The organism is Curtobacterium sp. MR_MD2014 (assembly GCF_000772085.1).
Classification (GTDB): domain Bacteria; phylum Actinomycetota; class Actinomycetes; order Actinomycetales; family Microbacteriaceae; genus Curtobacterium.
This window is the reverse complement of sequence record NZ_CP009755.1, coordinates 3,099,255-3,443,800: the sequence shown is the minus strand read 5'-3', so window position 1 is coordinate 3,443,800 and position 344,546 is coordinate 3,099,255. Positions and strand designations below refer to the sequence as shown.

General features: G+C 71.9%; 345 protein-coding genes and 1 pseudogene (1 of these 346 only partly in view). 227 read left to right on the top strand and 119 right to left on the bottom strand.

What is annotated here, in order from left to right:
* The first annotated feature begins 546 nt into the window (after positions 1-546).
* From rpmH to NI26_RS16010, 8 genes are all read left to right on the top strand, one after another.
* Entirely contained in the window at positions 547-684 is a 138-nt protein-coding gene (gene rpmH, locus NI26_RS16045) for a 50S ribosomal protein L34 (RefSeq protein ID WP_043595303.1), read from the top strand.
* Positions 685-745: 61 nt separating this feature from the next.
* On the top strand, positions 746-1,108 hold the full coding sequence (rnpA, locus tag NI26_RS16040; RefSeq protein WP_066657545.1) for a ribonuclease P protein component: 363 nt from the start codon (positions 746-748) through the stop codon (positions 1,106-1,108).
* Complete coding sequence (yidD, locus tag NI26_RS16035; RefSeq protein WP_081985178.1) at positions 1,105-1,500, top strand: membrane protein insertion efficiency factor YidD; 396 nt, start codon at positions 1,105-1,107, stop codon at positions 1,498-1,500. Before rnpA ends, yidD begins: the two co-directional genes overlap by 4 nt.
* Before the next feature lie 8 nt (positions 1,501-1,508).
* Entirely contained in the window at positions 1,509-2,471 is a 963-nt protein-coding gene (gene yidC, locus NI26_RS16030; protein ID WP_066658860.1) for a membrane protein insertase YidC, read from the top strand.
* Positions 2,472-2,975 (top strand): Jag family protein, encoded by a 504-nt coding sequence (locus NI26_RS16025; RefSeq protein ID WP_066657542.1) that lies wholly within the window; start codon positions 2,472-2,474, stop codon positions 2,973-2,975. It begins immediately after the preceding gene.
* A complete protein-coding gene (rsmG, locus tag NI26_RS16020) occupies positions 2,972-3,616 on the top strand; it encodes a 16S rRNA (guanine(527)-N(7))-methyltransferase RsmG (RefSeq protein ID WP_066657540.1) in 645 nt (214 codons plus the stop codon). Before NI26_RS16025 ends, rsmG begins: the two co-directional genes overlap by 4 nt.
* An 80-nt stretch (positions 3,617-3,696) precedes the next feature.
* Positions 3,697-4,590, top strand: a complete 894-nt coding sequence (locus NI26_RS16015; RefSeq protein WP_066657539.1) for a ParA family protein — start codon at positions 3,697-3,699, stop codon at positions 4,588-4,590.
* The gene (locus tag NI26_RS16010; RefSeq protein WP_066657537.1) at positions 4,590-5,567 is read left to right on the top strand and encodes a ParB/RepB/Spo0J family partition protein; all 978 of its coding nucleotides are present in this window, start codon (positions 4,590-4,592) and stop codon (positions 5,565-5,567) included. The genes NI26_RS16015 and NI26_RS16010 overlap by 1 nt, the downstream gene beginning before the upstream one ends.
* A 1,803-nt stretch (positions 5,568-7,370) precedes the next feature.
* On the opposite strand, the gene NI26_RS16335 is transcribed toward NI26_RS16010, so the two are convergent.
* The 6 genes from NI26_RS16335 to NI26_RS17245 all read right to left on the bottom strand — a co-directional run bounded on the left by NI26_RS16335 (position 7,371) and on the right by NI26_RS17245 (position 16,219).
* Positions 7,371-7,979 carry a YdcF family protein gene (locus NI26_RS16335; protein WP_158407779.1) on the bottom strand — a complete coding sequence of 203 codons (609 nt, stop codon included), beginning with the start codon at positions 7,977-7,979 and terminating at the stop codon, positions 7,371-7,373.
* A 56-nt stretch (positions 7,980-8,035) separates the two neighbouring features.
* Positions 8,036-8,998 carry a D-alanine--D-alanine ligase family protein gene (locus NI26_RS16000; RefSeq protein ID WP_066657533.1) on the bottom strand — a complete coding sequence of 321 codons (963 nt, stop codon included), beginning with the start codon at positions 8,996-8,998 and terminating at the stop codon, positions 8,036-8,038.
* Positions 8,999-9,038: 40 nt separating this feature from the next.
* On the bottom strand, positions 9,039-10,343 hold the full coding sequence (locus tag NI26_RS15995; protein WP_066657532.1) for an aminotransferase-like domain-containing protein: 1,305 nt from the start codon (positions 10,341-10,343) through the stop codon (positions 9,039-9,041).
* 177 nt (positions 10,344-10,520) lie between these two features.
* Positions 10,521-10,847: a thioredoxin gene (gene trxA / locus NI26_RS15990; protein ID WP_022832611.1), complete on the bottom strand. Its 327-nt coding sequence runs from the start codon at positions 10,845-10,847 to the stop codon at positions 10,521-10,523.
* 63 nt (positions 10,848-10,910) lie between these two features.
* Entirely contained in the window at positions 10,911-11,909 is a 999-nt protein-coding gene (gene trxB / locus NI26_RS15985; RefSeq protein WP_066657530.1) for a thioredoxin-disulfide reductase, read from the bottom strand.
* A 134-nt stretch (positions 11,910-12,043) separates the two neighbouring features.
* Positions 12,044-16,219, bottom strand: a complete 4,176-nt coding sequence (locus NI26_RS17245) for a DUF6049 family protein (RefSeq protein ID WP_066657528.1) — start codon at positions 16,217-16,219, stop codon at positions 12,044-12,046.
* Between the two features lie 123 nt (positions 16,220-16,342).
* Here NI26_RS17245 and NI26_RS15975 point away from each other — a divergent pair, with 123 nt between their 5' ends.
* The 6 genes from NI26_RS15975 to dnaB all read left to right on the top strand — a co-directional run bounded on the left by NI26_RS15975 (position 16,343) and on the right by dnaB (position 21,595).
* Complete coding sequence (locus tag NI26_RS15975) at positions 16,343-17,779, top strand: CCA tRNA nucleotidyltransferase (RefSeq protein WP_066658858.1); 1,437 nt, start codon at positions 16,343-16,345, stop codon at positions 17,777-17,779.
* A gap of 185 nt (positions 17,780-17,964) precedes the next feature.
* A complete protein-coding gene (rpsF, locus tag NI26_RS15970; RefSeq protein ID WP_058728349.1) occupies positions 17,965-18,336 on the top strand; it encodes a 30S ribosomal protein S6 in 372 nt (123 codons plus the stop codon).
* 3 nt (positions 18,337-18,339) lie between these two features.
* A complete protein-coding gene (locus NI26_RS15965; protein WP_066657526.1) occupies positions 18,340-18,930 on the top strand; it encodes a single-stranded DNA-binding protein in 591 nt (196 codons plus the stop codon).
* A gap of 50 nt (positions 18,931-18,980) precedes the next feature.
* On the top strand, positions 18,981-19,238 hold the full coding sequence (gene rpsR, locus NI26_RS15960; protein ID WP_017887834.1) for a 30S ribosomal protein S18: 258 nt from the start codon (positions 18,981-18,983) through the stop codon (positions 19,236-19,238).
* Positions 19,239-19,252: 14 nt separating this feature from the next.
* Entirely contained in the window at positions 19,253-19,705 is a 453-nt protein-coding gene (gene rplI / locus NI26_RS15955) for a 50S ribosomal protein L9 (RefSeq protein WP_058728351.1), read from the top strand.
* A 525-nt stretch (positions 19,706-20,230) separates the two neighbouring features.
* Positions 20,231-21,595, top strand: a complete 1,365-nt coding sequence (gene dnaB, locus NI26_RS15950; protein ID WP_066657525.1) for a replicative DNA helicase — start codon at positions 20,231-20,233, stop codon at positions 21,593-21,595.
* Between the two features lie 258 nt (positions 21,596-21,853).
* On the opposite strand, the gene NI26_RS17240 is transcribed toward dnaB, so the two are convergent.
* Together NI26_RS17240 and NI26_RS17305 are read right to left on the bottom strand one after the other, a co-directional pair.
* A complete protein-coding gene (locus NI26_RS17240) occupies positions 21,854-22,096 on the bottom strand; it encodes a GNAT family N-acetyltransferase (RefSeq protein WP_326998619.1) in 243 nt (80 codons plus the stop codon).
* 20 nt (positions 22,097-22,116) lie between these two features.
* Positions 22,117-22,251 carry a hypothetical protein gene (locus tag NI26_RS17305; protein ID WP_268746761.1) on the bottom strand — a complete coding sequence of 45 codons (135 nt, stop codon included), beginning with the start codon at positions 22,249-22,251 and terminating at the stop codon, positions 22,117-22,119.
* 65 nt (positions 22,252-22,316) lie between these two features.
* Between NI26_RS17305 and NI26_RS15940 the strand changes: the two genes are divergently transcribed.
* Entirely contained in the window at positions 22,317-22,958 is a 642-nt protein-coding gene (locus NI26_RS15940) for a GNAT family N-acetyltransferase (RefSeq protein ID WP_326998615.1), read from the top strand.
* Between the two features lie 838 nt (positions 22,959-23,796).
* Here NI26_RS15940 and NI26_RS15930 read toward each other — a convergent pair.
* From NI26_RS15930 to NI26_RS16705, 3 genes are all read right to left on the bottom strand, one after another.
* Complete coding sequence (locus tag NI26_RS15930) at positions 23,797-24,303, bottom strand: hypothetical protein (protein WP_144411406.1); 507 nt, start codon at positions 24,301-24,303, stop codon at positions 23,797-23,799.
* An 85-nt stretch (positions 24,304-24,388) separates the two neighbouring features.
* A complete protein-coding gene (locus NI26_RS16710) occupies positions 24,389-24,604 on the bottom strand; it encodes a hypothetical protein (RefSeq protein ID WP_144411405.1) in 216 nt (71 codons plus the stop codon).
* Positions 24,605-24,738: 134 nt separating this feature from the next.
* Positions 24,739-24,939 (bottom strand): hypothetical protein, encoded by a 201-nt coding sequence (locus tag NI26_RS16705; RefSeq protein ID WP_144411404.1) that lies wholly within the window; start codon positions 24,937-24,939, stop codon positions 24,739-24,741.
* A gap of 467 nt (positions 24,940-25,406) precedes the next feature.
* Here NI26_RS16705 and NI26_RS15925 point away from each other — a divergent pair, with 467 nt between their 5' ends.
* Positions 25,407-26,393 carry a hypothetical protein gene (locus NI26_RS15925; protein ID WP_144411403.1) on the top strand — a complete coding sequence of 329 codons (987 nt, stop codon included), beginning with the start codon at positions 25,407-25,409 and terminating at the stop codon, positions 26,391-26,393.
* Between the two features lie 361 nt (positions 26,394-26,754).
* Here the strand turns inward: NI26_RS15925 and NI26_RS15920 are convergent, their stop codons facing one another.
* Entirely contained in the window at positions 26,755-27,060 is a 306-nt protein-coding gene (locus NI26_RS15920; RefSeq protein ID WP_066657515.1) for a hypothetical protein, read from the bottom strand.
* Positions 27,061-27,167: 107 nt separating this feature from the next.
* Here NI26_RS15920 and NI26_RS15915 point away from each other — a divergent pair, with 107 nt between their 5' ends.
* Positions 27,168-27,461: a hypothetical protein gene (locus NI26_RS15915; RefSeq protein ID WP_066657510.1), complete on the top strand. Its 294-nt coding sequence runs from the start codon at positions 27,168-27,170 to the stop codon at positions 27,459-27,461.
* Positions 27,462-27,505: 44 nt separating this feature from the next.
* On the opposite strand, the gene NI26_RS15910 is transcribed toward NI26_RS15915, so the two are convergent.
* Both NI26_RS15910 and NI26_RS15905 read right to left on the bottom strand, forming a co-directional pair.
* The gene (locus NI26_RS15910; RefSeq protein ID WP_066657508.1) at positions 27,506-27,742 is read right to left on the bottom strand and encodes a hypothetical protein; all 237 of its coding nucleotides are present in this window, start codon (positions 27,740-27,742) and stop codon (positions 27,506-27,508) included.
* A 171-nt stretch (positions 27,743-27,913) separates the two neighbouring features.
* The gene (locus NI26_RS15905) at positions 27,914-28,345 is read right to left on the bottom strand and encodes a hypothetical protein (protein WP_144411402.1); all 432 of its coding nucleotides are present in this window, start codon (positions 28,343-28,345) and stop codon (positions 27,914-27,916) included.
* Between the two features lie 238 nt (positions 28,346-28,583).
* On the opposite strand from NI26_RS15905, the gene NI26_RS15900 reads away from it, so the two are divergent.
* Together NI26_RS15900 and NI26_RS15895 are read left to right on the top strand one after the other, a co-directional pair.
* A complete protein-coding gene (locus NI26_RS15900) occupies positions 28,584-29,276 on the top strand; it encodes a helix-turn-helix transcriptional regulator (RefSeq protein WP_066657501.1) in 693 nt (230 codons plus the stop codon).
* Positions 29,277-29,407: 131 nt separating this feature from the next.
* Positions 29,408-29,791 (top strand): VOC family protein, encoded by a 384-nt coding sequence (locus NI26_RS15895; RefSeq protein WP_066657499.1) that lies wholly within the window; start codon positions 29,408-29,410, stop codon positions 29,789-29,791.
* Positions 29,792-29,827: 36 nt separating this feature from the next.
* On the opposite strand, the gene NI26_RS15890 is transcribed toward NI26_RS15895, so the two are convergent.
* The gene (locus tag NI26_RS15890; protein ID WP_066657497.1) at positions 29,828-30,406 is read right to left on the bottom strand and encodes a TetR/AcrR family transcriptional regulator; all 579 of its coding nucleotides are present in this window, start codon (positions 30,404-30,406) and stop codon (positions 29,828-29,830) included.
* Between the two features lie 77 nt (positions 30,407-30,483).
* Between NI26_RS15890 and NI26_RS15885 the strand changes: the two genes are divergently transcribed.
* Positions 30,484-31,218 (top strand): SDR family NAD(P)-dependent oxidoreductase, encoded by a 735-nt coding sequence (locus tag NI26_RS15885; RefSeq protein WP_144411401.1) that lies wholly within the window; start codon positions 30,484-30,486, stop codon positions 31,216-31,218.
* Between the two features lie 114 nt (positions 31,219-31,332).
* Here the strand turns inward: NI26_RS15885 and NI26_RS15880 are convergent, their stop codons facing one another.
* Positions 31,333-32,994 carry a putative Ig domain-containing protein gene (locus NI26_RS15880; protein WP_066657495.1) on the bottom strand — a complete coding sequence of 554 codons (1,662 nt, stop codon included), beginning with the start codon at positions 32,992-32,994 and terminating at the stop codon, positions 31,333-31,335.
* A gap of 245 nt (positions 32,995-33,239) precedes the next feature.
* On the opposite strand from NI26_RS15880, the gene NI26_RS15875 reads away from it, so the two are divergent.
* Entirely contained in the window at positions 33,240-33,596 is a 357-nt protein-coding gene (locus NI26_RS15875; RefSeq protein WP_066657492.1) for a hypothetical protein, read from the top strand.
* Positions 33,597-33,651: 55 nt separating this feature from the next.
* Here the strand turns inward: NI26_RS15875 and NI26_RS15870 are convergent, their stop codons facing one another.
* From NI26_RS15870 to NI26_RS15860, 3 genes are read right to left on the bottom strand one after another with little or no spacing between them, the layout of a single operon-like run.
* Entirely contained in the window at positions 33,652-34,206 is a 555-nt protein-coding gene (locus NI26_RS15870) for a GNAT family N-acetyltransferase (RefSeq protein ID WP_066658855.1), read from the bottom strand.
* A gap of 23 nt (positions 34,207-34,229) precedes the next feature.
* Positions 34,230-34,709, bottom strand: coding sequence for a MarR family transcriptional regulator (locus NI26_RS15865; protein ID WP_066657490.1), 480 nt, complete (start codon positions 34,707-34,709; stop codon positions 34,230-34,232).
* Between the two features lie 9 nt (positions 34,710-34,718).
* Positions 34,719-35,372 (bottom strand): response regulator transcription factor, encoded by a 654-nt coding sequence (locus tag NI26_RS15860; RefSeq protein ID WP_066657488.1) that lies wholly within the window; start codon positions 35,370-35,372, stop codon positions 34,719-34,721.
* A 191-nt stretch (positions 35,373-35,563) separates the two neighbouring features.
* Here NI26_RS15860 and NI26_RS15855 point away from each other — a divergent pair, with 191 nt between their 5' ends.
* From NI26_RS15855 to NI26_RS15840, 4 genes are read left to right on the top strand one after another with little or no spacing between them, the layout of a single operon-like run.
* Positions 35,564-36,484: a bacteriorhodopsin gene (locus NI26_RS15855; RefSeq protein WP_066657486.1), complete on the top strand. Its 921-nt coding sequence runs from the start codon at positions 35,564-35,566 to the stop codon at positions 36,482-36,484.
* Entirely contained in the window at positions 36,471-37,901 is a 1,431-nt protein-coding gene (locus tag NI26_RS15850) for a lycopene cyclase family protein (protein ID WP_066657484.1), read from the top strand. Before NI26_RS15855 ends, NI26_RS15850 begins: the two co-directional genes overlap by 14 nt.
* Positions 37,898-39,022, top strand: coding sequence for a Brp/Blh family beta-carotene 15,15'-dioxygenase (locus NI26_RS15845; protein WP_066657482.1), 1,125 nt, complete (start codon positions 37,898-37,900; stop codon positions 39,020-39,022). Before NI26_RS15850 ends, NI26_RS15845 begins: the two co-directional genes overlap by 4 nt.
* Complete coding sequence (locus NI26_RS15840) at positions 39,019-40,119, top strand: AI-2E family transporter (RefSeq protein ID WP_066657481.1); 1,101 nt, start codon at positions 39,019-39,021, stop codon at positions 40,117-40,119. Before NI26_RS15845 ends, NI26_RS15840 begins: the two co-directional genes overlap by 4 nt.
* 82 nt (positions 40,120-40,201) lie before the next feature.
* On the opposite strand, the gene NI26_RS15835 is transcribed toward NI26_RS15840, so the two are convergent.
* Together NI26_RS15835 and NI26_RS15830 are read right to left on the bottom strand one after the other, a co-directional pair.
* The gene (locus NI26_RS15835) at positions 40,202-41,185 is read right to left on the bottom strand and encodes a TerC family protein (RefSeq protein ID WP_066657477.1); all 984 of its coding nucleotides are present in this window, start codon (positions 41,183-41,185) and stop codon (positions 40,202-40,204) included.
* A 75-nt stretch (positions 41,186-41,260) separates the two neighbouring features.
* Complete coding sequence (locus NI26_RS15830; protein WP_066657469.1) at positions 41,261-41,713, bottom strand: MarR family winged helix-turn-helix transcriptional regulator; 453 nt, start codon at positions 41,711-41,713, stop codon at positions 41,261-41,263.
* Positions 41,714-41,877: 164 nt separating this feature from the next.
* Here NI26_RS15830 and NI26_RS15825 point away from each other — a divergent pair, with 164 nt between their 5' ends.
* The 11 genes from NI26_RS15825 (at position 41,878) to NI26_RS15775 (ending at position 50,249) form a co-directional block, all read left to right on the top strand.
* A complete protein-coding gene (locus NI26_RS15825) occupies positions 41,878-42,531 on the top strand; it encodes a hypothetical protein (RefSeq protein WP_066658852.1) in 654 nt (217 codons plus the stop codon).
* 294 nt (positions 42,532-42,825) lie between these two features.
* Positions 42,826-43,707 (top strand): S26 family signal peptidase, encoded by an 882-nt coding sequence (locus tag NI26_RS15820; protein WP_066657460.1) that lies wholly within the window; start codon positions 42,826-42,828, stop codon positions 43,705-43,707.
* Entirely contained in the window at positions 43,704-44,555 is an 852-nt protein-coding gene (locus tag NI26_RS15815) for a LamG domain-containing protein (RefSeq protein ID WP_066657457.1), read from the top strand. The genes NI26_RS15820 and NI26_RS15815 overlap by 4 nt, the downstream gene beginning before the upstream one ends.
* Positions 44,556-44,697: 142 nt before the next feature.
* Entirely contained in the window at positions 44,698-45,906 is a 1,209-nt protein-coding gene (locus NI26_RS15810; protein ID WP_066657454.1) for a sensor histidine kinase, read from the top strand.
* On the top strand, positions 45,894-46,556 hold the full coding sequence (locus NI26_RS15805) for a response regulator transcription factor (protein ID WP_066657451.1): 663 nt from the start codon (positions 45,894-45,896) through the stop codon (positions 46,554-46,556). Before NI26_RS15810 ends, NI26_RS15805 begins: the two co-directional genes overlap by 13 nt.
* 62 nt (positions 46,557-46,618) lie before the next feature.
* The gene (locus tag NI26_RS15800) at positions 46,619-47,404 is read left to right on the top strand and encodes a DUF4097 family beta strand repeat-containing protein (RefSeq protein ID WP_066657449.1); all 786 of its coding nucleotides are present in this window, start codon (positions 46,619-46,621) and stop codon (positions 47,402-47,404) included.
* Positions 47,405-47,569: 165 nt separating this feature from the next.
* Complete coding sequence (locus tag NI26_RS15795) at positions 47,570-48,007, top strand: ester cyclase (RefSeq protein ID WP_066657448.1); 438 nt, start codon at positions 47,570-47,572, stop codon at positions 48,005-48,007.
* A 79-nt stretch (positions 48,008-48,086) separates the two neighbouring features.
* Positions 48,087-48,842 (top strand): copper resistance CopC family protein, encoded by a 756-nt coding sequence (locus NI26_RS15790; RefSeq protein WP_066657446.1) that lies wholly within the window; start codon positions 48,087-48,089, stop codon positions 48,840-48,842.
* Positions 48,839-49,555 (top strand): NUDIX hydrolase, encoded by a 717-nt coding sequence (locus tag NI26_RS15785; RefSeq protein WP_066657436.1) that lies wholly within the window; start codon positions 48,839-48,841, stop codon positions 49,553-49,555. The genes NI26_RS15790 and NI26_RS15785 overlap by 4 nt, the downstream gene beginning before the upstream one ends.
* 27 nt (positions 49,556-49,582) lie before the next feature.
* Entirely contained in the window at positions 49,583-49,840 is a 258-nt protein-coding gene (locus NI26_RS15780; RefSeq protein ID WP_066657433.1) for a VanZ family protein, read from the top strand.
* Between the two features lie 22 nt (positions 49,841-49,862).
* On the top strand, positions 49,863-50,249 hold the full coding sequence (locus NI26_RS15775; RefSeq protein ID WP_066657431.1) for a DUF1304 domain-containing protein: 387 nt from the start codon (positions 49,863-49,865) through the stop codon (positions 50,247-50,249).
* Between the two features lie 21 nt (positions 50,250-50,270).
* Here the strand turns inward: NI26_RS15775 and NI26_RS15770 are convergent, their stop codons facing one another.
* Positions 50,271-50,672: an arsenate reductase ArsC gene (locus NI26_RS15770; RefSeq protein WP_066657428.1), complete on the bottom strand. Its 402-nt coding sequence runs from the start codon at positions 50,670-50,672 to the stop codon at positions 50,271-50,273.
* A gap of 176 nt (positions 50,673-50,848) precedes the next feature.
* On the opposite strand from NI26_RS15770, the gene NI26_RS15765 reads away from it, so the two are divergent.
* The gene (locus tag NI26_RS15765) at positions 50,849-51,400 is read left to right on the top strand and encodes an AAA family ATPase (RefSeq protein ID WP_066657426.1); all 552 of its coding nucleotides are present in this window, start codon (positions 50,849-50,851) and stop codon (positions 51,398-51,400) included.
* Here NI26_RS15765 and NI26_RS15760 read toward each other — a convergent pair.
* Both NI26_RS15760 and NI26_RS15755 read right to left on the bottom strand, forming a co-directional pair.
* Positions 51,358-52,182, bottom strand: a complete 825-nt coding sequence (locus tag NI26_RS15760) for a DNA-formamidopyrimidine glycosylase family protein (protein WP_066657424.1) — start codon at positions 52,180-52,182, stop codon at positions 51,358-51,360. The genes NI26_RS15765 and NI26_RS15760 overlap by 43 nt on opposite strands.
* A gap of 41 nt (positions 52,183-52,223) precedes the next feature.
* Positions 52,224-52,610 (bottom strand): MerR family transcriptional regulator, encoded by a 387-nt coding sequence (locus NI26_RS15755; RefSeq protein WP_066658849.1) that lies wholly within the window; start codon positions 52,608-52,610, stop codon positions 52,224-52,226.
* A 93-nt stretch (positions 52,611-52,703) separates the two neighbouring features.
* Here NI26_RS15755 and NI26_RS15750 point away from each other — a divergent pair, with 93 nt between their 5' ends.
* Entirely contained in the window at positions 52,704-53,405 is a 702-nt protein-coding gene (locus NI26_RS15750) for an SDR family oxidoreductase (RefSeq protein WP_066657422.1), read from the top strand.
* Between the two features lie 65 nt (positions 53,406-53,470).
* Here the strand turns inward: NI26_RS15750 and NI26_RS15745 are convergent, their stop codons facing one another.
* The 3 genes from NI26_RS15745 to NI26_RS15735 form a co-directional block, all read right to left on the bottom strand.
* A complete protein-coding gene (locus NI26_RS15745) occupies positions 53,471-55,318 on the bottom strand; it encodes a BCCT family transporter (protein WP_081985159.1) in 1,848 nt (615 codons plus the stop codon).
* Between the two features lie 33 nt (positions 55,319-55,351).
* Entirely contained in the window at positions 55,352-56,596 is a 1,245-nt protein-coding gene (locus tag NI26_RS15740; RefSeq protein ID WP_066657415.1) for a DUF2254 domain-containing protein, read from the bottom strand.
* 154 nt (positions 56,597-56,750) lie between these two features.
* Entirely contained in the window at positions 56,751-57,392 is a 642-nt protein-coding gene (locus tag NI26_RS15735) for an SDR family oxidoreductase (RefSeq protein WP_066657413.1), read from the bottom strand.
* A gap of 98 nt (positions 57,393-57,490) precedes the next feature.
* Between NI26_RS15735 and NI26_RS15730 the strand changes: the two genes are divergently transcribed.
* Both NI26_RS15730 and NI26_RS15725 read left to right on the top strand, forming a co-directional pair.
* A complete protein-coding gene (locus NI26_RS15730; protein ID WP_066657411.1) occupies positions 57,491-57,976 on the top strand; it encodes a DUF4126 family protein in 486 nt (161 codons plus the stop codon).
* A gap of 144 nt (positions 57,977-58,120) precedes the next feature.
* Positions 58,121-59,092, top strand: a complete 972-nt coding sequence (locus NI26_RS15725; protein WP_066657409.1) for an NAD-dependent epimerase/dehydratase family protein — start codon at positions 58,121-58,123, stop codon at positions 59,090-59,092.
* Between the two features lie 9 nt (positions 59,093-59,101).
* Here NI26_RS15725 and NI26_RS15720 read toward each other — a convergent pair whose 3' ends face one another.
* The 4 genes from NI26_RS15720 to NI26_RS15705 all read right to left on the bottom strand — a co-directional run bounded on the left by NI26_RS15720 (position 59,102) and on the right by NI26_RS15705 (position 62,663).
* Complete coding sequence (locus NI26_RS15720; protein WP_066657406.1) at positions 59,102-60,283, bottom strand: MFS transporter; 1,182 nt, start codon at positions 60,281-60,283, stop codon at positions 59,102-59,104.
* A gap of 23 nt (positions 60,284-60,306) precedes the next feature.
* Positions 60,307-60,534, bottom strand: coding sequence for a hypothetical protein (locus NI26_RS15715; protein ID WP_066657403.1), 228 nt, complete (start codon positions 60,532-60,534; stop codon positions 60,307-60,309).
* Positions 60,531-61,436: a helix-turn-helix transcriptional regulator gene (locus NI26_RS15710; protein ID WP_066657399.1), complete on the bottom strand. Its 906-nt coding sequence runs from the start codon at positions 61,434-61,436 to the stop codon at positions 60,531-60,533. The genes NI26_RS15715 and NI26_RS15710 overlap by 4 nt, the downstream gene beginning before the upstream one ends.
* Positions 61,437-61,511: 75 nt before the next feature.
* On the bottom strand, positions 61,512-62,663 hold the full coding sequence (locus NI26_RS15705; RefSeq protein WP_066657396.1) for a PQQ-dependent sugar dehydrogenase: 1,152 nt from the start codon (positions 62,661-62,663) through the stop codon (positions 61,512-61,514).
* Between the two features lie 131 nt (positions 62,664-62,794).
* On the opposite strand from NI26_RS15705, the gene NI26_RS15700 reads away from it, so the two are divergent.
* Entirely contained in the window at positions 62,795-63,460 is a 666-nt protein-coding gene (locus tag NI26_RS15700) for an SDR family NAD(P)-dependent oxidoreductase (RefSeq protein ID WP_066657394.1), read from the top strand.
* Positions 63,461-63,546: 86 nt separating this feature from the next.
* On the opposite strand, the gene NI26_RS15695 is transcribed toward NI26_RS15700, so the two are convergent.
* The 8 genes from NI26_RS15695 to NI26_RS15660 all read right to left on the bottom strand — a co-directional run bounded on the left by NI26_RS15695 (position 63,547) and on the right by NI26_RS15660 (position 71,150).
* Positions 63,547-64,311, bottom strand: coding sequence for an SGNH/GDSL hydrolase family protein (locus NI26_RS15695; protein ID WP_066657389.1), 765 nt, complete (start codon positions 64,309-64,311; stop codon positions 63,547-63,549).
* Positions 64,312-64,411: 100 nt separating this feature from the next.
* Positions 64,412-67,192: an FtsX-like permease family protein gene (locus tag NI26_RS15690; RefSeq protein WP_066657386.1), complete on the bottom strand. Its 2,781-nt coding sequence runs from the start codon at positions 67,190-67,192 to the stop codon at positions 64,412-64,414.
* A complete protein-coding gene (locus tag NI26_RS15685; protein ID WP_066657369.1) occupies positions 67,189-67,923 on the bottom strand; it encodes an ABC transporter ATP-binding protein in 735 nt (244 codons plus the stop codon). The genes NI26_RS15690 and NI26_RS15685 overlap by 4 nt, the downstream gene beginning before the upstream one ends.
* Positions 67,920-68,501, bottom strand: coding sequence for a PadR family transcriptional regulator (locus tag NI26_RS15680; RefSeq protein WP_066657365.1), 582 nt, complete (start codon positions 68,499-68,501; stop codon positions 67,920-67,922). Before NI26_RS15680 ends, NI26_RS15685 begins: the two co-directional genes overlap by 4 nt.
* Positions 68,502-68,656: 155 nt before the next feature.
* A complete protein-coding gene (locus tag NI26_RS15675; protein WP_066657362.1) occupies positions 68,657-69,538 on the bottom strand; it encodes an aldo/keto reductase in 882 nt (293 codons plus the stop codon).
* An 83-nt stretch (positions 69,539-69,621) separates the two neighbouring features.
* Positions 69,622-70,206, bottom strand: coding sequence for a YdeI/OmpD-associated family protein (locus NI26_RS15670; protein ID WP_066657359.1), 585 nt, complete (start codon positions 70,204-70,206; stop codon positions 69,622-69,624).
* A 42-nt stretch (positions 70,207-70,248) separates the two neighbouring features.
* Positions 70,249-70,797, bottom strand: coding sequence for an acyl-CoA thioesterase (locus tag NI26_RS15665; RefSeq protein ID WP_066657357.1), 549 nt, complete (start codon positions 70,795-70,797; stop codon positions 70,249-70,251).
* Between the two features lie 119 nt (positions 70,798-70,916).
* Entirely contained in the window at positions 70,917-71,150 is a 234-nt protein-coding gene (locus tag NI26_RS15660; RefSeq protein WP_066657355.1) for a hypothetical protein, read from the bottom strand.
* A 95-nt stretch (positions 71,151-71,245) separates the two neighbouring features.
* Between NI26_RS15660 and NI26_RS15655 the strand changes: the two genes are divergently transcribed.
* Together NI26_RS15655 and NI26_RS15650 are read left to right on the top strand one after the other, a co-directional pair.
* Entirely contained in the window at positions 71,246-72,232 is a 987-nt protein-coding gene (locus NI26_RS15655) for an aldo/keto reductase (protein WP_066657353.1), read from the top strand.
* A 197-nt stretch (positions 72,233-72,429) separates the two neighbouring features.
* The gene (locus tag NI26_RS15650) at positions 72,430-73,833 is read left to right on the top strand and encodes a nucleobase:cation symporter-2 family protein (RefSeq protein ID WP_235426402.1); all 1,404 of its coding nucleotides are present in this window, start codon (positions 72,430-72,432) and stop codon (positions 73,831-73,833) included.
* Positions 73,834-74,017: 184 nt separating this feature from the next.
* Here the strand turns inward: NI26_RS15650 and uraH are convergent, their stop codons facing one another.
* The 4 genes and pseudogenes from uraH to NI26_RS15630 all read right to left on the bottom strand — a co-directional run bounded on the left by uraH (position 74,018) and on the right by NI26_RS15630 (position 76,257).
* The gene (gene uraH / locus NI26_RS17100; RefSeq protein ID WP_066658847.1) at positions 74,018-74,356 is read right to left on the bottom strand and encodes a hydroxyisourate hydrolase; all 339 of its coding nucleotides are present in this window, start codon (positions 74,354-74,356) and stop codon (positions 74,018-74,020) included.
* Positions 74,357-74,815, bottom strand: a pseudogene (uraD, locus tag NI26_RS15640) (2-oxo-4-hydroxy-4-carboxy-5-ureidoimidazoline decarboxylase); the annotation flags it as partial. It lies immediately after the preceding gene.
* 56 nt (positions 74,816-74,871) lie between these two features.
* A complete protein-coding gene (locus NI26_RS15635) occupies positions 74,872-75,354 on the bottom strand; it encodes an FBP domain-containing protein (protein WP_066658844.1) in 483 nt (160 codons plus the stop codon).
* A gap of 264 nt (positions 75,355-75,618) precedes the next feature.
* Positions 75,619-76,257: a hypothetical protein gene (locus tag NI26_RS15630; RefSeq protein ID WP_066657350.1), complete on the bottom strand. Its 639-nt coding sequence runs from the start codon at positions 76,255-76,257 to the stop codon at positions 75,619-75,621.
* Between the two features lie 47 nt (positions 76,258-76,304).
* Here NI26_RS15630 and NI26_RS16700 point away from each other — a divergent pair, with 47 nt between their 5' ends.
* A complete protein-coding gene (locus NI26_RS16700; protein WP_066657348.1) occupies positions 76,305-76,607 on the top strand; it encodes a hypothetical protein in 303 nt (100 codons plus the stop codon).
* Between the two features lie 39 nt (positions 76,608-76,646).
* Here NI26_RS16700 and NI26_RS15620 read toward each other — a convergent pair whose 3' ends face one another.
* The 3 genes from NI26_RS15620 to NI26_RS17330 all read right to left on the bottom strand — a co-directional run bounded on the left by NI26_RS15620 (position 76,647) and on the right by NI26_RS17330 (position 80,287).
* On the bottom strand, positions 76,647-77,552 hold the full coding sequence (locus NI26_RS15620) for a helix-turn-helix transcriptional regulator (protein ID WP_200884122.1): 906 nt from the start codon (positions 77,550-77,552) through the stop codon (positions 76,647-76,649).
* A 112-nt stretch (positions 77,553-77,664) separates the two neighbouring features.
* Positions 77,665-78,981, bottom strand: a complete 1,317-nt coding sequence (locus NI26_RS15615) for a hemolysin family protein (protein ID WP_066657346.1) — start codon at positions 78,979-78,981, stop codon at positions 77,665-77,667.
* A gap of 223 nt (positions 78,982-79,204) precedes the next feature.
* Positions 79,205-80,287, bottom strand: a complete 1,083-nt coding sequence (locus tag NI26_RS17330; protein WP_066657344.1) for a M23 family metallopeptidase — start codon at positions 80,285-80,287, stop codon at positions 79,205-79,207.
* A gap of 162 nt (positions 80,288-80,449) precedes the next feature.
* Here NI26_RS17330 and NI26_RS15605 point away from each other — a divergent pair, with 162 nt between their 5' ends.
* Entirely contained in the window at positions 80,450-80,938 is a 489-nt protein-coding gene (locus tag NI26_RS15605) for a hypothetical protein (protein ID WP_066657341.1), read from the top strand.
* A 113-nt stretch (positions 80,939-81,051) separates the two neighbouring features.
* A complete protein-coding gene (locus NI26_RS15600) occupies positions 81,052-83,262 on the top strand; it encodes an NADP-dependent isocitrate dehydrogenase (RefSeq protein WP_066657338.1) in 2,211 nt (736 codons plus the stop codon).
* Positions 83,263-83,454: 192 nt separating this feature from the next.
* Here the strand turns inward: NI26_RS15600 and NI26_RS15595 are convergent, their stop codons facing one another.
* Complete coding sequence (locus NI26_RS15595) at positions 83,455-83,907, bottom strand: DUF3817 domain-containing protein (RefSeq protein WP_066657335.1); 453 nt, start codon at positions 83,905-83,907, stop codon at positions 83,455-83,457.
* A gap of 98 nt (positions 83,908-84,005) precedes the next feature.
* On the opposite strand from NI26_RS15595, the gene NI26_RS15590 reads away from it, so the two are divergent.
* Together NI26_RS15590 and NI26_RS15585 are read left to right on the top strand one after the other, a co-directional pair.
* Complete coding sequence (locus NI26_RS15590) at positions 84,006-84,782, top strand: ThuA domain-containing protein (RefSeq protein ID WP_200884121.1); 777 nt, start codon at positions 84,006-84,008, stop codon at positions 84,780-84,782.
* Positions 84,779-85,930: a PP2C family protein-serine/threonine phosphatase gene (locus tag NI26_RS15585; protein ID WP_066657332.1), complete on the top strand. Its 1,152-nt coding sequence runs from the start codon at positions 84,779-84,781 to the stop codon at positions 85,928-85,930. Before NI26_RS15590 ends, NI26_RS15585 begins: the two co-directional genes overlap by 4 nt.
* Before the next feature lie 49 nt (positions 85,931-85,979).
* On the opposite strand, the gene NI26_RS15580 is transcribed toward NI26_RS15585, so the two are convergent.
* A complete protein-coding gene (locus NI26_RS15580; protein WP_158407778.1) occupies positions 85,980-86,411 on the bottom strand; it encodes a hypothetical protein in 432 nt (143 codons plus the stop codon).
* 79 nt (positions 86,412-86,490) lie between these two features.
* Between NI26_RS15580 and NI26_RS17230 the strand changes: the two genes are divergently transcribed.
* The 8 genes from NI26_RS17230 to NI26_RS15540 all read left to right on the top strand — a co-directional run bounded on the left by NI26_RS17230 (position 86,491) and on the right by NI26_RS15540 (position 93,668).
* Positions 86,491-87,156: a ScbR family autoregulator-binding transcription factor gene (locus tag NI26_RS17230; RefSeq protein ID WP_066657319.1), complete on the top strand. Its 666-nt coding sequence runs from the start codon at positions 86,491-86,493 to the stop codon at positions 87,154-87,156.
* A gap of 115 nt (positions 87,157-87,271) precedes the next feature.
* Entirely contained in the window at positions 87,272-88,150 is an 879-nt protein-coding gene (locus NI26_RS15570) for an aminoglycoside phosphotransferase family protein (protein WP_066658835.1), read from the top strand.
* Positions 88,151-88,207: 57 nt separating this feature from the next.
* Positions 88,208-88,828, top strand: a complete 621-nt coding sequence (locus tag NI26_RS15565; RefSeq protein ID WP_066657317.1) for a DUF6197 family protein — start codon at positions 88,208-88,210, stop codon at positions 88,826-88,828.
* 298 nt (positions 88,829-89,126) lie between these two features.
* Positions 89,127-89,774: an ABC transporter permease gene (locus tag NI26_RS15560; protein WP_066657303.1), complete on the top strand. Its 648-nt coding sequence runs from the start codon at positions 89,127-89,129 to the stop codon at positions 89,772-89,774.
* A complete protein-coding gene (locus tag NI26_RS15555; RefSeq protein ID WP_066657297.1) occupies positions 89,761-91,038 on the top strand; it encodes an ATP-binding cassette domain-containing protein in 1,278 nt (425 codons plus the stop codon). The genes NI26_RS15560 and NI26_RS15555 overlap by 14 nt, the downstream gene beginning before the upstream one ends.
* Positions 91,035-91,814, top strand: a complete 780-nt coding sequence (locus NI26_RS15550; protein ID WP_081985155.1) for an ABC transporter permease — start codon at positions 91,035-91,037, stop codon at positions 91,812-91,814. Before NI26_RS15555 ends, NI26_RS15550 begins: the two co-directional genes overlap by 4 nt.
* Positions 91,811-92,914 (top strand): glycine betaine ABC transporter substrate-binding protein, encoded by a 1,104-nt coding sequence (locus NI26_RS15545; protein WP_081985153.1) that lies wholly within the window; start codon positions 91,811-91,813, stop codon positions 92,912-92,914. The genes NI26_RS15550 and NI26_RS15545 overlap by 4 nt, the downstream gene beginning before the upstream one ends.
* A 226-nt stretch (positions 92,915-93,140) precedes the next feature.
* Positions 93,141-93,668, top strand: a complete 528-nt coding sequence (locus NI26_RS15540) for a GNAT family N-acetyltransferase (RefSeq protein WP_066657295.1) — start codon at positions 93,141-93,143, stop codon at positions 93,666-93,668.
* A 48-nt stretch (positions 93,669-93,716) separates the two neighbouring features.
* Here the strand turns inward: NI26_RS15540 and NI26_RS15535 are convergent, their stop codons facing one another.
* The gene (locus NI26_RS15535; RefSeq protein WP_066657293.1) at positions 93,717-93,992 is read right to left on the bottom strand and encodes a hypothetical protein; all 276 of its coding nucleotides are present in this window, start codon (positions 93,990-93,992) and stop codon (positions 93,717-93,719) included.
* Between the two features lie 116 nt (positions 93,993-94,108).
* Between NI26_RS15535 and NI26_RS15530 the strand changes: the two genes are divergently transcribed.
* The 4 genes from NI26_RS15530 (at position 94,109) to NI26_RS15515 (ending at position 97,566) form a co-directional block, all read left to right on the top strand.
* Positions 94,109-94,795: a hypothetical protein gene (locus NI26_RS15530; protein WP_066657291.1), complete on the top strand. Its 687-nt coding sequence runs from the start codon at positions 94,109-94,111 to the stop codon at positions 94,793-94,795.
* A 125-nt stretch (positions 94,796-94,920) separates the two neighbouring features.
* Positions 94,921-95,637, top strand: a complete 717-nt coding sequence (locus NI26_RS15525) for a hypothetical protein (protein ID WP_235426401.1) — start codon at positions 94,921-94,923, stop codon at positions 95,635-95,637.
* A gap of 36 nt (positions 95,638-95,673) precedes the next feature.
* The gene (locus NI26_RS15520) at positions 95,674-97,119 is read left to right on the top strand and encodes a phytoene desaturase family protein (RefSeq protein WP_066657289.1); all 1,446 of its coding nucleotides are present in this window, start codon (positions 95,674-95,676) and stop codon (positions 97,117-97,119) included.
* Positions 97,120-97,122: 3 nt separating this feature from the next.
* A complete protein-coding gene (locus NI26_RS15515) occupies positions 97,123-97,566 on the top strand; it encodes an SRPBCC family protein (RefSeq protein WP_066657286.1) in 444 nt (147 codons plus the stop codon).
* A 53-nt stretch (positions 97,567-97,619) separates the two neighbouring features.
* Here NI26_RS15515 and NI26_RS15510 read toward each other — a convergent pair whose 3' ends face one another.
* Complete coding sequence (locus tag NI26_RS15510; RefSeq protein ID WP_066657283.1) at positions 97,620-98,438, bottom strand: shikimate 5-dehydrogenase; 819 nt, start codon at positions 98,436-98,438, stop codon at positions 97,620-97,622.
* A gap of 87 nt (positions 98,439-98,525) precedes the next feature.
* Between NI26_RS15510 and NI26_RS15505 the strand changes: the two genes are divergently transcribed.
* The gene (locus tag NI26_RS15505; protein WP_066657280.1) at positions 98,526-99,899 is read left to right on the top strand and encodes an L-serine ammonia-lyase; all 1,374 of its coding nucleotides are present in this window, start codon (positions 98,526-98,528) and stop codon (positions 99,897-99,899) included.
* Between the two features lie 55 nt (positions 99,900-99,954).
* Here the strand turns inward: NI26_RS15505 and NI26_RS15500 are convergent, their stop codons facing one another.
* On the bottom strand, positions 99,955-100,176 hold the full coding sequence (locus NI26_RS15500) for a hypothetical protein (RefSeq protein ID WP_066657269.1): 222 nt from the start codon (positions 100,174-100,176) through the stop codon (positions 99,955-99,957).
* Between the two features lie 116 nt (positions 100,177-100,292).
* Between NI26_RS15500 and NI26_RS15495 the strand changes: the two genes are divergently transcribed.
* The 6 genes from NI26_RS15495 (at position 100,293) to NI26_RS15470 (ending at position 105,635) form a co-directional block, all read left to right on the top strand.
* Complete coding sequence (locus NI26_RS15495) at positions 100,293-100,541, top strand: hypothetical protein (protein ID WP_066657266.1); 249 nt, start codon at positions 100,293-100,295, stop codon at positions 100,539-100,541.
* Positions 100,542-100,642: 101 nt separating this feature from the next.
* A complete protein-coding gene (locus NI26_RS15490) occupies positions 100,643-102,328 on the top strand; it encodes a bifunctional 3'-5' exonuclease/DNA polymerase (protein ID WP_066657263.1) in 1,686 nt (561 codons plus the stop codon).
* A 138-nt stretch (positions 102,329-102,466) separates the two neighbouring features.
* Complete coding sequence (locus NI26_RS15485) at positions 102,467-103,351, top strand: phosphatase PAP2 family protein (protein WP_066658824.1); 885 nt, start codon at positions 102,467-102,469, stop codon at positions 103,349-103,351.
* 10 nt (positions 103,352-103,361) lie between these two features.
* Positions 103,362-105,083: a serine/threonine-protein kinase gene (locus tag NI26_RS15480; protein ID WP_066657257.1), complete on the top strand. Its 1,722-nt coding sequence runs from the start codon at positions 103,362-103,364 to the stop codon at positions 105,081-105,083.
* Positions 105,084-105,167: 84 nt separating this feature from the next.
* Positions 105,168-105,353 (top strand): hypothetical protein, encoded by a 186-nt coding sequence (locus tag NI26_RS15475; protein WP_158407777.1) that lies wholly within the window; start codon positions 105,168-105,170, stop codon positions 105,351-105,353.
* Between the two features lie 78 nt (positions 105,354-105,431).
* Entirely contained in the window at positions 105,432-105,635 is a 204-nt protein-coding gene (locus NI26_RS15470; protein WP_066657251.1) for a hypothetical protein, read from the top strand.
* 263 nt (positions 105,636-105,898) lie between these two features.
* Here the strand turns inward: NI26_RS15470 and NI26_RS15465 are convergent, their stop codons facing one another.
* The 5 genes from NI26_RS15465 to NI26_RS15445 form a co-directional block, all read right to left on the bottom strand.
* Complete coding sequence (locus NI26_RS15465; RefSeq protein ID WP_144411399.1) at positions 105,899-106,837, bottom strand: aldo/keto reductase; 939 nt, start codon at positions 106,835-106,837, stop codon at positions 105,899-105,901.
* Between the two features lie 144 nt (positions 106,838-106,981).
* A complete protein-coding gene (car, locus tag NI26_RS15460; protein ID WP_066657247.1) occupies positions 106,982-110,335 on the bottom strand; it encodes a carboxylic acid reductase in 3,354 nt (1,117 codons plus the stop codon).
* Between the two features lie 47 nt (positions 110,336-110,382).
* Positions 110,383-111,042: a 4'-phosphopantetheinyl transferase family protein gene (locus NI26_RS15455; protein ID WP_066657245.1), complete on the bottom strand. Its 660-nt coding sequence runs from the start codon at positions 111,040-111,042 to the stop codon at positions 110,383-110,385.
* A gap of 73 nt (positions 111,043-111,115) precedes the next feature.
* On the bottom strand, positions 111,116-111,727 hold the full coding sequence (locus NI26_RS15450; protein ID WP_066657243.1) for a CG0192-related protein: 612 nt from the start codon (positions 111,725-111,727) through the stop codon (positions 111,116-111,118).
* Positions 111,728-111,823: 96 nt separating this feature from the next.
* Positions 111,824-112,579: an SDR family NAD(P)-dependent oxidoreductase gene (locus NI26_RS15445; RefSeq protein WP_066657233.1), complete on the bottom strand. Its 756-nt coding sequence runs from the start codon at positions 112,577-112,579 to the stop codon at positions 111,824-111,826.
* 34 nt (positions 112,580-112,613) lie between these two features.
* Here NI26_RS15445 and NI26_RS15440 point away from each other — a divergent pair, with 34 nt between their 5' ends.
* Positions 112,614-113,489: a putative RNA methyltransferase gene (locus NI26_RS15440; protein ID WP_066657231.1), complete on the top strand. Its 876-nt coding sequence runs from the start codon at positions 112,614-112,616 to the stop codon at positions 113,487-113,489.
* A 38-nt stretch (positions 113,490-113,527) separates the two neighbouring features.
* Here the strand turns inward: NI26_RS15440 and NI26_RS15435 are convergent, their stop codons facing one another.
* Positions 113,528-113,947: a VOC family protein gene (locus NI26_RS15435; RefSeq protein WP_066657230.1), complete on the bottom strand. Its 420-nt coding sequence runs from the start codon at positions 113,945-113,947 to the stop codon at positions 113,528-113,530.
* 62 nt (positions 113,948-114,009) lie between these two features.
* Here NI26_RS15435 and NI26_RS15430 point away from each other — a divergent pair, with 62 nt between their 5' ends.
* Positions 114,010-114,957: a helix-turn-helix transcriptional regulator gene (locus tag NI26_RS15430; RefSeq protein ID WP_066658818.1), complete on the top strand. Its 948-nt coding sequence runs from the start codon at positions 114,010-114,012 to the stop codon at positions 114,955-114,957.
* Here NI26_RS15430 and NI26_RS15425 read toward each other — a convergent pair.
* Positions 114,947-115,951: an Abi family protein gene (locus NI26_RS15425; RefSeq protein ID WP_066657229.1), complete on the bottom strand. Its 1,005-nt coding sequence runs from the start codon at positions 115,949-115,951 to the stop codon at positions 114,947-114,949. The two genes, NI26_RS15430 and NI26_RS15425, sit on opposite strands and share 11 nt — an antisense overlap.
* Positions 115,952-116,310: 359 nt before the next feature.
* Here NI26_RS15425 and NI26_RS15420 point away from each other — a divergent pair, with 359 nt between their 5' ends.
* The 14 genes from NI26_RS15420 (at position 116,311) to NI26_RS15355 (ending at position 132,216) form a co-directional block, all read left to right on the top strand.
* The gene (locus tag NI26_RS15420) at positions 116,311-116,400 is read left to right on the top strand and encodes a potassium-transporting ATPase subunit F (protein WP_058729515.1); all 90 of its coding nucleotides are present in this window, start codon (positions 116,311-116,313) and stop codon (positions 116,398-116,400) included.
* The gene (kdpA, locus tag NI26_RS15415; protein WP_066657228.1) at positions 116,400-118,082 is read left to right on the top strand and encodes a potassium-transporting ATPase subunit KdpA; all 1,683 of its coding nucleotides are present in this window, start codon (positions 116,400-116,402) and stop codon (positions 118,080-118,082) included. The genes NI26_RS15420 and kdpA overlap by 1 nt, the downstream gene beginning before the upstream one ends.
* Positions 118,082-120,211 carry a potassium-transporting ATPase subunit KdpB gene (gene kdpB, locus NI26_RS15410; RefSeq protein WP_200884120.1) on the top strand — a complete coding sequence of 710 codons (2,130 nt, stop codon included), beginning with the start codon at positions 118,082-118,084 and terminating at the stop codon, positions 120,209-120,211. Before kdpA ends, kdpB begins: the two co-directional genes overlap by 1 nt.
* 3 nt (positions 120,212-120,214) lie before the next feature.
* Positions 120,215-120,820 carry a potassium-transporting ATPase subunit KdpC gene (gene kdpC, locus NI26_RS15405; protein ID WP_066657226.1) on the top strand — a complete coding sequence of 202 codons (606 nt, stop codon included), beginning with the start codon at positions 120,215-120,217 and terminating at the stop codon, positions 120,818-120,820.
* A 204-nt stretch (positions 120,821-121,024) separates the two neighbouring features.
* Entirely contained in the window at positions 121,025-123,517 is a 2,493-nt protein-coding gene (locus NI26_RS15400) for an ATP-binding protein (RefSeq protein ID WP_066657223.1), read from the top strand.
* A complete protein-coding gene (locus NI26_RS15395; protein ID WP_066657220.1) occupies positions 123,514-124,215 on the top strand; it encodes a response regulator in 702 nt (233 codons plus the stop codon). Before NI26_RS15400 ends, NI26_RS15395 begins: the two co-directional genes overlap by 4 nt.
* Before the next feature lie 46 nt (positions 124,216-124,261).
* Positions 124,262-124,939 carry a response regulator transcription factor gene (locus NI26_RS15390; protein WP_066657217.1) on the top strand — a complete coding sequence of 226 codons (678 nt, stop codon included), beginning with the start codon at positions 124,262-124,264 and terminating at the stop codon, positions 124,937-124,939.
* Positions 124,932-126,269: a sensor histidine kinase gene (locus NI26_RS15385; RefSeq protein ID WP_066657214.1), complete on the top strand. Its 1,338-nt coding sequence runs from the start codon at positions 124,932-124,934 to the stop codon at positions 126,267-126,269. Before NI26_RS15390 ends, NI26_RS15385 begins: the two co-directional genes overlap by 8 nt.
* An 89-nt stretch (positions 126,270-126,358) precedes the next feature.
* Positions 126,359-127,009 (top strand): PepSY domain-containing protein, encoded by a 651-nt coding sequence (locus NI26_RS15380; RefSeq protein WP_066657204.1) that lies wholly within the window; start codon positions 126,359-126,361, stop codon positions 127,007-127,009.
* A gap of 101 nt (positions 127,010-127,110) precedes the next feature.
* Positions 127,111-127,632: a helix-turn-helix domain-containing protein gene (locus NI26_RS15375; RefSeq protein ID WP_066657202.1), complete on the top strand. Its 522-nt coding sequence runs from the start codon at positions 127,111-127,113 to the stop codon at positions 127,630-127,632.
* Complete coding sequence (locus NI26_RS15370; protein WP_200884119.1) at positions 127,619-128,104, top strand: GNAT family N-acetyltransferase; 486 nt, start codon at positions 127,619-127,621, stop codon at positions 128,102-128,104. The genes NI26_RS15375 and NI26_RS15370 overlap by 14 nt, the downstream gene beginning before the upstream one ends.
* A 56-nt stretch (positions 128,105-128,160) precedes the next feature.
* Positions 128,161-130,320 carry an ArnT family glycosyltransferase gene (locus NI26_RS15365; protein ID WP_066657200.1) on the top strand — a complete coding sequence of 720 codons (2,160 nt, stop codon included), beginning with the start codon at positions 128,161-128,163 and terminating at the stop codon, positions 130,318-130,320.
* A gap of 61 nt (positions 130,321-130,381) precedes the next feature.
* The gene (locus NI26_RS16320; protein WP_081985146.1) at positions 130,382-131,497 is read left to right on the top strand and encodes a bifunctional GNAT family N-acetyltransferase/class I SAM-dependent methyltransferase; all 1,116 of its coding nucleotides are present in this window, start codon (positions 130,382-130,384) and stop codon (positions 131,495-131,497) included.
* Positions 131,494-132,216 (top strand): alpha/beta hydrolase, encoded by a 723-nt coding sequence (locus NI26_RS15355; RefSeq protein ID WP_066657198.1) that lies wholly within the window; start codon positions 131,494-131,496, stop codon positions 132,214-132,216. Before NI26_RS16320 ends, NI26_RS15355 begins: the two co-directional genes overlap by 4 nt.
* 76 nt (positions 132,217-132,292) lie before the next feature.
* Here NI26_RS15355 and NI26_RS15350 read toward each other — a convergent pair whose 3' ends face one another.
* The gene (locus NI26_RS15350; protein WP_066657195.1) at positions 132,293-133,642 is read right to left on the bottom strand and encodes an APC family permease; all 1,350 of its coding nucleotides are present in this window, start codon (positions 133,640-133,642) and stop codon (positions 132,293-132,295) included.
* 165 nt (positions 133,643-133,807) lie between these two features.
* On the opposite strand from NI26_RS15350, the gene NI26_RS15345 reads away from it, so the two are divergent.
* From NI26_RS15345 to NI26_RS15335, 3 genes are all read left to right on the top strand, one after another.
* Positions 133,808-134,569 (top strand): HAD family hydrolase, encoded by a 762-nt coding sequence (locus NI26_RS15345; RefSeq protein ID WP_081985144.1) that lies wholly within the window; start codon positions 133,808-133,810, stop codon positions 134,567-134,569.
* An 85-nt stretch (positions 134,570-134,654) separates the two neighbouring features.
* Positions 134,655-137,165: a glycoside hydrolase family 65 protein gene (locus tag NI26_RS15340; RefSeq protein WP_066657193.1), complete on the top strand. Its 2,511-nt coding sequence runs from the start codon at positions 134,655-134,657 to the stop codon at positions 137,163-137,165.
* A 197-nt stretch (positions 137,166-137,362) separates the two neighbouring features.
* Positions 137,363-138,130, top strand: coding sequence for an SDR family NAD(P)-dependent oxidoreductase (locus tag NI26_RS15335; RefSeq protein ID WP_066657191.1), 768 nt, complete (start codon positions 137,363-137,365; stop codon positions 138,128-138,130).
* A 16-nt stretch (positions 138,131-138,146) separates the two neighbouring features.
* Here the strand turns inward: NI26_RS15335 and NI26_RS15330 are convergent, their stop codons facing one another.
* A complete protein-coding gene (locus tag NI26_RS15330; RefSeq protein WP_066657188.1) occupies positions 138,147-138,662 on the bottom strand; it encodes a DUF1697 domain-containing protein in 516 nt (171 codons plus the stop codon).
* Positions 138,663-138,773: 111 nt separating this feature from the next.
* On the opposite strand from NI26_RS15330, the gene NI26_RS15325 reads away from it, so the two are divergent.
* The 3 genes from NI26_RS15325 to NI26_RS15310 all read left to right on the top strand — a co-directional run bounded on the left by NI26_RS15325 (position 138,774) and on the right by NI26_RS15310 (position 141,364).
* Positions 138,774-139,346: an ArsR/SmtB family transcription factor gene (locus NI26_RS15325; RefSeq protein ID WP_066657186.1), complete on the top strand. Its 573-nt coding sequence runs from the start codon at positions 138,774-138,776 to the stop codon at positions 139,344-139,346.
* Positions 139,343-140,611 (top strand): MFS transporter, encoded by a 1,269-nt coding sequence (locus NI26_RS15320; RefSeq protein WP_066657184.1) that lies wholly within the window; start codon positions 139,343-139,345, stop codon positions 140,609-140,611. The genes NI26_RS15325 and NI26_RS15320 overlap by 4 nt, the downstream gene beginning before the upstream one ends.
* 273 nt (positions 140,612-140,884) lie before the next feature.
* Entirely contained in the window at positions 140,885-141,364 is a 480-nt protein-coding gene (locus tag NI26_RS15310; RefSeq protein ID WP_066657180.1) for a hypothetical protein, read from the top strand.
* A 148-nt stretch (positions 141,365-141,512) separates the two neighbouring features.
* Here the strand turns inward: NI26_RS15310 and NI26_RS15305 are convergent, their stop codons facing one another.
* The gene (locus tag NI26_RS15305) at positions 141,513-142,985 is read right to left on the bottom strand and encodes an NCS2 family permease (RefSeq protein WP_066657178.1); all 1,473 of its coding nucleotides are present in this window, start codon (positions 142,983-142,985) and stop codon (positions 141,513-141,515) included.
* 147 nt (positions 142,986-143,132) lie between these two features.
* On the opposite strand from NI26_RS15305, the gene folE reads away from it, so the two are divergent.
* The 6 genes from folE (at position 143,133) to NI26_RS15275 (ending at position 147,670) form a co-directional block, all read left to right on the top strand.
* Entirely contained in the window at positions 143,133-143,738 is a 606-nt protein-coding gene (gene folE / locus NI26_RS15300) for a GTP cyclohydrolase I (protein ID WP_235426399.1), read from the top strand.
* Positions 143,735-144,673, top strand: coding sequence for a dihydropteroate synthase (folP, locus tag NI26_RS15295; RefSeq protein WP_066657176.1), 939 nt, complete (start codon positions 143,735-143,737; stop codon positions 144,671-144,673). The genes folE and folP overlap by 4 nt, the downstream gene beginning before the upstream one ends.
* Positions 144,670-145,425, top strand: coding sequence for a pyrimidine reductase family protein (locus NI26_RS15290; protein WP_158407776.1), 756 nt, complete (start codon positions 144,670-144,672; stop codon positions 145,423-145,425). The genes folP and NI26_RS15290 overlap by 4 nt, the downstream gene beginning before the upstream one ends.
* Positions 145,426-145,468: 43 nt before the next feature.
* Entirely contained in the window at positions 145,469-146,173 is a 705-nt protein-coding gene (locus tag NI26_RS15285; RefSeq protein WP_066657173.1) for a hypothetical protein, read from the top strand.
* A gap of 208 nt (positions 146,174-146,381) precedes the next feature.
* The gene (locus tag NI26_RS15280; protein WP_066657171.1) at positions 146,382-147,035 is read left to right on the top strand and encodes an HAD-IA family hydrolase; all 654 of its coding nucleotides are present in this window, start codon (positions 146,382-146,384) and stop codon (positions 147,033-147,035) included.
* An 89-nt stretch (positions 147,036-147,124) separates the two neighbouring features.
* On the top strand, positions 147,125-147,670 hold the full coding sequence (locus NI26_RS15275; protein ID WP_066657169.1) for a type 1 glutamine amidotransferase domain-containing protein: 546 nt from the start codon (positions 147,125-147,127) through the stop codon (positions 147,668-147,670).
* A 119-nt stretch (positions 147,671-147,789) separates the two neighbouring features.
* On the opposite strand, the gene NI26_RS17020 is transcribed toward NI26_RS15275, so the two are convergent.
* Positions 147,790-148,287 carry a molybdenum cofactor biosysynthesis protein gene (locus NI26_RS17020; RefSeq protein WP_066658800.1) on the bottom strand — a complete coding sequence of 166 codons (498 nt, stop codon included), beginning with the start codon at positions 148,285-148,287 and terminating at the stop codon, positions 147,790-147,792.
* Positions 148,288-148,658: 371 nt separating this feature from the next.
* Between NI26_RS17020 and NI26_RS15265 the strand changes: the two genes are divergently transcribed.
* From NI26_RS15265 to NI26_RS15245, 5 genes are all read left to right on the top strand, one after another.
* The gene (locus NI26_RS15265) at positions 148,659-150,203 is read left to right on the top strand and encodes a DNA-3-methyladenine glycosylase 2 family protein (protein WP_066658797.1); all 1,545 of its coding nucleotides are present in this window, start codon (positions 148,659-148,661) and stop codon (positions 150,201-150,203) included.
* The gene (locus tag NI26_RS15260) at positions 150,200-150,718 is read left to right on the top strand and encodes a methylated-DNA--[protein]-cysteine S-methyltransferase (RefSeq protein ID WP_066657167.1); all 519 of its coding nucleotides are present in this window, start codon (positions 150,200-150,202) and stop codon (positions 150,716-150,718) included. Before NI26_RS15265 ends, NI26_RS15260 begins: the two co-directional genes overlap by 4 nt.
* A gap of 213 nt (positions 150,719-150,931) precedes the next feature.
* Positions 150,932-151,789 carry an alpha/beta fold hydrolase gene (locus tag NI26_RS15255; protein WP_066657158.1) on the top strand — a complete coding sequence of 286 codons (858 nt, stop codon included), beginning with the start codon at positions 150,932-150,934 and terminating at the stop codon, positions 151,787-151,789.
* Positions 151,790-151,871: 82 nt separating this feature from the next.
* Positions 151,872-152,744, top strand: coding sequence for a hypothetical protein (locus NI26_RS15250; protein ID WP_081985143.1), 873 nt, complete (start codon positions 151,872-151,874; stop codon positions 152,742-152,744).
* A gap of 370 nt (positions 152,745-153,114) precedes the next feature.
* Positions 153,115-154,590: an APC family permease gene (locus tag NI26_RS15245; RefSeq protein WP_066657154.1), complete on the top strand. Its 1,476-nt coding sequence runs from the start codon at positions 153,115-153,117 to the stop codon at positions 154,588-154,590.
* 199 nt (positions 154,591-154,789) lie between these two features.
* On the opposite strand, the gene NI26_RS15240 is transcribed toward NI26_RS15245, so the two are convergent.
* Positions 154,790-155,608 carry a LysE/ArgO family amino acid transporter gene (locus NI26_RS15240; protein ID WP_066657151.1) on the bottom strand — a complete coding sequence of 273 codons (819 nt, stop codon included), beginning with the start codon at positions 155,606-155,608 and terminating at the stop codon, positions 154,790-154,792.
* 70 nt (positions 155,609-155,678) lie between these two features.
* Here NI26_RS15240 and NI26_RS15235 point away from each other — a divergent pair, with 70 nt between their 5' ends.
* Positions 155,679-156,599 (top strand): LysR family transcriptional regulator ArgP, encoded by a 921-nt coding sequence (locus NI26_RS15235; RefSeq protein ID WP_066657148.1) that lies wholly within the window; start codon positions 155,679-155,681, stop codon positions 156,597-156,599.
* A gap of 56 nt (positions 156,600-156,655) precedes the next feature.
* Here NI26_RS15235 and NI26_RS15230 read toward each other — a convergent pair whose 3' ends face one another.
* Positions 156,656-157,201 (bottom strand): TetR/AcrR family transcriptional regulator, encoded by a 546-nt coding sequence (locus tag NI26_RS15230; RefSeq protein ID WP_066657145.1) that lies wholly within the window; start codon positions 157,199-157,201, stop codon positions 156,656-156,658.
* A gap of 133 nt (positions 157,202-157,334) precedes the next feature.
* Here NI26_RS15230 and NI26_RS15225 point away from each other — a divergent pair, with 133 nt between their 5' ends.
* The 5 genes from NI26_RS15225 (at position 157,335) to NI26_RS15205 (ending at position 164,263) form a co-directional block, all read left to right on the top strand.
* A complete protein-coding gene (locus tag NI26_RS15225; protein WP_066657142.1) occupies positions 157,335-158,369 on the top strand; it encodes an aldo/keto reductase in 1,035 nt (344 codons plus the stop codon).
* 490 nt (positions 158,370-158,859) lie between these two features.
* Entirely contained in the window at positions 158,860-160,830 is a 1,971-nt protein-coding gene (locus NI26_RS15220; protein ID WP_066657138.1) for a glycosyltransferase family 2 protein, read from the top strand.
* Complete coding sequence (locus NI26_RS15215) at positions 160,827-161,567, top strand: HlyD family efflux transporter periplasmic adaptor subunit (protein ID WP_066657136.1); 741 nt, start codon at positions 160,827-160,829, stop codon at positions 161,565-161,567. Before NI26_RS15220 ends, NI26_RS15215 begins: the two co-directional genes overlap by 4 nt.
* A gap of 84 nt (positions 161,568-161,651) precedes the next feature.
* On the top strand, positions 161,652-163,643 hold the full coding sequence (locus tag NI26_RS15210) for a glycosyl hydrolase (RefSeq protein WP_144411396.1): 1,992 nt from the start codon (positions 161,652-161,654) through the stop codon (positions 163,641-163,643).
* Between the two features lie 122 nt (positions 163,644-163,765).
* The gene (locus NI26_RS15205; protein ID WP_066657132.1) at positions 163,766-164,263 is read left to right on the top strand and encodes a hypothetical protein; all 498 of its coding nucleotides are present in this window, start codon (positions 163,766-163,768) and stop codon (positions 164,261-164,263) included.
* Positions 164,264-164,276: 13 nt separating this feature from the next.
* Here NI26_RS15205 and NI26_RS15200 read toward each other — a convergent pair whose 3' ends face one another.
* Both NI26_RS15200 and NI26_RS15195 read right to left on the bottom strand, forming a co-directional pair.
* The gene (locus tag NI26_RS15200; RefSeq protein WP_066657129.1) at positions 164,277-165,056 is read right to left on the bottom strand and encodes an Fpg/Nei family DNA glycosylase; all 780 of its coding nucleotides are present in this window, start codon (positions 165,054-165,056) and stop codon (positions 164,277-164,279) included.
* Positions 165,057-165,136: 80 nt separating this feature from the next.
* Complete coding sequence (locus NI26_RS15195; protein WP_066657118.1) at positions 165,137-169,948, bottom strand: ATP-dependent helicase; 4,812 nt, start codon at positions 169,946-169,948, stop codon at positions 165,137-165,139.
* A 151-nt stretch (positions 169,949-170,099) separates the two neighbouring features.
* Between NI26_RS15195 and NI26_RS15190 the strand changes: the two genes are divergently transcribed.
* The gene (locus NI26_RS15190) at positions 170,100-170,780 is read left to right on the top strand and encodes a PadR family transcriptional regulator (protein ID WP_066657116.1); all 681 of its coding nucleotides are present in this window, start codon (positions 170,100-170,102) and stop codon (positions 170,778-170,780) included.
* Between the two features lie 100 nt (positions 170,781-170,880).
* On the opposite strand, the gene NI26_RS15185 is transcribed toward NI26_RS15190, so the two are convergent.
* Positions 170,881-171,501 carry an alpha/beta hydrolase gene (locus tag NI26_RS15185; protein WP_235426398.1) on the bottom strand — a complete coding sequence of 207 codons (621 nt, stop codon included), beginning with the start codon at positions 171,499-171,501 and terminating at the stop codon, positions 170,881-170,883.
* A gap of 73 nt (positions 171,502-171,574) precedes the next feature.
* On the opposite strand from NI26_RS15185, the gene NI26_RS15180 reads away from it, so the two are divergent.
* Positions 171,575-172,117, top strand: a complete 543-nt coding sequence (locus NI26_RS15180; protein WP_066657112.1) for an NUDIX hydrolase family protein — start codon at positions 171,575-171,577, stop codon at positions 172,115-172,117.
* 102 nt (positions 172,118-172,219) lie between these two features.
* Here NI26_RS15180 and NI26_RS15175 read toward each other — a convergent pair whose 3' ends face one another.
* Both NI26_RS15175 and NI26_RS15170 read right to left on the bottom strand, forming a co-directional pair.
* Complete coding sequence (locus NI26_RS15175) at positions 172,220-172,420, bottom strand: CsbD family protein (protein WP_066657109.1); 201 nt, start codon at positions 172,418-172,420, stop codon at positions 172,220-172,222.
* 141 nt (positions 172,421-172,561) lie between these two features.
* Positions 172,562-174,241 (bottom strand): DEAD/DEAH box helicase, encoded by a 1,680-nt coding sequence (locus NI26_RS15170; protein WP_066657107.1) that lies wholly within the window; start codon positions 174,239-174,241, stop codon positions 172,562-172,564.
* A gap of 294 nt (positions 174,242-174,535) precedes the next feature.
* Between NI26_RS15170 and NI26_RS15165 the strand changes: the two genes are divergently transcribed.
* Positions 174,536-175,375, top strand: coding sequence for an endo alpha-1,4 polygalactosaminidase (locus NI26_RS15165; RefSeq protein ID WP_066658794.1), 840 nt, complete (start codon positions 174,536-174,538; stop codon positions 175,373-175,375).
* 173 nt (positions 175,376-175,548) lie between these two features.
* On the opposite strand, the gene NI26_RS15160 is transcribed toward NI26_RS15165, so the two are convergent.
* A complete protein-coding gene (locus tag NI26_RS15160) occupies positions 175,549-175,908 on the bottom strand; it encodes a GntR family transcriptional regulator (protein WP_066657105.1) in 360 nt (119 codons plus the stop codon).
* A 46-nt stretch (positions 175,909-175,954) separates the two neighbouring features.
* Positions 175,955-176,524 (bottom strand): DUF1684 domain-containing protein, encoded by a 570-nt coding sequence (locus NI26_RS15155; RefSeq protein ID WP_066658792.1) that lies wholly within the window; start codon positions 176,522-176,524, stop codon positions 175,955-175,957.
* A 272-nt stretch (positions 176,525-176,796) separates the two neighbouring features.
* Here NI26_RS15155 and NI26_RS15150 point away from each other — a divergent pair, with 272 nt between their 5' ends.
* A complete protein-coding gene (locus NI26_RS15150) occupies positions 176,797-177,123 on the top strand; it encodes a hypothetical protein (RefSeq protein WP_066657103.1) in 327 nt (108 codons plus the stop codon).
* Between the two features lie 13 nt (positions 177,124-177,136).
* Here NI26_RS15150 and NI26_RS15145 read toward each other — a convergent pair whose 3' ends face one another.
* Positions 177,137-177,619, bottom strand: coding sequence for a hypothetical protein (locus tag NI26_RS15145; RefSeq protein ID WP_066657101.1), 483 nt, complete (start codon positions 177,617-177,619; stop codon positions 177,137-177,139).
* 74 nt (positions 177,620-177,693) lie between these two features.
* On the bottom strand, positions 177,694-178,326 hold the full coding sequence (locus NI26_RS15140; RefSeq protein ID WP_066657099.1) for a GNAT family N-acetyltransferase: 633 nt from the start codon (positions 178,324-178,326) through the stop codon (positions 177,694-177,696).
* Between the two features lie 129 nt (positions 178,327-178,455).
* On the opposite strand from NI26_RS15140, the gene NI26_RS15135 reads away from it, so the two are divergent.
* Positions 178,456-179,061: a hypothetical protein gene (locus NI26_RS15135; protein ID WP_066657098.1), complete on the top strand. Its 606-nt coding sequence runs from the start codon at positions 178,456-178,458 to the stop codon at positions 179,059-179,061.
* Between the two features lie 55 nt (positions 179,062-179,116).
* Entirely contained in the window at positions 179,117-179,419 is a 303-nt protein-coding gene (locus NI26_RS15130; RefSeq protein WP_066657097.1) for a DUF427 domain-containing protein, read from the top strand.
* A gap of 35 nt (positions 179,420-179,454) precedes the next feature.
* Here the strand turns inward: NI26_RS15130 and NI26_RS15125 are convergent, their stop codons facing one another.
* From NI26_RS15125 to NI26_RS15100, 6 genes are all read right to left on the bottom strand, one after another.
* Positions 179,455-180,756 (bottom strand): Nramp family divalent metal transporter, encoded by a 1,302-nt coding sequence (locus tag NI26_RS15125; RefSeq protein ID WP_081985137.1) that lies wholly within the window; start codon positions 180,754-180,756, stop codon positions 179,455-179,457.
* Between the two features lie 74 nt (positions 180,757-180,830).
* Positions 180,831-181,532: a CGNR zinc finger domain-containing protein gene (locus tag NI26_RS15120; protein ID WP_066657096.1), complete on the bottom strand. Its 702-nt coding sequence runs from the start codon at positions 181,530-181,532 to the stop codon at positions 180,831-180,833.
* A gap of 47 nt (positions 181,533-181,579) precedes the next feature.
* Positions 181,580-182,074, bottom strand: a complete 495-nt coding sequence (locus NI26_RS15115) for a SprT-like domain-containing protein (protein ID WP_066657095.1) — start codon at positions 182,072-182,074, stop codon at positions 181,580-181,582.
* Positions 182,071-182,937 (bottom strand): hypothetical protein, encoded by an 867-nt coding sequence (locus NI26_RS15110; protein WP_066657094.1) that lies wholly within the window; start codon positions 182,935-182,937, stop codon positions 182,071-182,073. The genes NI26_RS15115 and NI26_RS15110 overlap by 4 nt, the downstream gene beginning before the upstream one ends.
* A gap of 135 nt (positions 182,938-183,072) precedes the next feature.
* Complete coding sequence (locus tag NI26_RS15105; protein ID WP_066657084.1) at positions 183,073-183,915, bottom strand: DUF4064 domain-containing protein; 843 nt, start codon at positions 183,913-183,915, stop codon at positions 183,073-183,075.
* Positions 183,916-184,095: 180 nt separating this feature from the next.
* Positions 184,096-184,938, bottom strand: coding sequence for a spermidine synthase (locus NI26_RS15100; protein ID WP_066657081.1), 843 nt, complete (start codon positions 184,936-184,938; stop codon positions 184,096-184,098).
* 338 nt (positions 184,939-185,276) lie between these two features.
* On the opposite strand from NI26_RS15100, the gene NI26_RS16990 reads away from it, so the two are divergent.
* The 3 genes from NI26_RS16990 to NI26_RS15085 all read left to right on the top strand — a co-directional run bounded on the left by NI26_RS16990 (position 185,277) and on the right by NI26_RS15085 (position 193,683).
* A complete protein-coding gene (locus NI26_RS16990; protein ID WP_066657079.1) occupies positions 185,277-185,852 on the top strand; it encodes a hypothetical protein in 576 nt (191 codons plus the stop codon).
* A 413-nt stretch (positions 185,853-186,265) separates the two neighbouring features.
* The gene (rpoB, locus tag NI26_RS15090) at positions 186,266-189,754 is read left to right on the top strand and encodes a DNA-directed RNA polymerase subunit beta (RefSeq protein ID WP_066657077.1); all 3,489 of its coding nucleotides are present in this window, start codon (positions 186,266-186,268) and stop codon (positions 189,752-189,754) included.
* Between the two features lie 47 nt (positions 189,755-189,801).
* Positions 189,802-193,683, top strand: coding sequence for a DNA-directed RNA polymerase subunit beta' (locus NI26_RS15085; protein WP_066657075.1), 3,882 nt, complete (start codon positions 189,802-189,804; stop codon positions 193,681-193,683).
* Positions 193,684-193,829: 146 nt separating this feature from the next.
* On the opposite strand, the gene NI26_RS15080 is transcribed toward NI26_RS15085, so the two are convergent.
* Positions 193,830-194,195: a VOC family protein gene (locus NI26_RS15080; protein WP_058728464.1), complete on the bottom strand. Its 366-nt coding sequence runs from the start codon at positions 194,193-194,195 to the stop codon at positions 193,830-193,832.
* A gap of 369 nt (positions 194,196-194,564) precedes the next feature.
* On the opposite strand from NI26_RS15080, the gene NI26_RS15075 reads away from it, so the two are divergent.
* The 43 genes from NI26_RS15075 (at position 194,565) to map (ending at position 229,834) form a co-directional block, all read left to right on the top strand.
* Positions 194,565-196,235, top strand: a complete 1,671-nt coding sequence (locus NI26_RS15075; protein WP_066657071.1) for a GspE/PulE family protein — start codon at positions 194,565-194,567, stop codon at positions 196,233-196,235.
* 19 nt (positions 196,236-196,254) lie between these two features.
* The gene (locus NI26_RS16315; protein ID WP_081985135.1) at positions 196,255-197,928 is read left to right on the top strand and encodes a type IV pilus twitching motility protein PilT; all 1,674 of its coding nucleotides are present in this window, start codon (positions 196,255-196,257) and stop codon (positions 197,926-197,928) included.
* Positions 197,928-199,151 (top strand): type II secretion system F family protein, encoded by a 1,224-nt coding sequence (locus tag NI26_RS15065; RefSeq protein ID WP_081985133.1) that lies wholly within the window; start codon positions 197,928-197,930, stop codon positions 199,149-199,151. The genes NI26_RS16315 and NI26_RS15065 overlap by 1 nt, the downstream gene beginning before the upstream one ends.
* A 192-nt stretch (positions 199,152-199,343) precedes the next feature.
* Positions 199,344-199,775, top strand: a complete 432-nt coding sequence (locus tag NI26_RS17325; protein WP_066657068.1) for a type II secretion system protein — start codon at positions 199,344-199,346, stop codon at positions 199,773-199,775.
* A 73-nt stretch (positions 199,776-199,848) separates the two neighbouring features.
* Entirely contained in the window at positions 199,849-201,309 is a 1,461-nt protein-coding gene (locus NI26_RS15055; RefSeq protein ID WP_144411395.1) for a hypothetical protein, read from the top strand.
* On the top strand, positions 201,306-202,010 hold the full coding sequence (locus NI26_RS15050) for a PulJ/GspJ family protein (RefSeq protein WP_144411394.1): 705 nt from the start codon (positions 201,306-201,308) through the stop codon (positions 202,008-202,010). Before NI26_RS15055 ends, NI26_RS15050 begins: the two co-directional genes overlap by 4 nt.
* A gap of 50 nt (positions 202,011-202,060) precedes the next feature.
* On the top strand, positions 202,061-203,881 hold the full coding sequence (locus tag NI26_RS15045; RefSeq protein WP_144411393.1) for a hypothetical protein: 1,821 nt from the start codon (positions 202,061-202,063) through the stop codon (positions 203,879-203,881).
* Positions 203,878-204,708, top strand: coding sequence for a prepilin peptidase (locus NI26_RS15040; protein WP_066658783.1), 831 nt, complete (start codon positions 203,878-203,880; stop codon positions 204,706-204,708). The genes NI26_RS15045 and NI26_RS15040 overlap by 4 nt, the downstream gene beginning before the upstream one ends.
* Positions 204,709-204,728: 20 nt before the next feature.
* The gene (gene pilM, locus NI26_RS15035) at positions 204,729-205,781 is read left to right on the top strand and encodes a type IV pilus assembly protein PilM (protein WP_066657057.1); all 1,053 of its coding nucleotides are present in this window, start codon (positions 204,729-204,731) and stop codon (positions 205,779-205,781) included.
* Positions 205,778-206,494, top strand: a complete 717-nt coding sequence (locus tag NI26_RS15030; protein WP_066657054.1) for a hypothetical protein — start codon at positions 205,778-205,780, stop codon at positions 206,492-206,494. Before pilM ends, NI26_RS15030 begins: the two co-directional genes overlap by 4 nt.
* On the top strand, positions 206,491-207,186 hold the full coding sequence (locus NI26_RS16985; RefSeq protein WP_066657051.1) for a hypothetical protein: 696 nt from the start codon (positions 206,491-206,493) through the stop codon (positions 207,184-207,186). The genes NI26_RS15030 and NI26_RS16985 overlap by 4 nt, the downstream gene beginning before the upstream one ends.
* 176 nt (positions 207,187-207,362) lie before the next feature.
* Positions 207,363-208,013, top strand: a complete 651-nt coding sequence (locus tag NI26_RS15020; RefSeq protein WP_158407774.1) for a CBU_0592 family membrane protein — start codon at positions 207,363-207,365, stop codon at positions 208,011-208,013.
* Between the two features lie 52 nt (positions 208,014-208,065).
* Entirely contained in the window at positions 208,066-208,524 is a 459-nt protein-coding gene (locus NI26_RS15015; RefSeq protein ID WP_066657046.1) for a DUF6121 family protein, read from the top strand.
* Between the two features lie 176 nt (positions 208,525-208,700).
* The gene (locus NI26_RS15010; protein ID WP_066657044.1) at positions 208,701-209,834 is read left to right on the top strand and encodes a hypothetical protein; all 1,134 of its coding nucleotides are present in this window, start codon (positions 208,701-208,703) and stop codon (positions 209,832-209,834) included.
* Between the two features lie 335 nt (positions 209,835-210,169).
* Complete coding sequence (gene rpsL / locus NI26_RS15005) at positions 210,170-210,538, top strand: 30S ribosomal protein S12 (protein WP_058728453.1); 369 nt, start codon at positions 210,170-210,172, stop codon at positions 210,536-210,538.
* Between the two features lie 5 nt (positions 210,539-210,543).
* Entirely contained in the window at positions 210,544-211,014 is a 471-nt protein-coding gene (gene rpsG / locus NI26_RS15000; RefSeq protein WP_058742332.1) for a 30S ribosomal protein S7, read from the top strand.
* Between the two features lie 102 nt (positions 211,015-211,116).
* A complete protein-coding gene (fusA, locus tag NI26_RS14995; RefSeq protein ID WP_066657042.1) occupies positions 211,117-213,231 on the top strand; it encodes an elongation factor G in 2,115 nt (704 codons plus the stop codon).
* A gap of 136 nt (positions 213,232-213,367) precedes the next feature.
* Positions 213,368-214,555, top strand: coding sequence for an elongation factor Tu (tuf, locus tag NI26_RS14990; RefSeq protein WP_058728450.1), 1,188 nt, complete (start codon positions 213,368-213,370; stop codon positions 214,553-214,555).
* Between the two features lie 143 nt (positions 214,556-214,698).
* Complete coding sequence (locus tag NI26_RS14985) at positions 214,699-215,676, top strand: DNA topoisomerase IB (protein WP_066657035.1); 978 nt, start codon at positions 214,699-214,701, stop codon at positions 215,674-215,676.
* 81 nt (positions 215,677-215,757) lie between these two features.
* Positions 215,758-216,573, top strand: a complete 816-nt coding sequence (locus NI26_RS14980; protein WP_066657034.1) for a DarT ssDNA thymidine ADP-ribosyltransferase family protein — start codon at positions 215,758-215,760, stop codon at positions 216,571-216,573.
* Positions 216,574-217,343: 770 nt separating this feature from the next.
* Positions 217,344-217,652, top strand: coding sequence for a 30S ribosomal protein S10 (rpsJ, locus tag NI26_RS14975; protein ID WP_022903286.1), 309 nt, complete (start codon positions 217,344-217,346; stop codon positions 217,650-217,652).
* Between the two features lie 13 nt (positions 217,653-217,665).
* The gene (gene rplC, locus NI26_RS14970) at positions 217,666-218,319 is read left to right on the top strand and encodes a 50S ribosomal protein L3 (RefSeq protein ID WP_022903285.1); all 654 of its coding nucleotides are present in this window, start codon (positions 217,666-217,668) and stop codon (positions 218,317-218,319) included.
* Between the two features lie 2 nt (positions 218,320-218,321).
* Complete coding sequence (rplD, locus tag NI26_RS14965; RefSeq protein ID WP_066657033.1) at positions 218,322-218,981, top strand: 50S ribosomal protein L4; 660 nt, start codon at positions 218,322-218,324, stop codon at positions 218,979-218,981.
* Positions 218,978-219,277, top strand: a complete 300-nt coding sequence (gene rplW / locus NI26_RS14960; RefSeq protein WP_058742338.1) for a 50S ribosomal protein L23 — start codon at positions 218,978-218,980, stop codon at positions 219,275-219,277. The genes rplD and rplW overlap by 4 nt, the downstream gene beginning before the upstream one ends.
* 18 nt (positions 219,278-219,295) lie before the next feature.
* Positions 219,296-220,135 carry a 50S ribosomal protein L2 gene (gene rplB, locus NI26_RS14955; protein ID WP_058728264.1) on the top strand — a complete coding sequence of 280 codons (840 nt, stop codon included), beginning with the start codon at positions 219,296-219,298 and terminating at the stop codon, positions 220,133-220,135.
* Between the two features lie 11 nt (positions 220,136-220,146).
* Positions 220,147-220,428 carry a 30S ribosomal protein S19 gene (gene rpsS, locus NI26_RS14950; protein ID WP_017885529.1) on the top strand — a complete coding sequence of 94 codons (282 nt, stop codon included), beginning with the start codon at positions 220,147-220,149 and terminating at the stop codon, positions 220,426-220,428.
* A gap of 25 nt (positions 220,429-220,453) precedes the next feature.
* Positions 220,454-220,846, top strand: a complete 393-nt coding sequence (gene rplV, locus NI26_RS14945; protein WP_056121420.1) for a 50S ribosomal protein L22 — start codon at positions 220,454-220,456, stop codon at positions 220,844-220,846.
* Positions 220,846-221,652, top strand: a complete 807-nt coding sequence (gene rpsC, locus NI26_RS14940; protein WP_066657031.1) for a 30S ribosomal protein S3 — start codon at positions 220,846-220,848, stop codon at positions 221,650-221,652. Before rplV ends, rpsC begins: the two co-directional genes overlap by 1 nt.
* A 2-nt stretch (positions 221,653-221,654) precedes the next feature.
* On the top strand, positions 221,655-222,074 hold the full coding sequence (gene rplP / locus NI26_RS14935; RefSeq protein WP_066657030.1) for a 50S ribosomal protein L16: 420 nt from the start codon (positions 221,655-221,657) through the stop codon (positions 222,072-222,074).
* Positions 222,074-222,391 carry a 50S ribosomal protein L29 gene (gene rpmC / locus NI26_RS17225; RefSeq protein ID WP_058728265.1) on the top strand — a complete coding sequence of 106 codons (318 nt, stop codon included), beginning with the start codon at positions 222,074-222,076 and terminating at the stop codon, positions 222,389-222,391. The genes rplP and rpmC overlap by 1 nt, the downstream gene beginning before the upstream one ends.
* Complete coding sequence (rpsQ, locus tag NI26_RS14925) at positions 222,391-222,675, top strand: 30S ribosomal protein S17 (protein ID WP_066657023.1); 285 nt, start codon at positions 222,391-222,393, stop codon at positions 222,673-222,675. The genes rpmC and rpsQ overlap by 1 nt, the downstream gene beginning before the upstream one ends.
* A 31-nt stretch (positions 222,676-222,706) precedes the next feature.
* The gene (gene rplN, locus NI26_RS14920) at positions 222,707-223,075 is read left to right on the top strand and encodes a 50S ribosomal protein L14 (protein WP_017885523.1); all 369 of its coding nucleotides are present in this window, start codon (positions 222,707-222,709) and stop codon (positions 223,073-223,075) included.
* A gap of 3 nt (positions 223,076-223,078) precedes the next feature.
* A complete protein-coding gene (rplX, locus tag NI26_RS14915; protein ID WP_066657021.1) occupies positions 223,079-223,438 on the top strand; it encodes a 50S ribosomal protein L24 in 360 nt (119 codons plus the stop codon).
* The gene (rplE, locus tag NI26_RS14910; RefSeq protein WP_066657018.1) at positions 223,438-224,028 is read left to right on the top strand and encodes a 50S ribosomal protein L5; all 591 of its coding nucleotides are present in this window, start codon (positions 223,438-223,440) and stop codon (positions 224,026-224,028) included. The genes rplX and rplE overlap by 1 nt, the downstream gene beginning before the upstream one ends.
* Before the next feature lie 179 nt (positions 224,029-224,207).
* The gene (rpsH, locus tag NI26_RS14905) at positions 224,208-224,606 is read left to right on the top strand and encodes a 30S ribosomal protein S8 (protein ID WP_065960021.1); all 399 of its coding nucleotides are present in this window, start codon (positions 224,208-224,210) and stop codon (positions 224,604-224,606) included.
* Between the two features lie 6 nt (positions 224,607-224,612).
* Positions 224,613-225,149, top strand: coding sequence for a 50S ribosomal protein L6 (gene rplF, locus NI26_RS14900; protein WP_066657016.1), 537 nt, complete (start codon positions 224,613-224,615; stop codon positions 225,147-225,149).
* A 2-nt stretch (positions 225,150-225,151) separates the two neighbouring features.
* Positions 225,152-225,523, top strand: a complete 372-nt coding sequence (gene rplR / locus NI26_RS14895) for a 50S ribosomal protein L18 (RefSeq protein WP_066657014.1) — start codon at positions 225,152-225,154, stop codon at positions 225,521-225,523.
* Positions 225,520-226,293: a 30S ribosomal protein S5 gene (gene rpsE / locus NI26_RS14890; RefSeq protein ID WP_081985128.1), complete on the top strand. Its 774-nt coding sequence runs from the start codon at positions 225,520-225,522 to the stop codon at positions 226,291-226,293. Before rplR ends, rpsE begins: the two co-directional genes overlap by 4 nt.
* Positions 226,293-226,478, top strand: coding sequence for a 50S ribosomal protein L30 (rpmD, locus tag NI26_RS14885; RefSeq protein WP_031273241.1), 186 nt, complete (start codon positions 226,293-226,295; stop codon positions 226,476-226,478). The genes rpsE and rpmD overlap by 1 nt, the downstream gene beginning before the upstream one ends.
* On the top strand, positions 226,475-226,939 hold the full coding sequence (rplO, locus tag NI26_RS14880; RefSeq protein ID WP_066657012.1) for a 50S ribosomal protein L15: 465 nt from the start codon (positions 226,475-226,477) through the stop codon (positions 226,937-226,939). The genes rpmD and rplO overlap by 4 nt, the downstream gene beginning before the upstream one ends.
* A 146-nt stretch (positions 226,940-227,085) precedes the next feature.
* The gene (gene secY / locus NI26_RS14875) at positions 227,086-228,408 is read left to right on the top strand and encodes a preprotein translocase subunit SecY (RefSeq protein WP_066657008.1); all 1,323 of its coding nucleotides are present in this window, start codon (positions 227,086-227,088) and stop codon (positions 228,406-228,408) included.
* Positions 228,405-228,995, top strand: a complete 591-nt coding sequence (locus NI26_RS14870) for an adenylate kinase (protein ID WP_066657006.1) — start codon at positions 228,405-228,407, stop codon at positions 228,993-228,995. The genes secY and NI26_RS14870 overlap by 4 nt, the downstream gene beginning before the upstream one ends.
* Positions 228,996-229,054: 59 nt before the next feature.
* Positions 229,055-229,834 (top strand): type I methionyl aminopeptidase, encoded by a 780-nt coding sequence (gene map, locus NI26_RS14865; protein WP_066658771.1) that lies wholly within the window; start codon positions 229,055-229,057, stop codon positions 229,832-229,834.
* 194 nt (positions 229,835-230,028) lie between these two features.
* Here the strand turns inward: map and NI26_RS14860 are convergent, their stop codons facing one another.
* Positions 230,029-231,306, bottom strand: coding sequence for an LCP family protein (locus NI26_RS14860; RefSeq protein ID WP_066657002.1), 1,278 nt, complete (start codon positions 231,304-231,306; stop codon positions 230,029-230,031).
* 285 nt (positions 231,307-231,591) lie between these two features.
* Between NI26_RS14860 and infA the strand changes: the two genes are divergently transcribed.
* The 8 genes from infA (at position 231,592) to NI26_RS14820 (ending at position 239,300) form a co-directional block, all read left to right on the top strand.
* Positions 231,592-231,813, top strand: a complete 222-nt coding sequence (infA, locus tag NI26_RS14855) for a translation initiation factor IF-1 (RefSeq protein ID WP_017885509.1) — start codon at positions 231,592-231,594, stop codon at positions 231,811-231,813.
* 70 nt (positions 231,814-231,883) lie between these two features.
* The gene (gene rpmJ / locus NI26_RS14850; RefSeq protein WP_022903266.1) at positions 231,884-232,000 is read left to right on the top strand and encodes a 50S ribosomal protein L36; all 117 of its coding nucleotides are present in this window, start codon (positions 231,884-231,886) and stop codon (positions 231,998-232,000) included.
* A gap of 149 nt (positions 232,001-232,149) precedes the next feature.
* Positions 232,150-232,524 (top strand): 30S ribosomal protein S13, encoded by a 375-nt coding sequence (gene rpsM / locus NI26_RS14845; protein WP_058728274.1) that lies wholly within the window; start codon positions 232,150-232,152, stop codon positions 232,522-232,524.
* Positions 232,525-232,533: 9 nt separating this feature from the next.
* A complete protein-coding gene (gene rpsK, locus NI26_RS14840) occupies positions 232,534-232,932 on the top strand; it encodes a 30S ribosomal protein S11 (protein ID WP_017885507.1) in 399 nt (132 codons plus the stop codon).
* Positions 232,933-233,137: 205 nt separating this feature from the next.
* The gene (locus tag NI26_RS14835) at positions 233,138-234,133 is read left to right on the top strand and encodes a DNA-directed RNA polymerase subunit alpha (protein ID WP_066656999.1); all 996 of its coding nucleotides are present in this window, start codon (positions 233,138-233,140) and stop codon (positions 234,131-234,133) included.
* Positions 234,134-234,199: 66 nt separating this feature from the next.
* Positions 234,200-234,757 (top strand): 50S ribosomal protein L17, encoded by a 558-nt coding sequence (rplQ, locus tag NI26_RS14830; RefSeq protein ID WP_066656996.1) that lies wholly within the window; start codon positions 234,200-234,202, stop codon positions 234,755-234,757.
* Between the two features lie 170 nt (positions 234,758-234,927).
* On the top strand, positions 234,928-236,040 hold the full coding sequence (locus NI26_RS14825) for an FUSC family protein (RefSeq protein ID WP_144411391.1): 1,113 nt from the start codon (positions 234,928-234,930) through the stop codon (positions 236,038-236,040).
* A gap of 56 nt (positions 236,041-236,096) precedes the next feature.
* Positions 236,097-239,300 (top strand): BTAD domain-containing putative transcriptional regulator, encoded by a 3,204-nt coding sequence (locus NI26_RS14820; protein ID WP_066656990.1) that lies wholly within the window; start codon positions 236,097-236,099, stop codon positions 239,298-239,300.
* 42 nt (positions 239,301-239,342) lie between these two features.
* On the opposite strand, the gene NI26_RS14815 is transcribed toward NI26_RS14820, so the two are convergent.
* Both NI26_RS14815 and NI26_RS14810 read right to left on the bottom strand, forming a co-directional pair.
* Positions 239,343-240,179, bottom strand: coding sequence for an ABC transporter permease (locus NI26_RS14815; RefSeq protein ID WP_081985125.1), 837 nt, complete (start codon positions 240,177-240,179; stop codon positions 239,343-239,345).
* Positions 240,176-241,183: an ATP-binding cassette domain-containing protein gene (locus tag NI26_RS14810; RefSeq protein ID WP_066656989.1), complete on the bottom strand. Its 1,008-nt coding sequence runs from the start codon at positions 241,181-241,183 to the stop codon at positions 240,176-240,178. Before NI26_RS14810 ends, NI26_RS14815 begins: the two co-directional genes overlap by 4 nt.
* Before the next feature lie 189 nt (positions 241,184-241,372).
* Between NI26_RS14810 and NI26_RS14805 the strand changes: the two genes are divergently transcribed.
* The 6 genes from NI26_RS14805 (at position 241,373) to glmM (ending at position 248,586) form a co-directional block, all read left to right on the top strand.
* A complete protein-coding gene (locus NI26_RS14805) occupies positions 241,373-242,305 on the top strand; it encodes a tRNA pseudouridine synthase A (RefSeq protein WP_066656988.1) in 933 nt (310 codons plus the stop codon).
* Positions 242,302-243,048, top strand: a complete 747-nt coding sequence (locus NI26_RS14800) for an MBL fold metallo-hydrolase (RefSeq protein WP_066656985.1) — start codon at positions 242,302-242,304, stop codon at positions 243,046-243,048. The genes NI26_RS14805 and NI26_RS14800 overlap by 4 nt, the downstream gene beginning before the upstream one ends.
* A gap of 139 nt (positions 243,049-243,187) precedes the next feature.
* Entirely contained in the window at positions 243,188-245,965 is a 2,778-nt protein-coding gene (locus tag NI26_RS14795) for an ExeM/NucH family extracellular endonuclease (protein ID WP_081985123.1), read from the top strand.
* A gap of 253 nt (positions 245,966-246,218) precedes the next feature.
* Positions 246,219-246,665, top strand: coding sequence for a 50S ribosomal protein L13 (gene rplM, locus NI26_RS14790; RefSeq protein ID WP_022904636.1), 447 nt, complete (start codon positions 246,219-246,221; stop codon positions 246,663-246,665).
* A 36-nt stretch (positions 246,666-246,701) separates the two neighbouring features.
* The gene (gene rpsI / locus NI26_RS14785; RefSeq protein WP_066656983.1) at positions 246,702-247,187 is read left to right on the top strand and encodes a 30S ribosomal protein S9; all 486 of its coding nucleotides are present in this window, start codon (positions 246,702-246,704) and stop codon (positions 247,185-247,187) included.
* A 22-nt stretch (positions 247,188-247,209) separates the two neighbouring features.
* Positions 247,210-248,586, top strand: a complete 1,377-nt coding sequence (gene glmM, locus NI26_RS14780; protein WP_066656981.1) for a phosphoglucosamine mutase — start codon at positions 247,210-247,212, stop codon at positions 248,584-248,586.
* A gap of 150 nt (positions 248,587-248,736) precedes the next feature.
* Here the strand turns inward: glmM and coaA are convergent, their stop codons facing one another.
* Together coaA and NI26_RS14770 are read right to left on the bottom strand one after the other, a co-directional pair.
* Positions 248,737-249,681 carry a type I pantothenate kinase gene (coaA, locus tag NI26_RS14775; RefSeq protein ID WP_066656980.1) on the bottom strand — a complete coding sequence of 315 codons (945 nt, stop codon included), beginning with the start codon at positions 249,679-249,681 and terminating at the stop codon, positions 248,737-248,739.
* A gap of 123 nt (positions 249,682-249,804) precedes the next feature.
* A complete protein-coding gene (locus tag NI26_RS14770) occupies positions 249,805-250,290 on the bottom strand; it encodes a glutathione peroxidase (protein ID WP_066656978.1) in 486 nt (161 codons plus the stop codon).
* Between the two features lie 70 nt (positions 250,291-250,360).
* On the opposite strand from NI26_RS14770, the gene glmS reads away from it, so the two are divergent.
* Genes glmS through tsaE form a run of 5 tightly spaced genes read left to right on the top strand, consistent with a single transcriptional unit; the run spans position 250,361 to position 255,358 of the window.
* On the top strand, positions 250,361-252,208 hold the full coding sequence (glmS, locus tag NI26_RS14765) for a glutamine--fructose-6-phosphate transaminase (isomerizing) (protein ID WP_066656976.1): 1,848 nt from the start codon (positions 250,361-250,363) through the stop codon (positions 252,206-252,208).
* Between the two features lie 9 nt (positions 252,209-252,217).
* Positions 252,218-252,592 carry a holo-ACP synthase gene (locus NI26_RS14760; protein ID WP_066656973.1) on the top strand — a complete coding sequence of 125 codons (375 nt, stop codon included), beginning with the start codon at positions 252,218-252,220 and terminating at the stop codon, positions 252,590-252,592.
* Positions 252,589-253,692, top strand: a complete 1,104-nt coding sequence (gene alr / locus NI26_RS14755; RefSeq protein WP_066656970.1) for an alanine racemase — start codon at positions 252,589-252,591, stop codon at positions 253,690-253,692. Before NI26_RS14760 ends, alr (NI26_RS14755) begins: the two co-directional genes overlap by 4 nt.
* Positions 253,689-254,849 carry an alanine racemase gene (gene alr, locus NI26_RS16980; RefSeq protein WP_066656967.1) on the top strand — a complete coding sequence of 387 codons (1,161 nt, stop codon included), beginning with the start codon at positions 253,689-253,691 and terminating at the stop codon, positions 254,847-254,849. The genes alr (NI26_RS14755) and alr (NI26_RS16980) overlap by 4 nt, the downstream gene beginning before the upstream one ends.
* Complete coding sequence (tsaE, locus tag NI26_RS14745) at positions 254,846-255,358, top strand: tRNA (adenosine(37)-N6)-threonylcarbamoyltransferase complex ATPase subunit type 1 TsaE (RefSeq protein ID WP_066656963.1); 513 nt, start codon at positions 254,846-254,848, stop codon at positions 255,356-255,358. The genes alr (NI26_RS16980) and tsaE overlap by 4 nt, the downstream gene beginning before the upstream one ends.
* Before the next feature lie 12 nt (positions 255,359-255,370).
* Here the strand turns inward: tsaE and NI26_RS14740 are convergent, their stop codons facing one another.
* On the bottom strand, positions 255,371-255,550 hold the full coding sequence (locus NI26_RS14740; protein WP_066656960.1) for a hypothetical protein: 180 nt from the start codon (positions 255,548-255,550) through the stop codon (positions 255,371-255,373).
* A gap of 81 nt (positions 255,551-255,631) precedes the next feature.
* On the opposite strand from NI26_RS14740, the gene tsaB reads away from it, so the two are divergent.
* The 4 genes from tsaB (at position 255,632) to NI26_RS14720 (ending at position 258,717) form a co-directional block, all read left to right on the top strand.
* A complete protein-coding gene (tsaB, locus tag NI26_RS14735) occupies positions 255,632-256,255 on the top strand; it encodes a tRNA (adenosine(37)-N6)-threonylcarbamoyltransferase complex dimerization subunit type 1 TsaB (protein WP_066656957.1) in 624 nt (207 codons plus the stop codon).
* Positions 256,252-256,794: a ribosomal protein S18-alanine N-acetyltransferase gene (gene rimI, locus NI26_RS14730; protein WP_235426394.1), complete on the top strand. Its 543-nt coding sequence runs from the start codon at positions 256,252-256,254 to the stop codon at positions 256,792-256,794. Before tsaB ends, rimI begins: the two co-directional genes overlap by 4 nt.
* Positions 256,781-257,836, top strand: a complete 1,056-nt coding sequence (tsaD, locus tag NI26_RS14725; protein ID WP_200884118.1) for a tRNA (adenosine(37)-N6)-threonylcarbamoyltransferase complex transferase subunit TsaD — start codon at positions 256,781-256,783, stop codon at positions 257,834-257,836. The genes rimI and tsaD overlap by 14 nt, the downstream gene beginning before the upstream one ends.
* A 104-nt stretch (positions 257,837-257,940) precedes the next feature.
* Positions 257,941-258,717: a DUF4190 domain-containing protein gene (locus tag NI26_RS14720; RefSeq protein WP_066656948.1), complete on the top strand. Its 777-nt coding sequence runs from the start codon at positions 257,941-257,943 to the stop codon at positions 258,715-258,717.
* A 168-nt stretch (positions 258,718-258,885) separates the two neighbouring features.
* Here the strand turns inward: NI26_RS14720 and NI26_RS14715 are convergent, their stop codons facing one another.
* Positions 258,886-260,103 carry a class I SAM-dependent methyltransferase gene (locus NI26_RS14715; protein WP_066656946.1) on the bottom strand — a complete coding sequence of 406 codons (1,218 nt, stop codon included), beginning with the start codon at positions 260,101-260,103 and terminating at the stop codon, positions 258,886-258,888.
* 160 nt (positions 260,104-260,263) lie between these two features.
* Here NI26_RS14715 and groES point away from each other — a divergent pair, with 160 nt between their 5' ends.
* Together groES and rarD are read left to right on the top strand one after the other, a co-directional pair.
* The gene (gene groES, locus NI26_RS14710; RefSeq protein ID WP_056121496.1) at positions 260,264-260,560 is read left to right on the top strand and encodes a co-chaperone GroES; all 297 of its coding nucleotides are present in this window, start codon (positions 260,264-260,266) and stop codon (positions 260,558-260,560) included.
* Positions 260,561-260,721: 161 nt separating this feature from the next.
* Complete coding sequence (gene rarD / locus NI26_RS14705) at positions 260,722-261,684, top strand: EamA family transporter RarD (RefSeq protein ID WP_066656944.1); 963 nt, start codon at positions 260,722-260,724, stop codon at positions 261,682-261,684.
* Between the two features lie 189 nt (positions 261,685-261,873).
* Here rarD and NI26_RS14700 read toward each other — a convergent pair whose 3' ends face one another.
* The 3 genes from NI26_RS14700 to guaB form a co-directional block, all read right to left on the bottom strand.
* Entirely contained in the window at positions 261,874-263,208 is a 1,335-nt protein-coding gene (locus NI26_RS14700; protein ID WP_066656937.1) for an ABC transporter substrate-binding protein, read from the bottom strand.
* Between the two features lie 505 nt (positions 263,209-263,713).
* A complete protein-coding gene (locus NI26_RS14695; protein WP_066656936.1) occupies positions 263,714-264,595 on the bottom strand; it encodes a hypothetical protein in 882 nt (293 codons plus the stop codon).
* A 211-nt stretch (positions 264,596-264,806) separates the two neighbouring features.
* On the bottom strand, positions 264,807-266,309 hold the full coding sequence (gene guaB / locus NI26_RS14690; RefSeq protein ID WP_066656935.1) for an IMP dehydrogenase: 1,503 nt from the start codon (positions 266,307-266,309) through the stop codon (positions 264,807-264,809).
* Between the two features lie 318 nt (positions 266,310-266,627).
* Here guaB and NI26_RS14685 point away from each other — a divergent pair, with 318 nt between their 5' ends.
* The 7 genes from NI26_RS14685 (at position 266,628) to NI26_RS14655 (ending at position 274,699) form a co-directional block, all read left to right on the top strand.
* Positions 266,628-268,058 (top strand): branched-chain amino acid ABC transporter permease, encoded by a 1,431-nt coding sequence (locus NI26_RS14685; RefSeq protein ID WP_235426391.1) that lies wholly within the window; start codon positions 266,628-266,630, stop codon positions 268,056-268,058.
* A 12-nt stretch (positions 268,059-268,070) separates the two neighbouring features.
* A complete protein-coding gene (locus NI26_RS14680; RefSeq protein WP_066656933.1) occupies positions 268,071-269,057 on the top strand; it encodes a branched-chain amino acid ABC transporter permease in 987 nt (328 codons plus the stop codon).
* Positions 269,050-269,979: an ABC transporter ATP-binding protein gene (locus tag NI26_RS14675; protein ID WP_066656931.1), complete on the top strand. Its 930-nt coding sequence runs from the start codon at positions 269,050-269,052 to the stop codon at positions 269,977-269,979. Before NI26_RS14680 ends, NI26_RS14675 begins: the two co-directional genes overlap by 8 nt.
* Positions 269,976-270,818 (top strand): ABC transporter ATP-binding protein, encoded by an 843-nt coding sequence (locus NI26_RS14670; protein WP_066656928.1) that lies wholly within the window; start codon positions 269,976-269,978, stop codon positions 270,816-270,818. The genes NI26_RS14675 and NI26_RS14670 overlap by 4 nt, the downstream gene beginning before the upstream one ends.
* 409 nt (positions 270,819-271,227) lie before the next feature.
* Positions 271,228-271,413: a hypothetical protein gene (locus tag NI26_RS14665; RefSeq protein ID WP_144411388.1), complete on the top strand. Its 186-nt coding sequence runs from the start codon at positions 271,228-271,230 to the stop codon at positions 271,411-271,413.
* A 145-nt stretch (positions 271,414-271,558) separates the two neighbouring features.
* Positions 271,559-272,680, top strand: a complete 1,122-nt coding sequence (locus NI26_RS14660; protein WP_066656924.1) for a GuaB3 family IMP dehydrogenase-related protein — start codon at positions 271,559-271,561, stop codon at positions 272,678-272,680.
* 258 nt (positions 272,681-272,938) lie between these two features.
* Entirely contained in the window at positions 272,939-274,699 is a 1,761-nt protein-coding gene (locus NI26_RS14655) for a glycerol-3-phosphate dehydrogenase/oxidase (protein ID WP_144411473.1), read from the top strand.
* Between the two features lie 102 nt (positions 274,700-274,801).
* Here the strand turns inward: NI26_RS14655 and NI26_RS14650 are convergent, their stop codons facing one another.
* Positions 274,802-275,323: a hypothetical protein gene (locus NI26_RS14650; protein ID WP_066656920.1), complete on the bottom strand. Its 522-nt coding sequence runs from the start codon at positions 275,321-275,323 to the stop codon at positions 274,802-274,804.
* A 112-nt stretch (positions 275,324-275,435) separates the two neighbouring features.
* Between NI26_RS14650 and NI26_RS14645 the strand changes: the two genes are divergently transcribed.
* From NI26_RS14645 to guaA, 5 genes are read left to right on the top strand one after another with little or no spacing between them, the layout of a single operon-like run.
* The gene (locus NI26_RS14645) at positions 275,436-275,966 is read left to right on the top strand and encodes a cation:proton antiporter regulatory subunit (RefSeq protein WP_058728934.1); all 531 of its coding nucleotides are present in this window, start codon (positions 275,436-275,438) and stop codon (positions 275,964-275,966) included.
* A 3-nt stretch (positions 275,967-275,969) separates the two neighbouring features.
* Positions 275,970-277,511, top strand: coding sequence for a cation:proton antiporter (locus NI26_RS14640; protein ID WP_066656918.1), 1,542 nt, complete (start codon positions 275,970-275,972; stop codon positions 277,509-277,511).
* A gap of 5 nt (positions 277,512-277,516) precedes the next feature.
* Positions 277,517-278,326 carry an SURF1 family cytochrome oxidase biogenesis protein gene (locus tag NI26_RS14635; protein WP_066656915.1) on the top strand — a complete coding sequence of 270 codons (810 nt, stop codon included), beginning with the start codon at positions 277,517-277,519 and terminating at the stop codon, positions 278,324-278,326.
* A 9-nt stretch (positions 278,327-278,335) separates the two neighbouring features.
* The gene (locus NI26_RS14630; protein WP_066656914.1) at positions 278,336-278,782 is read left to right on the top strand and encodes a DUF3817 domain-containing protein; all 447 of its coding nucleotides are present in this window, start codon (positions 278,336-278,338) and stop codon (positions 278,780-278,782) included.
* Positions 278,779-280,359 carry a glutamine-hydrolyzing GMP synthase gene (gene guaA / locus NI26_RS14625; protein WP_066656912.1) on the top strand — a complete coding sequence of 527 codons (1,581 nt, stop codon included), beginning with the start codon at positions 278,779-278,781 and terminating at the stop codon, positions 280,357-280,359. The genes NI26_RS14630 and guaA overlap by 4 nt, the downstream gene beginning before the upstream one ends.
* A gap of 274 nt (positions 280,360-280,633) precedes the next feature.
* On the opposite strand, the gene NI26_RS14620 is transcribed toward guaA, so the two are convergent.
* Positions 280,634-281,503 carry a Bax inhibitor-1/YccA family protein gene (locus NI26_RS14620; protein WP_066656910.1) on the bottom strand — a complete coding sequence of 290 codons (870 nt, stop codon included), beginning with the start codon at positions 281,501-281,503 and terminating at the stop codon, positions 280,634-280,636.
* Positions 281,504-281,616: 113 nt separating this feature from the next.
* Positions 281,617-282,603 carry a DUF817 domain-containing protein gene (locus tag NI26_RS14615; protein WP_081985119.1) on the bottom strand — a complete coding sequence of 329 codons (987 nt, stop codon included), beginning with the start codon at positions 282,601-282,603 and terminating at the stop codon, positions 281,617-281,619.
* A gap of 113 nt (positions 282,604-282,716) precedes the next feature.
* On the opposite strand from NI26_RS14615, the gene NI26_RS14610 reads away from it, so the two are divergent.
* Entirely contained in the window at positions 282,717-283,730 is a 1,014-nt protein-coding gene (locus tag NI26_RS14610; protein WP_066656908.1) for a glycerophosphodiester phosphodiesterase family protein, read from the top strand.
* Here the strand turns inward: NI26_RS14610 and NI26_RS14605 are convergent.
* Positions 283,704-284,237 carry a hypothetical protein gene (locus NI26_RS14605; RefSeq protein WP_066656906.1) on the bottom strand — a complete coding sequence of 178 codons (534 nt, stop codon included), beginning with the start codon at positions 284,235-284,237 and terminating at the stop codon, positions 283,704-283,706. The genes NI26_RS14610 and NI26_RS14605 overlap by 27 nt on opposite strands.
* A 119-nt stretch (positions 284,238-284,356) precedes the next feature.
* Between NI26_RS14605 and NI26_RS14600 the strand changes: the two genes are divergently transcribed.
* Positions 284,357-286,822 carry an ATP-dependent helicase gene (locus NI26_RS14600; RefSeq protein ID WP_066656896.1) on the top strand — a complete coding sequence of 822 codons (2,466 nt, stop codon included), beginning with the start codon at positions 284,357-284,359 and terminating at the stop codon, positions 286,820-286,822.
* Positions 286,823-286,880: 58 nt separating this feature from the next.
* On the opposite strand, the gene NI26_RS14595 is transcribed toward NI26_RS14600, so the two are convergent.
* From NI26_RS14595 to NI26_RS14550, 10 genes are all read right to left on the bottom strand, one after another.
* Positions 286,881-287,153 carry a hypothetical protein gene (locus NI26_RS14595; RefSeq protein WP_066656894.1) on the bottom strand — a complete coding sequence of 91 codons (273 nt, stop codon included), beginning with the start codon at positions 287,151-287,153 and terminating at the stop codon, positions 286,881-286,883.
* 163 nt (positions 287,154-287,316) lie between these two features.
* Positions 287,317-287,808, bottom strand: a complete 492-nt coding sequence (locus NI26_RS14590; RefSeq protein ID WP_066656892.1) for a GNAT family N-acetyltransferase — start codon at positions 287,806-287,808, stop codon at positions 287,317-287,319.
* A gap of 272 nt (positions 287,809-288,080) precedes the next feature.
* Entirely contained in the window at positions 288,081-288,716 is a 636-nt protein-coding gene (locus NI26_RS14585; RefSeq protein ID WP_066656890.1) for a pyridoxal 5'-phosphate synthase, read from the bottom strand.
* An 18-nt stretch (positions 288,717-288,734) separates the two neighbouring features.
* Positions 288,735-289,388, bottom strand: coding sequence for an NUDIX hydrolase (locus NI26_RS14580; RefSeq protein ID WP_066656885.1), 654 nt, complete (start codon positions 289,386-289,388; stop codon positions 288,735-288,737).
* On the bottom strand, positions 289,385-290,938 hold the full coding sequence (locus tag NI26_RS14575) for a nicotinate phosphoribosyltransferase (protein WP_066656882.1): 1,554 nt from the start codon (positions 290,936-290,938) through the stop codon (positions 289,385-289,387). Before NI26_RS14575 ends, NI26_RS14580 begins: the two co-directional genes overlap by 4 nt.
* The gene (locus NI26_RS14570) at positions 290,935-291,765 is read right to left on the bottom strand and encodes a hypothetical protein (RefSeq protein WP_066656877.1); all 831 of its coding nucleotides are present in this window, start codon (positions 291,763-291,765) and stop codon (positions 290,935-290,937) included. The genes NI26_RS14575 and NI26_RS14570 overlap by 4 nt, the downstream gene beginning before the upstream one ends.
* Before the next feature lie 49 nt (positions 291,766-291,814).
* Positions 291,815-292,696, bottom strand: a complete 882-nt coding sequence (locus tag NI26_RS16975) for an oxygenase MpaB family protein (RefSeq protein ID WP_066656870.1) — start codon at positions 292,694-292,696, stop codon at positions 291,815-291,817.
* Complete coding sequence (locus NI26_RS16970; RefSeq protein WP_066656866.1) at positions 292,693-293,055, bottom strand: hypothetical protein; 363 nt, start codon at positions 293,053-293,055, stop codon at positions 292,693-292,695. The genes NI26_RS16975 and NI26_RS16970 overlap by 4 nt, the downstream gene beginning before the upstream one ends.
* A 50-nt stretch (positions 293,056-293,105) precedes the next feature.
* Positions 293,106-293,399 (bottom strand): hypothetical protein, encoded by a 294-nt coding sequence (locus NI26_RS14555; RefSeq protein WP_066656863.1) that lies wholly within the window; start codon positions 293,397-293,399, stop codon positions 293,106-293,108.
* A 270-nt stretch (positions 293,400-293,669) separates the two neighbouring features.
* Positions 293,670-295,301 (bottom strand): RecQ family ATP-dependent DNA helicase, encoded by a 1,632-nt coding sequence (locus tag NI26_RS14550; protein WP_066656860.1) that lies wholly within the window; start codon positions 295,299-295,301, stop codon positions 293,670-293,672.
* Positions 295,302-295,597: 296 nt separating this feature from the next.
* On the opposite strand from NI26_RS14550, the gene sucC reads away from it, so the two are divergent.
* The 3 genes from sucC to NI26_RS14535 all read left to right on the top strand — a co-directional run bounded on the left by sucC (position 295,598) and on the right by NI26_RS14535 (position 299,852).
* The gene (gene sucC, locus NI26_RS14545; RefSeq protein ID WP_066656857.1) at positions 295,598-296,767 is read left to right on the top strand and encodes an ADP-forming succinate--CoA ligase subunit beta; all 1,170 of its coding nucleotides are present in this window, start codon (positions 295,598-295,600) and stop codon (positions 296,765-296,767) included.
* A gap of 14 nt (positions 296,768-296,781) precedes the next feature.
* Positions 296,782-297,675, top strand: a complete 894-nt coding sequence (gene sucD, locus NI26_RS14540) for a succinate--CoA ligase subunit alpha (RefSeq protein WP_066656854.1) — start codon at positions 296,782-296,784, stop codon at positions 297,673-297,675.
* Positions 297,676-297,815: 140 nt separating this feature from the next.
* Positions 297,816-299,852, top strand: coding sequence for a cell division protein PerM (locus NI26_RS14535; protein WP_144411387.1), 2,037 nt, complete (start codon positions 297,816-297,818; stop codon positions 299,850-299,852).
* Between the two features lie 29 nt (positions 299,853-299,881).
* On the opposite strand, the gene NI26_RS14530 is transcribed toward NI26_RS14535, so the two are convergent.
* Entirely contained in the window at positions 299,882-300,850 is a 969-nt protein-coding gene (locus NI26_RS14530; protein WP_081985116.1) for an SDR family NAD(P)-dependent oxidoreductase, read from the bottom strand.
* A 100-nt stretch (positions 300,851-300,950) separates the two neighbouring features.
* Here NI26_RS14530 and NI26_RS14525 point away from each other — a divergent pair, with 100 nt between their 5' ends.
* From NI26_RS14525 to NI26_RS14500, 6 genes are all read left to right on the top strand, one after another.
* On the top strand, positions 300,951-301,787 hold the full coding sequence (locus tag NI26_RS14525) for a helix-turn-helix transcriptional regulator (RefSeq protein ID WP_066656850.1): 837 nt from the start codon (positions 300,951-300,953) through the stop codon (positions 301,785-301,787).
* A 10-nt stretch (positions 301,788-301,797) separates the two neighbouring features.
* The gene (gene purN, locus NI26_RS14520) at positions 301,798-302,391 is read left to right on the top strand and encodes a phosphoribosylglycinamide formyltransferase (protein WP_066656848.1); all 594 of its coding nucleotides are present in this window, start codon (positions 301,798-301,800) and stop codon (positions 302,389-302,391) included.
* Complete coding sequence (gene purH / locus NI26_RS14515) at positions 302,388-304,046, top strand: bifunctional phosphoribosylaminoimidazolecarboxamide formyltransferase/IMP cyclohydrolase (RefSeq protein ID WP_066656846.1); 1,659 nt, start codon at positions 302,388-302,390, stop codon at positions 304,044-304,046. The genes purN and purH overlap by 4 nt, the downstream gene beginning before the upstream one ends.
* A 599-nt stretch (positions 304,047-304,645) precedes the next feature.
* On the top strand, positions 304,646-306,469 hold the full coding sequence (locus NI26_RS14510; protein ID WP_066656843.1) for an ABC transporter ATP-binding protein: 1,824 nt from the start codon (positions 304,646-304,648) through the stop codon (positions 306,467-306,469).
* Entirely contained in the window at positions 306,466-308,388 is a 1,923-nt protein-coding gene (locus tag NI26_RS14505; RefSeq protein ID WP_235426390.1) for an ABC transporter ATP-binding protein, read from the top strand. The genes NI26_RS14510 and NI26_RS14505 overlap by 4 nt, the downstream gene beginning before the upstream one ends.
* A 31-nt stretch (positions 308,389-308,419) precedes the next feature.
* Entirely contained in the window at positions 308,420-308,842 is a 423-nt protein-coding gene (locus NI26_RS14500; protein WP_066656841.1) for a DUF805 domain-containing protein, read from the top strand.
* Positions 308,843-308,846: 4 nt separating this feature from the next.
* Here NI26_RS14500 and NI26_RS14495 read toward each other — a convergent pair whose 3' ends face one another.
* Together NI26_RS14495 and NI26_RS14490 are read right to left on the bottom strand one after the other, a co-directional pair.
* A complete protein-coding gene (locus NI26_RS14495) occupies positions 308,847-309,227 on the bottom strand; it encodes an MGMT family protein (protein ID WP_066656839.1) in 381 nt (126 codons plus the stop codon).
* Positions 309,228-309,233: 6 nt separating this feature from the next.
* Positions 309,234-309,689, bottom strand: coding sequence for a GNAT family N-acetyltransferase (locus NI26_RS14490; protein ID WP_066656837.1), 456 nt, complete (start codon positions 309,687-309,689; stop codon positions 309,234-309,236).
* A 98-nt stretch (positions 309,690-309,787) separates the two neighbouring features.
* Here NI26_RS14490 and NI26_RS14485 point away from each other — a divergent pair, with 98 nt between their 5' ends.
* Complete coding sequence (locus tag NI26_RS14485; protein ID WP_066656834.1) at positions 309,788-311,038, top strand: ROK family transcriptional regulator; 1,251 nt, start codon at positions 309,788-309,790, stop codon at positions 311,036-311,038.
* A gap of 165 nt (positions 311,039-311,203) precedes the next feature.
* Here the strand turns inward: NI26_RS14485 and NI26_RS14480 are convergent, their stop codons facing one another.
* A complete protein-coding gene (locus tag NI26_RS14480) occupies positions 311,204-311,632 on the bottom strand; it encodes a hypothetical protein (RefSeq protein WP_144411386.1) in 429 nt (142 codons plus the stop codon).
* A 160-nt stretch (positions 311,633-311,792) separates the two neighbouring features.
* Between NI26_RS14480 and NI26_RS14475 the strand changes: the two genes are divergently transcribed.
* The 9 genes from NI26_RS14475 to NI26_RS14435 all read left to right on the top strand — a co-directional run bounded on the left by NI26_RS14475 (position 311,793) and on the right by NI26_RS14435 (position 325,329).
* The gene (locus NI26_RS14475) at positions 311,793-314,345 is read left to right on the top strand and encodes a lamin tail domain-containing protein (RefSeq protein WP_066656829.1); all 2,553 of its coding nucleotides are present in this window, start codon (positions 311,793-311,795) and stop codon (positions 314,343-314,345) included.
* 138 nt (positions 314,346-314,483) lie between these two features.
* Positions 314,484-315,326, top strand: a complete 843-nt coding sequence (locus NI26_RS14470) for a PhzF family phenazine biosynthesis protein (protein ID WP_066656827.1) — start codon at positions 314,484-314,486, stop codon at positions 315,324-315,326.
* Between the two features lie 360 nt (positions 315,327-315,686).
* Complete coding sequence (locus tag NI26_RS14465; protein ID WP_066656825.1) at positions 315,687-317,051, top strand: extracellular solute-binding protein; 1,365 nt, start codon at positions 315,687-315,689, stop codon at positions 317,049-317,051.
* 103 nt (positions 317,052-317,154) lie between these two features.
* Complete coding sequence (locus NI26_RS14460) at positions 317,155-318,105, top strand: carbohydrate ABC transporter permease (protein WP_081985112.1); 951 nt, start codon at positions 317,155-317,157, stop codon at positions 318,103-318,105.
* Positions 318,106-318,107: 2 nt separating this feature from the next.
* Complete coding sequence (locus NI26_RS14455) at positions 318,108-319,007, top strand: carbohydrate ABC transporter permease (RefSeq protein WP_081985110.1); 900 nt, start codon at positions 318,108-318,110, stop codon at positions 319,005-319,007.
* Between the two features lie 61 nt (positions 319,008-319,068).
* Complete coding sequence (locus tag NI26_RS14450) at positions 319,069-322,197, top strand: alpha-mannosidase (RefSeq protein ID WP_066656823.1); 3,129 nt, start codon at positions 319,069-319,071, stop codon at positions 322,195-322,197.
* 416 nt (positions 322,198-322,613) lie between these two features.
* Entirely contained in the window at positions 322,614-323,573 is a 960-nt protein-coding gene (locus NI26_RS14445) for a hypothetical protein (RefSeq protein WP_066656821.1), read from the top strand.
* A gap of 141 nt (positions 323,574-323,714) precedes the next feature.
* Positions 323,715-324,455, top strand: coding sequence for a histidine phosphatase family protein (locus NI26_RS14440; RefSeq protein ID WP_066656819.1), 741 nt, complete (start codon positions 323,715-323,717; stop codon positions 324,453-324,455).
* On the top strand, positions 324,445-325,329 hold the full coding sequence (locus tag NI26_RS14435; protein WP_066656817.1) for an NAD(P)H-hydrate dehydratase: 885 nt from the start codon (positions 324,445-324,447) through the stop codon (positions 325,327-325,329). The genes NI26_RS14440 and NI26_RS14435 overlap by 11 nt, the downstream gene beginning before the upstream one ends.
* A 203-nt stretch (positions 325,330-325,532) precedes the next feature.
* Here the strand turns inward: NI26_RS14435 and NI26_RS14430 are convergent, their stop codons facing one another.
* Positions 325,533-325,970: a YdeI/OmpD-associated family protein gene (locus tag NI26_RS14430; RefSeq protein WP_066658757.1), complete on the bottom strand. Its 438-nt coding sequence runs from the start codon at positions 325,968-325,970 to the stop codon at positions 325,533-325,535.
* A gap of 294 nt (positions 325,971-326,264) precedes the next feature.
* Between NI26_RS14430 and NI26_RS14425 the strand changes: the two genes are divergently transcribed.
* The 5 genes from NI26_RS14425 to NI26_RS14405 all read left to right on the top strand — a co-directional run bounded on the left by NI26_RS14425 (position 326,265) and on the right by NI26_RS14405 (position 331,219).
* Complete coding sequence (locus tag NI26_RS14425; protein ID WP_066656808.1) at positions 326,265-327,404, top strand: ABC transporter substrate-binding protein; 1,140 nt, start codon at positions 326,265-326,267, stop codon at positions 327,402-327,404.
* Between the two features lie 5 nt (positions 327,405-327,409).
* On the top strand, positions 327,410-328,489 hold the full coding sequence (locus tag NI26_RS14420; protein ID WP_081985336.1) for an ABC transporter permease: 1,080 nt from the start codon (positions 327,410-327,412) through the stop codon (positions 328,487-328,489).
* A 23-nt stretch (positions 328,490-328,512) separates the two neighbouring features.
* Positions 328,513-329,361 (top strand): ABC transporter permease, encoded by an 849-nt coding sequence (locus NI26_RS14415; protein WP_235426388.1) that lies wholly within the window; start codon positions 328,513-328,515, stop codon positions 329,359-329,361.
* Complete coding sequence (locus NI26_RS14410) at positions 329,358-330,428, top strand: ABC transporter ATP-binding protein (protein WP_066656806.1); 1,071 nt, start codon at positions 329,358-329,360, stop codon at positions 330,426-330,428. Before NI26_RS14415 ends, NI26_RS14410 begins: the two co-directional genes overlap by 4 nt.
* 260 nt (positions 330,429-330,688) lie before the next feature.
* Positions 330,689-331,219 carry a hypothetical protein gene (locus NI26_RS14405; protein WP_066656799.1) on the top strand — a complete coding sequence of 177 codons (531 nt, stop codon included), beginning with the start codon at positions 330,689-330,691 and terminating at the stop codon, positions 331,217-331,219.
* 250 nt (positions 331,220-331,469) lie between these two features.
* Here NI26_RS14405 and NI26_RS14395 read toward each other — a convergent pair whose 3' ends face one another.
* Positions 331,470-331,949 (bottom strand): NUDIX hydrolase, encoded by a 480-nt coding sequence (locus tag NI26_RS14395; protein WP_066656787.1) that lies wholly within the window; start codon positions 331,947-331,949, stop codon positions 331,470-331,472.
* Between the two features lie 58 nt (positions 331,950-332,007).
* Here NI26_RS14395 and nagB point away from each other — a divergent pair, with 58 nt between their 5' ends.
* On the top strand, positions 332,008-332,793 hold the full coding sequence (nagB, locus tag NI26_RS14390; protein WP_066656784.1) for a glucosamine-6-phosphate deaminase: 786 nt from the start codon (positions 332,008-332,010) through the stop codon (positions 332,791-332,793).
* Between the two features lie 16 nt (positions 332,794-332,809).
* Here the strand turns inward: nagB and NI26_RS14385 are convergent, their stop codons facing one another.
* Together NI26_RS14385 and NI26_RS14380 are read right to left on the bottom strand one after the other, a co-directional pair.
* Positions 332,810-333,979 carry a MalY/PatB family protein gene (locus tag NI26_RS14385; protein ID WP_066656782.1) on the bottom strand — a complete coding sequence of 390 codons (1,170 nt, stop codon included), beginning with the start codon at positions 333,977-333,979 and terminating at the stop codon, positions 332,810-332,812.
* A gap of 31 nt (positions 333,980-334,010) precedes the next feature.
* On the bottom strand, positions 334,011-334,949 hold the full coding sequence (locus tag NI26_RS14380) for an SDR family oxidoreductase (protein ID WP_066656779.1): 939 nt from the start codon (positions 334,947-334,949) through the stop codon (positions 334,011-334,013).
* A gap of 122 nt (positions 334,950-335,071) precedes the next feature.
* On the opposite strand from NI26_RS14380, the gene NI26_RS14375 reads away from it, so the two are divergent.
* From NI26_RS14375 to NI26_RS14365, 3 genes are all read left to right on the top strand, one after another.
* Entirely contained in the window at positions 335,072-335,899 is an 828-nt protein-coding gene (locus NI26_RS14375; protein ID WP_066656777.1) for a helix-turn-helix transcriptional regulator, read from the top strand.
* 54 nt (positions 335,900-335,953) lie between these two features.
* Positions 335,954-336,454: a hypothetical protein gene (locus NI26_RS14370; RefSeq protein WP_066656775.1), complete on the top strand. Its 501-nt coding sequence runs from the start codon at positions 335,954-335,956 to the stop codon at positions 336,452-336,454.
* An 84-nt stretch (positions 336,455-336,538) separates the two neighbouring features.
* Positions 336,539-338,083, top strand: a complete 1,545-nt coding sequence (locus tag NI26_RS14365) for an alpha-L-fucosidase (RefSeq protein WP_066656772.1) — start codon at positions 336,539-336,541, stop codon at positions 338,081-338,083.
* Between the two features lie 27 nt (positions 338,084-338,110).
* Here NI26_RS14365 and NI26_RS14360 read toward each other — a convergent pair whose 3' ends face one another.
* The 4 genes from NI26_RS14360 to purU all read right to left on the bottom strand — a co-directional run bounded on the left by NI26_RS14360 (position 338,111) and on the right by purU (position 341,105).
* A complete protein-coding gene (locus tag NI26_RS14360; protein WP_066656770.1) occupies positions 338,111-338,512 on the bottom strand; it encodes a VOC family protein in 402 nt (133 codons plus the stop codon).
* Positions 338,513-338,543: 31 nt separating this feature from the next.
* Positions 338,544-339,695: an N-acetylglucosamine-6-phosphate deacetylase gene (gene nagA / locus NI26_RS14355; RefSeq protein ID WP_066658744.1), complete on the bottom strand. Its 1,152-nt coding sequence runs from the start codon at positions 339,693-339,695 to the stop codon at positions 338,544-338,546.
* A 128-nt stretch (positions 339,696-339,823) separates the two neighbouring features.
* On the bottom strand, positions 339,824-340,237 hold the full coding sequence (locus tag NI26_RS14350; protein ID WP_066656768.1) for a YrdB family protein: 414 nt from the start codon (positions 340,235-340,237) through the stop codon (positions 339,824-339,826).
* A 7-nt stretch (positions 340,238-340,244) separates the two neighbouring features.
* A complete protein-coding gene (gene purU, locus NI26_RS14345) occupies positions 340,245-341,105 on the bottom strand; it encodes a formyltetrahydrofolate deformylase (protein ID WP_066656765.1) in 861 nt (286 codons plus the stop codon).
* 176 nt (positions 341,106-341,281) lie between these two features.
* On the opposite strand from purU, the gene NI26_RS14340 reads away from it, so the two are divergent.
* Both NI26_RS14340 and NI26_RS14335 read left to right on the top strand, forming a co-directional pair.
* Positions 341,282-341,605, top strand: coding sequence for a hypothetical protein (locus NI26_RS14340; RefSeq protein WP_066656763.1), 324 nt, complete (start codon positions 341,282-341,284; stop codon positions 341,603-341,605).
* Positions 341,606-341,631: 26 nt separating this feature from the next.
* Entirely contained in the window at positions 341,632-342,264 is a 633-nt protein-coding gene (locus tag NI26_RS14335) for a nucleotidyl transferase AbiEii/AbiGii toxin family protein (RefSeq protein WP_235426387.1), read from the top strand.
* 9 nt (positions 342,265-342,273) lie between these two features.
* Here the strand turns inward: NI26_RS14335 and NI26_RS14330 are convergent, their stop codons facing one another.
* The 3 genes from NI26_RS14330 to NI26_RS14320 all read right to left on the bottom strand — a co-directional run.
* On the bottom strand, positions 342,274-343,614 hold the full coding sequence (locus NI26_RS14330; RefSeq protein WP_200884117.1) for an MFS transporter: 1,341 nt from the start codon (positions 343,612-343,614) through the stop codon (positions 342,274-342,276).
* A 94-nt stretch (positions 343,615-343,708) separates the two neighbouring features.
* A complete protein-coding gene (locus NI26_RS14325) occupies positions 343,709-344,128 on the bottom strand; it encodes a MarR family winged helix-turn-helix transcriptional regulator (protein ID WP_066656761.1) in 420 nt (139 codons plus the stop codon).
* Positions 344,129-344,294: 166 nt separating this feature from the next.
* Positions 344,295-344,546, bottom strand: partial view of a DUF2017 family protein gene (locus tag NI26_RS14320; RefSeq protein WP_066656760.1) — the 3' portion only. It continues 222 nt past the right edge of the window; only the last 252 of its 474 coding nucleotides appear in the window; its start codon lies beyond the right edge, outside the window; it ends in the stop codon at positions 344,295-344,297.

The window sequence follows — 344,546 nt, the reverse complement described above, 5'->3', positions numbered from 1 at the left end:
TCGCGCTGGTCTCCTGGTCTGGTGTCGGTGTGCTGGTGTCGTGGCGCCGGTCCCGTGCCGTGGTGCTCGGTGCTCGGTGCTCGGTGCTCGGTGCCCGGAACGGCGGGACTCCGGCGCGCCGGGTCGGTGCCGCTCCGCGAGTGGTGTCCGGCGCGGCCGATCCACGGGCCGGACCGCCGTCACGCCGTGGCGGTGATCCACAGGGTTGTCCACAGTCCTGTCCACGGTGGCCCGGCTGCGGACGGTGAGGTGACTCCCCCGTCGCTCCGCGGAACGGGCCGATCGATCACACCACTGTAAAGGGTCCGACCGAGTCGTACCGAACGCACGTTTTCCCCAATGTGGATGATGATCGTGCGCTCACCTCGGACGAGGGCGGCCGTCGTCGCCGTTTGACCTCACCGCCGCTGTCACGTACCGTTAACCAGTTGACTGCGGCCACCTGGTCGCGCCCATCGTGTCGTTCGGCCTCGTCGAGCGGCTGTCCAGACATACGTGTCGGCTCGCGCTGAGCCCGTCCTCGAGCGCAGCCGTGTGGAGATCATCATGAGCAAGCGCACCTTCCAGCCGAACAACCGTCGTCGCGCCAAGAAGCACGGCTTCCGCGCCCGCATGCGCACCCGTGCCGGCCGCGCCATCCTGGCCGCGCGCCGCGGCAAGGGCCGCACCGAGCTCAGCGCCTGATCGGGCTGCGCCCCTCGGGGCAGCGCCTGATCCGGTCCCGAATCGGAACCCGGTAGCGATCGTGTTGGCTCGCGCCAACCGCATCGTCCGCGGTGAGGACTACCGGTCCGTCGTGCGTCGTGGTCGCAGGAGCGCCACGGCGCACGTCGTCGTATCCGTGGTCCGTCGACCCGTCGGGGCCGAGCCCGGTCCGGACGACCCGACCCGCTTCGGGTTCATCGTCGCGAAGACGGTCGGCAACGCCGTCACCCGCAACACGGTGCGACGTCGGTTCAAGGCGATCGCCCACGATCTGCTGACCGAGGTGCCGACCGGCCACGACGTGGTCATCAGGGCCTTGCCAGCCGCGGCGCAGGCCGGATGGCCTAGCCTGCTCGGAGACGTCTCGCGCTCCTTCGCGCGCGGGGTGGAGAAGGCAGCATGAACCGCATCCAGTGGACCCGGCTGGCGTTGAACCGACTGGCCTGGGTCGTCGCGTTGCTCCCGCGCAACGTGTGCGTCGTCGTGCTGCGCGCCTACCGCGCGGTCATCTCTCCCCTGTACGGGAACGTCTGCCGCTACCACCCGTCGTGCTCACGGTACGCGCTCGAGGCCATCCAGCAGTACGGCGTCGTGCGCGGGTCGGCGATGGGGGCCTGGCGGATCGCGCGGTGCAACCCGTGGGCCGCAGGCGGGATCGACGACGTGCGTGACCGCCGCCGTCCCTACCGCCTGACCCGGTTCGGGTTCGTGCTCCCCCCGTCCCAGCTGCACCCCCAGCCGTCCGGCGATGCCCGTCGTCCGGTCCTGCTCCCCCAGCGCACTCGAAAGGCGTGACCGTCCTCATGGACTTCATCGGAACGATCCTCTGGCCACTGAAGTGGGTGGTCTCGGCGATCCTCGTGGCCTTCCACTGGATCTTCGAGTCGATCGGCATGGACCCGTCGGCCGGCATCACCTGGGTGCTGTCGATCATCTTCCTCACCTTCGTGGTGCGGGCCGCGCTCATCCCGATCTTCGTCCGGCAGATCAAGTCGCAGCGACGCATGCTCGAGGTGGCGCCGCAGCTGAAGAAGATCCAGGACAAGTACAAGGGCAAGAAGGACCAGTTCTCGCGTGAGGCCATGAGCCGCGAGACCATGGCCCTCTACAAGGAGACCGGGACGAACCCGCTGAGCTCCTGCCTGCCGCTGCTCATCCAGATGCCGATCTTCTTCTCGCTGTACTCGGTGCTGCACGAGGCGCAGATCAACAAGACCGGCATCGGTCTGCTCACGAACACCCTGGCGCAGGACTTCGGCAACGCGGCCCTGTTCGGCGCTCCCCTGCACGAGACCTTCACGAACGCCTCCGGGTGGGAGGTCCGGGTCATCGCTGGCTTCATGATCGTCGTGATGACCGCATCGCAGTTCGTCACCCAGCTGCAGCTCGTGGCGAAGAACATGTCGCCGGAGACCAAGGCGTCGCCGATGTACCGCCAGCAGAAGATGATGCTGTACATCCTCCCGCTGGTGTTCGTGATCTCGGGTCTGAGCTTCCCCCTCGGCGTCATGTTCTACTGGCTGGCCTCCAACATCTGGACGATGGCGCAGCAGTACTTCGTCATCCGCAGCATGCCGACCCCGGGTTCCGAGGCCGCACTCGCCCGTGAGGCCCGCCTGGCCAAGAAGGCCCAGCGTCGCGGCACCCCGGTGCTCGCCGAGGCCGGTGCAGGATCCACCGCGGTCGAGGTCGAGCCCGTCCGCGTGACCACGCAGCGTCAGCAGCCGGTCGGCAAGAACCGCTCCAAGAAGAACGGGAAGAAGTAAGTGACCGAGCAGGACACCGCACCCACCGTCGACGCCGCGGCGGAGACCGAGACCGACGAGGTCCGCGACGAAGCGGACATCGCGGCGGACTACATCGAGGAGCTCCTCGACATCTGCGACCTCGACGGGGACATCGAGATCGAGGAGCGTGGCGGACGGGTGTACCTGTCCGTGAGCGACGAGGGCGGCGCGCTGCGGGTGCTCTCGAAGCCGGACACGGTGTCGGCCCTGCAGGAGCTGACCCGCATCGCCGTGCAGGCCGAGACCGGCGAGTTCAGCCGCCTCATCCTGGACGTCGGTGGCTCGCGTGACGCCCGAGCGACGGAGCTCCAGCGTCTGGTCGACACGGCTGTCGAGCGCATCGAGAGCGGTTCGTCGTCGGCGGCGCTCCCCCCGATGTCGTCCTACGAGCGCAAGCTCGTGCACGACCTGGTTGCCGAGAAGGGCTTCCACTCGGAGTCCGAGGGCGAGGGACGAGACCGCCACACGGTCGTCAGGCGATGACCGACGAGGTCACGCCGGTCCTCGAGCGGGAGCCGGCTGCCGCTGCGCAGCTGTTCGGCGACCGGATCGAGGTCGCGCGGTCCTTCACGGCCGAGCTCGCTCGTCGCGGCGAGGAACTGGGCCTCATCGGACCCCTCGAACTCCCCCGCCTGTGGACGCGACACATCCTCAACTCTGTCTTGCTCGCGCCGCTCCTGGAGGCCGATGGTCGCGTCGCGGACGTCGGTTCCGGAGCAGGGCTGCCTGGCCTGGTGCTCGCGATCGCCCGTCCCGACGTCTCCTTCACGCTCATCGAACCGATGGAGCGTCGCTGCGACTGGCTGAACGCCGAATCCGAGCGACTCGGGCTGGGGAACGTCACCGTCCTCCGCGGGCGGGCCGAGGACGTCGCAGACTCGGTCGTCGTCGACCAGGTCACGGCTCGTGCGGTGAGTGCGCTGTCGAAGCTCATTCCGCTCACGGTCCCGCTGGTGCGGTCGGGCGGTCAGCTCATCCTGATGAAGGGTGCGCGGGTCGACGAAGAGATCGAGAAGGCTCGGAAGGTGATCCTCCGGAAGCGCCTGGCCGATGTCGAGGTGCTCGAGCTCGGAGACGGTGTGGTCGAGGAGACCACGCGAGTCTTCCGGGCTACAGTTGACTGACGCCGCGGCTGGGTCCGGCTGTGCTGGACCAGAAAGCCCGACGTTCCACGTGGAACACTGACCCGGGGAAGAGGTCTTCGTTGAGTTCATCGACCGACTACGACTCGTCGACGCCCCTGGCTCGCGAGATCGCTGACCTCAACCGGCGGCGGCGAGCGATCGCCACGCAGCAGTTCCCGCTCCCCGCGAAGACTCGCGTGTTCACCGTGTCGAACCAGAAGGGTGGCGTCGGGAAGACGACCACCACGGTGAACCTCGCGGCTGCCCTCGCGCACGGTGGTGCCCGTGTCCTGGTGATCGACCTCGATCCGCAGGGCAATGCTTCGACCGCGCTCGGGGTCGAGCACCAGGCCGAAGTGACCAGCGTCTACGACGTGATCGTGGACGAGGCGCCGATCGCCGATGCTGTTCAACGATCGCCAGAGTCCGAGACGCTCTGGTGTGTCCCGGCGACCATCCACCTGGCGGGCGCGGAGATCGAACTCGTCTCCCTCGTGGCGCGCGAGCAGCGGTTGCGCACGGCGCTCGACCAGTACCTGTCGTCGCTCGAGGAGCCGTACCACTACGTCTTCATCGACTGCCCGCCTTCGCTCGGCCTCCTGACGATCAACGCATTCGTCGCCGCGCAGGAGGTGCTGATCCCGATCCAGACCGAGTACTACGCGCTCGAGGGCCTCAGCCAACTCCTGCGGAACATCGAGCTGATCGAACGGCACCTCAACCCGAACCTCCGGGTGTCGACGATCCTGCTCACGATGTTCGACGGACGCACGAACCTGTCCAACCAGGTTGCAGCGGATGTCCGTGAGCACTTCGGCGAGCAGGTGCTGAAGGCCGTGATCCCCCGGTCGGTGCGCGTCAGCGAAGCACCGAGTTACGGACAGAGCGTCGTGTCGTACGACGTCAACTCGTCGGGCTCGCTCTCGTACCTCGAGGCAGCCGCCGAGATCGCAGCACGAGGAGCGCAGGACTGATGGCACCCAAGCGAACTGGACTCGGACGAGGCATCGGCGCCCTGATCCCGACGGCGTCGGACCAGCAGGACCGGCCCGTCGACGTGTTCTTCCCGACCGGCGGCTCCCCGGCCTCGGCGCCCTCCGCCGGTGCGACCGCTGAGGACCTCGTCGCCGTTCCCGGCGCACGTCTGGCGAACCTCAATCCGCTCGACGTCGTGCCGAACGCACAGCAGCCGCGCAAGGAGTTCCGCGAGGAGGAGCTCCAGGAGCTCGTCCACTCGATCCGCGAGATCGGTGTGCTCCAGCCCATCGTCGTCCGTCCGATCGCCGGCGCATCCGGAACCGAGGCGCAGTACGAGCTCATCATGGGCGAGCGTCGTCTGCGTGCCACGAAGGAGCTCGGGCTCGCGACCATTCCCGCGATCGTCAAGGACACCCCTGATGACGCCATGCTTCGGGATGCGCTGCTCGAGAACCTGCATCGTGCACAGCTCAATCCGCTGGAAGAGGCGTCGGCGTACCAGCAGCTGCTCGCGGACTTCGGGATCACGCAGGAGCAACTCGCGCAGCGTATCGGCCGGTCGCGTCCGCAGATCACGAACACGATCCGTCTGCTCCGGTTGCCCTCCCCCGTTCAGCGCCGCGTCGCTGCCGGGGTGCTGTCCGCGGGACACGCACGTGCCATCCTCGCGGCGCCGGACGCCGAGGCGATGGAGTACCTCGCCGAGAAGATCGTCAACGAGGACCTGTCCGTGCGGGCCGCAGAGGCGATCGCGCAGCAGTTGTCGGCGAAGACGCCGGTGAAGCCGAAGGCGGAGCCGACAAAGCGCCAGGCGCACTTCAACGACCTCGCCGAGCGCATCGGTGATCGGTTGAACACGCGCGTGAAGATCGCGGTTGGTGCTCGCAAGAGCTCGGTGACGATCGACTTCGCGAACGGCGATGATCTCAACCGCATCCTCGGCGAGCTGGGCATCAGCGACATCGCTGGTTAGACGCGCTCGGAGGCCGTCGTCGGTGCAGGGACGGCGCCCTGCGGCCGTGTGCGGGGCGTACCGTGCGTCCCTGTCACCCAGTCCCCGATCGGACCTGTTGGGCCGCCTGCGGGGCGTACGGCGGCGTTGACGAGGCGCTGAGGGCGACAGCCGCGCTCGCGCGTACGCCAAGGCCATCTGAGGCAGTGTTCCACGTGAAACGTCTGGATCCGCTTGTTCGGGTCAGCCGTCTCGTCTCGCGAGGCTGCTCGGGTGCTCGCGGCCTGCACATCTCGACGATGTGACGATGTGCCTGCCTGCCTGCCTGCCTGTCCCTGCAAGCTGGAGAAGGCTGCGTACGCCGCCGAGTTCTTCCGGTGCTACCGATCGGAGCCTGTGCCGGCGTACGGCTCGCGGAGTGCAGCTGGGGTGAGCCTGCGGCAGTACGCGGATCGCATGGTCGCTACGCGATGACGGGCCACCGGACGTGCTGGCACCATCACTGCTCCATGGTCTCTCTCCCTCTTGTCCTCCGAGTGCGTCGGTCGTCGACCTCGACCTCGACCACGATCCTCGTGTTCGCGGTACCGGCGGTGCGCCCGTCAAACGAGTGGTCGTGCGCGACAGAAACGGCTTGGTGCTCGGCCTCTCTGGCGACGGCGATGGCGCAACGATGCTTGTGTCGGCGTTCGATCAGAACAACCCGGGACGGATGCGGCGCCGGACCTCGGGCGGACGACGACCGCGTGGCTTGGAGCTAGGACCCGACTTCACACCGTAAGCGGGCAGCGCATCGTTCGTCCTCACGCTGGCGGCACCATCGAGCGGGCGCTGTGGACTTCGAACTGAGTAGGTCGGCCCAACCCGGATGTTCGCAAGGTGCAACCCCGAGTGGTCCGTCTGCGGCTACGGGCGGCACGGCTCCCTGGCCGTCGGCAGTACCGTCGGGCGCCGCGGACGATCGGCGGTGGTGCAACGACCTCGACGGCGCCAGGTGATGCCTACCTCGCCGCCTGGTGACGGTAGCGGGACGTCCGGGATGAGGATGCAGATGCCCGCACCATCCACGGGAGGCGACCTGCGAAGGGTGTCGTGCGGATGGCCCGCATCCCGTGGCTGCGCTGCATCAGGGTCGGAAGGGTCTCGCTCTACTCGAACTCGTCCGCACTGGTCGTTCTGCAGCGCCGCCCTCCCCCGCTCGGCCCGCGACGCGCGCGAAGTGAACCGAGCCGCGGGATACGGTCTCTGGGCTGGCGGGGGTTCATCGAGGAGGACGAGGATCGCTGCGACCGACGGCATCGGCTCAGGTGAGGCTCGAGCCAAGCCGTTCGGCGGTGCGAGCGCGAACCCGATGCATCCTGCGACGCCCGTAGGCCACTGTCAGGGTCAACCAGGACCGGAGCGATGTGCGGTACCTGTGCTCCGGATGCACCAATTCACGACCGGCTTGCCCGTGGTGCAGGAGGCGCCCTGAGTCCGCTCCTGAAACAATGCGAGGCTCGGGGCTGCACGAAGGGTCGAGGTTGGAGAATCGGCGGCGCGGTGCACCTCGACGACGACCGTCCTGCGAGAGCTGTCCGCACCCGGTCAGCAGCAGAGGGACCGATCGGCGCGATCTCCGCTTGGGAACCGGCGATGCAGTAGCCCTACCGCGCTGGCGAGCATGATCGGTCTCCGCGCCCCTGTCCCGATGGAGATGACGAACGCACGCCGGCTCTGTTCACCGCGTCCGGATCACGTGGTTCGGCGCGCTCCCCGGAGACGTCCTCGTCAACCGTCCCACGACGGGCGACAGTGCATCCGGCGACCACTCGCCGGGGTGTTTCACGTGAAACGGCGCGTCCGCAGGAGCTTCCAGATTCCGACGGCGGCGAAGACCGGCTTCGCCCAGAGCATCTCTCCGACGCGATAGTCCAGCGCTGGGGCCAGTTTCGACGCTAGATTCGCGTCCTGGCGGCGGAGGTACGTTCGCCCCTTCGCGGCGTGGAGTCCGTTCGAGCAGATGACGACGCGGTCTGCGGCGGCGATCATCGGCCTCGCGTTCGCGATGTTCTCCCATGTGGAGACGCTGTCGCGGTCCTTCCTGACCGCACCGGTCCACCCGAGCCGGCGCACCGCATTCTCGAGCAGATCAGCCTCAGGGAACGCCCCGCGCACCGCTCCGCCGCAGCACACGATGATGGCCGTGTCACCCGCTGCTTCGTACCGCCGCGCGGTGCGCACGGCGATACGGGCGCGCCATCGATTCACCGCGTTCGGGTCGGGGCCTGCATTCGCGAAACCGAGGACGACGATGGCCGTCACCGCTCCGGTGCCCGCTGTCCTCCCTGCGGTGCGAGTCCGAATCGTGCCGAGCGCGCGCCGCGCAGTCATCGCCGCCACAGCATGAGCAACCTCGCCGACGATCGCGGCAGCGCCCAACGGGACGGCCACAACGAGCAGGGGCAGTGTTCCACGTGGAACACTGCCCCTGCGTCGTACTGACATGGTCAGCTGCGGTGGTCGCGGATGGCCTGTTCCGCGAGCTCCGCGTAGGTCCAACCGAGGTCGAAGCCGGAGGCACTCAGCGCCTGCGGAACGAGGGAGGTCTCGGTCAGACCCGGGAGGACGTTGGCTTCGAGGAACCACGGCGTCCCTGCCGCATCGATGATCAGGTCGACGCGCGAGATGTGGCGGAGACCGAGCGCCGTGTGCGCTGACACGGCTGCGTCTGCGGCGGCGGAGGCGAAGTCGCCCGACAGTCGGGCGGGCGTGAAGAAGGTCGTCTCCCCCGCGTTGTAGCGCGCCTCGAACCCGTACGTCCCGCTCTTCGGGACGATCTCGACCGCCGAGAGCGCCACCGGGCCGTCACCCGTGTCGATGATCCCGACGGCGACCTCGGTGCCGCGGATGAGCTGTTCGACCACGACGTCGTCGCAGTAGGTGTACGCGCTGACCATCGCACGCGGGAGATCGTGTGCGTCCTCGACGAGCGTGACCCCCTGTGCGCTCCCGCCTCGTGCCGGCTTCACGGCGAGCGGCACCGGGTGTTCCGCGGCGATGGCGTCGAGGACGCCCACGGCACCGAGCTCGCGGAAGACGTCGTGCGACAACGTGACCGACCGAGGGGTCCGCACACCGGCCCGCGCGACGAGCGCGGACGAGGTGGGCTTGTCCCATGCAAGCCGGGCTGACGTGGAACGGGAGCCGACGAACGGGATGTCCAGCGCCTCCAGGATGCCCCGCAGCGCGCCGTCCTCGCCGGACGCGCCGTGCAGGGCCGGCCAGACGACGTCCGGGCGTGACTCGCGCAGCGCGGGCAGGAGCGACGCGTCGGCATCGCGCAGGTCGACCGTCCAGCCGTAACCGGTCAGTGAGTCGGCGACGCGTCGCCCTGACCGCAGGGAGACGTCTCGTTCGTGCGAGATCCCTCCCGCGACGACGACGACGTGACGACGGGTGAGCTCGGCCATGCGAGGGTCCTCCGGGAAGAGCGAACGATGAAAGTGCTGATCAGGACACGTTCGGCGGCGGCGCGACGACGGTGGAGCGCGACTCGGACACCGCGCTCGGACGGGTTGTGTGTCCGAAGGTCTCGAAGAGCTCGAGCTCGTCGTTGATGACGGTGGCCAGGCGCTTGACGCCGACCCGGATCTGATCGGGGGTCGGGTAGCAGAAGGACAGGCGGATGTTGCCGCCGCCACGGCCGTCGGCGTAGAAGGCGGTCCCCGGTGTGTACGCGACGAGTTCCTTCACGGCACGGGGCAGCATGCCCTTCGAGTCGAGGGCGTCGGGCAGCGTCAGCCAGACGAAGAACCCACCGTTCGGCTTCGTCCAGGTGAGGTCCGGCAGGAACTCCCCCAGGGCGGCCATCATCGCGTCCCTGCGCTCCGCGTAGAGGCCCCGGAAGGTGTCGACCTGCCCCTTCCAGTCTGCGGCGTCCAGGTAGGCGTTGACGACGTACTGACCGAAGGAGTTCGGCGCGAGGACGGCCGACTCGTTGGCGAGCACGAGCTTCTCGCGGATGGCGTGCGGGGCGAGGGCCCAACCGACACGGAAGCCGGGAGCCAGGGTCTTCGAGAAGGACCCGAGGTACACGACGCCCTCGTCGTCGATCGACCGGATCGCCTGCGGAGCGGGCTCGTCGAACCAGAGCAGTCCGTACGGGTTGTCCTCGAGCACGAGGATGCCGTTCGAGCGGCAGATGTCGAGCACCTCGATGCGGCGCTCACGGCTCATCGTGACACCCGCCGGGTTGTGGAAGTTCGGGATCGTGTAGAGGAACTTGATCCGCTTGCCCTGCGTGCGCAGGTTCGCGATCGCCTCGCGCAGCGCTTCGGGGACCAGGCCGTGCTCGTCGGTGGTCACGTGGACGGTCTCCGCCTGGTACGAGCGGAAGACCCCGATGGCGCCGACGTACGACGGCGACTCGGCGAGCACGACGTCGCCCGGATCGATGAAGAGCCGCGTGACGAGGTCGAGCGCGTGCTGCGAGCCGGTGGTGACCACGACGTCCTCGGCGCTGGCACGGATGCCCTCGAGGCTCATCACGTCGACGATGTGCTCACGGAGGGAGCGCAGGCCCTGCCCACCGCCGTACTGCAGCGCCATCGCGGCGTCCTCGGTCATCACGCGGTCGATGGACCCCGTGACGAGCTCCCGCGGGAGCGCCGAGACGTACGGCATGCCGCCGGCGAGCGAGACCACCTCGGGCCGCGATGCCACGGCGAACAGGGCTCGGACCTCGGAGGCGCTCAGCCCGGCGGTGCGCTGGGCGTAGGAGTCGTACCAGGGGTCGAGGCTGTTGCCGTTCGTCATCGTGTACTCCGTTCAGTGGGACATTCCCGCCACACTACGACATGCGTTGCCGGATCCGCGGTGGGAGGCGGGGGCCGATCCTGAAGCTGTGGCCCTGGCGCGCGCAGCCGGCATCCGGGAACGGCGACGGCCCCGCCCTCCGAGGAGAGCGGGGCCGTTCACGGTCTGTCGGTCGGACTACGCCAGGAACTCGGCGAGGTCGGCCTCGAGCGCCGGCTTCGGCTTGGCGCCGATGACGGTCTTGACGACCTCGCCGCCCTTGAACACCTTCATCGCCGGGATCGACGTGATCTGGTAGTTCATGGCCGACTGCGGGTTGTCGTCGACGTTGAGCTTGACGATCTCGATCTTGTCGGCGTGCTCCGCGGCGATCTGGTCGAGGATCGGGGACACGGCGCGACACGGGCCGCACCACTCGGCCCAGAAGTCGACGAGGATGGTCTTGTCGGACTTGAGGACCTCGTCCGAGAAGGTGGCGTCGGTGACGGCCTTTGCGTTGGACATGTGTGCTCCTTCGAGAAGTTCAGTTGGTGCAACGGCTGGGCCGCTGCGGTATTCCGGTCTGGGTCAGGCCCGTGCGGCCTCGACGTCGATGATCGCCGGCCCCGCGGGCGTGACGCCCTCGGCCTGGTCGACCAGCGCGTCGTCGAGTTCGGCGAGGTACTTCTCCGCGTCGAGCGCGGCGACGGTACCGGAACCGGCTGCCGTGATCGCCTGACGGTAGGTCGGGTCGATGACGTCACCCGCGGCGAAGACCCCGGGCAGGTTGGTCTTCGACGAACGACCCTGGACCGCGATCGTGCCCTCGGGAGCGAGGTCGATCTGCCCGTGGATGAGGTGCGTCCGCGGGTCGTTGCCGATCGCGATGAACAGACCGTCGAGCTGGAGCGAGGACTCCTCCCCGGTGACCGTGTCGCGGAGGGTGACGCCCTCGACCGAGGAGTCACCCGTGATCCCGGTGACCTCCTTGTTCCACGCGAACTCGATCTTCGGGTCGTTCATCGCACGGTCCTGCATGATCTTCGACGCGCGCAGGCTGTCCTTGCGGTGGATGACCGTCACCTTGTCGGCGAACCGGGTGAGGAACGTGGCTTCTTCCATCGCGGAGTCGCCGCCGCCGACGACGGCGATGTTCTTCTGCCGGAAGAAGAACCCGTCGCACGTGGCGCACCAGCTGACGCCGTGGCCGGACAGACGCTCTTCGTCGGCGAGACCGAGGTGGCGGTACGCCGATCCGGTCGCGTAGATGACCGCGAGGGCCTCGTACGTCTCTCCGGACCCGACGGTGACCTTCTTGACCTCACCGGTCAGGTCGACCGAGACCGCGTCGTCGTACAGGACCTCGGCGCCGAACTTCTCGGCCTGTTCCTGCATCTTGATCATGAGGTCCGGGCCCTGGATCCCCTCGGGGAAGCCCGGGAAGTTCTCGACCTCGGTGGTCTTGGTGAGCTCGCCGCCGGTCTCGACGCTGGACGCGACGATCAGGGGCTTGAGCTCCGCGCGCGCGGCGTAGATGCCGGCGGTGAACCCGGCGGGACCGGAACCGATGATGATGAGCTGGCGCATGCCTCGCTGCCCTTCCGTTGAGTGCTGACCGGGTGAACACATGGTAGCGGCGGGACATTCCGGCCCACCGGTGAGCGGACAGCCGGTGAGCGAACAGCCGATGATCGGACAGCCGGTGTGCGGACGATCGGCGGTCAGCGTCCGAGCCGCTTGCGGAGCAGCGCGACCGCGTTCGCGATCTCGCCGTTCTTCGACACGACCAGGGCGCCGAAGTACACGAGCGCCATGACGGCTCCGGTCAGCGCGATGGTGACGAGCGCGCCCGTCCGGTCGGACATGGCGAAGCCGTCGGGCGAGAAGGTCCCGAGGGCGGTGACGACGGCCGCCCCGGCGACGCCGGCGATGAGTGCCGCGATGACGAACTGCACGTGGGAGCGGGTGACCACGGGGCCCTCGATGCCGTTCAGGCGACGACGGACGAGCACGAGCGCGATGATCGTCTGCGCCGTGCCGGCGAGCGTCGTGCACGCCGCGATGGAGACGCCGACGATGCTCTGCGGGAACGTCGCGACGGCCAGGGCTCCGATGACGAACAGCACCGACTGCACGCACTGCATGAGGAACGGCGTGTGGTGGTCGTGCATCGCCCAGAAGACGCGCTGGATGATGAACAGCATGCTGAACAGCACCAGGCCGGGCATGTAGGCGAGGAGCACCGCGCCGATGGAGAGCGCCTGCTCGAAGGTGCCGGCGAACATGCGACCGAACGGCACGGAGACGACGATCAGCGCCACCGACGCGAACACCGTGAACAGTCCGACGATCCGCAGGGACAGCGACAGGTTGCGCCGGACGGCGTCGAGGTCGCCGCGGCCCGCGTCGTGGCTCATCCGCGTGAAGTACGCCGTCGCGATCGACACCGCGAAGATCGAGTGCGGCAGCATGAACAGCAGCCACGCGTTCTGCAGCACCGCGTTGCCTGCGGCGCCCGTACCGAGCGACGCGACGCGCGACTGCACGATGCCCGCCAGCTGCGTCACGAGGATCATCGCGAACAGCCAGCCGGCCGCCGTGCCCGTCGCCTTCAGGCCCACACCGCGCCAGCGGAAGTCCGGGTGGAACGACAGGCCGGCGCGCCGCCAGAAGAACGGCAGGAACGCGGCCTGCGCGAAGACGCCGAGCGAGGCACTCCCCGCGAGCACCGCGATCTTCAGCGGTGTCCAGCCGTCGACCGAGGAGTTGACGTCCTGACCGCCGAACATCGCGATGAAGACGACGAGACCGGCGATGGCGATGACGTTGTTGATGAGCGGTGCCCACGTGAAGGGGCCGAAGACCTGCTTGGCGTTGAGGACCTCACCGAGGAGCGAGTACAGCGCGTAGAAGAGGATCTGCGGGAGGCACCAGAAGGCGAACGCCACGGCCAGGTCGGTCTGTGCCGGCGTGAAGCCCTTGCCGTCCCCGGTCGCCTGCTGGCTGTAGACGAACACGAGGAACGGTGCGAGGACCGTCGCGACGATGGTGATCACCACGAACACCGTCGCGCCGAGCGTGACGATCTTGTTGACGTAGGCCGTACCGCCGTCGCTGCTCTCCCGCATCGACCGGACGATCTGCGGGATGAGCACCGCGGAGAGCAGACCACCGGCGATGAGCGCGTAGATGTTGTTCGGCAGCTGGTTCGCGAGCGCGAACGCGTCGGCGCCGGGCGACTTCGCCTGACCGATCGCGTAGGCGAGCACGAACGTCTTGCCGAAGCCGAGGACCCGCGAGAGCATCGTGCCCGCCGCGAGCATCGCGCTCGCCCGACCGAGGTTCCGTTCGGCCGCGGGCTCCGCGTCGACGGCGGGTTGCTGCTGCGTGCTGATGGTCGGCTCCTCGGGATCTGGCGGGGTGTCGTCCTGGTCCGGACGGCCGGCCTGGAGGCGCGGCTCGCCGCCGTCGCGCGCCGTCGCGTCCGCAGGGCGCGCACCGGCCTGCTGCGGTGCGACGCGCGCGGGACCGGACGCGGCAGTGGTGCCGACCACGGCGGCGGCGGGCGCCGCCTGTGCGACGTGGGACGGGCCTCCCGACCGGGCAGGGGCGCCGGGAGCATCGGGCTGGACCGCGAGCGGACGGTTCGGGTCGTCGTCGTCCTCGTCGTCGAGCTCGCCGTTGCGGCGGCGGATGCGCTTCCGGATGCTGCGGAAGATCCCGAAGCCGAAGATCGCGACGAGGCCGATCGCGGCCACCGCGGTGATCACGGTCTCCCACTGCGCCTGCACGTTGAGCTCGACCGTGGTGGGCTGCGACACGGTGACCCCGGTCGGCGTGGTCAGGGACATCGTCAGGTTGACCGTGCCGTTCGCGACCGACCGGACCGGGATGGTCGTGCGGGCGGAGGACTGCGGCTGGAGCTTCACCTCGATGTCGTTCCGCACGACCTGCAGCGCCGAGCTCGACGGCTGGACGTTGAGGCGCACGGTGACCGGGTAGTCCGTCCGGTTGCGGACCGACACGGGCAGCGACGATCGGTCCCCGAGCAGCGTCAGCGAGCTGGAGTCGGGGATGCTCACCTGGTCGGTGGTCTGCGTCCAGGACCGGGCCTGCCGGTCGACGGCGGTGGTGAGGGCGTCGGGTTCGTCCCGCCAGGCGTTCGACGCCAGGGCGAGCAGCTGGAGCCGCGCAGGGGCGGTGACGGTCGCGGGGTCGTCGACGGCCGATGCGAAGGCGACGAGCTCGCGCTCGCTGTCCACCAGGGTCCGCAGGCGGTCGAGGCGGGCGTCGCCGTCGTCGGCCGGCGCCAGGGTGAGCGAGCCGGCGGTCGCCTTCGCCGCGGTCGACAGGTCCGAGGGCGACACCCACGGGGTGTCCTCGAGCGCGTCGAGCACGGCGCTCAGTCGACCGGTCTCGGTCGGCCAGCTGCGGCCGAGGGTCAGGAGCACGGGGCTCTGCGCGGTACCGGCACGCGCCGCCGTCGCCAGGGTCGCGGTGAGCTCCGCCACGGCCGCGTCGTAGGCGCGCTGGTCGGTGGCGTCGGCGGCGTCCCGCAGCAGGGCAGACATGCCCTGGTCGGCGACGAGGACCTTCTGGTCGCCGATGCGCTCGGCGGCGGAGACGGTGGTGTCCGGGCCGGCGGAGGTGTTGCCGCTCGCGATGATCGTCGTCTCGGTGCCGGCCTTCGCGAGTGCGGGCAGGTCGTCGGTGGCCACGGTGTTCTCGACCGGCCACGCGACGTCGTCGAGTGCGTACGGGAAGTCCAGCAGGCTGGCGGTGGTCGGCAGCGTCGTGGTCGTGCCGTCGGTGTCGTCCTGCCCCGAGCCGTCCTGACCTGTGCCGTCCTGGGTGCCGGCGGTCACGTCGTCCGAGGGGGTCGGTGTCGCGTCCGGGGTCTCGTCGACGGGGGCACCCGCGCTGGCCGAGGCCGTCGGCGTCCCGGTGGCCGTCGGGGTCGGGGTCGGCGTGCTGGCACCGGGGAAGTTCTGCTCCTCGACCGCCTGGTCGAGCGAGATCACGCCCGGGATCCCGTCCGCGCCGGCCTGGCGCAACCCGGTGACGTCGGCGTCGGCGTACGACAGCGCGAAGGTCTCGTTCCGGAGCCCCTCGAGCCGGTCGAGCCAGTTGCGCGCACTCGACGGGGCGTTCTCGCCGAGCAGCCGGATCGAGGCGATGATCCTCGGGTCGACGCCGACGGCCACGTTGTGGTCCACGGCGGCGTCGAGCTGCTGGGTGAGGGTGCCGTCCACCGCGGTCGCCGCCGCGAGGTCGTTGGCACCGATCACGCCGTCAGCCGTGCTCGGCAGGGTGATCGGCATCGCGACCGAGACACCGACCGGGGTCTGCTGGAAGTCCGGGTACCAGGTGATCGCGGACCGGGCGACGGCGAAGGTGTCGCCCGCGGTGTACTCGGCCGCGATGCGTCGGGCGCCGAAGGACGAGTAGCCGCCGAGTGCGACGTTGCCCGGCACGATGGTCACCGTCTGGGTCACCGAGCGGTGCGCCGGGACGATCGGGACGTCCGCCGAGTCCATCGGGGCGCCGAGGTAACCGGTCGTGGTGGTGTCGGAGAGCCAGTCGGAGAGGACGTCGCGCGTGCTCTCGGAGCGGAAGATGTCGAGCTCGACCGACCCGGCGGGGACGTCCGTGTCCGTGTCGTTGGTCACCGTGACGCTGACCTGGAGGTCCTCGTCCCGTCGGACGATCCCGCGGTCGGCCGGGGCGATCGACACGGTGGTCTTCCCCTGGTCGGCGGCGGCCGGAGCCGCGGTGCGCGTCGTGGTGCGGTCGACGGAGGCGGCGTGCGCCGGGTCCGGACCTGCGGGCGTGGCGACGAGGCCGACGGCGACGAGGGCCGTGGCAGCGGCGGCGAGCGTGGAGCGGAGGATGTGCATACAGGAGGGCCCGAGGGTCGGTTCCGGCCGAGCACGAGTGTACGAGGGGCGGACGGGGACGATCCCGTGCGCGCGGGCCGTGTGGAGAACTCGGCGCACCGATCTGGGAGGATGAGGTCCGTCATGCAGTCCGTTGCCCAGGCCGTCGAACGACTCGACGCACTCGCAGCCACCGAGCCCGTCGCCGTCCTCGCTCGGGCGTTCGCCGACGCCGGACACGAGCTGGCGCTGGTCGGCGGCCCCGTCCGCGACGCCTTCCTCGGCCGTGCCGTCACCGACCTCGACTTCACGACCGACGCCCGCCCCGACGACGTCCTGCGCATCGTCGAGCCGATCGCGAGCGCGACGTGGGACGTCGGTCGGCAGTTCGGCACCATCGCCGCCCGGGTCGCCGGCGAGCAGGTCGAGATCACGACCTACCGCAGCGACGTGTACGACGGCGAGACCCGCAAGCCCGAGGTGGCGTTCGGCGACACCATCGAGGACGACCTGCTCCGCCGTGACTTCACGGTGAACGCCATGGCGCTCCGCCTCCCCCAGCGTGAGCTCGTCGACGTGCACGGCGGGGTCGAGGACCTGCTCGCCGGGCGCCTGCACACCCCGCAGGCGGCGCCCGTCTCGTTCCGCGACGACCCCCTGCGCATGATGCGCGCCGCACGATTCACCGCGCAGCTGGGCTTCACGGTGTCCGACGAGGTGCGTGCCGCGATGACGGACCTCGCCGACTCGATCGACATCGTGTCGGCCGAGCGGGTGCGTGACGAGCTCGTGAAGCTGCTGAACACGTCCGAGCCGGTCCCCGGCATCCGCCTGCTCGTGGACACCGGGCTCGCCGAGCGCTTCCTGCCCGAGCTCCCCGCGATGCGGCTGGAGATCGACGAGCACCACCACCACAAGGACGTGTACGAGCACTCGCTGACGGTGCTGTCCCAGGCCATCGGGTACGAGGCCGAGCGGCACCCGGGCGAGGCCCCCGACACCGTGCTCCGGCTCGCGGCCCTGCTGCACGACATCGGCAAGCCGGCCACCCGCAAGCTCGAGCCCGGCGGTGCCGTCAGCTTCCACCACCACGACCTGGTCGGCGCGAAGCTCGCGAAGAAGCGACTGCGGGCGCTGCGGTTCGACAACGACACCATCGCCGCCGTCTCCCGACTGATCGAGCTGCACCTGCGGTTCTTCGGCTACACCGAGGGTGCCTGGACCGACTCCGCCGTCCGCCGCTACGTCCGGGACGCCGGCCCGCTGCTCGAGCGCCTGCACGAGCTCACCCGCTCGGACGTCACGACGCGGAACCGCCGCAAGGCCGACCGGCTCGGCTTCGCGTACGACGACCTCGAGGACCGCATCACGGCGCTGGCCGACCAGGAGGAACTCGACTCGATCCGTCCGGACCTGACGGGCGACGACATCATGCGGATCCTCGACATCCCGCCGGGGCGTGCTGTGGGCGAGGCGTACCGCCACCTGCTCGAGGTCCGCATGGACGAGGGTCCCCTCGGCACCGACGAGGCCGAGCAGCGCCTGCGCGCCTGGTGGGCCGAGCGCGACGCGACCACCTGACGGCGACCGCCTGACGGCGACCGCCTGACGACGCCGGCCGCTCTGCACGACCGGTGGCGCGCCTCCAGGCCGTGGGCTAAGCTACTCGAGTTGTCCACGCGCTCCTGCGTGTCCGGACACATGCATCAACCCTCCTGCTCCGGGAACCGCCCGGAGCCGCCGAGACCAAAGGAGGTGGGTTCCGCATGCACCAGTACGAACTGATGGCGATCCTCGACCCCGAGATCGACGAGCGCACCGTCGCTCCCAGCCTGGACAAGTTCCTCGCGGTCATCCGCAACGACGGTGGCACCGTCGACAACGTGGACGTCTGGGGCCGTCGTCGCCTGGCCTACGAGATCGCGAAGAAGTCCGAGGGCATCTACGCCGTCGTCGACTTCACCTCGACGCCCGAGGCCGCCAAGGAGCTCGACCGTCAGCTCGGTCTCTCCGAGGCCGTGCTCCGCACGAAGGTCCTCCGCGCCGAAGAGGCGATCGCCCAGGTCGCCGCGCAGAAGCAGCGCGACGAGGCCCGCGCGGCCCGCAAGGCCGCGAACGCGACCGCGAGCGCCGAGTAGCTCATGGCCGGCGAAACCGTCATCACGGTGGTGGGCAACCTCACCGCAGACCCGGAGCTGCGGTACACGCAGAACGGGCTCGCGGTGGCGAACTTCACCATCGCCTCCACCCCTCGCACGTTCGACCGTCAGGCGAACGAGTGGAAGGACGGCGACGCGCTGTTCCTCCGTGCGAGCGTGTGGCGCGAGTTCGCCGAGCACGTGGCGGGCTCGCTGACGAAGGGCTCGCGCGTCATCGCGCAGGGTCGTCTCCGTCAGCGCTCCTACCAGGACCGTGAGGGCCAGCAGCGCACGAGCATCGAGCTCGAGGTCGACGAGATCGGCCCGTCGCTCCGCTACGCGACCGCCCAGATCACCCGCGCTGCGGGTGGCTCCGGTGGCGGTCGTGGCCAGGTCGGCGGCGGCGCTGTGAACAACGGCGCTGGCTCCGGCGGTGGCCAGGGCGGGAACGGCGGCGGCTGGAACAACAACAGCGGCGGCGGTCAGTCGGACGCACCGTGGTCGCCCCAGGGCGGCCAGCAGGGCGGCAACGCACAGTCGAACGACGTGTGGAGCCAGCCCGGCGGCTCGTACGACGACGAGACCCCGTTCTGATCCTCAGCGGTCTGACGGACACACAACTTCTTCTTCTCTAAGGACAAACAATGGCTGGAAAGAGCACCGGCGACCGCCGGAAGCCTCGCGGCAAGGGCGGCAAGAACGCCGCTCCCGCGAAGTCGATCAAGGTCGGCGTCATCGACTACAAGGACGTCGCGACCCTGCGCAAGTTCATCTCGGAGCGTGGCAAGATCCGCGCCCGTCGCATCACCGGCGTCTCCGTCCAGGAGCAGCGCCTCATCGCCCGTGCCGTGAAGAACGCCCGTGAGATGGCGCTCCTCCCCTACGCCGGCTCCGGCCGCTGATCAGGAGGATCACCATGTCGAAGCTCATCCTCACCCACGAGGTCTCCGGCCTCGGTTCCGCCGGTGACGTCGTCGACGTCAAGAACGGCTACGCCCGCAACTACCTCATCCCCCAGGGCTTCGCCGTCGCGTGGTCCAAGGGCGGCGAGAAGCAGGTCGAGTCGATCCGTGCGGCCCGTGCCGCTCGCGAGCTCGCCACCATCGAAGAGGCCCAGGACCTCAAGATGAAGCTCGAGAACGCGACCATCAAGCTGACCGTCAAGGCCGGCAAGGACGGCCGCCTGTTCGGCTCGGTCCGCCCGGCGGACGTCGCCGACGCGGTCCAGGCGCAGGGCGTCGGTTCGCTGGACAAGCGCAAGGTCGAGGTCCCCGCGACCATCAAGACCGTCGGTGACCACGAGGCCACCGTGCGTCTGCGCGAGGACATCACCGCGGTGATCTCCCTGCAGGTCGTCGCCGCCAAGTAAGCAGCGTCACCACCGTCGAAGGGCGGGTCTCCTCCGGGAGGCCCGCCCTTCGTCGTGCGCGCGGCTCGCCGCGCGCGGGTGTTGCTGTGGGACAGGTGTTGCTGCGTTGGGCGGTTACCCCTCGCGCCCGTCCGGGCTTGCTGGGAGCGACCCGAGAACGCTCCCCACAGGAGGGCCTGTTGTCAAGTCGTTTTACACAGTCGAAACGCCCCGAATCGGAACCTTCAAGGTGTACTTGAACCGCGGTTCTCCACACACGGTGTGGAACGGAAAAGCCCAGGTCCAGGGCAAGAACACGTGTTCGAACGCCGACTTGTCCACACGTCCATCCACAGTTTTGCACATGCGTGTCCGGCGTGTTCCGCATCCTCTCCACAGAGTTATCCACAGGGCCGTTTGCTGGGGATAACTCTGTCCCCGTAGCTTGGCCCAGCGACTCGGCGGAGGGCTGGGGATGTCGGTCGTCCGGGGTAGGAAAGCCGGTGTGGGCCGAGGCCCGCACCGTCACGACAAGAGGGAGTCCGTGTGTCGATCGCGCATCTCGATCCGTCCCCGCAGGACCTGTCCGAACGGGGTTCGGAGCGGACGCCGCCGCACGACCTGCTCGCGGAGCAGTCCACCATCGGCGGCATGCTGCTGTCGAAGGACGCCGTCGCCGACGTCATCGAGACCGCGCGCGGGGTGGACTTCTACATCCCGAAGCACGAGGTCATCTTCGACGCGATCCTGTCGCTGTACTCGCACGGTGAGCCCACCGACGTGATCGCCGTCACCGACGAGCTGACCAAGACCGGACTGCTCTCCCGGGCCGGCGGCGCCGAGTACCTGCACAGCGTCACGAGCATGGTGCCGACCGCGGCGAACGCCGGGTACTACGCAGCGATCGTCGCCGAGAAGGCCGTGCTCCGCCGTCTGGTCGACGCGGGCACCCGCATCGTGCAGATGGGCTACGCGTCCGAGGGTGAGGTCACCGACCTCGTGAACAGCGCGCAGGCGGAGGTCTACAACGTCGCCGGCGGCGTGCAGACCGAGGACTACGTGCCCCTGACCGATGCCATCGGCGCCGCGATCGACGAGATCGAGGCCGCCAAGGGGCGCGACGGGCAGATGACCGGCGTCCCGACCGGGTTCAGTGGCCTCGACGCCCTGACGAACGGCTTCCACCCCGGGCAGCTCATCATCGTCGCCGCCCGACCCGCGCTCGGCAAGTCGACCCTGGCCCTCGACCTGTGCCGCGCCGCAGCGCTCAAGCACGACCAGACCGCCGCGTTCTTCTCGCTCGAGATGGGTCGCGCCGAGATCGCGATGCGCCTGCTCTCCGCCGAGTCGAGCGTGCCGCTGCAGAACATGCGCAAGGGCACCGTCGACTCCCGTGACTGGACGACCATCGCGCAGACCCGCGGGCGCATCAACGACGCCCCGTTCTTCATCGACGACTCCCCCAACATGACCCTGGTGGAGATCCGGGCGAAGTGCCGCCGGCTGAAGCAGCAGCACAACCTCAAGCTCGTGGTCATCGACTACCTGCAGCTGATGACCTCGGGCAAGAAGGTCGAGAGCCGTCAGCAGGAGGTCTCGGAGTTCTCGCGTGCGCTGAAGCTCATGGCGAAGGAGCTCGGCGTGCCGGTCATCGCGCTGTCGCAGCTGAACCGTGGTCCCGAGCAGCGCGCCGACAAGAAGCCGATGATCTCGGACCTGCGTGAGTCGGGCTCCATCGAGCAGGACGCCGACATGGTCATCCTGCTGCACCGTGAGTCGGCGTACGAGAAGGACAACCCGCGTCAGGGTGAGGCGGACCTCATCGTGGCGAAGCACCGCAACGGCCCGACGGACACCATCACGGTGGCGTTCCACGGGATGTTCTCGCGGTTCGTCGACATGCCGCAGTAGGGCGACCTGTCGCCGCGCCCATGACCCGTTTCCTTCGCGCACAACTCGTCGCCGTTCCCGTGGGCGCGGGGGCGCCGGTCCGTCGCCCACCCCGGGTCCGGGGAGCGCGCGCGAAGAGTCCGCATGACGCACCTTCACCGAGAAGGATCGCGGTCCACCCATCTGAGACAAGAGTTCCCGACAGCCAGCGCTAGCAGACGCCTCAGCGACGCGCCGACCTCGCCCGCGCTGGATGGCTCCGCGTTCGGTGTTGCCGAGTCAGAGGCAAACCTGTTGCGTCTCGGGCAACACGGCCGCCAGGCGTTCTCGGTCGGCGTTGGTGAAGCCGAGCTTCTGCCAGAACGGCCCCGATCGTCGAGAGAACAGCCAGGCGCACGATGCCCCGGCCTGTGCCGCTTGTTCGAGTGCGAACATGGCGAGGCGCGAGCCGGCACCGGCCGCACGACGGTCGGGTGCCACGGCGACGCTCCGGATCAGCGCGTCGGTGCCGTCCCGGCTCAGCTCGAAGCCGGTGCTACCGATTACTGTCCCCGCTTCTCCTGTTCGATCCAGAGGTGAACGGTCGGCTCGTCGAGACCGGCAAGGGTCAGGTCGGCGTCGCGCAGGAAAGCACGAATGGGTTCGACGTCATGCTCGGTCATGGTGTGGAACGTCACACGTTCATCGTTCCAGCGGCGTCCGGTGGCCGATCGGCTATCGGGACGGTCACGATGAGCTGTAGGTGCGTCAGTTGATTGCTCGCCGCACCGCATCTGCATCCTTCATCCGTGTCCGCTTCACTGCGGTGGCGGTCTGCTTCCTGACTCTTGTACGTCAGAGACAATGCGGTGTGATCTCTGGATTGACTCTCCCCGCCACCATCCCCTCCCGCGACCGTGAGCTGCTGCTCCGACGGGCCACAGCCGCGGACCTGCATCCGATCATCCGGCTCCTGTCGGACGATCCGATCAGCGCCGGGCGTGGCGACGTGGGGAGCACCGCGGACGAGGCGGCCTATGCGGAAGCCTTGCAACGCATCATCGGCGACCCGAGCAATGATGTGCTCGTCCTGGAAGACGAGCTCGCAGCCGTCATCGGCACGCTGCAGCTGACGGTCATCCCCGGAATGGCTCGACGAGGCAGTGCCCGGCTGCTGGTCGAGGCAGTCCGCGTCGCCGGCACAGAGCGGTCTTCGGGCGTCGGAACGAGTCTGATGCGATGGGTTGTCGCGCAGGCCGCGATCGAACTCAGGACTCCGCTGGTGCAGCTGACCTCCGACGCTGCGCGTACCGATGCGCACCGCTTCTACCGTCGTCTCGGTTTCATCGACTCGCACGTGGGCTTCAAGTTCACCGTGTCATTACCCGACGCGCCTGCCCGGTAGCCGATCGGCTACTAATACCCCTTCGTCTGACGGCGGCCAAGCTCCTCGAGGTCGTCGTCGAGTCGAGCGAGGACTGACGCGGGGGCCTCGGGGGACCAGAGACCACGAAGCCACCGCGCCGCCTGTAAGAGGTCGCTACGTTCAGTGTCTTGCTGCATCACGAGAGTGTGTATGTGCTCGGCTGCAAGTTCAAACGCGCCAGGGTCGGGAGGGACGTCCGAGGCGATCGAGAGTTGAATCGACCGACCTCCAACTCCCAGAATCGGGTGAAGCGCCGGGGGTGCAGCCAGCCTGTGAGCTGCATGCTGACGCGCGCGACGGTCTTGGTTCCGCTGGAAGATTTGCGCCGCGAGCCAAGACATGGCACTACTGTGCCCCGTCCCCCTGCGTCTGATAGCCGACGCGGCAGCGACAGTCTGGCTAGCATCATGCTATGTGGACGCTTGTTCAGCCTGAGTCGCCGACCAACGGGCGTTACAGCACAGCGCTGGCGCTGCTGATCTGCTCTGCGGCGGGCTTCGCGATCCTTTGGGCGATCATGTGGCTCCCCGTGCTCCTAACCGGCAGCGAGGGCACCCTCTTCCTCTACCCGATTGTCTTCTTACTGGCCGTAGGACCGTGGGGCGGAACCTGGACCGCCCTCGCGCTAGCGGCACGGTCCCGAAAGGAAGCAGGGGCTAAGCGCAGCGAGGCAGTCATGGCCGCGAGTGCGGTCCTGCTTGCCCTGGGACCCGTGTTGCTCTGGTTCGGGCCAGTAGTCGCTTGAGGGTTTGTCTCGCTAGCCGATGGTCCTCCGGACACCGTTCCGCCGAATAGGGGCAGCAGCGACGCCGCTCGTCTACTGGTGTCGTTGACGTTCGCGTCGGCGGTGCAAGGCGACGACCACCAGCGTCGCGATCGCTGTCGTTGCTGCCACGACGCACACCTGCGTCAGTACCGGCCATGGGATCAAGTAGGGCGCCACCAGAAACGCGGCGCTCGATGCGCCCGCCACGACCAGAGTCAGGATCACGACGGCCGCAACGGCGCCGACCGTGCCGAGTGGACGTCGACGCAGGAACCAATCCGGTAGACCCGCCAACGCTCCAGCAGCGAGCCCGAACACGAATGTGGCCGCCGCCGCTCCCACGAGCACCGGAACCATGATCGGGATGAACGACAAACCACTGGTCGAACGCTCGACAACGGCACCGACGACAACGCCCGCGATCGGGACGGCGACAACAGCTGCGGCCCCCGCCCACGCCGTCGTCAACGGCAAGACAGACAGCAACGTCCGACGCCCGGGCGTCCCGCCGGACTCAGTCACCGTCATAGAACCGAAATTGTCAGAGACGCGAGACATCCGTTCAGCCTAGGCCGCGCCCAAACCAGAGGAACAGCCCACCATGCCGTCTCGATAGCCGATCGGCTACCGGACGCGAGAGGCGTCAGCGAGACCGCTTCGTCCTGGTGAGCGCGATCCCGGCGAAGATTGCACCGATTACGGCGAGGGCCGCGCTGAAGATGACCCACGGGCTGAAGAAGCTGTCGCCGTCAAGAATTCGGGACGTGATCGTGAGCACTTGGGACAGGACGACCAAGGATCCGACGAGAATCATGGTGCCACGCGACCACGTTCGCTTCTTCTCGGGTTCTTTGCTCACGACCCCATCTTGCACCGTGCAGAAAGGCAGCCGTAACGCCCGATGGGGCTTGTCATCTGATACGCCGATGTGACGTCGAGAGCACAGCTGACGAGCACTGAGAAGAGCAGCCGGAAATTTCCAACCCCTTCGACTCAATCGCGATCTCGAGCTCGGCCGATCAGCGCATCAACCCACAAGCCCGCGCCGCCAATCAGAAGAACGACGGCGAGGACCCACGTCGGGAAGCCGTGTGTCGTGATCGCGGTCCGCGCTGGCGTCAGTAGGCACGCCAGGCCCAGCACAAGGGAGGCGGTAGCAATGCTCGCCCGACGCCAGAACGATGACTTGCTCATGAATCGAAGGTAGCGAGCAGCAGACGGCGAGGCTTGATCTCAGCTGTCCGGTAGTTGATCGGCTATCGGGACTCTGTGGAGGGGGAGGGCATGTCCCCGTCCTCGTACGACCCGACCATCGCCTCGAACTGCGGGCAATCCGCGTCCTTTTCGGTGCCCTGAACTCGACACTCCCCAATGCGACGCCGTCGGCTGACGCGCCGCACCCCAGTGCTGCTCGCCTCCACACCCCGACCAGCTGACCCGCCATCACGGTCAGCTGGAAGCCTCAGATCCACGAGGAGGTCAGAGAGCCCGCCTTTGTCGAACCGAGCCGGTCACGGATCCTTACGTTCAGCTGAGGTGCACTTCAGACGTCCGCCTGGGGTCACGTGCTGGCCGTCTGGCCAGAGCGCCTCCCTCCTCGGCTGGATGCGCGGGCCCTCGCGTAGCTGTCAAGCTCCGACCGGCGCACTGCCCACTGGACGATGAGGGGATCGAACATGCAGGTGAGGACACACGCACTCTTGGCCACCGTTGCTGCTGGAGCACTGGTTCTGGCAGGCGCTGGAGTGGCGCACGCCGACGGCACCTCGGACGCGGACGCAGTTGCTCAGGACATCGCGCGCGTTGCTCCTGAATTGGATGTGCAGGACGGTGGTTCGTCGGTGACGACGCTCCCAGAAGACACCGCCGGTGCGATCGAGCTCGCAACTGCGGACGGCACATTGCGCTTCGGCCTGCCGGGGGCTGCACGGAACGCGGTCGGGCAAGCTGCGGCGGACGGTACGGTCGTCTACGCCAACGCCGCGACGTCGACTGACGTGGCAGCACAGGCGCTCAGCGATGGAGTGCGCGTCCAGGCAGTCCTGCAGGACAACGCCGCGCCGTCGCGCTTCACGTACGCACTGCCGGACTCGGTCGTCCCAGTTCTGAACGAGGACGGTTCAGTCGTGCTCTTCGACAGCCCGGAGACGGACGACACCGTGCCGCCCGTCGCAGGCATCATCGACGCTCCCTGGGCAAAGGACGCGGCTGGTGTCACTGTCCCGACCCACTACGAGGTGGACAGCGGACGCCTCGTCCAGGTGGTCGAACACAGGAATGCAGGAACCACGTACCCAGTGGTCGCAGATCCGAAGATCACTGCGGGTATCACCGGCACTCCTTACGGGCCCGGCGCGTACATCAACCTGACCGGAGCGGAGATGAAGGCGATCGCTACGGCAGTGGCAGCCGTTACGGGACTCAGCGCTGCCGCCATCTGCGGGGGCGCGACCAAACTCCCGGCGGGACCCGCGAAAGCGGCCGCGATCCTCTGCACCGCCGTTGGAGGAGTGACGGTGAAGCAGGTCTTCACGAGCATCGCGAAGATCTACTCGAACAAGAAGTACGCGGGCAACTCCTGCTACCAGACGAAGATCGGCGGCGAGTCTCGACCCTTCGTGAAGACCGCTCGAAGCAACTGCAGTTGAGGTGCAATGAACTTGCTGAAATACATTCCGATTCCCATCGTCGTCCTCGGCTTGATCGGCTTCCTCACCGACATAGGCTGGTGGTTGCTCGCCATCATCGGAGCCGCCTCAGCACTCGCCCTCATCGCTGGAGATGCCGTGATCGCCCGACGGAAGCGGCAGAGGCCAGGACCGCGGTGAGGCGACGACCGCCCCAGCAGCCTTCGATGCTGGGGCGGTCGTCGCTCGTCGAGGTGTCGACCCACGCGGGAGTCGCGATCTGGATCCCGCGCTCAGGGCGGAGACCAAAGTGAAGCATCGGTTCTCATCGCCGAGCGTCCGGTAACCGCTGAGCTTCCGGACGTCGTCGTCGAAGGCGCCACTACCGCGCGGACTCCTGGGCGATCAGCCGTCCCAGCTCTTCTGGACGACTCCACATCGGCCAGTGCCCGGTCGGGAGATCGACGACGTCGACTCGCTCGAGCTTTGCGATCGGCGCGAACATCGGATGCCCCGCGCGGGCAAGCTCGAGGACCTGCGCGCTCGGGAAGGAACAACACACCAGTGTGGTCGGCACAGGCGTGCTTCCCTGATCGTGCAACACGACCGGATCGCGCAGGACGGAGGCGGGCTGCGACACGGCCTGCATGCGGAACTGCTCGAGGTCCGTGTCGCTCAGACCGTCCATGCTGGCCTGGTCGGAGAGTTGGTCGAAGGGCGGCAGCGGCAGCTCGACGACATCCTCCGGGAGATCGGGCTCGGACAGGGTCTCGCTACCTGTGCCATCCTGCTGGTGTGCGCTACCGGCTGATGAATGAGTACAGCCTCGACTGGCCGCTGTGGCACGACGACGGTCCTTGCGACGCTGGCACGCCGTCCTTCACGCCCCGACTTGAGCGCGAGATTCTCGAATGGGCTCGCGACTTCAACGAGAACTACGGCATCGAAACTGGCTGGCCGACTGAGGAGGCTGCGCGCTCCCACGAACGCCAAGGACGTCGTCTGCTGCTGCTTGTCGAACGAGAGCTGCCGGAGGGAGACGACGTGGTGCTCGGCTACTGGGAGACCAATAAGCGCAAGGGGTTGTAGACCCTAGAGCCGTCCGGACACCTATCGGCTGTCGGACACGGATCTCAGGTCGATTCCGCTCCGGCGCTGGTTCTGCGGACTCCTGCGCGGCGCACAACGAAAGAGCCGATCGTTGCCGGGACTGCGAGGAGCACGGAACTCAAGGAAGCGCCGGAAGCGATGACAAGGGACCGCTCGGCGCGCTCGGGGTCCTCCCCGGGGAGGTTGCCGATGAGGGCGAGCAAGTAGATCGGCAGCGCAAGCGCGAGGAGCCAGAAGAATCCGGCGACGAGCGCCAGCACGAGTGCCAGGTTTGGCTTGCGCGTGTCCGGTTCTCCGCGTTGTCGTCGCACAGCTCATCAAACCAGTCGGCGATGAAAACTACGGCTCGCATCTCGACAGCCGATCGGTCAGCAAGAACGCGTCTCGGCATCGGCTGACGGCCAGACGGCCGCCGTTTCATCAGCCGATCGCTACGCAGTGTCCTTTCGGGGCAGGATCAGGAGTACTGCCGGGAGGGCGGCGGCGCAGATGATCGCCACACCGGTGATGTCGGAGCTCAAGCTCTGACCGGTCAAGATGTCGATCGGCTCGCCGATACAACCGATGGCAACGATGAGTCCGAGGGGGATGAGCGCTGGAAGCCCCCTCGCGCCGCGCCATGCTCGGACGCTGCCCGTCATCAGCAGAGCAGCGCCGGCAATACACGCAACGATGAAGTACACGACCCCGCGAGACGCAGCGAGGCTGTGGAGGTGGCCGACGTTTCCTCGATGGAGGGCCTGATCCGTGGCGAGCACGATTGCCAGCGCGACGAGCGAGAAGCCGTACGCGGCGGCGAGCACCGCTGCGATCCGTACCGCCGGAGTCAAGCGAAGCGGTGCATTGCCATGCCCGGTACTCATGGGCTGAAGGTAACAGCGGTCTGACGGCCTGACGGTCGTCTGAGTCAACGAGAAGCATCCGCTCGCGCCGCTCCGAACGCCGGATCGAGATGCTGCGTCGCGCAGGGGGCGCTGCCCGGGGGGCGTGCTGGCTCGACTCCCGCCTGGTCGGCTCGCGAACGTGTGAGCACCGTCGCACCGAAGGGCGCTCGGGGACCCGACGTCTGCGGACCGGTCCGCCCTGCCGGATGATGGGTCCGTGAACCGCACCGACCGCCTCTACGGCATCGTGGAGGAGCTCCGGGCCGCCGCACCCCGGCCGCGGAGCGCACGGCGTCTCGCGGAGCGGTTCGAGGTGTCCGTGCGGACCGTCGAGCGGGACCTGGCGGCGCTGCAGCAGTCGGGTCTGCCGATCTGGGCCGAGCCCGGCCGCACCGGCGGGTACGTCATCGACGCCTCGGCGACGCTCGGCCCCGCCGGCTTCACGCCGGACGAGGCCCTCGCGGTGCTGATCGGCCTCGGCGCCCTCGGCAACAGCCCGTTCCGGCAGGCTGCCCGGACCGCGGCACGCAAGGTGCTCGCGGTCATGCCGGACCGCGACGCGGCTCGCGCTGGTGCCGCTGCGTCCCGGGTGCACTTCCTGGAGGCCGACGAGGACCCCGTCACGCCGGTCGCCTTCGCGGAGGCGCTGGGTGCGGACCGGGTGGTGCGCCTGCGGTACCGGGCTGCGGACGGCGCGGTCTCGATCCGGGACGTCGAACCGCTGGGATCGATCGAGAAGGACGGGCAGTGGTACCTGGTCGCGTGGTGCCGACTGCGTGACGGCGTCCGTGCGTTCCGCGCCGACCGGATGGTGGCGATCGAGGTCACCGACGAACGACCACCGAGGCGCGTGCTCCGGACCGAGGACCTGGGCATCGCGTACGGGCGACTGCGCCCGGTCGTCGACTGACCGCAGCCGCGACCGCACGACGGGATCCCGCGGACACGGACGGGATCCCGCGAACACCGACAGGACGGTGTCGCGACCCCCGGTGAGGCTGGGCGCCGACCACGTCAGCACCAGCACCACCGGAGGACCCCTTGTCGTTCGCATCCATCCGCATCGTCACCGACGACCTCGACGGTCTCGTCGCCTTCTACGAGCGGGTCACCGGCCAGCGCGCCGAACGCCCCGCACCCGTCTTCGCGCAGTTCACCGGCCCCGGCGCGGCCCTCGCGATCGCCGGTACCGCCACCGTCGCGATGCTCGGCGGGGCCCTGACGCCCGCCACGAACCGGTCGGTGATCATCGAGTTCGCGGTCGCCGACGTCGACGGCGCCTTCGCGGAGCTCCGGCTCGGACCGGAGGACGTCGTCCTCGAGCCGACCACGATGCCCTGGGGCAACCGCTCCGCGCTGGTCCGTGACCCCGACGGCAACGTCGTCAACCTGTTCAGCAGGCCGGCGCCCGACCGCGCCCGGTGACCACGAGGTCGGGCCGCGCCCCTCCCGGCGGACCGGCTACAGCGCCGGTCCGAGCAGTGCCCGTGCGGCTGCCGCTGCCGCCCGGGCCCACGGTCGGGACGGGTCGGCCTGCGCACTGGCCATGGCGCCGTCGTAGAGCAGGCAGAGCTGGAGCGCGGTGCCGTCGACGTCCGAGGAGCCGGCTTCTGCCAGGAGGCCGCTGAACAGTCCGCGCACCCAGTCGCGGTGCTCGAGCGTCACCTCGTGCGTGGGGTGTCCGGCGCCGTACTCGGCCTCGACGTTGATGAACGGGCACCCGCGGTAACCGGGCTCGTCGAACCACTCGCCGAGCAGCGCGAACACGGCGACGATCCGCTCCTGCGGTGTCGCCCCGCGCTGCGGGAGCTCGGTCGCGACGTGGTCCTGCCAGGCGGTGCTCCGGCCGCGCAGGTAGCCGAGCACGAGGTCGTCCTTCGTGCGGAAGTGCGTGTAGAGGCTCGCCTTCGAGATGTCCGCTGCTGCCGCGACCTGGTCGACCCCGACGGCGTGGATGCCCTGCTCGTAGAACAGGCGGTCGGCGGTCGCGACGGCGCGTTCGTACGCGGGACGGCGGCGTGTCTTGGTGGGCTCGGCCATGGTTTGACTTTACTGCACCGATCTGTACAGTTACCAGCACCACAAACCAAACAGATCTGTTCAGTTAGGACTGTCCCATGAGCACCACCGCCCTCATCACCGGTTCCACCAGCGGCATCGGCCGCGCGACCGCCGAGCTCCTCGCCTCGCGCGGCGTGCACGTCGTCGTGTCCGGCCGCAGCGCCGAGCGCGGCGAGGAGGTCGTCCGCGGCATCCGCGCGGCCGGCGGTACCGCAGACTTCGTGCGCGCCGAGCTCGGCGACGCGGAGAGCGCCAGGGCCCTCGCCGCTGCGGCGCTGCGCATCGGTGACGGTCGGGTCGACGTGCTCGTGAACAGCGCGGGCATCTTCCCGTTCGGCCCGACCGCCGACACCACGCCCGAGGGGTTCGACGAGGTCTACGACCTCAACGTCAAGGCGCCGTACTTCCTCGTCGCAGCGCTCGCGCCGGGCATGGCGGAGCGTGGCACGGGCGCGATCGTCAACGTGACCACGATGGTCGCCGAGTTCGGCGCCGCCGGCATGGGCCTGTACGGCTCGACCAAGGCGGCGCTGGTCCTGTTGACGAAGTCGTGGGCGGCCGAGTTCGGTCCCTCCGGCGTCCGCGTGAACGCGGTCAGCCCCGGACCGACCCGTACCGAGGGCACCGCGGCCATGGGTGAGGCACTCGACCAGTTGGCCGCGGCCGGTCCGGCGGGTCGCCCGGGCTCCGCGCAGGAGGTCGCCGAGGCGATCGCGTTCCTCGCGGCCGACGCGGCGTCCTTCGTGCACGGCGCGGTCCTGCCCGTCGACGGCGGCCGCATCGCCGTCTGACCCACCCGTCCACGGACGCGCGACGGCCCCGCTGCGTCCGGGAGGGACGTGGCGGGGCCGCGGGAGGAACCTCCCGTCCGTCAGGTGGGCACCTGACGGACGGGAGGGACCGGGTCAGGAACGGGCGCGTCGACGACGCAGCGTGCGTGCGCCGATCAGGCCGGCACCGGCGACGAGCAGACCGAGTGCCCAGGCGATCGGCGAGGTCTCGTCGGCGCCGGTGTAGGCGAGCCGGCCGTGGCCCTTCGGCGCCGACGCGGTGCCGTGCTGCACCGCAGCGGGTGTCGTGGTGCCGCCCGGGACGGCCGCGACCGGCGTCGGCGTCACCTGCACGTCGAACGCGGTGCTGAAGTCGGACGCGCTGACCGTCAGGCGGTGCACCGAGGCGTGCGGGAAGGTGACCCCGACGAAGCCCGAGTCACCGAGCAGGGAGTCCTGTTCCACGACGTCGGACGCGACGTTCGAGCGGACGTCGATGGTGGTCACGCCGAGGTCGTCCTCCTCGTCCTCGACCGCGTTGCCGAACTCGTCGACCAGGGTGCCGGACAGCAGCAGCGTGCCGCCCTGCGGGACGGTCGGGGTGCCGCCGGGGACCTCGTCGATGAACTCCGACCCGCCGAAGGGCGTCTGCTCCCAGTCGGTGTGCTCGGTGACGACCGACCCGTCGGCCTTGATGATCCAGGACCGGAGCGAGCCGGCCTTCTTCGTCGCCTCGTCGTCGAACCAGCCGACCGGGAAGCCGGCCTTCGCGTAGTCGATGAAGTCGGCGCGGTCGACCGCGGTCGCCTCGAGCCCGACCGGTGCGGCGGCCTGCACGTCGAGCTCGACGGTCTGCGTCACGGTCTCGGTCCCGCTCGTCGCGGTGACGGCGAAGTCCCAGTACGAGGCATCGACGGTCGTCCCGCTGAGCACGCCGGTCGCCGGGTCGAACGAGATCCCCTCGGGCAGCTGGTCGGCCGGGGTCCAGCCGTCCGCGTCCTCGCCGTCCTCGGTGTTGTAGAAGTCGAGGGCGAGCACGGGCTTCGGCGAGCCGATCGCGCGGAAGGTGTACGAGAACGCCTCGCCCGCGGTCGCGGTGAGGGTCAGGTCGCCCTCGGTCGTGATGCCGTCGGTGACCGGCTCGCCGTCCTCGTCGACGAAGACCGGGGCCTGCGTGATCGGGTCGGTCTGGGCCGACTCGGACTCGACGGCGATCCCGCCCTGCGTGTTCGTGACGGCGACCATGACGACCTTGCCGGCGTCGGTGGGCTTCACCACGTAGCTCTGGCCCTGGCTGACGGACGTGCCGTCGACGGTCCACGAGTAGCTGAGGTTCGTCGGGGCGGTGAAGCCCGAGGGCTCGGCAGTGAGCTTCGACCCGACCGCGGCGACGCCGTCGATCGTCACGGTGCCGGCGGCCGCGGGGCGGTCGGCGGTCGTCGAGGAGCCGGTCGGTTCGTCGCCCTCGGACGGGGTCGGCGCGTCGGTGGCGGGTGTCTCGGTGGCGGGGGCGTCGGTCGTGGGAGCAGCCGTCGACGGTGCATCGGCGGCGGGGGCGTCCGAGGTCGGGGTCCCCGTCGCGGGTGCCTCCGTGCTCGGCGCGTCGGTACTCGGGGTGTCGGTGCTCGGGGCGTCGGTCGACGTGGTCCCGCCGTCCGCGACGGCGGTGCTCGTCGTCGGCTCGACGGCGGAGGCCGACGTCGCGGTCATGATGCCGAGGCCGGTCGTGAGGCCGACGAGGGCGATGGTCGTGCCGACGGCGCAGGCGCGTCGGGCGGTGGAGGTGCTACGGCGCACGGGTTCCCCCAGGGGTCAGGTGACAGAACGGGAATCTGTCGGTTCGCGCAGAGTAGGAGGATCCCGGGCGCGCGGCTGGTCCCCCGCCCGAGGGGCAGACGGGAAAGTCCCGGTCAGCACCGGTCGTTCCACCGTGGGCTGAACGGGGGTTCAGGCAAGATCCGCCGCGCGGATGACCCGGGTGGCCGGGTGGCGACGCGGGAACCGGCGCATCCGCACACCTCGGGACGACCTACCCTGGACGGATGCTCTCCCGCCGTGACGCCGCGATCCGGCTCGACATCCCCCTCGAGATGGCCGCTCGTCACGGCATCCCGTCGCACATCGGCGAGGCCGAGCTCGAGCGCATCGAGCAGGACCCGCCCGCCTGGCTGGTGCAGTCCCGGGGCAACCGCACGGGGACGAAGAAGGTCTGGACGCACCTGGAGTGCGCCGTCTGCGGGTTCTCCGAGCAGGAGCGGCCGAAGAAGTGGTGGCCGGACTGGACGCTGCTCGTGTGCGACGACCACGACGAGGTGCCGCCGCCCGCGGCCGGGACGACGCGGCACCTCGTGTACGGCGTCGGCAGTCGGTTCACCGCCCTGGTCGACGAGCCGTCCTGATCGTGACGAGTCGGGCTGATCGCGACGAGTCGGGCTGATCGCGACGACTCCTCGGTCAGTCGTCGAGCGTGACGGCGTCCCACGCGAACGTCGTCACCCGACCCGTCTCCCAGTCCCGCCGGAGCACGCCGTACGCCACCGATGCCAGTGGTGCTCCGCCCTCGACCGGCCACGACTCCCGGTAGTGCGCCTCCTGCACCCACCCGGCGCGCAGGAACACGCGTCGCATCGCGGTGTTGTCCTCGCGCGTCTGCCCCTCGAAGCGCGTCACGTCGGGCATGGTGCGGAACACGTGGTCGGTCACCGCTCGGAGCGCCGGCACCCCGAGTCCCTGCCCACGGAACGCCGGGGCGAGCCGCAGGTCGAGCAGTGGTGCCGGGTCCTGCAGGTCCTCGAGGACGACCAGCCCGACGCGTCCGAGCCGCTCGTCGTCGAGCCACCACGAGTCGTGCTCGTCGTCGCGGAACGCACCGCGGTCGATCGCGCGATCCAGGTCGACGCGGGTGGGCTGCGGACGGACGTGGAAGGGGAAGCGGGCAGACGTGTGGAAGGTGACCAGGGCCTCCCGGTCGGCGCCCTGCGGGTCGGTCCTGGTCAGCGTGATCGTCACGCCTCCACGGTACGACCCGGGGATCACCGTCCGGGTGGGGTGGCGAGCAGGAGCTGTGCGTCCAGCACCGGGTCCGCGATCGCGGTGCGTGCCAGCGCGTCCGCCGCCGTGCGCACTGCGGACCGCTCCTCGGGGGTCATCCGGCGCAGCGCCGCCCGGAACTCGACGGCCCGACGCGCCAGCACGTGCTCGACGAGCGCGAGGGCGTCCTCACCGGCGGTGACCAGGACCTCGCGACCGGACGTCCTCCGGGTCACCCACCCGTCGCGGACAAGACGGTCGACCATCCGGGTGATGCCGGAGGGGAGCAGCCCGAGCTCGACGGCCAGGTCCCCGGCCCGCAGCGGCCCACGCGTGGCCAGGAGGACGAGGATCCGGTACTGCTGCAGCGTCACCTGCTCGAGCGCGGGCGCGAGGGAGCGGAGCACGATGCCGAGCCCGACGACCGACGCGTCCACGACGGACGACTCCGTTCGTGACTGCTGCTCATCGTCGTCGCCCACCGGGCCAGCCTACGGCGACGTGGCCCGGTCGACGCTGCGGTGGTCGGGCCGGAACCCGTGGTCGGTCCCCCACAGCACCGCGTCGACCCGGGTCCGGGCGCCGATCTTGCTGTAGAGCGTGCGGATGTGGGTCTTCACCGTGTTCGGGCTGAGGTGCGTCAGGTCGGCGATCTCGTCGTTGCGCTTGCCCTGGGTGATCAGGGCGAGGATCTCGGACTGCCGGTCCGAGATCCCGAGCTCGCGGCCGGGCCAGTCGACACCCGGCCCGCTCGCCACCCGACGTCGCGGCTCGTCCAGCACCCGCTCGCCCGCCGCGACGCGGAGGAGCCCGTCGGCGAGCTGCTCGGCGGTCGAGCTCTTCGCGAAGTAGCCCGTCGCGCCCCGGGACACGGCGGCGTCGATGAGGTCCTGGTCCATCTTCCACGTGAAGACGGCGACGGTCCGGATGCGGGGGTTCGCGGCCAGCCGGGTCACGTCCTCGTCGTCGCGCTGCGGTTGGGCGAACGTGTCGTAGAGCGCCACGTCGACGTCCACGGTCACCCGGTGACGGGCGTCGAGCTGCACGACCTCGAGTCGGTCCGAGAACGGGGCGAGCAGGTCGGCGAGGCCGCGCAGGACGAGTTCGTAGTCGTTGACGAGTGCGACGCGGATGCGCTCGGACATCTGGATCCTCTCAGGACCACCCCTGGGGGTGAGACGGGCGCGATCGTGCCCTGGTTCGTTCGGGATCACCACGCTACGGACGGTGCTGTACCCCGTCCGCAGCCGGGCCTGGGAACCGCGACGGTTGCCCAGGAGCAAGTTCTCCTGGTCGGCGGTGTCCCGTCGGCCCTCGATCCCCCGGAAGGACCCCCATGTCGGATGCACTCGCTCCGTGGAACGCGACGCTGACGCTCGCGGAGCACACGCTCATCGTCTACGCACTCTCGGTCGCGGGACTCGCGCTCTTCGCGTTCTTCGTGAAGTCGTGGGTCTCGGTCAGCGAGGTCACCGGCCGGTACCGCAGCGGCGTGTACGCGGGACTGTGCATCACCGGCATCGCGTTCCTGTCGTACGTCCTGCTCGTGCTCGAGTTCGCGATCGGCTACGACCGCAAGGGTGCGTCCTGGGTACCGAACGCGAACGCGATCCTGTCCTGGGCGCCGCGCTACTTCGACTGGACCGTCACCGTGCCGCTGCTGGTGATCGAGCTCATCGCCGTCGCCACCCTCGCCGGTGCCGCGGCCCGTCGACTGCGTGCGGTGGGCATCGCCGCCGCGTTCCTGATGATCAGCACCGGCTTCGTCGGCGGCGTCGTCATCGACTCCGGCACGAACACGGGTGCGCTCTGGACCTGGGGCGTCATCTCCGGCGTCTTCATGGTGGTCCTGTACGTCCTCGTCGTCTACGTCGTCGTCAAGGGCGGCCGTGACCTCAAGGGGACCGAGGCCGCCGGGACGCTCCGCAACGCCGGGATCCTGCTCATCGTCACGTGGATGGCGTACCCGGTCGTCTTCGGCCTGCAGGGCTGGGGGCACGGGGGCGCGGTCATCACGTGGATGCAGATCGTGCTGTCGGCAGCCGACATCGTCGCGAAGGTCGGCTTCGGCTCGATGATCCACAAGATCGCCAAGCTCCGCTCCGCCGAGGACGTCCGCACCGGCGTCGACACCCTCCCCGAGGCGCTCTGGATCTCGTCCGAGAAGCTCTCCGACGGCACGCTCCCGAACACCGCCACGGCGCACCACTCGCAGCACGCCACCGCCGCCCCCGGTGCGCAGCGTGCTCGTCGCTGACTCGACGGTCGCGACCAGCCAGGGGGTCGGAGCGCACGGCGTTCCGGCCCCCGGCCCCGTCCGTCCGGCACTGCCCGGCACCGTCGACGTCGCGATCGTCGGGGCCGGCTGTTCCGGCCTGGCCACCGCGATCCGGCTCGCCGAGGCCGAGGCCGAGGCCGAGGCCGAGACCGGGGCCGGGGCCGGGGCCGGTGCCGGTGTCGGTGCTGGTGCCGAGGCCGGTTCCGCGGGCGCACCGACCGTCCTCGTGCTCGAGGGGCGCTCGACGCCCGACCCGCGCTCGTGGTGCTCGTGGGACGACGGCAGCGATCCCCTGCCGGAGGCGCGGTCGGCGAGCTGGGACCGGTGGGAGGTCCGCACGGACCACGGAACGAGCACCGGGACCGACCCCGCACACCCCTACGTGCTCGTCCGGGCCGCCGATCGTCGGGAGGCAGCCGAGCGACGGATCGCCGCGGGTGGCCACGACACCGCCGGGACCGTCCGCGTCGTCGGCGGTGCCCCCGTCTCGACGGTCGTGCGCACCGACGACGGGTGCGTCGTGACCTCCCGACTCGGGACGGTGCGCGCACGGCAGGTGCTCGACGCCCGTGGACCCCGGTGCCCGGACCACGTCGGAGCAGGCCGCGTGCTCCTGCACCAGCGGTTCGTCGGACACTGGGTCACCGCCGACCGACCCGTGTTCGACACGTCGACCGCGACGCTCATGGACTTCACCGGGCAGGACGCCGCCGGACCGGTCCGGTTCGTCTACGTCCTGCCGGTCTCCCCCACCGAGGCGCTCGTCGAGAGCACGGTCTTCACCCCGGACGCCGCCGACCCGTTCGACCACGAGGGCCACGTCGCCGGCTACGTCGGGCGACGGTGGGGGCTCCGTCCGGACGAGTGGCGCGTGGTCGACGAGGAACGCGGGTGCATCCCGATGACCGACGCACCCGCACGGCCCGACGCCCGGTGGTCGGCAGCGACCGCCGTCGTGGGGACGACCCGACCGAGCAGCGGCTACGGGTTCGCCCGCAGCAACCGGCACAGCGCCGTCGTCGCGCAGCACCTCGCCGCCGGGACCGCGGTGCCGCCGTTCGTCGACGGGTGGCGGACGCGCTTCCTCGACGCGGTGTTCCTGCGGTTCCTGCGGGACCGGCCGGAGCAGGCAGCGGAGGCGTTCCGGCGGCTCTTCGCGCTGCCCGGTCCCCTCGTCGTCCGGTTCCTGTCGGAGCGGTCGGGCCTGATCGACGAGCTGCGCATCGTCCTGGCGCTGCAGAAGCGCCCGTTCCTGGCGGCACTGGCGCGGACCGTCCGGGACACGGTCGTCCGGACCCGGACGGACCCGGACACGATCGCCCAGACCCAGACCCGGACCCGGACCCGGACCCGGACGGACCGGGACACGGCCGTCCGGTCCGGGGGCCGATCGTGACCGCGGTGCCGGCGGGCGTCCTGCCCGACCGCGGGCTCGCGGCGCCGCCCGCGCTCCGCACCTGGGTCGCCGACCGCGTGCTCGCGCCGGTGACCGCGGTGCTCGCGCTCGTCGCACTCGCCTGCGCCGTCACGACGCTCAGCGGCGCTGCCGTCCCCGTGGCGGTGCAGCTCGTGCCCTTCGCGGTGAGCGTGCTGGTCTTCGGGCTCCCCCACGGCGCCCTCGACCACCTGGTCCCCGCGCGCCTGCGCCCGGGGACGAGCACCGCGCGGTCGGTCGTCACCGTCGTGGCGCTCTACCTCGTCGTCGGCGCGGCGACGGTCGCGCTCTGGACCACCGCACCGCTGCTCGGCTTCGCGGTGTTCGTCGGGATCACCTGGTTCCACTGGGGGCAGGGCGACCTGTTCGTCGACCGGCTCCTCGGCGACGGCGTGCCGGGCGCGCTCGGGTCCAGCCTGACCGTGGCGGTGCGCGGAGCCCTGCCGATGACCGTGCCGTTCGTCGCGCAGCCGGGTGCCGCCGCGCACGTGGTCGTCGAGTCGGCGGCGGTGGTCGACGGCGGGCTCGACGGCGCCGTGCTCGTGGTGCCCGGCGCGGTCCGGCTCGCCGGCGCCGTCCTGGTCGCCGCGCTCGTCGTGCTGCACGTCGTGGTCGTCGCCCGTGCCGGCGGACCGCGCTGGCGGCAGGTCTCCGAGGACCTCGTGCTCGTCGCGTTCTTCGCCGACGTGCCGCCGGTGCTCGCGGTCGGCCTCTACTTCACGCTGTGGCACGCGGTCCGGCACATCCTGCGCCTCGAGCTGACCGAGCCGACGAGCGCGGGACAGCTGCACCGCGGGCGGCTGCTCGCGCCGTTCCTCCGCTTCGCCCGTCAGGCGTGGCCGATCACCGCGATCGCGGTGGCGATGCTCGTGGCACTCGCCGTCGTGGTCCGCCGAGCCGACCTCGGCGTCTACCTGGTGCTCATCGCGGCACTCACCACCCCGCACACCGTCGTCGTCACGTGGATGGACCACGTGCAGCGCACCTGGTCCCGACGCACACCGGACCACGTGGCGCACCCCCGTGCCGAGCGCTCGACCGATCCCCCGGCACCAGCACCCCGAACGAAGGACACCCCGTGACCACCACACCCGCTCCCCGCCCGTCCGGCCTGCGCACGGGCGCGGTGTTCGCCGGTCGCATCCTCGTCATCGCGGCGGCCGTCGGTCTGGTCGGGTGGATCGCCTTCACCCTGTCGAACGTCGTGGTGCCCCTGCTCATCGGGCTGGTCGTCGCCGCGCTGCTCGTGCCCTTCAGTGCCCTGCTGCAGCGTCACGGTGTCCCGGGGTGGCTCGCGATCGTCCTCGCGCTGCTGTCGCTCGTCGTCGGGATCGCCCTGCTCGTCTTCCTGGTCGTCTGGCGCGTCAGCGAGCAGCTCCCGAGCCTCGAGGACCGCACGGTGGCGCTCATCGGCACCGTGCAGGACCTGCTGCGGCACCCGCCGTTCGGCCTGCCGTCGGTCGACCTCGACACGCTCTCGACGGACGCCAGGACCTTCGTCGAGCAGCACGCCGCCGAACTGCGGCAGGGCGTCGTCGTCGCGGGCGCCACCCTCGTGCACCTCGGAGAAGGGCTCTTCATCGTGACCTTCGTGACGATCTTCGCGCTCACCGGCGGTCGTCGGATGTGGGAGTGGGTCGTCTCACTCTTCCCCCGGGCCGCGCAGCACCGGATCGGCGTCGCCGGCGAGGCCGGGTGGACGACCCTGACGCACTTCATCCGCGTGCAGGTCGTCATCGCGGCGACGGACGCGATCGGCATCGCACTCGGCGCGTTCCTGCTCGGGGTGCCGCTCGCCGGGCCGATCGGTGTCGTGGTGTTCGTCGGGGCGTTCATCCCCGTCGTCGGGGCCTTCGCCGCCGGGGCCGTCGCGGTGCTCCTGGCACTGCTGTTCAAGGGCTGGGTGTTCGCCCTGGTCATGCTCGGGGTCGTCGTGCTCGTGCAGCAGCTCGAGGGCCAGGTGCTGCACCCGTTCCTGACCGGGTCCGTCGTCGCCGTGCACCCGCTCGCGGTGCTGCTCGCGGTGATCGCCGGCACGACGATCGGCGGGATCGCCGGTGGGTTCTTCGCCGTACCGCTCGCCGCGACCGCGAACTCGATGATCCGGGCGGCCCGGCAGGACGACCCCGAGGTCGAGATCGCCCTGCCGATCCCGCAGAGCGCCGAGCCCGCCGCCTGAGGCGGCCGCCCGCTCAACGCCGGAGCCCGCCGCCTGAGGCGGCCGCCCGCTCAGCGCCGACCGACCACCGCGACCCGGAGGGTCAGCGCCCGCTGACCGCCGCGTCCCGCCGCATCCGCACAAGGCTCGCACCGGTCGCGCCCGCCATCGCGACGAGGATCACCACGAGGGACACCCACGTCGGGATCTCCGGCGCCCACGAGAACCCCTCGCCCCCGTTGAGGAACGGCAGCTCGTTCTCGTGCAGGGCGTGCAGCACGAGCTTCACGCCGATGAACGCCAGGATGAGCGCGATCCCGTACTTCAGGTAGACCAGGCGCTCGAGCAGCCCGCCGAGCAGGAAGTACAGCTGCCGCAGGCCCATCAGGGCGAACACGTTCGCGGTGAAGACGATGAACGCGCTCTCGGTGATGCCGAAGATCGCCGGGATCGAGTCGAGCGCGAACAGCAGGTCCGTCGTGCCGATCGCGATGAGCACGATGAGCAGCGGAGTGAAGTGCTTCGCCCCGTCCTGGGACACGCGGAACTTCATGCCGTCGAACTCGTCCGTGATGCGCACCCGACGGCGCAGCAGGCGGACGAGGGCGCTGTCCTGCTGCTCCTCGTCGTCGTCCTCACGGAGCTGCTGGATCGCGGTCCAGATGAGCCACGCGCCGAACAGGTAGAAGATCCAGGTGAAGTCCTCGATGAGCTGCGCGCCGACCAGGATGAACACCCCGCGCAGGACCAGGGCGATGATGATGCCGAGCATCAGCACCTCCTGCTGGATCGCCTTCGGCACGCTGAACCGCGCCATGATGATGACGAAGACGAACAGGTTGTCGATGCTCAGGCTGTACTCGGTCAGCCAGCCGGCGACGAACTGCCCCGCGGCGTCACCGCCAGCGAAGACCAGCATGAGCACCGCGAAGACGAGCGCGAGCCCCACGTAGACACCGACCCACGCGCCCGATTCGCGCAGGCTCGGGACGTGCGGTCGGCGGGCGACGATGAGCAGGTCGACGAGCAGGATCGCGACGAGCGCGATGATGGAGCCGACCTCGAAGACGACGGGGAGCTGGGGCATCGTTCCAGTCTGGGGCATGCGGACGGGAGGCGCGCGGCGGGCCCGCGACGTGCCTCCCGTCCGTCGCGTCCCGGCTCAGTCCCCGCGGACGCCGATCGCGTCGGCCGCCTGCTCGTACAGGCTGGTCGCCAGGGAGTTCAGCACCTCGTGGAGCTCGCCGCCGTGCGCGCCGTCGACGGCGCGCAGCATCGCGCCGTAGCGCGCGCGGTAGTCGTCGACGACGGCGTCGCCAGCCGGGAGCAGGCGCAGCAGCGATCCCCGTCGGTCCGCGGGGTTGGGTGCGCGCTCGATCAGCCCGGCGGCCGTCATGCGGTCGATCATGTTCGTCACCGCACCCGAGGTCAGTCCGAGGTAGCCGGCGACCTCGGTGGGGGTCGAGTACCCGGTGTCGCTGACGAGCACGAGCGCACGCAGGGCGTTCTCGTGGATGCCGGCTCGCGCGCTGAGCTGGCCGACCAGGCTCGTGTTCGCGCGGACGACCGCGGCGAACGCCGCCATCAGGTCGGCGTCGTCGGTGGAGGGGGCCACGGGACCTGCTTCCGTCGAAGGGGGGACACGGGGCGTCCCCCGCTCTGGGGTAAGTATACGAGTGGTCAAATTGGTGAACGACTGACTATCTTGATCATTGAAGCAAGTGAGCCCGAACCTCTTGCTCCCACTGCCCGCACCACCACCGAACGATGAGGTACACCGTGTCCACCAAGCTCCGCACCTCCGCGATGAAGCGGATCCGTTTCGCCCCCGTGGCACTCCTCGCCGGCATCTTCGCCGCCGTCCTGCTGTCGCTCTCGCTCACCGGCACCCTCTCCGGGTTCGCCGCGAGCATCACCAACTCGAGCAACACCGCCGCGACCGGCACGCTGGTCATGCAGGAGCAGAACGCCGGCGCGACCGTCACCTGCCTCAGCACCGACGGTGGTTCGGTCTCCACGAACGCGGCGACCTGCTCCACCATCAACAAGTTCGGTGGCAGCACGACGATGACGCCCGGCAACACCGTCAACACCGCGATCTCGATCAAGAACACCGGTACCGCGAACGCCGCGACCTTCACGCTGACCCCGGGTGCGACCTGCACGCAGTCGGCCAACGGCACGCAGAACGGCACCGCGACCGACCTGTGCGCGAAGATGAACCTCGTCATCACCTCGGGCTCGACCACCGTCTTCACCGGCACCCTCGCCAGCTTCAAGGGTGCGCCGGCCTCGTCCTTCACGATGCCCCAGGCCCCCGCCGCCGGCGCCACCGTGCCGTTCAACTTCGCGGTCACCCTCGACCCGTCGGCCGGCAACACGTACCAGGGCCTCGCAGCGTCCGTCCCGATGACCTGGACCTTCACCGCCTGACCCGCAGGGAGCGAGCCGGCGTGACGCCCTGATCCCGTCCCGCCGGCACAGCACCCCCCGCTCCCAGACCGAACTCCACAGACCGACGCCCCCCGACCGGCCTCCCCCCTTCCGGCCGGGTGACGTCACCCCCGGCGCAGTCCGACCGTCATCCCCCCGTCCGGTCGGACGCGTCCACCCCGGCGGCGCTCGGACGTCCCCCCACGCCCGAGCGCCGCCCCCCTTCCCCACGCACTCCCCGCACCCGCACCACCCGCCGTCCCTCCGGGGCGGCCGACCCCACCGGAGCAGCAGATGAGCCAGACCGCAGCGATCCCGCTCAGCGGCACGCTCGACCGTCCGGTCCTGCGTGGCCGTGCCGTCAGCCGCTCCGAGACCGTCCTCGCCTGGACGGTCGCCGCGGTCGCCGCCGTGCTGCTGACCGCCGCGGTGCTGTTCCTGTCCGCCGGTGGTCGCTGGTTCGTCGTCGAGACGCCCTCGATGGGCGTGGCCGCCCCGGTCGGCACCCTCGTGCTCGACATGCCGGTCGACGTGGACACGCTCGCGGTCGGCGACGTCGTCTCGTTCGCGACCGATGCGAACCCCGGCGTCGTCTACACGCACCGCATCATCGGCATCGACGCGCAGGGCCTGCACACCCGCGGGGACATCAACGGTGCCACCGACCCGTGGACGCTCACGCAGCACGACGTCATCGGCGCACCGGTGCTCCTCGTGCCCCACCTCGGCTGGCTGTTCCGCGCCGCACCGATCCTGCTCGTCGGCACCCTGTTGATCTGGACGCTCACCAGCGCCTTCACCGACCGCGTGACCCGCACCTGCCTGCGCATCGCCGGTGGTGCCCTCACGACCTCGTACGCCGCCTTCGTCCTCAAGCCGTTCGTGAACGTGACCACGATCACGAACACCTCGAGCCCCGAGGGGGTCGAGGCGACCATCGTCTCCTCCGGGATGTTCCCCGTCCGCGTCGAGGCCCACGGCGGCACCACCGTGCACCTGGTCGACGGCCAGGTCGGACGCGTCGTCATCCACGAGCTCACGGAGAACGGGCACTACCAGCTGACCTCGAACATCCACCTCGACCCGGTCGGCTGGGCCGCGCTCGTCCTGGTGTGCCTCGTGCCGCTCGTGCTCTGCCTGGCCGTCGGCCGTGTCGAACCGGTGCGTGCCTCGTGAGGGCCCTTCGCCTCCGCGACGGCCGGGTCGTCGCCGCACTGCTCGTCGTCGCCCTCGCCGTGGTCGTGCTGCTCAACCAGTTCGCCCCGACACGCTCCGCGTACAGTGCGACCGTCGTCAACACCGGCAACACCGCGGCGACCGCGCCGTACTTCACCTGCGCAGCTGCCGCCCGCGCCGACGCTGCGGGCGCGCTGTTCGCGTACGACCTCGACGAGGCCTCCGGGTCGCGGACCGCGGCGGACTCGTCGGGCAAGGGCAACGCCGGCACCTACCAGGGGTCGATGACCACGACCGCGAACCCGGCAGCGTGTTCCCGCGACGGTGGTCCGGCGTACACGCTGAACGGGTCGACGAGCTTCGTCTCGACGCCGCGGGCCTACGCGAACCCGACGACCTTCAGCGAGGAGGTCTGGTTCCGCACCACGGTGGCCGGTGGACTGCTCATCGGCTTCGGCAGCAACCAGGTCGCCACCTCGGGGCAGCACGACCGGCAGATCTACGTGAACAGCGCCGGGCAGCTCGTGTTCGGGTCGTACAACGGGACGACCCAGGTGGTCACCTCGCCGAAGGCCGTCACCGACGGTGCGTGGCACCACGTCGTGTCGACGATGTCGCCGACGAACGGCATGCGCCTGTACCTGGACGGCACGCTCGTCGCGTCGAACACCGCGTTCAAGGCCCCGGAGAACTACACCGGGTACTTCCGCATCGGGTACGACACCATCAGCGGGTGGCCGGGTGCGCCGTCCAGGGAGTACTTCACCGGGTCGATGCGGTACGCCGCGGTCTACTCGACGGAGCTGTCCGCGACGCAGGTCGCGAACCACCACGCCGCCGGTCGCTGACGCACCAGCACGACGGACGGGAGGCGCGTGGCGGGGACGCCGCGCGCCTCCCGTCCGTCCGTGGGTGGGTGGGGGAAACCCCCACCCGATCGTGCGGTCACCACCGTCGAGCGGTGCTCGCGTCCGCCCCTACTGTGAAGCCGTGCAGAAAGCGATCGCCCTCTGGAGCTCCGCCGTGGACCTCCTCCTCGACGCGTTCCTCGGCCTCGTCTGGACCGTCCTCCTCGTCACGTTCCTCGCCACCTCGATCGGCAGCATCCCCGCCGCCGGGGTCGGGGTGCTCCTGCTGGTGGCCACGACCCTGACGGCCCGGTGGGCCGCCGAGCTCGAGCGCCGCCGCGCCGCGGCCCTCCGCGACGTCGAGATCCCGCGGCCGATCCGCCGGGCGACCCGCACGACCGGGCTCTGGCGTCCCGTGGTGCAGGCGTTCGTCGACCTCGCCGACCCGGTGACCTGGCGGGCGCTGGCGCACCACCTGGTGTCCACCGTCCTCGGGTGGGGGTTCCTCTCGCTCGTGACGCTCGCTCCGTTCATCGTGACGACGGCTCGATCCGGTCCCCTGCCGGGACTGCTCCCCGGTGGCACGGCCGGTGGTGTCGCGGCGAGCGTGGTGCTCCTCGTGGTGACCGTGCTCTACGTGTGGGGCGCCGGCAGTCTCGACCGGGCGCTCGCACCGCTGCTCCTCGGCTCCAGCCGGACCGCGGCGCTGCAGGACCGCATCCACGCCCTCGCCGACGCCCGGCAGGGTGCGGTCGACGCCGCGACCACCGAACGACTCCGCATCGAGCGCGACCTGCACGACGGCGTCCAGCCCCGGCTCGTGGCGCTCGCGATGACCCTCGGCATGGCTCGGTCGCGCTTCGACAGCGACCCGGCGGCCACCCGGGAGCTCCTCGACCAGGCGCACCGCGACGCGAAGGACTCGATCACCGAGCTCCGACAGCTCGCCCGCGGCATCCACCCGGCGATCCTCACCGACCGGGGGCTCGACGCCGCGCTGTCCGCCGTGGCCGCACGCAACGCCGTCCCGACGACCGTCGACGTGGTGCTCACCGGTCGACCGCGGCCCGAGGTCGAGGCGGTCCTCTACTTCGCCGTCGCCGAGGCGTTGACGAACGTCGCGAAGCACTCCGGTGCCACGCGGTGCTCCGTCACCGTCGACCAGGTGCCCGGCGGTGTCCGGACCGTCGTGTGGGACGACGGGGTCGGTGGCGCCGGCACCGACGGTCACCCCGGCGGCGGACTGAGCGGGATGCGCGACCGCGTCCGCGCCGCCGGCGGCACCCTGCTGACCGAGAGCCCCGTCGGCGGCCCGACCCGAGTGACCGTGGAGCTCCCGTGCGCATCGTGATCGCCGAGGACGCCGTCCTCCTGCGGGCCGGACTCGTCCGCCTGCTGACCGACGCCGGGCACGAGGTGACGGCGGCCGTCGACACCGCTCCCGCCCTGCTCGACGCCGTCGCCGCCGACCGCCCCGACCTGGCGATCGTCGACGTACGGATGCCCCCGACCTCCACCGACGAGGGGGTGCGCGCCGCGGTCCTCATCCGCGCGCAGCACCCCGGGGTCGCGGTGCTCGTGCTCTCCCAGTACGTCGAGGAGCGCTACGCGGCCGACCTCATCACGAGCGACACCGCAGGACTCGGGTACCTGCTCAAGGACCGCGTGGTCGAGGTCGACGAGTTCCTCGGTGACGTCGCGCGGGTCGGTTCGGGTGGCACCGTGTTCGACCCCGAGGTGGTCGCGCAGATCCTCGCTCGCTCGCGCCGCACGGACGGCATCGACACCCTGTCCCCGCGGGAGCTCCAGGTCCTGCAGCTCATGGCCGAGGGTCGGTCGAACAGCGCGGTCGCCGCTGCGATGCACATCACCGAGAGCTCGGTCGAGAAGCACGCCTCCGCCGTGTTCACGAAGCTCGGCGTCCCGGCCGAGGGCACCGGCAACCGCCGCGTGCTCGCCGTGCTCCGCTACCTGTCCGAGGCCGCCGGCCGGGGACGCTGACCGCGCACCCGCCCCGCCCCGCCCGCCCACCCCGCACCAGCACCTGAAGGAACGAGATCCCCGTGACGACCACCGCCCCGCCCACCAGCTCCACGCCCCCACCGGCTCCCCGACGTCCCCGCACCCTGCGGACCGTCCTGCTCGTGGTCGGCTCCGTGCTGCTCGTCGCACTGCTCGCCGTCGTCGTGGTGCAGTCCGTCGCCGCCAGCGACCGGCAGGACCACTCACGGACGAGTGCCGTCGACGAGTCCTTCGACCGCATCCGGATCGAGACCGGGGCAACCGACGTCCGCGTCGAGCGGGTCGACGTGGACCGCACGGAGGTCGTCTTCGTCGCCGGTGACACCCGACTCCGTGAACGGCACGCGGTCCGCGACGGGGTGCTCGACCTCACGGTGTCCGGTCCGGCGTGGAGCATCGTCGACCTCTCCGTCGGGGTCCGACAGGGCGCCCACCTGACCGTGCGGGTGCCGGAGGACGCCGCGGACGTCCCGGTCGAGGTCGACGCCACCGCCGGCGACGTGCTGCTCGCCGGCAGCTGGGGTGACGTCGCACTGACGAGCACCGCCGGTGACGTCACGCTCGACGGGCGGGCGGACGCCCTCGCCGTCGAGGCGACCTCGGGCGACGTGCAGCTCACCCTCGCTGCGGCGCCGCGGAGCATCACGGTCGAGACGACGTCGGGCGACCAGGTGGTCAGCCTGCCGGACGGCGACTACCGGATCACCGCCGAGGCCACCGTCGGCGACGTCGACAACGAGCTCGGTACCGACCCCGGTGCCGCGCAGCAGTACCGGTTCACGGCGGTGGCGGGCGACGTCGAGATCCAGCGCGGGACGGGCCGCTGACCGGTCGGCGGACGGACGGGAGGAGCGTGGCGGGGTCGCCACGCTCCTCCCGTCCGTCGCCACCGTCGTTCGCCGATCGGACAGCGTGTCCCTCGGACACCCGGGTCGTTCCGGGGTCTCCGGCGTAGCCAGGACCCTCACCGTCCGACCACGGGAGGAACCCACATGACCAAGGACGCGAACGCCGCCACGCAGGAGAAGCTCGGCGGGATCCTCGAGGCCCGCGACTGGGGTCGCATGCACGAGGCCTGGCACGAGGACGTCGTCGACCACGACCCCGCACCCGGGCAGGCGCCCGGACTCGCCGGCATCGTCGACTTCTGGACGGAGTTCACGACGGCGTTCCCCGACGTCACGCTCGAGGCCGACCCGCTGATCGTCACCGACGACTTCGTCACCGCGGTGTTCACGATCCACGGCACGCACACGGGTCCGTTCCAGGGGCACGAGCCGACCGGACGCTCGTTCACCGTCCGTGGCATCCAGGTGTCGAAGTTCGTCGACGGCAGGATCGCGGAGCGCTGGGGCTCGACGGACCAGCAGGGCATCGAGGAGCAGCTGCAGCTCGGCTCGTCCGACGTGCAGTTCGTCAGCAAGGGCTGACCGGGCCGCTCTGCCGGACGCCCCGGGTACGCTCGGGGCGTCCGGTACCAGCCGGGTCCGCCCTCGTCGAAAGGCACCCGTGCGTCTCCGAGCCCTCCTCGCCACCGTCGTCGTCGCAGCGCTCGCTCCCGTCCTGTTCGTCGCCGGACCGGCATCGGCCCACGACGTGCTGGTCGCGTCCGACCCGGTGGCCGACGCGACGGTCGCGGGTGACCTGGACCGCATCACCCTGACCCTCTCCGAACCGCCGCTCAGCGGCCTGCAGACCGGCATCGTGATCAGCGTCACCGACGCAGAGGACGCCGAGCACACGTCCGGCGAGGTCACGGTCGAGGGCAACACCATCGGCAAGGACCTCGACATCTCCGCAGCGGGGTCGTACTCGGTGCGGTGGCGGAGCGTCTCCGTCGACGGGCACCCGATCTCCGGCGAGTACCGGTTCGCGTCGAGCGGCCCGGCAGCGCTCGACTCCTCGACGACCTCGGGCATCGCGGAGACGCCGACCCCGACCGCTGCTGCGTCCTCCGCAGCGCCGACCGCGACGGCGACGGCGGACGCCGCGTCCGGCACCTCCGACGAGGTGTCGGCCACCCAGGCGGCCGTCGCCCCGGTCGACCACCGACACCACACGATCCTGCTGCTGATCGTCGCGCTGGTCGTCGTCGTGTTCGCCGGCGTCGTCGGCGTCCGCGCCCTGCTGGCCCGTCGGAACGGTGTCTCCGCCGCGGGACCGGACGTCGAGGACGGCACCGCCGGGCACGACTCCGGCGAGCACGGCGCGGTCGGGCACGGCACGGTCGGACACGGCACGGACGAGGACGGCACACGGCGGTGACCGGGCCGGCGCAGGTCCCGTCGGCCGACGCTGCCCGCGCGGCGCTCGCCGCCGTCGCCGGTCCCGACGCCGCCCCGCTCGTGCCCGCGATGCCGAGCACGCCGGACCCCCGGGCGGCGGCCGTGCTCATGCTCTTCGGTGTGCTCGACCGCACCCCGAGCACACGCCCCGCCGTCGCCGACGCCGTGCACCGTGACCTCGACGTCCTGCTGCTCGCCCGCGCTTCGACCCTCCGCTCGCACCCGGGCGAGATCGCGTTCCCCGGCGGGCGCATCGACCCGGACGACGTCGACGCGCCCGCTGCGGCCCTGCGGGAGGCCCGCGAGGAGACCGGGCTCGACCCGTCCGGTGTCGAGGTCCTCGGCGCACTGCCCGCCGTACCGCTCGCGCACTCGAACCACCTGGTGCGGCCCGTGCTCGGGTGGTGGCGCGAACCGACGCCCGTGCGGGTCGTCGACGAGCGGGAGTCCGCCGCCGTCTTCCGGACGCCCGTGGCCGACCTGCTCGATCCGGCGAACCGCGGGGTGACCGTCCTCCGCCGCGGCGGCCGGGAGTGGCGGGGGCCGGCCTTCACGGTACGGTCGGACCACGGCGTGCACACGCTCTGGGGGTTCACGGCGATGCTGCTCGACGCGCTCTTCGACCGGCTCGGCTGGACGGAGCCCTGGGACGCGGGGCACGAGCTCCCGCTCCCTGCGCACCGAAGGACCTGACCCCTGTTCTCCACCCTGCTCGTCGAGGTGCCGTGGCTCGCCTCCGGCGTCCTCGTCCCGGTCGTGTTCCTGGCCGGGCTGCGCACCGGCCGGCCGCTGCTGATGGCGGCTGCCGGCATCGGCCTGTCCGCCGGCATCGAGGCGGTGCAGGCGTTCGTGCTCGGCATCGGCCGGGCCTGCGACACGAGCGACCTGGTCACGAACGGCATCGGTGCGGTGATCGGCGGCCTGCTCGCGGCAGCGGCGCTCGGGCTCGTGCGACGCCGGGCCGCGCGACGTCGCTGACCGGACGTCGTAGGGTCTGAGCATGACCGTCGTCGCCCTGGTGCTCGCCGCCCTCGCCGCGCTCCTGCACGTCTACATCTTCGTGCTCGAGTCCGTCCTCTGGACCACCCCGCGTGCGCGGAACACCTTCGGCACCTCGGAGCAGGAGGCCGCCGCCACACGCTCGCTCGCGTTCAACCAGGGCTTCTACAACCTGTTCCTCGCCGTGCTCGTCCTGGTCGGCATCGTCGTCGTCGCCTCCGGCGGCACCGCCGTCGGTCTGACGCTCGTCGTCGCCGGCACCGGGAGCATGCTCGCCGCCGCGCTGGTGCTGTTCACGAGCGACGCGACGAAGCGCCGTGCCGCCACCACGCAGGGTGCGCTGCCGCTCCTCGCACTGCTCCTGCTCGGGATCGCCGCGCTGGTCTGAGCGAGTGGTCGCGGCGCTGGTCTAGAGCAGCTCGGCGAGCAGGGCCTCGACCCGACGGCGGACCTCGTCGCGCACCGGGCGCACCTGGTCGATCGGCAGGCCGGCCGGGTCGGTGAGCGCCCAGTCCTCGTAGCGCTTGCCCGGCAAGACCGGGCACGCGTCCCCACAGCCCATCGTCACGACGACGTCCGCCTGGCGCACCGCGTCGGTGGTCAGGACGGCGGGCTGCTCCCCCGCGATGTCGATGCCCTCCTCGGCCATCGCCTGCACCGCGACGGCGTTGATGCGGTCGGCGGGCTCCGACCCGGCGGAGAAGACGTCGACACGGTCGCCGCCGAGGTGCCGGAGCCACCCGGCTGCCATCTGCGAGCGGCCGGCGTTGTGGACGCAGACGAACAGGACGGCGGGTTTCTGGTCGGGCACGGTGACTCCGGGGGTCGTCGGGACGGGGTGGGGTCATCCTGCCGCACCGAGGTGGACGAACGGGCCCGGCGGCGGACCGGAGGCCCGTGGCGGGCCGGCACCGTGCCTCCCGTCCGTCCCGTGGCGCGTCCAGATCGTGACCCACCCGAGCGGGTCGGTGCGGTAGCGTCCGCGGGGTGATCGTGTGGATCAACGGCACCCACGGAGCCGGCAAGACGACGACGGCCCGCCTTTTGCAGCCGATGCTGCCCGACGCCCACGTGCTCGACCCGGAGAAGATCGGCGAGGCCCTGATGGACGTCCGACCGGCGCTGCCCGACCACGGGGACTTCCAGCACTGGGCCCCGTGGCGCCCCCTCGTCGTCGAGACCGCGCGACGGGTGCTCGACCAGGTCGGCGGCACCCTCGTCATGCCGCAGACCGTGCTGGTCGAGGCCTACTGGCGGGAGATCGCCGACGGGTTCGCGCAGCACGGGATCCCGGTGCGGCACGTCGTGCTGCACGCCGACCAGGACACCCTGCGCCGACGGATCGAGGACGACGCCGTCGTCGGCTACTCGACCTTCCGGATGAGCCGCCTCGCTCCGTACGCCGAGGCGGCGGACGGCTGGCTGCACGAGGCCGCCGAGGTCGTGTCGACCGTCGGGCGCACGCCCGAGCAGGTCGCCCGGGGCATCGCGGACGGTCAGCCCGCGGTGGTCCCGGCGAGCCCGATCGCCGCGGGCTGACAGCGGGGACACCACCAGACGCGTCGGGGCGCGGAGCCGACCACCTCGACGTCGTCGCGGGCGCGCACCCGCGTGCCGCAGCGCAGGCACGGCCGACCGGCCCGCCCGACGACCCAGTGGCGCTCCCCACGACGGAGCACCCCCGTCGTCACCTGGTGGGCGTCCGGTGTCGTCGCCGAGTGGCGGAGCATCCGCTGCGCGGTGTCGAGCAGGGTCCCGACGTCGACCGTGCCGATCGGCCGGTCCGGGTGCAGCCCGCGGACGAAGCCGAGCTCGTTCGCCCAGAGGTTGCCGAGCCCGGCCACGCGCCTCTGGTCGAGCAGGACCGTGCGCACGGGCAGGTCCGGGTCCGCCGTGCAGCGTCGGACGGCCTCGTCGCGGTCGAAGTCGTCGTGGAGCAGGTCCGGGCCGAGGTACCCGACCGCCAGGTGCTCGTCGCGGGTGGGGAGCAGCTCGACCACGGGCAGCGCGATCCCCCACACCGTCCGTCCGTCGTCGAGGGCCATGCGCACCCGGGCGTCCTGCGCGGCGCGGACCGGCAGCCGCTTCCCCGCACCCGTCGTGGTCCACGAACCGGTCATCCGCATGTGGGTGTGGAGCGTCGTGCCGTCGTCGAACCGGGTGAGCAGGTGCTTGCCGTGCGTGGCGTGGGCGACGATGCGCCGGCCGCCGAGCGGGGTGCCGGCGTCGGCGCCGCCGCGGAGCTCGCCGCGGGCGACCAGGGCCCCGTCGACGGCACGGAGTCGAGCTGCCAGGCGGTGGACGGAGTCACCCTCGGGCATGCCCTCACGCTAGGCGGGGCCACCGACAGCGTCGGCGTCCCTCAGGCCGCGGCGGCGTGCTCCCGCAGTGCCGGGCAGTGCTCGGGCGTCGGGTGCTCGGTGATCGCGATGACCTCGTCGAGCCGGTCGCGGGCGGCCTCGAGCTCCGTGAGCTGTGCGGTGATCCGGTCGCGCTCGGCGACCAGCAGCGCGAAGGACTCCGGCGTCGCCACCCCCGCGTCGACGCACGGCAGCAGCTGCACGATGGTCCGGCTCGGGAGTCCGGCGGCGAAGAGCTGCTGCACGAGCTGCACCCGTTCGACGGACGACGCCGCGTAGGACCGCTGGCCACCCGCGGTCCGCTCCGCGCTGAGCAACCCCTGCTCCTCGTAGTACCGCAGCGAGCGCACGCTCGCACCCGTCGCCGCAGCGAGGTCACCGATCCGCACGTCGTCTCCGATCCACACTTGCACCTGACACCGATGTGAGGTCCTACCGTAGCCGAGCCGCAGCGGGAAGGACCCGCCAGGCAGGAGGACACCATGGACATCGCCGGATCCGTCGCACTCGTCACCGGGTCGAACCGGGGCATCGGCCGCCGCTTCGTCACCCAGCTGCTCGAGCGCGGCGCGTCGAAGGTCTACGCGAGCGCTCGCCGCCCCGAGCTCGTCGACATCGACGGCGTCGAGGTGCTGCCGCTCGACATCACCGACGAGACGTCGGTCGCCGCTGCGGCTGCCGCCGCGCAGGACGTCACGCTGCTCGTCAACAACGCCGGGATCGCCGGGACCGGCTCGCTCCTGCGCGACGACCTCGCCGACGCGCACCGGCTGCTCGACACCCACCTCTGGGGCACCCTGTCGATGCTGCGGGCCTTCGCACCCGTCATCGAACGCAACGGTGGTGGCGCGGTGGTCAACGTGCTCTCCGCGCTCTCCTGGTTCGCGTACCCGGGGTCGGGTGCCTACGGGGTGGCGAAGGCCGCGGAGTGGAACATGACGAACGCGGTCCGGCTCGAGCTGCGCGACGCCGGGATCACGGTCCAGGGGCTGCACCTCGGTGCGGCCGACACCGACATGATGGCCGGGTACGACGGCCACATGACCGACCCGGCCGACGTCGCACGCGCGTCGCTCGACGGGGTCGAGCAGGGGCTCGCGGAGGTCGTCGTCGACGAGTGGAGCGCGATGGTCAAGGCGTCGCTCCAGCAGACGCCGGACGTGCTCGCGGCGCAGCTCGGCTGACGGCAGGACGGACGGGAGGCGCGGTGCCAGCCGGCACCGCGCCTCCCGTCCGTCACCGGGTCGCGTCAGGAGCCGGGGCGCTCCTCCGGGCGGTCTGCGGACGTGTCCGCCGGCGCCGGGTCGAGGGTCGCGTCGATGCCGGGGTCCGGCGAGACGGTCTGCGTGTGCACCGGGAAGGCATCCGGCGAGGTGCTGACCCCGCCGACGGCCGACGCGGAACGCCCACGGCCGCCGCGGATCCGGCGCACCAGGTCCCAGGGGCGACCGGACTGCCGCTGCTCCGGTGCGTCGACCTCGAGACCGTAGTACGCGCCGACGTGCTCGAGCAGGACCTCGCGCTCCGCCTTGTCGTACGCCCGGCGTTCCCGGTTGAAGGCGATCACGGTGGACCAGCAGACCATGAGCAGCACGACACTGAACGGGAGTGCCGTGGTGATCGCCGCGGTCTTCAACGCGTTCAGCCCGCCGGTCAGCAGCAGCGCGACGGCGAGCAGGGCGGCGACGACCGCGAAGAAGACGCGGAGCCAGTTCTTCGGCTCGATGTCACCGCCCGAGGCGATCATCGCCATGACGAGCGACCCCGAGTCCGAGGACGTCACGAAGAACACACCGATGAGCAGGATCGCGCCGAACGTCAGCACGACGCCCGCGGGCAGGTCGGCGAGCAGCGTGAAGAGCGACCCCTCGACGTCGACGGAGCCGTCCGCGCCGACGAGGCCGCCGGCGCCGTCGGTCTCCTGGTGGATCGCGGCACCGCCGAGGACGGCGAACCAGAGGAAGGTGAGGGCGGTCGGCACGAGCAGCACGCCGAAGACGAACTCACGGACGGTGCGACCGCGCGAGATCCGGGCGATGAAGATGCCCACGAAGGGGGCCCACGACATCCACCAGCCCCAGTAGAACGTGGTCCAGGCGCCCTGCCACTCCTCGCCCGCGGCGCCCTGCTGCGCGGTGACGTTGAAGGACAGGCCCACCACGTTCTGCAGGTAGGCGCCGATCGACTGGACGAAGTCGCGGAGCAGGAACTGCGTGGGGCCGACGATCAGGATGAAGAGCAGCAGTGCCGCCGCGAGGATGAGGTTGAAGTTCGAGAGGATCTTCATGCCCTTGGTCACACCGGTGACCAGGGAGACGATCGTCACGGCGGTGATGACCGCGATGATCGCGATCTGGCTGACGGTGCTGCTCTCCGCGAGACCCGCACTCTCGAGGCCGGCACCGATCTGGATGACACCGAGGCCGAGCGAGGTCGCGACACCGAACAGCGTGCCGATCAGGGCGATCACGTCGATGAGGTTGCCCCACCCGCCGCGGACGCGGTTGCCGAGCAGCGGTTCGAGTGCCCAGCGGATCGAGACCGGGCGGCCCCTGCGGTGGATCGCGTACGCCAGGGCGAGGCCGAGGACGACGTAGATGGCCCAGGCGTGCAGGCCCCAGTGCAGGAAGGTCTGGGTCATCGCCTGCTGGGCGAGCTGGTTCTCGGTGCCCGTGACACCGGGCCGGGGCGAGGCGAAGTGACTGAGCGGCTCGGAGACACCGTAGAAGACGAGGCCGATGCCCATGCCCGCAGCGAAGAGCAGGGCGAACCACGAGCCGGTGGAGAACTCCGGTTCGTCCTGGTCCTTGCCGAGCTTGATGTCGCCGTACCTCGAGAAGCCGACGAACAGCGAGAACCCGACGAAGAACGCCGCGATGAGCACGTAGTACCAGCTGAAGTTGCGGACGATCCCGCTCTGCAGTGCGGTGAACACGGCCTCGGCGGACGACGGCGCGATGAGGGTCCAGGCGACGAAGCCGAGCACGATCACGGCGGCCGGCCAGAAGACCCAACGAGCGAGCTGAGGGGTGGTGCGGACCGGCTCACCGGGCCGGAGTTGATCGGATGCGGTTGCGGGTGGTCTGGTGGTGGCCATCCGTCCATGGTGCCTGATGTGCTGTGGAACCGTTCAGGCGGGGCTGTCCTGGCCGGGGTCGACGGTCCGCGCACGCATCGTCGCGACGAGTCCGCGCCGCCGCTGGGACGCCTGCTGCTCGAGCCGACCGGCCAGCCGGTCGGCGGCACGCTCGACGAGCGGCTGCCCGGCGCCGTAGTGGCCGACGGTCGCGAAGAGGCCCGCCACGAGGTCCTCCGGTGCCGGCCAGTGCTGCAGGACCCGCGGCGCTCCGTCCGGTCCGAGCAGTGCCGTGACGGCCGCCCGGTCCCGCCAGAGCGGCACCAGGACGGGCGTCGCCATGTCCAGGGCGCTGACCGCGGTGTACGGGTCGTTCGATCCGGAAGCGAGCCCGCGGACGGCGATCTCGACCAGCTGCTGCAGGGCGAACTCGACGTCCTGCACGGGCGTCCTGGCGGTGCCGAGGACCACCGCGGCGCGCAGCGTCCGAGCGGTGGCGGTGTCGACCGTCGGCCTGCTGCCCCCGTCCGCGCGGACGCGGACGACGACGTCGCCCTGGATCACGTACCGGCCCGGGGTCGCGACGACGTCGACCAGACGGTCGTTGCGGCCCGCCCAGGCCGTCAGGGCCCGCCACTCCACCGACTGCACGTAGCCGTCGGCCGCAGCCCGGACCGCGGACCACCCGTCCTCGGGCACGACGACGGGGGCGATCGTCCGTCGATCGTCGTCGCCGTCCCGGTAGGCCTCGTCGACCGCTGCACGCAGGTCGGTCTGCACCTGCCGCTGCAGCGACGTGATCTGCGTGCTCGACGCGATGTGGTGGATGAAGAAGACGAGCACGCCCACGTCGAGCACGGCGAGCAGGACCGCGACGTGGATCGCGACGACGGGGACGAACGGGTCGCCGTCGTCGACGTCGGTGTGCACCGTCCGCAGCACGACCATCGCGTAGAGGAACGTCGACGTGAACGCCGCGAGCACGAGCTGGTTCGCCCGGTCGGCCGTGAAGTTCCGCACGAGCCGCGGGCCGTACGTCGAGGACGTGGTGGCGAGGACCGAGATCGTGATCGAGAACGACGTCCCGGCGACCGTGAGCATCGCCGTGCCGATCGTCGTCAGGATCGACCGACCGCCCCCGGCGCTCAGCGCGTCGAGGAACGGCACCGCGGGGACCCGCCCGTCGAGGACCTCGCGGTCGAGGGTGACGAGCAGCTGCGCGGCGACGATCGCCACCACACCGAGCACGGCCGGCAGGAACCAGAAGGACTCCCGGATGCGGACGAGGAGAGCGTGCATGGACTGGTCCGTTCGTCCCGGTGGTCAGAAGTCTCGCGACGTTTCGGTGACGGGGCCCCCGATCCGTCGGAGGTGGACGCGCCGCACGAGCCCGATGACCAGCTCGTGGTCCCCGATCTCCAGTGTGAGCGACCGGGGGGCGTCCGCCACGCGGTCAGCCCCGGAGGAAGTCGGCGATCGCCGTGTCGCCGCCGTTGAAGCGGATGGTCCGACCGGCCGTCGACGGGTCCTCGAGCACGTCCGCGACCACGTGGGCCACGTCACCGCGCGGGACCTGCGACGCCGAGCCGTCCCAGTCGACCGAGCCGGTCGGCTCGTCGTCGGTCAGGGTGCTCGGCGCGACGACCGTCCACTGCAGCCCGGAGTCCCGGAGCACGGCGTCGGCGATCATCTTGGACTGCGCGTACGCGAAGAAGTCCTGGTCCTGGGGGATCCCGTGGTCGAGCTTCGACCCGGACCACGAGACCATCACGTAGCGGTCGACCCCGGCCTGCGCGGCGCCCTGCACGGACAGGACGGCGGCGTCGCGGTCGATCGCCCAGGTGCGGTCCGCGGAACCGCCGCCGGCACCGGCCGACCAGACGACGGCGTCGTGCCCGCGGACCAGGTCGGCGAAGTCGGTGAGCGACTGCTCCTGCACGTCGGCGACCCGGGGCTCGCCGCCGTGGGCGCGCACCTCGTCCTGCTGGTCGGGGTCGCGGATCACGGAGGTCACGCGGTGTCCGCGCTCGGTGAGGATCCGGGTGGCGAGGAGCGCGACCTTGCCGTGGCCGCCGAACAGGATGACGTTGCTCATGGCCCGGACGGTACGCGGTGCGGCTCGGAAGCGGCGGGAGCGGGTCCGTCCCCCAGCGCCCGGCGAGTACCGTCCGGTGCGACACGACGGGAGAACCGATGAGCAAGCACGACGAGCAGCACACCCTGGTCCGCACTCTGGCACTCGGGTTCCTCAGCGGTGGACGGAGCAGCACCCCGCTGGCCGTCCTCGCGCTGAACCACGACAACAAGGCCGTCAAGGGCGACTGGCAGCAGTGGAAGGCCTTCAGCTCGCCGCTCGGCCGCGGCCTGCTCGTCGCGTCCGCCATCGGCGAGCTCGTCGGCGACAAGTCCCCGAAGGCCCCCGCCCGCATCTCGCCGCTCGGCCTGGTCGGCCGCATCGGTGCCGGTGCGTTCGCGGGTGCGGCGCTCGGGACGACCGGTCGGCGGGACCTCCGACTCGAGGGCGCGATCCTCGGAGGCGTCGGCGCGATCGTCGGCAGCTTCGCCGGGTGGGCCGCCCGCAAGCTCCTCAGCAGCTCCGGCCTGCCCGACCCGGTCGGCGCGCTCGCCGAGGACGCGGCGGTCATCGCCGGCTCCGTCAAGGTGGTCAGCGGGTCCTGACCGGACCGACACCGGACGGGAGGCACGTGGCGGACCCGCCACGCGCCTCCCGTCCGTCCGGTGTCCGGTCCGTCGCCGTCCCGTCCGCCGGGGAGCACCGGCAGGGCCTGCCGCACACGGGGACGCGCGCCTAGCGTGGCCCGCATGGACATCGTCGTCATCGGAGCCACCGGCCACATCGGCACCTTCCTGGTCCCCCGCCTCGTGCGCGCCGGGCACCGCGTCAGGGTCGTGACGCGCGGCACCAGCAGCCCGTACGCGGAGGCTCCCGAGTGGGAGCAGGTCGAGCGGATCACCGCCGACCGCGAGCAGGAGGACCGGGACGGCACGTTCGGCGACCGGATCGCCGCTCTCGGCGCCGACGCCGTGGTCGACCTCGTCTGCTTCACGCTCGGGTCGGCCGAGCAGCTCGTCCGGGCGCTCCGCGGCAGCCGGACCCACCTGGTCCACTGCGGGTCGATCTGGCGCGCCGGCGTCTCGCACGTCCTGCCGATCACCGAGGAGACCGCCACGCCGCCCTTCGGCGAGTACGGCACGCAGAAGGACGCCATCGCCCGGATGCTCCTGCAGGAGACCGCCGACGGCGGGGTCGTCACGACGTCGATCCACCCCGGGCACATCAGCGGTCCGGGCTGGATGCCGATCGGTCCGCTCGGCAACCTCGACCCCACGGTGGTCGAACGGCTCGCCGCGGGCGAGGTCGTCGAGGTCCCGGGCCTCGGCGCGGAGTCGATGGCCCACGTGCACGCCGACGACGTCGCGCAGCTGTTCCAGCTCGCGGTCGAGCAGCGGGACGCCGCCGCCGGGCAGGACTTCTTCGCGACCGCCCCGACGGCGCTCACGGTGCGCGGGTACGCCCACCTGGTCGCGTCGTGGGCCGGCCGGGAGGCACGGCTCGAGTCCGTCGACTGGGACCAGTTCCGGCAGACCACGGCTCCGGAGCACGCCGACGCGAGCTGGGAGCACCTGTCCCGCAGCCAGGTGTTCAGCACCGAGAAGCCGCGGCGGGTCCTCGGGTACGCACCGGCGTACACGGCGTCGGCGACGGTGCGCGATGCGCTGCGGTGGCAGGCGGAGCACGGCGACCTCGACGTGCCGGAGTCGTTCCGGCCCTGATCCCGACCGTCAGCTCGACGCGGTGCGCCCCGGGAGCGCGAGTGCCCCGCGTCGGTGCACCGCCCAGACCGTCGTCGCGAAGCCGACCAGCACGGCAGCGCCGACCGTCACGGCGGTCCACCCGCCGGCGTTCCAGAGCACGCCGGCGATCGCCGACCCGACCGCGCCGCCGGCGAAGTTCCCGGTGACGAACGCCGTGTTCAACCGGCTGCGAGCCGCGGGGTCGATCGCGAACAGCCGTGTCTGGTTCAGCACGTTCGTGGCCTGCACCCCGACGTCGAGCAGCAGCACCGCGACGAGCACGACCACGATCGACCGCGCCCCCAGCCCCGCGACCACCAGCGAGACGAGCACCAGCACGAGCGCGGCACCGGTGACCGGGACCGACCAGCCGCGGTCGTGCAGCCGCCCGACGCGCTGCGCCGCCACCGCCCCGGCGAGCCCGACCAGACCGACGGCGCCGATCGCGGTGGTCGAGTACCCGAAGGGTGCGCTGCTGAGCAGGAACGTCAGCGCCGTCCAGAACATCGTGAACACGGCGAACACCGACGCGCTGACGACCAGCGTCACGCGGACCGCCAGGTGTGCCCGGACGACTCCGACCACCGACGCGATGAGCTGCGGGTACCGCACCCGCTCGCGCCGTGGCAGGCGCGGGACCGCCCGCGCGAGCAGGAACGCCAGCACGACCGCGACCACCGCGGCCAGGACGTACACGCTCCGCCACCCGGCGACCTCTGCGATCACGCCGCTGACGGTCCGGGACAGCAGGATGCCGGTGAGCACGCCGGACGCGATCGTCCCGACCACCCGACCACGTGACGCCGGGTCGGCCAGGTCGCCCGCGAGCGGGATGAGGAGCTGTCCGGCGACCGTCGTGGCGCCGACCAGCGCGAGTGCGACGAGCAGGGCGCTGAACCCCGGGGCGAGTGCGGCCGCGAGCAGGGCCACGGCGGAGGCTGCGAGCACGCCCGGCACCAGCCGACGACGGTCGACCACGTCGCCGAGCGGCACGAGCAGCAGGATCCCGAGGGCGTAGCCGACCTGCGTCAGCGTGACGAGGAACCCCGCGGACGCGGGCGAGGTGCCGAGGTCGGCGGCGATGTCGTCGAGCAGCGGTTGCGCCCAGTACAGGTTGCCCACCGCCGCACCGCCCGCGACGGCGAAGAGCAGCGTGCGGCCGCGGGTCATGGTCGCCGGAGCCTGCTCTCTGCTCACCGGGACGTGCCCTGGTCGGTGTCCGCATCACGGCGGAGGAGCAGGCCGACGGCCCACGGGCCGGGCTGCAGGCGGACGGCCGCCTCGGCGAGGACCCGTCGCTCGTGTTCCCGGTCGCGGGTGAGCTCGTGGACCTCCTGCTCGGCCTGCCACCGGAAGCGCAGGCGTGCCCACGGCCCCGGTCGCCCGGACAGTGGTGTGGCGACGGCGGAGGTGTCGGTCACGCGAGCTCCTGTCCCGTCGCGTCGGCCGTCGTCGGACCTGTGGCACGCTCGGCGATCCGCTCCGTTGCGGCCCACGACGCGAGTACCCGCAGCGCGTCGGCGGTCGCGCTGCCCGGGGTCGTTGGGTAGATCGTCAGCGACAGGCCGGGGTCCTCGGTGAGTTCCAACGACTGGAAGTGCAGCTCGATCGGTCCGACCACGCCGTGGTCGAAGGACTTCACGCCGGCGTAGTGCCGCCGCACGTCGTGGGACGCCCAGAGTTCCCGGAAGTCCTCGCTGCGCATCGCCAGCTCACCGATGAGCGCCGCGAGCTCCCGGTCTCCGGGGGCCCGACCGGCCTCGCGCCGGAGGATCGCGACGTTCGTGTGCGCCGCGCGGTCCCAGTCACGGTAGAAGTCGCGCGCCCTGGAGTCGAGGAAGATGTACCGCGCGAAGTTCATCGGTCGGTCGCCCGTGACGATCTCGGCGTGCAACGCCCACCCCAGCGTGTTCGCGGCGACGATGTCCTGCCGGTTGTTCACGATCATGGCGGGCGCCTCGGTCACGACGTCGAGCAGGTACTGCAGCTCCGGGCGCACGGCGGCGACCGGGACGGACCGGGCCGCCCGGCGGGGGCTGGTGTTCTGGTGCCGGGCGAGGTCGCGCAGGTGCTCGTGCTCGGCGGCGTCGAGCTGCAGCGCCGTGGCGACGGCGTCCAGCACGCTGTCGGAGACGCCCTGCAGGTTCCCGCGCTCCAGCCGCGTGTAGTAGTCGATGCTCACGCCGGCCAGGCGGGAGACCTCCTCGCGCCGCAGTCCGGGGACGCGCCGACGGGTGCCGGAAGTCAGGAGGCCGACCTGCTCCGGGCTGATGCGTGCGCGACGGCTGGACAGGAAGTCGCGGGCTTCGTCACGGTGATCCATGCGCCCCACGGTACGGCCGTGCGGGATCCGCAACGAGGTGCTGCCGGAACCCCCGTCAGCGCACGGTGTCTCCCGTCAGCGCACGTTGGTGAGCGGCACGGACAGGATCCGGTCGTCGCCGTCGCGTGGGTCGCCGCGGCCGTCGGTGTTGTTCGTCACGAACCAGAGGGTGTCGTCGGGGCCGGGCAGCACCGTGCGGATGCGCCCGTGCTCGCCCTGGAAGTACACCGTCGAGCTCGACGGGTCGGAGACCGGGACGGCGCGGACGGACTCCCCCTTGAGGTTCGCGACGAACACGGTCTCGCCGATCACGGTCAGCCCGCTCGGCGAGGCCTCGTCCGTCGACCACTGCTGCACCGGGTCGACGAACCCGCGGTCCTCGCCGCCGGTGCCCTCGACCTCGGGCCACCCGTGGTTCCCCCCTGGCTCGATGACGTTGAGCTCGTCCCAGCGGTCCTCCCCGAACTCCGCGGCGAACATCGTGCCGTCCTCGGCCCAACCCATGCCCTGCACGTTCCGGTGCCCGAGCGACCACACGGGCGAACCGTCGAACGGGTTGTCGTCGGGTACCTGGCCGTCCGGGGTCAGCCGCAGGATCTTGCCCGCCAGGGAGCCGCGGTCCTGCGCCTCGGACCGCTGCCCCGCGTCGCCGACGCTCGCGTAGAGCATGTCGTCGGGGCCGAACGCGATGCGCCCGCCGTCGTGGAAGGTGTTCGCGGGCAGCCCGTCGATCACCGTCGTCGCCGCACCGAGCCGGTACGAGCCGGTGTCCCCGGTCAGGTCGTACCGCTGGATCCGGTTGCCGTCGTCGGCGGTCGAGTAGACGAACAGGTCTCCGTCGTGCAGGGCGAGGCCGAGGAGTCCGCCCTCGCCGCCGTGCCGGACCCCGTCGACGGTCCCGACCTCCCGCGTCGACCCGTCCGCCCGGAGTTCGAGCACGCGCGCCGAGTCCCGCTCGCTGACGAACGCGTCGCCGTCGTCGCCGACGGGGACCACCGACCACGGCGCCTCGAGGCCCGAGACGACGTCCGTGGTCCGGCCGTCCGGCGCCAGCTGGCCGGCAGCGAGGTCGGCGGGCGGGCTCGCGGTGCTGCCCTGCCCGGCGGGGTCGCCCGGACCGGTCGTCGCGCGGTCGTCCGAACAGGCGGCCAGGCCGAGGGCTGCCACGGCGGCCAACCCGAGGGCGGACCAGGTGCGGCGGCTGCGGCGTGTGCGGGTGGTGTCCACGGTGATCCTCCCGGGTCGTGCCCCGAGTCCACACGGCCCCGTCGGGAAACGGCTGGGGGTTCCCGGCGGAACCCCTCACCGCTGCGCGGGGCGGCCTACCGTCGGCGCCACACCCACGGAAGGACCACCGCATGACCACCATCGCCATCGTCGGCGCCGGCAAGGGCCTCGGGCTCGCCGTCGCGGACCGCTTCGGCCGCGAGGGCTTCGACGTCGCCCTGATCTCCCGCAACCAGGACCGGCTCGACGCGCTCGCCGCCGAGCTCCGGTCGTCGGGGTACCGCGCGCAGGGCTTCGCCGCGAACGTCCGCGACGGGGACTCGCTCCGCGCCGCGCTCGAGGCCGCCACCGAACAGCTCGGCCCGATCGAGGTGCTGCAGTACAGCCCGCTGCCCGCGAAGGAGTACATGCGCCCGGTGCTCGAGACCACCGCCGAGGACCTGGTCGGCCCGATCGAGTTCTCGGTCTACGGCTCGGTGAACGCCGTGCGCCAGGTGCTCCCGGGCATGCGGGCGATCGGGACGGGCACGATCCTCTTCGTCAACGGCGGCAGCGCGGTCCGACCCGGCGCCCGGGTGACGGGCACGTCGGTCGCGTTCGCGGGCGAGAGCGCCTACGCGCAGCTCCTCCACGACGCGGTGGCCGACGAGCACGTGCACGTCGGTCAGCTGATCATCCCGTTCGGCATCGACGACGGACAGGACGACCACTCGTCGGCTGCGGTCGCCGAGCGGCTCTGGAGCATCCACACCGAGCGCGGGGACTTCCGGACCCACGCCGAGCCGCTGCCGGAGTGAGCGACGACGGACGCCGGGCTCGTGGCGGGATCGCCACGGGCCTCCCGTCCGTCGCACGGTGCTTCGTTACGCCCGAGCCGGCAGCGTCAGCGCGCGGTGCGCTCGATCGCGTCGGCCATCGCCGCGGCGACCGAGCGGTTCGCCTCGGCCGTCGGGTGGATCCCGTCCGGCGTCGTCCCCGCCACGTACGCCCCGTCGGCCGCCCGGAGCGAGCGGAACGGGTCGACGAACGCCCACCCGTGGGCGTCGGCATCCGCGTGCAGCGCATCGGTCAGGACGATCTGACCCGAGCGACGGTCGGCACCCCACCGGCTCCACGTCCAGTCGGACGGCGGACCGGCGACGACGAGGACCCGCGCCGCACCGACCTTGCGGACGATCGCGTCCACACCGGCGATCGTCCGGTCGAGCGGGACGGCCTGGTTGACGTCGTTCGTACCGACCTCGACCACGAGCACGCGCGCCTGCGGGACCGGACCGATCTCCGCGAGGACCTGGTCGGCACGGTACCCGCTGTGCGCGTAGCCACCGACGGCGCGCAGCCGGTCGTCGGACTCCAGCTGGTGCAGCCACGAATCGGGTCGGGCGGTGATCGAGTCGCCGGCGTACGCGAACGGCACGGCGTCCGGCAGCGCGGGGGTGCTGAGCGCTCCGGAGACCACCTGGTCCGGCGTGCTCGGACGAGCGAGGTCCGTGGTGCCGCGTTCGACGCGGGTGTCGGCGGCTGCGGCGACGGGGCGGTCCTCGGCGCTCGCCGTGTGGGGTGCGGCGACGACGAAGACGCCGGCCCCGACGAGGCAGGCTGCGGAGACGATGCTCGCGACGACGGCGAGACGGGTGGTGCGGGTCACGGGTACAGGTATCCTCCGGATCGCCCGCCGGGACCAGGCCCCAGACCTGGGGAACGCGCAGCGTCGCTGAGGGTCCTCGCGGCCGTTCTCAGGTTCGGGCTCACGGGGCACGGCGCACCACCGGGAGGGAGCTGCGTCCGGCGGTCGCCCAGGTGCCCGCCGTCACGACGAGCGGGAGGCCGAGGGCGAGCAGCGCCAGCACCGGCCAGTCCGCCACGAACGGCAGGTGCGTGGTCCCCGTCGGGCCGCCGTCGAACCGCAGGGTGAGCGCCCGGATCGGCAGCAACCCCAGCAGCGTGCCGACGACCGCGCCGACCGTGGTGAGGATCGCCGCCTGCCACGCCGACACCCGGCGCCGCAGCACCGGTTCCGCCCCGATCGCGTCGAGCACCTCGTCGTCCCGGCGTCCGTCGGAGCGGGCGAGCCCGACCGCGACGGCGGTGGCGCCGATCGTGACGGCGGCGGCCAGTGCGAGGACGAGGGCCTGCACGGCGGCCTGGTCGTCGACCGGACCGCGCTCGTAGGCGAAGCCCGGACCACCCCACCGTTCCCGGTCAGCGCCGCCACCGCTCTGCCACGCGGACGACAGCGCGTCGTACTGCGACGGGGTCAGGTCCTGCGGCAGGTGCATGGCGAGCAGGCCGTCGACCAGCGGGACCCCGTGGGCCGCTGCCGTGTCCCGGGTCATGAAGACCCCGACCTTGATCCGTGGCGTCTGCACGTCGACGACGGCCGGGATCGTCGTCGAGGCATCGGGGCGGGTGTCCTCGAGCTGCGCGGTGTCGTCGATCGTGCGGTTCCGGAAGGTGTCGATGCGGACCGCTCCGTCGCGGACGTACTCGGGCCAGAGCGACACGGCCTCGCCGTCCTCGAGCGCCCGTCGGACCTCGGCGGACGGACGGTGCCCGGAGAGCAGGGCGTAGTCGTCGACCGTCCCCGCCGCGATGTGCGGCTCGCCGCTCCCGACGCTCTGCAGGAAGCCCGCGCAACCGGTCGTGTCGTACGTCTGGCAGTCCCGCTGCACGAAGTCGTGCGGCGTGGTGATCGTGGTCGGCTCCTTGCCGGCGTCCTCGCGGTTCACGGCGAGCACGTGCAGCCGGACGCCGTCCAACGCTCCGGAGAGCACGTGCGCGGCCCGGTCGGTGACCGCGGCGTCGTACCCGTCGCTGTACCCGTCGCGGTCGGTCAGCGAGACGTTCGCGGTCGCGACCCCGACGGCGGTCGTGTACTCGTACCCCCGGACGAAGCGGGCGTGCTCCGAGGCGCTCCACGTGATCACGACCGAGGCGACGAACACGACGCTCATCACGCTCGCGAGCACCGGGACCGTGCGGACCGGGTTGCGTCGAGCGTCCCGCGCGGCGATCCGGGCGGACAGACCGAGGCGCGACGAGAGCCGTGCGACGCCGGCCAGGACCCACGGCGACGCGAGGGCCACACCGAGCTGCACCAGGCACGGCCCGAGCGCGACCCCGACCCCGGCGAGCACGGCCCACCGGTCCTGCTGCACGGGTCGGTCGTTGAGCAGGAGCACGCCGACGCCGCACGCCAGTGTCATCGCCGTCCCGCTGACGACCAGCACGGGGACCCAGGTCCGCCGCCGCCGTTCCGCCCGGGGACGGGGTGCAGCGGGGCGCAGGGACCCGCGGAGGGCCGCGAGGACGTCGATCCTGGTCGCTGCACGTGCCGCGACCAGGGCCGCCACGAGCCCGGCGACGACGGCGACCGCCGCGATCGTGACGAGGGCGAGTGCCGGCACGTGCAGCCCCGGCCAGGTCCCGACGTTGCCGTCGTCGAGCAGGTGGAACGCCAGCACACCGATCCCGGTGCCCAGGGCCGTCCCGAGCACGGCGCCGACGAGACCGAGCACCAGCCCGGAGCCGGCGACGACCGCCCGCACGAAGCCGCGCTCACCGCCGAGGCTCGTGACGATCGCGTACGTGCGGGTGTCCGCCCGGGTGCCGACCAGGAACGCGGCACCGGCGAGCAGTGCGACCTCGAAGGCGGCGAACACCCCGACCAGCGCCAGGGCACCGAGGTACGCGTTCACGGTCATCTCGGTCGGGACGCCCTCGAGTCGGTCCGCCGGCGGGTCGAGCACGACCGGACGGGACTCGACGACGATCCCGTGCGCGTTGAGCGCGCGGATCTCCGACCACGTCGGGGCGACCTCGGGCAGGAACACGGTCGTGTCCGACCCACCCCGCTGCACGGAGTACGGGAGCTCGGCCGGCAGGGACCCGGGCGGCAGGAACACCCCCTGGGCACCCGGGCCGGAGGCGGCGTCGCGCATGGTGCCCGTGACGGTGAACCGCTCGCGGACCGGATCGGTCACCGTCAGGGTGTCGCCGACGGACAGGTGGAGGCGCTCCAGCGTCGCGGGGGTCAGCATCGCCTGGTCGGGGGAGGTCGGTGCACGGCCGGACAGCACGCGCCAGTGCCCGTCGAGGGCGGGCGACCACGTCGCTCCCTCGTCCGCGGCGACGGCGACGGGGACCCCCGGGCCGGCGACGACGACCTGCGTGGTCCGGACCGGGATCGCCTCGGCTCCCGCCGGCACGTGGTCGAGCAGGTCGGCCCAGGGGGAGTCCTCGTCCGCCCTCGTCACCGGGCTGTCCCGCGCCGAGTCGGTCAGCTGCCACTGCAGGGGGTCCTGCCGCATCCCGGGCAGGTCCGGGCCGGACAGGCGCATCTGGGCGGCTGCGTGGCCGAGGTCGTACCGGAGTTGCTCCTGCACGGTGGGCAGTGTGGACTGGATGACCACGGCCGCCGCCGCGAACCCCGCGGTGGGGATGCCGATGAGCGACACGATCAGCACCGCGCGGCCGATCTTCGCGAAGGCCAGGCGGCGACCGAGTCGGAGCGCCGGCCAGAGCCTCACGAGGCTGCTCGGCCGACGAGCGACTCGACGCCGGCGTAGACCGTCTCGTCGACGACCCGTCCGTCGCGCAGGAAGACGACCCGGTCCGCCCAGGCGGCGTGCCGTGCGTCGTGCGTCACGAGCAGGGCGCCCGCTCCGTTGTCGACGTGCCGACGGAGCATCCGGAGCACCACCTCGCCGGTCTGCGAGTCGAGCGCACCGGTCGGCTCGTCCGCCAGCACCAGTCGCCGGTCACCGACGACGCCACGGGCGATGGCGACGCGTTGCTGCTGCCCGCCGGACAGGTCGTCGGGGAAGGCGTCGGCCCGGTCACCGAGTTCGACGTTCTCGAGCGCGAGTTTGGCTGCGCGGCGGGCCTTGCTCGCCTTCCACCCGTCGAGCTCGAGCGGGAGGGCGACGTTCTCGACCGCCGTGAGGGACGGGATGAGGTTGAAGTCCTGGAACACGAACCCCACGAGGCGTCGACGCAGCGCCGCGAGCTCCCGCGCCGGGCGGTCGGAGACCCACTCGCCGCCGATGCGCACCTCGCCGCTGGTGGGCGGCAGCAGCGTTCCGGCACAGGCGAGGAGGGTCGACTTGCCGGACCCGGAGGTCCCCATCACGGCGACCATCTCTCCTCGTCGGATCGTCAGGTCGACACCCGCCAGTGCGGTTACGGACCTTTCACCGAAGCCGTACTGGACGCTGACAGCATCCAGGGCGAGGAGCGCCTCGGTGTCGGCGGCGCTCATCGGACGCCCTCGCGTGCCGTGTCGGCGATGGGCTCGACCGGTGCCTTCGGTACATGTGCCGCCGGCGGCATGTACCGCGCGACGGAGCTCTCCACGTGGTCGAGCCACCGGACCTCGGCCTCGGCCTGGAAGACCATCGACTCGAGGACGAGGGACCACGCCAGGTCCTCCGCCGGGTCGGCGGAGCGCTTCAGCCGCGTCAGGTCCTGCAGTGCACGCATCGCCGAGGCGCGCTGCACCTGCACCAGTCGAGGGACGTCGATGCCGGGGACCGTGACGGCGAGCGCGAACTTGATCGCGAGCTCGTCGCGACCGCGCTTCACGGGTACCGGCTCGCTGAACCAGCGTGCGACCTCCTCGCGGCCCGCGTCGGTCGCCGTGTAGACGACGTGTCCGTCGTCGTCGGCGTCGCCGCGGGCCACGAGTCCGTCCCGTTCGAGACGGTCGAGCGTCGTGTAGACCTGGCCGATGTTGAGCGGCCAGCTCCCCCCGGTGCGGTGCTCGAACTCCCCCCGGAGCTGGTACCCGTACCCGGGTCCTCCCACCAGCAGCGCGAGTATGCCCATCTTGACGCTCATCGTGACTCCCCCGTCTCGGTCCGTCTTGGACATACCGAGTATGCACATACCGGGTAGCCCCCGACAAGCCCGGGCGGGTCACGAAGTGGTCACGAGACGTGACGGGAGGCCCGTGGCGGTGTCGCCACGGGCCTCCCGTCCGGTGCCTGGTGGGGTCACTCCCCCAGCTTCGACAGCTCCGCGAACTCCTCGTCCGTGAGCTCGATCGTCGCGCCCTGCATGTTGTCCTCGAGGTGGTCGACGCTCGAGGTGCCCGGGATCGGCAGCATCACGGGCGAGCGCTTCAGCAGCCACGCGAGCGCGAGCTGTGCCGGCGTGGCGCCCTTGCGCTGCGCGATCTCGGTGAGCGGCGAGTCCTCGCCGGTCAGTCCACCGGTCGCGAGCGGGAACCACGGGATGAAGCCGATGCCCTGCTCCTCGGACCAGTCGAGGAGCTCCTCGGCGTCGCGCTTCTGCAGGTTGTAGAGGTTCTGGACGGTGACGATCTCGGCGTGCTCCTGCGCGGCCTTCACGTCGTCGACGGAGACCTCGGACAGGCCGATGTGGCGGATCTTGCCCTCGTCCTGCAGCTTCTTCAGCTCGCCGATCTGGTCCTCGAGCGGGACCTTCGGGTCGATGCGGTGCAGCTGGAACAGGTCGATGCGCTCGAGGCCGAGGCGGCGGAGGCTCATCTCGGCCTCCTGGCGGAGGTACTCCGGGCGGCCGACCGGCGGCCACTCGTTCGGGCCGGTGCGGGTCAGGCCGGCCTTGGTCGCGATGACGATGTCGTCGCCGTAGGGGTGCAGGGCTTCACGGAGCAGCTCCTCGGCGACGTACGGGCCGTAGGAGTCGGCCGTGTCGAAGAAGTCGACGCCGAGGTCGACCGCGCGCTTGAGGACACGGACGGCCTCGTCGTGGTCCTTCGGCGGCCCCCAGACGCCCGGGCCGGTGAGCTGCATGGTGCCGTAGCCCAGGCGGTGGACCTCGAGGTCACCGCCGATGCGGAACGTGCCCGAGGCGGCGGCAGGACGGTTCATGGTGTCGGTACCAGTGGTCATGACCCCGGTCTACGCCCGTGGAGTGACCCGTTGCTGGATCGGTGTCCCCCTGGCGCGTGCGACGGGCAGCGCGGGGGCCCTGGTCAACGACCCGGGCGTGGGTACGGCGTCTCGCCGGTCGCGAGCCCGGCGACGAGCTTCGCGATCCGGTTCGCCCGTGCGGAGACGCTCGGTGCCGTGACGACCCGGTGCAGCACGGCGTACCGGTTCGTCGCGTCGAGCTCGGCGAACAGCGCGGCCGCAGCGGGTGCGGCGTCGAGCGCGGCCCGCAGGTCGTCGGGCACGGTGGCGGTCGCCGCTCCGGCGTAGGCGCGGTCCCACCGTCCGTCGCCCTTCGCGCGGTCGACCTCGGCGCGACCGCGTGGGCGCATGCGGCCGGCGTCCTCGAGTGCCGCGACGAGCCCGATGTTGCGCTGGGACCAGAGCGACGCCCGGCGGCGCGGGGTGAAGCGCTGCCGGAAGGTCGCCGTGTCCCGGCCGCGCTTCTGCCCGTCGATCCACCCCGAGCACAGGGCCTCGTCGAGCGCCTGGTCGTACGTCAGCGACGTCGGCTCCGTCGTGCCCTTCTTGGCGAGCACCAGCCAGACGCCGTCGGGATCGTCCTCGTGCTCGTCGAGCCAGGCACGCCAGGCGGCTGCGTCGGGGAGCACCAGGTCGTCGTCGTCCACGCCGTCATCGTAGGACGGGCACCGCGGCCGCGGGCGGACCGGTCAGCGAACGCCGCCGCCGCTGCTGATCCGCACGGCGTCGGCCCACTCGTGCACCCAGCCGGGCAGCGTGAGGTCCCGCGCCGCGCCGCCCGCCGCGGCCACCACGTCGTCGGGTGTCACCTGGCCGCCCTCGCGCCGCAGGAACCGTGCCTGGACGACCGCCCGAGCGACGACCGCGCCCTGCCGGACGAAGGTCTGCTCCATGTACACGGCGCGCTCGTCGACGCCGAGCACCCGGGTGTGCAGGGTGAAACGTTCCCCGAGCGTCAGGGAGCGCTTGTACGTGATCGTCTGCGCAGCGACGACGGCGTACCAGCCGCGGCGGGCGGAATCCTGCCAGAAGCCGGACCCGTACAGCAGGTCGTAGCGGCCGAGGTCCATCAGCGTCAGGTACCGGCCGTTGTTCACGTGCCGCAGCGTGTCCAGGTCCGTCGGCAGCACGCGGAAGGGCGTGCGGGCCTCGTCCCACAGCGAGGGGCGCCGCCCCGGTCGCAGGGCGGCCAGCCGGAGGCGCAGGCCGAGGAGGAAGAGCCGGAGGTACAGGTTCACGGGTCGATCACACCAGTGCCGGGCTGTGCGTCCGATCCCGTTGGAGGAACCGCACGAGCGCGTCCGGTGTCGAGTGCAACACCGTGCAGCGGAACCTGCAACCGCCTGGTCGGGGCGGTTCAGCCGAGCGGGCCGCCCCCGGCGCCGCTGATCCCCGGGTGTGCCGACTTCGCCACGCCTTCGATGATCGCGTGCTCCCCGGATGCCTCGGACATCGCGCGCTCCCCGACGCGCGGGTCGACGGGCTCCAGGTGCGCCAGGGCCTTCCGACGCCGGGCGTTCTGCACCTCGAGCACGACGAGCAGGGCGGCGACGACCACCACGAGGCCGATGACGATCCAGACCACGGTCATGACGTTCCCCTTCCGTCGCGGACACTGTCCGTGCCCTCAGCGTAGCCGTGCCGGTACCTCCCTGACGAGGTGCCGGCAGGAGTAGACCTGCACCCATGCAGACACGCAAGCTCGCAGACCTCGAGGTCGGCTCCGTCGGCCTCGGCACCATGGGCATGAGCGCCTTCTACACGGGCGCCGGCACTGACGACGACGAGTCGATCCGCACGATCCACCGCGCGATCGACCTCGGCGTCACGCTCTTCGACACCGCCGAGGCCTACGGCCCGTACACGAACGAGGAGCTCCTCCGTCGTGCCCTCGGCGACCGCCGCGACCAGGTCGTGATCGCCACCAAGTTCGGCCTCTACCGGCACGAGGCCGGCGAGCAGACGTCCACGCAGCAGCGCGGCATCTCCAGCGCACCCGAGTCCGTCCGCGAGGCGCTCGAGGGCTCGCTCCGCCGCCTCGGCACCGACCACATCGACCTCTACTACCAGCACCGCGTCGACCCGGCCGTCCCGATCGAGGACGTGGTCGGACAGCTCGCCGGCTTCGTGCAGGAGGGCAAGATCCGCCACATCGGGCTCTCCGAGGCGAGCGCCGCCACGATCCGCAGGGCGCATGCCGTGCACCCGATCACCGCGCTCCAGAGCGAGTACTCGCTGTGGACGCGCGACCCGGAGGGCGACGTGCTCGACACCCTCCGCGAGCTCGGCATCGGTCTGGTGCCGTACTCGCCCCTCGGCCGCGGCTTCCTGACCGGCGCGATCACGAAGCCGTCCGACCTGGACGAGGACGACTTCCGCCGCCAGAACCCCCGCTTCGCGGAGGAGGCGTTCGCCGAGAACATGCGGATCGTCGACGCCGTCACGGCGATCGCCGACGAGGTCGGCGCGAAGCCCGGGCAGGTGGCGCTCGCCTGGCTCCTCGCGCAGGGCGACGACGTCGTGCCGATCCCCGGCACCAAGCGGGTCTCGCGGCTCGAGGAGAACGTGGGCGCCGCCGACGTGACGCTCTCCGCCGACCAGCTCGCGCGCCTGTCGGCGCTGCCCGTGCCGACCGGTGACCGGTACCCCGACATGTCGTCCATCGGTCGCTGACGCGACCAGGAGACGGACGGGAGGCGCGGTGTCGGCCGACGCCGCGCCTCCCGTTCGTCACGGTGTCGGCGGTCGCTCCGGAACGCGCGTTCCGGGGTCGCGGTGCGTGACGCGCGCGACCCGTGCTCGTCACGGGGCGGAAACAGGGGCTCCCTAGCGTCGAGGTGACACGTGACCGGCACCGCGACGGGGGCACCATGACCAGCACGACACCACCACGCACGACCACCGGACCGGACGGGGTGGACACGGTCCCGCCGCTCGGTCGGCTCCTGCCGCTGGGCCTGCAGCACGTCCTGGCGATGTACGCCGGGGCGGTCGCCGTCCCGCTCATCGTCGGTGGGGCGCTCGGGTTCGACCGGGCCGACCTGGCCTTCCTGATCAGCGCCGACCTGTTCGTCGCCGGGCTGGCGACCATCGTGCAGTCCGTCGGCTTCTGGCGCTTCGGGGTCCGCCTGCCGCTCGTGCAGGGCGTGACCTTCGCCGCCGTCGGTCCGATGATCGCGATCGGCAGTGCGCACGGCATCACCGCGGTCTACGGGGCGACGATCGCCTGCGGGGTGTTCATGGTGCTCGTGGCGCCGTGGTTCTCGCAGCTCGTGCGGCTGTTCCCGCCGATCGTCACCGGCACCGTGATCCTGATCATCGGCGTCTCGCTCACGAGCGTCGCAGCCGGGTGGATCACCGACGGTGGGGAGGACGGCGCTGCCGATCCGCTCGACGTGGCCTTCGCGGCCGGCGTGCTGCTGGCCGTCGTGCTCGTCGAGCGCTTCGCGCCGCGCGGGCTCGCGCGGGTCTCGGTGCTGTTCGGGCTCGTCCTCGGCACCGTCGCGGCGCTGTTCGTCCCCGGCATGGTCGACGGGTCGGGGATCGGCGACGCCGCCTGGTTCGCCGTCGTCACGCCGTTCCACTTCGGGCTGCCGACGTTCGACCTCGCGTCGATCGTGTCGATGCTCGTCGTCGGGCTCGTCATCATGACCGAGACCACGGGCGACATGGTGGCCGTCGGCGAGGTCGTCGACCGTCCGGTGTCGCGCCGCACGCTGGCCGACGGACTGCGGGCCGACGGCCTCGGTACCGTGCTCGGCGGGGTCTTCAACACGTTCCCGTACACGGCGTTCGCGCAGAACGTCGGGCTGGTGGCCCTGACCGGGGTGCGCTCGCGGTACGTGGCGACGGCCGCCGGCGGCATGCTCGTCGTGCTCGGACTCGTGCCGAAGGTCGCAGCGGTCGTCGAGGCGGTGCCGCACGCGGTGCTCGGCGGTGCCGGGGTCGCCCTGTTCGGCATGGTCGCGGCGAGCGGCATCCGGACGCTCTCCGAGGTGCGGTTCGACAACCGGAACGTGCTCGTCGTGGCGCTGCCGCTCGCGATCGCGCTGCTGCCGACCGTCGCGCCGGAGATCTACGGGGCGTTCCCGACGTGGTTCACGCTCGTGTTCGACTCGGGCATCTCGGCCGGGGCGATCGCCGCGATCCTGCTCAACCTGCTGCTCGGGTCGCGCGGGCTGCGGGAGCGCTACGGCGCCGACCCCGCCGTGGGGTCGTACGACGCGGTGCGCTCGACGGCGCCGGTCGCGACGGTCGGCGACGGCCGGTCCTGACGCGCCGCGCGCCGCGCGGGCGTGCCGCCGCCGCGCGCGCCGCCGCCGCGCCGGGCGCGCCGCCGCCGCGCCGCGCCGCCGCGGCTCCCGCGAGACTCGGCTCCGCGGACACGTTCGCGGTCGTGGGACCACGAACGTGTCCGCCTGGGCGAGACTCGGCGCCGGGCGCCGGGCGACCGCCTGGTCAGCTGCCGCGGTAGGTGCTGTGGGCGAAGGGGCTGAGCAGCAGCGGCACGTGCAGGTGGTCGGTCCCGGTCACCGTGAACGCGACGACGACGTACGGGTGGAACGTCGGGACCCCGGCGACGCGGTGGTGGGCGCCGGTGTCGAACCGCAGCTCCAGGTCCCCACGGGGCAGCACGTCCGGCCCGAGCCCCGCGCGCCCGTCCGCGTCCGTCTCCCCCGTGGCCAGGACCTCGCCCTCGGGGGTGCGCAGTGTCAGCGCGACACCGACGGCCGGGGTGCCGGTGCGGGCGTCGAGCACGTGCGTGGTCAGGTGCGGGACGCCGAAGGTCGCTCGGATCCGGTGCACGGCGATGTCGGCCAGGGCAGCGGTGGCCTCGGTCACCTCGGCGTCCGGCTCCCCCGCGAGGCGCCGCTCGAGCTCGGCGAGGAGTTCCTCCGGCGTCCGCCCGGCGGCACGCACGAGGAACACCCGGCCGAACCGGTCCTCGTACGCGGCGTTCCCGCGGGCGATGGCCGCTGCGACGTCGTCCGCCGCCGTCGCCATCGCGCCCTGCTCGCGGGCCGACGACGCCTCGGTGGTGCGCTCGCCGATGCGGGGGTGCTCGGCGAGGGCGGTGTCGAGGTCCGCCGCGGTCCACTGCGCCGCCGCCTCGGTGGCCGCTGCGACCAGGGCCGGCACGGTGCGGAACGGTCGAGCGGCCACCAGGGCGTCCGCCCACGCCGGCACCGCTGCCCAGTGCAGGGCGGTCCGTCGGGCGTCGTCGGCGGGGGCGGAGTCGAAGTCGCGGAGGTCCACCCGCCACACCCTAGGGACCGCGCGTTACGCCGACGTTTCCCGCGGCTTCGGCGGGCTCAGAGGTCTGCGGCGAAGGACGCGATCCGGAGCCGCAGGTCCTCGATCCGGCGGACCCGGGCGGCCTCGACGTCGTAGCCCTCGTACGCCGGGGGCACCGGGCGTCGGACGTTGCGGGAGCACTGGAAGTCCTGGCAGACGAGGGTACCGACGGTGTTGCCGTTCCGACCGGCCTTCCCCGAGCGCTTGGCGGCGTAGAAGACGACGTCGTTGGGCAGCTTGACGTCCTGGCACCACGAGCACTGCGCCCGTGCACGCGGCGACGCCTCGGCCTGCCGGAACAGGATGCCGACGAGGTCGCCCTCGAGCGTCGGGACGACGGCGTAGGCGCGGCGCGCGGTCTTCGGGTCGCGCCAGCCGAGGAAGTCGAGCGACTCCCAGTCCAGCGTCTCGAGGTCGGTCGGCAGGGTCAGGTCGGTGACCTCCTTGCGGGAGGCGTTGACGAAGGACGAACGGATGGTCTTCTCGCTGATGGGCAGCACGGTGTGGTCGCTCTCGACGGGCCCGGGCGCGGGTGCGCGCCGCACGGGCGGAGGTGTGGTCAGGGTTCGACGGACGCGGCCGTGCCGGACGGCACAGCCGGGGGCGTCACGCCCTGATGCCGGCGCTCTGCGCGCCGACCACCTCCTGCTGACTCACGGTCCCAGCCTACGACGGCGTGTCAAGCCGGGCGTGTCGCGTCGTCGACCCGGTCGGGGAGTCGTCGTCGCTCCGGTCGGGGAGTCGTCGTCGACCCGGTCAGGGAGTCACGGAGCGGGCCGCAGCAGGACGACCGACCCGTCGAGCGCGGGCCGCCGGCGGAGTGCCCCGTACCGGCTGTCCCACTCGCCCGACGCGAGCGCGCTCCGCAGGGCGGCGACCGATCGGCGAGCGGTGAGGTCGTCGACCAGGCTCCACGCCGGGTCGGCGGCGCGGACATCGGCGTCGAGGAGCCGTTCGGGTCGCGCGTAGTAGCCCTCGCCGAAGCCGTCCACGCAGGTGAACGGCACCGGGAGGCGCACGACCTCGACGGACGGCCCGACGAGCGTCGCCAGCCGCTCGACCGTCGGCAACGTGTCCGCCTCGGCGGCGACCACCGCGGACGCGTACTCGGCGAGCCAGCCGGTGCGGAGCCGGTCCGGGTCGCGCGCGAGGACGACGACCCGGCCGTCCTCGGGCCGTGCGAGCCCGGCGACGGTGTCCACGCTCGGGAAGGTGAGCAGCACCGCGTCGGCGTCCCCGTCGGAGACGACCTGCCGGTCCGCGGGCACGTACGAGACCGGACCAGGCCGTTCCTCGCGCACGGTGCGGGCATCGGCCAGGGACCCCGCGACCGCACGGACGAACGTCGGCTCCGGGCGGCGGTGTCGTCGCAGGAGCGCCGCTGTGTCCTCGTCCACCGGCATCCTCGTCACGGCCCCACCCTACGAACGCTCCCTGCTAGCGTCGTCGCATGGTCTCCGGGGGATTCGCCGTCGTCAGCATCGTCTACCTGGCGGTCGTGCTGCTGTTGCTCGTGCTCGTCGTCGCACTCATCGTGCTCGTGTTCGCCGCGATCCGCGTGCTGCGGTTGACCGCGACCGAGAAGGAACTGCGCATCGACCGGCTCCGCGTGGACTCGCTCGTCGACACGCTCGGGAGCGACGACGGCACCGACGGCACCGACGGCACCGACGGCACCGACGGCACCGACGGCACCGACGGCGCCGACGGCGCCCCTCGCCCCGAGGGACCCGCAGGACCGACCGCGCCGTGACGACCGACCGCTGACCACGGCGGTCGTCCGGTCGGCCCGTCAGTCGTCCAGCTCGGCCTCGCCCGCACGCACGGCGGCGAGCCGCTCGGACCGCTCCGTCGCGGCCCAGGTCCCGAGCAGCGCGAGCGACCGCTCGGACTCGCTGCCCGGCTCCGCCGAGTAGGTGAACATCGTCAGACCCGGGTCGGCGACGAGCTCGAGCGCCTCGAAGTCCAGCTGCAGCTCCCCGACGACGGGGTGCGCGATGCGCTTGCCGCCCCGTCGGTGCACCCGGACGTCGTGGGCAGCCCACCAGCCGCGGAACTCCTCGCTCCGTGTGGAGAGCTCGCCGACGAGCGTCACGAGACCGGGCTCGCAGGGGTTCGCGACGGCCGCGGCGCGGAGGACGGCGACGGCCTCGCGCGCGGTGGCCGCCCAGTCGGGGAAGAACTCGCGCGCGGCCGGGTCGAGGAACGTGAACCGTGCGGTGTTCATGGGGCGCCCGGGGCCCGCGAACATCGGCGCGTACAGGGCCCGTCCGAGCTCGTTCGTCGCGACGACGTCGCCGCGCTCGTTCCGCACCCACGCGGGCGCGCCGGTGATCGCGTCGAGCAGGCGCTGCACGCCCGGCCGGACACGCGTCGGTACGTTCCGGTGCATCACCTTGACGCCGGCGTTGGCCAGACGGGCGAGGTCGAACAGGTGCGTCCGTTCGTCCTCGTCGAGCTGCAGCGCGCCCGCGAGTCCCTCGAGCACGCTGTCCGAGACGCCCTTGAGCGAGCCGCGCTCGAGCCGCGTGTAGTAGTCGACGCTCACCCCGGCGAGCATCGCGACCTCGTGCCGACGCAGACCGGGCACCCGGCGGACGCCGCCCCCGAACGACGGCATGCCGACCTCGTCGGGGGTGAGCCGCGCCCGCCGCGAGGACAGGAAGTCACGGATCTCGTTGCGCACGTCGATACCCATGGCACGAGCGTACGTGGCGGTACCGTCGCGACGACAGGCACCGGCGGTACCCGTGACGGACGGGAGGCGCGGTGCGGGTCGGCACCGCGCCTCCCGTCCGGCGGTGGCCCGGCTAGGAGACGGGCGGGACCGCGTGCACCGGCTCGGTGGCCGCCGGCGCCGCCGTGGCGGCGTCCGCCGCTCGGGGAGTGACCCGCACACGCGCCACCCGGTGCCCGTCCATCTCGGTGACCTCGAGGCGGTGCTCGCCGGTCTCGACCACGTCACCGACCTCGGGTACGCGGTCGAGGTGCACCTGCACGAGCCCGCCGACGGTCTCGTAGTCGCCGTCCGGCAGCAGCGGACCGCCGTCGGCCGCGAGGTCCTCGAGCACGGTCGCACCGTCGATCCCGTCGGACTCGGCGGCCGGCGGGTCGTACTCGTCCCTGATGCGGCCGACGAGGTCCTCGAGCAGCGCCTCGAGCGTGACCATGCCCGCACTGCCGCCGTACTCGTCCACCACGAGCGCGATCTGGTGTCCCTCGGTGCGCATGTCCGCGATGGCACTCGACAGCGACTTCGTCCCCGGCAGCGCGAGCACGGGGCGCACGAGCGTCGAGACGGGTGCCGTCGGGTCGGTCGGGCGGAGCAGGTCGCGGAGGTGCACGAAGCCCGCGACGTCGTCCCGCGAGCCCTCGGTGACCAGGTACCGGGTGTGGCCGACCTCGATGGCGTGGTCGGTCGCGTCCGCGATGCTGAGCGAGGCGTCGATGGTCGAGACGTCGTACCAGGGGCGCATCGACTCGCGGAGGATCCGGTCACCGGCGTCGAGGGCGCTGCGGGCGATGCGACGGCCCTGCGCGTCGATGGCGTCGTGGTCCTCGACCAGACCGCGGAGCTCCTCCGTGCTCATCGACTCGCTGCGGGCGTCCGGGTCGCCACCGAGCAGCCGGACCACGCCGTTCGTGGTCTTCGACAGCACCCAGATCACCGGGCGCATCGCGGTCGCGAACCGGTCGAGCGTCGGCGCGACGGCCATCGAGAAGCCCTCGGCGCGCTGCAGGGCGAGGCGCTTCGGCACGAGCTCGCCGAACACGAGCGACAGGTAGGCGATGACCAGGGTCATCAGGACGAGGGCGACGGCCTCGGCCGCCCCCTGGTCGAGTCCGAGGCCGGACAGCAGCGGCGCGACGTCCGGCGCGATCGACGACGCACCGTACGCGGCCGAGAAGAACCCGGCGACGGTCACGCCGATCTGCACGGCGGACAGGAAGCGGTTCGGGTCACGCCCGAGCGCGGCGACCCGGGCTCCGCGGGAGCCACGTCGCTCGAGCTGCTGCAGCTGTGACTCGCGGAGCGAGACGAGGGCGATCTCCGCCGCGGCGAAGACACCGCCGACGAGCACGAAGAGGATGACGAGCCCGAAGGCGATCCAGGTGTCGGCGTCCATCAGCGGGACACCACCGTGGGTCGGCGACGGGCGGGCGGTCTGTGGTGATCGTCCATGCTGTGATCCTGTACAGCCATGCTGGGACGCCGCCGCGCCGGTGCTGCACGAGTGCTGTGGGTCCGGGGTGCACGGACCGGGACGTCAGCGGTCCCGACGATCCGCCGGGTCGCCCGGGTCGGATCGAGCCCGGGTCGGATCGTGCTCGGGCCGGGTCGTGCTCGGGTCAGATCGTGAGCGAGCGGCCGATGCGGGCCTCGAGCCAGGCCTCGGGGTCGATCGGCGTGACACCGTCCATCAGGACCTCGAGGTGGAGGTGTGCACCCGTCGAGACGCCGGAGGAGCCGACGCTGCCGATGAACTGGCCGGCCTCGACGGTGTCGCCGGCCCGCAGCGGCGACGACCCGGGGATCATGTGCCCGTACAGGGTCGAGACCCGGCGGCCCTCGATCACGTGGTCGATGATCACCGTCGTGCCGTACGAGAAGTACGTGCCCGAGACGCGGACGGTGCCGGCGGCGACGGCGCCGATCGGGGCGCCCATGCCCGGGTTGAAGTCGAGACCCTGGTGGAGCGAGGAGCACGCGGCGCACGGAGCGGAGCGGTACCCGAACCCGGAGCTCATGCGCACCGGGCCGGGGAACGGCGAGCGGACCTCGCCGCCGTACGACACCGCGCCCTCGGCGCCGCCGTCACCGGCGACGACGACCTGCTGCCCGCCGCCGACCGTGAAGTCGTCGCGGTCGAGGGCGGCCGCCGTGACCGCCTGGGTGACCGCGTAGTCCTGGGTGCGGACCTGCGGCGCGAGCGTGGACGTCGCTGACGAGGTGCCGGCACTGGCGTGGGCGGGCATCGCGGACGCGGCGAACATCGCGAGTGCGGCAGCGGCGCTGGTCAGCGTGATGCGGCTCGCTCGGTGCGAGCGGGACGGGCGCGTTGCACGTGCCGAGGGCGTCGCGGCGACCGGCAGCGCGGCACTCCGTCGACGGACGACCCGGGTGATCCGCGCGTCGACGTGCTCGGTGGTGGCACGGGCCTCGGTCGTGCGACGTCCCGACCGCGCAGCGACCGGGACGGTGTGCGGAGCCGGAGCCGGAGCGGCCGACGACTCGGGCGTGCGTCCGGGTGCCGGTGCGGGGGAGACGGTCGCGACCGTCCGGGCCGCGTCCGAGCGGGACGGGCGGGGAGCGCGGGTGCGACGCGCTGCCTTGCCGGCCGCTGCGCGCTCGGCCTCGAGGGCAGCGCGACGGGACAGGTGCACGACCGGGGTCTCCGGCTGCTGCTGGTCGGTGTCGTGTGTCGTCGTCATGGCCGCAGACCATTCTGCACGAGTCTGTCGCTTTGTACAGGGGTGATCGTGATCTTCCCGTTACCGAACGGCTGGCAGTCCGCTGACGTGTCACCGCGGTTGCGTGCCCGCTGGACGTCGCGTCGGTAGTGTCCGAGACCAGCGACCGGAAGGACCTGCGCCATGGCCCGAACGCCGCGGGAACGCCACGAACCCATCGACCTCGCGACCGCCGAGGTCGTGCTCGCCGGCACCCAGGAACTGCTCCCCGTCCTCCGGGCGTCGGCCGTCCGTGCGGGCGTCGACGCCGCCAGGATGCGCGTCGTCGGGGTGGACGACCTCCCCGATCCCCACGAGCACGCCGACGCCGACCTCGCGGTGATCGCGATCCGCCGACCGGGCGACGACCCCGCGTTCCACCGGGCACAGGAGGCCGCGGAGCTCATCGCGCCGCTGCTCGCGCCGAACGCCGTGCGCATCGTCATCACGGTCTCGGGGGTGACCCGGCTCGCCCCGAAGGTCGAGCGGACGCTGACGTCCGAGGTGCTCCACCAGATCGGCGTGGCCTCGGCCCGCTCGGGCTTCAAGCGCCCCTTCCGGAGCATGCGGACCCGCCTCGGGACCGCCGGACTGCGGGCCGCCGGGGTCCGGGTGTTCCGGATCACGATCTGACCCGACCCCACGGCAGGGCCCGACCGGGTATCTTGACGTCGAGAGAAACCGCGCCGCGAGTACCGTGGACGGACCGAGGTCCGGCACGGTCGAACAAGGGAGTACCCGCCAGCATGGCCAAGATCATCTACACGCTCACGGACGAGGCACCGTTCCTCGCCACCCACTCGTTCCTGCCGGTCGTCGAGGCGTTCGCGCGCACCGCGGGGGTCGACGTCGAGACCCGCGACATCTCGCTCTCCGGTCGGATCATCGCCCAGTTCCCGGAGCGGCTCACCGACGAGCAGCGCCTGGACGACGCCCTGGCCGAGCTCGGTGAGCTCGCGGGGACGCCGGAGGCGAACATCATCAAGCTGCCGAACATCTCGGCGTCGATCCCGCAGCTCAAGGCGGCGGTCAAGGAGCTCCAGGCGCAGGGCTACGACCTGCCCGCCTACCCTGACGAGCCCACCACCGACGAGGAGCGCGACGTCCGGGCCCGCTACGACCGCGTCAAGGGCAGCGCCGTCAACCCGGTCCTGCGCGAGGGCAACTCCGACCGCCGCGCGCCGCTGTCGGTGAAGAACTACGCCCGCAAGCACCCGCACCGCATGGGCGCCTGGAGCCACGAGTCGCGGACCAACGTCGTGACGATGGGCAAGGACGACTTCCGCTCGAACGAGCAGTCGTGGATCGCCCCCGCCGACGACACCCTGACGATCGAGTTCGTGGCCGCCGACGGCGACACCACCGTGCTCAAGCAGTCGATCCCCGTCCTCGCGGGCGAGGTCGTCGACGGCACCGTCCTGCACGTCCGCGCGCTCGAGGCGTTCCTGCAGGACCAGATCCGTGCCGCGCAGGACCAGGGCGTCCTGTTCTCGGTGCACCTCAAGGCCACGATGATGAAGGTCTCGGACCCGATCATCTTCGGCCACGTCATCCGGGCGTTCTTCCCGACCGTGTTCGAGCGCTTCGGGGCCGACCTCGCCGCCGCCGGGCTCAACCCGAACGACGGCCTCGGCTCGATCCTCGCCGGGCTCGACAGCGTGCCGAACGGCGCGGAGATCACGCAGGCGTTCGCCGACGGGATCGACGCCGGCCCCGAGCTCGCGATGGTCGACTCGGACAAGGGCATCACCAACCTGCACGTGCCGAGCGACGTCATCGTCGACGCCTCGATGCCCGCGATGATCCGCACCTCCGGCCACATGTGGGGCCCGGACGGCGAGGAGCACGACACCCTCGCGGTCATCCCCGACTCGAGCTACGCCGGCATCTACCAGGCCGTCATCGAGGACTGCCGCGCGAACGGCGCCTTCGACCCGTCGACCATGGGCTCCGTGCCGAACGTCGGGCTCATGGCGCAGAAGGCCGAGGAGTACGGCTCGCACGACAAGACCTTCGAGCTCCCCGATGACGGGAAGGTCCGCGTCGTCACGAGCTCCGGTGAGACGGTCATCGAGCACGAGGTCGAGCAGGGCGACATCTGGCGTGCCTGCCAGACGAAGGACGTGGCGATCCGCGACTGGGTGAAGCTCGCCGTCACGCGCGCCCGTGCCACCGGGTCGCCCGCCGTGTTCTGGCTGGACGAGACGCGCGCGCACGACGCGAACCTGATCGGGCTGGTCCGGCAGTACCTCGGCGAGCACGACACCGACGGGCTGCAGATCGAGGTCATGGCGCCCGAGGACGCCATGCGCTTCTCGCTCGAGCGCATCCGTCGCGGCGAGGACACCATCTCGGTCACGGGCAACGTGCTCCGCGACTACCTCACCGACCTGTTCCCGATCATGGAGCTCGGCACCTCGGCGAAGATGCTCTCCGTCGTCCCGCTCCTGGGCGGCGGCGGGCTGTTCGAGACCGGTGCCGGCGGCTCGGCCCCGAAGCACGTGCAGCAGCTGGTCGAGCAGGACTACCTGCGCTGGGACTCCCTGGGTGAGTTCCTCGCGCTCGCGGTGTCGCTCGAGCACCTCGCGGGTGTGACGGGCAACGCACGGGCGAAGGTGCTGGCGGACACGCTCGACCGTGCCACGGGGACGTTCCTCGACGAGGACAAGTCGCCCGGCCGCAAGCTCGGGTCGATCGACAACCGCGGCAGCCACTTCTACCTGGCGAAGTACTGGGCCGACGAGCTCGCCCGGCAGACCGAGGACACCGAGCTCGCAGCGGCGTTCCAGGGCCTGGCGGCGCAGCTCGACGAGCACGAGCAGACGATCGTCGACGAGCTGGTGGCGGTCCAGGGCAAGCCGGCCGACATCGGCGGCTACTACCGCCCGGACGCGGCGAAGACGAACGCCGTGATGCGTCCGTCGGCCACCCTCAACGAGGCGCTGGCCGCGCTCTAGGCGCGCACCGACGACGGACGGGAGGCGCGGTGCCGGCTGGCACCGCGCCTCCCGTCCGACACGCGGTCGCGCTCAGACCCTGTCTTGGTCGCAGGACATGCCGTCGCCGCCGGATGTGAGCGGCAAGTCGTGCGACCGGGACGATCGCGGGCGGCAAGTCGTGCGACCGGGTCGGCCGAGGGCGGCGCCGCGTCAGCCCTTGGGGACCGGGGGACCGGCGACCAGCAGCGCCGAGAACACCAGCGCGACCGCCACGACCCCGATCGCCACCGACACCCCGGGCCGACGCACCACGAAGAAGAGCAGGCGGTCCCAGACCCCGGACCGCTCGTCGGCGGTCCGTCGCCAGTGGCCCTCGAGCATGCCGCGCCGGGCGACCGCGACCTCGAACGGCACGGTCGCGTACGGCACGACGGCGCTCGCCCACCCGAGCACGAGCGCCCCGACCGACCAGCGCTGGTTCACCGCGACGACCGTCGTCACCACGAGGTACGCCAGGAACACGAACCCGTGGATGCTCCCGCCGATGCGCACGCCCAGATCGCCGGCGTCCAGCCCGTACTTCAGCACCATCCCGGCGATCAGCAGTGTCCAGGTCACGAGTTCGGCCACCGCGGCGGCACGGAACAGGGAGCGAGGGGTCATGCCGACATGGTCGCGCACCCGTCCGGGAGAACCCCCGACACTCCCGACACACCGCCGGTCGTATCGATTCGACCAGGGGAGCGGGTAGCGTCGGGGGCATGTCAGCGCCGACCGAGAGCCGTCCCCTGAACATCGTCGTCTGGAACGAGAACGTGCACGAGAGCCGCGGTGACGCGACCGTGCTCGGGCACTACCCCGACGGCATGCACACCGTGATCGCCGCCGCGCTCCGGGAGCACCACCCCGAGGCATCGGTGGGCACCGCCACGCTGCAGGAGCCCGAGCACGGTCTGACCGCCGAGCGCCTGGCGGAGACGGACGTGCTGTTCTGGTGGGGACACGTCGCGCACCAGGACGTGTCGGACGAGGTCGTCACCCGCGTGGTCGAGGCCGTGCACGCCGGGATGGGCCTGGTCGTCCTGCACTCGGGGCACTACTCGAAGCCGTTCACCCGGCTGATGGGCACGACGTGCTCGCTGAAGTGGCGGAACGACGGAGAGCGCGAGCTCGTCTGGACGATCGCACCCGAGCACCCGATCGCCGCCGGCGTCCCGCACCCGATCGTCATCGACCGCCAGGAGATGTACGGCGAGTACTTCGACATCCCGCGCCCCGACGAGGAGGTCTTCCTGTCGACCTTCGCCGGCGGCGAGGTCTTCCGCTCCGGTGTCGCCTACCGCCGGGGACTCGGCCGGGTCTTCTACTTCTCGCCGGGCGACCAGGAGTACCCCGTCTACCACCACCCGGACATCCAGCGGGTGCTCGCGAACGCGGCGGCCTGGGCGGCCCCGGTGTCCGAGCGACGCGAGCTGACGGCTGACCCCCACCCGCGGGACTGGTTCCTCGCCGGTGGTGCGGGTACACAGGAGGGGTGACCAACCATCTCGACGGTGCGGCCCGCCGCACTGCGGTGATCGAGGCGCTCGAGGTACTCGGATCAGGGCCCGAGGAGCGCTTCGACCGCATCACCCGCATGACGCACGAGGCGTTCGGCGTCCCGTTGACCTTCCTCAACCTCGTCCACCACGACCTCGTCACCACGCAGTCGACGTTCGGGTTCCAGCAGGGCACGAGCGTGCCGGCGACCGGGCAGTTCTGCGCGACGACGGTGCTCACCCCCGAGCCGATGGTCGTCCCGGACACGCTCCTCGACCTCCGCTTCGCCGACACGCCCGCCGTGACCGAGTACGGGGTCCGGTTCTACGCCGGCGCACCGCTGACGATGTCCGACGGCACGCGGGTCGGGACGCTGTGCGTGATGGACGCGCAGCCGCGGGTGTTCTCCGACGAGGACCTCGCGCTCCTCGGGGACCTCGCCCGGTGGGCGGAGCGCGAGCTCGGCCACTCGATCGAGCGGGGCCGGGTACGACGTGTCCTCACCGGGCTCGTGCCCGACCCGGTCACGACCGGGGGAGCCGCGGTCGACGGGTTCCTCGAGCCGGACGAGGACGGGGGCGACCTGGTCGACTGGCGCACCGCCGCGGACGGGTCCGTCCAGGCCACGATCGGCACGGTCACCGCGGGCGGTCGGGCCTCGGCGCTCCTCGCGGCGTCGGTCCGTGCCGCCGTCGTCGCCCGCACGGACCTGCCGCTGCACGACGCGCTCGCCGGCCTGGAGGCGCAGCTCGCCCCCGACCTGTCGGCCGGCGGTGCCGTCGGGTCGCTCCTGCACGTGCGCCTCGACCCGACGACGGGTCACGCCGAGTGGGTCGACGCCGGGCACGGTCCGGCGCTGCTCGTGCGGGCCGACGGGACGGTGGCCGCGCTGCGGTCGTCGGACCTGCCGATCGGCCTGCAGCCGGACACCGTGCCGCGCACGGTCGGCGCGCTGGACCTCGGGCCGGGGGACCGCGTGGTGCTGGCGACCGACGGCGCGCTGGCGCTCGACGGTGTCGGGGACGTGCAGGGGCTCGGAGCGCTGGCGGTGGCGCACCCCGAGGACCTCGTCGCGCACGTCCGGTCGCTCGTCCCCGTCGGTGGCGACGGCGCGGACGTCGCCGTCGTGGTGCTCGCCCGCACCTGACCGCGCGGAGCCGGGGGCGGGTGCCCCTCCGGGTGGACGTGCTGCGGCGTCAGCGGCCGCGGGGCGCCGGTCGTCCGGTGGCTGCCGCGACGAGCAGCGTGGCCAGGAGCGCGAAGCCGGCGAGCTCGACCCCGAGGCCGGCGGTCTTCCAGTAGGCGCTGCCGACGACCTGCGGCTGCGTGATCGCGTCCGGCCACCACGGGTCGAGGAACGGCACCGTGCCGGGGAAGGGGTCGAGCCCGAGGACCACGAGCCCCCCGAGGAGCAGCACCACGCCGAGGCCCGCCATCGCGCCACGGGACCGGTGCAGCATCCGCACGACGAGGGCTGCCGCCATGCCGGCCATGCCGGCCACGGCGAGCAGGAAGGCGATGACGACGACCGGTTGCGGGGTGAGGGCCACCCAGTCGAGCACGGCGATCGGCAGCAGCAGCCACCGTCCCACCCGTACCCAGCGCCGCGGGGCCCGCCATCCGTCCATGCCGGTCACGGTACGGCAGCGCTCGGGGGGTCCCCTGAGGGCCTCCTCCGGGCGGGGCCGGCTGGCTACCATCGAGCACATGGCGCAGGACGGCCGGATCAGGCAGGAGCGGGCGGTGGCGACGCGCGCGGCCCTCATCGAGGCCGCGGCGGCCGAGTTCGACGAGCGCGGCTACCTCGGGGCGTCGATGGACGGCGTCGCCGAGCGTGCCGGCATGACCAAGGGGGCGCTGTACTTCCACTTCCGGTCGAAGGCCGACATCGCCAGCGCGGTGATCGCCCGGCAGGACGAGATCTCCCGGCACTACGCGGAGGTCGCCGCCACGCGTTCGGCATCGCCGCTGGAGTCCCTGATGTGGATGTCGCAGGGCGTGGCGACGCAGATGACGCGGGAGGTCGTGGTCCGTGCGGGGCTCCGGCTCGCCGCGGACCCGAACGCCCGGGAGATCCCGCGCGAGCACCCGTTCGGCCGCTGGGTGGACCACACGGCCGACATCATCCGTCGGGCGATCGAGGTCGGCGAGGTCGACCCGTCGTGGGACCCGGAGCTCGTCGGGCACGTCGTGAGCCCCGCCGTCGCCGGTGTGCAGATGGTGTCGGACATGCTGCACGACCGGGCGGACCTGTACGACCGGCTGCAGGAGCTCTGGACGATGCTGCTGTCGGCGATGGCGACCGAACGGACCCGGGCCGAGGTGCCTCGACTCGTGGCGATCATCCGGCCGGAGGGCCCCGGGGAGGTCTGAGCGACGCGGGTCCCCCCAGGGACACCCACGTCGCTTCTCTTGGAGGATACCAAGGAGTACGTTTCCGCAGCAGCCCCACTTCGCGGGGATGACGACGACGTCGTACCCTGGCCCGATGGGCACCCCGGCGGCCGAGTTCCACGTCGACGTCGAGCTGGTCGTCGCACTGCTCCGTGACCAGCACCCGGACCTCGCCGACCTGCCCCTGCGGGTCGTGGCGAGCGGGTGGGACAACGTCGTGGTCCGTGCCGGTGACGCCCTGGCCGTGCGGCTGCCTCGCCGCGCCGCGGCCGCCACCCTCGTCGAGCACGAGCAGCGGTGGCTGCCGACGATCGCTGCGCTGGTGGGGGACGCCGCACCCGTCCCGGAGCCCGTCCGCACCGGCCGTCCCGCGCTCGGCTACCCCTGGGCGTGGAGCATCGTGCCGTGGTTGCCCGGGCGACCGGCGGGTGAGCAGGCCCAGGGCGTCCGGGTGGCACGGGACCTCGCCGCCGTCGTGACCCGCCTGCACGTGCCGGCACCGGCGGACGCCCCCGCGAACCCGGTCCGCGCCGTCCCGCTCGCGACGCGGAGCGAGGCCGTGACGACGCGACTGGCGACGGACGACGTGCCCCGCGCCGTGGAGCTGGCCACGCTCTGGCGGACCGCTGCCGGTGCGCCGACGCACGTCGGGCCTCCCGTCTGGGTGCACGGTGACCTGCACCCGTTCAACCTGCTCGTCGAGCCGACGCCGCTCGGTGACCGAGGCCTGTCGGCCGTGGTCGACTTCGGTGACCTGACCGCGGGCGACCCGGCGGTCGACCTCGCCACCCGGTGGTTGACGCTCGACGACGCCGGCGGGCGGACGTTCGCGTCGCTCGTCGACGCGGACCCCGCCACCTGGACCCGGGCGCGCGGGTGGGCTGTGTCGATCGCGTCGGCGCTCGCCGTGACGGACGACGACGCGTTCCGGACGGTCGCGGCCCGGGCGATCGACGCGGTGCTGGACGGCTGAGCCCGCAGGGGTTACCGTTCCCTCACCTGTCCGTGCACTGGAGATCGGAGGGGCCTGATGACCCTCGAGTTCCGCGTCCCGCACGACGTCGACACCGACGCCTCTCCCGCCCCGTCCGCCCGACCCGACGCCGTCCGTCGCACCGGTCTCCGTGGTCTGCTCGACCGCCTGGCCGTCCGGCGCGCGGCAGCCCGCGACCGACGGCTGGTCGCCCACCTGCACGAGCTCGACGACCTGCAACGGCTGCTCACCGGCGCACGGGGCGTCGTCGAGCAGGGGTGGATCCAACACTCCTGGTTCGCCTACCTCGACGAGCACGGACGCCTGCGCAAGGCGTCGAGTGCTGCGGCGCTCGCCGCCCAGGGCCGACCGCTCGTCGCCGCCTGCCTGGTGGGGGCCGTCGTCTCGGCGGCGGGTGGCCCGCAGGTCGTGCACTCGCAGCCGGTGCAGCGGGCCCTCGACCTGGTGTGGCACGCCCTGGCCGCCGACGAGGGGCGACCGGTGGTCTGGTGCCCGGCGCCGGACGTCCGGATGGCCCGGGTCCGCGACCTCACCACCTGGAACGACCGACCCGGGCGGAGCGCTGCCGAGGTCGCGTCGCTGCTCCTCACCGCGGAGCGGGTCGCCGTGCACGAGGCCGAGCGGGTCGCCGCCCGACGCGTCCCCCTGCCGACCTGATCGGGGAGCCGGACCGTCCCGGGTCCCACCGGACGACCCGTCGTACCCCGTGCGGCGGGTCGTCCCCGCTGCGGGCAGGATCCCGCAGTAGCCGACCGCTGCTCGACATCGTTACCGTTCTCCCAGGTGACACCGCTCCCTCGCCCGCTGAACTGGGGTTTCTTCCTGCGCGAAATTGCAGGAACTGCACGGATCGGACGTTTGCCGTTGGTCAAGTACCCCGACCCCTGCGTACGGTCGGTCGAGTTCGTGCCCCGTCCGGTGGGGCGTTCGGCCGACCAGGGAGGGGCGCCCAACCGTGTTCCAGTACGTCGTGGAGCGATGGGACCAGATCTGGTTCTCGTCGTGGCAGCACTTCTCACTGGTCGTCCAGTGCACCGTGCTCGCCACGCTCATCGCCGTGGTGCTCGCAGCACTCGTCTACCGCAGTCCGCAGCTGACCTCGATCGCGAACGGGGTGTCCGCCGTCGGGCTGACCCTGCCGTCGTTCGCCGTGATCGGTCTGCTCATCGTGCCGCTCGGGTTCGGCGTCGTGCCGTCCGTCGTCACGGTCGTGTTCTTCGCCACGCTGCCGATCCTGCGGAACGCGGTGGTCGGCCTCGCCGAGATCCCGCCGACGGTCGTCGAGTCGGCGCGGGGGATCGGCATGAGCCGGATGCGCACCCTGCTGCAGGTCGAGCTGCCGATGGCGTGGCCGATCATCCTGAGCGGCGTGCGGGTGTCCGCGCAGATGGTGATGGGCATCGCCGCGATCGCCGCCTACGCGCTCGGCCCCGGCCTCGGTGGCTTCATCTTCTCCGGCCTGTCCCGCCTCGGCGGCGCCAACGCCCTGAACTCCGTCGTCGTCGGGGTGGTCGGGGTCGTCCTGCTCGCCCTCGTCCTCGACCTGCTCCTCATCGGCCTCGGCCGCCTGACCACCCCGAGAGGTATCCGTGTCCAGCACTGACTCCGCCACCACCACCGCCCCCGAGGGCGACGTCACCGGCCGCAGCATCCTGCTCGACGAGGTCACCAAGCGGTACCCGGGCCAGCAGAAGCCCGCCGTCGACGGCATCACGCTCGAGATCCCGGCCGGCAAGATCGTCATGCTCGTCGGCCCGTCCGGCTGCGGCAAGACCACCACGCTGAAGATGATCAACCGGCTCATCGAACCCACCGAGGGCCGCATCGTCGTCGGGGACGAGGACGTCACCGGCATCGACGCCGACGAGCTCCGCCGACGCATGGGCTACGTCATCCAGGCCGGCGGCCTCTTCCCGCACATGACCGTCGCGGCGAACATCGGGATCGTCCCGAAGATGCTCGGCTGGTCGAAGGAGAAGATCGCCGCCCGCGTCGACGAGCTCCTCGACCTGGTCTCGCTCGACCCGGCCACCTACCGCGACCGCTTCCCCCGCGAGCTCTCCGGCGGCCAGCAGCAGCGCGTCGGTGTCGCCCGGGCGCTCGCCGCGGACCCGCCCGTCCTGCTGATGGACGAGCCGTTCGGCGCCGTCGACCCGATCACCCGGCAGCGCCTGCAGGACGAGCTGCTGCGCATCCAGGAGGAACTGCACAAGACGATCGTCATCGTCAGCCACGACTTCGACGAGGCCGTGAAGCTGGGCGACTGGATCGTGATCTTCACCGAGGGTGCGCACATCGTGCAGTACGACACCCCGGAGCGGATCCTGGCCGAACCGGCGAACGAGTTCGTGGAGAACTTCATCGGCTCCGGCGCCGGCCTCAAGCAGCTGACCCTCAACCGCGTGCGGGACGTCGACGTCGTCGACGCCGTGACCTGCTCGCCGGGCGAGGAGGCGAAGGCCGTCCTGCAGCGCATGGACGAGGCCGGACGGCACGGGCACGCCGTCGTGGTCGACCGCCGTCAGCGCCCGATCGGGTGGCCGTCCCGGCGGCAGCTCGAACGCCTCGACCGCATCCCGGAGGGCATCGACCCCGCCCTGCCCGTCGTGGGCGAGGGGGCGACGCTCAACGACGCGCTCGACACCATGCTCGTCTCGAGCGCCGGTGCCGCGCTCGTCACGGGGCGCCGTGACGCCTTCCGCGGCGTCATCACCGTCGAGACCGTCATGGAGGCCATCACCCGGTCCCGTGCGGCCGCCGCGGACGAGCAGGCGTACACGCCGGTCGGTACGAACACGAACCCGATCGAGACCCTGCCGTCCTCGCCCGTGGCCCCGACGGTCGCGACGTCCGGGGAGGACCTGTGACCGCCGTCGCGACCGACGCGCCCGCCGCAGCCGGCCCGGGCACCGCGCAGCGCACCCCCTGGAAGGGCCTGCTCGTCCAGCCGATCGCGATCCTGGTGGTCCTGGCCGCCTGGGTCCTCTGGCTGAACACCGCGGACCTCAGTGCCACCGAGCGCTCGACCCTCAACCCGTCGGGCATCCTCGAGCTCACCGGACAGCACCTCGTCCTGACGCTCCAGGCCACCGTGCTCGTGCTCGTGATCGGCATCCCGCTCGGGGTCCTGCTCACCCGCGGGCCCTTCCGGCGGGCGAGCACCACGGTCATCGCCGTCGCGAACTTCGGACAGGCGGCCCCCGCGGTCGGGCTCATCGTGCTGCTCGCGGCCTGGCTCGGCCTGAACAGCTGGTCGGCGGTCGTCGCCCTCGTGCTCTACGCGATCCTGCCGGTGCTCCGGAACACCATGCTCGGTGTGCAGAGCGTCGACGACCGGCTCGTCGAGGCCGGCCGCGGCATGGGCATGAGCGCCCTCAGCGTGCTGCTCAAGGTCGAACTGCCGCTGGCGGTCCCGGTCATGCTCTCCGGCATCCGGACGGCCCTGGTGCTGCTCGTCGGCACCGCGAGCCTGGCGACCTTCGTCGGCGCGGGTGGCCTCGGGCTCCTCATCACCACGGGCGTGACCCTGTTCCTGCCGAAGGTGCTCGTCTCCGGAGCGCTCCTGGTGGCGCTCCTCGCCCTGACCATCGACTGGATCGGCCGCGTGGTCGAGACGGTCGCACGACCGAAGGGACTCCGATGACGCCCGACGACACGACGCACGCCGACGAGACGACCCGCGAGCAGGGCGTACGTCGCGCCCGCCGCACCGACGGGACGGGCGCCCGCCGCGCCTCCCGTCCGTCCACCGGTCGCCGCTGGGTGGCCGCCGCCGCCGTCGCGGGGGCGAGCGCCCTCGTCCTGACCGGCTGCGGCCTGCAGCCGGCCGCGTCCTTCGTGCCGGGTGCCGCGCCGGGATCGATCCAGCGGATCGACGACCTGCCGGACGACGCGAAGCTGACCGTGACGTCGAAGAACTTCACGGAGCAGCTCGTCCTCGGCAAGATCGCCGTCCTCGCCGCCAAGGCGGCCGGGTTCGACGTCACCGACGAGACGAACGTGCCGGGGTCCGTCGCGGTGCGCGAGCTGATGACCTCGCACGGCGCGGACTTCACGTACGAGTACACGGGCACCGCCTGGCTCACGTTCATGGCGCACGAGCAGGGGATCCCCGACAAGACCGAGCAGTGGCAGGCGGTCAAGGACGAGGACGCCGGCAACGGGTTGACCTGGCTCGAACCGGCGCCGATGAACAACACCTACGCGTTCGCCGTGCGCGACGAGGCGGTGTCCGAGCTCGACGACGTGAAGACGCTGTCGGACATCACGAAGCTGCCGGTCGACCAGCGGACCTTCTGCGTCGAGTCGGAGTTCAACTCGCGTGCGGACGGCTTCAAGCCGATGCTCGAGAAGTACGGCCTGGAGCTCGGCGGGTCCGGCGAGAACGGCGTGCCGACGTCGAACGTCAGCATCCTCGACACCGGCACGGTCTACACCGCGACCGACCGGGGCAAGTGCAACTTCGGCGAGGTCTTCACGACCGACGGCCGCATCAAGTCGCTCGGCCTGACCGTGCTCGAGGACGACCGCGGGTTCTTCCCGGCGTACAACGTCGCACCCGTGATCGACTCCGAGACGCTCGAGGAGTACCCGCAGCTCCGTGACGTGTACGACCAGATCTCGCCGGAGCTCACGGACGAGGCGCTGCAGGAGCTGAACCGCCAGGTCGACGTCGAGGGCCGCGAGCCGGCGGACGTCGCCTTCGACTGGATGGTGGACAAGGGCTTCATCACGGCGCCCTGACGGGTGACTCGGTCGTCCGGGCGAACCGGGTGACCTGTCGGACGGGAGGCGCGGTGCCGGTGGGCACCGCGCCTCCCGTCGTCCGCGGGGTCGCGTCGCTGCTCGCGAGCTCCGGACGGGCTGCATCGCGTCGAGCGCGTGGCCGCGTGGCCGCGTGGCCGCGTGGCCGCGTGGCCGCGTGGCCGGCTCCGGACGGCGCGCACGCCGCGTGCATAGTCTCGGACGCGTGGCGGCTTCGGGACGGGACCTCGGCGACGGGTGCACGCTCACGCTGCGCGACCTGAGCACCGTCGACGCCGTCCACGACCTGGTGCAGGCCAACCTCGCACGCCTCCGGGCCGCGGAACCGTGGGCCTGGGCGCCGGTCTCCCGGGACTCGCTCGTCCTGCACACGGAGCAGCTGCTCGGGCAGTACGCGATGGACCGGGCGGTGCCGTGCGTCGTCCGGGTGGACGGGAGCATCGTCGGCTCGGTGTCGCTCGCGCTCGACCCGTACCTGGGCCAGGCGTCGCTCGGCTACTGGATCGACGAGCGGTACGAGGGGCGCGGCATCGTCCGACGGGCCGCTTCTGCACTGCTCGAGGTCGCGCGCGAGCGGGGGAGTGCCCGGGTGGAGGTCCGCACCGGCGTCGACAACGCCCGGAGCCGGGCGCTGGCCGAGCGGCTCGGGTTCGTGCACGAGGGGACGCTGCGCAGCGCGCTCCCGCTCGGGCCCCGACGGGTCGACGTGGCGGTGTACGGGCTGTTGACCTGACGGTCCTCGGCGGTGCTCCGCCGGGCCCCCGGCGGGACGAACGCTGCGTCAGCGGCCCTGGGACACGCCCGCCCACACGCCGAACGCGCCGCCGAGCAGGAGCAGCACGCCGACCACGATCCAGACCGCCAGCGCGACGAGGTTGAGGAGGATGCCCCACCCCGCTCGGCCACGGGCCATCGGCTCACGACTGCGGGAGGCGATCCCGAGGCACAGGCCGACGACGGGGGCGAAGAAGGTCCACCCGGCGAGCAGCGAGCAGACCCCGAGCACGAGGCTCGCGGTGCCGAGGCCGGTCCGAGGGGTGTGCTGCACGGTGGTCATGTCCCCGACGCTACGGGGTCCTGCTGCCGCGGCGCGTCCCCCGGTGGTGTGACCGCGGGTCCTCCCGGGGACGGACCTCCTGCGGACGGACGGCCGCACGCCGGTATCGTCGGAGCATGGCCCTGTTCGGACGACGCCCCAGGAACGACGTTCGCGACCGCCCGGTCAGCCAGGTGGAGCTGAAGCGGGCCGTCGACGAGGGCTTCCTCATCGCCAGGGCCGCCGTCACCGTCGCGGTGGCGAACCGGATCATCACGAACGCCCTCCGCGACCAGGGGTACTTCGACCACGCCGTCATCGCCGAGGCCACCCGCGAGGAACTGCACCGCATGGCCGAGGAGCAGCGCGGGGACGCCGCCCGCATGCGGGAGATCCGGTCCACGTCGAGCAACAAGCGGGGGCGCTCGCAGCACCAGCACGACTACAAGCGCGGCGACGACCTGAAGCTCCGCACGCGCGAGGCCACCTACGAGCAGCTCGCCGCCATGCTCGACCGGCGGCGCGACGACCAGGGCTTCGTCGACCGCATCGTGCTGCAGGCCCGTGCCCGGGCGTGGGACGACATCGGCACGACCGTCGTCGGACGCCTCGGGTGGGCGCAGCGCCCGACCGAGGACTACGAGATCGGCCGCGACGAACGTCTGCAGCAGATGCTCGACGAGGACTTCGCGGCGCTGCTCGCGGAGCACCCGGCGGGCGCCGAGGCCCCGGTCGCGACGCCGGCCGATGCGGACGAGCCCGACGAGGGCGACGCCGCCGAGGACGGTACGGATCCCGCCGACGCGGACACCGCACGCCCCTGACGACGGGAGTGCAGGACTGGTACTTGATGTACCACCGAGGTTCGTCTACGGTAGAGGTGTAACGCCCCAGGACCATTCGGCACCGCCGGACTCCTGGGGCGATCGTCGTCTCCGGGGGAGTTGATGTGACCGGTCGGGCAGCCGTCGATGCGCTGGACATCGCCGCACTCGCGGGCCTCCCGCGCCTCTTCAGCGCTGCCCGTCTGTGCCCCTACCTCGCCGCGTGCGACGGTGATCGAGCTGGCGCTCTCCGGCTCTACGCCTGGAACATCGAGATGACCGCCGCGTTCTGGGGTCCGATCGCCGTGCTCGAGGTCGCCGTGCGGAACGCGATGCACGACGCCCTGCGTGCTGGACGGAACGACGACTGGTGGAACGACGAAGCGGTGCACCTCATGCCGCGAGAGCGCCGCGCCGTCGACGGTGCCACGGACACGCTGATGCGACGAGGCTTCGCCCGACCGACCGCCGACCAGGTCGTCGCCGCGACGAGCTTCGGGTTCTGGGTCGGGTTGACCGACGCCGGGGTGCCTCGCCACCCGACCCTCAGCTACGAGACCGTGCTCTGGCAACCGCGCCTGACGACGGCGTTCCCGCACCGCGGCACGCTCCGCCGCAAGGGTCTGCACCGCTTGCTCGACGACGTCCGCCGGTTCCGCAACCGCCTCGCGCACCACGAGCCGATCCACACCGCCCCGCTGGGGCACATCCGTGACGACATCGCCAGGATCGCGGGGGCCGTGAGCCGGGACGCCGAGCGACTCATCGTCGCGTCGAGTCGCATCGACGCCGTGCTCGATCGTCGCGACGAGGCGCTGCAGGCGGGTCGGACGGTCATCTGACCGCCCGCGGGGGCGCGCGTCCCTAGGCTCGGGCACATGGTTGATGCGGTGGTCGTCGGTGCCGGACCGAACGGACTCGCGGCGGCGGTGACGCTCGCGCGGGCCGGGCTGTCGGTCGAGGTCGTCGAGCGGAACGACACGATCGGCGGTGGTGCCCGCACGGCACAGCTGACGCTGCCCGGGTTCCACCACGACGTCTGCTCCGCGGTGCACCCCATGGCGCTGCAGTCCGAGTTCTTCCGGCTCTTCCGCATGGAGGACCGCATCGAGCTCCGGCTGCCCGAGGTGCAGTACGGCCACCCCCTCGACCGAGGCCGCGCCGGCATCGCCTACCGCGACCTCGAGCGCACCGCCGAGGGCCTGGGCATCGACGGCCGCGCCTTCCGGAACCTCATGGCGCCCCTGTCCGGCAGCGCCGACCAGGTCGCGGACTTCGCCACCGACGCGCTGCTGCACGTCCCGCGACACCCGCTCACCGTCCTGCGGTTCGGTCTCCGCGCCCTCGAGCAGGGCAGCGCCGCCTGGAACGCCCGGTTCCGCGACGAGGTCGCACCGGCGATGGTCTCCGGCGTCGCGGCGCACTCGATCCAGCACATGCCGTCCCTGTCGACCGCCGCGGCCGCGCTGTCGCTCGGCTCCTACGCCCACGCCCGCGGTTGGCCCGTGCCGATCGGGGGCAGCCAGGCGATCGTCGACGCGCTCGCCGCCGACCTCGTCGCCCACGGCGGCACCATCGAGACCGGGCGCGAGGTCCGGTCCCTCGCCGACCTGACCCCGGCGAAGGCCGTCCTCTTCGACACGAGCGTCCCGGGCATGCTGCACATCGCCGGGAAGCAGATCCCCACCCCGAAGCGCGGGGCGCTGCGCCGCTTCCGGTTCGGCAACGCGGCGGCGAAGGTCGACTTCGCGCTGTCCGACCCGGTGCCGTGGACCAACACCGAGCTGCGGAAGGCCGGCACCGTGCACATCGGCGGCACCCGTGCGGAGATCGCCGAGGCCGAGCACGCCGTGGCACAGGGTCGGCACGCCGAACGCCCGTACGTCCTCGGGAGCGAGCCGACCGTGGTCGACCCGAGCCGGGCCCCGCGCGGCAAGCACGTCTTCTGGGCGTACGCACACGTGCCCGCGGGCTCCGACGTCGACCCGACCGACGCGATCGTCCGGCAGGTCGAGCGCTTCGCGCCCGGGTTCCGCGACACCGTCCTGCAGTCGAGCAGCCGCACGGCCGTCCAGATGGGCGAGTACAACCCGAACTACGTCGGCGGCGACATCGCCGCCGGGGCCGCGAGCTTCTGGCAGCTCGTCAAGCGGCCCGTCCTGTCGTCCGATCCGTGGCGGATGGGCGGCGGCATGTACCTGTGCTCGGAGGCGTCCGCGCCCGGCCCGGGTGTGCACGGCATGGCGGGCTGGCACGCGGCCCGCAGCGCCCTGCGGCACACCTTCGGCCTGTCCGAGCACGTCGACCTCGCACCGGAGGACTGAACCATGGCGAAGAACGTCCGCATCGTGCACTGCAGCCCGGAGGCCGTCTTCGACGTGCTCCGGGACGGCTGGCTCTACCCGACCTGGGTGGTCGGCGCCTCGCGCATGCGCGGTCAGGACCCGGGGTGGCCCGCCGTCGGTACGGAGCTGCACCACTCGTTCGGCATCTGGCCGTTCCTGATCAACGACACGACGATCTCGCTCGAGGTCGACGAGCCCCGGCGGCTCGTCATCCAGGCGAAGGGCTGGCCGGTCGGCGAGGCCCGGGTCGAGGTCGAGGTGGAACCGCACCCGCGGGGGAGCCGGGTGACGCTCCGCGAGAACCCCGTCCGGGGTCCCGGATCACTCGTGCCCGGGTTCATCGCGCAGCCCGGCATCTGGATCCGCAACAACGAGAGCATCCGGCGGCTCCGCTGGGTCGCGGAGGGGCGCGCGGGCGCCCAGTAGACGGTCTGGAGGCTCGTGGCGGCACCGCCACGAGCCTCCGTGCCGCCACCTGGTCACTCCGCGCGACTGAACTCGCTCGCTCGACGCACCTGGTCGTTCGTCAGGGCGACGCCCGTGTACCGCTCGAACTGGCGGGCTGCCTGCAGTGCGATGACCTCGGCGCCGGTGATCACGTGCGCACCCGCGGCGCGACCGGCGCGGACCAGCGGGGTCTCGGCGGGGAACGCGACCACGTCGAAGACGGTCGACGCGGCCTCGACACGGTCCTGCGCGAAGGCGAGGGCGTCCTCGTCCGCACCGCGCATGCCGAGCGGGGTGACGTTGACCAGGACGTCGGCCTCGGGCGCCTCCTGCACGCTCGCGACCCAGTCGAAGCCGTACTGCTCGGCCAGGGCAGGACCGGTCTCCGCGTTGCGCGCGACGACGGTGAGCTGCTCGAAGCCCGCACCGCGGAACGCCGCCGTGACCGCCTTGGCCATCCCGCCGGAGCCACGGAGCACCACGCGGGCCGTCGGGTCGACATCGTGCGTGCGGAGCAGGGACGCGACGGCTTCGTAGTCGGTGTTCGACGCGGTGAGCACACCGTCGTCGTTCACCACGGTGTTGATCGACCGGATGGCGGCCGCGGACTCCTCGACCACGTCGACGAGGGGGATGATCGCCTCCTTGAAGGGCATCGACACCGAGCAGCCCCGGATGCCGAGCGCGCGGATCCCGGTGACCGCGCCGGGCAGGTCGGTCGTGGTGAACGCCTTGTAGACGAAGTCCAGCCCGAGCTCGTCGTAGAGGAAGTTGTGGAAGCGCGTGCCGATGTTGCTCGGTCGGGCCGCGAGCGAGATGCAGACCTGCATGTCCTTGTGGAGGATGGGCATGGCACGAGTCTCCCACGCCCGTGCCGATGGAGCGGTCCACTCCCGGTACCCGACAGCAGTGCCGTCCGGACGGGTTAGTGTGGCGGGATGCCGGTCTCCGTCTTCGATCTGTTCAGCGTCGGGATCGGCCCGTCGAGTTCCCACACCGTCGGGCCCATGCGTGCCGGCGCGGCCTTCGCGGCCGGGCTCGCCGACGCCCCCGTGACCGGGCTCGACGTCCACCTGTACGGCTCGCTCGCCTCGACCGGGCAGGGACACGGCACGCTCGGTGCGGTGCTCGCCGGGCTGATGGGCTCCGACCCCGAGACGGTCGACCCGGACGCGATGGCAGCGGCCCTGGACGACCTCGAACGCACCGGTGTGCTGCGGCTCGCGGGCGGGGCGACGGTGCCGTTCCGCCAGGCCGACATCGTGCTGCACCCGCTCACCATGCTGCCCCGCCACCCGAACGCGATGCGGCTGCGGGCGACCGGTGCCTCGGGGGCGGTCCTCGCCGAGGAGACCTACTACTCGATCGGTGGCGGGTTCATCACGAGCGACACCGAGGGTGCCGTGGCCGAGGCCGCGATCCCCGTCGACGACGCCGTCCCGCACCCGTTCTCGAGCGGCGCCGAACTCCTCGCCGCGTGCGCCGCGACCGGCCTGCCCGTCAGCGGCGTCGCGATGGCGAACGAGACCGCGACACGGACCGGTGCCGAGGTCCGCGCCGGACTCCTGCACGTGCACGACGTCATGCGCGAGAGCGTCGACCGCAGCATCCGCCGCACCGGCACGCTGCCCGGCGGCCTGACGGTCCGGCGTCGCGCGGCGAACTGGCACGAGCAGCTCACCCGCGACGACCCGCACCACGACCCGCTCTTCGCGATGGAGTGGGTGAACCTCACCGCGATGGCGGTCAACGAGGAGAACGCCACGGGTGGCCGGGTCGTCACCGCCCCCACGAACGGTGCCGCCGGGATCATCCCCGCGGTGCTGTACTACGCCCTGACCTACGTCTCCGAGGTCCTCCCGGAGGACCGCGACGACGCCGTGGTCCGCTTCCTGCTCACGGCCGGGGCCATCGGCTCGATCTACAAGGAGCGGGCGTCGATCTCGGGCGCCGAGGTCGGCTGCCAGGGCGAGGTCGGCTCCGCCGCGTCGATGGCGGCGGCCGGGTTGGCCGAGGTCCTCGGTGGGACCCCCGAACAGGTCGAGAACGCCGCCGAGATCGCGATGGAGCACAACCTCGGGCTGACCTGCGACCCGATCGGCGGCCTCGTGCAGATCCCCTGCATCGAGCGGAACGCGATCGCGGCGAACAAGGCGATCAACGCGGCCCGGATGGCGCTGCGCGGGGACGGTGTGCACCACGTGTCCCTCGACCAGGTCGTCGAGACGATGCGGCAGACCGGTGCGGACATGTCGACGAAGTACAAGGAGACCGCGATGGGCGGACTGGCGGTCAACGTCCCCCTCTGCTGAGCGGCCGCAGCGCGCTGCGTCGTGGCGACGGCCCCGGTACGACCGCCCGGGCCGGTCAGTGGACCTGCATCTCCAGCGGGATCGCGCGCGGTGCGACGTGGTGCTGCCCGTCGTCGGTGCGGACGATGAGTGCGGGACGCCCCGGAGTGTCGAGGACGTCCACCGCCGTCCCGGCGACGAGTCGCCCGCGGTCGCGGTAGCGGACCACCGCGTGGATCGGGACGTCGTCGGCGGGGACCGGTCGCCACCGTGGTGCTCGTGCGCGCTCCGTCTCCATCACTCCACCTCCATCACTCCACCATGGCGTCTGTCCGATTCGCGCACCAAATCGCTGAACGCTGCTCACGTGCACTGCCGGGAGGCGCTCCGGCCGCCGCGGGTACGGTCGGACGCATGAGCGACACGGACCACGACCACCTCGGCGACGGCGTCGACATGTCCTTCGAGGAACGCCGACAGGACACCCTCCGCAGGATGTCCGGGTCGGACGAGCACGACGCCGACCCGCGCGTCGAGGTCTCCCGCGTCGAGGACGGGGACGTGCGCATCGACGTCGCGGACTCCGCGGCCGTCCGCCCCGGGGACGCCGACGGCACCGACCCCCGGACCGACGCGACGCAGGACCCCCACCCCGCCGACTGAGCCCTCCCTCGCACGACGCGACCCCGGCGACACCTCGCACCGCGGTACCGCTGCGAGCACCCGCCGACGGTGCGTCCCGCGGGAAGGAGGATGATCGTCGGGTGCACCTCGTCCTCCACCGCGTCGACGGCGGCGTCACCGCGACGCCCCTGACCGACGCGGGGGAGCCGGCCGGCGAGCCGACGCGCCTGGACGAGCCGGGCCTCCCGGCCTTCGTCGCCGCGCACGACGCACCCGACGTGCGCTGGGTCTGGGACGACACCGCCCGCTGGTACCCGGCCGTCCTGGCGGCCGGAGGACGCGTCGGCCGCTGCGTCGACCTCCGCCTGTGCCGTCGCATCCTGCGCGGCGCGCTCGCCGCACGGGGGACGGCCCTCGCGACGGCACCACCCGACACGTGGGACGACCCCGGCCAGGAGGCCCGCCCCACCCGCCCGACGCAGGCCCGGCTGTTCGACGACGCGCTCTTCACCGTCGCACCGGCCGACGACGCAGCCGATCCGGTCGCCGAGTTCCGCCGCCAGCTCGACGCGGTCGCCACGTCGACGACGCCGGGCGCACTGCGCCTGCTCACCACCGCCGAGTCGGCGGGAGCCCTCGTCGCGGCCGAGATCCTGTCCGCGGGTCTGCCCTGGCGTCCGGACGTGCACGAGCGCCTGCTCGAGGAGGAACTCGGCCCCCGGGTACCCGCCGGGGTGCGGCCGCGCCGGCTCGAGGAGCTCGCGGGGGAGATCCGCGCACACCTCGGCGACCCCGCACTCAACCCCGACTCGCCCGCCGACGTCCTGCGGTCGCTCCGGGCCGTCGGCCTGATGGTGACGTCGACGCGCAAGTGGGAGCTGCAGGAGCTCGAGCACCCGGTCATCGCGCCGCTGCTCGAGTACAAGCGCCTGTCCCGCCTGCTCACCGCGAACGGCTGGGCATGGCTCGACGAGTGGGTGCAGGACGGGCGCTTCCACCCGAAGTACGTCGTCGGCGGGGTCGTCACCGGGCGCTGGGCGGCGGACGGCGGCGGTGCCATGCAGCTGCCGAGGACGGTCCGCAGTGCGGTGGTCGCCGACGACGGCTGGGCCTTCGTGGTGGCGGACGCGGCGCAGCTCGAACCGCGGGTGCTCGCGGCGATGGCCGGTGACCGGGCGATGGCGACCGCGGGCGACGGGCGGGACCTGTACGACGGGGTGGTCGCCTCGGGCGCGGTCGAGACGCGGCAGCAGGCGAAGGGCGCGATGCTCGGCGCGATGTACGGCGCGACCCAGGGTGACGCTGGACGGCTCGTCCCGCGGCTGGCGAGGGCGTTCCCTGCGGCGCTGGGGCTCGTCGACCGGGCGGCCCGGGCGGGCGAGCGCGGCGAGCCCGTGACGACGCTGCTCGGCCGGACGTCGCCCGTCCCCGACGAGGCCTGGTTCGCCGCGCGCAACCGCGCCTGGTCGGTGGACGGCACGCCGGCGCAGCAGCGGGCGGTCGAGGGGCGTGCCCGCAGCTGGGGGCGCTTCACGCGGAACTTCGTGGTGCAGGGCACCGCGGCCGAGTGGGCACTGGCGTGGATGGGATCGCTCCGGACCCGGCTCGCGACCCGGTTCCCCGGCCCGCTGACGGCCGGGCCGCACCTGGTGTTCTTCGTGCACGACGAGATCGTGGTGCACACGCCCGTCGAGCACGCCGCGTTCGTGGCGGAGCAGGTCCGGGCCGCGGCGGTCGACGCCGGACGGCTGCTCTTCCGGGACTTCCCGGTGGTCTTCCCCCTGACGGTGTCGACGGTGCGCGACTACGGGGCAGCGAAGGACTGAGCCGGGCCGGCGCGTGCGGGTGCTCGCCCGCCGTGAGGACTGCGTCCGGGCCGGTACGGGCGGGTGCTCGCCCGCGGTGAGGACTGCGTCCGGGCCGGCGCGTGCGCGCTCGCAGCCTGGGACGGGCAGGGTGGGTCGATGGAGCGACACCACGACGAGGACCCCTCGGCTGCCGGTCGGGTCGACCGTGCGGAGCAGGCGGCGGTCGTCGAGGACCGGCGCGTCGGCGACCTCGACCTCACGACGTGGCGGTCCCGGGCCGGCCACACGGTCGCCGATGGCTGGGCGGCACTCGGCCGTCGCTACGGCGCCCTCCCCCTGCTCGTCCTGACGCTGGCCGTCGGTGTCGGCATCGCCGCGACCGCGACCTGGGCGGCATCGGAGGTGTACGACGCCGTGCGGGCGTCCGACGACGTCGCGGTGCTCGACCGCCCCGTCCTCGACTGGATGCTCACCCTGCGCTCGCCGTTCGCCGACCAGGCGGTCACGTGGTGGACCGACATCGCCGGGACGATCGGGATGCCGATCGTCGCGGTCTGCTTCCTGATCGGCTTCACGGTGCAGCGCCGCGCCTGGACCCCGCTCGTGCTGCTCGTCGCGGCGAGCGGCGGCTCGCTCCTCATGACCATCGCAGGCAAGGACCTGATCGGCCGTGCCCGACCGCCGCTGTCCGACGCGGTGCCGCCGTACGAGCACTCGCCGTCGTTCCCGTCCGGCCACACGCTCAACGCCACGGTCGTCGTCGGCACGATCGTGTACCTGCTCATCCTGCGGCAGTCACGCACGGTCACCCGGGTGTGGACGATCGTCATCGGCACGCTCTTCGTGCTGTCGATCGGCGTCTCGCGGGTGTTCCTGGGCCACCACTGGACGACGGACGTGCTCGCCGCGTGGGCCCTCGGTCTGGCGTGGCTGGCGCTCGTGATCACGGCGCACCGGCTGTACCTGACCGCCCTCCACCGGGGTGCCGACCCGGTCGTGCGCGGCCGCGGACCGGCACGCCCGGTCAGGTCGTCACGGTAGGTTCACCCGCATGGAAGAACGGGTCTTCGGCGGCAGGTACCGCGTCACCGGCACGCTCGGTCACGGCGGCATGGCCTCCGTCTACCGCGCCGTCGACGAGCAGCTCGGCCGCGAGGTGGCCGTCAAGGTCTTCCGGATCGGCGCGGTCGACCACGGCGAACGTGCGCGCGCCGAGGCCGAGATGCACACGCTGGCCGCGCTCCGCAGCCCCTCGCTCGTCACGCTCTACGATGCCGCACTCGACGACGGCAACGGCGACTCGTACCTCGTGATGGAGCTCGTCCCCGGCAGCGACCTGGACACCCGGCTGCGCGAGGGCCCGCTCGACACCACGACGACCGCGCGCACCGGCGCCCAGGTCGCCGAGGGACTCGCCGCCGTGCACGCGCAGGGCATCGTGCACCGTGACGTGAAGCCCGCCAACGTGCTGCTCGAGAGCGACGGCCAGCACGTCAAGCTCGCCGACTTCGGCATCGCGCTGCTCCGGGACGCCGCCCGCGTGACCGGGACCGGCACCGTCATCGGCACCGCCGCCTACATCTCACCGGAGCAGGTCCTCGGGCGCGAGGTCACCGGTCAGGCTGACGTCTACGCCCTCGGGCTCGTCCTGCTGCAGTGCCTGACGGGTGCACGTCCGTTCCCCGGCACCGCCGTCGAGTCCGCCACCGCGCGGCTCACGCGGGGCCCCGACATCGACCAGCACCTGCCCACCGCGTGGCGGACGCTGCTGCACGTGATGACCGCGCAGGACCCGGCCGAGCGTCCGACCGCGGCCGAGGCGGCACGACGTCTCCGTGCCCTCGAACGCGACGGGACGGCACCGGCGACCCAGCTGCTCCCGGGCGGACCCGGCACGCTCACCCGTGCTGCCGGAGGCGCGGCCGGCGCCGGAGCCGGTCTCGCTGGTGCCGCGCTCGGTGCCGGCGGACCGGATGCAGCCCACGCCGACCAGGCCACCCAGGCCGTGCCGGGCGCTGCGGACGGCGACCAGGCCACGCGGGCGATGCCGACCGCCGGCGGTGCCGACGCCGCGACCCGGGCGTACGACCGGACGGGTGCGCAGGACGACGTCGCGACGACGGTCCTCGGTGCCCAGCGGGGCGCCGGTGGAGCGGGCGCCGCCGCTGCTGCAGGCGGTGGTGCGGTGGCCGGTGGTGCCGCGTCGCGAGGAGCCGGTGGTCCAGCGGGGGCTGCCGGACGGGGCGGTCCCGGTACGGACGGATCGAAGCGACGGCGTGCGGGGATCATCACCGCGGTGGTCGTCGGGATCCTCGTCCTCGCGGGGATCGGCGTCGCGCTGATCGCGCTGGGCGGAGGAGACGACTCGACGCCCGCGCCGACCGACTCCAGCGAGCCCTCGTCGCCGACGGAGCAGCAGACGAGCGAGCCGGAGCAGCAGCCCAGCCAGGAGGAGCAGCAGCCGAGCGAACCCGCGCAGGAGCCGAGCGAGCCGGCGCAGGAGCCCAGCCAGGAGCAGCAGCAGCCGAGCGAGCCCGCGCAGGAACCGAGCCAGCCCGCCGACGACCCGAGCGTCGGCCCCCAACCGGGCGGTCCGGCGTCCAACCCCGTCGAGGCCCCGCAGGGCGGCGCGGGCAACAACGGCAACGGCAACGGCAACGGTCCCGGGAGCAACAGCGGCAAGGGCAAGGGATCCGGTGCGGCGGACACGACGGTCGACACCACCGTCGGGTCGCTCACCCAGGGGCCGGCGACGGGCCCCGGCCGCGGCTGACGCGGTCGCTGCCGACCCCGGCGCGGTGGACGGACAGCGTCGAGCCGACGCCCACCGTCGCGGGAGCACGCTCGGAGCATGTCGATGAGCACACCGTTCGATCCGCAGCAGCCCGGCGCCGACCTCCCCGTGGACGGCGACGACCAGACCGAGATCGAGGTCGAGGAGGACCGCGGCGCCGACGTCGGCCCGGACTCGGTCGACCCGTCGGTCTCGCCGGCCCCGCACGAGGACGAGGACGAGGCCGGCGGCGGCCCGGTCGCCCGGTGACCCGAGACGGCTGACCGCTGACGGACACCACCGACGCCTGACACCTCGCTGCCAGCCGCGGACGGCAAGCTCGGGCGCATGTCGTTCGCGAACGCGTGGGACCCGTCGAAGGGTCGCGCCATCCCAGAGGACCAGGTCACCGAGGACGGACTCGAGCTCGACGAGGACACCGCCGCCGAGCTCGGCATCTCGTTCGACGTCGTCGGCGGCGCGTCGGCCGACCCGTCACGGGTCTCACCCGTCGACGTGCGCGTGCCGAGCGCACCGACCACCGACGACTGACCGCCCGCCCGCTCCCGCCCGAGCCGAGCCGAGCCGAGCCGAGCCGAGCCGAGCAGCCTGGGGGCACGACGTGCGTCAGCACAACGGGGAGCACGCGACACCACGGACTTCCGTGGCGCGACGTGCTCCCCGTTGTGCCGAGCCCGGCACGGTCAGGGCCCAGCCCCGGAGCCCGGCACGGTCAGGGCCCAGCCCCGGAGCCCGGCACGGTCAGGGCCGACCCCCAGAGCCCCGGAACGGTCAGGCCCAGCCCCGCAGCCCGGTCAGGGGACGGTGTGCCCCGCTGCCGTCAGGACGCGGTACCACTCCTCGCGCGAGAGCCGGACGTCGGAACCCGCGGCCGAGTCCCGTACCCGCTGCGGGTTCGTCGTGCCCAGGACGACCTGGAAGCGCGCGGGGTGCCGGGTGATCCACGCGACCGCGATCCCCGTCGGGGTGACGCCGTGTGCCGAGGCGAGCTCCTCGAGCACGTCGTTGAGCTCGGCGTACTGCTCGCGGTCACCGAGGAAGACGCCGTCGAAGAAGCCCTTCTGGAACGGCGACCAGGCCTGCAGCGTGACGTCGTTCAGGCGCGCGTGGTTGAGGATGTCGTTGTCGCGGTCGATCGACTGGTCGAGCCCGGCCATGTTCGCCGTCAGGCCCTGCGTGATCACGTTGGCGTGCGTGATGCTCAGCTGCACCTGGTTGAACGCGAGCGGCTGCCGCACCGACCGCTTCAGCAGCTCGACCTGACCGGGGGTGTGGTTCGAGACGCCGAAGTGGTGCACCTTGCCGGCGGCGTGCAGCTCGTCGAACGCCCGGGCGACCTCCTCGGGCTCGACGAGGGCGTCGGGACGGTGCAGGAGCAGCACGTCCACGTAGTCGGTCCGCAGCGCCTCGAGGGACTCGTGCACGGACTCGATGATGTGCTCGTACGAGAAGTCGAAGTACGCGCCGTCCGGCGTCGGGCGGATGCCGACCTTGGTCTGCAGCTGGATGTCGGCGCGCTCGGACGGCGACAGGGTGACGGCGGAACCGAACCGCTGCTCGCACCCGTGCCAGACGCCGTACACGGCGGCGTGGTCGAACATCGTGACGCCGGCGTCGCGCGAGGCGGTGTACAGCTCGCGGATGTCCTCGTCGCTCATGTCGTTGATCCGCATGAGGCCGACGACGACGTCGGACGCGGTGAGGTCGGTCTGTGGCAACTCCAGTGTCTTCACGCGCTCGATCCTGCCAGCAGCTCGCCGTGCGCAGAGAGGCCCTGCCGGTGCCCGTCGGGCCGCGCCCGGCAGTCACGCCCGATGCGACCGGGTGACGGACGGGAGGCGCGGTGCCGGACCGGCACCGCGCCTCCCGTCCGGTGCTCAGCGCGTGGGCGACGCGGCCGGGCCGAGCAGACCGAGGAACGTCAGGTCGTCCGCCACCTTGGTGACGAGCGTGTGGTCGAGCGACGGGATGTCCGGTGAGCCGAGCGGACGCACCGAGCGGACCGCGGCCGCGAACGCGTCCGCGGGGATCGCGGACCCGGCGTGCGGCACCTCCGGGGTCGCGAACGCGTGCAGCAGCGGCAGGACCGAGCGTGCACGGTCCTCGTCCGGCAGCGCCTCGAGTGCGGACCGGAAGCGCTCGACCCACTCGGCGTGGTCCGCGACCCGCTCGATCGCGTACCCGTCCTCGACCAGCCAGTCGACGAAGGTGTCCAGCGAGACGCCGTCGTCGTGCGGGTTGACGACGTTGAACGTCCGGTGGCCGTCGACCACCGACGCGCCGATGGCGTCGATCGCGGCGGCCGTGAAGTCGGCGGGCAGGCCGTCGTAGTGCGAGCGCTGCACCCGGCCGTCCGGGGTCCGCTGCACGAAGGACACGGGTGCCAGCCCGGTCGCGAGCACGCTCCAGACCAGACGGGTGAACACGTCGGGCAGGTTCACCTGGCCGCGCCAGCGCGGGTGCGCCAGCACCATGTCGGAGCGGAACACCGCGACGGGGACGCCGTGCTGCTCGTGCGCCTCGCGGAGCAGCACCTCGCTCGCCCACTTGCTCGCGCCGTACCCGTTCGCGTACTCGTCGGCGATCGTCCACTCGGGGATCGTCGACCGGAGGTCCGCTCGCTCGTCGAGTGCCGCGGGGGCGTCGGGGGCGACGTCCTCGGTCGCGCTCGGGCGGGCTCCACCGGCGACGGCGACGCTCGACACGAAGGTGACGGGCACGCTCCCGGCGGCGATCGCGAGCCGGACGACCTCGGCGGTGCCGACGACGTTTGGCCCGAACAGCGCGGTGTACGGCAGGACGTGGTTCACCAGGGCGGCGGCGTGCGTGACGAGGTCGACCCGCGCGGCGAGGTCCTCCCACCGCGGTTCCTCGAGGCCGAGCAGGTGCTCGCTGACGTCCCCGGCGACCACCTCGAGCGACCCCGAGAGCTCGGCGAACCGGTCGGCGAACGCGGGATCGGCCGCGAAGGCCGCGTCCAGTCGACGGCGGGCAGCGGCGTCGTCCGACCCGCGCACGACGCAGACCAGCGTGCCGCCGACCGGTGCGAGCCGCTCGAGCCAGTCCATCGCGGTGAAGCGGCCGAGGTAGCCGTTCGCGCCGGTGAGCAGGACGGTGCGCGGCCCGTCCGCGGTGGGGCGGGGTGCGCGTGCCACCGGCGCGGGGACCGCACCGAGCAGGCGGTCCACCCGCAGGTCCGACGCTCGCAGCACCGTCGGGTCGGCGCCGTGCACGCGGGCGATGGTCGGCCGGTCGTCGGCGGCCGAGCGCTCGACGTACGCGGCCACGGCCGCGAGGTCGTTCGTCGGGTCGGTGATGACACCGACGGGCACCTCGGTCTCGAAGACGTCCTCGAGGACCCCGGAGAACGTCAGGGCCGACAGCGAGTCACCGCCGAGGTCCGAGAACCGGGCGGCCGAGGCGGTCTCGGTGCTGACCTCGGCACCGAGCAGGTCACGGGCGGCACGGACGACGGTGTCGACGGTCGGTTCGTCACCCACGTGCTCGCGCAGGGTCGCGACGAGGGTGCCGCTCTGCTGCTCGGCGACCGCGCCGTAGAGCGCCGCGAACCGGTCCCCGTAGCGGGCGGTGACCCGGGGGCGGAGGAGCTTGCGGGCATCGGAGAGCATGCCGTTGTCGACCGTGAAGGGGTCCGGTTCGACGACGATCGCTCGGGGCACCTCGTACGGCGCGAGCCCGTGGGCGCGGGCGGTGCGCTGGAGGGCGGCGAGCAGGTCGCCCTCCGTGGCCTCCGGGTCGACCGGCACGACGACCGCGACGAGGAACGCGTGCCTGCTGTCCCCGTGCAGGGCGATCTGCCGGACCTCCGGCGTCCCACCGAAGGTCGCCTCGAGGGCCGAGACCGCGACGAACTCGCCCTGCGAGAGCTTGATGACGTTGTTCCGGCGGTCGAGGTACTCGTACGTGTCCGGACCGGTCTGCGCCATCACGTCGCCGGTCCGGTAGAACCCGTCCTCGTCGAACACCGCGGCGGTGACGTCCGGGCGGCGGAAGTACCCGGGGATCACCGCGGTGCTCTTCACGAGCAGTTCGCCGCGCGGGTGCGGTCGGTCGGTGGTGCGGTACCCGAGCTCGGGGACGTCCACCAGCTTGTGCTCGGTGACCGGTGGCTGCTGCACCACGCCGTCGCGCAGGATGCTGCCCGCCTCGGTCGAGCCGTACAGGTCGTGCAGCGGGACGCCGAGGCACTCCTCGAGGTACGTGCGGAGCTCGGGCGTGAGCGGGGCGCTGGCGCAGACGGCCTGCCCGACGCGACCACCGAAGGCACGTGTCCGGAGGTCGTCCTGCACCTGAGCACGCACGGCCGGGGCGTCGGTGGCTCCGGCCGCGAGCCGGCGCTGCTCCTCGCGGGCGCCCTCCTGGCGGACCATCTCGGCGATCCGCGGGACGAGCACGAGCTCGGTCGGTGCGTAGACCCGCAGGTCCTCGAACAGGGCCGACAGGTCGGTCGAGGTCGCGAGCGCCACGGTGCCGCCGCGGCCGAGCGTGGCGAGCAGCGCCGCGCGACCGGTCAGGTGGCTCAGCGGGAGGTAGGCGTAGCCGACGGTCACGGCGTCCGGGTGGTCCGGCGGGAGTGCGTGCCAGAGCCGCTCGACCATGGACCGCGTGTACATCGCGCCCTTCGGGGTCCCGGTGCTGCCCGAGGTGTACAGCAGCAGGGCGAGCGGGTCCTCGTCGGGCGCCGGTCGCCACGGGGTCGGCTGCGGCAGGTCGCGGCCCCGTGCCACGAGGTCGGCGAGCGTCGGCAGCGCCGCCGCACCGTCGGTGCCCTCGGCCCCGGTCGCCGCGCCGGCCGCACCCGTCGTGTCGAGCAGGACGGTGTGCACCTCGGCGGCGGCCGCGTCGGTGACCGCCCGGGCCGTCGCGGCCTGGTCGGCGGTGACGCCCAGCCACACCGGCGTCGTCTCGTCGACGATCGCACGGAGCTGCTCGACGGCCGCGCTGGTCTGCAGCGGCACGCTCACCGCGCCGAGCACCGAGCACGCGAGCTCGAGGGTCACGACGTCGGCGCTCGGCGGACCGAGCACCGCGATCCGGTCACCCGGGGCCACGGACTCGCCGAGCACCGCCGCGAGGGCCCGCGCACGGTCCCGGAGCTCCCGGAAGCTCGTGTCGGTGACGACCTCGCCGTCCCGCTGTCGGATCGCCGTTCGGTCGGCGTACCGGTCGAACACCGCCTCGACGGAGGTGTCCTCGTCCTGCTGCACCATGGTGGTTCCCTTCCTCGTTCGTCCGACGCGCCCCCGCGCGCGGCCTCTCAGCGCGCGGCGAGCACGATGCCCGCACGCGCCGTCCCCCGGTCCACTGCCCACCGTCCCGTCGCCGCGAACGCCGGGCCGCGACGCGCGCTCGCCGTGAAGGTCCCGTCCGGGCGCAGCTCCACGTGGGCACCGTCGATGCCGAACCAGCCGTCGTGCGCGGCCGAGCGGGCCTTGGCGACGGCCTCGGTCGCGGCGAGCAGGACGCTGTCCGGACTCTCAACCCCGGTTCGCCGGAGTGCGGTGAGACCCCGCGCGACACGGTCGTCCGTGACGTCCGCGATGCGTCGGAGCACTCCCGGCGGCAGGGGACGTGCCGGCGTGGCATCGATGCCGATGCCGGCGTGGTCGTCGCGCCGGGCGACGGCGCAGGCGCGCAGGCCGGGGCAGTGGGTGATCGTGCCGACCACGCCCTCGGGCCAGCGGGGAGCCCCGCTCCGACCCACGGGCAGTGCCGTCACCGGGGTGCCGATCGCCGTCAGGGCGCGGCGGGCGAGCAGGCGGCCGGTCCGGAACTCGGCACGCCGCGCCGGGACGGCACGGGCGATCGCCGCGCGTTCCTCGTCGGCGAGGGGGCCGCTCAGGTCGTGGTCGGCAGCGGCGGCGACCACCGAGGCGGGGAGCAGCCCCACCCAGTCGGTCCCGCCTTGAAGTTGCACATTGCAATCAGACGCCCGGAAGCTCCGAGTCCCCCGGACGGGGCACGTCGCGGAGCGGCCGCGACCGGGTCCGTCAGGCGGGCAGGACCGCGACGACGGCCGAGCGGTCGCGCCAGGTCGCGGTCAGTGTCTCGCCGTCCGGCACGGGCAGCCCGATCACCCGCAGCACGACGAGGTCGCCGTGGTCGGTGCGCACCGTCGTCTCGGTCCCGTCGGTGCTGGCCGTGGCCGACGTCACCGTGGGGGAGTCCGGCGCCGACCCGCTGCCGACCGCCGTGCCCTCCTTGTCGAACCGTCCGGAGCCGTCGGCGCGCTCGAGCTCCGCCTCGTGCCCGCCGGTGGCGATCGCACGACGCAGGACGTCGGCGTACACCGGATCCGCGACGGCGTCGTACACCCAGCGCTGCCCGAGCACGGAGTGGTGCATCTCGCACACCAGGGAGCCCCGGGCGCCGTCGAGCGGAGCGCCGCGGTAGGTCAGCGGCGTGTGCAGGAGCCGTCCCTCGGGCGTCCGCACGACGATCTCCTCGACACCGACCTCGCCCTCGGGGTCGTCGAACCGGAAGCGGGTGACGATCTCGACGGCGGCACCGGCGGTGAGGCCGCTCCACGGCTGCGCTGGCAGCCAGGCGGCGAGGGCCTCGGCCTTGGACGGTCGGAGTTCTGCGCGGTGGATGACGGCCATGCACCGACGCTACCGAGCAGACCTCGGCTTCCACCGTCGGCCCGCCGCACTGCGGTCAGGGCGCGGAGGTCGGTGCACGGGGCTCAGTGCACGGGGTCAGTGCACCGAGAAGCCGCCGTCGACCGCGATCGACTGGCCCGTGACGTACGCGGACCCCGGTCCGGCCAGGAACACCGCCACGGCCGCGAAGTCCGACGGCTCGCCGTTGCGTCCGACGAGCGTGCGCGCGGCGAGCGCCGCGACCCGCTCGGGGTCGGCGGACAGTCGCCTGTTGAGCGCGGTCTGCACGAAGCCGGGGACCAGGACGTTCGAGGTGACCCCGCTGCCCGACCAGGCCTCCGCCTGGGAGCGTGCCAGTGCCTCCAGGCCGGCCTTCGACACCCCGTACGCGCCGCTCGCGGCGAAGGGGCGGTGGGCCTGCTGCGAACTGATGCCGATGATCCGGCCGTACCCGCGTGCGGCCATGCCGGGCGCGAGCCGCTGGCCGAGCACGAAGGGTGCGTCGAGGTTGACGGCCATCGTCGCGTCCCACGTGCCCTCGTCGAGGTCCGGCATCGGCGGCCGCAGGTTGATGCCGGCCGAGTTGACGAGGACGTCCACCTCGCCGACGGCGTCCGCGAGCGCGTGGGCGCCCGCCCGGGTCGACAGGTCCGCGACGACACCGGCGGCCGACCCGCCGTCGGCGGTGATCGTCGCGACGGTCTCGTCGATCGCCTCCCGCGTGCGCGCCGCGACCAGCACGTGGGCGCCCGCGTCCGCGAGGGCGAGCGCGATCGCCCGACCGATGCCGGAGCTGCCCCCGGTGACCAGTGCACGGCGTCCGTCGAGGCCGAAGAGCTGCTCCAGTGCCATCGGGCCAGGCTACCGACGCCCGTACGCTGGGTCGGTGCGCGACGACCTGCTCCCCGTGCTCGCCTGCCCCGTCTGCGCCGAGCCCCTCGCCCGTGTCGACGGCGGGCAGGTCGGCTGCGCCGGCGGCCACCGGTTCGACGAGGCGAAGCAGGGCCACCTCACGCTCCTGCCCGCAAAGCGCCGCGCCCTGACCGCGGACACCCCGGACATGGTCGACGCGCGGATCCGGTTCCTCGGGCGGGGGCACTACGCACCGGTCGAGCGGGCGCTCGCCGCGGTGGTCGCCGCCACGAAGGCCCCGGGCGTCGTCCTCGACGTCGGCTCCGGCCCCGGCACCTACCTCGCGCACGTGCTGGACGCGGACGGACCGGACGAGACTGCGTCGGCCGGGAGGCCCGGCTCGGCCCCGGCAGGCCCCGTCGCTGCCCGCCTCGGGGTCGCGCTGGACCTGTCACCCGTCGCCGTCCGGCGGGCGGCACGCGTCCACCCGCGGGCCGGCGCCGTCGTCGGGGACGTGACCGAGCGCCTCCCGGTCGTCGACGACGCGGCGGCCGTCGTGCTGGACGTCTTCGCCCCGCGCAACCAGCGGGAGTACGCGCGGGTGCTCCACCCGGACGGCGTGCTCGTCGTCGTGACGCCACGGACCGGACACCTGGCGGAGCTCGCCGAGGCGACCATCGCGGTGGACCCGGAGAAGGAGCGGCGGCTGCGGGAGTCGCTCGAGCCGACGTTCGCGCTGCAGGGGTCCGAGGACCTCACGTGGACGATGGAGCTGTCCGCGGAGGACGTGCACGACGTGGTGCACATGGGCCCGAGCCACCACCACGTCGATCCGGACCGGGTGTTCGCGCCGACGGCCGTGACGGCCGCGGTGACCGTGAGCACGTGGACGGTCGCCAGGCAGCACTGAGGCGCTGCCGTCGGCCGTCCACGTGCCGGGGTCGGGTGTCAGCCCTGCGGCACCGCCACGTCGAACTGCCACACGACGCCGAACCGGTCGCGCAGCTGCCCGGCGAGCGGGGCCCACGGCGAGGGCGCGAGCGGCTGTCGCACCTCGGCACCCTCCGACAGCGCCTCCCAGTACCGGGTGACCTCGTCCGCGTCGTCGCCGTGCACGAAGACGTAGCAGGCGTTCGTGCCCTGGTCGTACGGCTGGTCCGGCCAGACGTCGAACGCCATGATCCGGAAGCCGGCCTCGGTGTTGACCTGACCGAACACGATGCGGTCCGCCCAGGCGGGGTCCTGGGACGCGCCCATCTGGCCGTAGGTGGCGGCGGTCACGGTGCCGCCGAACGCGGATGCGTAGTGGTCCAGGGCCTCGCGGGCCTGTCCGTCGAAGTTGAGGTGGGTCGTGGTCTCGATGCTCATGGATCGAGTGTCGCGAGCGTTGCGGTCAGATCGTGACCGCTTCTCCGACGAGGATGGACGACGTGTCCGGACCCTCCTCGCGCATGCTCGCGCTGCTCTCCCTGCTGCAGGTGCACCGGGAGTGGACGGGCGACGAGCTCGCCGGTCGCCTGACCGTGAGTCCGCGCACCCTCCGCCGCGACGTCGACCGCCTCCGGGACCTCGGCTACCGCATCGACTCCGTCCGCGGTCCGGCCGGCGGCTACCGACTCGCCGCCGGATCGGACCTGCCGCCGCTGCTGTTCGACGACGACCAGGCGGTGGCGATCGCCCTCGCCCTCGCGGTGGCGCCGGCATCGGGTGCCGACATCGCCGAGGCCGCCACCCGCGCGCTCGCGACGGTGCGACAGGTCATGCCCGAACGGCTCCGGAACCGGGTGGACCTGGTGGATGCCGTCGTGGGATCGTCCGCCCAGCGGGTCGATCCGGACGTGCTGGTGGCCGTCAGCGAGGCCGTGCAGCGCCACGAGGTGTTCCGGTTCGGGTACGGCACGGACGACCGTCCCCGCAGGGTCGAAGCGCACGCGGTGGTCGCCCGGCACGGTCGGTGGTACCTGCTGGCGTGGGAGCCCGAGCACGACGACTGGCGGACCTACCGGGTGGACCGGATCACCCCGCGGATGCGGACGCGGCTGCCGTTCGTGCAGCGACCCGTACCCGGTGGGGACGTGGCAGCCTTCGTGGCGGCCCGCTTCAAGGGGTCCGACCGCGACGACGCGTGGCCGTGCACCGGGTCGGTCTCGCTGACCGCTGCCGACGCCGCGCGGGTCGCCCCGTTCCTGCCGGAGGACGCCGTGCTCGAGGATGCCGACGACGACCGTCGACGGCTGACGCTCGGGTCCTGGTCGTGGGACGGGCTCGCCGGCACGATCGCCGGGCTGACGGTGCCGTTCGTGGTCGAGGGGCCCGAGGAACTGCGTGCTGCTGTCGACGCGCTCGCCACCCGACTGCGCCGATCGTTCAGGGACTGACCGGACCGTCCTCCCTCAGGCGTCGGCTCCAGATCGGCTCGTCGAGCCAGGCGGGGACGAGACCCATCGAACCGACGTCGATCCCGTCGACCGCCGGGAACGCGGACAGGAGTTCTGCGGTACGGACCTTCCAGTCGACGTTCGACGGCACGGAATCGAGCAGGTACGCCAGGACTGCCAGGACCTCGTACACGCCGAAGCGTTTCGGTGCCCGGCCGACCACGAGGTGTGCGAGCGCTGGGACCTGCTCTGCGCTCGCCCGCTTCGGTGCGGCGACGAGCTTGCGGTTGAAGAGTCGCGAATGGTGGGCCGCGACGTTGCGGACGTAGTTGACCGAGGCGACCCAACTCCGCATCAGCTGCTTCGTCGGGACGGCGAAGGATGCAGCGACCTCCGTCGCGAGGTCGTTCCGCAGTCCTCCGTAGAGGCGTGACACCTGGCCGAGCTCGAGCAGCTCGACGATCACCCAGATGGGCATCCGACCGTCGTAGTGTTCGCGGAAGTGCGCGACGAACGACTCGTCCGACCGGGTCTTCCGGTCCTCCAGACGGTCGAGCCACCGAGCGTGCTCGCTCCTCGGGTCGTCCCCGTTCCGCGGTGCGCAGAAGGCCGTGTTGAAGATCGCTGGATCTTCGTGGGCGAACGGAGACACCGCCCCGAGGACGTGTGCAAGGCACGTCCGGAAGGCGACCTCGAAGCGCTCGACCGCCTCGAGGACGAGCAGGCGCAGCGACCGATCGAAGGTGAGCAGCTCGCAGGCTGCGTCCAGGTCGGCACCGGGACGGTACTGCTCGAGCACGACGGTGGTGTGGCGTCCGCTCTCGTCGATCTCCGTTCCGGAGACACGGAACGGGTGGAGGTAGCCGCTCAGGCGGTAGTAGCCGCTCTCGCGGAGCGCTGCTGCCGCGCGGTCGTGGTCCTCGATGGACAGACCCCGCTCGCGCAGCAACGCGATCTGCTCGTCGATCGACAGCCACGGTTTCGCGTACGACACCTCGTCCTCCCACCCCGAGACAAGAAAATCGGCCCGAGCCGTGAGGCGAGCGGGCCGATCGTGATGCTCCGAGGATAGCCGAGCCGTCCACGGCGGGCAACGGTGAAGCTCCCTCGTGCCCTGCGCGTTAGGGCGGTGCATGCGTCCGTCAGGACGGCGTGAGGATTCCGTGAGGACCGGCCTGGAGGCACACGGCCGGAACCAGCATCGGTACCGCACCCCACGTGGTGCGGTCCGCGCCGCCCGGCGTCGGACCCGCAGCAACCAACGGAGTCCTTCGTGTTCGACGTCTTCGTCGTCGCCGGTGTCCTCGCCGTGTTCGGTGTCGTGGCACTCATCGCCAAGGGGGTGGAGCGGCTGTGATCGTCGTCACCATCGCCGCCGCCGTCCTCGGCATCGCCTCGGTCGTCTACCTCGTGTGGGCGCTCGTGCACCCGGAGCGGTTCTGATGAGCGCTGCCGACACCTGGGCCGGGATCGCCCAGGTCGCCACCCTCGTCCTGCTCCTCGTGGTCGCGTACCGCCCGGTCGGTGACTGGATGGCGCGTGTCTACACGCCCACGCGGCACGCCCGCATCGAGCGCAGCGTCTACCGCGTGATCGGTGTGGACCCCGACGCCGAGCAGTCCTGGCCCGCGTACCTGCGCGGCGTGCTGCTCTTCAGCGCCGTCGGCGTGCTGCTCGTCTACCTGCTGCAGCGCATCCAGGTCGTGCTGCCCGGTGACCTCGGGCTGCCGAACGTCGGCCCGTCGCTCGCGTTCAACACCGCCGCGTCCTTCGTCGCGAACACCAACTGGCAGTCGTACTCGCCCGAGGCCACCGTGGGGTACTCCGTGCAGATGGCAGGCCTGGCGGTGCAGAACTTCCTGTCCGCCGCGGTCGGGCTCGCGGTCGCCGTGGCCCTGGTGCGCGGGTTCGCACGGCGGAGGAGCGGCACGCTCGGCAACGTCTGGGTCGACGTCGTCCGCGGCACCGGCCGGCTCCTGCTCCCCGGGGCCTTCGTCTTCGCGATCGTCCTGGTCGCCGGCGGCGTCGTGCAGTCGTGGGGCAGCGGCACGGACATCACCACGCTCGCGGGTGGCACCCAGCACATCCCCGACGGCTTCGTCGCGTCGCAGGAGGCGATCAAGGAGCTCGGCACGAACGGCGGCGGCTACTTCAACGCGAACTCGGCGCACCCGTTCGAGAACCCGCAGGCGTGGACGAACCTCGTCGAGGTCTTCCTCATGCTCGTCATCCCGTTCTCGCTGCCCCGCACGTTCGGGCGGCTCGTCGGGGACGACCGACAGGGGTACGCGATCCTCGCGGTGATGGGCGCGATCTTCCTCGTGTCGCTCTCGGTGATGTCGATCGCCGAGCTCGCGGGCGGCGGCAGCGCCACGCAGGCGGCCGGTGCGGCGATGGAGGGCAAGGAGATGCGCTTCGGCATCCTCGGCACGACGCTCTTCGGCACGACCTCGACCGCCACGTCGACGGGCGCCGTGAACGGCATGTTCGACAGCTTCACGCCGATCGGCGGGATGATGGCGCTCCTCAACATGATGCTCGGCGAGATCAGCCCCGGCGGCGTCGGCTCCGGCCTGTACGGCATGCTCGTGCTCGCCGTGATCACGGTGTTCATCGGCGGACTGCTCGTCGGCCGGACCCCGGAGTACCTCGGCAAGAAGATCCGCGCCCGTGAGATGACCTTCGCGGCGCTGTACATCCTCGTCACGCCGACCCTGGTGCTGCTCGGCACCGGACTGTCCCTGGTGATCCCGGGTGTCCGTGAGCAGGTCCTCGGCACGAGCATCTTCAACCCCGGCAACCACGGGCTGTCCGAGCTGCTCTACGCCTTCACCTCCGGCGCGAACAACAACGGCTCGGCGTTCGGCGGTCTCACCGCGAACACCACGTGGATGAACTCGGCGCTCGGCGTCGTGATGCTGCTCGGCCGGTTCATCCCGATCGCGCTCGTCCTGGCGCTCGCCGGCTCCCTGGCCGCACAGGACAAGGTGCCCGCGACCGTCGGCACCCTGCCGACGCACCGGCCGCTGTTCATCGGCCTGCTCGGTGCCGTCGCCGTGATCGTCACCGCACTCACCTACTTCCCCGTGCTCGCCCTGGGCCCGCTCGCGGAGGCCCTCTCCTGATGGGAACCGAACCCGTGTCCACCCCGACCCCCTCGTCCACCGTGACCAGCGCGCCGGAGGCGAGCAGTGCCTCCCGGCCGGTCACCCGATCGTCCGCGTTCGGTCCCCGTCAACTGGCGGCGGGCCTCCCGGGCGCCCTCCGCAAGCTCGACCCGCGCCTGATGTGGCGCAACCCGGTCATGTTCATCGTCGAGGTCGGCGCCGCGCTCACCACCGTGACCGCGTTCGTCGAGCCGTCGGTGTTCACCGCCGCGATCGCGGTGTGGCTCTGGCTGACCGTCGTCTTCGCGAACCTGGCCGAGGCCGTCGCCGAGGGCCGGGGCAAGGCGCAGGCCGACACCCTGCGGAAGACCCGTTCGACGACCAGCGCCCGCCGGGTGCTGCGATGGGACGCGTCCGACGCCGCCGCACTGTCGAACGACACCGAGGAGGTCGCCTCGGTGGACCTCGCGAAGGGCGACGTCGTGGTGGTCGTCGCCGGCGAGGTCATCCCCGGCGACGGTGACGTGGTCGAGGGCATCGCCAGCGTCGACGAGTCCGCGGTCACGGGCGAGTCGGCGCCCGTCATCCGCGAGTCCGGTGGCGACCGCAGCGCCGTCACCGGTGGGACGCGGGTGCTGTCCGACCGGATCGTCGTGCGCATCACCTCGACGCCCGGCGAGACCTTCATCGACCGGATGATCCGGCTCGTCGAGGGTGCCGCGCGGCAGAAGACGCCGAACGAGATCGCGCTGAACATCCTGCTGGCGTCGCTGTCGATCGTCTTCGTGATCGTCTGCCTGACGATGCAGCCCATCGCCGGCCTCGTCGGTGCGACCGTCAGCGTGCCGGTGCTCATCGCCCTGCTCGTCTGCCTCATCCCGACCACCATCGGCGCGCTGCTCTCGGCGATCGGCATCGCCGGCATGGACCGGCTCGTGCAGCACAACGTGCTCGCGATGTCCGGGCGCGCGGTCGAGGCGGCCGGGGACATCACCACGCTGCTCCTCGACAAGACCGGCACGATCACGTACGGCAACCGGCAGGCATCGCGCGTGGTGCCCGTCCCGGGCGTCACGGTCGCGACGCTCATGGAGGCCGCAGCCCTGTCGAGCGCCGCGGACAGCACGCCGGAGGGCCGCTCCATCGTCACGCTCGCCGAGCAGGACGGCATCACGCCCGGCACCCCGGCGGGTGCGGTCGAGGTGCCCTTCACCGCGCAGACCCGCATGTCCGGGCTCGACCTGGCCGACGGATCGCAGATCCGCAAGGGTGCAGCGGCCGCCGTGCTCGCCTGGGCGGGGTCTGCCGACGCCGCCGTGGTCGCCGCGGTCGACACCGCGGTCGCCGAGATCTCCGACCAGGGCGGGACGCCGCTCGTCGTCGGCCGTCGCTCGGCCTCGGGCGCCGTCGACCTGCTCGGGGTCGTGCACCTGAAGGACGTCGTGAAGGACGGCATGGCCGAGCGCTTCGCGGAGCTGCGGTCGATGGGCATCCGCACGGTGATGATCACCGGCGACAACCCCCGCACCGCGGCCGCGATCGCCGCCGAGGCCGGCGTCGACGACTTCCTCGCCGAGGCCACGCCCGAGGACAAGCTCGCCTACATCCGGAAGGAACAGGAGGGCGGGAACCTCGTCGCGATGACCGGTGACGGCACGAACGACGCCCCCGCCCTGGCGCAGGCCGACGTCGGCGTCGCGATGAACACCGGCACCACCGCTGCGAAGGAGGCCGGCAACATGGTCGACCTCGACTCCGACCCGACGAAGCTCATCGACGTCGTCCGGATCGGCAAGCAGCTGCTCATCACCCGCGGGGCGCTCACCACGTTCTCGATCGCCAACGACGTCGCGAAGTACTTCGCGATCATCCCGGCGATGTTCCAGGCGGCGTTCCCCGGCCTCGCGGCGCTCAACGTCATGGGGCTGCACAGCCCGGCGTCGGCGATCCTGTCGGCCGTCGTGTTCAACGCGCTCGTCATCGTGGCGCTCATCCCGCTGTCGCTGCGGGGTGTGCGCTACCGCGCCGCCTCGGCATCGTCCGTGCTCGGACGCAACCTGCTCGTCTACGGGCTGGGCGGCGTCATCGTCCCCTTCATCGGTATCAAGCTGATCGACCTCGTGGTCGGTCTCATCCCGGGGTTCTAGACCATGGCTTCCTCATCACGCTCCTTCCTCCGTTCCACCGGTGTGGCGATCCGTCTCGCCCTGCTGTCCACCGTCGTCCTCGGCGTCGCCTACCCGCTCGCGGTGTGGGGCGTCGGGCAGGCGGCCTTCCACGACCAGGCGAACGGCTCGATGGTCACCGACTCCTCCGGGAAGGTCGTCGGCTCGTCCCTGATCGGGCAGTCCTTCGCGGGTGCCCAGGCCGACCGCTGGTTCCAGTCGCGTCCGAGTGCCGCGGGCGAGGACGGCTACGACGCGAACGCCTCGTCCGGCTCGAACCTCGGGCCGAACAACCCCGACCTGCTCAAGAGCATCGAGGAGCGGCGGGCCGCCGTGGCGGATGCCGACGGGGTCAGCGCTGCCGACGTGCCCGCCGACGCGGTCACCGCCTCGGGCTCGGGGCTCGACCCGGACATCAGCCCGGAGTACGCGCTGCAGCAGGTGGCCCGGGTGGCCGACGCCCGGGGTCTGTCGGAGTCGACGGTCCGCACGCTCGTCGAGCAGCACATCGAGTCCCGGCAGGCCGGGTTCCTCGGCGAGCCGGTCGTGAACGTCCTCGAGCTGAACCTGGCCCTGGCCGCCGAACGCTGACGCCGGCCGGCCGGCCGGTCCGGCCGGTCTGGCTCGGCCTGGCCGTGGCCGGCCCGGTCCGGCCCGAGGGCGGAGCCGCCAGCACAACCGGAAGCACCTCGCGCCGCGGAACCGCGTGGTGCGACGTGCTTCCGGTTGTTCGGCAGCACGTCGCACCACGCACCACCACCACCACACCACACCGAACCGCGGGAGGATGAGCACGTGAAGCGCGGGAAACTCCGGGTGCTGCTCGGCGCCGCTCCGGGTGTCGGCAAGACGTACACGATGCTCGAGGAGGGCCACCGGCTGCGTGCCGAGGGCCGGGACGTCGTCGTCGCCGTCGTCGAGACCCACGAGCGAGCCGCCACCGCAGCCCTGGTCGACGGTCTCGAGCTCGTGCCCCGCCGCGTCGTCGAGCACCGCGGCGTCGCACTCGACGACATGGACCTCGACGCGGTCGTGGCACGGGCACCCGACGTCGCCCTCGTCGACGAACTCGCGCACACGAACGCCCCGGGCAGCCCGAACGAGAAGCGCTGGCAGGACGTCGAGGAGCTCCTCGCCGCCGGCATCAGCGTCATCTCGACCGTGAACATCCAGCACATGCAGTCCCTCGGCGACGTCGTGCGTGAGATCACCGGCACGGTGCAGCGCGAGACCGTCCCCGACACCGTGGTCCGCGCCGCCGACCAGATCGAGGTCGTCGACCTGTCGCCGGCGTCCCTCCGCGAACGGCTCTCGGACGGGCTGGTCTACCCGGCCGCCCGCATCGACGCGGCGCTGTCGAACTACTTCCGCCTCGGCAACCTCACCGCACTTCGCGAGATCGCCCTGCTCTGGCTCGCCGACGAGGTCGACGACGCGCTCAAGGCCTACCGCGCCGAGCACGGCATCGACCACCGGTGGGAGACCCGGGAGCGCGTGCTCGTCGCGTTGACCGGCGGTCCCGAGGGCGAGACCCTGCTGCGCCGCGGTGCCCGCATCGCCGCCCGCAGTGCCGGTGGAGAGCTCGCGGCCGTGCACGTCACGACGAACGACGGGCTGCGCGAGCGCCACCCCGGCGCGCTCGGCAAGCAGCGCGCCCTGCTCGAGCAGCTCGGCGGGACGTACCACCAGGTGGTCGGCGACGACGTGCCGAGCACCCTCGTGCGCTTCGCGAAGTCGGTCGACGCGACCCAGATCGTGATCGGCGTCAGCCGTCGCAGCCGCCTCGCCGCCGCACTGACCGGGCCGGGCATCGGCAACACGGTGGTCCGTGAGTCCGGCGACATCGACGTGCACGTCGTCACGCACGAGCGCGCCGGCGGCGGGTTCGCCCTGCCGAAGCTCGGCGGCAGCCTCTCGCGCGGCCGGATCGCCGCGGCGTTCGCGGTCTCGCTGCTGCTCGGCCCGCTGCTGACCTGGCTGCTGTCGCTCGGCAGCGACCCCGACTCGATCACGGTCGACGTGCTGTCGTACCAACTGCTCGTGCTCGTCGTCGCCCTGACCGGCGGGATGTGGCCGGCGGTCTTCACCGCGGTGCTCTCCGGCCTGAGCCTCGACTACTTCTTCGTGCAACCCCTCTACATGGTCACCGTCCAGCAACCGTGGCACCTGGTGGCCCTCGTGATGTACGTGATCAGTGCCGTCCTGGTCAGCTTCGTGGTCGACCGGTCCGCCCGCCGCAGTCGAGCCGCCCGTCGCGCGGCGGCCGAGTCCGGGCTGCTCGTCGGGATCGCCGGCAGCGTCCTCCGCGGCGACGACGCCCTGCAGGCGCTGCTCGACCGCACCCGCGAGGCGTTCGGGTTCACCGGCGTGCGGATCCGGCAGGGCGAGGAGGTCCCGGCCACGTCGGGGACGTTCGCCGACGGGCCGGACGCGACCACGAGCCTCCCGTCCGGTGCCGTCCTGGAGTTCTCCGGCGCTCCCGACGACCCGACCCAGCGCCGGCTGCTGCGCGTCGTCGAGCAGCAGCTCGACGCCGCGGTCGAGCACCGCCGACTCACCCGCACCGCGGTCGACGCCGAGCGGATCGCGGCGGCCGACCGGGTACGGAGCGCCATCCTCGCGGCCGTCGGCCACGACGTGCGCCGGCCGATCGCGGCGGCCTCCGCCGCCGTGCAGACGTTGCGGGCGTCCGACATCCAGCTGTCGGCACCCGACCGGGAGGCACTGCTCGCCACCGCCGACGAGAGCCTCGGTCAGCTGGCGGTCCTGCTGGCCGACCTGCTCGACGTCAGCCGGGTCCAGGCCGGGGTTCTCGCCGTCACCCCGCTGCCCACCGCGCTCGAGACGGTCGTCGCCCCCGCGCTCGACGAGCTCGAACTCGGGCCGGACGACGTCGACCTCGACCTGCCCGCCGACCTGCCGCCGGTCCTCGCCGACCCGGTGCTCCTGCAGCGCGTCGTCGTCAACCTGCTCGCGAACGCGCAGCGCTACGCGCCGGAGGGCACCCGGGTCCGGGTCGCCGCCAGCGCCTTCGGCGGCGGGGTCGAGCTGCGTGTCGCCGACCACGGACCCGGCATCCCCGAGGACCGCCGCGGCGAGGTGTTCCAGCCCTTCCAGCGGCTCGGGGACACCGACAACGAGACCGGCCTCGGCCTCGGGCTGGCCCTCGCCCGCGGGTTCACCGAGGGCATGGGCGGAACCATCGAGGTCGACGACACCCCGGGCGGCGGGCTCACCGTCGTCGTGCGGCTGCCGATCGCCGGACACCTGGGAGTGGATGTCAAGTGAGCACGAAGGTCCTCATCGCCGACGACGACGCACAGCTCGTCCGCGCCCTGTCCGTCACGCTCGCCGCGCGCGGGTACGACGTCGCCACCGCCCGTGACGGTCGGGCCGCCATCGACGCCGTGATCACCGAGCGCCCCGACATCGTCATGCTCGACCTCGGCATGCCCCGACTCGACGGCATCGGGGTGCTCGAGGGCATCCGTGCGTGGTCGCAGGTGCCGGTGCTCGTGCTCTCCGGGCGGACCGACTCGTCGGACAAGGTCGACGCGCTCGACGCCGGAGCGGACGACTACGTGACGAAGCCGTTCCAGATGGACGAGCTGCTCGCCCGACTCCGAGCCCTCGGACGGCGGCAGGCGTCGGCCGCGGCGACCGCGGGGGTCACGCCGACGGTGACGATCGGCGATCTGGTCGTCGACCTCGTCGCGAAGCAGGTCACCCCGCCGACCGGCCCAGCGATCCGGCTCACCCCGACCGAGTGGCGGCTGCTCGAGGTCCTCGTCACGAACCCCGGGCGGCTGATGACCCGCGAGATGCTCCTGACCGAGGTGTGGGGTCCGACGCACGGCAACGACTCCGGGTACCTGCGGCTCTACATGGCGCAGCTGCGGCGGAAGCTCGAGCCCGAGCCGTCGCACCCGCGGTTCCTCGTGACCGAGTCGGGCATGGGGTACCGGTTCGACCCGAGCGGGGCCTGAGCCCTCCCTTCAGCGCCGGTTCAGGCCGCGCCGCCATGCTCGGACGATGCGTGTGCTGGTCGTCGACGACGAGGTGCGGCTCGCGGACGGCATCCGCGCCGGGCTGCAGGCCGAGGGCTTCGCCGTCGACGTCGCGCACGACGGGGTCGACGGGCTCTGGTACGCCCGTGAGCACCCGTACGACGCCATCGTCCTCGACCTGATGATGCCGGGCATGAGCGGCTGGAAGGTGTGCGAGACGCTCCGCGCCGAGCAGGACTGGACCCCCGTGCTCATGCTGACCGCGAAGGACGGTGAGTGGGACCAGGTCGACGCCCTCGACGCCGGTGCCGACGACTACGTGACCAAGCCGTTCTCGTTCCCGGTGCTCGTCGCGCGTCTCCGTGCGCTCGTCCGCAGGGGGTCCCGGGAACGACCGACGGTCCTCCGGGCCGGCGACCTGCGTCTCGACCCGGCGGAGCGACGGGTGTGGCGGGGCGAGGAGCTGCTCGACCTGACGAGCCGGGAGTTCACGGTCCTCGAGTACCTCATGCGGCACGCGGGTCAGGTGCTGTCGAAGCGCGACGTCATCGCGAACGTCTGGGACGACGACTTCGCGGGCGACCCGAACATCGTCGAGGTGTACGTCGGGCACCTGCGCCGGAAGGTCGACCGGCCGTTCGGCCGGACCGCGATCGAGACCGTCCGCGGGGCCGGCTACCGCCTGGACGCCGACGGTGGCTGACCGGTCGCGGCGGGTCCGACGGCCGCGCAGCATCCGTGCACGCGCGACGGGAGGCGCGGCGGTCGTCGTCCTCGTCGCGCTCGTGATCGGGGCGGTCGCCTTCGTCTGGGTCCTCCGGAGCTCGCTGTCCGACGGCGTCCGGTCGTCGGCCGAGCAGACGCTCGACGGCCTCTCCGCACGGGTGGAGGCGGACGGTGTCGCCGCCGTCGAGGCCGAGGGCGACGACGTGCTCGCCCAGCTGCAGGACGGCACCGGCCGGGTGCTCGCGCGGGCCGAGGACAGTCCCGACGCGGCCCTCTCCGGCGCCGAGGAGTCCCGGTACCGGCACGACGGCGAGCGCTGGTCCCTCGTGTCCGACGACGTCGAGCTGCCGGACGGCACCGAGGGCGTGCTCGTCGTCGGGCTGCCGCTCGAGGACGCCGACGCCGCCGTGCGGACCGTGTCCGTGCTGCTCGTCGTCGCCGTCCCGGTCGTCGTGGCCCTCATGTCGCTCGTGACGTGGTTCGTCGTCGGTCGAGCGCTCCGTCCGGTCGACCGGATGCGCCGCGAGGTCGACGACGTCGAAGGCACGAACCTGCACGCGCGCGTGGAGGAACCGGGCTCGGGGGACGAGGTCGACCGTCTCGCCGTCACGATGAACCGGATGCTCGCGCGGCTCGAGGCGTCGCAGCAGGCCCAGCAGCGCTTCGTCTCGGATGCGTCGCACGAGCTGCGGTCCCCGCTCGCGACGATCCGGCAGCACGCCGAGGTCGCCCGGGCGCACCCCGACGTCACCGGGACGGCCGAGCTGGCCGCGGTCGTCCTCGACGAGGGTGCCCGTCTGCAGGACCTCGTCGAGTCGCTCCTCCTGCTCACCCGTGTCGACGAGCGGGGCCGTACCCGTGACCGGGCGGTGGACCTCGACGACCTCGTGTTCGCGGAGGGGTCGCGGTCCGCGGGGGCCGGGGTCGTCCGCGTGGACGTGTCCGGTGTCGCTCCCGCGCGGGTCGGCGGGGACGACCGGCTGCTCGCCCGGGCGGTGCGGAACCTCGTCGACAACGCCGTCCGGCACGCCGTGAGCACCGTGACGGTCACGCTCGTCGGGACCGGCGACGACGCGGTCCTCACCGTCGACGACGACGGGCGGGGGATCCCGGAGCAGGACCGGCAGCGCGTGTTCGACCGCTTCGTGCGGCTCGACGAGGGCCGTGCCCGGGACGCGGGTGGGTCGGGGCTGGGGCTCGCGATCGTCGACGCCGTCGTCCGGGCGCACGGCGGCAGCACCGCGGTCTCGACGGCCCCGGCGGGCGGAGCCCGGTTCACGGTCCGGCTCCCGCTGCTGCACGACTGATGCGCTGCCCGAGGGGCGTGCCGGACGCCCCCGGCGTCACCCCAGGTGGCTTCAGGCCTGCTTCAGTGCCCGTTCCGCAGGCTTGCCGCATGCAGACCACGACGAAGACCACCGCCCGCCGCATCGCCCTCCTCTCCGCGCTCCCGCTCGTCGGGGCGCTGGCGCTCGCCGGCTGCGCCGGTGACGACGACCGCGACGACACGGCCGCCCCGGCTGCCTCGGCACCCTCCGTGACGGCGACCGACGGCAGCGCGAGCGGCAGCACGGGCAGCGGCCGCACGGGCAGCGGTTCCGACGCAGCCGGGAACGACGCCCTCGGAGCCGCTGCGGAGACCGCACGGGAGGCCGTCGGCTCGGGTACCGTCACCTCGATCGAGCAGGAGGCCGGCGGTACCTCGTGGGAGGTGCTCGTCGTGACCGCGGACGGCAACGAGCAGGAGGTCCACGTGGCCGCCGACGGGGAGCGCACCACCGCCGGTCCGACGGAGGACACCACGGACGCCGAGGACGTCGCGGAGAACCAGCGGTTCGTCGACGCCGCAGACCTGTCCGTCGAGCAGGCAGCATCCACGCTCGTCGAGACGGTGCCCGGCACGGTCACCGAGCTCGGACTCGACGACCACGCCGGCACGGTCGTCTGGGAGGGTGACGTCCGCGACGACGCCGGGACGAAGCACAGCATCCGGATCGACGCCGGCAGCGGCGAGGTCGTCACGAACACGGTCGACACCGACGACTGACCCGCAGAAGGGCGCCGACGCCCGGGTGGCGGGGCACTGGCGGGTGCGTGTCGTGTCCGTGTCGTGGTGCTGTCGCCCCGGGCGTTCCTAGGCTCGGCACCATGAACGAGATGCGGATCGCCACCCTCCGACGTGAGCGCGGCTGGACCCAGGAACGGCTGGCCGAGGCGAGCGGCGTGGCCGTCCGGACCGTGCAACGACTCGAGGGCGGGAACGACGCGAGCCTCGAGACCCTGTCCGCGATCGCCCGTGCACTCGAGGTCCCGGTGCGGGAGCTCTTCGCGCAGGACGACCCCGCGGAGCTGGAGCCGGGCGTGCGCGGGCTCGACGAGCGGACCGAGGCCGCCGCGGCTGCGGCGGCGTCGGAGCAGGCCGCGCGTGACCGGTTCGTCGGCGGGTTCTGGTCGCTGTACTCCGCGGTCGGGATCGCCTTCGGGATCCTCGCGGTCCTGCTCCTCGTCCTGCACGTGTGGTCCCCGCTGGTGTTCCTGCTCGTCGGGGCGTACTGGGCGGTCGGGCGGTTGGCCGGACGGTTCCTGCTCGACTCGGTGCTCGGCCCCTGGCTCGACCGGCGCTGGCCGCTGTCGTCGGCGACCGACGTGCCGGTCCGTGCCGCTCGCTGAGCCGACGCCGGTCCGCGTCGGGCCGGACGACGTCGACGAGGTGCACGCCTTCCTGTCGGCGTGCGACCTGACGGTCGCGGGGCTGTCGGACCCGGGCGTCCGGCTCTGGGCGCTCCGTGGTCAGGGCGGCGCCGTCGTCGGCACCACCGGGTACGAGACCGGGCCGGACGGGAGGCACGCCCTCCTCCGCAGCGTCGCCGTCGGACCGGCGCTGCGTGGCTCGGGTCGCGGTGCGGCGCTCGCTCGGTTCGCGATGGCGGAGGCGACGGCGGGCGGGGCACGACGGGCGTGGTTGTTCAGTCGGCGGTCCGGGCCGTTCTGGCAGGGCCTCGGCTTCGCGCCGGCCGATCGCGCGGAGCTCGCGACCGTGCTCGCCGGCACGACGCAGGTCGAGCTGTTCCGCGCAACCGGGCAGCTCGGGGACGAGGTCGCGTGGAGCCGGCTGCTGGTCCCGCCCGTACCGGTCCCTTAGGGGCGTCCAAGGCTGCGCCGACGATCCGCGCACGTCGGGATCGCACGCTCGGGGGCATGACCCAGACGATCCCCGCCGAGCGCCCGCGCCTGCTCCCGCCACCCATCCGTCCGCACGGCGTCCGCGACCGCCTGGTCGGTCTCGTCCGCGGCCGTGCGGACACCGCGCGGTGGGAGCGCCCCGCGTTCCTCGGGCTGCTGCTGGTGACCGCTGTCCTCTACGTCGTGAACCTCGGCGTGAACGGCTGGGCGAACGCGTTCTACTCGGCAGCGGTGCAGGCGGGGAGCCAGAGCTGGGAGGCGTTCTTCTACGGCTCCTCCGACGCAGCGAACGCGATCACGGTCGACAAGCCGCCGGCGTTCCTCTGGGTGATCGGCATCTCCGTCCGGTTGTTCGGGCTGAACTCGTGGTCGATCCTCGTGCCGCAGGCGTTGATGGGCGTCGCGTCGGTGGCGGTCCTGTACCGGATCGTCCGGCGCCGGTTCCCGGCCGGTGCCGCCCTGACCGCGGGTGCGGTCCTGGCCACGACCCCGGTCGCGACCCTCATGTTCCGCTACGACAACCCGGACGCCCTGCTCGTGCTGCTCACCGTCGGGGCGATCGCCCTGACGCTGCGCGGGATCGAGTCCGGGCGGATGCGGTGGGTCGTCTGGGCCGGCGTGCTCGTCGGGCTCGGCTTCCTGACGAAGCAGCTGCAGGCGTTCCTCGTGCTGCCGCCCCTGGTCGGGGTGTACCTCCTCGCGTCGCCCCGCCCGGTGCTCCGGCGGATCGGGCACCTGTCCGCGGCGGCGCTCGCCGTGGGGGTCTCCGCCGGGTGGTGGGTCGCGATCGTCGAACTCGTGCCGGCCTCGGCTCGGCCGTACGTCGGCGGGTCGCAGACGAACAGCTTCCTCGAGCTGACCTTCGGCTACAACGGGCTCGGCCGGGTCACGGGCGACGAGACGGGGAGCGTCGTGCCCGGCGGGACGACCGGGGCGGGGTCGTGGGGCTCGACCGGCCTGACCCGGCTGTTCGGCTCGGAGTTCGGCACGCAGGTGACCTGGCTGCTGCCGACCGCGCTCGTGCTGCTCGTCGTGTCCCTCGTCGCGCTCGGGGTCCGTCGCCGCCGTGACCCGCGGCTCGCGACCGTGCTGGTGCTCGGCGGCTCGTTGCTCGTCACCGGGCTGGTCTTCAGCTTCATGGGCGGGATCTTCCACCCGTACTACACGGTGGCGCTCGCGCCGTACATCGCGGGCGTGGTCGGCATCGGCGCCGGGCTCCTGTGGGAGCGCCGCGCGGTGCTCGCCTGGCGCATCGTCGCCGCCGGCGTCGTCGCCCTCTCCGGAGCGTGGTCGTCCGCGCTGCTGTCCCAGGCGTCGTCGTGGCAACCGTGGATCCGGTGGGTGGTCCTCGTCGTGGCCGTCGTCGGGACCGTCCTCGTCCTGCTGCCGCCGCGCGGTCGGGGCCTCGCGGGGGCGACGGTGGCGACCGTGCTCGTCGCGGCGCTGCTCGGGCCGACGGCGTTCTCGGTGCAGACCACCACGGTCGGGCACACGGGTGCGCTCCCGTCGGCCGGGCCGAGCGTCACGACGAGCGGGTTCGGCGGCGGTCGCGGCGGCGCGCCCGGTGGTCAGGGTGGTCCCGGCGGCCAGGGAGCGCCCGGCGGCCAGGGAGCGCCCGGCGGTCAGGGCGGCCCCGGCGGAGCACCGGGCGGCCAGACCGGCCAGAACGGGACCGGCCAGAACGGGACCGGCCAGAACGCGACCGGCCAGAACGGGACGCGCCAGAACGGGACGAGCCAGAACGCGAACGGCCCGGGGACCGCGGGCGGCGCCGACGGCGCCACGAACGCCCCCGGCGGCGGCACGAACCTGCTCGGCGGTTCGACCGAGGTGTCCGACGAGGTCGTCGCCGCGCTGTCCGCGGACGCCGACGAGTACACCTGGGCCGCCGCGACCGTCGGGTCGAACAGCGCCGCCACGTACCAGCTCGCGACGGGCGACCCCGTGATGGCGATCGGCGGCTACAACGGCACCGACCCGGCCCCGACCCTGGCGGAGTTCCGGACACTCGTCGCCGCGGGGAAGGTGCACTGGTTCGTCGGTGGCAGCACCAGCACCAGCACCAGCAGCAGCGGGAGCGACGCCGCAGCCGAGATCGCCGAGTGGGTCGCCGCGCACTACGAGCCGACGACGGTCGACGGCGTGACGATGTACGACCTCACGCCGGCGTCCTGACCACGGACACCGCCGGTACCGCCCGCGTCCCCCGGACACGAGCGGGCGGTACCGTCGATCCGTGACCATCGAGCTGCGCCGGGTGACCGCCGAGGACTGGGCCGTCTGGCGCCCGGTCCGCCTCGCCGCCCTCACCGACGCGCCGCAGGCGTTCGGCTCCCGCCTCGAGGACTGGCAGGACGCTCCGGAACACCGCTGGCGCACCCGGTTGTCGCTGCCGGGCGCGGTCGACCTGCTCGCGGTCGAGGAGGGCGACACCGTCGGGATGGCGAGCGGGGTCCCCGACCCGGACGACCCCGCGCTGGCCGAGCTGATCTCGATGTGGGTCGCGCCGGGCGCCCGCGGTCGGGGGCTCGTCGCACGCCTCGTCGACGAGGTCGCCCGCGTGCTCGTCGTGCAGGGGACCGAACACCTCGAGCTCTCGGTGATGCCGGACAACGACCGCGCTCGCCGGGCGTACGAGCGCATCGGGTTCAGCGCGACGGACACCCCCGGTGACCGGCTTCCGGACGGCCGGACCGAGACCGTGATGCGCCGCGACCTCAGCGCCGAGCGCACGCTCCTCGCGTACGAGCGCGGCGCCGACCGCTGGACGGAACGGACCGACGACCACCGCGCGGGACTCGTCGACGACCTGCTCGGCCTCGTGCCCGGCGGCGCCCACGTCCTGGAACTCGGCTCCGGCCCAGGTCGGGACGCGGACGCGCTCGAGGCAGCGGGCCTCCGTGTCGACCGGACCGACGGCACCACGGCGTTCGTCGACCGGCTCCGCGCCGCCGGCCACGAGGCCCGCGTGCTCGACGTCCGCCGCGACGGCTGGGGCGGCCCGTACGACGCCGTCGTCGCGAACGCGGTCCTCCTGCACGTCGCGCGGTCGGACACCCCCGCCGTGCTCGAGCGCGCGCGCCGGGCGGTCCGCCCCGGTGGCGTCCTCGCGGCGACGGTGAAGCGGGGCGACGGTGACGGCCAGGGTGACGGCTGGAGCGACCGGAAGCTCGACGACCCCCGCTGGTTCACCTACTGGGACGAGGACGCCCTCGCGGCAGCCGTCACGACCGCCGGGTGGCACGACGTCCGGGTCCGTGAGACCACCCGCCCCGGCGCCGAGGAGCGCTGGCTGACCGTGACGGCCCGTCGGCCCGAGGAGGACCAGCCCGACGAGGAGGACCGACCGTGAACCGAGCACTCCGATGGACCGCCTGGGTCGTCACCGTGGTGGTGCTGCTCGCGGTGGTCTTCCTCGTGTACGCGAACATCGTCATGCAGGGCACCAGGAGCGCTGCGCTGCAGGTCTGGCGGGATGATCGTGTGGCCGTGCGCGACGTGGGCGACAGCGTCGTGATGACCCCGACGGGCAGCGACGACGGCAAGGGGATCGTCTTCATCCCGGGCGCGAAGGTCGACCCCTTCGCGTACCTGGCGACCTTCCGCCAGGTCGTCGCCTCGGGCACCACCGTCGTCATCACGAAGCCGACGCTGAACCTGGCGTTCTTCGACACCCGCCCGTTGGCGACCTTCGAGGCGCACGCACCCGGTGTCCGCACCTGGGCGGTCGGCGGCCACTCGCTCGGCGGCGTCCGCGCGTGCCAGCTCGCGCAGGACGCGGACGGTCTGCTGCTGCTCGGCAGCTACTGCGCGGACGACATCGCTCGCTCGTACGTCCAGGTCCTCAGCGTCTCCGGCTCCCGCGACGGCCTCTCGACGCCCGACAAGGTCGCCGCCGCCCGCGACGAACTCCCCTCCACGGCGCGGATGGTCGAGATCGAGGGTGCGAACCACGCCGACTTCGGCGCGTACGGCGACCAGCCCGGCGACCGCGCGGCGACGATCTCACGCGAGGACGCGCGGGCGCAGATCAGCGCGGCCGTCCAGGACTGGGTGCGCACCCTGGGCTGACGCGACCACACGACAGACCGGAGGCTCGGTGCCAGCCGGCACCGAGCCTCCGGACCGTCGGCTGATCGGGGAGTGATCAGTGGATGCGGCCCGCCTCGTGGTCGCGACCGGTCCGGCGACCCGTCGCGCGGGCGACGAAGTACAGCACCACGCCGACGGCCAGCAGCAGGGCGGCGTACAGCCAGACCTGCCCGCTCTGCTGCGTGAGCAGCAGGATGCAGGACGCCACCCCGAGCACCGGCACCCACGTCCACACACGGAAGTGGTCGTGCTCGACCCTGTCCTTCCGCAGCACCAGCACGGCGACGTTCGTGCTGATGAACACGAACAGCAGCAGGAGCACGACGGTCTCGGCGAGGGTTCCGACGTCACCGACGAGCGTCAGGAGCATCGCGACGACGGTGGTCGCGACGATGGCGACCCACGGCGTCTTCCGGTTCGGCAGGACCTTCGCGAGCAGGGCGGGCAGGAGCCGCTGCTCCGCCATGCCGTACGTGACGCGGCTCGCCATGATCATCGTGAGGAGCGCGCCGTTCGCGACGGCGACCAGGGCGATGAGGCTGAACACCCAGTCGGGGATCGGCACGCCGGTCGCCGACACGACGGCCAGCAGGGGGCCGCTCGACCCGGACAGCTCCGAGGCGGGCAGGGTGATCGAGCTCGCGAGCGCGACGAGCACGTAGACGACGCCGGCGGTGGCGAGGGAGCCGAACAGCGCGCGGGGGTAGATGCGACGGACGTCGCGGACCTCCTCGGCGATGTTCGCCGAGGTCTCGAAGCCGACGAACGAGTAGTAGGCGACGATCGCGGCGCTCAGGGTCGCGAGTGCGGGGTTCGCCTCGGCGGGGAAGGCGCCGATGCGCGAGACGTCGCCGCCGCCACCGCCCAGCATGACCGCGACGACCACGATGACGATGACCAGGCCGGAGACCTCGATGATCGTCATGACGACGTTGCTGCGCAGCGAGTCGGAGATGCCCCGGGCGTTCAGGCAGGCGACGAGTGCGAGGAACACGATCGCCGTCGGCACCGGCGGCAGGTCCACGAAGGTGCCGAGGTAGTCGCCCGCGAACGCCAGCGAGAGCCCCGCGGCGCTCGTGACACCGGCGGCGAGCATGCTGAAGCCGACGAGGAACGACACGATCGGCGTCCGGTACGCCCGCTCGGCGAACACCGCGGCGCCACCGGCCTTCGGGTACTTCGTCACGAGCTCGGCGTACGAGCCCGCGGTCAGCAGGGCCAGGAGCAGCGCGAGGACCAGTGGTGCCCAGAGCGCGCCGCCGACGTCCTTCGACAGGGTGCCCATGAGGGCGTAGATGCCGGCGCCGAGCACGTCGCCGAGGATGAAGAGGAACAGGAGCGGGCCGGTGATCGCCTGCTTGAGCTTCGAGCCCGAGCCGTCCTGGGCCGTCGTGGTGGTGCTCATGTGGTGCCTTCCGTCACGCCCAACCTCGACGGGGAGCGGTCCGAGCGCTCCCGGAAGGTCCGCTCGGCGCGGTCGACACGGGTCCTCCCGAGCCTGAGCGTCCGAGCCGGGGCGGTCCTAGACTCGATCGGAGCCGAACCGACCACCGAGACCAGAGGAACTCCGATGACGATGCCGGACCGGCGCACGCCCGCACGACTCGCCGACACGCGGGCACTCCTGTTCGACCTGGACGGCGTGCTGACGCCCACCGCCGACGTGCACATGCGCGCGTGGAGCCGCCTGTTCACGTCGTTCCTGTCCGAGCACGGCGCTGCGCCGTACACGGAGCAGGACTACTTCGACCACATCGACGGCAAGCCCCGCTACGACGGGGTCCGTTCGTTGCTGGCGTCCCGGGGCATCGAGCTCCCGCAGGGCGCGCCGGACGACGCCCCCGGGAGCGACACCGTGTGCGCGCTCGGCAACCGCAAGAACGCCGAGTTCACGGCCGAGCTGACCGAGCACGGCGTCGAGCCGTACCCGGGGTCGCTCCGGTTCCTCGTCGCCGCGATCGCCGCCGGCATGCAGGTCGCCGTCGTGTCGAGCTCGGCGAACGCGACGCAGGTCCTGCGGACGGCGGGGATCCTCGACCACTTCCCGGTGGTCGTCGACGGCCTGGTCGCGCGTCAGGACGGCCTCGCCGGCAAGCCCGCGCCGGACACCTACCTCGACGCCGCCGGGCGCTTCGGGCTGGCCCCGGCCGAGTGCGTCGTCGTCGAGGACGCCACGAGCGGGGTCGAGGCCGGTCGGAACGGTGCCTTCGGGCTCGTCGTCGGCGTGGACCGCGGCGCCGGAGCCGACGCGCTGCGCGAGCACGGCGCGGACGTCGTCGTCCAGGACCTCGCCGAACTCGTCGACCAGCTCCCGGCCCCGCGCACCAGCTAACCTCCCGTCCCACCGGAACGGCCCCGACGGCGTGGCCAGACCGTCCGACCACCGCACGACTCCTCCCTCCCACGGAGCACACGCCATGAACCCCATCACCTCCGACCCCCTCGACCGCGTCCGCTACCCGGTCGACGAGTGGGCGCTCGTCGAGACCGAGTACGCCCCGGACGAGCAGGGCGTCGCGGAGACGAACTTCGCGGTCGGCAACGGCTACCTCGGCCTGCGCGGCAACCTCGACGAGGGCCGCGGCGGCGTGCAGTACGGCACGTACGTCAACGGCTTCCACGAGACCTGGCCGATCCGGCACGCCGAGGACGCCTTCGGCTTCGCCAAGACCGGGCAGACGATCATCAACGCGCCTGACGCCAAGGTCATCCGGTTGTACGTCGACGACGAGCCGCTGGTCCTGGCCGAGGCCGACATCCTGCGGCACACCCGTCGGCTCGAGTTCCGCGGCGGCTACCTGTACCGCGAGACGGAGTGGTCGACGCCGTCCGGCAAGCGGGTGCTCATCCGTGCCCGTCGACTCGTGTCGTTCACCGACCGGCACCTCGCCGTCATCGACTACGAGGTCACCGTGCTCGACGGGGACGCCTCGATCCTGCTGTCGAGCCAGATCCTCAACCGGCAGGACGTGCAGGACGAGTACCACGCGGGCATGCGGGCTGCGGCGAACGCCTTCGACCCCCGCAAGGCCGAGGCGTTCACCGAGCGGGTGCTCGAGCCGAAGCTCAAGCGCAGCACGGGCGGCCGTTCGCTGCTCGGCTACCAGGCGTCGAGCTCGGGCATGACGATCTGCGTCGGTGTCGAGCACCACCTGGAGACCGAGAACTCGTGGGACGAGGCGTCGTCGATCGAGGACGACCTCGCGAAGCACGTCTACCGCGTGCAGGCCCGCGCCGGGGTGCCGATCCGACTCGTGAAGCACATGGTCTACCACACGTCCCGCGGGGTGCCGGCGCGGGAGCTCGCCGACCGGTGCGAGCGGACGCTCGACCGTGCGCGCGCCGAGACGGTCGAGGAGACCTTCGCCAAGCAGCGCGCGTGGATGGACGACTACTGGACGCGCAGCGACGTCGAGATCCCGGGGCAGCCCGCGATCCAGCAGGCGGTCCGGTGGAACCTGTTCATGCTCGCGCAGGCCACCGCCCGCACCGACGGGCACGGCATCGCGGCGAAGGGCGTCACGGGCTCCGGGTACGGCGGTCACTACTTCTGGGACATGGAGATCTACGTCCTGCCGTTCCTGTCGTACACGGCGCCGATCGTCGCGCGGAACGCGCTGCGCTTCCGCTACAACATGCTCGACGCCGCCCGGTCGCGGGCGCGGGAGCTGAACCAGCGCGGAGCGCTCTTCCCGTGGCGGACGATCAACGGCGAGGAGTCGAGCGCGTACTACGCGGCCGGCACCGCGCAGTACCACATCGATGCGGACATCGCCCATGCGCTCATGCAGTACGTGCGGGCCTCGGGCGACACCGACTTCCTGAAGCGCGGGGCGATCGACATCCTGGTCGAGACCGCCCGCCTGTGGTCCGACCTGGGCTTCTGGCGGTCGAACGGCGACCGGAAGTTCCACATCGACGGGGTCACCGGGCCCGACGAGTACACGACGGTCGTCGACGACAACCTCTACACGAACGTGATGGCGCGGGCCAACCTGTGGTTCGCGGTGAACGCCTGCCGGCAGCTCGCGACCGACGACCCGGAGGAGTACGGCCGCATGGTCCGGCGCACCGGGCTCGTCGACGACGAGGTCACCGAGTGGGAGCACGCCGCCGAGTCGATGGAGATCCCGTTCGACCCGCACCGCGGCATCCACCCGCAGGACGCCCAGTTCCTCGACAAGGAGCTCTGGGACCTCGAGAACACGCCCGAGTCCAAGCGGCCGCTGCTGCTGCACTACCACCCGCTGGTGATCTACCGGTTCCAGGTGCTCAAGCAGGCCGACGTCGTGCTCGCGCTGTTCCTGCAGGGCCACGAGTTCACCGCGGCCGAGAAGCGTCGCGACTTCGACTACTACGACGCCCTGACGACCGGTGACTCGACGCTCTCCGCCGTGGTCCAGTCGATCATGGCGGCCGAGGTCGGGTACCACGACCTGGCGGCGCAGTACTTCCTGACGGCGCTCTACGTCGACCTCGCCGACCTGCACGGCAACACCGCGGACGGCGTGCACATCGCGTCGACGGGCGGCATCTGGGGTGCGCTCGTGAACGGCTTCGGCGGCATGCGCGACCACGGTGGCCGGATGACGTTCAACCCGCGCCTGCCGAAGGACTGGGAGCGCCTGACCTACCGCATCCAGGTGCACGGCTCGCGCGTCCGGGTCGACCTGGAAGAGGACGCGATGACCTTCACGGTGGAGACCGGCGAGGGCTTCACCGCGTGGGTGCACAACCAGCAGTGGGACGTCACCGCGGGGGCGCCGACGGTCGTGCCGCTCGCCCACCACGGGCCGCGGATGAGCGGGCACGCGCCCACCACGAGCGACATCCAGGGCACGCTCCGGGCGGACGGCTCCGTCATCACGGCGTCGATCCCGATGATCTCGCTGGACCGGAACCTCGACCTCGACGAGACCACCGCCTGATCGTCCGGCCGGGAGGCGCGGTGCGGGTCCGCCCCGCGCCGCGCCTCCCGTCGTCTCCGTACCCTCCACACCGGCACCGGTGCCGCCTCCGTCCCGCCTGCACACGCGCCCAGGCGGGTGCGGGCACCGTGGTCGTCCGTGCCCCCGGGCCGACGGCGTCTCCTGCGGCACGAGCAGTGCATCGAGAGGAGACACACATGGACAAGCGGTTCGAGGGCAAGGTCGCGATCGTCACGGGAGCGGGGTCGGGCATCGGCGAGGCCACCGCGCGGGCGTTCGTCGACGAGGGAGCTGCCGTGCTGCTCGTCGACAGTGTCGAGGACAAGGTCCGTGCCGTCGCCGACAGCCTGCCGACCGGTCGTGCGGTCGCGCTGCAGGCCGACGTGGCCGACCCGGCGGCGTGGGAGACGATCGTGTCCGGCGCGGTGGACCGGTGGGACCGCGTCGACGTGCTCGTGAACAACGCCGGCACCTTCACCTCCGGCGACATCACCGACATCGAGCCCGACGAGTGGCACCGGGTCATCGAGACCGATCTGTCGAGCGTGTTCTACGGCACGCGGGCGGCGCTGCCGTTCCTGCGGGAGACCAAGGGGTCGGTCGTGAACACGTCGTCGGTCTCCGGGATGGACGCCGACTGGCGGATGAGCCCGTACAACGCGGCGAAGGGCGGCGTCTCGAACTTCACGAAGGCCGCGGCGCTCGACAACGGGCAGTTCGGTGTCCGGGTGAACGCGGTCGCGCCGGGCCTCATCTGGACGGACATGACCCAGCAGCAGGCCGAGGACGAGGAGCTCCAGCACGCGTTCGCGGAGCGTGTCTCGCTCGGTCGCGGCGGGCGCTCGGAGGAGGTCGCTGCAGCGGTCCTGTTCCTGGCCAGCGACGCTGCGTCCTACATCACGGGAGCGATCCTGCCGGTCGACGGCGGGACGACCGCGAGCAACGGGCAGCCCGCGCAGTCCTGACCGTCCGACGCGCGGCTCAGAGCAGCTTGCGCAGGGTGTTCGTGTTGCGGGTCGTCGTCGTGCGCCGGAAGCGCGCGGCGGCGGCCCGCTTCGCGAACGCGGTGTCGGTGCTCGAGCCCTTCGGGCAGGACCAGTAGACGACACCGTCGCCCCGGGCCACCCGCTCGACACCGTCGTCGAGCGACAGGTCGGCGACCAGGCCGTCGAGGGCGGCGTCGTCGGAGCCGAAGACGACGTGGTCGTGCCGGTCGGGGGCGGAGTCGAACGGGAAGCCGTCGACGACCTCGGCGAGTCGCTCGTGCGGGACGAGGACGATCCGGGCGTCGTACCCGAAGCGGTCCCGCAGGGCCTGCTCGACGGCGGTCTGCACAGCCGACGCGTCGCCCGGTGCCGTGAACACGACGTTGCCCGAGGCGAGCACCGTCCGCACGTCGGTGTACCCGAGGCCCCCGAACAGCGCCGCGAGCTCGGCGTTCCGGATCGTGATCCCGTTGACGTTCACCCCGCGCAGCAGCGCGACCCACCTGGACATGCCGGAACCGTAGCCTGCCCGGCGGCGGTGGGGCGAGCCTCCCGGCCGATCCGCAACGACGATTGCGCAATAGCCATTGCGCAAGAAGTCTTGTGCACCTATGGTCGAGCCATGGACGTGCAGCGACTCGACGACGCGGCGCAGATGCGCGCGCTCGCCCACCCGACCCGGCTGCGGCTCGTCGGGCTGCTCCGGACCGGTGGCCCGCAGACCGCGGCGATGCTCGGCGAGCAGGTCGACGAGGCACCGGGGACGATCAGCTACCACTGCAAGCGCCTGGCCGACGCCGGCTTCATCGAACCCGCACCCGAGCTCGGCACCGACCGACGTGAGCGCTGGTGGCGGGCGGTCGCGCAGCACACGTCGTGGGACCTCGCGGACGGCTTCGACGACCCCGACCGGATGGTCGCCGGCACCGCGCTCGACCGGACCGTCGCGCAGGCGTACGCCGACGAGTACACGGCGTTCCTCGACCACGTCCCGGCCTTCGGGCGCGAGTGGGTCGCGGCGTCGAACAGCGGCGACCGGACCCTCCGGCTGACGATCGACGAGCTGCGTGCCCTCGGGTCGGAGCTGCAGGGCGTCCTCGACCGGTGGGAGGCGCGGAGCGCCGAGCACGAACCCGGCGACGGTGCCGAGCGGGTCACCGCGGTCGTCCAGAGCTACCGGTCGGCGCGCCCGTGAACGCACACTGGCGGCTGCGGTCGCTGCTCGCCGTCCAGGTGGTCTCGCGGACCGGGAACGTCGCGACGACGATCGCGGTGCCGTTCGTGGTGCTCTCCCGCGGCGGGTCGGCGACGGACGTCGGCATCGCGGCCTTCGCGGCGACGATCCCGATCGTGCTCGGCGGGGCCTTCGGCGGCGTGCTCGTCGAGCGCTTCGGGTTCGTCCGGTCGAGCGTGGCGTCCGACCTGGTCAGCGCCGCGACGCTCGTCGCGATCCCGCTCCTCGCGTGGACGGTCGGGCTGCCGGCCTGGGCGCTGCTCGTGCTCGTGTTCCTCGGCGGCCTGTTCGACACCCCGGGGGAGTCGGGCCGGCGGGTGCTCCTGCCGGGACTCGCGGCGGCGGCGGGGATCCCGCTCGAGCGTGCCGTGGGCCACTTCGAGGCGTCGGTGCGCTTCTCGGTGCTGCTCGGCGCCCCCGCGGCGGGACTGCTCGTGGGCGCCGTCGGGCCGTTGCCCGCACTGGCCGTGACCGCCGCCGTGTTCGGGGCGGCAGCGGTGCTCGCCGCCGTCACGCTGCGGGGTGTCGTCGTCGCTCCCGCGACCGACGCGGGCGCCGCCGAGCCGTCCGCCGGGTACTGGCGCGACCTCGGCGCCGGGCTGCGCTTCTGCGTGCGCGACCCGCTCTTCCGGCTCGTCATCACGCTCGTGCTCGTGACGAACCTGCTCGACGCGGCGCGCTCGACAGCGCTGCTCCCGGTCTACGCCGACCGAGTGCTCGACGGCGCGCAGTCGCTCGGGATCGTCAGCGGGACCTTCGGTGGTGCGGCGTTCCTCGGGTCCCTCGCGTTCGGGTACGTGGCGCACCGGGTGCCCCGGCGGATCACGTTCGTGGTGTGCTTCGTCCTGGCCGGCGGGCCGTCGCTCGCGGTGCCGGCACTCGGACTCGGGCTGCCGTGGGTGCTCGGCGCGTGCGTGCTGTCGGGCTTCGCGGCGGGCGCGCTCAACCCGATCCTGGGGGCCGTCGAGCTCGAGCGCATCCCGTCGCACATGCGGGCCCGGGTGTTCGGGCTCCTGTCGGCGGGGTCGTGGGCGGGCATCCCGCTCGGCGGACTCTTCGGGGGCATCGCTGCGGACGGCATCGGCGTGACCGCGACGTTCGGCGTCGTGGCGGTCGTCTACACGATCGTCACGCTGTCGCCGCTGCTCGGTGGGTCCTGGCGGCTCATGGAGCGCCCGACGGCGACGGCGCCCGCGGCCGTGCCGCCGACGGTCCCGGTCCCGTAGCCCGGTCGGCCGACCGGTCGGCCGGCCGGCCGGCCGGCCAGCCGGTCGGCAGCGCTCGCGGGGCGGCCGGCCGCGGCGCTCGCGGCGGCGCGGTCCGTCGTCACGCCGCACCACCGGAAGCACGTCGCACCACGGAGTTCCGTGGTGCGACGTGCTTGCGGTCGTGCGCGAGCGAGTCGAACCAGCGCACGACCGCACCAGCCGAACGCGACGAAGGAGCCCGTCCCGCACTTGCTCGGAGCGACCCGAGCGACGCTCCGGTAGACGAGGAGCATGACGGACGAGCGCAACGCAGACGGCCAGGCAGCAGACGGACAGGGACCGGACGATGCACACGTGGTGCCCGAGGGGGTGTCCGAGGCGACGGTCGAGGCGCTCGGCACGCTGTCGGCCGCACTCGAGGTGCTCGAGCACGCACGGGGCCTGCTCTACGGGTTCCACCGGCTCACCGGGACCGCGGACCTGAATCTCGGCGAGGCCGTCGAACAGCTCCGGAAGGCCGGCCACACCGAGCTCGCCGAGCGGATCGACACCGAGCTGGTCGGCCGCAACGTCATCGACGGGCGGTGGACGTTCCAGATCGTCGAGGACTACGACGACAACTACTACGCCCTCGCCAAGGAGCTCGAGCAGACCGCCCGCGACCAGCTCGTCGGCGGCAAGCGCCACCTGTACGAGGCGGGCATGAAGGAGGACCGGCGCACCCCGGGCCGACGCCGCCACGAGGCCAAGCCGGCCGACCTGCGGGACTGACCCAGCGCCTCCCGGCCGGAGGAGCCGGACGCACTCTCGCGGAACGCACCGTGGGCGGCCCCTCGCAGCGGGATGTCGCTGCGAAGAACCGCCCACGTTGCGTCTCGTGGAGAGCGCGGGAAGCGCGGGACGCGGAAGCGGGAGCGCGCTACCCGACGCCGAGCAGCGCCTCGAGCGGCCCGCGCGCGAAGTACAGCAGGAAGCCCGCCGCGACGACGTAGAGGAGCCAGGAGACCTCGCGGCCGCGGCCGGACAGCAGCTTGATGAGCACCCAGCTGATGAAGCCGGCGCCGATGCCGTTCGCGATCGAGTAGGTCAGCGGCATCACGACGATCGTCATGAACGCCGGCAGCGCAGCCCCGAAGTCACTCCACTCGATGTCCTTCACCTGCGCGACCATGAGCGCACCGACGACGACGAGTCCGGCGGCCGCGACCTCGAGCGGGACGACCTGGGTCAGGGGCGTGAGGAACATCGACGCCAGGAACAGCAGGCCCGTCACGACCGAGGCCATGCCCGTGCGGGCTCCCTCGCCGATGCCCGACGCCGAGTCGATGAACACCGTGTTCGACGACACCGAGGCGCCACCACCGGCGATGGCGCCGGCACCCTCGACGACGAGCGCCGACCTCAGGCGCGGGAAGGTGCCGTCGGGCTTCGCGACACCGGCGGCCTTCGCGAGCCCGGTCATCGTGCCCATCGCGTCGAAGAAGTTCGTGAAGACGAGGGTGAAGACGAGCATCGACGCGGCGACCGGGCCGATGCGGGTGAACGCTCCGAAGACGTCGGCGTGCCCGACGAGCGACAGGTCCGGCAGCGCGAAGAGGGCGTTCGGCAGGCCGGGGGCGTTGAGGTTCCAGCCGGTGGGGGAGTCGACCGAGGTGGGGACCTTGAAGATCGCCTGCAGGACGATGGCGATCACGGTGGTGCCGATGATGCCGATGAGCAGCGCGCCCTTCACCCGGCGGGCCATGAGCGTGCCGATGATGACCAGGCCGATCAGGAACACGATCGTGGGCAGGGCCGCGACGGAGCCGTCCTCACCGAGCTGCAGCGGCGGCGAGGCGTTCTTCGTGGTGCGGACGAACCCCGAGTCGACGAGTCCGATGAACGCGATGAACAGACCGATGCCGACGGTGATCGCGGCCTTGAGCTGCGCGGGCACGGCCGTGAAGATCATCGTCCGGATGCCGGTCAACGCGAGGATGACGATCACCACACCGTTGATGACGACGAGGCCCATCGCCTCGGCCCAGGTCACCTGGTGCACGACGCTCACGGCGAGGAACGAGTTGATCCCGAGGCCCGCGGCGATCCCGAACGGCAGGTTCGCGACGAGGCCCATCGCGATCGTCATCACACCGGCGACGAGGCCGGTCGCGGCAGCGACCTGCGCGTTCTGCAGCCAGCCGCCGAGGACGTCCTGCGGCGCCTGGTCCTGGCTGAACCCGCCGAGGATCAGCGGGTTGAGGATGACGATGTAGGCCATCGTCACGAAGGAGACGAGACCACCACGGATCTCACGGGGGATGCTCGACCCGCGGTGCGTGATCGAGAAGAAGCGGTCGAGGCCGGATGCGAAGCGGTTCCGGGGCGGGGTGTCGGTCTGCTGGGCGCTCACCGAACGAGTTTACAGAACGCTGGGAGTCCGAGCGGCTCGTGTGTCGCTGCAGGGCACCGGCCTGGAGGCGCGGGTCACCGACCCGGGGGACGGTGCGTCCGACAGGCGGCCGCGTTCTGCGGCCATCCGACGGTGTTGGATGAGAGCGTGAACGAACGTCTGGACCGCGCGCGGGTCGAAGCCGCCGTGCGTGAGCTCCTCCTCGCCGTCGGCGACGACCCTGACCGCCCCGAGCTCGAACGGACCCCGGCACGCGTCGCCGACTCGTACGCCGAGTTCTTCGCCGGCATGGGGGTCGACGCCACCGCGATCGCACGCTCCGGCGCCGTGCACTCCGAGGACGGGGAGCGCGGGCAGCTCGTGGTCGTCCGCGACGTGCGGTTCCGTTCGATGTGCGAGCACCACCTGCTGCCGTTCATCGGCGTCGCCCACCTGGCGTACGCGCCGGGCGAGCAGCTCATCGGCCTCGGGACCCTGTCGCGCGTGCTCGACGCCGTGGCCTCCCGGCCGCAGCTGCAGGAGCGTCTCGGCGAGCAGGTCGCGTCGGCGGTGGCCCAGGGGCTCGACGCCGACGGCGTGCTCGTCGTGCTCGACGCGACGCACCAGTGCGTCACCGCCCGCGGCGAACGGCAGTCGGGCTCGTCGACGGTGACCGTCGCCGCGACCGGCAGCCTGGCCGAGGCGTCGGGGCGGGCCGAGGCGATCGCGCTCATCGGGACGGGCGCCGGGACCGACCACGGGGCGGACGCATGACGAGCGAGCAGCCGACCACGGGCCTCCAGGCCGTGACACCCGCACCCGGCTGGGTCGTGCCGGCCCTGCGCGACCCGGTCCGCACCATCGGGCGCCGCACCTTCGACTTCGACCACCGCATCGCTGTGATGGCGATCGTGAACCGCACGCCGGACTCGTTCCACGACAAGGGTGCGACCTTCGCACTCGACCGGGCCGTCGAGGCCGCCGTCCGCGCGGCCGACCAGGGCGCCGACTGGGTCGACATCGGCGGGGTCAAGTTCGCGCCGGGGCCCGAGCTGTCCGCCGACGACGAGATCGACCGGGTGCTGCCCGTCGTGTCCCAGCTCGCCGAGCAGTCCGACGTCGTGATCTCGGTCGACACCTTCCGGCCCGAGGTCGCTGCGGCGACGATCGCCGCGGGGGCCAGCGTCGTCAACGACACCACGGGGTTGTCCGACCCGCGGATGGCGTCCGTGGTCGCCGACTCCGACGCGACCGTCGTGATCACGCACTCGACCGCCCCGCCGCGCCAGCAGCTGCCGACGCCGCCGACGTACGCCGACGTGACCGCCTCGGTCGTGGACTTCCTGCGCGAGCGGGTCGACCGTGCGCTCGCGGCGGGGATCCCCGAGTCGCGGATCATCGTCGACCCCGGGCACGACCTCAACAAGAACACCGTGCACACGCTCGAGCTGACCCGACGGCTGCCCGAGGTCGTCGCGCTCGGGTTCCCGGTGCTCGCAGCGGTGTCGAACAAGGACTTCGTGGGGGAGTCCCTCGGGCGTCCCCGTGGTGCTCGCCTGTCGGGGTCGCTCGCCGCGGCGACCGTCAGCGCGATGCTCGGTGCCCGGATCGTCCGCATGCACGATGTCGTCGAGAGCGTCGACGCGATGCGCATGGTCGAGGCGGTCCTCGGTTGGCGCGAACCCGTGGAAGCGAGGCACAACACGTGAACAGCCCCTCCCTGCCGGCGTCGATCGCCGACCTGTCCGACGACGAGCTGCTCGACCGGTACACCGCGGACGTCCCCGACGGCCCCTGGCTGCGGGTGAACTTCGTCGCGACGCTCGACGGTTCGGCGTCCGCGTCGGGTCGCACGGCGTCCCTCGGCGGGGACGACGACCTGCGCGTGTTCGACCTGCTCCGCCGGGTCGCCGACGTCGTGCTCGTGGCCGCCGGCACCGTGCGCGACGAGGAGTACGGCCCGATGGTGCTGCGCGACGAGGACGTCGCCTGGCGCCGCGCGAACGGGATGCCCGACCACCCGGTCTTCGCGATCGTCACGAACTCCGCGTCGGTGGACGCGGGCTCGCGGGTGTTCACCGAGGCTCCGGTGCGGCCGATCGTGCTGACGTCCGGGTCCGGTGCCGCGTCGTCGTCCGGGCAGGCCCTGGCGTCCGTCGCGGACGTCGTGGACTGCGGCTCGGATGCTGTCGACGTGGGTGCCGTGCGGGACGCCCTGGCCGTTCGGGGCCTCGACCGGATCCACTGCGAGGGCGGTCCGTCGTTCCTCGGGGCGCTCGTCGCCGCCGACGCGGTCGACGAACTGACGCTGACGATCGACCCGACGCTCGAGGGCGGCGAGGGTCCGCGCATCGCGACCGGGTCCTCGCCGGAGCTGCGCCGGATGCGGCCCGCGCACGTGCTGCTCGGCGACGGCGGTGTGCTGCTGACCCGGTGGGTGCGCGACCGTGACGAACGGTGACGGGCTCCGGTACTGAAACCTGACATGCCAGTAGGCTCCTGGCATGGTCTCGATCTTCTTCCCCACGCCCCTGACCGCCCGGCCACTCGTCGCGACGGGAGCCGTCGTCGTTGCCCTCGTCAGCGGTCTCGTGACTGCGCCCGACCCAGCGGCCGCTGCCCCGAGGTCCTCGACGACCTCGACCGAGCGGGGCATCCGCGACCTCGTCGAGCAGGCGCAGTCGTGGGAAGCACTCACCGACAGCGAGACCACGGCGGCGGTGGCGGTCTGGTCCGGTTCGGGACGGACGTCCTCGAGCGGGCTCCCCCTCGACCTCGCACGAGCGCAGGCTTTCGTGACGGTCGACGGGACGGTCCTCCGGCTGCCCTTCGCTGAGGGTGCCGACGTGTTGCCCGAGTCCAGCGTCACGGCCGTCCTCGACGGCGGGCACATCAGGACCTGGAGCGAGCTGGTCCTGACGCCGAAGACGGCTGACTCGGGTCGCCTGCAGACCTGGATCAACGGGATCGCCGGTCTCGATCGTGACGTCGCAGCCGGACCGGCGGCGCGCTCGACCTGGTGGAGCCGGTTCTCGTCGTGCCTGAACAGTGCCGGGGTCGCAGCATGGGCCATCACGGCCCTCACCATCGCGTGTTCTGCAGCATGCCTGGTCACAGCGGGTGTCGGCTGCATCGCCTGCATCACTGCTGCCGGCGCGGCGACCAGTGGGACGATCTCCTTCTGCGCGGGGAAGGCGAGCCGAGGGTGAGTCGCCGATCGACCCGGCGCGGCTCGATCGTCGCTGCCGTGCTCTGTGGTTGCGCTGCGGTCGTCATGGTGAGCGGCCACATGGTCCCCGCGCTCCGAGAGGTCCCAGCGGTGGTGTGGATCACGACCCTGGCGCTGATCGTCGCTGCGGGTGCTGTGATCGTTCGAGACCGGCGGCCGGGCGACCGGTAGCGGCTAGGGTCGGACGCGTGATCGACGTCGTGGTGTCCGGGGTGCTGTTCGACATGGACGGGACGCTCGTCGACTCGACCGCCGTGGTCGAGGAGGCGTGGAGCCGCTTCGGTGCGGAGCACGGCATCGACCCCACCGACATCCTCGGCTTCTCGCACGGGCGGCAGACGATCGACACCGTGCAGCGCTTCCTGCCGCACCTGGCCCCGGACGAGCAGCGGGCGATCGTCGCGACGATGATCGCCGCCGAGATCGGGTACACCGAGGGCATCGTCGAGGTGCCGGGAGCGGCCGCGTTCGTGCAGCGTCTGCTCGACACCGGTGTGCCGGTCGCCCTCGTCACGAGCGCGCCGCGGGAGCTCGCGGTGGAGCGGATGCGGGCCGCGGGGGTCCCGGTGCCCGAGGCACTCGTGCCCTCGGAGGACGCCGAGCGGAGCAAGCCGCACCCCGAGGGCTACCTGCGTGGTGCCGCGCTGCTCGGGGTGCCGCCGGAGCGGTGCCTGGCGTTCGAGGACGCCCCCGCCGGGGTCGAGGCCGCCGTCGCCTCCGGAGCCACGACCGTCGTCGTCGGGACGCTCGAGGCACCGGTCACCGCAGGGCTGCCGCGCATCACGGGGTACGACGGCATCGAGGTCGTCCGCGAGGGGTCCGCTTTCCGCATCCGGGGCTGAACGTCGGCTCCGGACTGCGAACGTCCCCAGGCCGTCCGGACGACCGTGGACATCGCGCCGGGAGACCCCCGGCAGCGGAAGGAGCGACCATGGCAGCCCTCGACGGCAAGAAGATCCTCGTCATCGCGACGAACTACGGCGTGGAGCAGGACGAGATCGTCGTCCCCACCGACCAGCTCCGCGAGCGCGGTGCCGACGTCACGGTGGCGGCGCAGGAGTCCGGCTCGATCGAGACCCTCGTCGGCGACAAGGACCCGGGCAAGTCGGTCTCCGTCGACACCACCATCGGCAGTGTCAGCGGCGCAGGCGACTACGACGCACTCGTCGTCCCCGGTGGCACCATCAACGCGGACACCATCCGCCAGGACTCGGACGCGGTCGCACTCGTGAAGGCCTTCGCCGAGGCGGGCAAGCCCGTCGCCGCGATCTGCCACGGCCCGTGGACCCTCATCGAGGCCGGTGTGCTGCAGGGCAGGACCATCACCTCGTTCCCCTCGCTGCAGACCGACGTGCGCAACGCCGGCGCCGAGTGGGTCGACCAGGAGGTCCAGGTCGACGGCGGCCTGATCACGTCGCGCAACCCCGACGACCTGCCGGCGTTCGTCGACGCGATCGAGCAGGCGCTCACCGCCTGACCCGCTCGCACCACGCACCGTGGGCGGCACCTCGCAGGGCTACGGCGCTGCGAGGTGACGCCCACGGTGCGTTCCCCGGAACGGCCGGAACGGGCGGGAGCGCCGGGCACACCCGTCCGTCAGAGCGCGACGGGGCGCGCCGTGCGGAGCACCGCGGGCCCGAGGGTGAGCACGCCGTCGGACCCCGGGTCGCAGCGCACCCCGCCCAGCCCGCGCATCGCCCGGAACGCGCCGGGAGCCACCTCGTGGTCCATCCAGGCGCACGGGTTCGCCGGCCGGTACCCGCGGAAGGACACCGGACCGCCGGACCCCGGGCTCTCGAGCGAGAACGGCGAACCCCGGAGTGCCTCGACGTCGGCACCCCGCAGGTACACGTTGCGCCGGGTCGCCGCGGGGTCGACGGGGGCACCCACCGCCTCGGCCACGGCGTCGAGCCCCTCGAGACCGATCACCGTGACGGTGGCGTGCACGTGCGCCCGTGCGGCGAAGTAGCGGTCACCGACGATGCCGAGTCCCGCCCGGAGCTCGATCCGGTCGCGGAGCTCCGGGCCCGCGGCCGGCAGCGCCCCGTCCGCCGGGCGCCCCTCGTAGCGGTGGTGCGGGGAGACGAGCAGCATCGCGACCTCGACGTCGGTGCGGAAGGGCAGGTCGCCGGGGCCGGCCACGTCGTCGACGGAGGTCACGGCGCCCACGGTAGTCGTGCCTCCCGGCCGGCACCGCTGTCCCGCTGTCGTGGTGAGACGCCGGCGTGCGCGCGAGACGCCGCGAAGGTTGTGAGACGCCGCCGGATCCCGCGGCGTCTCGGAGCGAACGGTGCGTCTCGACGCGACGCCGCCGTCTCGACACAGCCGCCGACCGCCGGTACACACCGCTGCCCCGCTGCCGTGTCCGATTCCCGCCAGAACCTGTCGGGGGCCCGTGCCAGGCTGACCGCGTGACGAACCCCGCAACCCGCACGGAGCCGCAGCCCGACGCGCAACCCGACGAGCTGCACGCCGAGCGCCACCGCGCCGTCGCCTCCCGCGACGCCCGGTTCGACGGCCAGTTCGTCACCGCCGTGCACTCCACCGGCATCTACTGCCGCCCGAGCTGCCCCGCCCGGACCCCGCGCGCCGAGGGCGTCACGTTCTACCGCACGAGTGCCGCCGCCCACCTCGCCGGCTTCCGCGCGTGCAAGCGCTGCCTGCCCGAGGCGACGCCGGGCAGCCCGGAGTGGGACCTCCGTGAGGACGTCGCCGGCCGTGCCGTCCGACTCGTCCTCGACGGCGTCGTCGAGCGCGAGGGGGTACCCGGCCTGGCCGCCCGCGTCGGGTACTCCGAGCGGCAGCTGGGCCGGATCATGACCGAGGAGCTCGGGGCCGGACCGAAGGCCCTCAGCCGGGCGCACCGTGCACAGACCGCGCGGACGCTCCTGACCTCGTCGGACCTGCCGGTGGCCGACGTCGCGTTCGCCTCCGGCTTCACGAGCGTCCGGCAGTTCAACGACACCGTGCGCGAGGTCTTCGCCCTCACCCCCTCCGAGCTCCGCGCGCGCCGGACCGACCGGCCGGCGTCGGCCGACGACGGCTGGCTGCACGTCCACCTCCCCGCTCGCGCGCCCTTCGACCTGCAGGGCCTGCTCGACTGGCACGCGCTGCACGCGCTGCCGGGGCTGGAGCACGTCGAGCGGGACGCCTCGGGCCGCGTCACGGCCTACGGTCGCCTCGTCGCCCTGCCGGGAGGCCCGGCCCGCTTCACCGCCTCGGCCCCCGCCACCGACGGGGTCGGCAGGGGCGCGGGGCGCGTCGGGGTCGCCCTGCGCGTCCGGCTCACGACGCTCTCCGACCTGCCGACCCTCGTGGCGCGGGTGCGGGCCCTGTTCGACCTCGACGCCGACCCCGAGGCGGTCGACGCCGTCCTCGCCACGGACCCCGTCCTCGCCCCGGCGGTCGCCCGGGTCCCCGGCATCCGCCTCCCCGGCGCCGTCGACGCACACGAGGTCGTGTTCCGCACCCTGATCGGGCAGCAGGTCTCCGTGGCCGCCGCCCGCACCGCACAGACCCGGCTCGTCGCAGCCCTCGGGGAGTCGGTCGACCCGGGGCTGGCCGAGGACGGGCTGCTGTTCCCGACCGCGACGACGATCGCGACCCGCGGGCACGAGGTCCTGCGGGGACCCGCGGCACGGGTGGTCACGATCCTGCGCGTCGCGGCGGCGCTCGCCGACGGGTCGCTCGTCGTCGACGCGGGACAGTCCCTCGCGGAGCTGCGCGCCGGGCTCCTGGCGGTGAAGGGCATCGGGCCGTGGACGGCGGACTACGTGGCCCTGCGGGTCCGGCACCACCCGGACGTGTTCCTGCACAGCGACCTCGCCGTGCGGAACGGTGCACAGGAACTCGGACTGCCCGGTGGCGCCCGCGAGCTCTCCCTACGGTCGGAGCAGGTGGCGCCGTGGCGGAGCTACCTGACGATGCACTGCTGGCGTCCGATCGTCGACCGCGCGAGCGCGGCGGCGGAGGCGGCAGCGGCGACGGACCACCAGGAGGAGACACCATGACCGAGCCCACGACGACCATCCAGACGCTCGACACCCCCGACGGCCCCTTCACGGTGCTCGAGGACGACGAGGGGTACGTGCTCGCGTCGGGGTGGACCGACGACTCCGCACGGTTGCTCGCGCGGCTGGCCGATCGGCACCGCCCACGACGGCTGATCGACGGCCGGGTGCACGCGGCCGAGGCGGTCGAGGCCTTCTACGCCGGCGAGGTCGAGGCGGCGATGCGGGTCCCGGTCCGGCAGCACGGCACCGACCTGTTCGCCGAGGGCTGGCGGCAGCTCCGCGCGATCCCGGCCGGCACCGTCCTGACGTACACCGAGCTCGCGGCGGCCATGGGGCGACCGGACGCCGTCCGCGCGGCTGCGAGCGTCTGCGCGCGGAACGCCCCGGCGCTCTTCGTGCCGTGTCACCGGGTGCTGCGGTCCGACGGGACGCTCGGCGGCTTCGCGTGGGGGCTCGACGTCAAGCGCTCCCTGCTCGAGCGCGAGTCGGTCGGCGTGACCGCGCTCGCCTGAGCCGCTCCGTGCGCGGGAACCGAGCGGCGACCGAGCGGGAACCGAGCGGCGACCGAGCAGGTTCGACCGAGCAGATTGCACAGGGAACGTGGAGCGCTCCCCCTGGTTGCGGGTGGTGACGCTCACGGTCCGGACTGTCATGCTCTGGGTACCGACCCGCACGGTCCCTCCGCAGGACCCGACGCAGCGCCGTCGCGCACCTCGGAAGGACCCATGCCCCCCGACCAGCACGCCCCGCCCGGACAGCAGCCGGGGGACCCCGCGCACGTCGACCGCACGGTCGTGTCCGCGGACGGCACACCGCTCGCGGTCGCCGAGAGCGGCTCCGGGCCCGCCCTGGTGCTGGTCGGCGGCGCCTGGGACCACTACGGCAGCCCGGCGGTCGACCGGATGGTCGCGGCCCTCAGCGACCGCTACCGTGTCGTCACCTACGACCGGCGGGGTCGGGGTGCGAGCGGGGACACCGCGCCGTGGTCGGTCGAGCGCGAGGTCGAGGACCTGGCGGCGGTCGCGGCGTCCGTCGACGGCCCGGCCGACGCGGTGGGGTGGTGCGTCGGTGCAGGGGTGGTGCTGCGTGGCCTCGCCGCCGGCGTGCCGTTCGGGCGCGCGGTGCTCTGGGAGCCGCCGTACCGCGCCACGGTCGACCCGCAGGGCGACGACGTGCTGTTCGCGGACTTCCTCGACGGGCACGTCGCGGCCGGACGCCGGGCGCAGGCGGTGCGGGCCTTCCTGTCCCGCGTGCTCGGCATCCCGATCCCGCACATCACCGCGGCGCGCCTGAAGCCCGGACTGTGGCGGTCGCTCCTGGCCGACGCACACGTGCTCTCCCGGGACGTCCGGGTGCTCAACGGCCTCTCCGTCCCCGAGCGGGTGGCGGCGTCGGTCGGCGTCCCGGTGCTCGTGGCCTCGGGCGTCGGCGGCGCCGAGTGGATGCGGCAGGCCTCGGTCGCGCTGGCCGAGGCGGTGCCCGGCTCGCGGCACCTCGTCGTCCCCGGTCAGGGGCACGTGCCGGAGCCGAAGGTGCTGCGGCACCTGGTCGACCGGTTCGTCGGGCTGCCCGCGCCCGAGTGACGTGCGCGCCCGGAGCCGCTGCGGTCGGTCGTCACCGGCCGACGCGGGAGGGTGGGCATCGCGGGTGCGAGAGGATGGAGGCGTGACTGCTCCCCGCCTCGGCCTGCTGCTCGACGTCGACGGACCCATCGCCAGCCCGGTGACCCGGACGATCGCGATCCCCTCGATCGTGGCGGACCTCGTCGCGCTCGCCGCCGAGGGCGTCCCGATCGTCTTCAACACCGGCCGCAGCGACGCGTTCATCCGCGAGCAGGTCGTCGGTCCGCTGATCGCCGGAGGGCTCGCGGAGGGCGGCCGGGTGCACGCGGTGTGCGAGAAGGGTGCCGTCTGGTGCTCGATCGGCCCGCAGTACGAGGGCGGGATGAGCGACCTGGTGATCGCCGAGGACCTCGCGCTCCCGCGGGACTTCGCCGACGAGATGCGCGACCTCGTCCGTGACGAGTACGCCGACCTGGTGTTCTTCGACGAGACGAAGCACGCGATGGTCTCGATCGAGCAGCGCGTCGAGGTGCCGAACGCCGCGTACCTCGCCCGCCAGGCCGAGTTCGACGCGAAGGCGATGGCGGCGCTGGAGCGGCGCGGGCTCGGTGTCCGCCGGCTCGACGACGTCCGACCGGACGCCGACGGCGCGGTGCAGTGGCGCGTCGACCCGACGATCATCTCCACCGACGTCGAGTCCGACCGGTCCGGCAAGGACATGGGTGCCGAGCGAGCCCTCGAGCTGCTCGCGCAGGACGGGGAGCTGCCGGTGACCTGGCGGACCGTCGGCGACTCTCGTAGCGACTACGCCATGGCGGACTGGTTGCACGCCAACGGGCACGACGTCGCGCACGTGGACGTCCGGCCGGCGGACGGGGTGCCGGCGACGCCGTACCCGGTGCTCACCGCGGACGACGGCGTGATCCACGACGAGGCGGGCGCGCGCTTCCTGGCCGACTGGCGCCGCGGCGCCTGAGCCGCCCCGCGCTCGGGCGGGCCTCCCGCGCCCGACCCGCGCCGAGCCTCCAGGCCGATGCCGCGCCGCCGGCGTCTGCCCGGGTGCCGAGACGCCGGCGTCTGCACCAGACGCCCTGAGTGCCTCGAGACGGTCCCGGATCCGGCGGTGTCTCGACGCGTCGACGGCGTCTCGCCGGGACGCCGTCGTCTCGCACCCCACGCCGTCTCGCCCGGACGCCAGCGCCGCCCTCGCCCGGACGCCAGCGCCGCGCACCGTCCGGACGGCTGGTGCTGCTGGCCCCGTGTCCCGGGGCGACACCGTTTGCGAGCCGGGGTGGTACACCAGTACCCTCACGGGGTCCATCGCCAGCCGTTCGACGGGAACCTCCATGGCATCACCGCTCCGCATCAAGTCGATCGAGGCCTCCCTCGCCGACTCCGAGGAGGAGGGTCGCTCGCTCAAGCGGTCCCTCAAGACGTTCGACATCGCCGCGATGGGCATCGCGGTCGCCGTCGGCGCCGGCATCTTCTCGGTCGGCGCGAACGCCGCCGCGAACTTCGCCGGCCCGAGCGTCATCATCTCGTTCCTGCTCGCAGCCGTCACGTGCGGCCTGGCGATCATGTGCTACGCCGAGTTCGCCTCGACCATCCCGGTCGCCGGCTCCGCGTACACGTTCACGTACGCCACGATGGGCGAGCTGCTCGCGTGGATCGTCGGGTGGGACCTCATCCTCGAGACCCTGACCGCGAGCGCCGTCATCGCGAAGTACTGGGGCATCTACCTGAGCACCGCGTTCGGGGTCTTCGGCATCGACCTCCCCGACACGATCCAGCTCGGCCCGATCGGCTTCACGTGGGGCCCGGTCCTCATCGTCGGCGTCTTCACGCTGCTGCTCGCGTTCGGCACCCGCCTGTCGTCCCGCGTCTCCGCCGTCATCACGATCATCAAGGTCGCGATCGTCGTCTTCGTCATCGTCGCCGGGGCGTTCTTCGTCAAGGCCGCGAACTTCACCCCGTTCGTCCCGCCGGCCGAGGCGTCCAAGGGCGCCGAGGGCGGTGTGCTGACGCAGTCGCTCGTGTCCTTCGTGACCGGTCAGGCCCCGGCGCAGTACGGCGTGTTCGGCCTGCTCGCCGCGGCCTCGCTCGTGTTCTTCGCCTTCATCGGTTTCGACGTCGTGGCGACGAGCGCCGAGGAGACCGAGAACCCGCAGAAGACCCTGCCCCGAGGCATCTTCATCGGCCTCGGCATCGTCACGCTGCTCTACATCGGCGTCAGCATCGTCATCACCGGCATGGTCTCCTACCAGCGGCTCGCCGACGAGGAAGCGCCGTCCCTCGCCTCGGCCTTCGACATCGTCGGACTGCCGTGGGCGGCCGGCATCATCGCGATCGGCTCGCTCATCGGCCTGACCACCGTGGTGATGGTCCTGCTGCTCGGCCTGTCCCGCATCGTCTTCTCGATGAGCCGCGACGGACTGCTGCCCCGCTGGTTCTCGAAGACGAACCCGAAGACGCAGACCCCGGTGCGGGTGCAGGTCGTCGCCGGTGTCGTCGTCGCGTTCATCGCCGGGTTCACCGCCGTCGAGCGCCTCGAGGGCATGATCAACATCGGCACGCTCTCGGCGTTCGTGCTCGTGTCGATCGGCATCGTGGTGCTGCGCAAGACCCGCCCGGACGCACCGCGGGCCTTCCGAGTGCCGTGGGTGCCGGTCCTGCCGATCCTCTCCGCGGTGCTGTGCTTCTGGCTCATGCTCAACCTCGAGGTCGAGACCTGGCTGCGCTTCATCGCCTGGCTGGCGATCGGGTTCGCGATCTACTTCGGCTACAGCCGACGCAACAGCCGGGTGGGCAAGGGCCTGCAGTAGCGGGCGGCGGCCTCGCCGGCGGCTTCGCCGCGCGCACAACGGGAAGCACCTCGCGCCACGGATCGCCGTGGCGCGAGGTGCTTCTGGTTGTGCCGGAGCAGCCCGCGCCACCGCCCGCCGCCCGCCGCCCGCCGCCCGGCACCCGCGCCACCGCCCGCCGTGCCGGGTGCCGGGTGCCGCACGCCCCGCGCCGCGGCGGCTACGCCCCGACGGCGAGCGCGACGCCGAACGACAGCATCACGACGGCGACGAGCCCGTCGAAGACCCGCCACGTGAGCGGCTTCGCGAACAGCGGTCGGAGCAGTCGTCCCCCGAACCCGAGTGCGCCGAACCAGAGGCAGCTCGCGGCGACCGCGCCGACGGTCCACCACCAGCGGTCGTCGACGCCCTGCTGGTTCGCCACCGAGCCGAGGAACACGAGGGTGTCGAGGTACACGTGCGGGTTCGCCCAGGTGAACACGAGCATCGTCGCGACCGCCGCACCGAGGGTCGGTACGGCGCGTGCTGCGGAGGCGGTCCGCGTCGCGACCGCGGGTGTCGTGGTCCGGCCGGGAGGCTCCTCTGCGCTCCGCCCCGCTGCCCCGCCCCCGCCGTCGGGAACGACGGTGTCGTCGGCCGGTCCGGGGTCACCATCCGCCTGCGCGACCGCCGTGGGCGCGACCGTCGTCGGCACCACCACGCCGTCGTCTGCCGCCTCCTGCTCGACGGCCATGGCCTCCCCGGTGGGACGGAACGCCCTGCGGGCCGCGAGCACCCCGTACACCACGAGGAACGCCGCGCCCACGAACCGCACCACCACGAGCGCGACGGGGAACCGCTCGACGACGACCCCGACACCGAGCACCCCGGCGACGATGAGCACGGCGTCGGACACCGCACAGACGGCGACCGCGGCGGCGACGACCCGCGCCGGGGCGCTGACCGCGAGCCGGAGCAGGTACGCGTTCTGCACCCCGATCGCGACGATCAGGGCGAGGCCGGTGCCGAGGCCGGCGAACAGGGGGAGGAGGACGGTCACGGTCTCGACGGTAGGAGCGACCCTCGGTTCAGTCCAGCTCACGTTCCTGTACCGCCGTAAGCTCTGCTGCATGCTCCGTCTGCAGCGGGACCACCTCGAGACGCTCCTCGCCGCCGTCGACCACGGCACGCTCGACGCTGCGGCCCGCGCCCTCGCGATCACCCCGTCCGCGGTGTCGCAGCGCATCAAGGCGATGGAGCAGCAGCTCGGCCGGGTGCTGCTCCAGCGGACGACGCCGGTCGCGCCCACCGCCGACGGTGCGGTCGTGCTCCGGCACGCACGGCAGGCCCGGCTCCTCGAGGACGAGACCGCCCGGGCGCTCGGCGCGGTCGGGGATGCGGACGCGCCCGTCGTGCCGTCGATCCCGCTCGCCGTGAACGCGGACACGCTCGGCACGTGGTTCCTCGACGCCCTCGCGCTCGTCCGAGCCGACACCGAGGTCGTGTTCGACCTGCACCGCGAGGACCAGGACCGCACCGCCGAGCTCCTCCGTGCGGGCACCGTGATGGCCGCGGTCACCGCCGAGGCCGACCCGGTGCAGGGCTGCTCGTCGGTGGCACTCGGGGTCGACCGCTACCGGGCCGTCGCCGCGCCTGCCTTCGTCGACCGGTACCTCGCCGGTGCGGTGTCCGAGCGGCAGATGACCGCACGGCTCGACGCGGTCCCGCTCGTCGACTACGACCGCGACGACGACCTGCAGCAGGGGTACCTCCGCCGGGTCCTCGGGCACGCCCCTCGCGGGCCGCGGCACTTCGTCCCGACGTCGGCAGACTTCGCGCGCGCGGTGTCGCTCGGCTTCGGGTGGGGGATGCTGCCGGAGGCCCAGTGCCTCGACGGCCTGCGCAGCGGAGCACTCGTCGAGCTCACGCCGGGGCGTCGGGCGGACGTGGCGCTCTGGTGGCAGCGGTGGAACCTGGCGTCACCGCTGCTCGAACGGGTGACCGAGGCCGTGCGGGCGACCGCGCACGAGCGACTGCACCAGCCCGGCTGACCGCGGACGCTCTCCGCCCCGCCCAGCGGGTTGCGGACCCCGCCGGCGGTGCCGGATCAGACGCTCGCCCGCCAGCGCAGCCCGTCGACGAGCAGTCCGACCAGCTGCTGGCTCTGCTCGGTCGTCGGCGCCCCGTGGCAGAGGTCGGCGACCGCGCGGAGCAGCTGCGTGGCGTCGATGTCGTTGCGGATGGTCCCCGCTGCCGAGGCCGCGTCGAGCAGTCCGGTCAGCGCCCCGCCGAGTCGACCGATGAACCAGGGGTGCAGTCCCTCGAACGCCGGGTCACCGGACTGGAGCACCGCAGCGAGCCCGCGCTTCGTCGCGACGAACCCGGTGAACCGCTGGAGCCAGAGCGCGAGGGCGTCGTCCGGCTCGTGGTGCTCGGCGAGGTCCGCGGCGGCGTCGGCGCACTCCTCGACGGCCTGCTGGAACACCGCGACCACCAGGTCGGAGCGCTGCGGGAAGTGGCGGTACAGCGTGCCGACACCGACGCCGGCGAGGTCGGCGATCACCCTGGCGGGAGCGTCGACGCCCTGGTCGGCGAACACCTGACGGGCAGCGTCGACGAGGGCGTCGAGATTGCGGCGGGCATCGGCGCGCACGGTTCCTCCGAACGGGGTCGCGGTGAGGGCTTGCGGAAACGGAACAGCTTTCCGTATCGTTGCGGAAGAGCGTTCCGCTTCGAGTCAGCCTACGACGACCGGCCTCGGGACGCCACCGACAGGAGGCACCACCATGCAGTACCGCACCCTCGGCCGCACCGGCATCCAGGTCAGCCCCTTCGCGCTCGGCGCCATGATGCTCGGCACCGACGGTCGCATCGGCAACGGCGACGAGCAGGACTCCATCCGCATCGTGCACCGCGCGCTCGACGCCGGCATCAACATCATCGACACCGCCGACCGCTACTCGCAGGGCGGGTCCGAGGTGCTCGTCGGCAAGGCGATCAAGGGCCGGCGCGACGACGTCGTCCTCGCCACGAAGTTCAACGGTCCGATGGGGGACGACCCGAACCGGCGCGGCAACTCCCGCCGCTGGATCACCACGGCGGTCGAGGACTCGCTCCGACGCCTGCAGACCGACCACATCGACCTCTACCAGGCACACCGTCCCGACGACACCGTGGACCTCGAGGAGACCCTGTCCGCACTCACCGACCTCGTCCGGAGCGGCAAGGTGCGTGCGATCGGCTCGTCGGACTTCCCCGCATCGATGCAGGTCGAGGCGCAGTGGACCTCCGAGCGTCGCGGTCTCGAGCGCTTCCGGTCCGAGCAGCCGACCTACTCGATCCTCAGCCGGGGCATCGAGCGCGAGGTCCTGCCGGTCGCCCAGCGCTACGGCATGGGAGCGCTGGTGTGGAGTCCGCTCGCCGGCGGCATGCTGACCGGGCGCTTCCGTCGGGGACAGCAGAACGACCTGTCGCGGACGGGCATGTTCCGCCACGACCAGGACGACCGGCGGATCGACGCCGTGGAGCAGGTCGTCGCCCTCGCCGAGGAGACCGGCATCCCCACCACCCACCTCGCCCTCGCGTTCGCGATCGCCCACCCCGGCGTGACGAGCGCGCTGATCGGGCCGCGGTCGGTGGAACAACTCGACGACCTGCTGGCGGCGGCGGACGTCGCACTCTCCGACGAGGTGCTCGACCGCATCGACGCGATCGTCCCGCCGGGCACCGACGTCACGCGGCTCGACCAGCAGTACCAGCCGCCCGCGCTCCTGCGACCCGAGCTCCGCCGTCGTCCGGCCGCCGAGCGCTCCGCCGCCTGACGCCCCCTCGCCCTCCGCAGGACGCAACCCCGGCGGTTGCTCGCGGCGCTGTACCGCTGCGAGCAGCCGCCCTCGTTGCGTCTCGCGAAAGAGCGAGAGAGCGAGAGAGCGAGAGAGCAGGGGAGCGGGGGAGCAGGGGAGTGTCGGCGCCCCCACCCGATCCCGCAACGCGGTGATGCGGGAAACCGCAAGAAGCAGCGGGGTCCTGCGGGATTCACACGACGGACACCCGAGCGCGTCGAGCGGGTCGTAGTGTCGCACTCGACCGACGGCACGGGCCGTCGTCGCACGACCGCTCTCGACACACCGAACACCGCGACCGCACCCTCGGTCGCGACCTCCCCGGCGCAGGATCCCTGGTCCCTCGCCGAGCCGGACCCATCCCGACGGTCCGGGCCCATGTCGCCACAGTCGCCGACGCCCGTCTCGCGACCCGTCGGCGTCCCTGCCTGCGGGCCGCGAGCTTCTCCCGACCCGACAGGAGATCCTCATGTCCGCACCAACGGACGTCCGTCGCGCACGCCCGGACGCCAGCACCCCGCAGTACCGCCGGAGCGCCCAGCCGCAGTCCCCGGACGCGGCCCAGCCCGTTCAGCCGCAGCAGACGGGACTGCTCCAGCAGCCCCGACTGCTCCAGCAGCAGGCGCTCCCGCCGCAGCCGCTCCCCCAGCCGCTCACCCCGCGTGACCGCGAGCGCGCCCGTCGACGCCGGCAGGCCGAGCAGGTCGGGCACGTGCGACCCCGCTCCGAGAGCCGCGCGCACAGCCCCGTCATGGTGCTCATCGTGCTCGTCGCGACCCTTGGCGTGATGGCCTACGCGGTGTTCCTCCTCGACCCCGCGAACCGCGGCGACTTCCTGCCGTACGGCCTGGTGATCGTGGCGGAGAGCGTGCTGGTCGGCCAGGCGCTGCTGTCGATGTGGACGATCCTGTCCGGCGGTGCCGACCCGCGGGACTTCGCGTTCCACCACACGCAGGACACCCTGTTCGACCGGGACACGATCGAGCGCGACGGGCTCACCGACCAGCCCCACCGCTGGCCGATGCACGTGCGGGGCCGTCAGGTCGAGGTCGACGTCTTCATCACCGTCTACGGCGAGGAACTGTCCAAGATCGCCGCCACCGTGCGGGCAGCGGTCGCGATGCGCGGCGAGCACCGCACGTGGGTGCTCGACGACGGCCGGAGCGACGAGGTCCAGGCGCTCGCCGCCCGGCTCGGCGCGCGGTACGTCCGCCGGCTGTCGTCGCACGGTGCCAAGGCCGGCAACATCAACCACGCCCTGACCCTCGCCAAGGGCGACTACTACGCCGTGTTCGACGCCGACTTCGTCCCGGAGCCGGAGTTCCTGTTCGAGACCGTGCCGTTCTTCGCGGACGACACCATCGCGTTCGTGCAGACGCCCCAGACCTACGGCAACCTGCACAACCTGGTGTCCCGCGGCGCCGGGTACATGCAGACCGTCTTCTACAAGTTCATCCAGCCCGGCCGGAACCGCTTCAACGCGGCGTTCTGCGTCGGCACGAACGTCATCTTCCGCCGCAGCGCGATCGACGACATCGGCGGCATGCACACCGACTCGAAGTCCGAGGACGTCTGGACCAGCCTGATGCTGCACGAGCGCGGGTGGAAGTCGGTCTTCATCCCGATGACCCTCGCCGTCGGCGACGCACCCGAGACCATCGAGGGCTTCACGAAGCAGCAGCTGCGCTGGGCGACCGGCGGGTTCGAGATCCTGCTGACGCACTTCCCGTTCAACCCGAAGCACCGCCTGACGATGGACCAGCGTCTGCAGTACCTGGTGACGGCGAGCTTCTACCTGACGGGCATCGTCCCCGGGCTCCTGCTCCTCGTGCCGCCGCTCGAGATCTTCTTCGACCTCCGCCCGATGAACCTGTCGATCGGTGCGGGCGAGTGGGTGCTGTTCTACCTCGGGTTCTACCTCATGCAGGTGGTGCTGGCCTTCTACGCGCTCGGCTCGTTCCGCTACGAGACGCTCCTGCTCGCGGCGGTGTCCTTCCCGATCTACGCGAGCGCGCTCTGGAACGTGCTCTGCGGCAAGGAGCAGGCCTGGCACGTCACCGGTGCCGACCGCGGACGGACACCCTCACCGTTCAACTTCATCGTGCCGCAGGTGCTCGTCTTCGTGTTCCTCACCCTGACCAGCGTGGTCGCGGTCTGGCGGGACACCGGCAACGGGCAGTTCACGCTCGCCACCGCGTGGAACATCACGAACACGCTGGTCTTCGCCGCGTTCATCGTCGCGGCGTTCCGCGAGCAGGCCCGCAACCGCGTGGCCGACCGGCAGCGCGCTCGCGGCGAGGCCGTCCGACCGGCCGCGCCGCTGGTGCAGGCCCCGGTCAGCCCCGTGCGGACGACCGTCGTCCGCCCCGACACCCTCGAACCCCAGCGCGCCGCGATCGCCGGCGTCGCGATGCAGCTGCAGGACGGACCCCGCGCATGACCTGGACCAACCGACTCCGACTCTTCGGCGGCCTCGTCGTCGTCCTGGTGATCGTCGCCGCGTGCACCCTCGTGTTCAACCAGCGTCAGAGCGCCGTGGCGAGCACCTCGGCGGCCATCGCCGCGCAGGAGTACGCCGTCGGCACCGACTACGGCGGGACCGTCACCGAGGAGTACGTCCAGGAGGGCGACTCCGTCACCAAGGGCGAGAAGCTCCTGCAGGTGCAGAGCCTGCAGCTGGCGCAGGACATCCGGAAGGGCGTCGTCGGCGCGGACACGCAGACGAGCGCGTACGACATCGGCGAGGACGGCTTCATCACGTTCAAGGCCGAGGTCTCGGGCACCGTGGCGAAGATCGACGTGAAGACCGGCGGGTACGTGCAGGCCGGTTCCGAGCTCGGCACCATCCACAAGGAGGACAGCCTCTTCGTCACCTCGGAGTTCACCGTCACCGCGCGCGACTACGGGCGCATCCGGAACGGTGCCGAGGTCGAGCTCCGCCTGCCGGACGACCGCACCATCACCGGCACCGTGAAGAGCGTCAGCGTGGAGACGAACGACGACGGCCGGGCGAAGACCACCGTCGACGTCGAGAGCCCCGAGCTGTCGGCCTCGCCGTCGTCGGGCATCACGAGCCCGGGCACGCCCGTCGACGCGACCCTGCACCTGCGCGACGACGGCACGCTGGCGGGCGTCACCGACGCCGTCCGCGACTTCTCGCGCCAGATCGGGCTGTAGCCGGTGCGGCACCACCTGCACCCCGGCCGCCGCCCTGCGGGCGCACGCCGGGCCTCCCGGTCGACGCTCCTGGTCGTCCCCCTGGTGACGTCCGTCGCCCTGCTGCTCGCTGCGTGCACCGGGACGGGAGGCACGGACCACCCGACCCCGTCGGCCACCCCGACCGACGCGGCGGCCCAGGCACGCGCGGTCGCCGCCCTGGGCGACGTCGCGTCGTCGACGGTGGGCACGATGCGCCTGGCCGAGGGACTGACCCCGCCGACGAACCGGTGGTTCTCCGGCCTGGTGTTCGGCGACGCACCCCAGCCGGTGTTCCCGACGCCGATCTCGTGGCAGGTCACCGACCACGGCTTCGCAGCCGGACTGCCCGACGTGACCGCGACCGAGAAGACCATCGCCGGCGGCGCCGTACCGCAGGTCGGCTTCGACCTCGGCGCGACGAGCACCCTCGTGTCGGCGTACGACGCGGTGTCGGTGACCGTCGAGCACCGCGACGGCGACACCGTGCTCGGGCACTCGGTCGTCGCCGAGGGGTCGCCCCTCGTGACCTACACCGCCGACCGCGACCAGACGCTGACCGGCACCTCGCCGCTCGACCCGACCGGCGACGGCACGGCGACGATGTCCGGCGGCGGTCGCACCTGGCAGGTCGTCGTGCACAATGGCTCGGTCGCCGCGTCCGGCGTGCGCCTGCGCAGCGGCGGGTCGGTCGTGCTCCTGCCGACACCGGACGGCGCGTCGTCGTCCGAGGTCTCCCGGCTCGTCGCGGCCGCACGGCCGCTCTCCGGCTCGTCGCTGGAGCGCAGCGCGTCCGGTGGGTCCCAGCGCACCACGCTGTCGTACGACTTCGACGGCGGTGCCGGGGTGCTCGTGCCGCAGCCCGGCCAGGGCACCCGCGGGCTGACGTGCACCGACCTGCGGGTCGCGACGCTGACGGGTCCCGCGCCGGTCTGCACCGGGACGGCGCTGCGCTTCGACGCCGACACCGTCGAGCCGTCCGACCGGCTCGACCTGTCCGGCCTGTCCGACGGTCAGCGGGACACCCTGGCCGCACAGGTCCGGCAGGACGCCGCCGGGGTCGACGCCTCGTCGTACGCGGCCGACTCGTACGGCGGCGGCAAGGACCTGTACCGCGTCGCCACGCTGTACCGGCTCGCCGTCGCGCTCGGGCTCGACGACCAGGCCGCGGCGCTGAAGACGTCCGTCGTCGCGGAGCTCGACCAGTGGTTCGACCCGGCGGGCTGCGGCGGGAGGACCGCGCGGTGCTTCGCCTACGACCCCGAGGTCCACGGGCTCGTCGGCCAGGAGGCGTCGTTCGGCTCGGACGAGTTCAACGACCACCACTTCCACTACGGGTACGTGCTGTCCGCCGCTGCGATGGTGGCCGACGGTGACGCGTCCCTCGTGCGGAAGTGGCGCACCGTCGCGGACCTCGTCGCCGCGGACATCGCCTCGCCGACCGCGACGGAGTCGTTCCCCGCGCTCCGCGTCTACGACCCGTACGCGCAGCACTCCTGGGCGTCCGGCTACTCGCCCTTCGCCGACGGCAACAACCAGGAGTCGTCGTCCGAGGCGGTGTCCGCGTGGAACGGCCTGGCCCGCTGGGGCGCCGTGTCCGGGTCGGCCTCGCTCGAGTCCACCGGCACCTGGCTGCTGTCGAACGAGGCCGCCTCGGCGCAGCGCGACGTGCTCGACCCGGACCTGTCGGCGTTCCCGGGCTTCACGCACCGGGTCGTCTCGCTGACCTGGGGCGGCAAGCGCGACCACGCGACGTGGTTCAGCGCGGCGGCCGCGGCGCCGGCGGGCATCGAGCTCATCCCGATGCCCGCGATGGCGGCGGAGTACGTCGACGCGGGCGGCCGGCAGCAGATCGGGCGCGTGCTCGACGAGGCCGTGCCGGACGGTCGCTACGACGTCCAGTTCGGCGACTACCTGCTCATGTACCGGGCGCTCGGCGGGAAGGCCGACGCGGCGGCAGCCCTGCGCGACGCGGAACGGCTGCCGGACGCGGTGATCGACTCGGCGAACACGCGGTCGTACCTGCTCGCGTGGATCATGACCCGGGGTCGGGCGTAGCGGCCCGTCCCCCGCGCGAGCCCGACGGGCGGCACGACGGTCCACCGACCGCGTACCGCCCGTCGTTCGCTTCCCGGACGCCCTGGGGTCCTGCACGGGGACCGCGGCCTACCGTCCACCACATGACCACGCGAGCCAAGACCGCCACCGCGCTGCTCGGCGCTGCCACCCTCGCCCTGCTCCTGACGGCGTGCGACCCGGGCGGCGCCCAGAACATCGACCCGGTCGGCAAGGTCCCCGGGGACGAGCAGAAGTCGCAGTCGACCGAGTGCGCCGTCGCCGCGAGCAACGCCGTGGACGCGATCGGCACCGCGGTCGGTCCGCACGACACGACGGACTTCGCGAACGTGGCGGAGGGCGACGGTGGCTGGTACCTGGCCGCGTCGATCGTGCCGTCGGACAGCAAGGACGCCAACGACGACGAGCTGACCATCTGGGCGACGGAGACCGACCCGACGGCCGACGACTGGGACGGCACGATCTACGCCGTGAACCAGACCGCGAAGGACGCCACCTCGGACGAGTCACGCTCGGCGTCGCCGGCACCGAGCGCGTTCAGCGCGGACTCCGACGCCGCGAAGCGCGCCGAGAGCTGCGCCGTCGAGGCCGCCGACCGCTGACCCCCGGCCCGGCTCAGGTCTGACAGCGCGGGCACCAGTAGGTGTCCCGCAGCGTGAGCTCCGAGTCGCCGAGCTCGCCCCGACGCACCGGGGTCCCGCACCGCAGGCAGGGCTTGCCGGCGCGGCCGTAGACCCAGAAGCGGCGCCCGGGCCGGTCGACGCCCGTCGTGACGCGGTTGCTGCGGTCACGGTTCATCGTGATGAGCCGGTGCGACAGCGCGATCGCCCGCGCCGGGTCCGGCACCTGTCCGACGGGTCGCGTCGGCAGCACCCCCCGCAGGAAGCACAGCTCGTTCCGGTACACGTTGCCGAGTCCGGCCAGCACGCGCTGGTCGAGCAGTGCGAGCCCGATCGGGCGCTCCGGGTCCGCCGTCAGGTTCTCGAGCGCCCGGTCGGCGTCCCAGTCGGGACCGAGCAGGTCGGGGCCGAGGTGCCCGACGACCTCGGACTCCTGGTCGCGCGGGACGACCTCGAGCACCCCGAGGGTGAACCCGACGGTGGAGACGTCCGCGGCGTCGAGCACGACCCGGGCCTGGTGCGCGGGCCGTCGCCACCGCTCCCCGGGCGCGTAGACGTCCCAGCGGCCCTCCATCTTCAGGTGCGAGTGCACGGTCACGTCGCCGATGCGGTGCAGCAGGTGCTTGCCGCGGGGCACGACCTCGTCGACCGTCCGTCCGACCAGGTCGAGGGTCGCGAACGCGGGGACGCGGAAGTCCGAGCGGGTCAGGACCTTGCCCGCGAGCGCGGTGTGCAGGCGCCGGGCAGCGCGGAAGACGGTGTCACCCTCGGGCACGGCACACCTCCGCTGCGGCTCGTCCGGTCGGCCGTGTCACGTCCCGTGCACCGGCGCACGCCCGGGAGGCCCTGGTCGCGTCAGACACGCAGCCGCAGTCCCTGCGGGGTCGCCGTGAACCCCGCCTCGCGCAGTGCCGACCCGAGCGGCGTCTCCAGCACGAAGTCGCCGTCCACCCGCTCCACCGAGAGCTTCCGCAGCCCGCTCCGCACGGTGGCGGCGATCGACCGCGCCGCGACCGCGAGGTCCGCCGGGTCGTCGGTGAAGGTCAGGACGGACTTCCCACCGCGCTCGACGTAGACCGCGAGGCGGCCGTCGACCGTGGTCACGAGGGCTCCGGCCTTCCGCCCGGGTCGGTGACCGCGACCGGTCGTCGACGTCGACCGGCTGGCGGGGACGGCCGCACCACGGGCGCCCGTCGGAGCGGCGTCGGCCGCGGGACCGGGAGCAGCGGGGTCGGCGTCCGGGTCGGCGGGGGCGTCGTCCGACGGCCACGGCAGCGCCGCACCGTACGGGTTCGCCGGGTCCGTCGCCGCGAGCGTGAGTGCCTGGCGTTCGCGGTCCGGGTCGGCGCGCTCGTCGTCGTCGAGGTCGCGTGCGTAGGTCCGGAGCCGGTCCACGGTCGGGCTCGTCGCGAACTGTGCCGCCCCGAGCCCCTCGACGAAGTACCCGCGGCGTGCCCGGCCGGACTCCTCGAACCGGCTGAGCACCCGGTAGACACCGGCGAACCCGCCACGGACGCCCTCGACCTGCACGGCACCGCGGGTCACGACGCCGTAGCGCTCGAGCAGCTGCTCGGCGGTCGCTGCCGCACGCAGGGTCGAGTCGGACTCGGCGAGCGGCAGGATCGACCACCGACCACCCACGGACGGCGGACCGGACTGCGACGGCAGCGTCGGCCGACGCCGCCCGCGGTACGCCCGGGCCCGCGGCGCGCTCGTCGACCTCGCCTTGCCGCCGAGCATCGACCGCAGCGGCGCGAACGTGTCGTTCGTGACCTGTCCGGCCCAGACCAGGTCCCACAGCGCGGTCGTCAGGGCCTGGTCGTCCGTGCTGCCGACCGCCTGGCCGAGCTGCCGGAAGAAGTAGGCACCACCGCCGGCCAGCGCTCCGAGGACGTCGCGCTGCAGCTCGGTGGTCTCGCCGCCGTCGGGCTCCGCCAGGGTCGTCGACGCGGTCTCGGCGAGGTGCAGGCGCACCCAGCCGTCGTTCCCGGGCAGCGTGCCGCCGCCCGACCACAGGACCTCGCCGGTGGCGGTCAGCTCGTCGAGCATGCTCGTGGAGTAGTCGCTCACGCGGGACGGCAGCACGAGGGTCTCCCACGAGCTCGCGGGCAGGGCGACGCCGGCCAGCTGGTCGATGACCTGCAGCACCCCGTCGACCCCGCGCAGCCCGCCGCGGGTGCCGGGCGCCTGGACGTGCTGCCACGCCGGCAGGAACCGGGCGAGGGTGTCCGGCGACACCGGCTCGACCTCGTGCCGGAGCGCGGCGAGGGACTTCGTCCGGATGCGGCGGAGCACCTCGGCGTCGCACCACTCCGCGCCCTGGCGGTCCGGGCGGAACTCGCCCTCGACCACGCGGCGGTCGGCGACCAGGCGGCGCAGGGTGTCCTGCACGACGGCGATGCCGAGGCCGAGCCGGCTCGCGGCCTCCTGCGCGGCGAACGGTCCGTGCGACCGGGCGTACCGGCCGACCAGGTCGCCGAGCGGGTCCGCGACGGGTTCGACGAAGGCGGTCGGCACGCCGATCGGCAGCGGGACGCCGAGGGCGTCGCGGAGGCGGGAGGCGTCCTCGATCACCGACCAGCGCGTCGCACCGCCCTGCGTGAACGACAGCACACGGCGGTCGCGCTCGAGGGCCTCCAGCGCCGACCGGACGGTCGCACGCGCGGCGTCGGGGTCAGCGGCGTCGGCCACCCAGCTGCGGGCGACGAGCTCGTCCAGCTCGAGGGCGCCGACGAGTCGCAGCACGTCGACGAGTCCCTCGGTGTCGCGCGCTCGACGGTCGGGGGAGAGCCGCTGCAGGTCGCGCTCGACGGAGGCGATGACCGCCGGGTCGAGGAGCTCGCGGAGCTCGGCCCGTCCGAGCAGCTCTCCGAGCAGCGTCGAGTCGAGCGACAGTGCCGCCGCCCGGCGCTCGGCCAGCGGCGAGTCGCCCTCGTACATGAAGGCCGCGACGTACCCGAACAGGATCGACCGGGCGAACGGCGACGGCTGCTCGGTCTCGCGCTCGACCAGGCGGATGCGGCGCTCGGCGATCTGGTCCGAGATGCCGAGCAGCGCCGGCACGTCGTAGACGTCCTGCAGGACCTCGCGCACGGTCTCGAGCACGATCGGGAACGTCGGGTACTTCCGCGCGACCTCGAGCAGCTGCGACGCCCGCTGGCGCTGCTGCCAGAGCGGCGACCGCTGCCCGGGGTTCCGCCGCGGCAGGAGCAGGGCCCGGGCCGCGCACTCGCGGAAGCGGGCGGCGAAGAGCGCCGAGCCGCCGACCTCGTCGGTGACGAGCGCCTCGAGGTCGTCGCGCTCGAACACGAACAGGTCGGCGCCGGGCGGTTCCGCGTCGGTCTCCGGGATCCGCACCACGATGCCGTCGTCGGCCGCCATCGCGTCGCCGTCGATGCCGTGCCGTTCGCGCAGCCGGGCGCCGACCGCCAGGGCCCACGGCGCGTGCACCTGCATGCCGTACGGCGAGTGCAGGATGAGCCGCCAGTCGCCGAGCTCGTCGCGGAACCGCTCGACCACGAGCGTGGTGTCGTTCGGCACGTGACCGGTCGCCGCACGCTGGTCGCGCAGGAAGGTCAGCAGGTTCGTCACGGCCCGCTCGTCCAGCCCGCCGGAGGCGACCCGGGCACGCGCGTCGTCGTCGGAGGCCGCGTCGACCTCGCGCACGAACGCACCGGTCGCCCGTCCCAGCTCGGCGGGACGACCGATGCCGTCGCCCTTCCAGAACGGGACCCGCCCGGGTTGCCCGAACGCCGGGCTGACGATGACCCGGTCGTGCGTGATCTCCTCGATGCGCCAGCTCGTCGCGCCGAGGGCGAAGACGTCGCCGACGCGGGACTCGTAGACCATCTCCTCGTCGAGCTCGCCGACGCGCGATGCCTTCTCGCTGACCATGAAGACGCCGAACATGCCGCGGTCCGGGATCGTGCCGCCGCTCGTCACCGCGAGTCGCTGGGCGCCCGGACGCCCGGTCAGGGTCCCGTGCACGCGGTCCCACACCAGGCGCGGCCGGAGTTCGGCGAACTCGTCGCTCGGGTACCGCCCGGTCACCAGGTCGAGCGTCGCCTCGAACGCCGACCGCGGCAGCGAGCTGAACGGGGCGCTCCGCCGGACGAGCTCGAACCAGTGCTCCACCTCGACGGTGTCGATCGACCCGGCGGCCACGGTGTGCTGCGCGAGGACGTCGAGCGGGTTCGCGGGCACCGAGATCGACTCGATCTGCCCGGAGACCATGCGCTCGACGGTGACCGCGCTGTTCACGAGGTCGGCGCGGTGCTTGGGGAACAGCACGCCGCGCGAGATCTCGCCGACCTGGTGTCCGGCGCGACCGACGCGCTGCAGGCCGCTGGCGACCGACGGCGGGGCCTCGACCTGGACCACGAGGTCGACCTCGCCCATGTCGATGCCGAGCTCGAGCGAGCTGGTCGCGACGACGCAGCGCAGACGTCCGGACTTCAGGTCGTCCTCGATGATCGCGCGCTGGTCCTTCGACACGGAGCCGTGGTGGGCGCGGGCGAGCACCGGGACCGACGGGTCGGAGCCGCCGCCCTCGGTCTGTCCGGACTGCCCGATGAGCTGCGCCGGCGGTCGCTTCGGCTGTGCGACGGGTGCGTGCGCGGACGCCCGACCGGGGGACTGCGTGACGGGAGCCGACCCGGCCACCGCGCCCACGGCCTCCGCGCCCACGACCTCCGGCGCGCCGAGCGCAGCCGTGCCGACACCCGCCGTGTCGACGGCCCCGAGCACGCGTTCCTCGTGGATCTCGTTGAGCCGTGCCGTCAGGCGTTCCGCGAGTCGGCGCGAGTTGGCGAACACGATCGTCGAGCGGTGCTCCTCGATGAGGTCGACGACGCGTTCCTCGACGTGGGGCCAGATCGAGCCGTTCGTCGGTGACTCGGTCGCGTCGGCACCGACCGGCGGGGCGCCGAGCTCGGTCATGTCGTCGACCGGCACGACCACGCGCAGGTCGAAGGTCTTCTGCGCCGGCGGGGCGATGATCGACACGGGCGCGCGGCCGCCGAGGAACCGGGCGACCTCCTCCGCGGGGCGCACGGTCGCGGACAGGCCGATCCGCTGCACGGGCTTCTCGAGCAGGTCGTCGAGGCGCTCGAGCGAGACCGCCAGGTGTGCGCCGCGCTTGGTCGAGGCGACCGCGTGGACCTCGTCCACGATGACGGTGTCGACGTTCACCAGGGTCTCGCGCGCCCGCGACGTGAGCATGAGGTAGAGCGACTCGGGCGTCGTGATGAGGATGTCCGGCGGCTGCCGCAGGAGCCGCTGCCGGTCGGACGACGGGGTGTCACCGCTCCGGACGCCCACCGTGACCTCGGGCGGTTCCGTCCCGAGCCGACGCGCGGTCTGCGTGATGCCGACGAGCGGGCTGCGGAGGTTCCGCTCGACGTCGACACCGAGGGCCTTGAGCGGGGAGACGTACAGCACGCGGGTGCGCTGCTTCGCCGGCGGACGGTCGCTCGCGCTGATGAGCCGGTCGATCGACCAGAGGAACGACGCCAGCGTCTTGCCGGAGCCGGTCGGGGCGACCACGAGCGCGTGCTGCCCGGTGGAGATCGCGTCCCACGCGCCCGCCTGCGCCGCGGTCGGGCCGGGGAACGCGCCACGGAACCACTCCGCGGTCGCGGGGGAGAAGCGCTCGAGGACGTCCGTCATGGTCCGTCCCATCCTGCCCGTCGCCACCGACAGCGGTCCGAGGGAGGACGGGTGCTTGACAGGCCGATCCGTAGCGATCTATCGTTGACCCATCGCGATAGGAACACAACGCATCGCGAGCTCACGTCACCACCGACAGGAAGGAGTCATCATGCGCCCCTCGTACGATGACCTCGACAGCACCACGCCCCGCCGCGGCCCCCGCGGCACCGGTCCGCGCGGCCCCCGCTTCGGCGGCGCGCGGCAGCACCACGGCCACGGCTTCCCCGGCCGCGACCGCGGCGACCACGACCACGGCGGACGCGGCGGCTTCGGCCCCGGGTTCGGCGGACGCGGCGGCTTCGGCCCGGGCTTCGGTCCCGGCTTCGGCGGCGGCCCCGGCTTCGGGCGCGAGCGCCGCCGTCGCGGCGACGTCCGCCTCGCGATCCTCGGGCTGCTCGCCGAGGGCCCGCAGAACGGCTACGCCGTGATCAAGACCATCGCCGAGCGCACCGGCGGTGCCTGGAAGCCGAGCCCCGGCTCGGTCTACCCGACGTTCCAGCAGCTCGTCGACGAGGACCTCGTCGTCTCGAACGGCGACGGCCGCAAGACGCTCTTCGAGCTCACCGACGCCGGCCGCGCCGAGGCCGAGGCGAAGGCGGACGAGATCGCCGCCGCGTTCGACGCCGCGCCGGGCATGCCCGACACGCAGCGCGAGTTCGTCGAGGCCCTCCGCAAGGCGATGGGGGTGCTGCACATGTACCGCACCAGCGCCTCCGACGAGCAGACCAGGGCCGCGACGGCGAAGGTCGACCAGCTCCGCAAGGACCTGCTGCAGATCCTCGCCGAGTAGCGCCGTGCCGGACGGGAGGCACGTGGCGACCCCGCCACGCGCCTCCTGGCCGTCAGTCGGTCACCCGGTCACCTTCGCGGATCCGTCGCGGGAGCGGCCGTCAGGACGCGTCGACGAACGCGGCCACGTCGGCGAGCTCCTCGGCGGACACCGCGTGCGGCAGGCCGACGTACGTCCGGTCGGTCACGTCCGTGTGCGTCGCGGCCCACGCCTGCGTCCGCGCGGTGGCCTCGGCCGGGATCACCGGGTCGAGGTCGCCGTGTCCCAGGAAGACCCGGGGACGGACGGCCGCGACCGCCTCGTCGCGGGAGTCGGTCACCCCGGGCACCACGAACCCGGACAACGACACCGCGAAGGCGAACGCGGCCGGTCGGGCACGCAGGAGCTGCAGCGCCATCGACCCGCCCTGCGAGAACCCGAGCAGACCGATGCGCGGGTGGTCGGCGGACACGGCGTCGATCCAGTCGAGGACACCGGCGACCGCGGCGTCGACCGGCTCGAGCGCGGGGGACCCCGGCGTGCCGAGCGGGTACCAGGAGAACCCGGGACCCCACGGCATCGGTGCGCGGAGCGATGCGACGGTCCAGACGGACGGCAGCGCGGGCGCGAGCCCGAGCAGGTCGCGCTCGTGCGACCCCACCCCGTGCATGGCCACGAGCAGGGGCGTGCCCGCGCGTTGCCCGGTCGGACGGGTCCACTGCACGATGTCCGCATCGATCACGGGGACCACGCTAGCCGTCCACGGCGACCGCGCCTCCCGCCGAACTCGCCGGGGCGACTGGTAGACACGGTGCATGGCCTCGCTGCGCACCCCCGACCCCGACTCCGGCTGGCTGTCCGACGAGGAGCTCGCCGACGTCCGTCGTCGACTGCCCATCTGCTACGTCGAGGCCCTGCCCGTCCGGACCGACGGGCTCGGTGTCGTGACCGAGGTCGGCGTGCTGCTCCGTGTCGCCCCGAGCGGCTCGATCGCGCGCACGCTCGTCTCCGGCCGCGTGATGTTCGGCGAGTCGATCCGCACGGCGCTCTTCCGGCACCTCGAGAAGGACCTCGGTCCGATGGCGTTCCCGCAGCTCCCCGCGAGCCCCACGCCCTTCACGGTGGCCGAGTACTTCCCGCTCCCCGGCGCCTCGGTGTTCACCGACGAGCGGCAGCACGCGATCTCCCTCGCGTACGTCGTCCCCGTCACCGGCACCTGCGAGCCCCGGCAGGACGCCCTCGAGCTCACGTGGATGAGCCCGATGGAGGCAGCCTCCGACGCCGTCGCCGAGGAGATGGAGGGCGGCCGCGGCGCACTCCTGCGCGCCGGCCTCGCCTCGGTCGGCGCCCTGCACTAGCGGCGCCCGCGCCCGCGACCGAACCGGCGCGGTGCCCGCACACGACGAAGCCCCCGGAACCGTGCGGTTCCGGGGGCTTCGCAGCTCGGTCGTGGACCGGCTTCAGTGCTTCTCGTCGCGGAGGGAGTCCGCAACGCCGTGCGCTGCGCCCTTGACGTCGTCGACACCCTGCTTGGCCGACGCCTTGGCCTGGTCGGTCTGACCCTCGGCCTTCAGCTTGTCGTTGCCGGTCAGGTTGCCAACGCCCTCCTTGACCTTGCCGACGAGCTTCTCGCCGGTGTGGTTCTCTTCGCTGCCAGCCATACGGTCTCCTTCCAACGACGGACGATTCCCCGTCGGCCACTCGCGCGGCCGTCGGTGAAGGAGAACCTACGCGGGGGGACGCCCGATGCTCCCACCGGGCGTCCAGGTTCCGGACACCGTCGCTCCGGCCGAGCGGACCGCTCAGTGGCGGTCGGCAGCCCCCGCCGGACGCGATGCGCGACGCGAGCCGCCGCGGCGACGACCGCCGCCGGACTCACCCGCACCGGAACGACCCGCTGCGTAGCCGCCCTCGGACGACCACACCGGGGCGGACCCGCCACGGACGACGTCACTCGACGCCCGACGGCTCCCGCCCGAACGACGCTGCCCACCGGCGGCCGCACCGCCCGACGCTGCAGCACCCGAGCCCGAGCCGTTGCCGCGACCGGCACCACCGGCGCGCCCGGTACCACCAGCGGCGGCCGGAGCCCCCGCGGTGACCGGACGATCACCGCGACCACCGGCGGCGCGACCCGAGCCGCGACCGGCCGAGGCGGTCTCGGGAGCCTGCGTCGAGCCTCCCGACCGACCGCCGCGACCACGGCGACGACCGCCGCCCGCGGACTCGGCGAGACCCGTCTCGGTCGCACGCGGCTGCCGCTGGCGCTGCTGCTGTGCGGGCTGCTCCGGAGCGAGGTGGCGGATCGGCGCGACCTCGCCGACGAGCGACGCGACGGCCGGCGAGGTCGCGGTGACCTGCTGCGGGGTGACCTTGATCGCGGCGGCACGCATCATCTGTGCGACGTCGCGGCGCTCGGCCGGCAGCGTCACGGTGACGACGTCACCCGAGGACCCGGCACGCGCGGTGCGGCCCGAACGGTGCAGGTACGCCTTGTGCTCGGTCGGCGGGTCGACGTGCACGACGAGCTCCACGTGGTCGACGTGCACACCACGGGCGGCGACGTCGGTGGCGACGAGCACGAGGGCCTCGCCGGAGGAGAACTTCGCGAGGTTCCGCTCACGCGCACCCTGCGACAGGTTGCCCTGCAGGTCGACGGCCGGGATGCCCTGGCTCGTGAGCTGCTTCGCCAGGCGCTTCGCGTGGTGCTTGGTGCGCATGAAGAGGATGCGGCGGCCGGTGCCCGAGGCGAGCGCGCGGACGAGGTCCTTCTTCGCGTCGGCGTCGGCGACCTCGAACAGGTGGTGGGTCATCGCCTCGACCGGGCTGGTCTCGTCGTCGACCGAGTGCATCACCGGGCTGTGCAGGAACTTCTTGACGAGCTTGTCCACGCCGTTGTCGAGCGTGGCCGAGAACAGCAGGCGCTGCCCCTGCTCCGGGGTCGCCTGCATGATCTTCGTCACGCCGGGCAGGAAGCCCATGTCGGCCATGTGGTCGGCCTCGTCGAGGACGGTGACCTCGATGTCGCCGAGGCTCACGTGCCCCTGCTGCATGAGGTCGGCGAGGCGGCCCGGGCAGGCGACGACCACGTCGACACCGGCGCGGAGCGCGTCGACCTGACGGCCCTGGCCCACGCCGCCGAAGATCGTCGTCGTGTTGAGGCCCATGGACTTCGCGAGCGGGGCGAGGGTCGCGTCGATCTGCGTCGCGAGCTCACGGGTCGGGGCGAGCACGAGCGCACGGGGGCGGCCGGCGCGGCGCGGGCGACGGCTCGCGGCCAGACGGGCGGCCAGGGGGATCGCGAAGGCGATCGTCTTGCCGGAGCCGGTGCGCCCGCGGCCGAGCACGTCCTTGCCCTGCAGGGAGTCGGGGAGCGTGTCGGCCTGGATCGGGAACGCGGTCTCCTTGCCCTGCTGGGCGAGGGACTGGACCATCGGCGCGGGGACGCCGAGGTCGGAGAAACGGATGTCCTGGTTGGTCATGGTGACCTTTCGGGCCGGCTCGTGCCGGCCGTGGGCGCGCTGGCATGTGGCGCGCGGGCGGGAACCCCGCGTCAGCAGAGGCTGACGCGGTCGCCGCAGCAGAGAGCCTGGCACCGGGATGTCGGTGCGCGATCATCGACCGGATGAGGGTCGGGAGTCGGGGGCGTCCGTACGACGCACGAGGCGATCGGCGCCTCGAGTACCACCAGCATAGCGGGTGCTCGTCGAACGAGCCGGGGCCGTTCGCGTCGGGCGTGCGACGTGGCGTGCGATGTGGCGTGCGATGATCCCGTGGTGCGCACGCGATCCGTCCTCCTGACCACCGCGATCGCGCTGGTCGCCGTCCTCGGCAGCGCAGGCTGTGCCGAGGCCGCGACACCCGCCGGGTCGACGGCCTCCTCGTACCGGAACCTGCCGACCTCGGGGCGCCCCGACTACCAGCTCGGCGGTGGGTACACGCCGCCGTCCGGGGTGACGATCGTCGAGCGGGACAGCACCGACCGCCCGGCCGCCGGGAAGTACTCCATCTGCTACGTCAACGGCTTCCAGACCCAGCCGGGAGCGCTCGCCGGGTGGGAGCGCCGGGCGCCGTCGGCACTGCTGCGCGACGGTTCCGGCGAGCTCGTGGCCGACCCGGGCTGGCCGGACGAGGTGCTCCTCGACACCCGGACCGCCGCGAAGCGCGCCGCGATCACGAAGGAGCTCACGAAGTCGGTCGCGCGGTGCGCCGACCGCGGGTTCGCCGCCGTCGAGTTCGACAACCTCGACTCGTGGACACGGTCCGGGAAGCGACTGACCCGCGCGGGGAACCTCGCGCTGGCGGCGACGCTCGTGCGGCTCGGGCACGACCGCGGTCTGGCCGTCGGGCAGAAGAACACGCCGCAGCTCGGGAAGGCCGGGCGGCAGTCGACGGGCTTCGACTTCGTCGTCGCCGAGGAGTGCGTGCAGTACGACGAGTGCTCGGCCTACACGGCCGCGTACGGGAAGCGCGTGGTCGACGTCGAGTACGCGGACACGCTAGACCGCTCGTGGGCATCGGTGTGCCGCCTGCGCGACCGCCCGGCCATGACGATCCTGCGGGACCGCGACCTGGTCACCCCGGCGTCGGACGAGTACGTCTTCGAGCACTGCTGAGGACCCCGTCCGGTCCCGTCCCGCCCGGCGCGACGCAACGTCGGCGGCAGTGCGCAGGAGCACAGCGCTGCGAGACCTCGCCGACGTTGCGTGTCGCGGAGGGCGCGCGCGGCGGTCGGCCGGGAGGCACGGTGTGCGTCCGCCCCGCGCGTCGCGGACGGCGGGCGGTCGCCTCAGGCGGGCCAGGCGTCGCGCAGTGCCGCTGCGGCCTGGTCGGCGGACAACCCGGCCGCTCGCGCGGCGGCGGCCAGGGCGTGCGCTGCCCCGGCGACGGCGTCGGGCACCTCGGCCGGCCGCACCACCCGCGTGCCGGCGCCCCGGGCGGTGTGCACGAGCCCGGCCTCCTCGAGCAGCTGGTAGGCCTTCGCGACCGTGCCCGCGGCGAGCGAGAGCTCCTCGGCCAGGGCCCGCACGCTCGGCAGGCGCTCCCCGTCGACCAGGTACCCGGCGGCGATCTGCGCCGCGATCTGCGAACGGACCTGCTCGAAGGGCGGCACCCGGCCGCCCGCGTCGAGTGCCACGAGTCCCGTCATGCGATCCACCCTTGCGTCCTGTCCGTGTGCTCGTGCGTGCGTCGTGTCAGAAGTCGTACTGCTCGCCGACCGGGATCGGCACGGCGACGGTGTTGCCCGGGGGCGCGAGGGGGCACGCCCACGCCGGGTCGTACGCGCACGAGGGGTTGTACGCGAAGTTGAAGTCGAGGACGAGCTCGCCGTCGTCGCCGCCGAGGTCCGCACCCTTGATCGTGTCGAGCAGGTACCGCCCGCCGCCGTAGGTGCCGCGGGCACGACCCGCGCTGGCGTCCTTCACGGGCACGAAGACCCCGCCCGCGTAGCCGCCGTGCGACCAGACGTCGAGCGTGCCGATGCCCGGCAGCCGCACGACACCGAGCCGGTCGAAGTGCACGACGCCGTCGGTGCCCGTCTCCACGTCCATCGCACGGGGCTCGGCGGACTCGATGCGCGCGCGGAACCGCCACTCGGGGTCGTAGTCGGGCACGGGCAGCGCCTCGAAGTCGCGGGCGTCCTCGTCGAGCAGCGGACTGGCCGGGTGCTCGGCGAACATCGCGTCGCGGGTCTCGCGCCACATCGCGTGCGCGGTCTCGGGGTCGGCCGTCGCCCGCACCCGTCGGTACAGGTCGAACGTCATCCGCCGCCAGTCCACGGTGGCGAGGGTGCTGTGCACGCGGTCCTGGGCCCTCGGCTCCTGCGTCTGGCTCACGAGGACGAGCGTACGCCCGGGTGCTCCGGACCCGCCAGCGACGGGCCGGGGCTGTGGACGGTCCCCTGCGGGTGCTCCCGTGACGGCCCTGGCACACTGGTCGGACAGCGACCGACGAGGGGACGGGCGACGTGACCAGGGGAACGACGACCAGACGGACCGCCGCCGCGCGGACCACGGCGGGACGGGCGGCACCACGCGTGCACCGCTCGATCGCCCCGATCGTGGCGGGTCTGACCCTCGTCGCGGTCCTGAGCGGGTGCACGGTGTCCGCCTCCGCGAACCGGACGGTGTCGCCGTCGGGGTTCGAGGACGTGGTGGCCGACGCACTCGAACGCGAGGTCGGTCAGCGTCCGCTGGTCGACTGCGGCACGGACCCGATCGACCTGGTCGAGGGGGACACCGTGCACTGCGAGATCGGTGCCGAGGGTGACACGACCGTGTACGACTCCGTCGTCGAGGTGCGTGACGTCGACGGCACGGACTACGCCGTCCACGTGCAGGTGGACGAGCAGCCGAAGTCCTGACGGACGTCGCGCGTCAGTGCCCGGGACGGCCCCACGACGGGGCGAGCTGCCGCATCCGGAGCGCACGCCACTGCCAGATGACCCACATGCCCGGCCAGAGTGCGGCCCCGAGGAGCGTGGGGCGCATCCGGTAGGTGAGCCGGTCGAGCAGCAGGGTCCGCCCGTCACCGAGGTCGACGGTGGCCATCCGGTGCCGCATGGTCATCCGCCCGAAGAGCCCCGAGGTGCCACCTCCGTTGTCGCGTTGCACCGGCACCCCGTCGACCTCGTACAGGTCGATGTCGACGTGCGTGTCGCCGCTCGGCACGACCCCGAGGGCGTCGGCGGTGATCGGGTGCGGGACGCCGGGGGTCCAGCGCTCCGGGAGTCCCTCCGGTGACCGTGAGCGGTAGACGAGGAACGGCTTCGTGACGGCGACCATCACCGAGGGCGACAGCAGGGCGTCGCGGACGGCGTCGACCGGGGCGTCGAGGACGATGCGGAGACCGACGTGCATGCTGCGGACGCTACGCCGTGGCGCTGGGCGGGCGACGTCCCCGCGGGGGACGGTGCACCCGTGCGTCCGACGGGTCAGGCGTGCCGGGCGGCCCGACGCCGTGCGCCCTCGGCACGGTCCCGCGTGCGCAGGCGCTCGGTGAGCGACAGGCGCACGGTCGGCCACTCGGTGGCGGTGATCGAGAAGACCACGGTGTCGCGCAGCGTGCCGTCCCGGCCGATCGAGTGGCTGCGCAGGACGCCGTCCTGCTTCGCGCCGAGCGAGGCGATCGCCGCCCGCGACTGCTGGTTGTGCCAGTGCGTCCGGAACTCGACGGCGATGCAGTCCCAGGTGTCGAACGCGTGCGAGAGCAGGAGCAGCTTCGCCTCGGTGTTGATCCCGCTCCGCTGTGCCGCCCGCGCCAGGAAGGTGTAGCCGATCTCGACGCGACGGTTGGCGGTGTCGATGTTCGCGAAGGTGGTCGCCCCGACGACGCGACCGGTCGGGCGGTCACGGATCGCGAAGGGCACCATCCGCCCCGCCGCGTGCTCGCCGAGCCGCCGGTCGATCTCGGCCTCGACCCGGTCGGGGGCCGGCACCGAGGTGTACCAGGTGCGCCAGAGGTCGCCGTCCGCCACCGCCGCCCGCAGGTCGTCCGCGTGCTCGGCCGCCAGGGGCTCGAGGGTGACGCGGTCGCCGGTCAGCGTGGGGACGGTGGCGATCTCCATGGTCACCGATCCTACGGTCGCGGCACCGACAGCGGGGTCGAGCGGGCACCGGCTGTGGACCGGGCTCCTGTGGGGACGGACAGGGACCGACGGGGACGGACGGGGACGGCCCGCGGCTATCGTGGACCGGTGGCAGCACGCACCCAGGAGCAGTACCAGGTCCGGTTCGCGTGGGGGAGCGCCGGTGCCGACCGGATCGCGCACGGCACGCACCTCGTGGTGTGGGTGGACGTCCTGCCGGAACCGTCCGGGGGCGGGGCCGACCCCGCGGCACGGGCGCGGGCCGCGGCAGCGCTGCTGCCCGACGGCCCGGAGGTCGTGCTCGGCCACCTCGGCAACGCGGCGGCGGTCGCGGAACGCGTGACGAGCCTCCAGGCCGAGCGCGGGGACCGGTGCGTCGTCGCGGTCGTCGCCGCGGGCCGCACCACCGACCCCGGCGTCACCGTCGCGGACGCCGCCGGGGAGCCGACGGACGGCGCGGAGACGCCGGAGCCCGCGGTCGAGGACCTGCTCGCCGCCGGGGCCGTCGTCGACGCCCTCGTCACGGTCGGGATCGACCACACCTCGCCCGAGGCGGCCACCGCCTGCGCCGCGTACACGGGACTCCGTCGCGCGGTGCGGCACCTCGTGAGCGCCGCGGAGGGTGCGGCGGACCTGGACCGGGAGACGGTGCACGCGGCGCTCGCCGCGGGGCCCGAGCTCGTCGTCCTGCGGGAATCCGGCACCCGGGCGTAGCGTTCCCGATCGGGACCGGCGTCGCCAGGACGCCGCTGATCGCAAGGAGCACGTCATGAAGGCAGTCGTCGGCGACACCGTGATCGCGGAGGCTCCGCAGGAGGACCTCATCCAGATCGAGGGGAACTGGTACTTCCCGCCGTCGAGCGTGGCGCCGGAGTTCTTCTCGGAGAGCGACACCCAGTACCACTGCCCGTGGAAGGGCGACACGCAGTACTACACCGTCACGGTCGACGGTCAGGCGCTGCCGGACCGCGCCTGGACCTACCCCACGCCGATCCCGTCGTCGTTCGACCGGGTCGGCAAGGACTACTCGGGCTACTACGCCTTCTGGAAGGAAGTCCGCGTCGTCGACTGACGCGGGGACGACCCGGTCGTCGTCGTCCGGCGGGTTCAGCCGGCCAGCGTCAGCACCACGAGCGCCACGTTGAGGGCGACGATCACCAGCGCGATGACGCCCGCGACCACGCGGGTGGTCATCGCGTTGACGTCTTCGCCCATGATGCTCCGCCGTGACGTGTAGACCACGAGCGGCACGATCGCGAAGGCGATGCCGAAGCTCAGCACCACCTGGCTGAGCACGAGGAGCATCGTCGGGTCCGCGCCGACGGCCAGGAGCACCACGGCGGGCAGCAGCGTGACGAGCCGGCGCACCGCGACCGGGATGCGGACGTGCAGCAGCCCGTGCATGATCTCCGCGCCGGCCATGCAGCCCACCGAGGTCGACGCCAGACCGGACGCGAGCAGGCCGACCGCGAACAGCACGCCCACCACGGGGCCGACGTTCGCCGCGATCGCGGCCTGCGCGCCGGGGATGGTGTCGGTGCCCGCGACCCCGGGCAGCGTGGCGGCGGCGAGCACGAGCATGCAGACGTTGACGCCGCCCGCGACGACGAGGGCCAGCCCGACGTCCCACCGCGTCGCGACGAGCACCCGGCGGCGCTCCGGCCCGGCGGGGACGTCGCCGTGCCGGTCCCGTGCCAGGGCCGAGTGCAGGTAGACCGCGTGCGGCATCACCGTCGCACCGAGCATCGAGGCGGCGAGGAGCACCGACTGCGCGCCCTCGAACCGGGGGACCAGGCCGCTGACGAGCTCGCCGGGGGAGACCTGCGCGGACAGCAGGCCCGCGCAGAAGCCGACGGTGAGGACCGCGAGCATCGTCGTCACCACGGCCTCGAACGTGCGGGTGCCCCGGCGGCTGTGCAGGAGCAGGATCGCCATCGAGACCACGCCGGTGAGCACGCCGCCGACGACGAGCGGCAGGCCGAACAGCAGGTGCAGCGCGAGCGCCCCGCCGATGACCTCGGCGACGTCGGTCGCGGCGGCGACGACCTCGGCCTGGGCCCAGAAGAGCAGGCGCGGGGTGCGACGCATCCGCAGGCCCAGGTGTTCCGGCAGCGACCTCCCGGTGACGACCCCGAGCTTCGCCGACAGGTACTGGACCACGACGGCACTGGCGTTCGCGGCGACGAGCACCCAGAGCAGCAGGTACCCGTACTGTGCACCGGCGGTCAGGTTCGCCGCGACGTTGCCCGGATCGACGTAGGCGATCGCGGCGACGAAGGCGGGCCCGAGCAGCGTGAGGCCGGCGGCGCGGCGACGCGGCCGACCGGGACCGGGTCGGGGGCCGGGTCCGTCGGTGCCGTCGTCGAGACGTCCGGAGGGGGTACGGCGGGCGGCGGCGGTGTCGGACATGCCGACAGCCTGCCAGGTTTCGGCGGACCGAATCCTCAGATTCGGCGTGTCACGAGTCGTCCGGGCAGGGCGCCCTAGGCGGCCGCGCGTCGCGCCCGGTGCGCGCGGACCTTCGCGCGGTTGCCGCACCGCTGCATCGAGCACCACCGGCGGGTGCCGCCACGCGACGAGTCGTAGAAGACGAGCCCGCAGTCGTCCGCCGAGCACCGGCTGAGGCGGGTCGCCTGTCCGTCCGCGGCGACGTCGTCGAAGCCCACCTCGGTGAAGAGCGCCACCGCGTCGCGGGCCACGCTCGACAGCGCCTGGGCCAGACGGACCCGGTTCGCACCCGCGCGGCGTCGGCCCCCGGGCAGGCTCGGGGGCACGTCCGGCAGCGCCGCGAACAGGTTCACCGTGTCGATGTCGTCCGGTGCCGGCCGGGTCCGACCGGTACCGGCGCGGAGCCCGGCCGCGACCGCGGTCCGTTCGGCGGGGCCCGACGAGCCGACGGGGGCCGGGGCAGCGGCGACGGCCAGTCGTCCGATCGCGGCGCGGAGGGCTCGGGCGTCCTGCAGCTCCCGTGCCGTCGCGCCGACGTCGATCGGCTCGGTGTGGTCGCCGAGCCACTCGTCCAGGTCGGCCGGCGTCACGAGGAGCTCACCGAGCCGGGCGCGGGGGCGACGGCCGTCGGCATCGTCGGCGAACCCACCGGTGTGGGCGAAGTCCAGGGCGATCCGGCCGGCGTCGAAGAACCACGACGACCCGCTGTCCGTCCGGATGTGCTGCCCCGTGTGCATCCGCCCAGGCTAACGGCTCCCCGGCGCGCCTCCACGTGCCGGATCGATCATGCGGTAGCCGCGCGCCGCTCCCAGGTGATGAGGTTCCGGCCGTCGAAGCGTCGCGCGCACCGGGCGCAGGCCAGGGGGCGCGTCGGTGTCCGGTAGCGGAAGTGCTCGTGGCCCGCGGGGCAGGTGCCGACCCACGGCGCGAGCTCCGACGCGACGGGCCCGTCGTACAGGCGGGAGCCGGTGTACCCGATGTCCGCCGCGGTGCGTCGCCAGACGGGACCGTGACCGGCACGGGGACCGGCGAGCGCGTGCGCGACCTCGTGCAGCAGGACCTGGTCCACGTCGTCGTCCGACACCCGGGTGACGATGTGCCGGCTCACCGTGATGCGTCGGCGGCCGAAGTCGCACTGCCCCGCGCGGGTCCTGGCGTGGTCGAACGCGAACGTCCACCCGCCCGGGCCGAGGTGCACCGCCAGCAGGTGCTCGGCTCGTGCACGGACCCGCTCGAGCGTCGCCGCGGGCTGCGTCGCCGCTGCGGGCTGCGTCGTCACCGTGCGCCGGGGTCCCGCAGGTCGTCGGTGGGCTCGTCGCGCGGCGCCTGACCCTTCTGCGCCGCCTTCGCCGCGATCCGACCCCAGATGTCGTCGGCGTCGGTGCGTGCGGCGTCGGGTGCTCCGAGCACACGGCGACGGACCGGCGGGACCTGCTTCACCGGTTCGGCGACGCGGGTCGTCTGCGGCTCGTCGTCCTCGGCCCGGCGCGCGGCGACCTCGCGGGCGGTGCGGGGCTTGTCCTCGGGGGCCTTCGGCTGCGCCACCGAGGCGCGGAGCGCGGCCTCGACCGCGGTGCGGAGTGCCTCGGTGCGCTCCGAGGGAGCCCCTGCCTGCCGGAAGGCCTGGTAGGCACGCGAGAGCGCCGACCGGGCCTCGTCGAACCGTGACAGCTCGAACAGCGACCAGCCCTCGAGCTCGGCGGCGGCGCCCTCGAGCTCCGGCCACTCCTCGGTCCGGGCGGTGTCGCGCGCCATCGCGGCCTCGGTCGCGGCGCGCTCGTGGCGTCCCAGGTCGTGCAGCACGTGCGCACGACGGATGCGGGCGGCGACCTTGTCCGACCGCTCACCGGTGAACATCGTCAGCCGGAAGACCTCCTCCGCGACGACGAGCGACTCGTCGAGCCGACCGAGCAGGCGGAGGAGCTCGGCCCGCTCCGCCAGGGCCTCGGTGCTCCGGCTCTGCCCGAGGTCGCGCAGTCGCTGCTGCACGGCGTCGGCGTCGACGGCCGGCCGCAGGCTGATCGGCGCGAAGGTGCTCCCCGGGCTCACACCCGCGGTGACCGGGGCGGCGTCGCCCGGCGCGGCGTGACGGGGTTCCCGAGCGCGGTCGGGTTGCTGGCTGTCGTCAGGCGGGAGGGACATCGGTTCGAGGGTAACCGCGGGCTCCCGTGAGCGGGCGGTGCCACGCGCACGGGGGGTCCGAGAACGCGGACGGGGCCGGGACGCGGAACGGCCCGCCCCGCTGCAGCGGGACGGGCCGTCGGTGGTACTCGTGGATCAGTTGCCGCCGGTGACCGCGGCAGCCGCGGCGATGCTGACCGCGATGAACGTCGCGAAGGTGGCGACGACGGCGAGGATGATCGCGAGGACACCCCAGACGCGACCCCGGCCCGCGACCGCCGCGATGATGCCCTGCACCAGGGCCCACAGGCCGAGGACGGCTGCGATGAGGATGATGATCGACCCGCCGCCGAACTGGCTCATCGCGGACGGGTCGTTCATGAGCTGCTGCCGCAGCTGTTCCTGCTGCTGCACCGATCCGCCGCCGTCGCGCGCGATCTGCTCGATTGCGGCGTTGCCCGCGAACGCGGCGCCCAGCACGGCACCGCCGACGACGCCGAGCACGAGCGACAGGATCCCGAGCGCGAACGCCACGAGCCCGACGGTCTTCTTCTTCTTCGCCGGCTTCGTCTCCTCGGAGGACTGCCACGCCGGGCTGCCTGCACTCGCCGGCGCCGAGGACGCCGCGTAGGGCTGGTGCGACCCCTGGTGCTCGCCCCACGTCGGGGACTCGTGACGGCCGTCGCGCTGGTCGTACCGACCGTGCTGGTCGTGCTCGCCGTGCTGCGGCTGGCCGTACTGCTGCTGTCCGTGCTGGTCGCGCTCGCCGTACTGCTGCTGCCCGTACTGGTCGCGCTCGCCGTACTGCTGCTGCCCGTACTGCTGCTGGCCCTGGTGCTGCTCGCCGTACTGCGGCGCCGATCCCGGTGCCGGGTCCACGCGCTCGCCGTAGCGGGGTGCGTCGTGCTGGTCGCGCTGGTCGCGCTGCGGCGCACTGCCCCAGACCGGCGCGTCGCCGTCGCCCGTCCGGTCCTCGTTGCTCCGGTCGTCGTTCGTCATCAGGGGACTCCCTCGGTCGGTCGCGCGGTCGCGCGGTCGTTGTCCCCCATCCTGGCAGCCGGATGCCCGACGTGTTCAGGGGGACTCGGCGCTCCTGTACCCGTCCCACGGCCGGGAGGCCCGGCACCGGACCGGCACCGGGCCTCCCGTCCGGCGTGTGGTCGGGACGCGACCGCGGGCTCAGCCGCCGAAGACGCTGCGGTTCGGTTCGGGGGACGCGACCGCGGTCGCGTCGGTGACGATGGGCGCGCCCGCCGTGAAGGCACGGAGCTCCTGCCCGTGCACCACCTTCGCCGGCATCGGGTCGGACGAGTAGCGCCGGGGCATGTCCGCCACGGGGAGGTCGGTCCGCGACCCGAGCAGCACGATGTTGCCGAACCGCCGCCCCTTGAGCATGCCGGTGTCGGCGACGGCCGCGACCGACGGCAGGACGGCCTGCAGCGTCGATGCCTGCCCGCGTGCGAAGGCCAGGCCGGCCCCGTCCGCGACGTTCACGGCGACGATCCCGGTGGGCGAGAGGAACTCGGCGACGGAGCGGTAGAACTCGACGCTCGTCACGTGCGCGGGGATCTGCGAGCCGCCGAACACGTCGACGACCGCCAGGTCCACCGTGCCGCGGAGGCCGGCCGGCAGCTTGCCGAGCACCTCGCGGGCGTCGCCGTAGCGGACCCGGATCGAGGCGCCGCGGGGGAACGGGAGCACCTCGCGCACGTGCTCGACGAGGTCCCGCTCCAGCTCCACGACCTGCTGCCGTGAGCCCGGGCGGGTGACGGCGACGTACCGGGGCAGGGTCAGTGCACCCGCGCCGAGGTGCAGCGCCGTGATCGGTCCCTCCGGCAGGAGGTCGATCGCGTGTCCGATGCGCCGGATGTACTCGAACGCCAGGTGCGTGGGGTCCTCGAGGTCGACGTGCGACTGCGGCGTGCCGTCCACCACGAGCGTGAAGGACCCGGGGCGGTGCCGGTCCGGCTCCACCGACGCCCAGCCCGCACCGATCCGGAACCCGTCGAACGCATCAGCCATGCCTCCCATGGAACACCACCGCGGAGCCTCCGCTCTCCGCACGACCAGCCGACGTCAAGGGACACGACGTACCGTTCTCGTCGTCGTCACCCGACCGGTGTCGAGCACCGTGCGGCCGAGGCCGTGGTGTTCCGCCGGTCCGGGTGACCGCGACGTGGACCGGCACGACCCAGCGCGACCCCCACCGCGCCCGGGTGCCCCGCACGTCGTCGGCGCGCCCCGCACCCCCACCCGAGGCTCGCCGCCCTCCCGCGTGCGACGGCGCACGGCACCACGCGTGCGCCGTCCGACGACCCGGGCGCCCGCGGCAGGAACACGACTCCCGCAGGAGACCCGCGATGACCGACACCCTGAGCATCCCCACCCTCCGTCCCGCCCGGCGCCCGGCCGGCGTGCCACGCAGCCGGACCGGCTCCGCCGCGGCGGACGGTCGCCGGTCCGCCCGGCCGCACCGCGCCTCCCGGCCGGTGGCCGTCGACGGTGAGCGCGCTCCCCGGTGGATGCGTGTGGTCGGCGCCGTGCTGCTGCTCGGCGGGGGCGCGCTGACGGCGGCCGTCCTCGGTTGGCCGGGGGACGCACCGGAGGTCGCGCTGCTGCTGCCGGGCGTGGTCGCACTCGTGGCCGGTGCCCTGCTGCTGCTCGCCCGGACCGGCATCGCGGTGACCGACGCCGCCGTCGTCCTGCACTTCCGGCCGCTGCCGACGCGGCGGATCGCGCGGGGACGCATCGCCGACGTGACGGTGGCCGACGCGGACGCGCGCACCTTCGGCGGGGTGGGCCTGCGGCTCGGTCGCGGGGTGCGGGCGCTCATCCTCACGCCGGGCCGCGGCGTGCGGATCACGGACGACCGGGGGCGGGTGACCTTCGTCCGGACCGAGCACCCGGAGGAGCTGCTGCACGCGCTCGAGGACTGATCCGGGCCGCGCTGCGGGAATCCCGGGGCGGGCGGTGTGCTCGTACACGCCGTCGCGGGGGCGGTCCGCGTGCTTGTACACGCCGTCGCGGGGGCGGTCGGTGTGCTTATACACGCCATCGCCGAATCCGGTCAAGCCAGGACTGGACAGCGCGCGCCAGGGCGACCTATGATGACAGTTCGCGCTCCCTGGCATTCGTGTGTCGTCATATTGCGGTCGAACACGCGCCCTGGTGCAGCCGGTCCCGTATATGGCGGCGGGACCCGCTCACCGATCATCCCACAGGTCCTCGACGGTCGTTGCCGTCGTGCGTTCCGTGTCGGTGGTCCCGGGGTCGCGCCGAGCGATCAATCCACTCACCTACGTGCTGCTCGTCAGTACCGGCCCGACGGGGCCTACCGGAGGTCACACCCTTGGCTGCTGCGCCCAACGCATCCACCAACCCCAAGAACGGTCGCAACCACTCGCGACTCTCGTTCGCCAAGATCACGGACACCCTCACGGTGCCGGATCTGCTCGCCCTCCAGACGGAGAGCTTCGACTGGCTCGTCGGCAACGACGTCTGGAAGGCCCGCCTCGCCGAAGGACAGGAGCAGGGTCGCACCGACCTCGCGCTGCACTCCGGCCTCGAGGAGATCTTCGAGGAGATCTCCCCGATCGAGGACCTCGGCGAGACCATGCAGCTCTCGTTCACGTCCCCGGAGCTCGAGGACCCGAAGTACTCCATCGACGAGTGCAAGGAGCGTGGCAAGACCTACGCCGCGCCGCTGTACGTCAACGCCGAGTTCATGAACCACATGACCGGTGAGATCAAGACGCAGACCGTCTTCATGGGCGACTTCCCGCTCATGACCGAGCGCGGCACGTTCATCATCAACGGCACCGAGCGCGTCGTCGTCTCGCAGCTCGTCCGCTCGCCGGGCGTCTACTTCGAGCGCCAGCAGGAGAAGACCTCCGACAAGGACATCTACTCCGCCCGCGTGATCCCGTCGCGTGGTGCGTGGCTCGAGTTCGAGATCGACAAGCGCGACCAGGTGGGCGTGCGCATCGACCGCAAGCGCAAGCAGTCCGTGACCGTCTTCCTCAAGGCCCTCGGCCTGACGAGCGAGGAGATCATGGAGGAGTTCCAGGGCTTCGCCTCGATCGAGTCGACCCTCGAGAAGGACGCCGTCCTCACCAAGGAAGAGGCGCTCAAGGACATCTACCGCAAGCTGCGTCCGGGCGAGCAGGTCGCCGCCGAGGCCGCGCGTGCGCTCCTCGACAACTTCTACTTCAACTCGAAGCGCTACGACCTCGCCAAGGTGGGTCGCTACAAGCTGAACCGCAAGCTCGGCATCGACGCGCAGCTCTCGGACTCGGTGCTGACCGTGCAGGACATCGTCCGCACCATCAAGTACCTCGTCTCGCTGCACGCCGAGAAGACGACGCTCGACGGTGTCCGTGACGGCGAGCCCGTCCAGCTCCGTCTCGACGTGGACGACATCGACCACTTCGGCAACCGTCGCATCCGCGCCGTCGGCGAGCTCATCCAGAACCAGGTCCGCACCGGTCTGTCCCGCATGGAGCGCGTCGTCCGCGAGCGCATGACCACGCAGGACATCGAGGCGATCACCCCGCAGACCCTGATCAACGTGCGACCCGTCGTCGCCGCGATCAAGGAGTTCTTCGGCACCTCGCAGCTGTCGCAGTTCATGGACCAGAACAACCCGCTCGCGGGTCTGACGCACAAGCGTCGCCTGTCGGCCCTCGGCCCGGGTGGTCTGTCCCGTGAGCGTGCCGGCGTCGAGGTCCGCGACGTCCACCCGTCGCACTACGGCCGCATGTGCCCGATCGAGACCCCGGAAGGCCCGAACATCGGTCTGATCGGCTCGCTCGCGTCGTTCGGTCGGATCAACTCCTTCGGCTTCATCGAGACGCCGTACCGCCGCGTCGTGAACGGTCAGGTCACCACGACCATCGACTACCTCACGGCATCGGAGGAGGACGACTTCGTCGTCGCCCAGGCCAACGCGCCGCTGACCGACGACTTCCACTTCCAGGACGACAAGGTGCTCGTCCGGAAGAAGGGCGGCGAGGTCGAGCTCGTCGGCAAGGACGAGGTCGACTACATGGACGTCTCGCCGCGCCAGATGGTGTCGGTCGCGACCTCGCTCATCCCGTTCCTCGAGCACGATGACGCGAACCGCGCCCTCATGGGTGCGAACATGCAGCGTCAGGCTGTCCCGCTGCTCCGTTCCGAGTCGCCGCTCGTCGGCACCGGCATGGAGGGCTACACCGCCATCGACGCCGGTGACGTCGTCACCGCCGACAAGGCGGGTGTCGTCTCCGAGGTCTCGGCCGACGCCGTGACCCTGCAGCTCGACGAGGGCGGCACGCAGACCTACTACCTGCGCAAGTTCGACCGCTCGAACCAGGGCACGAGCTACAACCACCGCGTCATCGTCTCCGCAGGCGAGCGCGTGGAGCAGGGCGAGGTCATCGCCGACGGCCCCGCGACGGAGAACGGCGAGCTCGCGCTCGGCAAGAACCTCCTCGTCGCGTTCATGCCGTGGGAGGGCTACAACTACGAGGACGCGATGATCCTGTCGCAGAACCTCGTGAAGGACGACACGCTCTCCTCGATCCACATCGAGGAGTACGAGGTCGACGCTCGCGACACCAAGCTCGGCAAGGAGGAGATCACCCGCGACCTCCCGAACGTCAGCCCGGACCTCCTGGCCGACCTCGACGAGCGCGGCATCATCCGCATCGGCGCCGAGGTCCGCCCCGGCGACATCCTGGTCGGCAAGGTCACGCCGAAGGGCGAGACCGAGCTCTCCGCCGAGGAGCGCCTGCTCCGCGCGATCTTCAACGAGAAGTCGCGCGAGGTGCGCGACACCTCGCTGAAGGTGCCCCACGGTGAAGAGGGCACGATCATCGGCGTCAAGGTCTTCGACGCGCAGGACGGCGACGACGAGCTCGGCTCGGGTGTCAACCAGCGCGTGGTCGTCTACATCGCCCAGAAGCGCAAGATCACCGCGGGTGACAAGCTCGCCGGTCGTCACGGCAACAAGGGCGTCATCTCGACGATCCTGCCGGTCGAGGACATGCCGTTCCTCGCGGACGGCACCCCGGTCGACATCGTGCTCAACCCGCTCGGCGTCCCCGGCCGCATGAACTTCGGCCAGGTCCTCGAGATCCACCTCGGGTGGCTCGCGAAGCAGGGCTGGAACGTCGAGGGCATCCAGGAGTGGGCATCCGCCCTGCCGGAGGCAGCGCACAGCGCGGCGCCCGGCACGAAGGTGGCCACCCCGGTGTTCGACGGTGCGTACGAGCGCGAGATCGAGGGGCTCCTCGACAGCACGCTCCCGAACCGCGACGGCGAGCGCCTGATCGGTTCCTCCGGCAAGGCGCAGCTCTTCGACGGCCGCTCCGGCGAGCCGTTCCCGGAGCCCGTCTCGGTCGGCTACATGTACATCCTCAAGCTGCACCACCTGGTCGACGACAAGATCCACGCCCGTTCGACCGGTCCGTACTCGATGATCACGCAGCAGCCGCTGGGTGGTAAGGCGCAGTTCGGTGGACAGCGGTTCGGTGAGATGGAGGTGTGGGCGCTCGAAGCGTACGGCGCCGCCTACGCCCTCCAGGAGCTCCTGACGATCAAGTCCGACGACATCCTCGGCCGCGTGAAGGTCTACGAGGCGATCGTCAAGGGCGAGAACATCCAGGAACCCGGCATCCCCGAGTCGTTCAAGGTCCTCATGAAGGAGATGCAGTCGCTCTGCCTGAACGTCGAGGTCCTCTCGGCGGACGGCCAGGCGGTCAGCCTCCGCGACACGGACGACGAGGTCTTCCGTGCCGCTGAAGAGCTCGGCATCAACATCTCCTCGCGGTTCGAGTCGTCGTCCGTCGACGACATCTGAGCCGGCCCGTACCGAACACGTTTCGAACTCAGCAAGAGAGAAGAACATTGCTCGAAGCAACGTCATTTGACGCCATCCGGATCGGCCTCGCGACCGCCGAGGACATCCGTCAGTGGTCGTACGGCGAGGTCAAGAAGCCGGAGACCATCAACTACCGCACCCTGAAGCCCGAGAAGGACGGTCTGTTCGGCGAGCAGATCTTCGGTCCGTCCCGCGACTGGGAGTGCGCCTGCGGCAAGTACAAGCGTGTCCGCTTCAAGGGCATCGTCTGCGAGCGCTGCGGCGTCGAGGTCACCAAGTCCTCGGTCCGTCGTGAGCGCATGGGCCACATCGAGCTCGCCGCCCCCGTCACGCACATCTGGTACTTCAAGGGCGTCCCGTCGCGCCTCGGGTACCTCCTCGACATGGCGCCGAAGGACCTCGAGAAGGTCATCTACTTCGCGGCGTACATGATCATCGACATCGATGAAGAGGGCCGTCACGCCGACATGCCCGGTCTCGAGAACGAGATGCGCCTCGAGATCAAGAACCTCGAGGGTCAGCGCGACTCGATCATCGCCGACCGCCTCAAGAAGCTCGAGGACGACCTCGCAGCGCTCGAGGAAGAGGGCGCCAAGGCCGACGTGAAGCGCCGGACCAAGGACACCGCCGAGAAGGAGATGTCCCAGGTCCGCAAGTCCTTCGACGAGGACATCACCCGCCTCGAGCGCGTGTGGGAGGACTTCCGCAACCTCAAGGTCGGCGACCTCAAGCCCGAGGACGCCGTGTTCCACGAGCTGCAGGACCGCTTCGGGATCTACTTCGACGCCTACATGGGCGCCGAGGCGATCAAGCTGCGGCTCGAGGCCTTCGACCTGGCCGCCGAGGCCGAGTCGCTGCGCCTGCAGATCGCCGAGGGCAAGGGTCAGAAGAAGATCCGCGCGATCAAGCGCCTGCGCGTCGTCAGCTCCTTCCTCGCCACCGGCAACTCGCCGGCCGCGATGGTGCTCGACGTCGTGCCGGTCATCCCGCCGGAGCTGCGCCCGATGGTGCAGCTCGACGGTGGCCGCTTCGCCACGTCGGACCTCAACGACCTCTACCGTCGTGTGATCAACCGCAACAACCGTCTCCGCCGCCTGCTCGACCTCGGTGCCCCCGAGATCATCGTGAACAACGAGAAGCGCATGCTGCAGGAAGCGGTCGACGCGCTGTTCGACAACGGTCGTCGTGGTCGTCCCGTCACGGGTACCGGCAACCGCGCCCTGAAGTCCCTGAGCGACATGCTCAAGGGAAAGCAGGGTCGCTTCCGCCAGAACCTGCTCGGCAAGCGCGTCGACTACTCGGGTCGTTCGGTCATCATCGTCGGCCCGCAGCTCAAGCTGCACCAGTGCGGTCTGCCGAAGCAGATGGCGCTCGAGCTGTTCAAGCCGTTCGTCATCAAGCGCCTCATCGACCTGTCGCACGCGCAGAACATCAAGTCGGCCAAGCGCATGGTCGAGCGTTCGCGTCCGCAGGTGTGGGACGTGCTCGAGGAGATCATCCGCGAGCGCCCCGTCCTGCTGAACCGTGCGCCGACGCTGCACCGTCTGGGCATCCAGGCGTTCGAGCCGCAGCTCGTCGAGGGCAAGGCCATCCAGCTCCACCCGCTCGTGTGTGCTGCGTTCAACGCGGACTTCGACGGTGACCAGATGGCCGTGCACCTGCCGCTGTCGGTCGAGGCCCAGGCCGAGGCCCGCATCCTGATGCTCGCCTCGAACAACATCCTCAAGCCGTCGGACGGCCGTCCGGTGACCCTGCCCGCACAGGACATGATCATCGGTCTGCACCACCTGACGACCGTCCGCGAGGGCGCGCTCGGCGAGGGCCGTGCGTTCTCGTCGGTCGCCGAGGCGATCCTGGCCAAGGACCAGAACACGCTGCACCTCAACGCGATGGTGAAGATCCGCATGTCGGGTGTCCACTTCGCCGAGGGCGAGGCGCCGGAGGGCTACGAGGTCGGTCAGCCGATCCTCCTCGAGACCACCCTGGGCCGTGCGCTCTTCAACGAGACGCTGCCGGCGGACTACCCGTTCGTCCAGCGCGTCACCGACAAGGGCACCCTCTCCGCGATCGTCAACGACCTCGCCGAGCGCTACTCCAAGACCGAGACGGCCGCTGCGCTGGACCGGATCAAGGACGCGGGCTTCTACTGGGGCACGCGCTCCGGTGTGACCGTGGCGCTGTCGGACGTCGTGACGCCTCCTCGCAAGAAGGAGATCATCGCGGGCTACGAGGTCCAGGCCGCCAAGGTCCAGGGCGAGTTCGACAAGGGTCTGATCACCGACGCGGAGCGCCGCGCCGACCTGATCAAGATCTGGACCGAGGCCACGAACGAGATCGCGCAGGAGATGCGCGACAACTTCCCGGTCGACAACACCATCAACCGCATGGTCTCGTCGGGTGCTCGTGGTAACTGGCTGCAGGTGCGCAACATCGCCGGTATGCGTGGTCTGGTGAACAACCCGAAGGGTGAGATCATCGCCCGCCCGATCATCAACTCGTACCGCGAGGGCCTGACCGTGGCGGAGTACTTCATCGCCACGCACGGTGCCCGCAAGGGTCTGGCGGACACGGCTCTCCGTACCGCCGACTCGGGCTACCTGACCCGTCGTCTCGTCGACGTGTCGCAGGACGTCATCATCCGTGAGGACGACTGCGGGACGACCCGTGGCCTCGAGCTGCCGATCGCGACCGTGGGTGCCGACGGCGCCCTCGTCCGCGACCCGCGCGTCGAGAACACCGTCTACTCGCGCACGCTGGCCACCGAGGCAGCGGACGCGAAGGGCACGGTCGTCGCCGAGGCCGGTTCGGACGTCGGTGACGTCCTGCTGGACACGCTGCTCGAGGCGGGTGTCGAGAGCATCAAGGTGCGCTCGGTCCTGACCTGCGAGTCGGCCGTCGGTGTCTGCGCGAAGTGCTACGGCCGTTCGCTCGCCACGGGCAACCTCGTCGACATCGGCGAGGCGGTCGGCATCATCGCCGCCCAGTCCATCGGTGAGCCCGGTACCCAGCTGACGATGCGTACCTTCCACACGGGCGGTTCGGCCTCGGCCGACGACATCACGCAGGGTCTGCCCCGCGTGACCGAGCTCTTCGAGGCCCGCACCCCGAAGGGCGCGTCCCCGATCGCCGAGGCCCCCGGCCGCGTCACGATCGAGGACACGGACAAGGGTCGTCGGATCATCCTCACGCCGGACAACGGCGACGAGCCGTTCATCTACCCGGTGCTCAAGCGTGCGACCCTCCTCATCGAGGACGGCCAGCACGTCGAGCTCGGCGAGCAGTTCATCGCCGGCACGGTGGACCCGAAGGAGGTCCTCCGGGTCAAGGGTGTGCGCGAGGTCCAGAAGCACCTCGTCAACGGTGTGCAGGACGTGTACGGCTCGCAGGGCGTGCCGATCCACGACAAGCACATCGAGGTCATCGTCCGCCAGATGCTCCGCAAGGTCACCGTCGTCGACCACGGCGACACCGACCTGCTGCCGGGTGAGCTCGTCGACCGGTCGCGCTACAACGCGCTGAACCGTGCGGCGCTGCAGGAGGGTCGCAAGACCGCCTCGGCTCGCCAGGAGGTCATGGGCATCACGAAGGCGTCCCTCGCGACCGAGTCGTGGCTGTCCGCCGCGTCCTTCCAGGAGACCACCCGCGTCCTCACGCAGGCGGCCATGGAGGGCAAGCAGGACCACCTCGTCGGCCTCAAGGAGAACGTCATCATCGGTAAGCTCATCCCCGCCGGGACGGGCCTCAGCCGGTACCGTGACGTGGACGTCGCCGCGACCGAGGAAGCCAAGGCGGAGCGGTACCCCAACCGCATCTTCGCCGACGACTCCTCGTTCTCGGACGCCGACCTGAGCTTCGTCGACTTCGACAGCTTCTCGTCGGACGACTTCACGCCCGGGACCTACAACTGAGCCTGAGCTGAACCCGGAAGGCCCCCGCATCCTCGGATGCGGGGGCCTTCCTCGTTGCCGGCGCGTGGCCGGTCAGCGGCGTGCTGCCGGCCTGGAGGCTCGTGACGGGCCCGCCACGCGCCTCCAGGCCGGCGCGCGGTCGCGTCTCAGGCCGTGCGGCCCTTCTCGTCGACCAACGAGTACAGGCTGAGGACGTTGCCGTCGGGGTCGCGGACGTCGAACCAGTCGACGGCACCGTCGACGCACTCGACCGGGCCGACGTCGATGCCGAGCGACCCGATGCGGGCGTGCTGGGACCGGACGTCGTCGACACCGAACCGGACGGTCGCCGGACGCCGTTCGGCGTCCGCGTCGAGGTACAGCTGCAGCCAGATGCCGCCGATCTCGTACTCGACGACGCCGTCCTCGGGCTCCAGGTCGGGGTCCGCACGCTGGAACACGGCGCCGTACCAGAGGCAGGACGCCTCGATGTCGGAGACGGGGAGGCCCACGGTCACGCTCGTGATGTCCATGGCTCATCATGGCCCGGGGCGGCGCCGCACGTCGAGGACTTCGTCGTGGGGCGGTGCGGGCGGCGGTCGCGCGTGGACCCCGTCGCGTCCGTTCCTGCACAGCCCGGGGTCTCGACCGAGTGCTCCACCGATCGCCGGACCGCCCACCCCGCGAGCACGCTCGCGACGGAGCATCGACCCGTGTCGATCATCGTCCGGACCACCCAGTACCGGCGGGTACCCCTGCACTGGGGACACCCGCCACCCCGTCGCCCCCTCGTTGTGGGACTGCGGTCGCCGCGCACCGCGGCAATAGCGTGGACGGGCGCCGCACCGCTGCGGGACGCATCCCCACGACCCGGTCTCGACCCGAAGGAGGCTCCGGGACACATGGCCACGCTCTCCGAGATCCTCATCCTCAACGGCGCACTGCCGATCGAACACCTCGACTCGATGACGGGGGACGAAGCGATCGACGAGCGCTCGATCCGCACCCTGGTCGACCAGGGCGTGGTGAGCGAGGCGCAGTACATCACCGCGCGTGCGGCCTCGAACAACGCGCACACCGTCCCGCTGACCGACTACCCGGTCGACGGCACGGCGGTGTCGATGCTGCCCGCGGCGCTCTGCCGTCGGCACGGCGTGCTCGGGGTCGGGTTCGAGGGCGAGACGCTCGTGCTGGCGATGGTGAACCCCTCGAACGTGCTCGCGATCGACGACGCCCGCACCGCCTCCGGTCGCTCGATCAAGCCGCTGCAGGTCGACGAGCGCGACCTGGTGAGCGCCCTCGACCGGTACCTGCGCGCCGACGACGAGCTCAACGACCTGACCTCGTCGTTCGAGGACCAGTCGGCCGCCCCGACCCAGCAGCAGGTGGACCTGACCGACGGCGCGCTCGACGACGTGCCGATCGTCCGCTTCGTGAACCTGCTCGTGTCGCAGGCCATCCAGGACCACGCGTCCGACATCCACATCGAGCCGGGCGAGCACGAGGTCCGGGTGCGCTACCGCATCGACGGCGTGCTGCACGAGATGGCCCCGGCGCCGAAGAACATCCAGAACGGTGTCATCAGCCGGCTCAAGATCATGAGCGACATCGACATCGCCGAGCGTCGGAAGCCGCAGGACGGCCGCATGTCGGTGCGCCACGGCGGTCGGCAGATCGACCTGCGTGTGGCGACGCTGCCGACCGTGTGGGGCGAGAAGGTCGTCATGCGGATCCTCGACAACACGAACACGTCGCTGACGCTCAAGGACCTCAACCTGCTCGAGCAGAACTTCCAGGCGTACCAGCGGTCCTACTCGAAGCCGTACGGCATGATCCTGGTCACCGGGCCCACCGGTTCGGGCAAGTCGACCACGCTGTACACGACGCTGAACGCCGTCGCGAAGCCCGAGATCAACGTCATCACGGTCGAGGACCCGGTCGAGTACCGGATGGCCGGCATCAACCAGGTGCAGGTGAACCCGAAGGCCGGGCTGACGTTCGCGTCCGCGCTGCGCTCGATCCTGCGCTCCGACCCCGACGTGGTGCTCCTCGGTGAGATCCGCGACCACGAGACGGCGCAGATCGCGATCGAGGCCTCGCTCACCGGTCACCTGGTGCTCTCGACGCTGCACACCAACGACGCACCGTCGGCCGTCACCCGTCTGACCGAGATGGACATCGAGCCCTTCCTGGTCGGCTCCGCACTGGACTCGGTGGTCGCCCAGCGTCTGGCCCGCCGGCTCTGCGACCGGTGCAAGGCCCCGGCGGTGTACGAGGCCGAGCAGCTGCACGCGCTCGGGTTCCTCGACCGTGCGGACGTGGCCGTGCCGGAGTTCTTCGCGCCGATCGGCTGCGCCGTCTGCTCGAACACCGGCTACCGCGGCCGGATCGCCCTGCACGAGGTCATGACCGTCACCGAGGAGATCGAGCGGCTGGCCGTCGCGCGGGCCTCGAGCGCCGAGATCAGCCGCGTCGCCCAGCAGCAGGGCATGCTCACCCTCCGACAGGACGGGTGGGAGAAGGTCAAGCTCGGCATGACCAGCGTCGACGAGATCCTGCGCGTGGTCGCGTAGTCCCGGGAGCACGAGGACGATGAACGAATCGGTGTACGACATCGAGGCCGGCGACGACCCCGTCGCCGGATGGCACCCCGGACAGCCGGGCAACGAGGTCGGCGGTCGTCGGGCTGCGCGGCTCGCTGCCGCTGCTGCGGCCGCTGCGGCGTCAGCACCCTCGGCGTCGTCGAGCGACCGCTCTCCCGTGCCGACGTCGAGCAGTGCCGTGTACGACCTGTCGACCGAGCCCGCGTGGGGCGCACCGGCGGCGTGGGGCGGCTCGTCCGCGGCTGCGACCTCCAGCGGATCCTCGTGGCCGCCGCCCGCCGGCGACCCCGTCGCCGTCCCGGTCGCGCAGCCGCAGGCCGCGCCGGCCACGCCCCCGGCGGCCGTCCCCGCGTCGACGGCCGCGTACGGCTACGCCGAGACGGTGACCGAGCACCTGCCGGTGGCGCCCGCGGTACCGACCACGAGCCTCCAGGCCGTCACCACCACGACGCAGGGCCGCGCCGTCGACGCCGGCTCGCACCCCGAGATCGGCTTCACGCGCCACGCGCGCGAGGTCGCCGACGCCGACCTCATCACGGCGCTCTCGCAGGTCGTGTACCAGGGCGCCTCGGACCTCCACGTCACCGCCGACGCCCCGCCCACCGTGCGGGTCGACGGCTCCCTGCGGCCCGCGGTCCCCGGGGGACCCTGGGCACGCAACAAGGTGATCGCCGCACTGAAGACCCTGTTGAGCCCCGAGCAGGCCGGGCAGTTCGACCACGAGCAGGAACTCGACTTCGCGTACTCCCTGTCGCCGGAGTTCCGCTTCCGCGTGAACTACTACCAGCAGCGCGGCAACTGGGGCGCGGCCTTCCGCATCATCCCGACGAAGATCAAGACGCTCAAGCAGCTCGGCATCCCGGAGCACGTGGGTGAGTTCGCGAAGCTGCCCCGCGGCCTCGTGCTCGTCACCGGGCCGACCGGTTCCGGCAAGTCGACGACCCTCGCCGCGCTCATCGACCTGGTCAACGAGACCCGGGCCGACCACATCGTGACGGTCGAGGACCCGATCGAGTTCATGCACGACCACAAGAAGGCGATCATCAACCAGCGCGAGGTCGGGGCGGACACGCACTCGTTCGCCGCCGCGCTGAAGCACGTGCTGCGGCAGGACCCCGACGTCATCCTGATCGGTGAGCTCCGCGACCTCGAGACCATCTCCGTCGCGCTCACCGCGGCCGAGACCGGCCACCTCGTCTTCGCGACGCTCCACACGCAGAGCGCTCCGGGCACCATCGACCGCGTCATCGACGTGTTCCCGCCGCACCAGCAGGGGCAGATCCGAACGCAGCTCGCGGCGACACTCGAGGGTGTCGTCTGCCAGACGCTCGTGCCGAAGGCGAACGGCACCGGCCGGGTCGTCGCCACCGAGATCATGCGGACGACGCCGGCGATCGCGAACCTGGTGCGCGAGGGCAAGACGTACCAGATCACCTCGGCGATGCAGGCCGGCCGCGACGCCGGGATGCACACGATGGACCAGGACCTGGCCGAGCTGGTCAACGTCGGCACCGTCACGCGGGCTGCGGCGATGGAGAAGGTGCACGACGAGGACGGCTTCGACCGGCTCGTCCAGCGCGTCGAGTCGCCCTCCGACTCGTCCGCCGCCGCGATCGCCGCATCCGAGATCGACTTCGGCGACAAGTACTCCGGAGGCCACTGATGTCGCTCGCGTTCGACTACCGGGGCCGCGACGGCGCCGGCAAGCTCGTCAAGGGTCGGCTCGACGCCGCGTCGGAGGGCGCGGTCGTCCAGCGCCTGCGCGGCATGGGCGTCTCGCCGATCGCCATCACCGAGGCGAAGCCCGGCACCGGGCTGCAGACCGAGATCAAGATCCCGGGGCTCGAGAAGGGCGTCGGGCTCAAGGACCTCGCGATCATGTCGCGCCAGGCCTCGACGATGCTCTCGTCCGGGCTCTCGCTCCTGCGTGCGCTGACGATCCTGGCGGGCCAGACCGAGAACAAGAAGCTCAAGGAGATCCTCGGCAAGGTGCGGGACGACGTCGAGCGCGGCGTCTCGTTCTCGGACGCCGTCGCGAAGTACCCGGTCGACTTCCCGCCGATCATGATCAACATGATCCGCGCGGGGGAGACCGGCGGATTCCTCGACCAGGCGATGGACTCGATCGCGACGAACTTCGAGAAGGAGCACAAGCTCCGGTCGACGATCAAGTCGGCCATGACCTACCCGGTCGTGGTGCTCGTGATGTCGCTGCTGGCAGTCGTCGTCATGCTCGTCTTCATCGTGCCGATCTTCCAGGACATGTTCGCGTCGCTCGGTGGGCAGCTGCCGTTGCCGACCCGGATCCTCGTGCAGCTCTCGCACGCGATGCGCTGGGCCGGACCGATCCTGGCGGTACTCGTCGTCGTCGGGTGGCTCTGGTACCGGGGGAACAAGAACACGGACCGCTTCCGGGCGTTCCGGGACCCGATCCTGCTGCGGATGCCGGTGTTCGGGCAGTTGACGAAGAAGATCGTCATCGCCCGGTTCGCCCGGAACTTCTCGAACATGATCGGGGCCGGCGTCCCCATCCTGCAGGCATTGAAGATCGTCGGAGAAGTATCCAACAACTTCGTCGTGCAGAAAGCGCTCGACCGGGTCGCGGAAAGCGTCCGGAAAGGCGAATCGATCGCCGAGCCACTGGCAAAGGAGAACGTCTTCCCGCCGATGGTCGCGCAGATGATCGCGGTCGGCGAGGACGCCGGTTCGCTCGAGGTCATGCTGGAGAAGATCGCAATCTTCTACGATTCCGAGGTGGAATCGACCACGGAATCCCTGACGTCGCTCATCGAGCCGTTGCTCATCGCATTCCTCGGCGTCGTGGTCGGCGGCATGATCGTCGCGCTCTACCTGCCGATCTTCCAGATCTCCTCGCTCGTCAAGTAACTCGACGGCGCGCGCCCTCCGTTCGGGGGCCGGTCAGGAATTCCGCACCCCCGGTACTGGGGGCATTTCGCAGCACGGATCACCCCCGTTCTCGGGATTATGCCCGGAAAGTGCCGTCAATACGCTTGCCAGCGGCGGCGGAGCAGTCTGCGGCACAACCCCCATCGCATTCCCGAGAAGAACGGAACCACCATGTACTTCGCTCTCATGGGCAAGCTCGACGCTCGCCGCAAGGGCCTCCTCGAGGACAAGGAGAAGGGCTTCACGCTCATCGAACTCCTGGTCGTCGTGATCATCATCGGCATCCTCGCCGCGATCGCCATCCCGGTGTACCTGAACGTGCAGAACAACGCGAAGGACGCGACGGTGAAGTCCGACCTGGCGAACGCGAAGACGGCGGTCATCGCGTTCCAGACGGACAAGAACGGGACGCTGCCGACGATAGCGGAGTTCGCCGTTCCGGCGACGATGACGCCGTACGGCTACACGAAGAGCACGGGAACGGAATTCAACTACAAGCCCGGCGCGACGCCCGACTCGTTCTGCATCGGCGGCAAGGGCGCGACCGGCAAGTGGTTCAACATCACCGCCACCACCGCGGCCGCCGACGGCAACTGCGCCTGATCGATCCTGATGCGAGAGGCGGCCCGCGACAGCGGGCCGCCGTTCTCGTCGCTCGGCCCCTGAGGAGGTGACCGTGATCCGCACCCTGCAGCGCGTCCTGCGCCCGGTCGACCCGACGACCCGTGAGGCGGGCCTCTCGGTCATCGAGGTCATGGTCGCCATGATGGTCTTCGCCGTGATGAGCGTCGGGATCGCCTACGGCATCGCGAACACCCTCCAGCTCACCCAGACGAGCCGTGGCCGCGAGACCGCGGTGGCGCTCGCCTCGCAGGACATCGACTCGATGCGGCAGACGGCCGCCGCGACGACCGCCGGCATCTTCAAGGTCATCAGCAAGGACGGGGCGGTCAACACGAAGACCCTCGGCGGCGTGACCTACCAGATCGACCGGTCGGTGCGGTGGGTGCAGAGCGACGGTGCGAGCGGCGCGTGCGGCACCTCGAACGGCAAGCTCGCCTACAAGAGCGTCGTCGCGACGGTGTCCTGGCCGAACGCCCGCGGCGGTACGTCCTCCACGTCGATGACCTCGGCGATCGCCCCGAGCGACGCCGTCACGGACCCGGGCTACGGCACCGTGATCGTCTCGGTCGCGAACGCGTCCGGTGCGCCGTTCGCCGGCGTGACCGTCTCGTTGACGCCGATCTCGGGCAGCGGCGCCGTCGCACCGAGCACCTCCCCGCTGCCGACCGACTCCCAGGGCTGCTCGTACGCGGTCAACGTGGCGCCGGGTGACTACACCGTCACCGCCAGCGTCGCGGGCGGCATCGACACCGACCAGAAGCAGCCCTCCCAGCAGACCCCGATCACCGTTGCCGCCGGCGCGAGCGCCCCCGTCCCGTTCGTCTACGACCGCGCGAGCCGACTGACGCTCGGGTACGCGCAGTCCTACGGGGCGACGCTCCCCACGAACATGCCCACCGTGCTCTCGAGCACCGGCGGCGGGCTCGACACGGTGACGCCCTGGGACACGACGAGCACGACGCTCGCGATCACCTCGACCTCGACGCCCTCGCTCCCGGTCTTCCCCTTCACCTCCGGGTACACGGCCTACGCCGGCCCCTACTCGAACAGCCCGAACGCCAGGGTCAACTGCCTCAGCCCGAGCCCCGCCGCGTGGACCACGCCCAACGCGGACGGAGCGGTCGGAGCCACCCTCGACGTGATCACGACGAGCGCGGGTGAACCCTCGAGCGGTTCCGTGCGCATGGGTGTCGCGACGGTCAAGGGCGTCAAGGGGCGCTACGTCACCGCGGTCTCCTCCGCGAACCCCGGTCCGGGCGATCCGGGCTGCGCAGCGGGCATGACGATGAAGTTCCCGGTGTCGTCCGCGGACACCGCCACCATCGCCCTGCCCTTCGGCACGTGGACCATCTCGTCCGGCACGACGTTCGGGTCGACGTCGCGCAACGAGATCGCCACGAACGCCTCCAACGTCGCGCCGGTCACGCCCGGGACGGTCAACAGGAAGACCGCGCTCATCGTCATCAGCTACGACAACACGCTCACCCTCGACCCGCGCGGGCAGACCTCGTGATGCGGGTGCTCCGTCGCTTCCGGCACGAGGACGACGGCGTCGGGCTCATGGAACTCATCGTCGCGATGAGCATCTCGATGGTGATCCTCGTCGCGGTCGGGGGCTTCTTCACCGCGACGCTGCGTGCCGGGTCGACGAACACCCGGTCCGACCAGAACGCGCGATCGGCGTCGGTCGTGATGAACTCGCTCACCCGCTACGTGCACGCGGCGAGCCTGCTGCCGAAGGCGGACGGCACCTACGCGTCCGCGGTGACCCAGGCCGACGGTTCGAGGATGACGTTCACCGCCTTCGTGAACCTCGACGGCAACGCCACCGACGTCCCGGTGCAGGTGCGGTACTCGCTCAACGGGGCGAAGGGCATCGTGCTCGACCGGTGGACGGGCACCACGACGAAGGGCTTCACGACCTTCCCCGCACCGACGCAGCCGCCCACCACCTCGACCGTCCTCGGCGGAGCGGTGTCCTCCCCGACCGGGGACGGCGACCCGCTCTTCACCTACCTCGGTGCGAACGGGACTCCGCTGCCGACCCTCGCCGACGGTTCCCTGGCCACGACGCAGCTCGGAGCGGTCCGCGCCGTCCGCGTGAACCTCGAGCTCGGAGCCCCCACGGCGGACACCCCGGGCAACACCCACATCCAGAACACGCTGTACCTCTTCAACGTGGCGTACGGCACGAACTCCGGAGCGACACCGTGATCGGCCGGATCAGCGCTGCCCTCCGCCGCGCGCACGGGGACGAACGGGGCATGGCCCTGGCGAACGTCGTGATCTTCGGCACGGTCATGCTCATGCTCGTCGCGACGATGGTCGCGGTGTCCACCTCGGGGGCGGTGAAGTCGGCGACGGACCGGAACTTCCAGAACGCCATGGCCGCGGCGTACGCCGGCCTGGCCGACTACCAGTCGAAGCTGTCCAACGACAACGGCTACGCGCTCTACGGCAACGCGGCAGCACAGTTCAGCAAGACGAGCGGGTCGACGTTCACCGGCGACGACAAGAACACCGCCTTCACCAGCAGCGGCTCGCAGTGGGCGTCCGTCGTGGGCTCCACGGACCAGTTCTTCCGGTACGAGGTCGACAACGCCGACTACTCGTCGAAGGGCGTGCTCCGGGTCCGCGTCACGGGGAAGTCCGGCGGGAGCGTCCGGTCGCTCGTGGCGAACCTCAAGGGCGACGGCTTCATCAACTACCTGTACTTCACGAACTACGAGTCGTCGAGTCCGTCGATCTCCGGCAGTGACTGCACGACCGCCTACCAGTGGCAGGGAGGCGTGTCGAACAGGTGCCAGGCCGTGCAGTTCGCCGGGACCGACGTCCTCAACGGCCCGATCCGGACGAACGACGTCTTCACGGCGGCGTGCGCGACGACCTTCAACGGCAGCGTCGAGCAGCACGACACGCGGGTGCGTCCGTCCAGCGGGACCTGCAGCGGCCAGTTCCTCGGTGGTGACCCGTCACCCGTGCCGTACCTGGGGCTTCCGGCGCTGAACTCGAACATGTCCCAGGAGACCCGGACCGACATCCCGGCGACGGTTCCCCGTCCCGGCTGCCTGTACACGGGCCCGACCCGGGTGACCTTCCTCGGAGGCGGCAAGATGACGGTCTGGTCGCCGTGGTCGAAGGCGACGCAGATCCGGGTGGACAGCCAGTCCGGCGAGGTGTCCGCGAGCGCGGACACCGCGAAGGCAGCGTCGCTCTGCGGGTCGATCGACGCCCTGCAGAGCCAGGGCGGCGCGACGATCCCCACGCTGCCCGCGAACCTCGTGTACGTGCAGGACGTCCCGTCGGCGACGAACAACGTGAACACCTGGTCGGGGACCTTCCCGTCGAAGTACACCAACACCTACTGCACGACGACGGTCACGGTCGGGGCGAACGGCCGGGCGACGACGAAGGCGAACCAGCCGTTCAGCAACGGCATGGGCTACCCGGCCGCAGGGGAGTGGGTGAACGGCCGCAGCGCCGGCCGCAACAACACGACGCAGGCCGGTTCCGCGCCGGACACCTACTCGTGCACCGCCGGCGACGTCTTCGTCAGCGGGCCGTTCGCCGGCGCGATGACGATCGCCTCGTCGGGCACGATCTGGGCGACCGGCAGCGTGACGTACGCCGACCCCACCACCGACATCCTCGGCCTCGTCGGCCAGAACGCGGTCGAGGTGTACAACCCGACCAAGTGCACCTCGTACGCGTCCGACGGCACCGCCTGCAACAACTCGGGGATCGCCCTGCTGAACCGCTCGACCGGGGACGGCATCACCATCAGCGGTGCCATCGCCAGCAACGCCGGGACGTTCTGGAACCAGAACTACGACGTCGGACCGAAGCTCGGCACGCTCAAGGTCGTCGGCTCCATCGCGCAGAACTGGCGCGGACCGGTCGCGACCACCGGGAACACCGGCTTCTCGAAGAACTACGTGTACGACCAGCGGCTGCTCACCACCGCCCCGCCGAAGTTCCTGCAGCCCGTCTCGACCTCGTACGGCGTGACGACGCAGGTCGAGGTGCAGTCCGCGTACCAGGTCGACGGTGCGTGCGCGAGGACGAGCACGGGAGCCTGCCGGTGAGCGCGGTCTGGGTCCTCGCCGCCCTGGCCGGTGTGCTCGGTCTGGCGATCGGCTCCTTCCTCAACGTCGTCGTGCACCGTGTCCCCGCCGGGATCTCCGTCGTCGCGCCGGCGAGCGCGTGCCCGCGGTGCGACCACCCGATCCGCAGGCGGGACAACGTCCCGGTCCTCTCGTGGCTGCTGCTGCGCGCGCGGTGCCGCGACTGCGCCGCTCCCATCTCGGCCCGCTACCCCGCGGTCGAGGGCGCGACCGCGGTCCTGTTCGTGCTCGTCGCCCTCGTCGTCCCCCAGCCGCTCGGCGCCACCACCGTCGGCGAGGCCCTCGGTCGGACCGTGATGCTCGCCGCCCTGCTGTTCCTGATGGCGGTGAGCGTCGCGCTCTCGCTGATCGACCTCGACACGCACCGGCTGCCGAACGCCGTCGTCTACCCGGCTGCCGTCGTGCTGCTGGTGCTCCTCGGCGCGGTGTCCGCGGTGTCCGGGGACTGGGGCGCCCTGCTGCGCGGTCTCCTCGGCGCCGTCGTGCTCGGTGGTGCGTACCTGGTCCTGGCGCTCGCGGTCCCCGGGGGGATGGGGCTCGGCGACGTCAAGCTCGCCGTGGTCCTCGGCCTCGTGCTCGCGTACCTCGGATGGGGACCCCTCGCAGTGGGAGCTTTCGGCGGCTTCCTCGTCGGCGGTACGGTCGCGATCGCACTCGTCGCCGTCGGTCGCGCACGGATGGGCAGCGGAGTCCCCTTCGGGCCGTCGATGCTCGTCGGCGCCTGGATCGGCATCGTCCTCGGCGCACCCCTCTGGTCGGCCTACCTCGGGCTCCTCGGCCTCTCCTGACCCTCAACGAAAGCAGCACCATGGGAAAGAGCATCGTCGGCGTCGACATCGCCGCGTCGTCGATCCGCGCGGTCGAGGTCGGGGACGCCGACCGTGACCGCCCCGTCGTCCTCCGGGTCGCCGAGGTGCCGACACCCGAGGGTGCGGTCAGCCGCGGCGAGGTGCTCGAGCCGAACACGGTGGGGGCCGCGCTGCGGCAGCTCTGGTCGGTCGGCAGGTTCCGGTCGCGCGACGTCGTCCTCGGCATGGGCAACCAGCGGGTCCTCTCGCGTGACCTCACCGTGCCGCACGCTCCGCTCGCGCAGATCCGCGAGAGCCTCCCCTTCCACGTGCAGGACATGCTGCCGGTGCCGGTGGGGGACGCCATCCTCGACTTCTACCCGGTCAGCGAGGGTGTCGACGAGACCGGTCCGGTGATCAAGGGCCTCCTGGTCGCGGCGATCAAGGACGCCGTGCTCGCCAACGTGCGCGCCGTGCGGCTCGCGGGTCTCAACCCGGTCGGTGTCGACCTCATCCCGTTCGCCCTCACCCGGGTCCTGAGCCCGACGCAGGCGCAGCACGGCACCATCGCGATCATCCAGGTCGGTGCGGACACCACGAGCGTCGTGCTGGCCACGGACGGTGTACCGCAGTTCGTGCGGATCATCCCGTCCGGCGGTGACGACATCACCCGGTCGCTCGCCGGTCGACTCGACATCCCCTTCGCCCAGGCCGAGGCGGTGAAGCGGCACTTCGGCATCGGACCGGGGGCCCGCACACCGGACGACGTCCGCGCCGTCGCGGCGGTGTTCGACACGGTGAACGAACTCGTGACGAGCCTCCGCAACACCATCAACTACTACGTCAACACCCGTCCGGACGAGGTCGTCGCCGGGATCGCACTCGTGGGCGGCGGCGCGCAGCTCATCGGGCTGCGCGAGGCACTCGCCGACACGACACACCTGCCGGTCTCGACCCCCTCCGCCTTCCGCGGTGCGGGCTTCGGGCGGGCGGTGCGCGAGGAGGACGTCCTCGCGCACGGCGACTCGGTGGCGGTCGCGTACGGACTCGCGGTGGGGAGCAAGGCAGCATGACCAGCACAGAGGAACGCACGGACGCGATGCAGGGTCGTCGGGGTCGGGCAGGCCGTCGAGCGGCTGCGGACTCGACCGCGGGGCGCACGCCCCGTGTCGACCTCCTGCCCGCGGAGGTCTACGTCGAGCGTCGGCAGCGCGCGGTCACGCGTCGCGCCTGGCTCGGTGTCGTGGTGGCGGCAGCCGCCGTCGTGCTCGCGAGCGGTGGGGCGATGGCGCACCAGATGGCCACGGCGGCGGCGCTGACCGCGGCGCAGGGTGAGACCACGACGCTCCTCGCCCAGCAGCAGCGGTACGCGGAACTGCGTGCGGCAGAACGCGACACCGACCTCCTCGACTCCGCCCGCGCCGTCGGCGGGTCGACGGAGGTCGACTGGGACGGCACGCTCGGCGGCATCCGGGACGTCCTGCCGGCAGACCTCGCGATCAGCGGGATGACCATCGCGTCCGCGACCGTGACGGAGCCGTTCGGGCAGCCGGCGGACGCAGGACCCACGCCGAGGGTCGCCACCCTCACGCTGACCGCCCGGTCGACGACGATCCCGTCTGTCCCGGACTGGACCTCGCGCCTGTCCGGGACCACCGGCTACCTGGACTCGTCGATCTCGTCGATCTCGTACGACGAGGACCGCGGCGAGTACACCTCCGTGATCGAGCTCGAGCTCGATGCGCGGGCCTACGACGGCAAGTACGAGAAGGACGCCGACCGATGACGAAGCACCACCTGTCCCTCGTGATCGCGCTCGTGGTCTGCGCGGTCGTCCTGGCCGGGGGCTGGTTCCTCGGTGTGCAGCCGCAACTCGCGGCGGCGTCGTCGAACCAGGCGCAGCAGAGCACCATCGACGCGACGAACGACAAGAACCGTGCGGAGCTCACGCGGCTCGCCGCGGCGTTCGCCGGACTCGACGCCACGAAGGCCGAACTGGCGCAGCTCCGGGCATCGGTGCCGTCGACGACGGACAGCGAGTCCTTCGTCCGGCAGATCGACGCGAACGCCGCCGCGGCCGGCGTCCAGGTCACGAACGTCACCATCGGGGACGCCACCGCCTACGCCCCCGCCACCGAGCCCACGGCGGAGACGACGGCATCCGCGGCGCCGTCCGCGGCCGCGACCTCGAGCACCGACGAGGACGTGCCCTCGGCGCAGCCGGCGACCGACCCTGCGGTCACCGACGCGAACTTCTCGCTCGTCCCCGTGACGGTGGCGGTGCAGGGGTCGTACGACCAGGCGCTCGCGTTCACGAAGGCGATGCAGTCCGGGTCGCGGCTCTTCCTCGTCTCCGGCATCGCGGCCGCGAGCGAGGAGGAGGACGACGCGCCCCCGATGGAGTCGCAGTCCTGGTCGCTCTCCGGATCGGTCTACGTCTTCACGGACACCTCGTCGACGGCCTCGGCGAACGGCTGACACCCCCTCCGCAGAGCCCCCCGCGAAGTGGGTGCGACACGCCACGCCGCACCCACTTCCGCGACACCCGTCGGTGTGCCTACGATGCTCCCGACGCCGCACTCGCGGCTGCTCACACCCCTCTCGGACGGTCGCCTCAGGACGGCCGTTCCTCGTCGTGCCCGGAGTCGCGCGTGTTGGTCGGAATCGTGGAGTTCCTCGGCTGGTTCGGAGCCGTAACCGTTCTCGCAGGTTACCTGCTGTTCTCACTGGGCAAGATCCCGAACGGGCCGCTCTACCAGTCCCTCAACCTGGTCGGCGGCCTCTCCGTCGCTGTCAACGTCGCTGCGCACCACGCGATCCCGTCGACGATCGTGAACGGCATCTGGGCGGTCATCGCGGTGGTCGTCCTGGTCAGGATGGGCCGCGCACGTCGGGCCGCCGGGAACCAGGCTTCGGCCCTGCCGAGCGCGTCGGCCCTGCCGAGCGCGTCGGCCCTGCCGACGGCGCCGGTCCTGCACAGCGAGCCGCCGACGACGACGGCGGTCCTGCCGGTCGTCGGGCCGGCCCTGCGCGACCACGAGGCGGAGCCGGGGGAGCGCGACCGCGGCGAGTCGCGCCTCCAGGACGGCACAGTGACGGCCCCCGTCGCTCCCATGACGGAGTCCGTCCCCGTCATCACGGCGACGATCGCGCTCGCGCTCGTCGCGGCCGCGCAGCACCAGGCGACCCAGGGCGGCCCCGAGCGGCACCAGGCGACCCAGGACGACTCCGCGCAGCACCAGGTGACCCAGGGCAGCCCCGCAGCGCAGGGACCCCAGCACGCGCAGGAGCACGCCGCACGGTGACGTGACGGCGCCGCAACCCGCCACCCAGGGTGCCCGGCAGTAGCATCGAGCCATGTCCCGGTGGCTGATCGCGACGATGACGTCGGTCCTCTTCATCGCGCTCGTCATCGCGGTGACGGGCTTCGAAGCCCTGCTCGCCGACGTCGAGGCGATCCCGCAGCCGGACGCGAGTCCCTACCTCGGCCCCACGATGGTGGTCGCGGCGGCCGCGGTCGTGTTCCTCGCCACCGCCGCGGGCATCCGCGAGGGCAACCCGGGCGTCACCGGGCTCGTCGCCGCTGCCGGTACGTACCTCGTCATGCTCGGCACGGGTGCGATCGGGTACTCGATGACGCGGGGCGACGGTACCGAGCTCCTCGTGTTCCCGGCGGGGTCCGCGTTGAGCCCGTTCGTCGTGGGGTCCGTCGTCGTGGCGCTGCTCTGCGTCGTCGGCGGCGTCTCCGCCGCCCGCTACCAGGCCCGGCAGCGTCCGGCGGGCGCGACCCCCGGCGTGGAGGGCGACCGCCGCTAGGAGTCACCCGCGCGCTCGGCGCCCCCCGGCTGTCGCGCGCCGTGCATGCGTGCGCCTCCGACCCCGCCCCGACTCCGACTCCGGCCCGCGCTCCACAGCGCCGGCCACAGCCCCGGTCCCGCGGCGCCGGTCGGCGGTAGGATCCGGGGGCACGCAACAGGCACGACGGGGGACGCATGACCGACCATGAGCCGGACGGGTGGGCACGTGTCCCGCACGTCGACACGATCCGCGGGACGCAGGAAGCACCGGTCCCGGCGGCCGTCCCCGTTGCACGACGGCCTCGTCGCCGGATGCGCCGCGGCGCACTGGTCGGGATCATCGCCGGCGGCGCCGCCGTGGTCCTGCTGCTCGCGACGGGGGTCGTCGGGTACGCGCTCCAGTCCTCCTCGCACTCGGCCGACCGGCCGGTGCGGGCCTTCCTCGACGACCTGACCGCCGGTCACGTCGACGACGCGCTGCGTCTGGCGGGTGTCGACCACGACGACGAGGACGTCCTGCTCACCGACGCCGCCTACGCGAAGGCGACCGACCGGGTCACCGGGTACCGCATCGCGGCCACGCGCACCGACGGCGACACCGCGACCGTGCGTGCCTACCTCCGTCAGGGCGGCCGGGACGTCGCCTCCACCTTCACGCTCGACCGCACGGGGACCGACTTGGGGGTCTTCCCGGTGTGGGAGCTCGAGGCCCCCGACCTCGGCCGGGTGCAGGTCTCGGTGCGCGGCCCCGGCGGGACCCCGGTCGAGGTCGCCGGCCAGCGTGTCCGGACGTCCGACGACGGCATCGCGAACCTGACCGCGCTGCCCGGGACGTACGACGTGACCGTCGACGGCGGGAAGTGGTTCACGGCAGAGCGCGCCTCCGCTCGTGTCCCCGGGTTCAGCGGGACCGGTTCGGTGCCGGTGTCCTTGACGACGGAGCTCACCGACGACGGCAAGCAGGCCGCGCAGCAGGCGGTGGACCGCTGGGTGGACGGCTGCATCGCCTCCACCGACCCGGCCCCGGCGGGCTGCAGCTTCTACGCCTACGGCGAGGACCCGGCGTACACCTACACCAACCAGAAGTGGACGCTCGAGCAGCGCCCGGAGGTCACGGTCGGCGGTTGGCTGTCGCGCGGGTGGACGATCTCGACGACGACGCTCGGCCGCGCCACCTTCACCGCGGACATCTCCGGACCGGACGGCGTCGGCACGGCCACGGCGGGGCCGATGAACGTGAACGCGAGCGGGTACGTGTCGGGCTTCTCCGACGACGGCGCCACCTTCGAGTCCGCCGTCGGCAACGGGTCGTCGGACTCGGGTTCCTGACGCGGACCGGCCCGGACCGCGGTCGACGGCCGGGAGGCCCGCCCCGCCTCCGCCGCGACCGGTGCGGTCCGGTACGGGGCCGGCCTGGCGCGTCGGCGGGTCGCTCGGAGCACGACGCGCCCGGATTGATTTCGCCGTGTGACGCGGGTAGTCTCTACCGGGTGTGCGCTCTCGGGCGCGCCCGAAATCCCGGGTCACCCTCGTCGTCCTCGACGAGACCGTACCGGGTCATCCATCCCACGACCTCCCCTCCGCCGTCAGGCCGTGATCAGCGTGGGATGAGGAAGCCGACGGAAGGCGTCGGCCAGAACACGAGCGAAGAACCAGGAGAACAGTTGCCTACCATCCAGCAGCTCGTTCGCAAGGGTCGTACGCCCAAGGTCGTCAAGACCAAGGCGCCGGCACTGAAGGCGAACCCCCAGCAGCGTGGTGTCTGCACCCGCGTCTACACCACCACCCCCAAGAAGCCGAACTCGGCCCTGCGCAAGGTCGCTCGTGTCAAGCTCTCGAACGGCACCGAGGTCACGGCCTACATCCCCGGTGAGGGCCACAACCTGCAGGAGCACTCGATGGTGCTCGTCCGCGGCGGTCGTGTGAAGGACCTCCCCGGTGTGCGCTACAAGATCATCCGCGGTGCCCTGGACACCCAGGCCGTCAAGAACCGTAAGCAGGCCCGCAGCCGCTACGGCGCGAAGAAGGGTTGAGTTAGATGCCTCGTAAGGGTCCCGCCCCGAAGCGTCCCGTCGTCGCCGACCCGGTGTACGGCGCGCCGATCGTCTCGCAGCTCGTCAACAAGATCCTCCTGGACGGCAAGAAGGGCCTCGCCGAGCGCATCGTCTACGATGCACTCGAGGGCGTCACCGCCAAGAACCAGCAGGACGCCGTCGCGACGCTGAAGAAGGCGCTCGACAACGTCCGTCCGACCCTCGAGGTCCGCAGCCGCCGCGTCGGTGGCTCGACCTACCAGGTCCCGGTCGAGGTCAAGCCGCACCGCGCGAACACCCTCGCGCTCCGCTGGCTCACCTCGTACGCCAAGGCCCGTCGCGAGAAGACGATGACCGAGCGTCTCATGAACGAGATCCTCGACGCGTCGAACGGTCTCGGTGCCGCGGTCAAGCGCCGTGAGGACACGCACAAGATGGCCGAGTCGAACAAGGCCTTCGCCCACTACCGCTGGTAAGTCCGGCGCTGGTAGTCCCGGCTCCGGGTGGGTGCCCGCGGTCATGAACCGTCGGCGCCCACCCGGACGCCAACCTCTCCTACAACTCTTCCGGAGGAACCTGTGGCACAGGACGTGCTCACCGACCTGAACAAGGTCCGCAACATCGGCATCATGGCGCACATCGATGCCGGCAAGACCACGACGACCGAGCGCATCCTGTTCTACACGGGCATCACGCACAAGATCGGTGAGGTCCACGACGGCGCCGCGACGATGGACTGGATGGCGCAGGAGCAGGAGCGCGGCATCACGATCACGTCGGCCGCGACGACCTGCTTCTGGGACAACAACCAGATCAACATCATCGACACCCCCGGTCACGTGGACTTCACGGTCGAGGTGGAGCGCTCGCTCCGCGTCCTCGACGGTGCCGTCGCCGTCTTCGACGGCAAGGAGGGCGTCGAGCCCCAGTCCGAGACCGTGTGGCGTCAGGCGGACAAGTACGACGTCCCGCGCATCTGCTTCGTCAACAAGATGGACAAGCTCGGCGCTGACTTCTACTTCACCGTCGACACGATCATCAACCGCCTCGGTGCGGAGCCGCTCGTGCTCCAGCTCCCGATCGGTGCCGAGAACGACTTCGTCGGCGTCATCGACCTCATCGAGATGCACGCCAAGGTCTGGCCCGGCGACGCCAAGGGTGACGTGACCATGGGCGCCCAGTACGAGGTCCAGGAGATCCCGGCTGACCTCCAGGACCGCGCCGAGGAGTACCGCGCGAAGCTGATCGAGCGCGTCGCCGAGACCGACGACGCCCTGCTCGAGAAGTTCTTCGGTGGCGAGGAGCTCACCAAGGACGAGATCAAGGGCGCGATCCGCAAGCTCACGATCGCCTCCGAGGTCTACCCCGTCCTCTGCGGCTCGGCCTTCAAGAACCGCGGCGTCCAGCCGATGCTCGACGCGGTCATCGACTACCTCCCGTCCCCGCTCGACGTGCCGCCGATGATCGGCCACGACGTCAAGGACGAGGAGAAGGAGATCATCCGCAAGCCCGACGCCACCGAGCCGTTCTCGGCCCTGGCGTTCAAGGTCGCGGTGCACCCCTTCTTCGGTCGTCTGACCTACGTCCGCGTGTACTCCGGCTCGATCGAGTCCGGTGCCCAGGTCATCAACTCGACCAAGGGCAAGAAGGAGCGCATCGGCAAGATCTTCCAGATGCACTCCAACAAGGAGAACCCGGTCGACAACGTCACCGCCGGTCACATCTACGCGGTCATCGGCCTCAAGGACACCACCACCGGTGACACCCTGTGCGACCCGTCGGACCAGGTCGTCCTCGAGTCGATGACGTTCCCGGAGCCGGTGATCGAGGTCGCCATCGAGCCGAACACGAAGGCCGACCAGGAGAAGCTCTCCACGGCCATCCAGAAGCTCGCGGAAGAGGACCCGACGTTCCGCGTCGAGCTCAACGCCGAGACCGGTCAGACGACGATCAAGGGCATGGGCGAGCTCCACCTCGACATCCTCGTCGACCGCATGAAGCGCGAGTTCAAGGTCGAGGCGTCCGTCGGCAAGCCGCAGGTGGCCTACCGCGAGACCCTGACCAAGGTCGTCGAGCGCTACGACTACACGCACAAGAAGCAGACCGGTGGTTCCGGCCAGTTCGCGAAGGTGCAGATCGCCCTCGAGCCGATGGAAGTCACGGCCGAGAAGGTCTACGAGTTCGAGAACGCCGTCACCGGTGGTCGCGTCCCGCGTGAGTACATCCCGTCGGTCGACGCCGGTATCCAGGACGCCATGCAGGTCGGCATCCTCGCCGGGTACCCGACCGTCGGCGTGAAGGCCATCCTCAAGGACGGCGCGGCGCACGACGTCGACTCGTCCGAGATGGCGTTCAAGATCGCCGGTTCCATCGCCTACAAGGAGGCCGCCCGCAAGGCCGGCCCGGCCATCCTCGAGCCGATCATGGCCGTCGAGGTGCGTACTCCCGAGGAGTACATGGGCGACGTCATCGGTGACCTGAACTCCCGTCGTGGCCAGATCGCCTCGATGGAGGACGCCTCGGGCGTCAAGGTGGTCCGCGCGAGCGTGCCGCTGTCCGAGATGTTCGGCTACGTCGGGGACCTCCGGTCCAAGACCTCTGGTCGTGCGGTCTACTCGATGACCTTCGAGACCTACAGCCAGGTCCCGGCCAAGGTCGCCGAGGAGATCATCGCGAAGAACAGCGGAGAGTAACGCTCCGGCGTTCTCTCCACAGGCGAGGGTGCCCGGCGACGGGCCCCTCGTCACCAAGTACAGTTAGACACACACCCTGCTCGCCAACGGTCGTCAGACCGGGGGCGTGCTCTCCGAGTCCTGAGGAGGACCCACAGTGGCCAAGGCCAAGTTCGAGCGGACCAAGCCGCACGTCAACATCGGAACCATCGGTCACGTCGACCACGGCAAGACCACGCTCACGGCGGCGATCACCAAGGTTCTGCACGACCAGTACCCGGACCTCAACGAGGCCCGTGACTTCGCTCAGATCGACAGCGCTCCCGAGGAGCGCGACCGCGGCATCACGATCAACATCTCCCACGTCGAGTACCAGACCGACAAGCGCCACTACGCGCACGTCGACGCTCCGGGTCACGCCGACTACGTGAAGAACATGATCACCGGTGCGGCGCAGATGGACGGCGCGATCCTCGTGGTCGCCGCCACCGACGGCCCGATGCCCCAGACGCGTGAGCACGTGCTGCTCGCCCGCCAGGTCGGCGTCCCCTACATCGTCGTCGCGCTGAACAAGTCCGACATGGTGGACGACGAGGAGATCCTGGAGCTCGTCGAGCTCGAGGTCCGTGAGCTCCTCGGCTCGCAGGAGTTCGACGAGGACGCCCCCGTCGTGCAGGTCTCGGCGCTCAAGGCGCTCGAGGGCGACGAGAAGTGGGTCAAGTCCGTCCAGGACCTGATGTCCGCCGTCGACGAGAACGTCCCGGACCCGGTGCGCGCCACCGACCAGCCGTTCCTCATGCCGATCGAGGACGTCTTCACGATCACCGGTCGTGGCACCGTCGTCACCGGTCGTGTCGAGCGTGGCACGCTGGACCTCAACTCCGAGGTCGAGATCGTCGGCATCCGCCCGACGCAGAAGACCACGGTCACGGGCATCGAGATGTTCCGCAAGCTGCTGGACAAGGCTGAGGCGGGCGACAACACCGGTCTCCTCATCCGTGGCCTCAAGCGCGAGGACGTCGAGCGCGGCCAGGTCGTCGTGAAGCCGGGTTCGGTCACGCCGCACACCGAGTTCAAGGCGAACGCGTACATCCTGACCAAGGAAGAGGGCGGTCGTCACAACCCGTTCTACGCGAACTACCGTCCGCAGTTCTACTTCCGCACCACGGACGTCACCGGCGTCATCACGCTGCCCGAGGGCACCGAGATGGTCATGCCCGGCGACACCGTCGCCATGTCGGTCGAGCTGATCCAGCCGATCGCGATGGAGGCCGGCCTCCGCTTCGCCATCCGTGAGGGTGGCCGCACGGTCGGCGCCGGTACGGTCGAGGAGATCGTCAAGTAACTCCCGGTTCTCCGGAAGACACTGCGCCAGCGGGGTCGGGCCTTCGGGTCCGGCCCCGCTTCGTCGTTCCCGGCGGACCTCTGGGCTCCTCCGGGAGCGTTCCCGGTGACGGGTCCCAGGCGCTGACGGGCAACATCGTCGGCGTGACCCGTCTCCGCCGCTCCGCGACCAACGGTCGTGGCTACCACCGCGTCCGCAGCGGCAAGGGCTTCTCGTACCGCGACCCGGACGGGAAGACCGTCACGGACGAGGCCGTCCGGCAGCGCCTCGAGGACCTCGTGATCCCGCCGGCCTGGGACGACGTGTGGATCTCGCCGTACGAGAACGGGCACATCCTCGCGACCGGCAAGGACGGCGTCGGCCGCCGCCAGTACATGTACCACCCCGGCTGGCGCGAGCGGATGGACCGCATCAAGTACGACCGCGCGCTGGCCCTGGCGGAGTCGCTGCCGTCCGCACGACGGATGGTCACACAGGACCTGCGACGGCCCGAGCCCGACCGCCGACGTGCCCTCGCCGCGGCCTTCCGGATGCTCGACCAGGGCTCGCTCCGGGTCGGGTCCGAGCGGTACGCCACCGAGCACGGCAGCCGCGGGCTGTCGACGCTGCTCTGTGCGCACGCGCACGTGTCCGGCGACGACATCGAGCTCGACTTCCCGGGCAAGAGCGGCCAGGAGTGGTCCTCGACCATCCACGACCACGACCTCGCGCGGGTGATCGCCGGGATGAAGCGGCGTGGCCCGAACGCCCGCCTGCTGTCGTTCCGCGACGGACGGGGTGCGGAGTGGGAGCCCCTCGCCGCCGAGGACATCAACGAGTACGTGAAGGAGCGCGCCGGCGACGAGTTCACGGCGAAGGACTTCCGCACCCTGCACGGCACGGTGGCCGCCGCCGTGGACCTCGCGCGCACCGGACCCCAACCCAGCGAGGCGAAGCGCAAGAAGGCCGTCTCGCACGCGGTGAAGGCCGCGAGCGAGGAGCTGGGCAACACGCCGACCGTGTGCCGGCAGAGCTACATCGACCCGCGGCTGCTCGACGCGTACCAGCACGGCGAGACCATCGACCCCGAGCGCCTGCACGCAGCCGAGTCCGAGGTGCGTGCCCTGCTCTACCGACAGTGACGGAAGGGGGCGGATCATGACGTACGGTTGGACACCGTGCCCGACCTCCCCCACCCGGGCACGGAAGGACCCCTCCCAGTCGTGACCGACGAGTGCATCCACGGTTTCCCCACCGAGCTCTGCGACATCTGCTCTCCCCGACAGGCCGAGGTGCCTGCCGTCCCCACCACGCCGACGCCCCGTCGGACCCGCATCACCACCGACCTCCGCTCCACCCCGGCGCCCGCGCGCGGCTCGTCGTCGCTCCGGTCTCCCGCGGCTCCCGAGCTGCCGGAGCCCCGCGTCTTCGCGTCGCTCCGCGCGCACCACGCCACCCACGTCGACAACCTGTCGTCGATCGTCGCCGAGGGTGCGATCCTCGCTGCCGACGCGGCCGCCCCGGTCGTCGACGTCAGCTCGGCCGAGACGCGGGCCGCCCGCGCCGAGGCGAGTGCTCCCGACGGCGGACCCGTCTCCGGGCACGTGCCCTTCACCCTCTCGCCCGACGCCACCCGCTGGGACGAGCTCCGTCACGGTGCCGAGGGCACCCGGTGGTCGGACGCCGCCCGCCGCACCCGCGCGACCGAGTACGTCGTGCTCGTCGTGCCGGTGTCCGCGTTCGGCGCGTCGGTGATCGTGGCCGACCAGGACGCCGACGCCGACGACGTGCGGTTCGCCGTCGGTCCCGAGGCCGCGACGAACCTGATCCGCCGGACCGACTTCACCGACCCGGACATGCACGGGCTCGAGCTGCTCGCCGGGCCTCGGGTGCCGTTCTCGTCCGTCGCCGTGATCGGTGTGCCGAACGACCGCGTCCGACAGCAGGTCAAGTCGCTGCTCGCGCAGCACCGGGTCACCGGGCCCCGCGTCGCGGTCTTCCCGCCCTGGTTCGTCCCGCCCGTGCCCGAGGAGTTCTGACCGGGTCGGACGACCTCCCCACCATCGTGCCCGCTCGGCCTCGCCGAGCGGGCACGATCGGTTCCACCGGGCTCGCCGGGCTGCCCGGTCCTCCACTGCGCCGTGCCGAGCGGGCCGTTTCCGTCACGCTCGGCACCTCGACGCGACCGATCCCGCCCGCCCGCCGCGCACCGCGCGGCGTGTCCTGCCCGCTCGCGGAGCGACGGGGCCGCACCGGCGCCCGCCGGAGCAGCGCCGGCGTGACCGATCCCGGCCACCGGAGGCGCCGCCGCGAGCACACCGAGCACCTCGGGAACGCGCCCGACGCGCCCGGGGTGCGCCGTGCCTCCAGGCCGACCGGAACCCCGCCGTTCCGGGGGAGCGACCCCTCTCGCACCCCACCGGACCGGGCGACACGCCCGGGTTGCACGCACGGACGTGCTGTGCGAGACTTGTCCGGTTCCGAATTCCGCGGGCGTTCGCGCGCGCAGGATCACTGCTCTGGCAGTGCACAACCCCTCCGTCCAGCGGAGCTGGGTTGGGCCGCAGGCAGCAGAACACGATCGAGTCCCTCGTGAGCGCCTGGCCACTGCTGTGTCCAGGTGTGGGGGAAGCGACATGCCCACGCTGGACGGCCACGGTCGCCCTGCGCGGTTGACAGGAGAACAGCGGTCATCCCCCGAGGATGCGGCCGGTTGGTTCAGGAAAACAGCCAAGCCCTGCAGGAATGCACGGTGACGGCGGCGTCAGGCGGCCCGAGGGTGCGCGGCGCAGAGAGGACAGAGAGACACATGGCGGGACAGAAGATCCGCATCCGGCTCAAGTCGTACGACCACGAGGTCATCGACACGTCGGCCCGGAAGATCGTCGACACGGTGACCCGTGCCGGTGCGACCGTGGTCGGCCCGGTGCCGCTCCCCACCGAGAAGAACGTGGTCACCGTGATCCGTTCTCCCCACAAGTACAAGGACTCGCGCGAGCACTTCGAGAAGCGCACGCACAAGCGGGTCATCGACATCGTCGACCCGACGCCGAAGGCCGTCGACTCGCTCATGCGACTCGACCTCCCGGCTGACGTCAACATCGAGATCAAGCTGTAAGGGGGACCGACCAATGGCGAACTCAACCAAGACCGTCAAGGGCCTCCTCGGCAAGAAGCTCGGGATGACCCAGGTGTGGGACGAGAACAACAAGTTCATCCCCGTCACCGTGATCGAGGTCGGCCCGAACGTGGTCACCCAGATCCGCAACGTCGAGCGCGACGGCTACGAGGCGATCCAGATCGCCGCCGGTGCCATCGACCCGCGCAAGGTGAACAAGCCGGCCGCCGGCCACTTCGAGGCTGCCGGTGTGACCCCGCGTCGCACCCTCACCGAGATCCGCACCAACGACTCCGCCGAGTACACGCTCGGCCAGGAGCTCACCGTCGACACCTTCGAGGCCGGCCAGAAGGTCGACGTCGTCGGGACGTCGAAGGGCAAGGGCTTCGCCGGTGTCATGAAGCGCCACGGCTTCGCCGGTGTGTCCGCTTCGCACGGTGCCCACCGCAACCACCGCAAGCCCGGTTCGATCGGTGCTTCGTCGACCCCGTCGCGTGTCTTCAAGGGCATGCGCATGGCCGGCCGCATGGGTGGCGAGCGCGTGACCGTCCTCAACCTCACGGTGCACGCCGTCGACGCCGAGAAGGGTCTGCTGCTCGTCAAGGGCGCCGTCCCCGGTGCGCGCGGTCGCTCCGTCTTCGTCCGCACCGCCGTGAAGGGTAAGTGATCATGGCCACCGAGACCGCAACCACGATCGACGTCCTCGACGCGACCGGAGCCGTCGCCGGCAGCATCGAGCTGCCCGCCGCGCTCTTCGACGTCGAGACCAACGTCCCGCTGATCCACCAGGTCGTCACCGCGCAGCTCGCCGCCGCGCGTCAGGGCACCCACAAGACCAAGAACCGCGGCGAGGTCCGCGGTGCTGGTCGCAAGCCGTTCAAGCAGAAGGGCACCGGCCGCTCCCGTCAGGGTTCGGTCCGCGCTCCGGAGCACACCGGCGGTGGCGTCGTCCACGGACCGACCCCGCGCGACTACTCGCAGCGCACCCCGAAGAAGATGATCGCCGCAGCCCTGCTCGGCTCGCTCTCGGACCGCGCCCGCGGTGGCCGCATCTCCGCTGTCGAGTCCTTCGTCGCGGCCGAGGTGCCGTCGACCAAGACCGCTCGCACGCTCATCGAGAAGGTCGCGCCCGTCAAGAACGTGCTCGTCGTGCTCGAGTCGGACGACGAGCTCACGCTCAAGTCGATCCGCAACCTGCCGGGTGTCCACGCACTCTCGTACGGCCAGCTCAACGCCTACGACGTGCTCAAGTCGGATGCCCTCGTCTTCAGCAAGAGCGCACTCGACGCCTTCATCGCGTCGAAGACCGCGAAGGAGATCTCCGCATGAGCGGCTTCAACAAGGACCCGCGCGACATCATCATCTCGCCGGTCGTCTCGGAGAAGAGCTACGGCCTGATCGACCAGGGCAAGTACACGTTCATCGTGGACCCCCGCTCGAACAAGACCGAGATCAAGCTCGCCATCGAGAAGATCTTCGACGTCAAGGTCGCGAGCATCAACACGCTGAACCGTCCGGGCAAGACCCGTCGCACGAAGTTCGGCCTGGGCAAGCGCAAGGACACCAAGCGCGCCATCGTGACGCTCAAGTCCGGTTCGATCGACATCTTCACGGCTGTCGGCTGAGGACCAGAGGGATAAATCATGGCTATTCGTAACTACAAGCCGACGACCCCCGGTCGTCGCGGCTCGTCGGTCGCCGACTTCGCTGAGATCACCCGTTCGACGCCGGAGAAGTCGCTGCTTCGTCCGCTGCCGAAGACCGGTGGCCGCAACAGCTCGGGCCGCATCACCACCCGCCACATCGGTGGTGGCCACAAGCGCCAGTACCGCGTGATCGACTTCCGTCGTCACGACAAGGACGGCGTGGACGCCAAGGTCGCACACATCGAGTACGACCCGAACCGCACCGCGCGCATCGCGCTCCTGCACTACGTCGACGGCACGAAGCGCTACATCATCGCGCCGAACAAGCTCAAGCAGGGCGACGTCATCGAGCAGGGCCCCGGCGCCGACATCAAGCCCGGCAACAACCTGCCGCTGCGCAACATCCCCGTGGGTACGGTCATCCACGCGATCGAGCTCCGCCCCGGTGGCGGCGCGAAGATGGCGCGTTCGGCCGGTGCCTCGGTCCGTCTCGTCGCCAAGGACGGCCCCTACGCGCAGCTCCGCCTGCCGTCGGGCGAGGTCCGCAACGTCGACGCCCGCTGCCGCGCCACGATCGGCGAGGTCGGCAACGCCGAGCAGTCCAACATCAACTGGGGCAAGGCCGGCCGCATGCGCTGGAAGGGCGTCCGCCCGACCGTGCGTGGTGTCGCGATGAACCCGGTCGACCACCCGCACGGTGGTGGTGAGGGCAAGACGTCCGGTGGTCGTCACCCGGTCAGCCCCTGGGGCCAGGCCGAGGGTCGTACGCGCAAGCCGAACAAGCCGAGCGACAAGCTCATCGTCCGTCGCCGTAACGCCGGCAAGAAGCGCAAGTAGGAGTTCAGAAGATGCCACGCAGTCTGAAGAAGGGCCCCTTCGTCGACGAGCACCTGCTCCGCAAGGTCGTCACGCAGAACGAGGCCAACACCAAGAACGTGATCCGTACCTGGTCGCGTCGCTCGATGATCGTCCCGAACATGCTCGGACACACGATCGCCGTGCACGACGGCCGCAAGCACATCCCGGTGTTCGTCACCGAGTCGATGGTCGGTCACAAGCTCGGCGAGTTCGCGCCGACCCGCACCTTCCGTGGTCACGTGAAGGACGACAAGAAGGGCCGTCGCCGCTAACGCGGCGACGCAGAGGAGGAACGAAATGGTGGAGTCGATCGCACGCGTGCGACACATCCGCGTCACGCCTCAGAAGGCCCGTCGCGTCATCGAGCTGATCCGCGGCAAGCAGGCCCACGAGGCCCTCGCCATCCTGAAGTTCGCCCCCCAGGGCGCTTCGGAGCCCGTGTACAAGCTGGTCGCCTCGGCGATCGCGAACGCACGTGTCAAGGCGGACTCGACGAACAGCTTCCTCGACGAGCGCGACCTCTACGTGAGCCGCGTCTTCGTCGACGAGGGCACGACCCTGAAGCGGTTCCAGCCGCGTGCCCAGGGCCGCGCCTTCCGCATCAACAAGCGCACCAGCCACATCACGGTCGTCCTCGCGACGCCGGACGAGGCCGAGGCTGCCGCGACGAGCAAGAAGGCGAGCAAGTAATGGGCCAGAAGGTCAACCCGTACGGCTTCCGTCTCGGGATCACGACGGACCACGTCTCGCACTGGTTCACCGACAGCACGAAGGCCGGTCAGCGCTACGCCGACTACGTGGCCGAGGACATCAAGGTGCGCGAGTACCTGAAGAAGACCCTCGACCGCGCCGGTGTCGCCCGCATCGAGCTCGAGCGCACCCGTGACCGCGTCCGCGTGGACATCCACACCGCGCGTCCGGGCATCGTCATCGGTCGCCGTGGCGCCGAGGCGGAGCGCGTCCGTGGCGAGCTCGAGAAGCTCACCAAGAAGCAGATCCAGCTCAACATCCTCGAGGTCAAGAACCCCGAGACCGAGGCCCAGCTCGTCGCGCAGGGCATCGCCGAGCAGCTCTCCGCTCGTGTCGCGTTCCGTCGCGCCATGCGCAAGGGCCTGCAGGGTGCACAGCGTGCCGGCGCCAAGGGTGTCCGCATCCAGGTGTCGGGCCGTCTCGGCGGCGCCGAGATGTCCCGCTCGGAGTTCTACCGCGAGGGCCGCGTGCCCCTGCACACGCTCCGCGCGAACATCGACTACGGCTTCTACGAGGCCCGGACCACGTTCGGCCGCATCGGCGTGAAGGTCTGGATCTACAAGGGCGACATCACGAACAAGGAGCTCGCTCGCGAGCAGGCGAACCAGCGTTCGTCGCGCCCCGAGCGTCGTGGCGGCCCGCGTGGCGAGCGCGGCGACCGTGGGGACCGCCGTGGCGGCGACCGCGGCGGCCGTCAGCAGCAGGCTCCGCAGGACGCGCCGGCCGGCGCAGGAGTTGAGGCGTAACCATGCTTATCCCCCGTCGAGTCAAGCACCGCAAGCAGCACCACCCGAAGCGTTCGGGCCAGGCGACGGGCGGCACCAAGGTGTCGTTCGGCGACTTCGGTATCCAGGCGCTCACGCCCGCCTACGTGACCAACCGTCAGATCGAGTCCGCTCGTATCGCCATGACGCGTCACATCAAGCGTGGCGGCAAGGTCTGGATCAACATCTACCCGGACCGCCCGCTCACCAAGAAGCCGGCTGAGACCCGCATGGGTTCCGGTAAGGGCTCGCCCGAGTGGTGGGTCGCCAACGTCAAGCCGGGTCGTGTGCTCTTCGAGCTCTCCGGCGTCAGCGAGGACATCGCCCGTGAGGCGCTGACCCGTGCAATCCACAAGCTGCCCCTCAAGGCACGCATCATCAAGCGCGAGGAGGGCGACGCATAATGGCGATCGGTTCCAAGGAGCTCCGTCCGACGGAGCTCGACACCTTCGAGAACGAGCGTCTCGCTGACGAGCTGAAGAAGGCCAAGGAGGAACTCTTCAACCTCCGCTTCCAGTCGGCCACCGGCCAGCTGGAGAGCCACGGTCGTCTCCGCGCCGTCAAGCGCGACATCGCACGCATCTACACGGTCCTCCGTGAGCGCGAGCTCGGCATCCGTGCCACCCCCGCGCCCGTCGAGACCGCCACCAAGGCCAAGAAGACGAAGAAGGCTGACAAGCCCGCCGAGTCGACCGAGGCCGCTACCGCCGAGGAGAACTGATGGCGAACGAAGAGAACAACTCCGCCGCCTCGACCCGCGGCTACCGCAAGACGCGTCGCGGCTACGTGACGAGCGACAAGATGGACAAGACCATCGTGGTCGAGGTCGAGGACCGCGTGAAGCACGCGCTCTACGGCAAGATCATCCGTCGCACGTCCAAGGTGAAGGCGCACGACGAGCTCGGCACCGCCGGTGTCGGCGACCTCGTCGTGATCAGCGAGACCCGTCCCCTCAGCGCCTCCAAGCGCTGGCGCCTGGTCGAGATCCTCGAGAAGGCCAAGTAGGCCCCGGCCTGCTTCGGAATAGGAGACAGCAGTGATTCAGCAGGAATCCCGCCTGAAGGTCGCCGACAACACGGGTGCCAAGGAGATCTTGACCATCCGCGTGCTCGGTGGCTCGGGTCGTCGCTACGCCGGCCTCGGTGACGTCATCGTCGCCACGGTGAAGGACGCCATCCCCGGCGGCAACGTGAAGAAGGGTGACGTCGTCAAGGCGGTCATCGTTCGCACCAAGAAGGAGACCCGTCGTCAGGACGGCTCCTACATCAAGTTCGACGAGAACGCGGCAGTGATCCTCAAGGCCGACGGCGACCCGCGCGGTACGCGCATCTTCGGGCCGGTCGGTCGTGAGCTCCGTGACAAGAAGTTCATGAAGATCATCTCGCTCGCGCCGGAGGTGCTGTAAGCCATGGCGAACATCAAGAAGGGTGACCTCGTCCAGGTCATCACGGGAGCCAAGCAGGAGCGTGGCGGCGACCGTGGCAAGCAGGGCAAGGTCATCGAGGTCCTCAAGGACAAGAACCGTGTCGTCGTCGAGGGCGTGAACTTCGTCACGAAGCACGTCCGCGTCGGCCAGACGCAGCGCGGGTCGAAGACCGGTGGCGTCGAGCAGCACGAGGCTCCGATCCACGTGTCGAACGTCGCCATCGTCGACCCGAAGACCAAGAAGCCGACCCGCGTCGGCTTCCGCATCGAAGAGGTGGAGAAGGACGGCGTCAAGAAGACCGTCCGCGTCCGCTACGCCAAGAAGTCGGGTGAGAAGCTCTGATGACCGACACGACTGCCGCGCCGGAGACCAAGGTCGAGCCGCGCCTCAAGCAGAAGTACAAGAACGAGATCAAGGCTGCCCTCACCGAGCAGTTCGGGTACGCGAACGTCAACCAGGTCCCCGGCCTGGTCAAGGTCGTCGTGAACACCGGTGTCGGTGAAGCAGCTCGTGACTCGAAGGTCATCGAGGGGGCCGTCAAGGACCTCACGGCGATCACGGGTCAGAAGCCGGTCGTGACGAAGGCCCGCAAGTCCATCGCGCAGTTCAAGCTGCGTGAGGGTCAGGCCATCGGCGCGCACGTCACCCTCCGTGGTGACCGCGCGTGGGAGTTCATCGACCGCCTCGTCACCCTCGCACTGCCCCGCATCCGCGACTTCCGCGGGCTCAGCGACAAGCAGTTCGACGGCAACGGCAACTACACGTTCGGTCTCACGGAGCAGTCGATGTTCCACGAGATCGACCAGGACCGCATCGACCGCGTGCGTGGCTTCGACATCACCGTCGTGACCACCGCGAAGACGGACGACGAGGGCCGCGCGCTGCTCCGCCAGCTCGGCTTCCCGTTCCGTTCGGCCGACCAGACGGTCTAAGCTAGTCCGGGCGCTGCGGGCCGGAGGATTCACGTCCTCCGGCCCGCACGCACGAACACCGGCCGACGGCGACAGCCGCCGGCCCCCAGGTCTCCGGGATCCGCTCGGAGACCACCCGATCGCTCAGGTCGGCATTCGTGGAACGGGTGTCGAAACCAGGCGAAGAATGGACGACCATCATGACGATGACCGATCCGGTCGCAGACATGCTGACCAGATTGCGGAACGCGAACTCGGCGCACCACGACGCCGTCTCGCTCCCCAGCTCCAAGCTGAAGAAGAACATCGCCGAGATCCTCAAGCGCGAGGGCTACATCAGCGAGTGGAAGATCGAGGACGCCCGCGTCGGGCAGACCCTCACGATCGACCTGAAGTACGGCCCCGAGCGCGAGCGTTCGATCGCCGGCATCAAGCGCGTCTCGAAGCCCGGTCTCCGGGTCTACGCGAAGTCGACGGAGCTCCCCCAGGTCCTCGGTGGCCTCGGCGTGGCGATCCTCTCGACCTCGTCGGGACTGCTCACCGACCGTGAAGCCGAGCAGAAGGGCGTGGGTGGGGAAGTCCTCGCCTACGTGTGGTGATCGACAATGTCTCGAATCGGACGTCTTCCCATTGACATCCCCGCGGGTGTGACCGTCGCCATCGACGGCCAGACCGTCGCGGTCAAGGGCCCGAAGGGCGAGCTCGCGCTCACCGTCGCAGAGCCCATCCAGGCCAAGGTCGAGGAGAACCAGGTCCTCGTCACCCGTCCGGACGACGAGCGCAGCTCGCGTGCGCTGCACGGCCTGACCCGCACCCTCATCGCGAACAACATCGTCGGCGTGACCCAGGGCTACTCCAAGGGCCTCGAGGTCGTCGGTACCGGTTACCGCGTCGCGGCGAAGGGCAGCAACGTCGAGTTCGCGCTCGGCTACTCCCACCCCATCACGGTCGAGCCGCCGGCGGGCATCAGCTTCGCCGTCGAGGGCAACAACAAGCTCACCGTGTCGGGCATCGACAAGCAGGCCGTCGGCGAGGTGGCTGCCAACATCCGCAAGCTGCGCAAGCCCGAGCCCTACAAGGGCAAGGGTGTCCGCTACGCGGGCGAGATCGTGCGCCGCAAGGCCGGAAAGTCAGGTAAGTGATCATGGCTCTCGGTATCCGAGGAAAGAGCAAGTCGGCCGCCAAGGCGCGCCGTCACAACCGTCTCCGCAAGAAGATCACCGGCACCGAGGCGCGTCCGCGTCTCGCCGTCACCCGTTCGTCGCGTCACGTGTTCGTCCAGGTCATCGACGACGCGAAGGGCCACACCCTGGCCAGCGCGTCGACGATGGAGGCCGACCTCCGTTCGTTCGACGGCGACAAGACGGCCAAGGCCCGTCGCATCGGCGAGCTCGTCGCCGAGCGTGCGAAGGCCGCTGGCGTCGAGGCCGTGGTCTTCGACCGCGGTGGGAGCAAGTACGCCGGTCGCGTCGCCGCGATCGCCGATGGTGCCCGTGAAGGAGGGCTGAACCTGTGAGCGACATCGCGAACAACAACGAAGCGGCCGAGACCGAGACCGCTGCTGCGACGGAGACCGTCGCCAAGGCCGCGGCCGGCAAGGAAGCGGAAGCCCCTGCCGTCGCCGAGCGTCCGGTCGAGACCGCCGCGGGCTCCGCGTCGAACAACCGTGACAACGCCGACCAGCGCGGCCGTCGTGGTGGCGGGCGTGACCGTCAGCAGGGTCGTGACCGCAACAACCGCGGTGGCGACAGCCAGTTCCTCGAGCGCGTGGTGACCATCAACCGCGTGTCGAAGGTCGTCAAGGGTGGTCGTCGCTTCAGCTTCACGGCGCTCGTCGTCGTGGGTGACGGCAACGGCCTCGTCGGTGTCGGCTACGGCAAGGCGAAGGAAGTCCCCACCGCGATCTCGAAGGGGGTCGAGGAGGCGAAGAAGAACTTCTTCCGCGTCCCGCGCGTCGGCAACACCATCCCGCACCCGGTGCAGGGTGAGGCCGCTGCCGGTGTCGTGCTCCTGCGTCCGGCCGCTGCCGGTACCGGTGTCATCGCCGGTGGTCCGGTCCGCGCCGTGCTCGAGTGCGCCGGCATCCACGACGTCCTGAGCAAGTCGCTCGGCTCGTCGAACACCATCAACATCGTGCACGCGACCGTCGAGGCGCTGCAGCAGCTCGAGGAGCCCCGCGCGGTCGCGAGCCGTCGTGGCCTCGACGTCGACCGGGTCGTCCCGGCCCGTCTGCTCCACGCCGAGGCTGCGGCGCTGCGTGCCGCGACCGAGAAGGCAGGTGCGTGATGGCGATGCTGAAGATCACGCAGACGAAGTCCGTTATCAGCGAGAAGCAGTACCAGCGCGACACCCTGCGCAGCCTGGGCCTCAAGCGCATCGGCCGTACGGTCCTGCGTGAGGACAACGCCCAGAACCGCGGGTACATCGCGACGGTGGCGCACCTCGTGAAGGTCGAGGAGGTCGACGCATGAGCGACGAGAAGAACGAGCGGGTCCAGGTGCTGAAGCTGCACCACCTCCGTCCGGCTGCCGGTTCCAAGAAGGACCGCACCCGTGTCGGCCGTGGTGAGGGCTCGAAGGGCAAGACCGCCGGCCGTGGTACCAAGGGCCAGAAGGCTCGTTACCAGGTCAAGGTCGGCTTCGAGGGTGGGCAGATGCCGCTGCACATGCGCACCCCGAAGCTCCGCGGGTTCAAGAACCCGTTCCGCGTCGAGTACCAGGTCGTGAACCTGGACAAGATCGCGGAGCTCTACCCCAACGGTGGCGACGTCACCGTCGCGGACCTGGTCGCCAAGGGCGCCGTCCGCAAGAACGAGAAGGTCAAGGTTCTCGGTCAGGGTGACATCAGCGTGAAGCTCACGGTCTCGGTCGACAAGGTCTCGGCGTCCGCCGCCGAGAAGATCGTGGCTGCTGGCGGAACCGTCTCCCAGTAACCCCCGTCGGCGGCCCGTGCGTTTGCGCACGGGCCGCCGTTACGGTTTCCTTGACAGTGGCTGACGTCCGTCGGCCAGGTCGGCGCTGCCGATCGACACCGTGAAGACCCCGATCGGGTCGCCGGTCCCAGAAGTTCGGAGTCCTCGTGTTCAGAGCGGTCGCGCGCATCATGCGCACCCCAGATCTTCGCAAGAAGATCGGCTTCACCCTCGCGATCATCGCGCTGTTCCGTCTCGGGTCGTACATCCCCGCGCCGTTCGTCGACTACGCCGCCGTGCAGAGCTGCCTGGCGAGCGCCGGCTCCTCGGGTGGGCTCTACGACCTCATCAACCTCTTCTCCGGCGGCGCGCTGCTGAAGCTGTCGGTCTTCGCGCTCGGCATCATGCCGTACATCACGTCGTCGATCATCGTGCAGCTCCTGCGCGTGGTGATCCCGCACTTCGACGCCCTCTACAAGGAGGGCCAGTCCGGCCAGGCGAAGCTGACGCAGTACACGCGCTACCTCACCATCGCGCTCGGTGTCCTGCAGTCGACCACCCTCATCACGGTCGCGCGCTCGGGTGCCCTCTTCGGCACGAACGCGTCGGCGTCCTGCTCGTCGATCATCTCGAACGACAGCTGGTACGCGATCATGCTCATGGTCGTCACGCTGACCGCCGGTACCGGCCTGATCATGTGGATGGGCGAGCTCGTCACCGAGCGCGGCATCGGCAACGGCATGTCGCTGCTCATCTTCACGTCCATCGCCGCGCAGTTCCCGTCGGCCCTGTGGGCGATCGAGCAGTCGCAGTCCTTCGAGCTCTTCCTGTTCGTCATCCTCGTCGGTCTGGTCATCATGATGGCCGTCGTCTTCGTCGAGCAGTCGCAGCGACGCATCCCGGTGCAGTACGCCAAGCGCATGGTCGGGCGCCGCACCTACGGCGGCAACAACACCTACATCCCGATCAAGGTGAACATGGCCGGCGTCGTGCCCGTCATCTTCGCCTCGTCGCTGCTGTACCTGCCGGCCCTGGTCGCGCAGTTCAACCAGCCCTCGGACGGCTCGGAGCCGGCCGCCTGGGTGACCTGGATCCAGAACAACCTGACCTCGGGTGACAACTGGTTCTACATGGTCCTGTACTTCCTGCTCATCGTCGGGTTCACGTACTTCTACGTCGCGATCACCTTCAACCCCGAAGAGGTCGCCGACAACATGAAGAAGTACGGCGGCTTCATCCCGGGCATCCGGGCCGGCCGTCCGACGGCCGAGTACCTCGACTTCGTCCTGACCCGGGTGACGTTGCCCGGCTCGCTCTACCTCGGTCTCATCGCGCTCATCCCGCTGGCAGCACTGGCGCTGTTCGGCGCGAACCAGAACTTCCCGTTCGGCGGCGCGAGCATCCTCATCATCGTGGGTGTCGGTCTCGAGACCGTGAAGCAGATCGACTCGCAGCTGCAGCAACGTCACTACGAAGGGCTTCTCCGTTGAGCGCACGCCTCATCATCGTCGGACCTCCCGGAGCCGGGAAGGGCACCCAGGCCGGTCGCATCGCCGAGGGCTTCGGCGTCCCCGCGATCTCCACGGGTGACATCTTCCGCAAGAACGTCTCCGACGGCACACCGTTGGGCGTGCAGGCCAAGGCGATCATGGACGCGGGGAACTACGTCCCCGACGAACTGACGAACGAGCTCGTCAAGTCGCGCCTCGCCGAGCCGGACGCCGAGCAGGGCTTCCTGCTCGACGGCTACCCCCGCACGGTGGGCCAGGTCGAGTACCTCGACGCGCTGCTCGCGGAGCAGGGCGCCGCGATCGACGCCGTCGTGCAGCTCGTCGCCGACCAGGACGCGCTCGTCGCGCGGCTCCTGAAGCGCGCCGAGGACCAGGGGCGCAGCGACGACAACGAGGAGACCATCCGGCGTCGCCAGGAGGTCTACACGGAGCAGACCGCGCCGATCGTCGCGGCGTACGCCGAGCGCGGTCTCGTGGTCGACGTGGACGGCCTCGGCGGCATCGACGAGGTCGGGGACCGCATCCAGGCGGCGCTCAGCTCGCGCGGCCTCACCGCGGGCGTCTGACACCCCTCGTGCGTCGTCGCAAGCCCTCGATCTACAAGTCGCCGGAGGAGCTCCGCGCGATGGTCCGTCCCGGACTGCTCACCGAGGCCGCGCTCGTCGCGGTCCGTGCTGCGATCCGCCCGGGCGTCACCACGGGCGAGCTCGACGCGATCGCCGAGCGGACGATCCGCGAGGGCGGTGGCGTCCCGAACTTCCAGCTCGTCCCGGGCTACCGGCACACCCTGTGCGTGTCCGTGAACGACGAGATCGTCCACGGGATCCCCGGCGAACGCGTACTCGAGCCGGGCGACATCGTCTCGGTCGACGCCGGTGCAGAGGTCGACGGGTGGAACGGTGACAGCGCCTTCACGACGGTGCTCCCCGGCGGCGACGCTCCCGTGACGGCGGCGCGCCAGATGCTCTGCGACACCACGGAGCGCTCGCTCTGGCACGGCATCGCGGCGCTCGCACACGCACGGAACCTCAACGAGGTGGGCGCGGTGATCGAGGACGCCATCGACGAGACGGGCGCCTGGGGCATCGTCGAGGACTTCACGGGGCACGGGATCGGCCGGTCGATGCACGAGGACCCGCCCGTCTTCAACTACCGGGTCCGCGGTGCCGGTCCGGCGGTCCGGCCCGGTCTGGTCGTGGCGATCGAACCGATGGTGACGGCCGGGACGATCGACAGCTCCACGGACGACGACGACTGGACGATCAGGACCCTCGACGGTTCCGACGCGGCGCACTGGGAGCACTCGGTGGCCGTGCACGCCGACGGCATCTGGGTGCTCACCGCATCGGACGGCGGCGCCTCCGGCCTCGTGCCGCTCGGCGTCACGCCCGTCCCCGTTCCGTAGGGCGTCCGGACGCGTCCGGTCCGTGACCGGTGACCGCGAGGTCGGCCGGGAGGCGCGGTGCGACTCCGCGCACCGGCCCGGCCACGTCGATGGCCGGGCCGACGCCGGGACCGCTCCGCGCGCGACCGCGCCGGTCCCCGACGGGCTGAGTTCCCGACGGGTTCAGTCCCCGACGCGCTCAGTCCCCGACGCGCTCAGTTCCCGACGGTGCAGGTCTGCTCGGACGCCGACTGACCGGAGATGCTCGAGGGCAGCGGGGTCGCCGTCGGCGTCCCGGCAGCGGTCGCCGTACCCGTGGGCGTCCCGGTCGCAGCTCCGCTCGCCGCATCGTCCCCCGCGGCCGGCGCGTCGGACGCCGGCGCGTCGCTCCCCGGGGTGCCCGCCGCGGTCGGGGACTCCTCCGACGCCCGGCCGGTGGACGAGTCGCTCAGCGAGGTCTTGCGGTCCTGCTGCAGCACGACGTTGAGGTCGTGCGCCGCCGCCTCGTCGACGAGCACGTGCGCGGTGTCGGAGGGGTCGTCGACGACCGGGTACTGCACGAACAGCATGTCCGAGGTGCTCATGCCCCGCAGGGTCGAGGCGAGTCCGACGAGGGTGCGGGTCTGCGCCAGGCCGTCGGAGAGCGTCATGTTCGACAGCGCCGCACCGGCCAGCTTGTAGAGGGTCACCGGGTTCGACAGGGTGCCGTCCGAGGTGACCTTCCGGAGCAGGGCGGACAGGAAGACCTGCTGGGAGCTGATGCGCGCGAGGTCGCTGCCGTCACCGACGCCGTGCCGGCTGCGCAGGAACGCGAGCGCGTCCTGGCCGGCGAGGGTGTGCTGACCGGCCGAGAGCTGCAGGCCGGTGTACGAGTCGTCGATGGGCTTCGCGACGCAGACGTCGACGCCGCCCACGGCGTTCGACATCTCGATCACACCGTCGAAGGTGATGAGTCCGGCGTAGGGGATCGTCAGCCCGGTCAGGTTCTCGACCGTGTCCACGGCGCAGGAGATCCCACCGTGCCCGAGGGACTCGTTGATGAGCTCGCTGTCCACGGCCGGGTACGAGGTGCCCGTCTCGGGGTTCGTGCACGCCGGGATCGGGACCTTGAGGTCGCGGGGGAAGCTGACGGCCGTGAGCTGCTGGTGGTCCTGCGAGATGTGGACGAGGATCGTCACGTCGTTCCGGGCGCCCTCGACGTTCTCGTCCGAGTCGAACTGCCCGACGCGGGTGTCGCTGCCGAGGAGCAGGATGTTCGCGCCGCCCTGCATCGCCGTGATGTCGGCGGTCTTCGCGGTGTTCTGGTCGTCGGTGCTGAGCTCGACCGTGTGCGGTGCCGCGGCGAGCTGTGCGCCGGCGATCGCCGCGACGCTCGTGCCGCTGACCAGGACGACGGCGACCGTGGCCGCGACGAACCCCAGCAGCGTGCCCCATCCGCGACGGCGCGGCAGTCGACCGTGACGGGCGAGGGGGCGGCGGGGCGCGTCAGGCACGTGGTCTCCGATCGGTTCTCCGGCGCGGGCGTCCGGGGTTCAGCGACGGCCAGGCTACGGCGACGGGCCCGTTCCGGACCTCGGAAGCGGCCGCTGATCCACTGTGGACCGTTCAGCTCCGGACGGCGAGCCCCAGACGGAGGGTCGCGGCCCGACCGGCACTTGGCAATCTGCGCCTGATCGCATAGGGTTGATCTTTGGTGTGTCATGCCCTTCGGCGTGGCGCCCGACCCGCAGACCGGCTCGGGGATCACACCGGTAATCCAACCAAGCGACAGTGAGGCTATGGCCAAGAAAGACGGCGTCATCGAGATCGAAGGCTCGGTGCTCGAAGCTCTGCCCAACGCGATGTTCCGCGTTGAGCTGACCAACGGACACAAGGTCCTCGCGCACATCTCCGGGAAGATGCGCCAGCACTACATCCGCATCCTCCCCGAGGACCGCGTGATCGTGGAGCTGAGCCCGTACGACCTGACCCGCGGCCGGATCGTCTACCGCTACAAGTGATCCGCGAGCTGGAAAGGAACGGCTCGGCGAACCCGCCGGGCACGAAGCCAGCGAGCAACAGGAAGCAATCATGAAGGTCAACCCCAGCGTCAAGCCCATCTGCGAGCACTGCCGTGTCATCCGCCGCAAGGGCCGCGTCATGGTGATCTGCAAGAGCAACCCGCGCCACAAGCAGCGCCAGGGCTGAGCTCCCAGCAGGACCCACAACTCAACACTGAACACGCAGTACCAGAACTCCGCCACTGACCTCGGTCGTCGGCGGGGGGACACCTCGGGGCGGAGGCCCGGGCACCGGTACTGCGCCACACCTCCACCGAAAACAGGAGCAGCCAGAACATGGCACGTCTAGCAGGCGTCGACATCCCGCGCGAGAAGCGCGTGGAGATCGCACTCACGTACATCTACGGCGTCGGCCGTACCCGCGCGGTCCAGGCACTCGCCGAGACCGGTATCTCCGGTGACATCCGCGTCAAGGACCTGACCGACGACCAGCTCGTCGCCCTCCGTGACTTCATCGAGGGCAACTTCAAGGTGGAGGGTGACCTCCGCCGCGAGGTCGCCGCCGACATCCGCCGCAAGGTCGAGATCGGTAGCTACGAGGGTCTCCGCCACCGTCGTGGTCTCCCGGTGCGTGGTCAGCGCACCAAGACCAACGCGCGTACCCGCAAGGGACCGAAGCGCACCGTGGCAGGCAAGAAGAAGGCCCGATAGGAGATCATCATGGCTACCCCCAAGACTGCCGCGCGCAAGCCGCGTCGCAAGGAGAAGAAGAACGTCGCCGTGGGCCAGGCCCACATCAAGAGCACGTTCAACAACACCATCGTCAGCATCACCGACCCGTCGGGTGCCGTCCTCAGCTGGGCGTCCTCGGGTGCCGTGGGCTTCAAGGGTTCGCGCAAGTCGACGCCGTTCGCGGCGCAGCTCGCCGCCGAGTCCGCTGCGCGTCAGGCGCAGGAGCACGGCGTCAAGAAGGTCGACGTCTTCGTCAAGGGCCCGGGCTCGGGTCGCGAGACCGCGATCCGTTCGCTCCAGGCCGCTGGCCTCGAGGTCGGCTCGATCAACGACGTCACCCCGCAGGCGCACAACGGCTGCCGCCCGCCGAAGCGTCGCCGCGTCTGACGCGAGGAGCAACCGGCCGTTCCCCGCTCGTCCCCTGACCGGGGCGAGCGGGGCCGGCCATTCCTGGTCGTTCGATCGCGTACGTCGGGCCCTCCCGGCCCCGCGCTGCGCGTGATCACAACTCAACAGACCCGTCGGGGCCCGGTCGGTCCCGTCGTACCGCCGAGTGTCATATAGCGGACACTCCGCCGAAAGGAATCCCACAGTGCTCATTGCACAGCGCCCCACCCTGACCGAGGAGTCGATCTCCGAGCACCGCTCGCGCTTCGTCATCGAGCCGCTCGAGCCGGGCTTCGGTTACACCCTCGGCAACTCGCTGCGCCGCACGCTCCTCTCCTCGATCCCCGGCGCGGCTGTCACCAGCATCCGCATCGACGGCGTCCTCCACGAGTTCAGCACCGTCCCCGGTGTCAAGGAAGACGTCACCGAGATCATCCTCAACATCAAGAGCCTCGTCGTCTCCAGCGAGCACGACGAGCCGATCACCGCGTACCTGCGCAAGCAGGGTGCCGGTCAGGTCACCGCGGCGGACATCTCCGCCCCGGCCGGCGTCGAGATCCACAACCCGGACCTCGTCATCGCGACCCTGAACGACACCGCGCGCTTCGAGCTGGAGCTGACGATCGAGCGTGGCCGCGGCTACGTCTCGGCGACCCAGAACCGTTCGGAGTTCAGCGAGGCCGGGCAGATCCCGATCGACTCGATCTACTCGCCGGTCCTCAAGGTCACCTACCGCGTCGAGGCGACGCGTGCCGGTGAGCGCACGGACTTCGACCGCCTGGTCGTCGACGTCGAGTCGAAGCCGGCGATCACGCCGCGCGACGCCATCGCGTCGGCCGGTCGCACGCTGGTCGAGCTGTTCGGTCTCGCCCGCGAGCTGAACACGGCGGCCGAGGGCATCGAGATCGGCCCCGCGCCGGTCGACGCGGTGCTCTCGAACGAGCTGCAGACCCCGATCGAGGACCTCGACCTGTCGGTGCGCAGCTACAACTGCCTCAAGCGGGAGGGCATCAACACGGTGTCCGAGCTCGTCGCCCTGTCGGAGACGCAGCTCATGAACATCCGCAACTTCGGTCAGAAGTCGGTGGACGAGGTCAAGGACAAGCTCACCGAGCTCGGCCTGTCCCTCAAGGACACCGTCCCCGGATTCGACGGCGCCCACTTCTACAGCGGGTACGACGAGGACGAGTCCAACAACTGACCTCGCGCTCACGCGCACGCGCACCGATGAGTCGGTGCGCACCACCATCACCACTGGAGAACTGACATGCCGAAGCCCACCAAGGGCCCCCGCCTCGGTGGCGGCCCCGCCCACGAGCGCCTGCTCCTGAGCAACCTCGCCAACGCCCTCTTCACGCACGGTCGCATCACGACCACCGAGACGAAGGCCAAGCGCCTGCGTCCCGTCGCCGAGCGTCTCATCACGTTCGCGAAGCGTGGCGACCTGCACGCGCGTCGTCGTGTGATCGCCCAGCTGCGCGACAAGTCCGTCGTGCACACGCTGTTCACGGAGATCGCCCCGCAGGTCGAGGACCGTCAGGGCGGCTACACCCGCATCACGAAGCTCGGCTTCCGCAAGGGTGACAACGCGCCGCTCGCCTCGATCGAGCTCGTCCTCGAGCCGGTGTCGAGCACGCCGGCCCCGGTCAAGCGCGACGCGGCCCCGGCTGCTGCCGCCTCGGCCGAGGAGACCCCGGCCGAGGAGACCCCGGTCGAGTCCACGGAGACGACCGAGGAGTCCGCTCCCGTCGAGGCCGAGACCGAGACCCCGGCTGCCGCCGAGGTCGAGGCCGACGCCGAGGCGAAGTCGGACGACGCCAAGTAGGTCCAGCACCACCACACGGAACCCCCCGCGACCCACGTCGCGGGGGGTTCCGTCGTCCCCGCGGACGGCGTGGCGACGGACGGGAGGCGCGGGGCGGGGCCGCCACGAGCCTCCCGTCCGGAGCGCACCCGCGTCCGCTCCCAGCGTCGCCGCCGTACGGTGATCGCGACATGGCGAGAGCGGAACGGATCACCGGCGCAGGGCGCCGTCTGTGGCGGTGGAGTCGGGACTCCGGCACCCAGCCGCGGTTGTTGCTGGCCGGCAAGGCCGCGCTGGCCGCCACGATCGCGTGGACCCTGGCGAAGTACGCGCCGGGCGTCGCCGCGGAGTACCCGTACTACGCACCGCTCGGTGCGATCGTCGCGATGCGCACGACCGTCTTCGCGGGGATCCGGGCCGGCGTCCAGACGCTGGTCGGCATCACGCTCGGCATCCTGATCGCCGGGTTCACGATGCTCATCGGCGATCCCGGGGTCATCGCGGTCGCGCTCGTCGTCGGCCTCGGGGTGCTCGTCTCGGGCTTCCGGATCCTGGGCGAGGGGTACTCGTGGGTGCCGATGGCGGCGCTCTTCGTGCTCCTCATCGGCGGCGGCAACGCGGAGGGCTACTCGTTCGCGTACGTCGTGCAGATGGCGATCGGCATCGGCATCGGGCTCGCGGTGAACTTCGCCGTGGTCCCGCCGCTGCACTTCTGGGACGCCGAGCGCCGCATCGACCAGGTGAACGCCGTGCTCGCGCAGCAGCTCGACGACCTGGCGGACGTGCTCGACGAGGGCGAGCCGGACACCGGTGCCTGGGACCGCCAGCAGGAGCGGCTGGACAAGGCGATCGCCGAGGTGCGGGACCGCGTCTCGACTGCGCAGGAGGCGCGCCGGATGAACCCCCGGAGCGTGCTGCGGGGGCCGCGTGCGCGCCTGCAGACCGACGGCGCGCGCTTCCGGGCGCTCGAGCGCGTCGCCTGGTACACGACCGACCTCACCGAGCTGGTCGCCCGTTCGGGTCCGGTCGCGGAGAACATCGGGCGGCCGGACCCGGCGTTCGCAGGACCCTTCGCGGCCGCGCTCCGGAAGGTCGCCTGCGTGGTTCGCGGTGACTGCGAGGAGGACGGGGCGGACGAGTCGATCGCCGACCTCGAGCGCGCCATCGACGCCAGTGACGCGGACCCGTCGCAGGTGACGGTGACCTCCAGCGCGATCGTCGCGCTGCGCGGGGTGCTCGAGTCCGAGAAGCGGGCGACCGCCGACGTCGACACCGAGACCGGGCCCTCGGGACGACGCGGTTGAGGTCCCGCCCCGCAGTGGCGTCGCGCTCCGGTACCGGTCGTCCGTAGACTCCGAGGGTGCCCGTCGCGTCCCGTGTCGCCGTCCTCGGACCGGTGACGGTGGCGGGCCCGGACGGTGCCGCGGTCGCCGTTCCCGGTGCACTCGCGCGGTCGTTCCTGACCGCGCTGGTGCTCGCACCCGGCCGTGCACTCGGCACCGAGGCACTGATCGACGAGCTCTGGGGTGCGGACCGGCCGAGGGGCGCCCGGGCGGCCCTGCAGACCCTGGTCTCCCGACTGCGCCGGACGACGGCGGACGGTCTCGTCGTGTCGACCAGCACGGGGTACGCGCTCGGTGGCGACCCGGCGGACGTCGACCTCGTCGCCGCGGAGCGGGCCGTGCACGCACCCGACACCGCAGCGGTGCGGGGAGCGCTCGGCCGGTGGCGGGGCGCACCGGGTGCGGACGTCGACGGGGACCTGGGCTCGGCGCTCGCCGACCGCGCGGCCGCGGTCGAGCACGCCCTGCGTCGGCGGCTCGCCGTCCTGCTGCTCGAGGACGGCGACGCCGCCGCTGCTGCGACCACCTGGCTCGCCGAGGTCGACGCGGCGCCCTTCGACGACACGGCGGTCGGCGGAGCGATGCGCGCCCTCGACGTCGACGGGCGGACCCCGGAGGCACTCGCGGTGTTCGCCGCGCACCGCGGACGGCTGGCGGACGGACTCGGGGCCGATCCGTCCGCGGAGCTCGTGCGGCTGAACGCCGAGCTCCTGCGTCGGTCGGCGTCCGCGACCGACCACCCGGTCCGGCGGACCGGGCTCCGGGTCGCGCCGAACGAGCTCGTCGGGCGGCAGGACGACGTCGCGACGGTGTCCCGGTCGCTCGACGAGCACCGCCTGGTCACGGTGCTCGGCCCGGGCGGACTCGGCAAGACGCGTCTGGCGCAGGCCGTCGCCGCCGCGCTGCCCCCGACCACGGGCGTCGTCGTCTGCGAGCTCGCACCGATCGACGACGGCGAGGACCTGCTGCCTGCCCTCGGCGCACTGCTCGGGATCACCGAGGTCCGGACGGCGCGCATGCTGCAGGACGCGGTCGTCACCGACCTGTGGGGCCGGGTGGTGCGTGCCCTCGACGACGGACCGACGGTGCTCGTGCTCGACAACTGCGAGCACCTGCTGCAGGCCGTGGCCCGCTGCACGGCCGACCTGCTCGCCGCCGTGCCCGGCCTGCGGGTGCTCACGACGTCCCGGGCACCGCTCGCCATCGCGGGCGAGGTCGTCGCACCCCTCGGACCGCTGCCGGTCGAGGCCGACGGCGCGGCGGTCCGGCTGTTCACCGAACGCGCCCGTGCCGCTCGGCCCGGTGCGGTGCTGCCCGTGGACGCGGTGCGCAGGATCTGCACCCGACTCGACGGGTCGCCGCTCGCCATCGAGCTCGCCGCCGCCCGCATCCGGGGGATGTCGGTCGACGAGGTCGAACGGCGGCTCGACGACCGCTTCGCCCTGCTGCGCGGTGGTGACCGGAGCGCTCCCGAACGGCACCGCACCCTGCTCGCCGTCATCGAGTGGAGCTGGCGGCTGCTCGACGAGGGCGCCCAGGACCTGCTGACCCGCCTCGCACTGTTCCCCGACGGTGTCGCGGTCGAGGCCGTCGAGTCGGTGGCGGAGCCCGGACGGCGGTGGGACGCGCTCGACGACCTCGCCGACCTGGTGGAACAGTCCCTCGTGCAGCTCGTCGAGGTCGAGGGGGAGCCGGTCCGCTACCGACTGCTCGAGACCGTGCGCGAGTTCGGCGCCGCACGCCTGGCGGCGCGGGGCACCACCGAGGCCGTGCGGGCGGCCATGACCGCGTGGGGCCGGGAGCTGTCGGCAGCGCGCAACCTGTTCGCACTGCGGGGTCCGGCGCAGCTCGTCGCGTTCACCGAGGTCCGCCGCGAGGCCGACACGCTCGTCACCCTGCTGCGCTGGGCGATCCGCGCCGACGACGTGCCGACGGTGGCGCAGGTCTTCGCGGCCCTCGGCGGGTACTGGACGCTCCGCGGGCTGCACCGCGAGGTCGCCGCGACCGCACCCGACGTCGTCGCGGCGCTGCGGTCGCGCGTGCCGGCGCCGGCCGACCGCACCGCGACGGTGATCGGCCTCGTGATGTGCGGTGCGACCGCGGTGTTCACCGACCTCCGCACCACCGCCCGGGCGATCAGCGGACTCCGGGAGCTGCACCGCTCCGGGCGTGCCGAGGACCCGGTCGTCGACGCGCTCGCCGGGCTCCTGCTCGCCCTGCCGCGACCCGAGCAGGGCTCCGCCGAGCTGGCACGGCTGCGTGCCCACCGGGAGCCCGCGGTCGCCCTGCTCGGCCACCTGCTCAGCGCGCCGCTGGCCGAGAACGACGGCGACCCGGCCGGGGCGCTGCGGTACATCCGGCGTGCGGAGGAGCTGGCACGGACGACCGGAGAGGCCTGGACCACGGGCACCGTCGCGGTCACGCTGACTCAGCTGCTCGCGCAGTCCGGGCGGTACCGGGAGTCCCTCGCCGCCGCCGTCACCGCCCGGGAGGACCTCGAGCTGTTCGGGGCGGAGGACGACCTGTACGAGATCGGGTGGACCGTCGGTCTCGCCTCGGCCGCGACCGGCGACGTCGACCGTGCACGTGCCGTCGCAGCAGACCTGCGGCACCGGCCCGACGGCGGCCGCGGCGGGTTCGACGACCGCGGGCTGATCGCCGTGCTCGCGGTCGCGATCACCGCCGAGTGCGCGCGGTACGAGGGCGACCTCGCCGGGGCCGCGGCGGCGTACGCCGCGGCCTGGGACGTCGTGCAGCCCGGTCGCGGACCCGCCGCGCACTGGGCGCTGACGGCGGGGGCGGCACGCATCGCGGCGGTGGACGAGGCGGGCGCGGGCCGGACCGACGGCGCGGCCCCGGGCCTCCCGGCAGCCGAACTGGCTGTCGCCCGCCGGATCCGTGTCGGCACCCTCGTGCAGCTGCGGCTCCGCCAGGCCCGCCGGGACGTGCCCGTCATCGGGACGGCACTCGCCGGGCTCGCGATCGCGTACGCGCGCACCGGACGTCCGGACACGGCTGCCGCGTGCTGGGGCACGCTCACGCGGATCGGCTCGCGGCAGGACTTCGCGGTGCTCGCGCACGCCCGGCTGCGACCGCTGCTCGCCGAGGCCGTGGGGGAGCCGGCGCTCGCCGACGCCGAGACGGCCGCGGCCGGCAGGGACCGGACCGAGGCCGTCTCGTGGGTGCGGCGCGTGCTCGAGGACGCTCGCCTGCCCGGCTGACCGGCGTCCGGGCCGTCCGCTCCCGGACGGTCGCCCGGACCGTCAGGCCTTCCGCATGTACGCGCGGACCGTCAGCGGGGCGAACACCGCGACGACCACGGCCGCGCCGAGCAGGCTCAGCCAGAGGTCGCCGCCGACCACGCCGTGGTTCACCAGGTCGCGCACCGCGGTGATGAGGTGCGAGACCGGGTTGACCTCGGTGAACCAGCGCAGCCAGGCGGGCAGCGTGTCGGTCGGGACGAAGGCGTTCGACAGGAACGTCAGCGGGAACAGCACGAGGTTCGCGATGCCGGAGACGCTCGACGCGGTCCGGGCGATGACCCCGAAGTACGCGAAGACCCAGCTGATCGCCCACGCCACCACGATGACGAGCAGCGCCGCGAGGAGCACGGCGCCGAGTCCGCCGGCGGGACGCAGCCCCATGACGATGCCCACCACGAACGTGATCGTCGTCGCGATGGCGTAGCGGACGGTGTCGGCGAGCAGGGCCCCGGCGAGCGGGGCGATCCGGGCGATCGGGAGCGACCGGAACCGGTCGAACACGCCCTTGTCCATGTCCTCGCGGAGCTGCACGCCGGTGACGACCGACGACGTGATCGCCGTCTGCACGAGGATGCCGGGGATGATCACGGGCAGGTAGCTGCCGACGTCGCCGGAGATCGCGCCGCCGAAGATGTACGTGAACATCACCGTGAAGACGATCGGCATGAGCGTGACGTCGAACAGCTGCTCGGGGGTCCGGCGGATCTTCACGAGTCCGCGGTACGCCATCGTGAACGACTGGCGGACGGTGGCGGCCAGGCCGGTGCCGCCGATCCCGGGTCGGGGGGTCACGCGGGGCGAGGACGTGGTGGTGGGGGTCGGGGCGAAGGTGGTCATGCGGGGCTCCCTTCGAGCGCGCGCTCGGACTCGGTGTCGGCGTCGGCGTCCGCGGACGTCGGTGAGCCGGTGATGGTGAGGAAGACCTCGTCGAGGGTCGGCTTCTGCACGCTCATCTCGGCGAGGGAGACGCCCGCGTCGCGGAACGACACGAGCAGGTCGGTGACCCGGTCGGGCGCCGTCATCGGGGCGGTGAGCCGCGCGCCCTCCGGGCTGACGACCGCCGGGGTGCCGAGCACGCGCTCGACGAGCGACGCCGCGGTCGCGAGGGCGTCCGCATCCGCGTCCGCCAGACGGAGCTGCAGCGAGGCCGTGCCGACCGAGGACTTCAGCTCGTCCGCGGTGCCCTCGGCCACGACACGTCCGTGGTCGATGACGGCGATGCGGTCGGCGAGCTGGTCGGCCTCGTCGAGGTACTGCGTCGTGAGCAGGACGGTCGACCCGGTCGCGACGAGCTCGCGGATCGTGTCCCACATCTGCGCCCGGGTGCGGGGGTCGAGGCCGGTCGTCGGCTCGTCGAGGAAGATGAGCGGCGGCTGCGCGATGAGGCTCGCGGCCAGGTCGAGCCGGCGGCGCATGCCCCCGGAGAACTTCTTGAGCGGACGCGACGCGGCCTCGGACAGCCCGAAGCGCTCGAGCAGCTCGACCGCCTTGCGCTTCGCGTCGGTGCGGGAGAGCCCGAGCAGCCGCGCGAAGATGACGAGGTTCTCGGTGGCGCTGAGCGTCTCGTCGACGCTCGCGTACTGCCCCGTCACCCCGATCAGGGAGCGGACCGTCTGCGGCTCGCGGCGGACGTCGTGCCCGAAGACGCGGGCCTCGCCGCCGTCCGGCCGCAGCAGGGTCGCGAGCATCGAGATGGTGGTCGTCTTGCCGGCGCCGTTCGGGCCGAGCACGCCGTAGACCGTGCCGGCCTCGACGCGGAGGTCGACCCCGTCCACGGCACGGTTGCTGCCGAACGTCTTGACGAGGCCGGTCGCCTCGACGGCGAGTGGTGTGGTGGTCATCGCACAGGTCCTTTCGTCGATGTCGGGACGATCGTGCCGCCGGCCGCTCACGCGGCACTGACGTGGCGCTGACACCGGCGCACGGTCGCCGTCAGCGGGGCTGCCCGTCGCCGTCGGCGGGTACGGGCGGTCGTCGTCGTCGGCGGGGCCGGACGGGAGGCCCGCCCCGGCCCCGGTACGCTCGCTCCCGTGGCAGGGACGGACGACTCGGGTGCCGGTGTCGGCGGTGCCGTGCGGCTGCGGCTGGACGTCGCCTACGACGGGGCCGCGTTCTCCGGCTGGGCCCGGCAGCCCGGCCTGCGGACCGTGCAGGGCGCGCTCGAGTCCGCGCTCGCCACGGTCTTCACCCGGTGGGGCGCGCCGCCGCAGCTGACGGTCGCCGGTCGGACGGACGCCGGGGTGCACGCCACCGGGCAGGTCGCCCACGTCGACCTGACCGCGGAGCAGTGGGGTGCGCTCACCCGTCCGCGGCGGTCGTCGCCGGACGGCCCTCCTCGCACCTCGCTCGACGGACTCGTCAAGCGCGTGAACGGGCTCGCCGGGGCGACGGGCGACGTCGTCGTCACGCGCGCGTCGGTCGCACCGGACGGCTTCGACGCCCGGTTCTCCCCGCTCTGGCGGCGCTACGAGTACCGGGTGGCGGACGCCGACGCCCCGCGCGACCCACGTCGCCGCGGGCACACGCTCTGGCACCCGACGCGCCTGGACCCGGCGGCGATGGAGCGCGGTGCGCTGACGTTGCTCGGGCTGCACGACTTCGCGACCTTCTGCAAGCCGCGCGAGGGCGCGACCACGATCCGGACGCTGCAGGAGTTCCGCTGGGACCGCGAGCCGGACGGCGTGCTGGTGGCGCGCCTCCAGGCCGACGCGTTCTGCCACTCCATGGTGCGGGCGATGGTCGGGGCGACCATCGTCGTCGGGGAGGGCCGCTTCGGCCCGGACCGCCTCGAGGAGCTGCGGGTCGCGCAGCAGCGCACGAGCGCGTTCAAGGTCGCACCCGCGGCCGGTCTGACCCTCACCGAGGTGGGCTACCCGGGGGACGACGAGCTCGCGGCCCGGGCGGCGCAGACCCGTGCGCGCCGGACGGACGACGAGCCGGACGCCGGTACCGTCGGGGGATGAGCTCCCGCAGGCCCCGGTCCGTCGTCTCCGTGGCACCCGGTGTGGTGTTCGTCGAGGGGCCGGTCTCGAACTGGGTCGTGCTCGCCGAGGAGGACGGCGTCGCGCTGATCGACGCCGGCTACCCCGCGGACACCGCGCTCGTCCTCGACACCGTGCGCTGGGCGGGGCACGACCTCGGCGACCTCCGACGCATCTACGTCACGCACGGGCACGTCGACCACGTCGGGGGCATCCCGGGGATCCTCGAGCGGTACCCGCACGTGCAGGTCCTGGCGCACGCCGACGAGCTCGACAACGTGCGCGGGCCGCAGCGGCAGCAGGTCCGGCCGGCGGAGATCGGCGGGCGTCTCGCCGCACCGCGGACGTTCCGCTGGCTGGCGCGGGCCGTCGGTTCCGACGCCCTGCGTCCCGTGACCGTCCCCACTGCCCGGGCCTTCACCGCGCACGACTTCGCGGGGCGTGCGATGACGCCGTTCCCCGCCGTCGGGCACACGGCCGGCTCGACCGCGTACCTGTTGCCGGCCGCGAACGCCATCGTCACCGGGGACGCGGTCGTCTCGCACCACGACACGCTTCCGGGGTCGTGGCAGCCGCGACCACGCATGATCACGCCGTTCTTCACCGCGGACCAGGCGACGGCGCTCGAGTCCGCACGGGCGCTGCCGATCCCGGAGATCGTGCTGCCCGGGCACGGACCGGCCGTGCACCGGGTCGGCAGCGGGTGGGTGCCGGTCGCCGGCTGAGCGCGCCGCCGGGCACCGTCCCGTCGCCACGCTGCGCACCCCGGACGGGGGTGGACCGGATCGTTCACCTGCCGGAAACCTGAGTGGCCCCGCAGGTCGCTAGCGTGCTGGAGTCCCCCTCCTCCTGCCGAAGGTCAGCATGCCCAACCTCCTGCGGCGCACCGTGCTGTGCGCCACGGTGGCAGCGACGCTCGTCGCCGCCCCGCTCGTCTCCGTCTCCACCGCCGTCGCGGACCCCGCGGGCGCCGGCCTCGTCATCGCCGAGGCGTACCTGAAGGGCGGCAGCGCGAACCAGCCGTTCACGAACAAGTTCGTCGAGATCGCGAACCCGACCGACACCGCCGTCGCCGTGGACGGGTGGTCGATCCAGTACCGGGCCGCCGCGAACACCGGCACGCCGTCGGTCGGCAAGCTCAGCGGTACCGTCCCCGCACACGGGTCGTACCTCGTGCAGATGGGCTCGAACGGGACGAACGGCCAGGCGCTGCCCACCCCCGACGCCGTGACCGGCCTCAACCCGTCCGGGTCGACCGGCACGCTCGTCCTGTCCGACCAGGCCACGGCGCTCACGCTGCCGGTCGGCTCGGTCACCACCGGGACGCCCGGCGTCGTCGACCTGCTGGGCTACGGCACGTCGAACACGTTCGAGACCGCCGTCGCGCCGACCGGGACGGCGAACTCCGTGCCGGACGCGCTGCACCGCGACGGCACCGTCGACACCGACTCCAACGCGGCGGACTTCGCCCTGGGCTCCTCGGTGACCCCGGAGAACTCCGGCGGGTCCGGCACGACGCCGACCGACCCGGGCACCCCCACCGATCCGGGCACCCCCACCACACCTGCCGAAGCGGTCACGATCGCCCAGCTGCAGGGCACGGGTCCCGCGTCGCCGTACGTGGGGAAGCGCGTCGTCACCGAGGGCGTCGTGACCGCGGTCTACGCCACGGGTGGGCTGAACGGCTACACGATCCAGACCGCCGGTACGGGCGGGGCGGTCGACCTCGCCACCCACACCGCGTCGGACGCCGTGTTCGTGTTCTCCGCCGCGACCGCGGGCAGCGTCGCCATCGGGGACGCCGTGCGCCTCACGGGCACGGTCGCCGAGTACAACGGCCTCACCGAGCTCGAGGTCGGCTCGACCGCCGACGTCGAGGGTCTCCCCGCCGCGGGCGTCGTGCAGCCGGTCCCGGCCACGCTGACCCTGCCGCGCACGGACGCGCAGCGCGAGTCGCTCGAGAGCATGCTGATCGCGCCGCAGGGCGACTACACGGTCGCCGACAACTACACGACGAACCAGTACGGCGAGATCGCGCTCGCCGCGGGCACGAAGCGCCTGATCCAGCCGACCGAGGTCGCCCGCCCGGGCAGCGCCGAGGCCGCGGAGGTCGCCGCCGACAACGCCGCGCGCACGGTGGTCCTCGACGACGGTGCGAGCACGAACTTCCTCAGCGCCGCGAACCAGTCGGTCCCGGTGTCCTGGCTCACGCAGGGCCCGGTCACGGTCGGTGCCGCAGCGACCTTCTCGGAGCCGGTCGTCCTCGACTACCGCAACGACACCTGGAAGTTCCAGCCGACGTCGCCGATCACCGGTGCGACGCCCGCGGCAGACCTGCCCGCGTCGTTCTCGCAGGTCCGCACCGCGGCCCCCGAGAACGTCGGTGGGGACCTCAAGCTCGCCGGGTTCAACGTGCTGAACTACTTCCCGACCACGGGCGACCAGCTCACCGGCTGCACGTACTACACCGACCGCGACGGCGACCCCGTGACCGTCCGCGGTGGCTGCGACGCCCGTGGCGCCGCGAACGCCGACGACCTCGAGCGCCAGCAGGTGAAGATCGTGAAGGCGATCAACGCCCTCGGTGCCGACGTGGTCTCCCTCGAGGAGATCGAGAACTCAGCACGGTTCGGCAAGGACCGCGACGCCGCCGTCGGCACGCTCGTCTCGGCGCTGAACGCGGCGACCGGCCAGGACACCTGGGCGTACGTGCCGTCCCCGGCGGTGCTGCCCGCGAGCGAGGACGTCATCCGCCTCGCCCTCATCTACAAGCAGGACCGCGTCGCACCCGTCGGCGAGTCGACCATCCTCGACGACCCGGCCTTCGTGAACGCCCGCCAGCCCGTCGCGGACGCCTTCCGCCCGGTCGGCGGGGACGCGGACGACGACTTCCTGGTGATCGCGAACCACTTCAAGTCGAAGGGCTCCGGCTCGGGCGCGGACGCCGACCAGGGCGACGGCCAGGGTGCCTCGAACGCGTCCCGCGTGGCACAGGCGACGGCGCTCGCCGCGTTCTCGACCACCGAGCAGGAGAAGTACGGCACGGACAGGGTGTTCATGCTCGGCGACTTCAACGCCTACAGCGAGGAGGACCCGATGGTCGTCCTGCGCGACGCCGGCTACACCGACCTCGGGCCGGCGAAGGACCCGACCGAGTACTCCTACGTGTTCAGCGGCCTGAGCGGTTCGCTCGACCACGTGCTGGCCTCACCCGCGGCGCTCGAGGCCGTGACCGGCGTGGACATCTGGAACATCAACTCGACCGAGTCGGTGGGCCTGGAGTACAGCCGCTACGACTACAACGTCACCGACCTGTACCGCGACGACGTGTACCGGGCGAGCGACCACGACCCGATCCTGGTCGGCTTCGACCTGGCCGAGGACGAGACCCCGACGCCGGGTGACGGTGGCACGCCGGGCAACGGCGGGACCCCAGGCGGACCCGGCCACGGCGGCGACCACCCGGGCAAGCCGGGTCACGGCGGCGACCACCCGGGCAAGCCGGGTCACGGTGACGGGAAGCCGGGCAAGCCCGGCCACGGTGACGGGAAGCCGGGCGGACCGGGTCACGGTGGCTTCGTCGCGGACGTCGTCCGTGTCGTGCTCGGGGTGTTCGGCTGGCTGCGTGGACTGTTCGGCTGAGGTGACCACGGCCCGGACGTGACCGTGTGACGGACGGGAGGCGCGGTGTCGGACGGCACCGCGCCTCCCGTCCGTCACGGCCCCGTTCGACAAGGCGAGCCGCGTCGGGTAGGCTCTCACCTTGGTCTGTGCGCCCCGTGCGCCGGACAGTCAGATGAGCCCTCCACCGGGCAGTTCCACGAGCATCGCCCGCGGAACACCCACCGGAGCGGGATTCACGGACTCCTCACCTCGACACGAAAGCAGCACTCCTGTGACTCGTACGTTCTCCCCGAAGCCGGCAGACGTCCAGCACGACTGGATCGTCATCGACGCGACCGACGTCGTCCTCGGCCGTCTCGCCACTCACGCCGCGGCGCTCCTGCGCGGCAAGCACAAGGCCACCTTCGCCCAGCACATGGACATGGGTGACTACGTCATCATCATCAACGCGGACAAGGTCGCCCTCACCGGCTCCAAGCTCGCGAAGAAGGTCTACTACCGTCACTCGGGCTACCCGGGCGGCCTCACGGCGACCTCCTACCCGGAGATGCTCGAGAAGCACCCGACCCGCGCCGTCGAGAAGGCGATCCGCGGCATGCTGCCGAAGAACACCCTCGGCCGTGAGCAGCTCAAGAAGCTGAAGGTCTACGCCGGCGCAGAGCACCCGCACGCCGCGCAGCAGCCCAAGGCGTACACCTTCGACCAGGTCGCACAGTAGTTCCGGCCACGACGACTTCAAGGACTGATAAAACTCATGGCTCAGATCGCTGACTCCCTCGACCAGACCCCGGAGAGCTTCACCACCGAGAGCGCCCCGGCGTCCTCGGAGGCCGCTCCCCGCCAGATCCTCAACGTCTCGGGCGGTGCCGTCGGGCGCCGCAAGGAGGCCATCGCCCGCGTGCGTCTCGTCCCCGGTGGCGGCTCGTTCACGGTCAACGGCCGCACGCTCGAGGACTACTTCCCGAACAAGCTGCACCAGCAGCTGATCAACGACCCGTTCAAGGTGCTCGAGCTCCTCGGCGCCTACGACGTCGTCGCTCGCATCACCGGTGGTGGCCCCTCGGGTCAGGCCGGTGCGCTCCGCCTCGCGATCGCGCGTGCGCTGAACGAGATCGACCGCGAGAACAACCGCGCCACCCTCAAGAAGGCCGGCTTCCTCACCCGTGACGCCCGCGTCATCGAGCGCAAGAAGGCCGGTCTCAAGAAGGCCCGCAAGGCGTCGCAGTTCTCGAAGCGCTAGTCGCGCGACGAACCCGATCGCAATGCCGCGTCTGTTCGGTACCGACGGTGTTCGTGGACTCGCCAACGGCGAGCTGACGGCCGCGCTGGCTCTGGGTCTCGCCCAGGCCAGCGCGGCCGTGCTCACACACGGACACCATGCGGACGCCCGCCGGGCGTCCGGTCGACCGCGCCCCCGCGCGGTCCTGGCGCGCGACCCGCGCGTCTCCGGTGAGTTCCTGGGTGCCGCGGTCGCGGCCGGTCTCGCCTCCGCCGGTGTCGACGTGCTCGACGCCGGGGTCATCCCCACCCCCGCTGCAGCGTTCCTCGTCGCGGACATCGACGCCGACTTCGGCGTGATGATCTCCGCGTCCCACAACCCCGCGCCCGACAACGGGATCAAGTTCTTCGCCACGGGCGGCCGCAAGCTGCCGGACGAGGTCGAGGACCGCATCGAAGCGGCCATGCACGACCAGTCCGCCCCGACGCCCACCGGTGGCGACGTCGGCCGGATCACCCGCTTCGCCGACGCCGAGGACCGCTACGTCGTCCACCTGCTCGGCACGCTGCCGCACCGGCTCGACGGCCTGCACGTCGTGCTCGACTGCGCGAACGGTGCCGCCGCGGGCGTCTCGCCCGAGGTCTTCGTCAACGCCGGCGCTCGCGTCACGCTCATCGGCGCGGACCCGGACGGCATGAACATCAACGACGGTGTGGGCTCGACCCACATCGACAACCTCGCCGCCGCGGTGCTGGCGCACGGCGCCGACGTGGGCATCGCGCACGACGGCGACGCCGACCGGTGCCTCGCGGTGGACGCCGCCGGCAACGCCGTCGACGGCGACCAGATCATGGCGATCCTGGCGCTCTCGCTCCAGGAGCGGGGCCGGCTCGCCGACGACACGCTCGTCGCGACCGTCATGTCGAACCTCGGGCTCAAGCGGGCCATGGCGGACGCGGGCATCACGGTGCTCGAGACCGGCGTGGGCGACCGCTACGTGCTCGAGAAGATGAACGAGGGCGGCTTCTCGCTCGGTGGCGAGCAGTCCGGCCACATCATCTTCAACGACTACGCCACCACCGGCGACGGCGTGCTGACGGGCCTGCACCTGGTGGCCGAGATGGCCCGCACGGGCAAGAGCCTGCAGGAGCTCGCGTCGTGCATGACCGTCTTCCCGCAGGTGCTCCTCAACGTGCGCGGTGTCGACCGCCACGGGCTGGACGACCAGGGCGTGCAGGACGCGATCGCCGCGGCGACCGAAGCCCTCGGCGACGCCGGTCGGGTGCTGCTGCGCCCGTCGGGCACCGAGCCCGTCGTCCGCGTGATGGTCGAGGCGGCGTCGCAGGAGGATGCGCAGCGGGTCGCCGAGGAGCTGGCCGCCGTCGTGCGCGACCGGCTGGCGATCGACGCGGCCGCGTAGGGCACTCGCACGCGACGTCCCGGGTCGTCGGAACAACCGGAAGCGGCTCGCGCCACGTGATCACGTGGCGCGAGCCGCTTCCGGTTGTTCGCGAGCAGGTCGCGCCGCGGGACGACAGAGGCGGCACGGCGGCCTCGCCCACCGCTCGCGTCAGATCTTGCGGAGCAGCACCGAGTTGACCTTGTGGTTCGCGCCCTTCTTGAGCACGAGCGTCGCCCGGGAGCGCGTGGGCAGCACGTTCTCGAGCAGGTTCGGCTCGTTGATCGCCCGCCAGACCTCGGTCGCGGTCCGGACCGCGTCCTCGCGCGACAGCGAGGCGAAGCGGTGGAAGAACGAGTCCGGGCTCGAGAACGCCTCCTCCTGCAGGGCGAGGAACCGGTCGACGTACCAGGACTCGATGTCCTTGGTCTTCGCGTCGACGTAGATCGTGAAGTCGAACAGGTCGGACAGCGCGAGCCGCCCGTGCACCGGCGGCGCGAGCACGTTGAGGCCCTCGACGATGAGGACGTCCGGCTGCCGCACGACGATCTCGGCGTCGGGGACGATGTCGTAGACGAGGTGCGAGTAGAACGGCGCACGCACCTCGGCCGCTCCGCTCTTCACCTGGCTGACGAACCGCAGCAGCGCACGACGGTCGTACGACTCCGGGAAGCCCTTGCGGTCCATGATCCCGCGGCGCTCGAGCTCGGCGTTCGGGTACAGGAAGCCGTCGGTGGTCACGAGTTCGACCCGCGGGGTGTCCGGCCAGCGCTTCGTGAGCTCGCGGAGCAGGCGCGCGACGGTCGACTTGCCGACCGCCACCGACCCGGCGACACCGATCACGAAGGGCGTCCGGCCGGCCCGCTCACCGAGGAAGCGGCTCGTCTCGGCGTGCAGGTCCCTGGCGCCGGCCGCGTACAGCGTCAGCAGGCGGGAGAGCGGCAGGTAGACCTCCTGGACCTCCTGCATGTCGAGCCGGTCGCCGAGGCCGCGCAGCTGCACGATCTCGGTCTCGGTGAGCGACAGGTGCTCCTTCGGTGCGAGCTGGGACCACTCGTCGCGCGGGATCTCCACGAACGGGGTCGGGTGCGCGACGGTGGCTTCCGTGATCGGCATGGGCACGAGCGTACAGACGGGAGGCGCGGCGGACGTGCGTGGACCGGCTGCGGTGATCCGCGCCTCCCGTCCGGTGCCCGGTGCGTGTCCGCAGGACGCGACCCGTCGTGCGGACGGTGACCGTCAGGCCGGCAGGGCCGCCTCGATGGCGGCGACGACCTCGGGGGCGTCCGGCTTCGTGGTCGGACGGAAGCGCGTGACGGAGCCATCGGGGGCGACGAGGAACTTCTCGAAGTTCCAGCTCACCCGGCCGGCCTTGCCGGAGGCGTCGGGCGTCTCCTTGAGTGCCTGGTAGAGCGGGTGGGCGCCCCTGCCGTTCACCTTCACCTTCTCGGACATCGGGAAGGTCACACCCCAGGTGGTGGAGCAGTACTCGTCGATCGCCTCGGACGAGCCGAGTTCCTGCAGGAACTGGTTGCTCGGGAAGCCGAGGACCGTGAAGCCGCGGTCGCCGTACGTCTGCTGCAGGGCCTCGAGCTGCTCGTACTGCGGCGCGAGTCCGCAGCGCGAGGCGACGTTCACGACGAGGACGGCCCGGTCCGAGAACTGCGCGAAGGTGGTGTGCTCCCCGTGCAGCGTGGTGATCTCGATGTCGTCGAAGCGTCCCATGTCCCGAACGGTATCCCCACTCCTGCCCACTTGCAGGGTTGATCTCCAGCCAGACCGTAGGATCGTGCGCATGTGTGGAATCGTGGGCTACGTCGGCAGCAAGAGCAGCCAGGAGGTCCTCCTCGGTGGTCTCCGTCGTCTCGAGTACCGCGGCTACGACTCGGCGGGCATCGCCGTCGTCGACCGGCCGGGTGACCTCGTCTCGGCGAAGAAGGCCGGCAAGCTGCAGGCCCTGGTCGAGGAGCTCGAGTCGCACCCGATCGCCGACGGCGCCACCGGCATCGGGCACACCCGCTGGGCGACCCACGGCGGCCCGACCGACGGCAACGCCCACCCGCACCTGGCGGACGGCGGCAAGCTCGCGCTCATCCACAACGGCATCATCGAGAACTTCTCCGAGCTGAAGCAGGAGCTCGTCGCCGAGGGCGTCGAGTTCACCAGCGAGACCGACTCCGAGGTCGCCGCGCACCTCGTCGGTCGTGCGTTCCGCGAGACCGGGGGCCTGACCGCTGCCATGCAGCAGGTCGTGCAGCGGCTCGAGGGTGCCTTCACGCTCCTCGTCGTGCACGCCGACCAGCCGGGCGTCGTCGTCGGTGCGCGCCGCAACTCGCCGCTCGTCGTGGGCCTCGGTGACGGCGAGAACTTCATGGGCTCCGACGTCGCGGCCTTCGTCGCCTACACGCAGCGCGCCCTCGCGATCGGCCAGGACGAGATCGCGACGATCCGTCCCGACGGCGTCGAGGTCGTGCACTTCGACGGCTCGCCGGCGACCCCCGAGGAGTTCGAGGTCAGCTGGGACGCCTCCGCCGCGGACAAGGGCGGCTGGAGCTCCTTCATGGCCAAGGAGATCAGCGAGGAGCCCGAGGCCGTCGCCAAGACGATCCTCGGTCGCGTGCACGACGGTGCCGTGACGCTGACCGACCTCGACCCGATCGCCGATCGGCTGCAGCAGGTCGACCGTGTCATCGTGATCGCGTGCGGCACGGCGGCGTACGCCGGCATCCTCGGCAAGTACGCCATCGAGCAGTGGGCACGCGTCCCCGTCGAGGTCGAGCTCGCCCACGAGTTCCGCTACCGCGACCCGGTGCTGAGCGACCGCACCCTCGTCGTCTCGATCAGCCAGTCGGGCGAGACCATGGACACGCTCATGGCCGTCAAGTACGCCCGCGAGCAGGGTGCGCAGGTGCTCTCGATCTGCAACACGCAGGGCGCCACCATCCCGCGCGAGTCCGACGCGGTGATCTACACGCACGCCGGCCCCGAGGTCGCCGTCGCGTCGACCAAGGCCTTCATCGCCCAGGGCGTCGCGCTGTACCTGCTCGGGCTGCACCTCGCCACGCTCAAGGGCACGCTCACGGCCGAGCAGATCGCCGAGCAGGTCAGCGAGCTCGAGGGCCTCGCACCGAAGCTCCAGCAGACCATCGACGACGCGTCCGGTGTCGCCGAGCTGGCGAAGTGGATGGCGGACACCCGGAGCGTGCTGTTCCTCGGCCGCCACGTCGGGTACCCGATCGCGCTCGAGGGGGCCCTCAAGCTCAAGGAGCTCGCGTACATCCACGCCGAGGGCTTCGCCGCCGGCGAGCTCAAGCACGGCCCGATCGCACTCATCGAGCCGGGGCAGATCGTCTTCGTGATCGTGCCGTCGCCGCGCGACCCGCGTTCGCTGCACCCGAAGGTGGTCTCGAACATCCAGGAGATCCGCGCCCGCGGTGCCCGGGTGATCGCGATCGCCGAAGAAGGAGACGCCGCCGTGCTGCCCTTCGCGGACGAGGTCCTGCGGATCCCGCTCGCCACGCCGCTGTTCGAGCCGCTGCTGGCCGTCGCGCCGCTGCACATGTTCGGCATGGAGCTCGCCGCCGCCAAGGGGCTCGACGTCGACCAGCCGCGCAACCTGGCGAAGTCGGTCACCGTCGAGTAGGCCCGCGTCGTGATCATCGGCATCGGGGTCGACGTCGTCGACACGGAGCGGTTCCGGGGTGTGCTCGAACGCACCCCGGCGCTCCGGACGCGGCTGTTCACCCCGGCCGAGCAGCTGCGCGACGGGGAGCCCCGACCGGTGTCGTCGCTCGCGGCCCGGTTCGCGGCGAAGGAAGCCCTCATCAAGGCGTTCGGGTCCAGTGCCGGGCTCAGCTGGCAGGACCTCGAGGTCGTGTCGGACGACCAGCGGAACCCGTCGCTCACGCTGCACGAGGGCGCTCGTCGGGTGGCATCGGACCGGGGTGTGACGGACGTCCACCTGTCGCTGTCGCACGACGGCGGGATCGCGACGGCGTTCGTCGTCATCGAAGGAGGGGGCGCATGAGCGCGTTCACGGGGATCACGGTCGACCGCGAGGCCCTCATCGCGAACTACGCCACGGTGTCCGAGCAGGTGGCGCCGGCGGGTGTCATCGCGGTCGTCAAGGCGAACGCGTACGGGCACGGTGCGGTCGACGCCGCACGGGCGTTCGTCGACGCCGGTGCCGAGTGGCTCGGGGTCGCCGACGTCGAGGAGGGCATCGCGCTCCGCCGCGCCGGCATCGACGAGGGCGTCCGGATCCTGGCGTGGCTGCACGCCCCGGACGAGGACTTCCGCCGCGCCGCGCAGTACGACGTCACCCCGGCGGTGTCGAGCGTGTCCCAGCTCGCGGCCGCGGCCGACTCCGAGGTGCCCGCGGTGCACGTCTGCGTCGACACCGGGCTGAGCCGGAACGGCGCGGTCGAGTCCGAGTGGGCCGAGCTCTTCGACACCGCCGGGCGGATCGCCCGGTCCGGCGGGCGCACCCGCGTCGAGGGCCTCATGTCCCACCTGTCGAACGCGTCGCGTGCCGACGACCTCGACCAGGACGCCGCGCTCCAGCGGGCGCTCGACGGCCTGGCGGCGAACGGCATCGTGCCGGAGATCGTGCACCTCGCCGCGAGCGCCGCGGGCATCGCGGTGCCGGAGACGCGCCACGACGCCGCACGGGTCGGGCTCGCGCTCTACGGGCTCAGCCCCTTCGCCGACCGCACCTCGGCCGACCTCGGGCTCCGCCCGGCGATGCGCGTGACCGCCGCGGTGCTGCGGACCGTCCCGGTGGCCGCGGGCGACGGCGTCAGCTACGGCTACACCTGGCGTGCAGCGACGGACACCCGGCTCGCGGTGATCGGCCTCGGGTACGCCGACGGCTTCGACCGCGACCTCGGCAACCGGGTGTCGGTGCGCATCGGCGACCGGGAGTTCCCCGTCGTCGGCCGCGTCGCGATGAACGCCATGCACATCGACATCGGCGACGCCGACGTCCGGGTGGGCGACGAGGTCGTGCTCTGGGGCGACCCGGCGGACGGCGACCCCGCGGTCGAGGACTGGGCAGCGGCGATCGACACCATCAACTACGAGGTGGTCGCCAGGGTCGGCCGCAGCGTGGAACGGAGGACGACGTGAACGCCCCCCTTCGTCGGGCCCGGATCGACCTCGACGCCTACCGGTCGAACCTCGACCTCGTGCGCGAGTGGATGCACCCGGTCGAGGTCATGGCGATCATGAAGGCCGACGCCTACGGGCACGGTCTCGAGCCGATCGCGCTCGCGGCCGTCGACGCCGGCATCCGCTGGATCGGCGTGCTGACCGTGCCGGCCGCGCTGCGCCTCCGGGCGATCGGCGTCGGCGAGGACGTGCACCTGTTCACCTGGCAGCACGACCCGGCGCTCGACTTCCGCGACGCCGTCGACTCGGCGATCGACCTCGGCGTCTCGAACGTCGCCGAGCTGCAGCGGGTCGTCGACGCCGTCGACCAGCGCCCGGCACGGGTCCACCTCGGCGTCGACTCCGGCCTGCACCGCGACGGCGCGACCGCGGACGCCTGGCCGGAGCTGGTGGCACTCGCGGTCGACGCGCAGCGCGCCGGCCGGATCGAGGTCGTCGCGGCGTACACGCACCTCGCGGAGTCGTCGGACGACGACGACAGCGCCGCGGTCGCCGTGTTCGACCGGGCCGTCGAGACCGCGGAGGACCTCGGGCTCGACCTGCCGATGGAGCACGTCGCGGCCTCGCTCGCCGGGCTCGAGCGGAAGGAGTTCCGCAAGGACATGGTGCGGATGGGCGCGAACCTGCTCGGCATCCCGGGTGCCGAGGGCGTGTCCGCCGCCGACCTCGGGCTCGAGCCGGTGATGACGCTCACGGCCTCGGTCGCGAAGACGAAGCGGGTCCCGGTCGACACCGGCGTCTCCTACGACTACACGTACCGCACCACGTCGGAGACCACCCTGGCGCTCGTGCCCGTGGGCTACGCGGACGGGGTGCCGCGTCGTGCGCAGGGCCGCGTCGAGGTGACGATCGGCGGGAAGCGGTACCCGGTCGCCGGTCGCGTCGCGATGGACCAGTTCCTGGTCGACGTCGGCGACGACGAGGTCCGCGTCGGCGACGAGGTCGTGCTGTTCGGCACGGGGGAGCACGGCGAGATGACCGTCCTCGAGTGGGGCGAGGCGCTCGGCACCATCGGGGAAGAGGTGACCTGCCGGATCGGGGCCCGCGTCCCGCGCGAGGTCGTCGGGCACCAGGTCGAGGGCCGGGTCGGCGACTACCTGCGGGAGCAGCCGTGACGGACGCCCGGGTGCTGCTCGACACGACGGTGTCGACGACCGACGAGATGGGTGTGCTCGGTGCGCGGCTCGCACGTGTCCTGCGTGCCGGCGACCTCGTCGTGCTGACCGGGCCGCTCGGTGCGGGCAAGACGACGCTCACGCGTGGCCTCGGGGCCGCGCTCGGCGCGCGGGGGCAGGTGTCGAGCCCCACCTTCGTCCTCGCCCGGACCCACCCGACGACGACCGGCCCGGACCTGGTCCACGTCGACGCCTACCGGTTGAGCGACCCCGTGGAGCTCGACGACCTCGACCTCGACTGGGACGCCTCGGTCGTGGTGGTCGAGTGGGGCCGGGGCTTCGTCGACGGCATCGCGGACAGCATCCTCGACGTGGAGATCGTCCGTGCGACGGGAGCGGACGCGCCCGACGGCGACGCCGACGACCTCGACCCCGACGACGTTCCCGACGAGCCCCGACGGGTGATCGTCACCGCGACCGGGCCGCGCTGGGCGGACGTCACGCTCTGACGGATCGCCGGGTCAGCCCGACCGCACCGAGGTGGTCGGGTCGATGAAGAAGTCGGCGTAGGCCGGGTCGTCGACCGGCAACCACCCGAGTCGGGCGTGCACGAGCGCGTCGACGTCCGCGGGCGGCAGCAGGCCCCGACGGCGCCACTGCTCGGGATCGCGGTGCGCTGCCGTGCGCGGTGTCCAGGGCATCGGTGACCTCCCTCGTGCTGGTGGAACATCACCGGACACTACGCCACCGTCCGCCGTCCCGATCGCGCCTACGATGGACGCGTGCTCCTCGCCATCGACACGTCCGCCGGCACCTCGGTCGCCGTCGTCGACCCGGCCAGCGGTCGTGTGCTCGCCGAGCGCAGCACCGACGACTCCCGCCGGCACGCCGAGGTGATCGGCCCGTTCCTCGCCGAGGTGCTCGCCGAGGCCGACGTCACCGGTGCCGACGTCACCGGGGTGGTCGCCGGCACGGGCCCCGGCCCCTTCACCGGCCTGCGCGTCGGGATCGCCGCCGCGCGCACCTTCGCCGCCGCCCGCGGCGTCCCCCTCCTCCCGCTCGTCAGCCACGACGCGATCGCGGCCGACCTGCAGCGGCACCCCGTCGTCGTCCTGACGGACGCGCGCCGCCGCGAGGTCTACTGGAGCGCCCACGACGAGACCGGCACGCGGGTCGCCGGTCCCGGACTCGCGAAGCCGGCGGACCTGGACGAGGCGATCCGCGCCTCCCGTCCGGAGGCCGTCGACTGGCCCCGCGAGACCGTCACGACCGTCCCGGCCGGGAGGCTCGGGTCGCTGGCAGCAGACCGGCTCGCCTCCGGCGCGCCCTTCGCCGACGACACCCCCCTCTACCTGCGTGACCCCGACGTCACCGTGCCGGGGGCCCCGAAGCGGGTCGTCCGGTGACCGGACTGCCCGCCGGCCTGCGGCTGCGCCGCGCGGTCCCGCAGGACCTCGACGACGTCATGTTCCTCGAGCACACGTCGTTCCCGACGGACGCCTGGACCTCGTCGCAGATGGCGGGGGAGCTGTGGTCCCCGCACGGGTACTACGTCGTGGTCGAGACGACCGAGGACGGCGCCCCGACGGTCGTCGGCTACGCCGGGCTGTCCTCGCTCGCGGGCAACCCCGTCGCCGACGTGCAGACCATCGCGGTCGCTGCCGAGCAGCGGGGCCGGGGCATCGGGAAGGTGCTCTTCACGGAGCTCCTCGACGAGGCCCGACGGCGTGAGGTGCACGAGGTGTTCCTCGAGGTGCGCGCCGACAACCCCGTGGCGCAGGCGATGTACACCGCTGCCGGGTTCGAGCGCATCGCCGTGCGGCCCCGCTACTACCAGCCCGACGGTGTCGACGCGTGGGTGATGCGGGCGGAGCTCCCCGTCACCCCCGGTGCGTCCACCGGTGTCGGACCGATCGGACAGGAGACCCTCGGTGAGCGCGACTGAACCCCTGGTGCTCGGCATCGAGACGAGCTGTGACGAGACCGGCGTGGGCATCGTCCGCGGGACCACCCTGCTCGCCAACGTCATCGCGTCGAGCATGGACGAGCACGCCCGCTACGGCGGCGTCGTGCCCGAGGTGGCCGCACGGGCGCACCTCGAGGCCATGACCCCGACCCTGCACGAGGCCCTCGACCGCGCGGGTGTCACGCTCGACGAGCTCGACGCCGTCGCCGTGACCGCCGGCCCGGGGCTCGCCGGTGCCCTGATGGTCGGGGTGGGCGCAGCCAAGGCACTGGCGGTCGCGACGGGCAAGCCGCTGTACGGCGTGAACCACCTGGTCGGGCACGTCGGTGCGGACGTCCTGCGTGCGGACGGCAGCGCGATCGAGCTGCCGACCGTGGCGCTGCTCGTGTCCGGCGGCCACACGTCGCTGCTGCTCGTGCGGGACCTGGTCGGCGACGTCGAACTGCTCGGCGAGACGATCGACGACGCGGCCGGCGAGGCGTTCGACAAGGTCGCACGCCTGCTCGGACTGCCCTACCCGGGCGGGCCGCAGATCGACCGGGCGGCAGCGGAGGGCGACCCGACCGCGATCCGGTTCCCGCGCGGCCTGACGCTGCCGAAGGACATGGCGCAGCACCGGTACGACTTCTCGTTCTCCGGGCTGAAGACCGCCGTCGCGCGGTGGGTCGAGAAGTGCCGGGACGAGGGCCGCGAGGTCCCCGTCGCCGACGTCGCGGCGTCGTTCCGCGAGGCCGTCGTCGACGTGCTCCTCACGAAGGCGCTCGCCGCGTGCCGGGACACCGGTGTCGACCGCCTGCTGCTCGGGGGTGGGGTCGTCGCGAACGCACGGTTGCGCGCCGTCGCCGAGGAACGCTGCGCTGCCGCCGGGGTCGCGCTGCGGATCCCACCGTTCGACCTCTGCACCGACAACGGGGCCATGATCGCCGCGGTCGGTGCGCGCCTGGTGGCAGAGGGGCACGCGCCGAGCGACCTCGGCATCGCGGCGGACTCCACGCTGCCGGTGACGACCGTCCAGGTCTGAGTCGCGCGGCCGGGTGGCGCACGCCGACGCCTGAACCGGCTCCCGGCCCGTGTGGGAGGATGCTCAGCAGGCACCGACCGACCGGGTGCCGGGAGGGGTGGACGGTGTCCGATCAGAACCAGTGGCCGAAGCCGGGCGAGTCGAGCGGGGGAGACGACGGCCGGCAGCAGCAGGACGGGCAGTCGGGCAGCCAGCAGCCCGCGAACCCCTCCGCGCAGCCGTCGCAGGGCACCCCGTACGGCCAGGGCCAGCAGGCGTCGGGCGCCCCGTACGGTCAGGGCCAGCAGCCGTCGGGCAACCCGTACGCGCAGCAGTCCCAGCAGGGCAACCCGCACGCGGCCTCGGGGCCCCAGCACAACCCGTACGCACCGCAGTCGCAGCAGGGCAACCCCTACGCGCAGCAGTCCCAGCAGGGCAACCCGTACGCGCAGCAGTCGCAGCAGGGCAACCCGTACGCGCAGCAGTCGCACCAGGGCAACCCGTACGCGGCCTCGAGCCCCCAGCAGAACCCCTACGCGCCGCAGCAGGGCGGGAACCCCTACGCGTCGCCGTACGCCACGAGCGGGTACCAGCCGTACGCCCAGCGCCCGAAGACGAACACCCTGGCGATCCTGTCGATCGTGTTCGCGTTCGCCGGGGTCGTCATCTGGCCGATCGTGATCCTCACGAGCCCCGCCGGCGCGATCATGGGGCACATCGCCCTCGGGAAGATCAAGCAGACGGGTGAGGGTGGCCGTGGACTGGCCCTCGCCGGGGTCATCGGCGGGTGGGTGCTGACCGGGCTCTACGTGCTCTTCGCGGTGATCTTCATCATCGCGATCGCGTCGAGCCACTCGTCCTCCGACCCGTACGGCTACGACTCGGGCGCCTTCATCCGCTGACCCGCGCCGCGCTGCACGGCTCCGTTCCGCGAGATCGACAGACCCCCGCCGATGTTCGGCGGGGGTCTGTCGCTGCCGCGGACGTGAACACGACAGCGACAGCGACAGCGACAGCGAGAGCGCCTCGCGCCGACCGCCCGCGCAGCCTCGTGCCCCGCTACCGCCCCGCTACCGCCCCGCGGCCGAGCCGGCCACGTCGGTGAGGCGCTCGCACAGGAGCGCGGTGTGCCGTCCCTCCAGACGGGTGAGCACGAGCGTCACCGACCGCCGCCCCCGCAGCCGCAACCGCTTCCGGAACTGCGCCGGGTCGACGTCGACGCCGCGCTTCTTGATCTCGACGGTGCCGACGTCCTCCGCCGCCAGGCGTGCCGACAGCTGCTTCACGTCGAGGGGCATCGTGTCCAGCACCCGGAACCCCTGCGCGAACGGCGTCGTCACGGCACGGTCCGACGTGACGTACGCGATGCCCTCGGAGAGCATCCGGCCTCCGATGGACCGCGCCAGGTCACCGATCAACCGCCCACGGATGACGGCGCCGTCCGGCTCGTACAGGTAGGCGCCGACGGGACCGACCTCGACGTCCTCGGCGTCCGCCGGGCCGGTGAGCTCGGCGATGCCGTGACCGCCGATGACGGTGGCCGCGCGCCGGACACCGTCACGGGCGAGGGGCCCGGACCACAGAACGAGCTCGACGACCTCGCGGTCGACGGACACCCACTGCGCCTCGAGCGTGTCCGGGATCAGGTCGCGGTCGATGCCCGGGCCGAGCTTCACGCCCGTCGGGGTCGTCGTCGCGGCGGCGAACACGGTGTCGAGCGACGGCGACCAGTCGTCCGGGTCGGCCAGGCGCCTCGTGTTCGCGTGCCCGGCCGTGCGTCGCGCGGGGTCCATCCAGACGCCGTCGACCCGGGACAGGTCGAAGGCGGCCGCGTCGCCGAGCTCGACCCGGGCGTTCGGCCAGAGCGCGAGGTTGTGCGTCGCGACCGCCGCGGTCACCTCGTCGCGGTCGACGGCGGTGACGTCGAGGTCGAGCGCGGCCATCGCCATGGCGTCGCCACCGATCCCGCAGCCGAGGTCCGCGACCCGGGTCAGACCGGCGGCGGCGAAGCGACCGGCGTGCTGCGCGGCGACCTGCAGTCGGGTGGCCTGTTCGAGGCCGGCCTCGGTGAAGAGCATCCGCGCGGCGAAGTCCCCGAACTTCGCGCGGGCCTTCTGGCGGAGCTTCGCCTGGGTCAGCACGGCTGCCACGAGCCCCGGGTCGTGTCCCTCGCCACGGAGCCGGGAGACCACCCGGACGATCTCGCCCCCGTCCGAGACGCCGGGGGTACGGTCGAGCAGGGCCATCCCCTCGGGGGTCAGCAGCTGGGCGAGGTCGGCGGCTTCCACCCGTCGATCCTCCCAGGTCGCCGGGGAGGCCCGACACGTGCTGGCACTCGGATTGACCGAGTGCCAGACTGTCCCTAGAGTTGTGGTTGGCACTCTCCTGTGCGTAGTGCCAACCGGTTCCCATCTGTACCGAGTCAGTACCGAGAAAGAAGAGGTCACCGTGGCCGTCACCATCAAGCCGCTCGAGGATCGCATCGTCATCCGCCAGGTCGAGGCGGAGCAGACCACCGCTTCCGGTCTCGTCATCCCGGACACCGCGAAGGAGAAGCCCCAGGAGGGCGAGGTCGTCGCCGTGGGTCCGGGTCGCATCGACGACAACGGCAACCGCGTGCCGCTCGACGTCGCCGTCGGCGACAAGGTCATCTACTCGAAGTACGGCGGCACCGAGGTCAAGTACTCCGGCGAGGACCTGCTCGTCCTCTCGGCGCGCGACGTCCTCGCGGTCATCGAGCACTGAGACCAGCAGCTCTCGTCACGAACGCCCCGTCCGGCTCGCAGCCGGCGGGGCGTTCGTGCGTCCGGGCGCGTGTCGCTGCGGCGCTCCCGGCCCGTCCCGGTGGTCGGCTTGGAGGCGCGCTGTCCGCCCGCAGCGTCCGCGCCCCTTCCTAGGATGGTCCCGTGAGTGAAGCGACCCCGGCGCGTCCGGCACGCAGCGAGGCATCCGTCGGCGTCGTGCAGGCGATCGTCGCGTACGGACTCTGGGGACTGATGCCCCTGCTCTTCGCCGCGATGGCCCCCGCCGGCGCGTTCGAGATCGTCGCCTGGCGGATCGTCTTCGGCCTGGTCTTCTGCGCGGTGGCGATCGCCGTCACCCGGTCGTGGCTCCGCACCCGCTCCCTGCTCGCCCAGCGCCGGGTGATGCTCGTGATGGGACTCGCGGCCGTGCTCATCCTGGTGAACTGGACCGTGTACGTCGCCGCGACGACGACGGGCCACACGGTCGAGGCGGCGCTCGGGTACTTCATCAACCCGCTCGTCACGATCGCCCTCGGCGTGGTCGTCCTCCGCGAGCGCCTGCGTGCGGCGCAGTGGGCTGCCGTCGGCATCAGCGTCGTCGCGGTCGTCGTCATCGCGGTCGGCTACGGGCAGGTGCCGTGGATCTCGCTCGCGCTGGCCTTCTCGTTCGGGTGCTACGGCCTGGTGAAGAAGCGGGTCGGGGGCACCGTCGACGCGCTGAGCGGCCTGACGATCGAGACCGTCTGGCTGGTCCCGATCGCCGTGGGGGCGCTCGTCGTGCTCGGCGTCACGGGTCTCGGCGGCGGGGTGACGTTCACGAGCGAGGGGTGGCCGCACGTCCTCGTCACGGTGCTCACCGGGCCCGCGACCGCGGTGCCGCTGCTGCTCTTCGCGTCGTCCGCCCGGCGGGTGTCCCTGTCGACGCTCGGCCTGACGCAGTACCTCGCGCCGGTGATGCAGCTCCTGGTCGGCGTGGTCGTGCAGCACGAGGCGATGCCGCCCGCGCGGTGGATCGGCTTCGGGATCGTCTGGGTCGCGCTCGTGGTCCTGACGGTCGACAGCTTCGTGGCGGCCCGGGCCGCGCGGCGGCGGACGCTCGCCCCTGCGGCGGCCGAGCCGGCCTGACGGGCGCGAGCCGCGCCTCCCGTCCGCCCCCGGTGCCCGCGCGCGGTTCGGAGCGCTGTGCCGAGGCTCGGCCATGCGGACAGTTCCGCAGGCCCGCGCCCGCGGAACTGTCCGCGGACGCGAGTCTCGCGGGGACGACGTCGGCCTCGGACCTGCATGAGGTCCGGGGCCGACGTCGCGTGCTGCGTGTTACTTCGAGACCGAGCCCTGGATGGCGGTCTGGTACACGGGCTTGTTGTCGCCGTCGAACTTGTAGATGCCGATGTAGGCGCTCGACGGGTCGTTCTTGCTGTCGAACGGACCGATGCCGGACGGGCCGGTGTACTGGATGTCCTCACCCTTGTCGAGCAGGTCCTTGCACGCCTTGAACGTCTCGCACTTCGTGCCGCCGTCCGCACCGGACACCGCGGCCATGTTGGCCTGGATGGTGCCCGAGTCGGTGCCCTTGCCCTTCACCGCGGCCAGCGCAGCGAGGGTCGTGGCGTCGTAGGACTCGGCAGCGTACGAGTAGTCAGCCAGCTCCTTGCCCGAGGACTGCTTGTAGAAGTCCGACAGGCGCTGCTTCAGCTCGTCCTTCGGGCTGGCGCCGGGGATGGTGCCCTGCGCGCCCTCGAGGGTGCCCGGGTCGAAGTCCTTCGAGTAGTCCGCGGTGTTGCCGTCGGACATGTAGATCTTCGACATGTCGGCGTTCTGCGACTTGAGCTCCGGGATGATCGACTTCGTCTCGTCGAAGGCGAGAACCACGATGGCGTCCGGCTTCGCGGCGAGCGCAGCGGTGACCTCGGACGAGAACGTCGTCTGTCCGGGCGGGAACTCCTGACCCTTGCCCTTGCCGCCGTAGACGACCTGGCCGCCCGAGTCCTCGATCGCCTGCTGCACGGTGTCGCGGAGACCCGTGCCGTAGGTGTCGTTGAAGACCAGGAACGCGACCTTGGCGTTGCCGTCACCCGTGACGAGCTGGCCGAGGGCCGAGCCCTGCACCGAGTCCGGCGGCGCGGTCCGGTAGTAGTGCGACGAGTACCCGGACAGGTCGGTCGCGGTGTTCGCCGGCGAGATCTGCACGATGCAGTTGCTCGTCAGCTGGTCGATGACGTTGAGCGTGACGCTCGACGATTCGGCGCCGATGACGACCGGCACCTTGGCGTTGACGAGCTTCGTCGCGGCCGAGCTCGACACGGTCATGTCGTTGCTGTCGCCCGAGTCGGTCGCGGGGTCGATGCTGACGTCCTTGTCGAGCACGCCTCCGGCCGAGTTGATGTCCTCGACCGCGAGGCCGACGCCGGACTCGGCGGGCGGGTTGAGGTACGACAGGGTGCCCGTCAGCGGGAGGATCGTGCCGATCTTCAGCGCGTCGGTACCGGGGGTGTCGGGGGCCTTGCAGCTCGCCGCCGGGTCCTTCTTCGCACCGCCGGCGGAGGCGGAGGAAGTGGTCTCGGCGCTGCCGCTGGTGGAACACGCGGCGAGGAGGAGCGCTGCCGCTCCCGCCACTGCCAGTGCCGTGGTGGCACGGGTGGTTCTGGTCATCCGTGGAGCCCTTTCTCTGCGCGGAGGCCCAACCGCATCGGGTCGAGCGCGGTCTCCTCCACGTGGGTTGCCGAGAAAACTAGGGCCGAAGTGTTTCGCGTGTGTGTCCGAGATCATCACCTGGACGTTTCGTTACACACCCGTGACGAAACTGAGGAGGTGCACGGGAACCCCTGATGAGGAGTCCGTCCGGACGGTCCTCGCGCTCGCCGAGGCCCGTGCGGACCGTTCGGGATCGGCTGGAGCGCTCCCGCGCGAGGCTCGTCCGCGTCGTTCTCGGGCTGCCCTCGGCGAGGCGAGGCGAGGCGATGCGAGGCGAGGCGTGACGCCGTCGTCGACGCGAGACGCTTGGAAGCCAGCGAGACGCCCGGAAGCCAGCGAGACGCCCGCGAATCCGACGGTGTCTCGGCAGCCTGGTGGCGTCTCGGGCAGACACCGGCGTCTCGAGGAGGTACGACACGCTCCAGACGGTGGCGTCTCGGCGACGGAGGACCGAGGGATTCTGTCACCGCGACCGCTCCACCCAGCCGCGCCCGACCGGGAGGCCCGCCGCGAGCAGCACGGGCGCCAGGAGCCCCGGGTCGAGTGCTTCGCGCATGCCCCACCGTGCGAAGCCCCTCACCTCGGGTAGCCGTCGCAGTGCGTCCTCGCGGCGCTTCTCCGTCCACAGGGCCTCACGGTCGTCGTACTTGACCCGGCCGTCGAACTCGCCGACGACGCCGGCGTCAGGCCACCAGAAGTCCACCCGGAAGCGTCCGGCGTCGGTGTCGAACTCCCGCTGCAGTACCGGTGGAGCGACTCGGAGTTCCCGCATCGCCACCCTGCTGACCGATTCGCCCGGGGACTCGGCGGCGCCGTCCGCGAACTCGAGCGCCGTCCGGGCCACACGCGAACCACGTGTCCCCGCACGGGCCGCGAGAGCACGCTCGAGGTCCGGGAGCGACGCGGCCCCGTCGTGCAGCACGTGGTCGAGCACGAGGACCGCGTGTGCCAGGGGTGCGACGTGCACGATGTCGACCACCGTCCGGAGCAGGCACGTCACCGGGACCCCGGCTGCATCGGCGACGTCGCCCTCCGACAGGTCACCGGTGTGCCGCACGACGCCTCGGCCGACGTGCGTCTTCCGGAGCGCAGGGTCGATCACGTGCAGGCGCCAGTCCCAGCGCCCGAGTTCGGGGAGGCCCCACAGCGCCCCGGCGGACCGGTGCGAGACGACCGCTGGACGGTGCAGCGCCGCGGCCCGGGTGCGCACCACGAGTCGCCGGCGTCCACGTTCGTCCAGACCGTCCCACGTCTCGCGCTCGACCGCCGCGCCGTGGAACAGGCGCACCGGGTCGCGGAGGTCCGCCGGACGACCGGCGAGGACGGGAGACGGCGTGACTGACATGCGCGGCAGTCTCGCGTGACCACGTGGCGGAAGAGCGGCGACAGCGTGCGTTGTGGAGGGCCTCCCGGCCGTCACCCTCGGTGCAGGAGCGAGCGAGACGCCACCGTCAACGCGAAACGCCCCCGGATCGCCGAGACGCCGCCGGATTCGGCGGCGTCTCGACGCAACGGGGGCGTCTCGCGCAGAAGCGCGAGAGGGGAGGAGTCCGGGGTCAGCCGCGGTAGTTCGGGGCCTCGACGACCATCTTGATGTCGTGCGGGTGGGACTCCTTGAGCCCGGCCGCGGTGATGCGGACGAACTTGCCGCGGGCCTTGAGCTCCGGCACCGTGCGGCCACCGACGTAGAACATCGACTGCCGCAGTCCGCCGACGAGCTGGTAGACGGCGTTCGCCACCGAGCCGCGGTAGGGGACCTGGCCCTCGATGCCCTCGGGGATGAGCTTCTCGTCCGAGGGGACGTCGGCCTGGAAGTAGCGGTCCTTCGAGTACGAGGTCTTCTCGCCGCGGGTCTGCAGTGCGCCGAGGGAGCCCATCCCGCGGTACGCCTTGTACTGCTTGCCGCCGACGAAGACGAGCTCGCCCGGGCTCTCGTCGGTGCCCGCGAGGAGCGACCCGAGCATGACGGTGTCAGCACCGGCGACCAGGGCCTTCGCGATGTCGCCCGAGTACTGCAGACCGCCGTCGGCGATGACCGGCACGCCGGCCTCACGCGCGGCGAGCGACGCCTCGTACACGGCGGTGACCTGCGGGACGCCGACGCCGGCGACCACGCGGGTGGTGCAGATCGAGCCCGGCCCGACGCCGACCTTGACGGCGTCCACGCCGGCGTCGATGAGCGCCTGCGCGCCCTGTCGGGTCGCCACGTTGCCACCGATGACGTCGATGCCGGCGAACGACGGGTCGGCCTTCAGGCGGCGGACCATGTCGAGCACGCCCTCGCTCTCGCCGTTGGCGGTGTCGACGACGAGCACGTCCACGCCCGCGTCGCGCAGGGCCTCGGCGCGCTGCCAGGCGTCGCCGAAGAAGCCGATCGCGGCGCCGACGCGCAGGCGGCCCTCGTCGTCCTTCGTGGCGTCCGGGTACTTCTCGCTCTTGTCGAAGTCCTTGACGGTGATGAGGCCGCGGAGCTTGCCGTCGGCGTCGACGAGCGGGAGCTTCTCGATCTTGTGCTGCGCGAAGATCGCGACCGCGTCCTCGGGGTCGATGCCCTCGGGCGCGGTGATGAGGGGCGCCTTGGTCATGACGTCGCGGACGAGGGTGGTCGCCGTCTCGAACGGTGCGACGAAGCGCATGTCACGGTTCGTGATGATGCCGACGAGGGTGCCGTCCGACTCGACGACCGGCAGCCCGGAGACGCGGAACTGCCCGCAGACGGCGTCGACCTCGGCCACGGTCGCGTCCGGGGTCGTCGTCACGGGGTTGGTGATCATGCCGGACTCGGACCGCTTGACCTTGTCGACGTACGCGGCCTGGTCCGCGATGGACATGTTGCGGTGGAGGATGCCGATGCCGCCCTGACGGGCCATCGCGATCGCCATGCGCGCCTCGGTCACGGTGTCCATCGCAGCCGACAGCAGCGGGACGTGCACGTCGATGCGCTTCGTGAGCCGGGACGTCGTGGACGCCTCGCTCGGGATGACGTCGGTGTGCCCGGGCAGGAGCATGACGTCGTCGTACGTGAGTCCGATGAATCCGAACGGATCCGGCTGGTCCATGGTTCCCCTTCGTGGGCGAGGTGAAGTGGTGGCACCGGGGCGCGTCGTCGGGTTCCCGATGGGCCATGGTAACGCGCGGGACACTCCCGCCATTCCGTCGTCCCCCGACCGTCCGGGCACGGCGGGCGCCGCGCGCGGGCCGACAGCGGTCCGACGACCCGTTCCTGAGAGTCCTGTACCGGCTGGACGGGCGGATTTCCGCGGATCGACGGGGTCTCGGTCACGAATGCAGCACGATTTGTGCAGGAGACGTGCTGGAAACACGGGGGACACAAAAAATCCCTATGGTCCTCGACTATCCGAACGAGAGGCTCATCCGTGGGTTCCATCACTCCGCCGGGGTCAGCGCTCATGCGCCGATTCCGCCGTGGGGCACCAGGTCGCAACCGCCTGGTCCTCGCCGCAGTACTCTTCCTCGCTTTCCTCGCCACCTTCGCGGTCGACTGGGCAGTGTCGCCCGCAGCCGACGCGGCGACGAGCAGTCCCTCCGCCAGCAGCAGCCCGAGCACCGGCGCACCGGCGAGCTCCGGCCCCTGCACGGTCAGCCCCACGAACGGCTGCATCCGGGGCACCATCCTCGACTCCGAGCGGAAGCCCGCGACCGGGGTCGACGTCGACGTCGCCGGGGCCGGCGGGTTCGCGCAGACCGCGACCACCGACGACACCGGTCGCTGGTCGGTGTCGGTGACCACGGCGGGGCAGTACACCGTCAGCGTCGACCAGGACTCGCTGCCGAAGGGGCAGTACCTGACGAACGCCGCCGACGCCGAGCGCAAGGTGAACGCCACGCTCAACGCCAACGTCGGCCAGATCTTCCAGCTGTCCGACCAGCAGGGCGCCACCACCAGCGACGACACGAGCAGCGTCAGCGCCGCACGCGCCTGGCAGCAGCTCGCGTCGGGCATCCGGCTCGGGCTCCTCATCGCCCTCGCGTCGGTCGGCCTGTCGCTCATCTACGGCACCACCGGCCTGTCGAGCTTCTCGCACGGTGAGCAGGTGACCCTCGGCGGTCTCCTCGCCTACGTCTTCGCGAACCAGCTCGGCTGGAACATCTGGGTGACCGGCATCGTCGTCACGCTGCTCTGTGCGGCGACCGGGTACCTGCAGGACGCCGCGATCTGGAGGCCACTGCGCCGCCGTCGGATCAGCCTCACCCAGCTCATGATCGTCACGATCGGTCTGTCGATCGCCGCGCAGTACGCCTTCCAGTACTTCTTCGGCGCCTCGACCGTCCGCATCCAGCAGGGCAACCCCGAGACGGTGACCTTCGCCGGCCTCACGCTGACCGTGCAGTCCTACGTCGCGATGGGCATCGCGCTCGTCGTCCTCGTCGGCACCGGCCTGTTCCTGGCCAAGACCCGCTTCGGCCGTGCCACCCGCGCCGTGTCGGACAACCCGGCGCTCGCCGCGGCGTCCGGCATCGACGTCGACCGCGTCATCCGCTTCGTGTGGACGCTCGCCGCCGGCCTCGCGGGCCTGTCCGGCGTGATGCTCGGCCTGGTGCTCAACGGCGTGAACTGGCAGACCGGCCTCCAGCTGCTGCTGCTCATGTTCGCGTCCGTCACGCTCGGCGGTCTCGGCACCGCGTACGGCGCCCTCGTCGGCTCGATGATCATCGGCATCGTCGTCGAGCTCACGAACCTCGTGCTGCCGGGTGACTTCAAGTACGCCACGGCGCTCGTGATCCTCATCCTCATCCTGCTGTTCCGGCCGCAGGGCATCTTCGGTCGCGCCGAGCGCATCGGCTAAGGGAGCACCGACATGGACTACATCCTGAACCTGCTGTCCTCGCTGACGCAGGAGGCCCTCGCCCCCACCACGGCGGCGTTCGCCCTGGCCGCGATCGGCCTCAACGTGCACTTCGGTCTGACCGGACTGATCAACATGGGCCAGGCGGCGTTCCTGCTGCTCGGCGCCTACGGCTTCGCGATCTCGATCACGAACGGCCTGCCCTTCGTCATGGCGGTGCTCGTCGCCCTGGCGGTCGCGATCGTGTTCGCGGTCATCCTCGGCATCCCGACCCTGCGGTTGCGCGGCGACTACCTGGCGATCGTGACGATCTCCGGCGCCGAGATCATCCGCATGGTCGGTCGCTCCAGCCTGCTGACGAACACCACCGGCGGCTCGAACGGCATCGCCGGGTCGAGCTACCGCGACCCGTTCAACGCCCTCAGCCCGCTGCCCGACGGCACCACGAGCATCCTGTGGTTCACGTACTCGAACAACGGCGTCAACGGCTGGTGGATCCGCATCGCGGCCTGGGGCCTCGTGGCGCTCTTCACCCTCGTGCTCTTCCTGCTCATGCGCAGCCCGTGGGGTCGCGTCGTGAAGGCCATCCGCGAGGACGAGGACGCCGTGCGGTCCCTCGGCAAGAACGTCTACTCGTACAAGATGCAGGCGCTCGTGTTCGGCGGCGCGCTCGGTGCGCTCGCCGGGGTGATCTACGTGCTGCCGAGTTCCGTGCAGCCGGACGCGATGGGCCGTTCCATGACGTTCTTCATCTGGACCGCGCTGATCCTCGGCGGTGCCGCGACCGTGTTCGGTCCGGTGCTCGGGGCGATCCTGTTCTTCGTCGTGCGGCTCTTCGTCCGCACCCTCGCCGGGGACTTCATCCCCGACTCGATCATGAACGCGCAGCAGGCGGAGCAGTTCTCCTACGTGCTCGTCGGCGTCGCGCTCATGCTCCTCATCGTGTTCCGGCCACAGGGACTCCTGGGCAACAAGAAGGAGCTGTCGTTCAGTGTCTGAGACCTACACCCACACGAAGTCCGACCCGATCCTGACGGTCGACGGCGTCACCCGGCACTTCGGCGGCATGACCGCGGTCGACGTCGACCACCTCGAGGTGCAGCGCGGCACCATCACCGCCCTGATCGGCCCGAACGGTGCCGGCAAGACGACGTTCTTCAACCTGCTGACCGGCTTCGACAAGCCGAGCCCCGGCGCGACGACCCGCTTCAACGGCGACACGCTGCAGAAGACGAGCGCGACGCACATCGCCAACAAGGGCATGGTCCGCACGTTCCAGCTCACGAAGGCGCTGAGCCGCCTCACCGTGATGCAGAACATGCTGCTCGGCGCCCGCGACCAGCCGGGCGAGAACTTCTTCGTCGGCCTCGTCCCGGCGCTGTGGCGGAAGCGCGAGCGCGAGATCACCGCCAAGGCCGAGGACCTGCTCGCCCGCTTCAAGCTCCTCGAGAAGCAGGACGACTACGCCGGTTCCCTGTCGGGCGGGCAGCGGAAGCTCCTCGAGATGGCCCGCGCGCTGATGTCCGACCCGACGATGATCATGCTCGACGAGCCGATGGCGGGCGTGAACCCCGCGCTCACCCAGTCGCTGCTCGGACACATCCAGTCGCTGCGCGACGACGGCATGACCGTGCTCTTCGTGGAGCACGACATGCACATGGTCCGGCACATCTCCGACTGGGTGGTCGTGATGGCCGAGGGCAAGGTCGTCGCCGAGGGCCCGGCCGACACGGTGATGGACGACCGCGCCGTCATCGACGCGTACCTCGGTGCGCACCACGACACCGACCTGGGCGACGACTCGCTCCTCACCGAGGAGACCTACGAGGAGCTGGCCGACGAGGTGGCCGAAGAGGAAGCAGCGGACGACCACCCGAAGGCGGACGACCGCAAGCAGGACGAGCAGGAGGCGACCCGATGACCGACGCAACGAACGCAGCTGACGCGGGCCGCGCCTCCAGTCCGACGACGGGTGCGACGAGCGCGACGAGCGCGACGAGCGCAACCGCGACGATCGACCGCGGCGAGCCCGTCCTGACCGCGAAGAACCTCGTCGCGGGGTACCTGCCGGGCGTGAACATCCTCAACGGCTGCGACCTCGACTGCTACCCGGGCGAGCTCATCGGCATCATCGGTCCGAACGGTGCCGGCAAGTCGACGCTCCTCAAGGCGCTGTTCGGCCTGGTGTCGATCCGCGAGGGCTCGGTCTCCCTGCAGGGCGAGGACATCACGAACCTCAAGGCGAACAAGCTCGTCCAGGCCGGCGTCGGCTTCGTCCCGCAGACGAACAACGTGTTCCCCTCGCTCTCGATCGAGGAGAACCTGCAGATGGGCCTGTACCTGCGCCCGAAGAAGTTCGCCGAGCGGCTCGAGGTCATCTACGACCTGTTCCCGGTCCTCGGACAGCGGCGGACGCAGCGGGCGGGCTCGCTGTCGGGAGGTGAGCGGCAGTCGGTCGCGATGGCCCGCGCGCTGATGATGGACCCGAAGGTGCTGCTGCTCGACGAGCCCTCCGCGGGCCTGTCGCCGGTGCGCCAGGACGAGACGTTCATCCGCACGCGCCGGATCAACAAGGCCGGGGTGTCGATCATCATGGTCGAGCAGAACGCGCGACGCTGTCTGCAGATCTGCGATCGTGGGTACGTGCTCGACCAGGGGAGGAACGCGTACTCGGGCACCGGGCGTGAGCTCGCCGACGACCCGAAGGTCATCGAGCTCTACCTGGGGACGCTCGCCAAGGACGTCGACTCCGCTCGCTGAGCGGGGTCGACCCGCGGGTACTGCTGTGGGGGTGGTACCCGCATCCCGACGGGGCCGCGCAGGCTGCTGATGCGCCGCGCGGCCCCGTCCTCATGCCCCGGGCGTCGTCAGGCCCGGGGCGGCGTCGCAGTCGTGGTGGTCGTGGTGGTCGTGGCGGTCGTCGCGGACGTCGCGTTCGTGGCGCCGAGACGCCGGCGTGTCAGCGTGACGCCGCGGACACACCGAGACGCCGCCGGATCCGGGTGCGTCTCGCGTCGACCGAGGCGTCTCGCGTTTCGCGTCTCGCGTCGACGCCCGCGTCTCGCCGCCGCCACCTGCGTCCGGCCCGGCCGGGAGGCGCGACCCACCCCCGCCCCGCCGGCCCGGCCCGCGCACGCCGGCTCCCCGTCCGTCGGCTAGCGTGACGCACGTGCGGACCCCCGGCCCCCTCGTGCTCGACGCCCTCGTCTGGGTCGTCTTCGCCGTGCTCTTCGTGGGCGCCGCACTGCTGGTCAAGGTCGCCGCCGCCCTGCTCGCGGTCCTCGTCGTGCTCGCGCTCCTGCTCGGCCTGGTCCTCCGGGCCCTGCGGAAGCGACGGACACGACCGCGACGCTGAGCCGCACCCGCACCCGCACCCGCACCAGCACCAGCACCAGCACCCGCACCCGCACCAGCACCAGCAGCAGTGACCCCACCGGTACGGCGTCGCCCTGCACCGTCCACCCGTCCCACTCCGGGACCCCGCCCGCTAGGCTTGCCCGGTGACTGAAGTCGAGATCGGTGCAGGCAAGCGCGGCCGTCGGGCGTACGCGTTCGACGACATCGCGGTGGTCCCCTCGCGGCGCACCCGCGACCCGCACGACGTGAGCGTGCAGTGGTCGATCGACGCGTTCACCTTCGCGTCGCCGATCCTCTCGGCGCCGATGGACTCGGTGTCCTCGCCGGCGACGGTCATCCAGATGGGCGAGCTCGGGATCCTGGGCGTGCTCGACCTCGAGGGCCTGTGGACCCGGTACGAGGACCCGACGCCGTACTACGAGGAGATCAAGACCCTCACGGACGGCAACGTCACGAAGCGCATGCAGGAGATCTACTCCGAGCCGGTCAAGGCCGAGCTGATCACCGCGCGCCTGGCCGAGATCCGTGCCGCCGGGGTGCCGGTCGCCGGTTCGCTCAGCCCGCAGCGCACGCAGGAGTTCTCGCAGACGGTCGTCGACGCCGGTGTCGACCTGTTCGTCATCCGCGGCACGACGGTCTCGGCGGAGCACGTCTCCCAGAACCAGGAGCCGCTCAACCTCAAGAAGTTCATCTACGAGCTCGACGTGCCGGTCATCGTGGGCGGTGCCTCGACGTACACGTCGGCGCTGCACCTCATGCGCACCGGTGCCGCGGGCGTGCTCGTCGGCTTCGGCGGCGGAGCGGCCTCGACGACCCGCGCCGCCCTCGGCATCCACGCGCCGATGGCGACCGCGGTGGCCGACGTCGCCGGTGCCCGACGCGACTACATGGACGAGTCCGGCGGCCGCTACGTGCACGTCATCGCGGACGGCGGGCTCGACACCGCCGGCGACATCGTCAAGGCGATCGCGGTCGGCGCGGACGCCGTCATGCTCGGCACCGCACTGGCCCGCGCGACCGAGGCCCCGGGTGGTGGCTTCCACTGGGGTGCCGAGGCACACCACGCCGAGCTGCCCCGCGGTCGTCGGGTCGAGGTCGGGCAGATCGCCCCGCTCGAGAACGTGCTGAACGGGCCTACGCCGTCGTGGGACGGCCGCGCGAACCTGGTCGGTGCGCTGCGTCGGTCGATGGCCACCACCGGATACTCCGACGTCAAGGAGTTCCAGCGAGTAGAAGTGGTCGTGGCGCCGTACCACCAGCAGTGACGGTGGCACCCGTGCTCCCGCACGGGTGACGCCTCGGCGCTCCCGTGCGCGGAGGCCGGCTCCGTGCGCGCAACCCGCACGGAGGCGACGATGGCCAAGCCAGCCAGCAGCACCACGCAGACCAGCACGGACGCGACGAGCGCAGGTGCCGAGAGCACCGTCGAGGACGCCCGGCATGCCACGGCACCGAGCGCGAGCGTCGGCTTCGACCCGGCGGCCAAGCTCGGTCCGGAGGAGCGCGCCGCCGCGATCGAGGCGATGAAGACCCGGGAGCTCGACGTCCTGGTGGTCGGCGGCGGCATCGTCGGCGGTGGCAGCGCGCTCGATGCCGTCACCCGCGGCCTGAGCGTCGGCATCGTCGAGGCACGCGACTGGGGCTCGGGGACGTCGAGCCGCTCGTCGAAGCTCGTGCACGGCGGCATCCGCTACCTCGAGCAGCTGAACTTCGCGCTCGTCCGCGAGGCCCTGATCGAACGCGGCCTGCTGCTGCAGCGCATCGCTCCGCACCTGGTGAAGCCCGTTCGCTTCCTCTACCCGCTCAACCACCGCGTGTGGGAGCGCTTCTACATCGGCATCGGCATGGCGATGTACGACGTGTTCAGCTGGTCCGGCGGTCGTCCGCCCGGGGTCCCGCACCACCGGCACCTCAGCCGCAAGCAGGTCCTCAAGAACATGCCGGGCCTGAAGAAGGACGCCTTCGTCGGCGGCATGACCTACTACGACGCCCAGGTCGACGACGCCCGCTACGTCGCGTCGCTCGTGCGCACCGCAGCGTCGTACGGCGCGCACGCGGCGAGCCGGGTCCGCATCGAGGGGTTCATCAAGGTCGGGGAGCGGGTGGTCGGGGCGCACGCGCACGACATCCAGACGGGCGAGAAGTTCGACATCCGGGCGAAGCAGGTCGTGAACGCGACGGGCGTCTGGACCGACGACACCCAGGCGATGGTCGGCACCCGCGGGCAGTTCAAGGTGCGGGCGTCGAAGGGCGTGCACCTCGTGATCCCGCGCGACCGCTTCCAGTCGAACACCGGCATGATCCTCCGCACCGAGAAGAGCGTGCTGTTCGTCATCCCGTGGGGCCGGCACTGGCTCGTCGGCACGACGGACACCGACTGGAACCTCGACAAGGCCCACCCGGCGGCGACCGCGGCGGACATCGACTACATCCTCGAGCACGTGAACAAGGTCCTCGCGGTGCCGCTCACCCGCGAGGACGTCGAGGGCGTCTACGCCGGCCTCCGACCGCTGCTCGCGGGCGAGTCGGACCAGACGTCGCAGCTCAGCCGTGAGCACGTCGTCGCGCACACCGCTCCGGGCCTGGTCGTGGTCGCGGGCGGCAAGTGGACGACCTACCGCGTGATGGGCAAGGACGCCATCGACGAGGCGGTCGCGGCGATGGACGGCAAGATCCCGTCTTCGACGACCGAGGACATCCCGCTGGTCGGTGCCGAGGGCTACCCGGCGGCCTGGAACCGTCGCGGGCGCACCGCTCGGCAGTTCGGCGTGCACAAGGTCCGGATCGAGCACCTGCTCAACCGGTACGGAACCCAGGCCACCGAGGTGCTGCAGCTCGTCGAGCAGGACCCGTCGCTCGCCGAGCCGCTGCCGCAGGCGGACGACTACATCGGTGCCGAGGTCGTCTACGCGGCCTCGCACGAGGGCGCCCTGCACCTGGAGGACGTCCTCGCTCGCCGCACCCGCATCTCGATCGAGGCGTGGGACCGCGGAGAAGAGGCGGCCCCGGTCGCCGCGAAGCTCATGGCCGGCGTGCTCGGGTGGGACCAGGAGACGACCGAGCACGAGGTGTCGAACTACCTGAAGCGCGTCGCCGCCGAGCGCGAGTCGCAGCTGCAGCCCGACGACGAGTCGGCCGACCGGGTGCGCCTCGAGGCGCCGGACATCGCGTTCGGCTTCGACGAGGACGACGTGGTGGTCGGCGGTGGCCGGTCGAGCGGTGCCGACGGCGCGAAGGCGACGGACGAGCAGGTCGAGGGCGAGAAGACGAGCGAACCGCGGTAGGTCACCGGACGGGAGGCGCGTGGCGGCCCCGCCACGCGCCTCCCGTCCGTCGCCTCGCCGCGTCCCTCCCGCGAAACGCAACCTCGGCGGTTCCGCGCAGCGCTACTCCGCTGCGAGCTGTCGCCGACGTTGCGTGTTGCGGGTGCGGGTCCGGACGGCGGCGCCGACGAGCACGGCCGGGATCGCGATGAGCGCCGCCGTGCTCGTCAGGTACAGCACGCCGGACCAGATCGTGTGCGCGGCGCCGTCGGTCGGCCACGAGTCGGCGACGTCCATGCCGAGCCAGAAGCCCGACTGGAACGTCGCGAGTGCGCCCGCAGCGAGGATGCCGAGGTGCAGCACCGCGATCGTCGTCGTCGGCAGCCGCGACGCGAGTCCGACGACCGCTGCGGTGAGCGCCAGTCCCACGCCGATGCCTGCGACGACGAGCACGCCGACGACGTCCTGCGCCACGTCGTTGCCCACGTCCACCCGCGCGTAGATCTGCTCGAGCGAGCGCCCCGGCACCGCGCCGAGCGGGTCGAGCACGAGCGCGTTCACGGCCAGCAGTGCCGCGTAGGCCGCGACGACCACCACCCCGACGACGGCGACGACGATGCGGGCACGGCCCCCGGTGTTCCCCATGCGGCGAGGCTAGCGACGGGTCTGACCGGCACGCGTCCACCGACCGGATGACCCGCGGAATGGGCTGCCGCACCCGGTGGTTATCATCGGGGTACTCACCAAGGGAGCCATCATGGTCGACGTCCATCGCGTCAAACTCCCCGGAGTCGGCGTGCTGCACAGCTTCTACACCGACGACGGTGGCAAGTGCGGTGTCATCACGCACCGGTCGGGGCACTCCGACCTCATCTCGTTCGCCGACGTCTCCGACGGCGCGGACAAGTCGGAGAAGGTCTCGCTCCGCCTGAGCGAGGACGAGGCGCACACCCTCGCCGAACTGCTCGGCGGTACCCGGATCACCGAGGGCCTCGACAAGCTCGACGAGATCCCCGGCCTGTCGATCGACTGGTTCAGCGTCGACTACGAGGACGCCATCGCCGGCAAGCCCCTCGGCGACCTGCACGACTCGGGCTTCATCGGCCTGACCGTCGTCGCCGTGGTCCGCGGCGACAGCGCCAACCCCGCTCCCTCGCCGGACTTCGTCGTGTTCCCCGGTGACACCATCGTCGTCGCCGGCGCTCCCGAGAAGGTCGCCAAGGCGTTCTCCTTCTACCGCAGCGGACAGCTGGCGGCGGCTGCCGCCGAGGCGCCGCCCGGGAGCTGACCCGTGCATCTCGGCGGCGAACTGCTCACCATCGGTGTGCTCTTCGTCATCGCCTACGTGCTCGGGCGCCTGGGCAAGACGATCGGTCTGCCCGCCATCCCGATCTACATGGTGGTCGGGCTCATCGCGAGCCCGCACACCCCGTGGATCGGCCTCAACGTCGAGTCGCACACGATCGAGCTCATCGCGACCTTCGGGCTCATCCTCCTGCTCTTCAACCTCGGGCTGGAGTTCGACCAGGAGGAGTTCTACGGCAACGCCGGGAAGCTCCTGGTCTCCGGCGGCACGTACGTCGCCATCAACATGGGCGTCGGGTTCGCCTTCGGGTTCTCGCTCGGCTGGGGCACGCGAGAGGCCCTGATCATCGCGGGCATGACGGCCACGTCGTCGAGTGCGATCGTCACGAAGCTGCTCATCGAGCTGCGGCGCCTGGCGAACGACGAGACCCCGATGATCCTGGGCGTCACCGTCATCGAGGACGTCTTCATCGCCATCTACCTGGCGATCGTCTCCGTGGTGCTCTCCGGCGACACGAACCTCTGGGCCGTGGTCGGCAAGCTCGCGCTCGCGTTCGGCTTCCTCATCGTCATGTTCACGCTCGCCCGGTTCGCCGGCAAGTGGGTGTCGAAGATCTTCGCCACCCGCGACGACGAGCTGTTCACGGTGCTGTTCTTCGGGCTGGCGGTGATGTTCGGCGGCATCGGTGACCTGCTCGGCGTGACCGACGCCATCGGTGCGTTCGTGATCGGCCTGCTCTGCGGTGCGACCCGGTACCGGGACCGTATCGAGCAGCTGGCGCTCCCGATGCGCGACGTGTTCGCGGCGTTCTTCTTCGTGAACTTCGGCCTCGGACTCGACCTGTCGACCTTCGGCGAGGTGCTCTGGCCCGTCCTCGGCGCGATCGGCATGACCATCGTGCTGAACGCCGTCGCCGGGCAGCTCGTCGCCCGCATGAACGGCTTCAACGTCCAGCAGGGGATCAACACCGCGGTGATCCTGGTCAACCGTGGCGAGTTCGCGCTGATCCTCGCGACGCTCTCGGCTGCCGCCGGCCTGGAGGCGCGGATCACCGCCTTCGCGGGCCTCTACGTCCTCGTGATGGCCGTCCTGGGTCCGCTGCTCGCCGTCAACTCGGACCGGATCGGCCGCCTCGTGGTGCGTCCCGCCCGGGTGGCGCGGCTGCGCCAGCGCCTGCGCGACCGGCTCGGCCGCGGTACGGGCCGTTCGGGTCCGGACGGCGCGACGGGTGCTGCCGGCGCTGCCGGCGCTGCCGGTGTCGGGATCCCGGCCGGACCGGCCCTCGACGAGGCGATCGACACCGCCGCCGAGGCCGGCGTCGCCGACCAGGACGCGGCGGCCGCCGCGCGTCGTGCCGAGCGGGACCGCCAGTTCGCCGAGGAGTTCGCCCTCGTGGAGGCTGCGGGCAGGGAAGAGCGCGAGAATGGGTCACCGGAGCCGACGACGAGCGAACCCGTGACATCGCCGGTGGACATCCCTGCCGAGCGCCCGAAGCGCCCGGTCCGCCAGCGCGATCCGGAGTACTGATACAGATGTGGGCCGTAGCCCGACGACCGAGGTGGATCGCACTGCTCCTGCTGGCGCTCGTGCTCGCCGGGACCTTCGCGGGCCTCGGCAAGTGGCAGCTCGAGCGGAGCATCGCGAACGGCAAGCCCCTGCCGGCGACGACCGAGACCCGCAAGGCCCTCGAGGACGTCACCGAGCCCGGCCGTGCGGCGTCGGAGTCCATCGCCGGGCAGCGCATCTCCGTCACGGGCACGTTCGTCGCGGGTGACACGACGATCCTGACCGGGCGGTCCGGCGGCGGCACCTACCAGGCGATCGGACACCTCGTCGACACGGAGACCGGTGCGAGCCTGCCGGTCGTCATCGGCTGGTCCGACCAGCGGCGACAGGCCGAGGCGGGGGGCGAGCGCCTCACCGACGGCCAGGAGCTCACGGTGCAGGGGCGCTACTACCCGGCAGAGTCCCCGGACCAGGACGCCTACAGCAAGGGTGAGTACTCGGCCGTGGCCCCGGCCCGGTTCGTGAACACCTGGAAGGCCTTCGACGACCGGATGTACATCGGGTACGTCGTCGCCGACGGCACCACCGCGAAGGCCGCCGACCTCGGCACCATCGCCGACCGTGCTCCGACGCGCGAGGTCCGCTTCGACTGGCTCAACCTCTTCTACGCGATCGAGTGGGTCGTGTTCGCCGGGTTCGCCGTGTTCCTCTGGTACCGGTTCGTGAAGGACGCCTGGGAGCGCGAGCAGGAGGACGCCCGCGAGGCCGCGGCCGCGGACACCGACGCCGCCGGGAGCCCGGGGGAGCCCGCCGAGCCCGCCCGGTCGCACCGGTAGGATCGACCCATGGCCCTGACCGTCCGCACGCGTGACATCCCGAAGATCCCGGGCGCGGTGAAGTGGTACCGCGTCTCCGCGTACATCACCGGCGTGCTGCTGCTCGCGCTCGTGATCGAGGTCGTCATCAAGTACACGCCGCTGCAGCTCGAGATGCAGCTCGGCAACGGCCCGTTCTTCGTGCCGAACGGCACCGCGGGCGAAGCACCCGGCACGTTCAACCTGTCGATCGCGATCCTCATCGCGCACGGCTGGCTCTACGTGCTGTACCTGTTCACGGACTTCCGCCTGTGGAGCATCATGCGCTGGAGGCCGTCGCGCTTCCTGCTCATCGCCCTCGGCGGCATCATCCCGTTCATGTCCTTCGTGGTGGAGCACCGCATGCAGCAGAAGGCCATGGACACCTACCACGAGCTGACCGCTGCCCAGCAGCGTGAGAAGGAGGCCGCTCGGTGAGCGAGACCGAACAGCGCCCCGTCCTGGTCGTCGACTTCGGCGCGCAGTACGCCCAGCTGATCGCACGGCGCGTGCGTGAGGCGAACGTCTACAGCGAGATCGTCCCGCACTCGATCACGGCGGACGAGGTCCGCGAGAAGGACCCGGCGGCCATCGTGCTCTCCGGTGGTCCGTCGTCCGTGTACGAGGACGGTGCGCCGTCCCTCGACGGTGAGATCCTCGACCTCGGCGTGCCCGTGCTCGGCATCTGCTACGGCTTCCAGGCCATGGCGAAGTCGCTCGGCGGTGAGGTCGCGCACACCGGCCTCCGCGAGTACGGCGCCACCGACGTGACCGTGTCGGGCACCGACAGCGTGCTGCTCGGTGACCAGCCCGAGTCCCAGGTCACGTGGATGTCGCACGGCGACTCCGTGGCGAAGGCGCCGGAGGGCTTCGCGGTCCTCGCGTCGAGCGCCTCGACCCCGGTCGCCGCGTTCGCCTCCGACGAGCGCAAGCTCTACGGCGTGCAGTGGCACCCCGAGGTGAAGCACTCCGCGTACGGCCAGGCCGTGCTCGAGAACTTCCTGCACCGCGCCGCAGGCCTCCCCGGTGACTGGAACTCCGCGAACGTCATCGAGGAGCAGGTCGAGCGGATCCGCGCGCAGGTGGGCTCGGCACGCGTCATCGCCGGGCTCTCGGGCGGTGTCGACTCCGCCGTCGCCGCGGCCCTGGTGCACAGGGCCGTCGGTGACCAGCTCACCTGCGTCTTCGTCGACCACGGGCTCCTGCGCGCCGACGAGCGCAAGCAGGTGGAGGAGGACTACGTCGCCTCGACCGGTGTCCGCCTGGTCACGGTCGACGCCGAGCAGCAGTTCCTCGACGCCCTCGCCGGCGTCAGCGACCCCGAGCAGAAGCGCAAGATCATCGGGCGCGAGTTCATCCGCACGTTCGAGGCGGCGGCCGAGGCCCTCGTGCTCGAGGCGCGCGGCGACGATGATGCCGGAGAGGTCAAGTTCCTCGTCCAGGGCACGCTCTACCCCGACGTGGTCGAGTCCGGCGGCGGATCCGGCACCGCGAACATCAAGTCGCACCACAACGTCGGCGGCCTGCCCGAGGACATGACGTTCGAGCTCGTCGAGCCGCTGCGCACCCTGTTCAAGGACGAGGTGCGAGCCGTCGGCCGCGAGCTCGGGCTGCCCGAGGTCATCGTCGGCCGCCAGCCGTTCCCCGGCCCCGGGCTCGGCATCCGCATCGTCGGCGAGGTCACGAAGGACCGCCTCGAGCTGCTCCGGGCCGCGGACAAGATCGCGCGCGAGGAGCTCACCGCGGCCGGCCTCGACGAGGAGATCTGGCAGTGCCCGGTCGTCCTGCTCGCTGACGTCCGCTCCGTGGGCGTCCAGGGTGACGGTCGTACCTACGGCCACCCGATCGTGCTCCGTCCGGTCTCGTCGGAGGACGCCATGACCGCCGACTGGACGCGCCTGCCGTACGACACCCTGGCGAAGATCTCGAACCGCATCACGAACGAGGTTCCCGACGTGAACCGCGTCGTGCTCGACGTCACGTCGAAGCCGCCGGGGACGATCGAGTGGGAGTGACCACTCCCTGACGCCCCGAGGGCCCGGTACGCACTGCGTGCCGGGCCCTCGCCGCGTCTCCGTGCCGCTCTCAGCCCGTCCGGGTCGCCCGGTTGGTCCGCCCCGGTCGCACGACGTGCCGCCAGCGGACGTGCCGGTCGCACGACATGCCGCTCGTGCGAGAGGTGAGCGGCATGTCGTGCGACGAGAACATGTCGGGGCGGGCGCCGCCCTCCCGACACACGACGAAGGGCCCCGGCGTGTGCCGGGGCCCCTCGTGTCGATCAGGTGCGAGCTACTCGCGGTTGCTCGCCAGGATCGCGAGGATGCGCAGGATCTCGATGTACAGCCACACGAGGGTGACGATGAGACCGAACGCCGCGGTCCAGGCGTAGATGCGGGGAGCGCCGCGCTGGACGCCGGTCTTGATCTGGTCGAAGTCGAGCACCAGCGAGTACGCCGCCATGAGCACCACGAAGATACCGATGATGACGCCCAGCGGGATGCCGAAGATCTCGAAGCTCCGGAGACCGAACGCGGAGTTCGTCACGCCGGTCCACATGAGCACGAGGTTCACGAGCGAGAAGACCAGGTAGCCGACCATCGCGACGAGGAAGAACCGGGTCGCCTTCGGCGTCGCGCGCACCTTGCCGGACGTGAAGAGCAGCAGCGTGACCGCGAAGACACCGAGGGTGCCGAACACGGCCTGCGTGACGATGCCGTCGAACCGGCTGTTGAACATCGCCGAGATGCCGCCGACGAACAGGCCCTCGAAGAACGCGTACGCCAGGACGAGCCCCGGCGACGGCTTCTTCTTGAACGTGTTGACGAGCGCGAGCACGAACCCGACGATCGCGCCGACGATCCAGACGATCGGCGGCAGGTTCCAGCCGGCGACGGCGCCGACGAGGAGCACGCCGAACGCGAGCAGCGTCTTGACGATGGTGTCCTCGTACGACATGCGGTCGGTGTCGACCGGGCTCGCCGTCGGGCGGTCGTACATGTACTGCAGCTGCTCGGGCGTCATGCCGCCCTGCTGCGGGTACTGTCCCTGCTGTGGGGTGCGTCCCCAGCCCGCCTGCTGCTGACCAGCGCCGGCGCCCCAGGCGCCACGGCCCTGGTCGTTGAAGGCGGGGGACTGGTCGAAACCGGGCTTGAAGGCCATGGTGTCCTCTTCCTCGGAGATTTACGTCCTCTCAGCCTAGGGGCGCCCCGTCGCGGAAGGCTGAGGATTCGCGGCGAGCGGAAGCGGGACCCGGTGGTCCCGACACCGGGAGCCTACGGTCGCGGTCTGCGTGGCTGCCCCGAGCTCGTCGTGAGCTGGCCGACCGCCGGACGGGCGCCTGCGGGGCGGTGTCGGGACGTGCCTCCCGGTCGGTCGGTGCCCGCACGTCGTCGGTCGGTGACCGCCGGAGCCGACCGGACCTGCGGGTACAGCCACGAGACCAGCGCGACCGAGACGACCATGAGCAGCAGCCAGGCGACGACCTTCGTCGGCGCGACCGGCTGCCACGCTCCCGCCTGCGCCGGGTAGGACCAGGCGCCGGCCCAGGTCGCGACGTTCTCGGCCAGCCAGATGAACAGCGCGACGAGCGCCATCGCGAGCAGGACCGGCATCCGCAGCGTCGCGCGGTGCACGCGGACGTGCATCGTGGTGCGTGCGAACAGGGCCACGACCAGGGCGAGCAGCACGTACCGCGCGTCCCACACGAAGTGGTGCCCGAAGAAGTTCGCGTAGATGCCCGCCGCGACGAGCACGAGCGACCACTGCCGCGGGTACCGGTCGAAGCGCAGGTCGAACAGCCGCACGACCCGGACCATGTACGACCCGACCGCGCCGTACATGAACCCGGAGAAGAGCGGCACGCCCGCCACCACGAGCCAGCCGTCGCCCGCGTACTCCCACGAGCCGACGTGGGTCTTGAAGACCTCCATCACCGTGCCGACCACGTGGAAGACCATCACCACCCGGAGCTCCCGGACCGTCTCGAGCCCGAACACGAGCATCGCGACCTGGATCGCCGCCGCGGACATCGTGAGGACGTCGTTCCGGGCCCCGGGCGGCACGGTCAGGTGCACCACGACCATCGTCGCGAGGAGCAGCACCCCGAACGTGCACGCCCACGCCTGCTTCGCGCCGAACACCAGGAACTCGGTCAGGGCGAGACGGCCCGGGCGGTGCGGCTGGTGCCCGGCGTCGAGCAGGCGGCGGGCCGCGCGGTCGATGCGGGCCTCGACGGCGGTGGAGAGGTGTCGGACGGTCACGGAGCGACCCTCCGCGGGCGGCCTGGGAACGAGGGGCGACGGCTGAACGGATGTGTCCACAGGCACACCGTGAGGACACCTGCGGGCAGGGTCGAGCGGCTACGGTTCGGCGCATGACCCGTGTGATCGCCCACCGTGGTGCCTCCGGCCACCGACCGGAGCACTCCCGGAGTGCCTACGAACTGGCCGTCGGCCTCGGTGCCGACGCGATCGAGCCGGACCTCGTGCCGACGAAGGACGGCGTGCTCGTGCTGCGGCACGAGAACGAGGTGTCCGGCACGACGGACGTCGCCGACCACCCCGAGTTCGCACACCTGCGCACGACGAAGACCGTCGACGGCCAGAGCGTGACGGGCTGGTTCACCGAGGACTTCACGTGGGACGAGCTGCGGACGCTCCGGGTCCGGGAGCGCCTTCCCCAGCTGCGTCCGGCGTCCGCCGCGCACGACGGGGAGGACGGCGTCCTGCGGCTCGAGGACCTGCTCGGCATCCTCGACGCGGCGCCCCGACCGGTCGGGCTCGTCGCCGAGGTCAAGCACGCGCACTTCTTCGAGCAGGCCGGCTTCCCGATGGCGCAGCTGCTCGACGACACGCTCGGGGACGCCGGGTGGCGCGGCGACGACCGGCTGACGATCGAGTCGTTCGAGAAGACGGTGCTCCGTCAGCTCGGCGCACGGGGGACGGGTGGTCGGCTCGTGTACCTCCAGGAGGCCCGTGGCAGTGCCGCGGACGAGGTCGCCGCCCACGGATCGGCGGCTCCCTCGTGGGCGTCGGAGCGCACGGACGCCGCGCTGGCCGGGTTCGCCGCGGAGTTCCACGGCATCAGCGTCGACGTGAAGACCCTGATGGCGGGGGTCGACAGCGTCGCCGTCGACGACCCGCGCCCGGTCCGGAGCGTCATCGTCGAGCGCGCGCACGCTGCGGGGCTCGCCGTCTACACGTGGACGCTCCGGCCGGAGAACCGGTTCCTGCCGGCGCCACTGCGGCGCGGGGGCGACGTGGCAGCGCACGGCGACTGGGAGCGGTGGTTCACCTCGGTCGTGCGGACCGGGGTGGACGGGGTGTTCGCGGACCACCCGGACCTGGCGGTGCGGGCGCGGTCACTCGTCGACAGCGCCACCGACTGATCCGTCAGCTCCCCGCGTCCACACGCCGCGGAGTCGTCGTCGCCGCACCGCCGCGGTCGCGCGGGCGGTCCGCCAGGTGGCGATCGCAGCAGCGGCCGCAGCCGAGACCGAGATGAGCAGGCGGAAGGCCGGGAGGGGTGCCCACGCGTGCGACCAGTACGTCTCGAGCACCCAGACGCAGAGCGCCGCCAGGCCGCCGGCGAGCAGTGCGTGCGCGACGACGTGCACGCCGCGGCGGGCGGAGATCCGGGCGAGCGCCCACCCGAGTGCGTACGTGCAGGGGAGCGCCACGGCCCCGCCCCCGATCGTCACGAGCCCCGCGACGACGGCGAGGAGGACGATCGTGAGGGCGAGAGCGGGCGGGCCCTCGGGGCTCCCGATGCCGCCGTCGGCGAGGAAGGACCAGCCGGCCCCGACCGTGATCGTCACCGGCGTCGTGAAGAACGACATCCAGACCCAGCTCCGCTCGACGAGCTCGACGGCGTCACCTGCGGTCCACGTCCTCATGCCCGACAGCCTGTCCGCCGTCGGACCCGATCCCGGTCCTGGTGCGTCGCAGTGTGTCCCGCGGCCCACGGACCGCAGCCGCTGCGCCTGTCGGAGGGCGCGCCTAGACTGACCCGGTCATGACGATCGTGCTCGACCCCTTCGACCAGTCCCCCGAGCCGGGCGCGGGCAACCGCCCCGGCGGGTACGACGACCCCTTCACGGCGGGTCTCAACCCCCAGCAGAAGGAAGCCGTCGAGTACCGCGGCGAGTCCCTGCTCATCGTGGCCGGTGCCGGATCGGGCAAGACGAGCGTGCTCACCCGCCGCATCGCCCTGCTGCTGGCGAACCGCGAGGCCTGGCCGTCGCAGATCCTCGCCATCACGTTCACGAACAAGGCCGCCGCCGAGATGCGCGAGCGCGTGCAGGCCCTGGTCGGGCAGGCCGCCGAGGGCATGTGGATCTCGACGTTCCACTCGGCGTGCGTACGGATCCTCCGGCGCGAGGCCGAGCGCTTCGGGTTCCCGCAGTCGTTCACGATCTACGACTCCGCGGACTCCCGTGCGCTCCTCAAGCGGATCATCAAGGAGCTCGAGGCGGACTCCCTCGGGCTGACCGTCGGCGCTGCGGCGTCGAAGATCTCGAAGCTCAAGAACGAGCTGCAGGACGTCGACACCTACGCCCGGAACATCAACGTGAACGACCCGCAGGAGGTCATGTTCACGGAGGTGTTCCGGCGCTACACGAACGAGCTCCGCCGGGCGAACGCCTTCGACTTCGACGACCTGATCGGGCAGACCGTCTTCCTGTTCCGCGCGTTCCCCGAGGTCGCCGCGCTCTACCAGCGCCGCTTCCGGTTCGTCCTGGTCGACGAGTACCAGGACACCAACCACGCGCAGTACGCCCTGATCCGCGAGCTCACCCGCCCGGTGCCCGTCGAGCAGGTCGACAAGCTGGAGGACACCGGACAGCACGTCGCCCGGATGCGCGAGGCCGACGGGTCGATCGCCCCGGCATCGCTCACCGTCGTCGGTGACTCGGACCAGTCGATCTACGCCTTCCGCGGCGCGGACATCCGGAACATCGTCGAGTTCGAGCGGGACTTCCCGAACTCGAAGGTGATCCTGCTCGAGCAGAACTACCGGTCGACGCAGACGATCCTCGACGCTGCGAACGCCGTCATCGCGAACAACTTCGACCGCCAGGCGAAGAACCTGTTCACCGACGTCGGGGCCGGCGACAAGATCGTCGGCTTCACCGGGTACACCGGCCACGACGAGGCGCAGTTCGTCGCCGACGAGATCCAGCGCCTGCACGACGAGGGCACGTCGTACCGGGACATGGCCGTGTTCTACCGGACCAACTCGCAGACACGTGCGCTCGAGGAGATCTTCATCCGCTCGGCGATCCCGTACCGGGTGCTCGGCGGCACGAAGTTCTACGAGCGTGCGGAGATCAAGGACGCCATGGCGTACCTGATCACCGTCGCCAACCCGGCCGATCCGCTGTCGCTCCGGCGCATCCTCAACGTGCCCAAGCGCGGCATCGGTGCCGTGACGGAGACGGCACTGCAGCGCTACGCCGACGAGCACGAGACCTCGATGCGCGACGCCCTGCGGCACGCCGACGAGCTCGGGTTCGGGCCGAAGGTGCGGACCGCGATCACGTCGTTCGCAGCGCTGCTCGACGACGTCGCTTCGCGCGCCGCCACCCAGCCGGTGGTCGACACGCTCACGCAGCTGCTCGACGGCTCCGGGCTGCTCGAGAACCTGCGGAAGTCGCCCGACGCGCAGGACGCGGCGCGTGCGGACAACATCGACGAGCTCGTGGCGGTGACGCGGGAGTTCCAGAAGAACAACCCCGAGGGCACCCTGTCCGACTTCCTGACCGAGGTCTCCCTGGTCGCAGCGGCCGACGAGCTCGACGACTCGTCCGGCACCGTGTCGCTCATGACGCTGCACACGGCGAAGGGGCTGGAGTACGACGCGGTGTTCCTCACCGGCGTCGAGGAAGACCTGCTGCCGCACCGGATGTCCGCGAACGAGCCGGGCGGCCCCGCCGAGGAACGCCGGCTCTTCTACGTCGGCATCACCCGAGCGAAGAAGTCGCTCTTCCTGTCGCTGGCGATGACCCGCGCGCAGTTCGGCGACGTCAACGTGGCGATGCCGTCCCGCTTCCTGCAGGAGATCCCCGAGGGACTGATCGAGTGGAAGCAGTCGCCCGGCATGGCGAACAGCCGTGGGGGGACCGAACCGCGCGCGCTGAACGCCCGTCGCGGTGGCGGTCCGGGTGGCTTCGGCGGTGCCGGCGGGGGCGGCGGTGGCTACCGCGGCGGTGGCGGCTTCGGCGGCGGTTCCTACGACCGTGCGGCCGCGGCGGCGAAGACCCGTCCGAAGACCGAGTGGGCGAACCGGGTGTCCGGGCAGGTCCGGGACAACGGTGACATGGAACTCGTCGCCGGAGACCGCATCAAGCACGTCGACTTCGGCGAGGGCACGGTGTCCGCGGTGACCGGGCAGGGCGCGAAGCGCATCGCCGAGATCGCCTTCGATGCCGCGGGTCGCAAGAAGTTGCTCATCAAGATCGCGCCGATCGAGAAGCTCTGACGGCAGCGGGCGCGGTGGTGCCGGTCGACCCCGGCGGGTCGACCGGCACCCGGTCAGCTCAGCGATCCACGGGGGACCACTTCCCGTCCATCTCCGAGCGCTCCTCGTCGGTCATGGGTCGGACGTCCTCCGTGCCGTCGGCGTTGCGCGAGACCGCGATGCCGCCCGCTCCGGGCTCCTGTGCGGCGGCAGCCGGGGCGCTCGTCGTGCTCGCAGCGGGGTCGGTCGGTGTCGCGGGCGCGGCGTTCGCGACGGACGTCCCGCAGACGAGGGCTGCGCCCAGCGCGCAGGTGGCGACGGCGGTGGCGAGCAGGTGCTTCGAGGTGGTCATGGTTCCTCCTGGGATCGGGGAGCGGCGGCTGGTCCGGCGCTCCTGAGTCCAGGGAACAGCATGTGATGTGCCAGATCCCACACTCGCAGGTGATCTCTGGACGATGACCACTCGGCGCTCAGCCCGCGTGCTGATCGAGCCGCGCCACGGTCGAGGGCGGTGCTCAGCGCACCATCCGGACCGCATCGAGCCCGTGCGGGCCGATCGGTTCGTGCTTGACGGTGCCGTCCCGCTCGAAGCCGTTCCGCCGGTAGAAGGCTTCGGCACGCGGGTTGCCGTCGGCGACCCAGAGGAATGCGGGCACCGTGCCGATCACAGCGTCGAGCAACGCCTGTCCGACGCCCGCTCCGTGCTGCGCAGCGAGGACGTAGATGCCCTCGAGCTCGCGGTCCCGTGGGGCCTCGCCGCGACCGGGCCCCGCGGACGCCCAGCCGACGATCGCGTCGCCGACGGTGGCGACGAGCACGTCGACACCGGGCTCGGCGATGATCCCGCGCCATCGTGCCGCGCGGGCATCGACGTCGAGGGCCGCGAGGAACTCCGCCGGCAGGAGGTGGGCGTAGGCCTCGCGCCACGCCTGCACGTGCACGGCGGCGATCGCGTCGGCGTCTCGCACGTCGGCCGGTCGGACGGTGAGCGCGTGCGTGGTCCCCATCCGACGACGGTACCGCTGGCCCTGCCGTCGGCGTCGAACCACGTTCCCGACGTCGAACCAGCACCGGCGGCTGGTTCGATGTCGGAGTCCTGGTTCGACGTGCCGCTGCACAACGCGGAGCACGTCGCGCCGTGGGGTTCCGTGGCGCGAGGTGCTCACGGTTGTGCGGAACGCAGCGCCGCCCCGCGGCACCGCGACCCCGCGGCACCGCGACCCCGCGGCACCGCGACCCCGCGGCACCGCGCCCGCGGCACCGCGCCGACCGCGCAGCGCTACGGCTGCAGCCGCGCCACGTCCCAGCCGTCGCCGGCGCGGACGTACTGCAGCCGCCGGTGCATCCGGTCGCGGCTGCCCTGCCAGAACTCCACCACGTCGGGCTCGAGCCGCCACGCCACCCAGCCCTCGGGGCGCGGCACGTCGTCGTCGCTCTCGTCGAGCAGCACGTTCGCGTCGTCGATCAGGTCCTGCAGCGTGCGCGGTTCGAGCACGTCCGACTGGTCGGCGATCGCGGTGGCGGCGCGTGACTTCGGCGAGCGGTCGGCGAACAGCGCGTCGGACTCCTCGTCGGACAGCTGCACGGCCCGGCCCTCGAAGCGCAGCTGCTGCATGCTCTCGCGCCAGTACACCTGCAGCGCCGCGTGCGGGTTGTCCGCGAGCTGCCGTCCCTTCGGGCTCAGGGTCGAGGTGCCGAACACCAGCCCGCGGTCGTCGAGCCGCTTCACGTCGACGGTGCGGGCGGACACCCGCCCGTCGGTGCCGGCGGTCGCGAGGGTCATCGACATCGGCTCGGACACCTCGCGCTCCGCGGCGCCGTCGAGCCAGGCTCGGGCGACGTCGAACGGGGACGCGGGAGGCGCGTCGAACTCGGGCAGGTGCAGGGAGTCGTCACCGGAGAGCGAACTGGACATGCCCCCACCCAACCGTGCTCAGTCGGTCCACGTCCAGGTCGCCGGGGGACGACCGCCCCGGCCGGTGGGCGTCGGGGAGGCATCGGTCCGGACGAGCGCGGGGTTCGTCCGGAGTGCACGGTTGAGGTTGCCGGCATCCGGGGCGGTCCCGTGGAGCGCCGCGTGGAGTACTGCCGCCGCACTCGTCGGGAAGACGTCACCGAGCAGGGCGCGTGTCATCGGGACGTCCCGCCAGAGCCGGGTGCGCACCTGGTCGAGGGCGGCCCGCACGATCGTGTCGTGGTCGAACGGGAGGCCCAGGTCGCCCCCGTCGGTCGACCTCCACACCACGGGCCCGCCGTCCACCGCCGGTGCCACGACCGCCGCGAACGCGATGCTGATCGCGGTCTCCCGCGGGTCGCGGGACGGGCCGTCGAACGCACCGACCTGTGCGAGGTGCCGCACCGCCCCGGTGCCGATGGCGGCCTTGGTGCGCAGGGCGCGCCGTGCACCGTCGGCGAGGCGTTCCGCAGCGTCCAGGAGCACGCCGGGCAGTGCCTCCCGACCGGCGTACGGGTCGTACGCCCGGCGCGCGGTGGCGACCCGCAGACCCTCCGTCACCGTGAACGACACCGGGACGACGTCGATCGCGATGAGCGGCTGGTCGCGGGTCGCCGTGTGGGCGTCGGTCACACCGACGCCCGGCGGGCCGCGCGGGCGGCGCGTTCGGTGCGGAGCGTCTCGCGCACGTCGGCGAACGACTGGTGCACCCGGAAGCGGCCGTCGACCCAGACGGGCTGGAGCAGGCTGGTCGCCTCGTCCTCGGCGGTGGCCTCGTCGGTCTGGCGGATCTCGCCGGTGTCGTCGCGGTGCAGGGCGATGCGGCCCTTCGCGCTCTTCTTGCCGCTGCCGGTCTTCGGGTCCTTCTGGATGTCGACCGGCTGCCCGTCGACGAGGGCCCACGTGGCCTTCACGGCGCTGCCGAGGTTGTCGCGCGTCATGTACTGGTACGTGTACGACCCGATGCCGAGCACGACGTTGTCGCTCGCGTAGCCCTTCGCGGCGAGGCGCTCGTAGATGCGACGGGCACGGTCGAGCGTGATGCTGTCGCCGTAGATGACGCCGATGTGCTGGTCGAGCACCTTGAAGCCCCGCTCGTTGACGGTGTGCCCGAACAGCTCGTCGAGGAGCTCGACGACGCCCTTCTCCTCGTGGCTGCGCGACGGGTCGGTCAGCGCTGCCTGGTCGACGCCGTGCACGGTGCCGGTGACGATGTCGACCGGGTCGCCGGAGTCCGGGCGGATGACGAGCTTGCCGTCGCGGGCCGTGATGCGGTCCTCGAGCTGCGGGAGCGTCTCGGTGATCACCTTGAACAGGTCGAAGCCGTCGCTCACCGCCGAGACGATGCCGGTCGGGTACACGTCGAGGATCTGCGCGAACGTCTCGAGCTCGCCGTCGGCGCCGCGGACGCACATCACGCTGTGCTCGGTGGCGGGGACGCTGGCCGCCACCCAGCCGTTGTCGCCCGGGTAGTAGCGGTCGATGAAGTCGAGCGACGGCATCGAGTCGGTGCCGAGGAACGACAGCAGGTGTCCGGCACCGCCCGCGGCGGCGGACTCGATGCTCGTCTGCCCGCGGAACGAGAAGTCGTGGGCGGCGAAGTCGATGCTCGCCGGGTCGGCGCCGGTGCGCTCGGCCCACTCCTCCATGAGGTCCCGGTACTCGAGCGCCTTCGTCGCGACGGTCGAGGGGTGCCAGATCGACGCCGACAGGGCGGTCTCGATGTAGTTCGGCAGCCAGAAGAAGTCGTCGAGGGTGTTCTCGACCGTCAGCGTCGCGACGCCGATCGGGGCGAGGGTGCCCTCGGGGAGCGCCCGGATCTCGAGCGGGAGGTACCCGAGGCGGTGCAGGGCGCGGACGTGGTCGACACCGATGTGGTTCGGGCCGAAGTAGCCCTGCAGTGCCTGCTCGAACAACCGCGCGACCTCGTCCTCGTCGGCGGCGAAGAACGGCGCCCACGCCTCGACCAGGTACCGCTGCACGAACGCCTGCAGCCCGAAGACCACCGCGTGGGTCGACTCGGGCATGTGCGCGTTCGAGCGGTTCGTCCAGTTGATCAGGATCCGGGTCGTGCCCTCGGGGTAGACCTGCCGGTGCGAGTGCTTGTACCCGTCGACCGCCAGCAGCGGGGCGATCGGGCTCGCGGTGGTGGTGCGGGGCTCGAGGCCCGTCGTGGTCGTCATCGGATCTCCTTCGTGAGGTACGGGCTGAGCGGGACGGTGCGGAGGCCCGGGACGTCCTGCTGTGCGGGGTAGCTGTCGGTGGTGACGATCTCGCCGAAGTGCTCGGCGAGCTGCGGGGCCCGTCCGGAGAAGACGCCGTGCGAGACCCAGAGGCCCAGGCGCTCCGCCGGCAGGCCGGTCGAGCCGGCGAGGCCCGCGAAGGTGCCGCCGCCGTCGCAGATGTCGTCGACGACGAGCAGCCGACCGGTCTCGGGGAGCGGCTCGCACGAGAACCCGTCGAGCTTGCCGGTGTCCGGGTTGCGGTGCTTCTCGGCGCGGAACAGGGGGAGACCGGCTGCCTCGGCGACGAGCGCCGCCCGGGCGACCGCGCCCTTGTCCGGGGCGATGATGCCGCTGTAGTCGGACCCGGCGAGGACGGCGTCGTGCACGACCCGCTCGCTCGGCACCACGGTGAGGCGCTCGACCAGCCCGACGATCACGGGCGAGTGGGGGTCGAAGGCGATCACCTGGTCGATGGCGAAGCCGTTCAGGACGTCCGCGTAGACCTTCGCGCCGAAGGGGAGTCCGCGGTCCTGCCGCGCTCCGGGCAGGTACGGGACGAGCGCCACCGAGCGTGCCCCGCGCTGTCGGACCGCGTCCGCCCACATGCCGAGCATCACCAGGTCGTCGCCGCCGGTGCCGCGCAGGGTCGCGATCTCGGTGGTCGCCCCCGCGTCGGCGTCGTCCCGGACCTTGACGTGTGCCTCGCCCGCGGGGAACCGCATCGTGGAGAACGTCGGTGTCGTCGGTGTGCCCTGGGCGTCCCAGGTGCTGAGTTCGACTGCCATGGTCCGACCGTACCACTGTTCTTGTCGCCATGACAAGAACTTGTCGGGATCAGTGGGCGTACCGCGCGGCGATCCGGTGCATGGCCCGCAGCAGCAGCGGCCCCGGGAGTCGGAGCGCCCACCCCGGCACGAGGCTCCGCACGCGCCGGACGAGCGCGACGGTGCGCCGGAAGCGCCGCTGCTCGCGCGGCCCCCAGGCGAAGCCGTACGCGGTCCGCAGGGCGTCCGGCAGCATGCCGACGGTGACGATCCGGACGAGCGGCATCGCGGAGCGGACCCACAGCGGTGCGAAGCGGGGGTGCAGGAGGTCGCGCACGATCCCGCGCGCATCGTCGGTGACGTGCAGGGTGGGCATGGTCGCACCCCAGTACGCGTCGAACGCGGCCACCGAGTCGAACCAGCAGTCGGCGGGCACGCGCAGGGACGTCGCGATCGGGGCGTAGGCCACCAGGACACGCTCGGCGTCGTCGGGCGACAGGGCGTCGCCGAACAGCTCGTGTGCCCGTCGTGCGGAGTCGAACAGGGTCGCCGCCACCCACCGCTGCCGGTCGACGTCGTCGGCGCCCTCGACCGGTCGGTGCGCCCGGTCGACGAACGCGGTCGCCACGGCAGCGTCGGTCTCGGTCCCGATCACGACGGCGTAGACGAACATCAGGGTGTGGGCCAGCCGCTGCTGCGGTCGGCGGGCGAAGTCGGAGTGCCGTCGGACCCCGGCTGCGACGACCGGGTCCGCGATCTGCAGCAGGATGGCGCGGCCACCGGCCGCGACGGGTGTGCTGTCCGCCAGCCACCGACGCAGGTCGCGGTCGGCGACGTGTCCGTGTGCCGGACGGGAGGCCAGTGGTCCGCCCGTCGCACCGCGTCCGTCCGCCGACCGGTCGCCGTGGCCGGCGGGGCGGGGGTGGGACGAGCCTCCCGGCCGTCGCGTCACGGGCGTGTCCCGGATCGCCGTGCCCGCCGCAGCGCTGCGGTGTCGAGGAACAGGGCTGCGGCCAGGGCCACTGCGCCGCCGATCAGTGCGCCGACCAGCCACGCGACGCTCACGAGCGTGCCGCCCGCAGCCGCCAGCAGTGTCGCGACCAGCCAGATGGCCGGCAGGGGCCACCGGTGCGCCGTCGCGCCGGTGACCAGGGCGAGCACGACACCCGCGACGAGCAGCGGAAGCCAGGCGACCCCGCCGCTCCGGGCACCCGAGTGCGCCGCCGCGGCGACGAGCAGCAGGGACGCCAGCGAGAGGAGCCGGGCCAGCGCGGGCGTCGCACGGACACGGTCGCGGACGCCACGGAGCACGGCCCGATCGTACTGGGCCGTGCTCCGTGGGGGTCGTGCGGGTGTGGTGCTCAGAGCGGCTTCGTGCCGAGGTCGCCGCCGAGGTCCGGACGCTCGGTGTCGTCGTCGTGCTCCCACAGGTCGGGCGAGCCCTCGCGCGGAGCGCCACCGGTGGGGCCGTCGTCGGTTCCGTCGCCCGGCTGGGGCTCGACGGTCTCGCCGGCGACGGCGTCGTTCGTGACGGTCTCGAGGGACTCCTCGGACTCGTCGACCTCGTACGGACCCACGTGCTCGCGGTCCAGGTCGTCGGTGCGGCGCTCCTGGGCGTCGAAGTCGTCGACGGGGCTGATGCCGGGGTCGCTCATGGTGCAGTCCTTCCGTGGGAGGGTCGGGCTCCGGAGCGGGGCGCCGGGGCCGTCGGGCCTTCCTGTGTACGCCGTCCGCCTGACCGGTCGTCCGGTCTGTGGTCGTCCGGTCTGCGCACCCCTCGTCCGGTTTCGCGTCCCGTTCACCTCGGCGTCACCTGCGGTCCACGATCGCGGGTCACACTCGCCGTGCTCGGGGGAGTGGAGCGCGGTCGCCGACGGGTGGTCGAGCGACCGCGCCTTCCCCACCCCGGGTCCGACGCCGGCGCGTCAGACGCGTTCGAGCAGGTGCCGTTCCTCGACGTCGGCCAGCCCGAGGGTCTTGTAGCCGGCGGACTCGAAGAACACCGTCAACCGGTCGTCCTCCGTGCTCATCACCGTCCCTCGACCCCACTGCGCGTGCTCGACGGGCGACTCCGGGGGCCAGGCGTCGTCGTTCGCACCGTCGGCACCGTGAGCGTCCGCGTCCTGGGCGGTCCCGGCCGTGCACGTGTCGCAGTTGCCGCACGGCTCGGCGAGCTCGTCACCGAAGTACCCGAGCAGGAACTGCCGGCGGCAGCCCGAGGTCTCGGCGAACCGGCGCATCATCGCGATGCGCGACTCCTCGATCTCCTCGCGCTCCTTCGCCTGCGCCTTCGCGAGCCCCGCCGCCGCCTCGGCGTCGCGGGGGCCGTCCGGTCGACGGGTGAGACCGTCCTCACCGTCGTCGAGCGCGCCCGCATCGACGAGGGCGTTGGCGGCACGGCCCGCGGTGCGAGCGGCGAGCCCGGAGCGTTCGGCGAGCTCGGAACGGGCCACCGATCCCTCGGCGGGGACGGCGTCGAACACGGCACGGAGGGTGGCCGGGCGCGGCGAGCCGGACGCGAAGAAGCGTCGGAGGCCGAGGTCCTCGGCGCGGTAGTGCATCGTGGCGAGGCCGACGTCGCCGTCGCGGCCGGCACGGCCCACCTCCTGGTAGTAGGCGTCGACCGACTCGGGGACGTCGGCGTGCACGACGAAGCGCACGTCCGGCTTGTCGATCCCCATGCCGAACGCGCTGGTGGCGACGACGACGTCGAGCTCGCCGTCGAGGAACTCGTGGTGGACCCGCTCGCGGTCCCGCACGCGGAGGCCCGCGTGGTACGCCTTCGCCCGGCGACCGCTCTCCACGAGTTCGTCCGCGTACACCAGGGTCTCGGCGCGGGTGGCGACGTAGACGATGCCGACCCCCTCGAGTCCGACGACCTGCTCCACGACCGCCTCGCGCTTCGACTCGTCGTCGGCGTGCCGGGCGACCTCGAAGCGCAGGTTCGGCCGGTCGAAGCCGGTGGCGACGACCAGCGGGTCCCGCATGCCGAGCCGCTCGACGATCTCGGCGCGGACGGGCGTCGAACCGGTCGCGGTCATCGCGAGCACCGGCGGGCGTCCGAGGCGCTCCACGACCTCGCCGAGCACCAGGTAGTCCGGGCGGAAGTCGTGCCCCCAGCTCGACACGCAGTGCGCCTCGTCGACGGTGACGAGCGCGACGCCGGCGTCGCGCAGCCGCTCGACGACCTCGTCCTTCGCCAGCTGCTCGGGGGCCAGGAACACGTACCGGGCCTCGCCGGACGCCACGGCGTCCCACGCGTCCTCGAGCTGCCGGCTGCCCCTGGTGGCGTTGATCGTGACGGCTCGGGGCGCGTCCGGGTGGTCCTCGATGCCGACGACCTGGTCCTCCTGCAGGGCCACGAGGGGCGAGACGACGACGACCGGGCCGTCCAGGGCGAGCGCGGCGACCTGGTAGATCGCGGACTTCCCCGAGCCGGTGGGCATGAGCGCCAGGGCGTCGCGACCGTCGAGGACGGCGTCGACGACCTGTTCCTGCTCGGGGTGGAGGTCCCAGCCGAAGACGTCGGCGGCGCGGGTACGGAGTTCCTTCTGCACCCGTCGACCGTGCCCCGTGCCGCCTGGCCGGCCACCCGGTGACTGCGTCCCCCGGCCACCCGGGGCCGCGAGGGACGAGACGGGGGTGGAGCGTGCCTCCCGGCCGGCGTTCCGCGGTGCCGACGCATCCCGCGGCCGAGCGGGCGCGACCGGTGTCCGGACGGACGTGCTCTCCGTCCATGTGGCGGCGCTAGGGTGGTCGCGGCCGTTGTCTCGACATCGAGCGACCCTCGACGTTGAGTGCGCGACCCGATGACCGATGCCGATCGCACGAACCGTGCGGGAAGAAGAACAGCGTGGATCTTTTCGAGTACCAGGCCAGGGACCTCTTCGAGTCCTACGGCGTCCCTGTGCTGCAGGGCATCACCGCCGACACCCCGGAAGAGGCGAGGGCGGCCGCCGAGCGGATCGGCGGCGTGGTCGTCGTCAAGGCGCAGGTGAAGGTCGGCGGTCGCGGCAAGGCCGGCGGCGTCAAGGTCGCGAAGACCCCGGACGAGGCGTACGAGCACGCGGAGGCGATCCTCGGCCTCGACATCAAGGGCCACACCGTGCAGCGCGTGATGGTCGCCCAGGGTGCCGACATCGCCGAGGAGTTCTACTTCTCGGTGCTGCTCGACCGGGCGAACCGCTCGTACCTGTCGCTCGTCAGCGTCGAGGGCGGCATGGAGATCGAGCAGCTCGCGGTCGAGAAGCCCGAGGCGCTCGCGCGCGTCGAGGTGAACCCGCTCACGGGCATCAACAAGGAGGCCGCGCTCGACATCGCGCGCCAGGCGAACTTCCCGTCCGAGCTCCAGGACCAGGTCGCGGACGTCTTCGTGAAGCTCTACGACGTGTTCGCCGGCGAGGACGCCACCCTCGTCGAGGTGAACCCGCTGGTCCGCACCGGCGACGGGCAGATCCTCGCCCTCGACGGCAAGGTGTCGCTCGACGACAACGCCGACTTCCGCCACGAGGGCCACGCGCAGCTCGAGGACACCGCGAGCGAGGACCCGCTCGAGGCCAAGGCGAAGCAGCACGGCCTGAACTACGTGAAGCTCGACGGCGAGGTCGGCGTCATCGGCAACGGCGCAGGGCTCGTCATGTCGACGCTCGACGTCGTCGCGTACGCCGGTGAGCGCCACGGCGGCGTGAAGCCCGCGAACTTCCTCGACATCGGCGGTGGCGCCTCGGCCGAGGTCATGGCGAACGGCCTCGACGTCATCCTCGGCGACCCGCAGGTGAAGAGCGTGTTCGTGAACGTCTTCGGCGGCATCACCGCCTGCGACGCCGTCGCGAACGGCATCGTCGCCGCACTCGGCATCCTCGGCGACTCGGCGACCAAGCCGCTCGTCGTGCGCCTGGACGGCAACAACGTGGACGAGGGTCGCCGGATCCTGGCGGAGGCGGCGCACCCGCTCGTCACCGTCGCCGAGACCATGGACGACGCGGCCGAGCAGGCCGCCGAGCTCGCCGCGGCCGCGGCGTAAGGAGCACCAGAGCAATGTCGATCTTCCTCAACAAGGACTCGAAGGTCATCGTCCAGGGCATCACCGGCGGCGAGGGCACGAAGCACACCGCGCTCATGCTCAAGGCCGGCACGCAGGTCGTCGGCGGCGTGAACGCCCGCAAGGCCGGCACCACCGTCACGCACGGCGACGTCGAGCTCCCCGTGTTCGGCTCGGTGCGTGAAGCCGTCGACACCACCGGTGCCGACGTCTCGATCGTCTTCGTCCCGCCGGCGTTCGCGAAGGACGCGGTCATGGAGGCCATCGACGCCGAGGTCCCGCTCGTCGTCGTCATCACCGAGGGCATCCCCGTGCAGGACTCCGCGGAGTTCTGGGCGCACGCGAAGGCGCTGGGCGGGAAGACCCGGATCATCGGCCCGAACTGCCCCGGCATCATCACCCCGGGGGAGTCGCTCGTCGGCATCACCCCGGCGACGATCACCGGCAAGGGCCCGATCGGTCTCGTGTCGAAGTCCGGCACCCTGACCTACCAGATGATGTACGAGCTGCGTGACCTGGGCTTCTCGACCGCCATCGGCATCGGCGGCGACCCGGTCATCGGCACGACGCACATCGACGCGCTCGCCGCGTTCGAGGCCGACCCGGAGACGACGGCGATCGTCATGATCGGCGAGATCGGCGGCGACGCCGAGGAGCGCGCGGCCGACTACATCAAGGCGCACGTCACGAAGCCGGTCGTCGGCTACGTCGCGGGCTTCACCGCGCCCGAGGGCAAGACCATGGGCCACGCCGGCGCGATCGTCTCCGGTTCCGCCGGGACCGCCGAGGCGAAGAAGCAGGCGCTCGAGGCCGCCGGCGTCAAGGTCGGCAAGACGCCGTCCGAGACGGCCGCGCTGCTGCGCGAGGTGGTCGCCGCCGCGACGGCGTAGCGGTCCGCACGACCCGACGGACGGGAGGCACGGTGCCGGTGGGCACCGTGCCTCCCGTCCTGCTGTGGACGGTCGGCCAGTCTCCACAGGTGCCGCGCGGCTCGCTCGGTGACCGCGGGACGGCACGTACCCTGACCACGATGAACCGCCTGGGAACCGCACTGCTGGCCGCCGTCGAGGCGATCGTGACGGTCGGCGTCGGCGTCGGGATCGCCCTCGTGCCGCTGACGCTGCTCTGGGGCTTCGAGTACGGGCTGCAGATCGACTGGGACGTCTTCTGGAAGGCCGCGGGCAGCGTCTGGCTCGTCGGACACGGCGTGGACGTCACGTTCCACCTCGGGACGGCCACGGCCGGCGCGTCCGGCATCGTGGGTGCGGGCGACCCCATCCACGTGACGCTCGCGGCCCTCGGCTTCGCGGTCGTCACGGCCTGGCTCGGAGGTCGGGCCGGTCGGCGGTTCGCCGAGACGGAGCACCGCACGACGGGTCTGCTCGTCGGGACCGCGGGCGTGGCCCTGCTCGGACTCGCCATCGCGTTCTCGTCCACCTCCGCCGCGACCGACCCGGTCGTCTGGCAGGCGATCGTGTTCCCGGCGCTCTGGTTCGCCGTCCCCGCACTCGTGACCGCCGAGGTCTGCCGCATCCGCCGCGGGCTGCCGGCGGACCCGCTGACCGCCCGGTTGCTCGACCAGGTCGGCCGGGTGCCCGTGCTGTGGCGCACCACCGCCGGCTTCGCCCTCCGAGCTGGCACCGCGGTGACCGCCGTCGTGGTCGCGGCCGCCGGGGTGGTCGTCGCCCTCCTGCTCGTCACCTCGTTCGCCGAGGTCATCGCCCTGTACGAGCGTTCGCATGCCGGGGTCATCGGCGGCATCGCGCTCACCGTCGGCCAGCTCGCGTTCCTGCCCGACCTGGTCGGGTGGGCCGTCGCGTGGCTCGTCGGTCCCGGGTTCGCCATCGGCACCGGGTCGAACGTCTCGCCGATCGGCACGGTCCTCGGCCCCATCCCCGGGATCCCGGTCTTCGGCGCCCTGCCCGCCTCCGGCCACACCTTCGGCCTGCTCGGGGTGCTCGTGCCCGTCGTCGCCGGGTTCGTCGTGGCCGGACTGATGCGACCCGGGCTCGTGCGCGCGCTCGGCTCGTCGGACAGCCCGCTCCGCCGAGCGCTCGCCGGAGCGGCCACCGGTGTCGTGGCGGGCGTGCTGACCGGGGTGGCCACGGCGCTCACGTCGGGGTCCCTCGGCCCGGGCCGACTCACCCAGGCCGGGCCGGACGGCCTGCTCGTCGGCGTGTTCGCGGCCCTCGAGGTCGGCGTGCCGGCGGCGGTGGCGCTCGCCGTGGGGAGCGACCTCGTGCGGCTGCCCGAGCGCTCCCGAGGCCGCGAGCGCTGGATCGAGGCCGACGAGGACGCTGCCGACGACGCCCGCGCCGGCTCGCTCGTCGCCGCACTCGACGAGGCCGGTGCCGGGCGCGCCTCCGCGTCCCACCGGTTCACCGTCGAGGAGGCCCACGACTCGTCGACCCGTGCTGCCGTGCCGTCGTCGGGTGCTGCCGCGGCCGCATCGGACGACCACCCGACGGAGCCGATCGCCGACACCGACACCGACGCAGAGCACGACGGCGGGCGCGAGCCCGTCGCGTCGCAGAAGCCCGAGCCCGAGCCCGAGCCCGAGCCCGAGCACGAGCACGAGCCCGTCGTCGCCCGTCGCACACCCGTCGCGGAACCGGACGACGTGCCGCTGCCGGACTGGGCGCGGACCGACGCGGTCGCCGCCGAGCGGGTCGCTCCCGCGCCGGCCGCCCCCGCCCGCAGCGGCATCAGCGGACTGCGGGACCGGCTCCGTGGCGCCGCCGACGACGTCCGCGCGCGTGCCGGCGACCTGCGCGACCGTGCCGGCGACCTCCGCGACCGCGTCGGCGGGACCGGCGCGGGCGGCACGAGGGACGACGGACCGCGACCGGCTGACGAGACGCTCCCGCACGCGCCCGGCACCGAGCAGCAGCCCGCCTTCCCGTGGAGCACCGAGGAGTTCGTCGCTGGCCGTGACGACGCCGACGAGCCCACCCCGGCGACGAGCGCACCGGCAGCGCCCGCGTCCGGTGGCACCCGCTGGGACCAGACCGACCAGATCGCCGAGGACGAGCTGCCCTGGTGGCGCCGTCCGAAGCACGACGCCTAGCGCTCCTCGGCCGCGCGCCGTCGGACCGGTCAGCGCTGCGCCGCGGGCCGCACGACGATCTCGTTGACGTCCACGTCGGGGCGCTCGGCCACGGCGTACTCCACGGCGCGGGCGATGGCGTCGGCGGAGACGGAGTCGGCGCGGTAGGCCTCCATCGCGGCGGCGGCCGTCGCGTCGGTGATCGTAGAGGCCAGCTCCGACTCGGTCACGCCCGGTGAGATCGTCGTCACCCGGATTCCTCGGGGCGACTCCAGGCGGAGGCCCTCGGTGATCGCCCGTGCCGCGTACTTCGTGCCGCAGTAGACGGCCGCCGTCTCCGTGACGCTGTGGGCACCGATCGACGCCATCGTCACGAAGTGGCCGGCGCCCTGCGCGAGCATCGTCGGGAGGGTCGCCGCGATGCTGTGCAGGAGCCCGCGCACGTTGACGTCGATCATCTGGTCCCACTGCTCGACGAGCCCGGAGGACAGGGGCGAGAGCGGCATCACGCCGGCGTTCGCGACCACCACGTCGATGCGCCCGAACCGTGCGGTGGCCGCGTCGGCGAACGCTTGTGTGGAGGCGAGGTCGGTGACGTCCGTCGGTACCGCCAGGGCCTGGCCGCCCGCGCCCTCGATCTCCGTCACGAGGGATTCGAGACGGTCGACCCGGCGAGCCCCCAGGACGACGGGGTGACCGGCCGAGGCGAGCCGGAGCGCGGTCGCCCTGCCGATACCGCTGGAGGCACCTGTGACGAGCACGATCTTCCGGCGTCGCAGCACCATGCCGCCGTGGTGCAGGACGTCGTCGCGGAAGTCGCCGTCCGCGGTGAAGCCGGTGTCGTCCCGGTACTCGACGTGGGCTCCGGCGACCTCGTAGCCGCCGGTGTACGCGGCCTCGCGGTCACCGCGGGCCTCGACGTACCGGCCTCCGGTGCGGAGCTCGTGACGGACGCGGCCGTCCTCCGTGACCCAGAGGCCGAGGTAGGGGTGGGGGGTGGTGGGAGTGTCGTCGTTCACGGAGCCAGCGTCCGTCTCGTGTGCAGGGCTTCCCGTGCCGGGTCGTTCCGGGGTGTGCCACGACCAGGGAGGCGGTCGCCGTCGGAACTACCCTGTCAGCGTGCCGTCGTCCTCTGCCGACCTTGCCCTGGGAGCGTACCTGCGGGCGATCCGCGGTCGTCTCTCCCCGGAGGCGCTCGGCCTGCCCTCCGGCGGGCTCCGCCGCGTGGCCGGCCTCCGGCGAGAGGAGGTGGCGGTGCTGGGTGGCCTCAGCGTCGACTACTACACGCGCCTCGAACAGGGGCGCGAGATCAGCCCCGGGTCGGCGGTACTCGACGGCATCGCCGACGGGCTCGAGCTGGAGGGCGACGAGCGCGACCACCTCTTCACCCTCGCCGGGCTCGTCCCGCCGCCGCGGCGGTCCCGCGCACCCGGCTCGGTCTCACCGGCTCTCGGTCAGCTCCTCGACTCGTGGTCCGCGCACCCGGCGTTCGTGATCGACCCGGCCCACGACGTCCTCGCAGCGAATGCCCTCGCCCGCGGCGTCCACGCCCCGTTCGCCCGGTTCGACAACCTCGTCCGGATGACCTTCACCGATCCGGTTGCTCGCGACTTCCACGTGGACTGGTCGAGGACCGCGGACTCGACCGTCGCCAGTCTGCGCGCCGCGACCGCCGAGCACGGAGCCGACCCCGGCCTCCTGGCGGTCGTGGCGGAGGTGCGTGGACGCAGCGACGAGTTCGAGGAACGCTGGAGTGCGCAGCGGGTGCAGCGGAAGGCCGTGACGACCAAGCGGTTCGTGCACGGGGAGGTCGGTGGGCTGGAGTTCGACGCGCACACCTTCGCCGTGCAGGGGTCGCCGGGGCTGCAGCTGGTCGTCTACGGCTGCGCCCCGGGGTCCGCGACAGCGCAGGCGCTCCCGCTGCTGGCGATCGGCGGGGCGGTCGTCCGCCGCTAGGCTGGTCACCGTGCTCGAACTGGTCGTCCTGATCTCCGGTACCGGCTCGAACCTCCGAGCCCTGCTCGAGGCGACGACCGACGCCGAGTACCCCGCCCGCGTGGTCGCGATCGGGGCCGACCGCGATGCCGAGGGCCTGGCGCTGGGCGAGGAGTTCGGGGTCCCGACCTTCTCGGTGCCGTTCTCCCGCTTCGCCTCGCGCGACGAGTGGGGCGCCGAGCTCGCCGCCCAGATCCGGCCGTGGTCGCCGGACCTCCTCGTGCTCTCCGGCCTGATGCGCCTGCTCCCGCACGCCGTCGTGTCCGAGTTCGCCCCCGCGATCATCAACACCCACCCCGCGTACCTGCCCGAGTTCCCCGGCGCACACGGGGTCCGTGACGCCCTGGCCGCCGGCGTCGACCAGACCGGCGCCAGCGTGATCCAGGTCGACGACGGCGTGGACACCGGCCCGATCCTGGCGCAGGAGCGGATCCCGGTGCTGCCGGACGACTCCGAGTCGACGCTGCACGACCGCATCAAGCCGGTCGAGCGCCGCCTGCTCATCCAGACCATCCTCGACATCGCCAACGGCACCACCGACCTGAAGGGCACCCCGAGCGCATGAGCGTGCACGCCGCCGACCCCAGCCTCTACCGCCACCGCGACGTCGTCCCCGTGCGGCGCGCGCTCATCTCGGTGAGCGACAAGTCCGGCCTGCTCGAGCTCGCCGGCGCCCTGGCCGACGCGGGCGTGGAGCTCGTCTCGACGGGCAGCACGGCGCAGACGATCCGCGACGCCGGGTACGCCGTCACCGACGTGTCGAGCGTGACCGGGTTCCCGGAGTCGCTGGACGGCCGCGTCAAGACCCTGCACCCTGCCGTGCACGCGGGGCTCCTCGCCGACCTGCGCCTCGAGTCGCACGAGCAGCAGCTCGCCGAGCTCGGCATCGCGGCGTTCGAGCTCGTCGTCGTCAACCTGTACCCCTTCGTCGAGACCGTCGCCTCGGGTGCCGAGGCCGCGACCGTGGTGGAGAACGTCGACATCGGCGGACCGGCGATGGTCCGCGCCTCGGCGAAGAACCACCCGAACGTCGCGATCGTCGTGTCGCCGTCGTCCTACGCCGAGGTCGTCGAGGCCGTCCGCGCCGGGGGCACCACGCTCGAACTCCGGAAGCGCCTCGCCGCCCAGGCCTTCGCCCACACGGCGTCCTACGACGCCGCCGTCGCGTCGTACTTCGCGACCGACGTCGTCGGGCAGGACGCGGCACACGTCGCCGCCCAGGCCGCCGCTCCCACGGTGACAGGCGACCTCGAGACGCCCGGCTCGTTCGACGAGACGCTCCGGCTCGAGGCCGGGCTGACCGCGACGCTCCGCTACGGCGAGAACGCGCACCAGGCCGCCGCGCTCTACACGACCTCCGGCGGAGCGGGCATCGCCCAGGCGACGCAGCTGCACGGCAAGGAGATGTCGTACAACAACTACGTCGACGCCGACGCCGCCGTCCGGGCCGCGTACGACTTCGACACCCCCGCCGTCGCGATCATCAAGCACGCCAACCCGTGCGGCATCGCCACCGCCCCGGCCGACGCGGTCGACCCGATCGCCTCGGCGCACGCCGCCGCGCACGCCTGCGACCCGCTGTCGGCCTTCGGCGGGGTCATCGCCGCGAACCGCCCGGTCACGAAGCAGATGGCCGAGACCGTGCGCGACATCTTCACCGAGGTCGTCGTGGCCCCGGCCTTCGACCCCGAGGCGCTCGAGATCCTCTCGCAGAAGAAGAACATCCGGCTCCTCACGCTGCCGGCGGACTTCGCGCTCGCGACCCGTGAGGTCAAGCAGGTCTCCGGCGGCTTCCTCGTGCAGGACGCCGACCGCTTCACCGCGTTCGACCAGTCCACCTGGACGCTGGTGTCCGGCGAGCCCGCCGACGCCGCGACCCTCGCCGACCTGGCGTTCGCGTGGAAGGCCAGCCGCGCCGTGAAGTCGAACGCCATCCTGCTCGCCGACCAGGGCGCGAGCGTCGGCGTCGGCATGGGTCAGGTCAACCGGGTGGACTCCTGCCACCTCGCGGTGGACCGCGCCGGGGAGCGTGCCCGTGGCAGCGTCGCGGCGTCGGACGCGTTCTTCCCGTTCGCCGACGGCCTGCAGGTCCTGCTCGACGCCGGTGTCCGTGCCGTCGCGCAGCCGGGCGGCAGCGTCCGTGACGACGAGGTCATCGCGGCGGCGCAGGCGGCCGGCGTGACCATGTACTTCACCGGCGAGCGTCACTTCTTCCACTGAGTCACCGAACACCGAACACCGGTCGCCGGACACCGTCACGCGCTCGGATCGACGGCGTCCAACAACGCCGAGACCATTGCGCAACACCTGCGACTGTGAATAGTCTGTAAGGCTCCGCACCGCACCGGACGATCGCAACCGGATCGGCCGTGCCCGCGGACACAACGGTGACGAAGACGACGACTGGAGTGACGATGGACGCGACGACCGGAACAGTGGCGACGGCTGCCCGGACGGGTCTCGTGTCCCTCGTGGGGACCACTCCCGCCCCGCGACCCCGGACCCGGACGGCACCGCCGCTCCGGTACCCGGGCGCGGCCGCCGTCTAGCCAGGCCCCTCCCACGGCCTCGCGCCCGACGACACCGTCGGCGAGCGCGGACCACCTGCTGAGAACCCGGGGACCCGTGTCCCCGGTGCCCTCCGGCCCGGTCGACGTCACGCGAGTGGCGGCGACGGCGCGCGACCACGCGCCCGGCCGACGACCACCGCACTGCCACGCCGCGCCTCCCGGCCGGACCGCCACCCACCGACGCGACCCGTCGGCGGGCCGGACGACCCGACCGAGCGGACGCCGCACGACGCACGAGGACGCAACCGCATGTCCACAACGCCCGACCAGGCGACCCCCTCCACCGACCGCCCCTCGACCCTGCGCGCCATCGGGCGCATCTGGCCCTACGTCAGGCCGTACCGCTGGCGACTGTTCGGCGGCATGGCCGCGGCGATGGGCGCCTCGCTCGTCGCCCTGGTGATCCCGTACGTGCTCCAGTGGCTCGTCGACGGACCGCTGTCCTCGCGCGACGCCGCGCTCATCTGGCCCGCCGGACTCGGCGTGCTCGCACTCGGCGCCCTCGAGGCCTTCTTCATCGCATCCCGCCGACGGCTCGTGATGCGCCCGTCGACGCGCATCGAGACGAGCATGCGCAACGCGCTCTACGCCAAGCTCCAGGACCTGCCGGTGGCCTTCCACGACCGCTGGGAGTCCGGGCAGCTGCTGTCCCGTTCGGTGTCCGACCTGTCGCTCATCCGCCGATGGCTGGCGTTCGGCGTCGTGCTGCTCGTGGTGAACATCGTCACGATCGCGGTCGGCTTCGTCGTGCTCTTCACCTTCGGGTGGCTGCTCGGACTGATCTTCCTCGTGGCGTCGATCCCGCTGTGGATCAACGGCCTGCTGTTCGAGCGGAAGTACTCCGTCGTCGCGCGGCGCAGCCAGGACCAGGTCGGCGACCTCGCCACGAGCGTCGAGCAGTCGGTGCACGGCATCCGCGTGCTCAAGGCGTTCGGCCGCGGTCGCTTCAAGCTCGACGAGTTCAGTGAGCAGGCCGAGGCGCTCCGCGGCACCGAGATCGAGAAGGCGAAGGCCATCGCGAGCATCTGGCTGTGGCTGCTGCTCGTGCCGGACGTCGCGTTCGCGCTGTGCCTGCTCGCCGGCATCTGGCTGGCGTCGCAGGGCGAGCTGACGGTCGGACAGCTGTTCGCGTTCTTCGCGACGGCGACCGTGCTGCGGTTCCCGATCGAGTCGATCGGGTTCTTCCTGTCGATGACGTTCGACACCCGGACCGCGGTCGACCGGTTCTTCGAGGTCATGGACTCCGAGAACACGATCCAGGACCCGGCGTCACCGAGGACCATCGACGAGCCGCACGGTGCGCTGTCGTTCAACGCCGTGCACTTCCGGTACCAGGACGCGACGGACGAGTACCCGGACCTGGTGGACGGCGTCGAGCTGCAGCTGCACCCGGGCGAGACCATGGCGCTCGTCGGCCTGACCGGCAGCGGCAAGACGACGCTGCTGTCCCTGGTGCCGCGGCTGTACGACGTGACCGGCGGCTCGATCACGATCGACGGCGTCGACGTCCGCGACCTCACCCGCGCGGACCTCCGTCGGCACGTCGGTGTCGCCTTCGAGGACGCCACGCTGTTCTCGACGAGCGTCCGCGACAACGTGCTGCTCGGCCGGCCCGACCTCGAGGGCGCCGAGGCCGAGCGCATCATGCGCGAGGCGCTCGACATCGCGCAGGCGTCCTTCGTCGACGACCTGCCCGAGGGTGTCGACACCCGCGTCGGCGAGGAGGGGCTGTCGCTCTCCGGCGGCCAGCGGCAGCGTCTGGCGCTCGCCCGCGCGATCGCCGCGCGGCCGTCGGTCCTGGTGCTCGACGACCCGCTGTCGGCGCTCGACGTCGACACCGAGGCGCGGGTCGAGGCCGGGCTCCGCCGCGTGCTGGCCGACACCACGTCGCTCATCGTCGCCCACCGCCCCTCGACCGTGACGCTCGCCGACCGGGTGGCGCTCATGGAGGGCGGACGCATCACCGCCGTCGGCACCCACTCGGAGCTGATGGCCACCAACGAGCACTACCGCTACGTCATCTCCTCGCTCGACGAGGACGACGCACCCGCCCGAGAGGAGGCGATGGCATGAGCCAGCAGGACCAGGTACCGCCCGTGGACACGGCAGCCGGGCCGGGAGGCCCCGATCCCGTCCTCGACGACGTCGCGGACACGAAGGCGGCCGGCCCCGTCACCGCCGCGGTCACCACGCTCGGCGTGCGCGGCGAGGAGCGCGAGGACTTCAGCAAGGCGGAGAGCAAGCGCCTGCGGCGTCGCTCCCTCGCCCTGCTCGGGTCGCTCGCGGCTCCGCTGAAGGCACGCCTCGTGCTGCTCGGCGTCGTCGTGGTGGTCTCCACCGCGGGGACCGTCGCGGGTCCCGCGCTCATCGCGTGGGGCATCGACAACGCCCTGCCCCGGGTGATGGACCAGAACGACTGGGTGCCGGCGTTCGGCGTCGTGGCGACGTACATCGTCGTCGCGGTGCTCGGCGCGGTCCTCACCGCCTGGTACACCGTGCTCGCGGCGCGGATCAGCCAGGCGATCCTGTTCGACCTGCGGAAGCGCGTGTTCCTGCACACCCAGCGGCTGTCGCTCGAGTTCCACGAGACGTACACGTCCGGCCGGATCATCTCCCGCCAGACGAGCGACCTGGACTCGATCCGCGAGCTGCTCGACTCCGGCCTGAACCAGCTCATCCAGGGCGTGCTCTACATGGTGTTCACGGGCATCGCGCTCGTGCTGCTCGACCCGACCTCCGGGCTCGTGCTCGCGGTGTCGCTCGTGCCGCTGTGGTTCCTGATCCGCTGGTTCCAGACGAACTCGCAGACCCTGTTCCGGGCCACCCGTGTGACCTCGGCGCGCGTCATCGTGCACTTCGTCGAGACCATGACCGGCATCCGGGCGGTGCAGGCGTTCCGGAAGGAGTCCCGCAACCGCGACGAGTACGGCGGCTACGTCGAGGACTACCGGGTGGCGAACACGAAGGTCTTCAACCTGTTCGGCACGTTCGACCCCGTGCTCGTCCTCATCGGCAACGCCACGCTCGCGGCCGTCGTCATCGTCGGCGGCTTCCGGATCGTGGGGGGCTCGCTCGAGGTCGGCGCGCTGCTCGCGGTCGCGCTGTACGCCAAGCGGTTCTTCGACCCGGCCCAGGAACTCGCGATGTTCTACAACGGGTACCAGTCGGCCTCGGCGGCGATGGAGAAGATCTCCGGCGTCCTCGAGGAACGCCCGTCGGTGCCCGACCCCGCGAAGCCCGTGCGGCTGCCGGACGCCACCGGCGCGATGGACTTCGACGACGTCGAGTTCGCGTACAACGCGGAGAAGGTCGTGCTCCCCGAGTTCGACCTGCACATCCCGGCGGGGCAGACCATCGCGCTCGTCGGGTCGACCGGTGCCGGGAAGTCGACGCTCGCGAAGCTCATGGCGCGGTTCTACGACCCGTCGAAGGGTTCCGTGCGGCTCGACGGCGTGGACCTGCGGGACATCGACCCGAAGGACATGCGCCGCGCGATCGTCATGGTCACGCAGGAGGCGTACCTGTTCTCCGGCTCCGTCGCGGACAACATCGCGCTCGGCAAGCCCGGGGCGACGCGGGACGAGATCGTGCGCGCGGCGAAGGCGGTCGGGGCGGACGCGTTCATCGAGGCCCTGCCCGACGGGTACGACACCGACGTGAACAAGCGCGGTGGCCGGGTGTCGGCCGGGCAGCGGCAGCTCCTGTCGTTCGCCCGGGCGTTCATCGCCGACCCGAAGGTGCTCATCCTCGACGAGGCCACGGCGTCGCTGGACATCCCGTCCGAGCGGCTCGTGCAGGAGGGCCTCGAGACCCTGCTCGCGGACCGCACCGCCGTGATCATCGCGCACCGCCTGTCGACCGTCGCGATCGCCCACCGGGTGCTCGTGATGGAGTACGGGCGGATCGTCGAGGACGGCACGCCGGACGACCTGATCGCGGGGACCGGGCGGTTCGCCCAGCTGCACGCCGCCTGGCGGGACTCGCTCGTCTGACGGACCGGGCTGCACGTGGTTTGCTGACTCCATGAGCAACGACAGCGTGCAGCCCGGCGGCGTCGCCCTGCGCGACCCCTTCTACGGGGCACCCTTCGCCGAGGCGGTCCGACGGTTCTGGCGGAAGTACACCGTGTTCACCGGACGGGCCTCCCGCTCCGAGGCCTGGTGGTGGTGGCTGACGTCGTTCGTGATCGGGCTCGTGCTCCAGCTCGTCCCGCAGGTGTTCACGCCCGGGACCCCGGTGCTCGAGAACCCGGTCGGCTCGTACCTGTTCGTGCTCTGGGGCCTGGCCACACTGATCGGGTCGCTCGCCCTCGGTGCCCGTCGGCTGCACGACGCGAACCTGTCCGGCTTCTGGCAGTTCCTGCACGTGGTCGTCGGCATCGGCTCGCTCGTGCTGCTGGTGATGTTCCTGCTGCCGCCGAACCCGAAGGGCTCGCGCTTCGACTGAGCGCTCAGAACGGGTCGTCGGCGTCCGTGGCGGGTGACCAGCGCGCACGACGCACGTCGATCCTCCAGGCCGACGAGCCCGACGCAGCCGACGACCGCTCAACGAGCGGCGTGCCCTCGGCACGGTAGTGCTCGAGGGCCCGCGCCTCGTGCCGGACGGGCGGCAGTCCGCCGGCGCGCACCACGCGCCACCACGGCAGATCGGCACCCTCGCGGGCCATCACCGTGCCGACGGCGCGAGCGGCCCGCGACCCGAGGACGGCGGCGACGTCGCCGTACGTCATGACGTGCCCAGCCGGGATCAGCCGGACCACCTCGGCGACCGCGGCCCCGAAGTCCGGCTCGGCCCCGGAGTCCGGCTCGGGTCCGGACTCGGCTCCGTCCACGCCCGGTCAGAGCGCGAGGACGGCGTAGTGGTCGCCGTACTGCGTCTCACGCACGACCTCGAACCCGAGGGCGCGGAAGAACGCCTCGGGGCCGCCGTGGCCGCCCGGCTCGTACACGACCGTGAGCCGCTCGAACCCGCGGCTCCGGGCCTCGTCCGCGAGACCGTGCACCGCGAAGCGGCCGACACCGCGGCCCTGCGCGTCGGCGGCGACGTTGACGCGCCAGATCGCGCTGCGGAGCTCTTCCTCGTTGTTGTCCTCGTCGAAGGTGCCGATGATCATCCCGACCACGCGGTCCCCGTCGAGCACCACGCGGGTCCACGCCGAGCTCGGCTTCACGTCGGACTCGGCGACGCCGTACGTCGTCGGCTGGACGAACTGCTCCTGCCCGGGCTTGAGCGTCAGCGAGTTGGCCGCGGCGGCGGTCGACGCGGAGAGGGCTTCGAGGCGGAGGTCCGTCATGCCGCTCAGGGTAGCGGTGCACCCCGTCCGGGTGCCAGGACGACGTGCGAAGCGTTGCAGCACCGTTGCGTGCGCACGGGCGGCGGTAGGGTCGCGGCATGGCGGAGCATCGGCGCGGGGCGAACCTGCCGTCGATCGGCGGCTTCAACCGCACCGTCGTGCTCGATGCCGTCCGCCGCTCGCCCGACGGGCTGAGCCGTGTGGAGCTCGCCGCGAGCACGGGCCTGAGCGCCCAGACGGTGTCGAACGTCACGCGCTTCCTGATCGAGGCCGGCATGATCGTCGAGTCCGGCACCGTGGTCGCCGGCCGTGGGAAGCCCCGGACGATCCTGCGGCTCGAGGCGACGAGCCGGTACGCGGTCGGTGTGCACGTCGACCCCGCGGTCGTGACGTACGTGCTCCTCGACCTCGCCGGCAGCGTGGTCGCCGAGACCACCACGTCGACGCCCTCCGCGGACGACCCCGCCGAGGTCGTCCGGACCATCGCGACCGCCGTCGACGGCCTCGTCGCGGACGCCGGTGTCGCGGCGGAGAGCGTGCTCGGCGTCGGCATCGCGAGCCCCGGGCCGATCGACGTCGACGCCGGCGTCGTGCTCGACCCGCCGTTCCTGCCCCGCTGGCGGGACGTGCCGCTGCGCGACGCGCTCGCCGAGGCGACCGGCTTCCCGGTGCTGCTCGAGAAGGACGTCACCGCGGCGGTCGTCGGCGAGATGTTCCTGGCGGGGGAGTCCTCGGCGCGGAACTTCGCCTTCGTCTACTTCGGGACGGGCTTCGGCGTCGGGCTCGTCGTCGACCACGAACCCGTCCGCGGTACCGGCTCGAACGCGGGCGACGCCGGGCACATCATGGTCGACCAGGGGGCGCTCGCGGGGACCCCCGACGGCTCCGGTCCGCGGGGTGAGGTCGGGGCCGCGGTCGCCCCGGCACGGCTGGTCGAGGTCGCGCGGGACCGCGGGCTCCGGCTGCCCGGCGCTGCTCGGGCGGACGACGTCACCGCCGTGCAGCGGGCCTGGGACTCCCTCGGCGAGGCGATCGCGTCCGGCGACGAGGTCGCCTCGGGACTCGCGGCCGACGCCGGGACCGTCATGGGCCGGGCCGTCGTGGTCATCGTCAACCTGCTCGACGTCGACCGCGTGGTCTTCGGTGGACCGTTCTGGTCGCGCATCGCCCCGGTCGCCCTGCCGGCGGCGCGGGCCGCGATCACGGGGTCGCCGCTGCTCGTCCCGAAGCACCCGATCGCGGTCGTGGACAGCGGGCGGGGTGCGGACGTGGCGGCCGTCGGCGCCGCGTGCCTCGTGCTCGACGCGGCGCTGTCACCGCGCGCGAGCGCGCTGCTCATCCGCCGCTGACCCGTCGACGCGGGTCGACAGGAGCGGCTGGCCGACGACCCGCCGGTGACCGCGTGCCGGACGGGAGGCCCCGGTCGGGCCCGCCCCGCGCCTCCCGTCCGGTCGTCCGTCGACCGGGAGGCACGGTGACGGTCCGCCCCGCGCCTCCCGTCCGACGATGGGCCGTCAGGCCGCGCCGAACACCCTCCGCCACGCCGCCGTGAGCGTGTCGTACTCCTCGTCCGTCAGGAGGTCGCGGACGCCGGTGGCGAGGACCGCCGAGCGGACCGCTTCCTCGGCCCCGGCGCGGTCGCGGAGGTGTGCACCGCCGTGCTTGACGGCCTTGCCGGCCTCCTGCGCCGCCTCGATCTCGTCGACGCGACCGGCCTCGCCGGCGGCGTCGAGTGCGTGCTTCCACGCGGCCAGCAGGTCGGCGTTCGTCACCATCCGGCCGTCGGCGCCGCCCTGGATCGCGAGCGAGGCGCTCGCCTCCGGCACCACGATCTGCTCGTCGGCCTTCCAGACGACGTCGAGCGCCTCGGCCTCCTCGGCGGTGATCTGCCCGGCACGCTCGATCATCGACTGCAGTGCGGTGTTGCTGGTGTCGTCCGTCACGGTTCCCTCTCCGACCGAACGCGCTCGCGTGGTCGCTCCCATCCTCCTGACGCCTGCTGGGAGGACGCGGCACCGGTCGTTCACCCGGCAGCCACCGGCCGGACGCCGGGATGCTGAACAGTCGTGCAGGTCCCCCTGACCTCCCCGAGAAGGATCCTGCATGCACACCCCCGCCCTGCGGCTCGGTGCCGGCCTCGCGACGGGCATCGCCCTCGCCGCCGGCGTGCTGACCGCGACCCCCGCCGTCGCCGCGGTCGGTGACGACGACCCGACCGTCGGCGCCCGCGTCACCACCGGCCCCGCCGCCGGGCTCGCGATCAACGAGGTGGAGTCGAACGCCGACGACACCGACTGGGTCGAGCTGGTGAACACCTCGTCCGCCGCGATCGACCTGAGCGGCTGGCGCTTCCTCGACTCCGACTCGTCGCACACGGCGTACACGCTGCCGCAGGGCTCGACGATCGCCGCCGGCGGGTACCTCGTCGTCGACCAGGAGACCACCACCCGGTCGGGCTTCGACTTCGGGCTCGGCGGTGCCGACTCGGTGCGGCTGTACGACGCCTCCGGCACGCTGACGCTGCGGTACGCGTGGACGACGCACGCCGCCGTGACGTACGGCAGCTGCCCGGACGGCTCCGGCACGCTCGTGGACACGACCGCGTCGACGAAGGGCGGACCGAACGACTGCTCGTCGCCCGTCCGCATCAACGAGGTCGAGTCGCAGGGCGGCACCCCGGGTGACTGGGTGGAGCTGACGAACGTCGGGACGACCACGGTCGACCTCGGCGGGTACGTGCTGCGGGACGGCGAGGACGACCACGCCTGGACGGTCCCCGCCGGCACCACCGTCGCGCCGGGCGGGTTCACCGTGCTCGACGAGGCGCAGGCCGGTGCGGACGCCGATACCGCTCCTGGGGCCGGGGCCGAGACCGGGACCGGGACCGGGGCCGGGGCCGGGTTCGGCTTCGGGCTCGGGAAGGCCGACCGTGTGCGGCTCTCGGACGCCCGCGGCGTCCTGGTCGACGAGTACTCGTGGACCGCGCACGCCGCGACCACGTACGGCCGGAACCCCGACGGCACCGGCGCGTTCGCCGAGACGGCCGAGCCGACGAAGGGCTCGACGAACCGCTTCGCCGGCGTCGTCACCGCCGAGGCGTGGCCCGGCGGCCCGGACGAGACCGTCCTGGACGCCGAGGACACCTTCACCGGTGACCTGAGCGGCCTCGACTGGACGTCCTCCGCCTCCTCGCAGGACGGGCAGCTCTGGGCCGTGCAGAACGGGGACGGGCTGCTGTACCACCTCGTCCCGGACGGCCGGGGCGGCTGGGCGCCGACGAACACCGCGGGCGTCGACCTGCGGTACGCCGACGGCACCGGGACGCCCGACGCCGAGGGCGTCACCGTCACGGCCGACGACCCCGGCGCGGTGTACGTGTCGACCGAGCGCGACAACGACGTGTCGAAGGTGAGCCGCCCCGCCGTGCTGCGCTTCGCGACCACGGACGGCTCCGAGTCGGTCCTGCGCGCCACGGACGAGTGGGACCTCGCCGCGGACTTCCCGGGCCTGGGCGCGAACGCCGGGCTCGAGGGCGTGACCTGGGTGCCCGACGCGTGGCTGACGTCCCGCGGGTTCGTCGACCAGCACACCGGTGCGACCTACGCGCCCGCCGCGTACCCGGGGCACGGCGAGGGACTCTTCCTCGTCGGCGTCGAGGGCACGGCGAGCGTGTACGCCTACGCGCTGATGGACGACGGCTCGTCCCAGCGCGTGGCCACGATCGCGGCGCCGTTCTCGCTCGTGGCCGAGGTGCAGTTCGACCCGACGCTCGACGCGCTCTGGGTCGTGTGCGACGAGGCGTGCTCCGGCCGCACCGCGCTGTTCGACGTGCAGGACGGGGCGTTCACGCTCGCGACGCTGTACGAGGCCCCGGCGAACGCCGACCGGACGCTCGCCAACGAGGGCTTCGCGATCTCGGGGCGCTGCGTGGACGGTGCTCGGGCGACCTTCTACGCCGACGACAACGACACGAACGGCGCTTCGCTGCGCGCCGGGACGTACCCGTGCGACGCGGTGGAGGAGCCGGGTGACGGCGACGGCGACGGCGGGGCGCCTGCGCCGGGTGACGGGGAGACACCTGCGCCCGGTGGCGGGGAGACGCCCGCGCCGGGTGACGGCGGCGACAGCACGCCGGCTCCGGGCACGGGTGGCAGCAGCCCGGCCCCGGTCCCGACGACTCCTGGCCCGACGACTCCTGGCCCGACGGCTCCGGGTCCGGCGGCGCCCGCGGCTCCGGTCGCGCCGGACGTCTCGGCGCTCGTCGACGGGAACCGTGCCTCGGTCTCCGCGCCGTCGAACGTCCGCGCGGGCAGCTCGCTGACGATCGACGTCGGAACGCGGTACGCCGGGCAGCGCGTCGCGGTCTGGCTGTTCTCCGAGCCACGACTCCTCGGGACGCCGGTCGTCGCCGCGGACGGCGCGGTGACGGTGGCCGTCCCCGCCGACGTCCCGGCAGGGCAGCACCGCATCGCGGTGGTCGCGTTCGACGGCACGGTACTCGGGTGGACCGGGATCACGATCGACCCCGCGACGGGGTCGCTCGCGTTCACCGGTGCCGAGCTGGGCGGTGGGATCGCCGCGGCGCTCCTGCTCCTGGCAGCCGGTGCGGGTGTCCTCGTGGCACGCCGTCGTCGGACGGTCGGCTCGCCGGCCTGACGCTGCACGACCCGACCGACGCCCCCGTCGTCCCACCGGACAGCGGGGGCGTCGGTGTCCCGCGCGGGGGCGTCGGTGCCTCCGCGATGGCGTCCCAGCGCCGCGATGGCGTCGGTGGCTCCGCGGTAGCGTCGGGGGATGCGCTCCGAGGTCCTCCGCTACACCGCCTTCGCCGCCGAGCCCGGGGGCGGCAACCCCGCGGGGATCGTGCTCGACGCCGAGGGGATGACCGACGACGAGATGCTCGCGGTCGCGCAGGAGGTGGCGTACCCGGAGACCGCCTTCGTGGTCGCGCGGACGCCGGACGGCGCCCGGGTGCGCTACTTCTCGCCGGCCGCCGAGGTCCCCTTCTGCGGACACGCCACCGTCGCCACCGCCGTCGTGCTCGCCGAGCGCGAGGGGACCGGGGCCCGGGTGTTCTCGACGGCCGCGGGGGACATCGCGGTCGACGCCACGACCGCACCCGACGGCAGTGTCCAGGTCGCGATGACGAGCGTCGAGCCGTCGACCCGTCCGATCGATCCCGTCCGGTGGGAGCGGCTCGCCGCCGTGCTCGGGCTCGTCGACGGTGACGTCGCCGAGGGGTTCCCCGTGCTCGAGTCCTCCGCCGGCAACCGGCACCCCGTGGTCGTGCTCGCCGACGTGGAGCTCTTCCACCAGTTCCGCTTCGACCCCGCCGCGCTCGCCGCACTCAAGCGGGAGTACGGGTGGGAGGGCACCGTCACCGTCCTGCACCGGACGGGTCCGCTCGAGTTCGAGGCGCGGAACCTCTTCCCCGCCGGCCGGATCACCGAGGACCCGGCGACGGGCTCGGCGGCGGCTTCGACCGGTGCGTACCTGCGCGCGGTCGGCGCGGTGTCGCCCGGGGCACGCGTGGTGATCCGGCAGGGTCGACACGTCGGGCGTCCGAGCGTGCTGCTCGTCGACGTGCCCGAGTCCGGCGGCATCACGGTGACCGGGGGCGCCACCCCCATCGCCTGACCCGGCGGCACCGCCCGCGCGCGACGCCGGGCGCCCGATCCTCCCCCTGACGCCCGCGATGCTCGGGCGCCCGTTCCTTCCCCTGACGCCCGCGATGCCTGGCGCTTCCGGGCGTACCTGGTCGTTCCGGCAGACCAGGTACGCCCGTTCCGACCAGGTACGCCCGTTCCGACCGGGCACGCGCGACAGCTTCGAGCCCGCGCGGACGCCGCGGGCCCCGGCGCGCACGGGATCACCCCGCGCCCGCGGGACCGTTGCCGACCCGTGACGGAAAGTGCTTGACACGAATAAGTCCATCCGTTGTACTAATCCTGCGCGCGGGTGACGGAGCCCGCGGACATCCCGTGCAAAGGAGCACCGATGAAACGCCGCACCCGAATCATCGCCGGACTCGCAGCCGTGGCAGCCGCCGCGGTCGGGCTGGCGGGTTGTTCCAGCTCGGGCTCTGCCTCGAGCGACACGATCAAGATCGCCTACCAGAAGTTCGGTGCCTTCCAGCAGCTCGACGCCCAGATGAAGGTCGTCAAGCAGGAGTACGAGAAGGCCAACCCCGGCAAGAAGGTCGAGCTCGTCCCGATCCAGGCGCAGGAGGACGACTACGCCACGAAGCTCGCCCTCATGAACCGCGCCCCCGCGACCGCTCCCGACGTCATCTACGAGGACACCTTCCGCATCAAGGCGGACGCCGACGCCGGGTACCTGCTGCCGATCGACCAGTACACGGAGAAGTGGGACGAGTGGGACCAGTTCTACGACAACGCCAAGCAGGCCGGCGAGGGCGAGGACGGCAAGATCTACGGCGTCCCGATGGGCACCGACACCCGCGCGCTCTGGTACAACAAGGACATCTTCGAGAAGGTCGGCCTGCCGGTCCCGTGGGAGCCGAAGACCTGGGACGACGTGCTCGCCGCGGCGAAGACCATCAAGGAGCAGGACCCGGACGTCATCCCGTTCAACATCTACTCCGGCAAGGCACAGGGCGAAGCCTCGACCATGCAGGGCTTCGAGATGCTGCTCTACGGCGCGGACGGTGACGGCAACACGCTCTACCAGGACGGCAAGTGGGTCGTCGGGTCGAAGCAGTTCGAGGACTCGCTGCAGTTCATCGAGGACGTCTACCAGGGTGACCTCGGCCCCACCCCGCAGCAGGCGCTCGACACGAACATCGGCACCACGATCACGCAGACGTGGCTGCCCGAGGGCAAGCTCGCCATCGACCTCGACGGCTCGTGGCAGTCGGGCACGTGGCTCGAGACGGGCACCGCTCCGTGGAAGGAGTGGAACGACGTGATGGGGCAGGCGCCCTTCCCGACCCAGAACGGCCAGGAGCCCGGGTACAACTCGATGTCCGGCGGGTGGACGCTCTCGGTCGGTGCGAAGTCGAAGGACCCGCAGGCCGCGTTCGACTTCATCACGATGTTCCTCGACAAGGACGGCTCCATCAAGTACGACGCCGAGAACAGCCAGATCGCCGTCCGCAAGGACGTCGCCGAGGACCCGGAGTACACCGGCGCCAACCCCACGTTCGAGTTCTTCTCCGGCTTGGTGGAGCACACCAACTTCCGCCCGGCGACGAGCGAGTACGCGCAGGTGTCGAACGCCATCCAGGTCGCGATGGAGTCCGTCATGACCGGCCAGCAGTCGCCGTCCGAGGCCGCAGCCGTCTACGACAAGGCCGTCGAGGGCGTCGTCGGCAAGGACGGCACCGTCGCTGCCGGTCAGTGACGTGACCGTCTGACGGACGGGAGGCGCGGATCACCCCGTGCACCGCGCCTCCCGTCCGACCCACCCCACCTTCGGAACCCCTCCGCACCCGGAAGGCATCCACGTGTCCAGCACCCCTCTCGCGCCGACGCTGTCGGCGCCCGGCGCGCCGAAGCGCACCGAACCACCCGTGCCGCGCAAGCGGCGGCCCCTCCGGAACGCGACGCGGGTCGTCCCGCTCCTGCCCGCCGTGGTCCTCCTCGTCATCTTCCTGCTCGGGCCGGTCATCTCGTCGTTCTACGGGTCGTTCACCAACGCGGCCCTGACCGGCGTCGACGCCGCGAACCAGCAGTTCGTCGGGTTCCAGAACTACGTCGAGCTGTTCCAGGACCCGGACTTCCCGAAGTCCGTCGTCCTGACGATCGTGTTCCTGCTCGCGTCCGCCGTCGTCGGGCAGAACGTGCTCGGTCTCGGTCTCGCGCTCCTCATGCGCAGCGCGAACAAGGTCGTCCGCGCGGTCGTCGGCACGTTCGTCGTCGCGGCATGGGTCCTGCCGGAGATCGTCGCCTCGTTCGCCGCGTACGCCTTCTTCCACGACGAGGGCACGCTCAACTCGTTCCTCGCCTCCATCGGGATCAGCGGGCCGAACTGGCTCTACACGTACCCGATGATCGCGGTCATCCTGGCGAACGTCTGGCGCGGTACCGCGTTCTCGATGCTCGTCTACTCGGCGGCCGTGCAGGAGGTCCCCGAGGAGATCACCGAGTCCGCCGAGGTCGACGGCGCCACCGGCTGGCAGCGCCTCGTCTACATCACGCTGCCGGTGATCCGTCGGTCCATCTCGACGAACCTCATGCTCACGACACTGCAGACGCTGTCGGTCTTCACCCTCATCTTCGTGATGACGGGCGGCGGACCCGGCACCAACTCGTCGACCCTGCCGATCCTGGCGTACCAGGAGGCGTTCCAGTTCTCGCAGCTCGGCTTCGGGACCGCGATCGCGACCATCCTGCTCGTGGTGGGGGCGGTCTTCTCGATCATCTACATCAAGGCACTGAAGCCGGAGGTGGACTGACCATGGCCCTCACCGCTGACCGTCCCGTGTCCGACACCACCCGGTCCGTCACCGCGCCGGGCGCCCTGCACATGACCTCTCCGCGGGGGCGCACCCTCCGCTGGGTGTCGAACATCGTCCTGCTCGTCATCGCCGTGTGCTTCGCGGTGCCGCTGCTCTGGCTCGTGCTCGCCTCCGTCGACGCCCAGGCCTCGCTGTCCGTGAAGATCCCGTCGCAGTTCACGCTCGACAACTTCACCCAGGTGCTCACCCCGGAGCTGTCGTTCATCCCGCTCGCGAACAGCCTGCTGCTCTCCGGCGGCACCGCGGTCGTGACGGTCGTCGCGGCGCTCCTCGCCGCGTACCCGCTGTCCCGGTACAAGATGCGGGTGAACAAGCCGTTCCTGTACAGCATCCTGTTCGGCACCGGCCTGCCCATCACCGCGATGATGGTGCCCGTCTACGCGCTGTTCGTGTCGCTCAACCTCATCGACAACATCTACGGCTGCATCTTCTTCCTCGCCGCCACGAGCCTGCCGATGGCGATCTGGATGGCGAAGAACTTCATGGACTCGGTGCCGATCTCGCTGGAGGAAGCGGCGTGGACGGACGGCGCCTCGATGTTCACCACGCTGACGCGCATCGTCGTGCCGCTCATGCGTCCGGGGATCGCCGTCGTGTTCATCTTCGTGTTCATCCAGGCGTGGGGGAACTTCTTCGTCCCCTTCGTCCTGCTGCTCTCGCCCGACAAGGTGCCCGCCGCGGTGAGCATCTTCAACTTCTTCGGGCAGAACGGGGCCGTCGCCTACGGGCAGCTCGCCGCGTTCTCGATCGTGTACTCCGTGCCGGTCATCGCCCTCTACGTGCTCGTGTCCCGCGGCCTCGGTGGGGGCAACGCCCTCGCCGGCGGCATCAAGGGCTGACCGCGCCCCACGCTCGCCGGGCACCACGCCCGACCGTCCCTGCTGGAAAGGAACCACCTCCATGCACCACGACGAACCCCTCGTCGAAGCTCGGATCGCCCGTCTCGTCCGGGACCGCATCGACCCCGCCGTGCACCGTCGCTCGGCGCCGGTCACCGTCGACGCCTGGCAGGTGCCGGACGAACCGGTGCCGTTCGCCGAGGCCGTCGCAGCCGAGTACACGCCGTTCCGCGTCGGTGACGCCTGGGGAGCGCGGCCGTGGGGGACCACCTGGTTCCGCGTCCGCGGCACCGTGCCGGACGACTTCGGCGTCGACCCCGGCACCACCGTCGAGCTCCGGGTGGACCTCGGCTTCTCGAAGCGGCAGCCCGGGTTCCAGGCCGAGGGGCTCGCCTGGCGCACCGACGGCTCCACGATCAAGGGCATCGAACCGCGGAACGACACCGTGCCCGTCGAGGTCGGCCCCGGCGGCACGTTCGAGGTCTACGTCGAGGCCGCCGCGAACCCGGACATCGGCGGCGACGACTTCCAGGGGGCGACCCCGCTCGGCTCGAAGACCACCGCCGGCACCGAGCCGATCTACCGCCTGCGCGCGCTCGAGCTCGTCGAGCGCGACGACACCGTGTGGGAGCTGCAGCAGGACGTCTGGGTGCTCCGCGGACTCATGGCCGAGCTGCCGACCGACGGCACCCGGGGCGCGGACATCCTGCGCGGGCTCGAACGTGCGGCGGACGCCCTCGACCCCGACGACGTCGCCGGCAGCGCTGCCGCGACCCGCGAGGTGCTCGCGCCGCTGCTCGCCGTGGGGGCGGCCGGGTCCGCCGGGCGCGCCGTCGCCGTCGGGCACGCCCACATCGACTCCGCCTGGCTCTGGCCCGTCCGCGAGACGATCCGCAAGTGCGCGCGCACGTTCTCGAACGTGCTCGACCTGATGGACCAGGACCCCGACTTCACCTTCGCCTGCTCGTCGGCGCAGCAGTACGCCTGGATCCGTGACGGCTACCCGTCGATCTGGGCGCGCATCAAGCAGCGCGTCGCCGAGGGGCGGTGGATCCCGGTCGGGGGCATGTGGGTCGAGTCGGACACGAACCTGCCCGGCGGTGAGGCCCTGGCCCGCCAGTTCGTCGCGGGCAAGCGGCTCTTCCTCGAGGAGTTCGGCATCGACACCCCCGAGGCCTGGCTGCCCGACTCGTTCGGCTACACCGGAGCCCTGCCGCAGATCGTCCGCGCCGCCGGGTCGAAGTGGTTCGTCACGCAGAAGCCCTCGTGGAACGAGACGAACGTCATCCCGCACACGTCCTTCCACTGGGAGGGCATCGACGGCTCGCGCGTCCTGACGCACCTGCCCCCGGCGGACACCTACAACTCGGACGTCTCGGCGGCCGACCTGCACCGCGGCGAGCGCGGGAACAAGGAGCGCGGCGTCGCGAACACGTCGATGCTGCTCTACGGGTTCGGCGACGGCGGCGGCGGACCCACCCGCGAGATGGTCGCGGCAGCACGGCGCCAGCACGACCTCGACGGCTCGCCCCGGGTCGACCTCGGCACCCCCGCCCAGGTCTTCGAGGAGCTCGAGCGCGTCCTGCCGGAGCCCGCCGTGTGGTCGGGGGAGATGTACCTCGAGTTCCACCGCGGCACCTACACGTCGCAGATCCGCACGAAGCAGGGCAACCGGCGCTCCGAGCACCTGCTCCGCGAGGCCGAGCTCTGGGCGGCCACCGCGGCCGTGCGACTCGGTGCGGAGTACCCGTACGACGAGCTCGAGTCCGTCTGGCACACCGTGCTCCTGCAGCAGTTCCACGACATCCTGCCGGGGTCGTCGATCGCCTGGGTGTACGAGAACGCCGAGGCCGAGTACGCGCGGGTGGCGGAGGTGCTCGAGGACCTCATCGGTGCCTCGACGACCGCGCTCGCGAGCGGTGGTGCGCCGGCGCTCGCCGGGGTCGGGGCGTCGGCGACCGCCTTCGCCGGGGACGGTGGGGCGCCGCTCGACGCTCCGCGTGGTCCGGGTGCCGCCGGGACCGGGGGCAGCGCCGAGGGCGGGACGGTCGTGCGCTTCAACGCCTCGCCGGTCGCAGCGGGCGGGGTGACCGCCCTGGGTGGTTCCGCCGCGTCGGCGACGGAGGCCGTGCCTCCCGTCCGGAGCGGTGACTGCTTCGTCCTCGACACCGGTGTCGTCACCGCGACCGTCGACGCGGAGGGCCACGTCGTGTCGTTCGTCGACCACGCGACCGGACGCGACGCGATCGCGCCCGGCGCTGCCGCCGCGCAGTACACGGTGTTCCGCGACACCCCGAACCAGTGGGAGGCGTGGGACATCGACCGCGCCTACCAGCGCAGCGGGACCGTGCTGGCGGCGGCCTCCGTCGAGGTGGTCGGCGATGCGCTCGTCGTGACGCGCCCCTTCGGCTCGTCGTCGGTGACCACCCGGTACTCGGCCGTCGCCGGGCAGCCGGAGCTGCACGTCGAGACCGAGGTCGAGTGGCACGAGCAGCAGAAGCTCCTCAAGCTCGCGTTCCCGCTCGACGTCCGGGCGTCCGTCGCGTCGAGCGAGATCCAGTTCGGGCACATCGACCGGCCGACGCACCAGAACACCTCGTGGGACATGGCGCGCTTCGAGACCGCCGCGCACCGGTGGGTGCACGTCGCCGAGCCCGGCTTCGGGGTCGCGGTGGCGAACGACTCCACGTACGGGCACGACATCACCCGCTCGACCCGGGCCGACGGCGGGACGACGACGCTGGTGCGGGAGTCCCTGCTGCGCGCGCCGACGTTCCCGGACCCGCACGCCGACCAGGGGCACCACGTCTTCCGGACGGTGCTGCGCGTCGGGGAGTCCGTGCTCGACGCGGCGGACTCCGGGTACCGGCTCAACCTGCCGGTGCGGTCCGTGCCGGGGTCGGGGTCGGCCGACGTGTCGCCGCTGGTCGTCGTGTCCTCGCCCCAGGTGCTCGTCGAGGCCGTGAAGCTCGCCGAGGACCGCTCCGGCGACGTCGTCGTGCGGCTCTACGAGGCCTCGGGCGGTCGGGCGTCGGACGTCGGGGTGTCGTTCGGGTTCGACGTCGCTTCGGTGGAGGCCGTGGACCTGCTCGAGCGGCCGCTCGGCTCGGGGACGTGGGCGGCCGGGGAACCCGTCGTGCTCACCCTGCGCCCGTTCGAGATCGTCACGCTGCGGGTGCGGCGGGCCTGAGGCCACGCCGACCCCGTGGCAGCGGGGCGGCGGCGTCGGGCCCGTGGCAGCGGGGCCGGCGGCGCTGGGCCCGAGGCAGCGGGGCGGCGGAGAGACAGCGGCGCCGGGGGAGCACGGGTGCGTTCCCCCGGCGCCGCGTCGCGCGCGCCGGGCTGTGCCGCGCTGGCCCGGGGCGCTACGCCCCGCTCCGCCCCCGCTCCGCCCCCGCTCCGCCCCCGCCCCGCGGAATCGGGCATACCTGGTCGATCCGGGCGTACCTGGTCTTCCGTTCCGACCAGGTACGCCCGGAAACGCTTGGTACCGCACCTGTTCTGGGAAGGAACGAGCGTCCTGCACAGGGCGACCGGACTGGAGGCTCGTCCACAGTTGCCACGATCGGCACCCGTCGGCGCGTGGAGACCGGGCACGATCGCGGCATGGAACGTCCACTCCCCATCCTCCGTGCGGGACCGGCACGCGAGATCGCGTGTGACCCGACGACCCTGCGCCGCCGCGCACGATCGAGCGGCGCTGACCGGTTGATCCGCGTCGGCCCGAACGCCTACGTCGAGGGCGCCCGCTGGGACGCTGCGGGGCCTCGGCAGCGCTACGTGACCCGTGTCCATGCACGGCTCGGGCGGATCGGTACCGCGGCGGTCGCCTCGCACGTGTCGGCGGCTGCGGTCCTCGGGCTCCCGGCCCTGGGCGGCTGGCAGGTCCCCGTGCACGCGACCGTGCCCGAGACGATGTACCGCGGGCGGACGCGGGACCTCGTCCTGCACACGCGTCCCGTTCGTGGCGACGAGCTACTGGCGGCCGACGGGATCCGGGTGACGACCGTGCCCCGCACCGTCGTCGACATCGCGATGCAGGACGACCTGCGCACCGCGGTGGTCGTGGCGGACGCTGCGGTGCGAGCCGGGACCGGAGCGGCGGAGCTCCTGGCGGCGGTCGACCCCCGAGCACGCGGGCACCGTCGAGCGGAGCACGTGCTCGGCCTCGCAGACGGGCGCGCCGGATCGGTCGCCGAGTCCTTCGCGCGGGTGGTGTTCCTCGAGCTCGGGCTGCCAGGGCCGGTCCTGCAGCAGGAGTTCGTGGTCGGCGGGAGACGGTTCACGGTGGACTTCTGGTTCCCGGACCAGGGTGTGGTCGTCGAGATCGACGGTCGAGCGAAGTACACGCAGGAGCGGTACCTCGCGGGTCGGAGCCCCACCGAGGTGTTCCTCGACGAGAAACGGCGGCACGAGCAGTTGCTGACCGTGCCCGGCGTGCGGACGATCGTCCGGCTCGAGTGGCGCGACCTGTTCGACCCCGACGGGCTGGTCCGACGCTTCCGAGCCGCGGGACTGCCGTGCCCGGTCCGACCGTCGAGGAGCGCACGGCCCGGGGCGGCCTGACCCGGCAGGCACGCGCATCGAGGAGCGCACGGCCCGGAGCGGCTTGATCTGCAGGCACGCGCGCAGCGGCCCGAGCGCGCCGCAGCCCGACGACGACGTGGCCGGGAGCCGACCCAGGGGCCCGCGGTTAGCGTCGCGCCCATGGCTGTCACCGAGATCTGGCTCGTCCGGCACGGGGAGTCGACCGCGAACGTCGCCGCCGCCAGAGCCGAAGCCGAGGGCGCGGACGTCATCGAGGTCGACCACCGCGACGCCGACGTCCCGCTCAGTCCGTTGGGGGAGGAACAGTCCCGAGCGCTCGGGCAGGAGCTCGCCGACCGCGGCGTCGACGACGTCCCGGTCGCCCTCTGGGTCTCGCCGTACCGCCGGGCGCAGCAGACGATCGGCATCGCGCTCGAGGCCGGCGGGCTGACCGAGCCGCCGAAGCGCGTCGACGAGCGGCTCCGCGACCGGGAGCTCGGCGTCCTCGACCTGCTCACCCGTGACGGCGTGCGGAACCGGTACCCGGACGAGGAACGCCGACGAGAGTGGCTCGGCAAGTACTACCACCGTCCCGCCGGCGGGGAGTCCTGGGCGGACGTGATGCTCCGCCTCCGCACCGTGCTGACGGACGTCGACCGGCTCGAGGGCACCGAACGACTGCTCGTCGCCGCGCACGACGCCGTGGTGATGCTCGCCGTCGCCGTCTGCCTCGACCTCGACGAACACGCCCTCATGGCGTTCGCCGAGGACCACACGGTCGCGAACGCCTCCCTGACACGACTGCACCGCGACGGGCCCGGTGCCCCCTGGACGCTCGAGGAGTTCTCCGCCGTCGGGCACCTCGACGACGACGAGGTCACCGAGCACAGTGGCCGGAAGGACGACGCCCGTGTCGACTGACCAGGAGCCTGCAGCACCGCAGCACATCACGCCGAACGTCCTCCGCGAGTGGGCGCTGCCCGACCCCGGCGCCGGCAAGTACGGCCGGGGACAGGTCCTCGTCGTCGGCGGCGCCGCCCACACCCCGGGTGCCGCCATGCTGTCGGCGCTCGCCGCACTGCGGGTCGGAGCAGGCCGACTGTCCCTGGCGGTCGGGTCGAGCGTGGCGAACCAGGTCGCGGTCGCCGTGCCCGAGTCGGGCGTGGTCCCGCTCGCCGAGGACGACGGCGGACACGTCGCCGTCGGCGCGATCGATGCCGTGCTCGACACGGCCGGTGCTGCCGACGCGGTGCTGGTCGGTCCCGGGCTGGACGAACCGGACGGTGCTCGGGACCTCGTCGCGGGCATCGCGGACGCGGTCGGTCCGGACACCTTCGTCGTGCTGGACGCCTTCGCGCTCGGCGTCGCGGCGGACGTCGAGGACCGGCTCAGGCCGTTGCGCGGTCGTCTCGTCCTCACGCCGAACAGCGGCGAGGCCGAGCGGCTGCTGGGTCGGGACTGCGGGGACGACGACGTCGCCGACGCCCGGGAGATCGCCGAGCGGTACGGCGCCGTGGTCGCGCTGTCCGACGTCATCGCGGCTCCGGACGGCCGTGCCTGGGTGAAGGGCACCGGCTCCGGCGGACTCGGCACCAGCGGCAGCGGTGACGTGTTGTCGGGTGTGGTGGTCGGATTGCTCGCCCGCGGCGCCGAGCCGGCACAGGCCGTCGCCTGGGCGTCGTACGTGCACGCCGCCGCGGGTGACCGCCTCGCCGTGCAGGTCGGGCCACTGGGCTACCTCGCCAGCGAACTGTTGACCGAGATCCCGCGGGTCCTGGTCGAGCTCGGCGGCTGACGACGGCGCTCGTTCCTTCCCAGAACGACTGCGATACCTGGTCAGAACGGGTGTCCCTGGTGGAACCGAACGACCAGGTACGCCCGGTTCTACCAGGTACGCCCGATCGCGCCCGGCGAAGCCACGGCCACAGCCACGGTTACAGCCACGGCCAGGGCCAGACCTAGCGCCACGGCCAGGGCCAGGGCCACCGCGCTCCCCCGCTATCCGCGCAACGCCTCCACGGCCTTGTCGATCCGGCGCTGCCGCGTCTCCGGGGCCTTCGCCGCGAGCACCGGGTCCACGAGTGCCCGCTGCCGTGACGCCGACAGGGTCTCGTACGCCGCACGGACCCCGGCCGCGTCGAACGCCGCCGCCAGGTCGGAGGGCAACTCGACGGTGCGCGGCAGGGTGTCGAGCTCGAGTGTGACCTCGACGGTGTCCCCGGCGCCGATCCCCGCTGCGGTGCGGTGCGCCTCCGACAGCGGCACGAGCAACTGCCCGCCCATCACCCCGACCGTGGACCGGTAGGTGTAGCCGCCGTCGATCGTGACCACCACGGCAGGGCGCTTCCCGGAGCCGAGGGCGTCGATGACCTCCTCGGGGACGGGCAGGCCGGTGGCCGTCTTCCTCGCCTGCAGGACCGTCGTCGTGAACTGCACCCGTGCCTCCCGGCTGTCCGCGCTCGTGACCGCACCCGCGCGGCCGACGCGACCGACGCGACCGACGCGACCGTGCGTCGTACCGGTCGAGCGCAGGACGCGCGACCGGACGTCGAGCCCGCCGCGACCACCCTCGCCGGGGACCGTCCCCGGCAGCGAAACCGTACAGCCGTACCCGCTGTTCCGCCACCGTTCACCGCCGCAGCACGACCCCGAAACCGGGCGCGTCCACGATCGTGCCGAACCCGGACCCCCGGACACCCGAATCCCCACAGCACCCGGAAGGCACACCCCGTGCAGCACACCCGCACCCTGGCCGGCATCGCCCTGGCCGCAGCAGCAGTCGTCACCCTGGCCGGTTGCTCGGCGACGAGCAGCGCGTCGACGTCGAGCGACACCGACTGGAAGACCGCCACGAGCGCCGAGTCGGCCGGCGGAATGGACGCCCTCATCAAGGCCGCGAAGGCCGAGGGGCAGCTCAACGTCATCGCCCTCCCGCCGACGTGGGCGAACTACGGCAAGATCATCGACGGCTTCGAGCAGAAGTACGACATCAAGATCAACTCGGCCAACCCGAACGGCTCCAGCGCCGACGAGGTCGCCGCCGTCAAGTCGCAGCAGGGCCAGTCGACGGCCCCCGACGTGCTCGACCTCGGCAACGCCGTGATGCAGCAGAACCTCGACCTGCTCACCGACTACAAGGTGGCGAACTGGTCGGACATCCCGGACACGCTCAAGGACGCGGACGGCAAGTGGACCCGCGACTACACGGGCCTCATGTCGATCGGGTACGACTCGTCGAAGATCACGGACGCCCCGAAGGACCTGGACGACCTGCTCGGCAGCGAGTACAAGGGCAAGGTCTCGATCGCGGGCGACCCGACGCAGGCGAACCAGGCGGCGTCCGCGGTGTACCTCGCCGCGCTCGAGAACGGCGGGTCGGCGGACGACATCACGAAGGGCGTCGACTACTTCGGCAAGCTGCAGCAGGCCGGCAACTTCCAGAACGTGCTGCCCACGCAGGCGACGGTCGCCTCGGGGGAGACGCCCGTCGTGATCCAGTGGTCGTACAACAACCTCGCCTGGGGCCCGGCGGCCGGGTCGAGCGGCAACCAGGACTGGAAGACGGTCGTCCCCGAGGGGCAGGCGCTCGGCTCGTACTACTCGCAGGCGATCAACAAGGACGCGCCGCACCCCGCGGCGGCACGCCTGTGGCAGGAGTACATCGCGAGCCCCGACGCCCAGAACCTGTACCTGCAGGCCGGCGCCTTCCCGTCGACCCTCGCGGCGATGGAGCAGTCGGGCAAGGTCGACGAGGACGCCCTGCGGGCCGCAGGCGGGATGCCGAAGGACTACGTCGAGCTGACCGACGCGCAGGTCACGGATGCAGCGAAGGTCCTCGCCGCGAAGTGGTCCGCCACGATGGGGTCCTGAGCAGCATGACGACCGCATCGGCGCCGGGCGGCAGCGCGTTCGCCCCGGGCGCGAGCAAGGGCACAGGCACGGGCACGGGCACGGGTACGGGCACGGGCACGGGTACGGGCGCGGGTACGGGCGCGGGCACGGCAGTCCCGGTCCCCGCCGCCACCAGCGCGGCAGCGGCCCCCGTCGCGTCGTCCGGCGCCGATGCGGATGCGGCCACCGCCGCCCGTCGCACCGGGACCCGGGCCCGCCGCCGCCCCGGCCTCGCCTGGCTCGGCCTCACCCCGTTCGCCGCGTACGTCCTGCTCTTCCTGGCCGTCCCCGCCTCGATCGCGGTCGGCAGCGGGTTCTCCACCGGCGACGGGCGGTTCACGCTCGCGAACCTCGCAGCGCTCCGTGACCCGTCCGTCCTCCGCGCATTCGCCGGCTCGTTCGGCCTGTCCGCGGTCTCGGCCGTGATCGGCGCCGTCGTCGGTGCCCTGGTCTGCTGGGCGCTCGCCGCGCTCCGGCCCGACGGGCTCGTCCGCTCGATGATCGACTCCGCCGCCAGCGTCCTCGCACAGTTCGGCGGCGTGATGCTCGCGTTCGCGTTCATCGCCACGATCGGCGCGCAGGGACTGGTCACCACCTGGCTGGTGTCGGCCTTCGGTCTCGACCTCAACGCGAACGGGACCCTCCTGTACACCGTCCCCGGTCTCGTGATCCCGTACGTCTACTTCCAGGTGCCGCTCATGGTCCTCACGTTCATGCCCGCCCTCGAGGGCGTCAAGCCCCAGTGGGGCGAGGCCGCCGCCACCCTCGGCGCCTCGCGCGCGACCTCATGGCGGCGCATCGCCCTGCCCGTGCTCGCGCCGGCGTTCTGGGGGTCGCTGCTCCTGCTCTTCGCGAACGCGTTCTCGTCGTTCGCCACCGCGGCGGCACTCATCTCGCAGGGCGGCATCGTGCCGCTGACGATCCGCGCGCAGCTCACCAGCGAGACGATCATCGGTCTGCAGAACGTCGCGGGTGTGCTCGCCCTCGGCATGGTCGTGGTCATGGCGGTCGTGATGGGCGCCTACTCGCTGCTCCAGCGTCGCGCTGCGCGGTGGCAGCGGTGACCGCCGTCCCCTCGGTCCGCCCCGTGGCTGCCGCATCCCGGCCTGGAGGCCCCACCCGCATCGGCCGCTTCGGCGTCGCTCCGTCCCGGGGCACCGCCGTCGCCGTGCTCGCCCTGGTCGGACTCGTCGTCGCCGCGCCGCTGGTCGCCCTGGCACAGTTCACGTTCCGCCAGGGCACCGACGGGGCGCTCACGTTCGACCACTACGCCGCGATCGTCGAACCGGCGAACGCGTCCACGTACCAGCCGGTGTTCGACGGCCTCGCGGCGTCCCTGCTCATCGCCGTGATCACCGTCGCGATCGTGCTGCTCGTGCTGCTGCCCGCCCAGATCGTCACCGCGCTCCGCTACCCCCGCCTGCGCCGCGTGCTCGAGTTCGTCTGCCTGGTGCCGATCACCGTGCCCGTCGTCGTGCTCGTCGTCGGCTTCATCCCCGTGTACCAGGTCGTCGCGCAGGTGTTCGGCTCCGGCGCGTGGACCCTGGCCTTCGCGATCGGCATCGTGTCGCTGCCGTTCGCGTTCCGCCCGATCGCCGCGGCGCTGACCTCGGTCGACGTCACGGTGCTGTCCGAGGCCGCTCGCTCGCTCGGCGCCTCGTGGTGGACCGTGACGTGGCGGATCCTGCTGCCGAACCTCCGCCGCGGCATCACCGCCGCGTGCTTCCTGACCGTCACGGTCGTCCTCGGCGAGTACACCCTCGCCTCGTTCCTGTCCCGCACCACGTTCCAGACCGCGCTCGTGCTCGTGCAGCAGACCGACCCGTACGTGGCCGCGATCTTCTCGCTCGCCGCACTGCTGTTCGGTTTCGTGCTGCTCGTCGTCATCGGCCGGGTCGGCGCGGGCCGCCGGCGCACCCCGAAGGAGTCCACATGACCGTCACCGCTCCCGTCGCCCCGGCGTCGCTGTCCACCGAGGGGGCGACCGTCGAGCTCGAGGCGGTCGAGAAGCACTACGGCTCCCACCGTGCGCTCGCCGGCCTGTCGCTCCGCATCGAGCCCGGCGAGTTCGTCTCGCTGCTCGGGCCGTCCGGCTGCGGCAAGACCACCGCGCTGCGTGCGCTCGCCGGTCTCGAGGCGATCGACGCCGGCGCGATCCGCATCGACGGGGTGGACGTCGCCGCGGTGCCGGTCGAGCGGCGCGACATCGGCATGGTGTTCCAGCAGTACTCGCTCTTCCCGCACATGACGGTGCGGCAGAACGTGTCGTTCGGCCTCGAGATGCGGAAGGTCGCCGCCCCAGCACGCCGCGAGCGCGTCATCGAAGCGCTCGACATGGTGCACCTCGCCGGCCTCGCCGACCGGTTCCCGCACCAGCTCTCCGGCGGGCAGCAGCAGCGGGTCGCCCTCGCCCGTGCCCTCGTCACCCGCCCGCGCGTGCTCCTGCTCGACGAGCCGCTGTCCGCGCTCGACGCGAAGGTGCGGGTGTCCCTGCGTGACGAGATCCGCCGCATCCAGAGCGACCTCGGCATCACGACCGTCTTCGTCACCCACGACCAGGAGGAGGCACTCGCCGTCTCCGACCGCATCGCGGTGATGAACGCCGGCGGCATCGAGCAGGTCGGGACGCCCGAGGAGCTCTACCGACACCCCGTCTCGGCGTTCACCGCGGACTTCGTCGGGCAGTCGAACCGCCTGCGTGGCGACCTGCGCAGCGGCGACGTGTTCGTCTACGGCTTCCGCGTCCCGGCGCTCGCAGCGGACACCGCGGACGGTCCGGTGCTCGCCTACGTCCGCCCCGAGGACGTCGCCTTCGCCGCCGAGGGCGTCACCGGCACCGTCGTCACGTCGAGTTTCCTCGGGTCGATCCGGCGCACGACGGTCCGGCTCGATGACGACACGGTCGTGACGGTGCAGCACGAGGTCGGCGACCGCCGCGTGGCCGGTGACGCCGTGGCCCTGCGACTGCTCGGCGCCCCGGCCGCGGTCGCCCCGCTCGCGTAGCGGCCGCGCCGGCCGCGCCGAGCCGAGCCGCCCCGAGCGTTCCGCGGAAGCGACAGTCTGCTGCGAACCGTTGGCGACGATCTGTCGCCTTCGCGGGGGTGAAGGCGACCCGGTTTCGATCGGGAGGCGCGGGGCGGGCCCGCCCCGCGCCTCCCGGCCCGCGAGTCCTCGCGACTGTGATTGACTCCCCGGACATCTCCTGGTCATGGATGTGGAACATCAGTGCGGGAGTCTCTCCTCACTGAACCGAGGAAGTACTGATGGGTTGCAAGATCGGGCTGTTGATCGCGAGCGTCGTCGTGGTCGCAGGGGCGGTGGTGCCTGTTGCACAGGCGCACGCGGAGCCGAACCCCGTGCGTGAGGCGAAGCAGCTGTTGCAGACGACGGACTTCGACTCGGTGCTGCGACAGCTGCGGGCTGCAGACCTCGTCGAGTCCGAACGGGACGACCCGGACGGGCACCACACGGTCATCACGCTCGGCGACGGACTCGAACTCGACGTCCTGCGGTCGAAGGGCGATGCTCGCCTGGGCGGAGGCTACGACGCTGGAGGGCACTACGTGACGTTCAACCAGTACGACCAGAACCTGCTGTACAACGGAGCTGGCTTCGTGCTCGGTGCCGCGATCTGCGCGATCTCCGCAGTCGGCCAGCTCGCTTGCCTCGCCGTGCAGGCGATCATCGCAGTCGGCGCCGCCTACCTCGCGACGATCAAGGGGACGTGCAAGAACAACAAGCAGCTGAAGGTCTACTTCTCGAACAACCACGCTGCGCGTACGGGGTGCGTGTGAGCCCTCGTCGAGCTCGTGTCGTCACCCTCGTCCTGGTCGGGTCCGCGGCGGTCGTGATCCTGACAGCGGCACAGACGGCCACGGACGTGCCGTGGCTCGTCGTCGCGATCCGGATCAGCATCGGGATCGTGTCGGTGCTCGTCGGATGCGGGCTCGTCCGGCTGCGGCCTCGCGGCGTGTCACGGGACCGGCACGGGTCCCGGCATCAGGGTCGCGGTCGCTAGGCAAACGCGCCCTGGTCGGCGGCGGGTCAGCGCTCGAAGCGCGCGGCCGGCTCGTCGGACAGGCCCGCCCGAACCCGCTCCAGCATGTCCGCGGACATCTCCGGCAGGGCGTCGAGCCGCGCCCAGAACGCCTCGGTGTTCTCGCCGTCCGCGGGGGCGGGCGTGCCGGACACGTACCGGCACGCGAAGACCAGGTCGAGGTACTGCGCCCGGTCACCGTTCGGGTAGGTCATCTCGGGCAGGACGTGCACCCAGGTCAGGCGCTCGGCGACCGCGACGACGTCGGCCTCCTCGAGGACCTCGCGCTCGGCGGCGACCGCGGGTTCCTCACCCGGGTCGACGATCCCCGTCACCGGCGTCAGCGCGCCGTTGTCCGCGCGCCGGACGACGAGCAGTTCGCGGTCGGGGCCCTCGCCGCGCGTGACGACGGCGGTGATGCCCGTCATCCACAGCGGATCGTTGCCGACCTTCTCGCGCAGGGACAGGACGAAGTCAGGGGTGGGCATGCCCCCACGTTACCGAGCACCCCTGTCGGCGACTGGTCATGACCAGTAGGGTGAGGGCGTGGAGATCATCATCCTGTCGACGCCGGCCGAGGTCGGTCGTGTCGCTGCCGCCAAGATCGCCTCGGTCGTGGCCGAGAAGCCGTCCGCCGTCGTGGGTCTCGCCACCGGGTCGAGCCCGCAGGGCATCTACGCCGACCTGCGTCGTCGGGTCGAGGCGGGCGAGGTGTCCTTCGCCGCGGCCCGCGGGTTCGCCCTCGACGAGTACGTCGGGATCCCGCTCGAGCACCCGGAGTCGTACGCGTCGGTGATCCAGCGCGACGTCGTGGAGCCGCTCGGGTTCGACCCCTCGCGGGTGCGGGTGCCGGACGGCCGCGCGACGGACCTGGCGTTCGCGGCGAAGGAGTACGACGCTGCGATCCGGGCCGCCGGCGGGGTCGACGTGCAGATCCTCGGGATCGGGGCGAACGGGCACATCGGGTTCAACGAGCCGACGTCGTCGTTCGCGTCCCGCACCCGCATCAAGACCCTCGCACCGTCCACGCGCGAGGCCAACGCCCGCTTCTTCGACTCGCTCGATCAGGTGCCGACGCACTGCATGACGCAGGGGCTCGGCACGATCCTCGAGGCGCGTGAGCTCGTCCTCGTCGCGCAGGGCTCGGCGAAGGCCGACGCCGTGGCCGCCGCGGTCGAGGGGCCGCTGTCGTCGTTCGTGCCCGGGTCGGCGTTGCAGCTGCACGAGCACGCGACCGTCGTGGTGGACGAGGAGGCCGCAGCCGGGCTCCGTCTGGCGGACTACTACCGGTACACGTACGCCAACAAGCCGGAGTGGCAGCGCTTCGAGTGACGCCTGCCGAGCGGGGTCAGCGGGCGGACGCCAGGCGCGCGAGCCCCTCGCGCAGGGTCTCCTCGGAGCACCCGAAGTTGAGCCGGGCGTGGCCGATGCCCGGCTGCCCGAAGTCGCGACCGTTCGTCAGCGCGACCTTCGCCCGGTCGACCAGCTGCAGTGCGGGGTCGTCGCCCCACGGCAGGGCGCGCAGGTCGAGCCAGGCCAGGTAGGACGCCTGCGGCTGCCGGTACCCAGCACCGGGCAGGGCCGAGCCGAGCTCCTCGGCGAGCACACGGCGGTTGCCGGCCAGCTCGGCGAGCAGCGACGCGAGCCACGGCTCACCGTCCCGGAAGGCGGCGATGCTCGCGGTGTACCCGAGGATCCCGGTGCGCTCGACGACCTCGACGGGCAGCCCGTCGAACCAGCCGCGCGCCCGCTCGGACGCCCCGACCATCAGCGCGCACTTCGTCCCGGCCAGGTTCCACGCCTTGCTCGCGCTCGTCAGGGCGACGCCGTGCTCGACCGCCTCGGGTCCGCAGGTGAGGAACGGCGTGAACACCGCGTCCGCGTGCACGAGCGGCGCGTGGATCTCGTCGGAGACGACGACGGCGTCCCACTCCGCGGCGAGCCGGGCGAGTGCCACCAGGTCGTCGCGGGCGTGCACGAGCCCGAGGGGGTTGTGCGGGTTGCAGAGCAGCACCGTCCGGGCGCCGCCGGCGAAGGCGCGCTCGACCCCGGCGAGGTCCATCCGCCACCCGGCCGTGGTGTCGAACGGGTCGGGTTCGCCGTCCGGGGCGAGCAGCGGCACCTCGGCCACGGTGCCGCCGGCCTCGCGGACGTACTCCCAGAACGGCGGGTAGACGGGCGGCATGACGACGACCTGGTCGCCGGGGTCGATGACCCGCCGGAGCACCTCGACCGCCGCGACCGACACGTCCGTCGTGGTCCGGACGAGGTCGGGGTCGACGTCCCATCCCCACCGGCGGTCGGCGAAGTCGGCGAAGACCTCGGGCAGCACCCGGGTGTGCCCGACGTACCCGGTGTCCCCGGTGCGGACGGCGCGCTCGAGTGCCTCGCGCACCGGCTCGGCGGGGACCGAGTCCATCTCGGCGACGAACATCGGCAGGACCTCGGGCGGGTACGCGGTGTACTTCTCGCTCGTGCGGGTGCGCTGCGCATCGAACACCGAGATCATGACGCTCATGCGGCCATCCTGACAGCGCCGGTCGCGGACGTCACGCGACCGACGTGCCGAGCAGCTCCTCGGACAGCTCCCACACGCGTCGGGCGTCCTCGGCACTGCGCAGTGGCTTCCACAGCGGCGTCCGTCCGGGCGCTCCGCCGACACCGCCGGCACCCGTCGGACCCACGAACCCGCCGTCCCGCACGGCCGGGTCGGTGGCTGCGACGAGCGCCGGCAACCCGGCGGTCCTCGGGGTCCCGACGAGCAGGCCCCGAGCGGACAACCAGCGGATCACCCGGACCTGCGGGGTGTCGCCGCTCCGACCGAGCTCCGGGCGCGCGGCGAGCAGGCTCGTCGGCGCGACCCCGGGGTGCGCGAGGTTGCTCGTGATGCCCCATCCGCGGTCGGCGCTCCGTCGGGCGAGCTCGAGCCCGAACAGGCCGAACGCGATCTTCGACTGCCGGTACGCGCGCATCCCGTCGTAGCTCCGCTCCCAGTTCGGGTCCTCCCAGTGCACGGCGCCGCTGCGCGCGACGATGCTGATCTGCGACGTGACGTGGCCGCGCGCCGAACGGAGCAGCGGCAGGAGTCCGCGGACGAGTGCGACGTGTCCGAGGTGGTTCGTGCCGAGCTGCAGCTCGAAGCCGTCGGCCGTGGTCTGCCGCTCGGGTGGGGTCATGACCCCGGCGTTGCCCACGAGCAGGCCGACCGGCTGACCGGCAGACCGCATCGACTCCGCGAACGCGTCCACCGAGGCGAGGGACGACAGGTCCATCGCGCCGAGCTGCACGTCGGCGTCCGGGTGCTCGCGGAGCACCCGGATGCGTGCGGCCTCGCCCTTGCTCGGGTTGCGCACGGGGAGCACGACCGTGGCGCCGGCGCCCGCGAGTGCCGTCGCGATGCCCAGGCCGATGCCGTCGCTCGCACCGGTGACGACGGCGCGGGTGCCGTCCAGTCGCGGCAGGGTGATGTCGATGGGTCGTGTCGGCACGGTGGTCTCCTCGGGATCGTCGCCCGTCGTCGGGCTGGTGCCAGCCTGCGTCGGCGACCGGACCGCAACCAGGACCTGACGGACCGTGGCTGCGGAGGACGCGGACCGGCGAGGATGGGCCAGTGATCGATCGACCGGCGCTCGGCGCCTTCCTCCGCGGACGCCGGGAGGCCCTGCAACCGTCCGACGTCGGTCTCCCGCCAGGACAGCGGCGCCGGACCTCCGGGCTGCGCCGCGAGGAGGTCGCGGCGGTCTGCCACATGTCCCCGGACTACTACGCCCGGCTCGAACGGGGCACCGGTCCGCAGCCCTCCGAGCAGATGGTCGCCGCGATCGCGCAGGGGCTCCACCTGAGCCGGGCGGAACGCGACCACGTCTTCCGCCTCGCCGGGCACCGACCGCCGGAGTCCGGCGCGGGCTCGGACCACGTGGGCCCGGGCATGATGCGCATCTTCGACCGCCTGGTGGACACGCCGGCCGAGGTCGTCACGGAACTCGGCGAGACGCTCCTGCAGACGCCGCTCGCCGCCGCACTGTTCGGGGACGCGAGCCAGCGGCAGGGGTCGTCGCGCTCGATCGGCTGGCGCTGGTTCACCGAACCGGGTGCGCGGGACCTCTTCCCGCCGGAGGACCGCGACACCACCGCGCGGCTGTACGTGTCGTCACTGCGTGAGGTCGCGACCCGGCGCGGTCCCGGGTCCCGGGCAGCGCGGCTCGCGGACGAGCTCCTGCAACGCTCCGACGAGTTCCGGACGCTGTGGGACCGGCAGGAGGTCGGCCTCGTCCCGGGGACCGTCAAGCGCTACGACCACCCGGAGGTCGGCCGACTCGAGCTGCACTGCCAGGTGCTCCTCGACCCGGAGCAGGCGCACGTGCTGCTCGTCTACACCGCCGTCCCCGGGACCGAGAGCCACGACCGACTCCGGCTGCTGTCCGTCGTCGCGGCCTGACACCGTCGCCGGATCGTGACCACCCGTCCGCGATCGATCGGTGACGATGGACGCATGCGTCGGGGGACGAGGGGACTCGCCACGGCGTCGGCCGTGCTGGTGCTCGTGACGACCGGCTGCGCCGGCATCGGGCCGACGGCGTGCACGGCGATCGGTCGGACTGACACCGTCGCCGTCGAGGTCCCGGGTTCGGCGGACCCGGCGTCCGGCGTCGCGGGCGTCGTCGTCTGCCAGGGCCCGGACTGCACGCCCAGGGTGCCGCCCGAACCAGCCGTGCCGACCGCCCCTGGGGAAGCCACACCGGGCGCGCCAGCGGTCGGGACACTGCCGGACGGCACGGCGCCGACGGCAGTGCTCCCCATGGTCGAACGCGACGGGGACGTGTGGTCCGTGCCGACCTCGCCGGACACCGCGGGGCGCGGGCACGTGGCGGTCCTCGGCGCGGACGGCCGGGTGCTCGTCGAGCGCGGCGTCCACTTCACGTGGGTGCGGCACGGCGGGTCCGAGCAGTGCGGTGGGCCCTCGACCGCCGAGGTCGTCGTCCGGCTGCCCTGACCGTCGGGCATCCGTGACCCACCCGACTCCCGAACTCGACCGGTAGAAGTGGGGGACCGCATCCGACGCACGAAGGAGTGCCCCATGCCGGACCGCCACGGACCGCTCGACCCGGAGTCGCTCCCGGAGCCGGTCGACGTCAGCGACAACACCGAGGCGCTGCGTGCCGTGCACGAGGTCGTCGCCGCCGGACCCTTCGACGCGACGTGGGATTCCCTGGCGGCCTACGAGCCTCCACGCTGGTACGAGGACGCGAAGTTCGGGGTCTTCCTGCACTGGGGCGTGTACTCCGTCCCGGCGTTCGGCAACGAGTGGTACTCCCGCGAGATGTACCGGCAGGGCACCGACGCGTACGAGCACCACCTCGCGACGCACGGCGAGCACCGCGACTTCGGGTACAAGGACTTCATCCCGTCGTTCACGATGGAGCACTTCGACCCGGCCGCGTGGGCAGCGCTGTTCCGTCGTGCGGGTGCGCAGTTCGTCGTGCCCGTCGCTGAGCACCACGACGGGTTCGCGATGTACGACACGGACCGGTCCCGCTGGAGTGCCGCACGGATGGGGCCACGGCGCGACGTCTTCGGCGACCTCTCCCGAGCGGTCGACGAGGCCTGGATGGTCCGCGGTGCCTCGTCGCACCGTGCCGAGCACTGGTTCTTCATGAACGGCGGTGCCCGGTTCGACTCCGACGTGCTCGACCCGCGGTGGTCGGACTTCTACGGTCCCGCGCAGCGTGAGGAGACGGCTCCGAACGAGCGGTTCCTCGAGGACTGGCTCCTGCGCACCGTCGAGGTCATCGAGAAGTACCGGCCGCAGGTGCTCTGGTTCGACTGGTGGATCGAGCAACCGGCGTTCGCCCCGGTGCTGCAGACCCTCGCCGCGTACTACTACAACCGGGCGGCCGAGTGGGGACGCGAGGTCGTCATCAACTACAAGTGGGGAGCCTTCGCGCCCGGCACCGCGGTCTACGACATCGAGCGCGGAGCCGTGGCGGGCACCGAGCCGACCGTGTGGCAGAACGACACGTCGGTGTCCCGGACCTCCTGGTGCTGGGTCGAGGGGCACGAGTACAAGAGCGTGCGCGAACTCGTCGCCGAGCTCGTCGACGTCGTCGCGAAGCGCGGGGTCCTGCTGCTCAACGTCGGCCCGAAGCCGGACGGCACGATCCCGGTCGAGGAGCAGCGCCTGCTCGAGGGCATCGGGCACTGGCTCGGCCTGCACGGCGAGGCGATCTACGGCACCCGGCCCTGGACCGTACCGTCCGAGGGACCGACCGCGGTGACCGCCGGGTCGTTCGTCGACGCTGCCGCTCCGGCGTACACGGCGGAAGACGTCCGGTACACCGTGCGGCACGATGTCACGGGCGACTCCCTCTACGCGGTCCTGCTCGCCCGGCCCGACGACGGCGTCGTACGACTGCGGTCGCTCGGGTCGGCGTCGGCGCTCCTCACCCGCACGATCAGCGACGTCGCGGTGCTCGGCTCCGGGACCGTCACGCGGTGGGACCGGACCCCGGACGCCCTCGAGGTGGAGGTCAGCGGCTCCACGACCGAGGACAGCGGACCCGTGCTGCGGATCCGCTTCGCGCCGGAGCAGGAGCAGCCCCGTCAGGACTTCCTGCACCAGTGACCGTCCGGCGGGAGCGCGCGGACGAGGTCACGCGCTGGCGGTGTCGGGGTGCATCCAGAACGGCGACCAGTGGTACCCGTCCGGGTCGTCGAACTGCCGCTGGTACATGAACGGGTACTCGTCGGTGTCCCCGATCCGCCCGCCGGCAGCGCGGGCCCGCTCGACCAGCTCGTCGACGGCCTGTCGGCTGTCGAGGTCGAACGAGAGCGTGACCTTCGACGGGGTGCCCGGTCCACCCACCAGGTCCTCCGTGCCGCCGACGCTCGCGTAGGCCTCTCGGCTGCTGAGCATCAGGTACTGGTCGGTCCCGAACACGACGCACGCGACGTCGTCCCGCGACATCCGCGGGTCGATGGTCCACCCGAGGGCCCTGTAGAACGCGGTGGCGCGCTCGACGCTCTCGACCGGGCAGGAGACGTAGAGCGCCATGCGGAGATGGTCCCGCCGCGCGCCGCCCGGGTCAAGACCTGGCGGGCACCAGCTCCCGACCGGCGCCCCACACCCGCTGCACCTCGAGCGCGGGGGAGAGCGCCACGAGGTCCGCGGCGTACCCGGGCGCGACCCGGCCCAGCCGGTCCCCGAGCCCGAGCGCCGCTGCCGGCACGCTCGTCAGCGCCGCGACCGCCTCGGGCAGCGACGCTCCGGCGGCCGACACGGCGAGCCGCAGCGCCGCGTCCTGCGTCAGCGTCGAACCCGCGATCGTGTCCGTCCCGGCGACGCGCGCGACGCCGTCCACCACGTCCACCGTCAGCGACCCGAGCGCGTAGGAGCCGTCGGGCGACCCGGCCGCGGCCATCGCGTCGGTGATCAGTGCGACGCGCCCCGGCGCCGCACGGAGCAGCACGCGGGCGACGGCGGGGTGCACGTGCACACCGTCGAGGATGAGCTCGAGCGTCACGCGGTCGTCCTCGGTCGCCGCGGCGATCGGACCCGGCGCCCGGTGGTGCAACCCCGGCATTGCGTTGCACGCGTGGGTGAGCACGGTGGCACCGGCGTCGAAGGCCGCCCGGGCCTGGTCGTACGAGCAGACGGTGTGTCCGACGGCGACGGCGACCCCGGCGTCGACGAAGCGGCGGACGGCGTCCAGCGCTCCCGGCAGCTCGGGCGCGATCGTGACCTGCCGCAGGACCCCGGCACCCGCGTCGAGCAGGGCGTCCACGGCCGCCGGCGACGGATCGACCAGGTGGGCGGCGTTGTGGGCGCCCCGGTTGTCGGGGGAGAGGAACGGCCCCTCCAGGTGCGCGCCGAGCACGAGCGGGTCCGTCGCGGCGACGGTGCGGATGCGCTCGAGCGACGTCGCGAGCGCTGCCGAGGGGTTCGCGACGAGGGACAGGACCGAGCGGGTCGTCCCGTGCGTCCGGTGCACGGCGAGCGCCGCGTCGAAGGTGTCGTCCTCGTAGGCCGCGCCACCACCACCGTGCCCGTGCAGGTCGATGAACCCGGGCGTCAGGACGGCGTCGCCGAGGTCGACCACGTCCGGGGCGCTGGGCGCGTCGGCGCCGGACCCCACCGCTTCGATCACGTCGCCGGCGAGCAGGACCCACCCGTCGGCCGTGGAACCGGCCTCGTCGACCAGGCGACCGGCTCGGACCAGCGTGCGCCGCGCCTCCAGACCGGACCCGGAGCCGGAGCCGGAGCCGGAGCCGGACCCGGAGCCGGAGCCGGACCTGGACCCGGACCCGGAGCCGGACCCGGACCCGGACCCGGAGCCGAGGCCGGACACCGACGCGGGCCCGGAGCTCACGCCGTCTCCCGCCGGAACGCGACCACGCCGGAGAGCGCCGCGACCAGCACGAAGACCAACCCGACCACCGGGTGCCCGAGCGACACCCAGGCGCCACCGGCCGCGATCACCAGCGCGGTCTCGACGACCACCTTGCCCACCACGTCGGTGTCGATCGGCGAGCGCGGCGAACGGAAGAGGAACCAGACGACCGCGGCGAACAGCGGTGCCCCGACCATGAACAGCACCCCCGGGAACGGGAACGGCCACGCGAGGTAGCCCCAGTACGCCAGTGACAGCAGCCCGAACGCGCACACGAGCACGCGCAGCACCGTCCAGCCGGAGACGGAGGCCCGGCGGCGTGCGGGTGCCGGGTCCGTGGGCGGCGGGACGTCGCCCCAGTCGACGGGGCTCTGCGGTGCGTTCGTCATGCGGTGCCTACCTGAAGATGATCGTGCGGGCGCCGTCGAGGAGGACGCGGTCCTCCGCGATCCAGCGCACCGCCTGCGTCAGCGTCCGGGACTCCTCGTCCTGGCCGATCGAGACCAGCTCGGCGGGCTCCTTCGTGTGGTCGACCCGGACGACGTTCTGCTCGATGATCGGGCCCTCGTCGAGGTCGCTCGTCACGAAGTGCGCCGTCGCACCGATGAGCTTGACGCCGCGCGCGTGCGCCTGCCGGTACGGGTTGGCGCCCTTGAAGCCGGGCAGGAACGAGTGGTGGATGTTGACGGCGCGGCCCTCGAGCGCGGCGCACAGCTCCGGCGACAGGATCTGCATGTAGCGGGCGAGGACGACGAGTTCGATGTCGTGCTCCTCGACGGCCTCGAGGATCCGCTGCTCCATCGCCCGCTTCGCGTCCGCGTCGGTGACCGGTCGGTGCTCGAACGGCACGGAGTAGAACGCCGCCAGCCCGGACAGGTCGGCGTGGTTCGACAGCACGAGGGGGACCTCGATCGGCAGCTGGCCGCCGCGCTGCCGGTAGAGCAGGTCGTTCAGGCAGTGCCCGGCCTTCGACACGAGCACCAGGGTGCGCATCGGACGCCCGACCACGTCGAGCTGGACCCGCATGCCGTAGCGCTCGACGACGGGTGCGAGGGCCTGCTCGAACGTCTCGCGGTCGACCGGCGCCATGACCTGCAGGCGCATGAAGAACGAGTTCGTGTCGGCGCTCGAGAACTGCTGCGACTCGGTGATGTTGCCGTTCGCCGCGACCACGGCTCCGGAGACGGCGTGCACGATCCCGGGCTGGTCGTCGCAGACGAGCGTGAGGGTCCAGTGCGTGGGGTTCGGGGCGGTCACGGAGATCAGGGTACCGGGGCGCTCCGGCGTTCCGGCGGTTCGGCCGGGAGGCCCGTGGCGCGTCCGACGTGCGGCCCACGTCGCCGACAGGCCGGGGCTGACCCCCCCCGGGCGCCGCGTCCACAGGGGCTGGTCCTGTCGTGGGGGCATCGGTACCCTGGAGAGGGGAGGGTGCGATGACGATCGACTCAGCGGTGCGGGTCCGCACCCAGGCCACGCGCGGCTTCGCCGTGCCCGCCAGCTTGGACGATCTCACGGGCCCGGCCGAGGGCTCGCTCCGGCTCCCCGACACGGTGTACTGGGGGCCCGACCCGGTCGTCGACCTGGCCCACTGGGACGATGTCGCGAAGGCGTACGAAGCAACCCTGCGTGAGGGCACGCTTGCTGACGTCCAGGCCCTGGTCAGTCCGGCGGTCCTCCGGCGATGGTGGTCGCGGCTCTTCCTGCCCGTCCGGATCCGACGTGCGTGGGAGAGCCGGTTCCCCGAACTCGTCTCGTGATCGCGAGCGAGGCGATGCAGCGACGCGTGGCGTCGATCGCCCTCGCCGCGACCGACGACTCCGGGTTCGCACTGGCAGGGTCGGGTGCCATCCGTGAGCACGGGTTCACGGCTCGCCCCACTGCTGATGTGGACCTCTTCACCGACCGACGGGACGCAGGTGGGTTCGAGCGCGCTCTCGGCGATGTCATCGCGCAGCTCGCCTCCGAGGGCTTCGTCGTCGCCGTCGCCAGACGCTTCGAGCTCTTCGCCAGGCTGCGGGTCACGCTCGATGGTGAGGTGGTCGAGGTCGACCTGGGAGTCGACTGGCGCGCTCGGCAACCCGTCGTGCTCGCCCTCGGCCCGGTGCTCGACGAGTACGACGCGGTGTCGAACAAGGTTGCAGCCTTGTTCTCGCGTGCGGAAGCGCGAGACTACCTCGACGTCGACGCGATCCGCCGGAGCGGGAGGTTCTCGGACGCCGAGCTCCTCGACGGCGCAGCCGAACACGACGACGGCTTCGATCGACAGCTCTTCGCCGAGGCGCTCCGACAGGTGCGGAGGATCGGTTCGCGGCGTGTGCGTGAGTACGGCGTTACCCCCGCCGAGTTGGCGGGTGTCGAGCGGAGGCTGACCGACTGGGCCGACGAGATCGAAGCGGCGATCGGCGCCGAGCACTGACGCGCCACGTCAGCGCCGGTCCGCCCGCGCCAGCGCCCGGTCCGCGAGCGTCAGCACGCTGAGCAGCACGCCGACGCCGAGCATCACCCACGCGAGCACGTGCAGGTCCGGCGTGGTCGGGGCCTGGCCGAACACCCCGCCGATCAGCGAGGACGCCGCGATCGCGCCGATGTAGATGCTCGTGCGCGACAGCCCGGCGGCGGTACCGATGTACTCCGAGGGCACCACCGTGTACAGCGCTGCCTGGTTCGACACCGACGCCAGCGCCTGCGGCACCCCGAACAGCGCCGGCACGACGAGCAGCAGCACGAGCGGCGAACCGGCGTGCAGCAGGAGCAGGAGCCCGGCGCCGACCAGGGGGACGAGCGCCGCGACGACGAGCGGCCGGCGGACGGCGGTGCGTCGGGCGACCATGAACGACACCACCCCGGCGACGACGGCTGCCGGGAGCTGCAGGTACCCGGCGACGTCGCTCGGGTAGCCCGCGACGTCCTGCACCCACTGCGAGAACCCGTACGTCATCGTGTAGGCGAGCAGGTAGGTCAGGAACAGTCGCGCGTAGGTGCGGGACAGCGCGCCGTTCCGGACGAGCAGGCGGACGTCGACGAAGGGCTTCGTCGCGCGCAGTTCCCAGAGCACGAGCGCCACGAGCAGCACGACGGCGACCGCGAGCAGCCACCAGAGTCCGGCGCCGAGGTCGAGCAGGAACACCAGGAGCGCCGACACCGCGCCGGTCATGAGCACCATGCCGAGCGGGTCGAGCGCGGTCCGGACCGGCAGCTGCTCGGCGTCACGGGGTCGGAGCCGGTCGGACGGCAGCCACATCGCGGCGACGACGAGGCCGAACACGGCGAGCGGGACGTTCACCAGGAAGATCGCGTGCCAGCCGAACGCCGCGATCAGTGCGCCGCCGAGGGGCGGCCCGGCCGCAGCGGAGACCAGCGAGGTGATCGAGAGCGCCCCGAGCACGAGCGGCGGTGTCGGCTTCCCGATCCTGGCGGAGTGCTGCCGCAGGGTGGTGAGGGCGGCCGGGTACGCCGACGACGTCCCGATCCCGATCAGCACCCGTGCGGCGACCGCCCCGCCGAACCCGGTCAGCACCTCGGGCACGACGCCGGCGACACCGACGATCACGAGTCCGGTGAGGAAGACCTTCTTCGGGCCGAACCGGTCGGCGAGCTTGCCCATCGTCGGCTGCGCGACCGCGCTCGCCAGGTAGAGCGCGGCGACGAGCCAGATCGCCTGCGAGGCACCGATGCCGAGGTCGCGGGAGATCGGCGCGAGGGCCACGGACACCATCGTCGTGTTGATCGGGTTGAGCAGCGGTCCGACCAGGACGGGGACGAGCAACTTCGGACCGAAGCCGCTGCCGCCGGTGGTGCCGGCGTCGGGGACGGTCGGGACGGGGGAGGTCGACGTGGACGTGGTGGGCTTCTTCCTGGGGTCAGTCGTCGGTGAGCGGCGTGAGGATCGCGAGGGCGCGCGCGACCGTCATCCGGTCCTCGTCGGGCAGCGCGGCGAGACGATCCGCGAGCACCCGGGTCCGGGTGGTCCACGCATCGGCGCGGGCTCGGGAGCCCGTCTCCGTGGCCCGGACGAGCGTGCGGCGGCCGTCCGTCGGGTCGGGTCGACGCTCGGCGAGCCCGAGGTCGACGAGGGCCTGCACGGTCGCGCCCATCGACTGCGGGCGGACCCCCTCGGCGCGCGCGAGGTCGGCGACGGTGCTCTCGCCGTGGCGCAGGAGCCGACCGAGCGCGGCGGTCTGGGACGCGGTGACCTCGTCGGCCTTCCCGGCGAGCATGGTGCGGCGGATGCGACCGTGCAGGGTCAGCAGGTCGTCTGCGAGCGTGTCGATCGGTTCCACGGTGGAACAGTACGACTGAACAGGGCGCCTTGCAAGGTTGCCTTCTGATCAGACGGTGCCGTCCCCGCGTTGCTCGCCCGGATGCGCGACCACCGCGACCACCGCGACCAGCTGACGGGCCGGGGCGGACGAGGCGGAACGTGCGCCGCGCCTCCCGGCCGTCCCGTCAGCGGGTGGTGAGGGTCGTGACGAGGTGTTCCTGCACGTACCCGATCCAGTCGTAGACGTCGCGCAGGCCGAGGCCGGCGTCCCCGGAGGACGAGGCCTCCTCCGACGCGGCGTCGGTGATGCCGAGCCGCTCCGCGATCGTCAGCCGCAGGTCGGTGAGGCACCGCAGCCAGGCCTGCTCGTCCGGCGGGGTCATCGCGCCGTCCCGCGCACCGGTCAGCCAGTCGTGCACGACGTCGGCGTTCGCGGT

Bases quoted from the DNA above. Each gene is read 5' to 3' on its own strand.
- rpmH (WP_043595303.1), top strand. From the start codon at position 547: ATGAGCAAGCGCACCTTCCAGCCGAACAACCGTCGTCGCGCCAAGAAG.
- yidD (WP_081985178.1), top strand. From the start codon at position 1,105: ATGAACCGCATCCAGTGGACCCGGCTGGCGTTGAACCGACTGGCCTGG.
- yidC (WP_066658860.1), top strand. From the start codon at position 1,509: ATGGACTTCATCGGAACGATCCTCTGGCCACTGAAGTGGGTGGTCTCG.
- rsmG (WP_066657540.1), top strand. From the start codon at position 2,972: ATGACCGACGAGGTCACGCCGGTCCTCGAGCGGGAGCCGGCTGCCGCT.
- NI26_RS16010 (WP_066657537.1), top strand. From the start codon at position 4,590: ATGGCACCCAAGCGAACTGGACTCGGACGAGGCATCGGCGCCCTGATC.
- NI26_RS16000 (WP_066657533.1), bottom strand. From the start codon at position 8,998: ATGGCCGAGCTCACCCGTCGTCACGTCGTCGTCGTCGCGGGAGGGATC.
- NI26_RS15995 (WP_066657532.1), bottom strand. From the start codon at position 10,343: ATGACGAACGGCAACAGCCTCGACCCCTGGTACGACTCCTACGCCCAG.
- trxA (WP_022832611.1), bottom strand. From the start codon at position 10,847: ATGTCCAACGCAAAGGCCGTCACCGACGCCACCTTCTCGGACGAGGTC.
- trxB (WP_066657530.1), bottom strand. From the start codon at position 11,909: ATGCGCCAGCTCATCATCATCGGTTCCGGTCCCGCCGGGTTCACCGCC.
- NI26_RS17245 (WP_066657528.1), bottom strand. From the start codon at position 16,219: ATGCACATCCTCCGCTCCACGCTCGCCGCCGCTGCCACGGCCCTCGTC.
- NI26_RS15975 (WP_066658858.1), top strand. From the start codon at position 16,343: ATGCAGTCCGTTGCCCAGGCCGTCGAACGACTCGACGCACTCGCAGCC.
- rpsF (WP_058728349.1), top strand. From the start codon at position 17,965: ATGCACCAGTACGAACTGATGGCGATCCTCGACCCCGAGATCGACGAG.
- NI26_RS15965 (WP_066657526.1), top strand. From the start codon at position 18,340: ATGGCCGGCGAAACCGTCATCACGGTGGTGGGCAACCTCACCGCAGAC.
- rpsR (WP_017887834.1), top strand. From the start codon at position 18,981: ATGGCTGGAAAGAGCACCGGCGACCGCCGGAAGCCTCGCGGCAAGGGC.
- rplI (WP_058728351.1), top strand. From the start codon at position 19,253: ATGTCGAAGCTCATCCTCACCCACGAGGTCTCCGGCCTCGGTTCCGCC.
- NI26_RS15930 (WP_144411406.1), bottom strand. From the start codon at position 24,303: ATGTCTCGCGTCTCTGACAATTTCGGTTCTATGACGGTGACTGAGTCC.
- NI26_RS16705 (WP_144411404.1), bottom strand. From the start codon at position 24,939: ATGAGCAAGTCATCGTTCTGGCGTCGGGCGAGCATTGCTACCGCCTCC.
- NI26_RS15925 (WP_144411403.1), top strand. From the start codon at position 25,407: ATGAGGGGATCGAACATGCAGGTGAGGACACACGCACTCTTGGCCACC.
- NI26_RS15920 (WP_066657515.1), bottom strand. From the start codon at position 27,060: ATGGACGGTCTGAGCGACACGGACCTCGAGCAGTTCCGCATGCAGGCC.
- NI26_RS15905 (WP_144411402.1), bottom strand. From the start codon at position 28,345: ATGAGTACCGGGCATGGCAATGCACCGCTTCGCTTGACTCCGGCGGTA.
- NI26_RS15890 (WP_066657497.1), bottom strand. From the start codon at position 30,406: ATGGCCGAGCCCACCAAGACACGCCGCCGTCCCGCGTACGAACGCGCC.
- NI26_RS15885 (WP_144411401.1), top strand. From the start codon at position 30,484: ATGAGCACCACCGCCCTCATCACCGGTTCCACCAGCGGCATCGGCCGC.
- NI26_RS15875 (WP_066657492.1), top strand. From the start codon at position 33,240: ATGCTCTCCCGCCGTGACGCCGCGATCCGGCTCGACATCCCCCTCGAG.
- NI26_RS15860 (WP_066657488.1), bottom strand. From the start codon at position 35,372: ATGTCCGAGCGCATCCGCGTCGCACTCGTCAACGACTACGAACTCGTC.
- NI26_RS15855 (WP_066657486.1), top strand. From the start codon at position 35,564: ATGTCGGATGCACTCGCTCCGTGGAACGCGACGCTGACGCTCGCGGAG.
- NI26_RS15835 (WP_066657477.1), bottom strand. From the start codon at position 41,185: ATGCCCCAGCTCCCCGTCGTCTTCGAGGTCGGCTCCATCATCGCGCTC.
- NI26_RS15820 (WP_066657460.1), top strand. From the start codon at position 42,826: ATGAGCCAGACCGCAGCGATCCCGCTCAGCGGCACGCTCGACCGTCCG.
- NI26_RS15795 (WP_066657448.1), top strand. From the start codon at position 47,570: ATGACCAAGGACGCGAACGCCGCCACGCAGGAGAAGCTCGGCGGGATC.
- NI26_RS15775 (WP_066657431.1), top strand. From the start codon at position 49,863: ATGACCGTCGTCGCCCTGGTGCTCGCCGCCCTCGCCGCGCTCCTGCAC.
- NI26_RS15760 (WP_066657424.1), bottom strand. From the start codon at position 52,182: ATGCCCGAGGGTGACTCCGTCCACCGCCTGGCAGCTCGACTCCGTGCC.
- NI26_RS15750 (WP_066657422.1), top strand. From the start codon at position 52,704: ATGGACATCGCCGGATCCGTCGCACTCGTCACCGGGTCGAACCGGGGC.
- NI26_RS15745 (WP_081985159.1), bottom strand. From the start codon at position 55,318: ATGGCCACCACCAGACCACCCGCAACCGCATCCGATCAACTCCGGCCC.
- NI26_RS15740 (WP_066657415.1), bottom strand. From the start codon at position 56,596: ATGCACGCTCTCCTCGTCCGCATCCGGGAGTCCTTCTGGTTCCTGCCG.
- NI26_RS15735 (WP_066657413.1), bottom strand. From the start codon at position 57,392: ATGAGCAACGTCATCCTGTTCGGCGGCCACGGCAAGGTCGCGCTCCTC.
- NI26_RS15730 (WP_066657411.1), top strand. From the start codon at position 57,491: ATGAGCAAGCACGACGAGCAGCACACCCTGGTCCGCACTCTGGCACTC.
- NI26_RS15725 (WP_066657409.1), top strand. From the start codon at position 58,121: ATGGACATCGTCGTCATCGGAGCCACCGGCCACATCGGCACCTTCCTG.
- NI26_RS15720 (WP_066657406.1), bottom strand. From the start codon at position 60,283: ATGACCCGCGGCCGCACGCTGCTCTTCGCCGTCGCGGGCGGTGCGGCG.
- NI26_RS15710 (WP_066657399.1), bottom strand. From the start codon at position 61,436: ATGGATCACCGTGACGAAGCCCGCGACTTCCTGTCCAGCCGTCGCGCA.
- NI26_RS15700 (WP_066657394.1), top strand. From the start codon at position 62,795: ATGACCACCATCGCCATCGTCGGCGCCGGCAAGGGCCTCGGGCTCGCC.
- NI26_RS15685 (WP_066657369.1), bottom strand. From the start codon at position 67,923: ATGAGCGCCGCCGACACCGAGGCGCTCCTCGCCCTGGATGCTGTCAGC.
- NI26_RS15680 (WP_066657365.1), bottom strand. From the start codon at position 68,501: ATGAGCGTCAAGATGGGCATACTCGCGCTGCTGGTGGGAGGACCCGGG.
- NI26_RS15675 (WP_066657362.1), bottom strand. From the start codon at position 69,538: ATGACCACTGGTACCGACACCATGAACCGTCCTGCCGCCGCCTCGGGC.
- NI26_RS15660 (WP_066657355.1), bottom strand. From the start codon at position 71,150: ATGACCGTGGTCTGGATCGTCATCGGCCTCGTGGTGGTCGTCGCCGCC.
- NI26_RS15655 (WP_066657353.1), top strand. From the start codon at position 71,246: ATGCAGACACGCAAGCTCGCAGACCTCGAGGTCGGCTCCGTCGGCCTC.
- NI26_RS15650 (WP_235426402.1), top strand. From the start codon at position 72,430: ATGACCAGCACGACACCACCACGCACGACCACCGGACCGGACGGGGTG.
- NI26_RS15630 (WP_066657350.1), bottom strand. From the start codon at position 76,257: ATGCCGGTGGACGAGGACACAGCGGCGCTCCTGCGACGACACCGCCGC.
- NI26_RS16700 (WP_066657348.1), top strand. From the start codon at position 76,305: ATGGTCTCCGGGGGATTCGCCGTCGTCAGCATCGTCTACCTGGCGGTC.
- NI26_RS15620 (WP_200884122.1), bottom strand. From the start codon at position 77,552: ATGGGTATCGACGTGCGCAACGAGATCCGTGACTTCCTGTCCTCGCGG.
- NI26_RS15615 (WP_066657346.1), bottom strand. From the start codon at position 78,981: ATGGACGCCGACACCTGGATCGCCTTCGGGCTCGTCATCCTCTTCGTG.
- NI26_RS17330 (WP_066657344.1), bottom strand. From the start codon at position 80,287: ATGACGACGACACACGACACCGACCAGCAGCAGCCGGAGACCCCGGTC.
- NI26_RS15605 (WP_066657341.1), top strand. From the start codon at position 80,450: ATGGCCCGAACGCCGCGGGAACGCCACGAACCCATCGACCTCGCGACC.
- NI26_RS15600 (WP_066657338.1), top strand. From the start codon at position 81,052: ATGGCCAAGATCATCTACACGCTCACGGACGAGGCACCGTTCCTCGCC.
- NI26_RS15595 (WP_066657335.1), bottom strand. From the start codon at position 83,907: ATGACCCCTCGCTCCCTGTTCCGTGCCGCCGCGGTGGCCGAACTCGTG.
- NI26_RS15590 (WP_200884121.1), top strand. From the start codon at position 84,006: ATGTCAGCGCCGACCGAGAGCCGTCCCCTGAACATCGTCGTCTGGAAC.
- NI26_RS15580 (WP_158407778.1), bottom strand. From the start codon at position 86,411: ATGGACGGATGGCGGGCCCCGCGGCGCTGGGTACGGGTGGGACGGTGG.
- NI26_RS17230 (WP_066657319.1), top strand. From the start codon at position 86,491: ATGGCGCAGGACGGCCGGATCAGGCAGGAGCGGGCGGTGGCGACGCGC.
- NI26_RS15570 (WP_066658835.1), top strand. From the start codon at position 87,272: ATGGGCACCCCGGCGGCCGAGTTCCACGTCGACGTCGAGCTGGTCGTC.
- NI26_RS15565 (WP_066657317.1), top strand. From the start codon at position 88,208: ATGACCCTCGAGTTCCGCGTCCCGCACGACGTCGACACCGACGCCTCT.
- NI26_RS15545 (WP_081985153.1), top strand. From the start codon at position 91,811: ATGACGCCCGACGACACGACGCACGCCGACGAGACGACCCGCGAGCAG.
- NI26_RS15535 (WP_066657293.1), bottom strand. From the start codon at position 93,992: ATGACCACCGTGCAGCACACCCCTCGGACCGGCCTCGGCACCGCGAGC.
- NI26_RS15530 (WP_066657291.1), top strand. From the start codon at position 94,109: ATGGCCCTGTTCGGACGACGCCCCAGGAACGACGTTCGCGACCGCCCG.
- NI26_RS15520 (WP_066657289.1), top strand. From the start codon at position 95,674: ATGGTTGATGCGGTGGTCGTCGGTGCCGGACCGAACGGACTCGCGGCG.
- NI26_RS15515 (WP_066657286.1), top strand. From the start codon at position 97,123: ATGGCGAAGAACGTCCGCATCGTGCACTGCAGCCCGGAGGCCGTCTTC.
- NI26_RS15510 (WP_066657283.1), bottom strand. From the start codon at position 98,438: ATGCCCATCCTCCACAAGGACATGCAGGTCTGCATCTCGCTCGCGGCC.
- NI26_RS15505 (WP_066657280.1), top strand. From the start codon at position 98,526: ATGCCGGTCTCCGTCTTCGATCTGTTCAGCGTCGGGATCGGCCCGTCG.
- NI26_RS15500 (WP_066657269.1), bottom strand. From the start codon at position 100,176: ATGGAGACGGAGCGCGCACGAGCACCACGGTGGCGACCGGTCCCCGCC.
- NI26_RS15495 (WP_066657266.1), top strand. From the start codon at position 100,293: ATGAGCGACACGGACCACGACCACCTCGGCGACGGCGTCGACATGTCC.
- NI26_RS15485 (WP_066658824.1), top strand. From the start codon at position 102,467: ATGGAGCGACACCACGACGAGGACCCCTCGGCTGCCGGTCGGGTCGAC.
- NI26_RS15480 (WP_066657257.1), top strand. From the start codon at position 103,362: ATGGAAGAACGGGTCTTCGGCGGCAGGTACCGCGTCACCGGCACGCTC.
- NI26_RS15475 (WP_158407777.1), top strand. From the start codon at position 105,168: ATGAGCACACCGTTCGATCCGCAGCAGCCCGGCGCCGACCTCCCCGTG.
- NI26_RS15470 (WP_066657251.1), top strand. From the start codon at position 105,432: ATGTCGTTCGCGAACGCGTGGGACCCGTCGAAGGGTCGCGCCATCCCA.
- car (WP_066657247.1), bottom strand. From the start codon at position 110,335: ATGGTGCAGCAGGACGAGGACACCTCCGTCGAGGCGGTGTTCGACCGG.
- NI26_RS15450 (WP_066657243.1), bottom strand. From the start codon at position 111,727: ATGGCCGTCATCCACCGCGCAGAACTCCGACCGTCCAAGGCCGAGGCC.
- NI26_RS15445 (WP_066657233.1), bottom strand. From the start codon at position 112,579: ATGGCACTGGAGCAGCTCTTCGGCCTCGACGGACGCCGTGCACTGGTC.
- NI26_RS15435 (WP_066657230.1), bottom strand. From the start codon at position 113,947: ATGAGCATCGAGACCACGACCCACCTCAACTTCGACGGACAGGCCCGC.
- kdpA (WP_066657228.1), top strand. From the start codon at position 116,400: ATGAGCGCTGCCGACACCTGGGCCGGGATCGCCCAGGTCGCCACCCTC.
- kdpB (WP_200884120.1), top strand. From the start codon at position 118,082: ATGGGAACCGAACCCGTGTCCACCCCGACCCCCTCGTCCACCGTGACC.
- kdpC (WP_066657226.1), top strand. From the start codon at position 120,215: ATGGCTTCCTCATCACGCTCCTTCCTCCGTTCCACCGGTGTGGCGATC.
- NI26_RS15390 (WP_066657217.1), top strand. From the start codon at position 124,262: ATGCGTGTGCTGGTCGTCGACGACGAGGTGCGGCTCGCGGACGGCATC.
- NI26_RS15380 (WP_066657204.1), top strand. From the start codon at position 126,359: ATGCAGACCACGACGAAGACCACCGCCCGCCGCATCGCCCTCCTCTCC.
- NI26_RS15375 (WP_066657202.1), top strand. From the start codon at position 127,111: ATGAACGAGATGCGGATCGCCACCCTCCGACGTGAGCGCGGCTGGACC.
- NI26_RS15365 (WP_066657200.1), top strand. From the start codon at position 128,161: ATGACCCAGACGATCCCCGCCGAGCGCCCGCGCCTGCTCCCGCCACCC.
- NI26_RS15350 (WP_066657195.1), bottom strand. From the start codon at position 133,642: ATGAGCACCACCACGACGGCCCAGGACGGCTCGGGCTCGAAGCTCAAG.
- NI26_RS15345 (WP_081985144.1), top strand. From the start codon at position 133,808: ATGACGATGCCGGACCGGCGCACGCCCGCACGACTCGCCGACACGCGG.
- NI26_RS15340 (WP_066657193.1), top strand. From the start codon at position 134,655: ATGAACCCCATCACCTCCGACCCCCTCGACCGCGTCCGCTACCCGGTC.
- NI26_RS15335 (WP_066657191.1), top strand. From the start codon at position 137,363: ATGGACAAGCGGTTCGAGGGCAAGGTCGCGATCGTCACGGGAGCGGGG.
- NI26_RS15330 (WP_066657188.1), bottom strand. From the start codon at position 138,662: ATGTCCAGGTGGGTCGCGCTGCTGCGCGGGGTGAACGTCAACGGGATC.
- NI26_RS15325 (WP_066657186.1), top strand. From the start codon at position 138,774: ATGGACGTGCAGCGACTCGACGACGCGGCGCAGATGCGCGCGCTCGCC.
- NI26_RS15310 (WP_066657180.1), top strand. From the start codon at position 140,885: ATGACGGACGAGCGCAACGCAGACGGCCAGGCAGCAGACGGACAGGGA.
- folP (WP_066657176.1), top strand. From the start codon at position 143,735: ATGACGAGCGAGCAGCCGACCACGGGCCTCCAGGCCGTGACACCCGCA.
- NI26_RS15285 (WP_066657173.1), top strand. From the start codon at position 145,469: ATGGTCTCGATCTTCTTCCCCACGCCCCTGACCGCCCGGCCACTCGTC.
- NI26_RS15275 (WP_066657169.1), top strand. From the start codon at position 147,125: ATGGCAGCCCTCGACGGCAAGAAGATCCTCGTCATCGCGACGAACTAC.
- NI26_RS17020 (WP_066658800.1), bottom strand. From the start codon at position 148,287: ATGCTGCTCGTCTCCCCGCACCACCGCTACGAGGGGCGCCCGGCGGAC.
- NI26_RS15260 (WP_066657167.1), top strand. From the start codon at position 150,200: ATGACCGAGCCCACGACGACCATCCAGACGCTCGACACCCCCGACGGC.
- NI26_RS15255 (WP_066657158.1), top strand. From the start codon at position 150,932: ATGCCCCCCGACCAGCACGCCCCGCCCGGACAGCAGCCGGGGGACCCC.
- NI26_RS15245 (WP_066657154.1), top strand. From the start codon at position 153,115: ATGGCATCACCGCTCCGCATCAAGTCGATCGAGGCCTCCCTCGCCGAC.
- NI26_RS15235 (WP_066657148.1), top strand. From the start codon at position 155,679: ATGCTCCGTCTGCAGCGGGACCACCTCGAGACGCTCCTCGCCGCCGTC.
- NI26_RS15225 (WP_066657142.1), top strand. From the start codon at position 157,335: ATGCAGTACCGCACCCTCGGCCGCACCGGCATCCAGGTCAGCCCCTTC.
- NI26_RS15220 (WP_066657138.1), top strand. From the start codon at position 158,860: ATGTCCGCACCAACGGACGTCCGTCGCGCACGCCCGGACGCCAGCACC.
- NI26_RS15215 (WP_066657136.1), top strand. From the start codon at position 160,827: ATGACCTGGACCAACCGACTCCGACTCTTCGGCGGCCTCGTCGTCGTC.
- NI26_RS15205 (WP_066657132.1), top strand. From the start codon at position 163,766: ATGACCACGCGAGCCAAGACCGCCACCGCGCTGCTCGGCGCTGCCACC.
- NI26_RS15195 (WP_066657118.1), bottom strand. From the start codon at position 169,948: ATGACGGACGTCCTCGAGCGCTTCTCCCCCGCGACCGCGGAGTGGTTC.
- NI26_RS15190 (WP_066657116.1), top strand. From the start codon at position 170,100: ATGCGCCCCTCGTACGATGACCTCGACAGCACCACGCCCCGCCGCGGC.
- NI26_RS15180 (WP_066657112.1), top strand. From the start codon at position 171,575: ATGGCCTCGCTGCGCACCCCCGACCCCGACTCCGGCTGGCTGTCCGAC.
- NI26_RS15175 (WP_066657109.1), bottom strand. From the start codon at position 172,420: ATGGCTGGCAGCGAAGAGAACCACACCGGCGAGAAGCTCGTCGGCAAG.
- NI26_RS15170 (WP_066657107.1), bottom strand. From the start codon at position 174,241: ATGACCAACCAGGACATCCGTTTCTCCGACCTCGGCGTCCCCGCGCCG.
- NI26_RS15160 (WP_066657105.1), bottom strand. From the start codon at position 175,908: ATGACGGGACTCGTGGCACTCGACGCGGGCGGCCGGGTGCCGCCCTTC.
- NI26_RS15155 (WP_066658792.1), bottom strand. From the start codon at position 176,524: ATGACGTTCGACCTGTACCGACGGGTGCGGGCGACGGCCGACCCCGAG.
- NI26_RS15145 (WP_066657101.1), bottom strand. From the start codon at position 177,619: ATGCACGTCGGTCTCCGCATCGTCCTCGACGCCCCGGTCGACGCCGTC.
- NI26_RS15140 (WP_066657099.1), bottom strand. From the start codon at position 178,326: ATGGAGATCGCCACCGTCCCCACGCTGACCGGCGACCGCGTCACCCTC.
- NI26_RS15130 (WP_066657097.1), top strand. From the start codon at position 179,117: ATGAAGGCAGTCGTCGGCGACACCGTGATCGCGGAGGCTCCGCAGGAG.
- NI26_RS15125 (WP_081985137.1), bottom strand. From the start codon at position 180,756: ATGTCCGACACCGCCGCCGCCCGCCGTACCCCCTCCGGACGTCTCGAC.
- NI26_RS15120 (WP_066657096.1), bottom strand. From the start codon at position 181,532: ATGCACACGGGGCAGCACATCCGGACGGACAGCGGGTCGTCGTGGTTC.
- NI26_RS15110 (WP_066657094.1), bottom strand. From the start codon at position 182,937: ATGTCCCTCCCGCCTGACGACAGCCAGCAACCCGACCGCGCTCGGGAA.
- NI26_RS15105 (WP_066657084.1), bottom strand. From the start codon at position 183,915: ATGACGAACGACGACCGGAGCAACGAGGACCGGACGGGCGACGGCGAC.
- NI26_RS15100 (WP_066657081.1), bottom strand. From the start codon at position 184,938: ATGGCTGATGCGTTCGACGGGTTCCGGATCGGTGCGGGCTGGGCGTCG.
- NI26_RS16990 (WP_066657079.1), top strand. From the start codon at position 185,277: ATGACCGACACCCTGAGCATCCCCACCCTCCGTCCCGCCCGGCGCCCG.
- NI26_RS15080 (WP_058728464.1), bottom strand. From the start codon at position 194,195: ATGGACATCACGAGCGTGACCGTGGGCCTCCCCGTCTCCGACATCGAG.
- NI26_RS15075 (WP_066657071.1), top strand. From the start codon at position 194,565: ATGGCCACGCTCTCCGAGATCCTCATCCTCAACGGCGCACTGCCGATC.
- NI26_RS16315 (WP_081985135.1), top strand. From the start codon at position 196,255: ATGAACGAATCGGTGTACGACATCGAGGCCGGCGACGACCCCGTCGCC.
- NI26_RS15065 (WP_081985133.1), top strand. From the start codon at position 197,928: ATGTCGCTCGCGTTCGACTACCGGGGCCGCGACGGCGCCGGCAAGCTC.
- NI26_RS17325 (WP_066657068.1), top strand. From the start codon at position 199,344: ATGTACTTCGCTCTCATGGGCAAGCTCGACGCTCGCCGCAAGGGCCTC.
- NI26_RS15045 (WP_144411393.1), top strand. From the start codon at position 202,061: ATGGCCCTGGCGAACGTCGTGATCTTCGGCACGGTCATGCTCATGCTC.
- pilM (WP_066657057.1), top strand. From the start codon at position 204,729: ATGGGAAAGAGCATCGTCGGCGTCGACATCGCCGCGTCGTCGATCCGC.
- NI26_RS15030 (WP_066657054.1), top strand. From the start codon at position 205,778: ATGACCAGCACAGAGGAACGCACGGACGCGATGCAGGGTCGTCGGGGT.
- NI26_RS16985 (WP_066657051.1), top strand. From the start codon at position 206,491: ATGACGAAGCACCACCTGTCCCTCGTGATCGCGCTCGTGGTCTGCGCG.
- NI26_RS15015 (WP_066657046.1), top strand. From the start codon at position 208,066: ATGTCCCGGTGGCTGATCGCGACGATGACGTCGGTCCTCTTCATCGCG.
- NI26_RS15010 (WP_066657044.1), top strand. From the start codon at position 208,701: ATGACCGACCATGAGCCGGACGGGTGGGCACGTGTCCCGCACGTCGAC.
- rpsG (WP_058742332.1), top strand. From the start codon at position 210,544: ATGCCTCGTAAGGGTCCCGCCCCGAAGCGTCCCGTCGTCGCCGACCCG.
- rpsJ (WP_022903286.1), top strand. From the start codon at position 217,344: ATGGCGGGACAGAAGATCCGCATCCGGCTCAAGTCGTACGACCACGAG.
- rplC (WP_022903285.1), top strand. From the start codon at position 217,666: ATGGCGAACTCAACCAAGACCGTCAAGGGCCTCCTCGGCAAGAAGCTC.
- rplD (WP_066657033.1), top strand. From the start codon at position 218,322: ATGGCCACCGAGACCGCAACCACGATCGACGTCCTCGACGCGACCGGA.
- rplW (WP_058742338.1), top strand. From the start codon at position 218,978: ATGAGCGGCTTCAACAAGGACCCGCGCGACATCATCATCTCGCCGGTC.
- rplB (WP_058728264.1), top strand. From the start codon at position 219,296: ATGGCTATTCGTAACTACAAGCCGACGACCCCCGGTCGTCGCGGCTCG.
- rpsS (WP_017885529.1), top strand. From the start codon at position 220,147: ATGCCACGCAGTCTGAAGAAGGGCCCCTTCGTCGACGAGCACCTGCTC.
- rplV (WP_056121420.1), top strand. From the start codon at position 220,454: ATGGTGGAGTCGATCGCACGCGTGCGACACATCCGCGTCACGCCTCAG.
- rpsC (WP_066657031.1), top strand. From the start codon at position 220,846: ATGGGCCAGAAGGTCAACCCGTACGGCTTCCGTCTCGGGATCACGACG.
- rplP (WP_066657030.1), top strand. From the start codon at position 221,655: ATGCTTATCCCCCGTCGAGTCAAGCACCGCAAGCAGCACCACCCGAAG.
- rpmC (WP_058728265.1), top strand. From the start codon at position 222,074: ATGGCGATCGGTTCCAAGGAGCTCCGTCCGACGGAGCTCGACACCTTC.
- rpsQ (WP_066657023.1), top strand. From the start codon at position 222,391: ATGGCGAACGAAGAGAACAACTCCGCCGCCTCGACCCGCGGCTACCGC.
- rplX (WP_066657021.1), top strand. From the start codon at position 223,079: ATGGCGAACATCAAGAAGGGTGACCTCGTCCAGGTCATCACGGGAGCC.
- rplE (WP_066657018.1), top strand. From the start codon at position 223,438: ATGACCGACACGACTGCCGCGCCGGAGACCAAGGTCGAGCCGCGCCTC.
- rpsH (WP_065960021.1), top strand. From the start codon at position 224,208: ATGACGATGACCGATCCGGTCGCAGACATGCTGACCAGATTGCGGAAC.
- rplF (WP_066657016.1), top strand. From the start codon at position 224,613: ATGTCTCGAATCGGACGTCTTCCCATTGACATCCCCGCGGGTGTGACC.
- rplR (WP_066657014.1), top strand. From the start codon at position 225,152: ATGGCTCTCGGTATCCGAGGAAAGAGCAAGTCGGCCGCCAAGGCGCGC.
- rpmD (WP_031273241.1), top strand. From the start codon at position 226,293: ATGGCGATGCTGAAGATCACGCAGACGAAGTCCGTTATCAGCGAGAAG.
- rplO (WP_066657012.1), top strand. From the start codon at position 226,475: ATGAGCGACGAGAAGAACGAGCGGGTCCAGGTGCTGAAGCTGCACCAC.
- map (WP_066658771.1), top strand. From the start codon at position 229,055: ATGGTCCGTCCCGGACTGCTCACCGAGGCCGCGCTCGTCGCGGTCCGT.
- infA (WP_017885509.1), top strand. From the start codon at position 231,592: ATGGCCAAGAAAGACGGCGTCATCGAGATCGAAGGCTCGGTGCTCGAA.
- rpmJ (WP_022903266.1), top strand. From the start codon at position 231,884: ATGAAGGTCAACCCCAGCGTCAAGCCCATCTGCGAGCACTGCCGTGTC.
- rpsM (WP_058728274.1), top strand. From the start codon at position 232,150: ATGGCACGTCTAGCAGGCGTCGACATCCCGCGCGAGAAGCGCGTGGAG.
- rpsK (WP_017885507.1), top strand. From the start codon at position 232,534: ATGGCTACCCCCAAGACTGCCGCGCGCAAGCCGCGTCGCAAGGAGAAG.
- rplQ (WP_066656996.1), top strand. From the start codon at position 234,200: ATGCCGAAGCCCACCAAGGGCCCCCGCCTCGGTGGCGGCCCCGCCCAC.
- NI26_RS14825 (WP_144411391.1), top strand. From the start codon at position 234,928: ATGGCGAGAGCGGAACGGATCACCGGCGCAGGGCGCCGTCTGTGGCGG.
- NI26_RS14815 (WP_081985125.1), bottom strand. From the start codon at position 240,179: ATGACCACCTTCGCCCCGACCCCCACCACCACGTCCTCGCCCCGCGTG.
- NI26_RS14810 (WP_066656989.1), bottom strand. From the start codon at position 241,183: ATGACCACCACACCACTCGCCGTCGAGGCGACCGGCCTCGTCAAGACG.
- NI26_RS14800 (WP_066656985.1), top strand. From the start codon at position 242,302: ATGAGCTCCCGCAGGCCCCGGTCCGTCGTCTCCGTGGCACCCGGTGTG.
- NI26_RS14795 (WP_081985123.1), top strand. From the start codon at position 243,188: ATGCCCAACCTCCTGCGGCGCACCGTGCTGTGCGCCACGGTGGCAGCG.
- rpsI (WP_066656983.1), top strand. From the start codon at position 246,702: ATGGCTCAGATCGCTGACTCCCTCGACCAGACCCCGGAGAGCTTCACC.
- glmM (WP_066656981.1), top strand. From the start codon at position 247,210: ATGCCGCGTCTGTTCGGTACCGACGGTGTTCGTGGACTCGCCAACGGC.
- coaA (WP_066656980.1), bottom strand. From the start codon at position 249,681: ATGCCGATCACGGAAGCCACCGTCGCGCACCCGACCCCGTTCGTGGAG.
- NI26_RS14770 (WP_066656978.1), bottom strand. From the start codon at position 250,290: ATGGGACGCTTCGACGACATCGAGATCACCACGCTGCACGGGGAGCAC.
- glmS (WP_066656976.1), top strand. From the start codon at position 250,361: ATGTGTGGAATCGTGGGCTACGTCGGCAGCAAGAGCAGCCAGGAGGTC.
- alr (WP_066656970.1), top strand. From the start codon at position 252,589: ATGAGCGCGTTCACGGGGATCACGGTCGACCGCGAGGCCCTCATCGCG.
- NI26_RS14740 (WP_066656960.1), bottom strand. From the start codon at position 255,550: ATGCCCTGGACACCGCGCACGGCAGCGCACCGCGATCCCGAGCAGTGG.
- NI26_RS14700 (WP_066656937.1), bottom strand. From the start codon at position 263,208: ATGACCAGAACCACCCGTGCCACCACGGCACTGGCAGTGGCGGGAGCG.
- NI26_RS14695 (WP_066656936.1), bottom strand. From the start codon at position 264,595: ATGTCAGTCACGCCGTCTCCCGTCCTCGCCGGTCGTCCGGCGGACCTC.
- guaB (WP_066656935.1), bottom strand. From the start codon at position 266,309: ATGGACCAGCCGGATCCGTTCGGATTCATCGGACTCACGTACGACGAC.
- NI26_RS14680 (WP_066656933.1), top strand. From the start codon at position 268,071: ATGGACTACATCCTGAACCTGCTGTCCTCGCTGACGCAGGAGGCCCTC.
- NI26_RS14670 (WP_066656928.1), top strand. From the start codon at position 269,976: ATGACCGACGCAACGAACGCAGCTGACGCGGGCCGCGCCTCCAGTCCG.
- NI26_RS14655 (WP_144411473.1), top strand. From the start codon at position 272,939: ATGAAGACCCGGGAGCTCGACGTCCTGGTGGTCGGCGGCGGCATCGTC.
- NI26_RS14650 (WP_066656920.1), bottom strand. From the start codon at position 275,323: ATGGGGAACACCGGGGGCCGTGCCCGCATCGTCGTCGCCGTCGTCGGG.
- NI26_RS14645 (WP_058728934.1), top strand. From the start codon at position 275,436: ATGGTCGACGTCCATCGCGTCAAACTCCCCGGAGTCGGCGTGCTGCAC.
- NI26_RS14635 (WP_066656915.1), top strand. From the start codon at position 277,517: ATGTGGGCCGTAGCCCGACGACCGAGGTGGATCGCACTGCTCCTGCTG.
- NI26_RS14630 (WP_066656914.1), top strand. From the start codon at position 278,336: ATGGCCCTGACCGTCCGCACGCGTGACATCCCGAAGATCCCGGGCGCG.
- NI26_RS14620 (WP_066656910.1), bottom strand. From the start codon at position 281,503: ATGGCCTTCAAGCCCGGTTTCGACCAGTCCCCCGCCTTCAACGACCAG.
- NI26_RS14610 (WP_066656908.1), top strand. From the start codon at position 282,717: ATGACCCGTGTGATCGCCCACCGTGGTGCCTCCGGCCACCGACCGGAG.
- NI26_RS14605 (WP_066656906.1), bottom strand. From the start codon at position 284,237: ATGAGGACGTGGACCGCAGGTGACGCCGTCGAGCTCGTCGAGCGGAGC.
- NI26_RS14600 (WP_066656896.1), top strand. From the start codon at position 284,357: ATGACGATCGTGCTCGACCCCTTCGACCAGTCCCCCGAGCCGGGCGCG.
- NI26_RS14595 (WP_066656894.1), bottom strand. From the start codon at position 287,153: ATGACCACCTCGAAGCACCTGCTCGCCACCGCCGTCGCCACCTGCGCG.
- NI26_RS14590 (WP_066656892.1), bottom strand. From the start codon at position 287,808: ATGGGGACCACGCACGCGCTCACCGTCCGACCGGCCGACGTGCGAGAC.
- NI26_RS14585 (WP_066656890.1), bottom strand. From the start codon at position 288,716: ATGTCCAGTTCGCTCTCCGGTGACGACTCCCTGCACCTGCCCGAGTTC.
- NI26_RS14575 (WP_066656882.1), bottom strand. From the start codon at position 290,938: ATGACGACCACGACGGGCCTCGAGCCCCGCACCACCACCGCGAGCCCG.
- NI26_RS14570 (WP_066656877.1), bottom strand. From the start codon at position 291,765: ATGGCAGTCGAACTCAGCACCTGGGACGCCCAGGGCACACCGACGACA.
- NI26_RS14555 (WP_066656863.1), bottom strand. From the start codon at position 293,399: ATGAGCGACCCCGGCATCAGCCCCGTCGACGACTTCGACGCCCAGGAG.
- sucD (WP_066656854.1), top strand. From the start codon at position 296,782: ATGTCGATCTTCCTCAACAAGGACTCGAAGGTCATCGTCCAGGGCATC.
- NI26_RS14535 (WP_144411387.1), top strand. From the start codon at position 297,816: ATGAACCGCCTGGGAACCGCACTGCTGGCCGCCGTCGAGGCGATCGTG.
- purH (WP_066656846.1), top strand. From the start codon at position 302,388: ATGAGCGTGCACGCCGCCGACCCCAGCCTCTACCGCCACCGCGACGTC.
- NI26_RS14510 (WP_066656843.1), top strand. From the start codon at position 304,646: ATGTCCACAACGCCCGACCAGGCGACCCCCTCCACCGACCGCCCCTCG.
- NI26_RS14505 (WP_235426390.1), top strand. From the start codon at position 306,466: ATGAGCCAGCAGGACCAGGTACCGCCCGTGGACACGGCAGCCGGGCCG.
- NI26_RS14500 (WP_066656841.1), top strand. From the start codon at position 308,420: ATGAGCAACGACAGCGTGCAGCCCGGCGGCGTCGCCCTGCGCGACCCC.
- NI26_RS14490 (WP_066656837.1), bottom strand. From the start codon at position 309,689: ATGACGGACCTCCGCCTCGAAGCCCTCTCCGCGTCGACCGCCGCCGCG.
- NI26_RS14485 (WP_066656834.1), top strand. From the start codon at position 309,788: ATGGCGGAGCATCGGCGCGGGGCGAACCTGCCGTCGATCGGCGGCTTC.
- NI26_RS14475 (WP_066656829.1), top strand. From the start codon at position 311,793: ATGCACACCCCCGCCCTGCGGCTCGGTGCCGGCCTCGCGACGGGCATC.
- NI26_RS14470 (WP_066656827.1), top strand. From the start codon at position 314,484: ATGCGCTCCGAGGTCCTCCGCTACACCGCCTTCGCCGCCGAGCCCGGG.
- NI26_RS14465 (WP_066656825.1), top strand. From the start codon at position 315,687: ATGAAACGCCGCACCCGAATCATCGCCGGACTCGCAGCCGTGGCAGCC.
- NI26_RS14455 (WP_081985110.1), top strand. From the start codon at position 318,108: ATGGCCCTCACCGCTGACCGTCCCGTGTCCGACACCACCCGGTCCGTC.
- NI26_RS14450 (WP_066656823.1), top strand. From the start codon at position 319,069: ATGCACCACGACGAACCCCTCGTCGAAGCTCGGATCGCCCGTCTCGTC.
- NI26_RS14445 (WP_066656821.1), top strand. From the start codon at position 322,614: ATGGAACGTCCACTCCCCATCCTCCGTGCGGGACCGGCACGCGAGATC.
- NI26_RS14440 (WP_066656819.1), top strand. From the start codon at position 323,715: ATGGCTGTCACCGAGATCTGGCTCGTCCGGCACGGGGAGTCGACCGCG.
- NI26_RS14420 (WP_081985336.1), top strand. From the start codon at position 327,410: ATGACGACCGCATCGGCGCCGGGCGGCAGCGCGTTCGCCCCGGGCGCG.
- NI26_RS14410 (WP_066656806.1), top strand. From the start codon at position 329,358: ATGACCGTCACCGCTCCCGTCGCCCCGGCGTCGCTGTCCACCGAGGGG.
- NI26_RS14405 (WP_066656799.1), top strand. From the start codon at position 330,689: ATGGGTTGCAAGATCGGGCTGTTGATCGCGAGCGTCGTCGTGGTCGCA.
- NI26_RS14395 (WP_066656787.1), bottom strand. From the start codon at position 331,949: ATGCCCACCCCTGACTTCGTCCTGTCCCTGCGCGAGAAGGTCGGCAAC.
- NI26_RS14385 (WP_066656782.1), bottom strand. From the start codon at position 333,979: ATGAGCGTCATGATCTCGGTGTTCGATGCGCAGCGCACCCGCACGAGC.
- NI26_RS14370 (WP_066656775.1), top strand. From the start codon at position 335,954: ATGCGTCGGGGGACGAGGGGACTCGCCACGGCGTCGGCCGTGCTGGTG.
- NI26_RS14365 (WP_066656772.1), top strand. From the start codon at position 336,539: ATGCCGGACCGCCACGGACCGCTCGACCCGGAGTCGCTCCCGGAGCCG.
- NI26_RS14360 (WP_066656770.1), bottom strand. From the start codon at position 338,512: ATGGCGCTCTACGTCTCCTGCCCGGTCGAGAGCGTCGAGCGCGCCACC.
- NI26_RS14350 (WP_066656768.1), bottom strand. From the start codon at position 340,237: ATGACGAACGCACCGCAGAGCCCCGTCGACTGGGGCGACGTCCCGCCG.
- NI26_RS14340 (WP_066656763.1), top strand. From the start codon at position 341,282: ATGACGATCGACTCAGCGGTGCGGGTCCGCACCCAGGCCACGCGCGGC.